The organism is Pseudomonas sp. RP-B7 (genome assembly GCF_059803535.1).
This window is the reverse complement of record NZ_JAPFHC010000001.1, coordinates 1-461,373: the sequence shown is the minus strand read 5'-3', so window position 1 is coordinate 461,373 and position 461,373 is coordinate 1. Positions and strand designations below refer to the sequence as shown.

The 461,373-nt window shown below is 59.8% G+C and carries 385 protein-coding genes and 15 pseudogenes (1 of these 400 only partly in view); 164 read left to right on the top strand and 236 right to left on the bottom strand.

Annotation, left to right across the window (positions count from 1 at the left end; genetic code table 11):
* The 4 genes from OPU96_RS02000 to OPU96_RS01985 all read right to left on the bottom strand — a co-directional run.
* Positions 1-873: the 5' portion of an ABC transporter substrate-binding protein gene (locus OPU96_RS02000; RefSeq protein WP_305392578.1), read on the bottom strand. It extends 438 nt beyond the left edge of the window; only the first 873 of its 1,311 coding nucleotides appear in the window; it begins with the start codon at positions 871-873; its stop codon lies off the left edge, out of view.
* A gap of 254 nt (positions 874-1,127) precedes the next feature.
* Positions 1,128-7,529 (bottom strand): hypothetical protein, encoded by a 6,402-nt coding sequence (locus OPU96_RS01995; RefSeq protein ID WP_498558561.1) that lies wholly within the window; start codon positions 7,527-7,529, stop codon positions 1,128-1,130.
* A gap of 139 nt (positions 7,530-7,668) precedes the next feature.
* Positions 7,669-8,574 (bottom strand): AraC family transcriptional regulator, encoded by a 906-nt coding sequence (locus OPU96_RS01990; protein ID WP_192299618.1) that lies wholly within the window; start codon positions 8,572-8,574, stop codon positions 7,669-7,671.
* 72 nt (positions 8,575-8,646) lie between these two features.
* Positions 8,647-9,936, bottom strand: a complete 1,290-nt coding sequence (locus tag OPU96_RS01985) for a glycosyltransferase (RefSeq protein WP_226457118.1) — start codon at positions 9,934-9,936, stop codon at positions 8,647-8,649.
* A gap of 156 nt (positions 9,937-10,092) precedes the next feature.
* Between OPU96_RS01985 and tpx the strand changes: the two genes are divergently transcribed.
* The 7 genes from tpx to OPU96_RS01950 all read left to right on the top strand — a co-directional run bounded on the left by tpx (position 10,093) and on the right by OPU96_RS01950 (position 23,104).
* Positions 10,093-10,593, top strand: a complete 501-nt coding sequence (gene tpx / locus OPU96_RS01980; protein ID WP_226457117.1) for a thiol peroxidase — start codon at positions 10,093-10,095, stop codon at positions 10,591-10,593.
* Positions 10,594-10,825: 232 nt separating this feature from the next.
* Positions 10,826-12,130 carry an MdtA/MuxA family multidrug efflux RND transporter periplasmic adaptor subunit gene (locus OPU96_RS01975; RefSeq protein ID WP_498558560.1) on the top strand — a complete coding sequence of 435 codons (1,305 nt, stop codon included), beginning with the start codon at positions 10,826-10,828 and terminating at the stop codon, positions 12,128-12,130.
* On the top strand, positions 12,127-15,228 hold the full coding sequence (locus OPU96_RS01970) for an MdtB/MuxB family multidrug efflux RND transporter permease subunit (RefSeq protein WP_192299614.1): 3,102 nt from the start codon (positions 12,127-12,129) through the stop codon (positions 15,226-15,228). Before OPU96_RS01975 ends, OPU96_RS01970 begins: the two co-directional genes overlap by 4 nt.
* The gene (locus OPU96_RS01965; protein ID WP_226457115.1) at positions 15,225-18,332 is read left to right on the top strand and encodes an efflux RND transporter permease subunit; all 3,108 of its coding nucleotides are present in this window, start codon (positions 15,225-15,227) and stop codon (positions 18,330-18,332) included. Before OPU96_RS01970 ends, OPU96_RS01965 begins: the two co-directional genes overlap by 4 nt.
* Positions 18,329-19,798 carry an efflux transporter outer membrane subunit gene (locus tag OPU96_RS01960; protein WP_192299612.1) on the top strand — a complete coding sequence of 490 codons (1,470 nt, stop codon included), beginning with the start codon at positions 18,329-18,331 and terminating at the stop codon, positions 19,796-19,798. The genes OPU96_RS01965 and OPU96_RS01960 overlap by 4 nt, the downstream gene beginning before the upstream one ends.
* A gap of 408 nt (positions 19,799-20,206) precedes the next feature.
* Entirely contained in the window at positions 20,207-22,303 is a 2,097-nt protein-coding gene (locus tag OPU96_RS01955) for a putative bifunctional diguanylate cyclase/phosphodiesterase (RefSeq protein WP_226457114.1), read from the top strand.
* Between the two features lie 54 nt (positions 22,304-22,357).
* Positions 22,358-23,104: an SDR family oxidoreductase gene (locus OPU96_RS01950; RefSeq protein ID WP_192299610.1), complete on the top strand. Its 747-nt coding sequence runs from the start codon at positions 22,358-22,360 to the stop codon at positions 23,102-23,104.
* A 315-nt stretch (positions 23,105-23,419) separates the two neighbouring features.
* On the opposite strand, the gene mapR is transcribed toward OPU96_RS01950, so the two are convergent.
* The 3 genes from mapR to OPU96_RS01935 form a co-directional block, all read right to left on the bottom strand.
* Complete coding sequence (gene mapR, locus OPU96_RS01945) at positions 23,420-24,829, bottom strand: GntR family transcriptional regulator MpaR (protein WP_226457112.1); 1,410 nt, start codon at positions 24,827-24,829, stop codon at positions 23,420-23,422.
* 160 nt (positions 24,830-24,989) lie between these two features.
* Positions 24,990-26,405 carry a cytochrome c oxidase accessory protein CcoG gene (ccoG, locus tag OPU96_RS01940; protein WP_498558559.1) on the bottom strand — a complete coding sequence of 472 codons (1,416 nt, stop codon included), beginning with the start codon at positions 26,403-26,405 and terminating at the stop codon, positions 24,990-24,992.
* Between the two features lie 185 nt (positions 26,406-26,590).
* Entirely contained in the window at positions 26,591-26,830 is a 240-nt protein-coding gene (locus OPU96_RS01935; RefSeq protein WP_192299606.1) for a DUF3203 family protein, read from the bottom strand.
* Between the two features lie 121 nt (positions 26,831-26,951).
* Between OPU96_RS01935 and OPU96_RS01930 the strand changes: the two genes are divergently transcribed.
* Entirely contained in the window at positions 26,952-27,443 is a 492-nt protein-coding gene (locus OPU96_RS01930) for an MgtC/SapB family protein (RefSeq protein WP_192299605.1), read from the top strand.
* Here the strand turns inward: OPU96_RS01930 and OPU96_RS01925 are convergent.
* Positions 27,421-27,597 carry a hypothetical protein gene (locus tag OPU96_RS01925; RefSeq protein WP_498558558.1) on the bottom strand — a complete coding sequence of 59 codons (177 nt, stop codon included), beginning with the start codon at positions 27,595-27,597 and terminating at the stop codon, positions 27,421-27,423. The two genes, OPU96_RS01930 and OPU96_RS01925, sit on opposite strands and share 23 nt — an antisense overlap.
* A gap of 203 nt (positions 27,598-27,800) precedes the next feature.
* Between OPU96_RS01925 and OPU96_RS01920 the strand changes: the two genes are divergently transcribed.
* The 5 genes from OPU96_RS01920 (at position 27,801) to OPU96_RS01900 (ending at position 41,123) form a co-directional block, all read left to right on the top strand.
* Positions 27,801-29,777 carry an alpha-1,4-glucan--maltose-1-phosphate maltosyltransferase gene (locus OPU96_RS01920; protein ID WP_498558557.1) on the top strand — a complete coding sequence of 659 codons (1,977 nt, stop codon included), beginning with the start codon at positions 27,801-27,803 and terminating at the stop codon, positions 29,775-29,777.
* A 97-nt stretch (positions 29,778-29,874) separates the two neighbouring features.
* Complete coding sequence (gene treS / locus OPU96_RS01915) at positions 29,875-33,216, top strand: maltose alpha-D-glucosyltransferase (RefSeq protein WP_498558556.1); 3,342 nt, start codon at positions 29,875-29,877, stop codon at positions 33,214-33,216.
* Positions 33,213-35,444, top strand: a complete 2,232-nt coding sequence (gene glgB / locus OPU96_RS01910; RefSeq protein ID WP_498558555.1) for a 1,4-alpha-glucan branching protein GlgB — start codon at positions 33,213-33,215, stop codon at positions 35,442-35,444. Before treS ends, glgB begins: the two co-directional genes overlap by 4 nt.
* Positions 35,445-35,841: 397 nt before the next feature.
* Positions 35,842-39,837 carry a hypothetical protein gene (locus OPU96_RS01905; protein WP_498558554.1) on the top strand — a complete coding sequence of 1,332 codons (3,996 nt, stop codon included), beginning with the start codon at positions 35,842-35,844 and terminating at the stop codon, positions 39,835-39,837.
* 119 nt (positions 39,838-39,956) lie between these two features.
* Complete coding sequence (locus OPU96_RS01900; RefSeq protein ID WP_498558553.1) at positions 39,957-41,123, top strand: GGDEF domain-containing protein; 1,167 nt, start codon at positions 39,957-39,959, stop codon at positions 41,121-41,123.
* 4 nt (positions 41,124-41,127) lie between these two features.
* Here the strand turns inward: OPU96_RS01900 and OPU96_RS01895 are convergent, their stop codons facing one another.
* The 6 genes from OPU96_RS01895 to OPU96_RS01870 form a co-directional block, all read right to left on the bottom strand.
* Positions 41,128-43,314, bottom strand: coding sequence for an ATP-binding protein (locus OPU96_RS01895; RefSeq protein ID WP_226457105.1), 2,187 nt, complete (start codon positions 43,312-43,314; stop codon positions 41,128-41,130).
* Between the two features lie 139 nt (positions 43,315-43,453).
* Positions 43,454-44,305 carry a CAP domain-containing protein gene (locus tag OPU96_RS01890; protein WP_226457104.1) on the bottom strand — a complete coding sequence of 284 codons (852 nt, stop codon included), beginning with the start codon at positions 44,303-44,305 and terminating at the stop codon, positions 43,454-43,456.
* Between the two features lie 82 nt (positions 44,306-44,387).
* Positions 44,388-45,713: an MFS transporter gene (locus OPU96_RS01885; RefSeq protein WP_192299597.1), complete on the bottom strand. Its 1,326-nt coding sequence runs from the start codon at positions 45,711-45,713 to the stop codon at positions 44,388-44,390.
* A gap of 58 nt (positions 45,714-45,771) precedes the next feature.
* Positions 45,772-46,965, bottom strand: a complete 1,194-nt coding sequence (gene lhgD, locus OPU96_RS01880) for an L-2-hydroxyglutarate dehydrogenase (protein ID WP_226457103.1) — start codon at positions 46,963-46,965, stop codon at positions 45,772-45,774.
* A 103-nt stretch (positions 46,966-47,068) separates the two neighbouring features.
* Positions 47,069-47,779: a FadR/GntR family transcriptional regulator gene (locus OPU96_RS01875; RefSeq protein WP_192299595.1), complete on the bottom strand. Its 711-nt coding sequence runs from the start codon at positions 47,777-47,779 to the stop codon at positions 47,069-47,071.
* Positions 47,780-47,833: 54 nt separating this feature from the next.
* Positions 47,834-49,006, bottom strand: a complete 1,173-nt coding sequence (locus tag OPU96_RS01870; protein WP_498558552.1) for an MFS transporter — start codon at positions 49,004-49,006, stop codon at positions 47,834-47,836.
* A 113-nt stretch (positions 49,007-49,119) separates the two neighbouring features.
* Between OPU96_RS01870 and OPU96_RS01865 the strand changes: the two genes are divergently transcribed.
* Complete coding sequence (locus OPU96_RS01865) at positions 49,120-50,013, top strand: LysR family transcriptional regulator (protein ID WP_498558551.1); 894 nt, start codon at positions 49,120-49,122, stop codon at positions 50,011-50,013.
* Positions 50,014-50,041: 28 nt separating this feature from the next.
* Complete coding sequence (locus OPU96_RS01860) at positions 50,042-50,719, top strand: GNAT family N-acetyltransferase (RefSeq protein ID WP_226457100.1); 678 nt, start codon at positions 50,042-50,044, stop codon at positions 50,717-50,719.
* 148 nt (positions 50,720-50,867) lie between these two features.
* Here OPU96_RS01860 and OPU96_RS01855 read toward each other — a convergent pair whose 3' ends face one another.
* Entirely contained in the window at positions 50,868-51,500 is a 633-nt protein-coding gene (locus OPU96_RS01855) for a TetR/AcrR family transcriptional regulator (RefSeq protein ID WP_498558550.1), read from the bottom strand.
* 69 nt (positions 51,501-51,569) lie between these two features.
* Here OPU96_RS01855 and OPU96_RS01850 point away from each other — a divergent pair, with 69 nt between their 5' ends.
* Complete coding sequence (locus OPU96_RS01850) at positions 51,570-52,169, top strand: NAD(P)H-dependent oxidoreductase (RefSeq protein ID WP_463983929.1); 600 nt, start codon at positions 51,570-51,572, stop codon at positions 52,167-52,169.
* Position 52,170: 1 nt separating this feature from the next.
* Here the strand turns inward: OPU96_RS01850 and OPU96_RS01845 are convergent, their stop codons facing one another.
* The 3 genes from OPU96_RS01845 to OPU96_RS01835 all read right to left on the bottom strand — a co-directional run bounded on the left by OPU96_RS01845 (position 52,171) and on the right by OPU96_RS01835 (position 54,495).
* Entirely contained in the window at positions 52,171-52,560 is a 390-nt protein-coding gene (locus OPU96_RS01845; protein WP_192299589.1) for a hypothetical protein, read from the bottom strand.
* Positions 52,561-52,592: 32 nt separating this feature from the next.
* Positions 52,593-53,849 (bottom strand): 3-phosphoshikimate 1-carboxyvinyltransferase, encoded by a 1,257-nt coding sequence (locus OPU96_RS01840; protein ID WP_498558549.1) that lies wholly within the window; start codon positions 53,847-53,849, stop codon positions 52,593-52,595.
* Positions 53,850-53,940: 91 nt separating this feature from the next.
* Positions 53,941-54,495 (bottom strand): UPF0149 family protein, encoded by a 555-nt coding sequence (locus tag OPU96_RS01835; RefSeq protein ID WP_305392593.1) that lies wholly within the window; start codon positions 54,493-54,495, stop codon positions 53,941-53,943.
* A gap of 171 nt (positions 54,496-54,666) precedes the next feature.
* Between OPU96_RS01835 and OPU96_RS01830 the strand changes: the two genes are divergently transcribed.
* Complete coding sequence (locus OPU96_RS01830) at positions 54,667-55,479, top strand: crotonase/enoyl-CoA hydratase family protein (RefSeq protein ID WP_226457096.1); 813 nt, start codon at positions 54,667-54,669, stop codon at positions 55,477-55,479.
* A 5-nt stretch (positions 55,480-55,484) separates the two neighbouring features.
* Complete coding sequence (gene nudC / locus OPU96_RS01825; protein WP_498558548.1) at positions 55,485-56,318, top strand: NAD(+) diphosphatase; 834 nt, start codon at positions 55,485-55,487, stop codon at positions 56,316-56,318.
* On the opposite strand, the gene OPU96_RS01820 is transcribed toward nudC, so the two are convergent.
* From OPU96_RS01820 to OPU96_RS01810, 3 genes are all read right to left on the bottom strand, one after another.
* A complete protein-coding gene (locus OPU96_RS01820; RefSeq protein WP_305392594.1) occupies positions 56,286-57,065 on the bottom strand; it encodes a TSUP family transporter in 780 nt (259 codons plus the stop codon). The genes nudC and OPU96_RS01820 overlap by 33 nt on opposite strands.
* A gap of 175 nt (positions 57,066-57,240) precedes the next feature.
* Positions 57,241-57,960, bottom strand: a complete 720-nt coding sequence (gene pcsA / locus OPU96_RS01815) for a phosphatidylcholine synthase (RefSeq protein ID WP_192299583.1) — start codon at positions 57,958-57,960, stop codon at positions 57,241-57,243.
* A gap of 150 nt (positions 57,961-58,110) precedes the next feature.
* Positions 58,111-59,025, bottom strand: a complete 915-nt coding sequence (locus OPU96_RS01810; RefSeq protein WP_226457166.1) for a class I SAM-dependent methyltransferase — start codon at positions 59,023-59,025, stop codon at positions 58,111-58,113.
* A gap of 192 nt (positions 59,026-59,217) precedes the next feature.
* Here OPU96_RS01810 and mdeB point away from each other — a divergent pair, with 192 nt between their 5' ends.
* A complete protein-coding gene (gene mdeB / locus OPU96_RS01805; RefSeq protein ID WP_498558547.1) occupies positions 59,218-61,878 on the top strand; it encodes an alpha-ketoglutarate dehydrogenase in 2,661 nt (886 codons plus the stop codon).
* A gap of 124 nt (positions 61,879-62,002) precedes the next feature.
* Here mdeB and OPU96_RS01800 read toward each other — a convergent pair whose 3' ends face one another.
* Positions 62,003-62,491: a DUF1289 domain-containing protein gene (locus tag OPU96_RS01800; protein WP_226457092.1), complete on the bottom strand. Its 489-nt coding sequence runs from the start codon at positions 62,489-62,491 to the stop codon at positions 62,003-62,005.
* An 85-nt stretch (positions 62,492-62,576) separates the two neighbouring features.
* Positions 62,577-63,827 carry a ribonucleotide-diphosphate reductase subunit beta gene (locus OPU96_RS01795; protein ID WP_489324769.1) on the bottom strand — a complete coding sequence of 417 codons (1,251 nt, stop codon included), beginning with the start codon at positions 63,825-63,827 and terminating at the stop codon, positions 62,577-62,579.
* A 332-nt stretch (positions 63,828-64,159) separates the two neighbouring features.
* Between OPU96_RS01795 and OPU96_RS01790 the strand changes: the two genes are divergently transcribed.
* The 4 genes from OPU96_RS01790 to OPU96_RS01775 all read left to right on the top strand — a co-directional run bounded on the left by OPU96_RS01790 (position 64,160) and on the right by OPU96_RS01775 (position 66,700).
* Positions 64,160-64,801: a hypothetical protein gene (locus OPU96_RS01790; RefSeq protein WP_498558546.1), complete on the top strand. Its 642-nt coding sequence runs from the start codon at positions 64,160-64,162 to the stop codon at positions 64,799-64,801.
* 145 nt (positions 64,802-64,946) lie between these two features.
* The gene (locus tag OPU96_RS01785) at positions 64,947-65,453 is read left to right on the top strand and encodes a sigma-70 family RNA polymerase sigma factor (RefSeq protein WP_192301203.1); all 507 of its coding nucleotides are present in this window, start codon (positions 64,947-64,949) and stop codon (positions 65,451-65,453) included.
* The gene (locus tag OPU96_RS01780) at positions 65,450-66,352 is read left to right on the top strand and encodes a DUF4880 domain-containing protein (RefSeq protein WP_498558545.1); all 903 of its coding nucleotides are present in this window, start codon (positions 65,450-65,452) and stop codon (positions 66,350-66,352) included. The genes OPU96_RS01785 and OPU96_RS01780 overlap by 4 nt, the downstream gene beginning before the upstream one ends.
* A 132-nt stretch (positions 66,353-66,484) precedes the next feature.
* On the top strand, positions 66,485-66,700 hold the full coding sequence (locus OPU96_RS01775; protein ID WP_003173733.1) for a TOBE domain-containing protein: 216 nt from the start codon (positions 66,485-66,487) through the stop codon (positions 66,698-66,700).
* Positions 66,701-66,742: 42 nt separating this feature from the next.
* Here the strand turns inward: OPU96_RS01775 and OPU96_RS01770 are convergent, their stop codons facing one another.
* The 4 genes from OPU96_RS01770 to OPU96_RS01755 are packed head-to-tail and all read right to left on the bottom strand — an operon-like array spanning position 66,743 to position 69,448.
* Positions 66,743-67,888 carry a MalY/PatB family protein gene (locus OPU96_RS01770; protein ID WP_192301201.1) on the bottom strand — a complete coding sequence of 382 codons (1,146 nt, stop codon included), beginning with the start codon at positions 67,886-67,888 and terminating at the stop codon, positions 66,743-66,745.
* Between the two features lie 60 nt (positions 67,889-67,948).
* On the bottom strand, positions 67,949-68,542 hold the full coding sequence (locus tag OPU96_RS01765) for an FMN-dependent NADH-azoreductase (RefSeq protein ID WP_226456980.1): 594 nt from the start codon (positions 68,540-68,542) through the stop codon (positions 67,949-67,951).
* Positions 68,539-68,979: a GNAT family N-acetyltransferase gene (locus tag OPU96_RS01760; RefSeq protein ID WP_226456982.1), complete on the bottom strand. Its 441-nt coding sequence runs from the start codon at positions 68,977-68,979 to the stop codon at positions 68,539-68,541. Before OPU96_RS01760 ends, OPU96_RS01765 begins: the two co-directional genes overlap by 4 nt.
* On the bottom strand, positions 68,972-69,448 hold the full coding sequence (locus OPU96_RS01755; RefSeq protein WP_192301198.1) for a carboxymuconolactone decarboxylase family protein: 477 nt from the start codon (positions 69,446-69,448) through the stop codon (positions 68,972-68,974). The genes OPU96_RS01760 and OPU96_RS01755 overlap by 8 nt, the downstream gene beginning before the upstream one ends.
* Before the next feature lie 134 nt (positions 69,449-69,582).
* Here OPU96_RS01755 and pdxR point away from each other — a divergent pair, with 134 nt between their 5' ends.
* Positions 69,583-70,965, top strand: a complete 1,383-nt coding sequence (gene pdxR / locus OPU96_RS01750; RefSeq protein WP_498558544.1) for a MocR-like pyridoxine biosynthesis transcription factor PdxR — start codon at positions 69,583-69,585, stop codon at positions 70,963-70,965.
* Positions 70,966-71,075: 110 nt separating this feature from the next.
* Complete coding sequence (gene ggt, locus OPU96_RS01745; protein WP_498558543.1) at positions 71,076-72,800, top strand: gamma-glutamyltransferase; 1,725 nt, start codon at positions 71,076-71,078, stop codon at positions 72,798-72,800.
* 136 nt (positions 72,801-72,936) lie between these two features.
* Here ggt and OPU96_RS01740 read toward each other — a convergent pair whose 3' ends face one another.
* The 3 genes from OPU96_RS01740 to OPU96_RS01730 form a co-directional block, all read right to left on the bottom strand.
* Positions 72,937-73,461: an AAA family ATPase gene (locus OPU96_RS01740; protein ID WP_498558542.1), complete on the bottom strand. Its 525-nt coding sequence runs from the start codon at positions 73,459-73,461 to the stop codon at positions 72,937-72,939.
* Positions 73,458-74,021 carry a nicotinamide riboside transporter PnuC gene (gene pnuC / locus OPU96_RS01735; RefSeq protein WP_226456987.1) on the bottom strand — a complete coding sequence of 188 codons (564 nt, stop codon included), beginning with the start codon at positions 74,019-74,021 and terminating at the stop codon, positions 73,458-73,460. The genes OPU96_RS01740 and pnuC overlap by 4 nt, the downstream gene beginning before the upstream one ends.
* A 220-nt stretch (positions 74,022-74,241) precedes the next feature.
* A complete protein-coding gene (locus OPU96_RS01730; RefSeq protein ID WP_226456989.1) occupies positions 74,242-75,876 on the bottom strand; it encodes a methyl-accepting chemotaxis protein in 1,635 nt (544 codons plus the stop codon).
* 197 nt (positions 75,877-76,073) lie between these two features.
* Between OPU96_RS01730 and OPU96_RS01725 the strand changes: the two genes are divergently transcribed.
* Together OPU96_RS01725 and OPU96_RS01720 are read left to right on the top strand one after the other, a co-directional pair.
* Positions 76,074-76,904, top strand: a complete 831-nt coding sequence (locus OPU96_RS01725; protein ID WP_226456990.1) for an undecaprenyl-diphosphate phosphatase — start codon at positions 76,074-76,076, stop codon at positions 76,902-76,904.
* Entirely contained in the window at positions 76,901-77,284 is a 384-nt protein-coding gene (locus OPU96_RS01720; protein ID WP_192301191.1) for a DUF1294 domain-containing protein, read from the top strand. The genes OPU96_RS01725 and OPU96_RS01720 overlap by 4 nt, the downstream gene beginning before the upstream one ends.
* Here OPU96_RS01720 and OPU96_RS01715 read toward each other — a convergent pair.
* Both OPU96_RS01715 and OPU96_RS01710 read right to left on the bottom strand, forming a co-directional pair.
* Positions 77,273-77,629 carry an MmcQ/YjbR family DNA-binding protein gene (locus tag OPU96_RS01715; protein ID WP_226456991.1) on the bottom strand — a complete coding sequence of 119 codons (357 nt, stop codon included), beginning with the start codon at positions 77,627-77,629 and terminating at the stop codon, positions 77,273-77,275. The two genes, OPU96_RS01720 and OPU96_RS01715, sit on opposite strands and share 12 nt — an antisense overlap.
* Positions 77,626-78,534 carry a LysR substrate-binding domain-containing protein gene (locus OPU96_RS01710; RefSeq protein WP_226456992.1) on the bottom strand — a complete coding sequence of 303 codons (909 nt, stop codon included), beginning with the start codon at positions 78,532-78,534 and terminating at the stop codon, positions 77,626-77,628. Before OPU96_RS01710 ends, OPU96_RS01715 begins: the two co-directional genes overlap by 4 nt.
* Before the next feature lie 124 nt (positions 78,535-78,658).
* On the opposite strand from OPU96_RS01710, the gene OPU96_RS01705 reads away from it, so the two are divergent.
* On the top strand, positions 78,659-79,270 hold the full coding sequence (locus OPU96_RS01705) for an FMN-dependent NADH-azoreductase (RefSeq protein WP_498558541.1): 612 nt from the start codon (positions 78,659-78,661) through the stop codon (positions 79,268-79,270).
* 212 nt (positions 79,271-79,482) lie between these two features.
* Positions 79,483-80,520, top strand: a complete 1,038-nt coding sequence (locus OPU96_RS01700; RefSeq protein ID WP_192301188.1) for an alpha/beta hydrolase family protein — start codon at positions 79,483-79,485, stop codon at positions 80,518-80,520.
* On the opposite strand, the gene OPU96_RS01695 is transcribed toward OPU96_RS01700, so the two are convergent.
* Together OPU96_RS01695 and OPU96_RS01690 are read right to left on the bottom strand one after the other, a co-directional pair.
* The gene (locus tag OPU96_RS01695; protein ID WP_498558540.1) at positions 80,514-81,689 is read right to left on the bottom strand and encodes an MFS transporter; all 1,176 of its coding nucleotides are present in this window, start codon (positions 81,687-81,689) and stop codon (positions 80,514-80,516) included. The two genes, OPU96_RS01700 and OPU96_RS01695, sit on opposite strands and share 7 nt — an antisense overlap.
* 202 nt (positions 81,690-81,891) lie before the next feature.
* Positions 81,892-83,478, bottom strand: coding sequence for an ABC-F family ATPase (locus OPU96_RS01690; protein ID WP_176992190.1), 1,587 nt, complete (start codon positions 83,476-83,478; stop codon positions 81,892-81,894).
* A gap of 293 nt (positions 83,479-83,771) precedes the next feature.
* Here OPU96_RS01690 and OPU96_RS01685 point away from each other — a divergent pair, with 293 nt between their 5' ends.
* The 3 genes from OPU96_RS01685 to OPU96_RS01675 all read left to right on the top strand — a co-directional run bounded on the left by OPU96_RS01685 (position 83,772) and on the right by OPU96_RS01675 (position 86,229).
* A complete protein-coding gene (locus OPU96_RS01685; RefSeq protein WP_498558539.1) occupies positions 83,772-84,374 on the top strand; it encodes a hypothetical protein in 603 nt (200 codons plus the stop codon).
* 798 nt (positions 84,375-85,172) lie between these two features.
* Complete coding sequence (locus OPU96_RS01680; RefSeq protein WP_498558538.1) at positions 85,173-85,820, top strand: hypothetical protein; 648 nt, start codon at positions 85,173-85,175, stop codon at positions 85,818-85,820.
* 73 nt (positions 85,821-85,893) lie between these two features.
* Positions 85,894-86,229, top strand: coding sequence for a hypothetical protein (locus OPU96_RS01675; RefSeq protein ID WP_498558537.1), 336 nt, complete (start codon positions 85,894-85,896; stop codon positions 86,227-86,229).
* 131 nt (positions 86,230-86,360) lie between these two features.
* On the opposite strand, the gene OPU96_RS01670 is transcribed toward OPU96_RS01675, so the two are convergent.
* Both OPU96_RS01670 and OPU96_RS01665 read right to left on the bottom strand, forming a co-directional pair.
* Positions 86,361-86,615 (bottom strand): hypothetical protein, encoded by a 255-nt coding sequence (locus OPU96_RS01670; RefSeq protein ID WP_498558536.1) that lies wholly within the window; start codon positions 86,613-86,615, stop codon positions 86,361-86,363.
* 180 nt (positions 86,616-86,795) lie between these two features.
* Entirely contained in the window at positions 86,796-88,034 is a 1,239-nt protein-coding gene (locus tag OPU96_RS01665) for an MFS transporter (RefSeq protein ID WP_498558618.1), read from the bottom strand.
* A 154-nt stretch (positions 88,035-88,188) separates the two neighbouring features.
* Between OPU96_RS01665 and OPU96_RS01660 the strand changes: the two genes are divergently transcribed.
* Positions 88,189-88,995: a class I SAM-dependent methyltransferase gene (locus OPU96_RS01660; RefSeq protein WP_498558535.1), complete on the top strand. Its 807-nt coding sequence runs from the start codon at positions 88,189-88,191 to the stop codon at positions 88,993-88,995.
* 10 nt (positions 88,996-89,005) lie between these two features.
* Here OPU96_RS01660 and OPU96_RS01655 read toward each other — a convergent pair whose 3' ends face one another.
* Positions 89,006-89,392, bottom strand: a complete 387-nt coding sequence (locus tag OPU96_RS01655) for a TIGR03067 domain-containing protein (protein ID WP_192301181.1) — start codon at positions 89,390-89,392, stop codon at positions 89,006-89,008.
* A 309-nt stretch (positions 89,393-89,701) separates the two neighbouring features.
* Between OPU96_RS01655 and OPU96_RS01650 the strand changes: the two genes are divergently transcribed.
* The 4 genes from OPU96_RS01650 to OPU96_RS01635 all read left to right on the top strand — a co-directional run bounded on the left by OPU96_RS01650 (position 89,702) and on the right by OPU96_RS01635 (position 93,651).
* Positions 89,702-90,949 (top strand): Wzz/FepE/Etk N-terminal domain-containing protein, encoded by a 1,248-nt coding sequence (locus OPU96_RS01650; RefSeq protein WP_498558534.1) that lies wholly within the window; start codon positions 89,702-89,704, stop codon positions 90,947-90,949.
* A gap of 201 nt (positions 90,950-91,150) precedes the next feature.
* Entirely contained in the window at positions 91,151-92,050 is a 900-nt protein-coding gene (gene lpxO / locus OPU96_RS01645; RefSeq protein ID WP_192301179.1) for a lipid A hydroxylase LpxO, read from the top strand.
* A 117-nt stretch (positions 92,051-92,167) separates the two neighbouring features.
* Positions 92,168-92,482, top strand: coding sequence for a hypothetical protein (locus tag OPU96_RS01640; protein WP_498558533.1), 315 nt, complete (start codon positions 92,168-92,170; stop codon positions 92,480-92,482).
* Positions 92,483-92,493: 11 nt separating this feature from the next.
* Positions 92,494-93,651 carry a PQQ-dependent sugar dehydrogenase gene (locus tag OPU96_RS01635; RefSeq protein WP_192301177.1) on the top strand — a complete coding sequence of 386 codons (1,158 nt, stop codon included), beginning with the start codon at positions 92,494-92,496 and terminating at the stop codon, positions 93,649-93,651.
* A 74-nt stretch (positions 93,652-93,725) separates the two neighbouring features.
* Here the strand turns inward: OPU96_RS01635 and OPU96_RS01630 are convergent, their stop codons facing one another.
* Together OPU96_RS01630 and OPU96_RS01625 are read right to left on the bottom strand one after the other, a co-directional pair.
* Complete coding sequence (locus tag OPU96_RS01630; protein ID WP_498558532.1) at positions 93,726-94,205, bottom strand: nuclear transport factor 2 family protein; 480 nt, start codon at positions 94,203-94,205, stop codon at positions 93,726-93,728.
* A 54-nt stretch (positions 94,206-94,259) separates the two neighbouring features.
* Positions 94,260-94,823: a TetR/AcrR family transcriptional regulator gene (locus OPU96_RS01625; RefSeq protein WP_226457006.1), complete on the bottom strand. Its 564-nt coding sequence runs from the start codon at positions 94,821-94,823 to the stop codon at positions 94,260-94,262.
* Between the two features lie 125 nt (positions 94,824-94,948).
* Here OPU96_RS01625 and pssA point away from each other — a divergent pair, with 125 nt between their 5' ends.
* A complete protein-coding gene (pssA, locus tag OPU96_RS01620; protein WP_226457007.1) occupies positions 94,949-96,292 on the top strand; it encodes a CDP-diacylglycerol--serine O-phosphatidyltransferase in 1,344 nt (447 codons plus the stop codon).
* 428 nt (positions 96,293-96,720) lie between these two features.
* Positions 96,721-100,230, top strand: coding sequence for a hypothetical protein (locus OPU96_RS01615; protein ID WP_498558531.1), 3,510 nt, complete (start codon positions 96,721-96,723; stop codon positions 100,228-100,230).
* Positions 100,231-100,290: 60 nt separating this feature from the next.
* Here OPU96_RS01615 and efeO (OPU96_RS01610) read toward each other — a convergent pair whose 3' ends face one another.
* From efeO (OPU96_RS01610) to efeU, 4 genes are read right to left on the bottom strand one after another with little or no spacing between them, the layout of a single operon-like run.
* Positions 100,291-101,109, bottom strand: coding sequence for an iron uptake system protein EfeO (efeO, locus tag OPU96_RS01610; protein WP_192301172.1), 819 nt, complete (start codon positions 101,107-101,109; stop codon positions 100,291-100,293).
* 27 nt (positions 101,110-101,136) lie between these two features.
* A complete protein-coding gene (efeB, locus tag OPU96_RS01605) occupies positions 101,137-102,456 on the bottom strand; it encodes an iron uptake transporter deferrochelatase/peroxidase subunit (RefSeq protein WP_498558530.1) in 1,320 nt (439 codons plus the stop codon).
* A complete protein-coding gene (gene efeO / locus OPU96_RS01600) occupies positions 102,453-103,655 on the bottom strand; it encodes an iron uptake system protein EfeO (protein ID WP_305392611.1) in 1,203 nt (400 codons plus the stop codon). The genes efeB and efeO (OPU96_RS01600) overlap by 4 nt, the downstream gene beginning before the upstream one ends.
* Before the next feature lie 10 nt (positions 103,656-103,665).
* Positions 103,666-104,499, bottom strand: a complete 834-nt coding sequence (gene efeU, locus OPU96_RS01595; RefSeq protein WP_226457010.1) for an iron uptake transporter permease EfeU — start codon at positions 104,497-104,499, stop codon at positions 103,666-103,668.
* A gap of 167 nt (positions 104,500-104,666) precedes the next feature.
* Between efeU and OPU96_RS01590 the strand changes: the two genes are divergently transcribed.
* A complete protein-coding gene (locus OPU96_RS01590; protein WP_226457011.1) occupies positions 104,667-105,677 on the top strand; it encodes an AraC family transcriptional regulator in 1,011 nt (336 codons plus the stop codon).
* 293 nt (positions 105,678-105,970) lie between these two features.
* Positions 105,971-106,360: a hypothetical protein gene (locus OPU96_RS01585; RefSeq protein WP_226457012.1), complete on the top strand. Its 390-nt coding sequence runs from the start codon at positions 105,971-105,973 to the stop codon at positions 106,358-106,360.
* A gap of 60 nt (positions 106,361-106,420) precedes the next feature.
* Here OPU96_RS01585 and OPU96_RS01580 read toward each other — a convergent pair whose 3' ends face one another.
* The 4 genes from OPU96_RS01580 to mexE form a co-directional block, all read right to left on the bottom strand.
* Positions 106,421-106,948 (bottom strand): hypothetical protein, encoded by a 528-nt coding sequence (locus OPU96_RS01580; RefSeq protein ID WP_498558529.1) that lies wholly within the window; start codon positions 106,946-106,948, stop codon positions 106,421-106,423.
* A 138-nt stretch (positions 106,949-107,086) separates the two neighbouring features.
* Positions 107,087-108,502 carry an efflux transporter outer membrane subunit gene (locus OPU96_RS01575; protein WP_498558528.1) on the bottom strand — a complete coding sequence of 472 codons (1,416 nt, stop codon included), beginning with the start codon at positions 108,500-108,502 and terminating at the stop codon, positions 107,087-107,089.
* Entirely contained in the window at positions 108,499-111,678 is a 3,180-nt protein-coding gene (locus OPU96_RS01570; RefSeq protein ID WP_498558527.1) for an efflux RND transporter permease subunit, read from the bottom strand. The genes OPU96_RS01575 and OPU96_RS01570 overlap by 4 nt, the downstream gene beginning before the upstream one ends.
* Before the next feature lie 15 nt (positions 111,679-111,693).
* On the bottom strand, positions 111,694-112,935 hold the full coding sequence (gene mexE, locus OPU96_RS01565) for a multidrug efflux RND transporter periplasmic adaptor subunit MexE (RefSeq protein WP_463984487.1): 1,242 nt from the start codon (positions 112,933-112,935) through the stop codon (positions 111,694-111,696).
* A 345-nt stretch (positions 112,936-113,280) separates the two neighbouring features.
* Here mexE and OPU96_RS01560 point away from each other — a divergent pair, with 345 nt between their 5' ends.
* Positions 113,281-114,975: a hypothetical protein gene (locus OPU96_RS01560; protein WP_498558526.1), complete on the top strand. Its 1,695-nt coding sequence runs from the start codon at positions 113,281-113,283 to the stop codon at positions 114,973-114,975.
* Between the two features lie 56 nt (positions 114,976-115,031).
* Here OPU96_RS01560 and OPU96_RS01555 read toward each other — a convergent pair whose 3' ends face one another.
* The 4 genes from OPU96_RS01555 to OPU96_RS01540 all read right to left on the bottom strand — a co-directional run bounded on the left by OPU96_RS01555 (position 115,032) and on the right by OPU96_RS01540 (position 119,805).
* On the bottom strand, positions 115,032-117,242 hold the full coding sequence (locus OPU96_RS01555) for a GMC family oxidoreductase (RefSeq protein WP_305392617.1): 2,211 nt from the start codon (positions 117,240-117,242) through the stop codon (positions 115,032-115,034).
* The gene (locus OPU96_RS01550; protein WP_192301160.1) at positions 117,239-117,751 is read right to left on the bottom strand and encodes a sorbitol dehydrogenase; all 513 of its coding nucleotides are present in this window, start codon (positions 117,749-117,751) and stop codon (positions 117,239-117,241) included. Before OPU96_RS01550 ends, OPU96_RS01555 begins: the two co-directional genes overlap by 4 nt.
* Positions 117,748-119,115: a cytochrome C gene (locus OPU96_RS01545; RefSeq protein ID WP_226457017.1), complete on the bottom strand. Its 1,368-nt coding sequence runs from the start codon at positions 119,113-119,115 to the stop codon at positions 117,748-117,750. Before OPU96_RS01545 ends, OPU96_RS01550 begins: the two co-directional genes overlap by 4 nt.
* Before the next feature lie 153 nt (positions 119,116-119,268).
* A complete protein-coding gene (locus OPU96_RS01540) occupies positions 119,269-119,805 on the bottom strand; it encodes a sterol desaturase family protein (RefSeq protein WP_226457018.1) in 537 nt (178 codons plus the stop codon).
* A 253-nt stretch (positions 119,806-120,058) separates the two neighbouring features.
* Between OPU96_RS01540 and OPU96_RS01535 the strand changes: the two genes are divergently transcribed.
* Positions 120,059-121,399, top strand: coding sequence for an ABC transporter substrate-binding protein (locus OPU96_RS01535; protein ID WP_498558525.1), 1,341 nt, complete (start codon positions 120,059-120,061; stop codon positions 121,397-121,399).
* Positions 121,400-121,551: 152 nt separating this feature from the next.
* Here OPU96_RS01535 and OPU96_RS01530 read toward each other — a convergent pair whose 3' ends face one another.
* The 19 genes from OPU96_RS01530 to OPU96_RS01440 form a co-directional block, all read right to left on the bottom strand.
* Positions 121,552-123,168: a dipeptide ABC transporter ATP-binding protein gene (locus OPU96_RS01530; RefSeq protein ID WP_226457020.1), complete on the bottom strand. Its 1,617-nt coding sequence runs from the start codon at positions 123,166-123,168 to the stop codon at positions 121,552-121,554.
* On the bottom strand, positions 123,165-124,058 hold the full coding sequence (locus OPU96_RS01525; protein ID WP_498558524.1) for an ABC transporter permease: 894 nt from the start codon (positions 124,056-124,058) through the stop codon (positions 123,165-123,167). Before OPU96_RS01525 ends, OPU96_RS01530 begins: the two co-directional genes overlap by 4 nt.
* 3 nt (positions 124,059-124,061) lie before the next feature.
* The gene (locus OPU96_RS01520) at positions 124,062-125,012 is read right to left on the bottom strand and encodes an ABC transporter permease (protein ID WP_498558523.1); all 951 of its coding nucleotides are present in this window, start codon (positions 125,010-125,012) and stop codon (positions 124,062-124,064) included.
* A complete protein-coding gene (locus OPU96_RS01515; RefSeq protein WP_498558617.1) occupies positions 125,009-126,622 on the bottom strand; it encodes an ABC transporter substrate-binding protein in 1,614 nt (537 codons plus the stop codon). Before OPU96_RS01515 ends, OPU96_RS01520 begins: the two co-directional genes overlap by 4 nt.
* Before the next feature lie 62 nt (positions 126,623-126,684).
* Positions 126,685-129,117 (bottom strand): TonB-dependent receptor plug domain-containing protein, encoded by a 2,433-nt coding sequence (locus OPU96_RS01510; protein ID WP_192301002.1) that lies wholly within the window; start codon positions 129,115-129,117, stop codon positions 126,685-126,687.
* A 403-nt stretch (positions 129,118-129,520) separates the two neighbouring features.
* Positions 129,521-129,940, bottom strand: a complete 420-nt coding sequence (locus OPU96_RS01505; protein ID WP_305392623.1) for a DUF6691 family protein — start codon at positions 129,938-129,940, stop codon at positions 129,521-129,523.
* 2 nt (positions 129,941-129,942) lie between these two features.
* Positions 129,943-130,374 carry a YeeE/YedE family protein gene (locus tag OPU96_RS01500; protein WP_192301000.1) on the bottom strand — a complete coding sequence of 144 codons (432 nt, stop codon included), beginning with the start codon at positions 130,372-130,374 and terminating at the stop codon, positions 129,943-129,945.
* 90 nt (positions 130,375-130,464) lie between these two features.
* Positions 130,465-131,292, bottom strand: coding sequence for a DUF4198 domain-containing protein (locus tag OPU96_RS01495; protein WP_226457039.1), 828 nt, complete (start codon positions 131,290-131,292; stop codon positions 130,465-130,467).
* A gap of 8 nt (positions 131,293-131,300) precedes the next feature.
* Positions 131,301-131,612, bottom strand: coding sequence for a hypothetical protein (locus OPU96_RS01490; RefSeq protein ID WP_498558522.1), 312 nt, complete (start codon positions 131,610-131,612; stop codon positions 131,301-131,303).
* 28 nt (positions 131,613-131,640) lie between these two features.
* Positions 131,641-132,585 carry a metal ABC transporter substrate-binding protein gene (locus OPU96_RS01485; protein WP_305392626.1) on the bottom strand — a complete coding sequence of 315 codons (945 nt, stop codon included), beginning with the start codon at positions 132,583-132,585 and terminating at the stop codon, positions 131,641-131,643.
* Positions 132,582-133,487 carry a metal ABC transporter permease gene (locus OPU96_RS01480; protein WP_192300998.1) on the bottom strand — a complete coding sequence of 302 codons (906 nt, stop codon included), beginning with the start codon at positions 133,485-133,487 and terminating at the stop codon, positions 132,582-132,584. The genes OPU96_RS01485 and OPU96_RS01480 overlap by 4 nt, the downstream gene beginning before the upstream one ends.
* Entirely contained in the window at positions 133,484-134,152 is a 669-nt protein-coding gene (locus OPU96_RS01475) for a metal ABC transporter ATP-binding protein (RefSeq protein WP_226457042.1), read from the bottom strand. The genes OPU96_RS01480 and OPU96_RS01475 overlap by 4 nt, the downstream gene beginning before the upstream one ends.
* A gap of 14 nt (positions 134,153-134,166) precedes the next feature.
* Entirely contained in the window at positions 134,167-135,099 is a 933-nt protein-coding gene (locus OPU96_RS01470) for a metal ABC transporter solute-binding protein, Zn/Mn family (RefSeq protein WP_192300996.1), read from the bottom strand.
* Positions 135,096-135,797, bottom strand: coding sequence for a DUF6162 family protein (locus OPU96_RS01465; RefSeq protein ID WP_192300995.1), 702 nt, complete (start codon positions 135,795-135,797; stop codon positions 135,096-135,098). Before OPU96_RS01465 ends, OPU96_RS01470 begins: the two co-directional genes overlap by 4 nt.
* Entirely contained in the window at positions 135,797-136,285 is a 489-nt protein-coding gene (locus tag OPU96_RS01460; protein WP_192300994.1) for a DUF6644 family protein, read from the bottom strand. Before OPU96_RS01460 ends, OPU96_RS01465 begins: the two co-directional genes overlap by 1 nt.
* A gap of 32 nt (positions 136,286-136,317) precedes the next feature.
* A complete protein-coding gene (locus OPU96_RS01455; protein WP_226457043.1) occupies positions 136,318-136,794 on the bottom strand; it encodes a DUF6644 family protein in 477 nt (158 codons plus the stop codon).
* Positions 136,795-136,815: 21 nt separating this feature from the next.
* Positions 136,816-138,297: an alpha/beta hydrolase domain-containing protein gene (locus OPU96_RS01450; RefSeq protein ID WP_498558521.1), complete on the bottom strand. Its 1,482-nt coding sequence runs from the start codon at positions 138,295-138,297 to the stop codon at positions 136,816-136,818.
* A 10-nt stretch (positions 138,298-138,307) separates the two neighbouring features.
* Positions 138,308-139,063: a hypothetical protein gene (locus tag OPU96_RS01445; RefSeq protein WP_305392628.1), complete on the bottom strand. Its 756-nt coding sequence runs from the start codon at positions 139,061-139,063 to the stop codon at positions 138,308-138,310.
* A gap of 53 nt (positions 139,064-139,116) precedes the next feature.
* Positions 139,117-139,506, bottom strand: coding sequence for a DUF6152 family protein (locus tag OPU96_RS01440; RefSeq protein WP_192300991.1), 390 nt, complete (start codon positions 139,504-139,506; stop codon positions 139,117-139,119).
* Between the two features lie 204 nt (positions 139,507-139,710).
* Here OPU96_RS01440 and OPU96_RS01435 point away from each other — a divergent pair, with 204 nt between their 5' ends.
* On the top strand, positions 139,711-141,048 hold the full coding sequence (locus OPU96_RS01435) for an alginate export family protein (RefSeq protein ID WP_305392629.1): 1,338 nt from the start codon (positions 139,711-139,713) through the stop codon (positions 141,046-141,048).
* Between the two features lie 41 nt (positions 141,049-141,089).
* Here the strand turns inward: OPU96_RS01435 and OPU96_RS01430 are convergent, their stop codons facing one another.
* The 3 genes from OPU96_RS01430 to OPU96_RS01420 all read right to left on the bottom strand — a co-directional run bounded on the left by OPU96_RS01430 (position 141,090) and on the right by OPU96_RS01420 (position 144,584).
* Positions 141,090-141,653, bottom strand: coding sequence for a cytochrome b (locus OPU96_RS01430; RefSeq protein WP_192300989.1), 564 nt, complete (start codon positions 141,651-141,653; stop codon positions 141,090-141,092).
* Between the two features lie 84 nt (positions 141,654-141,737).
* Positions 141,738-143,192, bottom strand: a complete 1,455-nt coding sequence (locus OPU96_RS01425) for an aldehyde dehydrogenase family protein (protein WP_498558520.1) — start codon at positions 143,190-143,192, stop codon at positions 141,738-141,740.
* Between the two features lie 15 nt (positions 143,193-143,207).
* Positions 143,208-144,584 carry an aspartate aminotransferase family protein gene (locus tag OPU96_RS01420; protein ID WP_192300987.1) on the bottom strand — a complete coding sequence of 459 codons (1,377 nt, stop codon included), beginning with the start codon at positions 144,582-144,584 and terminating at the stop codon, positions 143,208-143,210.
* A 204-nt stretch (positions 144,585-144,788) separates the two neighbouring features.
* On the opposite strand from OPU96_RS01420, the gene OPU96_RS01415 reads away from it, so the two are divergent.
* Positions 144,789-145,751, top strand: coding sequence for a helix-turn-helix domain-containing protein (locus OPU96_RS01415; protein WP_498558519.1), 963 nt, complete (start codon positions 144,789-144,791; stop codon positions 145,749-145,751).
* 198 nt (positions 145,752-145,949) lie between these two features.
* The gene (locus tag OPU96_RS01410) at positions 145,950-147,398 is read left to right on the top strand and encodes an APC family permease (RefSeq protein ID WP_226457049.1); all 1,449 of its coding nucleotides are present in this window, start codon (positions 145,950-145,952) and stop codon (positions 147,396-147,398) included.
* Here the strand turns inward: OPU96_RS01410 and OPU96_RS01405 are convergent.
* From OPU96_RS01405 to OPU96_RS01395, 3 genes and pseudogenes are all read right to left on the bottom strand, one after another.
* The gene (locus OPU96_RS01405; protein ID WP_498558518.1) at positions 147,395-148,888 is read right to left on the bottom strand and encodes an MFS transporter; all 1,494 of its coding nucleotides are present in this window, start codon (positions 148,886-148,888) and stop codon (positions 147,395-147,397) included. The two genes, OPU96_RS01410 and OPU96_RS01405, sit on opposite strands and share 4 nt — an antisense overlap.
* A 78-nt stretch (positions 148,889-148,966) precedes the next feature.
* Positions 148,967-149,509: pseudogene (locus OPU96_RS01400) on the bottom strand (methyl-accepting chemotaxis protein); the annotation flags it as partial.
* Positions 149,510-149,824: 315 nt separating this feature from the next.
* A pseudogene (locus OPU96_RS01395) lies at positions 149,825-151,018 on the bottom strand (HAMP domain-containing protein); the annotation flags it as partial.
* A gap of 265 nt (positions 151,019-151,283) precedes the next feature.
* Between OPU96_RS01395 and OPU96_RS01390 the strand changes: the two are divergent.
* From OPU96_RS01390 to OPU96_RS01375, 4 genes are all read left to right on the top strand, one after another.
* A complete protein-coding gene (locus OPU96_RS01390; protein ID WP_305392633.1) occupies positions 151,284-152,732 on the top strand; it encodes an APC family permease in 1,449 nt (482 codons plus the stop codon).
* 78 nt (positions 152,733-152,810) lie between these two features.
* Complete coding sequence (locus tag OPU96_RS01385; RefSeq protein ID WP_498558517.1) at positions 152,811-154,232, top strand: aldehyde dehydrogenase family protein; 1,422 nt, start codon at positions 152,811-152,813, stop codon at positions 154,230-154,232.
* 11 nt (positions 154,233-154,243) lie between these two features.
* Positions 154,244-155,593: an aminotransferase class III-fold pyridoxal phosphate-dependent enzyme gene (locus OPU96_RS01380; protein ID WP_498558516.1), complete on the top strand. Its 1,350-nt coding sequence runs from the start codon at positions 154,244-154,246 to the stop codon at positions 155,591-155,593.
* Between the two features lie 90 nt (positions 155,594-155,683).
* Complete coding sequence (locus OPU96_RS01375) at positions 155,684-157,009, top strand: alginate export family protein (RefSeq protein ID WP_498558515.1); 1,326 nt, start codon at positions 155,684-155,686, stop codon at positions 157,007-157,009.
* A gap of 5 nt (positions 157,010-157,014) precedes the next feature.
* Here OPU96_RS01375 and OPU96_RS01370 read toward each other — a convergent pair whose 3' ends face one another.
* The gene (locus OPU96_RS01370; RefSeq protein ID WP_192300978.1) at positions 157,015-157,773 is read right to left on the bottom strand and encodes an IclR family transcriptional regulator; all 759 of its coding nucleotides are present in this window, start codon (positions 157,771-157,773) and stop codon (positions 157,015-157,017) included.
* A 209-nt stretch (positions 157,774-157,982) separates the two neighbouring features.
* Here OPU96_RS01370 and OPU96_RS01365 point away from each other — a divergent pair, with 209 nt between their 5' ends.
* From OPU96_RS01365 to OPU96_RS01325, 9 genes are read left to right on the top strand one after another with little or no spacing between them, the layout of a single operon-like run.
* On the top strand, positions 157,983-159,524 hold the full coding sequence (locus OPU96_RS01365; RefSeq protein WP_498558514.1) for an acetolactate synthase large subunit: 1,542 nt from the start codon (positions 157,983-157,985) through the stop codon (positions 159,522-159,524).
* An 11-nt stretch (positions 159,525-159,535) separates the two neighbouring features.
* Entirely contained in the window at positions 159,536-161,026 is a 1,491-nt protein-coding gene (locus tag OPU96_RS01360) for an aldehyde dehydrogenase family protein (RefSeq protein ID WP_498558513.1), read from the top strand.
* 27 nt (positions 161,027-161,053) lie between these two features.
* Positions 161,054-161,848, top strand: a complete 795-nt coding sequence (locus tag OPU96_RS01355; RefSeq protein ID WP_192300975.1) for an SDR family NAD(P)-dependent oxidoreductase — start codon at positions 161,054-161,056, stop codon at positions 161,846-161,848.
* 12 nt (positions 161,849-161,860) lie between these two features.
* On the top strand, positions 161,861-162,901 hold the full coding sequence (locus OPU96_RS01350; protein WP_226457058.1) for a WD40/YVTN/BNR-like repeat-containing protein: 1,041 nt from the start codon (positions 161,861-161,863) through the stop codon (positions 162,899-162,901).
* An 11-nt stretch (positions 162,902-162,912) separates the two neighbouring features.
* Positions 162,913-163,371: a VOC family protein gene (locus OPU96_RS01345; RefSeq protein WP_192300973.1), complete on the top strand. Its 459-nt coding sequence runs from the start codon at positions 162,913-162,915 to the stop codon at positions 163,369-163,371.
* A gap of 10 nt (positions 163,372-163,381) precedes the next feature.
* Positions 163,382-163,984, top strand: a complete 603-nt coding sequence (locus OPU96_RS01340; protein WP_192300972.1) for an amino acid synthesis family protein — start codon at positions 163,382-163,384, stop codon at positions 163,982-163,984.
* 60 nt (positions 163,985-164,044) lie between these two features.
* The gene (locus OPU96_RS01335) at positions 164,045-165,652 is read left to right on the top strand and encodes a bifunctional 3-(3-hydroxy-phenyl)propionate/3-hydroxycinnamic acid hydroxylase (RefSeq protein WP_226457059.1); all 1,608 of its coding nucleotides are present in this window, start codon (positions 164,045-164,047) and stop codon (positions 165,650-165,652) included.
* Complete coding sequence (locus OPU96_RS01330) at positions 165,649-166,428, top strand: 2-keto-4-pentenoate hydratase (protein WP_498558512.1); 780 nt, start codon at positions 165,649-165,651, stop codon at positions 166,426-166,428. Before OPU96_RS01335 ends, OPU96_RS01330 begins: the two co-directional genes overlap by 4 nt.
* A 43-nt stretch (positions 166,429-166,471) precedes the next feature.
* A complete protein-coding gene (locus tag OPU96_RS01325; RefSeq protein WP_226457061.1) occupies positions 166,472-167,413 on the top strand; it encodes a helix-turn-helix domain-containing protein in 942 nt (313 codons plus the stop codon).
* Positions 167,414-167,431: 18 nt separating this feature from the next.
* Here OPU96_RS01325 and OPU96_RS01320 read toward each other — a convergent pair whose 3' ends face one another.
* The 5 genes from OPU96_RS01320 to OPU96_RS01300 form a co-directional block, all read right to left on the bottom strand.
* Positions 167,432-168,352: an ABC transporter six-transmembrane domain-containing protein gene (locus OPU96_RS01320; RefSeq protein ID WP_226457062.1), complete on the bottom strand. Its 921-nt coding sequence runs from the start codon at positions 168,350-168,352 to the stop codon at positions 167,432-167,434.
* Positions 168,325-168,717 carry a hypothetical protein gene (locus OPU96_RS01315; RefSeq protein ID WP_226457063.1) on the bottom strand — a complete coding sequence of 131 codons (393 nt, stop codon included), beginning with the start codon at positions 168,715-168,717 and terminating at the stop codon, positions 168,325-168,327. Before OPU96_RS01315 ends, OPU96_RS01320 begins: the two co-directional genes overlap by 28 nt.
* 249 nt (positions 168,718-168,966) lie before the next feature.
* On the bottom strand, positions 168,967-170,043 hold the full coding sequence (locus tag OPU96_RS01310; RefSeq protein WP_226457064.1) for an ATP-binding protein: 1,077 nt from the start codon (positions 170,041-170,043) through the stop codon (positions 168,967-168,969).
* Positions 170,040-170,786 (bottom strand): response regulator, encoded by a 747-nt coding sequence (locus OPU96_RS01305; RefSeq protein WP_305392640.1) that lies wholly within the window; start codon positions 170,784-170,786, stop codon positions 170,040-170,042. The genes OPU96_RS01310 and OPU96_RS01305 overlap by 4 nt, the downstream gene beginning before the upstream one ends.
* Before the next feature lie 155 nt (positions 170,787-170,941).
* Positions 170,942-171,757, bottom strand: a complete 816-nt coding sequence (locus tag OPU96_RS01300; RefSeq protein ID WP_192300964.1) for a helix-turn-helix domain-containing protein — start codon at positions 171,755-171,757, stop codon at positions 170,942-170,944.
* A gap of 186 nt (positions 171,758-171,943) precedes the next feature.
* Here OPU96_RS01300 and OPU96_RS01295 point away from each other — a divergent pair, with 186 nt between their 5' ends.
* The 4 genes from OPU96_RS01295 to OPU96_RS01280 are packed head-to-tail and all read left to right on the top strand — an operon-like array spanning position 171,944 to position 175,765.
* Positions 171,944-173,083 carry an ornithine cyclodeaminase family protein gene (locus OPU96_RS01295; protein WP_192300963.1) on the top strand — a complete coding sequence of 380 codons (1,140 nt, stop codon included), beginning with the start codon at positions 171,944-171,946 and terminating at the stop codon, positions 173,081-173,083.
* Between the two features lie 34 nt (positions 173,084-173,117).
* Complete coding sequence (locus tag OPU96_RS01290; RefSeq protein WP_226457067.1) at positions 173,118-173,540, top strand: RidA family protein; 423 nt, start codon at positions 173,118-173,120, stop codon at positions 173,538-173,540.
* 60 nt (positions 173,541-173,600) lie between these two features.
* A complete protein-coding gene (locus OPU96_RS01285; protein ID WP_226457068.1) occupies positions 173,601-174,893 on the top strand; it encodes an NAD(P)/FAD-dependent oxidoreductase in 1,293 nt (430 codons plus the stop codon).
* A 17-nt stretch (positions 174,894-174,910) separates the two neighbouring features.
* Complete coding sequence (locus OPU96_RS01280; RefSeq protein WP_226457069.1) at positions 174,911-175,765, top strand: alpha/beta fold hydrolase; 855 nt, start codon at positions 174,911-174,913, stop codon at positions 175,763-175,765.
* Between the two features lie 26 nt (positions 175,766-175,791).
* Here the strand turns inward: OPU96_RS01280 and OPU96_RS01275 are convergent.
* The 12 genes and pseudogenes from OPU96_RS01275 to oxdA form a co-directional block, all read right to left on the bottom strand.
* Positions 175,792-176,292: pseudogene (locus OPU96_RS01275) on the bottom strand (zinc-binding dehydrogenase); the annotation flags it as partial.
* Positions 176,293-176,305: 13 nt separating this feature from the next.
* A complete protein-coding gene (locus tag OPU96_RS01270; RefSeq protein ID WP_498558616.1) occupies positions 176,306-176,599 on the bottom strand; it encodes an AraC family transcriptional regulator ligand-binding domain-containing protein in 294 nt (97 codons plus the stop codon).
* 35 nt (positions 176,600-176,634) lie between these two features.
* Positions 176,635-177,210 (bottom strand): TetR/AcrR family transcriptional regulator, encoded by a 576-nt coding sequence (locus OPU96_RS01265; protein WP_226457091.1) that lies wholly within the window; start codon positions 177,208-177,210, stop codon positions 176,635-176,637.
* 11 nt (positions 177,211-177,221) lie between these two features.
* Positions 177,222-178,862 (bottom strand): AMP-binding protein, encoded by a 1,641-nt coding sequence (locus tag OPU96_RS01260; RefSeq protein WP_305392643.1) that lies wholly within the window; start codon positions 178,860-178,862, stop codon positions 177,222-177,224.
* 75 nt (positions 178,863-178,937) lie between these two features.
* A pseudogene (locus tag OPU96_RS01255) lies at positions 178,938-179,192 on the bottom strand (methyl-accepting chemotaxis protein); the annotation flags it as partial.
* Positions 179,193-179,222: 30 nt separating this feature from the next.
* Positions 179,223-179,885 (bottom strand): annotated as a pseudogene (locus tag OPU96_RS01250) (PAS domain-containing protein); the annotation flags it as partial.
* Positions 179,886-180,249: 364 nt separating this feature from the next.
* Positions 180,250-181,500, bottom strand: a complete 1,251-nt coding sequence (locus OPU96_RS01245; protein WP_498558511.1) for a GTP-binding protein — start codon at positions 181,498-181,500, stop codon at positions 180,250-180,252.
* Entirely contained in the window at positions 181,497-182,159 is a 663-nt protein-coding gene (gene nthB, locus OPU96_RS01240; protein WP_226457072.1) for a nitrile hydratase subunit beta, read from the bottom strand. Before nthB ends, OPU96_RS01245 begins: the two co-directional genes overlap by 4 nt.
* Positions 182,160-182,200: 41 nt before the next feature.
* Positions 182,201-182,803, bottom strand: coding sequence for a nitrile hydratase subunit alpha (nthA, locus tag OPU96_RS01235; RefSeq protein ID WP_498558510.1), 603 nt, complete (start codon positions 182,801-182,803; stop codon positions 182,201-182,203).
* 80 nt (positions 182,804-182,883) lie between these two features.
* Positions 182,884-184,398, bottom strand: coding sequence for an amidase (locus OPU96_RS01230; protein ID WP_226457074.1), 1,515 nt, complete (start codon positions 184,396-184,398; stop codon positions 182,884-182,886).
* 117 nt (positions 184,399-184,515) lie between these two features.
* Complete coding sequence (locus tag OPU96_RS01225) at positions 184,516-185,385, bottom strand: transporter (RefSeq protein WP_226457075.1); 870 nt, start codon at positions 185,383-185,385, stop codon at positions 184,516-184,518.
* Entirely contained in the window at positions 185,382-186,449 is a 1,068-nt protein-coding gene (gene oxdA, locus OPU96_RS01220) for an aliphatic aldoxime dehydratase (RefSeq protein WP_498558509.1), read from the bottom strand. The genes OPU96_RS01225 and oxdA overlap by 4 nt, the downstream gene beginning before the upstream one ends.
* A 544-nt stretch (positions 186,450-186,993) precedes the next feature.
* Here oxdA and OPU96_RS01215 point away from each other — a divergent pair.
* On the top strand, positions 186,994-187,929 hold the full coding sequence (locus tag OPU96_RS01215) for an AraC-like ligand-binding domain-containing protein (protein ID WP_226457077.1): 936 nt from the start codon (positions 186,994-186,996) through the stop codon (positions 187,927-187,929).
* A gap of 774 nt (positions 187,930-188,703) precedes the next feature.
* Here the strand turns inward: OPU96_RS01215 and OPU96_RS01210 are convergent.
* Together OPU96_RS01210 and OPU96_RS01205 are read right to left on the bottom strand one after the other, a co-directional pair.
* A complete protein-coding gene (locus tag OPU96_RS01210) occupies positions 188,704-189,060 on the bottom strand; it encodes a type II toxin-antitoxin system RelE/ParE family toxin (RefSeq protein WP_498558508.1) in 357 nt (118 codons plus the stop codon).
* A gap of 2 nt (positions 189,061-189,062) precedes the next feature.
* Positions 189,063-189,353: a type II toxin-antitoxin system ParD family antitoxin gene (locus OPU96_RS01205; protein ID WP_498558507.1), complete on the bottom strand. Its 291-nt coding sequence runs from the start codon at positions 189,351-189,353 to the stop codon at positions 189,063-189,065.
* Between the two features lie 449 nt (positions 189,354-189,802).
* Here OPU96_RS01205 and OPU96_RS01200 point away from each other — a divergent pair, with 449 nt between their 5' ends.
* The 6 genes from OPU96_RS01200 to OPU96_RS01175 all read left to right on the top strand — a co-directional run bounded on the left by OPU96_RS01200 (position 189,803) and on the right by OPU96_RS01175 (position 194,245).
* Positions 189,803-190,363 (top strand): TetR/AcrR family transcriptional regulator, encoded by a 561-nt coding sequence (locus OPU96_RS01200; protein ID WP_029290777.1) that lies wholly within the window; start codon positions 189,803-189,805, stop codon positions 190,361-190,363.
* Positions 190,364-191,065: 702 nt separating this feature from the next.
* On the top strand, positions 191,066-191,620 hold the full coding sequence (locus tag OPU96_RS01195; RefSeq protein WP_029290780.1) for an OsmC family protein: 555 nt from the start codon (positions 191,066-191,068) through the stop codon (positions 191,618-191,620).
* Positions 191,621-191,692: 72 nt separating this feature from the next.
* Positions 191,693-192,466 (top strand): SDR family NAD(P)-dependent oxidoreductase, encoded by a 774-nt coding sequence (locus tag OPU96_RS01190; RefSeq protein ID WP_029290782.1) that lies wholly within the window; start codon positions 191,693-191,695, stop codon positions 192,464-192,466.
* 92 nt (positions 192,467-192,558) lie between these two features.
* The gene (locus OPU96_RS01185) at positions 192,559-193,149 is read left to right on the top strand and encodes a TetR/AcrR family transcriptional regulator (RefSeq protein ID WP_029290784.1); all 591 of its coding nucleotides are present in this window, start codon (positions 192,559-192,561) and stop codon (positions 193,147-193,149) included.
* 3 nt (positions 193,150-193,152) lie between these two features.
* Positions 193,153-193,851, top strand: coding sequence for a DsbA family oxidoreductase (locus OPU96_RS01180; RefSeq protein ID WP_029290786.1), 699 nt, complete (start codon positions 193,153-193,155; stop codon positions 193,849-193,851).
* A 64-nt stretch (positions 193,852-193,915) separates the two neighbouring features.
* On the top strand, positions 193,916-194,245 hold the full coding sequence (locus tag OPU96_RS01175) for a thioredoxin family protein (protein ID WP_029290787.1): 330 nt from the start codon (positions 193,916-193,918) through the stop codon (positions 194,243-194,245).
* A 29-nt stretch (positions 194,246-194,274) separates the two neighbouring features.
* Here OPU96_RS01175 and kefC read toward each other — a convergent pair whose 3' ends face one another.
* The 5 genes from kefC to OPU96_RS01150 all read right to left on the bottom strand — a co-directional run bounded on the left by kefC (position 194,275) and on the right by OPU96_RS01150 (position 198,461).
* Positions 194,275-196,101, bottom strand: coding sequence for a glutathione-regulated potassium-efflux system protein KefC (kefC, locus tag OPU96_RS01170; RefSeq protein ID WP_099584281.1), 1,827 nt, complete (start codon positions 196,099-196,101; stop codon positions 194,275-194,277).
* Positions 196,102-196,623 carry a glutathione-regulated potassium-efflux system oxidoreductase KefF gene (kefF, locus tag OPU96_RS01165; protein WP_099584293.1) on the bottom strand — a complete coding sequence of 174 codons (522 nt, stop codon included), beginning with the start codon at positions 196,621-196,623 and terminating at the stop codon, positions 196,102-196,104. It abuts the gene before it with no gap.
* 108 nt (positions 196,624-196,731) lie between these two features.
* On the bottom strand, positions 196,732-196,950 hold the full coding sequence (locus OPU96_RS01160; RefSeq protein ID WP_029290791.1) for a tautomerase family protein: 219 nt from the start codon (positions 196,948-196,950) through the stop codon (positions 196,732-196,734).
* A gap of 30 nt (positions 196,951-196,980) precedes the next feature.
* A complete protein-coding gene (locus OPU96_RS01155; protein ID WP_099584282.1) occupies positions 196,981-198,087 on the bottom strand; it encodes an alkene reductase in 1,107 nt (368 codons plus the stop codon).
* Positions 198,088-198,128: 41 nt separating this feature from the next.
* Positions 198,129-198,461, bottom strand: a complete 333-nt coding sequence (locus OPU96_RS01150) for a carboxymuconolactone decarboxylase family protein (RefSeq protein WP_053481123.1) — start codon at positions 198,459-198,461, stop codon at positions 198,129-198,131.
* 399 nt (positions 198,462-198,860) lie between these two features.
* Between OPU96_RS01150 and OPU96_RS01145 the strand changes: the two are divergent.
* Positions 198,861-199,435: pseudogene (locus tag OPU96_RS01145) on the top strand (transposase); the annotation flags it as partial.
* 1,548 nt (positions 199,436-200,983) lie between these two features.
* Positions 200,984-202,324: an MFS transporter gene (locus OPU96_RS01140; protein ID WP_267863842.1), complete on the top strand. Its 1,341-nt coding sequence runs from the start codon at positions 200,984-200,986 to the stop codon at positions 202,322-202,324.
* A 223-nt stretch (positions 202,325-202,547) separates the two neighbouring features.
* On the opposite strand, the gene OPU96_RS01135 is transcribed toward OPU96_RS01140, so the two are convergent.
* From OPU96_RS01135 to prpF, 3 genes are all read right to left on the bottom strand, one after another.
* Positions 202,548-204,191: an acetolactate synthase large subunit gene (locus OPU96_RS01135; RefSeq protein WP_498558506.1), complete on the bottom strand. Its 1,644-nt coding sequence runs from the start codon at positions 204,189-204,191 to the stop codon at positions 202,548-202,550.
* A gap of 208 nt (positions 204,192-204,399) precedes the next feature.
* Positions 204,400-205,128 carry a transporter substrate-binding domain-containing protein gene (locus OPU96_RS01130; RefSeq protein ID WP_267863844.1) on the bottom strand — a complete coding sequence of 243 codons (729 nt, stop codon included), beginning with the start codon at positions 205,126-205,128 and terminating at the stop codon, positions 204,400-204,402.
* Positions 205,125-206,297, bottom strand: a complete 1,173-nt coding sequence (gene prpF / locus OPU96_RS01125; protein ID WP_498558505.1) for a 2-methylaconitate cis-trans isomerase PrpF — start codon at positions 206,295-206,297, stop codon at positions 205,125-205,127. Before prpF ends, OPU96_RS01130 begins: the two co-directional genes overlap by 4 nt.
* 157 nt (positions 206,298-206,454) lie before the next feature.
* Between prpF and OPU96_RS01120 the strand changes: the two genes are divergently transcribed.
* From OPU96_RS01120 to OPU96_RS01080, 9 genes are all read left to right on the top strand, one after another.
* A complete protein-coding gene (locus OPU96_RS01120; protein ID WP_267863846.1) occupies positions 206,455-207,384 on the top strand; it encodes a GntR family transcriptional regulator in 930 nt (309 codons plus the stop codon).
* A gap of 186 nt (positions 207,385-207,570) precedes the next feature.
* The gene (locus tag OPU96_RS01115; RefSeq protein ID WP_267863847.1) at positions 207,571-207,957 is read left to right on the top strand and encodes an amidohydrolase family protein; all 387 of its coding nucleotides are present in this window, start codon (positions 207,571-207,573) and stop codon (positions 207,955-207,957) included.
* A 10-nt stretch (positions 207,958-207,967) separates the two neighbouring features.
* Positions 207,968-210,739, top strand: a complete 2,772-nt coding sequence (acnA, locus tag OPU96_RS01110) for an aconitate hydratase AcnA (RefSeq protein ID WP_498558504.1) — start codon at positions 207,968-207,970, stop codon at positions 210,737-210,739.
* A gap of 467 nt (positions 210,740-211,206) precedes the next feature.
* Positions 211,207-212,523, top strand: coding sequence for a CitMHS family transporter (locus OPU96_RS01105; RefSeq protein WP_267863849.1), 1,317 nt, complete (start codon positions 211,207-211,209; stop codon positions 212,521-212,523).
* A 1,358-nt stretch (positions 212,524-213,881) separates the two neighbouring features.
* Entirely contained in the window at positions 213,882-214,304 is a 423-nt protein-coding gene (locus OPU96_RS01100) for a GNAT family N-acetyltransferase (protein WP_267863850.1), read from the top strand.
* A 1,047-nt stretch (positions 214,305-215,351) separates the two neighbouring features.
* The gene (locus tag OPU96_RS01095) at positions 215,352-218,864 is read left to right on the top strand and encodes a hypothetical protein (protein WP_498558503.1); all 3,513 of its coding nucleotides are present in this window, start codon (positions 215,352-215,354) and stop codon (positions 218,862-218,864) included.
* On the top strand, positions 218,845-219,321 hold the full coding sequence (locus tag OPU96_RS01090; RefSeq protein ID WP_267863852.1) for a response regulator: 477 nt from the start codon (positions 218,845-218,847) through the stop codon (positions 219,319-219,321). Before OPU96_RS01095 ends, OPU96_RS01090 begins: the two co-directional genes overlap by 20 nt.
* Complete coding sequence (locus OPU96_RS01085; RefSeq protein ID WP_267863853.1) at positions 219,318-220,511, top strand: 5'-methylthioadenosine/S-adenosylhomocysteine nucleosidase family protein; 1,194 nt, start codon at positions 219,318-219,320, stop codon at positions 220,509-220,511. The genes OPU96_RS01090 and OPU96_RS01085 overlap by 4 nt, the downstream gene beginning before the upstream one ends.
* A 106-nt stretch (positions 220,512-220,617) precedes the next feature.
* The gene (locus OPU96_RS01080) at positions 220,618-220,860 is read left to right on the top strand and encodes an SMP-30/gluconolactonase/LRE family protein (RefSeq protein ID WP_267863854.1); all 243 of its coding nucleotides are present in this window, start codon (positions 220,618-220,620) and stop codon (positions 220,858-220,860) included.
* A gap of 271 nt (positions 220,861-221,131) precedes the next feature.
* Here the strand turns inward: OPU96_RS01080 and OPU96_RS01075 are convergent, their stop codons facing one another.
* The 3 genes from OPU96_RS01075 to OPU96_RS01065 form a co-directional block, all read right to left on the bottom strand.
* Positions 221,132-222,307 carry a hypothetical protein gene (locus OPU96_RS01075; protein ID WP_267863855.1) on the bottom strand — a complete coding sequence of 392 codons (1,176 nt, stop codon included), beginning with the start codon at positions 222,305-222,307 and terminating at the stop codon, positions 221,132-221,134.
* A 217-nt stretch (positions 222,308-222,524) separates the two neighbouring features.
* Positions 222,525-222,845: a hypothetical protein gene (locus OPU96_RS01070; protein ID WP_498558502.1), complete on the bottom strand. Its 321-nt coding sequence runs from the start codon at positions 222,843-222,845 to the stop codon at positions 222,525-222,527.
* A 238-nt stretch (positions 222,846-223,083) separates the two neighbouring features.
* A complete protein-coding gene (locus OPU96_RS01065; RefSeq protein WP_267863857.1) occupies positions 223,084-223,524 on the bottom strand; it encodes a hotdog fold domain-containing protein in 441 nt (146 codons plus the stop codon).
* Between the two features lie 132 nt (positions 223,525-223,656).
* Between OPU96_RS01065 and OPU96_RS01060 the strand changes: the two genes are divergently transcribed.
* The 4 genes from OPU96_RS01060 (at position 223,657) to OPU96_RS01045 (ending at position 228,707) form a co-directional block, all read left to right on the top strand.
* Complete coding sequence (locus OPU96_RS01060) at positions 223,657-224,274, top strand: TetR/AcrR family transcriptional regulator (protein WP_034104203.1); 618 nt, start codon at positions 223,657-223,659, stop codon at positions 224,272-224,274.
* 1,117 nt (positions 224,275-225,391) lie between these two features.
* Positions 225,392-226,432, top strand: a complete 1,041-nt coding sequence (locus OPU96_RS01055) for an ABC-three component system protein (RefSeq protein WP_267863858.1) — start codon at positions 225,392-225,394, stop codon at positions 226,430-226,432.
* Complete coding sequence (locus tag OPU96_RS01050) at positions 226,420-226,911, top strand: ABC-three component system middle component 2 (protein ID WP_413705288.1); 492 nt, start codon at positions 226,420-226,422, stop codon at positions 226,909-226,911. Before OPU96_RS01055 ends, OPU96_RS01050 begins: the two co-directional genes overlap by 13 nt.
* A gap of 2 nt (positions 226,912-226,913) precedes the next feature.
* Positions 226,914-228,707, top strand: coding sequence for a hypothetical protein (locus OPU96_RS01045; RefSeq protein ID WP_267863859.1), 1,794 nt, complete (start codon positions 226,914-226,916; stop codon positions 228,705-228,707).
* 74 nt (positions 228,708-228,781) lie between these two features.
* Here the strand turns inward: OPU96_RS01045 and mobH are convergent, their stop codons facing one another.
* On the bottom strand, positions 228,782-230,506 hold the full coding sequence (gene mobH / locus OPU96_RS01040) for a MobH family relaxase (RefSeq protein ID WP_267863860.1): 1,725 nt from the start codon (positions 230,504-230,506) through the stop codon (positions 228,782-228,784).
* A gap of 222 nt (positions 230,507-230,728) precedes the next feature.
* On the opposite strand from mobH, the gene OPU96_RS01035 reads away from it, so the two are divergent.
* A complete protein-coding gene (locus OPU96_RS01035; RefSeq protein WP_020300924.1) occupies positions 230,729-230,923 on the top strand; it encodes a DUF7740 domain-containing protein in 195 nt (64 codons plus the stop codon).
* Between the two features lie 140 nt (positions 230,924-231,063).
* Here the strand turns inward: OPU96_RS01035 and OPU96_RS01030 are convergent, their stop codons facing one another.
* Both OPU96_RS01030 and OPU96_RS01025 read right to left on the bottom strand, forming a co-directional pair.
* Complete coding sequence (locus OPU96_RS01030; protein WP_267863861.1) at positions 231,064-232,023, bottom strand: ArdC family protein; 960 nt, start codon at positions 232,021-232,023, stop codon at positions 231,064-231,066.
* Positions 232,024-232,158: 135 nt separating this feature from the next.
* Positions 232,159-232,488, bottom strand: coding sequence for a hypothetical protein (locus OPU96_RS01025; protein WP_044269229.1), 330 nt, complete (start codon positions 232,486-232,488; stop codon positions 232,159-232,161).
* Between the two features lie 455 nt (positions 232,489-232,943).
* On the opposite strand from OPU96_RS01025, the gene OPU96_RS01020 reads away from it, so the two are divergent.
* A complete protein-coding gene (locus OPU96_RS01020) occupies positions 232,944-233,309 on the top strand; it encodes a DUF3742 family protein (RefSeq protein WP_267863862.1) in 366 nt (121 codons plus the stop codon).
* A gap of 8 nt (positions 233,310-233,317) precedes the next feature.
* Here OPU96_RS01020 and OPU96_RS01015 read toward each other — a convergent pair whose 3' ends face one another.
* From OPU96_RS01015 to OPU96_RS00995, 5 genes are all read right to left on the bottom strand, one after another.
* Positions 233,318-234,874, bottom strand: a complete 1,557-nt coding sequence (locus OPU96_RS01015) for a conjugal transfer protein TraG N-terminal domain-containing protein (protein ID WP_498558501.1) — start codon at positions 234,872-234,874, stop codon at positions 233,318-233,320.
* Between the two features lie 10 nt (positions 234,875-234,884).
* Complete coding sequence (locus OPU96_RS01010) at positions 234,885-235,193, bottom strand: hypothetical protein (RefSeq protein ID WP_498558500.1); 309 nt, start codon at positions 235,191-235,193, stop codon at positions 234,885-234,887.
* 3 nt (positions 235,194-235,196) lie between these two features.
* The gene (locus tag OPU96_RS01005; protein ID WP_498558499.1) at positions 235,197-236,579 is read right to left on the bottom strand and encodes an integrating conjugative element protein; all 1,383 of its coding nucleotides are present in this window, start codon (positions 236,577-236,579) and stop codon (positions 235,197-235,199) included.
* Positions 236,576-237,532: a TIGR03756 family integrating conjugative element protein gene (locus OPU96_RS01000; RefSeq protein WP_267863866.1), complete on the bottom strand. Its 957-nt coding sequence runs from the start codon at positions 237,530-237,532 to the stop codon at positions 236,576-236,578. The genes OPU96_RS01005 and OPU96_RS01000 overlap by 4 nt, the downstream gene beginning before the upstream one ends.
* A gap of 105 nt (positions 237,533-237,637) precedes the next feature.
* The gene (locus OPU96_RS00995; protein WP_267863867.1) at positions 237,638-237,892 is read right to left on the bottom strand and encodes a helix-turn-helix domain-containing protein; all 255 of its coding nucleotides are present in this window, start codon (positions 237,890-237,892) and stop codon (positions 237,638-237,640) included.
* Positions 237,893-238,061: 169 nt separating this feature from the next.
* Here OPU96_RS00995 and OPU96_RS00990 point away from each other — a divergent pair, with 169 nt between their 5' ends.
* Positions 238,062-238,334 (top strand): LasR-specific antiactivator QslA, encoded by a 273-nt coding sequence (locus OPU96_RS00990; protein ID WP_063321025.1) that lies wholly within the window; start codon positions 238,062-238,064, stop codon positions 238,332-238,334.
* A 130-nt stretch (positions 238,335-238,464) separates the two neighbouring features.
* Here OPU96_RS00990 and OPU96_RS00985 read toward each other — a convergent pair.
* Positions 238,465-238,545: pseudogene (locus OPU96_RS00985) on the bottom strand (HU family DNA-binding protein); the annotation flags it as partial.
* A 418-nt stretch (positions 238,546-238,963) separates the two neighbouring features.
* Positions 238,964-239,368, bottom strand: coding sequence for a hypothetical protein (locus tag OPU96_RS00980; RefSeq protein ID WP_267863868.1), 405 nt, complete (start codon positions 239,366-239,368; stop codon positions 238,964-238,966).
* 14 nt (positions 239,369-239,382) lie between these two features.
* Here OPU96_RS00980 and OPU96_RS00975 point away from each other — a divergent pair.
* Positions 239,383-239,751, top strand: a pseudogene (locus OPU96_RS00975) (IS110 family transposase); the annotation flags it as partial.
* Between the two features lie 484 nt (positions 239,752-240,235).
* Here the strand turns inward: OPU96_RS00975 and mhpT are convergent.
* Together mhpT and OPU96_RS00965 are read right to left on the bottom strand one after the other, a co-directional pair.
* Entirely contained in the window at positions 240,236-241,456 is a 1,221-nt protein-coding gene (gene mhpT / locus OPU96_RS00970) for a 3-(3-hydroxy-phenyl)propionate transporter MhpT (protein WP_267863869.1), read from the bottom strand.
* Between the two features lie 287 nt (positions 241,457-241,743).
* Positions 241,744-242,214 (bottom strand): MarR family winged helix-turn-helix transcriptional regulator, encoded by a 471-nt coding sequence (locus tag OPU96_RS00965; protein WP_267864043.1) that lies wholly within the window; start codon positions 242,212-242,214, stop codon positions 241,744-241,746.
* A 197-nt stretch (positions 242,215-242,411) separates the two neighbouring features.
* Between OPU96_RS00965 and OPU96_RS00960 the strand changes: the two genes are divergently transcribed.
* The 4 genes and pseudogenes from OPU96_RS00960 (at position 242,412) to OPU96_RS00945 (ending at position 247,968) form a co-directional block, all read left to right on the top strand.
* Positions 242,412-243,242 (top strand): p-hydroxycinnamoyl CoA hydratase/lyase, encoded by an 831-nt coding sequence (locus OPU96_RS00960; RefSeq protein WP_267863870.1) that lies wholly within the window; start codon positions 242,412-242,414, stop codon positions 243,240-243,242.
* A gap of 84 nt (positions 243,243-243,326) precedes the next feature.
* Entirely contained in the window at positions 243,327-244,775 is a 1,449-nt protein-coding gene (locus tag OPU96_RS00955; RefSeq protein ID WP_267863871.1) for an aldehyde dehydrogenase, read from the top strand.
* 70 nt (positions 244,776-244,845) lie between these two features.
* Complete coding sequence (locus OPU96_RS00950; protein WP_267863872.1) at positions 244,846-246,729, top strand: feruloyl-CoA synthase; 1,884 nt, start codon at positions 244,846-244,848, stop codon at positions 246,727-246,729.
* Positions 246,726-247,968: pseudogene (locus OPU96_RS00945) on the top strand (thiolase family protein). Before OPU96_RS00950 ends, OPU96_RS00945 begins: the two are co-directional and overlap by 4 nt.
* Before the next feature lie 135 nt (positions 247,969-248,103).
* On the opposite strand, the gene OPU96_RS00940 reads toward OPU96_RS00945, so the two are convergent.
* Positions 248,104-248,970 (bottom strand): helix-turn-helix domain-containing protein, encoded by an 867-nt coding sequence (locus tag OPU96_RS00940; protein WP_267863873.1) that lies wholly within the window; start codon positions 248,968-248,970, stop codon positions 248,104-248,106.
* A gap of 257 nt (positions 248,971-249,227) precedes the next feature.
* On the opposite strand from OPU96_RS00940, the gene OPU96_RS00935 reads away from it, so the two are divergent.
* Positions 249,228-249,956, top strand: coding sequence for a TorF family putative porin (locus OPU96_RS00935; RefSeq protein ID WP_267863874.1), 729 nt, complete (start codon positions 249,228-249,230; stop codon positions 249,954-249,956).
* 27 nt (positions 249,957-249,983) lie between these two features.
* The gene (locus tag OPU96_RS00930; RefSeq protein ID WP_267863875.1) at positions 249,984-251,858 is read left to right on the top strand and encodes a CocE/NonD family hydrolase; all 1,875 of its coding nucleotides are present in this window, start codon (positions 249,984-249,986) and stop codon (positions 251,856-251,858) included.
* A 287-nt stretch (positions 251,859-252,145) separates the two neighbouring features.
* On the opposite strand, the gene OPU96_RS00925 is transcribed toward OPU96_RS00930, so the two are convergent.
* From OPU96_RS00925 to OPU96_RS00810, 24 genes are all read right to left on the bottom strand, one after another.
* Complete coding sequence (locus OPU96_RS00925; RefSeq protein WP_267863876.1) at positions 252,146-252,601, bottom strand: VOC family protein; 456 nt, start codon at positions 252,599-252,601, stop codon at positions 252,146-252,148.
* 151 nt (positions 252,602-252,752) lie between these two features.
* Positions 252,753-255,503, bottom strand: a complete 2,751-nt coding sequence (locus OPU96_RS00920; RefSeq protein ID WP_267863877.1) for a conjugative transfer ATPase — start codon at positions 255,501-255,503, stop codon at positions 252,753-252,755.
* Positions 255,503-255,919 (bottom strand): TIGR03751 family conjugal transfer lipoprotein, encoded by a 417-nt coding sequence (locus tag OPU96_RS00915; RefSeq protein WP_267863878.1) that lies wholly within the window; start codon positions 255,917-255,919, stop codon positions 255,503-255,505. Before OPU96_RS00915 ends, OPU96_RS00920 begins: the two co-directional genes overlap by 1 nt.
* Positions 255,882-257,399 (bottom strand): TIGR03752 family integrating conjugative element protein, encoded by a 1,518-nt coding sequence (locus OPU96_RS00910; RefSeq protein WP_267863879.1) that lies wholly within the window; start codon positions 257,397-257,399, stop codon positions 255,882-255,884. Before OPU96_RS00910 ends, OPU96_RS00915 begins: the two co-directional genes overlap by 38 nt.
* Entirely contained in the window at positions 257,389-258,201 is an 813-nt protein-coding gene (locus tag OPU96_RS00905) for a TIGR03749 family integrating conjugative element protein (protein WP_267863880.1), read from the bottom strand. Before OPU96_RS00905 ends, OPU96_RS00910 begins: the two co-directional genes overlap by 11 nt.
* Entirely contained in the window at positions 258,198-258,839 is a 642-nt protein-coding gene (locus tag OPU96_RS00900; RefSeq protein ID WP_267863881.1) for a PFL_4703 family integrating conjugative element protein, read from the bottom strand. Before OPU96_RS00900 ends, OPU96_RS00905 begins: the two co-directional genes overlap by 4 nt.
* Positions 258,836-259,249 (bottom strand): TIGR03750 family conjugal transfer protein, encoded by a 414-nt coding sequence (locus OPU96_RS00895; protein WP_267863882.1) that lies wholly within the window; start codon positions 259,247-259,249, stop codon positions 258,836-258,838. The genes OPU96_RS00900 and OPU96_RS00895 overlap by 4 nt, the downstream gene beginning before the upstream one ends.
* Positions 259,250-259,256: 7 nt before the next feature.
* Positions 259,257-259,628, bottom strand: coding sequence for a TIGR03745 family integrating conjugative element membrane protein (locus OPU96_RS00890; RefSeq protein ID WP_076953679.1), 372 nt, complete (start codon positions 259,626-259,628; stop codon positions 259,257-259,259).
* A gap of 17 nt (positions 259,629-259,645) precedes the next feature.
* Entirely contained in the window at positions 259,646-259,885 is a 240-nt protein-coding gene (locus tag OPU96_RS00885; protein ID WP_267863883.1) for a TIGR03758 family integrating conjugative element protein, read from the bottom strand.
* The gene (locus tag OPU96_RS00880; RefSeq protein WP_498558498.1) at positions 259,882-260,217 is read right to left on the bottom strand and encodes an integrative conjugative element protein, RAQPRD family; all 336 of its coding nucleotides are present in this window, start codon (positions 260,215-260,217) and stop codon (positions 259,882-259,884) included. Before OPU96_RS00880 ends, OPU96_RS00885 begins: the two co-directional genes overlap by 4 nt.
* 173 nt (positions 260,218-260,390) lie before the next feature.
* Positions 260,391-261,776, bottom strand: a complete 1,386-nt coding sequence (locus OPU96_RS00875; RefSeq protein ID WP_267863885.1) for an isochorismate synthase — start codon at positions 261,774-261,776, stop codon at positions 260,391-260,393.
* Entirely contained in the window at positions 261,773-262,081 is a 309-nt protein-coding gene (locus OPU96_RS00870; RefSeq protein WP_267863886.1) for an isochorismate lyase, read from the bottom strand. Before OPU96_RS00870 ends, OPU96_RS00875 begins: the two co-directional genes overlap by 4 nt.
* Complete coding sequence (locus OPU96_RS00865; protein WP_267863887.1) at positions 262,078-262,836, bottom strand: thioesterase II family protein; 759 nt, start codon at positions 262,834-262,836, stop codon at positions 262,078-262,080. Before OPU96_RS00865 ends, OPU96_RS00870 begins: the two co-directional genes overlap by 4 nt.
* The gene (locus tag OPU96_RS00860) at positions 262,833-264,431 is read right to left on the bottom strand and encodes a (2,3-dihydroxybenzoyl)adenylate synthase (RefSeq protein ID WP_498558497.1); all 1,599 of its coding nucleotides are present in this window, start codon (positions 264,429-264,431) and stop codon (positions 262,833-262,835) included. Before OPU96_RS00860 ends, OPU96_RS00865 begins: the two co-directional genes overlap by 4 nt.
* Positions 264,424-265,143 carry a VOC family protein gene (locus tag OPU96_RS00855; RefSeq protein WP_267863889.1) on the bottom strand — a complete coding sequence of 240 codons (720 nt, stop codon included), beginning with the start codon at positions 265,141-265,143 and terminating at the stop codon, positions 264,424-264,426. The genes OPU96_RS00860 and OPU96_RS00855 overlap by 8 nt, the downstream gene beginning before the upstream one ends.
* The gene (locus tag OPU96_RS00850) at positions 265,140-266,339 is read right to left on the bottom strand and encodes a Gfo/Idh/MocA family oxidoreductase (RefSeq protein WP_267863890.1); all 1,200 of its coding nucleotides are present in this window, start codon (positions 266,337-266,339) and stop codon (positions 265,140-265,142) included. Before OPU96_RS00850 ends, OPU96_RS00855 begins: the two co-directional genes overlap by 4 nt.
* Complete coding sequence (locus OPU96_RS00845; RefSeq protein ID WP_267863891.1) at positions 266,282-267,460, bottom strand: cytochrome P450; 1,179 nt, start codon at positions 267,458-267,460, stop codon at positions 266,282-266,284. Before OPU96_RS00845 ends, OPU96_RS00850 begins: the two co-directional genes overlap by 58 nt.
* Entirely contained in the window at positions 267,457-269,127 is a 1,671-nt protein-coding gene (locus tag OPU96_RS00840) for a class I SAM-dependent methyltransferase (RefSeq protein WP_498558496.1), read from the bottom strand. Before OPU96_RS00840 ends, OPU96_RS00845 begins: the two co-directional genes overlap by 4 nt.
* Positions 269,124-270,161, bottom strand: a complete 1,038-nt coding sequence (locus OPU96_RS00835) for a class I SAM-dependent methyltransferase (protein WP_267863893.1) — start codon at positions 270,159-270,161, stop codon at positions 269,124-269,126. Before OPU96_RS00835 ends, OPU96_RS00840 begins: the two co-directional genes overlap by 4 nt.
* Positions 270,158-271,261 (bottom strand): saccharopine dehydrogenase NADP-binding domain-containing protein, encoded by a 1,104-nt coding sequence (locus OPU96_RS00830; RefSeq protein ID WP_498558495.1) that lies wholly within the window; start codon positions 271,259-271,261, stop codon positions 270,158-270,160. The genes OPU96_RS00835 and OPU96_RS00830 overlap by 4 nt, the downstream gene beginning before the upstream one ends.
* Positions 271,255-273,000: an ABC transporter ATP-binding protein gene (locus tag OPU96_RS00825; protein WP_267863895.1), complete on the bottom strand. Its 1,746-nt coding sequence runs from the start codon at positions 272,998-273,000 to the stop codon at positions 271,255-271,257. Before OPU96_RS00825 ends, OPU96_RS00830 begins: the two co-directional genes overlap by 7 nt.
* Positions 272,997-274,730: an ABC transporter ATP-binding protein gene (locus tag OPU96_RS00820; RefSeq protein WP_498558494.1), complete on the bottom strand. Its 1,734-nt coding sequence runs from the start codon at positions 274,728-274,730 to the stop codon at positions 272,997-272,999. Before OPU96_RS00820 ends, OPU96_RS00825 begins: the two co-directional genes overlap by 4 nt.
* Positions 274,727-280,183 carry a non-ribosomal peptide synthetase gene (locus OPU96_RS00815; protein ID WP_498558493.1) on the bottom strand — a complete coding sequence of 1,819 codons (5,457 nt, stop codon included), beginning with the start codon at positions 280,181-280,183 and terminating at the stop codon, positions 274,727-274,729. Before OPU96_RS00815 ends, OPU96_RS00820 begins: the two co-directional genes overlap by 4 nt.
* 38 nt (positions 280,184-280,221) lie before the next feature.
* Positions 280,222-286,641: an amino acid adenylation domain-containing protein gene (locus OPU96_RS00810; RefSeq protein WP_498558492.1), complete on the bottom strand. Its 6,420-nt coding sequence runs from the start codon at positions 286,639-286,641 to the stop codon at positions 280,222-280,224.
* A gap of 294 nt (positions 286,642-286,935) precedes the next feature.
* On the opposite strand from OPU96_RS00810, the gene OPU96_RS00805 reads away from it, so the two are divergent.
* Genes OPU96_RS00805 through OPU96_RS00795 form a run of 3 tightly spaced genes read left to right on the top strand, consistent with a single transcriptional unit; the run spans position 286,936 to position 293,048 of the window.
* A complete protein-coding gene (locus OPU96_RS00805; protein WP_498558491.1) occupies positions 286,936-287,820 on the top strand; it encodes an ABC transporter ATP-binding protein in 885 nt (294 codons plus the stop codon).
* Positions 287,817-290,867: a hypothetical protein gene (locus OPU96_RS00800; protein ID WP_498558490.1), complete on the top strand. Its 3,051-nt coding sequence runs from the start codon at positions 287,817-287,819 to the stop codon at positions 290,865-290,867. Before OPU96_RS00805 ends, OPU96_RS00800 begins: the two co-directional genes overlap by 4 nt.
* Positions 290,868-290,900: 33 nt before the next feature.
* On the top strand, positions 290,901-293,048 hold the full coding sequence (locus tag OPU96_RS00795) for a TonB-dependent receptor (protein WP_498558489.1): 2,148 nt from the start codon (positions 290,901-290,903) through the stop codon (positions 293,046-293,048).
* An 84-nt stretch (positions 293,049-293,132) separates the two neighbouring features.
* Here the strand turns inward: OPU96_RS00795 and OPU96_RS00790 are convergent, their stop codons facing one another.
* Positions 293,133-295,187, bottom strand: a complete 2,055-nt coding sequence (locus OPU96_RS00790; RefSeq protein WP_267863902.1) for a TonB-dependent receptor — start codon at positions 295,185-295,187, stop codon at positions 293,133-293,135.
* Between the two features lie 232 nt (positions 295,188-295,419).
* Here OPU96_RS00790 and OPU96_RS00785 point away from each other — a divergent pair, with 232 nt between their 5' ends.
* Complete coding sequence (locus tag OPU96_RS00785; protein WP_267863903.1) at positions 295,420-296,406, top strand: helix-turn-helix domain-containing protein; 987 nt, start codon at positions 295,420-295,422, stop codon at positions 296,404-296,406.
* 244 nt (positions 296,407-296,650) lie between these two features.
* Here the strand turns inward: OPU96_RS00785 and OPU96_RS00780 are convergent, their stop codons facing one another.
* The 12 genes from OPU96_RS00780 to OPU96_RS00725 all read right to left on the bottom strand — a co-directional run bounded on the left by OPU96_RS00780 (position 296,651) and on the right by OPU96_RS00725 (position 306,186).
* The gene (locus OPU96_RS00780) at positions 296,651-297,382 is read right to left on the bottom strand and encodes a TIGR03747 family integrating conjugative element membrane protein (RefSeq protein WP_267863904.1); all 732 of its coding nucleotides are present in this window, start codon (positions 297,380-297,382) and stop codon (positions 296,651-296,653) included.
* A 90-nt stretch (positions 297,383-297,472) separates the two neighbouring features.
* Positions 297,473-299,578, bottom strand: a complete 2,106-nt coding sequence (gene traD, locus OPU96_RS00775) for a type IV conjugative transfer system coupling protein TraD (protein ID WP_267863905.1) — start codon at positions 299,576-299,578, stop codon at positions 297,473-297,475.
* 9 nt (positions 299,579-299,587) lie between these two features.
* Complete coding sequence (locus tag OPU96_RS00770; protein WP_498558488.1) at positions 299,588-300,103, bottom strand: integrating conjugative element protein; 516 nt, start codon at positions 300,101-300,103, stop codon at positions 299,588-299,590.
* The gene (locus tag OPU96_RS00765; RefSeq protein ID WP_267863907.1) at positions 300,100-300,648 is read right to left on the bottom strand and encodes a lysozyme family protein; all 549 of its coding nucleotides are present in this window, start codon (positions 300,646-300,648) and stop codon (positions 300,100-300,102) included. The genes OPU96_RS00770 and OPU96_RS00765 overlap by 4 nt, the downstream gene beginning before the upstream one ends.
* Positions 300,630-301,349: a TIGR03759 family integrating conjugative element protein gene (locus OPU96_RS00760; RefSeq protein WP_267863908.1), complete on the bottom strand. Its 720-nt coding sequence runs from the start codon at positions 301,347-301,349 to the stop codon at positions 300,630-300,632. Before OPU96_RS00760 ends, OPU96_RS00765 begins: the two co-directional genes overlap by 19 nt.
* A 9-nt stretch (positions 301,350-301,358) precedes the next feature.
* On the bottom strand, positions 301,359-302,030 hold the full coding sequence (locus OPU96_RS00755; RefSeq protein ID WP_267863909.1) for a chemotaxis protein: 672 nt from the start codon (positions 302,028-302,030) through the stop codon (positions 301,359-301,361).
* Complete coding sequence (gene pilL2, locus OPU96_RS00750) at positions 302,027-302,569, bottom strand: PFGI-1 class ICE element type IV pilus protein PilL2 (protein WP_267863910.1); 543 nt, start codon at positions 302,567-302,569, stop codon at positions 302,027-302,029. The genes OPU96_RS00755 and pilL2 overlap by 4 nt, the downstream gene beginning before the upstream one ends.
* An 89-nt stretch (positions 302,570-302,658) precedes the next feature.
* A complete protein-coding gene (locus OPU96_RS00745) occupies positions 302,659-303,423 on the bottom strand; it encodes a DUF5983 family protein (protein WP_267863911.1) in 765 nt (254 codons plus the stop codon).
* A 49-nt stretch (positions 303,424-303,472) separates the two neighbouring features.
* On the bottom strand, positions 303,473-303,967 hold the full coding sequence (gene radC / locus OPU96_RS00740) for a RadC family protein (RefSeq protein ID WP_267863912.1): 495 nt from the start codon (positions 303,965-303,967) through the stop codon (positions 303,473-303,475).
* A 99-nt stretch (positions 303,968-304,066) separates the two neighbouring features.
* Positions 304,067-304,324 carry a hypothetical protein gene (locus OPU96_RS00735; protein ID WP_498558487.1) on the bottom strand — a complete coding sequence of 86 codons (258 nt, stop codon included), beginning with the start codon at positions 304,322-304,324 and terminating at the stop codon, positions 304,067-304,069.
* Between the two features lie 70 nt (positions 304,325-304,394).
* Positions 304,395-304,976, bottom strand: coding sequence for an STY4534 family ICE replication protein (locus tag OPU96_RS00730; RefSeq protein WP_267863914.1), 582 nt, complete (start codon positions 304,974-304,976; stop codon positions 304,395-304,397).
* Positions 304,977-305,844: 868 nt separating this feature from the next.
* Positions 305,845-306,186, bottom strand: a complete 342-nt coding sequence (locus OPU96_RS00725; RefSeq protein ID WP_213634119.1) for a helix-turn-helix domain-containing protein — start codon at positions 306,184-306,186, stop codon at positions 305,845-305,847.
* A gap of 209 nt (positions 306,187-306,395) precedes the next feature.
* On the opposite strand from OPU96_RS00725, the gene OPU96_RS00720 reads away from it, so the two are divergent.
* Positions 306,396-306,653, top strand: coding sequence for a hypothetical protein (locus OPU96_RS00720; protein WP_267863915.1), 258 nt, complete (start codon positions 306,396-306,398; stop codon positions 306,651-306,653).
* Between the two features lie 39 nt (positions 306,654-306,692).
* Here OPU96_RS00720 and OPU96_RS00715 read toward each other — a convergent pair whose 3' ends face one another.
* The 10 genes from OPU96_RS00715 to OPU96_RS00670 all read right to left on the bottom strand — a co-directional run bounded on the left by OPU96_RS00715 (position 306,693) and on the right by OPU96_RS00670 (position 318,303).
* A complete protein-coding gene (locus OPU96_RS00715) occupies positions 306,693-308,660 on the bottom strand; it encodes a DNA topoisomerase III (protein WP_498558486.1) in 1,968 nt (655 codons plus the stop codon).
* Between the two features lie 608 nt (positions 308,661-309,268).
* Positions 309,269-310,420 (bottom strand): iron-containing alcohol dehydrogenase, encoded by a 1,152-nt coding sequence (locus OPU96_RS00710; protein WP_267863917.1) that lies wholly within the window; start codon positions 310,418-310,420, stop codon positions 309,269-309,271.
* A gap of 37 nt (positions 310,421-310,457) precedes the next feature.
* On the bottom strand, positions 310,458-311,060 hold the full coding sequence (locus OPU96_RS00705; protein ID WP_267863918.1) for an ANTAR domain-containing response regulator: 603 nt from the start codon (positions 311,058-311,060) through the stop codon (positions 310,458-310,460).
* 16 nt (positions 311,061-311,076) lie between these two features.
* Positions 311,077-312,201, bottom strand: a complete 1,125-nt coding sequence (locus tag OPU96_RS00700; protein ID WP_498558485.1) for a transporter substrate-binding domain-containing protein — start codon at positions 312,199-312,201, stop codon at positions 311,077-311,079.
* Positions 312,198-313,712, bottom strand: coding sequence for an amidase (locus OPU96_RS00695; RefSeq protein ID WP_498558484.1), 1,515 nt, complete (start codon positions 313,710-313,712; stop codon positions 312,198-312,200). Before OPU96_RS00695 ends, OPU96_RS00700 begins: the two co-directional genes overlap by 4 nt.
* Positions 313,713-313,722: 10 nt before the next feature.
* Positions 313,723-314,427: an ABC transporter ATP-binding protein gene (locus OPU96_RS00690; RefSeq protein ID WP_267863921.1), complete on the bottom strand. Its 705-nt coding sequence runs from the start codon at positions 314,425-314,427 to the stop codon at positions 313,723-313,725.
* Positions 314,420-315,163: an ATP-binding cassette domain-containing protein gene (locus OPU96_RS00685; protein ID WP_267863922.1), complete on the bottom strand. Its 744-nt coding sequence runs from the start codon at positions 315,161-315,163 to the stop codon at positions 314,420-314,422. Before OPU96_RS00685 ends, OPU96_RS00690 begins: the two co-directional genes overlap by 8 nt.
* On the bottom strand, positions 315,160-316,185 hold the full coding sequence (locus OPU96_RS00680; protein ID WP_498558483.1) for an ABC transporter permease subunit: 1,026 nt from the start codon (positions 316,183-316,185) through the stop codon (positions 315,160-315,162). The genes OPU96_RS00685 and OPU96_RS00680 overlap by 4 nt, the downstream gene beginning before the upstream one ends.
* Positions 316,185-317,054, bottom strand: a complete 870-nt coding sequence (locus tag OPU96_RS00675) for an ABC transporter permease subunit (protein WP_267863924.1) — start codon at positions 317,052-317,054, stop codon at positions 316,185-316,187. The genes OPU96_RS00680 and OPU96_RS00675 overlap by 1 nt, the downstream gene beginning before the upstream one ends.
* A 10-nt stretch (positions 317,055-317,064) precedes the next feature.
* Positions 317,065-318,303 carry an urea ABC transporter substrate-binding protein gene (locus OPU96_RS00670; RefSeq protein WP_267863925.1) on the bottom strand — a complete coding sequence of 413 codons (1,239 nt, stop codon included), beginning with the start codon at positions 318,301-318,303 and terminating at the stop codon, positions 317,065-317,067.
* A 67-nt stretch (positions 318,304-318,370) separates the two neighbouring features.
* Here OPU96_RS00670 and OPU96_RS00665 point away from each other — a divergent pair, with 67 nt between their 5' ends.
* Positions 318,371-318,694: a hypothetical protein gene (locus OPU96_RS00665; RefSeq protein ID WP_498558482.1), complete on the top strand. Its 324-nt coding sequence runs from the start codon at positions 318,371-318,373 to the stop codon at positions 318,692-318,694.
* A 274-nt stretch (positions 318,695-318,968) separates the two neighbouring features.
* Here the strand turns inward: OPU96_RS00665 and OPU96_RS00660 are convergent, their stop codons facing one another.
* From OPU96_RS00660 to OPU96_RS00610, 11 genes are all read right to left on the bottom strand, one after another.
* Positions 318,969-319,436, bottom strand: coding sequence for a single-stranded DNA-binding protein (locus OPU96_RS00660; protein WP_267863927.1), 468 nt, complete (start codon positions 319,434-319,436; stop codon positions 318,969-318,971).
* Positions 319,433-319,951 carry a DUF3158 family protein gene (locus OPU96_RS00655; RefSeq protein WP_267863928.1) on the bottom strand — a complete coding sequence of 173 codons (519 nt, stop codon included), beginning with the start codon at positions 319,949-319,951 and terminating at the stop codon, positions 319,433-319,435. The genes OPU96_RS00660 and OPU96_RS00655 overlap by 4 nt, the downstream gene beginning before the upstream one ends.
* Complete coding sequence (locus OPU96_RS00650; RefSeq protein ID WP_498558481.1) at positions 319,948-320,703, bottom strand: PFL_4669 family integrating conjugative element protein; 756 nt, start codon at positions 320,701-320,703, stop codon at positions 319,948-319,950. Before OPU96_RS00650 ends, OPU96_RS00655 begins: the two co-directional genes overlap by 4 nt.
* A 144-nt stretch (positions 320,704-320,847) precedes the next feature.
* The gene (locus tag OPU96_RS00645) at positions 320,848-322,035 is read right to left on the bottom strand and encodes an STY4528 family pathogenicity island replication protein (RefSeq protein WP_267863930.1); all 1,188 of its coding nucleotides are present in this window, start codon (positions 322,033-322,035) and stop codon (positions 320,848-320,850) included.
* A complete protein-coding gene (locus tag OPU96_RS00640; protein WP_267863931.1) occupies positions 322,032-322,580 on the bottom strand; it encodes a DUF2857 domain-containing protein in 549 nt (182 codons plus the stop codon). Before OPU96_RS00640 ends, OPU96_RS00645 begins: the two co-directional genes overlap by 4 nt.
* Entirely contained in the window at positions 322,577-324,160 is a 1,584-nt protein-coding gene (locus OPU96_RS00635; protein ID WP_267863932.1) for a ParB family protein, read from the bottom strand. Before OPU96_RS00635 ends, OPU96_RS00640 begins: the two co-directional genes overlap by 4 nt.
* Positions 324,161-324,174: 14 nt before the next feature.
* Complete coding sequence (locus OPU96_RS00630) at positions 324,175-324,309, bottom strand: hypothetical protein (RefSeq protein ID WP_267863933.1); 135 nt, start codon at positions 324,307-324,309, stop codon at positions 324,175-324,177.
* Positions 324,310-324,486: 177 nt separating this feature from the next.
* Complete coding sequence (locus tag OPU96_RS00625; RefSeq protein WP_267863934.1) at positions 324,487-325,308, bottom strand: ParA family protein; 822 nt, start codon at positions 325,306-325,308, stop codon at positions 324,487-324,489.
* Positions 325,309-325,312: 4 nt separating this feature from the next.
* Positions 325,313-325,543 (bottom strand): AlpA family transcriptional regulator, encoded by a 231-nt coding sequence (locus OPU96_RS00620; RefSeq protein WP_267863935.1) that lies wholly within the window; start codon positions 325,541-325,543, stop codon positions 325,313-325,315.
* A gap of 119 nt (positions 325,544-325,662) precedes the next feature.
* Positions 325,663-326,409, bottom strand: a complete 747-nt coding sequence (locus tag OPU96_RS00615) for a hypothetical protein (protein ID WP_267863936.1) — start codon at positions 326,407-326,409, stop codon at positions 325,663-325,665.
* A gap of 555 nt (positions 326,410-326,964) precedes the next feature.
* Complete coding sequence (locus tag OPU96_RS00610) at positions 326,965-327,585, bottom strand: TetR/AcrR family transcriptional regulator (RefSeq protein ID WP_267863937.1); 621 nt, start codon at positions 327,583-327,585, stop codon at positions 326,965-326,967.
* Positions 327,586-327,730: 145 nt separating this feature from the next.
* On the opposite strand from OPU96_RS00610, the gene OPU96_RS00605 reads away from it, so the two are divergent.
* Entirely contained in the window at positions 327,731-328,171 is a 441-nt protein-coding gene (locus OPU96_RS00605; RefSeq protein WP_498558480.1) for a hotdog fold domain-containing protein, read from the top strand.
* Between the two features lie 9 nt (positions 328,172-328,180).
* Here the strand turns inward: OPU96_RS00605 and OPU96_RS00600 are convergent, their stop codons facing one another.
* On the bottom strand, positions 328,181-329,206 hold the full coding sequence (locus OPU96_RS00600; protein WP_267863939.1) for an AraC family transcriptional regulator: 1,026 nt from the start codon (positions 329,204-329,206) through the stop codon (positions 328,181-328,183).
* Between the two features lie 27 nt (positions 329,207-329,233).
* Here OPU96_RS00600 and OPU96_RS00595 point away from each other — a divergent pair, with 27 nt between their 5' ends.
* Both OPU96_RS00595 and OPU96_RS00590 read left to right on the top strand, forming a co-directional pair.
* Entirely contained in the window at positions 329,234-330,307 is a 1,074-nt protein-coding gene (locus tag OPU96_RS00595; RefSeq protein ID WP_498558479.1) for a zinc-dependent alcohol dehydrogenase family protein, read from the top strand.
* A 1-nt stretch (position 330,308) separates the two neighbouring features.
* Positions 330,309-331,058, top strand: coding sequence for an SDR family oxidoreductase (locus OPU96_RS00590; protein ID WP_267863941.1), 750 nt, complete (start codon positions 330,309-330,311; stop codon positions 331,056-331,058).
* 47 nt (positions 331,059-331,105) lie between these two features.
* Here the strand turns inward: OPU96_RS00590 and OPU96_RS00585 are convergent, their stop codons facing one another.
* From OPU96_RS00585 to OPU96_RS00560, 6 genes are all read right to left on the bottom strand, one after another.
* Complete coding sequence (locus tag OPU96_RS00585) at positions 331,106-332,746, bottom strand: GMC family oxidoreductase (protein WP_498558478.1); 1,641 nt, start codon at positions 332,744-332,746, stop codon at positions 331,106-331,108.
* A gap of 127 nt (positions 332,747-332,873) precedes the next feature.
* Positions 332,874-334,178, bottom strand: a complete 1,305-nt coding sequence (locus tag OPU96_RS00580) for a carbohydrate porin (protein WP_267863943.1) — start codon at positions 334,176-334,178, stop codon at positions 332,874-332,876.
* Between the two features lie 93 nt (positions 334,179-334,271).
* A complete protein-coding gene (locus OPU96_RS00575; RefSeq protein WP_267863944.1) occupies positions 334,272-334,997 on the bottom strand; it encodes an SDR family NAD(P)-dependent oxidoreductase in 726 nt (241 codons plus the stop codon).
* A 10-nt stretch (positions 334,998-335,007) separates the two neighbouring features.
* Complete coding sequence (locus OPU96_RS00570) at positions 335,008-336,069, bottom strand: 2,3-butanediol dehydrogenase (RefSeq protein ID WP_267863945.1); 1,062 nt, start codon at positions 336,067-336,069, stop codon at positions 335,008-335,010.
* On the bottom strand, positions 336,066-337,325 hold the full coding sequence (locus OPU96_RS00565; protein WP_498558477.1) for an MFS transporter: 1,260 nt from the start codon (positions 337,323-337,325) through the stop codon (positions 336,066-336,068). Before OPU96_RS00565 ends, OPU96_RS00570 begins: the two co-directional genes overlap by 4 nt.
* A 68-nt stretch (positions 337,326-337,393) precedes the next feature.
* Positions 337,394-337,927, bottom strand: a complete 534-nt coding sequence (locus OPU96_RS00560; protein WP_267863947.1) for a 2,4'-dihydroxyacetophenone dioxygenase family protein — start codon at positions 337,925-337,927, stop codon at positions 337,394-337,396.
* 254 nt (positions 337,928-338,181) lie between these two features.
* Between OPU96_RS00560 and OPU96_RS00555 the strand changes: the two genes are divergently transcribed.
* On the top strand, positions 338,182-339,141 hold the full coding sequence (locus OPU96_RS00555) for an AraC family transcriptional regulator (RefSeq protein WP_267863948.1): 960 nt from the start codon (positions 338,182-338,184) through the stop codon (positions 339,139-339,141).
* 43 nt (positions 339,142-339,184) lie between these two features.
* Here OPU96_RS00555 and OPU96_RS00550 read toward each other — a convergent pair whose 3' ends face one another.
* The 6 genes from OPU96_RS00550 to choW form a co-directional block, all read right to left on the bottom strand.
* Positions 339,185-340,099, bottom strand: a complete 915-nt coding sequence (locus tag OPU96_RS00550) for a LysR substrate-binding domain-containing protein (RefSeq protein ID WP_267863949.1) — start codon at positions 340,097-340,099, stop codon at positions 339,185-339,187.
* 88 nt (positions 340,100-340,187) lie between these two features.
* The gene (locus tag OPU96_RS00545) at positions 340,188-341,324 is read right to left on the bottom strand and encodes an FAD-binding oxidoreductase (RefSeq protein ID WP_498558476.1); all 1,137 of its coding nucleotides are present in this window, start codon (positions 341,322-341,324) and stop codon (positions 340,188-340,190) included.
* Between the two features lie 9 nt (positions 341,325-341,333).
* Positions 341,334-342,590: an aromatic ring-hydroxylating oxygenase subunit alpha gene (locus OPU96_RS00540; protein ID WP_267863951.1), complete on the bottom strand. Its 1,257-nt coding sequence runs from the start codon at positions 342,588-342,590 to the stop codon at positions 341,334-341,336.
* A gap of 138 nt (positions 342,591-342,728) precedes the next feature.
* On the bottom strand, positions 342,729-343,667 hold the full coding sequence (locus tag OPU96_RS00535; RefSeq protein ID WP_267863952.1) for a LysR substrate-binding domain-containing protein: 939 nt from the start codon (positions 343,665-343,667) through the stop codon (positions 342,729-342,731).
* A 29-nt stretch (positions 343,668-343,696) separates the two neighbouring features.
* Positions 343,697-344,920: a choline ABC transporter ATP-binding protein gene (gene choV, locus OPU96_RS00530; RefSeq protein WP_498558475.1), complete on the bottom strand. Its 1,224-nt coding sequence runs from the start codon at positions 344,918-344,920 to the stop codon at positions 343,697-343,699.
* Complete coding sequence (gene choW, locus OPU96_RS00525) at positions 344,917-345,765, bottom strand: choline ABC transporter permease subunit (RefSeq protein WP_267863954.1); 849 nt, start codon at positions 345,763-345,765, stop codon at positions 344,917-344,919. The genes choV and choW overlap by 4 nt, the downstream gene beginning before the upstream one ends.
* Positions 345,766-346,218: 453 nt before the next feature.
* On the opposite strand from choW, the gene OPU96_RS00520 reads away from it, so the two are divergent.
* Both OPU96_RS00520 and OPU96_RS00515 read left to right on the top strand, forming a co-directional pair.
* Positions 346,219-346,923: a TetR/AcrR family transcriptional regulator gene (locus tag OPU96_RS00520; protein ID WP_267863955.1), complete on the top strand. Its 705-nt coding sequence runs from the start codon at positions 346,219-346,221 to the stop codon at positions 346,921-346,923.
* Positions 346,913-347,715: pseudogene (locus tag OPU96_RS00515) on the top strand (pyrroline-5-carboxylate reductase family protein). The gene OPU96_RS00520 and the pseudogene OPU96_RS00515 overlap by 11 nt, the downstream one beginning before the upstream one ends.
* A gap of 23 nt (positions 347,716-347,738) precedes the next feature.
* On the opposite strand, the gene OPU96_RS00510 reads toward OPU96_RS00515, so the two are convergent.
* From OPU96_RS00510 to OPU96_RS00500, 3 genes are read right to left on the bottom strand one after another with little or no spacing between them, the layout of a single operon-like run.
* Positions 347,739-348,122 carry a VOC family protein gene (locus tag OPU96_RS00510; RefSeq protein WP_267863956.1) on the bottom strand — a complete coding sequence of 128 codons (384 nt, stop codon included), beginning with the start codon at positions 348,120-348,122 and terminating at the stop codon, positions 347,739-347,741.
* 45 nt (positions 348,123-348,167) lie between these two features.
* Positions 348,168-349,292, bottom strand: coding sequence for an S-(hydroxymethyl)glutathione dehydrogenase/class III alcohol dehydrogenase (locus OPU96_RS00505; RefSeq protein ID WP_267863957.1), 1,125 nt, complete (start codon positions 349,290-349,292; stop codon positions 348,168-348,170).
* A 59-nt stretch (positions 349,293-349,351) separates the two neighbouring features.
* Positions 349,352-351,388: an NADH:flavin oxidoreductase gene (locus OPU96_RS00500; protein WP_267863958.1), complete on the bottom strand. Its 2,037-nt coding sequence runs from the start codon at positions 351,386-351,388 to the stop codon at positions 349,352-349,354.
* A 214-nt stretch (positions 351,389-351,602) separates the two neighbouring features.
* Between OPU96_RS00500 and OPU96_RS00495 the strand changes: the two genes are divergently transcribed.
* From OPU96_RS00495 to OPU96_RS00460, 8 genes and pseudogenes are all read left to right on the top strand, one after another.
* Positions 351,603-352,352 (top strand): electron transfer flavoprotein subunit beta/FixA family protein, encoded by a 750-nt coding sequence (locus OPU96_RS00495; protein WP_267863959.1) that lies wholly within the window; start codon positions 351,603-351,605, stop codon positions 352,350-352,352.
* Positions 352,352-353,287 (top strand): electron transfer flavoprotein subunit alpha/FixB family protein, encoded by a 936-nt coding sequence (locus OPU96_RS00490; protein WP_267863960.1) that lies wholly within the window; start codon positions 352,352-352,354, stop codon positions 353,285-353,287. Before OPU96_RS00495 ends, OPU96_RS00490 begins: the two co-directional genes overlap by 1 nt.
* 211 nt (positions 353,288-353,498) lie before the next feature.
* Entirely contained in the window at positions 353,499-354,398 is a 900-nt protein-coding gene (locus OPU96_RS00485; protein WP_267863961.1) for a glycine betaine ABC transporter substrate-binding protein, read from the top strand.
* 35 nt (positions 354,399-354,433) lie between these two features.
* Positions 354,434-355,434: pseudogene (locus tag OPU96_RS00480) on the top strand (Ldh family oxidoreductase).
* Positions 355,435-355,526: 92 nt separating this feature from the next.
* Positions 355,527-356,039, top strand: coding sequence for a dimethylsulfonioproprionate lyase family protein (locus OPU96_RS00475; protein ID WP_267863964.1), 513 nt, complete (start codon positions 355,527-355,529; stop codon positions 356,037-356,039).
* A gap of 150 nt (positions 356,040-356,189) precedes the next feature.
* A complete protein-coding gene (locus OPU96_RS00470; RefSeq protein WP_267863965.1) occupies positions 356,190-356,426 on the top strand; it encodes a transcriptional regulator in 237 nt (78 codons plus the stop codon).
* 125 nt (positions 356,427-356,551) lie between these two features.
* Positions 356,552-356,725, top strand: coding sequence for an aconitase X swivel domain-containing protein (locus tag OPU96_RS00465; protein WP_498558474.1), 174 nt, complete (start codon positions 356,552-356,554; stop codon positions 356,723-356,725).
* Positions 356,726-356,727: 2 nt separating this feature from the next.
* Positions 356,728-356,907 (top strand): hypothetical protein, encoded by a 180-nt coding sequence (locus OPU96_RS00460; RefSeq protein WP_267863966.1) that lies wholly within the window; start codon positions 356,728-356,730, stop codon positions 356,905-356,907.
* A gap of 206 nt (positions 356,908-357,113) precedes the next feature.
* Here OPU96_RS00460 and OPU96_RS00455 read toward each other — a convergent pair.
* The 7 genes and pseudogenes from OPU96_RS00455 to OPU96_RS00425 form a co-directional block, all read right to left on the bottom strand.
* Positions 357,114-357,363: pseudogene (locus tag OPU96_RS00455) on the bottom strand (ribbon-helix-helix domain-containing protein).
* Between the two features lie 254 nt (positions 357,364-357,617).
* Positions 357,618-357,797 (bottom strand): hypothetical protein, encoded by a 180-nt coding sequence (locus OPU96_RS00450; RefSeq protein WP_267863967.1) that lies wholly within the window; start codon positions 357,795-357,797, stop codon positions 357,618-357,620.
* Between the two features lie 237 nt (positions 357,798-358,034).
* Positions 358,035-359,060: an ABC transporter substrate-binding protein gene (locus OPU96_RS00445; RefSeq protein ID WP_498558615.1), complete on the bottom strand. Its 1,026-nt coding sequence runs from the start codon at positions 359,058-359,060 to the stop codon at positions 358,035-358,037.
* A 127-nt stretch (positions 359,061-359,187) separates the two neighbouring features.
* Positions 359,188-360,156, bottom strand: coding sequence for an NAD(P)-dependent oxidoreductase (locus OPU96_RS00440; protein ID WP_267863969.1), 969 nt, complete (start codon positions 360,154-360,156; stop codon positions 359,188-359,190).
* A gap of 10 nt (positions 360,157-360,166) precedes the next feature.
* Entirely contained in the window at positions 360,167-361,558 is a 1,392-nt protein-coding gene (locus OPU96_RS00435) for an NAD(P)/FAD-dependent oxidoreductase (RefSeq protein ID WP_267863970.1), read from the bottom strand.
* Between the two features lie 171 nt (positions 361,559-361,729).
* Positions 361,730-362,071, bottom strand: coding sequence for a RidA family protein (locus OPU96_RS00430; protein ID WP_267863971.1), 342 nt, complete (start codon positions 362,069-362,071; stop codon positions 361,730-361,732).
* Positions 362,072-362,081: 10 nt separating this feature from the next.
* Positions 362,082-362,432: a cupin domain-containing protein gene (locus tag OPU96_RS00425; RefSeq protein ID WP_498558473.1), complete on the bottom strand. Its 351-nt coding sequence runs from the start codon at positions 362,430-362,432 to the stop codon at positions 362,082-362,084.
* A 238-nt stretch (positions 362,433-362,670) separates the two neighbouring features.
* Between OPU96_RS00425 and OPU96_RS00420 the strand changes: the two genes are divergently transcribed.
* From OPU96_RS00420 to OPU96_RS00395, 6 genes are all read left to right on the top strand, one after another.
* The gene (locus OPU96_RS00420; protein WP_267863972.1) at positions 362,671-363,588 is read left to right on the top strand and encodes a quaternary amine ABC transporter ATP-binding protein; all 918 of its coding nucleotides are present in this window, start codon (positions 362,671-362,673) and stop codon (positions 363,586-363,588) included.
* A gap of 27 nt (positions 363,589-363,615) precedes the next feature.
* Positions 363,616-364,566: a glycine betaine/L-proline ABC transporter permease ProW gene (gene proW, locus OPU96_RS00415; protein ID WP_027603291.1), complete on the top strand. Its 951-nt coding sequence runs from the start codon at positions 363,616-363,618 to the stop codon at positions 364,564-364,566.
* 55 nt (positions 364,567-364,621) lie between these two features.
* Positions 364,622-365,650: a glycine betaine/L-proline ABC transporter substrate-binding protein ProX gene (proX, locus tag OPU96_RS00410; RefSeq protein ID WP_267863973.1), complete on the top strand. Its 1,029-nt coding sequence runs from the start codon at positions 364,622-364,624 to the stop codon at positions 365,648-365,650.
* Between the two features lie 92 nt (positions 365,651-365,742).
* Entirely contained in the window at positions 365,743-367,083 is a 1,341-nt protein-coding gene (gene dddP, locus OPU96_RS00405) for a dimethylsulfonioproprionate lyase DddP (protein ID WP_498558472.1), read from the top strand.
* A 29-nt stretch (positions 367,084-367,112) separates the two neighbouring features.
* The gene (fdhA, locus tag OPU96_RS00400) at positions 367,113-368,309 is read left to right on the top strand and encodes a formaldehyde dehydrogenase, glutathione-independent (protein ID WP_460953406.1); all 1,197 of its coding nucleotides are present in this window, start codon (positions 367,113-367,115) and stop codon (positions 368,307-368,309) included.
* Between the two features lie 72 nt (positions 368,310-368,381).
* A complete protein-coding gene (locus OPU96_RS00395; protein ID WP_330757568.1) occupies positions 368,382-369,320 on the top strand; it encodes an ornithine cyclodeaminase family protein in 939 nt (312 codons plus the stop codon).
* On the opposite strand, the gene OPU96_RS00390 is transcribed toward OPU96_RS00395, so the two are convergent.
* Positions 369,313-369,876, bottom strand: a complete 564-nt coding sequence (locus OPU96_RS00390) for a helix-turn-helix transcriptional regulator (RefSeq protein WP_460953403.1) — start codon at positions 369,874-369,876, stop codon at positions 369,313-369,315. The two genes, OPU96_RS00395 and OPU96_RS00390, sit on opposite strands and share 8 nt — an antisense overlap.
* A 171-nt stretch (positions 369,877-370,047) precedes the next feature.
* Here OPU96_RS00390 and OPU96_RS00385 point away from each other — a divergent pair, with 171 nt between their 5' ends.
* Both OPU96_RS00385 and OPU96_RS00380 read left to right on the top strand, forming a co-directional pair.
* Positions 370,048-371,025 carry a dipeptidase gene (locus tag OPU96_RS00385; protein WP_330757570.1) on the top strand — a complete coding sequence of 326 codons (978 nt, stop codon included), beginning with the start codon at positions 370,048-370,050 and terminating at the stop codon, positions 371,023-371,025.
* A 21-nt stretch (positions 371,026-371,046) separates the two neighbouring features.
* The gene (locus OPU96_RS00380; RefSeq protein ID WP_498558471.1) at positions 371,047-371,934 is read left to right on the top strand and encodes a DMT family transporter; all 888 of its coding nucleotides are present in this window, start codon (positions 371,047-371,049) and stop codon (positions 371,932-371,934) included.
* 76 nt (positions 371,935-372,010) lie between these two features.
* On the opposite strand, the gene OPU96_RS00375 is transcribed toward OPU96_RS00380, so the two are convergent.
* The 5 genes from OPU96_RS00375 to OPU96_RS00355 form a co-directional block, all read right to left on the bottom strand.
* Positions 372,011-373,630, bottom strand: coding sequence for a BCCT family transporter (locus tag OPU96_RS00375; RefSeq protein ID WP_460953399.1), 1,620 nt, complete (start codon positions 373,628-373,630; stop codon positions 372,011-372,013).
* A 69-nt stretch (positions 373,631-373,699) separates the two neighbouring features.
* Entirely contained in the window at positions 373,700-374,827 is a 1,128-nt protein-coding gene (locus tag OPU96_RS00370) for an FAD-binding oxidoreductase (RefSeq protein WP_267863981.1), read from the bottom strand.
* A 5-nt stretch (positions 374,828-374,832) separates the two neighbouring features.
* Entirely contained in the window at positions 374,833-376,089 is a 1,257-nt protein-coding gene (locus tag OPU96_RS00365) for an aromatic ring-hydroxylating oxygenase subunit alpha (protein WP_267863982.1), read from the bottom strand.
* A gap of 108 nt (positions 376,090-376,197) precedes the next feature.
* Positions 376,198-377,160 carry a LysR substrate-binding domain-containing protein gene (locus OPU96_RS00360; RefSeq protein ID WP_267863983.1) on the bottom strand — a complete coding sequence of 321 codons (963 nt, stop codon included), beginning with the start codon at positions 377,158-377,160 and terminating at the stop codon, positions 376,198-376,200.
* Between the two features lie 108 nt (positions 377,161-377,268).
* Positions 377,269-378,720, bottom strand: a complete 1,452-nt coding sequence (locus OPU96_RS00355) for an aldehyde dehydrogenase family protein (RefSeq protein ID WP_267863984.1) — start codon at positions 378,718-378,720, stop codon at positions 377,269-377,271.
* A 224-nt stretch (positions 378,721-378,944) separates the two neighbouring features.
* Here OPU96_RS00355 and OPU96_RS00350 point away from each other — a divergent pair, with 224 nt between their 5' ends.
* Positions 378,945-379,970 carry a GlxA family transcriptional regulator gene (locus OPU96_RS00350; RefSeq protein WP_267863985.1) on the top strand — a complete coding sequence of 342 codons (1,026 nt, stop codon included), beginning with the start codon at positions 378,945-378,947 and terminating at the stop codon, positions 379,968-379,970.
* On the opposite strand, the gene OPU96_RS00345 is transcribed toward OPU96_RS00350, so the two are convergent.
* The 4 genes from OPU96_RS00345 to dapC all read right to left on the bottom strand — a co-directional run bounded on the left by OPU96_RS00345 (position 379,967) and on the right by dapC (position 384,973).
* Positions 379,967-380,749, bottom strand: a complete 783-nt coding sequence (locus tag OPU96_RS00345; protein WP_267863986.1) for an NAD(P)-binding domain-containing protein — start codon at positions 380,747-380,749, stop codon at positions 379,967-379,969. The two genes, OPU96_RS00350 and OPU96_RS00345, sit on opposite strands and share 4 nt — an antisense overlap.
* A 10-nt stretch (positions 380,750-380,759) precedes the next feature.
* Positions 380,760-382,079, bottom strand: a complete 1,320-nt coding sequence (locus tag OPU96_RS00340) for an NAD(P)/FAD-dependent oxidoreductase (RefSeq protein ID WP_267863987.1) — start codon at positions 382,077-382,079, stop codon at positions 380,760-380,762.
* Positions 382,080-382,430: 351 nt separating this feature from the next.
* On the bottom strand, positions 382,431-383,723 hold the full coding sequence (locus OPU96_RS00335) for a M20 family metallopeptidase (RefSeq protein ID WP_498558470.1): 1,293 nt from the start codon (positions 383,721-383,723) through the stop codon (positions 382,431-382,433).
* A 50-nt stretch (positions 383,724-383,773) separates the two neighbouring features.
* Positions 383,774-384,973 carry a succinyldiaminopimelate transaminase gene (dapC, locus tag OPU96_RS00330; protein WP_267863989.1) on the bottom strand — a complete coding sequence of 400 codons (1,200 nt, stop codon included), beginning with the start codon at positions 384,971-384,973 and terminating at the stop codon, positions 383,774-383,776.
* A 135-nt stretch (positions 384,974-385,108) separates the two neighbouring features.
* Here dapC and dapE point away from each other — a divergent pair, with 135 nt between their 5' ends.
* Positions 385,109-386,245, top strand: coding sequence for a succinyl-diaminopimelate desuccinylase (gene dapE / locus OPU96_RS00325; RefSeq protein ID WP_267863990.1), 1,137 nt, complete (start codon positions 385,109-385,111; stop codon positions 386,243-386,245).
* Between the two features lie 138 nt (positions 386,246-386,383).
* Here dapE and OPU96_RS00320 read toward each other — a convergent pair whose 3' ends face one another.
* Genes OPU96_RS00320 through OPU96_RS00310 form a run of 3 tightly spaced genes read right to left on the bottom strand, consistent with a single transcriptional unit; the run spans position 386,384 to position 389,242 of the window.
* On the bottom strand, positions 386,384-387,988 hold the full coding sequence (locus OPU96_RS00320; protein ID WP_498558469.1) for a carboxylesterase/lipase family protein: 1,605 nt from the start codon (positions 387,986-387,988) through the stop codon (positions 386,384-386,386).
* The gene (locus OPU96_RS00315; RefSeq protein ID WP_420712896.1) at positions 387,985-388,800 is read right to left on the bottom strand and encodes a carboxymuconolactone decarboxylase family protein; all 816 of its coding nucleotides are present in this window, start codon (positions 388,798-388,800) and stop codon (positions 387,985-387,987) included. The genes OPU96_RS00320 and OPU96_RS00315 overlap by 4 nt, the downstream gene beginning before the upstream one ends.
* Complete coding sequence (locus tag OPU96_RS00310) at positions 388,742-389,242, bottom strand: (R)-mandelonitrile lyase (protein ID WP_267863993.1); 501 nt, start codon at positions 389,240-389,242, stop codon at positions 388,742-388,744. The genes OPU96_RS00315 and OPU96_RS00310 overlap by 59 nt, the downstream gene beginning before the upstream one ends.
* 99 nt (positions 389,243-389,341) lie before the next feature.
* Here OPU96_RS00310 and OPU96_RS00305 point away from each other — a divergent pair, with 99 nt between their 5' ends.
* The gene (locus OPU96_RS00305) at positions 389,342-390,232 is read left to right on the top strand and encodes a LysR family transcriptional regulator (RefSeq protein ID WP_498558468.1); all 891 of its coding nucleotides are present in this window, start codon (positions 389,342-389,344) and stop codon (positions 390,230-390,232) included.
* Positions 390,233-390,290: 58 nt separating this feature from the next.
* On the opposite strand, the gene OPU96_RS00300 is transcribed toward OPU96_RS00305, so the two are convergent.
* Positions 390,291-391,448 (bottom strand): acyl-CoA dehydrogenase family protein, encoded by a 1,158-nt coding sequence (locus OPU96_RS00300; RefSeq protein ID WP_498558467.1) that lies wholly within the window; start codon positions 391,446-391,448, stop codon positions 390,291-390,293.
* 276 nt (positions 391,449-391,724) lie between these two features.
* Between OPU96_RS00300 and OPU96_RS00295 the strand changes: the two genes are divergently transcribed.
* The 4 genes from OPU96_RS00295 to OPU96_RS00280 are packed head-to-tail and all read left to right on the top strand — an operon-like array spanning position 391,725 to position 395,344.
* On the top strand, positions 391,725-392,819 hold the full coding sequence (locus tag OPU96_RS00295; RefSeq protein WP_267863996.1) for a methionine ABC transporter ATP-binding protein: 1,095 nt from the start codon (positions 391,725-391,727) through the stop codon (positions 392,817-392,819).
* A gap of 4 nt (positions 392,820-392,823) precedes the next feature.
* Positions 392,824-393,465 carry a methionine ABC transporter permease gene (locus OPU96_RS00290; protein WP_420712898.1) on the top strand — a complete coding sequence of 214 codons (642 nt, stop codon included), beginning with the start codon at positions 392,824-392,826 and terminating at the stop codon, positions 393,463-393,465.
* 42 nt (positions 393,466-393,507) lie between these two features.
* Positions 393,508-394,518 carry a HalD/BesD family halogenase gene (locus tag OPU96_RS00285; RefSeq protein WP_267863998.1) on the top strand — a complete coding sequence of 337 codons (1,011 nt, stop codon included), beginning with the start codon at positions 393,508-393,510 and terminating at the stop codon, positions 394,516-394,518.
* A 25-nt stretch (positions 394,519-394,543) separates the two neighbouring features.
* Positions 394,544-395,344 carry a MetQ/NlpA family ABC transporter substrate-binding protein gene (locus OPU96_RS00280; protein WP_267863999.1) on the top strand — a complete coding sequence of 267 codons (801 nt, stop codon included), beginning with the start codon at positions 394,544-394,546 and terminating at the stop codon, positions 395,342-395,344.
* 446 nt (positions 395,345-395,790) lie between these two features.
* On the opposite strand, the gene OPU96_RS00275 is transcribed toward OPU96_RS00280, so the two are convergent.
* Complete coding sequence (locus OPU96_RS00275; RefSeq protein ID WP_267864000.1) at positions 395,791-396,693, bottom strand: LysR substrate-binding domain-containing protein; 903 nt, start codon at positions 396,691-396,693, stop codon at positions 395,791-395,793.
* Positions 396,694-396,850: 157 nt separating this feature from the next.
* Here OPU96_RS00275 and ydiJ point away from each other — a divergent pair, with 157 nt between their 5' ends.
* Both ydiJ and OPU96_RS00265 read left to right on the top strand, forming a co-directional pair.
* Complete coding sequence (ydiJ, locus tag OPU96_RS00270; protein ID WP_498558466.1) at positions 396,851-399,898, top strand: D-2-hydroxyglutarate dehydrogenase YdiJ; 3,048 nt, start codon at positions 396,851-396,853, stop codon at positions 399,896-399,898.
* Positions 399,899-400,179: 281 nt separating this feature from the next.
* Positions 400,180-401,244 (top strand): GlxA family transcriptional regulator, encoded by a 1,065-nt coding sequence (locus tag OPU96_RS00265; protein WP_267864002.1) that lies wholly within the window; start codon positions 400,180-400,182, stop codon positions 401,242-401,244.
* 63 nt (positions 401,245-401,307) lie between these two features.
* Here OPU96_RS00265 and OPU96_RS00260 read toward each other — a convergent pair whose 3' ends face one another.
* The 5 genes from OPU96_RS00260 to OPU96_RS00240 form a co-directional block, all read right to left on the bottom strand.
* On the bottom strand, positions 401,308-402,411 hold the full coding sequence (locus OPU96_RS00260; protein WP_267864003.1) for a mandelate racemase/muconate lactonizing enzyme family protein: 1,104 nt from the start codon (positions 402,409-402,411) through the stop codon (positions 401,308-401,310).
* Positions 402,408-403,511 (bottom strand): alcohol dehydrogenase family protein, encoded by a 1,104-nt coding sequence (locus OPU96_RS00255; protein ID WP_267864004.1) that lies wholly within the window; start codon positions 403,509-403,511, stop codon positions 402,408-402,410. The genes OPU96_RS00260 and OPU96_RS00255 overlap by 4 nt, the downstream gene beginning before the upstream one ends.
* 10 nt (positions 403,512-403,521) lie before the next feature.
* Positions 403,522-404,211, bottom strand: coding sequence for a dimethylsulfonioproprionate lyase family protein (locus OPU96_RS00250; RefSeq protein WP_267864005.1), 690 nt, complete (start codon positions 404,209-404,211; stop codon positions 403,522-403,524).
* 80 nt (positions 404,212-404,291) lie between these two features.
* A complete protein-coding gene (locus tag OPU96_RS00245; RefSeq protein ID WP_267864006.1) occupies positions 404,292-405,221 on the bottom strand; it encodes a GlxA family transcriptional regulator in 930 nt (309 codons plus the stop codon).
* Between the two features lie 153 nt (positions 405,222-405,374).
* Positions 405,375-406,610, bottom strand: a complete 1,236-nt coding sequence (locus OPU96_RS00240; protein ID WP_498558465.1) for an aromatic ring-hydroxylating oxygenase subunit alpha — start codon at positions 406,608-406,610, stop codon at positions 405,375-405,377.
* A 228-nt stretch (positions 406,611-406,838) separates the two neighbouring features.
* Here OPU96_RS00240 and OPU96_RS00235 point away from each other — a divergent pair, with 228 nt between their 5' ends.
* The 11 genes and pseudogenes from OPU96_RS00235 (at position 406,839) to OPU96_RS00185 (ending at position 418,941) form a co-directional block, all read left to right on the top strand.
* On the top strand, positions 406,839-407,828 hold the full coding sequence (locus OPU96_RS00235) for a LysR family transcriptional regulator (RefSeq protein WP_267864008.1): 990 nt from the start codon (positions 406,839-406,841) through the stop codon (positions 407,826-407,828).
* A 400-nt stretch (positions 407,829-408,228) separates the two neighbouring features.
* Entirely contained in the window at positions 408,229-409,122 is an 894-nt protein-coding gene (locus tag OPU96_RS00230) for a dihydrodipicolinate synthase family protein (RefSeq protein ID WP_267864009.1), read from the top strand.
* 19 nt (positions 409,123-409,141) lie between these two features.
* On the top strand, positions 409,142-410,467 hold the full coding sequence (locus OPU96_RS00225; RefSeq protein WP_498558464.1) for an NAD(P)/FAD-dependent oxidoreductase: 1,326 nt from the start codon (positions 409,142-409,144) through the stop codon (positions 410,465-410,467).
* Positions 410,468-410,612: 145 nt separating this feature from the next.
* Positions 410,613-411,464 carry a glycine betaine ABC transporter substrate-binding protein gene (locus tag OPU96_RS00220; protein WP_267864011.1) on the top strand — a complete coding sequence of 284 codons (852 nt, stop codon included), beginning with the start codon at positions 410,613-410,615 and terminating at the stop codon, positions 411,462-411,464.
* A gap of 69 nt (positions 411,465-411,533) precedes the next feature.
* Positions 411,534-412,652: a quaternary amine ABC transporter ATP-binding protein gene (locus OPU96_RS00215; RefSeq protein WP_267864012.1), complete on the top strand. Its 1,119-nt coding sequence runs from the start codon at positions 411,534-411,536 to the stop codon at positions 412,650-412,652.
* A complete protein-coding gene (locus tag OPU96_RS00210) occupies positions 412,649-413,497 on the top strand; it encodes an ABC transporter permease (RefSeq protein ID WP_498558463.1) in 849 nt (282 codons plus the stop codon). Before OPU96_RS00215 ends, OPU96_RS00210 begins: the two co-directional genes overlap by 4 nt.
* Positions 413,494-414,348 (top strand): ABC transporter permease, encoded by an 855-nt coding sequence (locus OPU96_RS00205; protein WP_267864014.1) that lies wholly within the window; start codon positions 413,494-413,496, stop codon positions 414,346-414,348. The genes OPU96_RS00210 and OPU96_RS00205 overlap by 4 nt, the downstream gene beginning before the upstream one ends.
* A gap of 52 nt (positions 414,349-414,400) precedes the next feature.
* Positions 414,401-415,303 carry a dihydrodipicolinate synthase family protein gene (locus OPU96_RS00200; protein ID WP_267864015.1) on the top strand — a complete coding sequence of 301 codons (903 nt, stop codon included), beginning with the start codon at positions 414,401-414,403 and terminating at the stop codon, positions 415,301-415,303.
* A 2-nt stretch (positions 415,304-415,305) separates the two neighbouring features.
* Entirely contained in the window at positions 415,306-416,796 is a 1,491-nt protein-coding gene (locus OPU96_RS00195; protein WP_267864016.1) for an aldehyde dehydrogenase, read from the top strand.
* Positions 416,797-416,991: 195 nt separating this feature from the next.
* A pseudogene (locus tag OPU96_RS00190) lies at positions 416,992-418,083 on the top strand (cache domain-containing protein); the annotation flags it as partial.
* Positions 418,084-418,173: 90 nt separating this feature from the next.
* Positions 418,174-418,941 carry a methyl-accepting chemotaxis protein gene (locus tag OPU96_RS00185; RefSeq protein WP_460953600.1) on the top strand — a complete coding sequence of 256 codons (768 nt, stop codon included), beginning with the start codon at positions 418,174-418,176 and terminating at the stop codon, positions 418,939-418,941.
* Positions 418,942-419,039: 98 nt separating this feature from the next.
* Here OPU96_RS00185 and OPU96_RS00180 read toward each other — a convergent pair whose 3' ends face one another.
* Together OPU96_RS00180 and OPU96_RS00175 are read right to left on the bottom strand one after the other, a co-directional pair.
* The gene (locus tag OPU96_RS00180; protein WP_267864018.1) at positions 419,040-419,657 is read right to left on the bottom strand and encodes a helix-turn-helix transcriptional regulator; all 618 of its coding nucleotides are present in this window, start codon (positions 419,655-419,657) and stop codon (positions 419,040-419,042) included.
* Positions 419,617-420,129 carry a cupin domain-containing protein gene (locus OPU96_RS00175; protein ID WP_267864019.1) on the bottom strand — a complete coding sequence of 171 codons (513 nt, stop codon included), beginning with the start codon at positions 420,127-420,129 and terminating at the stop codon, positions 419,617-419,619. Before OPU96_RS00175 ends, OPU96_RS00180 begins: the two co-directional genes overlap by 41 nt.
* A gap of 28 nt (positions 420,130-420,157) precedes the next feature.
* Here OPU96_RS00175 and OPU96_RS00170 point away from each other — a divergent pair, with 28 nt between their 5' ends.
* Positions 420,158-421,156: a zinc-dependent alcohol dehydrogenase family protein gene (locus OPU96_RS00170; protein WP_498558462.1), complete on the top strand. Its 999-nt coding sequence runs from the start codon at positions 420,158-420,160 to the stop codon at positions 421,154-421,156.
* Between the two features lie 355 nt (positions 421,157-421,511).
* Here OPU96_RS00170 and OPU96_RS00165 read toward each other — a convergent pair whose 3' ends face one another.
* Together OPU96_RS00165 and OPU96_RS00160 are read right to left on the bottom strand one after the other, a co-directional pair.
* The gene (locus OPU96_RS00165; protein WP_498558461.1) at positions 421,512-422,711 is read right to left on the bottom strand and encodes an MFS transporter; all 1,200 of its coding nucleotides are present in this window, start codon (positions 422,709-422,711) and stop codon (positions 421,512-421,514) included.
* A gap of 144 nt (positions 422,712-422,855) precedes the next feature.
* On the bottom strand, positions 422,856-423,905 hold the full coding sequence (locus OPU96_RS00160) for an NAD(P)-dependent alcohol dehydrogenase (RefSeq protein ID WP_267864022.1): 1,050 nt from the start codon (positions 423,903-423,905) through the stop codon (positions 422,856-422,858).
* Positions 423,906-424,070: 165 nt separating this feature from the next.
* Between OPU96_RS00160 and OPU96_RS00155 the strand changes: the two genes are divergently transcribed.
* Positions 424,071-424,991: an AraC family transcriptional regulator gene (locus OPU96_RS00155; RefSeq protein ID WP_267864044.1), complete on the top strand. Its 921-nt coding sequence runs from the start codon at positions 424,071-424,073 to the stop codon at positions 424,989-424,991.
* Between the two features lie 229 nt (positions 424,992-425,220).
* Here OPU96_RS00155 and OPU96_RS00150 read toward each other — a convergent pair whose 3' ends face one another.
* Positions 425,221-426,219: a LacI family DNA-binding transcriptional regulator gene (locus OPU96_RS00150; protein WP_498558614.1), complete on the bottom strand. Its 999-nt coding sequence runs from the start codon at positions 426,217-426,219 to the stop codon at positions 425,221-425,223.
* 187 nt (positions 426,220-426,406) lie between these two features.
* On the opposite strand from OPU96_RS00150, the gene OPU96_RS00145 reads away from it, so the two are divergent.
* Genes OPU96_RS00145 through OPU96_RS00135 form a run of 3 tightly spaced genes read left to right on the top strand, consistent with a single transcriptional unit; the run spans position 426,407 to position 429,924 of the window.
* Positions 426,407-427,573, top strand: coding sequence for a Gfo/Idh/MocA family protein (locus tag OPU96_RS00145; protein ID WP_267864024.1), 1,167 nt, complete (start codon positions 426,407-426,409; stop codon positions 427,571-427,573).
* Positions 427,570-428,646: a sugar phosphate isomerase/epimerase family protein gene (locus OPU96_RS00140; protein ID WP_267864025.1), complete on the top strand. Its 1,077-nt coding sequence runs from the start codon at positions 427,570-427,572 to the stop codon at positions 428,644-428,646. The genes OPU96_RS00145 and OPU96_RS00140 overlap by 4 nt, the downstream gene beginning before the upstream one ends.
* A gap of 42 nt (positions 428,647-428,688) precedes the next feature.
* On the top strand, positions 428,689-429,924 hold the full coding sequence (locus OPU96_RS00135; RefSeq protein WP_498558460.1) for a nucleoside permease: 1,236 nt from the start codon (positions 428,689-428,691) through the stop codon (positions 429,922-429,924).
* 158 nt (positions 429,925-430,082) lie between these two features.
* Here OPU96_RS00135 and OPU96_RS00130 read toward each other — a convergent pair.
* Together OPU96_RS00130 and OPU96_RS00125 are read right to left on the bottom strand one after the other, a co-directional pair.
* Positions 430,083-430,514: pseudogene (locus tag OPU96_RS00130) on the bottom strand (tyrosine-type recombinase/integrase); the annotation flags it as partial.
* Positions 430,515-431,088: 574 nt separating this feature from the next.
* Positions 431,089-432,504 carry a purine-cytosine permease family protein gene (locus OPU96_RS00125; protein WP_267864027.1) on the bottom strand — a complete coding sequence of 472 codons (1,416 nt, stop codon included), beginning with the start codon at positions 432,502-432,504 and terminating at the stop codon, positions 431,089-431,091.
* Positions 432,505-432,754: 250 nt separating this feature from the next.
* On the opposite strand from OPU96_RS00125, the gene OPU96_RS00120 reads away from it, so the two are divergent.
* Positions 432,755-433,666 carry a LysR substrate-binding domain-containing protein gene (locus OPU96_RS00120; protein WP_065882014.1) on the top strand — a complete coding sequence of 304 codons (912 nt, stop codon included), beginning with the start codon at positions 432,755-432,757 and terminating at the stop codon, positions 433,664-433,666.
* A 133-nt stretch (positions 433,667-433,799) separates the two neighbouring features.
* Here the strand turns inward: OPU96_RS00120 and argE are convergent, their stop codons facing one another.
* The 4 genes from argE to OPU96_RS00100 are packed head-to-tail and all read right to left on the bottom strand — an operon-like array spanning position 433,800 to position 437,397.
* Positions 433,800-434,945: an acetylornithine deacetylase gene (gene argE / locus OPU96_RS00115; RefSeq protein WP_267864028.1), complete on the bottom strand. Its 1,146-nt coding sequence runs from the start codon at positions 434,943-434,945 to the stop codon at positions 433,800-433,802.
* Positions 434,942-435,619, bottom strand: coding sequence for a DUF1028 domain-containing protein (locus tag OPU96_RS00110; RefSeq protein WP_267864029.1), 678 nt, complete (start codon positions 435,617-435,619; stop codon positions 434,942-434,944). The genes argE and OPU96_RS00110 overlap by 4 nt, the downstream gene beginning before the upstream one ends.
* Before the next feature lie 10 nt (positions 435,620-435,629).
* Positions 435,630-436,040 (bottom strand): RidA family protein, encoded by a 411-nt coding sequence (locus tag OPU96_RS00105; RefSeq protein ID WP_003207327.1) that lies wholly within the window; start codon positions 436,038-436,040, stop codon positions 435,630-435,632.
* 25 nt (positions 436,041-436,065) lie between these two features.
* Positions 436,066-437,397, bottom strand: a complete 1,332-nt coding sequence (locus OPU96_RS00100) for a flavin-containing monooxygenase (protein WP_267864030.1) — start codon at positions 437,395-437,397, stop codon at positions 436,066-436,068.
* 194 nt (positions 437,398-437,591) lie between these two features.
* Between OPU96_RS00100 and OPU96_RS00095 the strand changes: the two genes are divergently transcribed.
* The 6 genes and pseudogenes from OPU96_RS00095 (at position 437,592) to OPU96_RS00070 (ending at position 443,763) form a co-directional block, all read left to right on the top strand.
* Positions 437,592-438,389, top strand: coding sequence for a helix-turn-helix domain-containing protein (locus OPU96_RS00095; RefSeq protein ID WP_267864045.1), 798 nt, complete (start codon positions 437,592-437,594; stop codon positions 438,387-438,389).
* 46 nt (positions 438,390-438,435) lie between these two features.
* Positions 438,436-439,818 carry an aspartate aminotransferase family protein gene (locus tag OPU96_RS00090; RefSeq protein WP_267864031.1) on the top strand — a complete coding sequence of 461 codons (1,383 nt, stop codon included), beginning with the start codon at positions 438,436-438,438 and terminating at the stop codon, positions 439,816-439,818.
* Positions 439,819-439,967: 149 nt separating this feature from the next.
* The gene (locus OPU96_RS00085; protein WP_498558459.1) at positions 439,968-441,335 is read left to right on the top strand and encodes an APC family permease; all 1,368 of its coding nucleotides are present in this window, start codon (positions 439,968-439,970) and stop codon (positions 441,333-441,335) included.
* Positions 441,336-441,362: 27 nt separating this feature from the next.
* Positions 441,363-442,853, top strand: a complete 1,491-nt coding sequence (locus OPU96_RS00080) for an aldehyde dehydrogenase (protein ID WP_267864033.1) — start codon at positions 441,363-441,365, stop codon at positions 442,851-442,853.
* Positions 442,835-443,095, top strand: a pseudogene (locus OPU96_RS00075) (Arm DNA-binding domain-containing protein); the annotation flags it as partial. The gene OPU96_RS00080 and the pseudogene OPU96_RS00075, both read left to right, overlap by 19 nt.
* A gap of 113 nt (positions 443,096-443,208) precedes the next feature.
* Positions 443,209-443,763, top strand: coding sequence for a DcrB/PsbP domain-containing protein (locus tag OPU96_RS00070; protein ID WP_267864034.1), 555 nt, complete (start codon positions 443,209-443,211; stop codon positions 443,761-443,763).
* Between the two features lie 552 nt (positions 443,764-444,315).
* Here OPU96_RS00070 and OPU96_RS00065 read toward each other — a convergent pair.
* Both OPU96_RS00065 and OPU96_RS00060 read right to left on the bottom strand, forming a co-directional pair.
* Positions 444,316-445,584, bottom strand: a complete 1,269-nt coding sequence (locus OPU96_RS00065; protein ID WP_267864035.1) for a tyrosine-type recombinase/integrase — start codon at positions 445,582-445,584, stop codon at positions 444,316-444,318.
* Between the two features lie 153 nt (positions 445,585-445,737).
* The gene (locus OPU96_RS00060) at positions 445,738-446,652 is read right to left on the bottom strand and encodes a LysR family transcriptional regulator (protein WP_463984795.1); all 915 of its coding nucleotides are present in this window, start codon (positions 446,650-446,652) and stop codon (positions 445,738-445,740) included.
* 268 nt (positions 446,653-446,920) lie between these two features.
* Here OPU96_RS00060 and OPU96_RS00055 point away from each other — a divergent pair, with 268 nt between their 5' ends.
* From OPU96_RS00055 to pgm, 4 genes are all read left to right on the top strand, one after another.
* On the top strand, positions 446,921-447,943 hold the full coding sequence (locus OPU96_RS00055) for a zinc-dependent alcohol dehydrogenase family protein (RefSeq protein ID WP_192300956.1): 1,023 nt from the start codon (positions 446,921-446,923) through the stop codon (positions 447,941-447,943).
* A gap of 713 nt (positions 447,944-448,656) precedes the next feature.
* The gene (locus tag OPU96_RS00050) at positions 448,657-450,093 is read left to right on the top strand and encodes a hypothetical protein (protein ID WP_226457078.1); all 1,437 of its coding nucleotides are present in this window, start codon (positions 448,657-448,659) and stop codon (positions 450,091-450,093) included.
* A 36-nt stretch (positions 450,094-450,129) separates the two neighbouring features.
* A complete protein-coding gene (locus OPU96_RS00045; RefSeq protein WP_498558458.1) occupies positions 450,130-451,536 on the top strand; it encodes an aminotransferase-like domain-containing protein in 1,407 nt (468 codons plus the stop codon).
* Positions 451,537-451,649: 113 nt separating this feature from the next.
* Positions 451,650-453,293, top strand: coding sequence for a phosphoglucomutase (alpha-D-glucose-1,6-bisphosphate-dependent) (gene pgm / locus OPU96_RS00040; protein ID WP_226457079.1), 1,644 nt, complete (start codon positions 451,650-451,652; stop codon positions 453,291-453,293).
* 69 nt (positions 453,294-453,362) lie between these two features.
* On the opposite strand, the gene OPU96_RS00035 is transcribed toward pgm, so the two are convergent.
* Positions 453,363-454,058 carry a pirin family protein gene (locus tag OPU96_RS00035; protein WP_226457080.1) on the bottom strand — a complete coding sequence of 232 codons (696 nt, stop codon included), beginning with the start codon at positions 454,056-454,058 and terminating at the stop codon, positions 453,363-453,365.
* A gap of 219 nt (positions 454,059-454,277) precedes the next feature.
* Here OPU96_RS00035 and OPU96_RS00030 point away from each other — a divergent pair, with 219 nt between their 5' ends.
* On the top strand, positions 454,278-456,725 hold the full coding sequence (locus OPU96_RS00030; RefSeq protein ID WP_498558457.1) for a UvrD-helicase domain-containing protein: 2,448 nt from the start codon (positions 454,278-454,280) through the stop codon (positions 456,723-456,725).
* A gap of 91 nt (positions 456,726-456,816) precedes the next feature.
* On the opposite strand, the gene OPU96_RS00025 is transcribed toward OPU96_RS00030, so the two are convergent.
* On the bottom strand, positions 456,817-457,089 hold the full coding sequence (locus OPU96_RS00025; protein ID WP_003174017.1) for a DUF1652 domain-containing protein: 273 nt from the start codon (positions 457,087-457,089) through the stop codon (positions 456,817-456,819).
* Positions 457,090-457,345: 256 nt separating this feature from the next.
* Between OPU96_RS00025 and OPU96_RS00020 the strand changes: the two genes are divergently transcribed.
* The 4 genes from OPU96_RS00020 to OPU96_RS00005 are packed head-to-tail and all read left to right on the top strand — an operon-like array spanning position 457,346 to position 461,119.
* Positions 457,346-458,155: a helix-turn-helix transcriptional regulator gene (locus OPU96_RS00020; protein WP_192300950.1), complete on the top strand. Its 810-nt coding sequence runs from the start codon at positions 457,346-457,348 to the stop codon at positions 458,153-458,155.
* A gap of 49 nt (positions 458,156-458,204) precedes the next feature.
* Entirely contained in the window at positions 458,205-459,611 is a 1,407-nt protein-coding gene (locus OPU96_RS00015) for an NAD(P)/FAD-dependent oxidoreductase (protein ID WP_498558456.1), read from the top strand.
* A gap of 26 nt (positions 459,612-459,637) precedes the next feature.
* Positions 459,638-459,979: a cupin domain-containing protein gene (locus OPU96_RS00010; RefSeq protein ID WP_498558455.1), complete on the top strand. Its 342-nt coding sequence runs from the start codon at positions 459,638-459,640 to the stop codon at positions 459,977-459,979.
* Positions 459,980-460,039: 60 nt separating this feature from the next.
* Entirely contained in the window at positions 460,040-461,119 is a 1,080-nt protein-coding gene (locus OPU96_RS00005; RefSeq protein WP_498558454.1) for a polyamine ABC transporter substrate-binding protein, read from the top strand.
* The last annotated feature ends 254 nt before the right edge of the window (positions 461,120-461,373 follow it).

Here is a 461,373-nt window from a genome sequence, read left to right as displayed (position 1 = left end):
GGTTTTTTCGTGGGGAGCAAAGGTGAAGCCGACGTGGTCAGCCACCTTGCTCTGGGTCTTGTCGGTAACAAACGAGCCGGCCACGCTGGCGTCGACCCAGATGGCGCACTTGCCACTGTTGAACAGTGCAAGGTTTTCGTTGAAACCGTTGCTGGACGCACCCGGCGGGCCGGATTTCTTCATGTTGTCGACGTAGAAGTTCAGCGCGTCTTTCCACTCGGGGCCGTTGAATTGCGGCTGCCATTTCTCATCGAACCAGCGCGCGCCGTAGCCGTTGGCCAGGGTGGTGATCAGCGCCATGTTCTCGCCCCAGCCGGCTTTGCCGCGCAGGCACAAGCCATATTGTTCTTTGGTCTTGTCGGTGAGTTTGCTGGCGAAGTCGCCGATCTGCGTCCAGGTCGGATGCTCGGGCATGGTCAGCCCGGCGTCCTTGAACAGGTCGGTGCGGTAGTAGGTGATCGAGCTTTCGGCATAGAACGGCAGGGCGTACAGCGAACCCTTGACCGACAAACCGTCACGCACTGAAGGGAACACATCGTCGAGGTCGTAGGATGCAGGCAGATCCTTCATCGGTTCCAGCCAACCCTTGGCGCCCCACAGTGCTGCTTCGTACATGCCGATGGTCAGTACGTCGAACTGCCCGCCCTGGGTGGCGATGTCCGTGGTCAGGCGTTGGCGCAGCACGTTTTCTTCGAGTACCACCCAGTTCAACTTGATCTGCGGGTGCTCGGCCTCGAAGGTTTTCGAGAGCTTTTGCATGCGGATCATGTCGCTGTTGTTGACGGTGGCAATGGTCAGGGTCTGCGCGCCAAGGCTGACGGCGCTGATAGTCAAGCAGGTAGAGGCAAGCAGAACTTTTGCTGTGAACTTCATCGCGCACTCCTTTTCCGCGCCCGGGGGGCTACAGAAGGACAGTTATTGTTGTTGTGTCTTCCTACAGGGAGTCAGGAAGAGTGTGCGTCGATTACAGCCTTGAAATGGCGATGTGACAAATCCTTGGGCGCACTGGGACTGATACTTTTTTGCACTTCAGTTCAGGTGACTGCTTGAAGCTGGCTTGCAACCGAAAACCTGGCGCCGTCAATAGCGCGGCAGCGCCAGGTCTTTGGAGGTTGAGACGCTACGGTTTAATAGGATTTTTTTTCAAGCGTGGTCAGCTCTTTGATCCACTGTGGGTCCATCGGCTTACGCCATTCACCACGGGTGTAAATTTGCAGGCCTTTTGCGTCCCACTCAGCCATTTTATTCTTCACTAGCTCGGTGTACTCGGATGCCTTGCATGAAATGTCGGCCCAGGGGTCGACGATCCAGGCGTCTTTCCATTCGGCCTGTGAAAAATCAACGGTGGCTTTACCTGCTGAAGCCGGTCCGCCGACAACTGTGAACACGTGGTCGCCTCCTGCCACATACCATTGCTGTGCTTTTCCTCCGCTTTTTTCGATGATGTCTCCGGATAGCAATGCCATTTCCCCACAGTTTCCAGCCCCGGACTTCAAAATCAGGTTTGAATGGTTCAACGCCCCAGGCGGTACGGTCCTGCGCAACCAGCCAATCGTCATATTCGCCGCGTCAGTGCGGGCCTCGTCCGCTCTAGAGCGCATTTGGTTAGCAGGTCCCAGGCCGGTGGCTTTCATGGAACGGTTCACGCTGTCTTGCGTTTGTTGTGCGTAGAATTTGTTTTGCTGCTCAGCGGTCCACGAGGTGAAGTCGGCGGGTTTGGCCAGCGCGGAAACCTGGTTGGGTTTCAAGGCGATATTCGCTTTATCGATCGCTTTGGCCCGCTGCAGCTGATAGACAACCTCGCGTTGCTGTTCCTCGGTCAGCGTTTTGCACTGTGCTTTTAAGTCATCTATATCTTCTTTCAAGTAGCCCGCGCGCTCCAGTTCTTCAAAGGCAGATTTCAATTTCGGCAGCGCAATGAAATTGGCATCAAACGGTAAAGTGGCAGCACCTTGACGAATGCTGAATTTATTCCGGTAAGCAGTCACCATCGGCAGCTCGTTAGGTGTGCATTTGTAGAACGTCAGCTGGCTGCCGGGTTCCTTCTCCAATTGTGCGTAGTAGAACTCGGCGGTATCCGCCTCGATCACCAGGTATTTGGCGGTACTGCCGCGTGCCGGGCCGTTAACGATCACGCCACGCAGTTCACGTTTATCGTCGACGGCATCAGTGATGCGGTTGAGCTTGACCACACGTGTTTCGCGCTCCAGCCCCTCACTGCTTTGTGCGCTGAAAAAGCCGAATTGGGGTTCGTTTTTGAGCGTGCCGGTGATCGTTGGTTTGTAGGTGATGGGCGTGGTCTCAGGCACCGGAATCAATTTTGGCCCCGTGTCTGCGTCGAGCATTTTCCAGCGGCGGCGTTCGAAAACCACAAACTGGTTCTTTCGCAGGAACTTCGGTGCCGAGGGAAACAAGCGCACGTGCTCAAGCGCCTGAAGTTCCTGTTTCAACTCGCCGGATACGTCCTCGGTGACCTTGGTAAAACACGTGTCGTTGGCGCCGCGCTTGATGCGGCCGCCGATACCGGGGGCCGGGCAGAAAGCTTCGAAGCCTTCCAGTGGCTGGTAGTGATCGGCCGACTCCAGATCGCGTAGCAAGCCTGGATTGCGGGAGTCGTAGCGATAAACCTTGCCCTCATTGATCAAGTCGAAGCCATGGGTGCGCGTGATGGTGTACGCGTCTGCGGCCAAAGGTTTTTCGGTAACCAGGGCTTGGGTGCCGTCGGAAAAGGTTTCCTGTTTCACGATCGATGAGGTGTCAGACACAAAACCCTCAAGCGCAGGACCGTAAGCGGCCGCGGTCTTCGCGTCGTAGGCATACCACTCGCCGCCCTGGCGTATGGCTGTGAGTTCGACCCTGCCCTGAGCCCCGGAAAGTGACACGCTGCCATTTGCCATATCCGCTGTCTGCTCAGTGAGCTGGCCATTCTGTAGCCGGCTCAGGGAGCGAGTCGATTGCGTGGTCGTGGCAGCCGTGAAGTCCTTGAGGGCAATCGCTTCCGTTTCTTTAACGCCAAACTTCTCGATAAACCCCGCAGATACCTTGGCAGCCGCCCAGGACGCCGCAGATTTTGCCAAGCTCCACAGATTGCCTGCGCCCTCTGTGGCCATCGCGATCGCGACATCAATGGCAAGGTCTACGGCTGCTTTGAGGAACTGGCCATGATAGAGGTCCTCCAGCGTGCTGGCCCCGGGCAAGGAGTGCCACAGCGCTTTGAAGAAGTCACTGGGCTCGGTGGCCGTTTCGAGTGTATTGCTGGACCAATTGCGGTGAAGGTTTACAAACTCGCTTTTATTCAGGTAAGTCGAGTCGATCATGACCTTGGCCAATTTGGAAATTCTGCCGGCCACATAGTTTGGAGAGAACGTGTCATTTTCGTTGTGGGCTGGAAGGGTCACTTCCAACGGCCAAGGTTCGTTATTGTCATTCAGCAGGTGTTGATCAGTGACGCGCAATACAACCTCTGATTTAACCCCTTGCTTGGGTTCCTCGCCGCTTTTGAACGCCTGGGCATCAATGTCGAGGCTGACTTTTTGGCCCAGTGGTGTATTCGGATCAATGTCTGCAATTCTTACGATCTGGCCCCATGTCGGATAAACCGCGAAATCTCTTCTGACCCCGTTGTAATTCGACGTTATCAACATGCCACTGCCACTGCCACTGTGGGTGCCTTCAACATTCAAAAACTCTACGTCGCCATAGAGCAGGCTCTTTTGCTCCTCGACAGGCATTTTTTTGAGCATGTTTTCGAACAACGTCGTGGTGTGCTGTCTGCGGAGGTTGAAATCTTCTTTTATGGCCTTGTCGAATTCATCGTTGATAATCGGAAAGCCAGGCTCTCTGGCTTTTTCACGCAGGCTGTTGAAGTCCACATGATTGCCTTCCTGTATCCAGCTTTCATCCAGCCTGCCTGCTTCATAGATCTCTACGAGGCTGTAATGATTACCGGTGATTATGCCGGCGAATTCATTTTCCACCATAAAGCGTTTTTCATAATCAATATCGGCACCGAACTGTTCTCTTAGTACCTTAAGCGCCATATCCCGTCTATTGGGCGCTTCAGTCGTGCTTAGCCAGCGCACCGCTTCGGTGGTGTTATTGATCTGTGTCTGGAGTTTTTGCTGGCTGTCTTTCAACTGTTCCAGGGTGTAGTTGTTCTTGTCGATCTTGTTATGGATGGAGGCCCATTCCAGTAAGGGAGCCATCTGTGCGTAACTTTGTATCTGCGTTTCCAGTGCTGAAACAGGCTGGATGTTGTAATGCCTCATGACCTGCGGGTAGGTCATGTTTGCGCTAGCGCCGGGTGCAGTCCACTCGACCAGGTTTACCGCTGCCGTAAAGTTGAAATACTCTGGGGAGCCAAGCGTTATTTGTTTCGGTACCTCGTTGACCAACAACTGCGGCGCAGCCCCTGACAGCAACACGTATGACGCTATGGGTGCAAGGTGGGCAGGTATATCTTTCTGGGCGGTCAGGTATTGGTCAAATCGGTCGCGGATAGATGAAACGCCGCGCCCGACGTTATCAGGGTCCGTTAAATCCGCACCTGCAACGGTCTTGTGTTGAGTGCCGGCCGTTGGATCAAGCTCCAGTACCAAGGCGGTCAAAAGCCATTGTTTAGCGCTGGATGGGGTCAAGGCGCCTTTCATCTGGGTTTGCAGGTGCTCGGCAAGATCAAGCGCCTTGTCGCTGGTGAGCAGTTGCTCCAAGGCGCGTTCAGGGTTGGTGTCGAGTGTGGTCACCTGGTTGCCGAGGTAGTTGAGGAGGGTGTCGGGGCCTATCGCCTCTTTCACCTCGTTGACCAGTACGTTGCGTTGTTCGGTACTCAACGGCAGTTGTGTTGACAGGAACCCCCAGCGATTGCCCAGGGGTGGGGACTGTGGCATCGGCGTCTGCAAGGCGGCCAGCAAATGGTCAGCGTCTGACCTTGAACGCACTGGGTACCAGTCGTTTTGCGAGATGAAGGTTGCAACCGACGTCGTACCGTCAGGCGGGTAAGAAGAGTCCGGGTCGACCACAAAGTCCTTGGAGCCGCTGTCCGGCGTCCAGTTTTTCAGTTCGTTGATCAGCCCATACCGGTTGTTGCTATCACCCAGTGCGGTTTTTTGCCGGCCCACAAAGGCCACTACGCTTTGTGGATCATCAGGGTGGTCGGGGAACTGTTGGGTACGGCCCATCAGCGCAACCTGTTGTTCGAATTTCGGGCTGCCTGGAAGGTCGCTGAGGTTATAAAAGTTGGCCACCCATTGGTAAGGTGCGCCGCTGGATTCGGCGTTAAACAGTGCGATAGGGTGCGTATCGTTCGCGAATGCCTTTGCCGCGGTCAGCACGGGCTCGAGCACATCAAAGTGTTCGGGATACTGTTTCGCGAAGTCGCGGGTAGTGAAGCGCTGGTCCACTCCCTGCACTTTGCCAACCAGCGCGTTGTCGGTGGGGTCATAGCGCAGGGTCGCGAGGTCAACCCCTTGATTACGTGCCCATTCCTGGAAACCGCGGCCCTGCAGGGCTTTATTCAGATAGGCCTGCCATTCACCGAACAGGCTGTTGGCCGGTATCGGTTGGATGATTTTTGACGCGGCTTGCTCCGGTTTGGCTTTGAGCTCAAGCATTGCGCGATGAACAGTGGTTGCGAGTTCAACTTCGGCGCGCGCCAAAAGTTCTTCGCGGTTATTTGCAGTTTCCACTGGCGTAGGGCGGTTGGCGGTGATGGCGGCGGCCAGGTTTTGAATCGGCGAGAGAGTCAGCGGCGCAGAGGCCAGCATTTTCGTCACGGTGTCCTGGTGTTTGCGTACGGCAACAGACCTGGGATCGTTCAATGATGTGTCGACCAGTGCTTTGAAACTGCTTTTTCGAACCAACTCCAAACCGTGGCTTAGTAACGTCGTGAGTCGGGGGGTGTTCGCTTCTTGTGGTTTTGTGTCTGGTTGAGCGGGCATTTCTTCATTGTAGAAACGCATCACCTCTTCCAGTGTGGCGGTAGACGCAGTGGGGTAATGCACATCCGCATTGGAGCCCGCAGCCATCTGTTGCACCGCATCCTTTATCGCGTCCCAGACATTGCTCCAGTCTTCCGACACATCGTTGACGGTGAAGGTGGTTTGCACCCGGTTCACGCTGGCAGTCAGGCTTCCATCATTGGGGTTGATGCGCGCAGTCATGGGGTCAACGCCATGCTTCTGCGCAAAATCGCTGAAAGCCGGGCCTGTGAGTGCATTCAGGAGCTGTTGGCGGACCTGATTGAAGGTTGAATATTCTGGAATGGTATCGAGGATAGGCGGTGTTCTATCACGTCCACCATTCAGTTCTGGCACTTGTTTTAGCAGCATCTTGCTGCACTGCCACGCGAGCGCCTTGTCTGCGTTCTGCACTGTCTGGGCCGCTGTCAATGAAGCATGGCGAGCGAGAGGTTGATCCAGTTGTTGCGCTGGCAGATCGACGATGTGTTGCTTGGCGTCCCGTTGACGTTGCTTGACGGGGGCAAATTGGCTCTCGTAGAGCGGATTGGTATTACTCAGCGAAGGGAATGTTCCTTCATGAATCAACTGCCCAATCCTGAACAACGTATCGCCGTTGAAGTCGCGGGAATAATCACTGGGCAGTTGCATGCCATAGAAGTTGGCAACCTGCTCGGGAAGTGCCTGATCCCGCCCGTGAAATCCGAAGCGTTCACCCCCTGGGCCCGCCAGCTTTGTGACGGCTTTGAACACCGCTGATGTGGCTTTTATAAAACTGTTTTCATCGTAATGGCGGATGTCGATGTCCTCGTCCTCCCGCTGTATATAAATGCTCCCGGCGGGGTCAAACACCAAAGATTCAATATCGATGTCATGGGTTTGGGCAAACGACTTGAAGGGTTCCGAGCGCAGCGCATCATCCAGCTCGGCCAGGGCCATGCCAAAGGTGGAGTCGGGCTCGACGGGCACCACATACATCTGGTTTTTTGAGGCAAGTTGTTCAGCGTTAAGCAATGCGTTGATCAGGGTGTAGGCTGTATTGATCGCCATCTCCCCATCACTCTTGTTAACCAGGGTGTCGGCGAATTTGCGCAACAGGGCTTTGCCTGAGTCTTGAGTGGGGGGCGTGTTTTGCAGGTCTCGACGTGAGCGCGATGAAATAGGACGAATGTTCGGCGCACTGTGCGCTGTGCCCCCCAGTATTTCTTTAATCAACTGGGCGTAGCTTTTTTGCGGATTGAGCGCACTTGGCTGGTCAAGAAGTTTCTCTACGTCGGCCCGTACTGCAGAGGCGCTCAGCGGGTCAGGGGTGCTCATTACGCGTTGTTTGATCTGCTCGGCCAGGCTGGGTTGCCCTTTTGCCACGGCAAATCTGAGCAGGTATTCAATATGTAGACGCGTGCTGGCCGGCACGTCAACGGACGGGGTGGAGGGTGTTGGATCTTGTTCGGTGCGCCGATTGAAAAGTCCGATGACGCTGGAGGTGACAGAGGGGGTTGCGCGCTCGACGGGTGGGCGCTGCGTGTCAAAATGTGGAGTGGTCACTGCGGGAGTGGACTGCGAAAGTCTGATCATAGAGGGCCTGGATAGCTGCGAATATGAGAAAGAACTTCCCGTAAACCGGTATTGGAAACTTCCCTCATTGCGTGGCGGCGGGCCGTGTATGAGTTCCTTTTTTGTACCCCCGAAAGGCTATGGCTGCGGTGTTGCGGTTTCAGGCCAGGTTTTGCTCAGTGAGCCGCTGCACCGCCAGGCGTCGGTAGTGGGACGGCGTCATGCCCTTGAGCTGTTGGAAGCGTCGGTTGAAATTGGAGATGTTGTTGAAGCCCGACTCAAAGCACACATCCGTGACGGCTTTATCGCCATCGGCCAGCAATTCGCAGGATTTGCTGATGCGCAGGCGATTGACAAACTCGATAAACGTGCGGCCCGTGGCCTGTTTGAACACTCGCGAGAAATACGTGGGTTTCATCCCCAGGTAATCCGCCACTTCCTCCAGCGGCAACTCGCGCGCGTAGTGGGCAAAGATGTAGTCCACCGCGCGGTTGGTACGGTCGATGCTGTGTTCGTCAGCCAGTTGCGGCGTGGTCACGCCAGACAGCAACTGGTAATCCTCACAAGCACTGAGCACTTCCAACAGGATAAAAAAGTGCCCCAAGCGTGCCATGCCCTGGGCATCCTCGATGCGCTGCATCAAGGCCATGGCCTGGGCGATGGTCTTTTTGCAGCGGAACTCGATACCGTATTGGGCACGTTCCAGCAGCGGCGCCAGGCTCTTGAGCTCGGCGAAGATCTGGCTGCCGTTTTCCAGCAATTCATCGGTGAAGTTCACCAGCATGTCGCGCTTGGGCACCACTTCGTCTTCTTCAACCTGGCTGATCCAGTTGTGGGGCAGGTTGGGGCCGGTGAGGAACAGGCTTTCCGGATAGAAATTGCCGATATAGTCGCCGATAAACACCTTGCCGGAGCTGGCGACGATCAGGTGCAGCTCGTATTCCTTGTGGAAATGCCAGCGCACCAGCGGGCAGGGGAAGCCGTGCTGACGATAGATGATGGACAGACCGTTGTGATCGTCCATCAGCTCGTAGGAAGGGTCGGTGATGCGCGTTGCTCGGGTCATGCTGCCGTCGCTTTATTGTTGGTTGCGACCCGAATAATGCCCCTATGCGTGTAAGCCTGCCAGCGCCGATGTTTATACGGTGCGGTTTTTCGCCTCGATCCACTGGGACATGTACTGGGTACTTTTATGGGCGTGATGGCGCAGCATGCCGCCGGTGAAGTTGTCGCGGCGATGGGCTTGGAGGCGGCTGCGGCACTGCGCCAGGCAGGCCACCAGTGCTGGGGCGTGGAGGGCGGTGTCGTAGCGACTTGCCAGCAATCGACGCCCCTGTTCCTGGGCCTCGGTCCACCGCGCGCGGTCCTGATACAGCGCCACGGCAGCGGCGGCCAGGGCAGGTGCGCTGTGGGCGATCACGCCTGGCCAGGCTTGCCTGTCGCCCATGGCCTCGGCGCCAATCGGCGTGGTGATGTTCGGCGTGCCGCAGAGCATTGCATCCGCCAGCTTGCCCTTGATACCCGCGCCAAAGCGCAGCGGCGCCAGGCAGATGCGTGCTGCGCCCATTACTTGCAGCGCGTCTTCGGCCCAGTTCATTACATGAAAACCCTGCGCCGGGTTGTGCAGCGCGGTGGCCTTGGGCGGCGTGTAGGCGCCGTAGATGTGCAGTTGGGCGCCCGGCAGCTGCTGGCGGATCAGCGGCCACAGGCTGTTCTTCATCCACAGCACCGCGTCCCAGTTGGGCGCGTGGCGGAAGTTGCCGATGCTGAGGAAATGCGCGCGGTCTTCAAACGGGGTGAAGGGCGCGGCCGGTGCGTCAAGCATCAACGGGCACCAGTGCAGCAGGGCCGCCGGCACCTTGAAGTGTTCGGTGAGCAGGCGGATTTCCGCGTCGGAGATCATCAGGCTGATGTCGCAGCGGTAAATCGCCGCGATCTCGCGCTTGGCGATATCGGTGTCGGCCATCAGCTGGAATTCTTCCTCCAGCGCCGGGGCGAACAGGGCGCTGAAGTCGTCGCTGTCGGGATGGGCCTTGAGGTGGTCCTTGAGGCGCTGCTGGCGCGCGTCGCGCAGGCTTTGCAGGTCGCTGGTTTCCAGCACGCGCAGGGCGTCGGGGCAGTGTTTTTCAACGCGCCAGCCGAATTGCTCTTCCATCATGAAACGGTCGAACAGCACGATGTCCGGGGCCAGTTCGCGGATAAAATCGTCGAAGCTGCTGTTATTGAGTTCGATGGCGCATTCGCTGATGCCGAGTATTTGCAGGTCGGCCTTGTGTTCGCCAAGCGCGGCAGGGCTGCTGAAGGTGATATCCCAGCCTTGCGTAAGGAAACTCTGCAATATTTGCATCATGTGTCCGCCAGCGGCCGAGGAGCGCGGCTCCGGCCAGACATAACCAATGACCAGGACTTTGGTGGCGGGCTGATTCATCAACAACGACTCTCTTGAAGGGCAGGCGAAAAGCGCGCAATTAAACCACAACCCCACCGATGAGAATTTGTGTCTGGCGGTAGGTAGCCACCGCGCTTTGTGGTTAACTTCGGCCTCTCGAATTCGTTTAACCCAAATAGCATAAGGATTCCGTTCATGGCTCAAGTCACCCTCCGTGGTAACCCTGTCCAGGTTGAAGGCCAATTGCCGCAAGTTGGCACCCCGGCGCCCGATTTCACCCTGACTGCCGGCGATCTGTCGGATGCAACCCTGGCGACCTTTGCCGGCAAGCGCAAAGTGCTGAACATCTTCCCAAGCGTCGACACCCCGACCTGCGCGACCTCGGTGCGCAAGTTCAACGCCCAGGCCAACGAGCTGAACAACGCCGTTGTCCTGTGCATCTCCACCGACCTGCCGTTCGCCCAGGCGCGCTTCTGCGGTTCCGAAGGCCTGGAAAACGTGAAGAACCTGTCTGACTTCCGTGACGCGGCGTTCGCCGTTGACTACGGTGTCGCGATTGCTGATGGCCCGCTGAAAGGCCTGACCGCTCGCGCTGTCGTGGTACTGGACGAAAACGATAACGTCCTGCACAGCGAACTGGTCGCCGAAATCGGCCAAGAGCCAAACTACGATGCAGCCCTGGCTGTGTTGAAGTAACTGTTTCGGCGCATTGCTGTCGCTTGGCAGTAACACGCGTGCTACATGATTGCGGCCTGGCCTAGTCCAGGCCGTTTTCATTTAAGGGTCAACCGCTTAGCTGAATTAGCGGATGGACTAAAGTCAGAAGTTAAAAGTTGTAAGCCCAAGGTAAATAGCCGGTAAAGGCGCTTCTCTAAACGCGCTCCAGTGCTTATCTTTCAGCCTCCCGAAGAAGAAGCTCTCGCGCCCAATGGTTGATCAATCCATGCAATCCTCCCCCCGTAAATCCCGCCGCTGGCTGTTCGGCCTGCTCGTGCTGCTGGTCATCGCCGGCCTGTGCTGGAAATTCTGGCCCGCCAGCCACAAGGACGCCGCAGCACAGGCGCCGGCCGGGCGTGCTGGCAAGTCGGGGATGATGCGCCCGGGCTTTGGTGGTGCCACGGGGCCGATCCCGGTGCGTGTCGCGCCTGCGGTAGTCGGTGATTTCCCGGTGTATTACAAGGCGCTGGGGACCGTGACGGCGCTCAACACCATCAATGTGCGCAGCCGGGTGGGCGGCGAGCTGATCAAGATCGCCTTTGAAGAAGGGCAGATGGTCAAGGCCGGCGACCTGCTGGCAGAGATCGACCCGCGCAGCTACCAGAACGCCTTGCTCCAGGCCCAGGGCACGCTGCTGCAAAACCAGGCGCAGTTGAAGAACGCCCAGGTGGATGTGGAGCGTTATCGCGGCCTGTATGCCCAGGACAGTATCGCCAAGCAGACCCTGGACACCGCCGAAGCACTGGTCCTGCAATACCAGGGCACGGTCAAGACCAACCAGGGCGCGGTGGACGACGCCAAGCTCAACCTTGAATTCACCAAGATCCGTGCGCCTATCGGTGGTCGTGTCGGCCTGCGCCAGGTCGATGTGGGCAACCTGGTGGCGGCCAACGACACCACGTCGCTGGCGGTGATCACCCAGACCCAGCCGATCAACGTGGCCTTCACCCTGCCGGAAAACACCCTCGACACGGTGCTTGCCCGCTATCACGCCGGCAACAAGCTGCCGGTGGAAGCCTGGGACCGTGGCGACGTCAAGAAGCAGGCGGTCGGCGTGCTGCAAAGCCTCGACAACCAGATCGACGTCACCACCGGAACCCTGAAGTTCAAGGGCCGTTTCGATAACAAGGACCAGGTGCTGTTTCCCAACCAGTTCGTCAATGTGCACTTGCTCGCCGACACCCTGCACAACGTTGTGCTGGCGCCGTCCGCGGCGATCCAGTTCGGCAACAACGGCACCTTTGTCTACAAGCTCGATGGCGACAAGAAGGTCAAGATCCAGCCGCTGGTAGTCGGTGACACCGATGGCGACAACACCGTGATCAAGCAAGGCCTGGTGGCGGGTGACCGCGTGGTACTGGAAGGCACCGACCGCTTGAAGGACGGCAGTGAAATCGAAGTGGTCAACGACAGCAGCGAAGTGTTGACCACTGCGACCGAACACCTGCAAGGCAAGCCTGCGGCGAAAGGGGAGACCGGCACCACCGCCGGCAAGGCGCAAAAGGTCGGTTCATGAACCTGTCGCGGCTGTTTATCCTTCGCCCGGTCGCCACCACGCTGAGCATGCTGGCCATTGTGTTGGCCGGCATCATTGCGTATCGCCTGCTGCCGGTTTCGGCGCTGCCCCAGGTGGATTACCCGACCATCCGCGTGATGACCTTGTACCCCGGCGCCAGTCCGGACGTGATGACCAGTGCCGTCACCGCGCCTTTGGAGCGCCAGTTCGGCCAGATGCCCGGCCTCACGCAGATGGCGTCCACCAGTTCCGGTGGCGCGTCGGTGCTGACCCTGCGCTTCAACCTCGACGTCAACATGGACGTCGCCGAGCAACAGGTGCAGGCCGCGATCAACGCCGCTACCAACCTGTTGCCCAAGGACTTGCCCGCGCCGCCGGTGTACAACAAGGTCAACCCGGCGGATACCCCGGTGCTGACCCTGGCCGTCACCTCCAAGACCATGCTGCTGCCCAAGCTCAACGACCTGGTCGACACCCGCATGGCGCAGAAAATCGCGCAGATCAGTGGCGTCGGCATGGTCAGTATTGCCGGCGGCCAGCGCCAGGCCGTGCGTATCAAGGTCAACCCCGAGGCCCTGGCGGCCAACGGCTTGAACCTGTCGGACGTGCGCACCCTGATCGCTGCCTCCAACGTCAACCAGCCCAAGGGCAACTTCGACGGCCCGACCCGCGTGTCGATGCTTGACGCCAACGACCAGTTGGTCTCGCCCCAGCAATACGCCGAGTTGATCCTGGCGTACAACAATGGCGCGCCGTTGCGTCTGAAGGACGTCGCACAGATCGTCGACGGCGCCGAAAACGAACGCCTCGCTGCCTGGGCCAACGAAAACCAGGCCGTGCTGCTCAATATCCAGCGCCAGCCTGGCGCCAATGTGATTGAAGTGGTCGACCGCATCAAGGCGCTGCTGCCAAGCATCACTGACAACCTGCCGGCCGGCCTCGATGTGCTCGTGCTGACCGACCGCACCCAGACCATCCGCGCCTCGGTCACTGACGTACAACACGAATTGCTCATCGCCATCGCCCTGGTGGTGATGGTGACCTTCCTGTTCCTGCGTCGGTTCAGCGCGACGATCATCCCGTCCATCGCCGTGCCGCTGTCGCTGGTGGGCACGTTTGGGGTGATGTACCTGGCCGGTTTCTCCATCAACAACCTGACGTTGATGGCCCTGACCATCGCCACCGGGTTTGTGGTGGACGATGCCATCGTGATGCTGGAGAACATCTCGCGCTATATCGAAGAGGGCGAGACCCCGCTGGCGGCGGCACTCAAGGGCGCCAAGCAGATTGGCTTCACCCTGATCTCCCTGACCCTGTCGCTGATCGCGGTATTGATCCCGTTGCTGTTCATGGCCGACGTAGTGGGGCGCTTGTTCCGCGAATTTGCCATCACCCTGGCGGTGGCGATCCTGATTTCCCTGGTGGTGTCCCTGACCCTGACGCCGATGATGTGCGCGCGCCTGCTCAAGCGTGAACCCAAGGAAGAGGAACAGGGCCGCTTCTACAAGGCCAGCGGAGCATGGATCGATTGGATGATCGAAGCCTACGGCCGCAAGTTGCAGTGGGTGCTCAAGCACCAGCCGCTGACCCTGCTGGTGGCCATCGCCACCCTGGGCCTGACCGTGTTTCTGTACCTGGTGGTGCCCAAGGGCTTTTTCCCGGTGCAGGACACCGGTGTGATCCAGGGCATTTCCGAAGCGCCGCAGTCGATTTCCTTTGCGGCCATGAGCCAGCGCCAGCAGGCGTTGGCCAAGGTCATCCTGGCCGACCCGGCGGTGCAAAGCCTGTCTTCCTATATCGGCGTGGATGGCGACAACGCGACCCTCAACAGCGGTCGCCTGCTGATCAACCTCAAGCCCCACGGCCAGCGCGACTTGAGTGCGGCCGAGGTGATCACCCGCCTGCAACCGCAAATCGACAAGCTGGTGGGCATCCGCCTGTACATGCAGCCGGTGCAGGACCTGACCATCGAAGACCGCGTGAGCCGTACCCAGTACCAGTTCAGCATGTCGTCGCCAGACGCCGATTTGCTGGCGCTGTGGAGTGACAAGCTGGTGCATGCCTTGAGCCAGTTGCCGGAACTCACTGACGTCGCCAGCGACTTGCAGGACAAAGGCTTGCAGGTGTTTCTGGTGATCGACCGCGATGCGGCCTCGCGCCTGGGCGTGACGGTCTCTACCATCACCGACGCGCTGTATGACGCCTTCGGCCAGCGGCAGATTTCCACCATCTACACCCAGGCCAGCCAGTACCGCGTGGTGTTGCAGGCCCAGTCCGGCGAAACCCTCGGCCCGGACGCGCTGAACCAGATCCACGTGAAGACCACCGATGGCGGCCAGGTGCGCCTGTCCAGCCTGGCCCGGGTCGAGCAGCGCCAGGCGCAGTTGGCGATTGCCCATATCGGCCAGTTCCCGGCGGTGATGATGTCGTTCAACCTGGCCCCCGGCGTCGCGCTGGGCAAAGGCGTGGAACTGATCAACCAGACGCAGAAGGACATCGGCATGCCGGTGGGCGTGCAGACCCAGTTCCAGGGCGCGGCCCAGGCGTTCGAGGCGTCGTTGTCGAGCACCTTGCTGCTGATCCTGGCGGCGGTGGTGACCATGTACATCGTGCTTGGCGTGCTCTACGAGAGCTATATCCACCCGATCACCATTCTTTCCACCTTGCCGTCGGCGGCGGTGGGCGCTTTGCTCGCTTTGCTGCTCAGTGGCAATGACCTGGGCATGATCGCGATCATCGGCATCATTTTGCTGATCGGTATCGTGAAGAAGAACGCGATCATGATGATCGACTTCGCCCTCGACGCTGAGCGCAATCAAGGCCTGGACCCGCAGACCGCGATCTATCAGGCCGCGCTGCTGCGTTTCCGGCCGATCCTGATGACCACCCTGGCGGCCTTGTTTGGCGCGGTGCCGTTGATGCTGGCCACCGGTTCCGGCGCAGAGTTGCGTCAGCCATTGGGCCTGGTGATGGTCGGCGGCTTGTTGGTGAGCCAGGTATTGACCCTGTTCACCACACCAGTGATCTACCTGTATTTCGACCGCCTTGGCCGTCGCTGGCGCAAAGAGCCGCAAAGCCTGGAGCCGGTTGAGTCATGAACCTGTCCGGACCTTTCATCCGCCGCCCCGTCGCCACCATGCTGTTGAGCCTGGCGATCATGCTGCTGGGCGGTGTGAGCTTCAACCTGTTGCCGGTGTCACCGCTGCCGCAGATCGACTTCCCGGTGATCGTGGTCTCGGCCAGCTTGCCCGGGGCCAGTCCCGAGGTGATGGCCTCCACTGTGGCGACGCCGCTGGAGCGCTCGTTCGGCGCAATTGCCGGCATCACCACCATGAGCAGCAGCTCCAGCCAGGGTTCGACGCGGGTGATCCTCGCGTTCGACTCCGACCGCGACATCAACGGCGCGGCGCGGGAAGTGCAGGCCGCGATCAACGCCTCGCGCAACCTGCTGCCCAGCGGTATGCGCAGCATGCCGACCTACAAGAAGATCAACCCGTCCCAGGCGCCGATCATGGTGCTGTCGCTGACCTCGGACGTGTTGCAGAAGGGCCAGTTGTACGACCTGGCCTCGACCATCCTGTCGCAAAGCCTGTCCCAGGTGCCGGGCGTGGGTGAAGTGCAGATCGGCGGCAGTTCCTTGCCCGCGGTGCGTATCGAACTCGAACCCAAGGCCCTGGATCAATACGGTGTGGCCCTGGACGATGTGCGCAACACCATCGCCAACGCCAACCAGCGGCGGCCCAAGGGCTCGCTGGAAGACAGCGAGCGCAACTGGCAGATCCAGGCCAACGACCAGTTGGAAAAAGCCAAGGACTACGAGCCGCTGCTGATCCGCTACCAGAATGGCGCGGCCTTGCGCCTGGGCGATGTGGCCAGGATCAGCGACGGCGTGGAGGACCGCTACAACAGCGGTTTCTTCAACAACGATGCGGCGGTGCTGCTGGTGATCAACCGCCAGTCCGGCGCCAACATCATTGAGACCGTCAGGCAGATCAAGGCGCAGTTGCCGGCGTTGCAGGCGGTGCTGCCGTCCAGCGTTAAATTGAACCTGGCCATGGATCGTTCGCCGGTGATCACTGCAACCCTGCATGAAGCCGAAATGACCCTGCTGATTGCCGTGGCCCTGGTGATCCTGGTGGTGTACCTGTTCCTCGGCAATTTCCGCGCCTCGCTTATTCCAACCCTGGCGGTGCCGGTATCGCTGGTGGGCACCTTTGCGGTGATGTACCTGTTCGGTTTCTCGCTGAACAACTTCTCGCTGATGGCGCTGATCCTCGCCACCGGGCTGGTGGTGGACGATGCCATCGTGGTGCTGGAGAACATTTCCCGGCATATCGACGAGGGGGTGCCGCCGATGAAGGCGGCGTACCTGGGTGCCAAGGAGGTCGGCTTTACCTTGCTGTCGATGAACGTGTCGCTGGTGGCGGTGTTCCTGTCCATCCTGTTCATGGGCGGGATCGTCACCAACCTGTTCCGCGAGTTTTCCATCACCTTGTCGGCGGCGATCATCGTTTCGCTGGTGGTGTCGCTGACCCTGACCCCGATGCTCTGCGCGCGCTGGCTCAAGCCACATGTCAAAGGCCAGCTGAGTGGGTTGCAGCGCTGGAGCCAGAAGGTCAATGACCGCATGGTCGCCGGCTACGCTACCAGCCTCGACTGGGCGTTGCGCCATCGCCGCCTGACGCTGCTCAGCCTGTTGATCACCGTGGGGGTGAACATTGCGCTGTACGTGGTGGTGCCGAAGACCTTCATGCCGCAACAGGACACTGGGCAGTTGATCGGTTTTGTGCGCGGCGACGACGGGCTGTCGTTCAACGTGATGCAGCCGAAGATGGAGACCTTCCGCGTAGCGGTGCTCAAGGACCCGGCGGTGCTCAGCGTGGCGGGCTTTATCGGCGGCAACAACGGCACCAATAACGCGGTGATGCTGGTGCGCCTCAAGCCGATCAGTGAACGCAAGGTCTCGGCCCAGGCGGTGATCGAGCGTCTGCGCAAGAACGTCCCGTTGGTGCCGGGCGGGCGCCTGTTCCTGATGGCTGACCAGGACCTGCAGTTCGGCGGCAGCCGCGACCAGACCAGCGCGCAGTATTCCTACATCCTGCAAAGCGGCGACCTGGCCGCGTTGCGCCTGTGGTATCCGAAAGTGGTCAGCGCCTTGCGCGAGCTGCCGGAACTTACTGCCATCGACGCCCGCGAGGGGCGTGGCGCGGCGCAGGTCACGCTGGTGGTCGACCGCGACCAGGCCAAGCGCCTGGGTATCGATATGAATATGGTCACCGCGGTGCTGAACAACGCCTACAGCCAGCGGCAGATTTCCACCATCTACGACAGCCTGAACCAGTATCAGGTGGTGATGGAAGTCAACCCGAAATACGCCCAGGACCCGATCACCCTCAACCAGATGCAGGTGATCACCTCCAGCGGGGCGCGGGTGCCGTTGTCGACCATCGCGCATTATGAGAACAGCCTGGCCGACGACCGTGTCAGCCACGAAGGCCAATTCGCTTCCGAGAACATTGCCTTCGACATGGCACCCGGGGTCACGGTCGAGCAGGGCACGGCGGCCATTGAGCGGGCGATCGCCAAGGTCGGTTTGCCGGAAGATGTGATCGCCAAGATGGCCGGTACCGCCGATGCGTTTGCGGCGACCCAGAAGGGCCAGCCGTTCATGATCCTCGGCGCGCTGGTGGCGGTGTACCTGGTGCTGGGCATTCTGTATGAAAGCTACATTCACCCGTTGACGATTCTTTCGACCTTGCCGTCGGCAGGTGTCGGCGCCATGCTCGCCATCTACCTGACGGGAGGCGAGTTCAGCCTGATCTCCCTGTTGGGCCTGTTCCTGTTGATTGGGGTGGTGAAGAAGAACGCGATCCTGATGATCGACCTGGCGTTGCAGCTGGAGCGCAATGACCGCATGGGGCCGCTCGAATCGATTCGCAGTGCCTGCCTGCTGCGTTTGCGGCCGATCCTGATGACCACCCTGGCCGCCATCCTCGGCGCCTTGCCGCTGCTGCTGGGTGCCGGCGATGGCGCGGAAATGCGCCGCCCCCTGGGCCTGACCATTATCGGCGGCCTGGTGTTCAGCCAGATCCTGACCCTTTACACCACCCCGGTGGTTTACCTCTATCTCGACCGCGCGCGCCACCGCTTCAACGCCTGGCGCGGCGTGCGTACCGATGCTGCCCTGGACACTGCGCTATGACCGATTCAACCTTTGCCCGATTGGCCCTGTTGCGGGGCTCCCGCGTGGCGAGCCTGGTGCTCTGCGGCGCGTTGCTCAGTGCCTGCGCCGTCGGTCCCGACTACAAACGCCCGGACGTGGTCGAGCCGGCACAATTCAAGGAAGCCCAGGGTTGGCGCCAGGCGACCCCAAGCGACTCCTTGGCCCGTGGCGCCTGGTGGGAGTTGTACGGCGACCGCCAGCTCAATGAGCTGGTGCTGCGCCTGAACAGTGCCAACCAGACTGTGGCCCAGGCCGAAGCGCGCTTTCGTCAGGCCCAGGCGCTGGTGCGCAGTTCCCGTGGCGCGTTTTACCCCACGGTTGACCTGAGCGCCGGGAAAACCCGCGCCAGCCAGGGTACCGGCAGCAGCAGCGCCAGCCTGAGCAGTTCCAGCAGCGGTATCCGTGACACCCTCAATGCTCAATTGGGTGTGAGTTGGGAGGCGGACATCTGGGGTAAATTGCGCCGTGGCCTGGAGGCCAACGAGGCCAGCGCCGAAGCCAGCTCGGCGGACCTGGCGGCGATGCGCCTGAGCCAGCAGTCGGAACTGGTACAAAGCTACCTGCAGTTGCGCGTCATGGACGAACAGACGCGCCTGCTGCAAGCGACCCTGGAGACCTATCAACGCTCCCTGCAAATGACCGAAAACCAATACCGCGCCGGTGTGTCCGGCAAGGACGCAGTGGCTCAGGCGCAAACCCAGCTCAAGTCGACACAGGCCAGCCTGATCGACCTGATCTGGCAGCGCGCCCAGCTGGAAAACGCCATCGCGGTGTTGATCGGCGAGGCTCCGGCCAACTTCAAGCTGGCGGTGAGCAATGATATTCCCGCGTTGCCGCAGATCCCGGTGAGCCTGCCGTCGCAGCTGCTGGAACGGCGCCCGGACATCGCCTCGGCCGAACGCGCGGTGATCGCCGCCAACGCCAATATCGGCGTGGCCAAGGCCGCCTATTATCCGGACCTGACCCTGAGCCTGGCCGGTGGTTACTCCAGCAGCACCTACGCCGACTGGATCAGCCTGCCGAACCGCTTCTGGTCGGTGGGGCCCAAACTCGCCATGACCCTGTTCGACGGCGGCCAGCGCTCGGCGGAAGTCGACCGCACCGTCGCCAGCTATGACGAGACCGTGGCCAAGTACCGCCAGACCGTGCTGGATGGTTTCCGCGAAGTGGAAAACTACATGGTCCAGCTCAAGGTGCTGGAAGACGAGGCGGTGGTCAGCAACGAGGCGCTGGAGGCCGCGCGTGAGTCGCTGCGCCTGACCCAGAACCAGTACAAGGCCGGGTTGATTGCCTACCTGGATGTGGTGCAGGTGCAAGCGACGGCCCTGAGCAATGAGCGCACCGTGCTGACCCTGTTGCAGACGCAACTGGTGGCGAGTGTGCAATTGATTGCGGCGTTGGGCGGCGGTTGGGACGGGAAAACCGCGTTTGACGCAAAGGATTAACGGCAAACATGGACTAAATGTGGGAGCTGGCGTGCTCGCGAATGCGGTGTGTCAGTCAACGGATTCATTGGCTGATCCAGCGCCTTCGCGGGCAAGCCCGCTCCCACAGTTGATGGGTGTTGATGGGGCGTCAGTGCTCTGCTGGATCGCCCAGACACTGCTAGTCTTCTGAGCGAGGCGACGAAGGCGGCGCTGTGGTTGAGGGGTTGCCCCTCAGCCATGGAATCTCCCACATCTGGTTTCGATCAGTCTGCGGATTCTGGGGTATTTGAGCCAGTAGTTTGGCGTCAAAAAGTCCATGATGGCCATGCGCTAATATTTCAACTCTACAATAATCAATCTCGCTACAATCGCCGCCTTTGCCACCTGGCACGGGTTTTTTAAGGCCCGTCAGTCTTGAGAAGTCCCATGCTTATCGGTAGCTATTCCCCCTCGCTGGTCGTGATTTCTCTGCTCGTTGCGATCCTCGCGTCCTATACCGCGCTGGACCTGGCCGGGCGCATTGCGACCGCCAAGGGCCGTGCGGTCTTGTATTGGATGAGCGGTGGGGCCGTGGCAATGGGCGTGGGCGTGTGGTCCATGCATTTTATTGGCATGTTGGCGCTGCGCATGCCGTTCGCCCTGGGTTTCGACGTGGGTATCACTGCGCTGTCGCTGCTGATCGCGGTGTTGTCCTGCGGCTTTGCGTTGTGGCTGGTCAACCAGTCACGCTTGCCCGCCTGGCAACTGACATTGGGTGCGCTGGTCATGGGCGCGGGCATCAGCAGCATGCACTACACCGGCATGGCCGCGATGCGCATGACCCCCGGCATCGACTACGACCCCACACTCTTCAGCGCCTCGTTGCTGATCGCGGTGGTGGCCTCCGGCGCAGCGTTGTGGATCGCCTTCCACCTGCGCCGCGATACGCCTTACGTGCGTCTGATGCGCGGTGGCGCTGCCGTGATCATGGGGCTGGCCATCGTCGGTATGCATTACACCGGCATGGCGGCGGCGCAATTTGCCGACGAGAGTTACTGCGGCGCCGCGGTGTCGGGCCTCAGTGGCAAGGGCCTGGACAACCTGGTCGTGGTCACCAGCCTGGCGGTCCTGGTGATTGCCTTGCTCACCTCGGTGCTGGATGCCCGCCTGGAAGCGCGTACCTCGGTACTGGCCGACTCCCTGAGCCTGGCCAACCAGGAACTGACCCACTTGGCCCTGCACGACCCCCTGACCGGGCTGCCCAATCGCACGTTGCTCGCCGACCGTATCCAACAAGCGATGCAGGTGGTCAACGAAAAGGGCGGCTGCTTTGCCCTGATGTTTATCGACCTGGATGGGTTCAAGCCGGTCAACGATGCGTTCGGCCACCATATGGGCGACCAATTGCTGTACGAAGTCGGCCTGCGCCTGCGCGAAGACCTGCGCAGCCAGGACACCCTGGCGCGCATCGGCGGTGATGAATTTGTATTGCTGGTGCGCCTGAGCCAGCCCGACGATGCGCTGCGCCTGGCCGAGCGCCAGGTGGGCCTGGTCAACCGCGCCTTCAAGGTCGCCGAGCATGAGCTGAAGATTTCCGCCAGCGTGGGCATTGCAATCTACCCCGGCAACGGCAGCAACCCCCAGGAACTGCTGATGAACGCCGACGCCGCGATGTACCACGCCAAAGGCATGGGCAAGAACGGCTACAGCTTCTTCGACGTGTCGATGAACACCAACGCGCGCAAGCAATTGCAGTTGTTGCAGGACTTGCGCAACGCCGTCGAGCAGCAACAGTTCCGTCTGTATTACCAGCCCAAGTTCGACGCGGTGACTGGCATCCCGGTCGGCGCCGAAGCGTTGTTGCGCTGGGAACACCCGCAACAAGGCCTGTTGCTACCGGCGACGTTTATCGAGCTGGCGGAAAAAACCGGGCTGATCATTCCTATCGGCGAATGGGTGCTCAACGAAGCCTGTCGCCAGATGCGCCTGTGGTACGTGCAGGGTTATGAAGACTGGCGTATCGCCGTGAACCTGTCGGCGCTGCAGTTCTGCCACGCCGGGCTGGTCAACAGCGTGGCCACGGCACTTGAACGTCACCAGTTGCCGGCCAACAGCCTGACCCTGGAGATCACCGAAACCACCGCCATGAGTGATGCGGACGCGAGCATGACCGTGTTGCAGCAGCTCTCGGACATGGGCGTGGACCTGTCCATCGACGATTTCGGCACCGGCTATTCCAGCCTGATGTACCTCAAGCGCCTGCCGGCCAACGAGCTGAAGATCGACCGCGGTTTTGTGCGCGACCTTGAGCACGACGGCGACGACGCCGCCATTGTCTCGGCCATCGTTGCCCTCGGCCAGGCTCTGGGCTTGCGCATCGTCGCCGAAGGGGTGGAGACCGATGCGCAGCAAACCTTCCTCACGCGGCTGGGCTGTAACTCGTTGCAGGGCTACCTGTTGGGCCATCCGTTGCCGGCGGAGCGGTTCATGGCCGATATCCAAAGCGCGGAAGCGGCCGTTGCGCCTGACAAAAACCGTGTGTGACGGGTATTCTTGGGCCCAACCCTAAACATTCGGTTGAAACAGGAGATCACTCCCATGGACAAAGTCGTCATTATCACCGGGGGCAGTCGGGGGATTGGCGCGCAGACGGCCTTGCTGGCGGCGCGCCAGGGCTATCGCATCTGCATCAATTTCCAGTCCGACGAGGACGCTGCCCACCGCGTGCTTGAGCAGGTCCGCGCGTTGGGTGCACAGGCCATCGCGGTGCGGGCAGATGTCAGCATCGAAGATGAAGTGATCATGCTGTTCAATCGCGTCGATGCCGAACTGGGGCGCGTTACAGCGTTGGTCAACAACGCCGGCACCGTGGGGCACAAGTCGCGGGTCGATGAGATGTCCGAGTTCCGTATCCTCAAGGTCATGAAAACCAACGTGCTGGGGCCGATCCTGTGTGCCAAGCATGCGCTGCTGCGCATGTCGCCCAAGCATGGCGGGCAGGGGGGCAGTATCGTCAACGTGTCGTCGGTGGCGGCGCGGTTGGGCGCGCCGGGAGAATACGTGGACTACGCCGCGTCCAAGGGCGCGCTGGATACCTTCACCATCGGGCTGTCGAAGGAAGTTGCGGGGGAGGGTATCCGGGTCAACGCCGTGCGCCCCGGTTATATCTTTACCGATTTTCATGCGCTCAGCGGCGACCCGGATCGGGTCAGCAAGTTGGAGTCGGGTATCCCCATGGCCCGGGGCGGGCGTCCGGACGAAGTGGCGGAAGCGATTATCTGGTTGTTGTCGGATAAGGCTTCCTACACGACCGGGACGTTCCTGGATCTGGGGGGCGGTCGCTAGACAGCGGTCAGGTGAGAAACTCGCGCAGCACTGGATAACCCTTGTCGGAAAATTCCTGAGTACGCTGGCTTCGGAGTTTTCCAGCGTGTCGTAGCCGTCGATTTTGCCGTTGCGGCTGTGACTGGCGTTCAGTTGGCGGTCGTCGATGTTGTCGATAAAGCGCAAGACTTTGTCCAGGTCATGGGCCGCGTCCGCCCGGGTCTGCGGGTTCGGGTTGGCGCCGCTCCAATCGCCCACCTGTCGTCTCAAGTCATCGATCATTGCCGTGAGGAAAAGTCTTGGCCTCTGTGGCTTTCTGGCAGATTCGGTTCCCATTCAAAACGACCGCACGATCCTTCCCAAGGTCTCCATGGCCTGCTCCGACGCCTCCGTCCACGGGCTGCCATAGTTCAAGCGAATGCAGTTCCTGAAGCGCTGGGTCGCCGAGAAAATCGGCCCCGGTGCGATGCTGATGCCTTGGGCCAGGGCCATTTGGAACAACTTCAACGAGTCGGTCTGTTCCGGCAATTCCAACCATAGGAAATACCCGCCGGCTGGCTGGCTGACCCGCGTCTGTGCCGGGAAATAACGGGCGATGGCGGCGAGCATGGCGCTTTGCTGTTCTTCCAGGGCATAGCGCAATTTGCGCAGGTGCCGGTCGTACCCGCCGTGTTGCAGGTAATCGGCAATCGCCGCCTGGGCCGGCATCGACGGGCACAGCGAGGTCATCAGCTTCAAGCGTTCGACCTTTTGCGCGAAACGCCCGGCTGCGACCCAGCCAACGCGATAACCCGGGGCCAGGCTCTTGGCGAACGAGCCGCAATGCATCACCAACCCTTCGGTATCGAAGGCCTTGGCCGGTTTCGGGGCGTGCTGGCCGTAATACAGTTCGGCGTAGACATCGTCTTCGATCAGCGGCACTTGGTGAGTGCGCAACAGTTCCACCAGTGCTTGTTTCTTGGCTTCGGGCACGGTGGCGCCCATGGGGTTCTGGAAGCTGGTCATGGTCCAGCAGGCCTTGATCGGGTAGCGCGCCAGGGTTTGCGCCAGGGCGTTGAGGTCGATGCCGTCCCGCGGGTGCACCGGGATTTCCACGGCCTTGAGCTTTAGACGCTCCAGCACTTGCAGGCACGCGTAGAAGGCCGGGGCTTCGATGGCCACCAAGTCGCCGGGTTCGGTCACGGCTTGCAGGCACAGGTTCAGGGCTTCCAGCGCGCCGTTGGTGATCAGCAACTCTTCCATGGGCAGCATCAGGCCGCCGACCATGTAGCGCAGGGCAATCTGGCGGCGCAGTTGCGGGTTGCCCGGCGACATGTCGGTGACCACCAGGCGCGGGTCCATCTCACGGCTGGCACTGGCCAGGGAGCGCGCCAGGCGCGGTAGCGGGAACAGCATCGGGCTGGGGAACGCCGAGCCGAAGGGCACGGTGTTCGGGTCCTTGATCGAGTCGAGGACCGAGAACACCAGCTCGCTCACGTCGACCTCGGTGGATTCGTGCACTTGCTCGCTCACCACCGGCTCGGAAAACGGGCTGGGTGCGTGGGTGTTGACGAAGTAGCCGGAGCGCGGGCGTGCGCGGATCAGGCCGCGACGCTCCAGCAGGTAATAGGCCTGGAACACCGTGGACGGGCTGACGCCGTAGGTCTGGCTGGCATAGCGCACCGAGGGCACGCGCTGGCCGGGGCCGAGGACGCCGGAGCGGATCAGTTCTGCGATGTCGTCGGCGAATTTTTCGTAGCGTTTCATTTTGGCCTTAAACAAATTCTTCAGAATGTAAACGGAACACACTGTGGGAGCGGGCTTGCTCGCGAAGGCGCTGGGTCAGTTCATCAATGAGGTGACTGATACACCGCCTTCGCGAGCAAGCCCGCTCCCGCATTTGGATCTGCATCTATTCGGACAGGTCTCAGCGGTTCAGCGGTGCTACGAAGCGGCTGTCGGCAGCACTGTAGACCCACGGCTCATCCACATCCGTGACCTTGAAACGCAAGGTCTGCGAGCTGCTTGCCGGTTTATCTGCCAGTAACGCCACCGACACCGGCACATCAACGATTTCCCCTGGCGCCAGGCTGATCTCGGTCCTGCCCTGCAACTGGAAGCCGTCGGCGTCCACCAGCTCCAGGCGGTAATCCTGACGCTGCTGGGTCTTGTTGATGACCTTGAGGCTGTAGATGTTTTCGATCAAGCCCTGGGCGTTCTCGCGGAACATGCCACGGTCCTTGGTCACATCCAGCGACACCATCGGCCGTTCGACCAACGCCACCACCAACGCCGCGATCATCACCAGCAGCACTGCACTGTAGCCGATCAGGCGCGGGCGCAGCAGGTGGGTCTTGCCACCTTGCAACTGATGCTCGCTGGTATAGCTGACCAGTCCTGGGGCATAGCCCATTTTTTCCATGATCGAATCGCAGGCATCGATGCACGCCGCGCAGCCGATGCATTCCATTTGCAAGCCGTCGCGGATGTCGATGCCGGTGGGGCAGACCTGTACGCACAGCTGGCAGTCGATGCAATCCCCGAGGCCGACGTCGGCGGGGTTCACCTCGCGTTTGCGTGGGCCACGCTGCTCGCCGCGGGCGGCGTCGTAGGAAATGGTCAGGGTGTCCTTGTCGAACATCACGCTCTGGAACCGCGCATAGGGGCACATGTGCATGCACACCGCTTCGCGCAGCCAGCCGGCGTTGATGTAGGTGGCGCCGGTAAAAAACAGGACCCAGAACAGGCTCACACCGCCCATCTGCCAGGTCAGCAACTCGGCCGCCAGTGGCCGGATCGGCGTGAAGTAACCGACAAACGTCAGCCCGGTCAGCACGCTGATGCCCAGCCACAAGGTGTGTTTGGCCGAGCGCCGCGCCAGTTTGTTCAGGCTCCACGGCGCGGCTTGCAGCTTGATGCGCTGGTTGCGTTCGCCCTCGGTGACCTTTTCACACCACATGAACAGCCAGGTGAACGAGCTTTGCGGGCAGGTGTAGCCGCACCACACACGGCCGGCGAACACCGTGATCGCAAACAGGCCAAAGGCACAGATGATCAGCAACGCCGACAACAGGATGAAATCCTGCGGCCAGAACGTGGCGCCAAAGATATGGAATTTACTTTCAGCCAAGTCCCATAGCACGGCCTGGCGCCCACCCCAGTTCAGCCACACGGTGCCGAAAAAGGCCAGGAACAGAAAGCCTGCACCGCTCAAGCGCAAGGTGCGGAACAGGCCGGTGAAACTACGGGTGTGGATCAGGTTGTCGCTGGATTTGGCCTTCACCTTCTTTGGGTGAAGTGGCTCAAAGGTTTCCACGGTTCGGACGGGGATTCTTTCGCTCATGGTCGTTCGCTCATCAGCCTCCATCAGGCCGATGAACTATGCGCGTGGGACTGTTTGCATAACAGACTCAGGTATGGCGATAAAAAGCGGATCAGATGCGCTCTGCAGGCAACCCTGCGTCAATCTGCTGCACCCCGTCCCGCCTGGGGTGCAGCTGGTTTTTTTGCTGTGCTGATACAGATCAATCAAATCGCCGAACCAGGCTCGGTGACCTTCTTGTGCTGACGCCCATCGGTTGCGCCGGCAACAGTCAGGGCGTCGGCTTCCTGTTCGGTGATGTACACCCGGCCTGTGGCCAATTCCACGTAGGACATGGCCTTGGGGATGTCGGTACTGACCGTCACCGCGCTGGCAGGCAGGCTTTGTTCCTGGCCATCAGTGTTGAGCTTGAAATAGCACGTCTGGTTTTCAATGCGCACGGGCATGGTGATCTCCTTCTCAAAGGCTGGTGAAGGTTAGGGTCCGGTGCATCGCCAAGCGTTCCCGGCAACTGACTGGCGGTCGCTGCTGTCCATCCTTTACCCATCCCGACAAAGGAAGCTGTTCATGGACGCCTGGTGGCATCAAGTGTGGCAAACCTTACAAACCGAGTTCGCCGATATCGGTGATGCGAAACAGTTGACCCAGATCACCGTGCGCTTGCTGATTGCCGCCGTGCTCGGCGGCATTCTTGGCTTCGAGCGCGAGAGCAAGGGCAAGGCCGCCGGCGTGCGCACCCATATGTTGGTGGCGTTGGGCGCGGCGCTGTTTGTGATGGTGCCGCAGATGTCCGGCAACCAGGCGGACGCAATGAGCCGGGTGGTGCAGGGCGTGATAGCCGGCATCGGCTTTCTTGGCGCCGGTACGATCATCAAGGGCAAGGATGATGAAGAGGGTCACGTGAAGGGGCTGACCACCGCGGCGGGCCTGTGGATGACCGCTGCGATCGGGGTCTCGGCCGGATTGGGCCGGGAATCGACAGCGGTGTTGAGTACGTTGCTGGCGCTGGCGGTGTTCAGCGTGATGCCGAAAATCGTCAAACGTTTCGACAAGGACTGACGATCACTGGCGGCATGCTCGTCGGCGGCTCTTCGACCGGTGGCGGCTGGTGCTGCGGTGGTTCCTGCTCAGGAATCGGCTCTGGTTCACTGGGCGGCAGGGTCGGGTTATCGATATTCGGGTCTGGGGTTTCTGCCGGGATCGGGATATTCATCGGTGTGGCCTCCTTTGTGCTTTGCTCTATCGGTGGACAGCCGCCAGGGGGATTTGATTCCCCGCCCAATGGCGGCACATCCATCTGAACTTTTCCCGCGGGCCCGGGCTCGGACCTAAGTCGGTCTGGCTCAGGGAAGCGCCGCCGTATCGGAATCCGGATCAAGCAAAGAGCGTCCACAGGGCGTAAGGGGAAGATGCTCGATGGCTGCTGAAACAGAGGCTTTGTTACCACTGTCCCAGGCGCTGCTGTTGCCCAGGATCGCAATCGAAAGCACCACACCCGTCATCGACGGCGGCGAATTTGCCGTCAAGGCCGTGGTTGGCCAGCGCGTCAATGTCAGCAGCAAGGTGTTCGCCGACGGCCACGACAAACTCGCCGTACTGATTCGCTGGCGCGCGCTGCATGAAGAAAGCTGGCACAGCGTGGTGATGACGGATGTGGGTAACAACGGCTGGGCGGGCGCGTTTACCGTGGTTGACCAGGGCCCCCACGAATACTGCATCGAAGCCTGGATCGATACCTTCGCCAGCTTCTGCTACGAACTGCGCAAGAAACATGAGGCCGGCGTGCCGGTCAGCCTGGAGTTGCAGGAAGGCCGCAGCCTGGTGCTGCAAGCTGCCGAGCGCAGCGACAACGAGCTGCGCGACCGCCTGATGCTGCTGCACCACGAGCTCTCCGGCCTGCTGGAAACCGAGCAGGTTGCGCTGTTCCTGCACGAAGACAGTGCACACCTGATGACCCAGGCCGACCACCGCGCCTACTTGAGCATCAGCACCGTGTACCCGATCGATGTGGAACGCAGCGCCGCGCAGTTTGCCAGTTGGTACGAGCTGTTCCCGCGCTCGATCACCGACGACCCGGCGCGTCACGGCACATTCAATGATGTGCACTCGCGCTTGTCGACGATCCACGATATGGGCTTCGACGTGCTGTACTTCCCGCCGATCCACCCCATCGGCCGCAGCCATCGCAAGGGCCGCAACAACGCCCTGACGGCTGGCCCCGATGATCCCGGCAGCCCCTACGCCATCGGCAGCGAGGAAGGTGGCCACGAGGCGATTCACCCGCAGCTGGGCAGCCGCGAAGATTTCCGCCGGCTGGTCAAGGCCGCCGCCGAGCATGGCCTGGAAATCGCCCTGGACTTCGCTATCCAGTGTTCCCAGGACCACCCGTGGCTCAAGCAGCATCCGGGTTGGTTCAACTGGCGCCCGGACGGCACGATCAAATACGCGGAAAACCCGCCGAAGAAATACCAGGACATCGTCAACGTCGACTTTTATGCGGCGGATGCGATCCCCAGTCTGTGGACCGAGCTGCGCGACATCGTGGTCGGGTGGGTGGAAGAGGGCGTGAAGACCTTTCGCGTCGACAACCCCCACACCAAGCCGCTGCCGTTCTGGCAATGGCTGATCAGCGATGTGCGCGCCAAGCACCCCGAGGTGATCTTTCTCGCCGAAGCCTTCACCACCCCGGCGATGATGGCGCGCCTGGGCAAGGTCGGTTACTCCCAGAGCTACACCTATTTCACCTGGCGCAACACCAAGGCCGAACTGAGCGAGTATTTCACCGAGCTGAACCAGTCGCCGTGGCGCGAGTGTTTCCGGCCGAATTTCTTTGTGAATACGCCGGACATCAACCCGGCGTTCCTGCACGAATCCGGGCGCCCGGGCTTTTTGATCCGCGCCGCACTGGCCACCATGGGCTCGGGCCTGTGGGGCATGTATTCGGGCTATGAACTGTGCGAAGCCGCGCCGGTGCCGGGCAAAGAGGAATACCTGGATTCGGAGAAGTACCAGATCCGCGTACGAGACTTCAGCGCGCCCGGCAACATCATCGCCGAGATCGCCCAGCTCAACCGCATCCGCCGGCAAAACCCGGCGTTGCACACGCACCTGGGGCTGAAGCTCTACAACGCGTGGAACGACAACATCCTGTATTTCGGCAAGCGCAGTGAGGATGGCAGCAACTTTATCCTCGTGGCGGTGAACCTTGACCCCTACAACGCCCAGGAGGCGAATTTTGAGTTGCCTCTGTGGGAATTGGGCTTGCCGGACGATGCCCAGACTGGGGGGGAAGACCTGATGAATGGTCACCGCTGGACATGGTACGGCAAGACCCAGTGGATGCGGCTGGAGCCGCAGATGCCGTTCGGTATCTGGCGTATCACCCTCCCTTGAACCTGTTGGAGATCCAAAAATGTGGGCGCAGGCACGCCGGCTCCCACATTGAGCGAGTGTCCCCAGGTGGTTTTGAACGTATTCTCAGGAGTTTCCAATGGCGAAGAAGCCCGCCCCGAACACCTTTACCCAAGACCCGCTCTGGTATAAGGATGCGGTGATCTATCAAGTTCACGTCAAATCGTTTTTCGACGCCAACAACGATGGTATCGGCGATTTTGCCGGCCTGATCGCCAAACTCGATTACATCGCCGACCTCGGCGTCAACACCCTCTGGCTGTTGCCGTTCTACCCTTCGCCTCGCCGTGATGACGGCTACGACATCGCCGAATACCGTGGTGTGCACAGGGACTACGGCACCCTGGCCGACGCCAAGCGCTTTATCGCCGAGGCCCACAAGCGCGGGCTGCGGGTGATTACCGAGTTGGTGATCAACCACACCTCCGACCAGCACCCATGGTTCCAGCGGGCGCGCAAGGCCAAGCCGGGTTCGGCCGCGCGGGATTTCTATGTGTGGTCCGATGACGACCAGAAATACGCCGGCACCCGCATCATCTTCCTCGACACCGAGACCTCCAACTGGACTTGGGACCCGGTCGCCGGCCAGTACTTCTGGCACCGCTTCTACTCCCATCAGCCCGACCTCAACTTCGACAACCCGCAAGTCATGCAGGCCGTGCTCGCAGTGATGCGCTTCTGGCTCGACTTGGGCATCGACGGCCTGCGCCTGGACGCCATCCCCTACTTGATCGAGCGCGACGGCACGAATAACGAAAACCTGCCGCAAACCCACGAGGTGCTCAAACAGATCCGCGCCGAGATCGACGCCCATTATCCGGACCGCATGCTGCTGGCCGAAGCCAACCAATGGCCGGAGGACACACAACTCTACTTCGGTGACCAAAAAGGCGACGACGGCGACGAATGCCACATGGCCTTCCACTTTCCGCTGATGCCGCGCATGTATATGGCGCTGGCCCAGGAAGATCGCTTCCCCATCACCGATATTTTGCGCCAGACCCCGGAGATTCCCGCCAATTGCCAGTGGGCGATCTTCCTGCGCAACCACGATGAGCTGACCCTGGAGATGGTCACCGACAAGGAACGCGACTACCTGTGGAACTACTACGCCGCCGATCGCCGTGCGCGCATCAACCTGGGCATTCGTCGGCGCCTCGCGCCACTGATGGAGCGCGACCGCCGCCGCATCGAGCTGCTCAACAGCCTGCTGCTGTCGATGCCTGGCACGCCGACCCTGTATTACGGCGATGAAATCGGCATGGGTGACAACATCTACCTCGGTGACCGCGACGGCGTGCGTACGCCGATGCAGTGGTCCATCGACCGCAATGGCGGCTTCTCTCGCGCCGACCCGGCCAGCCTGGTGCTGCCGCCGATCATGGATGCGCAATACGGTTATCAGTCGGTCAATGTCGAAACCCAGGCCCAAGATCCCCATTCACTGTTGAATTGGACCCGGCGCATGCTCGCGGTGCGCAAACAGTCCAAGGCGTTTGGCCGGGGCAGCTTGAAGATGCTCTCGCCGAGCAACCGCCGCATCCTCGCCTATACCCGCGAGTTCACCGGCGAGGATGGTCGCAGCGAAATCATCCTGTGCGTGGCCAACGTGTCGCGCAGCGCCCAGGCCGCCGAGTTGGACCTGTCGGCCTACGCCGGCATGGTCCCGGTAGAGATGCTTGGCGGTAATGCCTTCCCGCCCATTGGCCAGCTGAATTTCCTGCTGACCCTGGCGCCCTATGGTTTCTACTGGTTCGTGCTGGCCGCGGAAAACCAGATGCCCAGTTGGCACGTGGAACCGGCGCAAAGCATGCCGGACTTCACCACCCTGGTGCTTAAACAGCGCCTGGAAGAACTGCTTGAACCCGCGTGCCGCGCCACCCTGGAGCAGACTTCGCTACCCGCCTGGCTGCCCAAACGCCGCTGGTTCGCGGGCAAGGATGCGAGCATCGACAGCGTGCATATCGCCTACGGTGTGCGCTTTGGCGACCCGCAGCACCCGGTGTTGCTCAGCGAAATTGACGTGAGCAGCGGCGGGCAGGTCAGCCGTTATCAGTTGCCGTTCGGTTTTCTGGGTGAGGACCAGTTCACCAGCGCCTTGCCCCAGCAATTGGCCCTGGCCCGTGTGCGACGGGCGCGTCAGGTGGGGTTGGTGACCGACGCGTTCAGCCTTGAGCCGTTTATCCGTGCCGTTATCCATGGGCTGCAAGCCGGTACGCTATTGAACTCAAGCGAGGGCGAACTGCGCTTTGAAGCCACACCACACCTGGCCAAGCTGCCATTGGGCGACGACGCGCCAGTGCGCTACCTGTCGGCCGAGCAATCCAACAGCTCGGTGGTGGTGGGTGAAAGCCTGGTGCTCAAGCTGATTCGCAAAGTTGCCTCTGGGGTACACCCTGAACTGGAAATGAGCGCCTACCTGACCGCTGCCGGTTACCCGAATATCTCGCCGCTGCTGGGCTCGGTGATTCGCCGTGACGGGGCAGGGCAGGACAACCTGTTGATGATCGCCCAGGGTTACCTGAGCAATCAGGGCGATGCGTGGGCCTGGACCCAAAACAACCTGGAAAGGGCGATTCGCGATGAGCTGGCCCAAGCCATCTCCGAGCAGGAACAGCATTACAACGCCCTTGACGAGCTCAAGGAGTTTGCCGGGTTGCTCGGCCGCCGCCTGGGCGAGATGCATGGGGTGTTGGGGGCCAAAACCACCGACAAGGACTTCCGCCCCGAACTCACCACGGCCAGGCAGGCCCAGGTCTGGGCCAAGGATGTGGCTGCGCAGATCGAGCGCGCCTTGCACCTGCTTGACCTGCATCAAAATCAATTGAACCCCGCGGATCAGGCGTTGGTCAGTGATTTGCTGGCGCAGAAAAAAGCCATCACCAGCCACGTCCAGGCATTGGCGAAAGCCACCCTGGGCGGCCTGCGCATACGCGTCCACGGCGATTTGCACCTGGGCCAGGTGCTGGTGGTGAAGGGCGATGCGTACCTGATCGACTTTGAAGGCGAACCGGCGCGACCATTGCATGAACGACGTGGCAAGCACAGCCCCTATAAGGATGTGAGCGGCGTGCTGCGCTCGTTTGATTACGCGGCTGCGATGGCGCGCAATGACCAAGGCCTGGATCAATCGCCTGCCGCGCAGTTGGCGCGCCGACGCGTGACCGAGCGTTACCTGACTGATGCACGTCAGGCATTTATCCAGGCTTATCAGTCAGCTACGTCTACACTGGCGCATGACTGGCAGGATGCCAAAGGCCAGGACGCCGCGCTGACGTTGTTCAGCCTGGAGAAGGCCGCGTATGAAGTGGCTTACGAAGCGGAAAATCGCCCAAGCTGGCTGCCGGTGCCCCTGCAGGGGTTGCACGGTCTGCTCAGCGGGCTTGTATCGAAAACCGCACGCGGTGGGGAGAGGTCATGAGCTTTACGAATAAAGAACCGCTGCAGCCTAAGTTGACAGCACTGCCGGCGTCCCACGACGTCGACGCGCTGGTACGCGCCGAACATCCGGACCCGTTCTCGATTCTGGGCCCGCACGATGATGAACACGGTGGCCAGTTTATCCGCGCCTTTCTGCCAGAAGCCTTGAGCGTTCAAGTGCTGGAGCGCGACAGCGGCGAACTGATCGGCAGCCTGGACGCGACCCAGGTGCCCGGCCTGTTTGTCGGGCACTTCAAGCATCGCCAGGCGTACCTGCTGAAAATCCAGTGGGCCGGTGGCGAGCAGATTACCGAGGACCCCTACAGCTTCGCCCAATTGTTGCTGGGTGAAATGGACCTGTACCTGTTTGCCGAAGGCAACCACCGCGACCTCGGCAGTTGCCTCGGCGCCCAGGTGACCACGGTGGATGGCGTGCAGGGTGTGCGCTTTGCCGTGTGGGCACCGAATGCGCGGCGCGTGTCAGTGGTGGGAGATTTCAATATTTGGGATGGTCGGCGCCATCCGATGCGTTTGCGGCACCCGTCTGGCGTGTGGGAGATCTTTATCCCACGCCTACAACCGGGCGCTGCCTATAAATACGAGATTCTTGGTGCCCATGGGATCTTGCCGCTCAAGGCCGACCCCATGGCGCTGGCGACCCAGTTGCCGCCCGACACCGCCTCCAAAGTCGCCCCGCCGTTGCAGGTCGACTGGCAGGACCATGGGTGGATGCAGGCGCGGGCCCACAAACACAAAACCACCGCGCCGCTCTCGATCTACGAGCTGCACGTGGGCTCCTGGCAGTGCGAACTGGACGAAGCCGGCGAAGTCGCGCGCCAATATGGCTGGCGGGAACTGGCCGAGCGCCTGGTGCCCTATGTGCAGCAACTGGGCTTCACCCACGTCGAACTGATGCCGATCATGGAACACCCGTTCGGCGGCTCGTGGGGTTACCAGGCGTTGTCACAATTTGCACCGAGCGCACGTTTTGGTTCACCCGAAGATTTCGCCTACTTCGTCAACGCGCTGCATCAGGCAGATATTGGCGTGATTCTGGATTGGGTCCCGGCGCATTTTCCTACGGATAGCCACGGTCTGGCACAGTTCGACGGCACTGCGCTGTACGAATACGCCAACCCGCTGGAAGGCTTTCACCAGGATTGGGACACGCTGATCTACAACCTTGGTCGCACCGAAGTGCATGGCTTTATGCTGGCCTCGGCGCTGCACTGGCTGAAACACTTCCATGTGGACGGCCTGCGCGTCGATGCGGTGGCGTCGATGCTGTACCGCGATTATTCGCGCAAGGCCGGGGAATGGGTGCCCAACCGCCACGGTGGTCGGGAGAACCTCGAAGCCATCGACTTCCTGCGCCACCTGAACGACGTTGTCGCCCTGGAAGCCCCCGGCGCGCTGGTGATCGCCGAGGAGTCCACCGCGTGGCCCGGCGTCAGCCAACCGACCCAACAGGGCGGCCTGGGCTTCAACTACAAGTGGAACATGGGCTGGATGCACGATTCGCTGCATTACATCCAGCAAGACCCGGTGTACCGCGCCCATCATCACAACGAGCTGAGTTTCGGCCTGGTGTATGCCTGGTCCGAGCGCTTCATCCTGCCGATTTCCCACGATGAGGTGGTGCACGGCAAACATTCGCTGATCGACAAGATGCCCGGCGACCGCTGGCAGAAGTTTGCCAACTTGCGCGCCTACCTGGCATTCATGTGGATGCACCCCGGTAAGAAATTGCTGTTCATGGGCTGTGAATTCGGCCAGTGGCGCGAGTGGAACCACGACCAGCAACTGGACTGGTATCTGCTGCAATACGCCGAACACAAGGGCGTGCAGAAACTGGTGGGCGACTTGAACCGCCTGTACCGCGAGGAGCCGGCGCTGCACGAACAGGATGACGCGCCTCAGGGCTTCCAGTGGCTGATCGGCGACGATGCAATCAACAGCGTCTATGCCTGGCTGCGCTGGAGCAAGGACGGCCGGCCGGTGCTGGTGGTGGCCAACTTCACCCCGGTACCCCGTGAAGCGTACGCGGTGGGTGTGCCATTTGCCGGGCGCTGGAGCGAGGTGATCAACACGGATGCCGACACCTATGCCGGTTCGAACTATGGCAATGGTGGTGAAGTGTTTACTCAGGATGAGCCGCGCCATGGGCAACCGGTGTCGTTGACGCTGAACCTGCCACCGCTTGGCGTGCTGATCCTGCGTCCTGAATAACGGCCGTCTCCAAGAAGGGCTGGCGTTTCTAAAAACCTGCGGGCGTGCGGTGGCGACACGTCCGTAGGAGCTGGACGCAAGTTGTCATGTATTGCGTCGGAACAATTTCCTACGGGGTGTCCACACATGGACGTCAGCGATTGAGCGTAGGTCTTCCAACACATCTCGTTTCTTCGCTCGGTCTGTGTATAACACTCCCGGAAATGAAACTTCTGCCATGACGCCATTCTCAACCAACAACGTGCACGCTCCTGTGACAGCGCTCAGGGCGCCAATCTCCACTCTCGCAACCGCCCCCGTCGTCAAGTCAGCTCCTGCGCTCGTGAAGGCCCCCGTACGCGCACCCGACTCGCCAGCTACGCAGGTACAGGGAAAGCTGCTTGACCTGGATGAAATGTTGAGCGCTTTACGCGAGCTTCAGGCTCAGCCAGCCCCCCCAAATGCCCAGAAGAAAAGCTTGTTCCTCAACAAGAATTCACCGCTTATTCCGCAAAACGGCTCGACTCAGCCGGGCACCAACCGGCTTGACAATATGCTCAAGTACTACGGCATTGTTCCGGCCAACCCCAGCACGCAAACGCAAGTACAAGCGGCGATTGATGCGCTGGAAAATACCCGCAGCGAAATTGTCCTGGGCATAGGGAATGAGTCAAGCAAAGCTGATGCGTTGTTGCAGGACAGCAACGACGATTCAATATCCGCACTAGTGGGTGAGCTGCAACACAAGCACAAAAAGCCTTTGTTGAGTTATTTGACCGAGGGCATCTCGGAGTCCGCACTCGAAAAAGCCCAGCGCTCGCCGGCTACCCTATTGGAGCTGATCGCAAAATCACCTAAGGCTGAAGCGCTGGTTCAAGCGCTACTGAAAAAGCTTGGCGGCAGTGACTTTCCTTTGACGCAGCTGACTTCCCCGCAAGTGAAAGTTCAGTTGTTGATCAAGGCCATCACCTTGAGCCTTGACCCTGTGCAGTCGCGTAAACCCGGGCATGTTGCAGGGTTTCACCTGGCGTCCAGCGAGCATGGCAACAAGGGCTACGCAGAAATCGATACGCAGTTCAGGCAACACCTGGTCGACGCAAATAAAATATCTTCCACCGACGCGAACCTGGCCGCCTATCTTTTCCGCCCGCAGTTCCCGGCAGACTTTGCCGTGCGCGATATCCCGACGGAGATGCGCTATCAAGGAACCGCTGTGTGGGTCAATTTCAAGCATGGTGTGGCGCTGGCGGAGGCGATTGAACCCGGTTCGTCGCGAAGCATGAGCTTTCAGGAGTTGGTGGACCTGCCCGGCAAGCTCAGCGAACAGGCGACGACAAGCCAGCAGTGGTCGCTTATCGCGGCGACCCGTATTCCGGCGATGCTGGAATGGGCGGCTTTGCAGGGCGTGATTGAACAAAAAGATGAGTATTCGCAGGCAGAGATCGCCAAGGCAGTGTCAGCTTTTGATGGGCATGTCAGCGGTATCGTAGAGGCGACGGCGCAACTTGCAGTCGATGTGCCAATGCGTAAGAACTACTTTGAGAAAATGGAAAAGGGCACCTCTCGGACCGAACTCTTGTCGTTGATAAGCCCGTTTTTTGCGTTGTACCGGCACCTCAATGGCGAGAAGATCAAGCCCTCCGATGCCCTCTATCAGTACCCTGTTTATGACGAAGATCGTTTCAAGTCTGCGTTTGATGGGTATTTGGCTAATGCCAAGTCGGGTTATGACAAAGTACTGCGCAACCTGTTATCGCAGTTGCCGACCCAGGACCGGGTCGCGATTGAACAGGGTGCAACCACGGTCTATGCACTGCGGGTCAAGCCCGATACAAACAAGGAGACAGAAGAGCAGAAAAAGGCCGCCAAGACCCGCCCGGGGTTCATTCTCAAGGCAGAACACGAGGGGCAAACAAGCTACTATGAAATCAACCCGGTCAAGGGCATAGCCCGGCGACGCGACGACTTGAAGCCGGTCCTGGAGGCCTACGATCCGGCTGAAAAAAGTTATGACAAAGACTTTATTTCCATCGAACACACCAATGATGGCGTACCGTCCGAAGAGCTGGTTGTGCGCAATAGCCACACCGGCAAGGAGGCGTTCAAGAAGCAGTGGGGCGAATACAAGGCTGGCAAAGGCCCGCGGCCCAAGAGCTTTTCGATAGTTGTCCCGCAACAGCTCGATCATTTTCCCGCCACTGACCGCGTCGGTAAGGCTGCAGTGCCAAACACCCTGGAATCAGAACGCTCGGCAGCCATTGCCAAGTCCATTTCCGATAAATTGTTTTATGTCGATGAAGACCAACTGCGGGAGTGGGCCACCGCGGACCCTAACAGGGAGAGCTCAGCGAAGAAAAATGACGAGAGTTTCTGGGAGCGTATAAAAGGCGTGGCCCAGTTCTTTATTCCTTTCTGGAGCGGGATCGAGGACCTCGTCAAGGGCCGTACCAAAGATGGCATTATCAGTCTTATCGTCGACGGTCTGTTTACGTTCGCAGGGCCGGCCGGCAAGCTGGCCGCCGGCTCGGTGCGAGTGATGGCCAATGCTGGCAAGCTCAGCATGCGCGCGCTGCTGCCAAAATTCTTGCCCTTGATAAAGCAATTTGGTGTTTCTGTGGTACAGAACCTGAACCCGCTTGAACCGGTAATGGCGGGCTTCAACATCAAGGGAGGGAAAGGCCTGAAGTTCCTGAAAGGGGACATCGACAATATCCAGGCAGGCATTGCGCAGTTCCGGCGGTCATCGCCCTTCAAACAACTGCCTGGAAAAGGGAGTTATGACGTTACCCCGAAAATACCCTTGACCTCCAGAAACCTACCAGAAGGTGGAAGCGTACGAGTGCCCGAGGGCATCTCCAGTGATGAGGTACGGATGCTGAATAGGAAGAATCACACCGATGTGGTCGTGGGTGATGATGTCTTTCGGTATGACCCTGGCAAACCGGACAGCCTGACTAAACTGGGTGGCCCCGATCATGGCGGCCCGTTGGAGGGGTTCGCAACGACGTGTGGCGGCGGGGGGCGCAGGTCCAAGCGTGACCTCAATGACCTCTGTTACACCAAGGAGATCGAACCGGGTGGAACCCCCATCTTCCAGGACGCCCAAGCCCTTGACCACCGTCGGCTGATTCCTGGCCCTGCGCAGGCTAACGGGCCGCGCACAGTGGTGCACGAGCATCGTTTATACCGAGTCAATGAAGCGGGTAAGCAAGAGTTGTTGCCGGTTGTGACTACGCAGCCTGTGACCTACAAGCCACAAACGTCGGGCACGGTGATCAACGAGCCAGATTTCGGTTTTGATGATTTCGGTGTATCGCGCTCGCTCAACAACGACACGGTGGTGGTGAAAGTGGATGCGATCAGCGACTTGAGCAATGATCAACGAGTCGTCAGAGGCCAAAAAATCGACCACAACGGGCAGCAATATGTGGTGGTCGAGGGCGATATCGGCGTTCATTACTACGCCGAGCTCAACCCAACAGGCAAGCTCGACTTTTACCGCTTGAATAGCAGTGACCCCGTCAGCCGGCATTTTATTGAAACCCATGATCAATACAGGGACTTTCATGGTTATGCTGCGCAGAAAAGTCCAAACAATCAGTTGATTGTCCTGCCTACCATGGAAACCCTGGTCAAGAAAATTGTGGCTGAGAATACCCTGTCCAACGCGGATATCGAACACCTTGCCAAGGTATTGAAAGGTCTTACTCCCGAGAAGCAGCGCGAAGTACTGATGAGCGTTTACGCGTCTGGACCCAACCCAGGAAAGGTGGTGGTGGCGGCAAAACCGGTTCGACTCGAACCCATCAAGAAGCCGGCAGATTTTTCCCAACGGCAGCCAGCGGATCAAAACCAGCTCTATGCTGAAGGGGGGAGTAAGGCCGTTGACGATCAGTTCCAGGCCACGGGTATCAGGTCCGCCAATCAACAAGTGCCGGGACAACCCGGTGAGAAGATTCGTGCAGACTCTGCCGCCGAGACGGTAGGTTGGCTTTACACGCGCACAAATGCGCCAAATTATTCCGAAATCGTGTTGAAGACCGGGGCCGGGAACTGCGACCAGATGGCCAAGGTTGCCGTTGATACCATCAACGCCAGTGGTGGCAGTGCGCGTATCGCGCAAGTCAAAGGGCACACTTTCGGCATTGTCGGCGGCCCGCCAGGCTATTCCAGGAGCAAGGGCTTTACCGGGCCGGAATGGGCCGATGCCTGGGTTGTTGATCCGTGGGCAGGCATTACCTGCAAGGCCTCGGACTATCCCGCCCGATTCAAGGCGCGCATGCAGGAGTGGAGCCAGGAAGGCCGGCGAATCCTGATCAGCGATGGCCAGCTACCGCCTAGCTCGGTGTGGAGTGACCCCATGGAGCCGCGTTGGATAAATGCAACCGTTAACGGCGAGGCCCAGGTTTTTTGACGGCGGGCCGACAATCACAACCAATGATTTGGCGCCGATGAATGTCTCATGCGTCTAGGGCCAAACAACGGCTCTGTCTGGCTGGATTCAGTTGTTCAGATTGGTGGCAGGGTGCCACAATGACGCCTTTGTCGTGGCAGTCGAAGCAGGCGGATTTCATGAATGGCCTTGAGCGTGAGCAGGACCAGGATTGCTTTATCGAAGAGCAGGTGCGAACCGATCGTTTGCACCAGCTGTTTCGCCAGTCATTTGCCGCGATTTTCGGCAGTTTCTTCGCCGCGATCATGCTGTGCTGGCTGTGCTGGGATCGGTTCGATCATCAGGTCATCCTGATCTGGCTGGTCGCGCTGAGTGCGTCCTCGCTGCTGCGTATCCACTTGTTCATGGGCTGGTTTCGCTGTCCCCGTGCCGAACGCACGCCGGATCGCTGGGAACGGCGCTACTGGCTGACACTGATGCTGTCCGCCGGAATCTGGGGGTTGGGCGCGTTTGCAGTGATGCCCACCGATGACCGCGTGTCCCAGGTGCTGGTGATGCTGTTTACCGTGGGCATGTCGGTCAGTGCGGTGTCGTGTTACTCGGCATATCGCTACATGACCTTGATGTCCATGTCCCTAGTGTTGTTGCCGTGTACCTTGTGGCTGCTGTTCCAGCCGTCACCGATGCAAGTCGGGGTGGCGGCGGCGGTGTTGGTGTTTTCGACCTTTGTGGTCAGCGCCACGCGCAAACTCTCGGACGCCCTGGAAAAAGCCTTTCGCCTGACCCGGCAGATGGAGCGTGCCCACAATATTTCCGCCCGCGCCGCACAGACCGATGAGCTCACGGGCCTGATGAACCGCCGCGCCTTCTTTGAGCACGCCCAGTTGCTGTACGCGCAATGCCGGCGCAACCGGCAACCCTTGTGTGCGCTGATGATGGACATGGACCACTTCAAGGACATCAACGACACCTACGGCCATCAGGCCGGTGACGAGGTGTTGCGCCAGATCGGCGGGGTGATCAGCGCGTCATTTCGCCAGTCGGATGTGTACGGTCGGTTGGGCGGCGAAGAGTTTGGCGTATTGCTGCCCAACACTTCATTGGACACCGCGCGTGACATCGCCGAACAGCTGGTCAAGTCCATCTCCGGGCTGGCCGCCGAGCCGGTGCATGGCTTGACCGCCAGCCTGGGCGTGGCCTCGAGCCGCAACCTTGACCAGGACTTGCACAGCCTGATGAACACGGCCGACAAGGCGCTGTACCGCGCCAAGGCCGAGGGTCGCAACCGAGTCGCAGTGGCGGAGTAGGGCGTCAGTCGCGCTGCATGGCCTTGGCCAGGACCCGTGCCACCTGGTCGGCGGAATAGGGCTTGGCGAGGAACTCAAAGCCTTCGTAGCCGCTGTCGGCCAGCTCTTCACTGTAGCCGGAGGTGAGCACCACCGGCAGGTCCGGCCGCCGTTGGCGCAGAACTTTGGCCATTACCACGCCAGTCATGCCGGGCATCACCACATCCGAGAACACCCCGTCGAACGCCATCGCATTCGGGCCTGCCAAGGTGAGTGCCTGTTCGGCATGGGTGGCCCAGGTGGTCTGGTAGCCCAGGTCTTGCAGGATCTGGTTGGCGAAACGGCCGACTTCCAGGTTGTCCTCCACGATCAGGATATGGCGCTGCCTCGTGTCGGTGACCGGGGCCTGTTCGTGGGGTGACGGGGCAGGCGAGTCCGCCTCTGCGGCCACGGCGGGCAAGTACAGGGTAAAGCGCGTGCCCTGGCCCTGGGTGCTGGTCACATCGACGTTGCCGCCCGATTGTTTGGCGAAGCCGAACACTTGCGACAGGCCCAACCCGGTGCCTTTGCCGACGGCCTTGGTGGTGAAGAACGGCTCGAAGATACGTTCGAAGACGTCCGAGCCAATGCCGGCGCCGGTGTCGCTCAGTGAAACCGTCACGAACGGCTGATGCAACCCGGCATCGCCACGAATGCGCGGTAGCGCGCTGACAGTCGACACGCGCAGGGTCAGGGTGCCTTGGCCGTCCATGGCGTCGCGGGCGTTGAGGGCCATGTTGATCAGCGCGGTTTCGAATTGGCTGGAGTCGACGCGCACATGGCACGGCTGTGCGGGCAGTTCCACCTGCACGTGGATGCGCGCACCCGTGAGACTTTCGAGCATCTCACCGATGTTTGCCACCCGCTGGCACGCGTCGAACACCTGCGGGTTCAGCGGTTGGCGCCTGGCGAAGGCGAGCAGTTGGCTGGTGAGCTTGCTGGCGCGCTCGACGGTGTCCGACACTGCCGCCATGTAGCGCTGGCGGCGCTCTTCGGACAGCCCCGGTTGGCGCAGGAAGTCCACCGAGGAGCGAATGATGGTCAGCAAGTTGTTGAAGTCGTGGGCCACGCCGCCGGTCAATTGGCCGATGGCTTCGAGTTTTTGCGATTGGTGCAGTGCGGCTTCGGCCTGGGTCAGGGCGAGGGTGCGCTCGGCGACCCGTTGCTCGAGCGTGGCATTGAGTTCTGAAAATGCCGCCAGCCCCTCGCGTACGGCCGCATCGGCGCGTACGCGCTCGATATGCGCCCACGAGCGCTCGGTGACTTCGCCCACCAGCGCCAGATCGTAGGGCGACCAGGTGCGCGGGGATTTGTGGTGCGCGGCCATCAGTGCTGTCAGCCGGCCTTCCTTGATCAGTGGGAAACATACCGTCGCGGTAGCCCCCAGGGCTTGGTAGCTGGCCGACTCCTCTGGCGGGAATTCGACCCGGTTGTCGCGGATCACCAACGGTTCACCGGCCCGCAGGCGGCGTACCGCCAGTTCGCCGAACGACGCCAGGCTGTAGCGCCCGACGATGCTCGGCGAGCCTGGAGCCGCCCAATTGCCGCGAATGGTGAAGCCATCCTCGTCAGCGTCCATGTCGGCATACGCGCAATTGGTGACTTGCAGGTGCTGCGCCAGCAAGCGCGTGGTGCTGGTCATGATGGCTTCGGCATCGGTGGCATTGGCCACGGCGTTGCCGATGGCATCGAGCATGGCCAGGCGACGGGTGAGAAACACGGTCGCGGTGGTTTCGGTGACGGTGTCAAGCATGCCGACCACGGCGCCGCGAGGGTCACGGATCGGGCTGTAGCAAAAGGTGAAATACGCCTGCTCGGGCCCGGCGCCGCGTTCGATCACCAGCGGGTAGTTTTCAATGTAGGTCGCATGCCCTTCAAAGGCCGCCTGGGCGATGGGGCTGATATCACGCCAGACTTCGCTCCATACTTCACTGAATGGGCGACCCAGGGCGTAGGGCTTGTCACCCAGGATCGGGATAAACGCATCGTTATAGAGCATGGTCAGCGACGGCCCCCACACGATGGCTTGGGGGAAGCTTGAGGCAAAGCACAGTGCGACGGTGGTCTTGAGTACGTCCGGCCATAGCTCAAGCGGGCCCAGCGGCGTACTGGCCCAGTCATACACGCGCACCTGCTCGGCCATGTCGCTGCTGCTTTGCAGCCAATTCATCATTGGGAGAACACCTTGTTTGCCGCAACCTTTTAGTGGCCTGGAGGGTCAGGCCAACAAGCTACAGACCGGAATCGCCGTTGGCAGTTCAGCGCTATTATCCACGTGATGGCAATTTGATGCTCGGTCCAAATGATTGCCCCTATTGGCTGCCGAATAACCCCGTCCAATAGATGCCTGCATCACTCTTCGGGTCCATGGCGTACGCCGCGCCCAGTTCGCGAAATTGCGGGTTCATCAGGTTGGCGCAATGCCCGGGGCTGGCGAGCCAGCCGTCTACCACTTTGCGCGGGGTGTCGAGACCGGCGGCGATGTTTTCACCGATGTTCTTTGCAATGTACCCCGCCAACTCGGCACGATCGCCCGGCGTTCGGCCGTCATGGTCGAGGTGGTCGAAGAAGTTGCCGTTGGCCATGTTGCGCGTGTGGCTGTTGGCAGCGCCGGCCAGGTCGTCGTTCCAGCTCAGCGGCGTGGTGGCGGTAAACGCTTGGGTGCCGCATTGGCGGGCCTGGGATCGGGCGGTGTTGATCAGGTTGAGCAGTTGCTTGCCTTCGGTCTGCCAGTCGCCAAGGCCGCTGGACAGCAGCGGGCGGGCGAGCACGATGCGCCAGTCCTGGCCGCTGTTGCTTACGCCGATGTCGACAAATTGCGGGTCCAGCACCACGCGGCAGAAGCTTTCGCGCACGGCCTTCATCGCCGACGTTGCATCCTTGGGACCGGACAGGCTGATGGCCTGCACGTTGACCATCGGATACGCCGCCCGCGCCAGGGCCTGTTGCAGGTCGCCGACGTTGCTGGCCGGCAACACCAGCCGCGTATCGCTGGTCAGCGGTGGCAGTTCCTGGGAACCCTGGTCACCGCAGCGCTGGAGCTGGCTGCGGTAGACGTTGATCTGTTGTATCAACTGACTTTCTTCATTCGCCATCGCGCTGGCGCAGAACACCGAACTGGCGGCCAGCGTCGTGAGACCCATCATCAATGACAGAACGCGCATGGACATTACCCTTGAGCTTGTAAAGTGCCCATGATGCGCGATGTGGGTGCGTCCATGCACCCGTTGGTCTGAACTTTTTCCTTCAGTTCTTGAATGTGGAGTGCTTGCGCCCCTGGTCACACAGGGCGAATACCACCACCAGCAGCGCGGAAATCGCCAGGATGATCACCACGCCATCGGTGGAGTGGGTGGCTGATGCCGCCACCATCGACAACGCGCCCAGTGGTGCCAGCCCGCCGGCGATGGCGGTACCGATTTCGCGCCCGGTGCCAAAGCCCGAGGAGCGGGTCTGGGTCGGGAACTGGCGGCTCAGGAACGAACCCTGCGGGGCAAACATCATGGGTGCAAGAATGCCGGTGCCAACGCCGATGGCGATGTAGATCATCAGGCTTTCGCCGGTGTTGAGCAGGGCCAGGAACGGGTAGGCGAACAGCAGCGAGCACAGCCCGCCGAGCATCAACACGGTCTTGCTGCTCCACTTGTCGCACAGCCAGCCAAAGCAGGGTACGGCGACAATCGCGATCAGGCTGGCGATGGTCACCGACAGCGAGGTGACGTGCACATCCACCCCTTTGAACTGGGTCAGGTAGGCCAGGGAGAAGGTCTTGAAGATGTAGCTCAGGGCGTTGTAGCCAATCGCCACGAAAAACACCACGGCCAGGCCCTTGAGGTCATTCTTGAACAGCGCCTTGAGTGGCGAGGCCTTGGCCTTGGTCGCTTCTTTGCTCAGTTGGTTGAACTGCGGGGTTTCCGGAATGCTGTTGCGCACCCACAGGCCGACGCCTACCAGCACGATGCTGCACACGAACGGGATGCGCCAGCCACCGGCCAGCAGGAACTCGTTGCCGTTGATGGTCAGCAGGTACACGGTCAGCGACGACAGCAACAGGCCCAGGTTGAGGCCCAGTGCCGGCCAGGCGCCCTGGCTGCCGCGTTTGCCTTGGGAGGCGTGCTCGTAGGACGTCACCGCCGCGCCCGACAGCTCGGCACCGGCGCCCAGGCCCTGGATGATGCGGATAAACACCAGCAGGATCGGCGCCCAGATGCCGATGGAGGCGTAGCTGGGGATCAGCCCGATCAGGGTGGTGCACACCCCCATCAGGCAGAAGGTCAGCACCAGCACTTGCTTGCGGCCGAACTTGTCACCGAGGTAGCCGAACAGAATCCCGCCGAAGGGGCGCGCGATAAAACCGATGGCAAAGGTGGAAAAGGCCATCAGTGTGGCGGTCTTGGGGTCGCTGTTATCAAAGAAGATCTTCGAGAACACGATGGCCGCCATGGTGGCGTACAGGTAAAAGTCGTACCACTCCAGCATCGAACCGAAGATGGTCGCGGCGGCCACCTTGCGCAGGCGCTTGCGGGTTTGCTCGGGGGTTTCGGTGCCGGGAATCGGGGCAGTTACCGTCATGCTGTACTTCCTTCTGGGTCTTTGTAGTTATTGTCAAATGGACGCGTGGTACGGGGTGTTACTCGGGCTTGAACAGGCGGTCGGCGATCATCGCGCCGATGGGCATGGCGGACGTCGCGGCGGGTGAGGGCGCGTTGCACACGTGGAGCATTCGTGGGGTCTGGGCGAACAGGAAGTCGTGTACCAGGCTGCCGTCGCGCATCACCGCCTGGGCGCGGATACCCGCCTCGTAGGGCAGCAGGTCGTCGAGGGTCAGCGATGGGCAGTACTTGCGGCACTGCTCCAGGTAGCCGGACTTGAACAGCGAGTTCTTCATCTCGGTAGTGCCGGAGCCGAGGTTTTGCCAGATGGTTTTCCAGAAGCCGGGGAAGCTGGCGTACTGCGCCACGTCGCGCCAGTTCACCGAGAACTTGCGGTAGTTCTCGCGGCCCAGGCCAAGCACGGCATTTGGGCCGACGGTGACGCTGCCGTCGATCATGCGCGTGAGGTGTACGCCGAGAAACGGCAGCTCCGGGTCGGGAATCGGGTAGATCAGGTGGTTGACGATGTTGTTTTTCGTCGCTGGCAGGCGGAAGTACTCACCGCGAAACGGGATGATCTGGTGGTCGATCGGTATGCCGGCCAGCGTCGCCAGGCGGTCCGACTGCAAGCCCGCGCACACCACCAGGCGGCGGGCCTGCCAGCTTTCGCCACGGGTGTTGACGGTGACTTTGTCGGTGTCTTCATGGATCGCGGTGACGGTACGCTCCAGGCAGATCTCGCCGCCGTTGCTGCGGATCACCCGGGCCATGGTGTCGCAGACCTGGCGATAGTCGACGATGCCGGTGGCGTCGAGGAACAGCCCGCCGAGGCCGACGATGTTCGGTTCACGCTGGCGCAACTGGTCGGCGTCGAGGCGCTCGACCTTCATGCCATTGAGCTGGGAGCGTGCGTACAAGGCTTCCATGCGCTGCATTTCCAGGGGGCTGGAGGCCACCAGTAATTTGCCGCATACCTCGAACTTGATCCCGTGTTCAGTGCAGAACTGTTTGGTCTGCTCGGCGCCGCGCTTGCACAGGTCCGCCTTGAGGCTGCCCGGCGCGTAGTAGATGCCGGCGTGGATCACGCCGCTGTTGTGGCCGGTCTGGTGTTTGGCCAGCACGGGCTCTTTTTCCAGGATCACCAGCGAGGCACCGGGCTGGCGCTTGAGCAGTTCCATCGCCGTGGCCAGGCCGACGATGCCGCCGCCGATAATGCAATAGTCGTGAATCATGGGGTGGGCTACCTAAAGTTGCACATTTCGGTCTGCTTATCAGGTTGTCAGACTAATGTTTTTGTTAAAAAAATGGCGTGTCCAGGACACGCTACTTAAAGGATCAGTTTGTCTCGGGCAGCTCCAGGCTCAGACGCCGTGCCGCTGCGCGCAGGTGGGCTTCAGCGCTGGCGGCGGCGCGTTGGGCGTCGCCATCGGCAATCGCCTGAAAGAGCTGCTGGTGCTCCTGGGTGGCGTCGGCAGAGCCGGTGGCGAAGCGTGATGCGGAGTTTTCCCAGGCGGTTTTGCGCGCGCTGGCCAATTGGCTCCTGAGAAAGTCGTGGAAGGCGACGAAGTATTCGTTTTTGCTGGCGTCGGCGATGGCGCGGTGGAATTCCACGTCGGCGATGGCGGCGGCTTCGAAGTTATCGCGGTTGTCCTGCATGGCTTGCAAGGCACTTTTCATGCGGTGCAGGTCGGCCTCGTCACGGCGCTTTGCGGCAATCGAGGCGGCTTGGGTTTCGATCCACAGGCGCACTTCGAACATCTGCGCCAGGTCCGGGCTGCGGCCATTGGGCTGCGGGAACCGGAACACCGTGCCGGCAGGCGTCTGCGAGATAAACGAGCCCAGGCCCCGGCGGGCGGTGATGATGCCGTCGGCCTTGAGCTGGGCGATGGCTTCGCGCACCACCGAGCGGCTGACGTTGAGTTGTTCGGCCAGTTGCTGTTCGGTAGGCATGCGCGATTCCGGCGGCAATTGGCCGGAATCGATTTCTGCGCGAATCGCGCTGACAACCCGCACGACAAGCGAGTCGGGGCGCTGGAGCTCAAGCATGGGACAACCTTGGTAATCAGGTTGTCAGACAATAGTCGTTACGATTTTACCTTGTCAATATTTGTGTCGTATTCCTGCCGCCAGCAGGATCAGGCCCACCGCCACGCCAAAGGTGCTGTGCAGGCCAAAAGCTACGGCCTGCGGGGTGGCGCGGATCACATCCGGCGTGGCCCAGGCGAACACCGCACCCAGGCCCGAGGCGCCGACAATCAAGCCGATATTGCGCGACAGGTTCAGCAGCCCCGATACCGTGCCCCGGCGCGCGCCGTCCACATCGCGCATCACTGCGGTGTTATTGGCGGCCTGGAACAGGCTGTAACCCGTCGTTAGCAAGACCAGCGCGCCCAAGTAGGCCGGCAGCCCGGCGGCCAGCGCGAGTGACAGCGCCCCCACGGCCATGATGCCGAGCCCGGCGAGGGTCATGGGCGGGCTGCCGAAACGGTCGGTGAGGTGGCCCGCCGGTACGCCGGTGACGGCGGCGACACACGGCCCGACCGCCATCACCAGGCCCATCCAGCCCGGCGCGAGCCCCAGGCCACGGGACAAGTAGAACGGACCGACCACAAACGTCGCCATCATCACCGCCGATACCAGCGTGCTCCGCGCCAGGCCCGAACGCAGGCCGGGGGTTCCGAGTGCCGACCAGAATGGCCCGCCTGGACGTACCCCTTCCTTCATCGGTAGATACCGCCAGGCGAGCGCGGCCGCCAACAGGCCCAATGGCACGCCAAGCACAAACAGCGCGCGCCAGTTCCACAGGCTCAACAACACACCGCCGAGGCTGGGGCCCATGGCGGTGCCGACGGCCGAGAGCGTGCCGAGCAAACCCATCACCCGGCCGGTGCGTTCCTTGCAGACGGTGTCACCGACCATACCCAGGGTCATCGCCATCATGACCGCGGCGCCCAAGCCTTGCAGCACCCGCGCGGCGATCAGCCAGGGCAGGGTGGGCGCCATGCCGCAAAGCCCGCAGGCCGCCGCGAACACCAGCAAGCCAGCCAGCAACAGCCGCCCGCGCCCAAGTCGATCCCCCAAGCGCCCGGCACTGACAATCACCGCCGTGATCGCCAGCAGATACGCGATGACCACCCACTGCACTGCCTGGAACGACGCCTCGAACGCCAGCGCCAGGCTGGGCAGGCCGACATTGGCGATGCTGGTGCCAAGGGAGGCCAGCAACATGGACAGTGACAGGCTGAACAGCGCGCCGCGTGAAGAGGTCTGCATCCGGAATTCCTTGAGTGATCGCAACTGTTACAAATCTACGGCGTCGCCTAACATGGCGGAAGACGCATGGATTGCACTGAATACCTGCGTGTAACGCCTGATAAGGAGCGCCGATGCCCGATCTGAATCTGTTGATCACCCTGGACGTGTTGCTCGCTGAAGGCAGCGTTGCCGGTGCAGCCAAGCGCCTGCGCCTGAGCCCCTCCGCCATGAGCCGTGCATTGGCGCGCCTGCGGGAAACCACCGGCGACCCGTTGCTGGTGCGCGCCGGGCGTGGCCTGGTGCCGACGCCGCGTGCGCTGCAGTTGCGCGAACAGGTCAGCCAACTGGTGCAGGACGCCCATGCCGTACTGCGGCCCTTGCAAAGCCTGGACTTGGCCTCTGTCGAGCGCACCTTTACCTTGCGCACCAGCGAGGAGTTCGTCGAAAACGTCGGCCCGGCGCTGCTCGCACGGATTGCCCGCGAGGCTCCCGGCGTGCGCCTGCGTTTCGTCAACAAGACCGACAAGGACAGTGCGTTGCTGCGCGAAGGCAGCGTCGACCTGGAAACTGGCGTGGTCGACCCCGCCGGCAGCCCGGAAGTGCTGACCCAGGCGTTGTTCCGCGACCGTTTGATTGGCGTGGTGCGCAGTGGGCATCCACTGAGCCAGGGCGACGTCAGCGTGCAGCGTTACGCCGAAGGCCAACATGTTTACGTCTCCCGTCGCGGACAGGACCGTGGGCAGATCGACGTTGCCCTCGAAGGTCTGGGCCTGGCCCGGCAGATCAGCACCATCGTTGCCGGTTTCGCCACCGCCATCGCCCTGGCCCGCAGCACCGATCTGATCGCCAGCGTGCCCGAGCGCTACACCCTGCACCAACGCCAAGGCTTGCACAGCTTTGCGCTGCCATTGAGCCTGCCGACGTTTACCGTGGCCATGCTCTGGCACCCGCGCCTGGACGCCGACCTGGCCCATCGCTGGTTGCGTGGATGTTTGCGTGAGGTGTGCGGACAGCAACAGGTATAATCGCCGCACCCCAACCCCAGGAATTTGCATGTTCAGCCTTACCCGCTACACCACGCCGTGCCCGGAGTCCATCAATGGCCAGATCCTGCAACTGGTGGTGGACAACCTCACCGACATCAGCAGCGTGGCACTGCCACCGAGCAACTTGCTCTACAACATCTACCAGTACGCCATCGGCTTTGAGGTGCACCTGTACCTGGAAGCCTTGAACGGTGCGAAGGGGATTGCGGTTGAACTGGTCGTGGCCACCGATGCCCAGGACCCGGAAAAGGTGATCGGCTTTGTGTTGTATTTGCCGGTCAAGGACGACCCCGAGGCGTGCGGCATTGCGTTCATGGCTGTGCGGCAGGGTTGCCGACGCCAGGGCGTGGCGCGCGGCATGGTGGGCGAGGTGCTTGCGCGCTATCCCCACGCCGAGCTGGCCTGCGCGGTGGAAAAGGTGCCGGCCTTCGAAGCCATGGGCTTCCAGGTGCGCGGCGCACGCGACACCCAGGTGCTGATGAATACCCGCGATTACGCGACCGACGGGCTGATGGGCGTGGTGGAAGTGGCGCCTATCTACAGCTCGCTTGAGGTGCGGCAGATTCACACCTACCTGCTGCAAAAACACGGCAAGCGCGCGATGGTCGATGCCGAGAAGCAGCGCGACCGTCACCTTGATCAACTGGCGCGCAAGGTGCAGGTGTTTTTGCGGGGGCGGGGCTGAAATAGCGCGCCGCCGTGTGAGATGTGTTGCCCGAGCCAACGCTTTCGCGGGCAAGCCCGCTCCCACATTTGATCGCGGTTGATGGAGAGTGAGTGTTCGGCTGCAGATCGTCCAGGCACTGCCAATCCCCTGTGGGAGATGTCGAGCTTCAGCGAGGCTTCGAAAGCGGCGGCACTGGCGATACAGATCGCCGATTCACCATCGCGATGATCGTCGCCAACAGCTCCTGCTGCGCCTCTTCCCGGCTGATTTCAGCACTGGCCGCCGCCTGGGACAGCGCTTCCGCCGCCCCCAGCATGGCGCGCAATCCGGCCTGGGACACACACCCACCGGGCGCAAACGGCGACAGCGCGTCGCGGCATTTATCCAGAAAAATCGCCTCGTACTGGCGCTTGAGGCTTTCCAGCTCGGGTGAACTGCTCAGCGCGGCGATCACCCCTGGAATTTCGCGGCCCTGCAATAACACGCAATCGACGTAGGACGAGGCAATCACCCACGCGCGGTCCTCCAGTGTCGCGTTGCTCGCCTCGATAGCCTCGGCAAACAGCTGATTCTGGCGCCCATCAAAGTCTTCATACAGCGCGGCGAGCAACCCGGCGCGGGTGACAAAGTGGTCGTAGACCACCGGCTTGGTCACCCCCGCGAGTTCCGCGAGGCGGCCCAGGGTCAGGGCGTCGGTACCTTCATCGCGCACCAGTTGCCAGGCCACATCCAACAGCTGGCGCAGGCGATCTTCGCGCGACAGACGGCGACGTGGGGCAGGGGATTCATGGCTTGACATGCTTATATACCAAAAGCAACTTACCAAAGGTAACTTAAGCCCAGCCTAAACCGAAATGGAGTCAATGTCATGCACGCTCTGATCGTTGTTGCCCATCACGACCCACAATCCCTCACCCATAGCATCGCTGTGCAAGCCGCAGCGGGGCTGACCGCCGCCGGTCACACCCATGAGATCGCCGACCTCGCCGCCGAGGGTTTCGACCCACGTTACGGCGCCGCCGACCAGCGCGTGCATCGCAGCCGCGCCGAGCCGCCTGCCGATGTGCTGGCCGAACAGGCGCGTATCGACCGTGCCGATGCGCTGATACTGGCGTTTCCGATCTACTGGTGGTCGCTGCCGGGCTTGCTCAAAGGCTGGATCGACCGCGTGTTCGTCAACGGCTGGGCGATTGATTACGGTCCGGATAAACCAGTGGTGAAAAAGCTGCGGCACTTGCACGTGCACTTGCTGGCCGTCGGTGCGGCGGATGAAAGCGCATTTGAGCGCCACGGTTACGCCAAGGCCATGCGCACGCAGATCGACCATGGGATTTTTGATTACTGCGGGGCGAAGGTGCTGACCTCTGAACTGATGCTGGAGTCGGAAAGCGGCACCGCGCAGGCGCACCTGAACACCGCCCGGGCGATCGGGCAGCGGCTGTTCCAAGGGGAAACCGTGGCGGGTTGATTCAACCTTCGCGAAACAGGTCGTGGGCGTCGAGCAGGCGGTAGGCAATCTCCGGGCGCTTCTCCAGGCCCCGGCGAATCGCTGCCGGAATCGCTTGCCGGGTCTTGCGGCACAGGCCCGGCAAGGCGTCGATCTCGATCTGAATCCCGCGCATGCTCCTGACTTCGGTGTGCCCCGGCGCGACCTGCACGCGGATGCCCAATTGCTGGTACATCAGCTGCTGCATGCGCTCCAGGTCTTGCAGGCTCTTGAGGTCTTCAAGGCGCTCGACCAGTTTCTTCTCTTCCTGGCGCGTGAGGTTGAGGATGCGCACATCGGCGCCAGGGCTTTGCAGCAGTTGTTCGCGGTCGCAGTCGCAAGCGCCGGGTGGGCAGGGTTGGCGAATATTCATGTGCTTGGCCTCCCCATTCCGACGCTGCCGGCTCAGTCGCTGAGCTGGACCCCAAGACTGCCCAGGGCCTTCCAGTAGTCAGGATAGGTCTTGGCCACGCAGTCGGGGTCCTGAATGCGGATGCCCGCGACTTTCAACCCGGCCAGGGCAAAACACATGGCGATGCGGTGGTCGGCGTGGGTGTCGATCAACGCATCGCACGAGGTACCGGCCAGTGCCGGATCGCTGGCTACGAGCAGGTCGTCGCCTTCGATGGTCGCCAGGCCCGGGCGGATCTCATTGAGGCCGTCATGCAGGGCCTGCACGCGGTCACATTCCTTGACGCGCAGGTTGGCCAGCTCGGTGAAGCGCACCGGGGTGTTGTTGAACGCTGCGAGTACCGCGAGGGTCGGGATCGCGTCCTGCATCTGCGAGCCGACCACCGTGGCCTGCATGTCTGGGAACTGGGCGATCACGGCCTGGGCCTTGGCGTCCGGTTGGGTGAAGTCCTGGGCGGCGACGCCGATGTCGATGCGCCCGCCAGTCAGCACTTCGGCGGCCCACAGGTAGGTGGCGGCGGACGCGTCCGGTTCGATCAGGTAATCGTGGGCGCTGTAGCCGGTCGCAGCCACGCGCCAGGTGGTGTCGTTGACTTCTTCGATCCGGGCGCCGAAGGCCCGCATGCAGTCGAGGGTCAGGTCGACGTAGCCACGGGCACCGATGTCCTTGCCGGTCAACGCCACTTCAATCGGGGCGTCGCCGCAGGCGGCGAGCATCAGCAGGGCCGAGACGTACTGGCTGGACAGGCCGCCGTCGATCTCGAAGCGCTTGGCCTGCACCTTGCCCACGCCGTGCACGGTCACTGGCGGGCAGCCGGTCGGGCTGTCGACCGCGATGCCGTTTGCGCGCAGGGTCGCCAGCAGCGGGCCGATCGGGCGTTTTTGCATGTAGTCGTCGCCGGTCAGCACCACGGTGCCTTCCACGGTGGCGACGGCGGCGCTCAGAAAGCGCATCGCGGTGCCGGCATTGCCGAGGAACAGCGGTTGCGTCGGCAGTTGCAGCTTGCCGGAGCTGGTGACGACAAAGGTGGTGTCGTCCGGCTCGTCGATGCTCACGCCCATCTGGCGCAGGGCCACCGACATATGGCGGGTGTCATCGCTCTTCAGCGCGCCGCTCAGGCGGCTGGTGCCCTTGGCCAGGGCCGCCAGCAACAGGGCGCGGTTGGTAATGGATTTGGAGCCGGGGGGCGCGACCTTGCCATTGAGGGGGAAATTGGGCGGTGTAACGGTCACGGTTTTCTGCGAACTCAAGGTACAAGGCTCCTGATGCAAGGCAAGGTGGTACGGAGTGGCCGACGGGCGGACCCGAATAATCGGCCAAACCCGCAGTGCTTGTCGAGGCTTAGCGCTGGCTGAGCCAGTAATCGTGCAGCGCCCGCGCCGCCGGTTCGATCTGGCTGACGCGTTGCTGGTGCGCTGCCACATCCAGGTCGGCCGGCAGTTCGAAATTGTCCTGTTCGGCGCACCAGGAGATTTTTTCCAGTTCGGCGGCCTGTGGTGCTGGCAGCGCGGGCCAGTTGCCGATGGCTGCGCCACGGATATAACCAAAGCACCATTCCTCGGCGAGGGTCACCGTTTGCCCTTGGTGTTCGGTGTCGTCAAAGCGGGCCTTGAAGCCCGTCGCATCGGTCGCCAGCTGCCCGGCCAGGGTGTTGATGTGGCGTACGCACAGTTCAAGGAAGCGTTGTGCCTCGTCCATGTTGTCCCACGCGGGATTCTGGCCGCCCCAGATCGCCGGGAACCACTCGGCCACGTCCACCTGGGTCGGGCTCGACACCAGTGCCGTGAAGTAACCGTCCAGTTCGGCGAGGTTTAGCACCGAATGGTCGTCGCCGTACTTTTGCAGGGTGTCTTCGATAAAGTCGAATTCGGCCGGGGAGAGGGGTTGGGCGTGCATGGGCATATCCTTCAAACGTCGAGCGCCGCGGACGGGGCGGCTTAAAACGCGAAGGATGGCGTGTGTGCGGGGTTTTATCCAGCGTTTTCCAGTCCCGCTTTTGGCCGATGCGCCGTTGTGCACCCTTGTTATAGTTCGGCCCTTATCACTCGCCAGTCAGGGATCACTGCCATGTCCGAATATCAAGCTTTCGTTGTCGAACTCAGCGGTAATGTTGCCCATGTGCAGATCAACCGCCCGGAAAAGATCAACGCGATGAACGCGGTGTTCTGGACCGAGATCATCGACATCTTCCAGTGGATCGAAGACACCGACGCGGTACGCGCCGTGGTACTGAGCGGTGCCGGCAAGCATTTCTCCTCAGGGATCGACTTGATGATGCTGGCCTCGGTGGCCAACGAATTTGGTAAGGACGTGGGCCGCAATGCGCGTCTGCTGCGGCGCAAGATCCTCGAACTGCAAGCCTCGTTCAACGCCGTCGACAACTGCCGCAAACCCGTGCTGGCGGCGATCCAGGGTTACTGCATCGGCGGCGCCATCGACCTGATCAGCGCCTGCGACATGCGCTACGCCGCCGAGGGCGCGCAATTCTCGATCAAGGAAATCGACATCGGCATGGCCGCCGACGTCGGCACCCTGCAACGCTTGCCGCGCATTATCGGCGACGGCATGTTGCGTGAGCTGGCCTACACCGGGCGCCAGTTCGGCGCCGAAGAGGCGCGCAGCATCGGCCTGGTCAACCGCGTTTACGCCGATCAGGAAAGCCTGCTGGCCGGTGTGATGGAGATCGCCCGTGAAATCGCCGCTAAGTCGCCGATTGCGGTGACCGGCACCAAAGCCATGATCAGCTACATGCGTGACCATACAGTCAATGATGGCTTGGAATACGTTGCCACCTGGAACGCGGCTATGTTGCAATCCAACGACCTGCGCGTGGCCATCGCGGCCCATATGAGCAAGCAGAAACCCGAATTCGTGGATTGACTGACATGACCCCAGGCTGGATTACCACCACACTGCTGGACAACGACACCCCTGGCGGCTGGGCCGTCGCCCGCAGCCGCGAGGGCTTTTTGCATGACAGCAATGGCCCGCTGTTCCCCCGGGAATGGCTCAAGCGCCAGGATGTGTCGGTGTTTGCCGAACACGGCATCGGCCACCTCGACGGCGAGCCGGTGTACCTGCTGGAACTCAACGCCCCCGTCGACGTGCCGGGGTGCAGCTGGCAGGGCCTGCGCGGCTTTATGCTGCAAGGTGATCACAGGCTGTACAAAGTGCTGGGCTACGCCGCGCAGATCGGCACCTGGGCGCGGGAACATCGGTTTTGTGGGAGTTGCGGCCAGGCCATGGTCCAGGTGCCACGGGAGCGGGCGATGTTCTGCCAGGCTTGCGACCTGCGCAGCTACCCAAGGATTTCGCCGAGCATGATCGTGCTGGTGACCCGTGGTGACGAGATCCTGCTGGCGCGTTCGCCGCGCTTCGTCAGTGGTGTCTACAGCACCCTGGCGGGCTTTGCCGAGCCGGGTGAGTCGGCCGAAGACTGCCTGATCCGCGAGGTGCGCGAGGAAGTGCAGGTGGAGGTCAAGAACATCCAGTACATGGGCAGCCAGTGCTGGCCGTTCCCCCATTCGATGATGCTGGGCTTTCATGCCGAATACGCCGGTGGCGACATCGTGCCCCAAGCCGACGAGATCGAAGATGCGCAATGGTTCAATATCCATAACCTGCCGCCGTTGCCGGCGTCACGTTCGATTGCGCGCTACCTGATCGACCTCTACCTGGCGCGGCGCTTAGGCCACGCTGAACCAGTGCTGCCAGGCTAGGCGCACGGTCAGGCCCAGGACCACGGTGATAAACACCGGGCGAATGAATTTGGCGCCGCCGCTGATCGCGCTGCGAGCGCCAAAGAATGCGCCGAACATCACGCAGATGCCCATGGTCAGGCCGACGATCCAGTCCACCGTGCCGTTGAAGATAAACACCGAGAGTGCCGCCGCGTTGCTGACGAAGTTCATGCTGCGTGCCACGCCGCTGGCCTTCACCAGGTCGACGGGGTACATCAGCAGGGTGCTGACGGTCCAGAACGCGCCGGTGCCGGGGCCGGCCACGCCGTCGTAGAAGCCCAGGCCGAAACCCTGGGTGGATTGCCACTTCTTCTTTATCGGTGCGTCGGCTTCCAGCGGCGCCTTGGGCGTGCCGCCGAACAACAGGTACAGGCCGCAACCGAAGACGATCACCGGCAGCATCTTGTTCAGGGTTTCGGCTGGCAGGTAGTGGGCGACCACCGCGCCGGTCAGTGCGCCGATGAAGGTGCCGACAATGGCGTGTACCCACTGGCGCGGGTGAAACAGCTTACGGCGGTAGAAGGTAAAGCTGGCGGTAGCCGAGCCGAAGGTGGAACTGAGCTTGTTGGTGCCCAGTACCAGATGCGGTGGCATGCCCGCGGTGAGCAGGGCCGGGGTAGTGAGCAGGCCGCCGCCGCCAGCGATGGCGTCGATAAAACCGGCGACGAAGGCCACGGCGGCGAGAATGGCGAGGGTGGTGAGGTCAACGCTGAGTTCGAAGGGCATGGACAGGGCTTATGGTTGGCAAGGCGCTATGCGGAAGGCCGCCATCTTACTGCCAGATGTACACAGAACCAAATGTGGGAGCGGGCTTGCTCGCGAAGGCGGTGTGTCAGTCACTAAGTTTTTGACTGAACTACCGCCTTCGCGAGCAAGCCCGCTCCCACATGTTTAACAGCGATCAGCCGTGACGTTTATCCAACCATTCCAAGGCCGTGCGCCAGATACAAATCCCCAGAAAGTACGCCGACATCAGCGACCACAACCCAAACGTCCACGGGTTGGTGTTCGGATAATCCACCACCATCAAGAAGCTGCACAGCAACCAGATGGTGGTCACTGCGATATTGATCGGCATGAACCGCTTCACGCGGAACGGGTGCAAGAACTTCATCGGCGTCACGGTCAGCAGGGCCAGGCCGATCACCGTGAGCAAGGTGACCCAGGCATCCGGCTGGATGATGTACACACACAGCGCCACCACGTTCCAGGCGGCGGGGAAGCCGACGAAGTAGTTGTCCTTGCTCTTCATGTTGACGTTGCAGAAGCAGAACAACGACGACACCAGGATCACCGACACGGTGAACAGGTGGGTAAAGTCCGGCAGGTCGATATAGCGGTAGATAAACAGCGCGGGGATGAACACGTAGGTGAGGTAATCGATCACCAGGTCCAGCACCGAGCCGTCAAAGCTCGGCAACACCGTGCTGACATTGACCCTGCGCGCCAGGGAACCGTCGACGCCATCGACCACCAGCGCCAGGCCCAGCCACAGCAGGCAGGCCTTGGGGGAATTTTCCAGCAGCGCCAGGGTGGCCAGAAAAGCCAGTACCACGCCGGTGGCGGTAAAGCCGTGGGCGCCCCAGGCTTTGAGTCTGGCTACATGCAGGGTCGTTATCACGGGCGGTTCTCCAAAAGGTGAAACGGGGCAGCCGACAGCGAAGCGCGGTCGAGTCTGGCCAGGGAATGCAGGTATCGACCGGGAAGGGGGGGATAAGGTTCACCACCCCGGCGTTAGAGTTAAGCGTAGCAAGCGCTGGCCGTTTCGGCATCAACCCTGGCGGAACACCAGCGCCTTGAGACCACTTTGCGCGTCAATATCCGGAAATTCCGGCGGGTTTTCCAGGCGTTCGACAAATCGCAGCCCCGGTGCCTCACGGGTCACACCGTCGATCAGGAAGTCTTCGCCGAAGGCCGGGTCGTTCATGCACGCCAGCACCGTACCCTGGGCTGTGAGCAAGTCCGGCAGGCGGCGCAGCACGCGTTGGTAGTCCTTGGTCAGCAGGAAACTGCCTTTCTGGAACGACGGCGGATCGATGATCACCAAGTCATAGGGGCCACTGTTGGTGACCTTGGCCCAGGACTTGAACAGATCGTGGCCCAGGAACGTGACCTGGCTCAGGTCATGACCGTTCAGGCGATGGTTGTCACGGCCACGGCTGAGGGCGCCACGGGCCATGTCCAAGTTCACCACATGGTCGGCGCCGCCTTCGATGGCGGCCACGGAGAAGCCGCAGGTGTAGGCAAACAGGTTGAGGATGCGCTGGCCCTTGGCGTGTTCGCGCACCCAATTGCGGCCGTAGCGCATGTCGAGGAACAGCCCGCTGTTCTGCTTTTTACCCAGGTCGATCAAATAACGCAGGCCGCCTTCGGTGATGGTCAACTCGTCGATGGGGCTGCCCACCAGCCATTCGGTGGTGCTTTGCGGCAGGTAGCGGTGTTGCAGCGCCACGGTGTAGGCACTCAACTGCGTTCGCAGCAACTGTTTCAGGGCTTCCAACTGGGCCGGTTCCGGCTCCTTGAACAATGCGACCAGTATCACGCCTTGCAGCCAGTCCACCGTCAGTTGCTCCAGGCCCGGCCAGCAGCGCCCGCGGCCGTGGAACAGGCGCCGGGTTTCGTCTGGTGGGGTCGCCAAGGCGTCGAGCAGGTGGGCGTGCAGGGTAGCGAGTGCGTCTGGGTTCATCATTAAACGTCAGTCATTGAGCGGGCGGCATTTTAAACACAATGGCGAGGTTCCGGGGGGGTTGAGCACATCGTGCTGGGGAAAATCGCAATACCAGTGATTCATGCTCAAGATTCAGATTTTTACGCCTGAGAACAGACAAAAAATCCTTGGGCGTCGACATAAACTGGAAAAAAAGGCCTGGAGATGCCCATGAACGGTTTCGCGAGCGCAGTCAATCACACCGCCCTGGATCAGCAAGAGTTGGACGAGTGGCGCGACGCCCTGGCGTCGTTGGTGGCCAACGCCGGTCCTGCGCGGGCCCGGCAGATCCTCGACCAACTGGCCCAGGACGCCAGCGCTGCGCACATCGACTGGAAACCGCGCCACGGCACGCCCTACGTCAACAGCATCAGCGTCGAGCAGCAGCCGGCGTTTCCCGGCGACCTGGCCACCGAAGAACGCCTGGCCTCGCTGGTCCGCTGGAACGCCCTGGCCATGGTGGTCCGCGCCAACCAGGCGTATGGCGAGTTGGGCGGGCATATCGCCAGCTATGCCAGTGCGGCGGATTTGTTCGAAGTGGGTTTCAACCATTTCTTTCGCGCCCGCCGTGACGGGTTTGGCGGCGACCTGGTGTTCTATCAACCCCATTCCGCGCCCGGTATCTACGCCCGCGCCTTCCTTGAAGGGCGCCTCAGCGAGCAAGACCTGGCCCATTATCGCCAGGAAATCGGCGGGCCCAAGGCTGGCGCACGTGGCCTGTCCAGCTACCCGCACCCGTGGCTGATGCCTGACTTCTGGCAGTTCCCCACTGGTTCCATGGGGATCGGCCCGATCAGCTCGATTTTCCAGGCGCGTTTCATGCGTTACCTGCAACACCGTAACCTGCTGGACACCACTGACCGCCACGTCTGGGGGGTGTTCGGCGACGGTGAGATGGACGAACCGGAAAGCATGTCGGCCCTGACCCTGGCCGCGCGCGAAGGCCTGGACAACCTGACCTGGGTGGTCAACTGCAACCTGCAGCGCCTTGACGGCCCGGTGCGCGGCAACGGGCGGATCATCGACGAACTGGAGGCGTTGTTCGCCGGCGCCGGGTGGAACGTGATCAAGCTGGTGTGGGGCTCGGATTGGGACCCCTTGCTGGCCAAGGACCACGACGGCGCGCTGGTGAACACCTTGGCGCATACCGTCGACGGTCAATTGCAGACCTTCGCCGCCAAGGACGGCGCCTTCAATCGCGAGCACTTCTTCGGTCAGAGTGAAGCCCTGGCCAAACTCGTGGAAGGCATGAGCGACGAACAGATCGACCGCCTCAAGCGCGGCGGCCATGACATGGTCAAGATCCATGCGGCCTACCATGCCGCGCGCCGGGTCAAAGGCAAGCCCACGGTGATCCTCGCTCAGACCAAGAAGGGCTTTGGCATGGGTGAAGCAGGGCAGGGCAAGATGACCACCCACCAGCAGAAGAAGCTGGATCGCGACGCGTTGCTTGCTTTCCGCAATCGCTTTCAACTGCCCCTGAGCGATGCGCAGACCGAATCCCTGAGCTTCTTCAAGCCCGCCGACGACAGCCCGGAAATGCGCTACCTGCACCAGCGCCGCCAGGCGCTCGGCGGTTATGTGCCGAGCCGCAGCCCGCTTGCCGCGCCGCTCAGCGTGCCGCCGCTGGCGGGCTACGCCGGGTTTGCCACGGCGGCCGACGGCAAGGAAATGTCCACCACCATGGCCTGCGTACGCATGCTGACCAACCTGCTCAAGGACAAGGCCCTGGGGCCGCGCATTGTGCCGATTGTCGCCGATGAGGCGCGCACCTTCGGCATGGCCAACCTGTTCAAGCAAATCGGCATCTACTCCAGCGTCGGCCAGCGTTATGAGCCGGAAGACATCGGTTCGATCCTCAGCTACCGCGAAGCCACCGACGGGCAGATCCTCGAAGAGGGCATCAGCGAAGCCAGCGCCATCAGCTCCTGGGTCGCGGCGGCCACCAGCTATTCGGTGCATGGCCTGCGCATGCTGCCGTTCTACATCTATTACTCGATGTTCGGCTTCCAGCGCGTCGGCGACCTGATCTGGGCCGCCGCCGACCAGCGTGCCCGTGGCTTCCTGCTCGGCGCGACGGCCGGGCGCACTACCTTGGGGGGTGAAGGCTTGCAGCATCAGGACGGCAGCAGCCATCTCATGGCGGCCACCGTGCCCAATTGCCGCGCCTACGATCCGGCGTTCGCCGGGGAATTCGCGGTGATCCTCGACCACGGCATGCGCCAGATGCTGGAGCACGAGGTGGACGAGTTCTACTACGTGACGCTGATGAACGAAAACTACCCGCAGCCGAGCCTGCCGCAAGGGGTTGAAGCAGCGATCATCAAGGGCATGTACCGTCTGGAAGGCACGGTTGGCGCCCAGGTGCGGTTACTGGGTTCGGGCACGCTGGTGCGCGAAGCCCAGGCGGCGGCGCAGCTATTGGCCGATGATTGGCAAGTGACGAGCGAGGTGTTTAGCGTCACCAGTTACAGCGAACTGGCGCGGGATGCGCGGGAGGTGGAACGCTGGAATCGGTTGCATCCCCAGGCGACAGCGCGGGTAAGCCATGTGAATGCCTGCTTGCCCCACGGCGCGCCGGTCATCGCGGTTTCTGACTATGTGCGGGCGGTGCCGCAGATGATCGCTTCGTACCTGGACAGTCGCTACACCGTGCTGGGTACCGACGGATTTGGGCGCAGTGATACGCGGGCGGCGTTGCGCGACTTTTTTGAGGTGGATCGATATCACATCGTGCTGGCGGCGTTGACGGCATTGGACGCGCAGATGGGTCAGCAGGCGATTGAGAAATACGGTTTGCAGACGGAACGTGCGGCGTCCTGGATCTCCTGACAGGCGCAAATCAAAATGTGGGAGCGGGCTTGCTCGCGAAAGCGCTGTGTCAGGCAATGCATGTGCTGACTGATGCACCGCCTTCGCGAGCAAGCCCGCTCCCACATGGGTTTTGTGCTGGTCTTTAGAGGGTAGCTATCAGGGCCGGCCCAAATGCTTCCTTCAGAAACCCTGGGGCGATATAGCGCTCGTAGTGCGCTTCGGACAGCAGGAAAAACTCCCGATCAATCGCATCACGCAAATCCGCCAGCTGGCGCTCGCGAAACTCCGGTTGCAGGACCAGCCCATACGCATCCAGCCGGGAAATCACCCGCGCCCCCCGGGCAATCAACTGGTACGCCCAGCAATACGGCGACTGATGCGGCACAAAGCGGATCTTGCGGCTTTCCAGTTGCTGGCGCAGCAGGTGCGGATCAAACACTTCCAGCTTGCTGGCCATCACCTGCACCAGCAGCTGTTCCAGACGCAGCCACACCGCCTGTTTTTCCTCGGCGTTGTAACCGTTCCACTGGATCACTTCGTGGTGATAACGCTTGCAGCCCCGGCAGACGAGGTCCCCGTAGACGGTGGAGCACAGGCCAATGCACGGGGTCTTGATGGTTTGGTTGGGCATAAGTCGCTTGCTTGCAAAATCCAGAGAACACCGAAAACCAATAATGTAGACGCGGGCTCGCCACAGCAAACCCGCTCCCACATTTTTAGTCCCAGCTCAACGCGCCGCCGGTTTGGTACTCGATCACACGGGTCTCAAAGAAGTTCTTCTCTTTCTTCAAGTCCATGATCTCGCTCATCCACGGGAACGGGTTGGTGGTGCCTGGGTATTCTTCCTTCAAGCCGATCTGCGACAGACGACGGTTGGCGATGAACTTGAGGTAGTCCTCCATCATCGCGGCGTTCATGCCCAACACACCGCGGGGCATGGTGTCGCGGGCGTATTCTATCTCCAGTTGGGTTCCTTGCAGGATCATCTGGGTCGCTTCTTCCTTCATCTCGGCATCCCACAGGTGTGGGTTTTCGATTTTGATCTGGTTGATCACGTCGATGCCGAAGTTCAGGTGCATCGACTCGTCGCGCAGGATGTACTGGAACTGCTCGGCCACGCCGGTCATTTTGTTGCGGCGGCCCATGGACAGGATCTGGGTGAAGCCGCAGTAGAAGAAGATGCCTTCCAGCACGCAGTAGTACGCGACCAGGTTGCGCAGCAGTTCCTTGTCGGTGTCGACGGTGCCGGTTTCGAACTTCGGATCGGAGATCGAACGGGTGTACTTCAGGCCCCAGGCGGCTTTCTTCGCGACCGATGGAATCTCGTGGTACATGTTGAAGATCTCGCCTTCATCCATGGCCAGCGATTCGATGCAGTACTGGTAGGCGTGGGTGTGGATCGCCTCTTCGAAGGCCTGGCGCAGGATGTACTGGCGGCACTCCGGGTTGGTGATCAGGCGGTACACGGCCAGCACCAGGTTGTTGGCGACCAGGGAGTCGGCGGTGGAGAAGAAACCCAGGTTGCGCATGACGATGCGACGTTCGTCGTCGGTCAGGCCTTCGGGGTTTTTCCACAGCGCGATGTCGGCGGTCATGTTGACCTCTTGCGGCATCCAGTGGTTGGCGCAGCCGTCGAGGTACTTCTGCCAGGCCCAGTCGTACTTGAAGGGTACGAGTTGGTTGAGGTCGGCGCGGCAGTTGATCATGCGTTTTTCGTCAACGGCGACGCGGGCGGAGGCGCCTTCGAGTTCGGCGAGGCCTTCGGCGATGTCGAGTTTGTCGAGGGCGGCCTTGGCACGGATAATCGCGGCGGAGTCGTTGGCGGTCACGTTACGGGCTTCCAGCGCCGCGGCAGCACCGGCACCGTCGAGGCGGTCCATGTTGGCTTCGCTGGCGTGGCCGGCGTTGGCGCCCTTGATCACCGCTGCACCGGTGTCTTCGTTGTCGACTTCATCCCAACTCAGCATTGAAATACTCCTTCCTGGTCTGTTCTGACGGCGTGTGAACCCGTCCAAAAATATTCGATTTGCAGGCTACTAGGCATTGAAATACTGCGCGTAGTGTGGTCGGTAAATACCGATGCTGCACACTATGTAGTGGTCTGTTCTGTTTGTGGGCACACTATATGGTGTGTGCGGGGATGGGTCAACGAACGAGAGTGTATTGATCGTCGCAGGGGCATTCCCCTGCCAGGGGTGGTGGCCTAGTGATATTATTGGCGCTCAAACCGTTGAACCAGAGCGGTCGTTGTCAATCGTGACACGCAAGGCTCAGTTTCTAGAAAAGGACGTCAGTTCGTATGACTCAAGGTGCACCTACACCCACGGCCACCACCTATTCCTGGCCGCTGATCATTATCGTCGCGGCCGGCCTGTGGGCGGGATTTACCGCTGTGGCGTCACTGTTCGGCCTTAAATTCGGTGCGGCAGACAACTTTATCCCGTCCGCGGAACTGATGAAAAACTACGTTTCGCGGACCGTGCTTGCCGAGTCATACCTCCCACTTGCCAAGGTATCGTCGGACTATTTGAGCAAGGTCGATGTTGAAAAAAACTACGTCGCCATCGACAGGATCAACAGCCTCTACGTGCCGAAAGCTGACTATCAGCAGCTACAGCAACAACTGGCCGATCTGACGGCCAAGGTCAGCGCAATCCCCAGCCCGTTACCACCGATGAATATCGTCATGACAAAAGGTGGGAACTGGTCCGATGAGCGCCTCGGGGTCAGTATCAGGATGGGGGGCTATTCCTTGGGGCCATTGAATTCCTCGGTGGATTTTTTCTTGACGCTGCCCGACTCCGAGGAGCACGTAGAAACGCTCGACACCCGGGAAGACCTGCCGGTGTGGACATTCAGGAAACACAATCGCCAGTTCAAGCTTTCGGTGCTCAAGATCATGCCGACGACATTCGTGATCAAGGAAGTCGGCGGGGCGTGAGCCGACTGGGGTTGTTTACCGACCTGCTGCGGCAGAAGGCGGCGATGCTCTAAACGGCATGTTGAAAAGATCATGGTATGCAGTAGCGATATTAAATAGAATGAATCTCATTTGAGACATAATCGCGCCTTGCAGGTTGCTTGCCATGAATGATGCTGTCGCCCCCGAACTGACGTTATCCAGCCTCTACCGCGACCACCGCAGTTGGCTGGAAAGCTGGCTGCGCCGGCGCCTGGGCAATGCCTGGGATGCGGCGGACCTGAGCCAGGATACGTTTTTGCGCGTGCTGGCCAGTGCCCAGCCGCTTGCGCAGATGCAGGAGCCACGGGCGTACCTGGTGACAGTCGGCAAGCGCCTGCTGGTCAATTTTCATCAGCGCCGTAGCCTGGAACAGGCCTATCTGAATGCGCTTGCCAGCTTGCCCGAAGCCTGCGTGCCGTCCCCGGAACAGCGCTGGGTGTTGCTGGAAACCCTGCAAGCACTGGATGAATTGCTTGATGGCTTGCCAGTGCTGGTGCGCCGCGCGTTTCTCTGGAGCCAGCTGGAAGGCCTGGGTTATCGCGAGATCGCCGCACGCCTGGAGGTGTCCGAACGCACGGTCAAACGCTATATGGCCCAGGCCTATGAACACTGTTTGCTGGTGGACCTGTGAACCGCGACGTCGCCCGTGCCGCCGCGCAATGGTTGGCGCTGCTGGAGTCCGGCGCGGCCACCGAGCGTGATCACCTCGCCCTGCAGCACTGGCGCGACAGCCATCCGCAGCACGAACAGATCTGGCAAAAAGCCCAGACCCTGCGCCAGCGGTTTGGCGGGTTGCCCCAGGCGTTGGCGCTGGCCAGCCTCGACCGCCCGCAACCGGGGCGGCGCGCCGTGCTCAAGCGTGCCTTGGGCGTGGCGGCCCTGGTACCGACCGCGTGGTTGATCAGCCGCCAGTTGCCCATCGACGTGTGGCGCTCCGACCTGCACACCGCCACGGGTGAGCGCACGCGCATGGCCCTGGGCGACGGCGCCAGCCTGCAACTCAATACCGCCACTGCCGTGGACGTGGCACCACGGCACATCCGGCTGGTGGAAGGCGAGTTGGCGTTGAGCGTGCCGGGCGTGAGTGCAATGACGCTCCAGACCCGGTATGGCGAACTGACGCTCAGCCAGGCCGAGGTGTGTGTGCGGCAATTGGCGTCGGGCTGCCGGGTCTCGGTGCTCAAGGGCGCGGTGCAGGTGCGCGACCTCAATGGGAACTCGACGACGTTGCACGGTGGCCAGCAAGTGTCGCTTCAAGCCACGGGCCTTGGCGCGTGGGTGGCGTTTGATGTGCTGCAACTGGGTTGGCGTGATGGTGTGCTGACTGCGCAGGATCAGGCGCTGGGGGATTTCTTGCGCGAGTTGCAGCGCTACCGCCCGGGGGTCTTGCGTTGGGACCCGCGTTTGGAGGGGTTGCGCGTCACCGGCAGTTTTCAGTTGGACGACACTGACCGCATCCTCAACCTGCTGGCCTCGACCCTGGGCTTCAAGGTGCAGGCGCGAACGCGTTACTGGGTCACTCTCACCTGAGAAACACTGTCTTATATTTCCATATGGAATAAATAAAGATTTATATATTCCTTTTAGGTTTTTGCCGCCTGCGGCATCTTGAGGGCCTGCGCATTCGTGCGGATTGACCCAACAGCCAAAAGGAAAGCCGACATGACCATTAAAGCGATCAACGTGCGCAACCAGTTCAAGGGCGTGATCAAGGAGATCCTGCTGGGCGAAGTGGTGTCCGAAATCGACGTACAGACTGCGTCCGGGATCGTCACTTCGGTGATCACCACCCGCTCGGTGCGTGACCTGGAATTGAAAGTGGGCAGTGAAGTGATTGCCTTTGTGAAGTCCACCGAAGTGTCCATCGCCAAACTGTAGATCCCACTCAAATGTGGGAGGGGCGAGCCCCTCCCACATGGCTTACCGACCGCGCAGGGCATGCTCCATTCGCTGCAAACCTTCTTCCAGCAAGGCCCGTGGGCAGCCGAAGTTCAGGCGCACGAATTGCTGGCTGTCATCGCCGAATTCGATCCCGGCGCTCAACCCGACCTTGGCCTGTTCCAGGAAAAACCGCTGCGGGTCGTCCAGGCCCAGGGCGCTGCAATCAAGCCAGGCCAGGAAAGTGCCTTGCGGCGCGTGCATGACTACGCCCGGCAGGCGGCTGTTCACGGCGTCGAGCAGGTAGTCGCGGTTGGCTTGCAGGTAGCCCTTGAGTGCGTCGAGCCACTCGCCACATTGGCTGTAGGCGGCACGGGTGGCTTCCAGGCCCAGGGGGCTGACGCTGTCGACCATGCCGCAGCGGGCATTGTTGAAGCGCTCGCGGATCTCGGCGTTCTGGATCACCGCAAAGCAGGTCTTGAGGCCCGCGACGTTGTAGGCCTTGCTCGCCGACATCAGCGTGATGGTGCGCTCGGCGATCTGCGGGCTGAGGCTGGCGGTGGGGATGTGGCGGCGGCCGTCGAAGCACAGTTCGGCGTGGATTTCGTCACTGATGATCAGTGCGCCCTGTTCCAGGCAGGCATTGGCCACGGCCAGCAGTTCTTCGCGGGGAAACACCTTGCCCATGGGGTTGTGCGGGTTGCTCAGCAGCAGTGCACCGGCGCCGCTCAAGGCATCGCGCAGGGCGGGCAGGGGCGTGAGGTATTCACCGTTGACGAGTTCGAATGGCACTTCGATTTTCGGCAGGTTCCAGTGCCCTGGCGCCAGGCGGATCGGCCGGTAGTTGGGGGTCTGCAGCACCACCGGCTGGCCCGGTTGCACGAATGCGTGCAGCGCCATGTTGAAGCCGGGCTCGACGCCGGGCAGGAACAGCAGGTCTTCGGGCTGCACGCGCCAGGCGTACTTGTGCCACAAGTCGGCGACGATGGCCTCGCGCACATCCGGGCCGGCTACGCTGTAGCCGAGGATCTGCTGGTCGAGGCGTTCGCGCAGGGCTTGCAGCACGGCGGGCGGCGCGGCGATGTCCATATCGGCGATCCACATCGGCAGCACATCCGCCGGGTAGCGGCTCCATTTGGTGCTGCCGGTGTTGTGGCGGGGGTGGATCGTGTCGAAATCAAAGCTCATGGGCGGCTCGTATCAGGGGGGCTGGCGCAAAGAATGGCGCTGATTCTAGCGCCATTAATTTTATAGACCAGAGCTGATTGCCTCGGACAGTTGCCGATGTGCCTGTGCCACGGCCTGGCTGACCGCTTCTTCACCGCGCACCATGGCGCCCAGGTAGGCGAACTCCACGCTGCGGATGCCCACGATAGACAGGATGGCGCTCAGATACGGCGTCAAAAAGTCTGGCTCATGCCCCTTGCGGGCGTTGCCCGAGCTGACCAGTACAAAGGTGCGCCGGTCGTCGAGCAGGCCGATTTTTTCAAACCGCTCGTTCACCGTGAAGCTGCGGTGGATGCGCACCACATGGTCGATCCAGCCCTTGAGCGCCGCCGGCACCGTGAAGTTGTGCACCGGGGTGCAGATGACCAGCAGGTCACAGGCTTCCAACTCGACGATCAATTGTTCCGACAGCGCCGTCGCGTCCTCACTACCGTCGTCAGCGCCAGTGAGGGCGCAGGCGTATTCGCGGGTCAGCGGCGGCAGGGCCTGGCCGCCGTAATCGCGCTCGGTGACCTGCGCGTCGGGCAGCCAGTCGCTGAGCAGGTTGCGGGCCAGTTGGAAGTTCTGGGCCGACTTGCCGTGGGGGCTGAAACTGAGCAGCAGGGCGCGGGTCATTGGCTTAAATCCTGGGAAAAATGCATGCCGCGCGGCAACAGGCCTTGGCGGAAGTAGAAACGTTGGGCCAGGGCCATGTGCATGCCGGTGTCCAGCACCAGGTAGCGATAGCCCAGGGCGCGGGTTTGCTCGCGGACCCGCTCGAGCAGTTGCTCACCCAGACGCCGCCGCTGCAGGCTGGCATCTACCACCAGGTCATCGACATAGATGAAGCGTCCGTAGAGGGTGTTCTCGCTGAGCCGGTAGCCGGCCAGGCCGATCACCTTGGCGTCTTCACGGGCGGCCAGCAGATGGTAGCCGTTCTGCCGTTGCCGCTGGATCTGCGCGACGAACGCGGTGGCGTCCGTCAGGTGCGGGCGCAGTTGCTGCATCACCTGAAAGCTGGCGAGGCAGTCGGCGTCGCTTTCCACAGGCACGAAGTCGACGTGCTCATGCATAGCTGAGGTTCTCCAGATGGGCCTTGACCGCTGCCGGCACCTTGCGAAAGCTGATACCGACGCGGTTCAGCGCGTTCATCAGGGCAATGGCCAGGGTCAGGTCGGCGACTTCCTTGTCATTGAAGACTGCGGCGACGGCGGCGTAATCGGCGTCCGGCGCGTGGGTCTGGGCCACTTGAGTAACCGATTCGGCCCAGGCCAATGCGGCACGTTCACGCGGGCTGAACAGCGGCGAGGCTTCGTGCCAGGCGGCCACCAGCATGATTTTTTCCAGGCTCACGCCTTGCTTGAGCAGGTCGCGGGAATGGGAGTCCAGGCAATAGGCGCAGCCATTGAGCTGGGAGATGCGCAGGTACACCAGTTCGATCAATTCCTTTTCCAGGCCGCAGCCATGCACGTAGCTGTGCACCGAGCCTAGGGCTTTGTAACCGGCGGGGGCGGCCTGGGCGTAATCGAGACGGTCTTTCATGGGAAGGTTCCTTGGGTGATTGAACAGATGCGCCATTTTCGCGGCTCGCCCGGCCAGTCGACAGGGGCATGATTGGACAAGTGGGTTGGGACATGATCAGACTTGGCCCTGTTTACCCGCCGAGCCCGCCCGCGATGTCGTCACTGCCCAAATACCAGGAAATCTACCGGCGTTTTCGCCAGGCCATCGACCAGGGTCAATTGCGCCCCGGCGAGCGGGTGCCGTCGGTGCGGGCGCTGGCCCAGGAACTCAAGGTGGCGCGGGGCACGGTGGAGACGGCGTATCAGTTGCTGGTCAGCGAAGGTTTTTTTGAGGCGCGCGGGCAGGCCGGTACGGTGATTGCGACGACGCTGCCCCAGATCGCGGTAAAGCCCGCGCCCGTGCCGGCGCCTGTCGCCAGCGGACCGTTGCCGCTGCAAATGGGCGTGCCGGCACTGGACGCGTTCCCGCGCAAGTTGTGGGCCCGGCTGGTCACCCAGCAAGTGCGTCGCACCGATGCCGAGAGCCTGGCCATGGGCGACGTGCGCGGCGTACAAGCCCTGCGCGTGGCCATCGCCGGCTACCTCGCGTTGTACCGGGGCGTGGAGTGTTCGCCGGATCAGGTGTTTGTCTGCGCCGGTTATGCGGCGGGCCTGACCCTGGTCTGTGATGCCCTGGACATGCCCGGGCAACGCTGCTGGTTCGAAGACCCGGGTTACGTGCATGCACGGCAGTTGTTGAGCCATCAAGGCTTGCACCTGGTGCCGGTGCCGGTGGACCGCGATGGGCTGGATGTGGGCCAGGGCATCCTGCGCAGCCCACAGGCGCGGCTGGCGCTGGTCACGCCGGCGCACCAGAGCCCGCTCGGCGTGGCGCTGAGCCCGGCGCGGCGCAAGGCCTTGCTGGGCTGGGCAGCGGCGCAGGGCAGTTGGGTGGTCGAGGACGATTACGACAGCGAATTCCGCTATCACGGCAAACCGCTGGCCGCGCTCAAGAGCCAGGATCACGACGACCGGGTGATCTACGCCGGTAGCTTCAGCAAGATGTTGTTCCCCGGTTTGCGCCTGGGTTACCTGGTGGTGCCGAACGCCTTGGTGGCGGCGTTTGAGCGCAGTGCGCAGTTGTTGCAGCAACGCTGTGCGCAACTGTTGCAACTGACCGCGGCGGATTTTCTCGAGCAGGGGCATTTCACCCGGCACCTGAAGAAAATGCGTCAGTTGTATGCGCAGCGACGCGGGCTGTTGGTGCAGGCGTTGCAGGCCCATTGCGCGGATGTCCTGCGGGTCGATGAGCAGGCGGGCGGGATTAATCTGTTGGCACGCTTGGTGGTCGCGGTGCCGGACGAGGCGGTGGCGCAGGCAGCGAATGAGGCGGGCCTGGCACTGCAGGCGTTGTCGCGGTGGACGATTGAACCGGGGCCACAGGGCTTGCTGATGGGGTTCACTAATGTGGCGACGGCGCAACAGGCCCAGGCTATTGCGCAGGTGTTGCGTGGGGTGATTGCCGGGCAAACCGTGGCTGGGCCACAGGGGCAGTGATGCTGTACGAATCTGTGACCGACAAGTTCTGTAATAAAAACGTCACTGCGCTGGGGATTAAATCCTCCACGGGCTATTTTGGTGCATCTCAATAACCAGAGTAGCCATGGATGAAATACCAACCCTTCAGCCGTACCTTGATTGCCACTGCGCTGGTATTGACGGTCGGCGGTGTGCACGCCGCGTCCCAGGCCCCGGTGGCCGGTGAAAATGGCATGGTGGTCACGGCCCAGCATCTGGCCACCCATGTGGGCGTGGATGTGCTCAAGGCCGGTGGCAATGCCGTGGACGCGGCCGTGGCCGTAGGTTACGCACTGGCGGTGGTATACCCGGCGGCGGGCAACCTCGGTGGCGGCGGTTTCATGACCGTGCAACTGGCGGACGGGCGCAAGACCTTCCTCGACTTCCGCGAAAAAGCCCCGCTGGCGGCCACCGCGAACATGTACCTGGATAAAGACGGCAACGTCATCGAAGGCCTCAGTGCCAAGGGCCACCTGGCGGTCGGCGTGCCTGGCACCGTCTCGGGCATGGAGCTGGCCCTGAGCAAATACGGGACCCTCAAGCGCGCCCAGGTGATTGCCCCGGCGATCAAGCTGGCGGAAAACGGCTTTGAGCTGGAGCAGGGCGATATCGACCTGCTGCATACCGCCACCGGCGAGTTCGAAAAAGATAAAGATATGCGCGGGATCTTCCTGCACAACGGCCAACCGATGCAGGTGGGCCAGAAGCTGGTGCAGAAAGACCTGGCCAAGACCCTCAAGGAAATCTCGGCCAAGGGCAGCGACGGTTTCTACAAAGGTTGGGTAGCCAAGGCGCTGGTGGATTCCAGCCAGGCCGGCAAGGGCATCATCACCCAGGCTGACCTGGACAAGTACAAGACCCGCGAACTGGCGCCGATCGAGTGCGACTACCGTGGCTACCACGTGGTCTCCGCGCCGCCGCCGAGTTCCGGTGGCGTGGTGATCTGCCAGATCATGAACATCCTCGAAGGCTATCCGATGGCCGACCTCGGTTATCACTCGGCCCAGGGCCTGCACTACCAGATCGAAGCGATGCGCCATGCCTACGTGGACCGCAACAGCTACCTCGGCGACCCGGACTTCGTGAAGAACCCCATCGCCCACTTGCTGGACAAGGACTACGCCGCCAAGCTGCGCGCTGCCATCGAACCGCAAAAGGCGGGAGATTCCCAAGCGATCAAGCCGGGCGTTTCGCCCCATGAAGGCAACAACACCACGCACTACTCCATTGTCGACAAGTGGGGCAACGCGGTCTCGGTGACGTACACCCTCAACGACTGGTTCGGTGCGGGCGTGATGGCGAGCAAGACCGGGGTCATCCTCAACGATGAAATGGACGATTTCACCGTCAAGGTTGGCGTGCCGAACATGTACGGTCTGGTGCAGGGTGAAGCCAACGCCATTGCACCGGGCAAGGCGCCGCTGTCGTCGATGAGCCCGACCATCGTGACCAAGGATGGCAAGGCCGTCATGGTGGTAGGCACGCCGGGTGGCAGTCGCATCATTACCGCGACCTTGCTGACGATGCTGAATGTCATCGACTACAAGATGAACATCCAGGAAGCCGTGGACGCGCCGCGTTTCCACCAGCAGTGGATGCCGGAGACTACTAACCTTGAGACGTTTGCAGTGAGCCCGGATACCCAGAAGATCCTCGAAAGCTGGGGCCACAAGTTCGCCGGGCCGCAGGATGCCAACCACTTGGCGGCGATTCTGGTGGGTGCGCCGTCGTTGGGTGGCAAGCCGGTGGGGAACAACCGTTTCTACGGGGCGAATGATCCGCGTCGCAACACGGGCCTGTCCTTGGGCTACTAACGCCTGACGCGGTCAAAAATGTGGGAGCGGGCTTGCTCGCGAAAGCGGTGTGTCAGCCAAAGATTTATTCGCTGATCTACTGCATTCGCGAGCAAGCCCGCTCCCACACAAGCCCGCTCTCACAGTGAGGGCAGTGTCAGGGCTGAAGTAGTCGCGCTACCGCTGCAAACGCCGCAACCCGGCGCTCTTCCCAATTCCCCTTGATCACCAACACAGGCTGTTGATGCTCCCGCATCCACTCCAGACTGCCCTGGAAAAACGCCTGGCGATCCTCCAGTTGCGGCTGGCATCGCTGTCCATCAGCCGTCCACTCCACATCATCCGGCGACAGCAGCAAGTGCAGGTCGTAGTGACGGGCCAGCAGTTCGCTGTCGAGCCATGCCGGGTAGTCGCCGAAGAGGACCTGGCTCCAGAGTTTGTTGGTCAGCAAATGCGTATCGAGGATCAGCAGGCGCGGCTGTTGGGCGCGGGCGGCATCTTCCCAGGCCAGTTGGCCGTGGGCGATCGCCGGGATGTCGGCCAGGGTGGTATCGCGTTGGTGATGATCGATGAAGTGGCGCACGTATTCACCGACCATCAACCCGCCGAAATGCGCTTGCAACTCGGCGGCCAGCCAGCTTTTACCGCTGGATTCGGGGCCGGCCAATACCACGACCTTCATGCCTGCAACGCCGGGTCGGCACGCCATTCGCGCCAGCCTTGCACCGCGATGGCGGTAAACAGGGCGTAGAGCGCGGCGGTGAGGTAGAGACCTTTATAGAGAAACAGGCCGACGAAGATCACATCCACGGCAATCCACAGCGGCCAGCACTGCACGCGTTTCTGCGCCATCCACATCTGCGCCACCAGGCTGAAGCCGGTGAGTGCAGCGTCGAGCCAGGGTTGCGCGGCGTCGGTCCAGTGGGCCATGGCGGCGCCCAGCAGCAGGCTGCCGGCGGCGCCCACCGCGAGGCTGGCGATGATGGCTGGCCCGCCGAGGCTGGTGACCTGGCGGCCTTGCTTGACCTCGCCGGCGCGGGTCCACTGCCACCAGCCGTACAGTTGCAGGACGGCGTAGACCACTTGCAGCAGCATGTCGGAATAGAGTTTTACGTCGTAGAACACCCAGGTGTAGAGCAACACCATGATCAGGCCGATGGGCCAGCACCAGGGGTTCTGTTTAACCGTCAGCCAGACAGCGATCACCCCCAGGGCGGCGGCGAACAGTTCAAGCCCGGACATGGCGGTTCCTTGGGAGTGTGGAAAGGGGCGGTGATTGTAACGAAAGAAGTTTCGCGTAGGAATTAACCTTGTAGTGAGCGGGCTTGCCCCGCGCCTGGGGGGCGAAGCCGCCCTAAACCCAGGCGCCGCGGTGTATCAGTAAGACCGCGGGGCCTGGATTTGGGGCTGCGTCGCCCCCAGGCGCGGGGCAAGCCCGCTCACTACAAACCCCGTCCTGGGGTTAGATTTTGAATTGGCGCAGCAGGGTGTTGAGTTGTTCGCTCAGGCCGCGCAGGTGGGTGCTGGCGGCACTCGACTGTTCGGCGGCGATGGCGGTGCTGTGGGACAAGCCCGCCGCCTGGGTGACGTTCTGGTTGATGTCCTCTACCACATGCGCCTGTTGCAGGGTGGCGCTGGCAATCGACGCGTTCAGGCCGTTGAGGTTGTGCAGGGCCTGGCCGATGGCGGTGAGGCTGGCGCCGGCCTGGCCGGCTTGTTCGATGGTCAGTTGCGAGGCGTTGTGACTCTCGCTGATCACCTTGACCGCCGCTTCCGAGTGGCCTTGCAGGCGTTCGATCATGCCCTGGATCTCGGCGGTGGATTTTTGCGTGCGCTGGGCCAGCAGGCGCACTTCATCGGCGACCACGGCAAAGCCACGGCCTTGTTCGCCGGCCCGTGCGGCCTCGATGGCGGCGTTGAGTGCGAGCAGGTTGGTCTGGTCGGCGATGGAACGGATCACTTCGAGCACGCTGCCGATCTGGGTGCTTTCGGCGGACAGGGTACGCATCACCTCGACCGCCTGGCTGATGGTGCCGGAGAGCTGGTCGATCTGTTGCAAGCTGCCGTCGATATTGACCTGGCCTTGCTGGGCCTGGGCCTGGGCATCGCGCATTTCACTGGCGGCGTGTTCGGCGTTCTTGGCCACGTCCTGCACGCCGTAGGTGACTTCGTTGATCGCGGTGGCCACCAATTCCATCTGCTGCGATTGCTGCTGGCTGCGGTCGTGGGCCTGGCTCGCGTTGTTGCCCAGCTCGGTAGACGATTGGCCGAGGGCGTTGGCGCACACCTGCAACTGGCCGACCACGTCGCGCAATTTGGCGGTGAAGCTGTTGAAGTGCTGGGACAGTTGGGTCACTTCGTCGCGGCCGTGGGTGTCGAGGTTGTGGGTCAGGTCGCTTTCACCACTGGCGATATTGCCCATGGCGTCCACTGCTGCCTGCAACGGGCGCACGATGCTGCGCGCGATCAACACCACCAGTAGGGTCATCACCAGCGCGATGATCAAACCAATGGCCGAGGCTTTCCACACCTGGGCGGAGAACTCGGACTGCACATCGTCCACGTAGACGCCGGAGCCGATGATCCAGCCCCAGGGTTGGAACAGTTGGATGTACGAGGTCTTGGCCACCGGTGCATCGGCGCCCGGTTTCGGCCAGCGGTAGTTGACGATGCCGGCACCCTTGGCCTTGGCCAGGGCCACGAATTCGTTGAACACCGCAAAACCGTCTGGGTCACGGATCGCCGAGAGGTTCTGGCCGTCAAGCTTGGGGTTGGCCGGGTGCATGATCATCACGGGCGTGAGGTCGTTGATCCAGAAATAGTCGTCATGGTCGTAGCGCAACCCGCGCACCGCGCTCAGGGCTTGCTTCTGGGCGGCTTCGCGGGTCATGACGCCGCTGGTTTCGAGGCCGTGATAAAACGTCAGGATGCCGCTGGCGGTCTGCACCACGTGCTCGGTTTGCTGGCGCTTGGCCTGGTAGAGCTCGCCATGAATTTGCTTGAGCATCAGTAAACCCAAGGCCAGCAGCATCAGCACGGCGACTATCAGGATCAGCCAGAGGCGGCGGCTGATCGACATATTGCGCAAACTGTTCATCGTCCTGTCACTCCGGGCTTTTTATAATTGTGGGCGTTGCATCGACTTTTACGCCTTGTCTGATAGGCTTTCGGCCGGTAATCGGAAAACCTGAGTACTGCCTGATTTTTCACGGGTTTTTTCAAACGCCCAGCGTCAGTGAACCAATTAAAAAAGACTAACGAGGCATGCCACGCGCATGACCTTTTGGGGGAAGCATGGATTTTTGGACCGCCATACAGGCATTGATTCTTGGCGTGGTGGAGGGGCTGACGGAGTTCTTGCCGATCTCCAGTACCGGCCACCAGATCATCGTCGCCGATTTGATCGGTTTCGGCGGTGAGCGCTTTGAAGCGTTCAATATCATCATTCAACTGGGCGCGATCCTGGCCGTGGTCTGGGAGTTCCGACGCAAGATCCTCGACGTGGTCATCGGCCTGCCGACCCAGCGCAAGGCGCAGCGGTTCACGGTGAACCTGATCATCGCGGTGTTGCCGGCAGTGGTGTTGGGCGTGATTTTTGCTGACTTGATCAAACACTACCTGTTCAACCCGATCACCGTGGCCGCCGCGTTGGTGGTGGGCGGCGTGATCATGTTGTGGGCTGAACAGCGTCAACACGCGGTGCATGCCCAGAGCGTCGATGACATCACCTGGAAAGACGCGATCAAGGTCGGCCTGGCCCAGTGCCTGGCGATGATCCCGGGTACCTCGCGTTCCGGCGCGACCATTATCGGCGGCCTGTTGTTCGGCCTGTCGCGCAAGACCGCCACCGAGTTCTCGTTCTTCCTGGCGATGCCGACCATGGTCGGTGCGGCAGTGTATTCGGGCTACAAGTACCGTCACCTGTTCCAGCCCGATGACTTGCCGGTGTTTGCCATCGGCTTTGTCACCTCGTTCATCTTCGCGATGATTGCGGTCAAGGCGTTGCTCAAGTTCATCGCCAGCCACAGCTACGCGGCGTTTGCCTGGTATCGGATCGCGTTTGGCCTGCTGATCCTGGCGACCTGGCAGTTCGGTTGGATCGACTGGTCTGCCGTCAAACCATGAGCATCCAGTACCCGCGCCTGAAGGCGGCGATTTTTCTGTTGCTGTGCGCTGCGCCGCTGCTGGGCTCGGTGCTGCTGTGGTGGCGCGGCGAGACGGTGCTGCCGCTGGTGGCCTACGCCGTGGTCAGCGTGCTGGCGTTCTTGCTGTACTGGCGTGATAAGCGCCAGGCGCAAACCAACGGCTGGCGCACCCCGGAGAACATCCTGCATGCCGTCGAGCTGGCAGGCGGTTGGCCGGGGGCGTTGATCGCCCAGCAGGTGTTGCGGCACAAGACGCGCAAGGTGTCTTATCAGGTGCTGTTCTGGGCGATTGTGCTGCTGCATCAGGTGTTCTGGCTGGACCAATTGTTCCTGGGCGGCACCTTTCTTTCAGTCCTCTAAACGCAAGCCGATCTGCGTGCGCTTGGGCAGTTTGCTCACCACCAGTTGGTGGGAGCGCCGCAACAAGCTGCGCAGTTCCTCGGCGCCCAGCGGGTAGGGCGTGTTCATGATGATCCACTGCGCGCGGGCCAGGTAGGGCGCCGGGTGGATGCCTGGGCGGTCGACGTGGCCGAGGAACAGATCCTTGTCGACCTTGAATGCCAGCGAATCACCGCGCAGGTTTTGCAGGGCGAACATCTTGTTGCCGGCAATCGAAAACACGCGCACGCCGCCCCATTTGTAGTCTTCCCGCGCGCCGGGCAGGCTCAGGCAGAATGTGGCGACTTGTTCTTCGCTGATCTTCATAACAGACGGTCTCCGCAGCTTTTGAAGCCTTCTTCCAGGTAGTCGATCCACGCCCGGATCGCCGGCAACACGCCGCGTCGGTGTGGGTATACGGCCTGCAACCAGCCGCCCGGCAACGACCACTGCGGCAGCAATTGCACCAGGCGGCCGCTGGCCAGTTCTTCTTCGCAATACATCATCGGCAGCACGGTGAACCCCAGGCCCATGATCGCGCTGGCCTTGCGCACGATGAAATCGTCGATGCCCAGGCGCGCTTCCATCACCAGTTCGTGGGGGTTGCCCTGGGGGTCGAGGATGCGCTGATGGACCATGCGGTCCGGCTCCAGCGCGCCGAGGATAGGCAGTTGCTTGAGGTCGTCGAGCGAGTCGATGCGCTTGCCTTGCACAAAGGCGGGGCTGGCCACCAGCACCGTCTGGGCCTGACGCAGGCGCTTGGTCACCAGTAGTGGGTCTTCATCGCCCAGCTCGCGTACGCGCAGGGCCACGTCGATGCCCTCGGCCACCAGGTCGACACGTCGGTTGACCAGGGTCATTTCCAGTTGCACATGGGGATGGGCGGCCAGAAATCCGGCGACCAGCTCCGGCAGGATGTGCTGGGCCATGCCCACCGGGCAACTGACCCGCAGCCGTCCACGGGCTTCGCTGGACATGCTGGCCACGGCTTCGTCAGCCATCTCGGCTTCGAGCAACATGGCTTGGCAATGGCGCAGGTAGCGTTCGCCGACGGCGGTCAGGGTCAGCTGCCGCGTGGTGCGTTGCAGCAAGCGGGCGCCGAGGCGTTCCTCCAGCTCGGCAATGCGTCGTGACAACCGCGACTTGGGAATCCCCAGTAGCCGGCCGGCAGCCGCGAAGCCGCCGGCTTCGACGACTTTGGCGAAGTAGTAGAGGTCGTTGAGGTCTTGCATGGTCAACCTATTGTCCTGTCAGTGGGACAAACTATCGCATTTCAGCGGGCTTATCGGCTATTGGTTTCATGCGTAGCATCATCACCATCTGATCGCCACTGACGATCCTACTCGGAGATCCCCCATGAAACTGTTGCACATCGATTCCAGCATCCTCGGCGACAACTCGGCATCCCGTCAGCTCAGCGCTGCCGTGGTCAAGGCCTGGCAAGCCGCCGAGCCGGGCGTGGAAGTGACCTATCGCGATCTGGCGAGCGAGGCCATCAGCCACTTTTCCGGCCTGACCCTGGGGGCGCTGGGTACTGCTGCCGAATTGCGTGATGCCGTTCAACAGCACGAAGCCGAGCTGAGCGCTTCGTCCCTAGCTGAATTCATCGCCGCAGACGCGGTGGTGATCGGTGCGCCGATGTACAACTTCTCGGTGCCATCCCAACTGAAAGCCTGGATTGACCGCATCGCGGTGGCTGGCCAGACCTTCCGTTACACCGAAGCCGGCCCTGAAGGCCTGTGCGGCGGCAAGAAACTGATCATCGTCTCCACCGCCGGTGGCCTGCACGCCGGCCAGGCGAGCAACGTCGGCCATGAAGACTACCTGAAGCTGGTGTTTGGCTTCCTGGGCATCACCGACATCGAGTTCGTGCGCGCCCAAGGCCTGGCCTACGGTGATGACGTGCGCAACAAGTCCCTGAGCGACGCCAACGCACTCATCAACGAACAATTGTTCGCCGCCGCGTAAGGGTTGTGTAAAACATCGCCGTTCCCCGTTTCAATCTGAAAACGGGCGCCTAAACTCTGTATTCTGTTCGCCTCAATACGCGACCGGAGTACGGAGTTTTTTCGTTTACCCGCTGTCTTTTTAATATGGCCCAGGTTATGCAAGCTCGGGTTCAGTGCCCTGGACTTTTAATTCGACATGTCGGTTCTTACGCAACAAAGGTGGACATCCCCATGATGCGTCTTTGTGCTGTTTTGGTTCTTTCCCTGCTCGGCGGCCTGGTTTCAGTGCATGCCGCGCCTGCGCCGCACCCGCATTGGAGTGTGGGCTTCCATCGCATGACCTTTCTCGACCCGCTGGATTTGCAGCCGATGAAAGCCATCGCCTTTTACCCGTCCACCGACGTCGAGCACACCACGCACCTGGGCGCCTACCAAGTCACGGCGGGTGAGGACGCCAAGGTCGCCATCGGCCGCTTTCCGATGCTGATGCTGTCCCACGGCAATACCGGCACGCCGCTGGCCCTGCATGACCTGGCCACGTCCCTGGCGCGCAAGGGCTTTGTGGTGGTGGCGGTGTTGCACCCTGGCGACAACTACAAGGATCACAGTCGCCTGGGCACCCTGAGCAACCTGTATGGGCGGCCGATCCAGATTTCCGAAGCGATCACCGCCACCCTCGGCGACCCGATGCTGTCGCCGTTCGTCAATATTGATCAAGTTGGGGTCATCGGCTATTCGGCCGGTGGCGAGACTGCGCTGATCCTGGCAGGCGCCAAGCCGGATTTCGACCGCTTGCGCCGTTATTGCCAGGAGCGTCCGGAAGACCGCGATGCCTGCACTACCAAGGGTGAGCTGGTGGTCGATCGCGACGACCTGCAACCGCAAGCCGACCCGCGCATCCACGCGCTGATGCTGATGGCGCCGCTGAGCCTGATGTTTGGTCGCCAGACCCTGGCCGACGTGCATGTGCCGGTGCTGCTCTACAGCGGTGACGGCGATAAGTTGGTGGCCGTGGACAAGAACGCCGCCGCCCTCGCACGCAAGTTGCCGCAACCGCCGAACTTCAAGCTGTTGGCGGGGGCGGGGCACTTCGTCTTCATGGCCCCGTGCGACAGCGATCAACTATTGGCGATGCCGGCGATCTGCACCGATGCCGATGGCGTCGACCGTGAAGGCATCCATCGCAACCTGATTTCCGAGGCGGGGCGTTTCTTCACCCATACCCTGGGGCAATCGACCCGCGCCGGGTTGCAGACCGCTGATCAGTAAGCGCGACGTTTGAGCAGCAGGGTCAGGCCCAGTGCGCTGACCGACAGCAACGCCGCGCAGAAGAAGATCCAGCCGTAACCCAGGTTCAACGCAACAAAGCCCATCAACGGCCCGGCAATCGCCAGGGCCAGGTCAAAGAACACCGCGAACGCACTCAGCCCCGCGCCCCGGCTGCTGTTGGGTACTTGCTTGATGGCTTCTACGCCAAGCGCCGGGTATACCAGCGACAAGCCGAAACCGGTCAGCCCGGCGCCAATCAACGCCACGCCGGTGGACGGCGCCAGCCACAGCAGCGTCAGGCCGAGGGTTTCGATGGTCATGCAGGCAATCGCCGCGCGGAAGCCGCCAAAACGGCTGATGGCGGAGATAAACACCATCCGCGCCAGGATAAAACACACGCCGAACACCGTCAGGCAGTACGCCGCACCGGCCCAGCCGCGATTGAGGTAGTACAGGGTAATAAAGGTCGTCAGGGTGCCATAGCCGATCGACGCCAGGCACAGGCTGGCACCAAACGGTGCGATACGCCCGAACACCGCCCAAAACGGCAGCCGCTCGCCGCGCACCACCGGCACCGAGGGCTTATTGCGGATCAGCAGCAAGCCCAGCGCCGCCAGCACCGACAGTGCAATGCCGAGGCTGGTGTAGCCGTATTCGGCGACCATCACTACGCCCAGTGGTGCACCGATGGCGATGGCGCCGTAGGACGCGATCCCGTTCCAGGAGATCGAGCGTGCCGTGTGCTCGGCGCCGACCTGGCCCATGCACCAACTGATGGTGCCCACGCCGATCAGGCCCTGGGCCACACCGAGCAACAAACGCCCGGCGATCAGGATGCCCAGGCTCAACTCGGGCAGGCTTTCGAGCAGTGTCGCCAGCAATGTCAGCACGCCGCTGACCAGAATCCCCACCAACCCCAGCACAATCGCACGCTTGGTGCCGACGTTGTCCGACATGCGCCCGGCCATCGGCCGACTGAGCAGGGTCGCCAGGTATTGCGAACCGATGGTGATCCCGGCCACCACCGCGCTGAACCCCAGTTGCTCATGCACATAGCCCGGAATCACCGCAATCGGCAGGCCGATGCAGATGAAGGCAATGAAGGTATAGAAGACGATGGAGACAATCTGCAGGGTAATCGACAGGGAGCTGGGGGCGGCGGCAGACATGAGCACTCATTCGCGGGAGGCGGTGAGGGCATCATGGCAAGGCTTTGGCACAAAAGAAAGCAGGCTATCTATTGTAGTGAGCGGGCTTGCCCGCGCCGGGCTGCACAGCGCCGCCCAAAAAAAACACCGCGGTCTGTCTGGCAGAACGCGGTGTTTGGATGCAGGGCTGCTGCGCAGCCCCGCGCGGGGTACAAGCGGGTGTTTAGAACACCACGCCTTGGCTGCGCAGGTAGTCGTCGTAGGTGCCGCTGAAGTCGATCACGCCGGTGGCGCTCAACTCGATGATGCGGGTAGCCAGGGACGATACGAACTCACGGTCGTGGCTGACGAAGATCAGCGTGCCCGGGTAGTTTTCCAGCGCCAGGTTCAATGCTTCGATGGATTCCATGTCCAAGTGGTTGGTCGGTTCGTCCATGATCAGCACGTTCGGCTTTTGCAGGATCAGCTTGCCGAAAAGCATGCGGCCTTGCTCACCACCGGAAATCACCTTCACCGACTTCTGGATCTCGTCGTTGGAGAACAGCATGCGACCGAGGGTGCCACGGATCATCTGCTCGCCCTGCGTCCACTGGCCCATCCAGTCGAACAGGGTGACGTCGTCTTCGAAGTCATGCGCGTGGTCCTGGGCGTAGTAGCCCAGTTCCGCCGCGTCGGTCCACTTGATGCTACCGGCGTCCGGGGTCAGTTCGTTGACCAGGGTGCGCAGCAGGGTGGTCTTGCCGATACCGTTCGGGCCGATGATCGCCACGCGCTCGCCGGCTTCGACCTGGAAGCTGAAGTCCTTGAACAGCGGCTTGCCGTCGAAGCCTTTGGCCATTTTTTCGACCATGACTGCCTGGCGGTGCAGCTTCTTGTTCTGCTCGAAACGGATGAACGGGCTCACCCGGCTCGAAGGCTTGACCTCGGCCAGCTGGATCTTGTCGATCGCCTTGGCGCGGGAAGTGGCCTGCTTGGCTTTCGAGGCGTTGGCCGAGAAGCGGCTGACGAAGGATTGCAGTTCGGAGATCTGCGCCTTCTTCTTGGCGTTGTCCGACAGCAGCTGCTCGCGGGACTGGGTCGCCACGGTCATGTACTCGTCGTAGTTGCCCGGGAACAGGCGCAGCTCGCCGTAGTCCAGGTCAGCCATGTGGGTGCACACGCTGTTCAGGAAGTGACGGTCGTGAGAGATGATGATCATCAGGCTCGAACGCTGGGTCAGGATGTTCTCCAGCCAGCGGATGGTGTTGATGTCCAAGTGGTTGGTCGGTTCGTCGAGCAACAGCACTTCAGGATCGGAGAACAGCGCCTGGGCCAGCAACACGCGCAGTTTCCAGCCTGGCGACACTTCGCTCATCGGGCCGAAGTGCTGTTCCAGCGGAATACCCAGGCCCAGCAGCAACTCGCCGGCACGGGATTCGGCCGTGTAGCCGTCCATCTCGGCGAACTCGGTTTCCAGCTCGGCCACGGCCATGCCGTCTTCTTCGCTCATTTCCGGCAGAGAGTAGATACGATCACGCTCGGCCTTGACCCTCCACAGTTCCTCGTGGCCCATGATCACGGTGTCGAGCACAGTGAATTCTTCGTAGGCGAACTGGTCCTGGCGCAACTTACCCAGGCGCACATTCGGCTCCAGCATGACCTGACCGCCGGACGGATCCAGGTCACCACCGAGGATTTTCATGAAGGTCGACTTGCCGCAACCGTTGGCACCGATCAAACCATAACGGTTGCCAGCGCCGAACTTGACCGAGACATTCTCGAAGAGCGGCTTGGCGCCGAACTGCATGGTGATGTTAGCTGTGGAGATCAATTACTTTACCTATCAATGGGTTGCGAGCGTGGCGGCAGGAGCCTTCAGGCATGCGTCAACAGCGACATCAAGGCGCGAAACCCGGTCGCTGAACAGAAAATTTGGATGTGTGTTGGAATTTGGCGCGCATTGTCGCATATGTCAGGCGACAGTTGTATGGCGCGTTCTTTGGTGGATGGAGACGTGGGCCGTCCTTTGCTCTTCGTCTACCGCATTGTCACCACGCAAGGAGGCTCAACACCTTCTTTTGGTACTCTCCGTGATAGCCTTTAAAAAATGATTTGGAGGGATCCATGAGAAAAACGATCGTCCCGCTTTTATTGGCCATTCTCGGGTTTGGGACAGCTGATTATGGATGGTGCGACCAGCATGACAGGGACAACGTCGCCAAAACGTCGTCCCTGGTGTCCAGGCACCTGCTTGCTTTTGAACAGGAGCCGAGAGTTGACCTGTCGAGCTATTTGGCGCGCGGTGAGGAGGCTGAGAAGGAACTGGCGGCGGATCTGCTTGAGATGCAATCTGCCGATTGGTCGGGCGCCGAGGCGAAAAGAGATGCGGCAATAGAGTTCACATCCCATGCCTTGAACGTAATACGCACGTACACGCGCTTTCGTATGGCGAATTTGCGGGTCGGTATGACTGAGCGGCGACTGCTAGAAGAGCAGCGCGCTCTAGCCCAAGAGACAGATCCGAAGCACAAGGGCCTGGTATCTGAACGCCTGCAAGCCTACAAGGATAAGTACGTGCAAGAGCAACGCGAGTATTACCATCAAGCGGCTGCTCTGGGTATGCACAGTGAGATGCTGTTAAGGGCAAATGACGGGGTTAACGTTGCATTCGGTGAAGGTAACGGGCTGGATGTAACGACTCAGGAATTCATGAAACGGCTTTTCTAGCCTTGCTTCTGTGCACCTTGAATAAATCCACTCAGGCGCTAAATGATCGATACCTCAAGCGCGAGTTGGTTCTCGTAGAATATTGATAGCAAAGATGGACGTAGGTGCTATCACCGAAGAGTAGGGAAACGCCTTGATTGTGTTAAAGGCTTGTCTTACCTAGGCCCAAGGCATTTCCCAATAGTTATCAGGAAACTGTCCAGATCGCAGTCAGGGAAATAAACGAAAATACAACCCCAACAACCAGAGAAACCTGGATCACTGTTATAGACGAAGAAACTAAATTTTCTCTGTAAAACCGCTTGATCTTCGGGGCACTCACTCCGAGCTTTTTAAAATACTCTGCCTCAGCTCTCAGTCCCGAAAATACTAAAAAAATCGATATTAACAGAGCGATTTTGAAGGAAATTATAAGCCCTACTGCATACATGTCACGTCCCTATACTCCATTTTTCCATCCCCTTCCACCGTGAGGATCGTGGCATTATGGTATCGTCACATTTCACTATGTACAACCGCGTCTTGGTTGGTCGCGCTGCTGATTGGCTGCTCCTTTGGGCCTGGTGAGTTTCTAAAGCCAGACGCAAACCAGCCCGCTGTGGGCGGTGTAGGGCATGAAAAAGTCAGGCCGCCTTGAACTAAATTGAGGCGTTAGCCGCAACCGCATTTGATGTTCACCTACGGTGGATACAGTCGCGATGAATCAGTCCATGAAAGAACCCCTTCTGACTGGACGAAGCCTACTCGAGAAGAGATTGGGACGATCTTCCAAAAAAACCAGATTCAAGGATGTAGTAGATGCGTAATACCTGGTTGCTGCTGTTTTCTTCGTCGATCACCCTTGCGGGTTGTGGCGCAATTCCCTCTGTTCCCTATGTCGATCCAGCTCAGGCTGAGAATACGGCCCGAGTCCGTGTGATCACCAATTCCAGTGTGTTTGGCGATAGCGTGACGGGTAGTTGCGCCCCGGGTACTCGCCACAAAATGGCTGAAGCTGGCCGTTTCTCCGAGGACGGACAGCCGAGCATCAACTACCCTCAGTACCCACTTAAACCGGCCATTCTTGGCATGCCGGGAAGGGTTTCTCCCAAGCTTCAGCAGTATATCGGGGCTGTTCGGATGGCCGAGGGCTTGTACACCGAGATGGTGGCTGAGTATCGCGTTAAAACAGATACACCCTTTCAGATCGCGACATTGGGGGCGTCGGCCGGCAGCTACGGCAGCACTTATGCTGTGTGCCCAGGCCAGGCGAAAGTATTCAATCTGGAGCCCGGAAAAGACTATGAGGTGTTGGTCGGATTCGGCCGCGCGCCAAACGCGGATGGAAATGTGGTGCTTGCGTGTATGTTTGGCGTAGTCGAGCTTGCCTCTGTCCCTAACTTACCGTTTGCATTGCCGAAACGGCTTGCAGGTTCGGAGTCGCCACAGACGCTGTGCAAGGGTTAAGTAGCACGGTGCATATTTTTTACCATTCTACCCGCTGTTTGCGGGCCCAGCGTTTATTCATAAGGAGCTGTGAATGTCGGTTGTAGGGATTTGTAGGCTGTCACTGTCTTGGGCAGGTATTTGCTTCGCGGCGAGTGCTTTTGCAAGCGAGAGTTTAGAACTGCATCGAACCGCTTTAACCACTATTGCGATGGAGCAGGTTTGCCAAAACGCCAACCCTGGGATGAATGTGAGCCTCGAAAACGCTTTCGCCAATGACACTTGGGAGGTTGAAACGAAAGCAGAAGTCAGAAGAATACAAGCAGAACCTGCATATAAACCCGAAGTTGCCGAGATGGTAAAAAAACTCAGCGCTCCACCTTTTCAGGTGCTTCAGAAGGAATTGTGCGGCGTTTACGTCGCCAAATAAGAGGGTTGCGCCTAATTGCATCTCGCTGCAATCGTTCTGAGGGATGCAATCGCCCGCCAAGCCGTGTGTTTATCGCCCAATCGCCCAGCGTCGCAATAGCCGGGCAGCAATTTCAGGGTAAAAACATGTGCCTAAACGGAATGGCTCCGGGTTATTTGTCCCGCCTTCACCTCATCCGCATACCCGGCGAGCTTTGCCTGCTGAGCCGCGAGCAGGGCACACAGCTTCATCAAGGCGATTGCTTGATCGGGGGATCTGTCGATCCCCGCGCTGGCGGTCAGCGCGTTCACCGACCAGGCGATGACCGCCGCCGCATCTTCAAGGTCGTAGAAGAGTTCCTGTTGGGCGGTCCTGGGGCCGTCGAGCTTTTCCATCAGATCTGCCATTTACCCATGCTCCCCATAGAAATGATTCGGCGGTATGAACTCAACCACACCTACGAAAACGTACAGCACAAAGCGCTGGTTTCGCCATGAGTTCATTGGATTATCCAGTGCCAATGGCAGTAGCCAAACGTGTAGGTAGCCTACAGGACAACGTCGACGATCCTGGTGGGATTTTTGAGTTCAGGCAACAGTGACACGCCGCACCGAAGCCCCCCTCACCAACGTCTCCGGCATCGCTACGCCCAACAGCCCCAGCGCCACCGTCGCCACACCCGCCAACGTCAGGAACGCCGCATTGTACCCAGCCTGTTGCACGACAAAACCGGCCAGGCTGCTGCTCAGCGCCGCGCCCAGGCCAAATGCGGTGGACAGGGCGCCCAGGCTGACGTTGAAGCGGCCGGTGCCCTGAGTCAGGTCTTTGACGATGACCGGGAACAGGGCGCCGAAGATGCCTGCACCGACGCCATCAAGCAGCTGGACCGCCACCAGCCAGTAGGGATCGTTGGACAAGGTGTAAAGCACACCGCGTACCGGCAGGATCATGAAGCCGGCCAGCAGCAACGGTTTGCGCCCCCACACATCGGCCTTTATGCCCACTAGCCAGGCCACCGGCACCATCACCAGTTGTGCGGCGACGATGCAGGCGGAGGTCAGCGGTGTGGCCAGGTGCAGGTTGATTTGCGCGAGCTTTTGGCTGACCAGCGGCAGCATCGCAGCGTTGGCCAAGTGGAACAGTGCGCAGCAGATGGCGAACACCAGCAGCGGGCGGTTTGCCAGCAGCACGCGCAGGCCGGACGGTTGGGTGTGGTCGCGGCTGTGGGTGGGGTCGAAACCGCGGGCGACGTCGTGGTCGATGGCGCTGGCCGACACGCAGCTGATCGCCACCACGCTGGCCAGGGCCATGAAGGCCATCAGGTAAAACACCACCACCGGGCCGTACAAGTACGCCAGGCCACCGGCCAGCAGTGCGGCGGTGGCGTTGCCGGCGTGGTTGAAGGTTTCGTTGCGGCCGGTGCGGCGGGTGAAGGCGCGTGGTCCGGTGATGCCCAGGGAAATCGCAGAAATGGCCGGGGCGAACACCGAGGCGGCGACGGCACTGGCCGCTTGGGTCAAGGCCACCAGGCTGAACGAGCTGACGAAAGGCAGCAGCAGGCAACTGAGGGTGACCAGGATGGCGGCGATGGCGATCACGGCCCGCTTGCTGTGGGTGCGGTCGATCAGCGCTCCGGCCGGGCCTTGGGTAAGCAGTGCAGCGATGCCGGCCAGGGTCATGACGACACCAATACTGGCGGGGTCCCATTTGTGTACCGCCAGCAGGTAAATCGCCAGGTAGGGGCCAAGGCCGTCACGCACGTCCGCGAGGAAGAAGTTGAGGCTGTCGAGGGACAGGGTGTTGCGCAGGTCTGAATGTCGGGCCACGGCGGGTTCTTCGGGGGCGGCGTTCAACGGCTGAACACGCATTGCGTTAATGACCTGCGGGCTTTGGGATTAGTTTCGCGGCGTCATCAGGGTTTTATTCCCGACGCGCTTGGCTTACTTTCTGTACCCGCGAATACAACTCCCTGGAGAAGCAATGGACATGCCCTCGGCCCAGCAGGCCATCACCAGCAACAAGCACGCCTGGGACCAGTCGGCGCAGTTGCACAAAGACACCGATAATTGGAAGAGCTTGCTGCGCGCGGTCGCCGACCCGAATTTCTCGCGGCTGGACCCGACCATCACCGCCTTGCTGCGAGACGTCGGTGTAGACGGTAAAGACGTGGTGCAGTTGTGCTGTAACAACGGCCGCGAATGCCTGTCGTTGTTCAGCCTGGGCGCGCGTTCGGTGGTGGGTGTGGATCAATCCCGGGCCTTTTTGCAGCAGGCAGGGGAGCTGGCACAGGTCTCGCCCCATAACCCCGAGTTTATCGAGGCCGATGTCTATCAATTGCCCGAGCGTCTGCACGAACGGTTCGACGTGGCCTTGGTGACCATTGGGGTACTGGGCTGGATGCCGGATGTGGCGCTGTTCATGCGTCATGTCGCCAGTACCCTGAAGCCCGGCGGCACGCTGGTGATGTATGAAACCCACCCGTTCCTGGAAGTGTTTGACCCACGCGCAGACAATCCGCAGTTGCCCGCCAGCTCGTATTTCCAGCGCGATCCTTTCGTGTTGCAGGAGTCCATCGTCTATGAAGGGCTGGGTGAGACGGCCGGGCCTACGTCCTATTGGTTTGTGCACACCTTGGGCAGTCTGATCACCGCGGCAATTGGGGCGGGCCTGCAGATTGGTCATTTGCAGGAGTACCCGCATTCCAACCGCGAGGAACTCTATGACCAATATGAGCACCAGCTCGCGCAGTTGCCGTTGTGTTTTACCCTGACGGCAAGCAAGCGCTGAGCATTGGCGCTCAGGCTCTGCGCACGAAGGTACGCATGGTTTGCCCCGGCCCTGTGCTGAATACCGTCGGCCGGGGCATATGTTCATCTGCTGCAATAAACACAAACTCATCCGCTTCAAGGCGATAGCTGGCGGGCAACTGCTTGCCAGCGTCTTCGCCGATGGCATCGATCCAGGTAATGCTTTTGGGGACAGCGGCGCTGTCCAGGAAAAACCGCCCAGCCAGCAATACTTCGCCGTCGACGGTAGTCACTTCGAATCGATCATCGGTAATGGTGGTCACGGCGCCTGGAGCGCTGTGGGCATCGACCGGGTTGAGCACGCCACTGTCTTCCAGCGCGGTCTGTTCCCAGATGCCTTGTAGGGCCTGGAAGTCTGGGTCGGCAGTAAATGTCATACAAATTCCTTTTTGTTGTTGGACTGGTCGCGAGTCGTTAGGGGGGGCTTCACTTTACTCCGTTAACTTGAGTTCACAAGGTTGTAGGAATGGTCTGCTTTTATTCCGCTGGCCGAGATTTTTCCTTTTTTGCCAATGGATTAGCGTTATTTTTTGGCCCTCGGGCAGTGTCCGCCACGCAACCGTCTATGCTTTCGTCAGTAACAGAGGACGCCTTGTGTGTCCTTGACGTTGCCCCCTGTTTATTCCGTCGTTATTCAGGTCTGTGTAGTTGGGCACTGAGTAACAATTTTTCGGGGCATATCAACGTTGAAAAATACTCATCCGTTACGCCAGCATCCCGCTTCTGACGAAATCGACCTGTTTGACCTGCTTCAAGCGATCTGGAAGCAGAAAACATGGGTGGCTGGCTGTGCACTTGTCGCCGGGTTGCTGGGCGCCATTTACGCGTTTATGTCGCCGCAGGTGTATCAGGTCAGCAGTGTGCTGAGGCCGGTAGCCATCAATGAGTTGGATGCGCTCAACCGTTCCGATGTGTACAAGCTGTCACCGGCGGATGCGTTGGCCAAAGTGGCGGTGCAGCTGGATTCCTACGAAACCCGTTTGGCTTTCTTCAGGGCGAACCCCACGTTGCTTGCAGCCGATGAGCGCTCTGGATACAGCCAGGCCCAAAGCGCTGAGGCATTCAATCTGATGTTGTTTGATTCCAAAGGCAACGACGCGGGCAACGCGTCCCTGCGGGTGGAGATGCAGTACCCAAAAGGCGTCGATGGTGTGGCGATCCTCAACGGTTTTATCGACTATGCGATTGCTCGCCAGCGGGATCAGGTTGGCGCCGACTTGACGGTGATCGTCAACAATCGTCTGGCGGAACTCAAGGGCAAGATCGATAACGCGCGTAAAGATTACGCGCGGGAAAAAGCGGCAAAAATCGCCCAATTGCTGGAAAACGACAGCATCAAGCGCGCCCAACTACAGGACGAACTCGATGCGTTGCGCTTGACGCTGCGAGTGCAGCGCACCCAACGTTTGGCGCAGTTAAGTGAGGCGATTGCGATTGCCAGGTCCGCCGGAATAAAAACGCCCTCGGCAGTGGGCACACCCCAAGCATCACCTACGCAGGTCACGAACCAGGCGTCAGCGCTCTACTTGATGGGCACTCAAGCACTGGAGGCCGAGCGTGCCGCGTTGCAGCAGCGCACCGGCGACGACTTCACCAGTGAGCGCGTCGCCGAAATCGGCAAGGAGCTGCGTCTGCTGGAGGCGAATCGAGAAGTCGATGCGCTCAAGGCACGTGGCGATGACGACATGTTCATCCAGAATGTGGAATGGCCCAGGGCCGAAATCGCACGGCTGCGCGGCCTCAATATTGATATGAACGGGCTGAAACTGGTGACAATCGACCGCCCGGCCCAGGAACCGCTGAGCCCGATCAAACCGCGCAAGGCGCTTATCATCGTCGTGAGCCTGTCGGCTGGGCTGATGCTCGGGGTGTTGCTGGCCCTGATCCGCCATCTCTTCCAGGCGCGGGGGGAACGCACACCCTCTACACATTAAGTGGACAGCTTTTCACAATTCTTAGTTAACCTTTGGTTACAAGTTGTGGCTAAATATCTGCCAATGGCGACGTCGCGCTGAGTCATTCAACCGTGCGCGTCGCCGGTCTGTGAATTGTGATTTCAGCTGCTGCTTATTAAACCTCGGCCGTCGTGGGCACGCAGGAGCAGCCTGTTTTCTTCTGACGTGTGACGGATTCCCGTGAAACTCATCATTGTTGGCCTCTACGTTGCTTGCATCGCGTATGTACACCTGCGTGGCCGGGTGCGCCACAAACTGGGTCGCCAACTGAGCGATCACTCTACGTTCCTGGCACCGATCAACTGCTTTCTCTACCTGTTTTCCAAGCTGCCGAGCCGGCCGTACCTGTCGCCCAGCGACTTTCCGGACCTGAGCCCCTTGCAGGAGCACTGGCAGGAAATTCGTGAAGAAGGCCAGAACCTGATGCGCGCCGGGGCGATCAAGCGCTCGGACCAATACAACGACGTGGGTTTCAATTCGTTCTTCAAGTCGGGCTGGAAGCGTTTCTACCTCAAGTGGTACGGCGACAGTCATCCCTCGGCCATGAAGCTGTGCCCGCGCACCACGGAGTTGGTGAAAGGCATCGGCTCGATCAAGGCGGCGATGTTCGCCGAGTTGCCGCCGGGCTCGAGGCTGGTGCGGCACCGCGACCCCTACGCCGGGTCCTACCGCTACCACTTGGGCCTGGATACGCCGAACGATCCCGGTTGCTACATCAATGTGGATGGCGAACAGTATTTTTGGCGTGACGGCGAAGCGGTGATGTTTGACGAGACATATATCCACTACGCCGAAAACACCACCCAGCAGAACCGACTCATTCTGTTCTGCGACATCGAACGGCCAATGAAATACCGCTGGGCGAGCGCGTTCAACCGCTGGTTCAGCCGCAACGTGATGGCGGCCGCAGGTTCGCCGAATGACGCTGGCGACAAGACTGGCGGGCTGAACCGAGCGTTTACGCGGCTGTACAAGATTCGTCTGCGTGGCAAACAACTGAAGAAGCGCAACCGCACGCGTTATTACCTGGAAAAGTGGGCGATTTTTGCGGCATTGGCGATGATCTTCGTGCTGATCTGAGCCTGGCGCAGACAGATCGTGTTACACCTGATGAGAAACAATTTAGTTACCAAAGCCGAACCCTGGGCGTAGCGTGCTATCGAAAGCACGTACTACTCGCCCTTGAGAGGCTTTGTCATGAACAGTTGTGTACGTCATCTGGCCGCGCTGGCGGTTGGCCTGGCCCTGACCTCACTGGCCCAGGCCCAAAACCTGCCCGGCAACAACGACGCTAACAACGGCCCGATCCACCGGGCCAACCCCAACAGCATGCAGGGCACCCAGCCCAATGCGCCGGCCATTCGCGGCCCCCGGACTGGCCCGAGCCCACCTGCACCGACCCTTGAAAACGGCGGCATCGGTAATCGTTACCCCGCGCGTAATACCGCCCCCAGCCGTCCGGCCACCGAAACCAAAGCCCCCACTTACGATGCCAACGGCAATCGCCGGTAAGGACTCGCCATATGTTTTTACGTAAAACGCTGCTCGCCGTCCTCTGCACCAGCACGCTGCTGCCTCTGGCCACTGCTTACGCCGCCGATGGCCAGCAGTTCCCCAGTGAGCAAGGCAGCATCACCGCCACGCCGATCGCCAAGGGCCTGGACCACCCTTGGGCGGTAGCGTTTCTGCCGGATAAGCAAGGCTTCCTGGTGACTGAACGCCCCGGCCATCTGCGACTGGTCAGCCCGGACGGCAAGCTCTCTGCACCGCTGAGCGGTGTGCCGCAGGTCTGGGCCAAAGGGCAGGGCGGTCTGCTCGATGTGGTGTTGTCGCCGGACTTCAAGCAGGACCGCATGGTGTATCTGTCCTACGCCGAAGGTGGCGGGCAGGGCGGCACCGCCGGTACGGCGGTCGGGCGCGGACGATTGGCCGACGACTTGAGCGGGCTGAAGGATTTCAAGGTGATCCTGCGCCAGGAGCCCAAGCTGTCCACCGGCAACCACTTCGGCTCGCGCCTGGCATTCGACCGCGACGGCTATCTGTTTGTGACGCTGGGCGAAAACAACGACCGGCCGACCGCCCAGGACCTCGACAAGCTGCAAGGCAAGGTGGTGCGTATTTACCCGGACGGCCGCGTGCCGGATGACAACCCGTTCGTGGGGCAGGCCGGCGTGAGGCCTGAGATCTGGTCCTACGGCCAGCGCAACCCGCAAGGCCTGGCACTCAACCCATGGAGTGGGACGATCTGGGAAAACGAACACGGGCCGCGTGGCGGGGATGAAATCAACATCATCGAACGTGGCAAGAACTATGGCTGGCCGCTGGCAACCCACGGCATCAATTATTCCCTGACGCCGATTCCGGAAGCCAAGGGCAAGACGGCGGAAGGCACGGTGGCGCCTCACCATGTGTGGGAAAAGTCACCGGGCATCAGTGGCATGGCGTTTTATGACGCTGACCGCTTCAAGCCTTGGCAGCACAACGCATTCATTGGTGCATTGGCCAGCCAGGAATTGATCCGCTTGCAGTTCGAAGGGGACAAGGTGGTGCATGAAGAGCGCCTGCTGGGCGGCTTGAAAGCGCGGATTCGCGATGTGCGGCAAGGGCCGGATGGCTATTTGTATGTGCTGACGGATGAAGATGACGGCGTGTTGTATCGGGTCGGATTGAATCAGGACTGATGGTACTGACACCACGTGGTCAAAAACGGCGGGAGGGGGGCACGTCCCCTCCCGCCGTTTGATCCTGCGCAGGCTTACAAGCCGAGGTCCGACAGCCCTGGATGATCATCCGGCCGCCGACCCAACGGCCAGTGGAACTTGCGCTCGCTCTCCTTGATCGGCAGGTCGTTGATACAGGCAAACCGATTGGCCATCAGACCGTTTTCGTCGAACTCCCAGTTCTCATTGCCGTAGGAGCGGAACCAGTTGCCGGAGTCGTCATGCCACTCATAGGCATAACGCACGGCGATGCGGTTATCGGTAAATGCCCACAGCTCCTTGATCAGGCGGTAGTCCAACTCCTTGGCCCATTTGCGGCTGAGGAAACCCTTGGCTTCTTCACGGCCGTGAGCAAATTCGGCGCGGTTGCGCCAGCGTGTGTCCAGCGTGTAGGCCAGGGACACCCGTTGCGGGTCGCGGGAGTTCCAGCCGTCTTCGGCCAGGCGAACTTTCTCGACCGCCGAATCGAGGGTGAACGGCGGCAACGGCGGGCGTGTTTCGGTGTTAGATGACATCGGGCAGCTCCTGTAAACAATAAGGTTCTATCGAAAGTTGCCAGGCAAGTGCGTTCACAGTCCCAATAACGTTCGCGCCATGCATTGCGCTTTATCGGCAGCTGTTGAATCACCCATCACCAGGGCAACGGTAATGGCGCCATCGATCAGGATCAGCAGTTGCGCGGCCTGCTGCGGTGGGTCGGCGGTGCCATGTGCTTGACACAGTTCAAGTGCGTACTCGAACAGTTTCTGTTTATGCGCCTTGGCCAGCAGGCGTACCGGGTCTTGTGGGTCGCCGGTTTCGCCACTGGTGTTGATGAAGGCGCAGCCACGGAAGTCGGCTGAGCCGAACCACGCCTTCAGCGCCGTGAACAGCGCCAGCAGGCGTTCGCCACTGCCCTCGCTGCGCGCCACTTCAGTGCGCAGCCACTGCATCCAACGCGCGTCGCGCCGTTGCAGGGCGGCAATCACCAATTCGTCCTTGTTGGCGAAATAGCGGTAAATACTTTTTCTCGATACGCCGGCGGTTTTCACCAGTAAGTCCATGCCGGTGGCAGCGATGCCATGGCGGTAGATCAACTTTTCAGTGACGTCGAGAATAATGTCGCGGGTTTCACTATAGGTCATATCGTTCATGTTGCAGACAGTAGAACGATCGTTCTTCATGGTCAATTAAATTTTTTCCATGCGCCGCAGCAAGACCTGAGCACCCCCATGGTGTAAGCTCGGGGCCTCTTCGGATTCGACCCATTGCGAGCCTTATGCCGTCGTTCTTCAAACGTTCCCTGTTGCCTAAACTGCGCGGTTTCCCACTGTCCACCGATGCCATCGAGGTGCTGTCCGGCGCCGATGCCTATCGCCGCTGCCTGTTGGAGAAAATTCCCCAGGCGACGCGCCGCATCTACATCGTCGCGCTGTATCTGCAGCAGGACGAAGCCGGGCAGGAAATCTACGACGCCCTGCATGCCGCCAAGGCCGCAAGGCCCGAGTTGGACATCGTAGTGGTAGTCGACTGGCTGCGCGCCCAGCGTGGGTTGATCGGTGCCGGCAAACAGCCCGGCAACAGCGCCTGGTACCAGGCGATGACCCAATCCCATGCCAGTGAAGTGCCGGTGTATGGCGTGCCGGTGCAGACCCGCGAACTGTTCGGCGTGCTGCACCTCAAGGGCTTTGTGATCGACGACACGGTGCTGTACAGCGGCGCCAGCTTGAACAACGTTTACCTGCACAAGTTCGACAAGTATCGCTTCGACCGCTATCACCTGATTCACAGCCAGCCGCTGGCCGATTCCATGCAACACCTGATCGAGCACGGCCTGGTGGCGTCCAAAGCGGTGCATCGCCTCGACCTGCCGAACCCGCCGACCACCCGCAGCCTGCGCAACGACATCGGCGATTTGCGCAGCCGCCTCAAACACGCGGCCTACGACACCACCTGCGGGCAGTTGCCCAACGGTCATCTGTCGGTCAGCCCCTTGCTGGGGGTGGGCAAGAACAACCCGTTGAGCCGGGTGATCCTGGAGCTCATCGCCAGCGCCCAGCACCAGCTGACGATCTGCACGCCGTATTTCAACCTGCCGTTGCCGGTGACCCGCGAGATCAACCGTGCCCTGGCGCGTGGCGTGAAGATCGACATCGTTGTCGGCGACAAGACCGCCAACGACTTCTACATCCCGCCCAGCGAACCGTTCAAGGTGATCGCGGCATTGCCGTACCTGTACGAAATCAGCCTGCGTCGCTTCGCCAAGCGTCACCAGCCGATGATCGACAGCGGCCAGTTGAACCTGCACCTGTGGCGTGATGGCGACAACACCTACCACCTCAAGGGCATGTGGGTCGACCAGCGCTATACGTTGCTGACCGGCAACAACCTCAACCCGCGGGCGTTTCGGCTGGACCTGGAAAACGCCTTGCTGATCGATGACCCGCAAGGCCAGTGGCTGGAGCCACGGCGTACCGAGCTGGCGCAGATTTTCCAGCACACCACGCGCATCGACGGTTACGCGCAGTTGCAGACCCTGGTGGACTACCCGGCGGCGGTGGGCAAGTTTCTGCGGCGGGTCAGTCGGGTGCGGATCGAACGGTTGCTGTACCGGATTCTGTAGCGACACAACCCGAAACCACTCCCAGGGCCGAACGGGCCCTGGCAGCACGTGCATTGCGAAAACACTTACATGCGGTCTTGAGGTGGCTTTGTAGGATTTCTTTGGACGGTTCTAAGGGACGAGAACTTTCGCGACCTCAACCGTGAAGAGAAATCCCGATGCCGACATTCCCGCTCGATTATTCGTCTGTGCGCGCAGTTGTTTCGGTTCCGAACAACGCCTTTGCGACCTCCCTTGAGCCCCCAGCCCTACAAGGGCGATCAGGGCAAACCGAAACGCCGCTGCCGGGTCGTGCTCCGCGCACAAGCAGCCAGCAGCTGAAGCTCGTCATCCTTGAGCAGGCCTCTGGGCGCAGAAAGCGTGAGGTGACTACAAGGCCGAGCAGGGCTTTTCCAACGGATGAGCGTGCAAGGGCTGCCGACAGCAGCTTGCAAGACACGTTGGCGCGTTGGCTGGTCACCGGCAAACTCAACGCCAACCCCATTCCTCCCGATGCTTCGATCAAGCCCTTCACCGACGCTTTTGGCGAAGCCCTGCGTGAGCCAAAGGTGCAGGCCTGGTTCGCGTCCAAGGGCCTGGATGTGTCCACCGTGCGCATCTTCAACGATGGGGTCGACGGTGAGGTGAATATCAACGGCAAAAAAGTCAGGCAACGGTTCACCACGACTGACGGCTCTGGCTGGTGGGAGGTTGGCGCGAAGGTCACCGAGGCCGTCAACAGATTGTGCCCTGACTATGCCGGGGTGCTGATGCCGGATGCAAAAACCGGTGATTTTCGCGATGTCCGCGTGATACTTGGCTTCTATGGGGTGAATGCGCCCTCTCGACCGGCGGACGCGGCACAGTTGGGCAAGGCCCTGGAAGATAACGGCTGGCCACCCATTACTGACGACAAGCGGGCTCACTGGCGCGAACAATTCTCGCAGCTTTTGCAGAAAAACAGCGACCGCGATACGCGCCCAGCGCTGGCGTCCCAACTGCAGGCGCTGATCAACGCTAAAGCCGAGGGCGATCAGCTCAACCTGAGTGATGAGCCTGTGCTGATCGACCCCGAATCGACGCTGGCAAAAATCAGCCAGGCGCCGCGCGAGCAGTTTTTGCAATGGCTGGCGACCCCGACATTCCAGGCGTTTATCCAGAAAATCGGGCTAGGCGGCGACGATAACGTTTACCGGATCTCGAACGGGCAACTGCAACTGCGTGGCGACAACCTGCAATGGCAGTCATTACAGGCCTATCTGGACGATGAGATCGGCAAGGTCCAGGCGAACGGCAACGCCCTGGAAAAAGCGGCCACTGGCACGCTGCGCACTGAGTTTGATCAACTGGTTGAAAAGAGCCAGGCGACCGGCAACGCGTTGTGCTCCCTGCCCACCTACGATGCGCGTCAGTACCTGGCGTTTTCTAAGCTCGGGACGCCCACGACAGTCGGGCAAGTGAAGTCCGTCATCGACTGGCTCGGCAGCACGTTGCCGCCTTCGCCCATAGGCGCTGATTACGCCGGCTTGACGCCCTATACCTGGGGCCCTGGAGCGTTATCGCCAACGGATCTGGCCACATTAAGGGCCCAGGCCGCCGGGCCCGGTTCGGTGCATAGCCTACTGCGCAACCACGCGTTCCCGTCAGGCATGCCCGACGACGACCACCTGAAGCTTCAACATTTCTTCGACTCGTCACAGGCCAAAACAAAAGCCCAGGCCCTGGCTCGGCTGCTGAACATGGCCGAGGTGGCCGAGGGGCGGGCGCTTTCACGGGCAACCCGGCATCAGCTCCTGGCAACCGCGATCAAGACCGGCATCACGGCAGATGTACCCGGTAAGCCGGGCGTAGTGGCGGGCCACCAGATCTATCGCGCCAGTAATCTCGGTCGTACGCTGGAGGAGGAGCGCCGAGACATTGAACGGCACTTGATCGGCAAAGGTGCGGACGCGATCACTGCGCCGCTGATTGCCCACCTGTTTTTGGCGCAGGCTGCCCCCGAGTTCCTGCTCAAGCCCGACCCTCAAGTGCCGGCGCAAGCGCCTGCAGCACTGAAGCTGTCGCCCGGGCAAGTGAGCATCGGTTCAACGTCCTGGCTCAACCTGCGACTTGCCTGTGCCCTGTCGGAAAAACTGGGCGGCCCAGGCAGTTCGCGGGCATTGAACATTACCCAGGCCCATGCCCTTGCTCGGCTCAATCCGGTGGTAGATGAACAGGAGCAATTGATCAAAAGCCTTGGCGCGCAACCGGTGCTGGATTGGGCCGTGATGACTGGCGTGATTCCCAAGCGTACCGATGGACATTACTCGTCAGAGGACTACCGAGCGGCCACGCAAGCGTTTGTCGACCGAGAGGTGGGCATTGGCAAGGCATTCGAAACCTTGACGAGGGATACGCCCAATCAGACAAACCTGCTGATCAAACAACTGGCGCTACTGTTTCCCGAGATGACAGAGGAGGAGATCCGCGATTTCAGATTGCAGCCCATGGACACTGCAGCGCGGGGCCATACGGGTGTGTCTGGGCCGCTTTTAACCGACGTGATCCTTTATGAACAAGCTCCGCCGGAGCTTTTACACGTTCTTGTGCCCCCCCTGATAAAAGTGTTGAACAACCTCAAGGATTACGCGTTTGTTCATCCGAAGATTTCCTGGGAAACCTATTCCGAGCGCATCAAGCAGTTGCCGAACATTGCCTCATTGGTCGAACCCGCTGTGGACAAGCATTTGGCCGATGCCCGTAGCGCTCACGCAACGGTAATCAGGCAGATGATCGCCAACGCGCCGTTGGATGTGCGGCGAATCCTGGAGGTTGCCGACATCCAGGTATTCAGTCTGCGTGAAGCCACGGGCAAAACCCTGCTGGACGATCAATACGAACCTGAGGGCGTGGCCGAAAAAATCGGCAGGCAGGGGGTGTTGATTCGCTACGACACGAAAGCGACGAGCCCTACGGGTGGGTATTTAGAGTTTTTCCCGGGGTCAATGAAGATCATCAGGCGCGACGATCTGCGCGACAGCCTCAAGGTCTATGGCGGGCAAGTGAAAGAGAGAACGGTAGCGCGCAGGCGCGAGTCCTTTCGTGACGGCCTGCCGGAGTCGTTTGATTTTCAGGCCTATAAAAGCGGGGGGGACCCGCGTCCCAACGTAAAGTCGAACGTCATTATCGAAAAAGCAGGTGCTGCATTGCCGGGCCTGGGCCTGGAAAACTGGCCCGCGCCGGGTGCCGATTATGTACCGAACAGTTGGGCATCGGACAAAACCACTGCGATCGCCAACGCGATACTCGATGTCACCTTTGATCAGAAGCGCACGCAACTGATCGACTATGCCAACCAGCCCACCACGTATCACAAAATACGTAACTACCCCTTCAGTTCGAGCGCGGTTTTTTCCAACCTGAACGTGAGGACGGTGTTGAGCATGATCCCGTTTGTCGGAGCGATTGCCGATATCGCCGAAGGGAAGGTCGGGGCTGGCATCAAGGGCTTGCTGCTCGACTTCGGCTCGTTCGCCGTGACAGGCGGGGTGGCTGGGGCCAAAGCATTCTTCAAGGGCTTGAAAGTCGTTGTACCGTACGGCGGTCATGGGTTTGCCATGCGCGGGCTCAAGGGGGCGCCGACATTGGTGCGTAGCGTGTTCAACCCGCTCGACAGCTCGATTGACGTCATGAAGACCGCCCAGCGTGCGTTGGCCGGTGAGTTTGTGACTGCTGGTGAAGGCTTTTATATGGGGGCCACTGCCTTTGAGCGATGCCGGTGGGGACTTGGGGTGTACGACACGTTGCGTGTCACCCCCGCGGCCAGCGCCACTTACCCTGGAAGCCGCCTGGGTGTGAGCCAGCAGTGCAGGTTATACGCGGTGCAGCAGGGCGTCGCGTGGTATGCGATTGACCCGCTCACCCATAAGCCAACCGGAGCCCCGCTGACTGACTTCAAGCCCGACGCCGGCACAAGTTAAGCACCAGCGCTCGCGGGTTGTGCATTCCACCGCTTGAATGCACAGCCTGCGGACGTCTTGTCAGTTAAGGCCCAGCTTGCCACGCAATGTGGACAGGTCTTCCGCCAGGGTGTTGACCGGACCCACCAGGGCTTTGCGGTCGTTTTCCTTCACTTTGTCGTAGGTCTCGAAACCGCCGTCCTTGGTTGTGTATTTGGCGAGGATCTTGTCGACCGTGGCGAAGTTCTTGTCGACCTTGGCCAGGAAGGCCTTGTCTTGTTTCTCGATCTGGCCACGGAACAGATCGACGATTTTCTTCGCACCATCGATGTTGCCCTGGAAGTCGTACAGGTCGGTATGGCTGTAGCGATCTTCTTCACCGGAAATCTTGGTCGCGGCGACTTCTTCCAGCAACGCGGCGGCGCCGCCAACGACTTTCTCCGGTGGAAAGGTCAGGCCGTCGACGCGGGTCTTGAGGTCGTTGACGTCGGCGTTGAGCTTGGCAGTCAACGCCTCCAGGCCCTTGGTCGAATTTTGCGAGAACAACGCGTATTCGATGCGGTGGAAACCAGTGAAGTCTTCAGCGGTTACACCTTTCTCATGGTCATCCACCCGCGAGTCGATGGACGCATCGAGGTCGCTGAACAGCTCGGCAATCGGCTCGATGGACTCATAGTGCACACGGGTCGGTGCGTAGAGCTTTTTGGCGGTGGCCAGGTCGCCTTTGTTGATCGCGTCGGTGAAGGCCTGGGTCTGGGTCACCAGCTCACCGATTTCTTCGGTGACGTAGATCTTGTAGTCCGACACCGGGCCTACCAGGTCCAGCGGCGCCGTGGCGGCGAAGGCGGCCAGGGGCGAAAGGGTCATTAGCAACGACAACGCGAGAGTCGACTTCTTCATGGGACGGTTTCCGCTGTGGGGTTGGTTTCAGGTGTTGGCAGTGGTGTGAGGGTGCGTGGCGGCAAGCAGCGTGCGCCCAAGGAAATCCTCTGGCCCGGTGACGCCCGGCAAGGTGAAGAAATACCCGCCGCCGACCGGCTTGAGGTACTCCTCCAGGGGCTCGCCGTTGAGCCGGGTTTGCACGCTGATAAAGCCTTTCTCCAGGTCAGCCTGGTAGCAGATGAACAACAGCCCCATGTCCAGCTGACCGTTTTTATTGACGCCGTTGGAATAGTTGAACGGCCGGCGCAGGATCAGGTTGGCCTGGGTCTGCGGGGTACGAGGGTTGGCCAGGCGGATGTGGGCATCGAGCTTGGTCAACTTGCCCTCGGGGTCCTTGCTGTAGTCGGGCACCTGGCTTTCCTGTTTACCGTCCATGGGCGCGCCGGTGGTCTTGACGCGGCCGATGATGCTCTCCTGTTCTTGCAGGGGCGTGCGGTCCCAGCGCTCGACGAAGTTGCGGATGATGCGCACCGCCTGATAGCTGCCGTGGGCGGCCCAGGCCGGTTCGTTGCTATGGGGCTGGACCCAGACGATCTGGTCCATGGCCTTGTCATCGTTGGAATTGGGGTTGGCCGAGCCGTCGCGAAAGCCGAGGAAATTACGCGCACTCTGCGCCGGTTCCCCGGGTTTGCTCGGCGCCTGGGGCGGCACGCTGCCTTCCTGTTTCCAGCGCACCAGCAGCAGGTCCGGCAGGTTTTTCACAATGTCGCGCAGGGCGTGGATGTTGGTGTCAGGGGTGTTGGAGCAAAATTGCAGGCTCAGGTCGCCGTGGCACTGCGCCGGTTCCAGCGCATCGTTGGGGAAACCGACCATACGGCTCAAGCGCTTGGGTTTGGCCGCCGTGAGGCCGAAGCGCTCATCAAACAACGACTCGCCGACCGACACCGTGATCGTCAAGTTATCCGGGGTGACCACCGGGCCGAGAATGCCGGAATCGGTAGGCGGCAGTTTCGGGTCGACTTGCGTCACGGCGCCGCCGGTCATCAGGAAGGCGATACGTTCGTTCAACGTGCGGAACAAGCGCTCCAGATCGTCGCGGTCGCTGGCCAGTACGTCGAACGCCACGAGCATGCCGCAGGCCGGACGCGGGGTGACGATGCCGGTTTGGTGTTTGCCGAAAAAGTCGTGATGGTCCTGGGTCTTGTCGCTGCGCGGCGCGGTGGTGACTTGCTCGGCGCCGGCCATGGCCGGGCAGCTCAGGCTGCTGCCGGCAATGGCGACGCCGGTGGCGGCCATGCCCAGCAGGACACGGCGGCGTTGGAGGTTGGTGTGTGCTGAATCACTCATGTGTGCGGTCGTCTTCACTGCAGGCCGGAAAGGCCAAGGGCGGGATCGATTCCATCGAGTGCGGCGGCCAGAGCCTTGGCCTTGTCGGCGATCTGCTTGCGCTGATCGGCGGTCACGCTGTCATACGAGATGTAACGGTTGTTGGTTTTGAACCCGGCGAGCTCGCTGTCGAAGGCGGCGAGGGCGCTGTCGATCTTGGGCAACAGGTCGGCGGCGGATTTGCTCAGCAGTGGGCGCATCAGTTCGACCACTTTGTGTGCAGCGTCCAGGTTGGCGGCAAAGCCAGTCAGGTCGATGTGGCTGTAGCGCTCTTCTTCCCCGCTGAGGGCACGCACATCCGCCAGGCTGTTGAGGTTGCGCACCACGATGCCCACCAATTGCTCCGGTGGCAGGGACTGGGCCAGCAACTGTTGCTTGAGGGTGATGACGTCGTTGAACAGACGTTGGGCAATCGGCGCCAGGCCATCCAGGCTGCGCTGCTGGAACAGGCTGTATTCAATACGATGGAAGCCACTGAAGGCCGGGTCTTGCTCGCGGCTCTCAAAGTAATCGGCACGCGCATTGATCGCGTTGTCCAACTGCGCCAGGCGTTGGGACGCTGGCGCCAGTCGCTGGTAAGCCTCGCGGGCCGGGACGTAGAGCGACTGGGCTTGGGCCAGATCGCCGGCGTCGATGGCCTGTTGCAAGGCGCTTACGGCCTTGATCAAGGCGCCGCCCTGGCTGCTCAGGTATACCCGGAATTCCGACAGCGGGCCGATGAACGCCACCATCGACGGCTTGGCCTTGGCCTGGGCGTCGGACTCAGCCGTTGGCGTGACGTGCAAGGTGCCGCGCGGGTTGCTCAGCAGGCCGCAGGTGATGGCGTAGTCGCCGGGCAGCAGGTTGGCGTTGATCACCTGGCTCAGGCCGGGGGCGATGTTTTCCCGTTCTTCGATCACCAGCACGCCGTCGAGGATTTCCCACTCCACTGCGCGGTCGGAGCGGTTGATGATGCGAAAACTCGCACGCCCGGCCGGTACCGTCAGTGCATTCGGCTCGCAGGCGTGGCCATGAATGGTCACGGCAATTTCATTGTGATTGGTCTGGCGCTTGCTCGCGGCCAACTGTGACGCGTAGTAGAACAGGCCACCGGCGGCGATCATCACGACCACCGAGCCCGCCACGGCCCAGCGCAGGGCGCGGGGTGGCAGAGCCGGTTGAGGGGTTGGGCTGGACAAGAGGTGGTCCTTACTGGCTGGAAACGGAAGAAGGTTGGGCGACAGGCGAGGGCAGGAAGAACATCACCAGAGCGATCACCAGGTAAATCAGATAGGCGCCCAGGGTGCTCACGGTCGGCGCTTCCTGATAGCCGAACATCCCGGCGAGCACCGAGCCCAGCGGGCTGTCCATGGGCAGTGCCGCGCTGAAATCGAACAGCACGGTTTGCAGGTGGTTCCACACGCCGGCTTCGTGCAGGGCCTGCACCGAATTGGCGAGGATGCCGGCAGCTACGACCAGGATGAACAGGCCGGTCCAGCGGAAGAACGCCCCCAGGTTCAGGCGCATGCTGCCGCTGTAGATCAGCAAGCCCACGATGATCGCCAGGACCAGGCCGAGAAGGGCGCCGATCGGTGCGCCCGGGCCTTCGCTTTGCTGGAACACGGCCAGCAGGAAGAACACCGTTTCGAGACCTTCGCGGGCCACGGCAAAAAACACCATGGCGATCAGCGCGATCACTTGGTGCTTGGAGCCTGCCAGGGCGTGGTCGAGGGATTCATGCAGGGAATGCTTGATCGAGCGCGCCACTTTGCGCATCCAGAACACCATGGAGCTGAGAATGCCCACGGCGACCAGGCCAACGACGCCTTCGAACAGCTCCTGCTGCTTTTGCGGAAACTCTGCGCTGACCAACTCCAGGCCACCGCCCACCAGCAGCGCCAGTGCGGCGGCGAGGAACACGCCGATCCACACCGCCGGCATCCATTGGCCACGCCCGGTCTGTTGCAGGTAACTGGCGATGATGCCAACGATCAAAGCGGCTTCAATGCCTTCGCGCAGCATGATGAGAAAGGGAACGAGCATTCGGCACCGCAGCGTCATTAGATAGGAAGCTAATTTGTAACATAATGATACTCATTACTAAACAGGAAAACTTGACGTTTACTGAACAGTGGCTGAACGGTGGTGGTGAAGGGCGGGCGCCCTTATGATGCAGGCCCTGTTATGTGCTGCGGAATGTTCAACTGCTCATGTCGGAAAAAGACACCATCTCCATCCACCTGGTGCGCGAAGCCCTGTTGCAGAGCTGTGCGCCCGGTGCGGCCACGGCTGAGGCGCTGAGCAAGGTCGGGATCGACCCGACACTGCTGCAGCAGCCTGACGCCCGCGTACCGGCGACGGCTTACGCGCGTTTGTGGCGTTTGCTCGCACGGCGTACGGATGATGAGTTTTTCGGCATGGACCCACGCAAGCTCAAGTCCGGCAGCCTGGCCTTCCTGTGCCGCGCCGCGATGGCGCAGCCGACCCTGGGCGCCAGCCTGGAAACGGTGTTGGGGTTTTTGTCATTGATGCTGGAGCAGATGCCTGCGCAACTGGTGCGTCAGCAGAGCCTGGCGGAAATCGTGTTGTCGGAGCCCGTGCCCAAGCGCGCATTCACCTACTTCACTTATTGGATGATCGTCCACGGCGTGGCTTGCTGGCTGGCGGGAAGGCGCATTCCGATCCTTGCGATCGAACTGCGCTGTGAGCAGCCGGACTTTTGTCACGACTACCAAGTGATGTTCTCTGACAACCTACGGTTTGATCGGCTGCGTACCCGCATGATCTTTTCTGCGGACTGCCTCGACCTGCCCATCAAGCGCAGCGCAGAAGAACTCAAACGTTTCCTGGCCCATGCCCCGGCCAACATCCTGGTCAAATACCGCGACCCCGAGAGCTTCGCCACCCGCATCAAACACGACCTGCGCCAGATGCCCCCCGACACCTGGCCGGAAACCGAACGCCTCGCTGCCAACCTGTGCATCTCCGCCTCAACCCTGCGCCGACGTTTGGCGGAAGAGGGGCAGACTTATCAGGGGCTCAAGGACAGCGTGCGTAAAGAGTTGGCCATTGTGTGGTTGGCGGAACCTCAGATCAGCTTTGCCGAGATCGCGGCACGGCTGGGGTTTGCCGATGCCAGTTCGTTTTATAAGGCGTTTCGTAAATGGTGTGGGTCGAATCCGGGGCATTATCGGAGTTTGATACTTGGCGATTCAGGCTGAAATAGTGCTTGGGTGCGTGATTAAGACGTAACTTACCCAGTCCTTCCTCCGTACTACAGAGCGGTCGTTCAACATTTTCAGAAGCGACCGGCATACTTCGAATGATAAGTCGTGCATTGTCACTGCCACGACTCGTAATACTGATACTGATTAGTTCTATGCATGCTCGGTGTATGTCTGCACTCGCAGGTGAGAGTGGCTTGGACAAAGAGCGCCTATGCCTAGATAACCAAAATCGTTGAGTCGTCGACAAGCGCAAAAATCTTAATTGTTTAACACTTGAGGTGAAAATCATGAAAAGCTTTTTTGCCGTACCTTTTTTTGCGTTGGCGTTGGCGTTCGTGTCGTTTCAGGCGCAAGCGGTGTGTTTGTATATTACGGATAACTATAGCGGAATCATCCAGCCTGAATCCGAAGCCATAGCCCTTGGCCCGTTTACCATTACAGGTGCTAACGGGTGCTCTAACGCAAATATCGATGCAATGGTGTCTGCCGCAGGAGGGGGAAGAGCACCACAGATTTACATACAACAGCAGGTAGGCGGTTCCTGGAGAACAGTGGCCAGTAACCCTTTGTCAGCCTATGCCTCATGGCTCGGCCCATTGGGTACTTATCGAGTGATGTTGGATAACCGCGAAGCGGTCTCCAAGTCCTATTGGGGGACGGTAAGGTTTGGCCGATAATCCACTAGTAAAGCAGGGTGCCGATGATGTTGGTGGCACCCTGTAAAGACTGGGCCGATTTCAAGCACGCTCTTCTATTGAAAGGTCACTGCGGGAAGAGTTGATAAAGTATGCCAGCGCGTTGATTGCATGATTGGCAGAAACCATTCCCTGGATATATTCAGGGATGCCTTGCGAGCGCTTTACGTCCGGGTGGCTTTCAATAAAGGAAAGATAATCTTCAAGTTTTTCGTCGAACAAGGCAATTGCATTGTATTTTACGTCGGTTTCAGCTTGCTGGCCGTTGGCATCAAAAGCACCAAGCCCAGATATGAAATTGTGAAACGCCTCGCCATCAATCAAACCACTGTTATAGAGCCGGCTACCGACTTTCTTTAGTTCATTGGTAGTGATCGACGTCATGTCATAGTCCTTCAGAAAAACTTTCAAGCTCTCAATATCTTCCTGCTCGCGCAGCTTCAACGTATCTGCCGCCACCGACGCTTCTTTTATCGTATATTTATTTTCAACCTTTTCCGGATGCTGTATCTGAAACGCATTAGACGCCTTCGTATGCCTCATTTGCTCCGCAGTCAATAACACGGCCATCGCAAAGTCCTCCATCAACCGAAAGCTACGTCTATTTATCGGCCACCCTTAATCCCACTTTAAAAAAAAGCCCCACGACCGAATGGACCGTGGGGCTAAAAATTGGCTGGATGCGACCAACCAAAGGAGCTCTTTACATCACTGGTTGCTGGCCACCACCGTGTCCGGCTGCCAGCCGCCACCCAACGCCTTGTAGATCGCGACGATGCCGCGATACAGCTCCACCTCGGCCTGGGCCTGGGAGTCTTCGGCAGCCAGGCGTTCGCGTTGCGCGTCCAGCAACACCAGGAAGTCCACCGTGCCTTCGCGGTAGCGGATCGCGGCGAGGTCGGCGGCGGAGCGGCTGGATTCGCTCTGACGGATCAGCGAAACCAGGCGCTGTTGGCGCTTGCCGTAGTCGCTGAAGGCGTTTTCGGACTCTTCCAGTGCCAGCAATACTTGCTGTTCATAGGTCGCCAACGCGCCATCGGCCTCGGCGCTTGCACCGCGCAAACGCGCGCGTACGCTGCCCAGGTCGAACGCGGCCCAGGTGATGCTCGGGCCGAGGGCCCAGGCATTGGCGGCGGACGAACCGATCTGCGAGCCGCGCCCGGCGGTAAAGCCGAGGAAGCCGCTGAGGCTGACCCGTGGGAACAGGTCGGCCTTGGCCACGCCGATGCGTGCGGTGGCGGCCGCCAGTTTGCGTTCGGCGCTGAGGATGTCCGGGCGCCGTTGCAGCAGTTGCCCCGGATCGCCAATTGGCAAGGCCTTGGCAATCGCTGGCAGGTCTTTCGGGCTCAGGTCGACGCTGAGCTTGTCCGGACGCTGGCCGAGGAGGGTGGCGATGCGGTTGCGCTCGCGCACTTGTTCGGCTTGCAGTTGCGGCACGCTGGCTTCGACCCCGGCGAGGCGTGCGTCGGCACGCTCCACGTCCAACTGATCGCCAACCCCGGCATCGCGCAGACTGACGGTGATGGTGCGCGATTCCTGCTGGTTCTTGAGGTTGTCCAGGGCGATGCGTTCACGCAATTGGGCGCCGCGCAGTTGACCATAGGCATCCACCAGCTCAGCAATCATCGTGACTTGCAGTTGGTACAGGTCGGCTTCCGCGGCCTGCTGGTCGGCGTCGGTGGCTTCCAGGTTGCGCTGGATGCGCCCGAACAGGTCCAGCTCCCAGGCCATGTCCAGGCCGAGGTCGTAACGCTCGGTCTTCACACGGCGGGTGGTCTGGCCTGGTATCTGGCCCTTGCCTTGGTCGCTGCTGACGCGGCTGGTGATGGTCGGCATGGCGTCATTGCTGGCGTCGTCGCGGATGGCCCGAGCCGCCCGCAGGCGGGCAAACGCCACACGCAAATCGCGGTTGCCTTGCAGCGATTGGGTCACCAACTGATTGAGGGTCGGATCGTCGAACTGCTGCCACCAGATACCTTCGAACTTGGCGTGGTCGTACTGTTTGGCATCGGCGGCGGCCGTGATGCTCGCCGCCTCCGGGGTTTGGGTTTTATAGTCCGGGCCCACGGCACAGGCGCTCAGCGCCAATACCAGCAAGCTCGGCAGGAATACTTTCACGCTCATTGCTGTGTCTCCAGCTTCAAGGCCTTGGCCGCTTTGCGCGCTTCCTGGCGCTCCACATAGCGACGGATCAGTACGTAGAACACTGGCGTCAGCAACAGACCGAAGAAGGTCACGCCGATCATCCCGGAGAACACCGCCACACCCATCGCATGACGCATCTCGGCACCGGCACCGCTGGACAACACCAGTGGCACCACACCCATGATGAAGGCGAACGAGGTCATCAGGATCGGCCGCAGACGCAGACGGCACGCCTCCAGCACCGCAGCCAGCGGGTCGAGACCCTCGGCCTGTTTATCCTTGGCAAACTCGACGATCAGGATCGCGTTCTTGCAGGCCAGGCCCACCAGTACGATCAGGCCGATCTGGGTAAAGATGTTGTTGTCGCCGCCCGAGATGATCACCCCGGTGATGGCCGACAGCAGCGTCATCGGTACGATCAGGATCACCGCTAGTGGCAGGCTCCAGCTTTCGTATTGGGCGGCCAGTACCAGGAACGCCAGCAGCACGCAGAGCGGGAACACGAACAGTGCGGTGTTGCCCGAGAGAATTTGCTGATACGTCAGGTCGGTCCACTCGTAGGTCATGCCGTTGGGCAGTTCCTCTTTCAGCAGTTTTTCAATCGCCGCCTCCGCCTGGCCGGAGCTGTAGCCCGGTGCAGCGTTGCCGTTGATTTCAGCGGTGATAAAGCCGTTGTAGTGCATAACGCGGTCCGGGCCCGAGGTGTCGCTGACCTTGATAAAGGTCGCCAGCGGGATCATCTCGCCCTTGTTGTTGCGTACTTTCAGCTGGCCGATCTGGTCTTCGTCGAGGCGGAACTGCTGCTCAGCCTGCACGTTGACCTGATAGGTACGGCCAAAGCGGTTGAAGTCGTTGGCATACAGCGAACCCAGGTAGATCTGCAGGGTGTCGAAGATGTCGCTGATCGCCACGCCGTGGGTCTTGGCCTTTTCGCGGTCGATGGCGGCATCGACCTGGGGCACGTTGACCGTGTAGCTGGTGAACAGGCCGAACAGCTCCGGCGTGGTGCGGCTCTTGGTGATGATGTTCTGCACTTCTTTGTACAGCTCGTCATATCCCAGGTTGCCACGGTCTTCGATCTGCAGGCGGAAGCCGCCAATCGTACCCAGGCCCTGTACCGGCGGTGGTGGGAAGATCGCCATGTAGGCTTCCTGGATGGCGCTGTACTTGCCGTTCAGCGCACCGGCAATCGCACCGGCGGACATGCTCGGGTCTTTACGCTCATCGAATGGCTTCAAGGTCACGAACACGATGCCGCTGTTAGGGCTGTTGGTGAAACCGTTGATCGACAGGCCCGGGAAGGCCACCGCAGCTTCCACACCCGGCTGTTTCAGGGCGATGTCGGACATGCGCTTGATCACGTCTTCGGTGCGGTCCAAGCTGGCGGCGTCCGGCAATTGGGCGAAGGCCACCAGGTATTGCTTGTCCTGGGCCGGTACGAACCCGGTTGGCGTGTGGGCAAAGCCCAGCCAGGTCAGGACCATCAAGCCGGCGTACAGGAACAGCGCGATACCACTGCCGCGAATCACCCGGCGTACGGTGCCGACGTAGCCATGGCTGGCCTTCTCGAAGAAACGGTTGAACGGTTTGAACAACCAGCCACCGAGCAGCTTGTCGAGGAACTTGGAGAAGCCGTCCTTCGGTGCGTGGTGCCCCTTGAGCAACACGGCTGCCAGGGCAGGGGACAAGGTCAGCGAGTTGAACGCCGAGATCACCGTAGAGATCGCAATGGTCAAGGCAAACTGTTTGTAGAACTGCCCGGTCAAGCCACTGATGAAGGCCGCCGGAACAAACACCGCACACAGCACCAACGCCGTGGCAATGATCGGGCCGGTCACTTCGCTCATGGCCTTTTCAGTCGCCGGGAACGGCTCCAGGCCCAGCTCGATGTTCCGTTCGACGTTTTCCACCACCACGATGGCGTCGTCCACCACGATACCGATGGCCAGCACCAGGCCGAACAGCGACAGCGCGTTGAGCGAAAAGCCAAACAGGTGCATTACCGCAAACGTACCGATCAACGAGACGGGCACCGCCACCAACGGAATGATCGAGGCGCGCCAGGTTTGCAGGAACAGGATCACCACCAAGACCACCAGGATCAAGGCTTCGAACAGGGTGTGCACCACCGCTTCGATGGAGCCACGCACAAAAATGGTCGGGTCGTAGACGATGCTGTAGTCCATGCCCTGCGGGAAGCTCTTCTTCAGCTCCTCCATCTTGCCGCGCACTTCGTTGGAGATCTGGATCGCGTTGGAACCCGGGCGCTGGAAGATCGGGATCGCTACCGCCGGTTGGTTGTTCAGCAACGACCGCAGGGCGTATTGGCTGGAACCCAGCTCGACCCGTGCGATGTCTTTGAGGCGGGTGATCTCACCGTTGTTGCCTGCGCGAATGACGATGTTCTCGAACTCTTCTTCCGTCACCAGACGGCCCTGAGTGTTCACCGACAACTGGAAACTGGTGGCATTCGGTGCAGGTTGCGCACCCAAGGCACCGGCGGCCACTTGGCGGTTCTGCTCACGGATCGCCGTCACTACATCGGTGGCGGTCAGGTTGCGCGACGCGGTCTTGTTCGGGTCCAGCCACACCCGCAGGGAGTAGTCGCCCATGCCGAACAGCTGCACGTCACCCACACCGCCCAGGCGTGCCAACTCGTCCTTCACGTTGAGCAAGGCGTAGTTGGACAGGTAGAGCATGTCGTAGCGCTGATCCGGGGAGGTCAAGTGCACCACCATGGTCAGGTCGGGGGAGGCCTTGTCCACGGTGATACCGATGCGTGTCACTTCCTCGGGCAGTTTCGGCTGAGTCCGCGTTACACGGTTCTGCACTTGCACCTGCGCATTTTCCAGGTCGGTGCCCAGGGCGAAGGTGATGGTCAGGGTCAGCTTGCCGTCAGCGGTCGATTGCGAGGACATGTACAGCATGTTCTCGACGCCGGTGATGGCCTGCTCCAGTGGCGCGGCCACGGTTTCACCGATGACCTTGGGGTTGGCGCCGGGGAAGTTGGCGCGTACCACTACGGTCGGCGGCACCACTTCCGGGTATTCGCTGATCGGCAATTGGAACAGCGAGATCGCGCCGGCGATCAGGATCAACAGCGACAGCACCGCTGCGAAGATCGGCCGCGAAATGAAGAACTTGGAAAAATTCATCTTGAGTCGTATCCCTTAACCGCGTGGAGTCGCGACGGCTGCGAGCTTGGGCGCGGTTTTTTCCGGCGCCACTTGCTCCAGGTTGCTGGCTTCAAGCGCTTGTCGTTGTTGGGCCAAGGCGGCGAGGGTTTCCTTGCTGGCCATCGGGATGGTTTGCGGGGCGACCGGCGAGCCAGGGCGGATGCGCTGCAGGCCTTTGACGACGATGGTGTCGTCCTTGCCCAAGCCACTGCGCACGATGCGCAAGCCTTCGATCTTCGGCCCCAGTTCCACCGAGCGATACGCCGGCTTGTCGCCTTCCATCACCAGCACGAACTTCTTGCCCAGGTCGGTGCCGACGGCTTCGTCATTGATCAGCACGGCGGAATAGGTGCCACTGCCGACCAGTTTCAGACGTGCATACAGGCCAGGGGTGTAGCGGCCGTCTGCGTTGTCGAACACCGCACGCCCACGGATAGTGCCGGTGGCCGGGTTGACCTGGTTGTCGACGAAGTTCATCTGGCCCAAGTGCGGGTTGCCGGTTTCGTTGGACAGGCCCAGGTACACCGGGGTGGTCGCACCACGACGGCCTTGGCGGGCCAGTTCGGTGTACTTGAGGAACACGCGCTCGTCGGCGTCGAAGTAGGCGTAGACCTTGTCGGTGGAGACCACGCTGGTCAGCGCGGTGACATCGGCGGTCACCAGGTTGCCGGCGGTGATCTCGGCACGGCTGACGCGGCCGCTGATCGGCGAAGTCACGCGGGTAAAGCTCAGGTTCAACTTGGCCAGGTCCAACTGCGCCTGGATGCCGGCGACAGCGGCGCGGGCTTCCTGGGCGGCCGTGGTGCGCGACTCGGCCAGCTCGGCGGAGATCGCGTTGCTTTCGCGCAGGCGCTCGCCACGTTGTGCTTCGTTTTCACTGCGGCTAGCGGCGGCTTTGGTCTGTTGCAGTTGGGCTTCAAGGCGGCGCACTTCAGCCTGGAACGGACGCGGGTCGATCTGGAACAGCAGGTCGCCTTTCTTCACCAGTGCACCTTCGGTGAAGGCCACTTGATCGATCTGCCCCGACACCCGTGGACGGATCTGCACGGTTTCCGGCGCTTCCAGGCGACCGGTGAACTCGTCCCACTCGTTGACGGGTTGCTCAAGCACCTTGGCCACACTGATCTGCGCAGGGGGCATGGCGGCCGCTTGTTCCGGGGTCTTGCCGCACGCGCTCATCACCACCACGGCCAAGATCGCCAGGGGGAAGCGCAAATGTTTGAGTGACTGTTCCATGAGGTGCATCCGCCAATGTATTTGAGATGGGCGGATCATGCGCGGCGAGGTGCTATGTCACGAATCGAATGAAGCAAAGGTAACTATCATTCGGAATGATATAAGCGCGGGATTAGCCCTCTAGCATGGGCTTTTCGTTAGGGTGCTATCAATGTCGGTGATGACAAAGGACTGTTGTCGCCATTGCAATAACGATTACCGATGAGGCTGGCGTTATCCCGGGGCAAGGGCTGGCGTGAGGTATTAGACGCCAGTACTCTGCACCTCCACAGGCGCCTGGCGCTGGAAAATTTGCGCCGCTGGCGCACTTGTATTGGTCACTGCCGTTCGACTGGGAAGTCATTTATGAGCACGCTTCACGTACCTAACCGTTCAACCGCTGCCCGCACAGCCAATGACCTGTCTGCTTACATCGAGACGATGATCGGCACACTGGGCCAAAGGATTGTTGATGACCAGCGAGAGATTGAGCGCATTGGCGAACTCACGTTGCGCTACGCCGAGCCTGAGCGCTTGGCTGCTTTGAAGCCCAGCCAGGACAAACTGCAAGCGTATCAACTCAACGTCGATGAGCTTGGCAAGGAGTATTTCGGGTTTGGCTGGTTGTGTAATCGGAAAAATACGAAAGCGGCCAAGGCGCAACGTGACGAGGCAAAGGCTCAGCATGACCTGGTTGTAGATAACTGGGACGCTCGCGCCGCCCAGGCCCAGCTGACAATGCAAATTGCCCAGCACAATAAAAGTGTCAGTCAGCAACAGCTACAAGTGCCAGGGATCCAGCAGCAGTTGCGTCAGACTAAGCAGCTTCTGCAAGAGTTCGAAGCGTTCAAAATAGCCTCGGCCGATGCGCTGGCTGCCGCTTCCTGCGGCGCCTGGCTCGCCGGCGGGTTTACGGCGATGTTGCAGGACATCGATGCACGGGTCCGGCAAAACCAGTTGGCGATGGCAATGGTCCAGGTTGGCACTTTGGTATTCCAGAGACGTCCCACCGCAGAGGGGTACGCCAGCCTGCAAGGCCAAGCCCAAGCCATTCGCGACAAGGCTTATCTCGAGTTTCATGGAGTGCCCGCGACGGGCGCCTTCGACGAAATCGTCAAGGCGTCCGCCACGCTTGCTGCGGCCAATATGCAACCGGCATTCGCCCAAGAACTCCTCCATTGCCCGGGGACGGGAGACCAGTGGCAATTACTGACGCAAACACTCACCTCGCCACAGACGTTATCCGTAGATGTGCTTTGGACTATCTATTGGGCAATGCTTCAGTGCGAAGATGAAATGGCGAAATTCATGTCGGGTACGGTGGCGAAGGAAGACCCGCTGAATGGTCGATTCAGCAAGTCTGTCGAAGACTGGCTGGCCAAATGGGCCAGCCAACAGATACCTGCATTTGGTTATCCGCTATCGCAATCGTACCTGGGCACTTTCCATCTGGCCGGCACATCAGAGGAATCTCGGTTGGGTGCTGATATAGGGGTGATTATTTCCTTGAATGTGGGCGGCCTGGTTTGTCGAAAAGCGGTATTGCTTCAAGCCAAGCGTGCAAAGGACTGGATGGCCAATGTCGGCAGTGACAAGGATCAACTGACCAAGCTGTCAGCGAATGTGCTCACGGGCTATTACTTGTTCTACCACGAGTCGCCAAAGTTCAAGGTGGCGCCTCCCGTGCCAACCGTGAGTTCGGCGCTTGCCCTGCAGCAACTGCTGCAAGCGCGCAAGCGGGTGACGACAGGGGCCTCGATTCTGTTGGATGTGCGCGACACTGGCTGGGACTGGGCCAGCTTTATCACCTTTGGGCTTTGTGACCCGCAATCTACGGTGGGTGCGCACTTCGATACGGTAGATGAGGCTTTCACGATTCTGGGTAACAAGGAAACTGGCGAGTTGCCGCATCACTTGTTTCTGGTGGCGATTGAAGACGAAGGCCATGTGCGCGACCTTGAAGCGCAACTGCGTAAACGTTACGAACCCGCAGAGCCCGAGAAGAAAACCCGTGCGAAAAAGCGCGATAAAGATGGTCCGGATCATAGCCGCAGTCTTTGAGTGCGCCGGGAGTCAAGGGCTGCATCGCGCAGTTGGCGGCAGCCCCTTACCAGGGATCAGACGGTGCCGAACCCCACCTGCACCGTCAGTGCTCCCTGGTTATCCCCCAGTCCAATCCCATACCGGCCCTCCAGATCATCATTGATACACAGCTGCAATTCCCCCGTCTGCCCCGGCGGAACCGCTGCCAGATCGCCCACCAGAAACGGCGTCCCACCACTGCCTACACGCCCGATCAGCGCGCCTTCATTGGCCCCCGGCAACGTATACCCGGCCTTGGCGATCAACCCCGGGCTGCCGTTGCCATCCACCATGCCGCCCACCGGGCTGGCCAGCCATTTGCCGCTGACATAACGCACCAGGCGTGGGCTCGGCCCGCTGATCTGCACGCCGGTGCCTTGCCATGGCTGGTTGGCCTGCACCTGCACGGTCACGGCCTTGAGGTCGTTGCACAGGGTGTCACCGGCCTGGATCGACAGCGCGGCGATGGTCAGGCTCGGGTTGGACGTACCCGTGGTGGGGAACACGCCGTCGCCGACCAGGAACAGGTTGGCGTGGTCCCAACTGCGCTGGTATTTGTCCACCACCGAGGTCTTGGGGTCGGCGCCCATGCGGTAGGTGCCCATCAAGTGCCCGGCGCCCTGGAACGAATAGGATTCGCCCTGATAGACGAACACCCCCGGCTGGATGTCGGCCGTCAGTTCGGTGGCACCGAGCAGTTCGGTAATGATGTGGCTGGCCAGGATGCGCGCCTGTTTGAAGCCCTCCTTGGTGTAGTCCGACAGGTCGTAGTGGATCTCCGGGCGCGGGATGCCCAGGCGGTCCTTGTATTGGCTCGACGGCACGATGTAGCAGTTGGCGTTGTCGGGATCTTCCTCGACTTGCTCCACCAGGAAGCCCACGCGAAATTGCCGGGTCAGCAGGTTGTTCAACTGCTGTACCAGCGCCGTGCCGAATAGCGTCTGCGTGGCATCGCCGCTGTTGGGCAGCGGGTTGGTACGGCTGACATTGCTGCCATCGATGAGGTCGGCAACGGTGGTGTAGGGGTCGCCAATCGGCCAGTTGAAGCCTTCATTGCCGATCTCGATACGCCACGCCGCACGTTGGCTGCGAAAGGCACCATCGCGCAGGCTTTCAATCCCCGAGGTCGACACCGGCCCGCGGTACGGGAACACCGTCTTGCCTTCAGGCATCAAGCCCCACGCCAGGTAGATCGGGTGGTCCGCCAGGCTGCGCCCGACCTGGCCGCTGCTGTTGGCGACGCCTTTGGGCCAGGCGCTGCTGGTGGAGTTGAGCAGCAATTTGGGCGTCTCGATCGCATGGGCGGCGATCACATAGCGCTGCCCGATTGCCACCCCGGTGCCGGTCGCCGGTCCGTCGCCCAATTGATACTGGATGAACTCGATGCCGCTGATGGTCTTGTCCGCCGCCACCGTAACCTTGCTCGCCACGGTCTTGTACAGGACCCGCACGTTGCCGGTGTTGAGCGCGTTGTTCATGGTCACCGTGGCGTCGTACTTGGCCTGGATCGGGCAGATCGGCGTGCAGTTGGTGTTGCCCGCACACACGCGGCGCCCGGCATAGGGCTGGGAGTTGCGCCCGGCCGGCGTCGGGCTCACCACCAGGGGCAGGCCCTGGAACGCCTGGCCCTGCACCGCACTGACGAAACTGCCGTCGACCAGTGACAGCGGGATGCTGGTCATCGGGTATTCGTAGTTCTGCGGGAAGGTAATACCGAGGTAACCCTGGTCGGCCACGTTCGCCGCCACGCCGATTTCCGCTTCGGCGCGGCAATACGCGCTTTGCAGGTCGTTGTAGCCGATCGGCCAATCGACCCCGACGCCGTACAGCGACTTCATGCGAAAGTCATTGGGCAACATGCGCAGGCAGGTGGCAACCCAGTGCCAGGTGGTGCCACCGCCCACGCGCTCGTAGGTGCTGGTGAACGGCAGCGGGCCTTTCTGCACCAGGTAACTGACGTCGGGATTGTCCCAACCCAGGATCAGGTCGGCGATGGTCGCGCGCGGGGCATTCTGCTCGGCCGGGTTGCGTGCCGGGCTCAGGGTGCTGACCGGCGGGTAGGGCGACTCGGGGGTCTTGAGGGTCGCGGTGTAGAAGCGCTCCAGGTACTGGTTACGGTTCGCCGGGATTTCCGGGCCGGACTCCAGCACCAGCACTTTCACGCCCGCCAGGCCCAGTTGATAGGCAATCAGGCTGCCCGCAAGGCCCGCGCCGACGATCACTACATCTGCTTGTTCAGTACTCATGACGATGCTCCTGGCTGGAGGCTGGCGGCCACCCCGGTGAAATCCTCAAGGCTGGGCGGTGGGCTGTTCCAGTAGCCGAAGAAGAACTCGCTGTAACCCATCGGGTGGGCCTGGGCGATGCTCCACGCCCAGCTTTGGGTGTAGGCCTCGTCGCTGACCACGGTTTGCTCACCCAGCGGGAACGCACCCTGGGCATACGGCTGATACCACACGCCGAGCAGCCACAGCTTCATGATCGCGCGCGCCGCCAGGGCGGTCTGGGTGGTGGCGGGCTGGCCGTTCTGCATCAGGATCGCGGTGCCGATCTGCTGCGGCGTCTGTTGCTCGGCCAGCAGCGAAGCGTATTGGGCGAGCAGGGCGCCGAGTACGTTCTGGCCCAGGCGCGGGCCGATGAAGTTGAGAAACGTGGTGGGCAGGCCGATGGGGTCCACGGAGGGCGCCAGGCGTTCCTGGTCGATGCCGGTAAGCACCACGCTCAGGCCGGTGAAATTGTCGAGGTCGGTACTCATGGCTGACTCCCTGTCGCACCTGTGGATTGGGCGCGTTCGAGCAGGTAGGTGAAGTCCGCGAAGCTGGTGCGCGGCGACTGGGTCACGTGGGTCGCGGCATTGCCGTGGCAGGCGATGCAACTGGACGACGCCTGGGGCACGGTGCCCTGGATGTAAGTCTCCAAGGTCGCATTGGCCAGGAACGACGGCGCCGGCTTGCCCAGCGGCACGGTGGCCGATATCTGGCACGGAGGCTGGCCGGTGAGGGTCGGCCACTGGGTGCTGATCAACTGGTAGTTGGCCCACACGCTGTTGGGGTTCACCGTGCGCAGCAGGGTCTGGTAGGTGTTGTTGAGGGTCTTGGTCGCGTCGGTCAGCGGGATCTCGCGCACGATCTGCGACGGCGTCGCTTTCACCGCCGGGTTCCACGGGCGTGGCGGCGGCTGGTTGACCTCGGCCTGGCTGCTGGCGTTGTAGAACAGATACGGGCCCTTGCGCTCGGCCGGTGGCGTGGTCTTTTCCGGCACATTGTCGACGTGCTCGAAGGTCGACCACACCCACTGCGGCGCACTGGTGGTCTTGTGCACGATATGCAGGCCCACCAACCCGACCGGCTCGGCCACGCAGGATTCAGCCACCACCGGCCCCTTGCTCGGGTCGCTGTTGCCCGGCGTATACACCAACGCATCCACCGTATGGAAACTGCCGGGCTTGTCGTTGCCATCCAGCACCTTCCACGAGGCCTTGACCATCAGCGAACCGACCTGGCTGGTAGCCGGGTCGCCGCAACTGAACGCCACTGCGTTGGTCGGGCTGGCGGCAAAAAACGCCTGTTGGCCCTGGATGCTATACAGGCCGTTGTTGACGATGCCGTCGAACATCGACTGATTGACCACGATTTCATTGCGGGTGTACACGCCGCTCTGGTCCACCAGCGGGCCGCTTTCAAACGGTTGGATAAACTCGTCGAGCACATCCGGGACCTTGCCCATCTGCTGCAACAGGCGCCCGGAGCCCTTGCCTTCACAGGCCGGCGGTACGGCTGCCGGGGCGTGATAGGGCTGTGGCTTCTGCCCTTGGGGCAGGAAGATCTGGTAACTCTCCCGGTAGCTTTCCCACACTGTGGCCGCGTCCTGCTGGCCGATCTGCATGCTGGTGTTGGGGTTGCCGTCGGCCAGGGCCGGCCAGTTCAGTGCAATGAATGTCTGCCACGACATGTCATCGAAGTTCTGTTGCAGGCTGGTCAGGGAAAACGGCGGGGTCGCCGTGACATCGAAGGGGATTTGCGTAGACAGCGTGGGGGCCGCGACGACCAGTGGGCTCAGCAATGCGCCGAACAGCGCGCAGCCGAACCCGGGCCGGGGGCGATGGGTTTCCGTTCTCATCGTTATCTCCTGGGCATCAGGCGTCAGGAGACAGTGGGTCCGTCATGGACTCTTCAATGCGCCTCCTGGCACGGGCTTGAGATTAGATAACGTTGGAATGGCCGGTGGTTCTGCGACTAGATTTATTCGTAATAAAAACAATCGCTAACGGCGTCAAGCAGGTTCCTTGTCGGCGCGGCGGGTTTCGGCGCGGATAAAGGTGCGGAACACGTGGTCCCACAGCGGCGAAGAGACCCCGAAGTTCTTCTCGATCCCCTGGCGATGGTGCAGATCATGATTGGCCACCAGCCGTGGCATAAAACGGTAGGCCCAGTGCTCGGGACGGTGCATCACGTAGTGCACCGAGATATAGAACCCATAGCCCGCGACTGCGCCGACGAAGGCCGAGGTCAGTCCGGTGTACCAGGCCACCAGGAGCAGGATGGCGAAGGTCGAACTGGTCTTCCAGCTGGACACACCGATATAGGCCAGCACGTCGACGTGGTGGGTCCAATGCTCGCGGCGATACAACGAGTGGAACAGGAAGCGGTGCGCCGAATATTCCACCAGCGTCCAGGCCAGCAGCCCCATCAGGGCCAGGCCCAGGTCGAATGGCGCGAGGTAGAGCGCCAGCAGGATAAAGAGGGGCACGGTGAAAAAATCGAGGTAGTAAGCGAGCGATGACATCAGCCATTTATTGGAAGCAGCCATGTGCGGAATATCCCTATAGTGCGAAAGGCGGCGGCAATTGGAGCACAGATTCAAGGCGCAGTGTTGGTGGCGCAACAGCGGTTCAAGAGATTGTCCGATTGCCTGCTGGAGTCCGCACTCCTGATGCGGATCAAGTCATTGAATACATTGATTTATTGGTTTGGCATGAATTGTGTTTCCAGTTGATTGAAGCACTCGCTGCCTCAACCCGACCACGGGAGGGGAACCCCACCCTTCACAAGAAACCACACCCATGCACAAGCTCTTGCAACGCACCCTGATCGCCAGCCTGGTGGCGCTCACCACCTTGGGCACGCTCCTTCCGGCGGCCGCCCAGGCTGCCAATGATCAACAGTTCATCCCGCTGGCCACTTATCGCGTCGGCGCCTATGCCTCCAGCGGCATCCCGTGGTGGGCAGGGGAGATTGACTACTTTCGCTACATCAACGAAGTCGAAGGCGGCGTGAACGGCGTCAAGCTGGTTTGGCAGGAATGCGAGACCGAGTGGAAAACCGACCGCATCATCGAATGCTACGAGCGCTACAAAGATGGCCTGGATGGCGCACCCACAGGGTTTTTCTTCACCCACAGCACGCCTGCTTCCTACGCCTTGATGGATCGTGCGGCGAAGGACCATATCCCGCTGATCGACGGTGCCGGTGGGCGCACCGAGTCCACCGATGGTCGCGTGTTCCCTTATGCCTTCCCGCTGCTGCTCAACTACTACGGGCAGGCGTCGGTGGGCATCAACTACATCGCCCAGCGCGAAGGCGGCCTGGACAAGCTCAAAGGCAAAAAGATTGTGACGGTCTACCACGATTCCGCCTACGGCCGCGAAACCCAGGCGGCCATGCAGTTGCTGGCGCACAAGTATGGTTTCGACAACATCCAGATCCCCGTGGCGGACCCGGGCAACGAACAGTCGACCCAGTGGCGCCAAGTGCGCCAGCTCAACCCGGATTGGGTATTCCTGCGCACCTGGGGCGTGTCCACCCCGGTGGCGATCAAGACCGCCGTGCGCTTTGGCGTCCCGGTAGACCGCCTGATCGGTGACGTGTGGGCGGGTTCCGAAGCCGATGTGATTCCCGCCGGCACGGCCGCCAAGGGCTATCAGGCCCTGGCGCCGTTTCCGGGTGGCGACGGTTTTGAGATCCACCGCAAGCTCAAGCAGTCCATCCTCGATCCGGGCAAGAGCAACCTCAAGGACCCCAGCTATTTCGGCAAGGTCTACTACAACATCGGTCTGATCAATGCCGCGATTGCCGTCGAAGCGCTGCGCACCGGCCAGGCCAAGTTTGGCAACCGTGCGCTCAACGGCGAAGAAACCCGCTGGGCATTCGAGCATCTGGACATCGATGCTGCACGCCTCAAGACCCTGGGCTTTGAAGGTTTGTTGGCGCCGTTGAAGCTGTCGTGCGCCGACCACGAAGGCGGCGGCTCCGCCCGCGTACAGCAGTGGGATGGGCAAAAGTGGGTATTGGTGACGGATTGGCTACAGGCTGACCGCGCCACGTTGCGCCCACTGATCGAGGCCAAGTCCGCAGCATATGCCGAAGAGAAAGGCCTCGCCCCGCGCGATTGCGCATCGCAATAACACCCAAACGCAAACCTTGTAGTGAGCGGGCTCGCCCCGCGCCGGGCGGCGAAGCCGCCCTAAAACAGGCACCCTCGGTCTCCCTGAAACACCGCATCGGTCTTATTGGGGCGGCTTCGCCACCCAGCGCGGGCAAGCCCGCTCACTACAGGTCAGGCGGCGGTGGCTTGTTGCCCGGGAATGGCGGCAATCAGTTCGCGGGTGTAGTCGCTGGCAGGGTGGTTGAAGATGCGTTCCACCGAGCCTTGTTCCACCACCTTGCCGTTGCGCAGCACCAGCACTTCGTGGGCAAAGTTGGCCACCACCGACAAGTCGTGGGACACCAGTACGTAGGCGATGCCCATTTCCCGTTGCAGCTCTTCCAGCAGGTCGAGGATGTGCGCCTGCACCGACACGTCGAGGGCGCTGACCGGTTCGTCGAGCAGCAGCAGGTCCGGTTTCAATGCCAGGGCCCGGGCGATGGCGACCCGTTGGCATTGGCCGCCGGACAGTTCGCGGGGCAGGCGGTCCAGGTAGCTGGCCGGCAAGTGCACGCGGCTGATCAGTTCCCGCGCCGCCTGTTCCAGGGCCGGGCCCTTGAGCAGGCCGAACGATACCAGTGGTTCGATGATGCTGTCGTACACGGTGAAGCGCGGGTCCAGCGCCGCAAACGGATTCTGCTGCACCAGTTGCAGGCGCTGGCGCAGCGGGCGGAATTCGCGCCAGCTGAGGGGGGTGACGTCCTGCTGTTCGAACCAGACCTGGCCCTGGGTTGGTTTTTCCAGGCCGAGGGCAATGCGCAGTGCGGTGCTTTTGCCCGAGCCGGATTCGCCGACGATCGCCAGCGTCTGGCCTGGGTATACCTCCAGGCTGAGGTCGTCCAGGGCGACGAAGGTCGACGCCTCGCCTTTGACCTTTGGCAGCGCGAAGGTCTTGCCGACGTGTTTGAGGCTGAGGATCGGCTCTTCCATCGGGTCAATCCGGATCAGCGGCGCACGCCGTTTGGCAAACGCCGGGGCGGCAGCAATCAGCGCCCGCGTGTAGTCATGCCGTGGCGCCGTGAGGATTTGCCGCGGTGCGCCTTGCTCCACCAACTCACCCTGTTGCATCACCACAATCCGGTCGGCGCGGTCGGTGGCCACACCCAGGTCGTGGGTGATGATCAACAGCGAAATCCCGCGTTCGGCCACCAGGCGCTGCAAGTGATCGAGAATCTTGCGCTGCACCGTCACATCCAGGGCGCTGGTCGGTTCGTCGGCGATGATCAGGCGCGGATTGCCGGCCAACGCGATGGCGATCAGCACGCGTTGGCGCATGCCGCCGGAGAGTTCATGGGGGTACTGGCGCGCACGCAGCACCGGCTTGTCGATGCCGACGTGTTGCAGCAGCTCGACAATGTCTGCATCGACCCCGGGATAACGTTTGCCCTTGGCCAGGACCAGCGCCTCGGCGATCTGCTGACCGACGCGCAGGGTAGGGTTGAGACTGACCATCGGGTCCTGGGGAACCAGCCCGACGGTGCGTCCGCGCACGCTGCGTTTGTGCCGTTCGCTGGCGTGGGTCAGGTCGTTGCCGTCCACCCACAGCTGGCCGGCGCTGATCTGCGCGTGTTCTGGCAACAGGCCGAGGATGGCGTTGGCCAGGGTCGATTTGCCGGAGCCGGACTCACCGACAATCGCCACCGTCTCGCCGCTGGCGATGGTCAGTGACAGATCGCGTACGGCTTGAACGTGTTGCCCGCCGGAGCGGTAGCTGACACTCAGTTGGCGAACATCGACTAAAGCGCTCATCGCTGAATCTCCTCGAACGTGCGGGCAATATGGTTAAGGCTGAATACCACGGCCACCAGGAACAGGCCGGGCAGCAGTGACACCCACGGCGCGGTGATCAGAAAGTGCCGGCCGTTGGCAATCAACGTGCCCCATTCCGCTTCCGGGGGGACTGCGCCGAAGCCGAGGAAACTCAGCCCGGCGGTCGCGAGGATCGCCGCGCCGAAATCGAGTGTCGCCAACACCGCCACCGGGCCCCAGGCGTTCGGCAGAATGTGCCGCAGCAAGGTGCGCCCCCAGCTCGCGCCACCGAGGCGCGCGGCTTCGACGTAGGGCAGGGTCTTGACCCGCAGCACCTCGGCGCGGGTGGTGCGAGCAAACCCCGGGATGATGCCGACGCCCACTGCGATGGCCACCGGCACGGTGCCGAAACCGATGGCGGTGACAATCGCCAGGGCGAGCAGCACCCCGGGGAGCGCCAATAACACATCGACAAAACGCATGATCAGCGCATCGATCCGCCCGCCGGCAAAGCCAGACAGGATACCCAGCCCCAGCCCGCCCACCAGCGCAATGCCGACGGCCAGCGACGCGGCCAACACCGACAGGCTCGCGCCATAGACCACGCGGGTATACAAGTCGCGGCCCAGTTCATCGGTGCCGAACCAATGGGTCAGGTTGGGCGCGCGCAGCTTGTCGACGGGGGCGGTGGCGTAAGGGTCAAAGCCGGTCAACAACTGCGGCGCAACGGCCGCGACCAGCGCAAACACCACCAGCAACAGCGCCAGGGTGAACCCCGGCCGGCGCAGCAACGGCAGCACCACGGCGCCGGCGCGTTGCAGGCGGCTGCGGCGTCGCCACAGGGTAGGGCGGGAGCTGGTCGGGATCAGGTTGTGCTCAAGGATCGTCATGGTCTAGGACACCTTTGGCGTGTGGGAGATACGCGGGTCGAGCCACGGGTACAGCAGGTCCACCAGCAGGTTGACCAGCACAAACGCGGCCGCCGACACCGCGACAATCCCCAGCACCACGGGAATGTCCTGGCGCAGCACGGCCTCTTGCGCCAGGCGGCCGATGCCGGAGCGGGCGAAGATGGTTTCCACCAGCACCGCGCCGGACACCGTATTGCCCACTTGCAAGCCAATCAGTGTGAGGATCGGCAGCGCCGCGTTCTTGAAGCCGTGGCGCGCTTGCACCTGGGCGCGGCTGAGGCCCTTGGCGTAGGCCGTGACGATGTACGACTCCTTCCACACCCCCTGGAAACTGCGTTGCAGCACCTGGGCGTACACCGCGGCGCTCGGGATCGCCAGGGTGACTGCCGGCAATACGAGGCTTTCAAAACCCCGGCTGCCGGTGGCCGGAAACCAACCCAGGGCGAAGGCGAACACCTGGATCAGCAACAACCCCATCCAGAACACCGGCACCGAAAAACCCAGCGACGGCAGGCGCGTCAACGCCTGCTTCAGCGGTCGCCAGCGGATATAGGCGGTCAGATAAGCCAGGCCGATCCCTGCGAGCAACGACAGCACGATGGCCAGGCCGGCCAGGGACAGCGTCTGCGGCAAACGCTCCACCAGCAACTCCGCCACCGGACGGTTCAGCGACAGCGACTGGCCGAAGTCACCGCGCACCGCACCGCACAACAGGCTGAAATACTGCTCGAACACGCCCTTGTCCAAGCCGTAATAGGCCCGCGCCTTGGCCAGGTCTTGCACCGACAGCGCGTCGGCCTGCATACCCGAGGCGCTGAGCATCAGCGTCAGGGTGTCGCCCGGCAGCAGATACAGGATGAAGTAGGTGATGCTGTAGGCGCCCCATAACACCAGCAGCGCCTGGCCGACACGGCCGATCAGGTAGCGGCTCATGGCGTGCCGATCTCGATGTCACCCAGCAGCGCGAAGCCCTCGGCGGTCCAGCGGAAGTTCTTCACCTTGGCCGACGTCGCGGCCTGCCACACACGCTCGTATACCGGGAACGCCGAGCCCTCATCGATCAGCAGGTCTTGCAGCGCGCCGTAGGCCGCTGCGCGCTGCTCGCCCTGGGTGGCGGTGATGCCCGCGTCAAACAAGTCCTTGGCCCGCTCGAGTACCGGCGGCTCGAAAATGTTGGTGGCCACGGTCGCGCTGTTGGCGCTGCGCGGATCGAGGATGGTTTGCAGGATGATCGGGTCGGCGCGGGTCATGTAGTTGATGGTCAGGTCATAGTTGCCCGCCGAGTTGTTCGCCACCCATTCGGCGCGGGTGACCACGTTGAGTTTCACTTCGATGCCGACCTTGCGCAGTTGGTCCTGCAGCAACACATCGCCTGCGGTTTCCGCCGGGCTGATGTTGTAGCTCAGGCTCAGGCGCTTGCCGTTTTTCTGCCGATAGCCGTCGGCGCCCTTGGCCCAGCCCGCGCTGTCGAGCAGGCGTTCGGCGCCCGCCGGGTCATAGGCGAGCTTGTCGCCCTGGCTCTTGAAGTACGGCGTGGTCACATCAAAGATGCCGTCGACCACGGCGAACTCGGAGTTGTAGACGGTGCTCGCGTAGCTCTTGCGGTCGATGGCTTTCTGCACGGCCAGGCGCACGTGTTTGTCCTCCAGCACGCGGCCGCCACGGGTATTGGGGAACAGGTTCAGCGACGGCCCCGGCAGCGAACGGCTCTGGATGGTCGCGCCTTTGGACTGAAACAGTTTCGAGTCCACTTCGGAGAACGGGTTGCGCGGCCACAGGATGTCGGCCTTGCCTTGCACGAACAGGCCGTTGCGCACGCTTTCTTCGGGGATGTAGGTGACGTCGACCGCGTCCAGGTGCGCTTCGCCCTGGTTTTTCATATTGGCCGAGGCCCAGGCGTAGCCTTTGCGTTTGGTCAAATGCGCGCCGACTTCCGGGGTGTAGCTTTGCAATACGAACGGCCCGGTGCCGATGATCTTGCCCAGGGAGCGTTCCTTGACGGTGAGCGCGTAGGAGGCGGGCGCGAGGATCGACAGGTTGGTGGTGGACGTGGCTTGCAGGAAGCCCGCGTTCGGTTTGTTGAGCACCAGCTTGACGGTGAAATCGTCGACCACTTCGGCATGGTCGTAGCCCGCCAGGTAGGTCGCGCCGAAGGTCGCCGGCAACTGGGTGGCCAGGGCCTTGTCGCTGTCGAAGGCGGTTTTCACGGCCTTGGCATCGAAGCGCTCGCCGTTGCTGAAGGTCACGCCTTCGCGCAAGTGGAAGGTGTAGGTCAGCGCGTCGTCACTGACCTCCCAGCTTTTGGCCAGCCACGGGATGATCTTGCCGGTTTCCGGGTCCTGGTCGGTCAGGGACTCGGCGATGTTGCGCAACAGCACCCGGTGCTCCAGCCAATAGACCTGGAACGGGTCGATGCTGACCAGGATGGTGTTGTCGCCAAAAAACGCGATGTTCAGGGTTTTGCTGGCCTGGGCCTGCTCACCCGAAGGTGAGCAGCCGGCGAGGGCCAGGGCGAGTGCGCAGGGGGCCAGCAGACGGCTCATCAAGTTGGCGGTATTCAATGGGTTGCCCTCATGTGGCGATTCAAGTGCATGCAAGGTGTGGATCAGAAGTCGTAGGCGAGCTTGGTGTACCAGTAGCCGCCGCCGGGGTAGAACGGCGGGTTGCCGTAGGCGGCGAGGCCCAGGTTGCTGTACACCGCGTGCTTGTCGGGGCGCACGTCGAAGATGTTGGTGCCGCCGATGCTCAGGGTCAGGCTGTCGACGAAGGTGTAGCTGACGTCCAGGTCGGTGATCCACTTGGCGCCAAAGCTGCGGTCGCCGCTGGGGTTGACCGCCAGGGTCTTGACCGCGCCGTAGCGCGCGGTTTGCAGGTTCACCGCGAGGTCGTCGAGCTTCCAGTTGGCGCCGAGGATCCATTTGGTCTTGGGCGTGGCGTCGGTGAGGTCGCCGGCGCGGTCGCGGCCGACCAGGGTCACGCCGGTATTGGCCAGCGCGGCGGGGGTGTCGCGGCTGTCCTGGATCGTGGTTTTGTTCCAGTTGAACCCCAGGCTCCAGCGCACATCGCCAAGCGCATCCAACGGCGTGGTGTGGTCGGCAACGATGTCCAGGCCCTTGGTGCGGGTGTCGAAGGCGTTGGTGTAGTAGTTGACCCAGGTGCCGGACGGCACGCCCTGGGCGGTGAGGATGGCGTTGATCGCGCCGTTGCCACGGTCGTAGAGGTTGCTGGTCAGGGCGATGCGGTCGTCGATGTCGATCAGGTAGGCATCGGCGGTGATGCTGGTGCGTGGCGCGGGTTGCCAGGTCAGGCCGAGGCCCAGGTTGCGCGATTTTTCCGGCTTGAGGTCATCGCCGCCAAGGGCCTTGGCCAGGTTGCTGCCGGACGGGGTCAGGCGGGTGACGGCGGGCACCACGTTGCCATTGGCGTCCAGGGCTACGCGGTTATCGGCCACGGTGTAGCCGATCTGGGTCAGCGATGGCGCGCGGAACCCGGTGCCGACGGTGCCGCGCACGGCCACGGTGTTGGTCAGTTCGTAGCGCGAGTTCACTTTCAGGCCGAAGGTGTTGCCTGAATCGTCATCGTAATGCTCGACGCGGCCGGCGACGTCGAGGAACCACTTGTCGGTCAGGTCAAAACCCAGGTCCAGGTAGCCGGCGTAGTTGTTGCGGATCAGGCTGACTTCATCTTCCGGGCGGATCGTCACCGCCGCCTGCGCACCCGACGCGGCCGGGTAGGTGCCGGTGATATACGCCTCGCGGTCGCCGGCGAAGGTGCTGAAATGCTCCCAACGGTGCTCCAGGCCGGCCGACACCTGCACCGGCGGGGTCAGGTTGAACAGGCTGTCGTAGCGCCGGGTGAAGTCGAGGTTGTTGACCCACTGCTCAAACCGGAAGGTTGCCAGGTTGTCGAATTTGGTCGGCGATGCGCTACCCAGGGACGGGTTGATATTCAGGTCGCTGGAGTGGTGCACATTGTTGCGCCCGTAGGTGGTGCTCAGGTCCCAGTTCCACTCGGCCAGCTCACCCTTGCCGCCAAACAGCAATTGATAGTCGCGGTCCTTGATGTTGTTCAGCGGGAAATAACCGTCGGGGAATACCTCCGGCACGGCGGCGGTGCCAGTGGGCAGGCGCAAGTAGTTGGCCGCTTCGGCGTCGCGCTCGCCGTAGGTGGAGAACGAGTACAGCGTAAGGTCTTCCAGGGGCAGTTCGGCGTTGTAGGCGAGGTTGAAGGCCTTGAGATCGGGGTCGCCGTTCTTGATCGCTACGCGGTCCCAGGCGGCTTCCTTGGCCGGGTCGTTGAAGGCCCTGACGCTGCGGTCGGCCTTGTCGTTCCACGACGCGTTGCCGCGCTTGCGCGCGTCGGCGGACAGGTGGAAGAAGCCGCCTTCGCCGAGTTCGAAGCCCTGGTCACCGGCGACCTTGATGGTCTCGCCCTGGCCGGAAAACAGCTGGCCGTAACTGGTTTCGAGGTGGCCGCCGCTTTTGCTGTTCTTGAGGATGATGTTGATCACGCCCGCCACGGCATCCGAGCCGTACTGGGCGGCAGCGCTGTCTTTGAGCACTTCGATATGGTCCACGGCACTGACCGGGATCAGGTCGATGTCCACCGCGTTTGCGCCGCTGTTGTCGATGGAACCGCGCTGGCCGGTGGCGCCGTTGTGGCGACGTTTGCCGTTGACCAGCACCAGGGTGTACGCCGGGCCCAGGCTGCGGTTGCTCAACGGCCGCGTCACCGAGTTGTAGCCGGCGATATTGGTACCGAAGTTGAACGACGGCAGCAATTTGGCGATTGCCTCGGACAGTTCCGCACGGCCGGTCTTGAGCAGTTGGTCGCTGTTGATCACGTCAATCGGCGCCGGGCTGTCAGCCACGGTACGTTGCTGACCGCGCAGGCCGGTGGAGATCACGGTGACGGTGTCGAGCTTGGCGTCTTCGCTCGCGGTTTCGGCGAACGACGGCGCAGTCGCCAGCAGCAGCGAGCTGGTGAGCAAGGACAGGTGGAACTTCTTCAGAGGGGCGGCAGAGGCGATGTCGGGCATGTCAGTGGTAGTCCATTGAGTCTGGCACTGGCCCGTGGTGTGGGTACAGCTTCAAAAGCGGGGTAGGGAAGTCGTCTAGTGTTTTGAAGATATTCCTATAAAAAACATGAGTGAAATTCTTTTTTGGAATAAGCTAATTATTAGAAATTAGCATCTCCTGGCTAATTAAGATCATCTATTTTTATGATGTTGACCGTCTGGCCGATAAAACCGGCCGCGGTCTGTATGGCCGTGTGCCTCGCAGAACCTGCCCGCACGCCAGACCCCACGCTTTTTGCCGCTCGCGCAGCAGTGAGATCGAATTCTTCAAGGCACGCGGACGGCGGGTGAGTGTGTGGTCCGAGGTGGCCGCCGAGTTCGCCTGACCCGCCCAGAACCACCCGCCGTCTCGCGTCTATTCACGTCATCGGCCTTTACGGGATTCAAGCCCCGCAAAAATCAACATCCCCACCACCATCGCCAGCGTGAATACAACCACCTGCCACCGCCCTGTCAGCAGCAATGCCAGGGCGGGTCCTGGGCACAGGCCGGCAATCGCCCAGCCCATGCCAAACAGCAGGCTGCCCAGTACCAGTCTTCGATCGATTTTCCGGTTAGTCGGCATTTGGAAGGGCGCCCCCAGCAGTGACACCTGAAGACGCCTGGCGAAGTAGAACGGCACGCTGCTGACAGCCAGGGCGCCCGCCATGACCAACGCCAGGGACGGGTCCCAGTCGCCGGCCAGGTCAAGGAAGTCCAACACTTTCGCCGGGTTGGTCATGCCGCTGAGATGCAGCCCGAGGCCAAAGAGCAAACCGGCAATCAACCCAGCTAATTTGCGCATGTTCAGGCTCCGATCAGATGGCGAATGGCATAAACGCAGGCAAACCCGCTGCCCATGAAGCAGCAAACGGCGACCAGCGAGCGCGGCGACAGGCGGGACAGCCCACAAATGCCATGCCCGCTGGTACACCCGGCGCCATACCGCGTGCCGATGCCGACCAACAGCCCAGCGGCGACCAACGCGTAGCCACTGGCCTGGAAGGACGATTCGGGCAACTGCGCAACGAGTGACCACACCCAGGGTGAGATCAGCAGGCCGACCACAAACAGCCCTTTCTCTGCGCGGCCGTCGCCACCCTTGCTCAACAGGCTGCCCAGCAGGCCGCTGATACCGGCAATACGACCGTTGAGCAGGATGAACAGGCCTGCCGACAGGCCGATCAGTGCGCCGCCGAGCAGCGATGTCCAGGGGGTGAAGTGAATCGAGAGGCTCATGTCGAGTGCTACCTGAATCTAAAGTGATGAGCCGTATCGATAGCACAATTTGTCAGATGGGCATCGCGAAACCTTGCCGGTGCATGCCCTTTATTTCATATCCCTGGCCTGCACCCACAACACGGCGTCCTGGGAAAGCGGTTTGCCTTTGTGGGTTTTGGTACTGCCGATGTTAAGTGCGGCAATACCCCACCAACCCGCCCGGGGCAGGCCGATGGTCAGCACGCCCTGGGCGTCTGTGTAGGTACTCTGGGCCTTGAATGAGGCTTGCGGTGCCGTGACGTAGTCTTGCTCGCCGAAGGCGTTGTTCGCGATGTCGACGCTGTGGTTGAGGTATTCGATTTCGACTTCGGCAAACGGCACGGGCTTACCGTCGGCCAAGACCACGGCGCGGAACACGCCACCTGTCCAGTTTGCATAGGGCTTGCTCAGCGGTTGGATCTCCACGGGCAAGCCCTGGGGTTCTGACCAGTTGCCGGGTACGCCACCTACGTTGACGATCAGCTTGGTGAACTGCTGGATATACACGTCCTCTTCCGATTCCAGGTAGGGCTCGGGTTCCAGCACAAATACGTGGTCACCCAGCGAACGCACCAACTCGCGGGGAATCGAGGCGCGATAAGCGGTGGTCCGGTTGTCGCGACTCTGCCATTGCACCGGGCGCAGGTATTGGCGCAAGTCGATTTTTTCGCCACCGTGGGCGCTGATGTGGCTGAACGCGCGGGGTTTTTCCATCACCATGGTCGGGCCGCCGGAGAACGGGTGCGTAAACACCAGCGCAAACTCCAGACTCTGCGCACGCGTCAGTGCGGTGTCTTCCACGTAGAGCATCTGGAAATGCGCCTGGGCCACGCCAGTCAAGCCACTGAACGCAGTAACGGCAAGGGCTTGGAGCAGTTGTCGGGTTGGGATCTGCATGCTCGGTTTCACCTTGTGATGTCGGAGGACTGAAGCGTGGCGTCATGGGCGTCGCCGCCGAGGAACACCACGGAGTAGTTTTCGGCGGGCGCCTGGAACGTAAAGGTGTTGTCCTGGCCGATGCTGCCTTCGAGCAATACCTTGCCTCTCGTGTCCCGGACCTGGACTTTTCTGCCCAGGGCCGAGCTGCCGTCCGTGTAACCTGCCTCGCATTTCACCCGGTCATCGCGCTCGATGTAGCAGTCGAATACGGGGGCATGGGCGAGGGCGAACTGGCAGAACAGCACGCTGCCTGCGATCAGCAGTTGTGGGAATTTCATGGGGTTTGGTCTCCACCCTCGAAAGTGATCATGGGCGCGCTGCGAAGGCCGCCAGCAACGCGTTCAGGTTTGAAACTACAAGGGCGTCGTAGCTGTTGGCCGGGTCGGCGAGCATGCCCGGGTTGCCCGTGTCGAGGATCAGCAGGTGTGCGCCTGCGTCCTCGATGGCCTGGACGATCCGGGCGTCCGGCGCCCATTTGTGGACCACCACGCGAATCTCACGCTCGCGCAGATAACGGGTCAGTGCCGTGCGGTCGGCGTCGCTCCAGTCAATGTCCTGCCGGACGAACCAACCGTCGACATAGATGCCGAACTCGCCGAACAGATAGATGAACTCACTGGCCAGCGACAGCACGCGCAGGTCCGGGATTTGCACCAGCCGGGCGCCATACTCGGCCTTGAGCGCGCGCAAACGGCCTTCGAGTGCCGCCAGGTTGCGTGTGATGCGGGGCGCATCGGCAGGGGACAGGCGCGCCAGGTCTGCGGCGATAATCGCCGACATGCGCATGGCGTTGACTGGCCCGAGCCAGGCATAGGGCGACTGGCCGCCATCGGCCTCCTGGGTGGCTGCCCAGGGTACGTCATTCGATGGCACGCGGGTCACGGCAACGCCGGGCTTGATGCTGTCCCAGGAGTGTGCGGCATCGATCTCGACGATCCGCAGGTTGTGGCGCCGGGCGGCGGCATAAAGCGGGTCTGCCCGCCACAGGCTGCCCAGGGTGACCACGGCGACGGCCCGCTGGAACACCCCGGCGTCCAGGCGCGACAGTGCGTTGGCCTGGCTTTCCATGGGCACTGCGGCCGCTTGTGGCACACGCACGACCTCGATTGCCGTGCCGTCGCTGAGCGCCGAGGTGAGTGCATACACGGCTGGCAGTGCGACCAGCACCTGTTGGCGGCCGGCATCGGCGCAGGCGGCCAGTGAGTTACCCAGCAACAGCGCCAGTATCATCCCCATGCAACGCCTGTTCATACGCTTGCCCCTCTGAAACGCGACGCGCAGGCGCGAATGACCACGGTGACCAGAAACACCAATGCCGCCACGATCACGATGGCGCCCCCGGTCGGCACCGGAATGTGCAATTGCATGGGCACCAGGATGCCGACCACGCAGGAAAATGTGGCGATCAGCACGGCGCGGGCGACCAGCCCCGGCAGCGAATGGCTGATGTTGCGCGCCGCGGCCGCCGGTATCAGCAGCAAGGCTTCGACAAGCACGGCGCCGATGATTTTCAGGCAGGCCACCGTCACCAGGGTGACCAGCACCACGAACAGGTACTCGACGCTGCGCACCGGCACGCCACGCGCATGGGCCAGGCTCGGATTGAGACTGGCGAGCAGCATGCCGTTGTACGCCGGCAGGCCGAAAAGCGCACAGGTGGCCGTGACCACCAGCAGCACATTCATATCGGTGTGGTCTACCGCCAGGATCGAGCCAAACAGCACGCTCTCCATCACGTGGGTGTTGATCTTGGCCGACACGAACAGCAGCAACGAGGCGCCGACCGCCAGCGAGATGGACAGGAACACTCCGATCAGCGTGTCGTTGGCTAGCGTGGTGCGGTGTTGTGTGTACTTCAACGTCAGCGCGAACAGCAGGCAGAACCCGAACATCGAAAAGTACGGCGAGGTATAGGACTCGCCGATCAGTACGCCGATCGCCACGCCAGTCATCGCCGCATTGCCCACGGACTGGCTGAAAAACGCCATGCGCTTGATCATCACCATCGAGCCCAGCACCCCTAGCAGGGGGCCGATCAGCAGTGCGCAAAGCAGCGCGTTGATCACGAATTCGTATTCGAACGGCTGTGGCAGCAGGCCGTTGGCGGCGAGCGCCTGCAGTTGGTTGCGAATGAAATCGTAGAGGGCGTTCATTGCAGGTGCTCCCAATGGTCGCAGCTGCCATGGAACAACAGGCGTTGATTGATCACCGTGACCGATTGCGCAACGCGCTTGACCTGCTCCAGGTCGTGGTTGATCCAGAGAATGGTGACGCCCTGGGCGTGCAGTTCGCTGACCAACTCCTCCACCAGGCGCACACCGGGTTCGTCGATCCCGGCCGTGGGCTCGTCGAGGATCAGCAGCCGCGGCAGCGGACTGATCGCCTGGGCCAACAGCACGCGCTGGCGTTCGCCTCCAGACAGACTGCCAAAGGGCTTGGCGCCCATTGCGCCTACTCCGGTGCGCTGCAAGGCCGCGTCGCTGCTTGCCCTGGCTGCGCGGGATGCGCCGAGAAAGGCCGGCCGACGCTGGCCGAGCAGGGCCATGACGTCGTTGACGGTCATTGGCACGTGGCGGTCGAAATCCGGCAATTGCGGTACATAGCCCATGGGCGTGGTGATCTCGCCCTCCAACCGCACGGTGCCCGAGTGCGGCATCTGGCCCAGCAGCGCACGTACCAGCGAGGTCTTGCCACCGCCGTTGGGACCGACCAGGCAATGCAGGGCCCCGGCCTCGATCCGGAAGTTCACGGCGTCCAGCACTGGGGTACCGCCCAGTTGCAATGAGACGTTGTCGAATACCACGGCAGGTCCACGCATTGCTGATTGCTCCTTCATTGCTGGGTGAACTCGACGGCTTCGGCCAGGGTTTCGAGGTTTTCGGCCATGGCCACCTCGAACTCGTCCGCGCTGTAGGTGCTGCCAGTGATATGCGACAGCGCAAACACCTTCACGCCGGTGGCAGCTTCGATGGGCTTGGCCAGGTCGAGGGAGAAGTTCTTCTCGGCAAACAGCACACGCACATGGGCGTTCTTGATCGCCTCGATGGTATTGGCCAACTGGCGTGCCGTCGGCGCAACGCCATGGCGCGGTTCAATCACCGCGCTGACAAACAGGCCGAATTCCTGCATCAGGTAGTCGTAGCCGGCGTGCGTGGTGGCACAGCGAAAGCCGGACAGGTCCAGTGCGGCAAAACGCGTCATGAAACGCGCGCGCAGTTCGCGGATACGCGTGGCGTACGCCAGGGCGTTGTGGCGGTACGTCACGGCGTTGGCCGGGTCCAGCTCCCCCAGTTTGCGGGCGATCTCGAACACCTGTTGTATCGCTGCGGTCGTGGAGACAAAGGTATGCGGGTTGACCACCTTGACGCCGCCCTGGTCGCCCCCCACCGGAATCAGCGCGACCGAGGCATTGGCCTGGATGATCGGCAGCGTCTGCGTACGGCCGGCCGCCTTGACGATCTGGAAGGCCCATTCATCGTGGCCGATGCCGTTGACCACCAGCGCATCGAGGCTCATCGCCCGGGTGATGTCGTCGGGCTGCGGCTGGTAGTTGTGGGGGTTCGCCTCTGCCGGGATCAGCGGTACCACGTCCGCGCGGTCACCGACGATATTCGCCACGAAACTGTAGTAGGGGTGCAGCGTGACGCCGATCTTGAGTTTCTTGCCTGCGTCCGGCGCGGCGCCTGCCAGGGCCACCAGCGGAATCAGCGCGAGCAGCGCCATGCAGCCGCGCCACAGGGCGCGCAGTGAGGTGGAGGCAGTCATGGCTGAGTTCCTTTTACGCGTTCGACTTCGCTGGCGCCGTCGTAAGGGATGACCTGGCGCCAGCCGGCGCCGACCAGCGACTCGGGCTTGACGATGCCAGGGTAGGGCGCGTTCGGGTCGCGGTGGACCCAGATCGTCGCCTGGTTCGCCCACATGACTCCCGCATGCGCATGCCCGATGACCAGCAGGTACGCACTCTGCCCCGGCGCTCGGCCGGCAGAACCGTAATACACGGTGGCGCCCTGGCCCTGGGTGGCCTGCGATACGCTGCTGACAGTGGGGGTGGCCGGTGCGTCGGCAGCGGCCGACGGGTCATGGGCCTGGTGGGTGCCGGGCAGGATCAGTTGCCAGTGCACTTCGCCGTTGGTTTTCCAGAAACCGTCACGGTAGAACGGCGGCAGCAACAGCTTCTGCGCATGTTCCAGGGTGATCCAGCCTCCGGTGTCGTTGTTGTTCCAGATGATTTCTTCACCGGCGGGCAACAGCGCGCTGTGAATGGCCTGGTCGGCGGCGCCCAAGCCATCGAAGGAACGCACCTGCCAGCTCAAGGGCACGGGCGGGCCGACGCGCTCGGGGCGAAACATCACGTAGCCGAGCACGCCAGCGGTGACGGCCAAGGTCGCCAACAGCAGGCCCAGCGACTCCCATCGACCGGAGGCGGGGCGCACCACCTGGGTTGCAGCGCTCGCGCCGGCCATCAGAGAAACGCAATCCAGCGGCCAAGGAAAATCACCCCGGCCCACAACGCCAGGGAACTGGCGCCCGCGACCCGCGCCTGGCTGGGCGGTGGCAACGTGGTGTCCCATTCACCGATGCGGCGAAACGCGCCCAGATGGAACACCGCCATGTTGAGCCCTGCCAGCACCAGCAGGCCCATCTTCCACAGGAAGGCGGTGTTCTGCACATAGGTCGTGCCATTGGCGCAGAACATCAGCAGGCCGGTGATCACGCACACCGCGAATGCGACCCACGTGAACGGCAGCAAGTCATTGATCAGCCGCAGCGCGCTGCGCCGATGGGCCGTCACGCCAAGCAGGCGCAGGTCGACCACGGCGATGGTGCCGTAGACGATGGCGATGCCGATCACATGCAGCGATTCCAGCAGCGGAAAGGCCGAGCCCGACTCGCGGATGAAGGTGGCGACGGCGGTGTCCTGGAGGGTTTGCAGCAACACTTGAATATCCATGGCGGTTACCTGAAGGCTTGGGTTGAAAACGCTTAGATCGTGTAGGCGATCCAGCGACCGCAGATGATCACGACGCACCACAAGCCGATCGACAGCCAGGCCAATGCCTTGATCGGGCGCGGGTCGCCGTTGTCGGGGGCGCGTAGCAGCGGGCGGCGCAGCCACAGCGTCAGGCCGAACGCGGTCGCCACCAGGGCCATCTTCAGCCAGAACGTGGTGTTGACCAGGACCCGGTCGGGCTCGGCGATGATCATGAGCAAGCCGGTCATGAGCAGCACGATGAGTGCGTTGCGCATCCACGGGTAATAGCGGCGAACCACGCCGCGCAAGGGTTCGTCGCTGGCCAGCACGCCAGCCAGGCGCAGGTCGGAAACGAGCGCCGAACCGAACAGCACGGTGATGGCGATGATATGAATGCTCTGCACCGTGGGAATGACCCAGAGAATGTCGCGGATGGCGGTGCTCAGGGGCGATGCATAGATCCAGGCAATGATGAGTGACGATGACATCGGCGTTCCTTCCTCGTGGGCTTAGAAGTCTTGGGGTGTCGCGATCGGCCGCAGGCGCGCCGCATCCTCTGGCAGCAGGTAGCCTTGCTGGATCGAAACGGCTTTGGCTTCTTCGAATTTCTGCGCGTAGCGGTTGAAGTTGGCGTAGTGCCGGCCCAGCACGTCCTTCGCGTAGGCCACCTTGGTGTCGTAGATCAGGCCGCAGCCGGTCTCCTGGTCGGTAAGGTAGGTCGCACTCGGCACCTGGACCCACGGCGGGCGCACGCCGCCCTGCAGGTTGCCGGTGGCAGGGGCACGTGCGGCCGCCTTGCCGTCGCGCACCACCCTTGGCGCCTTCGGCATAGGGGTGCCGTCGCGCACCCAACGGTCCATGCGATCGAGCAGCGCCGACACCACCAGCTCTACGGGTTCGTCGTACAGCGTCTGGCAGCGAGGGTCGTCGCCCTTGCCGACATCGGCCGCCAGCGGTTCGGTGTGCTCGGTCCCCAGGTCGGCCAGGCGCAGATGAGGCATGCCGGTGACTTCGTAGTAACGCAGCTGCGGGCTGTCGGTGTCCGGAGGCAGGGGGATGCCTTCGATCACGTCGTGCAGGGTTTCGGACTGGCTGTAGACGGTCACGAACGGCACGCCCTCGGGCATCTGGCGCGGCACGCGGATGACGTCGCCGCCGACTTCGCCATAGGCCATGCGGCCGGTCATGTAGGCATCGATCAGCGGCCTGCCGTCAGGCAGGCGCCATTGCTGGTGGCGGCCCTGGTCGAGGTAGTCCATCCAGACTTGTGCAGTCACGGCCCAGCTGTTGACGTAGACACGCTGCACGTCGAAGCCGGCCAGCGGGCCCTGTGTCGCAGGGGTTTTCAGCAGCAATGCCAGCTGCGCCGCGATGCCTTGTGACTGCGGCGCGAACGGATCGGGCACGGTGCCCCGGCTGAAATGCTCCGGGTCGTAGTAAGTGCCCAGCGGCGCATACCGCGCGTAATCGAAGCGGCGCATAAAGTCGAAATTGACGATTCGTCCGTACCTGGCGATCTGCTCGGCCTCGACCGCTGGCGTGTCCGCGATGAACTTGGGATCGACCCGCGGCTGGTTGGTGTTCAGCGTGTAGCCGACATAGGCGTAGCCACGGCGCAGCAAATAGTCGCGGGTCAGGATCCATCCGGCGCCACGCTCGCCAAACCAGCTGAAGGGCTCGATCACCACCGTGCCGTTGAAGCGCGCGGGGTCGGCCGGTCGGCGCACCAGAATGCGCGTGGTGTAGGGCGCGTCGAAGCGTTGCTCACCCGTGGCGGTAATGGCCGGGGCGATGCCTTGCAGGTAGAACTCTTGCTCGGTGTAGCCGTACTGGTCGAGGTCGCTGTACTCGGTGCCGGGACGTAACGCCGACGACAGCGGCAACTGGCCCGACGGCGGCACGGCAATCGCGGTCGGCAGGCGCGGCACGTCGGCCCACGCGTTCGACGTGAGCGCCAGCAACAGGCCGCCGAGGGTCATCGTGCGCTGCATCCGGCCCACCTTATTCAAGACTGAGGGACGCCTTGCCCTCGCTGTCGATCACGATCTGGTTGTTCTCGCAGACGTACTCTTGAATCGCATAGCTGGAGCGCTTGTAGTCGAAAGTGAAGCGATACGGCGTGTTGAGCACCTGCGGGTCTTCGATCAGGACCTGATCCTCCAGGTGATCAGGCCCGCGCAGCCGGATGCGTTCGGTGATCTTCATGTCCGGGCCGTGGGGCACGTCATAGAAGTGCACGTCGCTGCGCACACGCTGGGTTTCGACGACGAGGGTGTCGCCTTCCCAATGCCCACGCGAATGGCCCTGGTACAGCGGGTCGAGTTTTTCCTTGGGCGGCATCGCCTGGTTCAACAGAATCCGGCGGACCTGCTGCAGGTATTCACCCAGGACGACCACTTGCTTGCCGTCGTGAATGATTTGGATCGGGAACAGCGCCGCCATCATTGTCGGCATGCCTTCGGGCAGGCATTTGGAACTGGTGGTCGCGAGCGGTGTGCCAGCCTCGTTGGCGGCGGCCTGTTTCTTCTTGAACGCGGCATATTCGGCGGCATACGGCGCCTTGAGGTCCATCGGCCCGCCGGGGTGCACGGGGTCGTCCGGGTTCTCGCCAAACCAGTCGTCCGGGGTGCGTTCCCAGGTGCCGCTGATATCGGGCTTGGGTTTGGGCATTGTCGCGGCGTTGGTTAGCGCTGTGCTCGTCGCAAGGGCGAAGCCCAGGCCGATGATTGCTATGTGCAAGGTGCGTATCGGTTTCATAGAGACATCTCCACAAAGTGGTGCGGTGCGGTTGGGCGGCAAAGAGACGGCGTTCAACCGCCGCCCGAGAGCACCACGTCACCGATCTTGATCTCCACGAGGAGCCCGCCGGGTTCGCCGTTTTTCAGCGGTTTGAAGGACACCTCGGCGTTCTCGCCGGCCTTGATCGAGTCTGCGCTCCAGCCTGTACGCTGCAACGCGTTGACGCTGCCCGTCTCGATCTTGTAGCGCTGGGGCGGCGGGCCGGGGGCATCGAGGTAAATGGTGATGTGCGGGTTGGTCCAGGCAAAGCGCTCCACCACACCCTTGACGGTGACGGTGCGGGTCTGGTCGAACAGCGCGAAGGAATGGTGGGCCGTGGCGGTTGACGACAGGGCACTGCAGGCAACCAGGCTCAGCAGGCAAAGTCCCTGGCGCAACAGCGGGGAGGGCAGAACAGTCATGACGGGTGCCTCGGTTTTTATGGTTCTTATGGGCCCAGCATAGGGTGGCGAAGTGGGCAGGCCGTAGCCCAAAACGGCAACCAATGGCGGTGAGCGAAGGAATTCGCGCGATGGCCATGCACATGCTGATTTGGGTTACCGCTGGCAGGGTTGATTCGGAAAAATCGCGACTCGCCTCATAAATATAAAAACAGGAGAGACGTCATGCGCAGCCCCCCTTATGCCCCGTTACTGTCGCTGGTTGCACTGTGTGCATTCGAGCCGCAAGCACACGCCTACACGCTGTACAACGAAGAGGATGGTGGCACCGTTTTGAACGCTGAACTGGGCGCTGGCTTCGGCTGGTTCGGCAGTACCCGCAATTACCTCGCCGACCCGCAGAAAGTACCCGGCAGCATGCGTTGGCAAGAGGGCTACGCCAAATATGGCCTCAACGGCACCACTGACAAGCTCACCGCCGGCTCGATCTACGGTGGCTTCAGCCTGCTCAGTTCCGCCACATGGGGCGACGGCGACACCGGCAAAAACACGGCTGGCAATGAGCGCAGAACTGCCGTGGAAGACGCCTACCTGGGCTGGCGCTCGGGTGAGCTGATCCCTGCCTTGGGCAAGGACGGCGTGGATTTTTCCTTCGGCCGCCAACTGGTGACGGTGGACGGCTTCCTGATTACCGACGATGGCTTCAACCCCGGCAACGCCTTCAGTCCCATCGCGGATGTCAACGATGGTCGCTTCAACCGTGGCGGCGCCTTCTACCTTGGCCAGCGCCTGGCGTTCGGCAATACCGCCGTGCTCAAGGTGGGCGGTAAGGAGGGCTTGCACGGCAGCCTGATCTGGCTCAAGTCGGATAACCCGGGGCAGTCCAAAACCGAAGTGGCGGCGGCCACGATCGACTATACGACGCCGTTCGGCTCGCTCGGTTCCACCTACATACATGGCCTGGATGTCGAGGAGCGCTACGCCTTCGCTGATCGGATGGAACGCAAAGGCATGAACATCTACAGCCTGCGGGGCCAGGGCAACGCCGGGATCGACAACGCCGATTTCGCCTTTGAAGTGGCGCGCCAGGAAAAACGCTCGGGGTCACAGCGTGCGATGTTCTTCGACGCGGGCTACACCTTCGCCGACGTCAAATGGCAGCCGACGCTGAGCTATCGCTATACGCGGTATTCCGAAGGTTGGGATTTCCTGTTCCAGGGCGGTTTCCGCAAGCGCTACCAGGGTGAGGTTGCGGCCAACTACGCCGGCTCCGTGACGTCGAACATGCAGATCAACGATGTCCTGCTCTCCGTGCGGCCGACCGACAAGCTGACGCTCAATGCCATGGCCTTCGACTACCACCAACTGTCCCGTAAACAACAACAGAACTTCAGTGCGCGAGAGGTGGACCTGTTTGTTGATTGGATGGTAACGGACAACATCACCCTGTCGCCGCTGGTTGGCTTCTACAAACCAGAGAAGTGGCTGGGCAATGGTGGGCTTCAGAGTGGCAGCGCATCCACCAACACGTACATGCAGTTGATTGTGTGGGTGACGTTCTAGAAGAGGGCGGCGTTGGCGCCTGGCGCCAACGCCTGTTTGCCTCAGAGCATGCGGCGCAACACGTCGTTGCGTGGGTCCTTGTCGTAGAAGCGGTGCTTGAGGGCGCCGGCGATGTGCAGCACGATCAGCGCGAGCAGGGTGTAGGCGCACACCTTGTGCAGCAATTGGAACACCACGAACCAGTCGTCATTTTTTGGCAACAGCTCTGGCAGGTTGACGCCAAAAAAGAACACCCCGTCGCTCATGGTGAAGGTACTCGACATGGAGTACCCCATCAGCGGCACGATCACCAGCAAGGCATACATTGCCCGCTGGATCAGCCTGGACAGCACGCGCTCATGCGGTGCCAGTGTTTCCAGCGGTTGTGGAATGTGCGGCGTGCGAAAGCGCACGGCAATCTGGGTCAGCACCAATAGGAACGCCAACACCCCGAAGGATTTATGCCAGGGGTAATACAGCTCGAATTTGCTCGCCACTTCGTCATTCATGCCGGTCATGTGCCAGCCCGCCCAGAGCAGGCCGGTGATGATCACTGCGCGCACCCAATGCAGCAGGCGCAGGGACGTCGGATAACGATCGATTGTCGTTTGGTTGTTTGAGTTCATCACGGTTTCTCCAACGGTCAGCAAGGGGGCGCCTGGGAGCGCGCCAACCAGGCAAGGGCGGCGCGCTCGGTGCGGGGGAAGGACTCAGGAAGGCATCAGCACGGTGATGACTTTCTCCTCGGTGTAGGCCAGCGCGCCACTGAAGCCGCCTTCACGCCCGATACCACTGGTCTTCAGGCCACCCCACGGCAGGTTGGCGTCCAGCGGGCTCCAGCAGTTGATACCCACGGCACCGGTCTTTACCGCCGCGGCGACGCGGTGCGCGCGCACCAGGTCGGTGGTCCATACGGTCGCCGCCAGGCCGTAGCTGGAGTCGTTGGCCAGGGCGACCGCTTCATCCTCGGTGTCGAAGGTGATCAGGGTGCCGACCGGGCCGAAGATCTCGTCCCTGGCAATTGCCATGTCGTTGCGTGCGTTGGCGAAGATCGTCGGGCGCACGAACCAGCCGCGCCCGGGGGTGGACACGCCACCGGCGAGCAGCGTCGCACCTTGGTCGATGCCCAGCTGAATGTAGCGGTTGACGCGCTCGAACTGGGCTTTCTTGGCCACCGGGCCCATCTGTACGCCGGGCTGGTGCGGGTCGCCGACGTTGACCGCCCGCGCGGCTTCAGCCAGCGCCGCGCCGAAGCGTTCGGCGAGACTGCGCTGCACCAGGATGCGTGAACCGGCGGCACACACCTGGCCCTGGTTGGCGAACAGGCCGAGGGCACAGCCGCGTACCGCGTCGTCGAAGGACGCATCATCGAACACAATCTGCGGGCTCTTGCCGCCCAGCTCCAGGGCCACGCGCTTGAACAGCACGCCGGCCGTGCGCTGGATCTCGCGACCCGCTTCGGGGCTGCCGGTGAAACTGATCTTGGCGATGTGCGGGTGTTCGCACAACGCACGCCCGACCTCGGCACCGTAGCCGGTGACTACGTTGATCACGCCGTCCGGGAAGCCTGCTTCCTGCGCCAGCGCCGCCAGGTGCAGCGCCGACTGCGGGGTCTCTTCCGACGGCTTGATCACCACGGTGCAACCGGCGGCCAGCAGCGCGGCGAGCTTCCACACGGTGATCATCAGTGGCGAATTCCACGGCACGATGGCGCCGACCACGCCCACGGGTTCGCGCACCGTGTACGAGAGGGTGCGGGTGCCGAAATAGCCGCCGGTGGGAATGGTGCGACCTTCCAGCTGGTTGGCCCAACCGGCGGCGGCGCGCAGGTTGGCGATGGCGTTGGGCAGGTCCATCCGGCGCGGTTCGATGGGCGAGCGGCCGATGGCGTTGGCGTCCATGTCCGCCAGACGCTCGCTGTCGCGCTCCACCAGGTCTGCCAGTTTTGACAGCAACCGGCCACGCCTGGCGCCATCGAGCTGGCTCCAGGCGCCGCGCTCAAGTTGCTCGAGCGCGGCACCCACGGCGTGGTTGACGTCCTCGACGCTGCCGCGTGCGCTGCGGCCGTAGACTTGTTCGGTGACCGGGTCGAGCAGGTCGATGTAGTGTCCGCTCGAAGGTTCGACGGCGGCGCCCGCGATGAAGTGGTTCAACTGTTCAGTCATGTTGTGCTCCTTGGATCAGGCCTTGAGGGAGGCCAGGGCGTCGCCGAAGATGTCCAGTGCCTTGAAGAACAGCGCACGGGAGATGGTCAGTGAAGGCATCACGCGCATCACGTTGCTGTAGCGACCGCAAGGGATCATCAGCACGCCGTGGTTGATCAGGTAGCCCATCAGTTGGCCGATCTTTTCACCGGCCAGTGGCGCCTTGGTGAGCGGGTCCTCGACCAGTTCGATACCGATCATCAGGCCGCGCCCGCGCACTTCGCCGACGAAGGGGCTGTTGAAGCCGCGGATGCGTTCCTGGGCTTGCAGGCCCAAGTCGTGGGCGCGGTTGAGCAGGTCGAGTTCCGGGTCTTGCAGGATGCTGATATTGGTCAGCGCCACGGCTGCCGACAGCGAGTTGGCGGCGAAGGTATTGGGCATCGAACCGTCGGGGATCTGTGCGGCCAGGTCCGAGCGCATGATCAGGCCGGCCATGGGCAGGTCGCTGCCGATGCCCTTGCCAAAGGTGAGCATGTCGGGTTTGACGCCGGAGTGCTCGACCGCCCACATCTTGCCGGTACGGCCCGCGCCGGACTGCACTTCATCGACAATCAGCAACGTGCCGCTGCGGTCGCACGCTTGGCGCAGGCGTTGCAGGAACTCGGGGGAGGGCGGCACGTAGCCGCCTTCGCCCTGCACGGGCTCGACGATCACGGCGGCCACGTCATCGGCTGCGGTGTACGGGGTGTTCAGCAGGTAGTCGACGTAGTCACCGGCGATCTGCTCGGCGCTCTTGTGGGTGGTGTCGAAGGGGAAGCGGTAGGCGTACGGGTAGGGCGCGTGGATCACGCCGCCCATCTGTGCGCCGTAGCCTTTGCGGTAGGCCGTGCCGGTGGTGAGGGCGCCGGATGCGTTCCACACACCGTGATAACCGCCATGGAAGGCAATGATCTGATGCCGCCCGGTGATGCGCTTGGCGAACTTGATCGCGGCCTCCAACGCATCGCTGCCGCTTTGGGTGAAGAAAGTAATGCAGTCGCCGCGCAAGCCGTCGGGGGCGATCTCGGACATCTTCGCCGCCAGTTCGGTACGGCGGGTGCTGTTGATCTCCAGGGCGTGCATTAGCACTTGGGATTGTGCCTGGATGGCCTGCACCACTTTGGGGTGGCAACGGCCTACGCTGCTGACGCCGACACCGGCGGACAGGTCGATGTAAGTGTTGCCATCCGGGTCCTTGAACGTGGCGCCAAAAGCGCGGTCCATCGCCACCGGCATGCGGCCACCCCCGCGGGCCATCGACTCGGTGCGCGCCGACAGCGCCAGGGCCTCGCTCGCCTTGGGGCCGGGCAGGGCGCTGGAGATGATCCGCGGGGCATCCGCGAAGTGCAGGGCTTCAAATTTGGCTTCACTCATGACGGTCTCTCTGGAATGTCGATTTAAGTCAGCCCGATCATCTGCGTGGCGGGTTGCAGGCCGGTAGCCCGAATCGGCAATTGCGCGTGTCGGCCCCAGGGAGGCGCGGAATCTCAGAAACAATTTGCAGGATTTTTGCGATATGCGACTATCCAAAGGCGCGGCGATCTAAAAACAAGAATATGGGTAGAGGCTCCAGATACCATGAAAAACCAGACGATCAGCCATTTTCGCGACATCCACGTGCATGCCGCCACGGTTCAGCAGTGGAACCAGGACTACAGCCAACTCACTGCCGGCTCCGCCGAAAGCACGCTCATGCAACTGACGACGACCGGCTGTCACTTGTTTCTCGAACAGATCAACCAGCGTGTGGTGCAGAACGGCGTGGCCCCCCGCGACAAGATGTGCTTTGCCGTGCCCATCAACGTTCCCGGATCGATCCGGATGCAGGGCCGCGACGTGGACGACAGCAGCCTGTTCTTCCTGCACGGTGGCGAGGAATTCATGTTCCATATGCCGATGGGCATGGAGCTGCTGTCCATCACCTTCGAGCGTGAAATGTTCGAGCAGGCGCTGGAGCAAATCCCGTCGGCGAAGGCGCTCAACCAGTTGCTGCGCCAGCCGGTGATCAAGGTGTCGCCCCAGCGTTTCGCCCAGGCGCGTCGCCGCTTGCTGGCGCTGTTCTCCCAGGCCCTGTTGCACGACGACCTTGACAGCACCTGGGAGTTGGCGTTGGAGCAGGCGATGCTCGACGAGTTGTTGCAACTGATGCTCGACCCGGCCTGCGACAAGCAACAGCGCAGCCCCAGTTCCACGCGCAGTTTCATTGTGGAGAAATGCCACCGCCTGGCGACCGCCGAGCTGCTCAACGTGCCCAGCGTGACCGACTTGTGCCAGCGCCTGCAGGTGAGTCGGCGCACCGTGCAAAACAGCTTTCGCGCGGTGGCCGAGACCACGCCGCTGAACTACCTGCGCTCGGTGCGGCTCAACGGCGTACGCCGCACCTTGATGACCACCCGCGCCCGCGAGCTGTCCATCGGCGACGCCGCCGCGCAATGGGGTTTCTATCACCTCAGCCATTTTGCCGCGGAGTACCAGGAGCTGTTCGCCGAGCTACCGTCCCAGACCACCCGCGCCGCCATCACCGGGTGCGTGCGCGTCTGAACAAAGACCTGGAATCACCGGCGCCAGCCGGGCAGGTGTCGTTGAGCCATTGGGTGACCGATTTGGGCTACCGAGGCGTTCGTGAGCAGGCATAGGATCGAATCCAGCGTGCGACAAGAACGACGAACCCTTCGGTGACGGTGAGCGGTTGACTGTGCCGATCCTCCAGCGACTGCCTCATACAATAAGGTCAACAACATGAGTGTACCTCTCCCGGTCAACCGCTCCACGGAGCTCAAGCGTGGCGCCCTGGGTGTCGGCTTCATCATCTTTTTTGTAGTGTCGGCGGCCAGCCCGCTGAGTGTGATTGCCGGTGGTTTTCCGATTGGCATCATGCTGGGTAACGGTGCCGGTACTCCGGCCTTGCTGATCCTGGCCTTGCTGGTGCTGCTGGCGTTTTCGGTGGGCTACACCACCATGTCCCGGCATGTGACCAATGCCGGTGGTTTCTACGCCTTCACCTCCCGGGGCCTCGGCGGCCTGGCCGGCGGTGCGGCGGGGGTACTGGCGATGTTTGCCTACAACATCCTCCAGGTCGGCTTGTACGGCATGTTCGGCGGGGTGGTCAGCGGCACCATGGCCAGTGTGTTCGGCCTGGCGCTGCCGTGGTGGGCCTATTCGTTGCTGGCGATGGCCAGCGTGGCGATCCTGGGGTATCGCAAGATCGACCTGTCGGCACGGGTGCTGTCGGTGGTGGTGATCGCCGAGTACCTGGCAATCCTGATCCTGGATTTCGCCATCCTCAAATCCGGCGGTGATAGCGGTATCAACCTCGATGCGTTCAACAGCGCCCATGTGTTCAGCGGCACGCCGTCGATCGGCCTGCTGTTCTGCTTCGCGGCGTTTATCGGCTTTGAAGCCACCACGATCTACGGCGAAGAAGCCAGGGACCCGCAGCGCACCATCCCGATTGCCACCTACTGTTCGGTGCTGTTGATCGGCGGCTTCTATGCGTTGTCGGTCTGGTCGATGGTGGTGGGCGTCGGCGCGGACAAGATCGTACCGCTGTTGCAGTCCCTGCAAGACCCGACGACCTTTATCTACGGCATGTCCGACCACTTTGTCGGGCCGCAGCTGACCCAGGTGATCCGTGTGCTGTTCATGGTCAGCATCTACGCTGGCCTGTTGGCTTTCCACAACGCCGCCGCACGTTACTTCTACGCAATTGGCCGCGACGGCTTGCTGCACAGCCTGCTGGGCACCACCCACCGCGTGCACCAGAGCCCGCATATGGGCTCGGCGTTGCAAAGCCTGATCTCGGCAGTGGTGGTGCTGATTTTCGCGGCGATGGATGCCGACCCGATCCTGCAACTGTTTGCCTGGCTGTCCAACCTGGCGACGTTGTGCGTGATCTTGCTGATGGCGCTCACGTCGGCTGCGGTGCTGATGTTTTTCCGGCGCCACCCCGAGCTGAAGGTCGGGCTGTGGCGCGGGCGGATTTTCCCGGGGTTCTCGTGCCTGGCGCTGCTGGCGGTGCTGGTGCTGGCGGTGGTGCATTTCGATGTGTTGACGGGCGCCAGCGTGGCCTTGTCCTATGCCTTGTGCGCGATTATTCCGGCGGCGCTGCTGGGCGGCGTGTTTCTCGCGGCTCGCCTGCGCAAGCGTTCACCGCAGCGCTTCCAGGCCCTGGGCAGTCACAAGCTCTAAGGCTGGACGGGGGCTGACGGCTTGCTCAGTTTGACCAACAGCGCTGCAACCAACAGCAGCGCTGCCGATGCCGCCAACACCAGCACAAAACCGGCATCAAACGCTGAGCGGGCAAAGGCAATCAGCATCGCACGGCCTTCGGGCGCCAGCGTTTCGGCGACCACCAGGGCATCGTCCAGGCTGTCGAATGCCACGGGATCGCGGGTCAGCCACGTCGGAATCGCCACTCCCGCGGCATACGCATAGATCGCCGACAACAGGCTGCCGGCCAGGGTCACACCGACCGCGCCGCCCAGCTCAAACGACACTTCCTCGATGGATGCGGCCATGCCGGCCTTGTCGGCGGGCACGCTGAGCATGATGGTGCTGGATGAAGCGGTCAGCGCCGCGCCAATCGTGAAACCCAAGGCCCCAAGGCTGATGAGTTGCAGGTACGCCGGCGCGGTGTAGAGCAACAGGTACGCCAGCATCGCGGCAGAAGACAGCAGCAATGTCCAGAACAGCATGCGCTGGTGCCCCAGGCGCGGCAGGTAGTAACCGGCCAGGGGGCCGGAGACGAAGGAACCCAGGGGTAATGGCAGGATAAACAGTGCAGCCTCCAACGGTGACAGGCCGAGCACCAGTTGCAGGCGCTGACTGAACACCAGCTCCATGCCGATCAGTGCGGCGGCCGACACCACCGCTGCGATCACCGCATTCCTGAAACCGGCGGTGCGGAACAAGCTCAGGTCGAGCATCGGTTGTGCGGCGCGGCGTTGACGCCGTACGAACAACCACAAGAACAGCGCACCGAGGACCAGCGCCACCAGCATGCCGTTGTAGGCGGGGGCGCGCTTGCCGAGCTCCTTGATTGCATAGGCCAGGCTGATCAAACCGATCATCACCTGCAACGAGCCCAGCCAGTCCCACCGTTTTTGCGTATCTGCGGGCGGATTCGGGATCAGTAGAACGCCGACGACCAGCGCCACCAGCACGATCGGCACATTGATCAAAAACACCGAGCCCCACCAGAAATGCTCCAGCAACAGGCCGCCCACCACCGGCCCGAACGCGGCGCCGCCAGAGGCCACCGAGGCCCACACACCGAACGCCATGGCCTGCTCCCGTGGGTCGCTGAACGTGATCCGCACGATGGCCAGCGTCGCCGGCATCATCATCGCGGCACCGACCGCCAGAAAGCCGCGCGCACCGATCAGCACGCTGGCGGTTGGCGAAAATGCGGCAACCAGCGAGAACACGCCAAACACCGCCAGCCCGCCGATAAACAGGCGCTTGTGGCCGAGGCGGTCACCCAGGGTGCCCATGCCCAGCAGCAGCCCGGCGGCGATCAGCGCGTAGATGTTGACGATCCACAGTTTCTGCGACGGCGAGGCATTCAGCTCGCGGGTCAGGGTGGGCAGGGCGGTATACAGCACGGTCATGTCAATGACGATCAGCAGCAGGGCGCTGGAAATAATCGCCAGGATCAACCAGCGCAATGGAAGTGTCATGGGAGGGACTCGGAGGCAGGGGAAGCGTTGCAGGCAGGTTACTGTAACTCAGGCTCGGCGCGCGTGGCGCCGTGCCGTTTACACGCGAAAGTGCCCAACCAATTGCTGTTGATGATTGGCCATGGCGTGCAGCGATTCACTGGCTCGCGTGGCGTCGTTCATCTGGTGGCTGAGTGTTTCGCTGATGCCACGGATGTCACTGACCCGATGGCTGATGTCTTCCACCACGGTGCTTTGTTCCAGGGCCGCGCTGGCGATCTGTTGGTTCATTTGTTCAATCACATCCACGGCCTGGGAAACCGCCTCCAGCGCCGAGCGGGTCTGTTGCACCTGGAGCACGCTGTGGCCGGCCTGCTCGCGGCTCGCCTGGGTGCTGTGCACCACTTCCTGGCTGAGCTGTTGCAAGGTTTCGATCACCGTGCGCACCTGTTCGACCGAGCGCTGGGTGTTGCTCGCCAGGTGCCTGACCTCATCGGCCACCACTGCAAAACCACGGCCCTGCTCGCCGGCCCTGGCGGCTTCGATGGCCGCGTTCAACGCCAGCAGGTTGGTCTGTTGGGCGATGGCGCTGATTACATCGAGCACTTGGCCAATCTGGGTGCTGCTGTCGGCGAGGGCGGTGACCTGCGTGAGGGTGCCGTCCAGGCGCTGATCGAGGCTGTCGATGCTGCGCTCGGCCGTGGCGAATACCGCTTGGCCGGTTCGGCTGGCGTTTTCGGCGGCGGTGGCGGCGTCCGCGGCGCTGTGGGAGTGGCGCGCCACTTCCTGGGCACTGGCGCTCATTTGATGCAGCGCGGTCGCGGCCAATTCTACTTCGCGGTATTGGCGCTGCATGCCCGTGCTGACCTCGCGGGCAATGCCCGATGAGGTGTCGGCATGGTTGCGGGTCTCCACGGCGGCATTTTGGATGGCGCGCATCATCGGTTGTAGCTTGTCGAGGAAACGGTTGAAGCCACTGGCGAGTCGACCCAGTTCGTCGCGTCGCCCGGCGGGCAGGCGTTGCGTGAGGTCGCCGTCGCCCTCAGCAATCGCATCCAGCAGGTTGGCCACCTTCAATATCGGGCGTGTCACGCCGTAGGCCGCGAGCCAGATCAGCAGCATGCCCAGGCAGCTGGCCAGCAGGCCCAGGCCCAGATTGAAGCGGTTGGCGTCGCGGTTCTTGTTGTCCAGTTCGCTTTGCATTTGCTGCGCGGGCGCCTGCACCAGAGCTTGCGGTACTTTGATCTGCAGTTGCCACGCCGGGTTGCCCGTCACGGTTTGCAGGGCCTGGGCCACGTCCACGGCGGCCTCGCTGACCGAACCGCTGCGCCCGGCCACCTGGCCGGCGGGTGACAGGATCGTCACCTCGCTGGCCCCCGCGTACAGGTCGTGGCCGAGGTTGGCGGCAAGCTTTTGCAGGGTCTCGAGGCTGACGTCCAGGCCCAGCACGCCGAGTACCTGGCCATTGACGATCAGCGGTACGGAAATGCTGCTCATCAATACGTCGCGGCCCTCCACCTGGCTGGTGTAGGGCTCGACCACGCAGGTGCGCCGTTGCGTCTGGGGGCAGCGATACCAGTCGGTGTCCGGATCGGCGCCGGGCAGCGCATGGTTGGCGGTGATTTGCGCCTCGCTCAGCACATCCTGCACCAGTTGCCCCGGCTGGCTTTGCGACCAGTACAGCGCAAAGCGTCCGGTTTCGTTGCCGGCCAGGGCGGGTTGCGCGACGAAATCCGCATCGGCCCCGGCCAGCGCGCCGGGCAACAGCACCACGTACAGGCCGAGCACGTCCGCGCGCTTGAACAGGGCCTGGCGGGTCACCTCCACCAGGCTTTCACGCAGTTGCGCAGCGCTGAGGCGCCCCTTGAGTGCCTGCTCGCGCAGGTGCACGACCTGTTCGGCGAAGCCTTCGCTGTACAGCGCCGCTGCGTTGAAAAAACGCTCCACGCGCAGGCCTTGGGCAACGGCCTGGGCTTGCAAACGCTCGACGGCGGCTTGCCCCAGCAACTGGCTGCTCTGTTGCTTGAGCAGGTTGGCGCTTTGTTGATTCTGGTACACGCCGGCACCGATCAGCGCGCCGACTACGGTCAGCAGGCACAGCCCGCTCAACAGGGTGATGCGCCATTGGAGGGTGAGATGGGTTGAACGCATGGCTGAGGTTCCTGAAGAGAGCACGATGGCGCGAGCATGCGGGGCGCCTGGATAAGCGGCTATCCCGAATCGGCAAGCGCTGGCGGTGGCGGCTTGACCTGTTTTGGGGCGCGGGTTCGGATGCTACCGATTTGGGATAGCGAGGGGTTTGGGGCGGGCATAGGATCAAATTCAGCGTGCAACCAAAACAACAAGCTAACCGGTGCCGATGCGGTGTGGTCGGACCAACCCAACAGCGACTGCCTCATACAATAAGGTCAACAAAATGAGTGTTTCTATTCCGGTCAACAGCTCCACGGAGCTCAAGCGTGGCGCCCTGGGTGTCGGCTTCATCATCTTCTTTGTGGTGTCGGCGGCCAGCCCGCTCAGTGTAATTGCCGGCGGGTTTCCCATTGGCATCATGCTTGGCAACGGCGCCGGTACGCCGGCGTTGCTGATCTTGGCCTTGCTGGTGCTGCTGGCGTTTTCGGTGGGCTACACCACCATGTCCAAGCACCTGACCAACGCCGGTGGTTTCTACGCCTTTACCTCCCGTGGCCTCGGCGGCCTGGCCGGCGGTGCGGCGGGGGTGCTGGCGATGTTTGCCTACAACATCCTCCAGGTCGGCTTGTACGGCATGTTCGGCGGGGTGGTCAGCGGCACCATGGCCAGTGTGTTCGGCCTGGAGTTGCCGTGGTGGGCCTATTCGCTGTTGGCGATGGCCAGTGTGGCGATCCTGGGGTATCGCAAGATCGACCTGTCGGCACGGGTGCTGTCGGTGGTGGTGATTGCCGAGTACCTGGCGATCCTGATCCTGGATTTCGCCATCCTCAAATCCGGCGGTGACAGTGGCGTCAACCTCGATGCATTCACTAGCAGCCGTGTGTTCAGCGGCACCCCGTCGATCGGCCTGCTGTTCTGCTTCGCGGCGTTTATCGGCTTTGAAGCCACGACCATCTACGGCGAGGAAGCCAAGAACCCGCAACGCACCATCCCGATTGCCACCTACTGCTCGGTGCTGTTGATCGGCGGCTTCTATGCGTTGTCGGTGTGGGCGATGGTGGTGGGCGTCGGTGCGGACAAGATCGTGCCGCTGTTGCAGTCCCTGCAAGACCCGACGACCTTTATCTACGGCATGTCCGACCACTTTGTCGGGCCGCAGCTGACCCAGGTGATCCGTGTGCTGTTCATGGTCAGCATCTACGCCGGGCTGTTGGCCTTCCACAACGCCGCCGCACGTTACTTCTACGCGATTGGCCGCGACGGCTTGCTGCACAGCCTGCTGGGCACCACCCACCGCGTGCACCAGAGCCCGCACATGGGCTCGGCGTTGCAGAGCCTGATCGCCGCCGTGGTGGTACTGATTTTCGCGGCGATGGACGCCGACCCGATCCTGCAACTGTTCGCCTGGTTCTCCAACCTGGCCACGCTGTGTGTGATCTTGCTGATGGCGCTGACTTCGGTGGCCGTGTGCGCGTACTTCCAGCGCCATCCCGAATTGAATGTCGGCGTGTGGCGCGGGCGCATCCTGCCGGGGTTTTCCTGCCTGGCGCTGGTGTCGGTGCTGGTGCTGGCGGTAGTGCACTTCGACGTGCTGACCGGGGCCAGCAAAGTCCTGTCCTACGGCCTCTGCGCGATCATTCCAATGGCCTTGATCATCGGCGTCTATCTCGCCGCTCGCCTGCGCAAAATCTCGCCACAGCGTTTCCACGCGTTGGGCAGCCACAAGCTCTAAGCCGTACTCGATGACCCAGGTAAAACCGGACCGCCGCCAGTTGGCGCGGCCCGTCAGTGTGTGAAAGGAAGGTTTCCAATGCAAAACTACACGATGCATATCAATGGGCTGCCAGTGGCGGGTGAACAGGGTCGCTTCGATGTGATCAACCCCGCCACCGGCAAGGTGTTCGCCCAATGCCCGGCGGGCTCGCTGGCGCAACTCGACCAGGCCGTCGACGCCGCGCAAGCCGCGTTCAAGACCTGGCGCCATAGCAGCCACGCCGACCGTTGCCAGCGCTTGCTGGCCATCGCCACCGACATCGAGCAGGAAGCCGACGCCCTGGCCCGGCTGATCGTGCAAGAGCAAGGCAAACCGCTGGAGCTGGCGTTCTCCGAAGTCATGGGCGCCGCCGCCTGGACCCGCTACGCGGCCGGGCAGGAAATCGCCGTGGAGTTGGTCGAGGAAACGCCGACGCAACGCATCGAGCTGCACCGCAAGCCATTGGGCGTGGTGGCCTCGATCACACCGTGGAACTGGCCGTTCATGATCGCCGTGTGGCACATCATGCCGGCGCTGCGGGCGGGCAACTGCGTGATCAGCAAGCCATCGAGCCTGACTCCGCTGAGCACCCTGGGCCTGGTGGACATCATCGCTCGGCATGTGCCAAACGGCGTGATCAATTGCGTGACCGGCGAGCAAGGCTTTGGCAGCGCGTTCACTTCCCACACCGGCATCCAGAAAATCGTGTTTACCGGTTCCACCGCCACCGGGCAAAGCGTGATGCGTGGCGCGGCAGGCAACCTCAAGCGCCTGACCCTGGAACTGGGCGGCAACGACGCTGCCATCGTGTTGCCCGGCACCCCGGTGGACGCGGTGGCCGAGGCAATTTTCCAGGCGGCCTTTCTCAACATGGGCCAGACCTGCGCCGCGCTCAAGCGCCTGTACATCCACGAATCGCAATACGCAGCGTTTTGCGAGGCGCTGACGCAAATTGCCGCGCGCCAGGTGGTGGGCGATGGCCTCGACGCGGGCGTGACCTTCGGCCCGGTACAGAACCTGGAACAACTGCAACTGGTGGAAGCGCTGGTCGCCGACGCACGGGCCCAGGGTGGCCGGGTGCTGTGTGGTGGCGCGCGCCTGGATCATGCCGGCTACTTCTATCCGCCGACATTGGTCGCGGACGTTACCGACGGCCAGCGCCTGGTGGATGAAGAACAATTCGGCCCGGTATTGCCGTTGATCGCCTACCGCGATGTCGAGGATGTGCTGCAACGCGCCAATGCGGGCGACATGGGCCTCGGCGGCTCAGTGTGGGGGCCGGATGTCGCGCAGGCCGAGGCCTTGGCCAGCCGCCTGGAAAGCGGTGTGGCGTGGGTCAACTGCCACGCCCAGATCCAACCGAATACACCGTTTGGCGGCAGCAAGATGTCCGGGTTTGGCGTCGAGTTCGGCCTGGAAGGGCTGCTGGAATTCACCGGACAACAACTGCTGTTTGTGCGCAAGCGCGAGGCTGAATAAGGAACATGAGCATGTACGAGAAATACAAGAACGCCGAAAAAAAATTCTGGCACCCCATGGGCTCCAGCGCCGCGCCGCACCGTGACAAAACCCTGGTCATCGCCCGGGGCGACGGCAACTACATCACCGACATCGACGGCCAGCGCATGCTCGATGGCGTGGGCGGGCTGTGGAACGTCAACATCGGGCACAACCGCGCCAGCGTGAAGGCGGCGATTGCCGCGCAGTTGGATGAGCTGGCGTATTACCAGACCTTCGACGGCATTGCCCACCCTCGGGTGTTTGACCTGGCCGAACGGCTGACCGGCATGTTCGCCCAGGAGCGCATGGCGCGGGTGTTGTTCAGTTCTGGTGGTTCCGATGCGGTCGAGACCGCGCTGAAAATGGCCCGGCAATACTGGATCGCCAGCGGCGAGCCCGGGCGTACGCGCTTCTTGTCCCTGCGCAACGGCTATCACGGCGTGCACATGGGCGGCACCTCGGTGGGCGGCAATGGGGTGTACCACTACAACCATGGCCAACTCCTCGCCGGTTGCCACTTGCTCGACACGCCCTGGCTGTATCGCAACCCCTGGGATTGCCGCGATCCCCAAGCGCTGACCGCGCACTGCATCCGCCAGTTGGAAGAGCAGATCGCGTTGCTCGGCGCCCAGACCATCGCGGCCTTGATCGCCGAGCCCGTGCAAGGGGCGGGCGGGGTGATCGTGCCTCCGGCCGACTATTGGCCGCGTTTGCGCGAGGTGTGCGACCGCCACGGCATTCTGTTGATTGCCGACGAAGTGGTCACTGGCTTCGGGCGCTCGGGCTGCATGCTCGGCAGTCGCGGCTGGGGCGTGGCACCGGACATCCTGTGCCTGGCCAAGGGCATCACCGCCGGTTACATCCCGCTGGGCGCCACGCTGTTCAACCAGCGCATCGCCGATGCCATCGAAAACGGCCAGGGTTTCAGCCACATGATCATGCACGGCTACACCTACAGCGGGCACCCGACCGCGTGTGCGGCGGCGCTGGCGGTGCTGGATATCGTCGAAGCCGAAGACCTGCCGGGTAACGCCGCCAAGGTGGGTGCGCAGCTGCTGGAACAACTCCAGCCACTGGTTGAACGCTACGCGGTGGTGGGTGAGGTGCGCGGCAAGGGCCTGATGATTGCCCTGGACCTGGTCAGCGACAAACGTACCCGCCAGCCCCTCGACCCGGCCGCGGGCCAACCGTCACGCATCGCCGACGAGGCGCGCCGTGCCGGAGTGCTGGTACGGCCGATCGGCAACAAGATCATCCTCTCGCCGCCATTGACCCTCACCCGCGACGAGGCAGGCTTGATGGTGTCGGCGCTGGAAGCGGCATTCGCCCGCTGCGGCTAGTTCCCGCGCATTCGGTGCGGCCCGCCCGCACCGACGTCACATCCCTATCTGAGACAGCCTATCAAAGGCGCCCCCCAAGGAGCTTCAGCCATGCGCTATCCATCGCGTCGTCCGGTTTTCGGCCGCACACTTGTGTGCACGTTGGCGCTGTGCGCCCTCAACCAGGCCCAGGCCTATGAGTTGTACAGTGATGAAAGCCGGCATCTCAACGCCGACATGACCGCCGTGTTCGGGCACTTCAACAGTCGCAAGAACTATGACGGCACGTCCGGCGGTTCGACCTGGCGCGAAGGTTTTATCAAATACGGCCTGAGCGGCGACCAGGCCCTGGCGGGCAATGGCACGGCGTATGGCGCCTTTGCGCTGCTCAGCTCCGCAACCTGGGGCGACGGTGACCCGGCTGGCAACACCCTGGGCACCGAGCGCACCACCAAGATCGAAGACGCCTACCTCGGCTGGCGTTCCGGGGATCTGTTCCCGGCCCTGGGCAAGGACGGCGTGGATATTTCCGCCGGGCGCCAGGTAGTCAAGCTGGGCCGCGGTTTCCTGATCAACGATGACGGGCCGAACCTGGGCAAGGGCCCCGCCGATGGCCAGCTGAACCGGGGTGGCGCGTTTTACCTGGCGGCGCGGCATGCGTTCGACCAGACCGCATTTGTGCGCCTCGGCGGGCAGGAGGGCGTGCATGGCAGCCTGCTCTGGCTCAAGTCCGACAACCGCGCCCAGGCCGAAACCGAACTGGCCGCCGGCACCCTGGAGTACACCGCCAAACCGGGCACGCTGGGGTTGACCTGGGTCCACGGTATCGACGTCAACGAGCGGTGGGCCAGCGACTTTCAACGCCAGCGCAAAGGCATGAATGTCTACAGCCTGCGCGGTGAGGGCGACGCAGGCATGCCCAACGTCAGCCTGGCGTTCGAGTATGCCTGGCAGGACAAGGACGCCGGGCCGCAAAACGCCTGGTACGGTGAAGCCGGCTACACCTTCGCCGACACGGCCTGGGCGCCCAAGCTGACCTACCGCTATGCGCGCTATTCACAAAAGTGGGATTCGCTGTTCACTGGCCTGAGCCAGGGCTACGGCACCTGGTTGCAGGGCGAAGTCGCCAGTAACTACAGCGGGCCGTTCAACAGCAACACGCGCGTACAGCACCTGGGCCTCAAGGCGACCCCCCTGGAAAACCTGACCCTGGGCGCGCTGTTCTTCGATTTCGATACGGTGCGCAAGGCCAATGCACTGAACCTCAACGCCCGCGAGCTGGACCTGTATGCCGAGTGGGCGGTGAACCCGCACCTGATCATCACCCCGCTGGTCGGCTTGTACAAACCGCAACAGGACGCCAGCTCGGGCGGCAATCAGGTGGGGAGCAACGGCACCAACGTGTACAGCCAGGTGACCGTCGCCGTGCCGTTCTGAGTCGCTCAGGCCGCCGGGGTGGCGGGCGGGTTGCGCATGTTGTCGGCGATGCGCCGCGTGGTGTCCATGACCATTTCGATCACGGTCTCCTGGCGCAGCAGCTTGAAGCTTTGCGTGCTGCCGACGGCCGACAGGCTGCCGACCACTTCGTCGAGGTCGGTCTGGATGATGGGCGCGGCGATCCCGGTCAGGCCCAGGTTGAGTTCATCGTGGGTCAGGCAGTAGCCGTCCTTGCGGATCTTTTTCGCGGCCTTGTTGAACCCCGCCCAGTCATAGGGGCTGGCGGGGTCGTTGGCCATGTGCTCGTCGAACAGGCGTTGCAGGCGGCGGCCTTTCTGGAACGCGATCAACACCTTCGATTGCGCCCCCCGGAAGAACGGCAGCGGCTGCCCGCGCCCGAATGCAAAGTGATAGGTGTCGGTGGGTTCGGCAATGTAGGTGTTGATGATGCGCCCGTCGTAAAACACGCTGGCAAACACCGCCAGGCCGGTCTGTGCGGACAGCTCGTGCATCAACTCGCGACCGGCGACGAGGATCGGGTCGTACTGGCGCATTTTCCAGTCCAGCTCGATCACCCGCGGGCCCAAGCCATAGCTGCCGGCGTCCACGCGGGTCAGCAGGCCGGCGTCACACAGATCCTTGACGTAGCGGTACACCGTTGCCCGTGACAGGCCCATGCGCTCGGCGATGGTGTCGGGGTCGATCTTCAACGTCTGTGGACCGAACAGGTCCAGGACACTCAGCAATTTGCTCAGGCTACTCATTTCGTTCCTAGAAAAGGGGGGACGTGCTGCGTCGGGCTGGCGCAACACTACCGCAGTGAGAGAAAAACGCAATATTTGGCAGATTATTCGCCGTCTAAAAATCTCAAAAGTCTCAATAAATGAGATAAACACAAATAAAATGCTTGTTGATTGAATATTTGTGTGTGATAAATCTCATCACTGCAAACGCTCAAGCAAGAGGGCTGAAAATGAATGGTGCGCAACTGATAGTGAATGCGGCAGCGGCAAGCGGTATCGAGTACTGCTTCGCCAACCCCGGAACCACCGAAATTCCCTTGGTGGCGGCCATGGCCAGCGCACCTGCACTCAAGCCGGTGTTGTCGTTGTTCGAAGGGGTCTGCACCGGGGCCGCCGACGGCTACGGCCGCATCGCCGGCAAACCGGCGATGACCCTGACCCACTTGGGCCCGGGCTTTGCCAACGGCATCGCCAACCTGCACAACGCCCGCCGGGCCAACACGCCCATCGTCAACGTGATCGGTGACCACGCTTCATGGCACGTCAACTACGACCCGCCGTTGGCCAGTGACATCCAGGCCCTGGCCGGTGCCGTCTCCGGCTGGGTGCGCACTTCGCGCACCGCGTCGGGTATTGGCGACGACCTGCAGGAAGCAATGCGCGCGGCCTGGCAGGCCAAAGGCCAGATCGCCAGCTTGATTTTGCCGATGGACCTGCAAGCCCATACCGTGACCCACAGCGGTGTATTCGCGCCGATCCGCCCGCCGGTGCGACGGTTTGCCGGCGATCGCATCGAAGCGGTCGCCAAGGCCCTGCGTGATGGGCTGCGCCTGGTGTTTATCGTCGGTGACGAAGGGCTGTCGGTGGCGGGCTTGGAAGCGGCGGGGCGCCTGGCACAACTGCCGGGTGTGCGCCTGTTTGCCGAGACCTTTCCGCGCCTGAGTTACCGTGGCGGTGGCTTGCCGGACCTGGATCGCCTGCCGTACTTCCCGGAAGTGGCGATTGAAATCCTCGAACAGTACGACCTGGTGGTGTGCGCCGGTGTGCCGGAACCGATCAGCTATTTCGGCTACGAAGGCATCCCCTCGCGCCTGGCCGAACGTGAGCGCCTGTTGGGGTTGGCCGATGTCGGCGACGACGTGGCCGGTGCATTGACCGCGCTCGCCGATGCCCTCCAAGCACCGGCCTACGTGCCGACGCCACAGGGCATCGAACTGCCGCCGGGGCATGCCGAACTCACCCCGCAGTCGGTAGGCCAGGTACTGGCTGCCTCGTTGCCGGACGACAGCATTGTTTCGGTGGAAGGCGGCACCTGCGGCTACCCGTTTTTCACCGCTTCGGCTCGCGCCGCACGGCACCGGGTGCTCACCAACACGGGTGGCGCGATCGGTCAGGGCATTCCGGTGGGGTTCGGTGCGGCCCTGGCCGAGCGCGGCAACCGCGTGTACTGCCTGCAATCGGACGGCAGTGCCCAGTACACCATTCAAACCCTGTGGAGCATCGCCCGCGAGCAATTGCCGGTGGTGATCCTGATCGCCGCCAACCATCGCTACGCGATCTTGCAGAACGAATTGCGCCGTTTCGGCATGACCGAGCTGGGCCCGGAGGCGCTAAAGCTCACCGTGCTCGACAGCCCGCGCATCGACTGGAAAGCCCTGGCCAAAGGCTACGGCGTACCGGCCTGCACCGTGCAAACCAATGCCGAACTGCAACGCGCGCTAGCCAACGCCACTGCCAGCAGCGGCCCGTGCCTGATCGAGATGGCGCTGTGAAGGAATCGACCATGAAAACGTTCGAAGTATTGCCCGCCGTCCAGGCCTTTTTGTCGCAACCGGGTCGCTTGTTTATCGGCGGCACCTGGCAGGATGCCGCCGCTGGCCGCCGGTTCGCGGTGGAAAACCCGGCGACCGAAGACACCCTGACCGAAGTCGCCCAGGGCGGCGCGCGGGATGTGGATGCCGCCGTGGCCGCCGCACGAGCGGCCTTCACCGGCCCCTGGGCGTTGCAGTCACCGGCCCAGCGCGGCCTGTTGCTGTTCCGCCTGGCGGACCTGCTCGACCAGCACCGCGAAGAGCTGGCGCAACTGATCACCCTGGAAAACGGCAAGCCCATCGCTGCCGCGCGTGGTGAAGCAGCCAGCGCCGCGACCATCCTGCGTTACTTCGCCGGCTGGCCGACCAAGATCGAAGGCAGCACGTTGCCGGTCTCACCGGCCAGCGGTGCGCCGATGCTCAACTACACCTTGCGTGAGCCGGTGGGGGTCTGCGCGCTGATCGTGCCGTGGAATTTCCCGCTGAACATGTGCGTGTGGAAGCTCGGCCCGGCGCTGGCCACCGGGTGCGTGGCGGTTCTCAAGCCTGCCGAACAGACGCCGCTGGTGGCGATCCGTCTGGTGCAGTTGATCGAGCAGGCGGGGTTCCCCGCCGGTGTGGTCAACCTGGTCACCGGCCTGGGCGCGGAGACCGGCGCACCGTTGGCCGAGCACCCCGACGTCGACAAGATCGCCTTTACCGGCTCGACCCAGGTCGGGCGGCTGATCGCCCAGGCGGCCACGCGCAACATGAAAAAAGTCTCGCTGGAGCTGGGCGGCAAGTCGCCAAACATCATCCTGCCCGACGCCGACATCGTGCGCGCCGCCAAAGGCGCCGCCGACGGGATTTTCTACAACCAGGGCCAGGTGTGCACCGCTGCGTCGCGTTTGTACGTGCACGCCAGCGTGCTGGATCAGGTCCTCGAAGAACTGCAAAAACATGCCGCCGCCCACGTGCTCGGCAACGGCCTGGACCCGGCCAGCAGCATGGGCCCGCTGGTGTCCGGGCGCCAATTGAATACGGTCAAGGGCTACCTGCAACGGGGCCAGGAAGAAGGCGCCGAGCTGATCTGTGGCGGCGGACGCCCGGAGCATCTGGAGCGTGGCCACTTCATCGCCCCCAGCGTGTTCCTCGATCGTGCCGAGGGTGCCTGTGTCGCCCGCGAAGAGATCTTCGGCCCGGTGCTGACGGTGATGAGCTGGAACGAAATCGACGAGCTGGTGGTACGCGCCAACGACTCGCCCTACGGCCTCGCCGCAGGCCTGTGGACCCGCGACCTGCGCTCGGCACACCGGGTGGCGGCGCAACTCAAGGCCGGCTCGGTGTGGATCAACTGCTGGAACGTGGTCGACGCGGCCTCGCCGTTCGGCGGCTACAAGCAATCCGGCTGGGGCCGGGAAATGGGTAAGAACGTGATCGATGCCTACACCGAGACCAAAAGCGTGTTTGTCGATCTGACCTGAACTGAATAATCACACGAGGTAGTTGCTATGGATCTGGAATTGAAAGGCCGCGTGGCCATCGTCACGGGTGGTGGTATGGGCATCGGCAAGGAAGTCGCACGGTTTCTCTCCGAGGAGGGGTGCAAGGTGGTGATCTGCGCGCGGCGCATGGCGTTCCTGCAACTGGCGGCCGAGGAAATCACCGCGCAGACCGGCAATGAAGTGCTGCCGTTGTTTTGCGACACCAACGACATGTCGGCCGTGTCGGAGATGGTCGAGGCCGCCTACAAGCACTTCGGCCGTATCGACATCCTGGTCAACGGCGCGGCAGCACCGTCCGGTGTGGTGCGCAATGACATCGAACATGCCGGCGACGACGAACTGCTGTCGGACCTCAACACCAAGGTGATCGGCTACTTCCGCTGCGCCAAGGCCGTGACCCCGCACATGAAAGCCGGTGGTTTCGGACGCATCATCAACATCGGCGGCCTGACCGGGCGCGGCAGCAAAGTGCTGTCGGGCATGCGCAACCTGGCCATCGCGCACATGACCAAGACCCTGTCCGACCAACTCGGGCCGTCGGGTATCACGGTCAACCTGATTCACCCAGGCGTGGTGGATACCCCGCACATCCAGGAGCTGTACGAGCGTGAAGGGGTCAAGCAAGGCAAGACCCCGGCCGAGGTGGAGCAGGGCTACATCGACGCCACGCCGATCCGGCGCACCCTGGCACCGATTGAAATGGGCTGGCTGATCGGTTTCCTGGCATCCCCCAAGGCCGGTGCGGTCACCGGCGAATCCATTGGCATCGACGGCGGCCTGACCCGCGGCATCTTCATCTGAGGAGCATCAGCGATGAGTAACGGAACCCTTTTGGTGGCAACCGTCGGGCAGGCGGTGATCCGCAGCGCCGACGATGGCCGGACCTGGCATCGCCTCGGCCTGGGGCAGGACCTGGAGTTCGACGCAATCACCCGCTCGTTGAGCATGCACCCGGACACCCCCGAGGTGATCTACGCCGGTACGGATGTGGGCCTGTGTGTCAGCTACGACACCGGCGGCCGCTGGCAGCGCATCAACTCGCCGTTCAACGGGCAGACGGTGTGGAAAGTCGCGGTCGACCCGCAGGACGCCCAGCGGATTTTCGTCGGCACCGGCGCACCGTCGCGCGCGGTGTTGTGGCGCACCCTCGACGGTGGCCTGACCTGGGACCGCGCGCCGGTGGAAATCCCCGAGTTCTGCGACGGTGTCAGCCGCCCGCGCTTGCTGGCCTTCGCCTACGACCCGACCGACCGCAACCAGCTGTGGTTCGGCCTGGAAGAGGGTGGCCTGTTCCACTCCCGCGACGGCGGCGACAGCTGGACCCGCGTCGATGACCGCTTGCTGTGGGACTACAACTCGGACGTACACAACATCCTGGTGCTGCCCAACGGTGGCCAGAAAGTCATCGTGGTGGTGTGCGTCAACGCGGTCTACCGCAGCCTCGATGAGGGCCTGACCTGGACCGGCATTATCGGCCGTGAAGCCTTCGGCCTGTATTACATCCGCGCCATGAACGCGCCGCTGGGCACGCAAAGCGATCTGTACCTGAGCATTTCCGATGGTACGCCGGGCACCACCAGCAAAATCCTGGTGTCCCGCGATGCCGCGCTCAGCTGGGAAGTGCTGCCGCTGCCGCAGCAACCGAATTCCTGCGTGTGGGCGATTGCCATCAACCCGGCCAACCCACGGCAGATCGTCGCGGGCACCAAGTACGGGCATTTGTTTACCTCGGAAAATGGCGGTGAAGGCTGGCAGAAGCAGTGGCGCGATTTCAGCGAAATCGCCGATGTGCTGTGGACGCCTGCCGTGGCGCAGATCAAGGCCGGGCATCAATCCATCGTCAAAAAAAGCTGAGGTGGCCCGCGATGAAAGTCGACATCCTTCGTACGCACTTATCGCTGTGGGTCAGTGACCCTGACGTGTCGGCCCGTTGGTACGCCGACATCCTGGGCATGCACGAAAGTGCCCGTGGCGAAAGCTGGGTGATGATGGCGTTTGGCACCAAGCATCACGACATTGCGTTGATCCGTGCCGACCCCGGTGCCCACCAGGGCGGCATGGGGTTGCAGCACTACGGCCTGGAAATCGCCGGGGACATGACCACCTTGCGCCAGCTGTACGGCATGTTACTGGGCAAGGGCGTGGAGGTGGTGAAAATCACCGACCACGAAATCGGCCATGGCGTGTACTTCAACGACCCGGACGGCAACCGCATGGAGTTTTTCCTGGAGACCGAACACGACGATGCGCGTGGCAAGGCGCGGTTCAAGGAAGCGGGCGCGCCCAGCCGACATTTCAAACTCGACCCACTCGACCCTCTGTGAGGCAAGCCTGATGAAAACTGCGAATTTCGCCACCTATCACATCCGTAAATGGTACAGCTTTGTCGAAGAAACCCTGGCCAATGAAACCGGCCAGTTGGCCGATGGCGAGCCGTTGTTCAAGTACGCCGTCGCGGCGGTGATCGCCAACCCCTATGCCGGGCGCTACAGCGAGTCGCTGGCCGAGCTGGTGGAGCCGTCGCCGCTGTTGGGCGAAGAGTTCGGCCGCCGTATCCAGGCGCTGGCCGGCCAGCACGACATCGTCAGCTACGGCAAGGCCTGCCTGGTGGGCAGCCAGGGCGAGTACGAACATGGCAACGCGTTCCTCACCAACCCGGCGGCCGACCCGGTGCGCGTGGCGCTGGGCGGAGGCAAATCGTGGGTGCCGTCTACCGGCAAGCGCGGTGGGCCGGGTTCCACCATTGATGTACCGCTGGCACACAAGGATGCCCTGTATGTGCGCTCCCACTATGACAGCATGTCGCTGATGTTTGGTGACGGCCCGGCGCCAGACGAGGTGATTATCATCTGGGCGTTCGCCACTCGCGGGCGTTTGCATGCACGCCTGGGCGGCTTGCAGGCCGACGAGGTCAAAGGGCTGGATGGGCTGCACTGATACACGCGTGCGGCTTCGGCGGCGCAGATTAAAACCACAACAAGAAAGCGGTGATAAGCGATGAAGCAGCAGAAGACCCAAGTTGTCATTGTCGGCGGCGGCCCCAACGGGATCACAGCCGCACACTATATGGGGATGTACGGTGTCGACTGCGTCGTCCTTGAACTCGCCGACTGCATCTTGCCGTACCCGCGCGCGGTCGGCATGGATGACGAGGCCCTGCGCGTACTGCAAGGCATCGGCATCGCCGAACTGGCCGCACGCGACATGATCTGCGATGTGCCGCTGCGTTATTACAACGCACGCGGCGTGTGCTTCGCCGAGGTCAAGCCGAGCACCGCCCATTACGGTTGGCCGATGCGCAATATCTTCATGCAGCAGTTGCTGGAAGGCACGCTGCGCGAAACCCTTGGCCAGCACGCCAGTGTCGAGTTGCGCCAAGGCCATGAAATGCTCGAACTGGAGCAGGACGGCGAAGGCGTGACCTTGCAGGTGCGCGATGCCCAGGGCGAGACCTATCAACTGCGTGCCGATTACGTGATCGGCGCCGACGGCGGGCGTTCCACCGTGCGCAAGAAGCTCGGTATCGAGCTGCTGGGGCTGACCCATGCGCGCAAATGGGTGGTGGTCGACACGGCCAACGACACCCTGGATGCGCCCTATACCGCCTTGCATGCCGACCCGCAACGGCCGTTCGTGTGCATTTACCTGCCGTACCAGCAGCGGCGCTGGGAGTTCATGCTGCTGGAGGGCGAAGACGAAGCGAAGATGTGCGAAGAGCACACCATCCGCGACCTGATCCGTGGGCATATCGGCGATGCGGTGGACTCACTCAACATCATCCGCATCCGCGCCTACACCCATCACTCGCGGGTGGCGGCGCGGTTTGTCCAGGGCCGCGTGGCCTTGGTGGGCGACGCCGCACATATCTCGCCACCGTGGGCCGGCCAGGGCCTCAATTCCGGGCTGCGGGACGTGGCCAACGTGGCCTGGAAACTCGCCGCGATCCTCCAGGGCCGCGCCGCCCACGGGATTCTTGCCAGCTACGACCAGGAACGCCGTGGCCACGCGACCGAACTGGTGGCCCTGGCCGACAACATGGGCGCGGTGCTGGGCCTGACCAATCCGTTGATGGCCGGGGTGCGCGACTGGTTGTTCCAGGCGGTGAACAGCGTCGACAACCTGCGCTCGCATTTGCTGGAGTTCAAGTTCAAACCCAAGGCAACCATCACCAAGGGCCTGGTGCATCACGAACGTGCCGAATTGCGCGAGGACGATCTGGTCGGCCAGCTGTTTGTGCAGCCGCATATCGAAGATGCCCAGGGCCAGCGCCGACGCCTGGACGATGTGCTGGGCAACTCGTATGCGGTGCTCGGTTACCGGGTCAACCCACACGCGCATCTCAGTGGCGAAATGGCCGCGTATTGGGCGCGCTGGGATACGCGGTTTATCCAGGTCAACCGTTCGCGCAGCGGCCTGGGGCGCGGCCAGCCGTTGACGGCCGCAGCGGCCCTCAGTGTGGAAGACGTGGATAACCGCCTGGGCGAATGGTTCTCCAGGGTGCGCGATTGCATTGTGGTGGTGCGACCGGATCGGTTTGTCGCCGCCATTACCACCCCCGAGCGGCTCGACGGCGTGCTGCGCAAACTGGCGGAGCAACTCTCATGAATGGCAACAACGAATTGCTCAACCGCTTGCGCCAGGCCACGCATAGCGCGCAGGCCTTGCCAGCGCTGCCGGCGGATGCGCTGGACGTGTATTCCGGCTACGCGCTGCAACGCCTGGGCCTGGAGGCACGCCAGGAAGCAGGCGAGCGCCTGAGCGGCTGGAAAATCGCCTTCGCCGGCCGCGCCGCGCAACAGCGTTTTGGCCTCGACCAGCCGGTGTATGGCGCGCTGACCACGCCGATGCACATCGCGCCCGGCACACCAGTGGCCCTGTCGCGGCTGATCCAGCCCAAGCTGGAGATTGAAGTGGCGATCATCATGGGCCGCAGCCTGGCGCCCGGTGAATACCGTGACGAGGACATCCTGGCCGCCATCGGCGAGGTGGCGCCGGCCTTCGAGATCGCCGATTGCCGCTGGCAAGGCTGGGCGTTCGGCGCCGGGGCATTCCTGGCCGACAACGCGGCGGCAGGGCTGTATTGCATCGGGCCGCGCACGCCGTTTGATCCGTTGCTACACAGCGGCGTCGACTATCGCCTGGAGTGTGCCGGCGCGCTGTGCGGCGAGGGCAATACCGCCGAGCGCGAGGACCCGCCGCTGATCAACCTGTGCTGGCTGATCCGCCGCCTGCTGGCTGACGGTCAACCGGTGGAGGCGGGGCAGGTGGTGCTGTCCGGGGCGTTGCTGGCGCCGATGGCGATCCAGCCGACCACGTACCGCTTGCGGATGTTTGGCACGGAACTGGCTTTGGTTTTCACGGTTGATACCGCCCCAGTGTGAACACCAGTTGCCGTCATGCCGGGGCCACCGAGGAACCACGACCATGCTTGCTGAAGCGCGAACCTTCAATGACCCTCAACAACACGCCGGCTCGATCCACGGTTGGCGACAGGTGTACGACCAGCTTGGCCGTGGCTGCCTGACCAGTGAGCTGCGGCAGTTGTCCGCCGACCGCTTCCAGGTGTTCCAGGAGGTCCTGGACAAGCGCGTGGTCCAGCGTGGCTATGCGCCAAAAGGGCGGCTGTGCGCGGCGATGTCGTTGGGCAGTGCTCCGGTGGTGCAGGGGCAGCAAGTGGGCAGCCACAGTGTGGTGCTGTTGCGCGACGCCGAGGAGTTTGTGCTGCACGCGCCGGAGGGCACGCACTTTTTTGCGTTCAATGTCGACACGGTGCGCTTCGCCAAGCTGGCGGCCTTCGAATTGTCCAGTGAACAGCTCAAACGGCTGAAGACCACCTCGCAACTGAGTGTGGATGATGCGTTGCTGGCGCGCATCCACCAGCGCATCCAGCCGCTGTTTCGTCACCTTGTGGAACAGTCCGACGCCATCAGCCCCATCGCCGAAAAAATGCTGGAGGACGCGCTGCTCAACGCTTTCCTCGATCTGTTCAGCAACGCCACCGATGAGGTGCGCTGCCGACGTGGCAATGTCACCGTGAGTGCCTATCTGGTGAAACGTTGCCAGGACCTGATCGACGCCAGCGGTGACACGCCCCTGAGCATTCTTGACCTGTGCGAACACCTGCGGGTGAGTCGCCGGACCTTGCAGAACAGTTTTCAGGCGGTGACCGGCATGCGCCCTGTCGAATACCTGCGTAACCTGCGCCTGAATGCGGTGCGCCGGCGCTTGATCACCACGTCGGCATGCACGCAGAACGTCGGCGAAGTAGCGGTGGCGATGGGGTTTTTTCACCTGAGCCATTTCGCTACCCATTACCGCGAGCTGTTTGGCGAGTCGCCTTCGGAAACCCAGCGGGCGCCGCGTTGAAGGCGCTGTAGCGCGGGTTCAGTGAGTGGTGCCGCCCAGCCCGGGGTCAACGCGCTTGCCGATGTCCTTGAGCCTGGCCAACTGGTCGACCATGCCAGGGGCCTCATCCAGGCAACTGACAAACGTCCATAAATACGTCATCACCGCGTAGATGTGCCCGGCCTTGACCGCAGGTGACAGGGCGAGTTGGGTGATGGCGAGCACAAACAGCAACGCCGCGAGTACCCCGATGGTCAGGAAGGCGATGGCCTCGCGGTCCGACAGCCCGATGCGCAAGCGCGACAGTACCCGGTAGTGGCGGCGCAGGGTGTGGGCGCCGACCTGTTCCACCAGGCTGATTTCCTTCTCCAGGCGGTTGTTCAGGCGCTCGTGCAACTGCTCGTTGCGCCGGGCGAAGCCGGGCAGCACGGTAAGGCACAGCCCCAGGGCCAACAGGCAGCCCAGGCCGACCCACGGTTCGATCACCAGCAGCATCGCCGCTGCGCCGATGATGGACACCAGCGCGGTGGCCATGATCGGCACGTGCTTCTCGAAAAAGTCCACGAAGTCCCGCGCCAGCACCACCCGCGCCGCGGCCTTGGAAGTGCTGTGGCGTTGCAGGCGCTGGTTGAGGATCACCGGCACCGCGAGGTCGGCATAGATACGTGTAAAGGTGCGGGTGTCCAGAGCCCGCCGGGCCGCGCCCACCACCCAGAACCCCAGCACCACCAGGGCATAGAACAGCGCGTTGGCAGTATCGCCACGGATAATCGCGTCCACGGCGAACCCGGCGAACAGTGGGTAGGCAAGCAGCAGCGCGTTCTCCAACGCCACCAGCGACAAGGTGGCAAACAACTTGCCGGGGTAGGCCCTGGCGATGGCCTTGAGGGTTTGGCTGGCGGATTGTTGACCGATGTTGTGGCTGTGCTCGATCACTCTTTGTGGTGTGGCGGAGGGCATGGGGCACCTGTGTGCAGCGCAGTGGGGGGACGCAATGAGTCGGTATACAGACCGCGAGTGATGTCGAGCAGATAACGGGCTTCCTCGGTCATCAGCAGCAGGTCGATCTGCATTTCGTCGATGACGATCTCGAGGACGATCAACAGGCAGATCGCCGGTGCGGTGAACAGCCAGTGGGCATAGGACTGGGTGAACAGCGACGCGCTCACCCCAAGCACCCACAGCACCATCACCAGGCGCGGCGCCTGTTTTTGCAGGGGGATCCAGAAGCGCTGCAACTTTCTGAGCCTGGCGCTATAGAACTTTACCGAGTCTTCCAGTTGGGCCAGGTCAATCAGGTTTCGACTGCGATAGTTGAGGGGCATAGGTGCAATCCGCGTGTGAATCACAAGGGTCGGTTGGCGTAGTCAAGGCGCCCGCAGGCAACGTCCGGTTCAACCAGGCGAGCTTGACTTCGTTGACTTGTACCCACTTGCCGTTCTGTGGCATCCCTTCGCAGCTCTTGAAAGCGATACAGCGTCCGTGTGTGTCCAGCAAGGCAAAGTGGCGATAGGGTGTGGCTCTATAGAAACCAAACATAGAGAGGCGCATGCCTTCACCTGGGCCGGTTGAGTTCAGAGGTCGGTGGGATGGTCTGGCCAGCTCAGTTCGAACAACGTGCCGCCGCTCGCCAGGTTGCGGCAGGTCACGCTGCCGCCATGGGCCAGGGCAATCGCACGCACCACGGCCAGCCCCAGCCCGCTGCCACCCTGGGCGCGCGAGCGAGAACTTTCGCCGCGTTGGAACGGGTCGAAAATGTGCGCGACGAAGGCTTCATCGATTCCCGGGCCTTCGTCCGCGACACTCAAGGTGTTGAGGCCGTCCCTGCTGTCCAGGCGCACGATGACGTTGCCGGGCGTGGCATGCCGCCGCAGGTTGTCGAGCAGGGCCAGCAAGGCCTGGCGGATGCGCGCCGGGTCGCAGTGCACGGGGTGCTTGAGCAGGTCCAGGTGCAGGGTAAAGCCACTGGCGTTCAGGCCAGGCTCGAACAGTTGCGCGTCGGCCTCGATTTCCTCGGCCAGGTCGGCGTGCTGGATGTGCACTTCCAGGTAGCCGTTGTCCGCCAGGCCGACCACACGCAGGTCTTCGATCAGGCGCGTCAGGCCCTCGACCTGGGTGAGCAAGCTGTAGAACTGGGCCTTGTCCGGCTCGAACACACCTTCGGCCAGGCCCTGCAAGCGGCCACGCAAGATGGTCAGCGGGGTGCGCAGTTCGTGGGCGATGGCGGCGTTCCAGAACGACTGTTCTTCAGCCATGCGTTGCAGGCGCTTGGCCATACTGTTGAAGTCATCCACCAACACGGCGGTCTCTCCCAATGAAAGGTCGGGCGCAACGGCCCGCGCATCGAGGTCGCCGTCGGCCAGCCGGCGCAGGCTGGCGGCGACGGAGTTCAAGGGCATGAGAATGCGCCGGGACAGCTTGATCGCGACCACGGCACCCACTGCCAGGCTGATGCAGGTGATCAGGCCCATCCATGCCCATTCCATGCCGGTGGGCAGCCACTCATCGACGTCAAGGTCCGACGGCGGCCAGAACGTCCACAGCACCGCGTAGAACACGTAGGAGCCAACCACCGCGAGGGCAATCACGCACAGCACCACGGCCGACATCGACACAATGATCTGCCGGCTCAACCCGTTGACGACCTTCATGTGTGGCTCCCGAATCGGTAGCCGACGCCACGGATGCTGGTGGGTACGCCCTGCACGCCGAGGTCTTCGATTTTTCGCCGCAACTTGCTGATGTGGCTGTCGACCGTGCGTTCCAGGCTGTCGCTCTCGGGGGCGCACAGGGCCAGCAGTTCGGCGCGGCTGAACACGCGCTTGGGCGCCTTGGCCAGTTGCGCCAACAGACGGAACTCCGTGACGGTCAGGTGCAGCGGGTGCTTGTCGGCACCGACCTGCACGTTGACTGCATGGTTGTCGATGTCGATCTCGAACGCCTGCACGCGCAGCACGCGCTGGCCGCTGCCGTAGCCGTGATCGATGCTGCGGCGCAGCACGGCCTGGGTCCTGGCGACCACTTCTGCCGGGTTGAACGGTTTGACGATGTAGTCGTCGGCACCGATGCGCAGGCCCAGCAGTTTGTCCATGTCCTGGTCTTGCGCGGTGAGCATGATCACCGGGGTGTTGCCGCGGTGGCGGATCTCGGCGAGGACCATCCAGCCATCCAGCTGCGGCATCAGTACATCGAGCAGCACCAGGTCGGGCTTGAGTGTCTGGTGCAGTTCCAGGGCACGGCGCCCGTCTAGCGCATGGGCGGTCTGGAAGCCGCTGCGCTTGAGGTAGGCGGCGAGGATGTCGGCAATTTCCGGCTCGTCTTCGGCGATCAGCACCAAGGCCTGGTGTTTGCCGGTGGAGTCCTGGGGTGTCGGTGCAAGCGGTGATTCAGTCATGGCAGGCTCGGGTCTGGGTCAGGTGCACTGGGATCGTCGCAGTATGACGAATCATCCAAGGGCAACGAAGGCCAGTGTGCACCCCGAGCGTGCGCTTTTATGGGAGGTTTTGTGGAGAAACGATGGAGACGCGAATTTATTTTGTCGGCGCGTGATCAGGCGTAGCTGATGCGGTCGGTGTAGGCGTTCTGCAGCATTTGGCGCTGGTAGTCGCAGGGCGTGGTGCTGACCAGTTTCTTGAAGTCGCGCAGGAAGTGCGACTGATCGGAAAAACCCAGGTCCAGGGCCAGTTCGCAGAACGATACATCGGGCTGGGTGTTGAGGGTTTCAAGCGCGGCCTGGCAGCGGATGATCCGGCAGAACGCCTTGGGCGACAGGCCCGTGTCCTGGCTGAACTGGCGGTGCAGGGTGCGGCTGGTGTAGCCGCTGAGGTCTTCGAGTTGCCTGATGCGGATCGCCCCGCGATGACGCAAGGCTTGCTGAATGACCATGCGCGTCAGCGGCGACGTGCGCCCCATCAACTGGGGGGCCAGGTAGTCGTTGAACAGGCGCATCTGTTCGCCCAGTTGCGGGGCCTGCACGATGTTGTCGAAGATGCGCCGGGCAAACCGCGAGACCTCCAGCAGGTCGAGTTCGCGCTCGGTCAACTCTTCAGCCAGCACATTGATGAAGCCGGGGATGACGCCGGGGGCAAAGCGCACGCCGAAGTAGTGGTGGTTCTGGTTCAACTCGACGGCCTGGGCCGCCAGTGGCGTGCCGCAGATCTTGGCGCTGGGGCGGGTGGCGTCGCAGTCGAAGACAATGTCCACGCAACCATCCGGCACCGCCAGCACCTCAGTGGTTTGCGCCACATCGAAGGCATAGAAATGCGAGATCGCCGGGTGTTCGGAAGGCATCACCGAATACCGTGAGGAGTTGAGGACGAACCAGGGCTGTTCGTTTGCCGTGTGGTGCCGTGGAGTCGGAGTCATGTGTGTACTGTCGATAGGCTGCGAGGCGGGATTTATCACGCATGATTCGCGCCAACTACTGCGGTGACACGGGCCCTGGCGTGTCCGAAATTTACAATACGGCGCGCAAGTGCCCCTCGATACTCGACGTCGACAGCGTGGAGCTGCGCCTATCGCAGCGATCTCACTTGCGGCCCGAGAATGACTATGTCTACTTCCACAAAAATCGACTTTATCTACCTCTCCGAGCAGGACATGATCCGTGCCGGCGTCACGGACATGCCGGCCTGCGTGAATACCATGGAAGAGATGTTCGGCTTGCTCTATGCCGGCGATTACCGCATGGCCGGGCCGAACAATGACTCCCACGGGGCGATGGTGGTCTTTCCCAAGGATTCGCCATTCCCGAACATGCCCAAGCCCACGGCGGACCGGCGCATGATGGCGATGCCCGCCTACCTGGGCGGCAGCTTCGGCACGGCCGGCGTGAAATGGTACGGCTCGAATATTGCCAACCGCGACAAGGGCCTGCCGCGTTCGATTCTGATGTTCACCCTCAATGACCCCGATACCGGCGCGCCGTTGGCGCATATGTCGGCCAACTTGCTGTCGGCGTATCGCACCGGCGCGATCCCCGGCGTTGGTGCGCGGCACCTTGCGCGCAAGGCGGCGAGGGTGGTGGGGTTGCTCGGCCCGGGGGTGATGGGTAAGACCACCTTGTCGGCGTTCATTGCGGTGTGCCCGCAGATCGATACGTTGAAAATCAAAGGCCGTGGCCAGAAGAGCCTGGATGATTTTATTGCCTGGGTGAGGGCGACCTACCCACAAATCACCTCGATCAGCGTGGTCGACACCCTGGAAGCGGTGGTTCGCGACTCGGACCTTGTTACTTATTGTAGCTCCGGCGAGACGGGCGACCCCTCGATCTACCCAATTGTGCGGCGCGAGTGGGTCAAGCCGGGCGCGTTCCTGGCGATGCCGGCGGCGTGCTCCCTGGATGACGGCATGGAGCAACCCGACGTGCGCAAGGTGCTGGACAACACCGGCCTGTACCAAGCCTGGTTTGACGAGCTGCCCAAGCCCGCGCACCACAACGTGCCGGTGATTGGCGTGCGCTTCATGGACATGATCGCCGAAGGCAAGCTGCGCCTCGAAGACGTCGAAGACATCGGCAAGATCATCGCCGGTGCCGCGCCCGGCCGCCGGAACGATGAGGAAATCATCATCATGTCGGTGGGCGGCATGCCTGTCGAAGACGTGGCCTGGGGCACGGTGGTGTACCGCAACGCGATTGAAAAAGGCATCGGCGTGACCTTGAACCTGTGGGACACCCCGGTGCTGCGCTAAGCCACCCGACACTTACTCTGAAGAGGCATTCGACATGACAAAAATCATCAAGCTCAAGACCGGCTCCCCCTTCGAAGAAATGGGCAGCTATTCACGCCTGGTGGTCGTGGACAACTGGATCTACGTGTCCAACACCGCCGGCCGCAACCCGCAGACCAAGCTGATCCCGGAGGATGTGCTGGAGCAGACCCATCAGGTCTTCGCCAACATCGAAACCGCCCTGGCAGCGGTGCAGGCGAGCCTGGCGGATGTGGTGTGTTCACGGGTGTTCATCCAGGACCCCAAGGACGTCCCGGCGGTGATGGGCCTGATCGGCGAAAAGTTTCGCGGCGTCGATCCGGCCAGCACGGTGACGTGCCCGCCGCTGGGCTCGACGGTCTACAAGGTCGAGCTGGAAGTGACGGCGTATCGCAACGCCGCCAAGGCACAGGTTGAAGTGATCCGCCTGGCGCCATGACCGTCACGCGGCCGCGCAGCACGGCGGCCGCTTTTATTTGCCTATCACCGAGTCTTGAGCATGGCACCGACTATCGCGCCCGTGAACACCTCCACCGCGTTTCCCGCCAGCACCAGCGTGGTCATTATCGGCGGCGGGATTATTGGCCTGACCGCCGCGCTGACCCTGGCCGAACGCAATATCGCCGTGGTGGTCCTGGAAAAAGGCCGCATCGCCGCCGAGCAGTCGTCGCGCAACCTTGGCTGGGTGCGCAAGACCAGCCGCCATGCGGCCGACATTCCCCTGGCCCTGGCCGCCGACCGCTTGTGGGCGCAGATGCCCGAGCGGGTCGGCGCGGACGTCGGCTACCGCCAGGAGGGCATTATGTTTGTCGGGCGGACCCCGGCGCAGATGGCGATGCATGAAGGATGGCTCAAGTCGGTGGAGCACCTGTCGCTGGATTCGCGCCTGCTCAGCAAACGTGAAATCGACGCATTGGTGCCGGGTGGCGTAGGCGACTGGGCCGGCGGCATCTACACGCCGTCCGACGCGCGTGCCGAGCCGACCCTGGCCAGCAGCGCGATCGCCAAGGCTGCCATGGCGAAAGGGGTGGTGATCATCGAACAATGTGCGGTACGTACGCTGCAGATGTCCGCCGGGATTGTCAGCGGGGTGGTCACCGAGCGCGGTGAAATCCGTTGTGATCACGTGCTGCTGGCGGGGGGCATGTGGTCGCGGCGTTTCCTCGGCAACCAGGGCGTGGCGTTGCCGACCTTGCCGCTGACCTGCTCGGTACTGCGCACCCACCCCATGGAAGGCCCGACGCAGATTGCGGTCGGCGCGCCGGATTTTTCGTTTCGCAAGCACAAGGACGGCGGCTTCATCATCACCCAGCGCGGCAAGCTGGACGCGTTCCTGACCCTGGATCACCTGTTGCTCGCCAAGCCATACATGCCGCAGTTTCGCGCACAGCGCCATGTGCTGAACGTGTCGCTGGGCAAGCCTTTTCTGGACGATCTGAAACTTGCAAGGCGTTGGCGCGCCGACAGTGTCAGCCCGTTCGAGCGGGTGAGGGTGCAGGACCCGGCGGCCAACCCGCGCCTCAACGGTGACGCGATGAACAACCTGATCGCCGCCTGGCCGGTGTTCGAACAGGCGCGAATTGCCCAGGCGTGGGCGGGCACCATCGACGTCACGCCGGACTCCAACCCCGTGATCGGGCCGGTCGCGCAGATCCCCGGGCTGACCGTAGCCACGGGTTTTTCCGGGCACGGCTTTGGTACCTCACCGGCGGCGGGCCACCTCGCGGCGGACCTTGTCAGCGGGGACACGCCGATCATTGATCCAAGCCCGTATCGTTTCGATCGTTTCTGACGCAAAGGAATCAACCCATGGCTTCTGACAGCTGTTTTTTCACCAATCGTTCAGGCCTGCGCCTGCACTTCGTGCACTGGGGCGATTCGAGCGGCGTGCCGCTGGTTCTGCTGCATGGCTTGCGGGCCTACGCACAGACCTGGGAATCGCTGGTGCAGTCCCTGGGAACCGGTTACTGCATTTACGCCCTGGACCAACGTGGGCGCGGTTTAAGCGACTGGGCCGCACCAGAGACCTACCACACGCAATCCTATGTGGAAGACCTTGAGGACCTGGTGGCTCATCTGGGATTGGGGCGTTTCGTCTTGCTGGGGCATTCCTTGGGGGGAGCCAACGCCCTTGAATATGCACGGCAAAACCCGGGGCGGTTGATGGGGTTGATGATCGAAGACATCGGCCCCGGCTCTTCAACCCAAGGTGATGGTGCCGCACGTATTCGCCGCGAGATGAGCCAGACGCCGTTGCAGTTCGGCAACTGGGAACTGGCCCGTGCCTTCTGGCAGGCGTCGCGCCCAGGCCTGTCGGAGCAGGGCCTGGCCTCACGGCTCGCGCACTCGATGAAAGACAGTGGCACAGGGGTCACCTGGCGGCATGATCAGCAAGGCATTGCCAAGGCCCGCCTGAGCATCGAACCGACAGATTTGTGGCCCGCCGTACGCGCCCTGGACTGCCCGACCCTGTTCATTCGCGGCGGCCGCTCGGACTTCCTGCCGGCCGCGACGCTTGAGGCCATGACTGCCTGCAATCCGCACATCAGAACGGTGGAGGTCGCGGACGCGAGTCACTATGTGCATGACGATCAGGGGGAGGTGTTCAATGGGTTGGTTGCAGGCTTCTTGAAGGGGCTGTGTGAATCGCCCCGGGTTTCGTAGACACCTCATTGCCTGAAACAATGCTGTCAATTATTGACGTTAACCACAACCCGTCCGCGTACTTCGCCGGCGAGCAGTTGCTCTGCCGTCTGAACAACCGCGCCCAAACCAATCTCTCGCGTTACTTCTTTTAAGATAGAGATATCAAGATCTCGTACCAGACGATCCCAAGCTGCGATCCGATCTCTTCGCGGACGCATCACGCTGTCGATACCAGCCAGTGTCACCCCACGCAAAATGAAGGGGGCAACGCTGGCAGGTAAGTCCATCCCTTGTGCGAGTCCGCATGCCGCAACGGTGCCTCCATAACAGGTGCTGGCACATACGTTGGCCAGCGTATGGCTACCAACCGAATCAATCGCGCCTGCCCATCGTTCTTTGGCAAGTGGGCGACCTGGCCCGCTTAAGACTGAGCGATCAATGATCTCCGAGGCGCCAAGCCTCTTTAGGTAATCAGATTCTTCAAGACGACCAGTTGAAGCCACGACGGTGTAGCCCAAGCCAGCGAGGAGGGCGATAGCAAAAGAAACGTTGCGCTTTTCATGCGTGAGACCCCTCGTTTTTATTTTTGTGGGAAACCGTCATCTCCAGTAGCTCAACGACTTGTCGATTGCTTAGCGCATCGTGGGTGCCGATGGGGGTATTGGCCCAGTGATTGGCACAGATAAATAGATTGTTCTTGCGATCAAAGTGCACCGGGCGTCTAAACAAGTGTTCATAGTGATCGGCGTAGGCGGGCCTTGGGTAACTCAGTTCGATCGACGATGGGCTGAAGGTCGGGCCCGCCAGCGCGCGGGCGATATTCAGCAGCATCCCGAAGGTGAGCTCACTGATGAATTCGGATGGTTTTCAGATCTTGGTACGCGCACTCAGGGTAGGGAGTTGATGGCTCGTAATACCGCATCAGCGATGGTTTTGGTGATGATTTGGCGCTGAGCGTCATCGATTGTCGGGCTTAACCAGGTAGGCAGGCTGTTCAGCATGGGGACAATGGCGATGAGTGCATTCTCGCGCAACGGCCCGCCAGGCTGATGGCCTAGTTGGCCGATCACCTTAATGAGTTCTGACTCATAGGCACGTCTCAGTTGCTCGACGCTTGCCTGCATCGGGGCGCCCAGGCAATTGGCGTCCATGACCGCTAACTTGAAGTGCCCGGTCATGTGGGCATGCAATTGAAGATGGCCCTCGATCAGTTTTGCCACGCGTTGCGCAGGCGTCAATCTTCGCGTCTTGATCAGATCAACGTGCGACAACAACGCCTGATACAGCTCCATCAGCCATTCAAAGAGCATTGCCTCCTTGCTTTCTACATGGTGATAAATCGCTCCAGGGCTAATGCCAACGTGCGCCGCTAGTTCACGCATGCTGACCTGGCCGAAACTACGCTCCTTGAACAATTCCATGGCTCTGCGCTGAAACTCCGACCGGCTTATCACCGGAGTCATCCGCCCCTGGGTCATGTGTCGAGTGCCTGCTGTTTGGCAATTTCCTGGTTGCGCAGAATGAACCGCTGCAACTTGCCACTGGGTGTCTTGGGCAGTTGTTCGACGAACTCGATTTCCCGTGGGTACGCATGTGCAGCCAGGCGCTGGCGGACATGCAGGCGCAGGATTTCAGCCAACTCGGCACTTGGCGGGTACTGAGTGTTCAGCACGACAAACGCCTTGATCAGCTCGGTGCGTTGCGGGTCGGGTTTGCCGATCACGGCGGCTTCGACAACAGCCGGGTGTTCGATGAGCGCACTTTCAACATCGAAAGGCCCGACACGATAGCCGGACGTGGTGATCACGTCGTCGTTGCGCCCGACGAAGCTGATACTGGCGTCATGATTAAGCTCAACGATATCGCCGCTCAAATAATAGCGGTCGACAAAGGCCTTGGTGGGCATGCCGAAGTAGCCGTTGAACCAGCACAGGGGTGAGCACTCGCGGTCCACCGCCAGTACGCCGGGCTGGCCCGTCGGTAATTCCCGTTGCGCATCATCCAGCACAACAATGCGGTACCCCGGCACCGCATAGCCTGCCGAGCCTTCACGGATAGGGTGTTTTAAGCCGTGGTGATTGCACAGCACCATGCCGATTTCAGTCTGGCCGTAGTGGTCGTGAATGACCACGCCGAGCTGTTCGGCAAACCATCGGATGACTTGCGGGTTGAGCGGTTCACCAGCGCTGCTGACCACACGCAGTTGGCCACGCACGGCGTCGGCAAACTCGGCTCCCGCCGCGATCAGCAAGCGATAGGCCGTGGGCGAGCCGGCCAGATTGGTGATCGCATACTTGGCGATGATCCGGCAGGTAGTGTCCACCGTGAACGGGCCATCATAGAACAGCGTGGCACGGCCACAGGCCAACGGGCCGGTGACTGCGTAATACAAACCGTAGGCCCAGCCAGGGTCGGCGAGGTTCCAGAAATGGTCTTCCTCGCGCAGGTCGATGGCGTCCCGCACATAGCCCTTGAAGGCCAGGATGGCGCTTAAAGGCACTTCCAACGGCTTGGCCGGCCCAGTGGTTCCCGAAGTACACATCAGCAGGAAAGGTGCGTTGGCGTCCAGTAACGTTGGTGTGCATTCAGCCTGTTGACGTTCCATTGTGCTCCAGAAGTCGTAATCGCTCGGGTGCTTTACGGCCCCGTCGGTCACGATGATGGGCGGGCAGTCGGTGACTTCGTCCAGCTTGGGGCGATTGAGGGCGTCGGTCACGATCCAGCGTGCGTTTGAACAACCCAATCGCTGCTCAATCGCCTTGGGACCGAATGCGGTAAAGAGCGGCTGGTAGACCGCCCCGATGCGCCAAGTGCCCAGAATGGCAATCAACAGTTCCACCGTGCGTGGCATCAGGCCCGCGACACGGTCTCCTGGCCGGACGCCTTGCTCGCGCAGAAAATTGCCGAAGCGCGCGGCGTGCGCCTGCAGTTCGCTGAAAGTGTACTGAGTGGCGCGGCCATCCCGCGTCTCGCAGTACAACGCCACGGCATTCCCGTGGGTGTGTCGGTCGCAACATTCGACGCAGGCGTTCAACGCAGTCAACTCGCCATGCAAGTCCTGAGTGGCCAGCTGTAGATAGTCGAAAGAGGTCACTGCTGAGTCGTAATCGCGCATAACACACCTGGTTGTTATTGTTGAAATAGGTTCTGTACCCACGCCATCGCGCAGATGTTCAAGGGGCTAGCTGTCCATCATCTCGGCCGCTTGCTGGGTCGCCTGGCTGGTTCGCGTGGCCAGTTTGCGCACTTCGTCGGCGACCACCGCAAACCCGCGCCCGGCATCGCCTGCTCGTGCCGCCTCGATGGCGGCGTTCAGCGCCAGCAGGTTGGTCTGGCTGGCAATGCCCTGGATGGTGGCGACAATCTGCGTCAGCTTGCTGAGGGTTTCCTGCATGACCCGATGCTGTTGTGCCTGCGCCTCGCGCATCGCGGTTTCTTCATGGTGGGCATGGATATCGGTGATGGCGCCCACCACCCTTTGTGGGGAGCCGTCCTGCGCACGACGCGTTTGTCCTCGGCCACGAAACCAGCGATACGTGCCGTTTTTGTGTTTCAGGCGATAGTCCACATCGAACGGTGTCTTGCCGCTTCGATCGTCGACGTGTGCCACAAACGCGCCGATGGCCCGCGCGCTATCCTCGGGATGCAAGCGCGAGGTCCAGCTTTCCAGGGTGTTGGGGAACTCCTCAACCGTGTTGCATCCCAGCAGCCGACGCATTTGCGACGACCACCAAATGGTGTTTTTCGGGTTCGCTGGGTCGCCGGCTACAACCTCGATATCCCATAGCCCGTCATGCAGCATTTCCCGGGAAATTTCGAAACGTGTTGCGGCCAGTTCGAGTGCTTCGTTGTGCAGGTGCTGTTCGTGCACGTCACGAACGGTTCCGCCGATGGCCAGTGGCATGCCTTGCTCGTCGCGTCGCGATAGGCCGCTGACCCTGCACCAGCGATAGTCGCCGCCGGATGCAGGCTTCATGCGCACGTCTAACGTAAACGGTGTTCGCCCGCTGCGGTCGGCGAGATGCTGGTTAAGCGCTTCCAGATGCGCTTGCCGGTCAGCCGCGTGCAACTGTTCGCTCCAACGGCCCAGTTGATCAATGCCCTGGACCTGGATCGACGCAAGCCCCGTCCATTGCATCGCGCATTCCGGCTCGGGGGTAGTGCTTCCCTCCAGCTCCAGCGCCCAGAACAGTTCACCCGCGCCTCTGCTGATCAGGGCCCAGTACGCTTCCATTTGGCGCACATGCTGGTCGCGACCGGCCAGGTGCTCCTGCAATTGGGCAACTTCCAAGGCGAGTGCCTGGGTTTGGTCTTTCAGCGCTCGCCGCTCCTGAAGCAGTTGCTCTGCGCCGGCCAAGATGCGGCGTAATATCGGGTTGCTTGACGATAACGGCGTGCTCGTCTGGTCAGGCTGTTCCAGCCTGTCGGCGAGTGGCGCCAACACCCAACGGGTGGTTCGGCTAAAAAAAAGCATGGAACACCTCTATCTCTGTCAAGTCGGATCAGCCCTCGAGGCGGTGCCTGGGACGTGCCGACATGGTCCGGGCGTCAAAGGCCGTCGCCCCCGCCAAGTTCTGCCAAGTTGACGGACCGCCGGCGATTTCCTCAGCACTCAGCAGGCAATGGTCGAGTTCGCGCTGTAACGCGTGGGTATCGAGGCCTTGGCCGATGAAAACCAACTCTTGTCGGCAATCGCCGACAATGCTGTCCCACTTGGTCATGATGCTTTGCAACCGATACTCATCCCGTGGCCATTGCGACTGCTCGATGAAGTTCCACCAGTGCCCCACATAGTCCCACTGGAATTGTTTGCCGCTCTGCACCAGCAGACCGGTTTCCAGGTGTCGGCTGGCTACCCAGAAGTAACCTTTACTGCGTAACAGGCACCCGTTGTTCCAGGGGCGGCTGAGAAAGTCGAACAAGCGCTGAGGGTGAAAAGGGGCACGCTCGCGGTACACCCAAGACGTCACGCCATAGGCGTCCGACTCGGCGGCCGGTGCGTCTTCAATCTCCATTTTCCTCATCCAACCCGGCGAGGCCGCAAGACTGGGTAAATCAAACAGGTGGGTGCCGAGGATGTTGGATAACCCGACATTACCCTGCGTCATTGGCACAATCCGCGCGGTCGGGTTAAGGCCGGCGAGGATCGCGTGCAGCGCCTGATAGGCCGGTGCGCCGATCAGGTCCAGTTTGTTGACAAGAATGACGTTGGCGTACTCCACCTGCTCAATCAGAAGATCCGCCAGAGGGCGTTTGGGTGCGTCTTCCTGTACGTCGTCGCGGACCACGGTGTCCGGTAACTCCAGCAACGCCTGAAAACGGCTGCCATCGACCACCGTCACCAACGTATCGAGCCGTGCCAATTCGCTGAGGCTGAAACCTTCGGCGTCGAGGAAGGCGAATGTCTCTGCCACCGGCATCGGCTCCGAGATCCCCGTGGACTCGATCAGCAGGTAATCGAAGCGCTGCTGACGTGCCAGGGTACTGATCTGCTCCAGCAAATCAGCGCGTAGCGTGCAGCAGATACAACCATTGCTCATCTCGATCAATTCATCACGGCCACGGTGCAGCGATACATCGCGTTGCACCTCTGCGGCATCGATGTTGACCTCACTCATGTCATTGACGATGACCGCCACTCTCAGACCTTCGCGATTGCGCAAGATATGGTTGAGCAGGGTGGTCTTGCCGGCGCCGAGGAAGCCGGAAAGCACGGTCACCGGCAGTCGGCTCGCCTGGGCGCCGTTCATCATGCGTTCACCACTCGACTGCCCTGGGCGTGGTCCAGGTAGCTTTCGAAGAGATCGACCACCACCAAGCCCTCGTCTGCCGCGTCGCCCCACAGATCGAATGTACGGAACTCAACATGGTAGGTTGGCTGATGCGCCGCGCTCGTATCGCCATGGCCAATCGCGTCCGGGAATGGCCATTGTTCGGATGTGCGATGCACCACCACGCCTTGCTTGCCGCGCACGTAGGCTGGCATGCGGGTATGCCCGGCCACATATTCGTCGCGCACGACCACGTGGTCGCCAATCTCAAAGGGGACTCGACCAGTGATAGCCGGGCGACCTTGAGCATGTGCTGGGTTCGCCAGCTTGAAGTGGGAACCCAGCGCCTGGTCGAGATCGGCCTGGGTGATCACACCGGTTTCGACCAGCAGGGTCGCGGTGGCGATGACATAGCGTTCGTAATACTGGGTGCCGACATGTTGGCGAACATCCAGGCGTTCGACGGCATGGCGCACTTCGTCCACGCTGAACTTTTTCAAGTGGTCGGCACCGATAAACATCAGGCTATAGGCCAGGTGCTCCCAGTCCTGCTTGAATACCTGTTTATAGCTCAGGCTATTGATGGTGTGGGGGACTTTGCCAAAGCCTTGGAAACCGCCGAGATCGTGAAAGCCATCCATAATAGAAACTCCGGGAATTGAACGATGATGCGTTGTTTTTCTCAGTCAGCGCGGGGCAGGGCGACACCGATCAGCACGTCTTTGGTCACCAGTGTCTGAAGCTGCTCCTCACTCATGTGCTCGGAGCCTTCAGGCCTTACCGGCAACACCAGATAGCGGCTTTCGGCGCTGGTATCCCAAACCTTGACCACCATGTCGCTCGGCAACTCAGTGCCCAGTTCGCGCAATACGGTGCGTCCTTCCCGGACCAGGCGTGCACGGAACTCAAAGCCCTTGTACCACTCAGGTGGCAGGCCGAGCACCGGCCAGTTGGTGCAGGAGCACAGACTGCAGACAATGACGTTCTTCACCTGCGGCGTATCTTCCAATGCGACGATGTATTCGCCCTGCGGGCCGGTATAACCGAACTGGGCACACGCAGCGGTCCCGTCCTTGAGTAACAGCGCGCGGAACTGCGGATCGACCCAGGCCTTGGCGACCACGCGGGCGCCGTTCTCCGGGCTCCAACCGTGTTCCATCAATTGTGTGAGCTGCTCGACGTAGCCCTCCGGGATGAGCTCCTTGCTTTTGAGTACTTGAAACAATGCCCTGGCCCGTTCGCCGGGCGTTGAAGGGCTCACAGGTGTGGAAGTGGATGGACTCATTGGTTCTCTCCTATCAGTCAACGCGGTTGGGGTGTGATTGAAACGTACCGGTCTTTCTTATTTTTTTTCAGCTAGGAAACTCAGAGTGTGCGCCAGTCCACCGAGGCTTCAAATGCCGCCGCTGCCTGGTAAATTGTGCCTTCGGCATAGTGCTTGGCCACGAGCATCAACCCGACGGGTAGGCCGTCTACCAGGCCGCACGGGATCGACATGGCCGGATGCCCGGTAATGTCCTGTGGCGCAGTGTTGCCGATCATTTCCAGCGCCCGCGCCACGTATTCGGTGATCGAGCAGCCCGCCGCAGGGTGGGGTTGGGCCGTGATGGGGGTGGTTGGCATCACCAGCAGGTCATAAGTCTGCAGCGCCTTGTCGTAGCCTTGCCGGGCAAAGCGGGAAAGGTTTTGTGCCTTGGCGTAGTAACGTCCGTTGTAGTGGGTCAGGCCGTATTGGCCGACGAACATGCACAGTTTGAGCGACGCGGATAATTGGTCGGCCTGTTCGCGCCAGCCGGCTTGTTTGTCCAGCAAGCCGACGTCGTACAGACCTTTCCAGTTAAAGCCCGCGCCGTTGCCATGCATCATTTGCATGGTCAAGCCTTCGCAACCGATGGGGTGCCACAGCGAACCAGCCAGGTTGTGTTCGGGAATGGATACCGGCTCGACCTGCGCGCCCAATGCCTCAAGGCGGGCGATGGCCTCGCGCACTTTGTCGGCCACGCGGGGATCTTGGTTGGCCAGCGCGAAGCCTTCCTGCAACACGCCGATTCGGAGGTCGCTGACGCCCCGCTCGAGGTAGCGGCAATACTCATCGACTTGAGGCGCCGCTTGGCGTGGGTCGAGCCCATCCGAGCCGGCCATGGCCTGCAACATCAGCGCGTTGTCGCGCACGTTGGCGGTGATGGGGCCGACATGATCGATAGTGGCTTCAATCGCCATGATGCCGGTGTAGGGCACCAGGCCGTGGGTTGGCTTCATGCCGTAGGTCCCGCAAAAGGCCGACGGGATACGTATGGACCCGCCCTGATCACCGCCCACTGCGATGTCTACCTCGCCGGCGGCGACCAATGCCGCACTGCCCGATGATGAGCCGCCAGCGGCATAACCGTGGCGATGTGGGTTGTGCACTGGGGCAGGGTCAGATGTGTGGCTGCCGCCTGACAGACAGTAGTGTTCGCACGTGGCTTTGCCGAGGATGGTTGCGCCGGCATCGAGCAATCGCGTAACCACGGTGGCATCAAAACCCGGCACAAAACCTTCCAGCGGTGCGGCGCCGTTCATCATGGGCACGCCAGCCAAGGAGACGTTGTCTTTGAGCGCGACGGTTTTGCCCGCCAGCAGGCCGTCACGGGCGCCATTCACTTCAGTCCGGTAGTACCAGGCATTCAGCGGATTTTCTTTGTTCGAGGGACGATAGCCCGCACTGCGGTCGTAACGTATGGGCGGCACGAAATCACATAGCTCGTCGACCAGGTCGTAGGCATCGAAACTCGGTTGCATCAGATCCAGGTAGGACGCCGCCTGCTCGTGGGTCAATTGCATGTTCAACTGGGCCGCGATGGCGACCAACTGATCACGTGTGGGACGAATAATGGCCATGATTTTCCTGTCTTTTATCAATTCAGTCCGGGAAGCAATAGAGGCCAAATTAGGCGTCTATCACCGTATTCGCATGGTTGAGCAGGACACTCATTTGGCTGAAAAGGACACCGGGACTCAGAACACTTTCAACACGCGCAGATTCAGGCGCGCACCTTCCTTGAAGCCTTGCTCCACCTCGATGTCCTTGCCGAGCTGAGCCTGGATCTGCAGGGTGGGGTCGATGAAGTGAGTGACCGTGAAACGGGCGTAGGACGTCGAGACACCGTCGTGCTGGTCAACGCCATCCACAGTGGTCGCGGCCCCGCTGACATAGCCTGCGCCGAGTGCAAACGTGGTGCTTGGCGTCCAGTTGTAGCGCACGGCTGCCTGGTACTCGTAGCGCGTGTTTTCTTCGAGTTTTGCGCGGGTGGGGCCGTAGTCGTTATTGGTCGAGACCCAGGACACGTCGGCGACGGTGTCCAGCGCCCACTGCGCTGAGAAGTGGTGGATGTAGGCCGCTTGCAACGTCGCCCGCCAGCGGTTCTCGCCCAGGTTCAACGCATCGTTTTTGTTGTAGCTGCCGACGGGGATGTACAGGTAAGGGGCCAGGGCAAACACATCTTTGTTTGCCGTGGGTAATGTCCACTTGAGTGGGGCGGTGATAATCGGATCACCCACGCCATGGCTGTCGCCCAAAGCACCGACATCGCCGGAGGCGTTCATGTAGCCGAACGGCAGCAAAATCTGCGGCTCCCATGAAAGGTTCTCGGAAAGACCTATCGCATGGATGTAACGCAGGATGCCCACGTCGGAGCTGAGCTTGGCGTTGTCGGAGGTCCGATGGCCGTTCTGATAGAGATCGGACCTGTCGGCATGCTGGTAGTAAAACAGTACGGCATCGGCGCCTGCGGGCAGCGGTTCGAAATCCCCCGGCGATACTTCAAGGGCCTGGCTTTTGGCAAACGGCAACATTCCCAGCGCAAGTAGGACTCGACTGAATTTCATGGCCGTTCTCCTTGCGCGGCAGCCGCATCGCGCAACATCCCGGTGTGCGGATGGCAGTTGATGTACTCGAAAATCTGGCTCTTGGCGTCCGACACGGACACTTCGTGGTAGAGCCGCAACTTCTTCAAGCCCGCAGCCACGCGAAAGAACGTCACGAAAATACGCAGGTGGGTCGGGTGGGATTCGGCCCAGCGTTCGAGTTTCTCCACCGAGCGCCAGTGACCGATGTTGTAGCTGACGTCGAGAAAGTTGCCGTCCAGGTCGATATTGCGCACGAACCGGTTGCTGTAGCAGCCCAGCGGTTGGCCGTTGTCACGCAGGAAGTCCATGCCGTCTTGCAAGGTAGGCAGGATCTCGTCGAGGTACAGCGAGCGTTCGTCCGCCTCGGCGTCTGCCCAGTCCTGGCCGGAACGAATCAATGTGAGGTTGTCATGCCCCAGTACCACAACCCTTCCGCCTTTGGCTGGATTACCGGCGATCACTTGCAGCTCACTTGTAGGCTTCATCCAGTCGGTCTGGGAGATCGGAAAACGGTCGCGCATCGAGCCCCAGTAACCGTGCTCTTCGATTTCGCCACTGGTTGCATCCATGACCGCGCCGACGCCGGGCAGGTTGTCTTGGAAGGCGTACAGCGTCTCGAACTGCTCGGCGCGCGGTGCGCTGATTTCACGAAAATAGCCAAGGCCGTCGTTGAGCCTATCCGCTGACGTCCACCAGTCGTTCACCGGCGTGCTGCGCAACCAGCGGCAGTGGGCCGCCGGGTCTTTCCAGTAGCCGACGACAATCAAGTTATCAAAGCCGCTGCTGTCGGTGTGGTGGGTCAAATCGTGGGTCTGAGGGCCATCGGCCAGGTCGAAACTGCCTACGATGTGACGCATGGCCAGGAGTGCCGCTTCGCGCTGCGCCTCGCCTTGATACTGCACGCCGACGTAGGCCATCACCACTTGTTCCAACTGCTCGTCGGCGCGCGCAACCCACATCGGGAACGGAGGTTGATACTCGTCCGGCACACGGCGGGACAGGCTGCGTGAGCATTTGAGATGTGTGTCGATTGCAGATTCCATATTTAGCTCCTCGTTATTTTGGTTCAGGCCTGCGGTTGGGCTTTAGCGCTTTGCCGACGCACTGCGTTTGGCGATCTGCCGTCGGTGCAGCAGCTTCATGGCTCCCCACTCAATCAACCAGCAAGCCGACTCTTCTGGTGCAAGATCGCGCCTGTGCAGAAGCCAGGAGGAATCAGCCAATCGTTGTGAACAGTGTCGATGCATGGCGTGCCTCATCAGCGGGGTATGAGCTGCTGTGAGGTCGAAATTAGGCGTGACGGCGAGGCGCCGCTTGGTTCGTCAAGACAACCGCTTGGTTGGAAAAGACAACACCAGAAGGGACCATCACCGGTGATCGGCGTTGGTGCGCCAATGTCTAAAGCTCAGCCTTCTGTGCCTCTTATTGGGGACGATGAGAGTACTGACATCCACACTTGGACGCAGGGTGGGGGCGAGATGAGTAGGCGAGGGCGACAGAAAGTGCTTGGCCTGTTAATTGCTAGCGCCGACAAGCCGGTTACACCTTTTCCAGCTCTTACTGCATCGCTGTACCGAGGTCAGTGTCATGAACCCAAGCACCCAGTATTCGACCCTTACCGTTGCCGCACCTCGTCGCTTTGATTACTGGAAAGAAGTGGTCTGCCGCCATTGCCTGGCGGCCGATAGCAAACCGTTGTCCCAGAGCAGTTTCGATGGCGCGCTCGCGATCAATACTTTAGGCAGTCTGGACATCTGTTCACTGTCATCGCCACTGCATTATTGGGAGCGCTCCGAGCGGCATCTGCGTAGCGGTCCGGCTGAAGATCTATGGTTGGGTTTTGCCCGAAACGGCCACGGCCAAATTGAACAGGGCGGAAGAAAAGCCAGCTTGGCCGTTGGCAATTTGTTTCTTTATGACGCAACTCAAGCGTTTCGATTCAGCTTGGGTGGTACCGAAAACCACCTGATCCGTATTCCGCGAGCATTGCTGACCGAACGCCTGCCACGTATTGCCGAGTACACCGCGATGGTCCTCGACGATCGACGGCCTGGCGTGATCCCGTTGCGGGAAATGTTACGCCAGGCGGCGAGTACGCCTGCGTCGTTGCAGGATGAACGCATCTCAACGCGCTATTCAGAGGCGTTGCTCGATCTTCTGGTCATCAGCCTGGAACTTCAGGACCTCAAGACCACTCACCAAGAGCTGGACCTCTACGGCCGCATCATGCAGTACATCCAACGGCACCTGACCGAGCCGGACCTGTCCATTGAGGTCATCGCCCAGGCTCACAATGTGTCCACCCGCACCGTTACGCGCGCCTTCGCGCGGTACCAGAAAACCCCCGTGGCAGAGATTTGGAAAGAGCGTCTGAATGCCAGTCGCGAAGCGATTGAACGCGGCCAGGTACGCAGTGTGTCCGAGGCAGCGCTGGACTTCGGGTTTTCTGACTTCTCCCATTTCAGCCATGCGTTTCGCAAGGCGTTTGGTGTGGCGCCGAATACGCTTTTACGCCGTAATTGAAACTGCCGGGTTTGTAAAGTAGACGTGAAGATGGGGGCTCACAGAGATGGGCAAATCGAAGCGCCCTAAATGCCGTTCTTCTTGCTGCTCGCGTTCTTCCTTGCCGGTCTCCACCCTGGCTTGCAGGGTGGCGTCGGTACCCTACAATCTGTCCTACCAGCCTTATAGACTCTCAGGGTCGCCAAAAAACATTTTGACTAGGCTCTAGATCGGTATTTACAGCCTGAAAAAAACAAATTTTGCCCCCAGTTTTGCCCCCAATTGCACAGGGTGGGCGAGCGATCGCGAATGGCTATTTCTGACCCGGAGCGGGGTGGCCGTGACTGGCATTCAGTGCGCCTTTGTGTACTGGATGACCAACCCGAATCTGGAAAATTCTTGGTCGTTAGATGAGTCGATATCCTTAATCGGGGTTGTCCGGGCCGCCTTTCAGCACCTGTCCTGAAATTGGCAGCGTGAAATGCTCATGCTCTGCGAGATGTTGCAATGGCGCCGGTCGCCAGAGAGATCGATCCGCGTGTCCATCGACAACCGGAGCGTAATGCCAGGCGCCTGGCCACGGAAAGCGCTTAAGAAGCGGTTGTTCGGTATTGAAAGTGGCAGGCAACGTTGCGCATCGTGCTTCTGGTGGTGGGTCTCGATAATCCGGTCGGGCCCATAACTTCCCGCTTCAATTGGCCACTGAGTCGGCGGGCAGCGAAGGCGCTCAGGTTGCATGTTGAGGCGGGCGCCTTACCTTCGCTGTTCATGGACAGCTAAGCCTTTGGGCCAGGATCAGTCATTAGGCAAGTGCAATTGCACTTCCATGGCGTCATGAAGGAGTCGGACGACCTCGATCACGTCGTCGCTTGCTACACGATAAAACACGATATGGCGTGGGCTTTTGACCGCCCCATGGGGCTGTTTGGCCTGCTGGCGTGAATAGATGAGGTGATAGCTGCGAAGGCCCGGTGCCAGCTCACCGCGTTCGTAGCTGCCAATGCGATAAGGCGTGTCGGCAATCGCTTGCAGCGCGGCGAGGATTAGCGCCTGATACCGCTGGCGTGCTTGATCGCCGAACTGCGTCTGGGAGAGCCTGAGGATGTCGACAATGTCGGCGCCCGCCGCGTTGGAAATCCGATACTGCGACATGCTCAGTGTTTCTCGCGCGCGGGTAGGGTTGCCTCCAGGCTCAAGCCCTCGAGGTAGTGCTCCAGATCCCCTTCGTTCACCTGAGTAAAGCGCCCTTGCTCAAGGTCCATGATGCCGATAGAGGTCGCCTGACGCAGGGCCTCAATTTTGGCGGTGTCTTCGGCGACGCGCTGTTCCAATAGCCGCAAACCTTCTCGCATCACTTCGCTGGCATTCTGATAACGGCCGGACTGCACCAGGTCATGGATAACCTGTTCCTGGTGAGGGGTGAGTACAACGTTTCGCGTCGCCATGATTAGCTCCAGCTCTGGACATACAGGTCCTTTCGACTATTGGCATATTATGCCATTTTACCTGCCAGCACATAGTTTGGGACTTGTATCTGACGAACTGTGTCGTGCGGGGTCATCCTTCGCGCCGAACAGCGCGTGCTGGCTCCGGACTGCATGCGCACAGAGTTCAAAGGATGTAGCAGGCGGGGCGTTGAGGGCCGTTTGATTCGTGTGGGCCTTGAGGCCTCAGCCTGGACAAGCCCTGCTTGATGTGTCCGGCGTTCTCACCGATCGTTTGAACGCGCCGCGGACGTTTGTCCTATGCCGCGTTTCCGTACAGGCCTCAAGATGGAAGAAGCATTCCGCAGGAGGCACAAAGTATAGGCAGCTCAGTACTTTGCAAGGCGAACGCTGTCTTATGAGGTGTGACTAATTTATGATGTCTAGATGATAAATTTGGATACACGATCATGAGTACACGTTCAGACCTTTTGACCAGCGCCGAGGTTCTGCTGCGCACGAAAGGCTATGCGGCCTTCAGCTATGCCGACCTTGCGGACGACATCGGCATTAAAAAAGCGAGTATTCACCATCACTTCCCGACCAAGGAAGGCTTGGCAATTGCCATCGTCGAGAGCTACCTGTTCCGGTTTAAAAAGCAGCTGGACGCTATCAATGATGAACACGTCAGTGTTGTCGACCGGCTGAATGCGTTCGCCTTGATGTTCGCACACAGCAGTCTAAACGGGATGCTCCCACTCTGTGGAGCCCTCGCCGCAGAGCTTCTGGCCCTGCCTGAAAGCCTCAAAGAAATGACAAAGGATTTCTTTGAGATCCATCTCACTTGGCTCCAAGCAAACATTAAGCAGGGTCAAGATCGAGGAGAGCTTAAAGCCGACCTGGATGTAATCAGAGTTTCAAGGTTCATATTGAATACTTTGGAAGGTGCGAGCTTTGTTTCTTGGGCGATGAGCGATGATTACGAGAAATCTTCGGGATTTGATTTGATTTTATCTACCCTTCGTCACTGAAAACTCTAGCAAGCACACTTATCGACTCTATCGCTGCATTCCCTTTCCAGGGGGCATCTTTCATCGCTGTATCTTTAGTACATCTTTCAAAAGCTTCTCGATTTGGTCGCCTGCCAAGAGCAGGCGGCCTTGAGTTATTTGATTCAGGGCCGCGTGCCGATCTACGCTTGTATCAATTAGTGCAGACTAAAATCCACCGAATAGATCACTCGGTATTATCTGGTGTGCGGTAGATTTGCAGCCAATGACGCGAAGGCTTGCTTGTAGGCGGCGCTTTTTCGTGATCGCGAATTGTACAGTACCGTCCATGCTTAGCGACGACCGCGCTCTTGGCTGCGTTCAAAGTGACTTCTTGAAACGAACCTCCATCTCGCCCCAACACGTGCCCTGGTGCATAAGCAGCCATAAAACCTCCCTGATTTTTATCCATGTGGTGACGGCCTTATGCCATCAATTCGTACGATCACACAAATTTCACCCGATGCATAGAGGTGTGAAAGATCGTTTCATGGCGTCGCTTTCGAAGTGACTCTGTTGGTCACGACACTCACTGTGTTGTCATCAATATTCCCAATTCCTCTATGCAGCCTAGCTTTTCAAAACTATTGGTATCGTCACCTCTCTTGTAAACCAACCTACTACTTGGTAGGCTTGTTTCTCTTCCGGTCTAATCGTCCGGCTTATCTGAAGAGGAACGTCCACATGAGCAGCAACCTGAATGGTATCGATGTCGCCGCACTCCAGAATTTCGCCGAAGGCGTTGCTGGTGATGCGACCAAGCGCCACGCAAGCTTCAACGTTAAAACCGCTTGGAAGGGTCAGACCCGTTCTGTAGCCAAAGTCAGCCGTTACAGCTTGGCCGGTGAGACCTATTCCCGCGATTTTGAAATTGCAGCCGATGAGCCGAATGAATTGCTGGGCGAGAACACCGCGCCCAACCCTCAGGAGCTGCTGATGGCTGCTCTAAACGCCTGCATGTCGGTCGGCTATGCCGCCAATGCCGCAATGATGGGCATCAAGATTCACAGCCTGGAAATTGAGACCGACGGCACTCTCGACCTGCGTGGCTTCCTGGGGATCGACGAAAGCGTTAACCCAGGCTACGACGAGGTGAGTGTCGTGATTCGCCTGCACACAGATGCTTCGCGTGAGCGTGTTGAGGAGCTGCACAACGTGGTGCTCAAGACTTCGGTCAACTACGCCAACTTCTCTAAAGCCATCCGCATGCTCCCTAAGCTCGAAGTCATCGAAGGCTAACTGTCCTGGTCACAGGTCAGCACGGCACCTGGCCGCTGACCACCTCTCACTTATCTGATACCGGAGTCTGTAATGGACGATTTTTTTAAAGGCAAAAAACTGTTGGTCGTCGGCGGCACGAGCGGCATGGGTCTGGAAACAGCGCGCCAGTTTTTAAAGGCGGGTGGCAGCGTGGTTCTCACCGGCAGTAAACAGGATAAAGCCGATGCTGTGCGCGCCGAGCTGAGTCCGCTGGGGAACGTATCAGTGATCGTTGCCAACCTCATGACCGAGGAAGGGATGAATCATGTACGCAGCGAAATCAATGCCAACCACAGTGACATCGGCTTTATGGTGAACTCTGCAGGCATATTCATTCCGAAGCCTTTCATCGAGCACGATGAGGCTGACTACGACATGTACCTGGATCTGAACCGCGCCACATTCTTTATCACGCAGGCAGTGGTCAAAAATATGCTTGCTGCCAAGCGCGAAGGCTCCATTGTCAACGTCGGTTCGATTGGCGCGCAAGCTGCGCTGGCCGGCTCTCCAGCAACTGCTTATTCGATGGCCAAGGCGGGCCTGCACGCAGTCACTCGAAACCTGGCAATTGAATTGGCTCACTCAGGTATCCGAGTCAATGCCGTTTCGCCTGGCATCGTTCACACCTCGATCTATGAAGGCTTCATGGACAAGGAAGCGATCCCGGATGCGATGAAGTCGCTAAACGATTTCCACCCACTGGGTCGAGTCGGTGTTCCTGAAGACGTCGCCAATACCATCCTCTTCTTACTATCCGATAAAACCTCCTGGGTGACCGGTGCTATCTGGGATGTTGATGCAGGGGTGATGGCGGTACGTGCCTAAACACCGAGGCAAGCGCTGCGTGAAGCGCCTCTCATTGGGGCGCGTTCCAGCAGTTGCTTCGGTGACAAGGGTGCTGGCTGTAGGAGTTTCAAATGTCTATCACGACAAAAGCCGCGCTGCTGAGCTACGCGGAAACCCAGATGCGCTCAAAGGGTTACTCAGCGTTCAGTTACGCGGATCTCGCAGCGAAAGTCGGTATTAGAAAAGCCAGTATTCACCATCACTTTCCTACCAAGGAGTGCTTAGGCGCGGAGCTTATCAACGACTACATCGCTCGGTTCAACGAGACGTTGGTGTCAATCGAGATCATGCATCCCGAGCCACAGCAGCGCTTACAGGCTTTTTCCCGACTTTTCGTGATAAGCGCGAATGAGGGGCTGCTGCCGTTATGCGGCGCCTTGGCGGCAGAAATGGCTGCGTTGCCTTTGTCGCTCCAAGGCCTCACAAGGGACTTCTTCAATTCGCAGCTCACCTGGCTCCAAAGCACCCTCAATGACGCAGTCCGGCAGCACAGCTGGTTGCTGGGAACATCTGTTGAGCACTTCGCTTTCATGCTGCTGAGCATGCTGGAGGGAGCAAGCCTCATTGATTGGACACTGGGTCGCTCAGCCGACCCGTTGGCTGGCTTTAACCATCTGCTTGAAATAGCCGCAATGCAATCTTCACTTCTCCGTGCAGGATAAATTATGCAAACCCCTTCGAAAAAATATGTAGTCGATATCTGGTCTGATTATGTGTGTCCTTGGTGCTGGATTGCCAAGCGTCGTTTTGAAAAAGCGCTCGAAAACTTCCCGCAGAAAGACGATGTACAGGTCAACGTTCGGGCCTATCGACTGGCTGCAAATCACGCCCCTGAACCGATGGTCGCAGCACTGAAACGTAAGCTCGGCAACCCAGATTCCGCAGCAGCGATGATGAACACTGTGAGTAAATATGGCCAGGCCGACGGGCTGGATTACCGCTTCGACACTATGATGTTCGGCGATACTGCTGATGCTCATGTCTTGGTGAAAGCGGTTGAAGACGGGGCAGTGAAAAAGCGCCTTGTGGAAGCGCTGTACGAAAAAAGCACCAGCCACGGTAAGTCACTTTTTGATCGCGCCAGCTTGGCGGTGATTGCGAAAGATGCAGGTGTGTCGGATGCGGCAATTCAATTGGCGTGGTCATCTGTAGAACTGCGCGTAGAGATGGAAGCGGATGAGCATTTCGCCGCCCAGTTGGGTTCTGGCGTGCCTCTCTTTGTCTTCAACGAAGAATTCTCTGTTTCCGGTGCACAACCTGAAGCTGCTTTTCTTGACGCGCTCAATCAAATGGTAGAAAGCGCGAAAGTCGACGATAGCTCATTGATAGGCCAAGTCTGCGGCGTCGATGGCTGCAAAGTTTGATCGGCAACGGAACGTGGCACTCACAAGGTGCCCCCTTTTCCTTAACACAACACGTGAGACCCAAATGAGCCGTATCGTTGAGTTGAGCGCTCCCCAATTTGCCCGCTTTGTTGCCAAAGGCAGCAGTGTCGTACTGTTCTCAGCATCTTGGTGCAAACCTTGTAAAGAGATGAAGCCAGTCTTCGTGGACTTGGAAGCAAAGCTCCATGCTCTGGCAGTGTTTGGAAAAATTGATATTGCGGTATCACCGACGATTGCGCAGATGTATGGCATTCGTACTGTGCCGTCCTTGGCAGTGTTCCACGAAGGCCGATTGTTGAAAGTCTTCGCCGGGTCTAAATCAGTTTCAGCCTTGAAAAAAGCAATCGTCACTGAGCTGGAGGACGCTAGCTAAACAAGCATCCTCCTCGACCGGTAAGTCAGTCAGCTATCTGACTCGCTGCGTGGAAGGCTCACCTTTCCTGGGCCTGCGTCAATTGGATGAGCGCGATCTTCATTGAATATTTCCGTTAGTAAAGCGTTGGCTCGTTTGTAAGCGTCGTACTTGAATTCGGTATCGTCCTCGGGCTGAGCGGCCATCTCTTCTAGCATTTCCAAGTTAAGGCGACGGAATCGATCCGCACGCTCACGAGCTTCGTAGCGTCCTATCCCGAGTTGCTCCAAAGCCCTGCGCCCCAGGGACAATGCGCTTTCAAATGTCTCTCGCTCGACTTCTTCCACACCCATCTGACGTAGGGTAATGATGTGCCCCATATCTCGAGCGCGCACCACCAGTTTTAGGGATGGAAAATGCTCCTGGGCCAACTTGGTCAGTGCCAGGTTATCGTCTTGATTATCGATGGCGTTGATCAGCACCACGGCTTGGGCAGCACCCGCAGCGTGCAGTAAATCGAGGCGGGTGGCATCCCCATAGAACACCTTGACCCCGAACTTACGCAGCGTCTCGATATGGTCTGGATCATGATCCAAGACCACTACCTCAAAACCACAGGACATCAACAGACGCCCAGCGATCTGACCGAATCGACCGAAGCCAGCAATGATGACCCGAGGATTGCTCTGATCAATGGTGTCAGCTTCATTACTGCCCTGTTTGCTCGACGACTCCAGGTGATTGAGTAAAAGGATCAACAAAGGCGTCACGCACATGGACAACGCCACCGCTAGCGTCAGGCTCTTACCCCAAGGGTCGACCAGGATGCCGGCGACGGTCGCTGCGCCAAATACTACGAAGGCAAACTCACTGCCTTGTCCAAGGAATACCGCCTGCCATGAACGCTGGTCACTTGGGACATTCAGGAAGCGCCCCAAGAGCTTGATCACGAGCAGCTTGATCAGGATGAAGCCCAAGGTCAGTGTGATGACTTTCAGCGGCGAATCGATCAGCGTGCCGAAGTCAATCGACATCCCTACACCGATAAAGAACAGACCCAACAACAGGCCTTTGAAGGGTTCTATATCGCTTTCCAGAGCATGGCGATACTCCGAGCTGGCCAAGAGAACGCCGGCTAAGAACGCGCCCATGGCCATGGATAAGCCGGCCTCTTCCAACAAGAGGCCGAACCCAAACACCAGGAACAGTGCGACGGCACTAAAGATTTCTCTCAGGCCTGAGCGCGCTACAAAGCGAAGGACTGGCCGAGAGACGTACTGACCCAAGAGAATCACTGCGACAATTGCACCCACGATTTTGGCAATGGACAGGGCCAGCTCTGCACCTGAGGGCGTACCACCGTTTGCGGCCAGCAGTGGGATCATGGCAACTAGGGGAATCGCCGCGATGTCTTGGAAAAGCAACACGGCGAAGCTACTGCGACCCACGGCGGTGGAGTTCATGTTTCGCTCGCTCATGGCCTGCATGGCGATAGCCGTCGAGGACAGGCTCAACGTCAGCCCTACCAACAACGCAGCCGTCCAATTCAAGCCAAGTACAGCGCAGAAAATTGCGATGGCCGCGCCGCATGCCAGCATCTGCAACGCGCCGCCGCCGAAGACCATGCGGCGCATTGCCCAAAGGCGCTTGGGATCGAGTTCGAGACCAATGATGAACAGCATCAACACCACGCCAATTTCAGCAAAGTGCAGGATGGACTCCACGTCGGTCACAATCTTCAAACCCCATGGGCCGATCAGGCAGCCGGCTGTCAGGTAGCCTAAAACCGGGCCAAGCCCTAACCGGACGGCAATTGGGACTATCAAGGCAGCGGAGCCCAGGTAGATAAGCATTTCAATCAAACTGTGAGTGTCCATTCAATCTTCCCTCCATGACGTCAGGCGCTCGCCATAATTCTGGATCTGTTTAAGCAATGCGGTTTGATCTGCTCTGTAAGCACCATGGACTGCGACTGGACTCAACCAACGCATCCCGCAGTAATTCGCCGTCGCCTGAATGGGCTGGGACAGCACCGCAAAACCTGGGTGGTCGCCGCCTTCAAAATGATCATGCTCACCGCCAGTAGTCACGGCCCACAGCATTTTTTTGTTTTTCAAGGCAGTAGCGCCCGCGCCGTAGGCCCAGCCCTGTGTGAAAACCTTATCGATCCACAGCTTCAAGAGAGGTGGGTAGCTATACCAGTACAGAGGGTGTTGCAGAACGAGGAGATCTGCCTGTTCCACCGCCCTCTGCTCAGCTTCAACGTCGATATTGAAATCGGGGTACATGTCGTACAGCGAACGGATTGCGACATCGGGATTGTTGGCTGCCAGCTTGAGCATCAACATGTTGACGTTAGATTTATCAGGGTAAGGATGGGCGTAGATGATCAGAATCACGGAGTAGTTCCCACAAACCTGGCGTTCTTTAAGAACGGAAAAAGCTCCCTGTTCGTTGAGCATAACCGCACTCAACGAACAGGGAGCTAATGACCTGAAGGAGAAGCCTTACTGACCGGCTTGCAGCTTCAATACTTCCTGCGCGGTCACAGGTTTGCCACCAATACCCCAGTCTCCACTTTTCACCTCTTCGAAGATGACCCACGTGAGGGCGCGCATGTTTTCGCCTTCAACCGACACCATAGCGTCAGTCACTTTGCGAATCACTTCAGCCTTTTGTTCGTCGGAAAAAACGCCTTCAATCCCTTTGATAGTTACGAGTGGCATGGTGTTCTCCTAAATGTTTGTGAAGGAATATCAGGCTTTGGCGGCTGCGTATTCCGGATAGTCGGTGTAGCCCTTATCAATCGAACCGCTTACGCCGTAGTAGGTCGCGCGATCACCTTCGGCCAATGGCCAATCGTTCTGCATACGCTCTACCAGATCAGGGTTGGCAATGTAGGCTGTGCCAAAAGCAATCAGATCTAGCTCGCCTTTAACCAGCTCAGACTCTGCGATCTCTTTGGTGAAGCCGCCCGCAGCCATCAAGGTGCCCTTGTACGCTTCACGGAATGCAGCGCCGAAACCTGGTGGCGTTTGCGCGGCGAGGATGGTCGGTTGGTAGTTCAGGTGAACAAATGCCAGCTCTCTTTCGTTGAGGGCAGCTGCCATGCTCATCCAGGTTTCTTCTTCGCCTTCGTACACACCGAAGTCGTAGAGGCGACCAAAAGGAGAGAAGCGCACACCGATCTTCGATCCGCCGATTTCAGCAGCAATCGCATCAATGGTTTCCAGAAGGAAGCGCTGACGGTTGGCAATGGAGCCACCGTACTGATCAGTACGAGTGTTCAGGGCGCTGCTCAGGAATTGGTCGAACAGAAAGCCGTTGGCTGCCATGATTTCGATACCGTCAAAGCCGGCGTCCATGGCCATTCGTGCAGACTTCACGAAGTCAGCGATGACGCGTTTCACTTCTTCAGTTTCCAGTGCACGTGGAGAGCTTGGCTGTACAGGGCCAGATTTGCCGGGCTCGATCCAGGCATACACCGTGGTATCTACCGCAGGCACCGTGCCCGAGGAGACTGGCGCCATGCCGTGTACCGAGGTGTGGGACATACGGCCTACGTGCCAGAGCTGCGCAAAAATCTTCCCGCCCTTGGCGTGCACCGCGTCAGTCACTTTGCGCCAGCCTGGTAAGTGCACATCTTCGTAAATGCCAGGGGTGTACAGATAGCCGCGAGCCTCATCGGAAATAGGCAGGCCTTCGGTGATCAGCAAGCCGGCAGAAGCTCGTTGTGCGTAGTAAAGCGCGTTGGATTCATTCGGAATGTTGTTCAAGGTTCGGGTGCGAGTCATAGGGGCCATGACAACGCGGTTTTTCAAAGGAGTACCGGCTAGATCGTAAGGAGTGAACAGCTTATTCATGATTTATCTCGACGTCGTTGAAGGGGGGATTCGGCGTTTGATTAGGACTTGTCGAACGCGTCGAGTACGTGGGTGCTATAGACCATTGCAGCCCCGGCGTTCATGTTGATGGCCACACCCAAAGCTTCAGCTACCTCTTCACTGGTTATACCGAGCTTCTTGGCTTCAGCAGCATGGAAGGCAATACAACCATCGCAGCGGGTCGTCACGGCCACTGCAAGGGAGATGAGCTCGCGAGTCTTGGCGTCTAGATGGTTGGTTTTCCCACCGGCGGCGCCGAGTGCGGCCATGCCTTTCATCGTTTCCGGCGACAGGCCGTTGAGCTCTACCAAACGAGTATTGATGTCTTTGCGGGTTTGCTTCCAATCTTGCATGGGATTCTCACAGGGATGGCGTTGTTTGTAGTGATTTAAAACACTAAACAAAGCTACCATCCAGTTGGTAGGTTTTCAATGGTTCTGTGGTGATTTTCACTATCAACGCAATCGAATAAACGGTTTATTGTTTGTTTTATGAAAGAGGTTGCGAGCGGCACGTTGGAAGAGCGGCTGTATCAACTCTCATGCTCATGTATGTTTTCTGAAGTACAGGCCTACATGAGTGTAGCTGAGGCGTCTGGTTGATTCGCGGTGCGACTGCTTATTGATTTGCTACCGCGCTCCCAGCTTCCAAGGGAGCTAAGACTCTAAGTCTTTGCTTTTAGAAAACATCCCATCCGGCAGCACCCCACCTGCTAGCTACGCGAGCACTTGAGGCGCAACAGATGAAGGTATGCTGATCTGCAAGAATCGACAGCCCCTGAGCCAAGTGCCGTGCGGCTGGAAGAGAAAATCGGCAAGCTCGAAACTCAAATTAAGGAGCTTCGGGCGCACGAAGTCCAGCTCAACGACTCTCCGGTCACACAGGTTTCACTGACCGATCCAGACAGCCGTCGATACCCAACACCATTTGATCGTTGCACATGAGGTCACTAACGTCGGTCCCGACTGCGATCTACTCAGCTCGATGGCCATGCAGGCCCGCGAGGTTGTAGCTTCAGAAAAATTTCTGTCGGTAGTGGCTGATCGAGGTTACTTGAAAAGCGAGGAGATTCTTGCTTGTCACGATGCAGGCATCAATGCCTATGTGCCCAATCCAGATGACCTCTGGAGCCAAAGCGGATGGGTGTTTCAATAACGATGCCTTCATCTATGACGCGGCAAAAAAAGAATATATTTACCCGGACGCAGAAGCACTGATTTGGCGTTATACCAACGTTGAAAAAGGCCTGACGCTGCACCATTACTGGAGTTCGAAATGCAGGGGATGCGCAATGAAACCGCGATGCACGTCGAATCGCTGCGCCCGTTTATTGCTTCGAAGTGATCAAACAACCAATTCGACCGTCCAGAGAGGGTTAGAGACTCTCAGGCAAGCCGAAGAACATTTTGACTTGGCTGTAGAACAGTAGTTTCAGCTTGAAAAACACGAATTATGTCCCTAGTTCTGCCCCCAATTGCACCGAGTACTCGAGCGATCGCGAATGGCGATTTCTGACACGGACCTAGGTGGCCGTGGCTGGTATTCAGTGCGCCTCCGTATACTGGATGACCAGCCCGAATCTGGCAAATTCTTGGTCGTTAGATGAGTCGACATCCTTAGTCGGAGTTGTCCCGGCCGTCCTTCAGCACCTGTCCTGAAATTGGCATCGTGAGATGCCCCTGCTCTGCGAGATATTGCAATGGCGCTGGTCGCCAGGGAGATCGATCCGCTTGTCCACCTGCAGTTGGAGGGAAATGCTAGGCGCCTGGACACGGAAAACGCCCAGGAAGCGGTTGTTCAGCATTGAATGTGGTATGCAACCGCAGTTCCCCTGTGAGTTCCTGTAGATCAAACGTATGGCAATGCTGTGCGGCCATTTTGCTGGGTGGTCAATTTTATGAATGAGCCCAGCTGTTGCTGTTCGAAGGACCACGACCGAACAAAGGCTGCCGGTCGTGAAAGTCCACTATCGAATCATACTGTTTTAAACCGCAGGACCTGAACTGCTCGGCGGTGTTTTTACAAAGCCTGGACCCAAAGCCTTCAAACACTCTAGCTCTACGTTGATGCGGTGCTGCACTCATTTTTTGGTGAGCTTCCGTTTTTATGGGAAATCTTAGCGACACATCACGTATTCCTGAGGCAGAGGCAACGCGGCCGCGAGATTTATTAAAAACTTGCAAAGTGCGTAGATTTCCGACTTGTTAGCCAAGCAGGCTCAAGGCAATTGAATTTATAGACCCTGGCTGGCCGATCTGGAAGGACACGACCTGCCGGTGCCACCATTCGCCGCAGACTCGCGGCACCGGCCTGACTGTTCGCTCAACTCCTGGACAGCAATGCAGTCGCTGGCGGCAACCTAGTACATGGGTCAAGCGACCACGGCTTGAAACTAACGAATGCAACGCTCTCGTCCTAGGCGATCACTAGGGCGATCAGGGCACCAGCTAGCCAGCCCAAGGACTCCTATTTGTACCAATGAGGCATTGAGCGAAAGAGCTCGTTGCCATGGGCACCGGCATTTACAAGGCTTGGTTGTCTTTTTGATTTGACAAACGCAACTCTGCAGGCATAGCCTGATTGCGTTTCTGGGGTCGAATAAGCAGTTTTCCTTGGCTGGATTCAGCCTATGGCAGCTCAGTCCTAAATAGCTTTCCCAGAATGCCAGTGCTAGAGCATGGGTTGCGGGATCATGGCGCATGACGCGTTGTTTTGGCATGCCAAGCGGGCCTGCTTTGTCCGCGACTGAAAGGGCGTGATTACATGTTAGCGATGTGAGCGTTAGGTCCCCAACGCTTGTAGACCCAAATAGACGCTATGAACCTGCCTAAACCGTAAGGTTCGCGGCTGAATCTAAAAATAATGAGGAACGGTCATGAGCACCGACGCGAAAACCATATCCCCGGTCGAGAAGGCTGCCGTGCGCAAAATGATGCTGCGGCTGTTGCCTTTCTTGATGTTCTGCTACTTCATTGCCTACATTGACCGCGTCAACATTGGCTTCGCCGCACTGACAATGAACAAAGACGTTGGTCTGACCGCCAGCATTTTCGGTTTCGGAGCCACATTGTTTTTCGTGGCATACGTGCTGTTTGAAATGCCTAGCAACGTCGCCATGGAGAAATTTGGCGCGCGGCGCTGGATCGCTCGGATCATGATCACCTGGGGCATCGTCGGTTTTTGTACTGCGTTCATCACCGGTCCGATTTCCTTTGGTATTTCGCGCTTCCTGCTCGGTGCCGCTGAGGCAGGTTTCTTTCCAGGCGTACTCCTTTACCTCACTACTTGGTTCCCCAAGGCTTACATGGCGCGAATCGTGGCTGTGTTTATGGTCGCGGTACCGCTATCCAATTTCATCGGCTCGCCACTGTCAGTTCTTTTGCTGAAATTGGATGGCCTCTGGGACTACCGTGGCTGGCAGTGGTTACTCATGCTGGAGGCACTGCCTGCTGTAATCATGGGAATTGCTACGCTGTTCTTTCTTCCTAGCAAACCATCCGAAGCTCGCTGGCTAACCGATGACGAGAAAAACTGGCTTTCAGGCCGTCTTGAAGATGAAAGAAAAGAGCGCGAGCACAGCGAGAAAAACAAGCCACACAAACACGGTGCAAGCAAGATCTGGGCTGCTATGAGCAATAAGTGGGTACTGCTGCTCGCCGTGATCTATATGAGCATATCGGCAACCAGCAATACTCTGTCACTCTGGATGCCTCAGATCCTTAAGTCGTTCCACCTGACTGATACGCAGACCGGTCTGTTGAACATGATTCCATTCGGGCTCGGCGCTGCCTTCATGATTTTCTGGGGTATGCGTGCTGACAAAACTGGCGACCGTATCTTCAGCACTGCGGTTCCTATGGCGATCATGGGGTTGAGCTTCGTCGCCACCCTGATGACTGACTCCCTTGTAATCACTCTGATCTTGCTATCCATGGTACTGATCAGCAATTTTGCCTTGAAAGGGCCTTTTTGGGCCCTTACAGGTGAAACGCTTCCTCCGGGGGTTTTGGCGGTGGGTATCGCAGCAGTCAACACCTTGGGGCATTTGGGTACTGGTACGCTGAACTACTTCGTGGGCGTTATTCGGGACAAAACGGGTAGCTTCCCGCTGGCGTTGTTGCCAATCGCCGGGATGTGCTTTGTGGGCGTGATATTGGTGTTCTACATCGGTAGTCAAAACGCAAAGTCTCAGAAGCTCGCTGAAGCCATTAGATAAACAGCAAGCGCTAAAAAAGCCCGGGTACGGTCTCCAGTTCCCCGGGCTTTTTGCTGCATATTGAAAAGAGACAGAGGTATAGAGAGAGGTAAAAGTCGGCATGGTATGGCGATCCACCAAGAGCGCAACATGCTAGGGGCCTTGGCGTAGCTTGCATCGTCCGAAATGAAAGTGGTGTTCATCCACGAGGTTCTTGGTGCTCTCGCGGATGAACGGGTGATGCTTACACTGCCAGAGCCCGCTCACGCAGTTCGTAGTTCAGGATACGGTCGTTATCGCTGTAGTCGATAGGGCAATCGATCACGTGCACGCCAGGAGTCTTGATGCAGTGCTCAAGCAACGGCAGAAATCCTGCGGCGCTTTCCACACGGTGACCATTGGCACCGTAAGCTTCGGCATATTTGACAAAGTCCGGGTTACCGTAGTCCAGGCCATAGTCAGCGAAGCCCATATTGGCCTGCTTCCAACGGATCATGCCGTACCCGTCGTCACGCAGGATCACTACAGTAATGTGCATGCCCAGACGGACTGCGGTTTCCAGCTCTTGGCTGTTCATCATGAAACCACCATCGCCACATACCGAGATCACCGAACGGTCTGGGTATACCAAGTGCGCGGCCATGGCTGAGGGTAGACCCGCTCCCATGGTCGCCAGGGCGTTGTCGAGCAGCACAGTGTTGGGCTTGTGCGCCTTGTAGTTGCGCGCAAACCAGATCTTGTAGATCCCGTTATCAAGCGCAACGATGCCTTCGGACGGCAGGGCGCGACGAACGTCGGCTACCAGACGTTGCGGGTAAACCGGGAAACGGTCGTCGTCGGCGCCTTCGACGATCTGCGCCTCGTTGGCTTCGCGTATGGCCAGGAGCCGAGTGAAGTCCCAGTGGCTGACGTCGGTCAGGGCTTCGCCGATCTGCCAGACGGCATTGGCGATATCGCCGATGACTTCGATCTGTGGGAAGTACACAGCATCAACTTCGGCAGAGCGGAAGTTGATGTGAATTACTTCGGTGCCGCCTCGGACCATAAAGAACGGCGGCTTCTCGATGACGTCGTGGCCGATGTTGATGATCAGGTCAGCAGCCTCGACGGCACGGTGCACGAAGTCGCCGGACGACAGCGCAGCATTGCCTAGGAAACGTGGGTGACGCTCATCGACGACGCCCTTACCCATTTGAGTCGTGATGAACGGAATCCCCGTCTGGTCGATCAGCTGCTTGAGGACTTTAGCGGTCATTTTGCGATTCGCACCGGCGCCAATCACCAAAATCGGGCTACGCGCGGTATTAAGTTTTGCGACTGCAGCTTCGACGGCCTTGTGCTCGGCCAGCGGACGACGTGCGAGGCTCGGCGGGATCGGTAGGCTGTCGGTCTGCTCGGCAGCGATGTCTTCCGGCAGTTCCAAATGTACAGCACCTGGCTTCTCTTCTTCGGCAAGGCGGAAGGCCTCACGCATGCGGGCCGGGATGTTGTCCGCCGAGGCAAACTGGTGCGTGTATTTGGTGATAGGACTCATCATGTCGCAGACATCAATGATCTGGAACCGACCCTGTTTGGACTTCTTGATGGGCTTTTGCCCTGTGATCATGAGCATTGGCATCCCGCCCAGATAAGCGTAGGCGCCGGCGGTCACGAGGTTGGTTGCACCTGGTCCAAGGGTAGAGAGGCTAACCCCGGTCTTGCCTGTCAGACGGCCATAGGTCGCTGCCATGAACCCGGCAGACTGTTCGTGGCGGGTTAGCACCAGCTTAATTGGTGATTTGCGCAGGGACTCCAGAAGGTCCAGGTTTTCTTCGCCGGGAATACCGAAAACGTATTCAACGCCTTCGTTCTCCAGACATTGCACAACGACATCTGCGGCCTTAGCCATGGGGTGTAAACCTCTTGGGGGGGAGAAGACAGAAACGCCTGTCGTGGCGGGCCAGCGCTGCCATAGTGGAGCCTGCCAGCTCCACCACAAGCGCCGGCGACTATCGAAAATAATGCAGCCATAAAACAACACTGGGTAATCATGGACTACCCATTGTAGTTATGACGATGCAGAGCTGCGCCCCTTGGGGGCGCAGTAAGTAGCGTTGTCAGGGAACAGTCACGCCAGTAATGGAATGCCGTAAAAGTGCGTCATGAATAAAGCCTTCGGCAATCAGGTTCCTAATAAAATCGTCGAGCCACACGGATGCTTGCTGCCCTCGCGCTTTGGGCACGCCCATGGCCTGCCGGATCTGCATGAAAGGCTCTTGGATCAGCCTAAGCCCAGGATTCGAGTTCCGGTCGGACTCCAATTGCTGGCGTACGCCAGCAGCAACCTCTAAATTTTGCTCAATAAAGGTATTGACCACGGCGGGTGAGGACGGGGCGCGAAACAGCGTCGCATGCTGTATTTCACGAGTCAGGAATAGGTCATACGCGCTACCTTCACCCACCGCGATGCGATTGCCAGCCACATCGATATCGTTCAGTGAGTGTGCAGGAAAGCTATCGCGCACCAGGTAGCAGCCCTCGATAATGACGTAGGGGGAGGTGAATGCGATCTGAGCACCTCTCACAGGATCAATGGCGAAAAAGCCGACGTCAGCCTCACCGTTCTCGACGGCCTTGACTGCGAACCCTGCTGTGTCGACCGTTACCAGATGCAAGCGCAGGCTCAATGCCTGAGCCAGACGCCGAGCGATATCCACAGAAACTCCCTGGGGTTCATCGCCCGATAACGGGCGATGAGCCAAAATAGGGTTTCCATAGTTGATCACCACCCGTAGCTCTTCTTTGAGGGCAAAGGACCGACGCAACTCAGAGCTGATCGTTTTCATATTGATAACGTGTCCGAGGGAACGAGAACACTGCCTTCCATGAGCCGGCGTGCCGAACGGCTCATGACGGCCTTTGAAACCACCCAGGTGCCTTCAACCTGCAGCGCTTCTGCCCCAACAGCAAGACTTCCGGACGGATGCCCGAAGCGAATTTGGCGGCCGGCGGAATCTGGCACCAGACGATTGATGACTGTGCCAGGAATGACCGCTGCAACAGCGATTGCAACAGCCCCGGTTCCGGTCATGGCGTGATGCAGTTTGCCCATAGAAAAAATACGCGCATTGATATCGAGCGTTGCCGGATCCACAACCTTGCCATTAGACGCGGTGTAACCTTCTGGTGCTGCAACGAAAGCCAGTTTTGGGGTGTGGGGGCGTAACTGTGTTGCTTGCTCGGGAGACTGCGCCAGCCCCATTTTCACAGCTGCGTGAGAGCGGATCGCCTCGGCTTTAGCCAGCAACTCGGGATTGCTGTTGAGGTGCTGCTGCAGCTCGTTGCCTCGCAGGCCCAGAACATCCGCATGTACGAAGATGGCTGGGTTTCCGGCATTGATCATGGTGAGTTCAACGTCGCCCACGCCAGGCACAGATAGAGTATCTATCGCATTCCCTGTGGGAAACATGCCACTAACCCCTTCTTCTTCGGCGTCGCCACTTGGGTCGAGGAATTCGATTTTTATCTCCGCTGCCGGGAAGGTCACACCATCAAGTTCGAAGTCACCTTCTTCAATCACCTGTCCGTCGCGCATTGGGACGTAGGCAATGATCTTTGCATTGATATTGGCTTGCCAGATTCTTACTACTGCGATGCCATCCGCCGGCGCGGCCACAAGACCTTGTGCGATCGCGAAGGGGCCCACGGCAGAGGTCAGGTTACCGCAGTTGCCGGACCAGTCGACGATCGGCCGGTCTATCGCAACCTGACCAAAGCGATAGTCCACATCGCAGTCAGGCTCGTTGGATTTACTGACCAATACGACTTTGCTGGTACTGGACGTAGCCCCGCCCATGCCATCGATTTGCTGACCATAAGGGTCCGGACTTCCAATCACGCGAAGCAAAATGCGATCTCGGGTTTCAGGATCGTCAGGCAGCCAATCAGTACAGAAAAAGACCCCCTTACTGGTGCCGCCACGCATGTAAATGGCTTTGAAGGACTTTTGTGGCATGGGAACCTCAGCGAACTGTCAGGGATTTATGCGTTTATTCGACAACAAACGCAAAAATACCGCAAGGGCAAATTTTGTTAACATTTGCGCTTTATCCCTGCATCAGCTCGCCGGGTGTATATTCGACGCTCTGCCAAGCCTTTTAAGCTCATAAGACATGCCCCAGGACCTGACCAAAAGCCAGCGCAAGGCGTTGCGCGAGATCATCAGCTACGTTCGTCGAGAGCGGTTGCCCATGGGCACCCATCTACCGGAGTGGACGTTAGCCAAACTTATCGGAACGTCTCGCTCACCCGTTAAGGTGGCATTAGAGTGTCTAGTGGGCGCCGGATTGATGCGATTCGACAGAAACCGTGGCTATCACCTGCACGGGGACGTGGACAATCTGCCACCGGAGTTGCAGGTTCATTTTCAGGAAATTGACGATCCGCTTTACCTTCGTTTGGCAGACGCGCGTTTTGATCGTTTGGTTGCTGATTCTGTAACGGAGGCTGATCTGACTCGCCTTCTGGGCGTGTCGAGAAGCGAGATTGGAAAAGTGCTTTCGCGAGCACAGAGCGAAGGATGGGTTGAAAAGGAAGTAGGCTACGGCTGGCGTTTTCTTCCAATGATTGACTCGCTGGAAGCCTACGAGGACATGTACTCGCTGCGACTGGCTATTGAGCCAGCCGGCATTTTGAATAGCAAGTTCAGGCCTGACTCGGCGCAGTTGGGCTTGCTGCGCGAAGAGCAGCAGGCGATTTTAGACGGCGGTTATCTGACCATGACCGCCATTGAGCGGTTTGAGTCCAATGCGCGTTTCCATGAAACGATAGCCGAATGGTCGGGTAATCGATTCGCGCTCCAGACGCTTCGTCGGCTTGACCAGGTGCGCCGATTGGCCGAATACCGCCAAACGCAGCTGGATCTGCCGCGCCAGGCGCTCGCGGTAGAGCATCTACAAATTCTGGATGCTATCGAAGCCGGTGATAACCTCGGTGCGGCCAGCTATATGCGTCAGCATATCGAAGGCGCTTGGCGCAAGAAGGCAGTTTCCGCTGTATTCCAGTTGCCTTCAAAGGCTCAGCCGGAAACTGACGCGAGCTGACTCTCAGCGCGTATCGCCTGTTTAGCTAAAGCCACCGCATGGTGGTTTTTTTATGGGTTGGATCTCTGGTTGCGTTTATTGTTTGACAAGCGCAATTGAGCGGATTTAGTCTGGCTGCGCTTTCGGCATAAAATAAACAATGTCCAGTTGTCATGGACCCAACGTCGCCGGACGACAGGTGCCCTGATGAGCTCTGAAAACCTTCGTTTTATCGATACGCATGCCCATGTTTTTCATCGACAGCTGCCCTTCATTGAAAGCCGCAGATTCACACCTGCGTCCGATACAGCGTACGAGTCTTTTATCGACAAACTCGACAGCCACGCAATAGACAGAGCTGAACTGAACGCCGTGAGCATCGCAGCTTCATTGCTGTCATCGGCCTTCGGCCCTGAACGCCTGCTTTGGGCCAGCGACTGGCCTTTTATCCAACATGAAGGCACTCAGCATAATTCAACCCAGCTGGCGCATCTGAAGCGCTGGCTGCCGGATGTCGCTGACCGAAAGAAAGTGCTGGTGGACCCCCGACCGAATTGTTCCAGTTCTAAACGTGCACCTGATGAGTTGCCCTAGAGAGAATCACATGACCGACGCCAACAAGCTTTCCAAAACAAGTCTGCGGTCGTTCAAGACGTCCGATGGCCGTGAACACCACTACTATTCATTGCCTGCGCTCCAGACAGCGGCCTATCCGAACTTGAGCCGTCTTCCTGTAGTGATTCGGATCCTGTTGGAGTCGGTATTGCGCAACTGCGATGGCAGCAAGGTGCTCCAATCTCATATCGAAGATCTCGCAAACTGGCAGCCACACGGCAGCAGGGAACGGGAAATTCCGTTTGTAGTCGGTCGCGTCCTTCTTCAGGACTTCACGGGTATCCCGTTATTGACCGACCTGGCCGCCATGCGCAGCCAGGCAAAGAAACGTGGTGGTAACCCCAAAGCCATTGAGCCACTCGTACCCGTTCACCTGGTTGTAGATCACTCGGTGCAGACAGAGTTCTCGAACGTGCCTGGCGCGCTTCGCAAGAACATGGAGGTCGAATTCCAGCGTAACCGTGAACGCTATGAGCTGATGAAGTGGGGCATGCAAGCGTTCGAGACATTCAAGGTTATTCCGCCAGGCATCGGGATCTGCCACCAGATCAATCTGGAGTATCTGGCTCAAGGTGTTATCGAGAAGAATTCAGTCGTGTATCCCGATACGCTCGTGGGCACCGATAGCCACACGACGATGATCAATGGCATCGGAGTGCTGGGTTGGGGCGTGGGTGGTATCGAGGCCGAAGCTGGCATGCTGGGTCAGCCAGTGTACATGTTGATGCCGGACGTTGTCGGGGTGGAACTCAATGGCAGTCTGCGTCCAGGGGGCACGGCGACAGATGCTGTGCTGCTGATCACTCAGACGCTGCGTGCTGCCAAAGTGGTAGGCAAGCTTGTCGAATTCTTTGGCGAGGGGGCAAGCTCCCTGAGTGCGACTGACCGTGCAACCATTGCCAACATGGCGCCCGAATACGGCGCAACGAGTGGTTTCTTCCCGGTAGACGACAAGACTCTCGACTACTACAACCAGACCGGGCGTAGTGCTGAGCAGGTTGAGCTGATCCGCAAGTACTTTGAAGCCCAGGACATGTTCGGCACACCTGCTGCTGGCAGTGTTGATTACTCGACAGTAATCACGATCAACCTCGATCAGATTGTTCCGTGTGTGTCTGGCCCGAAGCGTCCTCAGGATCGCGTTGACCTCACCGGGCTCGGGCGCCGGTTCGATGAAGTCCTGGTTCAGGATGCCAAGAGCGGTGGCTACGCCAAGAGCAAGGATCAGCTTGAAGAGTTGTACCCAGTCACTGCTAAACCTGCTGGCGCGGTTGGCCCGGAACAGACTTACGAAGTAGGGCACGGCCATGTGCTGGTCGCAGCGATTACCTCGTGCACCAACACCTCAAATCCTGAGCTTTTGATCGCTGCTGGCTTGCTGGCAAAAAAAGCAGTCGAGAAGGGGCTGGTCGCCAAACCATGGGTGAAGACGCTGTTTACCCCTGGTTCCCGGGTCGTAACTGCATACCTGCAGGATGCTGGTCTGACTGAGCCGCTCAGTCAGCTTGGCTTTGACATCGCCGCGTATGGCTGCGGCGCTTGTGTCGGCAATATCGGCCCGCTTGATCCTGCTTTGGAAAAGGTAGTCGTCGGTGAGGACTTGGTCTGCAGCGCAGTGCTGTCAGGCAACCGGAATTTTGAGGCCCGTATCCACGGCAACCTGCGTGCGAACTTCCTTGCCAGCCCACCTTTGGTAGTAGCTTTTGCGCTGGCAGGCTCCACGCGATTTGACCTGACCACCGAACCGTTGGGCTATGACCACGACGGGAAGCCAGTGCTGCTGGCCGATCTTTGGCCATCCAACGATGAAATCAAAGCGCTGAGCGTCAAGGCTGCAAACGCCCAGCTGTACAAAGATCTCTATGCTGATTTGACCAAGGATCATGACCTCTGGAATTCGATCAAGACCAGCGAGGGCGAGGTGTACGATTGGCCTCAGTCAACTTACGCCGCCGAGCCCGATTTCTTCGACACCACCCAGGCTGCTCGTCCTATCCTAGGCGCGCGTGCGCTGGCCATCCTGGGCGACTCCATCACCACAGACCACATCAGCCCGGCCGGCTCGATCACCCCTGATTCGAGTGCTGGAAAATGGCTCGCTGAGCATGGCGTAGAGCGCAAGGACTTCAACACCTATGGTGCTCGCCGTGGTCACTTTGAGGTCATGGTGCGTGGCACCTTTGCCAACGTTCGTCTGAAGAACCTGATGCTTGCGACAAAGGCAGATGGATCGGCAGACGAAGGTCCATACACGATACTTCAGCCCTCGGGTATCCGGACAACCTTGTTCGATGCGTCGCGCAGCTACATCGCTGCACAAACCCCGACTTTGATCTTCGCCGGCGAGGAGTACGGATCGGGTTCCAGTAGGGACTGGGCGGCGAAGGGCACACGCTTGCTGGGTGTAAGGGCTGTTATTGCCAAAAGCTTCGAGCGTATTCACCGCAGCAATCTGGCCGGGCTTGGCGTACTTCCATTGCAGTTCAAAGGCTCTGACGACGTGAGATCTCTCGCGCTGGATGGTACGGAAACCTTCGATATCCTGGGTGTCGAGAGTGGCGTTACACCGACTCAAGACATAACGCTTCGGATCACCCGCCAGGATGGTCGCCAGCAAGACGTGACCTTGTTGGCCCGCATCGATACCGCGATCGAAGCGACCTACTTCGCGAATGGAGGAATTCTACCTTTCGTCTTGGCAGGCCTGCTTTCTTCCGAGAACGGGCAGCCAGTCAAACAACGAACGCCAACGGAGGCTTAATAATCTTCAAAGGGTCTTTTTTTCAAAGTTAATTAATATTCCGTAACTATTACAACTATAAGATCGCGAGCCTGACGGCAGTCAGGTTCGCGGAAGGAGACGGAAATGAGCCTGACTTTAGTAGCAGATACTGTTGGTATTGCCACAAGCAATGAACAAGTCTCACAGCGGAATGGCTGGCATGCTGCTCTTATTTGCAGTTAAGACGCCGGTTCTGAGACTTTTCGTTAAGCCCGAATAAATGCATGCGCACAACGTTCAGGCAGTCAATGTTCTGCTGACGGCCTCCCTATGACAAAAATAATGAATGAGGAAGTTTCAATGCTCACATCAAACACGTTGCGAGATGTTAGCCCCCCCGGGGAAGGGGAATGGATTTTATCTTTATAGCTATAAGCGTAGGCAGTGGACAGTTCGATATCAAACTGTCCTGTGTCTGAGTAACTAATTAAAGATAGGGTATCTCCATGCTAGCTGTTCTCGGTTTTTCAATGGTTTGTTGCTTCATGTATTTGATCATGACCAAGCGCATGACTGCGCTTATCGCACTGTTGTTAGTGCCGATTGTGTTTGCAGCAATCGGCGGTTTCTGGACAGGGCTGGGCGCGATGATGCTGGACGGCATCAGGGCCCTTGCCCCGACTGGCGTGATGTTGACGTTCTCTATTCTGTATTTCGGCATCATGATCGATGCTGGCCTGTTCGACCCGTTGGTTCGTTTCATGCTACGGCTGGTTAAAGGTGATCCACTCAAGGTCGTCGTTGGTACTGCGGTACTGACGCTGTTCGTTTCCCTGGACGGTGACAGCTCCACCACCTATATGATCGCCGTTGCCGCATTCCTGCCTCTTTACCAGCGCCTGGGGATGAGCGTTCTAGGGCTCACCTGTGTAGTCAACATTGCGAGCGGGATCATGAATATCTCGCCGTGGGGAGGCCCTACCGCGCGGGCAGCTGCAGCGCTGCACGTCGATGCGCTGGATATTTTCCTACCCATGATCCCAGCCATGCTCCTGGCTTGCGCTGTGCTGATACTCACCGCAGTCATCATTGGTCGACGTGAACGTGCCCGCCTTGGCATCGTCGACGTTGAGGACTTTGCAAATGGTGAGCTAGCGCTCGGTAACGGCGATGCGGAGGAGTGCGCGAGGAATCGACGTCCGAAAATGTTCTGGCCAAACCTGATACTGACCATCGGCCTGTTGACCTGCCTGGTGCTTGGGCTCATGCCTATTCAAGTGCTGTTCATGGTCGCTTTCGGTATCGGCGTGACGTTGAATTATCCTCATCTGCAGCAGCAGAAGGAGCGCATAGCTTCACATTCCGCGAACGTATTGGCCGTAACGTCCGTGATTTTTGCCGCTGGTATTTTCACTGGCATTCTTTCGGGGACCGGCATGGTCGATGCGATGGCGCAAAGCTTGCTGCATGTCATACCTGACAGCTTCGGGCCATACCTCGCGGTATTTACAGCGTTGGTGAGCTTGCCGTTTACTTTCTTCATGTCGAACGATGCTTTCTACTTCGGCATTCTGCCAGTCTTGGCTCAAACGGCTACCACTTACGGGTTTACAACACTGGAAATTGCCCGCGCATCGATCGTTGGGCAGCCTGTGCATTTGCTGAGCCCATTGGTGCCATCGCTTTATCTTTTGGTCGCGCTTGCCAAGGTAGATCTCGGTGACCACCAGAAGTTTGCCCTGAAGTGGGCAGTGCTTGCGAGCCTCGCGTTGTTGGTAGGAGGGGTGTTGTTCGGAGGCTTCCCGTTCCACCGCGCTCAGTAATGCTGGCTTGCATCGTGTCCAGGGCGTCCTGAGTTCCATTGGGAAGTAGTCATGGTGTCCAAGAAATAGACGAATTATGGCTGGACACCTTTGGTCTGGATTCTGTACGGGTTACTAGCCTCAGCTACCCACAGCAATCCAGGCCCTCACAGAAGATGGAATCGAAGTAGTGTGAGATACGGGAAGGGATTACCCAAATTGCTAGTCGTAGCTCATCAGCGCGGCTTAAGCCTAAAGCAAGGTAAAAACTGTAGTCGTGGTGAGTGATATGCGCTTTAACCGCTTTCGTCTGGGCCCCCGTAATCGAGGGGAGCGTCAATCCATCTATGACCACTTCAGGCCGATTCTGTTGAAAAAGTTTACGTCAGTTTCCATGGACGAAAAGTACACGTCTGAGATCGAAATCTTGAATTGTTGCTGAGGTATCTGGACTTGGATTTTACGTGGCAGCGCGCAAAAAAAGACGTTTCCACCCATCAGTCTTCTGGCAGGTTGAGAAAAACGACTTTTTCAACACAATCGGCCAAAAGTGGACGGTGGACACTGTGATGGCAAATGAGTAGTGTCACGGATGCTGCTCTCGACTCTCGAGGGCAGCAGGGCTTGCCGTCATCCATATCGCCTTCTCTCTGAGCAATGACCAGCCGAAGCTAGACAAGGATATGCAGGGTGACAAGGAACGTTGTACGACATGCTGTCGCGATAAGAAACGGACATGGCATATCACTTAATAGTTAGGTTTATTTATCATGTCCGAAGCAGCGCTTATAGATCGGCTAATAAAGAATATCGGGCATGACTTTGAAATTCGCCGAGAAGTACCGGGGTACCATCCGATATATAACAAAAATGTTCGGATAGACCTCATGCTTAAGGCAGAGGTCTCATCTGCAAGAAGCGGGCTTCACTAATGAGTGGTTTGGCGTCGAATGCAAATGGTCTGACACAGTTCACGGCGCCACGTCTAAGTTCACGCGCATGGCTTGGCAAAGCATTACGTACGCGCAATCAACATTTTTAGTTGACGGCGAATATTTAGTTCCGGCTTTTGTCGCCGTATACACTCCAGATAATCTAGACAGAATAATTGAAACTCATCTAGAAACACTACTAAGTCTTGGCCTTTACGGCAACGTTGGTCGCCTATATTTTTATAGAGATCTATCATGGGGCATAAAATTCGCTTCAATTTATGCACGCAGCAGCCCCAATGGCTTTCACATGAAGCATAATCAATTACCAGCAAGAAGAGCAGGCAGTGTCTAATAAACCTAACCATGCGCCCAAACCGTTCGCTTCGCTCACTGGGGCCGCATTCCGCGGCTCTTTAGCTTAATCGTTGGCTGGCAAAATAAACCATGCAAAATTCAGACGCCCGACAAATTGCAGAGTTGCTTAACCGCAGAAATCAACTCACCCAAAATTACACCGAAGCCATGATCCTTGAGTCTGCGAGCAACTATCTATTTCGAAAAATCAACGACGCAGTAGTCGCTTGCGTTGAGTTAAAAAAGACCCAGTGGTATCAATCTGAAATTTGCCATCTAACAGTGCATGAACAGCATGAGAGACAGGGTCACGGCCGCGAGCTAATTCAACAAGCCACTGATGTAGCCATAAAGCAAGGCTCAAGAATTTTGCAATGTACAATCCGTGACGGAAACAATGGTAGTGAAAGAGCTTTTCTCGAAGCAGGGTTCGTAATAACTTGTTCATTTCATAATGCAAGAAGCGGAAACAATGTGAATGTGTATCAGAAATCTATCGTTGTTGCTCGTTAGTAATGCGCTCAAAGGCAGTGCACGTGCATTCGCCGAGCGCTGGTAGGCGCCTGGTCATGAGGTTAACATGCGCTTCTGGCTGTTTCTGACCTATCCCCACCGTCAGCATTGGGTCGATTGCTGCCGGTTGCATGGCTGAAACAGCGTCTGTGCGTATTACTGATGGCGAAAGGGGCTACACAGCCTTGCTATTTCGTGGAACGTCAGATCAGGTCGTCCCGAATGTTTCCACTATTTGCGTTGTGGTTGAATCCCGCACGTTTTGAGCCGGGTTTGGGAGGCTTTGTGGCGCTGGGCTCCGGCTGTCCTCTTACGACTCCTATCGAGGCTGGTGTCAGGCTTTGCGATGAGAATTGCCCAGAGCCTTCCTTTTGGTGCCCATCGGGTTTTTCCTTTCGTACCTACCTGCCGACGTATTTGGTGAACTGCGGGTAGCCAATGCCAAGCTGTTCGGCGTAATCGTCATAGACCGCACTTAGCGGATGCTCTGCATCTATCAGCTTACGAAAGTCATCAAGTCTGGCCAGAAAGACAACTCGCCCTGCGCCGCGATAGACCTTTTCGGCCCGTCCATCATTAGGCGTCTCCTGTTTATATGATCGAACTAGTGCTCAGCACCTGACACAGACAACTCAAGGAAGTTTTAGAAAATTAAAGGAAACTCTTTATCTTCATAGCGAAATTTAACGCAACTCAGAGAAATTCAGGGCAATTATAGGTCAGGAATAGCCGGAAATGGCAGTAACGCGAGCCTACGGCGGGCAAGTTGCCTAGAATTACAGAAGATCAGATGGCAAGATGTGTGTTGTGGGCCTACGCTGCTCCGCAGCTAGGCCCGCCCCAGCTGCCTTATTCGCCGTCGGTTCAATGTGTCTTCCTCTGCAACGATGATGTATCCGTTGATTCTAATAGTCGAATTTCTCTTGCCTACTCAAAATTTAGATCGAGAAAATACAAGGTTTCTTAATCAGAAAAAACATTGGAAATGTAGGCGGTTTTCTTCTGGGTCGCGTTAGCGCTGCTACTATTTAAGTCCGTAGGTTTGTATTGGCAGATTTATTTTTTTGCTTTAAGCTGCAGAGAGCCGATCTGCATGCTCAAAAATTAAATTTTGGGTTTGTAAAACAAGAATATTTAGGAGTGGCGATGTCAAGGACTTTAAGAACGCTGATATTCAAGAAGCTGGACAGAGCAGCAAAGCTAAAGGGAAGAGACTCGCTACTGAGGCAGACTAATCGTTTTAGGGAACAACTCCAGCCTAGTCAATACGGAAGTCTGATAACTGTATATTATGAGGTTTTTAAGAAAAGATGTGGTGCGAAAAATTGGAGTGGTAAAAGTAACCTAAGGGAGTTAGGTTATAATTGCGCCATAAATTCTAAAGGTTTCGAGCTCGACCTCGCATTCGCGGTTGAATGGTTAAAGCTTCACTCCGATGAAATTAATAGGTCTACAGATATAACTTTTGAGGTTCAAGAGTTAATACTGCGCGAGGACTATGCCGCTGCGCTAAAAAAGGTCGAGGCTTTCCAGGAATTAAATGGATGGACTTTTTGGGCGTTGGAGACATTTTATTTTTTAGTCAATAGGTTAAGTGGCACTTCGGGTGTGCGGGCATTCACCAAATACGTGAAAGAAAAAGCTGGCGGAAGGGTCGTCGGATATGCAGCTTCTATGTTTGCTGATAGGGTGGATGATAGATATTCTGTGGATGCCTATATGTCTCGCTGGAAGGAGAGCATAAATAAAACCTTAAAAAGTGAAAAGGCTAAGCACTATTACGAATTTAGGGGCTTGGGCCTCATGACAGACGCCGAGAAGTCTCTCGGGCATGTGATTTGCAATGACTTTAGTAATTCTTTAATTGATTGTTATAGTAGTGTCGTTGAGGCAATTTCGTCAGTCGCTTTCATAGAGCAATGTAAAGATTTTGCTCCTGCTATGTTGAGTGCTATTGATCAGCTCAAAAGTGCAGGTGTAACCGACTATAGACTTACAAAGCTAAGGTTTTTTATAAGTGGGGATCAAGAGGGGTTTGAAGTGAGTCCCTATAATTATCCGCTTAGTAAAACACTTGTTTCGGCACTTTATTCGTGTCAATCCGATGACTTCAGATTTGGCTTTGGAAAGTCTAAAGTACAAGAATCTGAGATTTCCTCTATCGCAGATATTCTTGATAATGGAGCGCCTTCTAGTGAGTATTTCAATAAGCTTAGAAAATATGCGCATTCATTAAGGTTCTGTTCTATGGGTCTCGCTTTGCAAGACTTTGCTAAACAATTGATAAAGCGTGATCCTTTTAGCATTAATATTCAGCCATGGATATCTTTGCTTTCACCTGAGTTAAGGATAGAGGATTTTTTCGGTCTGGATTATCGTTCAGTTAGAGTAATCGAAAATGAGGCCGCTAGAAATTTTCTAAATGATCCGCTTGAGATTGCAAAAAAGGTTTTTCTAGCTTATGAATCACCGAGTGAGTTTACTACGCATGATAGTTTTTCGCCTCAAATAATATTTTGGTTGGCTTGTGAGTTTCTTAAGTCTAGACGTGATGCCGAATGTGCTGTATGTATTGATTATCTATCAAAAGTTAGTCGTTATTGGAGCAGGCAGGCTTGTAAGCTTAGAATACAGCTGTTGTGTATGAATGGTGGCTTGGTAGAGGTCGTAGATCTTGCTTACTCTATTATCGAGCTAAACCCGACAAGCGCTTGGGAGTATCCACTTGATCAAATTTTTGAAAGCTATGAATGGTCAGAGTTAAAGAGTGTTGATACAGTCATCATTGCAATAGTTTCCCATTTCACCAATGCGATGCTTGGCAATACGAATGAAGATGTACTGTATGTTTGCAAAATGGCTTGCAAAAAAATCCATGAAAGTTTCGAAAGAGAAAATTTCTTTAATGGTTTGAGTGTCGCTGGTAGCTTTGATGAGATGTCGTTCGACAGCGAAGACAAAAAAATAAAAGCGCTTATAACCTTATATGCTTATGTTTGGATTGAAAAAAATCTCGTGTTCTTGGACTTTTCTACCAGCCGGGAAGTCATGCAGGAAAGGCTTGAGGTTCTGCGATTGTTAGTGCAGCTAAATCCTGAAAATGAGCAGCGATACGCGAATGCAATCATGGATATCACCCTTCGAGATACAATGTGGGAAGGTTTGGCTCACATTGAAGAAACAAGGATTTTCGTGAATGAGGCTGGGATAACCAGGTGGGCTGAGAAGGAAATTAGATCAGATTTCGATAATTGGAAGCTGACATATATTTATGAAAGTAAAAAAACACTCATAAACAAGATGGTTCAGTATGTGACTTCTACAACCTCGGAGACCGTAGAGGAATTTATTGATTATGAGCTGTCCGAAGACTGTCGTTTATTTTTAAATATGGTCGATAGGTTGCAGCAGAAGTTTATGTATGATCCTGTAGATGGTTTGCATTGTTACTTAAGTGCTCGTATCCGTCATGGAACAATGAAAAATACTTATTTAGGGCCGATCGACGAAGCAGGACTTCTGGCTGTTGATGGCCAGTTTGATGAAAGCATCTATCGTTTCATCGAAGCTATCGATCAGTCGCAATACATTCAGATTGTGAAGCCAGCTTTAATTAACCTATCGGTAAGCTTATCAGCTTTGATTGATGACGTTTTGGATAACAAGATTCGTTTGAAGAGCGAAGGGCAGTTAGACGGTTATATTGAAATTAAGACTGATGAAGAGTTCTTCTCCCGAGTTGGTGATATTGTAACTACTAAGCTGGATTTTCATCAATTTTTAGCGCTCAGCTACGATCTTTATTGGGACTCTTTGTGGCCCTCCCTGCAGCGGCTTGCTGAATATTTTGACGATGAGATGCAAGGGAAAACCAATGCGTTATTTGAACAGGCGATTGAACAAATCGATTTGGTTGGTGAAGAATCCAGGGCGCTTTCAGGTGCTCTGACTAGAATTAAGAATGCTACATGTCAAAAATGCTTGGTGGCAGCAAGATGGTTTAAAGCAGAAAACCATCGCAAAGATCAGATATTTACACTCTCGGAGACAATTAGCATTGCTGCAAAAGCATCTAGCAACATATATAGACGATTCAATGGTGAAATTAAACAGGTTCAGAGCAGTACATTAGATTTGCCATTATCTGGCGTAGGAATGGCGGCGATAGTAGAAAGTCTAACGACGCTTTTCGAGAATTCTTGGAAGTATTCTGGTTTAGGTGGAGCTAAGTATGCTATTGATATCGAGGTTAAGACTACGTCCGACGCCAATGTGTTGTGCTTCATTGTAAGAAATCCCCTCTCGGAAAAGCGCGCTTTAGAGCTGACACCCGAAAGGCTTTCCGAAATAAAGTTAAAGTTTCAGGTTAACTATGATTTGGAGTCTGTCGCGAGCGAGGGAGGCTCGGGTTTCCCCAAAGTTGCACGACTCTCCAGATATCTCGATCGAAAAATATTTCCCGATCCGCTAGATATTAGTGTGGAAGGTTTATTTTTTTCAGTGATGGCTATGGTGCCTATTCATCTTCGTGGAGAGTCTTATGATATCTATAACTACTAAGTTATCGATCCTCATAATTGAGGATGATGCGCCGAAGTTGAAAGCAATAATTAATTTTCTCAATGAGGATTTAAATTACTTTGAGCCCGTTGTTGCTAAGTCGCTCACGTCGGCTATACAAAAATTGAGTAATGAAGAATTTGATTTGTGTATTGTTGATATGTCCATCCCCAGTTACGATTTTGAAGCCGATAAGACCGGTGGAGAGCCTCAGTCTGGAGGCGGGCGAGATATACTTAGGTTCATTAGTTCTGAGGCGCCACGTACTAAGGCAGTCGTGCTTACTCAGTATAACGAATTTCGAACCACTCATGGTGTCGATGTGACTTTAGACGCGCTGACTGTGAGTTTAATGAAGAAGTTTAATAAAATATTGTTGGCGGTGGTTTTCTACTCTACTCAAAAAGGGGAATGGAGAAAAAAACTTAAGTCTGTGATCGAGGAGTCGCGGTTATGAAATTTAAGGTTCTGGTTTCTGAGGATAGTGATTCTAAAATCGCAGTAATAAAGTCAGAGCTTTTAAAGCTTGGCGCAGAAGAGGATGGAATAATTGTTGCCAAATCTGGAGTTGATACTAGACGTGCTCTTAAAGAGCATTCTGGCTCGTTGAATCTTATGTTGCTGGATCTGGCTTTGCCGAATCGTACTGGGGATTTACCAGTTCCAGAGACTGGTATGGAGCTTTTAAAGCAAATTTTGGATGATGGTGAATATGTTGCGCCGGATAATATTGTCGGTACTACTGCCGATTTTGAAATACTATCAGCGTTTGAATCGGGCTTTAATAAATATACTACTCAGATACTCTTAATCTCACCCGGTGAGCAAGAGTGGAAGTTTTCTCTGTCTAAGCTTGTTAAAAGAATAGAGCGAGCAATAGCTCAGCCCAAAGATCATAAGGTGGATGTATGTTTTGTTACTGCACTTCGTTATCCGGAGTTGGAAAGTATTAAGGAGTTACCAATAGCTTGGTCGCCTGAGCAGTCTCTTGGGAATGGTGTTTTGTTTCAAGAGGGGACTATGGTTGTTGGAGATAAAACTCTTGCATTTATTTGTGCTCATTCAACGCAGATGGGTACCGTTGCCGCATCATTTATGACTGCGGCTCTTATTGATCGTTTTTGCCCGCGATTATTAATCATGACAGGTATTTGCGGAGGGCTACCAGGTACGAGATTAGGTGATTTGATTATTTCAAATCGAAGTTGGGATTGGCAAAGTGGCAAGTGGTTACATAGTGGGCTGTTTGAGGCTGCTCCAGATCATAAAGAGGCAACCCCAGAACTAGTCGGACTCGCTCAGACCATGGAAAAATTCGTCTATGATTTTTGGATTTCACAAGTGTCAAGGCCGTCCGAGCCCTCTTCTTTGCGTGTTGGCCCGATGCTCTCTGGTAGTGCTGTAGTTGAGGATAAGTCTAAGCATGCCACTTTCCTACATCAACATAGAAAAGCAATTGCTGTCGATATGGAGTGCTATGGAGTGTACTTTGCTGCGCAAATGTGTGCGAGTCCGCGCCCGAAAGTTCTATGTATAAAAGCTGTTTCTGATTTGGCTGATAGAAACAAGAAAGACAAATTTCAAAAATATTGTAGTGATATAAGTGCGGTCGCCGCATTAGAGGTAGTTAAAATGTACTACCGGTAAGGTGGCTCTCGTTTATCTGCTCGCCTCCATCTAGTGCTTTCTAGATGGGCCGCGGGATCAGGCAGAATCTATACATTGATAGCTGAGTGGTGCTTTCAAAATTATCTTGGGAGCGCCTAGCCGAGTTGTACGTTACTCGCCCGACGGCAAAGTTGACCGCGTGATCGATTCCCAGTGCGTACAAACCACTTGCCCAGTGTTAGCGGGCCCCGGTTATGCAACGCTGTACAGCACCAGTGCAAGGATAGGGCTGGATAAGCCCGTATATTTCGATGGCACGCTGATAAAGGCCGAATCGACTGCCGCTGCGGGACTTCCAGAAGAACGATTTACAGGGCTACTGAACTGATTAGCTAGTTCTAGCCTGTCGCGTCGTTCTGAATACCCCAATTTGGTAGAGGAGTCTGTGACCGCTTATGGCCGATTGCGGCCTATCGTCACCGTCAGCATTGGGTCGAACTCTACCGCGTCATAGAAGGTAGCATCCACACCACTTCGGTTCAGCCATACCAAGCACATACTCTGCCCCCGACCGCGCAAGCGAATCCAGCGCGCTACTTTTCGTTTGCGACCGTCTCAAAGGCAGAACGGGCTGTTATTCCTCATTGAGCAGGGGGCCGTCACAGCACTATCCGCTCAACATAATACCTATCCCAGTCGATCAAACTGAATATCGATCCGTCGGGGAAGACGCTAACGTACGTCCGGCTAGCTTCGCTTGGGTCCGGAAAATTACCCAAGAGATCTTGAAGCGACTCTTGGGAGGATTGGATTACAGATGAAATGGCGCGGAGGACTTGAAAGTCCAGGCCCAAGCATGGCTCAAAGCACCAAACGAGGCTGTTACCGATACGCAGATAGTGATCAACGAACGCAAACTTACGGCCGCCAATTTCGACGACAAGAAAACTGTACTCTACTGGCGGGCTTACGTCCGACGTACGCCGCAGCAACCGACCGGCACTATCTGAAAGTCCCATCGCACGAAGCCAGGCAGCGTAGTTTTCCCTGATAACCTGCTCGACAGTCATTGGTAACTCAGATGGCTCAGTGTCATCTCCTTCGGGGTCAACAATGAACATGGCAGAAGGCTCTGACGCATTATCTCGAAGGCAGGAATAAATGACATATCCATTGCTTGGTGCGGGTTGTAGATAGCGCATCCACGGATCAACCTGCTTTTCCAAGGCCTTTTTAAGCACCTTTTTTATGTCGCTAGGGTTGTTTTCTAGCAGTGTAAAGCTGCCTTTGGCCTCGATCAGCACGGTTTCGTGATCGTTCGAAAAAAGGAAGTCCGCCATGCGTTCGTTCTGATGAGCAGCACCGACACTTCCGCTGGGCAAAGAGCTGACGTATGACTTTAGATGCGCGGCAAATTTCAAACCCATTCGATGCGCATAAAGCATGGCCAACCCCTGTCCGACCCGGCCAGTAATGCCAGTCAACGAAAAGTCGTTCAACGCCCGTCCTGCCCCAAGCTTGAGTGCAAGTGGGCAGGAGCCAAAATCTATTATACCGCTTGCCTGGAATAGAAATCCGATTCCGGGCATCGTCAAGTTTCTGGTATCCAGGTAATCCGCTTTCACAACGGCGTGGGCGAGTTGACAACCGCTGAATGATAAATCCCGGTGTTTAGTGGAAACCATGTCTAGCGTTGATCCGTTCGCAAGCCGCGGGCTCCTCACATCACTTTGATTCCACTCATGGACCTCTATGGAGGTATCACGTAGCGAGAGGACGAGTTCCAACAATGCTTTAAACAACATGCGCACTCCAATCTTGGGGTGATGCAGCATACCCCTCCAGCAAGTTAAATGCGCAAATTGCCATCAAAGGCTCGATGATCGATAGCTAATTCAGTCGCCATCCCCAGGGTACATAAACGCCCAATGATGCTTGGCCTGCATTACTCACCAAACGCCTTACGTCTTTCGGCTTAGTCGTCGGCTGCACATTGCCGACTTCCGCCCTCACCCTGACCGGCTGCAGTGGGTCGGGGGCTGCCCTTCGTGGTTATCCACGCCACGCGGCCCACCCCCCCCCGTTTCGCGGATCGCGGGCTGGCTGACCAAGGCGCTCAAGGTGCCTGAATGGCGCCAGTTCCCGCCGGCGGCGTGCGGCGGCGTCTTCAACGGCGATAAACAACCCCTCAATCGTAGCGGGGGTTAGCGCACGTGCGGCTTCCACCCCCTCCACAAAACCTTCTGCGCGCTCTTGGGCCAATGCCAAGGTATGCACATCTGCTGCGCGGCCGAGGCGTGCCAGGTGGTTGGCGAGTTTGGTGCGGACCAGATCGGGCATGCTGACACCATTGCGCGAGAATATGACGCTCATTCTTTCACCCATTATTGTTGAGGTGAGGGATAACGCCAGGAAGGCGCTTCCTGATCGAATTAGCGGTCACTGCGTAAAACCACCGCTGTGGGGGTTGGTGTACCAGCGCAGGGGGGACTGGTTTTCACCGGCCCACAAAAAAGCCCCCACACTGGCTTCAAGTGTAGGGGCCTTTTGAACATAAGCGGCGCTATTCGATGTCACACGAATTTAGATTCACGCAAAAACTGACTACGACTCAGCCTAATTTTACGTTCATTGTAATTTTCGCCGTGAAGACCTTCACGCCCGCTTCATCGTACACGTCGACCGGGACAATCTTATCGCCAGCAGTCGCCCAATCAATCTCGCTACCGTCAGCAACAGCACGAATACTCGATTTAGCCTTTGCCAGGTATTCCACGGTCATGCCCTTGGGAATCCATTTGCCTCCTGAAGGAATTGAAGCATCAGTCATCATCCCACCCGCCAACTCTGCTGCATTGCACAGAGCAATTGCATGAACAGATGAAAGATGGTTCGTGATTTCCTTGCGAAACGGTACGTTCACGACAGCGTGACCTGGTTTTAACTCAGAAATCTCAGGAGAGATAGTGCTGAAATAGGGTGCCATCTGACACGCCAGATTGCTGAACGCAGCTGGACCTACACTATTGAACATGCTCAGAGCTTGGCTCATGGGAAATCCTCAGAATTAAACAGAATTATGTTCTGTTAAAGAACAATATTCTGTAAATTATCGCCGCGTCAAGATGCGCTTTTGATAGCTTGGCTGACTAACCTAAAAATCTGCTCATTTGGCGTTTTTCCCATGCAATCACCAGATCTGATCGAGCGTACATACCCTGGAAGGCGCAGTGATCTGAAACGCACTATTCTCCGGAAAGCACTCATTAGCTTTAACGAATTAGGAATTGAGGCCACGACAATTGAGCACGTCCGTGTTGCGTGCGAGACAAGCGTGGGTGCGATCTATCACCATTTTGGTAATAAGGATGGCCTTATTGCGGCTCTCTTCTTTGCAGCTCTTGAAGACCAAGCGTCACTGCGGAGCGACTATCTGGAAGACGCTGATACTGCTGAGTCTGGCGTAACAGCGTTAGTGTTCAGCTTCGTCGACTGGGTCGACGAACAACCAGAGTGGGCCCGCTTTGTTTTCCAGAGTCGATTTGCCGTTATGAGCGGTCCGTTCAAGGATGAACTGATTTCACGCAACAAAAAGCGCAATCAACAACTGTTGGAATGGATGGAGAGGGAAGATCGAAAGGCCTGTTTCAGCCACTTGCCGCTGGAGCTGATACCGTCCCTAATCGTGGGTGCAGCAGAAAATTACTCCCGCGCCTGGCTTTCAGGCAGGGTTAACAAAAGCCCAAAGCACCATCGCGTGTTGCTTGCAAAAGCTGCCTGGAATTCACTGGTCGCAATATAATCAGCAGCCATAGCCCTGTTCAGTCGGGCTTTGCAAACTTCGGTTTCCTGGTGGGTAGCGTCGAGTCTTTTTTGGGTCTTGGGTCTTGGGGCTGTTGGCGCTTGCCTGGCTGCTGAGAACGCTGACTACACCAACGCGGTACAGCTGGATGTTGGTCTCCAGGCCTGTCGAGCTGTAGTGATTGCGCAGGTTCAACTCCGACCGCGACTTGCTTTCGCCGAAGGTGCAGCCGGCGACGAGGTCCAGGGTGGGCCAGGTCGGCCGAGACAGCCTTGACCTGCCCGGGCGGGGGGAGGCTACAATGTTCTGCTTGACACGCAGAAGTTTACCGGTGCCGAGAACCCGCTACCTATCAGCGGCAGGGCCTGCAACGACTCGCTAGTGCGCTCGATGGCGACGATGTCTTCGTGCGCGTCAGGCTTATGCACCGACCTGGTTTTCGGCTTCGACTCTTCGTCGATGGGCGGCCAGGAGCGGATGGACATATCGGCGATGAGAATTAGGCTGCGACCTTTACCGTCCGGTTGACCATCGCCGTTGTAAGCGCCAATATCCAACTACCCCTGTATGGGGTGCTAGGGGTCGAGTGTTCGAATCACTCCGTCCCGACCATATTTTTCAATGAGTTAGCCCAATCTGAAAAGGTTGGGCTTTTTCATGTCTGAAAAAATACTCCCACATTTACTCCCACGGATATTCTGGATCTAGTTAGCTTCGACGTCTGAGGGGGTGTAATGGGGCACTGCCTTGTCTCTGCTGATCTACGCCTGTCAGTGCTACAGGTTGGAGCCCGCTTGTGGCCGAGCTACCGGTCGCGACAGGATACTATCTACCAAATGTAGCCTTTAGTCCTCGCTGCATCCGAACATGCTGGTGATTCACAAGCTGGTCCGCGGCACCGAGTACCGACAGTTATGGAATAATGCATTCACGTGGCGGTTTTCGGGGCTTTCTAATTCTAAGCGGCGTGAGCCTAAGGAGGGCTTTGGCAGTCGGCTCCACTCAAGCAAGCCCGATGTGTTCCATTGAATGGCAATATGGCATAGTGGCAGCACAAGTGAGTTGTATGCTCGCAACGTGGGCGCAACGCCGAAAAAGAATATTGCCGAAGCTCCTCATGCCCAAGAAAACGGCCCCAAATCAACTCGTCGTCAAGCGCGGAGCAGTCCCTCCCTCAGTGTATCTGATGCATATATCGGATAAAGAATGGGAGCTTTTTATCGAGGATGCTTGCCGGCATGGCGGAAGGTATTTTCAGGTTAAGCGGCTGGGTAATGCCAATGACAAAGGACGGGATGTAGAAGCGCGCTTCCAGGGTGCACTTGTGGCTGATGGTTGGGACCTTTTTCAAGCAAAACACTATAAAGACCGATTGACGCCCAGTGAAGCCTTTCCGGAAATAGCTAAATTTCTTGGCCATTTACTGTCGAAAAGTTACCCGGTTCCTCGTAAGTATTATTTTTGTGCCCCTCTTAATGCAGGGCCTGATCTTCATGATTTGCTGGCTGACCCTCAAAAGCTTCGCGAAACGTTTCTTGCTGCATGGAGATCGGGTTCCCAAGGCCTAGGGCCTGAGAAGGCGAAGCTGACTCCAGAGATGGAGGCGTTTGTGATCGCGTTCGATTTCAGCCGTTTCGAAGAGTACTTGGTTCATGACCTCCTTGCATGGCACGAGCAAGATTCCTCCGCACACTACAAGCTATTCGGCATCGAGCCTGAGCGCGGTGACGATCCCGAAGTGCCGAATGAAGCTCAAGCATACGAGATGGTGTATGTGACTGAGCTCCTTAATGTGTATGGTGAGCTCGATGGTACGCCAATAGCATTGAAGGATGTTCTCGACTCAGAAATTTACAACGACCATTTTGCTGCTGCTCGCGAGACTTTTTACTCTGCGGAAGGGCTAAAACGGTTTAGCCGCGATATTTACCTAGAGGACGAGTTCGCAAAACTTCTCGATATGGTTAGAAAAGGGATCAAGCTAAAGGTGTACAGCCCAAGTTTAAAAACGGGGATGGAGCGCCATGATGCAGCCATAGGTGCAGTTAGTAGCGTCGCTCTCACAGATAGTGCTCTGCATCCTCGACTTCGGGGCGGAGATTTGCCGGGCACATGCCATCACTTAGTTAATGACAAGCACTTAAAATGGGTTCGATAAAATCAAGGAAGCAACCCGAACTGTTCAATACCCCTTTCGAGCTGGGGCTAAGGATGGTTTACCTGCTGTCAGCGCTTCGACCTGAAGGCGCTGATCTTCAAAAATTGGTGTTATTGGATTATGCAATTGTGTACTCGAGCGACGTCGGAGGGCCCGATAGTCTTCATACTCCAGTACCCTTTCGTAACGCCGAGTTGTTCAGCAGACGTGAGCGAATCGAGCAGGGTTTGTACCTGATGAGCACGCGTGGCTTGGTCGATGTTGTACTGGATGATCGAGGTATGACCTATGTGGCTGGGCCAAGCAGCTTCACGATGGTTGGCTCCCTATCCTCAAAGTACTGGCGAGAGCTCGAGACTAGATGCAGGTGGGTTGCAACTCGATTCGGAGCAAAAGAGTCAAGCGCGTTGCAGAGTGAGTTCGCTGAAAAAGGGCACCTGTGGGGTGCCGAACTTGAGACCGTAAGGAGGCTATTGTAGACATGGCTGTCGCGCTTATTCAGCTGAAGGCATCCGGACCGGGAAAGCCAGACGCGCTCATTGATTTTAAGTTTCCAGCAACACTCGTCCGTGGGCCAAGTGACACGGGTAAATCCTACATTCGCGACTGTTTATGGGTACTCCTTGGTGGCGAGAAAAACCCCAAGAAAATCCCTCAGGCAACCGGATACGACACCCTTACCTTGCAGCTGGATGGTGATGGGCAGTTGTATGAAGTTCGCCGGGCATTGGCTGGAGGGGAGACAAGGCTGAGCTCATTTACATTAGCCGCGGACGGTGTGCATGCTCGTGAGGAGCTTGAAGAAGATATAGGTGATTTTCTTGTAAAAATGTCGGGTGCTGCTGGCAAGCTTTTACTTCGATCTCGTGCAAAAAAGGGATCTGTAACGGGCGGGGATTTACGTCACTGGTTTCTTCTATCGCAGCCGAACATGATCAGTGAAGACCCGACTAGTGGCCAGGTGGTATCGGCGACTCAGCGTATTGCCGCATTCCACATGTTCATCACTGGCAGCGATGACGCTGCGATTGAGCTGACCAAGTCAAACGCGGAAAAACAACAGATTGTTGGGAAAGTATTAGGAGCCGAAGAAAGCTTAAAACGAGTGCGATCGGAACTGCCATCCGATCAGAGCCGTGACGAGATAGTCGATGCTCTTGAAAGGGTCGATAGCGTTCTAGGAGCCATGACACAACGTTATGATGAGCGGGCGTCGCATCTGCGTGATGTTCGTGAGCAGATTTATAGTGTCGAAAGACAACTGATCGATGCTCGATCCAAACGTGAGCACAGTCGAGCTATGGCCGACCGTTTTGAGTTGCTTGATGAAAAGTATCGTAGTGATAGTGAGCGGCTAGGCGCAACCTGGGAGGGTGTGTCTATGTTTCAAGCGCTAACTGAGGTGCCATGCCCCTTGTGCTGCGCTCCGCCTGGAGTGCAAACCGATCAGCGACAGCTTATTCAAGGCAATCAAGATCTCTACAGACGAGCCCTGAAGGTGGAGCTGGAAAAAATCTCTGTTTTACGTCACGGATTGGCTGATGCCCTGAAACGCGAGCTCCAACGCGTTTCGGAGATTGATGCCCAAAGCCGAGAGTGGAGCGAAAGCCTTAAACAGTTGGAACAAGAAGAGCGTAAACGTTCAGCATCAACGCATCAGGAGTTCAGCGGAGATCCTAAGTCTCTAGCCTTGCGTCGCAGTGAGCTTTCTGAATATCTAGCCAAATTCGAAGAGGAAAGCCACCTAATCGCCGAAATTGAACGCCTGTCAAAATTCAAAGGCGGCAAGCAAACGCGTCTCGAGCGTAATGTCGGCGATGCCGCCACAGATGTAGCTTCGCTTGCAAAGGAGTATTTGCATGCTTGGGGTTTTGAACTGATCGATTCTGTATTGCTAGATGCGAATGTATGCGACCTCACCATTAACGGTCGTGCACGCCTTGATTTTGGTGCAGGTAAACGATCCATTTTCTTGGCAGCGCTAACCGTTGCCGTAATGGCTCATGCTATAGAAAAGGGGTACCCGCATCTCGGATTCGTCGTCATTGACTCGCCTTTAAAGTCTTATGCTGACCCCAAAAGTAAGGAGCAGCGAGATGTTGCAGTCCTCACGGTAACTGACCGCTTCTATAGCTGGCTTGCTAATTGGTCCGGCCCGGGCCAGATCATCATTCTTGAAAATCAGGATCTGAAGCAGATCGCGCGTGAACTGCTTAAACCTATTGAGTTTGTTGGAGATGCAGGGGACGAGGGACGTACTGGTTTTTACCCGTAGGGTCAAACAGGTATTGAAATTATGCAGGTCGAGAAAACAAAGGGATTAATGACAGCCATTGAGCACCACGGGAATTAATCTGTTTCGATTTTAAGAAAAGGGTTATCGGGTGGTATCAATTCAAAAAATAGCTTCGGCTCCTTAATTAGATACCCCTTCAGGATGGTTTTCTTCCTAGGGCCTTGCACTTGGCACGCCCAGATATTCAGACCGTTGTCTCGCTTCCTGTGGATCTTCAGTTTCTCAAACTGCTTCTGCACCCAGCGCCATTCTTCAACTTCTTGATCGGCCCCCTGTGAGATACCAGGAAACTCCTGCGCGTAGCGTTGGAAAAGTCCCGGCGTGACCAGAAATACGCTGCCACTCACCGTGTGGATTTTGGCCTTGCTGTCATTGATGACCAGCTTGTGGCTCAGGATGCCTTCCTTGACCCAACTCAGGAATGCTTGACCAGGGTTGTCCGATGAGGAATTTGAGATTTCGAGGATGCCTGCTGACGATGTGTCGCTGACCTCAGGCTCTTCCAGCTCGAACATATCCAACAGCGTGCCGAGGTAGTCGGCATCTTCCATCGCCAGTGGCTCGGGCTGCGATGGGCTTTGAGTTGATCTTGTACTGACTGTCTCGGGCGCAGGTGGTGGTACCGGAACGGCAGTCGGGTGGTCATCGGCCGCAATGCTCACCGTTCCGCTGAAAGCTTCAGGGCGGTCCTCATTTCCCCAGATCAAAGCCGGTTGGAGTCGCAGAAAGGTGAAGGTTTTTTGCCAGTTTCCCTGGGCGACGAGTGCGGTCCAGATGGCTTTGCCTTCGGGGGTCGACTCGACCAGCCGATGCGATTGCAATTCGTCGAACACCGCTATGTTGGACGTGGGAATACCTTCGATCGATTGCGACAGCAAGTAGGCTCGCAACTTGTCGGTGACCGTTTTGCTGACCAGCCACAGTGCGTCCTGGGTCAGCCATGCTGCGGCACCTGGCTGGTTGAGTTTCAGCTCGTGCTGAACCAGATGACGCAGTCCGCTGATCAAGTGGTGTTGCAACGAATGAATCGGTGTTTGCAGCGCCTTGCTTGGGTTACCTCCGATATTCTGCGCGGTGGAGACACGGTCGGCTTGAATCACCAACTCGCCCAGCACGCCGGCACGTTCGTACTGGCCGGCCAGGACATACAGCAGGCTAGCCCACAGTGACGGAAATCCACTGAGCCAATCCAATATCGGCCTGTCGAGAATCTGGGTGTAGAGCAAACCCGCGGCGGCGCCATGCAAATGGTAATCCCGACCCTTGAGGTAACGAAAACGGTAGGGTTGATCCAGCGGACCCTGCCAGGGATGCCAGGGACTACCATCCTGGCGTTCGACCAGCAGGTCCACGGCGATCTTGCCGATGTCATGCAGCAGGGCGCCATAGGCGATGCCAGCCGACCAGGCATCGGTCTGGGCGGCTTGGTCTTCGGGTGCGGCACCGGTGGGCAGCAGATAGGATTGGCGCAGTTTCAGACTGCAGGCTACCAGTTCTAGGCCATGGTCGAGCATGCCGCCGAGATACGCATGATGGTGCGTCTCGCTGGCGGGCAGTTGCTGGACCCGTTCGGCGTAACGATGGATCGGATTTAAATAGAGCTGGGTGAATTGGGCGTGGGAGAGGGCGGTGTACTGCCAGATGCGATCGAGTAACTGGCGGCGGTGCTCCGCGGCTAACAAGCTGTGGGCCGACTCGATCGGTAGGTAGCCTTCGGCGATGCTCACGGTCGGTGGCGGAGGAGGCGTCTGCCTTTTGCGGCGAAACAGGTTGAGCATCGTGACCTCCGGGAAGTGGCTGGGTCAGTGGCCTTTTAGCCTTTTCGGATAGGGCTCTTACCCTTGAGTCCCCATTCCCTTCTAACCCTTACCCGTCCTTTTGGCTGGTGTCCCTTTGTGCGGCAATCGGAATATGGATACTGCTAGGCATAGTTTTGTTGGGGGGCTAGTACGGAAAAGAAAAGAGTCGGTACACTGCGGTGCATATTTTTGGGTCTTGCCATGAACCTCACTGACGCCACGCTCGTGCTGCTGCTTGCGGCACGGATCCATGGGACCGACGAAGCCGTCAGGGCTTCGGCGAAGAGCGTGGTCAAGAAGTTGCCGCGCAGTAAACGCGATCTGATCTACAAGGTGATCGATAGCCGGAGTCCGCTCGAGCTGGTGGATTTTCTGGCGCAGAACCTGGATACATAACGGCATGCTGCGGGTGTGCGCCCCTCTGTTGTTCTTTGCGTGAGGGGCTCGCAGCGTAATGTCGTCTGTTTTCAGGGAACAGAAAAAAGGGCTCAACTCGCGTTGGGCCCTGTGAAACGTTTGCAGTGGTGAGGTAACAATTAAGCTCCGTCGTTCATGCATAGTGAGTCATCCAAGACCGCTTGCTTCAGTTGCTGCTCCAGGTGGAGAACATACTCCGAGGCGCTTCGGGCGTGTCCACTGGCGCGAAAGATCGCACGCTTGTCAGCCTTGAGCAGGCCGAGCCAGGAATCGATGTAGCCCTCGTGCCGCAGCTCTCCCTGTATACCGGTGTAGGCACATAAAAACGCAGCGCCCATTTCGGCGATCAACTCCTCAAAGGCGTAGCCTGGCGAGCCGAACGGACAGGATGAGGTCACGCCTTCGCGCTGCAACCGAGCGTGATGCCCAGTCCAGTGCGTCAGCTCGTGCAGTGCGGTGGCGTAGTACCCACCTTCGTCGTGAAATTGCGCTTTTGTCGGCAGTTGGATGAGATCCCTGATCGGGTGGTAAAAGGCTTCGTCGGTAGATCGATGAACGATGTGTGCACCCGAACTTAACAGCAGGTTTTCCGCAGTGCTGTTGGGCTGGAAGGGATCACTCTTCTCCGTCTCGAGCAGGGTTTCATTGAGCATTTCGACCCCCTCCGTTTGCTCGATATTGAACAGAAAATGCGTCCTGAGAATGCCAAAGTAAGCGACCTTGGGCTGACCGTTTTCATCGAGTACGGGTTGGCCTGACTCGGTCTGTTCCTCGCGCTCCATCGGCTTGTAGAGCACTGCTAGGGTACTTTGCTCTCCCTTACGGATGTACCCACCGGCTTTTTTGGCTTGGTTGAAGGTCAGCCAACGATCTTGAGTGAACCCCTGCAACCTGGCCTCGGCCCAGAGCAACGGTAAATTGATCCCCGAGTAGGGACGATGCGTGATGGCGTTGATGGGGTAGGGTTGATGACCGATGTAAGCTGAGCCACTTGAGGACCAGGGTTTGATCCAGGGGGCAACGCCTTGATCCAAAGCGGTCACGATCTTGTCAGTCACGTCTTGGTAGATATCGCGCATGGCATTTTCCTCGAGAGAAAACGGAGGAACGCCTTGCCCGTCGGGGAGGGTTCCCCGGTGGGTGATGGTTGGATTGATGCAGGGCTTGCATGCCATCTGAGTGTGGATCGGGGGGCCGAGTACGACCGTATGCGTTTAGCGTTGATGTTCTCCTGCAAGCGCTATCAGCAAGGCGTTAGGCTGGCCTGGCTCGAGGAGCAGGCTTAGGCTCAGTTGCAGCAAGGGGTTTTGGCGTGGATGACCCGTTGACGCGATGTGGGCTACCTCGAACACCACATAGGGCTCGTGTGGAGAGGTCAGGTGAGCCTCGAAAGCTGCGCGCAATACGTTGCTCAACCGATCGACCTGCAGCTTCTCAGGATGACCTGAGCGCTCGAGCAGTACTGCGCGTTGCCACGCGCCAGGAGTGAACACAATGGGCAATCGAAGGGTGTTCAGAGCTTCGGGTGTAAGTGAGTCGGACATGGTGTGTCTCCGTTGAAAGCGCGAAGAGACCATCCCGTGGGGGATAGAATTTCCCCGCAGTGGGTTGAAGAAAAACAAGAAGGTTTGCCTGGCGAGCAGAGCTCGGAAGGCGCTCAGGAGAGCAATAGGCGTTCATCACCGTAGAAACGGTCACCGTGCGAGCCACCGAACGCTAATCGCACTTGGGGAGAACCATCAGCAAAGTGACGTAGCCTTGAAGGCTCTGGCTACCTGGGCAGGGTACTGTCGATAACAGCGATCCGTACCTTGTATTTAACCGGACGATTTATATGGGTCAATCGCTGTAGAGACGCTGTTTCACGCGGCTAGTCTTCTGTCTTCCAGTGAAGATTATTCGGCCGGGTAAACTGATAAACGGTCAGGCACGGACCGTTTTCAGTAGTAGGCTGTTATTCCTGTCTCAACCATGAAAACGCTCAGAAGAGGGCGAGACCATGCCGACTCAGCAACCTGTTCAGAATTCATGTGCCCACCGCTGGGCGTACGCATGTGGCATGTCGGTAAAGTGTGGTTACCGTAAGTTGAAAATGTTTGAGTCCCGCGTAGCTGAGCGTGCGGTGGCGGCAGGTATGCCCGCAGGTAAATTACTTGTTCGCGGGAGTTTTTGGATTGCCCAGTTGACCCTGCTTGGTGCATTTCTTTTTGTTAGCTTCTGGTTGTTTGTTCTGGTGTGCACATTCGTCGCATTAGCAGCTATCCCAGTTCAAGATTCAGACACTCCAGATATTGATGATCTCGATGATCCAATACATAGGACGTCTTGGCCTGAGCGGTACGATAAATGGGGTTCACTAAAGTAACTTCGTGGTTATTTTGAGCCCGATTTACCTGAAATAATTCTTGCACCGCTCATCAACTGAGAGGTTCCGTTAGAGCTCGCTGTCTGTGCTGCGTGGGTTCCCCTGCTGAGCATTCCTTCTACGCCTGAACCTACGCTATATCCGGCCCAACTCATGGTGGCTAGAAAAACCATCGGCAGCACGATGAACATCGCCCCCATCACATACTCAATTACCTGCGCCGTGACCGTCCCATCCATAAACCCGGATGTGGGCAGCGATAACAACACTTGATTGGACGCCGAAACCTGGTTGTACAGCGTATCGAGCATGCTGGAGTCGACCCAGCGGGCGAGTTCCCACCAGAAACTCAGCATGTGCAGCGTGAACAGCGCGAACGTCACGGTCATGACAGTCTTCAGCTGGTAGGTACTGACCAGCAGGATCAACGGCAAGCTGATGATGACGCCCATGATGAGGAAGGCCTGCACCATCGGCAGAGCGGCGCGTAGCGCATTCATCGCTGGGAAGTTGCTGAAGGAGCCGAGGGCCAACCCAGTGTTGGTGGCCAGGTTATTGAGCCCCTGATTGATCGAGCCGCCACGAGCGCTAGAGCCATAGTCCTGGTATACCTGTCCGGGCGACATGGACATCGATTGCTGGCGCGGGCTGACCAGCTCGCGCAAGGTGGCATCCTCGATCTTGTTGCTCGAACGGCCAGTCAACCAACCTTTCAGCTGAGTCAGCAGCGAGGGATCGACCTGCTCGATCAAACGTTCGCGTAACCCAACACCGCTATCGCTCCACCACTGCTTGCAGGTGGGGTAGCCCGCACCATTCTCTAATCGAGGCAATGAGGCATCGCGGTTTTCGTCATACGACCAACTGACTCGCGGCGTGCGTGAGCGATCGGTGTCGTAATAGCCAGGCGTATCGAGAAAATAGCTTGAGCCGATCCAGGACGCGTCGTGACTTTTTGCCTTGTCCAACTGCGGGCGATTGGTGAATAGCCGAGAGCGGGAATAGCCATAGCAATCGCGAGTGAAGTCGGCAACTTCCTGCAGCAGTACCTGACTGTCGATGCGCGAGCTGTCGATCTCCATGCGCATCTGCCGGATATCCGGCGCACAGGGGATGGAAGCGGTGGCCGCCGCGGTCACGCCTTTGCTCAAGGCATGCACCAGAAACCACCAGATTGGTACGTTAGCGGAGCGTTCGCCGATAGTATTGAAGGTCGTCCCCCAGGCGGTTTCCGTCGGTTTGGCCACACTCACGCCGCAGCGCTGACTCGCCGCATCATCGAACGTCATTGACGAGAGGCTCAACGGAAAGACCGGCGCGCAACCGAACAACACGACGATGTAGGCCAGCCACAACCGGTTCTCGATCCGCGGCACCGAGAGCAGTCCCTTGTTGCCTTCATCCGCGCCTTGCTGACGGGCAGACAACCATTCCTGCAAGATGATTGCACCAAAGGGCGCGGCGAACAGCCCGGTGTCGGACAGGACACTCCAGAGGCCGTTGTTGATGATCCAGGCCAGCAGGGAGAGGTAAAACTCCAGGTAGCTGTTGGTGCTCATGAGCATGGTGGTGACCTCACAGTCGGGAGAGTTCGACGCAAGTAAAGAGCACGAGCCCTAATGCTCCGATGCGTTTCACGCGCAGTCGCTCCTGTGGTCGATGTCGGTAGCGCCGAAGCAGATCCCACCAGAGCGCAAAGAGGGCGACGTAGAGCAGGACGCGCCACCACCGCAGATAGGGCCGTACGGATTCGAATGCCTGCTGCCAGACCTCGAAACTGCCCAGCGCAGTGCGGCCGATCCAGGCGACCAGTGCGGCGCTCAGGATCATCACCGCGGCAATCCCCAGACCTGAAAGCAAAGTGAATAGGAGTGAGCGTTTCATGGCTCACTTGCGCCTGGCGTCAGCATCATTGAGTCGTCCCGGCTCCGGGTCGCCTTGCTCGACGGTGCGCGAAGCATCGGCACCACCGGCATGCCGATCGAGCACCAGGCTGGCGGTGTTGGTGGCCAACATCTGCCGGACCTGCAGTTCGGTCTGCAGCAGGCGTATTTCGCGCTCCAGAGCGTCGATGTTTTTCGTTAAGGCGGTCTGGGCCGGTTCGGCGGAGGCGATGTTGGGTTCGTGGCTGCCCGCCAGTAGCGTACGCAGTAGCAGGAGCGCCTTGTCGAGTACGCTGGACAAGGCCGTCTCGCTGGCCAGACGCCGTGCCAGCAGATCCTGGTCGGGATCATCGCGCAGGGCTTCGATCACACCACGGGTCACCGGCAGCATCGGGCTGGAGGCTTTAGCCAGATTGTCAGAAGTAGGCGGCAGAGAGCCGGACAGCAACCCTTGCAGGGCCTTGAGGCGTTCGCTGTAGGCCTCCTGGATCAGCGGCGTCAATCCGCTGCCAGCGGTCGCACGCAGGGTTTCGCAGGTGTCGCAGGTCGCGACTTCGCTCTCGCCCAACACGCGAACAGCCCATTCGGTTTCCTCTTGGGGCGAGGCCCAGGTCTGGCAAATAGCGCCGCCTAAGCAGTCGCTGCTACTGATTGAGTCACTGTCGTCCACCGTCCGGTTATGCAGCAGGTTGTAGCCCGCGCGCACTACGTCGGAGGTCACCCGGATGGGCGTCTGCCCGCTACCTCCAGCCTTCTGCCCGCCGACCCAGGACACCCCATTGTTGCCGTTATGGGTCTCGGTATTTTTTACCGCAGCCACCGCATCACCGCCGGTTTGCTCCAGATTGCCCTGCATTTCTTGGTTCTTAGCCAGCGCGCCCCAGCCGGCTTGACCGACCTTGTCCGCCATCTTTTCGGCCATGGCCTGGCAGGTCAGCTTGGAGCGGTCGAAGTCGATACGCCCCTGCATCACCCCGTTGCTGAGTAACTCATAGAGTCCGGGGTTGGCGCGCTGGATGATCAATGCTGGCAGCGACATCACGGCTTGGCTCGCGTTCTGCACAATGCTGCCCATGATCTGCTGGAAACCTTCGGTGGCACCGTTCAGCTGGTTCTGCAGGGTATTGGTGAGGCTCATGTTTCCGCACATCATGTTTGCTCGCCAGGACCCGCCGACACCGAGACCACTGGGTCGGTAGAGCGAACTCGGTGAGCCGACTGCCGAGCCGCCACCAATGGTGTATATCACTCGGTCGTCGAGTACTTCGCCTTGAGTACCCAGGCGGTAATCGCCCTCGGCGGCGTGGGCATGAGTGGCCATGGCGAGCAGTCCGTAGAGCGACAAACTCACCACGCCCAACCATGGTCGCGCGCGAAGTCGATTCATGAAGCACCTCCTTCGAAGTCGATGCTGAAAAGGAAGGTCTGTCCCTCACGTTTGCAGCAGCTATAGGGCCGCCACAGTGACCAGGCGTAGCCGCCATCCGCGCTCTGTACCGGATCGCTGGGGAAGATGGCGCATGTGGGCTGCACCTGGGGGTAGAGCAATTGCCATTTGTGGGTCGAAGCGTCGTTTTCAACGATCGGACCCGGCGGCCAGTAGCCGTCGCGTTTGGCGGGCGTGAGTGGTAAGTACGCATGCGGCTGCCAATTGCGGGTAATCACATCGCCGGCCCGTTGCGCCATGACTGCGGCCGCCTTGAAATCGTCGGGCTGCAACAGAAAACCCTGCCGGGGATAAACGTTGCCCCACATGTTTCCTGAGGCCTGACGACCGATTTCACGGATCCCCGGCATGAGCGACTCGGGGTAAAGACTTTCCGGAATGCCATGGCGCCAGGCCAGTGAGTCCAGGGTGCTCAGGTAGTAGGGCATGAACGCAGTTGCACCGCTGGGGCAGGCATAGCCGGATTGCGAAGCCAATTGCGTGGCAGCCCAACCTCCGGGGTGGCCGATGCCATCAACGTTCTTGAAGCGGGGCAGGTTGTCGCGCTGGGTGTTCGGCGTGATCAGGTTGCCGCCACCTTCTGCACCACTGATGGGAGCGGAGAGGGTAGCCATCTCGGTCCATGGGTTATTGCCGGTGGTGGCGTAGCTCGACACCACCAGCTCAGGAATGAAATGACGAACCTTGGTCGAGGTCTTGACTGTGCAGCCGAAGGGCGTGCAGAGGAGCCAGAAACAAATGCCGACGACCCTGTAGGCGAGGCAATTTGGCGAAAGCACGGAGGACGTGATGCTGGCGGTGTCCAGCGCCACGCTTGGGCCGCACGCCAGCAGGACGCTCAGCGCCAGGGGCCGTAGCTTTGTGGGCGAGATTGACGAGCAGGCAACAGGCATGATCCAGGCTCTCGGTGTATGGCCTGGGCAGGTTCGATTACGGACTGAAGACTGTCAGTGGAAATTATGAAGGCGGGTCTATCGGGTTTGTGAGACGTGAGACTATTATTTGACGTGAAGGGCGCTGCGCAGGATGTCGGGGTCCACAAGTAACTGATCTGCGGTAATTTCGAAAATATTGGCGAGCTTGCACAGGACCAACAGCGACGGATTGCCCGTGCATCGTTCGATCTGACTGACGTAGGTGCGATCCACCTCGGCCATGAGCGCGAGCTGCTCTTGGGTCAGGCTTTTCACGCGTCTCATCCAGCGGATGTTTTCCGCCAGATGCAGACGAAGCTGTTCGTAGTCTTGAGTCATGCGCGCAAATTGCGCTCTGAGGGACTCTCAATCCACGGGATATAGTCTACATTGGTATTGATCTAGGCCATTTGATGCTCATGCCTGTTATCGAGCATTCATTTGGTGTCGTTAAGCTTTTCGAAGCTGGGCCCAGCGTCTAACAAAAAATCAGAAATCTAGGGTGTGTATGGACGAAAACTACATTTCAATTCCGGCGGCGGATGGTAGCCCAAGTCTTCTGACGCCTTGGGGCAACGAATTTGCCCCGATGATCGAACGTGGCGTGCAATGCGCTCAGGCTTGGCTTGATACGCCCGGCGAGATTCCACTGTGGTGGGAGTTGGCGCAAGCGCGCAAAACCTTTCCTGTCGGTGACTGCCAGGATGCCTTTGAAGCCGGATTCTTGTTGAGGATTCAGCAGCGGCTAAGCAGTGTTTCGCCCAGCCCAAATCAAAGCTGAGAAAAACGACGTTTAAGACGCGTTCATACTCATGCTTGAACGGCTCCCGGAGTTCAGCAAGCGTTTCGGCTGCTGAAGCCCCAATACCAGCGCTCTCGCAGAGTTGGTATTGGGCAATCGCCACCAGCTTCTAGTTAACCGCGTCTTTCAGCGACTTACCGGCTTTGAAACTAGGCGTCTTCGCGGCTGCGATCTTGATGATGGCCCCAGTCATGAATTTTCAGTACGACTGAAGAGAAAGTTGCGATAAATCAGTAGGTTAGCGAAATTTATTCCATTCTTTTCGGGGTTTTTTCACTTTAAATGAAATTGGCGAAGGTTTTGATCTTTTTATTTGAGTATCTATGCGCCGTGCCCGTCCACCCAATTACGCTGAGACGAGTTGCTCCTCTCGCCGAGCCGCTCCCAGTGAGTCACCATTTCAAAGCCGATTGGTTAATTCGACGATAATTAGGTGGTCATTAGCAACGTATTTAGGTGGTTAAGTAGGGGTAATGTCGCAATATCAACTAGAAGCAGGGGGGCCCATAAGCGCAATGTCGTTCAGCGACAACGACTTGAAACGCAAAGCGAAAAGGTAGGAAAAGTTGGGATCAAGAAGTCGCCGAGGATAGATACAGTCCTGAAAATTAGCCTGCTCTGGCAATTAATAATATTTCAGCTATCTGCTTGTTTAGTTGCGCGATTTTTACATTGCCTGAGGCGTGGGCACCAACGGTAGTTCCGGTAATAAGGCTTAGAAACTGTGGAAGAATAATGTCTGCCTTTTCGGGTTCCACGAACAGGGACAAGCTCGCCATAATGAAGTTAGCCCATTCATCGAAATGCACGCTGACTTTGGCGCGTAAAATTTTCGATGCGTCATCATTAAAGTCATTCAGACCGCGAGCAAATGCGCAGCCTCTGAAATCTTGCTCTGAAAACCAATACTCAAGGAAATCAAAAATCGCCAAAAGTTCAGCTTTTGGGTCGCCGCCAACTCGCGCAGCGTACTTATTAAGGTTCGTAAATCGAAGCCAATGCCAAAAATCCAAATAGGCAGCAGCTTATGCGCATTGGGGTCGACCTGGCCAAGAACGTATTTCAGATCCACGGTGTGGATCGCCATGAGAAGCCGGTCTGGCGGCAGCGTCTGTCTCGTGATCAATGGCTGCAAACGGTGCTGGAGAAGATCGAACCTGGTTGTGAGATCGGCATGGAGAGTTGCGGTGGCGCCCATCATTGGGCGCGGCAACTCGAAGCTCGCGGATTTCGAGTCAAGCTGATCGCCCCCCAGTTTGTTAAACCTTATGTCAAAAGCAACAAGAACGACATGAACGATGCCGAGGCGATCTGTGAGGCGATGATCCGTCCCACCACGCGATTCGTCGCCATCAAGACGATCGAACAACAGGATATCCAGGCGACTCATCGCATCCCAATGTGGCCGCTATTGCGTTGGCCAACAAAACTGCACGCATGGCTTGGGCGATGCTGCGTTACGGCACTGATTACCAACCGGATCAGGCAGCGGCCTGATCCATTTACCCAACGTGTTCTACGAGAGAAACAACTCTTAACCACGATTGCAAAGCAACCTGAACGATGGCAAACCGGTCGAACCGGCGTCGGCAAAACCCTCTAATGTCTAAGTGCGAAAAGCACGAAAAAGCAATCGGGAGCCGACGCGCGAATAGCCCATCATGGCCCTGCATCGAAACGATGCTGTATTTAGAGGCCGAATATACGTGTGCAGTCGGCGCGGTAGCCAAAGCAAAGGGGCTTGCAATGAGGAGTAGTCCATATACAGACGTTCGCGATAGTCAGTTGCCAACAGTGATCACTCGCGAGCGTCCCATCGCTATCTCAAAATGGCCCGGTGAAACTTGGGGTACGGGCAAGAAACTGGTTATCCCGCCATCTCAAGCATTGCCGTTGTGCGCCGACACCTGTGATCCGGATACGCTCCTAGCGCGTCGAAGTATATGTAATACAGCAAGTGCAGCTACCACCAGCCCCGGTGAAGCTGCTAGTAATACGCCCGTGCTACCGGCCCCGGCGGCCAGAATCTGCCCTGCCGCCAGAGGCCCGCTGACCGAGCCTAGACGCCCGATTGCCACTGCCGCGCCAACGCCTGTCGCTCTTACTGCAGTTGGATAGAGTGGTGGTGCCAAGGCATAGAGCACCAGTTGCGCCGCCAGGGCGAACAGTCCGGCGGCAAATCCCGCAATAGCCATGGCTATGACCCCGACTGCCAGGCCAAGGCCCGCCAGCGCAGCCAGCAATCCTCCATAGATGCACAAAACAACTCGCACGGGATTTACCCGATCCAGCAACACGCCGCCAAGCAATGAGCCGATCGCCCCGCCAACGTTGAACAGCATCTGGACCAACCCGGCGTCAGACTTGCTGAAGCCTTGGTCGAGAAGCAGCGACGGCAACCAATTAAGCAGCATGTACATTACGGTGAGGGTAAAGAAGTAGCTCAACCACAGCATCAAGGTTGCACTGACACGCCCTTCCCCGAAAAGCGCGGTAGCAGTCGAAAGGCGCTCATCCGGTCTCGTTGTGAGCTGGAAGGCCCTTGATTCGGGCAACAGCATCAACATCAATGGTACAGCCAGTAAAGGCGCCAATCCACCGATGATGAACGTCAATTCCCATTGATCGTGGGCGAACATCGCCACCAATGCGGCCAGCGCTCCACCCAGAGGTACGCCGGAGTACATGATGCTGATGGCGGTACTTCGACGCCGTTCGCCTACAGCTTCTGCGCACAGGGCGATGAGATTGGGCAGGGCGGCACCGAGGCCCAGTCCGGTCATGAACCTGGCAAGTAGCAGTTGTCCGTAGTTACCCGCAAAGGCGGTCCATAGTGAGAACACCCCAAACAGGATGACCGCCGCCACCAGGACCTTCTTCCGTCCGATACGGTCCGCCAGCCAGCCGCCGAAGAAAGCCCCTGGCAGCAGGCCTATGATGCTTGAGCTAAATACCCAGCCAAGCATCATCGCATCGAGCTCGAAGCGTTGCCGTAGGCCGGCGGCGGCTGTGCCGGCCGATTGCAGATCGAATCCTTCGATCAGTGCGACGGCGAAACATAGGGCAATAGTCAGCGTCGGACGACGCGATGAAGAATGCATGGCATGACCTCAGTGTTGTTTTTGTTCTGTAGCGGTAGCACCCCCCCGTGGGCAGAAATAAGATTAACAAACACAACTAAAATCACAGCATTTTTTTCTGTCGAGACTTTCACGGGTGTGGAGCTAGCGCCAGCAGGCTGTGTGCACTGAATTCAGGCTGTCATGAGGAATAGATAATGAAATTAATGTTCGGTTATCGGCCATTTTTTACGGTCGTCTTGATACCTGCGTGAGCTCGAGAGTCAGGCCCGATTTCGTAGGACAGATAACCGAAATTCCAAGAATGCTTAGACTTGATAGACCTTCTTCAGCAGACGCAAAAGCTCCGTACGTTCATCTTCGTCAAGTGCTGCAGTGGCGTCCCGGTCGCTTTCGGCGGCGATCTTTTTGAGTTCCTTGAGGAGGTTTTCACCAGCCTTGCTGAGGAAAATGCCGTAGGAGCGTTTGTCTGGCTTGCACCGAATGCGAACCGCAAGCGCGCGCTCCTCCAGTTTGTTCAGCAATGGCACCACTTGCGGTGGTTCGATGGTTAGCGCCCGGGCCAGATCTGCCTGCATCAAACCGGGGGTTTGCTCAATGATTGCGAGTGCGGAGAACTGGGCCGGTCGCAAGTCATGCACTGTCAGGCAACTGATGAGATTTTGAAACAGCTTGAGCTGGGCGCGGCGCAGGGCGTAACCAACCAGATCTTCGAGCGATGCATCCAGCGCCACTGCGGGCTCGGGTGTAGCTTCGTTTTTGCGGGCGGACCTGACCATCGAAAGGGGGTTCCTGGAGTCATGAGTAAAAAAGTTACCCATTCTGCCCGTCCGGGTAGCCTATGGCTAGCAAGCGGACTGCGGACACTTGGGCCAGCGGAGAAGGCAAAATGTAATTTTCAAATAGTTAATTGACATAACTAATTTGCTAAATTAGCGTGCACCTCATCGCCCACGAACAACAAGAGTGCATCTCCATGAGCAACTACGAAGGCCGCTGGACTACCGTAAAGGTCGAACTGGAATCCGGCATCGCCTGGGTCGCCCTGAATCGACCGGATAAGCGCAATGCTATGAGCCCGACCCTCAACCGTGAGATGGTCGATGTGTTAGAGACCCTGGAACAGGATTCCGCGGCTGGGGTGCTGGTGTTGACTGGCGCGGGTGATTCCTGGACTGCCGGGATGGACCTTAAGGAATACTTCCGTGAGGTGGACGCAGGCCCGGAAATCCTCCAGGAAAAAATCCGCCGCGAAGCCTCGCAATGGCAGTGGCGACTGCTGCGCATGTATGCCAAGCCGACCATCGCCATGGTCAACGGCTGGTGTTTCGGTGGTGGCTTCAGCCCGCTGGTGGCGTGTGACCTGGCGATCTGTGCCGACGAAGCCACTTTCGGTCTTTCTGAAATCAACTGGGGCATCCCGCCGGGTAACCTGGTCAGCAAGGCTATGGCCGATACTGTCGGGCACCGCCAGTCGCTGTACTACATCATGACAGGCAAGACCTTCGGCGGGCAAAAGGCCGCCGAGATGGGACTGGTAAACGAAAGCGTGCCCCTGGCGCAACTGCGTAACGTCACCCGCGAGTTGGCGCAGAACCTTCTGGAGAAAAACCCGGTGGTGCTGCGCGCCGCCAAGCACGGCTTCAAGCGCTGCCGCGAACTGACCTGGGAGCAGAACGAAGACTACCTGTACGCCAAGCTCGACCAATCGCGCCTGCTGGACACCGAAGGCGGTCGCGAACAGGGTATGAAGCAGTTCCTCGACGACAAGAGCATCAAGCCCGGCCTGCAGGCCTATAAGCGCTGAAGTCGATGGGCAGCACCTGTAAAGAGCTGCCCGTTTCTGCGCGCTTTTGACGATTTCCGATAACGATAAGAAAGAGGAATGAGCATGTTGCAGGTGCCTTTGTTGATAGGTGGGCGCTCGTGCCCTGCCAGTGATGGACGAACATTTGAGCGGCGCAATCCCGTCAGCGGAGAGGTAGTGTCGCAGGTCGCCGCTGCCACGCTGGCCGATGCGGATGCTGCGGTCGCCGCGGCCCAGGCGGCATTCCCGGTCTGGTCGCGGCTGGCACCCAATGAGCGACGCAGCCGCCTGCTGGTTGCCGCCGAACAACTGCAAGCGCGTAGCGACGAGTTCATCGCCGCGGCTGGCGAGACAAGCGCCATGGCCAACTGGTATGCCTTCAACGTCAAGTTGGCTGCCGGCATGCTGCGTGAAGCGGCATCCATGACCACCCAGATCACCGGCGAGGTGATTCCGTCTGACGTGCCCGGCAGTTTCGCCATGGCATTGCGCGCGCCGTGCGGCGTAGTGCTGGGCATCGCGCCGTGGAACGCCCCGGTGATCCTAGGCACTCGCGCCATCGCCATGCCCCTGGCCTGTGGTAACACGGTGGTGCTCAAGGCGTCGGAACTGAGCCCGGCGGTGCACCGGCTGATTGGCCAGGTGCTGCAAGATGCCGGTCTTGGCGACGGTGTAGTTAACGTGATCTGCAATGCCCCAGCGGATGCTCCAGCGATCGTCGAGCGACTGATCGCCAACCCGGCGGTGCGCCGGGTCAATTTCACCGGTTCGACCCATGTCGGGCGCATCGTCGGCGAATTGGCGGCGCGTCACCTCAAGCCGGCGCTGCTGGAGCTGGGCGGTAAGGCGCCGCTATTGGTGCTGGATGACGCTGACCTGGGCGCTGCAGTGCAGGCCGCCGCGTTCGGCGCCTATTTCAACCAGGGGCAGATCTGCATGTCCACCGAGCGCCTGGTGGTGGACCAGCAAATTGCCGACGCCTTCGTCGACAAGCTTGCGGCCAGAGTCGCCGGGTTACGTGCTGGCAATCCGCAAGACCCGGCATCGATACTCGGTTCGCTGGTGGACAGCGCCGCCGGTGAACGGATCAAGGCGCTTATCGATGATGCCGTGGCGAAGGGCGCGCGCCTGGTCTGCGGTGGCCAGCTGGAGGGCTGCATTTTGCAGCCGACCTTGCTGGACAACGTCGATGCAAGCATGCGCCTGTACCGTGAAGAGTCCTTCGGGCCGGTGGCAGTGGTGCTGCGTGGCGATGGCGACGAGGCCCTGCTGGCGTTGGCCAACGACTCCGAATTCGGCCTGGCGGCAGCGATCTTCAGCCGCGACACCTCCCGCGCCCTGGCCTTGGCGCAGCGGGTTGAGTCGGGAATCTGCCATATCAACGGGCCTACCGTGCACGACGAGGCGCAGATGCCTTTCGGTGGGGTGAAGTCCAGTGGCTACGGCAGTTTCGGTAGCCGCACGGCTATCGACCAGTTCACGCAGCTGCGCTGGGTCACGATGCAGCACGGTCCTCGGCATTATCCCATCTGACGCGCTACCGACCGCTGCCGCGACTTGCCGGCGGCGGCACGACATACAACAAGAACAAGGAGCAACCTGCGTGAATTCCGAAGCCAGTCCACGGCCGAACGACCGTGCCAAATCGCCGCGCTACCGGCAGGTGTCCATCGGCCATTCCGAGGTGGAGGTGAGCCAGGCAGACGGCATCCTGCGCATGCGTGCCATCGAACCCCTGGCGCCATTGCCCGGACGCCTTCTGGACCGCCTGGTGCACTGGTCCGAGGTGCGTGCGCAGCAGACGTTAATCGCTGCGCGCCAGGATGATGGTGCCTGGCGCGAGGTCAGTTACGCGGACATGTTGCAGCAGGTGCGGGCGGTCGCCTCCAGCCTGCTGGATTTCGGCCTGTCAGCGGAACGCCCGCTGGCGATTCTGTCCGGCAATGATATCGAGCACCTGCAGATCGCCCTCGGCGCCATGTACGCGGGTATTCCATACTGCCCGGTATCGCCGGCCTACGCCTTGCTGTCCCACGACTTCGTCAAGCTGCGGCATGTCTGCGAGGTATTGACCCCGGGGCTGGTGTTCGTCAGCGACACTCGGCCATTCCAGCGGGCCATCGATGCTGTGCTCGATATCTCGGTGTCGGTGATCAGCGTGCAAGGTGAGGTGCCGGGCCGTCGCCGTGTCGATTTCGCCAGCCTGCTGCAAGGCGGCGATCTGGCCAAAGCCGATGCGGCCTTCGCTGCCACCGGCCCGGACAGCATCGCCAAGTTCCTCTTCACCTCCGGCTCGACAAAATTACCCAAGGCGGTAACCACCACCCAGCGCATGCTCTGCGCCAATCAGCAGATGCTCCTGCAGACTTTCCCGGTGTTCGCCGAAGAGCCACCAGTGCTGGTGGACTGGCTGCCGTGGAATCATACCTTCGGTGGTAGCCACAACCTTGGCATCGCGCTCTACAACGGTGGCACCTTCTACCTGGATGCCGGCAAGCCGACGCCCCAGGGCTTCGCTGAGACGCTGCGCAACCTGGGGGAGATTTCGCCGACCGCCTACCTCACAGTGCCCAAGGGGTGGGAAGAACTGGTGAAGGCGCTGGAGCAGGACGGTGCGTTGTGCGAGCGTTTCTTCGCCAACATGAAGCTGTTTTTCTTTGCCGCGGCGGGGCTGTCGCAAAGCGTATGGGACCGCCTTGACCGGGTGGCCGAGCGGCATTGCGGTGAGCGTATCCGCATGATGGCGGGGCTGGGCATGACCGAGGCGTCGCCGTCTTGCACCTTTACCACCGGACCGCTGTCCATGGCCGGCTACATTGGTCTGCCGGCGCCGGGTTGCGAAGTAAAGTTGGTGCCGGTGGGCGACAAGCTGGAAGGGCGTTTCCGTGGTCCGCATATCATGCCCGGCTACTGGCGCGCGGCGCAGCAGACCGCTGAAGTGTTCGACGCAGAAGGTTTCTACTGCTCAGGCGACGCGCTGAAGCTCGCCGATCCATGCCAGAGCCAGCTCGGCCTGATGTTCGATGGCCGTATCGCCGAGGACTTCAAGCTGTCCTCCGGGGTTTTCGTCAGTGTCGGTCCGCTTCGCAACCGCGCGGTGCTTGAGGGCTCGCCCTACGTGCTGGATATCGTGGTTACCGCGCCGGACCGTGAATGCCTGGGCGTCCTGGTCTTCCCGCGGGTGCCTGAGTGTCGTCAACTGGCTGGGCTGAAGGAGGACGCCAGCGATTCGGATGTCTTGGCCAGCGCAGCCGTACGGACCTGGTTCGCCGGTTGGCTTGAGCGCTTGAACCGCGACGCCCAAGGTAACTCCAGTCGCATCGAATGGCTGCTGTTGGTGGACGAGCCGCCGTCGATCGACCACGGCGAAATCACCGACAAGGGTTCGATCAACCAGCGCACCGTATTGCAGCGCCGGGCAGCGTGGGTCGAGGCGCTGTATCGCGGCGAAGAGCCGCTGATGCTGCGCGCGCAGGCCCGGCCATGAGTCTTGGCGGGCTGTGCAGTCGCTTTGAGGATGCGGCGATCGTCGAGATGGTTCGCACGCCCTGGGTGGACCTGGGGGGGGGGGCGCTGGCTCAGGTGTCGCCCATCGACTTGGGCATCAAGGCAGGGCGTGAAGTGCTGGCCCGGGCCGGTGTCGATCCGCTGACGGTGGACAGTGTGTTGGCCGGGAGCATGGCGCAGGCCAGCTTCGATTCCTACATGCTGCCTCGCCACATCGGCCTGTACAGCGGCGTTCCCCAGGTCGTCCCGGCGCTGGCGGTGCAGCGCATCTGCGGTACCGGGCTGGAGCTGCTGCGCCAGGCCGCCGAGCAGTTGCGCAGCGGGGTGGAACAGGTGCTGTGTTGGCGCTGAATCCATGTCGCGCAACCCCATCGCGGCCTACGAGCATCGGAGCGGCTTTCGCCTCGGCGCGTCGGTGGGATTCAAGGACTTTCTCTGGGAGGCGCTGTTCGATCCGGCGGCCGGGGTGGACATGATCGGCACTGCGGAAAACCTCGCCCGCGAATACGGCCTGAGCCGCGAAGCCGCGGATGCATGGGCGTTGCGCAGTCATCAGCGTGCCCTCGCGGCCCAGTTGGCGGGATGGTTCGACGAGGAAATCGCCACCGTCCGCGACGAATCTTTTGAAGCCGAGGATTGCCTGTCGCGAGGCATCGGGCTGCCGCGAGGTGTCAGCCAAGTGGATCGCGACAGTCATCCACGGCCCACCGAAAGTGCCGCGCTGGCTCGCCTGCGAGCTGTGCATGCCGGCGGCGTGCAGACTGCCGGCAACAGTTGCGCGGTAGTGGATGGCGCGGCGGCGGCGCTGGTCTGTCGCTACTCGGCTTGTTCCCGGCCGCCCCTGGCGCGACTGCTGATGGCAACTGCGATTGGTGTGCCGCCGAAAACCATGGGTATCGGCCCAGCCCCGGCGATTCGCCTATTACTGGAACGCAGCGGACTGCGTCTTGAGCAGATCGACCGCTTCGAGATCAACGAGGCCCAAGCCGCTCAGGTGCTGGCGGTAATACAGGCGCTCGAACTTGACCCTCAAAGGCTGAACGTCAACGGAGGTTCCATCGCCCTTGGTCACCCGCTGGCGGCCACTGGGCTGCGTCTTGTGCAAACCCTCGCCCGGCAACTGCGCCGGGACAACCTGCGGTACGGCATCGCCGCTGCCTGTATTGGTGGTGGGCAGGGCATGGCGTTGATGATCGAAAACCCGGCTTTCAATACCTGAAACAGCTATCAAGAGGTATACATCATCAATTCACAGCTATGCGTGCCGCTCGTTCGCTATTGCCATTGCCATTGCTGTCTGTGAGCTGACGCGTTCCTGGCTGTCGTAATCCGAACCGAGGGTGGCGTGTCACCTTCAGATTCCAGGAAAACTGGTACTGCAGCGATCCAATCCCCGCTTGAGCGTGACATTGGGATGCTCGCCAAATAGCGCGTGATAGGACTGGGAGAACCTGCCTAAGTGCCAGAAGGACCATCGCATTGCCACTTCGGCAACGGTCAACTCGCAACGGCTTGCAGCAAGTAGGTCGAGCCTTGCCCCATTCAGGCGTCGATTCCGGAGCCAGACTGTCGGGGGCACACCGGCATATCGCAGGAAGGATTGCTGTAAATGCCTGACCGAAACGCCGGCCCGTTGTGCAAGTTCCAGAGAGCCCAGGTTTTCTTGAGGGCAGTCCCTGATAACCTCCTTTACCCTTTCAACCACTCGCCTGGCCTGGTGCTCTGAGCGCGAGCGCGACTCAACTTGGACAGTCTCTCCAAGAAGGGTGAAGCAGCTGTCTACCACATGCTGCGCGAATCCTGGACTCTCAAGTCTGGTGTTGCCATCTACCAGGTCAGCCAGGAAGCCGCTGAGCGAATCGGCGAAGGCAGCGCAATGCCTCGATTGCAGCGGTTGGAGTGCCAGTTCTTCGAAGCCAGTGGTTGAGTTGCCCCACACAGCATTGCGCTTCAAGACAACCGCGACTTCACGGTAGTGCTCAGGGGTGACCCATGCATTGTGAGTTTGACCATCCAGCAGGTACAAAACATTTTCGTTCATGTCGAAGCTGAAGACCATGGCATCGGCAGGCGAGAGGAACTCCTGCTCGACACGAAGGTTGATGCTCTCTTCATAAAGCTGAACCGTCCCAATCTCTGCATGCACAAGGCGCCCTCTGAGGCGACCGGCTGACATTTGTGTGTACTGCTCCTCCCACCCGGGCAGGACGACATGAGTCACCTCGGACTCCTGTGTGTTCCTCGCTGAAACCGTCATACCCACCCCTTGCGCCAAAATAGTTAATACATTTAACTAACAAGCTAACCTGAGCCGCTTTTGTGCGCAAGATGGATAGAGCGAATGCCCAGAAACATCCTAGATTTAGCCGTCGTCGACTGAGAGCCAACCGTTCGGCAAGTCTAGAAAAATAACAAAAGTAATTTTGTTAACCATAACAGTGCCAATCTGCCATCAACAACAATAACGGAGCGGAGCACATGAAGCTGAACGTACTGAGCGTTATTCCAGCCATCGCGCTGAGCCTTGCAGGGCCGGTGCAGGCCATCGAACTGAACCAGGATTTCAGAGTCGACCTTCTGGTCTCTGCGATGAGCGACTACAGGACTGGTGGCATATCGCAAACCCTGAACAAACCTGCCTTGCAGTTCGACGCGAGCCTTCATCACGCAAGCGGGCTGGTATTGGGCGTTTTCACTTCCAACGTCGATTTTGATAGCGATACACGCCGCGAATATGACTATTACGCGGGTATCGAGCATTCTTTCACCGACGATGTCAGCGCTTCATTGATCTATTACGAATACGATTATCCCAAGGAAAGCGAGTTTAACTACGGTGAGTGGATCGGTGCCGCAACGGCTTACAACGCCACTCTGGGTGTGAAGTACACCAATGATGTGAAGCCCTTTGGGAGTGACCGCGGTGTCATCTGGGGCGCCTACAGTTTCAATCTTCCCTATGAGACATCACTGGATGTCCGTTTTGGTTACTCGGACGCGAAAGATCCGGTTTACGTGAGTGCTGATGGGAGCGCCCGCAATGGGTATCGTGACTGGGAAGTGGCGGCCAGCAAGGAACTCCTTGGCGTGGGTTGGCGACTGGCTTATGTCGACACTGATCTTTCAAAGGCAGAGTGTGAGTCGTCTCAGGGCATCGATGACATCTGCTCCGCGACCGTTTTACTCTCCGTCTCAAAAATTTTCTAAATACTCAAGCGGTTGAAGGTGCAATTCATGCGTCTACGCACTCTTAATGTCACGGTGAGTCTGGCGGCTTTGAGCCTTTCGTTCGCCATTTATTCCGGTTCCGCGCTTGCTCAGGATGTACCTGGGCAAGACGTAAGCAATGTTCCCTCGCGTAGTTGGAGTCCCTTCTGGGCCAAGCGCGAAACGGGGTATATCAAAACAGCCGATGGCACGGAACTTCGTTATTCGGCATTGCTACCCGATACGAAAGGCAAATTCCCGGTTCTGGTTCGTTACAGCGGTTATGACTCGGGAAGTATCGGGGGAAGCGCGTACCTCGGTGATGATGAAACGTTCTCCGTCGATCTCGACAAGCAACTGGTCGCTTTGGGCTACGCCGTAGTCGGTGTACAGGCCCGGGGAACCGGGTGTTCTCAAGGGACCTTCGACTTCCTCAGTCCCGCCTACGGTACTGACGGGCGCGATGCCGTTGAATTTGTGGCAAAGCAGAGTTGGTCGGATGGCCGTGTAGGTATGTTCGGTTGGTCTTGGGCCGGGATGTCGCAGCTCATGACTGCGTCAGAGCGCCCGGCCAGCCTCAAGGCAATCGCTCCAGGCATGGCTCTGGGCGATGCACGAGGGGACAGCTGGGCTCCAGGTGGGGTGCCAGCGCCAGAGTTTGTCACCGCGTGGCACTGGTACCTGGATCAACGCTGGGCTGCGGTAAAGGCGAGCGCCACAAGTGAAGGCGACGCAAAGTGTCTTGCCCAGTTGGCCAGGAACGAAGCCGATATCGGCAAGCATGCTTTGACCTACCAGTTGATACGTCATCCATTGAGGGATGAGTGGATCAGCCAGCGAAACATTCGCGAGCGAACCCACCTGATCCAGGTACCCATTCTCTCTGTCGAAGCCTGGCAGGATGAGGCGGTAATGGCCCGTGAAGGCTACTACCACGAAACCGTGAAGCCTGAGCAGCTATGGACGATCCAGAGCAATGGACCGCATGATCTTTATGAGTCGAAGCAGTTTCGCGATAAGTTGGTCAGCTTTTTCGATCACTTCGTGAAGGGCAAGGACAACGGTTTCACAAAGGGACCGCACGTTGAAATCTGGCAGGAAACCACGAGCAGTCTGCGTGACACGCCTCACGATTTGAACGAAACCGCCAGGCCGGCCTGGGTGATCCAGCGAGATCAAATGCCTGTACCGGTTACTCCCGTACGCTTTGCTTTGAGTTCTGGCGGCACGCTGCTCGAGGGGGGCAAGTCCCAAGGTGAGCCGGATGAGTACAACTATCCGGTTGCGGGGCCTGACGTTAATACCTATGAGGTGGACAACGCGTGGGGCGAGTTGAAGCCGGGTTGGGAGGAGGGTAGCCTCGTTTACACCAGCCCCCCGCTTGGTCGCGACTTGATGACCTACGGGCCGGGTAGCGTAGACCTTTGGCTATCCACTCCTATAGGTCCAGATATGGACGTTCAAGTAACGCTTACGCAATTGCTACCTGACGGGCATGAAGTCTATGTGCAGCGAGGCTGGCTGCGCATGTCTGCGCGAAAGCTTGATGCCTCCAAGTCGACCGAAGTACGCCCCTGGCGGCTCGATACGCCGGATTCCATTGCGCCTATGCTGCCCGACACTCCCACCTTGGGGCGGGTTGAAATACCACCGTTCTCTCATCCGTTCCGCGCGGGCTCTCGCGTGCGGATATGGATCGATGCCCCTGGGCGTACCGGTGGGTACGGCTTCGACACCTTTTCACTGCCGGCGCGAAACAAGCTGCTCCATGACAAAGAACATCCTTCGAGCTTGGTGCTAGGTGAACTGAAGGGAGTAAAGATGCCAGCCGAACAGCCTCTCTGTGACAGCTTACTGAAGCAGCCGTGCCGTCCAGACCCGAAGGCGAAGCCTTCCAAATAATCGTCGTGATAGTGAGTCGCATGCTCTTGATCCGAGCGTGCCTCACTTGCCTTGAATAAAAAATTAATCTTGAGATGGACTAACATCTTGAAACGGGTCATGAAAACTCTAGGAACCTGTATTTGATGAAGGAGCTAACGGCGTAGGAATTCGATCTCTTTTCTTTCCAGTGATCTGACTCGCTTTGCCGGGGCGGTTCAGCGCACTTGATCAGGCGGCGAAAGGTCCAGAATTAAGCCTGCTTCGGATGACGGCTTTTGGCAAGCAGACGTTCATCGCCGCACCACTCAGGAAAATGCAGCTTCTACAAATGCCTCTAGCGCCTTGTCTTCCAGGATTTCGATAGAGAAGTGCCCGAAGCGCTTGGGCAACCAGATAATGCGTGTCCCAGACGGGGATTGCAGGTTCGCGCGGGCCAATGGCTTTCCGTTTTCGTCTTCTGGCTGAACACCGGCGACCATCAATTCGTCATAGGCCTTCTCGATGTCCGGCGTCGAATAGCAGTGGCGATAAATCATCCCTTCGCCCGAGGCGTCCAATAGCTCCCTCAGGTTCCTTGCCAACGGCTGTACCAACATGAAGCGCTCTTGACCGATCAGCGCAATCGCGTAGCGCACGTGCGGACCACCTCGTTCCCAGACGAGCGTTTTGGAGATCCTGGCGTTCAGTATCTGTGCGTAGTAAGCACAGGCTTCCTCCAGATTATTAACCAGTACATCTACGTGACTGAACTTCAGATCCATTGCAGCCCTCCTGTTGAACCGACGTCCATGTTAAGCCCGACACGACCAGAATTCGGACGAGTAATCTACTCAGATAGTTCGGGCATATCCAGCACCAAACCGCTTTCCGGCCCTTTGCAGATGTAACGCTATTTGGGCTTAAAATAGATACTTACGTCCCGATTCCACGGGCCCGGTCAATGCGCTCAGCTACCTGAAAAGCCGCTTCCAACTCCGAGCAGCCGTTTTCCTGCATCAGTGTCCAACGCTCGGCTTTTTCCTCGGGCTCCGTCATGGCCACGGCGAGATAAAGACTAGGCGGCACGGCTCGAAACAGCGTTTCGAGCTTTTTCGACAACACCACTCCTTCGGTGTATTTCCCCGGCTCCTTGCTGGCGGAGAGCAATAAGGCTTTTTGTGCCGGTGTGAGCTTCTTGAACCGTGCGATCTCTTCGATCTCTGCTGGTGGCATGTTCAAACAAATCCACCATTCGATCATGTTGAGCATGGTCTGCGCTGCAGTGGGAAAGTCGGCAAGGTTTTGCGTCGCCAGCCAGAACCAGGCACCGAGCTTGCGCCACATCTTCGTCCCCTTGACCACGAAGGGCGCCAGCAGCGGGTTTTTGGTGATGATATGGCCCTCGTCGGTGACCATGATGATCGGTCGGCCCAGGTACTGGTCGCGCTCGGCAAGGTTGTTCACGGTGTTCATCAGGCTGATGTAGCTGATGGACATCTGCGCCTCGTAGCCTTCGCGAGCGTAAGTGGCGAGATCGACAATGGTCACATCGCTCTCGGGCCAAGGCGTGCCCTCGCAATCGAACAGTTCACCCTCGAAACCTTGGCAAAACAGGTCGATGGACTCACCCATTTCCTGGGCACGCTCGCGACGCTTCTCCGGCAAGTGCGGGTCGGCGGCGACGCGCAGCAAGGCGTCGCGCACGTCGCGGGTCAGCACCTGACGGCCCGTGGTGACGCAGGTCTGCGCCGCATCGAGAATGCACTCGCGGATCAAGCTGCGATCGGCTCGACTCAGACGCGCCTCTTCCTTGGCCTCGCCACCGGTGATCATCAGCCGGGCGGTGATCTCCAATTCACCGAGAATGTCGCGCTGGTCTTCGCGACTGGTTACCACCTCATCGTCCAGCTCATCGATCGACAGACTCGCCACCTGATCCGGCTGCTCGACCAGGCGCCAAGCATCGGCGAACGGGGCGAGACTGACCGAGGCGCCGGGTTTCAATTGGACCTTGTTGACCGACAGGCCTTGTGTCGCGAAGTAGTCGCCCTGCAAGCCGAATGAGTTACCGGCCTCGACGATAAACAGGCGAGGGCGGTACACCGCCATGACCTGCATCAGCAGGGTGACCAGGGTCGCCGACTTACCGGCGCCGGTGGGGCCGAACAACAGCAGATGACCGTTCATGGCCCGATCCAGGCGTGACAGAGGGTCGAAGCTCAGTGGCGAACCGCCGCGGTTGAACAGTGTAATGCCCGGGTGACCTGTGCCGGTGCTACGGCCCCACACCGGAACCAGGTTCGCCAAGTGCTGGGCGAACATCAGGCGCGTGTACCAGTTGCGCGTGTCGCGGGCCGGGTTGTAAGTCATCGGCAACCAACGCAGGTAACTGTTGCAGGCGGCGACCTCATCGCCTTCGCGTACCGGTTGCAGCCCCGCACCCAGTAGAGCGTTGGCCAGGCTGACCGAGCGCTGGTGCAATTGCTGCTCATCGTGACCGCGCACGTAGAACGCCAGGGTGCCGCGATACAGCTTGTGCTGGCGACCGATGATCGCACGAGCCTCTTCAACATCTTGGCGGGTCTGGGTCGAGGCTAGGTTTTCACCGATGGCTTTGCGAGCAAGGCGGTTCAACTGATCCTCAAGTGCATCCTGCGGTTTGACCACCAAGGTCAGACTCATCACCGTGCCTTCAGGTAACTGGTCGAACAGGGCATTCACCGCGTCGCCCTTACGGGTTTCTCCGGTGAGTTGACCAATCGACGATGCCCGGCGCAGCTTGTCCACCACCATCACCCGGTGGGGCTGATCGTCAAAAAACCAGAGTCCGTGCTGCACATCCGAACGCGGCTCATTGAAGAACAGCCGCTCGGCGAAGTCATGATCGAAGGGCAGTTCCAGCGACTCACCGTCGCCCGACTCCGGATAGGCCACGCGGCGGTAGAACTCCTCGGGCGCTTCATCGGTGAGCCTGGGTGCCGGATTGAACCAGGGCAATAACCAGGCATACAGACCTCGGCCATCGACTCGCGTCGATTGCACCCCGCACGCCTGCAATAAATCCGCGATACGTTCGCAAGCCTGTTGCAGGGATTGCACTGGGGTGAGTCCCGTCTCCTCAGCGTCAGATCCGAGCCAGCGATAGACCACCAGGCGCACTCGGCGGTTGTTGCCGCGCCAGGGCAGGCGTGTGACTGCCTTGTCCTCAAACAGCCCACCCGGCTTGGCGATGGCCTTCAGATGACGGCGAGTGAGTTCCAGGTACGCTTCGGTGAAGACCGTCCCTCGCGCGCTGTCCTGGATATAGCCAGTGAGCCGATTCAGATAGGAGGTGAAGTCGTTGTCGTCCTGGCAGAAAAACTGCGCCACCCAAGGCGCTTGATCCAACTCATCAAAACTATCCTGCAGGGCATCCTCAAGGGCGTCGCGAGCTGCCATCAGCCAATCGGGTTCGCGCCCTTCGGTACCGATAGGCAGCAACTCGAACACCGCACCCACCGAGCGATTGTCATCCAGTAGAAAGCACTGCTCGATGTCGAGGTATTCGACCCAAGGCAGGTGATCGGTGAAGCTGGGGTTGTGCGCATAGAGTGCGGCTTCATCGGCCAAGGTGGCGCGAGGGCGTAGTGGGTTGCGCCAGGCTTTCCACGCAGAAGTGCGGTTGCCCGAATCGCCGGTACGCACTACAAGTCTTCCTGACGTTCACCCGGTAATGCGTACTGCTCCCGTTGGTAAAATGGAAAGACGGTTGAGTAACCCGGGACCGGTGCCTGCTCGGTACCGCTCAGGTGCGGATACACGTACAGAACTAGATCGGGATTGGGCAGGCGAGGGAACAGGTTGTGGATCTCGTTCGTCGCTGTGCGAGTGTACGGTTCTTGGAGAGACGCGGAAAAATCTGCCTGAGCCAGCGGGCGGCGTAACTGCTGTCGAGCATCCAGCAGTTGCTGCTGAGTGCCTTGCGAACCGGCGCCGTTCCAGATATCCAGCATGGTTTGCTCGCCATGGGGCAGCAGCGTGTCTTTGTCGGTGGAACACCCCGTCAGGACCCAGCAGAGCAAGCTAATCCAAGTCAGGCAGAGAAGCATGGTCTTTTTCATGGTGAACGCTCCGGCCCTTGGGCTCGTAGTCGATGGTGATCTCATGGTCGAGGTGCAGTGCGACCTGTGCTGCCGGAGGCACGTACACGGCGGCAAAGGCCTCGCCATACAGTTTGTTGACCCACTCGCGGATGTCGCTGACCCCACCGCTGAGAATTGAATTCAGCGCACTATTGCCACTGCTGCTGGTGACTCCGAGCGTACTGCCGCCCGAACTGGTCACGCTGCTGTTGTTCTGCTCATCCCCGAGTAAGGCGGCGACACCGGCGCCGGCGGCAGTGATCAAGCTCTGGCTGCCGAGGTACTGTTGAGCGTTTGAGCGGCGCTCACCGGCAATGCACGGGATGCCATACGGATCGGACAGGTAACCGAGTCCGCCACGAATCTTGTCGGTGTTCGAGCTCTGGGTGGTGGAGGCGTTGCGGCTGGCTACCGCCTTCGGCTGAGGCACCGTGCGGATGGTGCCATCGGTAAACACAAAGGTGATTGACTCCACTTGCCCGCGTACGCAAGAAAGGGTCCAGTCACCGGACGCCGTGCCGCTCATCACGGCCCCTGCGACGTCCGGCAGGTCGATGCCGTTGGCTGTCAGGTTCTCCGGACCAACCAGCACCTTGAAGGGGTAGGGATCATTCACGGTGCCGTCCACCGGGACTCGGCCGATCAGCGCGGTCATGGCGACCGATCCCATCAATGTCGCGTTTTCGGGAATGGTGTAGATCGGCTTCGCGCCTTCGGTACGATCAACGGATCGCGTCAGGTCATGCTTACCCTGGGTGACTGCACGCAGCTGTTTCTGGCTGCGATCAATAGCGTTATCGTTCAAGCCCTCCAGTGAGTTGAAGGCAGTAGGCAGACTCAGTGCGGAGGCGGTCTTGGTTTTGCCTCGGGCGTCGGTGGGCGGAGCATCCGAGGGTTCAATCCACTGCAGCGCATCGTTGGCAGAATGCCGTCCTTCGAACTGGGCCCCATCGCCCGGCTCAAGCCCCAATCCGATCGGCATGTCCTTGCTTTTGCCAGCCAGCCCCGACAACTGTTCCTGCAACTGCGTCAGCAGGCCGCGAGCCTGACGACTGTCTTGTTCCGCTTTGAGCCGGGCCTCGTTGGCTTGGCGGCGGCCTTCGTCGACCTGCTGGGTCACACTGCCAAGCGCGGTCTGGATACGCGAATCGACACTGTTTTCCCGCTCGCGTAGGCGGTTGTTTTCCGTCTGCAGTGAGTCATTGTGTTTCTTCAAACCGAGCATGTCGCTGCGCATGGCCTTCACCTGGCCGACCAGGGTGGCGACCGTGTCGCGTGGGGTATCGCCCGCAATGCCGAGCGACTTGGCTTGCTCGGCGGATAATTGAATATTGCCCTGATCAACTGGGTGCTCTGGAGAAGGTGTGCTGCCACCCGGGACCCAGGTTTTCAGGATGATCAGCACCACGCCCAGCAGCGCAGCCGGTACCAGCCATTTGAGCAAGGCGTTAGCTTTCATCGTCAGTACCTCGCGCAACGGAAGGGAGCAGCACGGCTTGCTCGAGGCCGGCACCGCGAGTGACGAGGTAGGCAATCGTGGTGTCTTCAGCACTGCCGACCGGTCCGAGGAACGCATGCTGGAAGGTCGCGGCGAACAGCTTCGCCTGCAGTCGACGAGGATCGAGTTGCACCGTGTCTGAACCACGATTACGCAACCTCACCGCCGTCACCCAATAGTCACCAAGTCGCCAGGCGGCGATGGGTGTGCTGGATACGTTTTCGGTCGGCAGCAAGGTTGGCAGTTCGCTGCGCAGCTTGAGCGGGACGCGGCGTACGCCGGGCAGGGATTCTACGGTGCGCAGCGGCGCGTACAGGCTTTGCGCGGCGTAGCGCGTCAAAGCGACCGGGATCGGCGTACGTTCTGGAACAGGGGCGGTGCTCGATTCAGCCTCGGTAGCTTGCACCTGGGCATTCTTGAGAATACGCACGGGCTCCAGAGGCTGATCGCCGGGCGTGGCCGCGATATCCAGGAGGATAATCTCTCCCGTCGAGACCGATTGCAGTTGCAGGCGGGTCGGAGCAATGGCTTCCGACGCTCGCAGGTACAGCGTGCCGCCGGTTGATTGCACGCGCAGCTTGCCCGTCAGGGTTGAGGGCACACCGACTCGAACAGCCTCATCGACAAAGACCACTCGCTCCTGATTGATAACCAGCGGGACCGCAAGGGGAAGGCGTTCCCAGTGCATCAGCTCGACGGCCTGCGCTGCAACTCCCCATACCATCAGTGCGATGGTGAGCCCCAGGGGAGACATCCGCTTCATGGCTCACCTCCAGGCAGGGAGATTTTTTGCGGCGTGCCCTGATAGCAGTCCAGTGCCAGCCCCCACTTATTGCGTTCGGGGTCCAGATCAAAACGCACCACGCGTAATGGATAACGCACCACCACCCGTTTCACCGGTTCGGCGGCGTAATACTCATCGGCGTTGAGGTCGAGGGTGACCAGCCAGCTGTCGCGATCGAGTTGCTTGACCCTGAGTTCCGGATCTTCGCTGTAGCCTCGGCCCAGAATTTCGTAGACCCCACGCACCCGCTGGCGCAGTTCGCCGGCGGCCTTGCGGTACTCATAATCACCGTCGAGGAAGGCCTTGCAGGCGGGTGTCAGGTAGGACTGCAAGCCATAGATGGCGCGACGATAATCCTGCTCGCCATCCGAGGGCCAGCGGTTGAGCTGGCCAAAGATGTACAGGGCAAAAGCATAGACATTTTCTGAGGGGATATCCCACCACTTGCGAGTGCTGCCCGAGCGCAAATCCGGGGGTACATGCACGGTCAGATCGGTCGGTGCCGAGCGCCAGCCGTACCAGAGTCCGGCACAGAGCAGGGCCAGGATCACCACCGCCAGGCGCAGGCTGAAGATGTGCGCTTGCTGGGCATCCACCTTGTTCCGAAATCGGCTCATGGCTGCCACCGGGACAGGGCAGGGCGCAGTCGACGTGAACGGCGAACCGTCCAGGCGCCGGAGCGGAGGATCAAGCTTCCGCGCGCCAGGCGCCAACGGCTGGCCAGTATCCATTCCACTTTGCGGTACAACCAGGTCTCGGGGCGGGCCCGTTTGGCGCGACGCAGTAGCGCGCCACCGGTGAATAACACCCCCGCCATGCCTACGATCATGCTAGTCGGCGCCACGGCAATGGAGGCGCTGGCGATCGCCAGAGGAACACCCAGCACCAGGCCTATGAATGCGCCTGCGCCGAGCGCCACCCACATCTCATCATTGGTCAAACCGCGCAACACGACGGGATCACGATTAAGTCGTTCCGGCAGAAAGACCAAGGTGCCGTCGGCAAGACGTTCGATAGTGTCGTTCATGTCGATCTCACAGAATCGCGGCTGCCTTGGTCAGGAACCAGATGATGATCACCACCAACAGCGCTCCGATACCGACCACCGCGCCGAGGTCCTTCCAGGTCTTGCGCTGGTTCTGCACGTCGGCATAGACGGTCAGGGAATGCCAAGCCACACCGAGAAACGCGAGTAGAGCGATCAGCAGACCGAGCAGGATACCGCCGTCGTAGGCATAGTTTTTGATCGTCTCGATCAACCCGGAGCCTTCACCACGCGAAGGCGCTTCCATGGTTGGGAGCTCGGCGAAAGCTAGGCTTGGGCCGAGTACCAGCAGCAGACCGATCAAGCGTTGGCTGGCACTATCTCGCAGATTGTTTTTCAGAGGGGCAAAGCACTTGAGCATGGTGGCGATCTCCTGGGTTAGGACAGGGTGAAGAACATCAGGACCAACAAGGTGAGCAGCACGCGTGCGGTACTTCCGCCAAGCGCGCCGAAGCGCACACTGCCGGTGGCCCAACTCCGGTAAGCCGTCCACATCACCCAGGCGCACCAAAGCAAAGCCAGAACCAGAACAAGGGACAGCCACAGCGTCGAGCTGCTCTGCGGTGCGAAGCCGGAGGCGTTTTGGAACGCTGCGATCTGAGCGTCAGTCATGCTCATGGCGACGGCTCCGCGGGCGGCGTGTCGAGGCGGTATTCGCCGACCAATTCAGAGGGGGCGCGGGGTTGGGCGCGAGAGGGGGACAGATAACGCTGCACGCCCTGGCGAATACGTTGGATGTCCTGAGACAGGCGGGGATAGTCGAAACGGTAACGGACATCGGGTTCAGCCTTGTTGGCTGTCTTAGCTCGTTTCACAAGGCGTTCGATGGTGTCGAGTTGCTGCTGGATAAGACAGAGCTGGACCTGCTCTTGGGCGGAAACGGCATAGCTACTGTTATAGGTCAATGCTATTGGAAGTAGCAAAAAACTGCGGATGTTTTTAGTCAACATGATGCTGTTCCGAATGAGTTTGGAGGCAGCATCAAGTGAGCAGATAATTCATTCAGTAGAAAATCTGAAGTACGTTCAGTCGCGTTTAGGTGGTGGTAGAAAATTCACTTAAGTTCGACACGTGCTCCAAGAAGATTTTCATAGTTTTCAAGTGGAACGTTATCCAGTTGTAGCTACACTTCGCTGCTAGATATTGATCGGCATGGAAACAGCAGTAATGCTTCCTCCATGCTGGCAAGTTTGATCTGAGTCTCTTCATACTCATCGGCAGGCCATGAACCATGAACGATCCCGCACCCTGCGAACAAATGACAGTGTTGATGCGTGATTAGCGCAGAACGCAGAGCTACTACGAAATCTCCATTACCTTTTGAGTCCAGCCAGCCCACGGGCCCCGCATACCAACCTCGGTCAAAGCCTTCGTGGCGACGGATGAAGTTCATGGCTGTGGTTCTTGGCAAACCACCGACCGCCGGCGTGGGATGCAGCGCCTGCACGCCGTCCAGCAGGTGTTTGCCGGTGTTGAGCCGCGCAGCGATGGGCGTGCTCAAGTGCTGCACCGTGGCCAGTTTCAGCAAGCCGGGGCGCGGCGCGGCCTGCAGTTCGCTGACCTTGCCGGTCAGGGCCTGGGTGATGGTCTGCACCACTAACTGGTGTTCGTGCTGCTCCTTGGGGTCGGCGAGCAAGCGTTCGCCTATGGCGTGATCCTGGTCGGCATTGATGCCGCGTCGCGCACTGCCCGCCAGGGCATGGGTGGTCAGGCGGGCGTCATGGCAACTGAGCAGCCGCTCGGGGGTGGCGCCCATGAAGCAGTGCCCGCCACGATGCAGGGCGAACAAGTGGGCAGCGTTGCGACGGGCGTGTAGCCGACGCATCACCGCACCGCTGTCGAGGGGCGCGTCCAGTTGATAGTCGACATGCCGCGCCAGCACCACCTTGCTCAGCTCGCCAGCGGCGATGGCCTGCAACGCCTGGTCCACCTTGGCTTGCCACTGCGGTGAAGGCAGCGCGGTGCATTCGAGTACTTTGGATGAGGTGGCGGCCAAGGCGGGAGGGTTTAGCAGTTGTGCGTAGGCCGCGAGGCTGTCGCGGATCAATGCCGCCGGGTCGCTGCCAGGTTCGACTACCCGCTGGCAGCGCAGCCAGCGGCCGTCGGCGTCTTCGCTGAGCAGCCAATGGGCCAGATGAAAACTGGCGTCAGCGAAGGCGGCCCAATGTGGCGCGCATGGCCGCTGTTCATCGAAGCGCATGCCGCCCAGCAGCAAAGGCGCCTTGGGCCCATCGATCACCGCGTCGGCGCACAGTGCGAACCATTGGCGGTTTACTTCTAGCATGCGCTGGGCGCCGCTGGCCTCGATCTGCCAGGCGCAGCCAAGACCGAACAGCGTCAGGTCCGGCGAGTGCGCGCACCAGAAAAAACCCTGCCGGTGGGCTTCGTAAAGGGCCACGGCCTCCAGCGTCGGTGCGGCGTGCGAAGAAACCGCGATGACTGGCCGTTGATACGCCACCGCACGCTGGTGCGCGGTCTGGAACACCTTGAGCAATGCGGCCGCGTTCATACGACCTTACTCTTTTTCTGTAGCCAGAAGGCGGTCTGCTCGGCGATGTACCAGTGGATAATCTGGTTGAACAGCCCTTCGATAAATTCACCGTCCAACCCGGCGGCCTGCGCCCATTGCCGGCGCTGCGGCAACATCGTCGCGACGCGCTCCGGGGCGGCGATGCTGGTCTGGTCAGGCTTGAACGCGGAGGCGGCCTTGACGTACTGCATGCGCAGGCCGAGGGCGTCGATGATTTGCTGGTCGAGGCTGTCGATGGCATGACGAATGTCCGAAAGGCCAGTGCAGTGTTCCGGGGTTTTCATACCGAGTCTCCCTGATGGTAGGCGGTGCGACGCAACAGGTGACGGATCACCGGTAGCGGCTGATGCCTGAGGTAAAAGTGGTCGCCGTCGAACAGGCGGATATCCGGGTTGTGGTCGCTAAGGTCGGCCCAGGCGCGGGCCTGTTCGAGGCTGACTTGCGTGTCATCTCGGGCCAGCAGTACGTCGAGTGGTGCCGCCAGTGGTGCGAGGCGCGCAGGCCGCCAGGTTTCGATGGCCTGGTAGTCGCTGCGCAGGGTCGGCAAGAACAACGCACGCAGTTGCGGGTTGGCCCACAGGCCGGCGGCGTCGGCGTCCTGGCGCAGGATGTCGGCGACCAGCGCATCGTCGTCCTGGCGGTGCAGGTCACTGGGCGGTTGTCGATGTGGAGGCGCGTGGCCCGAGACAAACACATGGGCGGCTCCAGAACCTGCTGCTTGCAGGCGCACCCCCACGGCGTAAGCGAGCGCCGCGCCCATGCTGTGGCCGAACAGCAGCAAGGGCCGGGCGGGAAGCGTTTGCAGCGCTTCGGTAATGTGCCCGGCGAGGCTGTCCAGGCAGGGGATATGGGCTTCGTTGAAACGCTCTTCACGCCCCGGATACTGCACTGCCAACAGGTCGATATCTCCCGGCAGGTGTGCCAGCCACGGGCGAAAGAAACTCGCGCTGCCCCCGGCATGGGCCAGGCACACCAGACGCGCCCGCGCCTGTTCGCTTTCTCGCAGCACGCGCAGCCAGGGCGATGCAACGCCGCTCACAGCGCCAGCACCTGCTCCGCCAGGGCCTTGCGGTTAACCTTGCCGAGGCGTGTCAGCGGGAACTCGCGCAGCACCTGCAAGCGATCCGGCAATTTGTAGGCGGCCAGCCCGCGTTCCCGCAACCAGGCGTTGATCGAGGCCAGGTCGACCCGCTCGCCGTGGGCCAGCACGCAGGCGCAACTGCGCTCCCCGAGCAACTCGTCGGCCAGGGCCACCAGCGCCACATCGCGAATCAGCGGATGCCCGAGCAGCAGGTTTTCGATCTCTTCCACGGGGATTTTCTCGCCACCGCGATTGATCACGTCCTTGCTGCGTCCCTCGACGATCAAATGCCCCTCGGGCAGGCGTCGCACCAAGTCGCCGCTGCGGAAAAAACCGTCAGCGGTAAAGGCGCGCTGGTTCTGCTCGGCGGCGTTGTAATAGCCGCGAATGGTGTAGGGCCCGCGCACCAGCAACTCACCGACGGTGCCGGGGGTGACCGGCAGGTCGTCAGTGTCGACGATGCGGATCTCGTCGTCGGCGGTCAGCGGCAGCCCCTGGGTGTCGAACACCCGCGCCTGCGGATCATCCAGTGGCGTGAAGCACAGCAAACCCTCGGCCATGCCGTACACCTGTTGCAGGCCGCAGGCCAGGACCGGGCGGATGCGTGCGGCGATCTCGGCCTTGAGCCGGGCGCCGCCAACCTGCAGCCATTGCAGGCTGCTCAGGTCGTTATCGGACCATTGCGCGACTTCCAGCCACAGCAACACCAGCGGTGGGATCAGGGCCGTGTGGGTGATGCGTTCGCGCTCGATCAGCTCAAAGGCGGTGTCCGGGCTCGGTTCCGGCGCCAGCACCAGGGTAGCGCCGACACTGAACACGCCCAAAGCACCAGGAGAGGCGAGGGGGAAGTTGTGCGCCACCGGCAGTGCGGCGAGGTATCGGGTATTGGCATCGAACCCACACGCCTGGGCGGCCAGGCGCGCATTGCACGCGTAGTCGTCATGGGTGCGCGGGATCAGTTTGGGCAGGCCGGTGGTGCCGCCGGACAACAGCAGCACCGCCACCTCCCGTGAATCCGGCGCAGGCAGTTCGCGCGGTCTGGCTACGCACTGCGCCAGCGACACGAATTCCTCGGCGGCACCGACCACCCACACCTGTTGCAGGCTCGGCACTTGCTCGCGCAGTTTGCGCGCCAACGGGCGATAGTCGAAGCCCAGGTGCTGATCGACAATCACATAGGCGACTGCCTGGCTGAGGTGCGCCAGGTGCGCCAGTTCATGTTCGCGATGGGCCGGCAGCGCAAACACCGGGATCACGCCCACACGCAGCAGGGCGAAGGTCAGGCTGAAGAACTCGGCGATATTCGGCAACTGCACCAGCACCCGCTGGCCAGCCACCAGCCCGCGCTCGGCAAGGCCGGCGGCCAGGCGGTCGGCCTGATGGTCGAGCACGGCGTAGCTCCAGCGCCGCGAGCCGTCTACCAGCGCCTCCTTGTTTGGCGTGCGCCGGGCCTGCTCGCGCAGCAGTTCGCCCAAGGGCACGCCGCGCCAGTAGCCTTGCTCGCGGTAGCGGCGAATAAAGTCGTCGGGCCAGTCAGTGCATCCATCAAGCATGGCAATCTCCTTGGGCAGTCGGGCAGCCCAGCAACTGGGCACCGTGCAGATTCAGCGGGTGCGCAAGGCCGGTGACTTGCACCGCCTGTACGCCGGTGTGCGTGGCCGGTTGCAGGCGCAGCAGCGGATCATCGCCGGCCAGCAGGTGAAGGGCGGCGTGATCGTCGGGGTGTACGCCCAAGTGAATCGCGGCCAACCCGGTAGCGCCATTGGGGTGGACCCTGTGCGCCGGGTGCTGGGACGGTGAGTAGGGCGTGACCAGGAAGGGCAAGCGATCATGGCGCGGGTACACGAAACGAAAGCGCGTCTGACTGCCATCGGCGCAGGTGCGCCGCCAATTCACCGTACGTCCCATGCTGACCCCGCAAGCCGCCAGGCCCTTGAGGCGAGGCGCCAGGGCCGGGTCTTCGCAGAGCAGGGCCAGATCGCAGAAGCCTTCGCCCTGGGCGGCCCAGCGCAACATGCGCCGTCCGGCACCCCGGCCGGCCAGGCAGTCAATGGGCCACTTGAACAGCCAGGCATGGCGCGGCGTGGTCAACAGTTCGATGATCGGCCCTTGGCAGAACCAGATGTGCGCGTGTTGTGCGCTGGCTTCGGCGGTGGCGTAAGTGACCTCGAAGCCGGCGGCGCGAAAATTCGCCACGGCCTGGTGCAAGTCACGCACCCACAGCAGCACATGGCTGCAGGCGGAAGAGGGTTGGGCAGTGTTCAAAACGGCAGGGCTCCCAGCAGTTGGGCGGTGTCGTCACCGCAAGGGGGTTGCACGGCGTCGGCACGGGCATGAAGTTCGGCCAGTGACAGCGCACGCGGCACCCTGGGCTCGATCAGTTCGGGCATGCCGATCAGGCCGTTCATTTCGCGCCAGGCCATGGACACCTCGGTGGCCCACACGCCGCTGCGCAGGCGGCGTGCGGGGTCGTCGATGTCGCGACACAGTTTACCCAGCGCAAGGCTGACCGCGTCGGGCCAGAGCTGGTTGAACACCTGGTGGTAGTTCGCAGGGATTTGCGGGTCGAGCACCACCATCGTCGGCCCGGCCAGGCGTTCGCTGCCGGGGCCGGCCATGATCAGGCGGTCGGTGTTGTCCCGTGGGGCGTGCAGGCGCGGGTTCCACAGCACCGGGCCATGGGTGTCGCCCAGGCTCAGCACGCCGGCTTCGCAGCCCACTTCGAGGCGATGCAACAGGAAGGAATGGTTGTCCGGGTCCTGGGGGTGCACCTGGTTCTGGATGCGCAGGCTGATTGGCACCCCGTTGAAACTCGCGTTGAGCCGCGTGAAAGGCTGCGCCCCGACCCCGGTGGCCGGCGCTGCGAACACCCAGGGCCGCAGGCCACCGGCCAGGCGCCCGAGAATGTCCAGCAGCGGGTACGCCACCTGGCTGTTGCAGGCCGCGTCGATGTACGCCAGCCCTTGCTGCTCGCGCAGGTACCCGGCCACGGCGAGAAAACGCCGGATCGCGAGGATGTTCGGGTACAGCGTGTTCACCGCGTAGGCTGCCTGGCCTTGACGAGCGGCCTGCATGCACGCCGCGATTTCGCGGTGGTGCACCGGGTGTTCTTGCAGCACGTGGATACCGCGTCGCAGCAGGTGCTGGGCCAGCTCACTGCCGGCGCCGCCTGTGGCGCCGGAGCGCACCACCACGCAGGCGATGTCGACGTCATCCGGCACTTGCTCGACAGCCTCGTACAACGGCACGCCATAGTGCGCGGCGCAGGCGCGCGAGTAGGCATTGCCGCGTGACAGGATGCCCACCAGTTCATAGTCGGCCTGGGCGCGTGCCAGGGCCTGCAGGTAGATACGGCCAAACGCAGTGCCGGCGACGATCACGCGTTTGCGTGCAGCCGGGCGGCTCATGACCAGGTCACCGGCAGGCAGTGGGCGCCGCGAAAGAACGTCGCGGTTTTCCATTGCACGTCGCCACAGCGCTGCAGACTGGGCAGGCGCACCACCAGGGCGTGCAGCGCCTCCTGCAATTCGACCCGCGCCAGGGCTGAGCCGATGCAGTGATGCAGGCCGTGGCCGAAGCCGAAATGGCCGCTGGCATCCCGTTGCAGGTCCAGCGCCTGCGGGTTTTCAAAGCGGGCCGGGTCATGGTTGGCGGCGCCGATCGAGGCGAACACCGCGTCGCCCTGGCGCACCAGGGTTTCACCGACCTGAATGTCTTCCAGCGCGTAGTGCACAAACATCGCCGCCGAGGCCAGCGGGATGTAGCGCAGCAGCTCTTCGACCGCCTGCGGTATCTGCTCGGGATCGGCCTTGAGCTGTTGCCACTGCGCGGGGTTCTCCAGCAGCACCTGGATAAAGTTGGGGATCTGCGAGGCACTGCCTTCGTAACCGGCGACCAGGATCGCAATGCACAACAGCAGCAATTGCTCCTCGCTGAGGGACTCGCCTTTTTCGTCGGCCTGGGTCAGGGCGGTCATGAAGTCATCCCGTGGCGCGCGTCGACGTTCGGCCACCAGGTCTTTGATGTACGCGGCCAGTTCGCCCAAGTGACGCTGGGTCTGATCCGCATCTTCAGGGCGGGTCGACAGCAGGGAGTCGTTCCACACCTTGAAACGGTCACGGTCCTGCACCGGCACACCCAGCAGCTCGCAGATCAGCGCCAGAGGCAACGGCAAGGCGTAGTCGTTGACCAGATCGGCCGGCGGGCCGGCGGCGAGCATGCGGTCGATCAACTGATGGGCGTAGTCGCGGGCGTGGGGACGCAGGGCTTCGACGCGGCGGCGGGTGAAAGCCTGGGCGGCGCGCGAGCGGATTCGCGTGAGTTGCGGCGGGTCCATCATCACGATGCCACCGGCGATGCGTGGGAAGGCACGCGGGCTATCGTCGCGGCGAAACGCCTCGCTGCGGCTGAAGCGCCGGTCGCCGAGCACCAGGCGCACATCGTCATAGCGAGTGGCAAGCCAGGCGGGGGCGCCGATGGGCATCTGGATGCGCAGCAGCCCCGGTGCCTGTTGGGCATGGCGATAGGGCTCGGCCAGCTTCAAGTCGGTGAAACGGTTGAACGGGTAGGCCAGCGGGGTCATGGCAAGTCCTTGGGGGTGCTGAGGTCGGGCAAATGGTCGAGCAACTCAAGCTGCAATTCGGGGTCTTCCAGGTGGGCCGCCAGTGCGGCGCGGCTCAGGCGTTGGGCCGGGACCTGGGCCACGAATACGCGATGGCCCAGGGGCTCCAGCGGGTGTGTGGCGGCGGGCAGGCTGCGGTTGCCGTGGAATCCGGCCCGCGCCAATGCGCTTTGCCACTGCGACAGGTCGAGGAAGGTGGCGCTGCTGAGCTGGCGTTCGTCGCTGGCCTGGTTGAGCATGAAAGCCTGGGAGGCCATCACCCAGAATTCCTCCTGGGTCGGTTCGCTGAACACCAGCCAACCGCCCGGCTTGAGCAAGGCGAGCAGGGTGGCCAGGGACCGCTCGGTGTCGCGGGCGGCATTCAGCACGCCCCCGGCAACGATCAGGTCCCAGCTCTGGCTGGGATAACCCTGGGCCAGGGCCGGGCGGTCGATATCGAACACGCCGTGACGCACCCCTGGCCAGTCCTTGAGCCGCTCGGCGGCTTGCTCGCTGAAGTAGCGCGATACGTCAGTGCACAGATAGTCCACGCTGGCATTCGCCAAGGCGGGCAACACCGCTTGGGTGGTGGACCCGGTGCCCGCGCCGACTTCCAGCACGCGCAGCGGCACACCGGCCGGCTGGCGTGCGGCCCAGGCGCCGATCCAGTGCGCGACGGCGCGGTGCTGGTATTGCGCTGCGAGGCTCTCGCGGTACAGCGCCGCCGCGCGCTCGGTGCGGCCTTCGGGAAACAACAGGTGCACCGCCGCACACTCACCGCGCATCAACAACGGCAACTGCCGCGCATTTTCCCGCGCATAGGCGAGGGTGCCGCTGCCGCCTGTGTTGCGCGCCCACTCCACGCTCAACTGCGCCCAGATAGCTTCTAGGGCGATATCGCTCCAGGCAGTCGCGTCGAGGGTGGGCTGCAACCGATCGGCGACGCGTTGCAACAGGCCTTGGGACTGCAGCACATCCATCCAGCGCGCAATCAACGGCCGGTGACCAGGGGCAATGCCCGCCAGTGCCAGGCTGTGGGCCACATCATTAAGCGGTGCCGGCAGCAACCCACACTGCTCAAGCCCATTGAGCATGGAGAGGAGCGCGGCGTGACCCAGTCGATCATTGAGTCGCACCGCCTCCACCAGTTGCGCGGGTTCAAAGGCTTGGTCGAGAGCGGCCTCGGTTGCGGCCAGGTGATCGTCCACCGGCCTGCTTGGGCAGGGACGCGGCACCACGAACAGCGTCTGGCCGTGCAGGGCAACGGCACTGACTTGCGGATGGCCCAAAGCGCGCTCACGCCAGCGTTGATGCGCCAGCTTGACGCTGGCCAAGTCGTGCCATTGCTCCGTGAAACCTTGCACGCGGCAATCGAGTTGCGCCGCGGCACGCTCTGCGAGCTGCCAGTCACCCGGGCGGTGGCTGACGAACAGCACCTGTTGCAGGTGGCTCAAATCACTCAACGCCAATGCGGGGGAATCCAGCAGGCGCTCCAGCTGTTCGGCGCTCATCATCACCACAGCCGGGCGTTGGCGCTCAAGCAAGGCCAACAGCCGGGCCGGCGCCAATTGATGAACGCCCAGGTCGGTAAACGCAGGCAGTTGCCAGGGCGCAGTGGGCAGGTCGATCAGCAGGATGTCGACGTTCATCGGGAAACTCCGGTGGCATGGAACAGACGTTGCCCGGTGGCGGCCAGCGGGTCGGTCGCAGCGGGCCACAGGTCGAGCAACTCAAAGCCCGCGACGTGCAAGGCCTGGCGCCAGACTTCGGGTGGCATGAACACCTCATCGGTGGCCCGTAGCGGCGCGCCGGCCGGCGGAGACAGCAACAGGTGCATGAAGGTCAGCATCGCCGGGTTGTCGGCGATGGATTCGCTGAACAGCAAGGTGCCGCCGTCGCGCAGGCAAGCGCGGATTCGCGCTAGGCTGCGCGGCAGGTCGCAGGCGTTGTGCAGCACGTTGCCGGCGACCACCAAGTCCAGGCTACGGGGCGCGATGCCTTGCTCGCTGAAGTCGCGGTCGAGATCGAGCAGGCTGAATTGCATACCGGGCTCCAGGCGGAATGCGCGCTGGGCCGCGCCGGTGAACAGTGAGCTGATATCAGTGAAGCGATAAGCTATTTCACGGTCCTCCAGGGCTGCCAGCACGGCGCGCGTGGTACCGCCGGCACCGCCGCCGAGTTCCAGCACCTGCAACACATCGTCGCAGGCGGCGCTGGCTTCTCGCGCACGGGCCGCGAGCGTCTGGTTGATCGCGGCGGTGAAGTGGTTGTGCTGGTACGCACCGAGTACTGCCACCGGGTCCCCGGCGAGCACCAGCAACGGCGCTAGGGCGATGCGGTCGCGCAGCAACTCGGGCAGGCACTCGATGACCTGGGCATGGAGTTGCGCCATGCTCGACGGGAAACCCAGCTCGGCATACAACCCTGGCAAATCGCCGATGGCGGCTTGAGGCGGCGTGCCATTCCAGGCCAACCGCTCGCCGTCTACCTGCACGGCTTCGGTACGCGACAACGCCGCGAGCCAGCGCCGCACGATCCAGGCGTGGCGCGGTGCGGTGCCGAGCGCTTGGTTAAGCTGTGCGGCGGTTCGCCAGACCTGCATCGGCAAGGCCTGGGTACGCAGGAGCACGTCGGCCATGACACCCAGGCTCAGTTGCTCCAGTGCGTTAAGGGCGGTGTTCATAGGCAACCTTCTTCGGCGTGTTGCAGGTGTGCGAGTGGGTGGTCCAGCAGGGTCAGTGCGCGGATCGCCTGAGTGCGTTGCAGGCGCTCAAGGCTGGCGGCGGGCGGCAACGCGTACGCGGCGTCATGGCAGCCTGGGCGGATTTCGCCTTCGAGCACACTCACCACCGTGACTGCCGCCATGGCGCCGGTCAGAGGCGCATTGCCCCCGCCGCTGACGACCAGGCTGCGGGTGTACGCCTGGTCGTCGCAGAGGCCATCGAGTTGCAGCAATAACGTGACAAAGGAAGGCTGGCCACTGAGGTCCAGCTGGCTGGCCGTGCATAAGCGTTGCACCGCTTCGGTACGCGGCAGGCTGTGCGCCTGGTCGAGGGCCTTGAGTACATGGCCGTCGGTCATCACGTTGAACCACTGGCCTGTTTCCAGGCGCAGGTCCCTGGCCAAGCGTTCGCCTTCCCGGTTCAAGTAGGGCAGCACCTGCACCGGCCCGGGGAAACACGGCAGCAGCACATCGCGCCTGCGTCGCAGTGCGCGGCTGCAACGGCCGTTGTGCCAGGCCGCCAAGGGCTCGCTGGTGCCGCCTACCGCCCCTTGCAGGAAGTCGTCGGCGGCGACCGCCGTGAAGTGGTCACGCAGACCGAAATAGCTGTTCAGCCCCAGCACCCGTGTAAACCCCTGCAGCGCCAGCCAGCGTGGCAGCAGGCCGGTGAGGCCCGGTTGCAGGCCCGCACCAAGCACCGCGCTGCGTCCGCGCCATAAAGCCGGGTCGAGCTGGATATCGCCCGCAGCGTCGACGTAATGCGCATCGGCGTTCAAGGCGGCCTGCGCGACACGGTCCGCCACGCGCCAGGCGGGGCCGGCGCAGTTGAGCAAGACGTCGCAGCCACGGGCGAACCTGGCCAGGGCTGGCGTGTCGTTGAAATCCACGGCGACCCATTGCAGGCGTGCATCGGGCCATTGCTGCTGGAGCTGCGCCAGGCAGCGCGCGCCGTTGTGCGCGTCACGCCCGCCCAGGCGCAGGTCCTGCAGGCCCAGGCTTAACAAGGCCTGTGCGCTGGCCAGCCCGACGTCGCCACTGGCGCCCAGCACCCCGATCAGCATGGCTTGGCCTTCGCATTCAGGCGCCAGCCACCGGCGCGCTGACGGTCATGCCAGAACCCGGCGTAACGACCGTTGAGGCTGAGCAGGTGCGCGTGAGTGCCTGATTCCACCAGGCGACCTTCGTCCAGGACCAGGATCTGGTCGGCGGCCATGATGGTCGGCAAACGATGGGCGATCACCAGTACGGTCGAGTGTTGCATCAGGCGTTGAATCGCGGCCTGTACAAAGGCTTCGTTGTGCGGGTCGAGCGCGGCGGTGGCTTCGTCCAGCAGCACGATAGGCGCACGCTTGAGCAAGGCGCGCGCCAGGGACACGCGCTGACGCTCACCGCCGGACAACGATGCGCCACCTTCGCCCACCGGGGTGTTCCAGCCTTGGGGCAGGCGGGCGACGATTTCATCGACACCGGCCAGTCGTGCCGCTTCGGCGACGTCGCGGGCACTGGCGTCCGGGCTACCGACGCGGATATTCGCTTCCAGGCTGTCGTCGAACAGGTACACGTCCTGCATCACCAGCGACAGTTGCGCCATCAGCGCCGCGTTGGACAGATCGCGCACGTCCACGCCGCCGACCTTGACGCTGCCCGCCGTGGTGTCGAAAAAACGCATCAACAGGCGGGTGACGGTGGTCTTGCCCGAGCCCGACGCGCCGACAATCGCGGTCATCGAATGCGCCGGTGCGCTGAAGGTCAGGTCGCGCAACACCGTCGGGCCACTCGGGTAGGCGAAGCTCACGTGTTCGAAGGCTAGGCTGCCGGGTGCTGACAGGGGCAGGCTGACGGCGGTTTCGGGCAACGGCGGCTCACGCAGGATACTCACCAATTGATCCAGGTCGTTGCCGGCCATGCGCAACAGGCCGCTGCGTGCTGCGGCTTCGGCCAATGGCCCCACGAATCGTGCTGCCAGGGCGAGCAGGGCCACCAACTGGATCGCATCGATTTCACCATGAGCCGCCAATGCAATGCCCACGCCGACCAGTAGCGCAAAGGCCAGTTGCACGGTCAAACCACCGGCGAGCAGCTTGGGAAAGGTCTGCGACAGCATCGAACCACCCGCCAGCTTTTGTGCGTGATTGGCCGCCTGTAACGGCGCGTAGCCGTCCTGGGTGCGGCCAAATGCGCGCAGCACTTGCTGATAGCGGGCGAACTCCACCACCCGGTTGCCGGCCAGTGTCGCGGCGGCTTCCACTCGCGCATCGTTGCTGCCGATGGCGGCGGCCGACCAGTGATGGGTGAAGTAGATCAGCGGCGCACACAACACAGCCGTCAGGCCCAGGCGCCAGTCGAACACGAACAGCGTCAGCGCCACGGTGGCCGGCACCACTACCCCGGACACCACCGGCCCCAGGTAATGGGCAAACAAACCGGTGACCATCAACGTGCCGCTGGTAGCGCTGCGTGACAGGCGCCCGACCTTTTCCGAGTTGAACCAGCCCAACGGCAGGCTGACCAGGTGCTGGCCGAGGCGATCATGCAAGGTCGTCAGCACCAGCAAGGCCAGGGCGAAGCCCTTCATGGCCTGCTGGTAGTGGGCGATGCAGGTCAGCACCACCATGGCCGCCAGGCCCGCCAGCCAGGCGGTGGCCGTGGGCAGGTCGCCGGCGAACAACGCGTGCAGGATCGGCACCAGCAGCGCCACGGCGAGGCCTTGCAGCACGGCGCTGGTCACCAGCCACGCCAGGTAACGGTAGAGACGCGGGGCATGGGCCGGGCCCAGTAAGGTCACAAGGCTGCGAATCACTGGGACATCTCCACGGCAGGGGTTTCGGTGCCGGCTCGCCACAGTCGGGCATAGGCACCGTTGGCGTTCAGCAGGTGTTCATGGCGGCCGCTTTCCAGCACGCGGCCCTGATCGAGGACGACGATCTGATCGACCCCGCTGATGCTCGCGAGGCGATGGGCAATCACCAGCACCGTGCGGCCACGTGCCAAGGCAGACAGCGCATCCTGGATCAATGCTTCGGACTCGGGATCGGCGTGGGAGCTGGCTTCATCGAGGATCAACACTGGCGTGTCGGCCAGCAGCGTGCGGGCGATGGACACGCGCTGCGCCTCGCCACCGGAGAAGATCGCATCTTCGCCGATCACCGATTGATAACCCCGGGGCAGGGCCTGGATGCGCGCATGGATCTGCGCCGAGCGCGCTGCCGCCTCGACCTCTGCATCGCTGGCATCCGGGCTGCCCAGGCGCAGGTTGTCGGCGACGGTGCCGTGCACCAGTTGGGCGTCCTGCAACACGAAGCCCACGTGTTGATACAACTGGCGCGAGTCGATCTCGCGCACATCGGCGCCGCCCACACAGATCCGGCCGGCGTTGACGTCATGAAAGCGTGGCACCAGCTTGGCCAGGGTCGACTTGCCAGCACCGGACGCGCCGACCAATGCGGTCACGCTGCCGGCCGGGCAGTGCAGGTCGACGCCCTTGAGGATCAGGTGCTCGGCGTCGTAGCCGAACTGCACCTGTTCAAAGCGGATGTCGCTGCCCAGGGGTTGGACGCAGGCCTTGGGCGTAGGCAATTCTTCAACGTCCAGCAGCGCTTCGATGCGACCGGCTGCCGCCAGGGCCGTACGCTGGGCCGTGAGGCTCTGGTTGATCACCAGCAGTGACTGCGGGATGACCACCGCCACCAGGATTTCGGCGAACAGCTCCAGCGGTGTGATCCAACCGTGCGCCAACAACAGGCTACCCACCCCCAGGCTCACCAGCAGGATCACCGGCACACTCAAGGCCATCGAGGAAAAGGCTTCCAGGCGCAGCAGCGGCTTGACCCAGCCGGCGTACTGCTCGCTGAACTGGTTGACCGCCTGCTGATAGCTGCGGTGCGCCTGGCCGACCTGGCCGAACGCCTTGACCACGGCAATGCCGTGCACGAACTCGACAATCGCCGCGCTGACCCGGGTCATGCTTTTGTCCAGCAACTGCATCTTGGCGCCAAAACCGCGCATCATCAGGGTGTAGGCCACCGCGTAGATGGGCAGTGTCAGCACCGCCAGCAGCGCCAGCCGCCAGTTCAACGTCGCCAGCCACAGCAGGCCCGCCAGCGGCGTGACGATGGCTGCGGTGAGTTCCACCGCGTGGTGGGCGACCAGGTGGTGCAGGTCTTCGAGGTCGTCCTGCACCACCTTGCGCACGGCGCCGGAGGTGGTGTCGGTGTACCAGCCCAACGGCACGCGCCCGAGCTTGCGCACCATGGCTTCGCGCAAGCTCGATTGCAGCCGGTGGTCAGCCACATGGGTCAACCACAGCGCCACGCCACTGGCCATCCACCCCACACTCAGGGCGATCACCACCAGCGCGGCCCACAGCCATAGGGTCTTGCTGTCGGCGCTGCCGGCCAACAGTAAGCGGCCCAGTTCGGTGAGGCCGATAAAGGGCACCAGGTTGACCAATGCGCCGAGGGCGGCGAATGCCACACCAAGACGGATGAGGCGATTGACCGGGCGTTTCAGAGTATCCAAGGCAGTGGTCATGAGTTTCTCCGAAGGGCCTCAAGCAGGTGCGCAGTAACGGTGTGGACGTGGGGCGGTTCGATCACGCTGAAGTGGTTGCCAGGCACGTCGATCAGCTCGAAGCGGCCCAGGCAGGCGTCTTCCCAGAACGGTGCGGCCAAATGCCCGACGCCGCCGGTAATGCCGAACGATTGCTGCTCCAGGCAGCGCAGGTAGGTCATGTTGCCGAGGAACGGCGGCGGGTCGAACCGCGCCGCCCGCATGCTGTGGCGGCACACACGAAACAGCGTCGGTACCAGTTCGGGGCCGATCGGCACCCCGGCCTGGCCCGAGGCCAGGCGTGCGTATTCGGCCAGGCGCTCCTCCTGGCTGCGCGCCGATTGCTGTTGGACCGCCAGCGCCAGCGCGTCCAGCCCCGGATCGCCGTTCAACGCCGCCATGGCCCCGGCCGGCACGCGGCGGTTGTCTCGCGCCATCAACAAGTCGATGGCGCGGTACACGTCGTAGTCTTCGATGTGCGCGCCGAACACGGTTTTCACTGGGTCCAGGTTCAGGTTGGGCACGAAGATCGCCTCGTAGGCCAGCTCTTCGTCGGTGTCGATGAACATCGGGATGCTGTCGATCAGGCTCAGGTCGACCACCTCCATACCGCGTTCGAGCAAGCGCCGGGCAACCTCAGTGGCCAGCAGCCCGCCAAGGCAGTAGCCGATCAGCTGAAAACGTTGATGGCCGTCAGCAATCAAGCGCTCGGCGTAGTCCTCGGCCACGCGCTCGATCAGGCGTTTGGGCTCCAGCGCCAGGTACTGTTCGGTGTCAGCCACGGCAAAGCCAATCACCGGGCCGGCCTGCTGGTCGGCAAGGGCGCGGCCCAGGTGCTGGAAATAATCCAGGGTGCCGAGGGCGGCGTGGAACATCACCCGGACCGGGCCGACGTCACCCCCGCCAAATGGCACCACCAGCGCGTTGCTGCTGGACGAGCGTTGCGCTTCACCGCTGGGGGCAATCGCGCCCGGCGTAGCTTCGCCCTGATTGAGCAGGCGCGCGAGGGCGGCGACATTCGGCTCGTTGAGCATCTGGCGCAGCAAGGTGTCGTAGCTCAGGCGTTGGGCCTGGGGCAGTTGCTCACGCAGTTGGCCAGCGACGCGGGCGAGGATCAGCGAGTCAGCGCCTTTTTCATAGAAGCTGTCCTCGACGCCGATCTGCGCCAGCCCCAGGGCGTCGGCCCACAGGCGGCACAACTCGGCGCCGAGCGGATCGCCCGGCGCTTCCTGGCTGCTGGAGGCCTGGGCATCGACGGCAGGGCGCCAGCCGGCCAAGGTCTTGCGGTCGACCTTGCCGTTGGCGGTCAGCGGCAAGCGGTCGAGTACCTGCAGGTGCGCTGGCAGCATGTAGTCCGGCAGGCGCTCGGCCAGGGCGCGGCGCAGGCTGTCGACACTCAGGCGCTGCACGCCGGACTTGAAGCGCGCGGCGAATACCTGCATGCCGAGGGCGGCCAGCGGATGATCGGCCTGGGGCAGGGCAGGCAGGCATTCGCCACCGAAGGCCTTGACCCGCGCCCGCCAGATATCGGCGTCACGCAGGCCACTGCGGCCCTGGTCGTGGTCGCCATTGGCCGGTGTCATCATGAAGCCCTGTGTCAGCAGGATCGGCGGCCATTCGCCGGTCGGTTCGCTGAACACCAGCCAGCCGCCAGGGCTGAGCAACTCGGTGATCTGGCCGAGGGCATTATCGATGTCCTTGACGCTGTTGAGCATGCCCGCACACAGCACGATATCCACGCTGTTGCTGGCCAAACCCTGGGGGCGGATGTCCTGGTCGATGTCCAACACGCCATAGCGTACCCAGGCCTGTTCAGCAAAGCGTTGCATGGCCGCCGGCAGGAAAAACGCGGTCATGTCGGTAAACAGGTAGTCGACTTCCAGCCCATCGAGCAAGCCGATGACCGGCGCGCTGGTGGCGCCGGTACCGGCGCCGATTTCGAGGATGCGCAGCGGGCCGTCGCCTTGATGGTGGGTGGCCAGGCGGTTGATCAGCGCCGCGATGCTGTGGTTGTTGTAGCGCGACACGGCATCCCCGCCGTACAACTGCAAGGCCAAGTCCAGTTGGCCTTGGGGGAACAGCAAGTCGAACGGGTTGACCTCGCCCTTGAGTAGTTGCGGCAGTTGCCACACATGGTTGAGCTGGTAGTCGAGCAGCGCCTGGCTGCACAGCCCCGAGGCGACCGCTTGTTCCACCCGGCCCCACGCCAGCGCCGGGTTGGGCGCAGGTTGCGTGAGGCGGTAGTGCGAGTGGGTGTAGTGCAGCAGACCAGCCTCGCACAGCGCGCCCAACCAGCGGCGAACCAGCCAATGGTGGTGCGGCTCGGCCTGCAAGGCGTGCATGATTGTGGCGGCGTCCGGTTCGGCCCGTTCGCCGCTGAACAGTCCGGCCTTGAGCAACACCTCCAGCATCGAACTCAATGCGGCGGCACTCAGGTCAGCCTGGTACCCGCGCACCTGTTGCGCATCGAAACTGCCCACCTGGCTGTCGGCATAACGTTTGACCGCCGTGAGCAACGGCGCGCCTGGCAGCGGCTCGGGTTCGGCGCGTGCAGCGGTGACGAACGCCAACAGGTCGCCACTGACCAGGCTCACCGCAGTGTCCACGCCAGGGGTGGCGAGCAGTGCGGCCTCGATCTCACCGAGTTCCACCCGATGGCCGCGAATTTTCACTTGGCCGTCTTCACGACCCAGGAATTCCAGTTCACCCCCCGGCAAATAGCGGCCACGGTCACCGGTGCGGTACAGGCGCTGGCCGTCGAGCGGGTGAGCAAAGAAACGTGCGTCGCTCAATGCCGGATCGCCCAGGTAGCCCTGGGCCAGGCCGACACCGGTGATATACAGGTCGCCCGGCACCCAGGTCGGCGCATCACGCCAATGGCTGTCGAGTACCCGAAAGCCCTGGTTGGCCAGCGGCAGGCCGTAGGGAATGCTGCGCCACGCCGGGTCGATGGCGCCGATAGGGTGTAGGTTCGACCAGATCGAGGCTTCGGTGGCGCCGCCCAGGCCTATCAGTTTCAGGTCGGGCAACAACGCCTGGAGTTGCGGTGGCAGGTTCAGCGGGATCCAGTCACCGGACAGCAAGGCCAGGCGCAGACTGTCGAGTGGGCGGGGTTCGGCGTGCAGGTAGTCGGCGAGCATGTGCAGTTGTGCCGGCACTGAGTTCCACAGCGTGACCTGATGACGCTGCACCAGTTCAGCCCAGTGCGACGGGTCGGCGCCACGTGCCGGGTCGGGCAGCACCAGGGTTGCGCCCACGGCGAGGGGCCCGAACAGGTCATACACCGACAGGTCGAAACTCAACTGCGCCAGGCCCAGTACGCGGTCATCGGCGTTGACGTCAAAGCGTCGGTTGATGTCTTGCACGGTATTGAGCGCGGCGCGATGGCTGATCATCACGCCCTTGGGTTCGCCGGTGGAACCGGAGGTGTAGATCACGTAGGCGAGGTTATCGGGGCCGCCCTCGATCAGCTCGAAATCCGCGCCCGCCGAGGGCAACCGGTCTACGGCGTGCAATTGCAATGTCTCGGGCAACGGCGTGTTCGGCTGCGCCAGGGAATGCCCCAGCACATGCCGCACCTTGGCGCTTAGCAGTACGCGGTCGCGGCGTGCGGCCGGAGCGTTGCTGTCCAGGGGCAGATAGGCCGCGCCGGCGAGCAACACGCCGTAGGCCGCCACCACCTGGTCGAGACCCTTGGGCATCAGGATCGCCACAGGTTCCTGCGCGTCGCACCCGGCCTCACGCAGGGTGGAGGCCACGGCCAGTGCGCGTTCGGCAAGGGCGGCGTAGGTCAGGCTGCCACTGGCATCGATCACCGCCAGGGCGTGGGGATGTTCCCAAGCCATGGCCAGCAGGCCGTCGTGCAGGCGACCGGTGGGCAACGGGGCGGCGGTGGCATTCGCCGCCAGGTGTTCACGCTGTTGCCAGGCCGGCAGCGTCACTTGCACCGGATGTTCCCAGGCGGCCGGATCAAGGGCGAGCAACTGCAGTTCGGCGACAAAGGCCTGTTGCATGTCGTCCACCAGGCCGTCGGGGAATACGCCTTGGCGCACGTCCCAATGGATGTGCAGGCCGTTGGCGTCATCCATCACTTGGCAGTCAAGGGTGACCTGCGGCGTCTGGGTGATGCCGTGGCCCACCCGGCGTTGACTAGCCGGCGGTGCCTCGATCCCCAGGCCGATGGCGCTGGTGAAGACCACCGGCATGGCCGCCGCTTCACGCCCGCGGCGTCGACCGATTTCGCGCATGACCTGGATGCCGGAAAATAGCCGGTGCTCCAGGTCGGCAAACAATTGGCTGCCCAACTGGCGTGCCTGGGCGGTGAAGTCCAGCCCTTCAGGATCGTTGACCTGCAACAGGCTGACCGAGGTGAAGTCGCCCACCAGGCGATCCACCTGCGGGTGCAGTAGCAGGCGGTTGAGCAATGTCAGGTTGAGGCTGAAGGCAGGCTGCTGGCTCCAGCGTTGCAACGTGGCGACATAGGCCGCCAGCACCACGATGGATGGGGTAAGACCGCGTTCGCTGGCAGCGCTTTTCAGGGCGGCCCATGGCTGCGACTCAAGCTGCGCCGAGTGCCGTTGGAAACGGGGCACGCGGGTGTCTTCGCCGCTCAGGGGCGCCGGCAGTTGTGGGGCAGCGGGCAATGCGTCGATGCGGGCCAGCCAGTAGTCACGGTCACGTTGGTGGCGGCTGCCTTCGAGCAAACTGCGCTCGGCCAGTAGATAGTCGCGGAAGGTGATGTCCAGGGCAGGCAACGTTGCCAGGGGATCCTGCAGCAACAGCTCCAGCTCATTGAACAGCAGCTGCGCACTGGCCCAGTCGGCAATCAGGGAGTCCATGGAGAAGTGCAGCGTGTCGCCGTTGTCGCTGCGGCTCATACGCAGTTCAAACAGCGGCCAGACCTCGGTGGGGTAGAGCTTCTGCTCCATGGCCTGGCGAATCTGTTGCACCGCGTGCTGGTGCTGCTCGCGGGTGGCGCCACGCAGATCGGCGATGGCCAGCGGATAGTGGTCGACGTCGGGCAGAACACGCTGCGAACCTTCGCTAGCGATCACCGCTCGCAGCATGTCGTGGCGGGCGATCAGGCGGTTCCAGGCCTGTTCCACCTGCTGAGGGTCCAGGGTTGGCCAGCTCAGTTCAAGGTAGCCATGGCAGGCGACATTGCCGTAGCCGAAGGACGATTGGCGGCCCAGCAGGTAGGCATTCTGCACATCGGTGAGGGGGAAGGGCGTGTGGTGCTGCGCCGGATCGGCCTGCACGAGTGGGCGTTCCTGTGTCTCCAGCAGGTGCAGGATCTGTTGCTTGTGTTCGCGAAGTTGCGCCAGGCGTTCGGTGTCGAGCAGGCCCTGGGGCGCGCGGAATTTCAGTTGGCCATCCTGGGGCCAGAGTTCGACGCCCAGGGACTTGAGTTCGCTTAGCAGTTTGGCGGCGGGCATGGGGACAGCTCCTGGAAAATAGGGTGGTTGCGCGGGCATCAGATAACGCCTTCTACAACGGTGTGCGGGGTGGGCAGGCGTTCGAGGGTCTGCGCCACTTCCAACAGGCTGGCAGCGCCGAACAACTGGCCCATGGGCAATTCCACGCCCAGACGGCTGCGCAGCATTTCGAGAAAACGCGTGGCCAACAGGCTGTCGCCGCCCAGGCGGAAAAAGTTGTCGTGGCGCGAGACGCTCGGCACCTTGAGCAAGTGCTGCCAGAGCTCGGCGATCACCTGTTCGCCGGCGCTCAGTGGTTGCTCATCCATCGCGTCCCGTGGCTGGGCTGTGGCGCTCAAAGGGGCGAGCAGCGCACGGCGGTCGACCTTGCCATTGCTGCTCAACGGCAGGCGTTCCAGCACCAGGATCTGTTCCGGGCGCATGTAGGCCGGCAGGCACTGCTCCAGATGCTGTGCGAGCACCTCGGCGCAGGTGCTGGCCGTAACGGCGGCCATCAGTCGGTGGTCGGCAACCAGCGCCACGGCGCTGTTCACACAGGGGTGACGCGCCAGGGCGGCTTCGATTTCGCCCAGTTCGATGCGATGGCCATGGACCTTCACCTGGCTGTCGGCACGCCCGAGAAACTCCAACAGGCCATCGGGGTGGTAGCGGCCGAGGTCACCGGTGCGGTACCAGCCATCGACAAAGCGCTCGGCATTCAGCTGCGGCGCGTGGCGATAACCACGCGCGACGCCGGCGCCGCCGATCCACAGTTCCCCCGTGACCCAGTCCGGGCAGTCACGGCCCAGGGCATCGACTACCCGGTAGGCCTGGTTGGCCAGCGGCACGCCGTAAGGGATCGAACGCCAACCCGGCATTGCCTGGCGTACTTCAAAGTGATTCGACCAGATCGCCGCTTCGGTCGCGCCGCCGAGGGCGATAAAGCGGCAACCGTGGGCCTGCTCTTGCAGACGTTGCGGCAGATCAAGGCCTATCCAGTCGCCGGACAGCAGAGCGACCCTCAGGTCCAGGGGCTGGCGGTCTTGAGCGTTGGCTTCCAGCAGCATGTCGAGCAGCGCCGGCACGCTGTTCCACAGGGTCACGCGGTGCTGTTGCAATGCCTTGAGCCAGGCGCGGGCATCGCGGCGCTGGTCTTCGTCGATCAGAACCACTGCGGCGCCCACCGAGAGCAGGCCGAACAGGTCATACACCGACAAGTCGAAGTCCAGCGCTGATAGGGCCAGGCCCCGGTCTGCGGCTTGGACGCCATAACAGCGGTTGATCTCGGCCACGGTATTCATCGCCGCGCGGTGGGTGATTTCCACGCCCTTGGGCTGGCCGGTGGAGCCGGAGGTGTAGATTACATAGGCCAGTTCACCCGCTGCGAGAGGCCGTGGCGCCGCCAGCGGTTCGGCCTTCAACGCGGTGGAGGGCTTGAGGTGCTTGACGCCGGGCAGTTGCGGGTCGTGCTCGGCGAGCATCAGGGTCACGCCGGCCTGTTGCAGGATGCGCTGGCAGCGCTGCAATGGCTGATCGACACTCGCTGGCAGATAGGCGGCGCCGGCCGCCAGAATGCCCAGCACACAGGCTACCTGCTGCGGCCCTTTGGCCAGGGACACGGCCACCAGGTCGCCGGGTGCGACACCTGCGTCCATCAGACTGTGGGCGATACGCAGCGCGCGGTCGGCCAGTTCGCCGTACTTCAGCGTGCCATGTTCACCCCATAACAAGGCCGGGCGCTGCGGAGCATGGCGCGCCTGCTCAAAGAAACCCTGGTGCAGCGTCGGGTCGCCCGGCACGCAGTCGACCGGGGCGTTGAGTTGGGCACGCCGTTGCGCTTGGACCTGGGGCAGCAGGTCGGGTTGCGCGCTGTCCCAGGCGTGCTCGGCCAACCAGTTGAGGCTCTGCAGGTAAGCGTCGAACATCGCTTCAACCAGACCTTCGGGAAACAGGCCGACCACACGGTCCCAGTTAAGGGCAATACCACCGTTGGCTTCGACGACCTGGTGGTCGAGCCACACTTGCGGGGTTTGTGTCAGGCCGAACACTTGGTGGGCAAACGGGCCGTCCACCGGAGCCGCCGTGCCATCCGGGACGCCCAGGGCGCTGGTGAACACCACCGGCATGCTCACCTGTTGCTCGCCATTGCCCCGGGCCAGCTGGCGCAGCAGGCTGACGGAACCCACGCAGCGATGCTCCAACGCCTCGCCCAGGGATTGTTGCGTACGCCGTGCACGGTCAACCCAACGCTCACCCGCCACGGGCACATACCCGAGCAGGGTCAGCGATGTGAAGTCGCCCATTACCTGGTCGATCTGCGGGTGCACGGGGCGGCGATCGAACAGTGTGAGGTTTAGGCTCAGGTCCGGGCGTGCACTCCAGCGGCCGAGGGTTTCGGCAAAAGCACAGAGCAGTACCGCCGAGGCAGTGAGCCCCTGTTGCTGGGCCTTGGACAGGATCGCTTGCCAGGCGCTGGCATCGATCTGCCCTTGCAGGCGTTCAAAGCGCGGTCGGCCCAGGCTGGCGGGATCGGCGGCCAGCGGCAACTGCGGATGGGGCGGCAATTCGGGCAGGCGTTCCTGCCAGAAGCGCTGCGCGGCGTGCAGCTCTTCAGGTGCCGGGGCGCACTGCAATTGGTAATCGCGAAACGACAGATCCAACGGGGCCAGCGCCATGTCGGGCTCGCGGTACAACGCATCGAGTTCGGCGTAGAAACGCAGGATGCTCAGGGCGTCGAGGATCAAATTGTCCAGGCTGATCGCCAGGCGTGTGTGCCGGCCGTGGGTCACCGTTTGCACATCGAACAGCGGCCATTGGTGAGGGGCGAACACGCGGTGGGCACAGTGTTCACGCAGCTCTTCCAGGCTGGCGTGGCCCTGGCCGATCACGAAGGCCGGCACTTGTTGCAGGATGCGCGCCTGGCCATTCTGGTCGAACACAGCGCGCAGCATTTCGTGGCGTTCGATCAAGCGCTGCAAGGCGTGTTGCAGGCGCGGCAGGTCAAGGTCCTCGACGTCGTATTCACGGTAGAAGTGGCAACTCACGCCCCCTAGTACCAGGCTGGGGTCGCGGCCCAGCCAATAGGCCTGCTGCACCTCAGTCATAGGGAAGGGCACGTGGCGTTGCGCCAGGTCTGCAACAACGGTGTGTGCGGGTTCGGCCTGTGCCTGTTGATGCAGGTCGAGACAAAACTGCGCCAGCACCGGCTTGGCAAACACCTGGGCGATGCGTGCACCGCCCAGCCCTTGTTCGGCGAGCAGGCGCATCAGGCGGGTGGCGCTCAGAGAGTCGCCGCCCAGTGCAAAGAAGCTGTGTTCGCGGCACACCTCACCACAGCCAAGCAACTGCTGCCAGGCGCGGGCCACCTGCTGTTCGATGACGCCGCAGGGCGCCGTCAGGTTGGCCTGCTGCACCGGGCTATGCTGGGTGAGCCACGCGTGCAAGGCCTTGCGGTCGACCTTGCCGTTGCCGGTCAAGGGCAACTGCGCGCAGCCAAGGATCAGCGAGGGGATCATATACGCCGGCAGGCGCTCGTCTAGGCCCGGCAGGTCGATCTGCACGGGCTGCACGGCGCCGTGCGCCAGACGGACCACCGCCGCCAATTGCTGGCCGGTCAGCAACACGACAGCGTGCTCCACGCCAGGGCAGGCCAGCAGTGCCTGTTCGACGTCGCCGGCTTCGATGCGGTAGCCGTGCAGCTTGAGCTGAAAGTCGCTACGCCCGAGGAACTCCACAGTGCCGTCGGGGTGGTAGCGCGCCCGGTCGCCTGTGCGGTACCAGCGCAGGCCTTGATAGTCGACAAAACGTTCGGCGCTGCGCACGCGGTCACCGCGATAACCCTGGGCCACCCCGGCGCCGCCGATCCACAGCTCCCCGGCCACCCAGTCCGGGCAGTCATGGCACTGGTGGTCGACGATGCGCAGGCTGACGTTGTCCAGCGGTTTGCCGTAAGGCAGGCAGTGCCAAGCCAATGGCTGGCCGGGTAGGGCTTCGAACAGCGTCGAGTGGATCGCCGCTTCGGTGGCGCCGCCCAAGGCCATGAAGCGACAGCCCGGCGCCTGGGCCCACAACCGTGGCGCCAGGTCCGGGGCTACTTTGTCACCTCCGAGCAACACCGCACGCATCGGCAGGCGCGCGTCGGCCGGGGCACAACCGAGCAACATGTCCAGCAACGCCGGCACGCAGTTGAGCACACTGGCGCGGTGCAGCAAGGCCAGTTCACGCCAGCGCGGGGCATCGCGCTGCGCTTCGGGCTCGATGCCAATCACCGCCGCGCCGGTGGACAGCGCAGCAAACAGGTCGAACACCGACAGGTCGAACTCCAGCGCAGAGAGCGCGAGGATGCGGTCATCGGCGGTCAGCTGGAGGCGCCGTTGCAGGTCTTCCACGGTGTTGGCGGCGGCCAGGTGGCTGATTTCTACGCCCTTGGGTTCGCCAGTGGAACCGGAGGTATAGAGGATGTAGGCCAGGTCGCTGACCGCACCGGGCCGGGGCGCGTCCAGCGCGGGGCCCGCAGGTGGCAGGGCCTTGAGCAGCAACCGCGCACCTGAGCTTTCGCGGATTTTCTGGCAACGCGCGTCGGGCTGGTCGATGCCGATCGGCAGGTACGTGGCGCTGCAGGCGAGGATGCCCAGTACCGCGATGACTTGCTCGGGGCCCTTGGGCAGTTGCAGCGCCACGACATCGCCGCGCTGGATGCCTTGGTCTTCGAGGTACGCTGCAACTTGCAGGGCCCGCTCGGCCAGCTCGCCATAGCCGATGACGGGAGGGTTGCCCTGCAGCAGCGCGGGCAAGGTGGGCGTCAGGCGTGCCTGGGCAAAAAATGCCTCGTGCAGGCGCTTGGCGGGCAGGGCAGCAGGCTGGCCTTGCACGGTTTGGCGCAGGGCCAGTTGCTCGGCGGGGATCAGCGCAGGCGGTGCCTGATGCCAGGCGTCCGGGTCAAAACACAGGCGTTGCAGCAGGTCGGTATAGGCCTTGAACACGCCATCCAGCACACCGTCGGCGAACAGCCCTTCACGCGCATCGAGGTTGATCAGGATGCCGCCGTCCAGCTCGGTGACTTGCGCATCGAGCCACACCTGCGGGCCCTGGGAAATGATCCACGCCGGCTGGCCGAAACTGGCCTGCACGCCCTCGGCGAACAGCTCACCCAGGCCCAGTGCGCTGGTGTATACAACGGGAGCCAGGACTTGTTCACCGCGTTGGCGGGACAGTTCACGCAACACCTCCAGGCCGGAAAACGCGCTGTGTGCGACATCGCTGTGGAAGCGGCGTTGCAGGGTGGTGGCGCGTGCGGCAAACGTGCCGGCGACCCGGCCGTCCCAAGCTAGCAGGATCGACGAAGTGAAATCCCCGACCAGGCGATCGACGTCGGCATGCAGCGGCGTGCGGTTGAATAGCGGTAGGTTGAGCAGCAACTCGGGTGTATCGCACCACGCGCCAAGGGCTTCACTGAACACCGCCGCCAACGCCATGGCCGGCGTGAGCCCGTGCTCCCGCGCCTGGCGTTCGAATGCCTGGCGTTCTGACGGCGGCAGCCAATGGTGGCGGCGGCAGACCTGGCGGTCATCGCCCTGGGCCTTGATCGGCAGGCTCGGCGCACCGGGCAATTGATCGAGGCGCTGCAACCAGTAGTCGCGCGCCTGTTGGTGACGATCCCGCTGCTCGATGCTGGCCTGTTCCTGGCCCAGGTCAGCCAGGTAGCGGGCAAAGGTGTAGTCCAGCGCGGGCAGGGGATGTTGGCGGTACAACAGCACCAGGTCGCCGAGCAGGGTGCGCAGGCTCAAGGCATCGGCGGCGAGCATGTCGAGGTTCAGGTGCAGGCGGGTGCCGTCGGGCAACAACGACAGCTGGATATCCAGCACCTGGCCTTGTTCCACGGCCAACTTGCGATGGGACAGCTCGGCGCGCAAGGCTGCCAGCAGTTGTTGCACCTGTTCGGCGCCGGCCTGGCGCAGGTCATGCACCGTGAGCCCCGGCCACGGGCTGTGCGCGAGGACCTGCTGGCGGCCGTCATCGAGAAACTGCGCCCGTAACATCGGGTGCCGCGCGAGCAGGGCACGCACGGCGGCTTCCAACCGTATCGGGTCAACGTCGTGGCCATCGAACTCGTTATAGAAGTGTGCTGCCACGCCACCCAGCGCTTGGCCAGGGGCGCGACCGATCCAGTAAGCGTGCTGCATCGGCGCCAGTTCGAACGGCAGCCCGTCATCGGTAGCGGTGCTGACCGGCGCGGGGGCCGTGGGGGCGGTGTCAAGCAGGGTTAGCCAGGTACATAGGCGTGGGTCCGCCACCAAGTCGGCGAAACGCGCGGCCAGGCCCTGGCGCCGCCATTGGCCGGCAAGACGGATCAGGGTGACGGAGTCCAGGCCCCATTCGATCAGGTTGGCCTCCAGGGGCACCTGGTCGGCGGGCAGTCCAAGGGCGTCGGACAGGGATTGGCGCAGCAGTGTTGCGGTTGAGGTGCTGGGAGTGGCCATGGCTCAACGTCTTCTCATCGCTAGGGCCCGGGCCGGGGTTGGCCCAGGCGCTGGGGGCAGGCAAATGCATGGGGGAGATGCTAGTCATTCTCATTTTGGCGACTACCCGGATCGAATCGTTTTTGCCCCGTATCCGTTTGCCCAGTGCCGATTGCACGGGCGCAGTTGCGGGACATGACGTCGATACGCCGCGCGATGCGGTTGGAAAATGACTTGAATCGGGTAGAGCCCGGCCCACGGCCTTGACTACCGTCGCTCGCCGCCCTCTTGCAGGGCCTATTCATGGAGTTGCGGATGTCTGTCGATTCGGGTTTACAAGTGCGCGGCCTGCGCAAGCGCTACAAGAATGGCGTCGAAGCGCTGCGCGGCGTGGACCTGAGTGTTGGCCCCGGTATGTATGGCTTGCTCGGTCCCAACGGCGCCGGCAAGAGCAGCCTAATGCGCACCCTGGCGACCCTGCAGCTGCCGGACGCCGGCAGCATTCACCTGGACGGCGTGGACGTTCTGCGCGGCCCCGATCATCTGCGTCGCCGCCTGGGTTACCTGCCGCAGCAACTGGGCGCGTACCCCGGCGTGAGTGCGCGGGATTTGCTCGACCGGTTCGCTTGGCTCAAGGGCCGTACCGACAACCGCCAGCGCCGCGAGGAAATCGAGGTCCTGCTGGATAAGGTCAACTTGCAGCAGGCGGCCCACCGTGCGCTGGCGACCTATTCGGGCGGCATGTTGCGCCGGTTCGGTATCGCCATGGCACTGGTGGGCTCGCCGCGCTTAGTGATCGTCGATGAGCCCACGGCGGGCCTCGACCCGGCCGAACGCAACCGTTTTCATCGAGTGCTGGCGGATGTCGCCGCCGAATCCATCGTGCTGCTCTCGACCCATATCGTCGAAGACGTCGAGAACCTGTGCAGCCGCCTGGCGGTGTTGGCCGGCGGGCAGATTATTGTCGAAGGTCGCCCGGCCGACTTGCTCGCTGCCGAACAGGGTCGCTTGTGGGAAGCGCCGTTCAGCCGTGGTGAATCGTTGCCCGAAGCATTGCATGTGGCCGCCAGCCCACAAGGCAGTCGCGTGATCGTGCACGGCGAGCGTCCGGCAGACCCGCGTTTCAGCCCCCACGCGCCGCGTCTGGAGGATATCTATTACCTGGCGCTGGCCCAGGCCGGCGAGGCGGTGGACGCATGAATACCTTCGCCTTGCTGTTGCGTGAAGCCTGGGTGGAAGTCCGTGCCGGGCTGCGCAGTGGCATTCCCTTGTTGGTGTTTCTCGGCCTCACCGGCTACCTGCTGATGTCCCTGACGAATGCCGACTACGTGCAGAAAATGGGCGCCAGCGACATCGCCCGCAATGCACCCAGCCTGATTTACCTGATGTCGTGCGGTTGCATGTTCTTCCTGTTTTTTGCCTGGGCCTGGGTGTTTGCGCAGCCGGCCCTGCGCGACCGCAAGGCGCAGTTGGAAGAGGTGCTGCTGGCCTTGCCGCTGTCGCTGCCGGCGCTGCTGTGGGGGCGTTTTATCGGCGCGGCGCTGGTGGGTGGGTTGCTCGCCAGTGCGTTGATTATCGGCTTCCTGGTCAGCCCGGTATTGGGCTGGCTCGGCTGGGTACCAGCGGCCAGTATCGGTGCGCCGGTCTGGTCGGCGTTGGCCTTTGCCTGGGTCGCCTTGCTGTTGCCGGTGAGCACTGGAATCGGTGCGTTGAATTACCTGCTGGCGTTGCGCAGCCGTGGCCTGGCTGCGCCCTTTGCCCTGGCGACGGTATTGATGCTGCTGTGGATGTTTGCAGTGGTCGTACTCAAGGGCGGGCATATCAACCCGCTGTTGGCGGCCAGCCTGGACCCGTCGCTATTTACCTTTGCCCAGGCCCAGGTCGAAACCTGGAGCACCGCGCAGAAGTCGCAGTCGCTGTTGGCGCTGACGCCGGGGTTCTGGCTCAACCGCGCGTTGTGGTGTGTGTTGCCGCTGCTGGTGCTGGCCGTGGTGTTGACGCGCACCACGCGCCAGGGCCTGATGGGCAGGCGCAGCGGTGCGGTGCTGACGGAACCGCCGATGCTGCGCAGCCGTGACGTGCAATTGCCGGGTCCTTTGACGGCCAGTCGTTGGACGCACGCCTTGTGGCATGAAGCGCGCTGGCAGGTACGCCAGTTGTTTGCACGGCGGATCTGGTGGGTGGCGCTCGGCTTGCTGCTGGTGATGGGCGTGCTCAGTGGTTTTGTCCACGGCGTGTGGCATGCGCGCGGGCCGATGGTGCCACGGGCGGATCTGACCCTGCCGCTGTTGTCGAGCGCGTTGTTCCTGGTGATTGCCTTTATTATCGCGGCGCTGGTGGGCTTGGTGTGTCGGCGTGATGACGTCGAAGGCCTCGGGGCGATGTTGCAGGCGACCCCCCCACCGACCTGGCTGCGATTGTTCGGCCGTACGGCCTGTGTGTTGTTGGCGACCCTGACCTTGGCGCTGGTGCCAGGCATTGCCAGCCTGCTGATCAGCGCCATCGCTGTGCCCGACAGCCTGGCGCCGGGCTTTGTACTGGTCTACCAAGCGCTGGTGTTCGCGCCGCCGCTGCTGGAACTGGCCGCGCTGACGGTGCTGGTGCACGCGTTGATTCGCCGCTCGGGGCTCGCGTACGCCACGTCAATGCTGCTGACGTTTTTCCTGGTGCTCAACCACGAATTGGGGCTGGTCAGCTACCCCGCCTATGCGATGGGGATACCGGCTCATGTGGCGTTGTCGCAGCTCGCCGGCTGGGCGCCCGGGTTACCGTATCTCGGCACCCTGGCAGGCTGGAAACTCGCAGGTTGCGCGGTGATGGTCGGCGTGGCCGCACTGGTATTGCCTCGCGGTCCCGAGCGCCGCCGTTTCGCTGACGTGGGCCAGCCTTTGCCGCTCGCCGTGTTGGCCCTGGGCGCCTTGGGTCTGCTGGGCAGTGGCGTGGCTTTGCACCATCACCTGGTGGAGCAGGGCGACTACCAATCGGTGGCCGAGGAGCGTGTTGAACGCGCCGCCTGGGAACAGCGCTGGCTGCCCGGCGCAACGGCCTGGCAGGTGGCGGGCGGGCGCGTGCAACTGCGCGTGGATTCCGCTGCGCGTCAGGTTGAGGGCCAGTGGACGCTTGACGCCGTGGTGGCCAGCCAATTGGACGCCGAGTTGCCGCCAGGCTTGCAGGTGACGGCAGTCAGCGTGATGGGGCAACCGGTCGCGTTCGAACAGGCCACCGAACACCTGCGCGTTCCCTTGGCACCTTGTGCGACGAACGCCTGCACTGTGGAGTTGAACTGGACGGTCAGCGCCAACGGCTGGCCGTCGGAAGGCGAAGCGTTCTGGTTGGGGCCGCAGGGTGTGTGGCTGCAAGCGCGCCGCGTTATGCCGCGCCTGGGGCTGGACAGCGAGCGGCTACTGCGTGCGCCGGTGCAACGCAGCGAGGTCGGTTTGGCAGCCGACGTGCCCACCTTGGCAGGTTCCGCCGTCGCCGTGGAGGCCATCGCGCCGGCGGGCGACTGGCGATGGCACGTTGAGATTGATGGGCAGGACTTCAACGGTTACAGCGCGGCGCCCTTGGATTTTGCCTACAGTTTGCAGGCAAAGGCGGATGCCAGCCGGCAGCAAACGGCTGTTGAAGTGCGCGAAGACCTGGACCTGATGAGCGCCTGTGTGGCGCGACGCCTGGGCAGTCGCCCGATGGTGGAGGGCGTGAGCCAGTGGCCGACCGGCATGGGCGACAGCCGCTTGAGCCACGGCCAGCTGTTGCTCGCCCAATCGCCGGATTGGGACGTGGCCGCGACCGGCGTCGGGCGTTCGGCACGCCGTGCGCATATTGCCGAGTTGCTTGCCCGCCGGGTGTTGATTGACGCCAGCGACCTGCGGCAGGTGCCGGGTTACCTGTGGTTGAGCCAGGGCGTGGCGGGCGCGATCGGCTTGCTGTGTGTGGCGGATGTAGACGGTCCAGAGGCGCGCGCGGCACTGGTGAAACTCATGGCCGATGACCTGACCCGCGCGCTGGGCAATGACGGCGAACCCGTCGGCACCCTGGCTGATGCCCGCGAGCATGGCTGGGCCGCCACCTATGCAGCGCTGGCGAGCCTGGCGTGGACCACCGAACAAAGCCCCGAACAACTGACGGCAATGACCGCCGCCATCCGAAACGGCCAGGGATGGCCGGCTGCGATCCAGCCCTTGTTGGGCGCGCCTGATCCTGACGCGATTGCCGCTGCGCTTGAGCGCTGGGGCCCTGCGCAATGAATTTGAACCATCCCTGCCTTTTGGAGCTTTGTCATGTCATCTGCACTGTTAATCCAACCGCTGCGCCGTCCCCTCGGCTGGCGGGCAAACGTCTTGACCCAGGCCATGGCGCTGGGCTTGTCCAGCCAGATGTGCACGGCCTATGCCGCTGACTATCAGCCGGAGGCCTCCGCGGAGGCTATCGAACTGGCACCGCTGACGGTCAGCGCGCGCTTGAGTCAGGAGAGTGCCAAGGACATCCCCTTTGGCCTCTCGGTGATCGATGGGAAAACCCTCGAGACCCGGCGCCTGCGCACACTGGAAGACGCGCTGCGCACCACGCCGGGGGTGGATGTGAACTCCTGGGGCGGCGCCAATGACGCCAACGTGCGTATCCGCGGTGTCGGGTCACTGAACCAGATGAGCATGGATGACGGTTCGGTGGTGTTGAATGTGGACGGCGTGCCGATGTCAGTGCGCAATGCGGCGCTGGCGACGCTCGACGTGCAGCAGGTGGAGGTGCTCAAGGGCCCGCAGGGCACATTGCTGGGGCGCAACAGCGAGGCGGGCGCGATCAACGTCACCACCCGCAAACCGACGCGCGAGCTGGAGGGTTATGTGCGTGGCGAAGTGGGCAACCAAGGCCAGTTCATGACGGAAGGCGCCGTGGGCGGGCCGTTGACCGACTCGCTGGCCGGGCGTATCGCGGTGCGTCGCAGCGGCTTTGATAACTGGGTCGATGACCAACAGGACGGCGACCCGCTGACCAAACCCCGGGACCTGGCCCTGCGCGGCAGCCTGCTGTGGGACAACGACCAGGGCACCACCGGCCTTTTGACCTCCGAGCGCCAGCGCGCCGAGCACTATGCGGGCCTGGAACTGTTGCGTCCGTTTGGCAATCGCCCGAGCCTGGACTACACGCCTGGTACCTTCGATGGCAACCAGAAGACCAACGAGCGTTACTCCTTCGAACTCAACCACGACTTGGCGCATTCGCGCATCACCTCGATCAGCGCCTACACCAGTACCGACTTCAATGCCGTCAAAGGCTACGATCGCAACATCACGCGGGCGTTGTACGGTTCCCCGTTCGAATACCTGATCGAAGACTCGGCCCATGAGCGCGTGTGGAGTCAGGACCTGCGTCTGGGATCACTGGCGGATGCCGATGTGTTTTGGGTGACGGGGCTCAACCTGTCGCGCTCCGAACGCAGTTTCGATTCCAACAACTTCACCAATGGCGCGCAACAGTTGCGCGACTTCAGCACCAACAGCTACGCGGCCTATGGTGAGGTGACGTACCCGATTGCCGAAGACTGGAAACTCACCACCGGCCTGCGCCACACCTGGGACCGCAAGACCTATGGTGCCGATTATTCCAGTGGCGGCGCGCAGGTCAGCGACAGCCGGCGTTTGCAGGACAATTACAGCACCGGACGCGTGGCGCTGAGCTACGCGCTGACGCCGCAGACTAATGTGTATGCGGTGCTGTCACGGGGTTATAAGTCGGCGGGGTTCAACGACTACGCCACGTCGATCAAGGACAGCGAGCCCTACAAGGCCGCCAAGGTGAATTCCGCCGAATTAGGCTTCAAACATGAAAGTGCCGGGGGCGACCTGAGCCTGGAAGGGGCGTTGTTCATCACGCGCGTGCAGGACGACCACCTGCTTGGCTACGACTTTAACACCCTGGCGGTCAGCGCAGTGAATGCCGACACCCGCAGCAAGGGCGCTGAGCTGTCGACCACCTGGCACCTAACCGATGAACTGACCTTGGGCAGTGCCGTGAGCTACACCAATGCGGTGGTGACGTCGGATGCGCCGGGTGTGTCCGGCGGTGACGTGGCGGCGGGCAGTCGCGTGCCGGATGTGCCGCTGTGGAGCGGCAACTTCAGCGTCGCTTGGCAAAAGAACCTGGGGGCCTTGCTCGGGTTGCCGGCGCCACGCCTGAACACCTTGCTCAATTACCGCGTACAGAAAAACCGCCCGGCCGACCCGCAGAACCACTACGACCTCAAGGGCTACGCCAAGCTGGACCTGCACCTAGGCCTGGAAAGTGGCGGTTCGGAGGTCTACCTGTGGGGCGACAACCTGCTGGATGCGCGCTACGACCTGTACGGCTCGTACTCCACCGACCAGGTACTGACCGGCATGCCAGGACGCGGGCGTTCGGCAGGTGTGGGGTATAGCTACCAGTTCTGAACCCCAGTTGTGGACACCGCCGGCGGGCTGGCTCCTGCAGGTTGCCATTAGTGTAGGAGCCGGCTTGCCGGCGACGGGGGCGGGTCAGAACTGATAGGTGTAGCCTACGGCCAAGGTGCGGCGGCGTGCCGGTGCACCGTAGGCCACCGGGTCACTGTAGAAACCGTAGGTGTCGTAAGTCTGGTTCAGCAGGTTGTCGGCGAAGGCATAGATTTCGCCGTATTTGCTTTCCAGGCCCGCGCGCAGGTCGAGTTTCTCGTAGTTGTCCAGGTTGAAGTGGTTTTGCGGGTCGGCTGCGCGCTCGCCCACCAAGTGATAGTTCAAGCTGGTGCTGAGGGTGGTTTCACCGAGGCTGGCGAAGGTGCCCAGTGGGTGTTTCCAGCTGGCGTTGAAGTTGCCGCTCCAGCGCGGAACATCCGGGGTGCGGTTGCCGGCAGCGACATCACCGGCCTGGATGCCTTGCACGCCGCTGGCGATCTTGGCATCGAGGTAGGTGGCGCTGGCGGCCAGGGTCAGGCCGTAATCGAAGCGCCAGCTGCCTTCCAATTCGGCACCACGGGTGCGGGTGTCGGCGTTGAAGGCATTGGTGGCGAAGGTTGCTGCGTCGTAGCCGAGCAGGTGATCGTCGTGCACACGGGTAAAGAACAGCGCACCGTTGAGGCTGCCGCGACGGTCTTCGGTTTCACTCTTGAAGCCCAGCTCGGCGGCTTTGCTGACGGCGGCTTTGTAGGGTTCGCTGTCGGTGACCTGCGAGGCATAGTCATTGAAACCACCGGATTTATAGCCCCGCGCGAGTTGCACGTAGACGTTGGTTTGCGGCGTCAGGGCGTAGCTCAGGGCGACGCGGCCGGTGCCATAGTCGTCAGTCAGCTTGCGGGAGTCTTGCACCGCACTGCTGCCAGAGAAGTACTGACCGTCGTAGGTCTTGCGGTCCCAGGAGTGGCGGTAGCCGGTGGTGAGTTTCAGGCGCTCGGTGAGGGGGAAGGTGACTTCGCCGTAGCCGGCGTAGGTGGTGGTGGTGAAGTCACGGTATTTGGCGCCGGAGGTGCCGTAGGTGTTGCGTGGCGTGTCGTAGCTGCGCTCGTTGCGGCTGGCGGCGAGCCCCGCAACCCAGAACACGTCGGAGTCAGGCAGCGAGCTCAGGTGCAGGTCCTGGCTCCAACTGCGCTCGAAGGATTTGTCCACCACCCAGAACTCGCTCGGCGTGCCGTACAGGGCGCCCATGAGCTTGCTGTCGTAGGCGATCAGGCCTTCAAAGTCGGCGGTGGATGTGGCTGTGGTGGAGGTCAGGCGGCTTTTGGCGAAGTCGTGATCGACCTTGAGCGTATAGCGCTCGGTGGTCTTGTAGTTGTCGTCGAACAGGCCGGGGGTCAGGTCCAGGCTGGGGTCGCTGCCGTAGGGACGCAGCACCAGAGAGTTAGTGGCACGCTCGGTTTTCTGGCGTTCGGCGCTGAGCAATACATGGGTGTCATCGTTGAGGTCCCAGAGCAGGCTGCCGCGATAGGTTTCGTTACGCGGCTTGGTGATGGGGTGGTTGGTCTGGTCGCTGTCGATCCAGCTGTCGTAGCCGGCACGACGCACGGCCAGGCGCCCGCTGAGGCTGTCGCTGATCGGCCCGCCGATGGCGCCTTCAGTGAGGAACTGGCCTTCCTGGCCGACTTCGCCACGCACATAACCTTCGAGTTCGCGGGTGGGTTGGCGCGTGGTGATGTTCACCGCGCCCGCCTGGCCAATTGCGCCAGATAACGTGCCCTGCGGGCCCTTGAGCACCTCGATGCGATCGACATCGAGGGTGCCGATACCAAGGCTGCGCGACGACACCGGCACGCCGTCGATATTGAATGCTACCGAGCTGTCATCCATCGACATCTGGTACAGCGAACCGACGCCGCGGATCAGCACGTTGAAGTCATTCGGCCCGCCGGAGGAGTTGACGCTCACTCCGGAAGTGTTGCGCAGTGTGCTTTCCAGCGTGTCGAGGCGCTGGGTGCGCAGTTGTTCGCCGCTGATCACGCTGAGACTGATGGGCACTTCCTTCGGGTCTTCCTGCTCCATGCGCGCAGTTACCGTCGAGGCCGGCAGTTGCACGGGCTCACTGGTGGTAGCGGCGAGCGCCGAATTGGCCAGTGTCAAACTCATGGCTATTGTTAGAGTATTACGTTTGTAGCAAAATTGGCTGGTAGCCGTCGTGTTGCATCGTGCAGACATGATGGGACCTTGACTGAGGATTTTGATCGGCGCGCGTTGCTGGGTGGCAGCGGCGATTTGGCGGAGCCTTTGCAGCGCGCCAGATGCTAATAATTATCAATTGCACAATTCCACCCCGATGTGATCTGATTCGAGCCGTATCCGGTCAGGCAGGAGATTTACGATGTCAGCCGTTCAAGGAGGCGCAGGGGAGCCGATGCCGGTCTCGCGAATCATTACGGGAGGGTATGGAAGCGACCTCGGACCAGGGGCGCACTGTCGCGTCACCCGCGTGGCACTGCAGGACGGGCTGGACATCGTGCGCTGGCAAAGCACGTTCGAGCAGCCGATCGAGTTGCCCTTGCAGGACGACAGCGGGTGCATCCATTTCAGTTTCACCAACCTGCTCAAGGGCAAGGCCGCGTGCAGCTTCAAGGAAGGGCGTCGGCAACGGCGCTATGCGATTGACGAGGGTGCCGGCAGCATCAGCTTCGGGCGGTGCCGCCATGGCGTTTATCACCAGCATGGCGAGATCGATAACATCACCGTGATGATCCGCCCCGCAGTGCTCGCGCAGTGGGAACTCAAACTCGACCCGTTGCTGAACAAGGCGCTGGCCTGTGATCATTGTTTTCTCGATGGTCATCGCAGCGGCGAAATGAGCGCCACCGCGCATATGCTCGGCACCGCAATGGACCAGGGCGCCAGCCTGCCGCCGGCCCAGCCGCGCAGCAGCCTGTGGCTGTATGGGCAAAGCGTCACCTTGGTGAGTCTTTTCCTTGAGGCGCGCCAGGACGCCGAATGCACGTGTCGCGTCAGTAACACAGACCGCCAAAGACTGGTACGTGCCCGTGATCGTCTGCTCGAGGACCTGGGCAAGGCGCCGAGCCTGTCGGAGCTGGCGCGTGAGTCCGGGTTGAGCCAGCCCAAGCTGACACGCGGGTTCCGCCAACTGTTCTTCAACAGCGTCTACGGTGTATTCCAACAAGCCCGGATGATCCAGGCGCGCAGCCGCTTGATGAGCGGCGATGAATCTGTGATGCGCATCGCCTCGGACCTCGGCTATGCCAACGCCAGCCATTTCGCCACGGCGTTTCGTAAGCAGTTCGGAATCAACCCGTCGACTCTCAAGAACGGTGGCAGAAGTAAATCATTTGGTGTCAGTGCGTAATAAACGAAGTAGAGCCTGAGTGTTCCAGATACGTTTGACGCAGGCAGATGTGCAGCGGTTCTGACGGATGCCCCAGTGAAATAGACCACTTTTGCCAAAGTAGCTTGAACATTGATGGTTGGGAAGGTTGGGACTTTCACATGCTCGCCGTTGTTCAATACGAGTCTGCAACGAAGGTGTGTAACTGGCGAATGTGCGTAGCCGGCACTGCTTTCCATAGACATTGGAGGATAAATTTGATTTCTCAGAGGTGTTTTTTGAAGGTTGCTGCGGTGATTGTCATGGCTAAACCCAGCATGGTCGCGCTAGGCAAAAACAGAACCATGGGACTAAGCGAAAAAGGTAGGGATAAATAAATGACCCATGGCGCCAGCAGCACTGGCACTACCGCACGCTTAGCGCGGTGATAGACAAAACTGCTTTCTCGGCCCGCGCCAAATTTTCGTAGGTCACGGCGCATCAAACCATCGACAAAACCAGTGAACATCGCCAGCAAGAACAGCGGCGTGGCCAGGATCAGAATGGTCAGGCGCACCACGAAGGTAAAGGTGACATAGACCGCCGCCAGCCCGAAATCCTCAATGCTCATGTATAGCTGATTGGTCCAACTCCAAAAGCTGTTGCCCTGGCTCGATACCCGCGCCTGCTGGGCAAAATCTGCGAAGCCTGTCTTGACCAACAACCACTGATTGAGAAAATCCAGCCACTGGACAATCGTTTGTCCGGGCTGTTGGAGGATGAGAGAAGATTTGAAGTGCTCACTCAGCCAGTCCAGTTCGTTCGTCAACATAGCTTGGCTGTGCCGCCAACCCTGATCACCCCAGAACAGCAGCAGGCCAGCGAATTCGATCAGGATCGAAAACAACAACGAGGCGACCAGCAAACCGATGATGCGTAAAACCAAGCCAATCGCCGAGACGATTATTCCCGGGCGTTGGATCGGTTGTGGCGGCGTGTTCTGGACGGAAGTCGCCATCGTATACTCCATTGCGCACCGTTGAGTTGATGCCGCCACGGCGCCTGCCGAATACGTGTTTGGTGAATCGAAACCTGTGGCGAGGCAGGTCTATCCCACCTGATCCAGATCGAAGTTTGTGGTTGGACCGCCACCGCTTGCGCTCCACCATTGCCCTGCCTGTTCGTTATAGGTGGCCCGCATCCGCAGGGTAAGCTCCTGCAGGTTCTTGGGCATGGCGTCGTCGTTGGAGGGCTTAGGTAAAGGCATGCGGACTTTCCAAAGCTGACCACCGGTCTGGAAGGAGAACATCTGCCCCTTGGGCAAACTGACGATATGAGCGGGCTCGATCAGCGGCACATTGGTGCTGCTGACACGGTCCTGTGAGGACGAGGTGAAATCGGTGTTGGCCTCAGGATCGGAGGTGTCGGTGGCGCCCGAGACCAGGGTCTTGCTCAGTACGTTGACCTTGGGCAACTGCTGGGTGAGTAATTCAGCGGTGGCGGTCTCGCGCACGCGGAGCATCTGCAGGGTGTTGAAGTTGCCGATCACTTGGCCAGCTTTCGCCCGGTTACCGATGCGCGCTTCGATATCGCTAAGGGTTTGGGTGTAGGCGGTTACCTGGATGCCGGCGCCACCTCCCTTGTTGATCAGCGGGATGAACTCCTCGCCCATCAACTCATTGAACTCATCAGCGTGCAGGTTGATCGGCAGCTTGTCACTGCCGCTGCGTGATGCGGGCAGGCCGTGGTCAATGCCATGTTTGTAGATGTGGCCCGCGACCGAGACCAAGTCGGCGAACATGGAGTTGCCCACCGCGGCGGCCACCTCGGCATCGGTCAGTGCATCCAGGCCGACGTAAACGATGCCGCGTTTTCGGATGACCTGCATCCAGTCGAAAATTGGCCGCGGATCATCCAGGTCGGTGTAGTTGGGAGCCAGTAGCTGGGCGGTCTTGCCGGTGGTGAGTTTTTCCAGCAGCGGTAGTAGCGAGGCAACGATTTTGTCGAAGTAAGTACGGTCGTAGCGTACCGCCGAACGCAGTCCGTCCATGACCGGATCAAATACCCGCTTCACCGCCAGATACTGCTCGATGGCCACCACCCGCTTTTCGCGTCCCATCATATGCCGGGGAATGTTTTTCTCGGTGAGCTTGCCTTCGAGCTGGACGATCACCTCCCACGCCTTAGGGTCGGTCTTGGCGAAAAACTGCTGGGCGTACTCGATGAACAGCGCGTCGATGTTGACCACATGCCGTTGGATTTGCAGGTAGTCTGGACGTCGACCCAACTCGATCAGAGCCCGGGCGATGATATTGACGAAGCGCCAGGCGAACTCGCGAAACGCCGCCGAGTTACCTTCGCCACTGAGCTGCCCAGCGATGCGCGACGCCACTTCTGAGATGCGTCCAAAACGTCCCACCGCGTTGTAACGGGCAGAGATCTCTGGCCAACCCAGATGGAAGACATAGAACTCTTTTTCCCGACCGGCGCGTTTGGCTTCGACATACATGCGCTTGAGCAAGTCCGCATCCCCCTTTGGATCGAAGACAATGACCACCTCATGTTCGACGCGGTGAATGTCCTGGGTGATGTACACCTCGGCGAGTCGCGTCTTGCCAACACGGGTCGTGCCCAGCACGAGGGTATGCCCGACTCGTTCACCCAGCGGCAGACTGACTTCCGTTTCGTCGGGCTCGACCCCATGTAACAGCGGTGAGCCACCGACTGGGGGTAAAGGGCGCAACGGATTAAAGGCGCTGTCCCAGGCCGTGAAACGGGCCAGTGTCGAGAGCGGAAACGGTGCATGTTCCAGGCGACGTTCGAGTCCACGTGCCAGGCGGTAACGGGTCGGTTGGTCGACGTAGTGAGCGACGGCCGGATCCTGGGCCTCGACTAAGCGCTGGGTGTGCAGGCGGGTCCAGCGAAAGCCTCGGCCCATGAACAGACGTTTGCGGCTCACCGGAATCTGCCGGCTGGTCAGCTCGTAGCGAGGCAGCCGGCGGATATTGCGCCGATAGCGCAACACCTCCCAGGCTTGTCGGAGGCGGATCAAACCGAACAGGGCATAGGCCAGAGCCGCAATCAGACCGATCTCGGGTGATAGGGCCACGGCCCAGGGCGAATACACGCATAACACTGCCGCGGCGACACAGATCGCCACGGTATACAGCTCGACTGCGGGCCGGAGTTTGGACTCCATCGCATGCTCGGCCATGACCCAGACTCACTGTTCCAGTGAGGTGGCTGTGATTAAGACAGGGTAGTGCTCAATTTTCAGGCGAGAGGCGATTTCGTTGCCGTTGACCGGCAGGATGGTGATGCCCGGCGCGGCTGCTCGAATTCGGGCCAGGGCTTCAGTATCGGTCACTTCGACGGCGAGGCCGGCCGCTCCCATTTCATGCAGTTCAGTCGCGCGCTGATGCAGCCAAGCCAACGATTGGGGATCCTCCCCGACAAGGAAAAATGGCTGCAAGCCCGGCATGTCCAGGGTACGAGTTGTGATTTGGCCAGGGCTCAAGTGAGAGCCGCGCACGGGCAGTATCCAGGTTTCATCGGCAAATGCAGATAGGTCTGCATGTATGGCCCGAGCAGGCTGGGTCTTGTTGTTTATTGGCGGCCTGGAAGCTTCAAACTGGGGGCGGGTGAAACCGCCAGGCTGAACTTCTGCAAACGACAGTCCCGGCTGGGCGAGCGCAGCCAAGAGCACGGCGAAGTAATACGCACTGGGAATTCGCTTCATGGTGGTGTGCCCTGTTTAAAGGAAACCTGCAGTCGTTCGAGTTGTCGGGAAAAGCCGGCGCGGTAACGCGCGGCCGGCGTTCCTCCTGCCGGGCGGTGATATCGGCCAGCAGCTGACACCCAATCACCGGTGACGGCGTGATGCTCTTGCAGCAGCGCGGCAGTCACGGCCAGATTGCGATAGGGTTCAAGGGCTTCGCAGGGACTGGAAAAACGTTGTCCGTGATAACCCAGGTTGATTTGCCCAAGCCCGGCATCGACCCGCTTGGCGTCATATTGAGCAAGCGCCTGAAGCAAGGCGTGGCAGGCGGTCTGACGAGTGGCGAAACGGTAAGGGCTACCAGCAATATTCAGTGTCCAAGGCCAGGGCAACAGTCGACCACGGAGACGGGCGCCACTCTCTTGCAGGGCAATCGCGAACAACACCGTAGGAGGGATGTTGGCGTCATGCGCCGCCAGTTGATAAGCCGGAGGCGGAAGCTCATCAGCGTGGACGGCGAGCACTGTCAGCAGGGGCGCAATAGCAATCAGTCGAGACGCTGCCATTGTCCATTCACCTGCTGAAATGTGACGGGTAACGGTCTCGGGGCACCCAGGCTGAACCAGCGACCACGATCATGGTTCAGGGTGATTTGCCGGCGTTGAACCTTGCTCGGATCAATGCCTGCTTGCCGGGCCCAGCCACGGACATGTTCATCCTCACCTTGGCTACCCACCAGGTAGATATCTAACGCCGTATTACTGCTTTGCAGACGCTGTGCTTCGGCGGTGCATGCTGGGCAATGGTCCTCGACAAACAGCGCTTGGCGCGGCTCTACCGATGAGCTGGCAGGGGGCGGGGATGCCATACCCTGAATCGGCAACAGTCCAGGAAACAGCTTGGCCCAAGCTGCGGTGTAGGCGTTTTGGTAAGCCAGCTCGCGCTCGGCACGTTTGGCTTCCAGCGCTACCTGCAATTCGGCATAGCGCTGACGCTCTTGGTCGTTCTCTGCTTCGACGCCGAGTGCAGTCAGCGGATCGAGATTCGGGCTCCAGTAACCACGCGGGCCGGATTGGATCTGTTCGAAGCGTGTCCACTCCTGCCCCGTCAGACCCCAGCTTGCCGCCTGTTCAGAGTGCGAACGCTCCAGCGGAGCAGACTGCGTGTCCTGGATCCGTGACGGTGTCGTGACAGGGTTGCCCAGCGCAGCGCCCGTGCTCAGCAATGAAACGAAACAGACGATGGGGCTCAGCGGAGCTCTGTTCATGATCGCTTCTCAAGGGAGGTGCACGGTCTGGTCTGGGTGAGCGGTCACCGCGAAGATAGCCGCGTTCGGCTCCAGCACCTTCAGTTGCCATGTGCCAAACTGCTCGCCGTTGTGCAGCAACTGGATATCATTGAGCGAGCGACTGTCAGGAGGTGCGACCGCCAGAAAGCGCTCGCCACCGCGGAACTCGACGCTCAACACTGAAAATGGCGGCAGGAGCGGGGCAGGCTTAGGCTGAGCGGTTTTTTTCGGCTTGGTCGAGGAAGGCGTTGGTGGTGGGAGTGGTGGCTGGCTTTTGAGGTCCAGGAGTTGCTGCTCGACGTGCTCAAGTCGTGCGCGTAGCGCGATCATGTCGGCTTCGGTGGCACGGTCTGCCAGACCGTCGCGTAGCTCCTGTATCTCTTGCGCCCATTGATCCAACATCGGATCGAGGGTATTGGCCTGTTGCTCACCGGTATCGACCATCTGCTTCAGGTCTTTCAGTGCGTACTGCAGCTTCTCCTGAGCATCCAAGAGGGTGCTTGAATCACGTTGCAGGGTATCCAGGGTCTGTAGGTGTTGGGCATTCGCATTTTCCAGCTCGATCACGCGTTGATTCTGGTTATACAAACCACCACTCAGCCCGGAGACCGCCAGGCAAAGTGAGCCGACAATGAGGGTTTGAAACGTCGTGGCTTTCATGGGCGTGCCTCAGGCTGATGGGCCGCGCTGGGTGCGAGCCGCACGACGGCAGCATCATTTTTTTGCCGTTCGAAGCAGACCGAACGGCTGACCTCATCGATCGTGAGTTGCCAGGCGGGGCCAGCCAGTACTTGTAGAGCGTTGCTTAATGAAATCGGGCCGAGCCGGTAATGGGCGGCAGGCAGTGGCCGGGTAAACAGTATCTTTACTTGTTCGGCGGCAGGGCAGAGCGAATAACCTGAGCGCTGCAGCACATAGTGCATCGCTTCCTGTACCGAAGGATTCAGGTTGGACGGAATGCTCACTTCGACGATTTGAGCGAGAAGATTACGTTGTTCCGTGGTGGGCTCGGTGCTGACCAGCGCATAGCGGCCATAGCGGAGCTCTGTCGGACGACTCTCTTCGGCTGTACTCCTCGAAAGCTGGGCCCGATTGGAACCATCGGCATTCTCTGGACTAGTCGGCAATGGGGTGGGGATCTGCGCCGTGCAGGCACTCAATAAACCCAGCAGGCAGACAGGCGTGAAAAAACGCTCCATGGACAAAACCTCATGTCAGATTCAGTGCAGAACCTGACATGAGGTGAAGGAGCGATTCAGTGAGTAAGTTGATTCAAGGCGGGTCGTGTTTAAGTTGAACGCGTTGCTATTTCGTCATAAATGGCTAGCCCATCCAAGACGGCAGCGTCGGGGTCGAAAATCAACAACCTCACATCCGCTAATGCCGCCAGATACAGTACGTTGACCAAGGCCTCTGGCGTACCGGCGTCGAGCTGCTCTTGCCTCAGCGAAGAGTAAGGGTTGCCGTCGATCTTCACCAAGTTATCGTCGGTCCAGGGCGTGCCGATCAGCTTACACCCGACGCCATTGCAGTCTGGCAGGGCAAAGGGTTCAAACAGCAGTCCAGTTGGCTTGGAGTCGACATTGCCAACCCGGCTTGCCAAGTGGCGCAGTGCTTCGTCAGTCAGGTGTACGGTACTGATTTCCCAAGCTCGACTGTAGTGGCCCGTTTCGAAGCTCAAACGATGGACCATGGCTTGGGCTTCTTCCAGCGAGTACAGGTCACCGACATGATGTCGCTCGTTGAGCATTTCGCCAGTCAAGGCATAGATCACTTGCCGCACCACCCCGGTGGACTGGAAGCGTTCATTCAATTCATCTGGAATGCACTGGCCTTCGCTGATCAGAGCGAAGTCGTCGTTGAACACGCAGGGATAGAGTTCTAACGCATCGTCAGGCAGATGGGATTGTGCGTCGTGTACGGAGCGAAAGCAGGGAGGGCAGTCGTTTGCGTAGGTGATCAGTAGCAGTCGCTCGATATGCAAGTTGTCGTAGCCACGAGCAAATGGGTTTGAGGTTTCCAGCAGACCTGGGGGTTGGGGTGAAGGGTTCATGAGGTTTCTCCAGAAGGAAATGAAAGGCGCCCGAAGGCGCCTGTAAGGGTTAAAGCCAACCGTATTCGGCAAGAGAAAGTGGGCGACCTTCCCCCACGATGAAGTGATCCAGTACGTGAACCTCGATCAACGCCAAGGCCTCCTTCAACCGTGCGGTCAAGACGCGATCTGCCTGGCTGGGTTCTGTACATCCCGAGGGGTGGTTATGAACAAAAATGGCAGCAGCTGCGTTACGTGCGAGGGAGCGCTTGACGACTTGGCGGGGATAAACGCTGGCGCCATCGATGCTTCCGTGAAAGAGGATTTCGAATGCCAGAACGCGATGGCGGGCATCGAGAAAAATCACACCGAAAACCTCATGCTCTTGTGGCGCAATATGCAGTTTTAGGTACGAGGCCACGGTGTCAGGTGAAGTCAGGCCGGGGCCGCGGGTGAACAGCCGGCGATCCAGAATGTGCAGCGCCTCGTCGATCAGCTGGTTTTCCTGGGCGATACGATCAGCTTCGATATCCGAGGTTTCAATCAGGGTGAGTTGGGTGCTCATGGGGACCTCCGAAGGGAACAATCCGGGGGTACACACCCGAGGGGAGTGGTGTCCCCGAGGTGGATATAGAGTCACAGGCATTGCGCGATGACGCGCTGTTTACAGCCGTGTGAATCGGTGGCGTTGTCCGTGCAGGTGTGAATCGCAACCGTCGCAGGGCAATGGGGAAAAGGTTCTTATGCCACGGCCAGTTTCGGGGTCGAAGTCGGCACTGATGGGCATTAGCCGAACCAGCCCGCGATGGAGGCCGGCGATGCGTTTCTCGATTTCATCCGTCGTGTAGTAGAGCGATACCGTGCTGTAGTCCTCGTAAGCCGCAGCGAACATGCAATCGTCGCAAAGCCAGAAGGATTCCATGTTGGTTCTCCTGTGCTGGTTGAAGAAAAGGCGCTCGATTGAGCGCCTTGATGTAAACATCGTGAATTGTTCAGGCGGACTGAACAGTACGTGTAGCGACACGGCGGGCCGTGCGGGGAGCGGGTGCAGATTCAGGCTCAATCCTGGACTTTGTTGGGTTGTCGGTATCCTCAGCTTCGATATCAGCCGACGTTGGGGATGGCTGACTGTTTGGCGCTTGCTCAGCAGGTGCTGTTGCCTCCTGCCTGGCAGGCGCTTTGTATTCGAACGTGCCGTTGACCTTGATCCAGTCGATGTACAGCAGACGACCTTTCAGGCTGGCGCCCGGTTGGCCTTGTTTATCGCCCTTCTCATAGAGAAATGGATCGATCCACAGATCGCCGATACGGAACGACAGCAAGACCTTTTTCTCGGCTTTGACGGCGTCCATATAGAGACGAATCAAGCGTTCAGCTTCGCCCCCAGCGACTTTGCAGTCGAAGCGGGTGTACTCGACCGCATCGGTGGCACCGTGCAGGGCGGCGATATCGCAGGCCATGAACGGCTGGCCGCGGCGGACTTGTACTTCGCGGACACGGTTGAGGTAGCCGATACCGACGGTGTGCAGATTGAAGTAAGTGTTCGCTTCTTGGGATTGGTTGGTGTGGGCCATGGTGGTTCTCCTGTTTCAAGGGAAAACGGCGACGCACAGCCCCTGACGGGGAAGTGAGTCCCCGTCAGGGTGGGTTAGGTGAAGGCGAACGATGAACGACTCGTCACCGGCAAGCCGATGACCATCAGATCGATGCGCCTGGAGAATAGGGGGCAGCAGAGGAGAAATCCGCAGCATATCTGCGGACCTAGGGTAGTGGGCATTCATCACCGCTGAAGCGGTAATCGTGCGAGCCTCCGAATGCTGATCGCACTTGGGTAAACCACCACAACCGTGGCGTAGCCTTGAAGGTTCAAGCTACCTGGGCTGGGCTGTCAACGACAGCGAACCACGCCCTTTGTATAAGCCTGTCACAGGGGAGCGTCAAGACGCCGTAAGCTGATTTTTTTAGGCCGGAATTTAGTGGCAATCACTGGACGGAAGAAAGTGAAGAGTAGGCCTGGCGGGGTTCCAGGCGAGGAATAGAAAAGCCACCTTAGGCGGTCTGACGCAGTCGACAAGCTCCTCGCAAAACTTGATTTAACTGCGCCATGATTCGCCAACCGACCCTTATCGTGGCCTGGGTCGGAATACGCTGGCACGCATCCGCGCACAAAGGGTGCCCAGTGTTTCCCCGGCGGGCTCCGGGACTGAATGCGATCGCCGTAGCGGATGACCGCTGCTGCCTGGCAGAGGCGACAGTGGTCATCCGCCACATTGATCCGGTCGAGCACAAAGCGGGAATGAAATTCCGCAGAAGAGAAGGCTCCGAACTCAGGGAGTCCGACCGAGCTACCCGGAGCGAATCGATCTTGGGTCGCCGTAAGCGATGATCCTGCAGCACTACAGCAGAGGGGGCGGGACGACGTCAAGCCTGTGAGCGAAGAGGTTATTTGCTACTGAGATGAGCGGCCAGCTGTTCGACGGTCGTCAGGATAAAGGCACGGTCGCGTTCTTGAAGACCGCTCAGCAGGCCCGCGATCATTTGGCCCTGGTCGTTGGGGCGATTGCTCGACTCCGTCAGCAGCTCATCCATTCGACAGTCGAAAATATCTGCTAACTGCATCAGCTTGACCACGGAGAGCTCCACCACACCCCGCTCAAGGCGCGAAATGGCTTCGCTGCCAATACCCAGGCGTTCTGCCACCTCTTCCTGGGTCAGATTACGCTGGGTGCGGTGCTTCGCGATCATGCGTCCGATTTGGGCTTGGGTTGGATGTTTATGTGCCAAGTGATGAGTTCTCCAATTCAACCCGAATGGTTGAGCAAAGACCCATTGACATGAACATCCCTATCGGTTGAGTATCGACTTGTAGGGTTGTTATATTGACTGAAATAGCTATTTGTCGCGACGTGACATGTGTTCCTCCAGGAATCAGAGCCCGTAGTGACCAGTGAGACTGAGCGGTCTGATAGGACCAAAAGGAGGCAAGGTTGAGCATGGATGAGCAGCGAGAGAAAGACATGGATCTGATCTGGGATCGAACGCTGGAGCTGTTCATCAAGATCCATGATTGCCCTGATAATCCTGCACATCTCGACAGCCTTGTTCATTGGCTCAACGAGGATCCTGCTCACCTGAAAGCGTTCAACGAACTGGGGCAAATATGGATAGCGACAGGCATCGCTTTGGCCCGTGAAATCGGACAACCGCTAGACGACTTGGAGAAGGATCAGGCGCCGTTGATGATGCACTGACGACATCCCCCAAGGTTCATGTGAGCGCCAAATGGTGCCTCATGGACGACGTATACCTTTATTGATCGGCACGGTGCCTTTGCAGTCCGGGTAGTGGGAGCATGACCAGAACGACCCTGATTTTCCCTTCCGCCTAAGCGTTGAGGCGTTGCAAATGGGGCAGACAGGCCCGGCTTCGACCGGTACCGACAAGGTGAGCGCTCCGCAGTTTGCGATCAACTGCGTAATCCAATGCGCCTGCTTGGCGACGAATGCATCCAAGGTCAGACGTCCCGCTTCGATTTCATCCAGAGCTTGCTCCCAGATCGCTGTCATACCCGGATCCGCGACTGCAGCGGGCACCGCTTCGATCAGGGTATGGGCCGCAGCGGAGGCCATTAAGGCACGTTTTTTCTTCAGCAAGTAACCGCGATCAATCAACCCTTTGATGATGCCGGCTCGTGTGGCTTCGGTACCGATTCCAGTGGTGTCCCGAAGTTTCTGTTTAAGGCGCGGGTCGTTGACCAGCTTGGCCACATTTTTCATCGCCTTGATCAGATCGCCCTCGGTGAGCGGTTTGGGTGCAGCGGTGCGCATGGACTTGAGTTCGACGTCGTCCACTGCGCACTGCGCGCCCTGTTGTAAGGCAGGCAACACCTGGGACTTTTGTCTGGACTCATCGTCTTCGGGGTTGTCGGAGAGTAAGCCTTTCCAGCCTTGGACGAGGATCTGTTTGCCAACTGCAGTCAAACATTCGGCGCCACACTCCAGTTCAACCTCGGTTCGATCAAACTCGTGATGCGGCAGAAATTGCGCGAGGTAGTGGCTACGAATCAACTCGTAGACTTGGCGCTCTTGTTCTGACATGCGCTCAAGATTCGCCGGCTCGGTGGTGGGGATGATGGCGTGGTGCGCAGTGACCTTGGCATCGTTCCATGCTCGTGAGCGCAATGATCGATCGATGCTTGCGAGCGCTGGGCGTAACGCGGGATCCATTTTGAGCATGGCATCGAATACCGCGGCTACCTCGTTGAACATGCTCTCTGGCAAATAGCGGCAATCGCTGCGCGGATAGCTGGTGGCTTTGTGGGTTTCATACAAAGCTTGAGCGGTGTTCAGCGTTTCCTGAGCGCCGAGTCCCAACTTGCGTGAACAGACTTCTTGCAGTGTGCTCAGGTCGAAGGGCAGGGGTGGCGCTTCGCGCAAATGCTCAGTCTGCAGCGAGACTACGGCGGCGGTCTTGCTGCTAGAAATCGCTTGGGCGGTCTGACTGGCAAGCGCCTGCTGCAGGCAGCGACCGGCTTCGTCACGTCCTGAGGTTGGCGGTATCCACGACGCTATGAAGGGTTGCCCCGTTGAGGACAGGTGCACATCCACCACCCAGTACGGCACAGAGACGAAGCTGGCAATCGCGCGGTCTCGTTCAACCACCAAGCGCAAAGTGGGCGTTTGGACGCGTCCAACCGACAGCACGCCGTCATAGCCCGCCCGCCGTCCTAGGAGGGTAAACAAACGACTGAGGTTCATACCAATCAGCCAGTCGGCGCGGCTGCGGGCGAGGGCTGAGTGATAGAGCGGGAAGGTCTCCTGACTAGACTTCAGCGAGGAGAGTGCTTTGCGAATCGACGCCTCGTTGAGTGCGGATAACCAGAGGCGCTCAACAGAACCACGATAGTTGCAGAGCTCTAATAACTCGCGGGCGATCATTTCACCTTCGCGATCGGCGTCGGTGGCGATGACTACGGTGGTAGCTTCGTTGAACAGCTGTTTGATGATTTTGAACTGCGCGGCAGTCTTGGGTTTGACCTCAACCTTCCACTGCGCGGGAATGATCGGTAGATGATCCAACGACCAGGTTTTGTACTGATCGCCATAGGCTTCAGGTGGGGCCGTTTCCAGCAGGTGACCGATACACCAGGTGACGGTTGTCTCGGTTCCGACCAGGCAGCCATCGCCACGTCGTGTGGCCTCGAGGACCTTGGCGATGTCACGACCTTGGGAGGGTTTCTCGCAGAGAAAAAGACGCATAGAACTGCTCCGGGTTGAGTTCGGAGCAGCGTTGTTGGAAACTGCAGACTAGGGAAATGAGAAATCTGAATCGCGGGTTCTTCCTATTTATGAAGGGATATCAAGAGTGGGTGATGTGACAGGCTACCAATCAGTAAGAAAAAACAGCATTCTCCAGTCAGCCGTCTTCGCGGAGGCCATAGACGAGCATCCCTCTGATGATACGTTTGGCAGCGGTGATTGAACCCCCTTGTTCTAAGTCATTGTGTTCAACCGTTTACTTATTTCTGCTTCCTGCCTGAATTTCCTTGAGTATGGCTATTGGGGGGCATGGCTGAGCTTGGACCCATGGTGCTGACGATAAGGTCGTTTTCTCGAAACAGCGGACAGCAGAATGCATTGACGCTTGGTATCATTTCATCGTCGACGTCGTAGAGGCACTGCCGGATTAGCTCTAGGCGCACCGCTGAATCTTCCGCAGTACTCACAAAACGCTTTCTAAGATGCGGCAGTGGAGCGGTTGCGAGAGATGCCGGCGCCATAGACTTGCATGGTGCCAGCAACTATTGCTTTGGCCGCAACCCACTCGGCTACGACTTGTATGTAAATGAAATGCGTTCACCCTTATATCAATATGCGGCGGTATAAATCGCCAGCGCGTCCTCCTCAAGCACCGGGCGCGGATTATTGACCAGCAGCCGCTGCTGTTGCATCGCGCTGCGGGCCAGCTCCGGCAGGCTTTCCAGGGTGACTCCGGCGTCGCGCAAGCGCACAGGCAGCCCGACGGCCTGATGGATCCGAAGCAGTTCTTCAATCAGTTGCGCGGCCCCATCCCCCGGCTTCAGACGGTCGCCCAGCACGCACGGCGCGAGTTCGGCGTAGAGCGCGTGGGCGTGGGACAGGTTGAAGGTCAGCACCGGGTTGAGAACCAGTGCGTTGGACAGCCCGTGGGGCAGGTAAAACGTAATGCCCAGCGGGTAAGCCAGTGCGTGTACCGCCGCCACTGGGGCGTTGGCGAAAGCCTGGCCGGCCAGGCACGCGCCGAGCAGCATGGCCTGGCGCGCTTCAAGGTTCTGCGGCTCACGCACCGCTCGCTCGATGTTCGCGCTGAGCAGGCGCAAGGCTTCCCGGGCGAGCAGGTCGGAGATCGGGTTTTTACGCAGTTTGCTGGTGTAGGCCTCAATGGCATGCACCATCGCGTCGATACCCGTGGCGGCAGTCACCGGGCCCGGCAGGCCTACCGTGAGCTGTGCGTCGAGTATCGCAAGGTCCGGCAGCAGCTGCGGGGAGACCACGCCTGATTTACCGGTCGCGGTGGTGACGATGGAGATCGGCGTCACTTCTGACCCGGTGCCAGCAGTGGTCGGCACCTGGATCAAAGGCAGGCGTGCGCCGCTGGCCTGGTTGACGCCATAAATGTCGCTCAGCCCCTGGCGTTGCGCAGGGTGGGCGAGGTAGGCGACCAGCTTGGCGGTGTCCATGGAGCTGCCGCCGCCGAAGCCGACGATCAGATCAGCGCCCATTGCCCGCGCCTGTTCAGTAGCGGCCAAAACCAGTTCTTCGGCCGGGTCGGCGAGTACGTCGCTGTACACCTGCAAGGTGATCCCCGCAGCGGCAAAGCCGGGCAACACCGACTCCAGCAGGTTGTGGCGCAGGATCCCGGCGTCCGTAACCAGCAACACATTACGAGCACCCCGGGCCGCGCAATGTTCTGCCAGCTGGGCGGCGGCGCCCGTGGCGCAGATCAGGTGGGCGGTGGTGCTGAAGTTAAAAGCTTGCATGAGTCACCTCTACATATTCTTGGATGCACTGACGTGCTTATTCGGGTTGAGGGGGCAGACCGGCGTCGATGATCACCTGGGCCACCGCTTCCATGCTGGTGCGGCTGGCCATGGCGTCTCGTTGCAGGCGCCGGTGAGCGTCGTTTTCACCGATTCGATGGCGGGCCATGAGCAGGGCCTTGGCCATGGAAATTTTCGACACCGCCGGTTGGCGAGTCTGCAATTTGCGCAACTGCGCCAGCATGTCGATGCGTGCACGCCAGGCTGCGCGGGCCATCAACAGCTGGGTCAGCAGGCCGAAGGGTCTTAGCGGGCGTTCGATGACGGCAGCGGGCTGGGTTTCCAACACCAGTTGCAGCATCGACGGGTTTTCGTAGCCCACTACCGCAATGATCGGTGGCGCCTGCTCGCTCAACCCTCCCATCAGCGCCTGGGTGTTCAGGCGCTGGCTCAGTTCTACGGCGAGCAGCACCACGTCGGTGTGTTCTGGCAAGTGCGCGGGCACCGGCCAGCATTGCTCGACGATGCAGCCGATACGCTGCAACTGGTCCAGCACCACGCGGGCCTCGGCGTCTACCGGATGAATCACCAGCACGCGCAGGCCCATGAGTTCGCGCAGTAGCGAAGGTGCCTGGGTCATCTCGCACTCCCGTCGTTCATGGCTGCACGTCCAACTGGTAGTCGACCATGTAGGGGCTGGGTTTCACCGGCTGCTCGCTTTGTACCACCAGCTTGAACTGACGCTGGTGGTCGAGGCGGGCAATCCTTGGCCACAGCCAGGTGTGCTGGGTGTCCGGGTCGATCTGCACGCGACCCTGGGGAGCGTCGAATTGCGCGCCCGCCAACGCCTTGCGCAGTGCTTCGATGGAGGAGCCCTCCGCGCGCCGAGCCGCTTCGGCGAACAGGTGCACCTGGAAATATGCCGCCTCGGCGCCTGCCGTCAATGGCGCTGCTTCGCCAAAGCGTGCGCGGTAGCGGGAGACGAAGGCCTGGCTGGCGGGCGTCGCCAGGGTTGAGAACCACGGCGCCGCCGAAACATGCCCTTCGGCTTCCTCGTCGCTCATCTGCAACACGTCGACTTCGTTGGTGGCAAGGCTGACGATAGGCATGCGCGACGGGTCGAGCCCCGCCTGCCGATAGGCGCGGTGGAGGGCCGGAATGTCACAGCCCACGATGGTCGAGTAGATCGCATCCGGCGCCGTGGCCTGGGCCCGTTGCATCACCCGCTCGAAGTCTTCGGCGGTGGCGTGGAAAGGCACGTAGATCTCGTGCACCACCTCGCCGCCCGCCTGCTCGAACAGCTCGCGCATGATGCGGTTGGACTCGAACGGGTAGACGTAGGAGCCGCCAACGAACAGCACCCGGTTGCCGAAATGCTCCAGCACGTAACGCGCCAGTTGCACCGAGTTCTGGTTCGGCGCGGAGCCGGTGTAGTAACACCAGGGTGAATACTCAAAGCCTTCATAAAGCGTGGGATAGAACAGCAGTCGGCGGCGGCTTTCCACAACCGGCAGCACCTCTTTGCGGGTGCTCGACATGTGCGTGCCGAACAGCACTTGCACCTGGTGTTCGTCACACAGGCGCACGGCACTGTCGCGATAGTCCGCAGGCTCGGCGCCAGGGTGGCCATCCACCGGCACCAGCAGCTGTCCATGGATACCACCGGCGTCGTTGATTTCGGCGATCGCCAGGTGCGTGGCATTGGCCTGGGTGGTTTCCGAGGCAGCGGTAAGGCTGTTCTCGGAAAACAGCAGGCCGACTTTGTAGTCAGAGATGCTCATGAAATCAGGCTTTCCCAGTCGATATGTTGTTCAAACGCGTGCCCGGCCTGGTACAGCGTGGCCTCATCGTAATCCCGTGCCACCAGCATCATGCCCACCGGCAGGCCTGCCGCGAGTCCGCAGGGAATCGACAGGGCCGGGTGGCCAGTCACATCGAACGGCGCGGTATTGGCGTTCATTTCCAGGGCCCGTTGCACCCACTCGCTGGCCGAAGCATTCGCGGCAGGCAGAATAGGCGCCTTGAGCGGGACGGTGGGCATCAACAGCACATCAAAATCCTGCAGCTGTTGATCATAGGCTGCACGCAACTGCCGCGCCGCGTTCTGGGCCTTGGCGTAATACTGCCCACCGAAGCGCTGGTAAGCGTAAGCCCCGGCCAACAGGCAGGTTTTCAGGTCATGGGGGAATGCCCCGGCCTTGCTTTGCCAGTCCTGCTGGGCGCTCATCAGGCTTTCCACGTACAGGCCTTTCCAGTTCGAGCCGTAATTGTAGCCGCGCAGCAACTGGGTGGTGCCTTCCACCGCGATGGGGGTCCAGATCGCATGGCCCAGGGCGTGCAGCGGGATGGAGATGTCCTCGACCGTAGCCCCGAGGCCTTCGAACAATGCCGCCGCGCGCCGCACTGCCGCATCGACATCCGCCTCGGAGTTGGCATGCCCGAACCCTTCACTCACCACGCCGATGCGCAGGCCCGCGCAGCCTTTGCCTAGGGCCTGGGTGTAAGCCTGAGTGGGCACGACCCGGTCCTGGCGCGGGTCCAGGCCATCGGCGCCCGCCAGCACCTCCAGCAATAACGCGTTGTCGGCCAGGTTGGCGCTCATGATCCCGGCGTGATCCAGGGTCATTTCGATGGGCATGATGCCGGTATAGGGAATCAACCCATGGGTTGGCTTCATGCCGTAGATGCCGGAGTAGGCGGCCGGGATGCGGACCGAGCCTCCCTGGTCGGTTCCGATACCCAGGTCCACTTCGCCAGCGGCGATCAACGCTGCGCAGCCCGAGGACGACCCGCCGGTGGAGTGCCCCGGATTACGCGGGTTGTGCACCGCGCCCGTGGCGTTGGTGTGGCTGCTGCCCGACACGCAGAAAAACTCGCAATGGGCCTTGCCGAGAATCTGTCCTGCGGCATCCAGCACCCGGGTCGCGACGGTGGCGTCAATGTCCGGTACATAACCGTGCAGCGTCGATGCGCCGTTCATCATCGGCACGCCCGCCAGGCAGATGTTGTCCTTGAGGGCCACACGCTTGCCTGCCAGCTTGCCGGTCGCGGCACCCTGAATGTCGGTGCGTACGTACCAGGCGTTGTAGGGGTTGTCTTCGGGGGGCCGACCGGCGTCCCTTGGATAGCGCGGTGCTGCTGGTGCGCTGGCGATCTCGTCCAGGCGGTCGTAGTCCTGCCAGACGGCCTCGAGAATGTGGGCGTATTCGTCCAGCAGCGGCGCTGCCACTTCCAGGCCAAGGCGGTGGCCGACCTCAGCGAGATCAGCCGGGGTAGGGCGTTGAATAGACATGACAGATTCCTTATGAATGAAAGCCCATGAAGCGCTCGGCGATGGCCTCGGCACTGGTGTGGGCCGGGTCGACCTCGTCCACCAGTTGGCCGTTCTCGATGATCAGGATGCGATCGGACAAGGCGCTGAGAAACTCGATGTCCTGCTCCACCAGGATCACCGCCAGGTTCTGTTCCACGCGCAGGCGCTGCAGGGTTTCAATGATTTCGTCACAAATGGAGGGCTGGATGCCTTCGGTGGGCTCGTCCAGCAGAATGATTTTCGGGGACCCGCACAGGCAGCGAGCCAGGGCCAGCAACTGTTGCTCACCGCCGGACAACGCGCCGCCGGGTTGGTCGAGCAGGCGTTGCAGGCGCGGGAAGTACGCGAGGATGCGTTCGATGGTGTCGTCTGCCGAGGCGAAGTCCTTGACGCAGCCCATGCGCAAGTTCTCCCGCACGCTCAGGTACGGAAAGATCTGTCGGCCCTGGGGCACGTAACCGATACCGGCGCGGGCCCTTTGGTGCGCTGCAGCGGTGCTCAGATCCTGGCCGGCAAAATGCAGGCTGCCCGCCATCGCCGGTAACTCGCCCATCAGCGCACGCAACAGCGTGGTCTTGCCCATGCCGTTACGGCCCAGCACGCCCACGCAAGTATTCGCGGCGCTGTTGAGGTGGATGTCGCGTAGCACGGGAATGCGGCCATAACCGGCAGATAAACCGATGACGTCAAGCATGTTTGATCTCCTGCTTGCCCAGATAGGCCTCACGTACGGCCGGATCCTGGGTCACCTGGGCAAAGCTGCCCTGCGCCAGGACCGCGCCTTGGTTGAAGACGGTGACGGTGCCGGCAATCAGGCGGATGAACTCCATATCGTGCTCGACCACCACCACGGTGCTGTGGGCATTGATTTCTTTGATCAGGGCAGCGGTCTTGCGAACTTCCTGGTAAGTCATGCCTGCGGCGGGTTCGTCCAGCAGTACCAGGGTCGGGCGCGACGCGAGGATCATGCCCAGCTCGACCCATTGGCGCTGGCCATGGGCGAGGTCGCCGACAGGCCGTGAGCGCAGTTCAGTCAGGCCGATGCGTTCCAGCGTCTGCTCGGCGGTGTCGCGGGCTTCGCCGGGGGCCTGCAGGCGACTGGCAGCCAGGCGCAGGTTTTCCAGCACGTCCAGGCCGTCAAATACGCTGGGCGCCTGTGTCTTGATGCCAATCCCCAGTCGCGCCACCTGATGAGGCGCCAGCCCGGAAATGCGCTGGCCTTTGAAGTGGCACAGGCCGCGCGTGGGTTTGAGCTGGCCGCTGAGCATTTTGAAAAAGGTGCTTTTGCCAGCGCCATTGGGGCCAATTAGGCAGCGCAATTCACCGCTTTGCAGGGTGAAATCGACCGCCTTGACTGCGTGCACGCCGCCGAAGCTGACGCCCAGGCCCTGAGTTTCGAGCAGGTTCATGGGGCTTTCGAGCTGGCTCATAGGGCGCGCTCCTGTGCCGGGGTCGCTTGGGGGCGACGTTTCACGACACGCGTCGCCAGGGTGCTCAGTGCGGGCAGCAAGCCACGCGGCAATAGCATCACGAACGTCAGCAGGATCAGGCCCAGAACAAAGCCGCTGTCCACGTGCTGCTGTTCACCCAGGCGCGCCATAAGCGCCTGAATGCCAACGCACGCCAGGATCGGCCCGAACAAGGTGCCACGCCCACCGACAATGACCCAGATGATGATCTGCGCCGATTGCGCCAGGCCGAACACCCCTGGGCTTACAAACGCGCCCCAGTTGGCGAACAGGCAACCGGCCAAGCCGGCGATTCCGCCACCCAGGCTGAACACGATCAACTTGTGCAGGCGCGTGTCATAGCCCAGCAACCCGGCGCGCTGCTCGTTCTCGCGAATCGCCACGACCACTTTGCCAAATCGGCTGGCCAGCAGGCCGCACAGGCCCAGGTAACACAGAATCAGCGTGGCGCCGATCACCTGGAACAGGGTTTCAGGCTCCAGCACATGATCCGGATTGAACGGTACGTTGAGCGTGGGAATCGCCGGAATGCCGTTGAACCCGCCCAGCAATGCGCTGCCGATTTGGTATTCGGAGCCAGACGTGGAGTTCATCACGTTGAACAGAATCAAGGTGACTGCAAGGGTGATCACGCCCAGGTACACATCGCTGATGCCGCCGTAGAACATGAAGTAACCCATGGCGGCGGCGACCAGCGCCGGTACTGCGATGGCCAGCACTACCGGCCAGGTGCTGTCGCCGATATTCAGCACACCGATGGCGTAGGCGTAAGCGCCCAGGCCGAAGAACGCGGCCTGGCCAAAGCACAGAATGCCGCCAAAGCCCCAGATGAACGCCAGGCTCAGGGCCAGCAGCGCCATGACCAGGTAGATGGTCAGCGACAGGAGGGTAAACAGGTCCAGCCACTGCGGTAGGACTGCCACCAGCACGGCCGCCATGACGCAGCCGAGCACGGGCAATAGCGTACGGGTATCAACAGGCATCAGAACGCCCTCCGAAAGAATCGACCGGTAATGCCCTGAGGCAGTACTCGAATCAGCACAATGGCCGCCAACAGCAACGCCACTTCACCAAAGACCGGTGTGCTGAAAAAGGTCACCACCTGGCTGATCAAGCCAAAGCCACTGGCTGCTGTGAGGGTGCCGGTAATCACTGCACTGCCACCGCCGATCACCGTGATGAACGCTTTGGCGATGTAGCTGGCGCCCAGAGTAGGAATCACACCGGTCAACGGTGCCAGCACTGCGCCGCCCAGACCCGCCAGCGCTGCACCCAGGCCAAACGTCAGGCTGTAGATGCGCCCGGGATTTGCGCCCAGCGCGGCAGCCATTTTGGCGTTCTGCATGGTGGCGCGTGCGCACAGGCCAAAATGGGTGAAGCGCAGCAATGCCCACATGCCCAGCAGCACCACGACCGCCACGGCAATGACAAACAACCCGTAGCCGCTGGTTTGATAAGCACCAATGGAGATGCCCGGCAGCGGCGAACTGATGCCCACCGTGGTGTTGCCGAACAACATGGTGGCGGTGCCGGTCAGCGCCAGGCTCAGCCCCCAGGTCGCAAGCATGGTGTCAACCATGCGGCCATACAGGTGCCGTACCAGCAGACGCTCCACCAGCATGCCGAATAGCCCAACGCTCAGCGGCGCCAGCACCAGGATCGAGATCCAGATCGGCACATGCAGATTATGGGTGGCAAGCACGGCGACGTAACCGCCCAGCATCATGAATTCGCCGTGAGCCAGATTGATGATTTTCATCATCCCGAACACCACCGCTAGACCGATGCTCAACAGCACCAGCGTGGCGATCGCACTGACGATCTGCAGGGAGAAAATGGCAGCCCAATCCATGTCCGCCTCCTTACAGCGCGATGCTGTATTGTTTTGCGTCGCGGGGGTTCTTCACCAGGTTGCACACGGCGGCGGTGTCCGATGGGCCTTGCTGGGCAAAGCTCTCGATGACTTCCAGGCGTCGGTCGCGCACCTCGGCGATATGCACGTCGAGCACGCAGTGGTGAGTGGCCGGGTCAACGCTGACTTTGCCGCTGGGCAACTCCAGGCTGATGCCTTTTTCCAGCGACTCAATCACCGCCATGCGCTCGACAGTGCCAGCCTGACGCACGCCCTCGGCCCACAGCATCATGCCCTGGTAAGCGCCCATCGCCAGTTCGGTGATGTACGGGTAATCCGCGCCAAAGCGTTTGTGGAAACGCTCGACGAATGCCTGGTTCTGCGGCGTTGCCAGTTCCTGTACGTAGTTCTGGCAGATGAGGATGCCGTTGCTTTCTTCCGATGAGAGCACGATGTGTTCGTTACCCCCGGCGAACGTCGTCGAGGCGATAGGCAACTTGCCGGTCATGCCCGCAGCTTTCCACTGGCGATAGAACGACATGTGCGCGCCGCCCACCAGCGCCGACCAGACGAAGTCGGGCTTGGCTTCCTGGATCTTGGAAATGGTCGCGCCAAAGTTGGTCACGTCCAGCGGGAAAAACTCGATGCCGACGCTTTGCCCGCCAGCCTGTTCCACGTACTTCTTGACCCAGGCGGTGACGATCTGCCCGTAGTTGTAGTCGGCGGCGACGATGTAGACCTTCTTGCCCCACTTTTTGGTGACATGGGACACCAGCTTCTCGACGGTCTGGCCGGGGGTCACACCGGTGCCGAAGAAATTGCGGTCGCACACACCGCCTTCATATTGGTTGTTATAGAAGTACAGGGTCTTGTAGCGGTCCAGTACCGGGCGCACCACCTCTCGCGAGGCCGACGTGATACCTGCATGCACCACTGCGGCTCGGTCCTTGAGCGCTGCCTGTTGGGCATATTGCGCGTAGAGCTGCATGTTCGACTGAGTGTCGTACTTGATCAGGTTCAGCGGACGACCCAGCAGGCCGCCGCCGCTGTTGAGTTCTTCGACCGCAAAGGTCAAGGCATCGACGATGGGTTTGCCATAGATGTCCAGGCCACCGGAGTTGTCATAGAGCGAGGCGATATTGATCGCGTCTTCGGCGGCAAACGCCGAGAAGCTCTTGAGGCTCAAGGTGGACAATGCCGCAGCGGAAATCGCGGACGTACGCAGGAAAGCACGACGATTCATAGCCATTGGGAAGACTCCTGGAAACCAGGCCCGCACGTCCACCACAGCGCTAGCCAGCCGGAAGAAGCCAGGCATGACAGTCTGCGATGGATCAGAAAGGGTCTGGGATGAAATGCAGGCGGGGAAGGAGGGCCTGATTTCACATACCGACGGCGCTGTCGGCAAGATAGGTGATTCGCTTCACTTGGAAACGCCAGCCGCATCGTTGGGGCTGGGTCGTCCATCGCAGGGATGGAGGAAACGAGTGCCGCAAGGGACGGCAGCACTCAGGCAGCAAATTATAGGCCAGAATAACTATCTCTATATTTTTCAAATAGATGAAGATGCCGCTCAAGTTTTGTCGCGCCCCAAAAAATGTCACCTGGGTAGAATCGACGCACTGAACGCGCACGTTTGAGGCGTATGGCCCTATATGCATCTTGCTCCTCCATACGCTGGGGTATGGAAATGTCGCCCCAGATGCATCGGATACCTGCTTCCTCGAAGGTCTCCTCACCTGGCTTATAGCGAAAGAAGCGATCTCCGAAGCGTGGCCTTGGGTGCAGTTGGCTTTTGATCTCAAGTATGAAGAGGTCCCTACTTTTCCTATTTACGAGCCACGAACCTCCACTGTCCTTGAGTATCACGCAGAGGCGCAAAGTAGATGACGGTTTCCGTCAGTTACAAGCCGATTATTCTTTGCGTTTCCTGGACTTGGTGGCGGGTGAAGCACTATGGAGGATGGTTCGGTCTGTACTTTGCTCGATTTGTTTACCCGCTGTTGGTTGCTCACTGGATCGTTCCCGCATGAGCACGCTGTACACCCGGTGAGGCAGGATGCCGACACGACGCGCCTCGATCTTGAAGGTGACCCGGGCATTGTCTTCACTGTCCTCCCACTCGTCGCGTACGGTGCGGCCCTCTACCAACACGCGCATGCCTTTCTGGTACAGCGTGCTCCAGTGTTCAGCTTCGCGGTGCCAGAGCTCGACCGGCGCCCAATAGCCGCCTCGATCCTCATAGCTGCCATCGCGTGGCACGGGGTTGTCGAAGTACACATTCAGGCGCAGCAAACGTCGTGGCTCCTCATTGCCTGACAGGAACTCCTGAAACTCTGGCGCACTGCCGATGTTGCCTTCGCCGACGAAAAAAGTACTCATCGTGATATCTCCGCTGCTGGTGTGAACTGGCGCAGCAGCCGTTCGGCGCTGGCCATTTTGATCGCGCAGGTTGAAGCCTGGCGGTAGAGCGAATGCACCACGCTCATCTGCAAGTTCAGTGCGATACGCTCGCATTCGAACCGGTGCAATCCCTCGCGTACTGCCTGGGGCAAGGCCTTGTTGGAGACCTGGCGTTCCCAGACCGCAGCGCCCATACGGGCGAAATCGCGGGTGCGCCATCGCAAAAAGGTGCTGGGCGCACTGGTGTTCTGCAGCACCAATCGAATATCCAGCAACGAGTAAGGCGGTTGTCCGGCCTGCTGCGCCACAGCCTCCATCAGGCGACATAACTGCGCCTCGATTTCCCTCGCCAACTGCGCCAGGTATTCCAGCTCCCCCTTACCCTTAAAAGGTTTTAAAAGGCCTTTTAGGGAGGCAGCGTGTTCGAGCTGTCGATAGGCATCCGGTGTGAGTGTTTCGAGAGGCATTGGTTGAGTCGGGATTAGAGGGTTCATACTTCGTCCTCCGGCTCATCGATTGTTCCAGATAGCTCGACAGTTTCTTCTGCCAACGCGTCAGCGTTATCCACTGCCACAGCACCACGACGAATGATGGGTGGTGCGAACTGGGAGCGGCGATGCCCCTCAAGGATGTCCATAGGGGGTAATCCAAACTTCTCCATGGCCGCCATAGCACGAGCGTTGTTCGCCGCCATGTCATCACGGGTGACGCCAGCATGTCGATAGCGCTGCGCCTGACCGAACAGGCTGCGCAGCAGATGGGCACCGTCGTCGATCCAAGCTTCCATGTCCCTACGACCGATCAAGGCGGTGTGATGAGCCAACAGGGTATGCCGCACCAGCGTGTCGTAGTCAGTAAGCAGGTAGACGGCGAGAAACCCCAGCTGGCTGCCAATGTACAAGGGTAAGGTGACGGGGTGGATATTGAGGTTATCGCCCATGTCGATCTGCGTCGGCAGGTCCTGTCTGATCCGGTCCAACTGCTGGGTCAGTTCCAGCATCCCAGCCTTGGCCTGCATCAATTTTTCTTCGAGCTGCACGATCGCCCAGTCGGCATAAGGATCGTCCTGCGCTGCGGCCTGTTTGATCAGGTTAGTGACGCTGATGTAGCCCGCCATACCCATGATCGAGTGGACGCCTTCGCGTGCGGTTCGACCTTGCCAGATTCGGGCGGCGTGGTGGGTATGCAGTGTCAGGGTGATGCTGCTGCGCAATGAGCCAAGGTTGAGCTGATAGTGATCGGCCACGGTGTCGTCCTCGCATAGGCTTGGTCGGGAACGTTGCGACAGACGAAGGTAAAGGACATCCGAAAAGCTGAATGCTGTCTGTTCGATTTGGTTCGAGACGGTTGGTTTTCGAGACGCTCGTCAGTGATGCCAGTGGCATCAAATCTACTGACGTCCAGGGCGTTTGCTACGCAGCTGGCGTAGTTCATCCAGGCACGCTTGGGCGAGGGCAGAGGCGGGCTCGCCCTTTTTCCTAAGTTGGCGCGGGGGAGCGGGTGGCGGCTCTGTCATGGGTAATGATTCAGCCTGACCTGCCCAAGGGCGGAAATCGCCTTTCAACGCCCGCTGTATCAGGCCCATCAGATACGCCGCCGGTTTGCGGACGCTTCCTGCCGCACATCGCGCCCCAGCTTCGTTGAGCACCGCCTGCCGATCCGCTGGTTTCAGCTTGTTCAGCGTCACGGTGACGGTCTGCCGCTCGCTCGGACTCAGGTGCAGCGGATCAGGCCAGTGCAGGTTATCCACCGCTGGGGTCGCGCGCGGTACAGTACAAATACTTTCTTTTAATACAGTACAGGCAGTGTTCGGATTCCGAACGCTGCCGGAAACATTGGCGTTCAGACGCAGTTCGGAATCCGAACGAGGTTCTACACGATTCCGAACGCGGTGATCGCCACCCAGTTCGGAATCGTGTGACGCTTCATCGGGCGCCTTATTCAATCCTTGTTGTGTCCAATGGTCGCTCCAACTGTCGAGCCGGGTGGGGAGTCGATCCAGATCGATATCGGTATCTTGACGGATTTCTTCCAAAACATGCTGAGCGACAATCCGCACAGCCTTGGTCGCATGATCGAGGGCATGCCCGACCAGCTCCAGGTAATCCTGGTCCAGCTCCATGGCTTCGGCGGGTGTTAACGGTTCATCGTGCAGGACGTACAGAGAGCCTTGTAGGCGCCCGCTGAGCTGATCGCGGCCACGACTCACCAAACTGAGCCAGCGCGTCAATCTGAGCACCGTCAAGACGCGAGCGATGGTCTCGCGGGAGGCTGACGCACCGTAGGGCACGCTTGACAGATAGGGCTTTAAATCCTCATAACGCGGTGTGACCACGCCCTGACCTTGCAGCATCAGTCGGAACACCTGCCAGGCGTTCCGTTCCAATGGCGTCAGCCGACTATCTAACAGAAGCCGACGCGGCACGACTTCGTGTGATTGGCCACTGAACAGGAAGCCAGCCTGAAGGACCTGGTTGGAGGGATGTTCAGTGGTGGGGCGTGCGGGCCAGCGTTCACTCAGCTGCTGGGTGCATTGCTGCAGGACACGTTGCCAGCGACCGGGCGGGGCAGTGTTCATGTTCCGTTGCTGTAATGATCGATTTGCTGCCAAACGATGGTCAAGCTGATCTGTTGCTCCTCCGCCAACATCATCATGGCGTCGAGCTGATCCTCAGCACCGTCCTGATCGCGTAGTTGGCACCAACGCTGCCAGAGCGCATGTTCTTGCTCTTCGCTCAGGTTCTGTGGGCGGCCCTTACGGGTTTCTATCTTGAGCAGACGTCGGCGCAGGGCGGTTTCCGAATGCGCCAAACCGAAGTACTGGTACATGATGGTACTGCTGGCACCGAGCTTGAGCGCTCGGTTGATCAGGCGCTCGTTCTGTTCGTCACGTTCGGCCTGGTCGATCAACCGATGCAACACCGGCGAATCAATCTTGATCTCAACCCAGGGGACAGTGGCATGGGCCAGGCGTGACAGTGTGGCCGGCGGTAATGATTGCAACAGGTAGATGTCCTCTTCACCCAGTCCGAGTGCTTTGCAGCGTTGCAGATTACCCAGGCGCAACTCGTGAAGGACCTGGGTCAGCATGGCCTGGTTGAGCACATTGAAGGACAGGTTCATGGCAGCTCCTTTGGTGAATCGTCTTCATGGGTAAGCGTTAAGTCGATCAGGCGCCGGGCTAAGCGAATGAGGCGATACAGTTTGATTAACAAATAATCGGGCAGTCGCTCCAGTCCTACGTCCACGGCGGGGCGATCTGCCAGCGGGAGCTGATAGACCCCCAATAGCAGTTGCCCGAACAGGGCTGAGGGCAATTGCTTGCGATCCTCCCAGTTCACCTCGTCTTGGGCACGTAGCAGGGCCAACAGCAATAGGTGAACGCCGGCCGCACGAGGCGCTGCAAGATCAAGCTGCTCGATGTTGAGGGCGAAACCCAGGCCGTACTTTTGGTCGATGATGCTCTCGGGATGTCCGGCATAGGCCGCCATTTCCCTAGTCAGGCCGGCAATGGCTAAACGCAGTTGTTCGGGGGTATCAAGTGTTGGTGCGATGATCCAGATGTCTTCGATCGGGCAGGTTGCGACGGTCTGTGCTGTTTCGGGGGCAGCGGCGCGCTCAATCTGTTCGCGGATCTGCTGGACACGTGACGGAGGGCTGACTGCTGATGCGACATTCGTTTCGGGCAGGGTGACCTGCTCCTCTCGCTCTGTTTCGGTCTGCGTCCTGGTTTCAGCTGATTTGAAATGCGGCTCGAAGGGGGGAGGCTCGGCCGCGAGCTCATCGACGCTCGGCAGAGGGTTGTTCTTAGGGGGCGTGACGACAACGCCGGGCGTCCGGATGACCCGTTGGGTATCGCCCAGCTCCAGGGCCAACATGCGGTAGGACTGTCCGAGTAAGCGGCTCATGCGTTCGAGCAGTTCATCCTGGACTCGCTCAAGATCAAAGGACTCAGGGTCGGTATCAAATTGGCCCAAGGTGTCGAGCCAAAACTCGGGGAACGCAAAGGCATCGGTCGGATAACGATTCCAGATTTGTTCAGCCTGGCTACGGAGAGCGATCAGGCGTTCAATTTTGGGTTTACCTAATCCGGCATACAGGGTTTGTGGAATGGAGGGCAGTAGGTGTTCGAGGGTGTCGAGCATCCGGCTGATATGCGATTGTGAAATGGGGTAGCCCCCAGCGGCAAGACGTCGTGCCAGCTCACGTTGCGAGAGTGTTGCGCCATCTGATTCAAGCATGGTCTTGAGTTTGGCCACCGCCAGAGCACGTTCGATGAAAGTGAGTTGGCCGTGCAGGTCGCTTTCAGCCAGATGGCCGAGTAGGGCGGTGATTTCATTGGTCCAGGGTCGGAACAGGCAATGAATGCGGAAGAAACGCTCATCGCGGGTTTCCTGCCACAGTTCGCCGAGAATCGCCAAGCGCGTATTGCCGCCGTTGCGGATGATGAAATAGGCATCTCCCGGGCGGCGAGTAATCGGCGGCGGTTGGTCCAGCCCGCGCTCACGAATGGACGCCTTGATATCGTTATACAGTGGATTGCGGACGAAGCGCGGGTTGTGTTCGTAGGGCCGCAACTGCTCCAGCGTGACCAGCATAGGCGTATCAGTGAGTGGATCGGACAACCGCTCTATCTCTGGTCCTAGAGGAAAGTGGTCCTGGTGCAGTTTGTCGGCGATCTCCTCCTGACTGAGCTTCTTCATTGGAGCAGCCTCAGTTAACGCCGGTTACGCAAATGATCACCGACCGCGAACTTGACGATCTCGGCAGTGCCCGAACCGTCGAAATACCGAGACAGTTGGGCGAGAAACCACCCCATGGCCGAGCGCCCACGCTGCAGACGAAAGACCACGGTGTAGTATTCCTCGCCAGGAGGAAGAACTTGTCGAATGGATGGGTGAACGATAATGGGACATTGATCCAACATCTAAAGACTCCTTGCCAAACGCTGTTGGCCTTAAGACTGAAAAAAATAATTTGATGAAAAATAGCGTCTTCGGGATTCGTTTTATCGAAACTCTGCATGTCTTCACACCTTAGAAATCGCTTCGCGCCATTCCGGAAACAACTCAATGGCCAGCGCTTGCATGGTTTCCAGCGCTGATTGCGAGCGTCGTTCACGTGACTGGCGAGTCTCGACTCGGTGGACTGGAAGACCATGGGAGGCGGCATTGAGGTAAGCCACTCGGTCCGGAACCGCGGTCTTCAGGACTGAGATGTTGGGAGCCCCGATGAAGGCCTCGTTCAGGCCACGGATGATCGATCGCGTGTCTATACGGATGCTATTTACCTGATTCAGCAGCAGTCGCAACGGTGGCAGCGTAATACCCAAGTGACGAAATGGTTCGAGTTCACTGAACAGCCTCAAGGTGCCGCGGCGTAGTTCTCGGGCGGCTAGCATTTCTGGCGTGATGGGGGACAGGGCGATATCGCAGGCGAGGATAGCCATCTCCAGCAGCACGCTACGTGCGCCTTGGGTGTCGATCAAAAGCAGGTCATAACGGGGGCGAAAATCATCTAGCAAATTGCGTAACCGCAATCGCCCGTCAGGGGCGTGCAGAAGTAATGTACTTAACTGCCCGCGAGCGTCGTTGGAGATGATCAGGTCGAGTCCCGCAATCACGGTGCTGGAAACAATCTGTGCAGGCGTTGTTAAGTTGAGCGCAATGAGCTCGTACGCGCCAGCGACAGCTTTCTGGCTCAAGGCGTAATAACCGGAGAGGGTGGGTTGGCTATCCAGATCGAGCAGTAGGACACGAAGACCAGCATCCGCCAGCAAACCGCCGAGATTGGCGGTTACTGTGGTTTTGCCTACCCCACCTTTGGTGGACACTACTGATACCACACGCATGGCATCAGGCCTGCTGCGCCAAACGCTCGGTGATCCATTGTTCGATCTCCAGCGAGTCCCAGCCGACGGCACGCAGTCCAATGCGTTTAGCCTGAGGGAATTTACCCTCCTTCATTAAGTTGTAGATGTGGGCTCGCTTGAAGCCGATTTTACGCTCAACCTCGTCACGACGCATGATGTGACGTTCGACCGATGGTTGATTTGCTTCAGTGATGGGGGAGGGTCGGTTGGGCATGATGGTCGCTCCTGGCGTCGATTGGCGCGTGGTGGGAAGTGACCTGAATTGAATAGCAGAAACGGCAGGGAGTCATTGCGCTGCAATTGAATGCGTTGCAGTGCAATGCTCTAGCCTGCTTATCTTTTTTTGAGGCTTCGATTGGCGGCTGCGAATTTTTCATCTAGTGTCCGCTTGCTTAACCCAGGTATCCCACCATAGCGAGCGATAATTGCATCGACGATTGCGGATTGACTCGTGAATACTGAGAGAGGCTTGCCGGCAGGCGAATGCTCTAAAAAGAGGCGGAGTAGGACGCCGATGATATTTTTGTAGGTGAGCTCGCTACGCTCGCTCAGGCGCCCATGAGTTTCGACCATTGCTTTGAGATCGTCCCTTTCAACTCCAATCCTTTGAAGATCTAGCAAAATCTCATGGTGTTGGCGCTGTAATATTTTTAACTCTCGCAGCAGAACATCTCGATCTGCCTGCAATGCAAGAAAGGTTCCTAAAGTTATTGTCTCTAGGGTGTTTCTGCTGCGCCCGAATAGAAAGGCGGGCCTCTGATCTGGGTAGAAAACTTGCATCCAGTTGAGAAGATCGGAATGGCGGATGGTCAATTGTTGAGGCTCCACGTATGTTCCCATTGGAACCGGAATGCCGAGGCAGCCGTAGCGCAAATCACCATTTCGTACGGCGTCTTCGATCTTTTCAACAGCTATTTGAAGGCTCGGCCATTGAGAGAGAAAGTCACTGAAAATATCCGGCCTAGACCATGCAGCTTTCAATATTTCTGACTCATGATGCATAAGATTGCACCAACGTAACGCGGCCTCGATGGGCCGATAGAAGAGCTTCGCTTGAGGATGAAAAGCGTAATCAGCCATATACCGCCGGACCTCCATTCCTCATGGCTCAGCCTCCAGCATTACTAACTCTTTTAGATTCAACCCGGGGAGGTTGTTCCATTTATCTAATAGTTGATTTTTTCATTCATGATTTGTTTCGGGGGGCAGGCAAAGTTAATTACCTTGGATGCTCTCCTGCGGTTGCTGGTCGCTCATGCACGCCCCGTCAGAGGATTGCTCCACTACAAAAATAATGGCGTGATCGGAATGGATGGTCCATTGCCGAGAGTGCAAAATTCTTAACCTGTCGTCCAAAATCAAGCCCATAGGTCCGCCTCTGTTTAAGATACTAAGCGATGCTAAGTCCATGGGAACTAAACCTGTAAGCCAATCAATCTGAAAAATGAAAAAATGGGCTTGCTGAGTCTTTATCATAGAGTAGTGGACTGCCCGAGTGATGCGCATGCATAGCGTTGTTCGGGACACCCTCATTACGGGAGTAAGCTGTTAAGGCTGAAATACGGGGCCGAGTAAATTTTTATGCGTGGAGATGCGCTTTCTAAAGAAAAGCGGAATAAATTCGAGTCGGCATGATCAACCCGGACATCCCACTGCACGCCATGCCGCCTCCGCGAGTTGGTGCCGGTAGAGTTCAGGGCTGCGTTTGACTCGGGCGGAGAGCCAAGCGCGGCAGTAGTTTTCCGCCGAGCCGATGATCAGTGACGGGACCAGCTCGAAAGGCAGGTCCTGCAAATCCTGGCGGTGGGCGGGGTCGCTGAACCATTTCTTGAGTGCGGCGCTCCTCGCGAGATTTGCCTCGGCGAGCCGCTCGTTGAAGCTGCTGCGCGCGACCGCAAAGCGCGCCTGGTACTGGAACCGCGCCCAATCGGGCTGGCTGACCACCCAATCCACGTAGCTGAATACCAGGGCATGCACCCATTCCTGAGTGGACGTGACAGCGCCAAGGTAGCTGTCCCTGAGCCGCGTCTGATCATCCAGGGCGGTCATGTACAACGCCGCGACCAAGCCTTCCTTGTTCTCGAAATGGTGATAAATGGCCCCCACGCTCATCTGGCTTTCGGCACGGATGATATCGATGGTGGTCGCTTCTATGCCCTGTAGGTTGAACAGCGTCAGCGCACATCGAAGGATGTGTCGCTTGGACTCGGCACGACGCCCGGGGTAGCAGCGCTCGAGGAGATCGACAGGTTCCATTTTTCGGCTCAGGCAAAAAGGGGCCATGGTAATTGAAACGAAGGCTAGGCACGAGCGATTGACAGGGCGGGCACTAACAGAATAATGTTCTTTTACAGAGCAATATTCTGTAAGTGATTCCAATCCACCTGACCAGAGATATCCCATGAGCCAGACTCTCAGCATGTACCAAAGCGTTGGTCCGTGCGCCTTCAGCAATATGGCCTGCCAGATGGCACCGTACTTCGGCACCATCAACCCGGAAATTTCTGTATTGACCCCCGGTCGTGCTGAAGTGAACGTGCCGTTTCGCAAGGAAATCACCAATCACCTGGCGTCCGTTCACGCGATCGCGTTGTGCAATGCTGCAGAACTGGCGGGCGGCATGATGACAGAGGTGTCCATCCCCAGCGGTGCCCGCTGGATTCCTAAAGGCATGACCGTCGAATACTTGGCCAAGGCCAAGACTTCCATTCACGCGATTGCCGACGGTAGCGAAATAGATTGGCAGACCTCGGGCGACAAGATTGTTCCGGTTGAGATCTTCGACGAGGCCGGAGTGAAGGTTTTCACAGCGCGCATCACCATGAACGTGAAGGTCGGCTAGATCGCCGGGTTACCCGCCGTTCCAGGCTGCAGCGGCGGGTCGCCGGTTGCTCCTGTCGTAAGCCTGGCGCTCGCGCCGCCATTGTCCGGGTGACACGCCTGTGGCGGCTTTGAATGCGCGGCTAAGTGCGATATCGCTGCCATATCCAGTCTGCTGCGCCGCGACCGCGATCGAGTGACCGGCAGCGAGGAGGAGCTTGGCACGATAGATCCGCCACGTCGTGATGTAGGTCAGCGGCGGGACTCCGACGACGGACCTGAACAGGGCCGCAAATGTAGAGCGCGACATACCGGCGTCGCGAGCAAGTTGTTCCAGCGTCCAGGGGTATGTCAGATCGGCGTGAATCCTTTGCAGCGTCTGCGCCAGTTGGCGATGAGTGAGTCCGGCGAGCCAGCCCTCGGGCAAATTGTCCTCCGAACTGGCCCAGGTTCGGATCGCCTGGATGAACAGCACGTCGAGCAGCCGGCCGACGACATAGGAACCGCCAAGGGCGCCTCGTGCTTCCTCCGCCCCGATCTGCTCAAGGATCGAGACCATTCGCCCCGCGTCGGACTTCGGCATCGCGATATGGACGACATCGGGCAGCAGCGCCGACAGGGGCTCGCCTGCGGTGTGGTCAAACGTGAACAACGTCGAGAAAAACTCGAGCGCTTCGCCGTCTCCGCCGAACGATACGGTTTCGCCGGTAACATGGTCGGCTATCTCCCAGCAGGGCACGGCAATTCGCTCAGGCGCATCACCCAATATGCCCATGACGCCCTGCTTAATGATTAGGCAGTCGCCTTCCTGGACGACGACCGGCGGGTGGCCGACTTGGGTGAACCAGCCCCGGCCCTTGGCAGCTACGACAAGCCGTGCCTGGCCGCCACTGTCGAACGAGATCGCCCACGGGGCTCGGGCGTGCATGCGTACGAAGAGCGAGCTCTCGAGCTGCATAGCGCTGAGGACGGAATCAAAGGGATGCATGACGATCTCGGACGATGGGTTATGAATCGAATACTCCAGTCTATGGAGGGTCCGGTCAAGCGCCACCATACTCCTGCCACATTCTGGGAGTTATGCATGAAGGTCTACCGTTTGCAGAATATCGGCTCAATCAACGGCCTTGTGGTGTGCGAGGAACCCATTCCTGAGCCAGGGCCGGGCGAAGTCCTGGTAAACATCAAGGCAACCTCACTCAATTTTCGTGACCTCACGATCATCAACGGCTGGTCCCCGTTCCCCCTTGAAGCAGGGCGTGTGCAATTGTCCGATGCCGCCGGCGTTGTCGAGGCAGTTGGCGCGGGGGTCACTCGTTTCGCGGCGGGCGACCGGGTGGCGAACAACTTTATGCCGGGCTGGCATGCAGGACCGTTCCGTGAGTTTGGGCCGCAATTTGGCAGCCAGCTCGATGGCTGGATGGCCGACTACCGCCCCATCGACCAGAACGAATTGGTCGCCATTCCCGATTCGATCAGCTTCGAGGAGGCCGCGACACTTCCGTGCGCCGCCGTCACCGCCTGGAACGCGGTCGCTGGTATCGGGCCGCATCACCGCGTATTGACGCAAGGAACCGGTGGCGTGTCGCTGTTCGCGCTTCAGTTCGCCAAGGCGCGCGGTGCCCAGGTGATCGCTACCACATCGTCGGTCGAGAAGGCGCAGAGGCTCCTCGCACTCGGCGCCGACCATGTGATCAATTATGCCGAGCATCCCAACTGGGGTGAACAGGTCAAGGCACTCACGGGTGGGCGCGGCGTCGATCGCGTGGTCGAAGTCGGTGGCCCGGGCACATTCGCTCAGTCCCTTAAAGCCATTGCTCTTAGCGGCCAGGTGTCGATGGTGGGCGCGCTGGCGGAGGGTGAGATGCCTGGTTACCTCGACATGTTCCTGACCTTCGCGCGGTTCCAGACGATTGCGACCGGCAACCGCCAGGACCTGGAAAACGTGCTCGCCGCTGTTGCACAGAGTGGCATTCGCCCGGTGATCGACAGCCGTTTTACCTTCGAGGAGTGCAAGGCCGCGTTCGAGCATTTCGCCAAGCGCAATGTGTTTGGCAAGGTCGTCATCACCAACGAAGCCGGAGAGATCCGGAAGGCAGCTGTAACCGCGCCGGTGCGACGCGTTTTATCGCACCCTATCAATGCCAGGAGTACATGAAATGGGAAAACTGAGTGGAAAAGTTGCTGTCATCACCGGCGGCGGTAGCGGTATTGGCCTTGCCTCGGCAAAGTTGTTTGCGCAGGAGGGCGCAAAAGTCGTCATCGTTGGCCGCACCCAATCTTCCCTTGATGCAGCCGCCGCCGACATTGGCGACAGCGCCGTCGCCATCGTCGCGGACGTTTCCGATCTGGCGGCGCTGGACGCGCTCTATGCTGAGGTCGGCTCGCGCTTTGGCAAGATCGACGTGTTGTTCGCCAATGCGGGCGTCAACAATCTCGCACCGTTCGAGGCGGTGACGCCGGAGGACTTCGACAGGCAGTTCAATGCCAACGTTCGTGGCCTGTTCTTCACCGTGCAAAAGGCGTTGCCGTTGCTACGCGACGGGGCGTCGGTGATCCTCAACGCCTCGGTGGCGCACAAAAAGGGCTCCCCGCTGCATTCGGTCTACGCCGCCACCAAAGCGGCGACACGATCCTTTGCCCGTAGCTGGACGACGGATCTAAAGAACCGGAACATCCGCGTCAATTCGATCAGCCCCGGCCTGATCGAGACGCCGATTTTTGGCAAGCTGGGTGTACCGGTTGAGGTGATCAAGCAAGCGCTGCCTACGATGCTTGCGGGCATGCCGATGGGCCGGGTCGGACGTGTGGAAGAGGCGGCAACAGTCGCTCTGTTTCTGGCAAGCGATGACAGCTCGTTTGTGACCGGCATTGATCTTCCGGTCGATGGCGGCATGGGCCAGGTGTAGGGCCGTCAGAAAGGGAGTTGAATCGCGCTCCTTCGGGACTCGGATTATTACCTGCCACCAGGCGCTGTCCTGCCCAGGATCAGGTCTGCCGCTTTCTCGCCGATCATGATTGCCGCAGCGTTGGTGTTGCCGGTAATCAGCGTCGGCATAATGGACGCGTCGGCGACCCGCAACCTTTCCACACCTTGCACACGAAGTTCGTCGTCAACGACCGCGAGTTCGTCGTGGCCCATCTTGCAGGTGCCCACGGGGTGGAAAACGGTGCCAAGGTTGGCGCGAATCCAGCTCTCGATCTGGTCGCGGCTGGCCACCTGCGGCCCAGGGACCAACTCGCCTTTGAGGTGGCGAGTGAGGGTGCGGGTTGTCGCCAGCTCGCGAATCAGCTTGAAGCCTTCTACCAGCATGTCGACATCAGTTGGATGACTCAGGAAGTTGGCTTCGATCAACGGTTTGGCGTTGGGGGCGGCGCACGCCAGGCGGACCCGGCCCCGGCTCTGCGGATGCATCAGGGAGACGTGGAAGCTGACACCGTGGCCCAGCGGGATTAACCGTTGCGGTTGGTTTTTTAGCGCCGGCGCCACGATCACTCCGAGCTCGGGTGTCTGCGCCTGTGGATTGAGACGAAGGAAACCGCCAGCCTCGACCGTATTGGAGGTCATGGGACCGCGTCGCCCAAACAGGTACTGCCACGGCGAAAGCAGCAGCGGCAGCCAGCTTTTGGGATGGGCGCTGAGGCCGTAGCCATGCTCGGTTCCGGTGCGATACATGAGTACGATGTCCTGATGGTCCTGCAGGTTCTCGCCAACCCCCGGCAGTTCGTGATGCTGGACGATACCGTGGCGCGCCAGTTCAGCTGCCGGGCCTATGCCGGAGAGCAACAAGAGTTGTGGCGAGTTGATCGAACCAGCGCAAAGGACGACCTCTCGGCGTGCCTGCAATTGCGTCACTTGGCCGGCCTGACAGACCTCTACGCCGGTGGCGCGTTTGCCCTCCAGCAATACTCGATTGGTCAGCGTGTTACTCAGCACCGTGAGGTTGGACCGGTGGAGGATTGGGTGCAGGAAAGCGCGTGCCGCGCTGCAACGCTCGCCATTGATCTGCGTGACATGGAAGGGGCCTATGCCTTCCTGTTGCTCGCCATTGAAGTCAGCGTTATAAGCCCAGCCCATTTCCTTCCCGGCCTGGTAGAACACTTGATTGATTGAGCTAGGGCTGCGCTGCTCGGCCACATTCAGCTCTCCGCCGCGACCGTGCCAGGGTGACTCACCGGGTTCGAAATGCTCGGAGCGACGAAAGTATGGCAACAGATCGTCGTAACTCCAGCCTCGGTTGCCTGCGGCGGCCCAGCGGTCATAGTCGTGGCGGTCGCCGCGGATGTAAATCATCCCGTTGATTGCGCTGGAGCCCCCCCAAACCTTGCCGCGTGGGCAGGGGATAGGCAGGTTGGCAGTGCCGGATTGGGCGGTGAAGCGATGCATCCAGTTCCACTTCGGGTTGGCAATCAAGCGGATGATCCCGGCGGGGATACGGATGTAACCGCCAGGAAGCAGTGTGCGGTCGCTGGGGCCGGCCTCAACCAGGCAGACCGAGACGCTGGGGTCGGCAGAAAGCCGGTTGGCCAGGACGCAGCCGGCAGAGCCGGCGCCCACCACAATATAATCGAAGGAACGGGGGGCAGAGAAAGTCATGCAGGCACCTTTATTGGGTGTTCTTAGTCACCGCGCTTGGACGCGATAGCCGGTTGAAGGTACAAACAGCGCCGTCCGCGGCGTGCCCCAGCCCTCATGACAGGCATACCAATACCCGTCGGGCGTTCTAGAGGCCAAGCAACGTGCCCATGTCCACCATCAGTTGCACGCCCACTACAAAACCATCGCCGCTTAGCTCGCGGGCACCGGGGTTGTAGAAATTGTCCGGGTTGAAGATGTACTGCACCGAAGGTTCCAGAGCGATGTTTGGGGTAAGAGCGACATGGGCATTGGTTTCCAGTGCGTATACGTCACGCTGACCTAGACGCGTATCGCCGCCCGCCGCCGTCCGGCTTTCGCGCTGGAACTCCAACTGATGGTTGTTCAGGCGCAGGTAGCTGGCCTTGAGATTGAGTTTGTCCTGAGGCCTGTCGAAGGGGCCATAGTAAGTCAGGCCCACCTCGGCGAAGTGACGAAACGGCTGTCTGTCGTCGGCCGACACCGAGAGCGAGCCAAACGCCCCCAGTGCCTGTGGCGATGTCAGTTGCCCGGCATCTGCGCGCCAAAACAGCTGCTGGAACTTGAAGAAACCACCGGCACTTCCATGGTCGCTTTCGCCGGTAAGCGGGTCGATCTGGTTGGCGGTGTTCAGGTAGGCGTCGAGTTCATAATGCGAGCGGTAGGGGTCGATGCTTTCGTCTTGTTTAGGGCCGATCCCAAGCAGCAGCGTAGTGCCGCTGGCGTCATCGGTGCTGAAGTCGAGGCCGTGGCGCTTCTTGAGGTAGTCCACTGGGTTCGACTCGAAGGCGCCCGCGTGCAGGTAGATGTCTGGCAGCATCTGGTATTTAAGGTAGCCACCCCAGGTGCCGTATGGCGGCGGCAAGATACCTGTGGAGGCGTCGATGACCGGGTCGTTGCAGGTGACTACGGTTTCGCAGTTATAGATCAGGAAGTAACGCCGAGCGTTGGTCCGCCCGATATGGGTATCGAGGCGCCCGTCCAACCATTTTTGTTCCCAGGTGAGCAGGCTCAACTGATTGGCGCCAATGTCGTTATGCAGCGGTGCGCCACCGAAGTAACTGCCCACCGCACCTTGCCATGTCGGTCCGGTCGGTTGGCCGGTGCCACGGTCGAATATGAATACACTTTCCTCAACATGCAGCGAGGCGCCGTCGAGTCCAACGAGTTTGGCGAGATCAACATCGGCGCCTAGGAATAAGTCGCCGCTGTTGCCGAAGCGGTGTTCGCGCGGGCCGGTGTCCAGGTTCATCATCGACAAATTGGAGAAAATTGCATGAGGCTTCACGCCATTGAGCCGGAGCTGTTCACCAAGCCCGGCCAGCGGGCCGCTGCTGGAGCGCTCGGCTGAGTTTGCCGACAGGCTCAGGAGGCCGGCGCAAAAAAACGCCGGCAGAGTGCGAAGGATGTTCATGGTCAGGTACTCGTCTTGTTGTTTTATTGTGTGACGTTCGCCTATTCCCGCTTAGGCATTCCGGCGTTGTGGCCGGTCTGTTTCGATGCAGCGTCAGACGCAGAGATAACCGCCATCCACCGCCAGAACGGCGCCGGTGATAAAACTGGCGCCATGCCCACAGAGGAACACCGCGGCACTCGCCACCTCGATGGGCTCACCCCAGCGCTTCAGCGGTGTACGCCGCATGATTTGGGCAGTGGCGTCTTCATCGCTTTTGAGTCCAGCCCCCAGCGGTGTGTCGATCCAGCCGGGGGCGATTGCGTTGACCCGGATGCCTTGGGGGGCGTACTCGCAGGCCAACGACTTGGTCAGTTGCACGATGGCGCCTTTGCTTGCGCTGTAGGCCGGCCGGTCGGCAGAACCGAAGCTACTGAACAGCGACGCGATGTTGAGGATGCTGCCGCCCTGTTTCGCAAGAAGTGGTCGGGCCAATTCGCTGGCGTGCATGGTCGAGGTCAGGTTGAGGCGCAGCACCCGCTCGAAGGTGGCCAAGTCGTATTCAATGCGGTCGCGGCTAATGCCGGCGTTATTCACCAGGACGTCCAGGCGCGGCAGGGCAGCGAACTGGTGCTCCAGTCGTTGAGGGTCGGTGAGGTCAAGTTCCTGGCATTTGATACGGGGATGGTGTGGGGCGTTTTCGCCATTCGCGGCCAGGCCAAGGGCCAGGACTTGCGCACCGAGCTCGGCGAAATGAATGGCAATGGCGGCGCCGATGCCGGAGGTTCCTCCGGTGACCAGCACCTGCTGACCGGCAAACAAATTGTCCTGAAAAACCATGAGTGCTCCTTTAGGCGTTGGCCAAGGCTGGATTGGGGTTGACCAATATTTTGATCTGCGATTTGTCGCTGAGCAGTGCTTCGAAGCCGTGTTCCACCGCGTGCTCAAGGGATACGCTACGGGTCACCGCACGAGCCAGGTCGAGGCTGCCGTCGGCGAGCAGGGCAATGAGCTCGGGGTAGACGTCGCGGTAACCGACGCTACCGATCAAGCTCAGCTCTCGGTTGACCAGGTCGAAGGCGTCCAGTCGGATCTCGCCCATCAGGCCTACCAGGACCAATTTTCCTCCTTTACGCAGGCAAGTCAGGGCAGCATTGAGGCTGGTTTGGCTACCCGCGGCCTCGAAGACGCAGTCTGGAGCGGCACCTTCTTGCAGTTGCGCTGCAGCCAAATCACCTTCGCGTGCGTCGATGGCTCGGCTGGCACCGAATTCGCCGGCCAGGGCCAATCGTTCCGGGCTTATATCGACCGCTGTGATGTCCACCACGCCACGCAGACGAGCCAGCATGATCAGCAACAAACCGATCGGGCCGAGTCCAAACACGACACAGCGATCCCCGGGAGTCAGGCTGCTACGGCGCAGGGCGTGCAAAGCGACGGCAGCCGGTTCGAGCACTGCGGCTTGGCGTAAGCTGACGCCGTCAGGAAGGCGGTGCAGCATATAGGCGGGTACCAGCGCCCGTTCGGCGAAACCACCGTCGCCCATCAGACCGATGAACCCCATCGATTCGCACAGGTTATAGCTGCCCTCCCGACAGTAACGGCACTCGCCACAGCGGTACTCAGGCTCCACTGCAACTCGGTCGCCGATCTCCAGACTCGTGACGCCGGCGCCGATAGCGCTGATGACACCGCAGAACTCGTGGCCGAGTGTCAGGGGGGCGCGGCATCCCGAAAGGGGGTGGGGCTCGGTTTGGGGAATCGAGTGCGGACCATCCTGATATTCATGCAGGTCACTGCCGCAAATTCCGCAGTAGGCGACCTGCAATTCGACTTGACCTACTCCTGGCGCTTGGAGCTCAACGTTGCTCAGACGCAGGTCGCGGGCGGCATGCCAACGCAATGCTTTCATGGTTGGTTTCCTTGTAGAACATGGGTATCCAGGCCACTGCGACGAGCCAACACGGCAGGAGCGGTTTCCTGGAGGAACAGCGAGAGAAAGGCAGCAAGCAAGGCGCCGCCACAGGACATCCACATGACGATGGACATCCCAAAGCGGTCTGCCGCGAATCCGGCGATGGTGGGTGCGACGAAGCCACCGACCAACTCACCAAGGCCCATGATCATGCCCAGGGCAGTCGCGACGGCGGCGCGGGGTACGGTTTCGGCCGGAATGGTTGCCATAAATAGGGTGAAACAGCCTAACCCGGTGTAGGTCAGCAGCAGCAGAAGGCCGAGGCTGGTGGCGTTCGGTGCATAGAGCAGGGCCAGAGGGCAGCAGGCGGCCAGCAGGGAAAAGATCACCAGGGTTGGTCGACGACCGATGCGATCCGAGATCGCTGGAACGGCGAAGCCCCAGATCACCCAGGCGGCGCCCAGGCAACTCATCAGGTTGCCCATGGTTGCGGGGCTGAAACCACGGGTATTGACCAGGAAGATCGGGGTGAAAGAGATCAGTACGATGAACCAGGTGACGAACACACAGCTGATCAGGGTGCAGAGCAGGATATTGTGGCTCCTGAGCAGCGCCATGGGATTGGCTTTGGGGGCTTTGACGCTGGCTTTCGGCCCTCTTTCGAGGGGCTGATCGGGGCGCACATAACGCCAGATGAGCCAGGCGATGAACAGGCCTGGCAGCAGCGAAACGATGAACGCATGGCGCCAACCGAAGGATTCCGCCAGGGCCACAAGTACTGGTGGGCCGATGACTGCGCCTAGAAGCCCTGCCGCAGAGCCCTGCAGCAAGCCCATGTTCAGACCGCGTCGGTGCGGCGAGGAGGCTTCCACCATCAACGACTGAGAAAGCGGCAGAATGGGGCCTTCAGCGAGCCCCATGATGCCGCGGAACAACAGCAGGCTGAGGAAGCCGCCCACCAACCCGGACAACGCCGAGCATAACGAGAACAAGATCACTGCAGCCACGAGCAGCGACTTGCGCTTGCCTCGGCGGTCGGACCAGGCGCCCACCAGCGCACCAGACATCGCCCAAGCCAGTGCGAGCACCGAGGAGAGCATTCCCAGGTGGCTATTGCTCAATTGCAGCTCTTTCTGCAAAAAGGGAAACAGGAACGACAGCGCAAGGCGATCGAAGAAGACGAAGCCAAAGGTTAGAAATAGCACACCGAGGAGGACGTTTTCGTAACTGGCGTTTTTTTTGTTATGTGCCATGTTGGGCTCCAGGCCGGGCTCGCCGGCCAGCGGGGAAGGGCGCAATCGCTAGACGTGCGCACTTGGGATCAGCGGAACAAGGAATCGATATAAGCGGCGCCGACGCCGATCTTCTCGTAGTGCGCGCGGCACATTGCGATGTAGTCGTGGACATCGAAGAACCCATCCGGATTGCCCTTTTCGTCGAGCCAGATCAGTGGCCCCTTGACGATGAAGAACGCGCGCATTGGCTCTTCGTGTTCATAAGCAACCAGGGTGTGGCCTTCGCCGGGCGTCTCATACACGAAGTCGCCCGCGGTGGCAGTCCAGTCGTGTTCCAAATAGCCCCATTTGCCGCTGATGGTGTAGGCGAAAACCTCGTGGGGGTGGTAATGGCGGTTAACCAGGCCGGCGCTCGTCGCCATCAAGATGTCGCACCAGCGATTCTCACTGGGTGCGATCCATAGGGGCCGTGATTTCACGGTCTCGGTGAAGGGCACGTAGAGGCTCTCGTCTTCCGTCGGTGCATTGGGCAGATAGACTTCCGGCTTGGCGTCCGGCTTGAAGCAGTTAGGGATGGGTTGTAAGTCTTTCCAGAATTCACGGTTAGCGGCTTCGGGCATGATTGGCTTCTGTCGTTGTTGTCGGTGAAGCCGACTATAAACAGCGTGGGGAGGGCGGGTTTGACCTTGGCCGCCAAGATATTTGTGCTGTTCGGACACCGTCTGGCGACTGTTGGAGCTCTTCGCCCCCTGGCGGGGCAATCACGACAGAAGGCCGATTGACGGCAGCGATTATTAAGATATTAATAACAGGGCGCCCGGTTCGGTTGCCTGACTCCGGGACCCCCACGCAACGTTCGACGAGAAAAATAAAAATGTCCGAACATACCTTGCTTGAAACCCGGCGGGCCAGTACTCGGAATATTCCGGTGGAACAACGCCTGGCGTTCTGGGAGGACTACAACGCCTCGATGCTGGTTGGACTCAAATGTTCATCGCACTCTCCGCTTGGCTTCGCGGCGACACAGGACAATCTCTGTCTCGACCGCCTGCGGATGGCCCGGATCGGCGGCAATGAACACGTGATCGAACGCGATCGCTCTATGGTCCGCGCGGTTCCCAAAGAGTCGATCTTCGTTTCGCTGGTCCTGGGTAACCAGTCGTTTTTCTATCAGGACAACGGCTGCCACTTGCTACAGCCAGGTGAACTGGTGATCTACCGAACTGACAATCCGTACCTGTTCGGATTCTCCGGGCCAATGCGCCAGTTCATCTTTGATATCCCTCATGACGACTTTGCCGAGCGCTGCCTGCGCAACTTCAAGGGACCGCTTAAGTTAGGCGCCGAAACGTCGGTACAGCGCCTGCTGGTTCGCGCGCTCGGTGAGCGCACCGAGGATTTCTTCGATGCTCCGTGGGACGACGGCGCCGAGCGTTTCCAGGAAGAGATCTACGATCTGCTGGCAAGCATTATCAGCGACCACACAGGTGAGCATCGTGCCAGTGCATTGAGCGCGTCCTATCTGTTGGCTGCCAAACAGTACATTCAGGACCGTCTTGACGACCCGACGTTGAGCTGTGAACAAGTGGCCACGGTTGCTGGCATTTCCAGTCGCCACTTGACGCGACTCTTCGCTCAGGAAGGCGGGACTCCCAGCCGCTACCTGCTGGAAAAGCGTTTAGAGCGCGCTCATCACTTGCTCGCTTCGCCTCTGGGGCGGCGCCTGGATATCGCAGAAATAGCGTATCGCCACGGATTTTCCAGTCAGGCGCATTTCGCCCGCGCCTTCAAGGCCCGCTATGGGATGACGCCCAGTGACGTTCGTGCCCGTTGACCACTGCCCGGGTATAGAGGCCATCCTTGGCCCAAACAATCGCTCAGACGTCGACCGTCTCCGTCAGATGCGCCATCAGCCACTGGCGGAAGCGGTTGACGCTTTGCCTATTCGGGGCCCGGCCTTGGGGTTCCAGCAGGCAGAACTGTGCGTCGGTGCGCAGGATGGTTTGCGTCGGCCGCACGAGGTTGCCGGTTTGCAAGTGATTGCTGAGCAGGCCTGACCAGGCCAGGGCGATTCCCTGGCCAGCCAGCGCCGACTGAATCAGCATGGCGTAGCTGTTGATATTGATGCGCCGGCGAGGTTCTGGTGCGGGGTAACCCAGGCGCTGGAACCATTCTTTCCCGCCAATCCAGTCCCGGTGCTGGTCTTCCAGCCATAACCAGGTGCATCCACCCAATTGCTCCAGCGTTTCAATCCCAGGGTGCTGTGTCAGATAGGCAGGGCTGCATACCGGGAAAATCTCTTCGTTGAACAACGGCGTGACTTTCATGTTTTTCGGTGGCGTGCTGCAGTAATAAAGCGCCAGGTCACAGTCCAGCCGGGAAAAATCACTGACTTGATCTGTCGCGATGATGCGCAGGTCAATCTCCTCATTCTGGCGTTGGAACTCCGACACAAGCGGCAGCAGCCACAACGACGCCATCGCCGTACTGGTGACGACGGTGACTTGCTGCGCGCCTTGCCATTGGCGCATTCCTGCGGTGGCCTGGGCGATTTGCTGCAGCGTATCGCGGATGCTCTCGCAATACTGGCTGCCCGAGCCGGTGAGTTTTATTTCGCGAGTCGTGCGGGTGAACAGCGCCGTACCCAGATAGTCTTCGAGCAAGCGGACCTGGCGGCTGATTGCGCCTTGGGTGACGTTCAGTTCGCGTGCCGCCATGGTGAAACTCAAGTGGCGGGCGGCGGCCTCGAACGCCACTAGGCTGTTGAGGGGCGGCAAGGGTTGCAGTTTCATCAGGCTGGGTCACTGTCTTATAAGGGTTAAGCGCACAGATATTGTGCAGAAGCCAGTGTGCAGTGACTATCTTATTAGCGAGGTAAGGCTAAAGGTCAAGGACCAGGTCAGAAGTGGGCTTGCTGCAGCACAGTAAGCGCAGGCCTTTGTCGATTTCCCGTTGTCTGATACCGCCGTTGTGATTCATCTCCACCGTACCCTGTAGCAGGCTGGTCTTGCAGGTGCCACAAACGCCCTGGCTGCAGGATGAGGGCACGATCGCGCCGGCTTTCTTGGCGGCAGACAGCACGGTCTGATTGCTCGACATGCTGAACGTCTTGCCTGACCGCGACAGCGTCACGGTGAAGACGTCCTGCTGGTCGAGCGGAGCGGCTTGTTCGATCAACGGTTCTTCATTCAGCGCAGCAATGTCGAAGCTTTCTTGGTGGTAGTGGGCGAAATCGAACGCGGCTTCCCTGAGCAGCGACTTAACCGCTTCCATGTAACCTTGGGGGCCGCAGGTAAAGATTTCCCGTTCCTTGTAGTCCGGCACCTGCTGGCTCAGCAACGACAAGTCGAGCCGGCCTATCGGCTGCTGCCATTGAGCGGTGTCGCCGAGACCTTCGCAAACACTGATGACCCGCAACCCCGGCATGGCGGCTTGCATGCGCGTCAACTCCCCGTGGAAGATGATATCGGTGGGCGTGCGGGCGCTGTGCACAAACACGATGTCGAGGTTGCCGGCCATGTCGCAGGCGGCCCGGGTCATCGACATCAGGGGCGTTACGCCGGAACCGGCGGACAGGTACAACAACTTGGTCGCCGGATGGCCAACCGGTGTAAAGCTGCCCGCCGGCCCGGACGCCTTCAGGCTGTCTCCGGGCTTGAGGTTGTCATGTAGCCAGTTCGACACCGCGCCCCCCGGCACGCGCTTGACGGTAATGGAAAACGCAAACGGCCGGGTTGGGGAGGACGACAGGGTGTAGCAGCGAGCGACGGTCTGCCCGCTAATGACGGGTGAGATCGTGATGAACTGACCCGGCTCGAAACTCAGCGCGCTGAAGTCCGCACACCGAAAGACAAAGGTCTTTACGTCATGGGGTTCCTGGCGTACAGCGCAGCATTGCAGGGTTTTCTGTTCGCCGCTGTGCCACTGCGCGCCGAACGTACCCCAGGTGGTCGGGTCGGCAAAACGCTGGGCCGCGCTGGCGCTTCCAGGGCGCGTGGGGTTTTCGTAAGTCGTCATGTCCATTCCTCACACGCCATGGGCGGACAGACGCGCCGCGTACCAACGCAAGAACTGGTCGACATAGGTTTCGGTAAAGGCCGAGAACGGCCCGGGCGTGTAGGCAGGATCCTGGGTGCCGCTGTGGGTGATGCCGACGAGGCTGGCGTCCTGCAGGTTGGTCGCGACCCAGACTTCGGTCAGCTTATCCACCTGGTAATCGACGCCTTCGACGGCATCAGCATGGACCAGCCATTTGCTGCGCACCAGGGTCTTATCGGGCGCCAATGGGATGATGTAGGAGACCACGGCGTGGTCGCTCATGATGTGGGTCCACGAGTTGTGTGTCCAAAGATGCACGTCGCCCAAATCGCGGCGCGTGAGGTCGCCAAACAGCCGGGTGCACGCCACGCGGGTGTCCAGGGTCTGGGATTCGCCGTTGCCGGCAATGGCCAGTCGCTGTGAGCGGAATTGGGTCACAGCGTCTTCACCCAGGTGTTCGACGGCGTCGCAGATATAACCTTCGCGTTCCCAGTTGTCCTTGGTATCGGCATTGCGGCGGTGATACTCCGCCAGTGCCTGAAGTGAATCCTCGCCCAGTCCGTCGGTGCAGAAACCGAAATCTTCGGGCAGGAAGGAAGCGGTCAGCTCCGGGTGAGTGGCGGCGCAGTGATAACACTCACGGTTATTCTCGATCACCAGTTTCCAATTGCCGTTCTCGATGATTTCCGATTCGTAGGCGATCTTGGAGTGAGCAATGTCGTATTGGGCGAAGCGCGGTGTCATGACCTGGTCAAGGTACAGGATGTCTTCCGGCGGCTCGTCGCCCAGGCAGACGAAGACGTGGGTGCCGACCACCCGAGTGTTCACAGGGATCAAGCTTTTGCATGTTGGGTCGAAATCCTGGCCCATGTGTGCCGCATGTTTCAGGCTGCCATCCAGGTCGTAGGTCCACTGATGATAGGGGCAGACCAGCATGCCCACCGTCGACTTGCCGGCCGGTTTCAAGCGAGCCCCGCGGTGCCGGCAGACGTTGCGAAACGCCTGCACATGTTCGTCGTCATCGCGCACCAGGAGGATGGAGGATTTGCCAATGTCGATGGTCGAGACATCACCCGGTTCGGGGACGTCGCTGGTGACCCCCACCAAAATCCAATGTTTGGTGAAGAAGATATCGACGTCGGTTTCAAAAACATCCTGGCGACCGAACAATCCGCCAGGCATGCCATGGCCGGGCGTGCGGTCGGTCAGAAGTTCACGATGGGTTTTCACGGTATTAATTGTCATTATGGGTCTCGCTCAAACGCAAAGTTGATCAGGCGGCGAGTACAGTTTGGAAAGGTAGGATAAGGTCGTCAACGCGCTTTAATTTCACGCTTGCATAACTTTTCGCTATGCGTAGAAATCGGCTTTAAAGTCTTTTTATCAGTAGTTTAGGTAACTGTCATCGCGCAGCCAATCGATCAATGCCTGGGTAATAGGCTCAAGTTTCCGACCACTCGGGATAACCAGGTAATAAGCGTCTTTTGGCTTGACCACGTACGGTGTAATTCTGACCAGTTCACCACTGGTGAGTCGGTGCGCGATCAGTCGACTCCATCCCAGTGCAATGCCGTGGCCTTGAATAGCCGCCTCAATCGCATCGTTATAGGAACTGCAGCGAAACGAATAGTTGAGCTTGGGGCGCATATCGCCGAGTTCCCGGCACCAACGGTTCCAGGTCATCCAGCCTTCCAGGGTGGAATCCGAGTCAATCAGAGCCGTGTCCAAAAAATCTACAACGGATGAAGGGGCAGCGTTGGCGGCAAGCCAGACCGGCGAGCAAACAGGGAACACTTCTTCATCGAACAGGAAAACCGAACTTCCATCCTCCCATTTCCCGTTGCCGAAACGGACAGCCAGGTCGACGTCGTCCCGGTACGAACTGGGCGAGACCTGTTGCGTCAGCAAGCGCAACTTCAGCTTTGGTTGCAGGGTGCGCAGTGCAATCAATCGGGGGAGTATTCTCAAGTGAGAAAACGCTTCCGTGCAGGCGATGGTGACCTCCTGCTCTCCAATGCCCTCGGCAATTTTATCGAAAACACTGGCCATGCGATGAATGGACTCCGCGACGACCAGATGCAGGACGTAGCCTTCGTGAGTCAGCTTGATTGACCGATGAAGCCGATGGAACAGCTTGGTCTCCAGAGTATCTTCCAGCAACCGGATTTGTTTGCTGACGGCCGCTTGCGTCACGCCTAGCTCTTGGGCGGCCAGGGTGAAACTGGCCAAACGCGCCACGGCTTCGAATTCCAGCAACGCCGTCATCGACGGTATCAACCGCCGATAACCCTTGACCTTCTTATCGATATCGCTGGGTTGCATAGGTGTGTTCCAACGCCGTGCCTGTTGACTCAAGCCACCGAAGATACTCTTGCGGGCTCAGCAAGCACCGGGTGCGACAGGTTGTGCCCCAGCAGTGCCCGATACAGTTCGCCGTCGCCCAGGATGCCCAGGACAGTACCGGCCTCGTCCTGCACGATCAGTGGATGGCCCGTTTCATAGCGAATCTGCAGGGCGTCGCGCATGGTGGTAATCGGCGGCACGCAAGTGGGTTGTCGCGCCAAGGTTTCGATTCGCTCGGTCGGATTCCATGATTGGACGTGTGCGGCGGCGGCGCCTTTTCGAAGGCTGGCCAAATGACGCTGCGGATTCACCGCCATCCAAAAGTTTTGAGCCGTATCCAGGCAATATTCGTCGCGGACAAAAACGCACTGATCCAGCGGGGTCATCAAGCTTTTCGCGCACAGCACATTCAACGGGTTGGTGTGGGCGACAAAGTTGCGCACGTAGTCGTCGGCCGGGTTGAGTACGATCTCTTCGGGCTTACTGTACTGGATGATCTTGCCGTCTTTCATGATGGCAATGCGCGTGCCCAGCTTCAGGGCTTCGTCCAGGTCATGGCTGACGAAGACGATGGTCTTGTTCAGCTTGCGTTGCAGATCGAGCAACTCATCCTGCAGGCCTTGGCGGATCAGCGGGTCGAGGGCAGAGAAGGGTTCATCCATCAGCAGGATGTCGGCGTCCATCGCCAGGGCACGAGCCAGGCCGACGCGCTGCTGCATACCGCCGGACAGTTCGTCGGGCTTCTTGTTGCGCCATTGGGTCAGGCCCACCAGCTCCAACTTTCCATCCACCAGCGTGCGGCATTCCTTTTCCGACCGGCCCTGCATTTCCAGGCCGAAGCTGATGTTCTCGCGCACCGTCAGCCACGGCATCAGGGCGAACTTCTGGAACACCATGGCGATGCGCTGGGTGCGCATCATCTTCAGTTCGGCGAGGGGGCAGGAGGCGATGTCGATCTGTCGGCCTTCGTGTTCGACGAACAGCTTGCCGCGGCTGACGGTGTTCAGCCTGTTGATGCAACGCAACAAGCTGGATTTACCGGAGCCGGACAGGCCCATGAGCACGCAGATCTCACCTTTGTTGACCTCCAGGTTGGCTTTCTCCACGCCGACGATCAAACCGGTTTTCTGAAGAATCTCCGTCCGCGAAATGCCTTGGTCGAGCAGATCCAGGGCGGGCTTCGAACGGGCAGAGAAGATGACGTCGACGTCTTCAAAACGGATGATGCTCATACGTCACCTCTTTTTACGGCTTCGCGTTGTTTGCAGATTCGGTCGAGGATGATCGCCAGCAGCACGATCGCCAGGCCGGCTTCAAAACCCATGGCGATATCGGCGGTGTTCAGCGCGTTGACCACGGGTTTACCCAAGCCATCGGCACCCACCAGTGCGGCGATCACCACCATCGACAACGACAGCATGATGCATTGGGTGATGCCGGCCGCGATGCTCGGCATCGCATGGGGCAGTTCAATGCGCGCCAGCAGCTGGCGACGGGAGCAGCCGAAGGCCTTGCCAGCGTCCATCAGTTCGTCCGGAACGTCGCGAATGCCAAGGTAGGTCAGGCGGATGGGCGCAGCAATCGCGAACACCACCGTGGAGATCAGGCCTGGGACCACACCCAAACCGAAAAGGGTCAGGGTAGGGATCAGGTAGACGAAGGTCGGTACGGTCTGCATCAGATCAAGTACCGGACGCATCAGGGTGTAGAACATCGGCTTGTGCGCGGCCACAATGCCCAACGGTACGCCGGCGATCACGCACATGAGTGTGGCGAACGTCACTTGCGCCAGGGTCTCCATGGTTTCCTGCCAATAGCCAAGGTTCAATATCAGCAAGAATGAGAAGGTGACGAAAAGTGTCAGGCTGACCCTGCGTTGGATGTAATAAGCGAGGAACGCAAATATCGCGATCAAAGCCAGGGGGTTGAACCAAAAAAGGACGTGAGTCAGCGCAGTGATGGTCCCGGACAGCGCCAGCGATATCGCGTCAAATACGTCTGCGCCATGCTGCGTCAACCAATCGACATACCGGGCAATCATTTCGCCCAGGGGAAGTTTTTCTTGGGTAATCCACATATCACTGATCCGGCTGATGGAAAGAAATCGAAAGCCAGCGATCGTCCGGACGCAATTTCGCGTGCCAGGTTTGCAGGCAAGACAAAGCGACTGCGCGAGGCGTCGCGCGAGCAGTTATCGATGTTTGGGCAGGGGATGAGTAACAGCAGAAACATGTGACAAGGCCAGTCGTTCCGGTATTCTTTGGCCGAATGTGAAGGGATTTACAGAGGTGTGCACTGCAAGATTCATAATGGCGGCTCGTTGTTGTTTTGGTTTGGAGTCCGTTGCCTGTTAGAGATAGTCGTCCAGGTGCCTTTCGCTGACAAATCATTTTATGTCAGTACGTCATGATTTTTTATCATCAATGATTCGCCTTTCAGTAGCTGAAAAAGTCAATTAAATGTACTTTGGTGTACATTTAGACGCCATCATCGTACATTTGCGTCACGCATTATTGAAAAGGTAAGCAGGATGCCCCGGGTAAGAAAGGCGCATGGAAAGGCTCAGGATGCAGGTTGGCGGGGCTCACCGGAGGGGTGGCTGGAAGCGGCCTACGAGGCCCTCAAGGAGTCGGGAATCGATGCGGTTCGGGTCTTGCCGCTGGCCAAGCGCCTGGGCTTGTCACGCACCAGCTTCTACTGGTTTTTCAAAGACCGCGAGCAGCTGCTGGATGCGTTGCTTTCGCGTTGGCGAGAGACCAACACGGGGGCGCTGATACGGCAAAGTGAAAGCTATGCCGAAAGCATTTCCGAGGCGATTCTAAATGTGTTCGAGTGCTGGCTCAACCCGCAATTGTTCGACTCGCAGTTCGAGTTCGCGGTGCGCAGCTGGGCGCTTCAGTCCGCTGAAGTGGCCCAAGAGGTGGCTGTGGTGGACGAGCAACGGATGAATGCCCTGGCGAGTATGTTCAAGCGCTTTGGCTACGACACCCAGGGGGCTGACGCGAGGGCTCGAACGATCTATCTGACGCAGATCGGTTACATTACCATGAACGCCACTGAGTTGATCACCATACGCTTTCAGCGCATCCCACATTACGTAAGCATCTTCACCGGTAAAATCCCCAAGCCGCGTGAGCTGGATCGTTTCTACGGGCAGTTCGGTTATGCCGAAAAAGAGCCTGGGATTTTTGTTCCTTTGACCGAGACGTTCGAATGTAACGGCGATGATCAATGAGGCCGTGGGGATCATTGGCGGCACTGGCTGGTTGGGCGGCGCGATTGCCAAGGCAGTCCTGACGAAGGGATTGGTGCCCGCGGGCAACCTGATCATTTCCAATCGCTCGGGCAGCCACCCGTCGACACGACAAGGCCCTTGCCTGGTCACGAACAATCAGGATCTCGTCGATCGCAGCGATGTAATCATCATTGCGGTTCGCCCCGAGCATTTCACCAGCCTGAATATCAATGCGGCTGGCAAGACTGTTGTTTCCCTGATGGCCGGGATCAAGGCACAGGCGATCATCGAGCAGACCTCGGCTGCGATGGTCGTGCGTGCGATGCCCAGCGCGGTGGTGGAAATCGGGCAGTCCTTCACGCCTTGGTATTGTGCTGGAGAGGTAGAGGCGAAAACGAGAAACCTCATGCAACGCGCGTTCGAATGCGTGGGCACGGCAGCTGAGGTTCTGGAAGAGGACTTCATTGATTATCTCTCGGCGCTCTCGGGCACCGGTCCGGCCTTTCCGGCTTGTTGATGACGGCGCAGGCCAATCAAGCGATGCTCGCCGGCATCCCTTGCGACATCGCGCAGCTTGCGGCGAAAAATGTCGTAGTCAACAGCAGCCAATTGCTGGCGAGCCGCGACGCCCAGCAAATTATCGATGCGTTGGCCGTCTACCGTGGTGTAACAGCCGCTGCCTTGCAGGCGATGAGTGAGGGGCATTTCGAAGAACAGATTGGAAGGGCGTTGCAGGAAGGCGCTGCGGTTGCTCGCAAGGGCTTCAAGCTTGATAAAACGAAGCCCTTTTAAGGGGGCTTCGTTAGGCGTCGTATTTATTCCGCTTTGAAGCAGTACACCGCCAACTTGTTCCCATCCAAGTCACGAGCATAAGCTGCATAAGCATTGTCAGCCCAGCCTCGCGGGCCTGGCAGGCCTTCGCAAACGCCACCGTTTGCCAATGCGGTTGTATGGAAGGCATGAACCGCCGCGCGGTTCGGTGCTTCGAAACTGACGGTGACACCGTTGCCGATGGTGGCCGCACTGCCGTTGGCCGGGTTGAGGACAAAGAACGACGGTTTGTCGACGCCCCAGATGGAGCCGGTATCGGCGAGATCGGCAACACGCTTGAGGCCGATCTCTTTCAAGGTGGCGTCATAAAACGCACGTGCTTTTGCCAGGTTGTTGGTGCCGACGGTGACATGGGTAAAAACGGGCATCTTGGTTTCCTTTTCTATGGGAGTACTTGGATGATCGACCGAAACTCAGAAATGAATGACGGTGCGAATGCTTTGCCCGGTGTGCATCAACTCGAAGGCGTCGTTGATCTTGTCCAAGGGCATGTTGTGAGTGATGAAGGTTTCCAGCGGGATTTCCCCACGACTGGCCTTTTCCACATAACTGGGTAGCTCGGTGCGGCCCTTCACGCCGCCGAAGGCACTGCCGCGCCACACGCGACCGGTGACGAGTTGGAAGGGGCGGGTGCTGATTTCCTGGCCTGCACCGGCCACACCGATGATGATCGACTCGCCCCACCCCTTGTGGCAGCACTCTAGTGCTGCGCGCATCAGTTGCACATTGCCGACACACTCGAAGGAGTAGTCCACGCCACCGTCGGTGAGTTCGACGATGACGTCCTGGATGGGCCGGTCATCGTCCTTGGGATTGATGAAGTCCGTCGCGCCCAGCGCCAGGGCGACGTCGCGCTTGGCTGGGTTGATATCGATGGCCAGGATGCGACCGGCATTGGCCATCTTGGCGCCGATGATCGCGGCCAGGCCGATACCGCCCAGGCCAAAGATCGCCACGCTGGCGCCGGCTTCGACTTTTGCCGTGTTGAGTACCGCACCAATCCCCGTGGTCACCCCACAGCCGAGCAGGCAAACCCGGTCCAGTGGCGCGTCCTTGGAAATCTTCGCCAGGGAAATTTCCGGCAGCACCGTGTACTCGGAAAAAGTCGAACAGCCCATGTAGTGGAACAGCGGCTGGCCTTCGTAGGAGAAGCGCGAGGTGCCGTCGGGCATCAGGCCTTTGCCCTGGGTGGCCCTGACGGCCTGGCAGAGGTTGGTCTTGCCCGAGAGGCAGAATTTGCATTGCCGGCATTCCGCCGTATAGAGCGGGATCACGTGGTCGCCGACTTGCAGCGAGGCCACGCCTTCGCCGATGGACTCGACGACACCACCGCCTTCATGCCCCAGCACCGTGGGGAAAATGCCTTCAGGATCGCTGCCCGACAGGGTGAAGGCGTCGGTGTGGCAAACGCCGGTGGCGACGATGCGCACCCGGACTTCACCGGCCTTGGGCGGCGCCACATCGATGGTGACCAACCGCAAGGGTTCATTGGGCGCGAATGCGACCGCAGCCCTTGATTTCAAGGTCTGTGCTGACATGGAAGAGCCTCGTGTCGAATAGGAAAAATGGCCCCTGATCCAGGATCAGGGGCATGACTTCAGATGTCCTTGACCAGTCGCAACGCATCGTAGATGGCCGCGTGGGTATTACGCGCCGACACCGCATCGCCGATCCTGAACAGTTGGAATTGGCCTTCGGGGTTGGTCACGATGTTCTGGGTTTTCCCGGCGATCAGGTTGTGCTGTTCCACCGCGCCGTTGTTGCTCGAATGCGGGCGCAGGTCGAAGTACAGGTCGTCCAGGGGCAGCGTGCCGTGGTTGACCACCACCTGATCGACTACGCGTTGTTTGTGCACCTGGCCGTAGTCGCTGCCGAAGTTAGCCACCAACTGACCGTCGCGCTGCTCCACGGAGTCGACCCGGTAGGTGACCGTGAAGGTGACGTTCAGGTCTTGCAGGCTGCGCATGTACGGCACCAGGTTCATCGCCATCACCTCCGGCGCAAACGACCGGTCCGGCGTGACGATCTCTAGCTTCGCACCGCTGTTGGCGATGACCTCGGCCGCTTGTAGCGCCGCGTGGTCGCCCGCGTCGTCGAAGATCAGCACGTTCTGGCCGGGCTTGATTTCGCCGGAAATGATGTCCCAGGTCGACACCACCAGGTCATTGCCGTGCTTGAGCACTTCGGTATGGGGCAAGCCGCCCGTGGCGACGATCACCACGTCCGGCGCCTCGGCCATCACGGTCTCGGCTTCGGCCCAGGTGTTGAAATGGAATTTCACCCCCAGCCGTTCGCATTGCGCCATGCGCCAATCGACGATGCTGATCATCTCGCGCCGCCGCTCGCTCTGGGCAGTCAAGCGGATCTGCCCACCGGGCTGATCCGCCACTTCGAACACCGTGACGTCGTGGCCGCGTTCGCCGGCCACCCGTGCCGCTTCCAGGCCCGCCGGGCCGGTGCCGATCACCACCACCTTGCGCTTGACCGACGCCTTGGGAATTTCGTGGGGCATGGTGGTTTCGCGGCCGGTAGCGGCGTTGTGGATGCAGTACGCGGCGCCGCCCTGATAGATGCGGTCCAGGCAATAGTTGGCGCCGACACAGGGGCGGATTTCGTCTTCACGCTTTTCGATGATCTTGCGCACGATGTGCGGGTCGGTCATGTGCGCCCGGGTCATGCCGATCATGTCCACCTTGCCCGAGGCGATGGCGTGTCGTGCCGTGGCGACGTCCGGGATCTTGGCCGCGTGAAACGTCGGGAAACCGGTGGCCGAGCGGATCTCGCCGGCAAAATCCAGGTGCGGCGAGTTGCGCATGCCCTGGATCGGAATCACGTCGGTGAGGCCGGCATCGGTATCGATGTGCCCGCGCACGACGTTGAGGAAGTCTACCAGCCCGCTGTCCTTGAGCATGTGGGAAATCCGGAGGCCGTCGCTGGCACCGAAGCCGCCGGGCAGGTCTTCATCGCCGGTGTAGCGCACGCCGAGCAGGAAGTCTTCGCCACAACGCTGGCGGATGCCGCGCAGGATGTCGAAGGTGAAGCGCATCCGGTTTTCCAGCGAACCCCCGTAGGGGCCGTCGAGATCGTTGGTCAGTGGCGACCAAAACTGATCCATGAGGTGCCCGTAGGCCTGCAGTTCCAGGCCATCAAGGCCGGCGGCCTTCATGCGTTCAGCGGCATCCACGTAGTCCTTGATAATCCGGTCGATGTCCCAGTCTTCCAGTTTCTTCGGGAAGGCTCGGTGGGACGCTTCGCGGCGGTGGGACGGCGAGACGACCGGCAGCCAGTCGGCCTTGTCCCAGCGCGTGCGCCGTCCCAGGTGGGTCAGTTGGATCATCACCGCCGCGCCGTGTTCGTGGCACTCGTCAGTCAGGTCCTTCATCCATTTGACCACTTCGTCCTTATACGCCAGCACGTTGTTGAACACCGGCGGGCTGTCCCGGGAAACGGCGGCGGAGCCCGCCGTCATGGTCAGCGCCACGCCGGCCTTGGCGCGTTCGACGTGATAGGCGCGGTACAGGTCCTTCGGCATGCCGTCGACAGGATAAGCGGGTTCATGGGAGGTGGTCATGATCCGGTTTTTGAGGGTCAGGTGTTTGATCTTATAGGGCTGCAGCAGAGGATCGCTGGACATGGTGTTGCGCTCCGGGAACAGAACATCAGGCTTGGTTTTGACATGACGGTATGTCGAATGTTCATCCATGTCAACGATATAGGACATATGTGTACATTTTTTCTTGCGTGGCGGAAAAACCAGGATTACCATCCAGTCAAAACAGGGGTAGCCCGGCTCGTGCGGCCGGCCATCCCGCATCGATCCAGAGTGCAAGGGGGCTGTGCGAAGAACTATGAAAGTGCTCGTTGCGGTAAAGCGCGCCATCGACCCGAATGTGAAAGTCCGGGTGAAAGCCGACGGTTCAGACGTCGAGCTCAATGGCGTGAAGATGGCCTTGAATCCGTTCTGCGAAATCGCGGTGGAAGAGGCGATTCGCCTTAAGGAGAAAGGGCTGGCATCCGAAGTGGTGGTGGTCTCGGTGGGCACTTCGGTCGCCCAGGAACAACTGCGCACGGCATTGGCACTCGGTGCGGACCGGGCGCTGCTGGTCGAGACGAGTGCGGTACTAGAGCCGCTCAACGTCGCCAAGTACCTGAGCGAAGTGATCCATCAGGAAAAGCCGCAATTGATCCTGTTCGGCAAACAGGCGATTGACCAGGAAAACAACCAGGTCGGGCAAATGGTCGCGCAGTTGATCGGCAGCGGTCAGGCCACTTACGCTTCAGCCGTCAATCAGGTCGACGGGCAATGGGTCGTCGAGCGTGAGGTCGACGGTGGCAGCCAAGTGGTCGCCCTCGCCATGCCGGCAGTGGTGACCTGCGATCTGCGCCTGAATCAGCCGCGCTACGCTTCGTTGCCAAACATCATGAAAGCCAAGAAAAAGCCACTCGAAATCATTGCCGCTGACACCTTGGGCGTGAGTGTGAAGGAACACGCTCGATTATTAGCGGTTGTTGCCCCTCCCGTTCGCAAGGCGGGCATAAAAGTCGGTTCGGTAGCCGAACTGGTGGATAAATTGAAGAACGTTGCGGGGGGGATTTGATGCGCACATTGGTGATCGCCGAGCACAACGCCGGTCAGATGACGGCAGGTACGTGGAGTGCTGTGACCGCCGCAATGGCGTTGGGTACCGAGACGGATTTGCTGGTGATGGGCGGGACGGATGCGTCGACGGCGGCGCAGCAGGCGGCGCTGATCCAGGGCCTGGACCGGGTGCTGCTCGCACAAGGGACGATGTTCGAAAACGCCCTGGCGGAAAATATCCAACCGCTGATCACTTCACTGGTGGCCGAGGGGTATACGCACGTCGTTGCCGACGCCAGCAGCATGGGTCGCAATGTGCTACCGCGAGTAGCGGCCAGCCTGGATGTCGGTATGCTGTCCGACGTCACCCGGATCGTCTCGACGGACACGTTTCAGCGGCCTATTTATGCCGGCAATGCCATCGCCACGGTGCAGTCCCTCGACCCGATCAAGTTGCTCACCGTCCGCGCCTCGGCATTCGTTCAAGCCTTGGCCCATGAGCATCGCTGCAAAGTGGTGGCGGTGGCGGGCGGACAGAGCGTAAGCAACGTTCGCTTCGTCAGCGAACAACTGACGGCCAGCGAAAGGCCCGACCTGGCGAGCGCCCGCGTCGTTGTGTCCGGTGGCCGCGGCATGCAGAGCAAAGAGAATTTCGACCTGATCGAACGCGTGGCCGACAAGCTCGGCGGTGCCGTAGGGGCCTCCCGCGCTGCTGTGGATTCGGGGTTTGCGCCCAACGATTTGCAGGTCGGACAGACCGGGAAAATCGTCGCGCCAGAACTTTATATCGCCGCAGGTATAAGCGGGGCCATTCAGCATCTGGCGGGCATGAGTGGTTCAAAAGTCATCGTCGCGATCAACCAGGACGCTGAGGCGCCGATTGCGCAAGTGGCGGATTACATGCTGGTGGCGGACCTGTTCGAAGCACTGCCGGCGCTCGAAAAGGCGTTGTGAACGAGGCTTGAGTGAATCTATTAGCGCATCAACTCCGCCAAAAGGCGGGGGAGGGCCGACCGACCTGGAAACTCGACTGATCTGCCATAACTACAACTGTCCGCGCATCAAATGAAATCTGCTGCAAGGCGATGCCATTTGGCGCTCCTGATGGGAATGAATGCTTCTACTGCCCTGCCAATAACTATTAATACAGTCTGCGGAGATGCACATGATGACGTTATCCAATAAAACTTTTATCGGCTGGTTTGCGGGCCTTGCATTGGCCTGTGGCAGTCTGATCGCCCAAGCCGAGGAACCCACCCCCATTCGTATCGGTTGGGTGAATTGGTCAGATACGGAAATCGCCGTAAAGCTGGCGGACACGGCATTACGCGACCACTTAAAGCAACCGGTCAAATTGGTGCTGGCCGACATTGGTATTCAGTTCCAGGCCCTGGCTAATGGCAACATCGACCTGATCCCGATGGTCTGGCTGCCGAACACTCACAAGTCGTTCTATGACAAGTACAAAGACAAGCTCGAAGACCTTGGCGTGTTGTATGAAGGTCGGATCGGTATGGCCGTGCCAACTTCCATCCCCACCAGCGAACTGGCCAGTGTCGAAGACCTGAACAAGCCTGAAGTGCGGGAAAAGCTCGGCGGCAAGATCCTGACGTCGGAAGTGGGTAACGGCCAGTACAAGCTCACGGAAAAGGCCATCAAGGAATATAAGCTCGATGGATACAAGATGGTCGCCTCTTCAGAGTCCGGCATGTTGAGCGAGTTGGATCGCAACCTCAAACGTGACAAATGGTCGTTGATCAACGCCTGGAGTCCACACTGGATGTTCGCCAAGTGGCCGCTGCGCTACCTGGATGATCCGAAGCAGGTTTTCGGTGGCGCCGAGCAAATTCACGCGGTTGCCCGCAAAGGCTTCAGTGCCGAACACCCCGATGTCGCCCGGTTCTTCGCCAACTTCAAGATTCCCAAGGCTGACCTTGAGATGTTGATGTCGTCCGCCCGTGACAGTTCGGCGGACAAGGTCGTTGCAGAGTACTACGCCGCCAACAAGCCTCGTTTCGAAGCGATGTTCGGCAGCCAGACCGCTTCAGCTCCACCGGCCCAGTAATGGCTGTTGCCGTCCAATAGTTGTGTTGCCATCCGATGCCCTCGGTGGAAGGGCATCGGATGCATCGAACGAATATTCAGGCGATACCCTTGAAGACCACAACTTATCGTCGCTTTACTCTTGATGAAGCAATTGGCTGGGTGACGCACCTCTGCGAAGCGAAGGGCTGCTCACCAGCGGTTGCCCTCTCATTGGCCCACGCCACTGTGGCTGCGCAAGCGCGGCGTAACCAGGCCGTGGGGTTTCGCAACCTCGCTGATTATTTGCCGGGGTTTTTCTCCGGACGCATCAATCCACGCGCCGAGCCATACATCTCCTCTGCTGGCGCGATTATCTTCAATTCTGATGCCCAAGGCGGAATCGTCCAGCTTGGTGTCGACCGCTGTTTCGATTCGCTGTGCCACGCCGCGCAGGCCACTGGCATGGCCACGCTGAGCCAGCGCAATAGTTTCACCAGCGGTGAACTGGGTGACTACACGCTGCGGTTTGCCCCGACCGGGCTGATTGCATTGGCGATCGCAAACGGGCCGGCGCTGGTTGCCGTTCCTGTTGCCAAAGGCAAGACTACTCGACCAATCCGCTCTCATTTGCCGCGCTCTCGACCGATGGCATCCCCTTGCTGTTCGACCAGGCCGGCAGTGCCGCGGCATTCGTGAACATCGCCCACGCCGCTTCGACGGGCAGCGATATTCTCAAGAGCTGGGCGTTGGATCTGGAGGTAAACGGCACACGCAACGCCTTGGCGGCGCTGAGCGGTGCGTTTCTGCCTTTCGGTGGTCACCGTGGGGCCAATCTGATGCTCATGGTCAAGGTTTTGGCGGTGGGCTCACGGGCGCCAATTGGTCGCTGGATGCGCCGGCGTTCAACCAGGGAGCCAGACGCCTGGCTTTGGCCTGTTGATTCTGCTCCTGGCACCGGAATTCTTTTCAACGGGATTTGGGCAGCGGCTTGCCAGTCAAATGACCCGTCTGACGCAGATGGGCGTCCACAGGCCGGGATGGGAACGGCAACACGCAATGGTCACCTCGCAGGATGATGGGATCAGTGTTCCCGTTGACCTGCTGGAACAACTGAGCCGTCTGTAAGCCGGTTCGATACGTGGCTCGGTAAATGGGATCGAAAACGATGATGAACAGCAATGAAAATCCATCGTGGGACCAGGACATTATCAGTAGCGGCGACGTGCTCAGGCGTTCGCTTCAGAACGTCCTGTCTGGCAGCGGTTGCGATCAGGCGCAAGCACATGCCGCGTCTATAGATACCGCCCAATGGACGATCAGGAAGACGGGGGACATTTCAAACGCGCTGCCGGGCTTCCTGGAAGGACATTTATCCGAGGCGCTTGACGCTGCACCAGGAACCCATGGGGAACTGGTGTCGATACGGGATGCGTTGAGCACGCTCTTGCCTCATCTCACCTGGATAAACCGCCAGGCCCGGGCCGACCAGGACAGCGCTTTCGTGGAGCGGAATCGTCACGGGATGATCGCCGGCCCAGGAGGGTTATTTGAATGTTCCCCCTTGACCTTGGGGTTGGCGCTCATAATGCCCGAGACCTGCTATCCCTATCACCAACATCCGCCTGCTGAGTTCTACCTCGTTCTGTCGCCAGGGGACTGGTATCGGGAGAATGTGGGGTAGTGGAGTCAGGGGCAGGGGGTGTCGTTTTCAATCGCTGTCCTTTGTCCATGCGATGAAATCGACGCAGGCTCCCTCGCTGGCGTTGTGGGGTTTGATGCACGAGTGACTTGTTTTACAGGCAAACGAAATCGAATTATTGGAAGGTGATGTATGTCGGCTACCACCATGGGCGTCAAGCTGGATGAGCAAACCCGCACCCGGCTCAAGTCAGTCTCGGAAAAGTTGGATCGCACCTCGCACTGGTTCATGAAGAAAGCGATTTTGCAGCTGATTGAAAAAGTTGAAGCAGGGGCGTGCATTGAAGACGTTGTAGGCCCGGATACTTTGGAGAAGGACTCGCTGCGTCACAGCATCACCCTACGGCGCCATATGAACAGCGGTTCCTGAGATTTAGCCTGAGTGGATGAAATGAACAACAATAAATAACCCGTTTGACAACAGACTGACCTTATGAAAAGTAAAAGGCCGAGTGTTGGTTGGTGGTAGCGGCCAGGCAGAGCTCTGCGCCAAACATGCTGAGCTTTTGGAGGGACGACCCAGCAACGGGTGAAATTGTAAATCGACACCATCCGTTGAGCGGTGAAAGCCTGACCGGCAAGATCTTCGCGTTGCCCAAGGGAAAAGGGTCGAGCACCGGGAGCGCCGTGTTACTTAATGCGCTGCACACCATGCTCCGGCGGGAATAATATTGAACACGGTTGACGAAATTATCGTGCTCGGCGTGGTGGTTTTCGAGGAGCTCTTCCACCTCCATGGCGGCATGGAGGAGTTTCACTACCTCGACGATGTCATCGTCTATCACACGGTAGAACAGGATATGTCCTGGGCTTTTGACAGTCCCATAAGGTTGATTGGCCCGCTGGCTTGAGTTGAGGTGATAGCTGCGAAAGCCTGGGGATCGCTTGCAGCGCCGTAGGGATCTGCGCGCTGGTAGCGCTGGTGTGCTTGATCACCGAACTACGTCTGGGAGAGCATGAGAATGTCGACCATATCGGCGCGCGCCGCGGTGGATCCGATAGTGAGGAATGCTCAGTGTTTCTCTGGGGCAGGGAGGTTGCCCCTCAGGCTCACGCTCTACAGGTAGCGCGCTGTATCCCCTTCGTTCAACTGGGTGAAGCGCCAGTGCTTAAGGTCCCTGATACCGATCGAGGTCGCCTGGCGCAGTTCCTCAGTTTTGGCGGTGTGTTCGGTGACGCGCTCCTTTGATAGCCATAAGCCGTCTCGCATCACTTCGCGGGCATTCTGATTGCGGCCAGACTAAACTAGGTCATGGTTGATCTGTTTCTGGCGAGTGAGGGGTTAGCACAACATTTCGCGTCGCCATAATGAGCTTCAGCTTTAAGTAAACAGTTTGTATATATCATTGGAACAGTCATGCCATCTTGCTTAGAAGCGCATGGTTTGGTATTTGAATTAGACGAACTGTGTCGTACGGGATCATCCTTTTGCGCCGAACCGCGCGCATGCGCATAGAGTCAAAAAAAGCTGTCGCAGGGGGAATGTCGTATGCAGCTTGTTTAGTGTGGACCTTGTGCCTTCAGTTTGGCCACACCTTGTTTTATGTGTCCGGCGTTCCCCTCAGTCGATGTTCACCACTAAGCCCATGGCATTGAGGGCCTGGGCACGGCGGGTCGGGTAGTTATAGGGCGTACCGCCGAAATTGAGGGCCAAAGGCCAATGAGGGGAGGCTGGGTCAAAATATTCTTTTTTCTTGCCGAGTAGCGGCATACGGGATAACGGCTGGGATAGCAGTTGCATGTGCAACGAGCTAATAGTTCGCCGGTGGCGTTGCTGATTGTGCTGCCGCCGACAGCATCCACAGGAGATCTAGCTGAAGGATCATCACTGACGCACCCATTGCCTATCCACCCGGTGAACAATGACGGGCAATCGCTGGCAAGACCCAATGACTGCCAGCGCGCTGTCGTGGTTCAGCGTGATGCATGGATCATGTACTTTGTTCGGGTCGAAGCCAGCATTCAGCGCCCGTTTGTCCTACTTTGCGGCCCAGACGATGAAGCGCTCCTCCAGATCTTCGCCGTGATCCGCCCAAAAGCCCAAATCCAGTGGAAACGCCGCAGACATGTTCTGTGGCGCGGTATTGAGTTGGGTTACAAGGTCAGGAGAGAGCAGGGCGTTAGTCTTTACATTGGTTGAGCCATAACCCAGCAGTTCGGTATGTATTTTTTGTTGTTCGGGTCGAAGTGTGAACGCCATGAATTCTTGGGCCAAACGTTTGTTGGCGCTGCCCTTTGGAATTGTCCACGAGTCGATCGAGTACAGGCTGCCATTCCACACCGGCTTCATTGCCGCGCCTTCCTGCTGGGCAGCAAATACACGTCCATTGTAGGCCGTGCTCATGACCACGTCGCCACTGGCCAGGAACTGCAAGGGTTGGGCGCCGGACTCCCACCATTGGATCGACTTTTTGATCTGATCGAGCTTCTGGAACGCACGCGCCACGCCCTCTGGCGTGCCCAGTACCTTGTACAACTGATCAGGTGCTACGCCATCGGCGAGCAGGGCGATCTCCAAGGTGTACTTGGCGCCTTTACGCAAGGCGCGCTTGCCGGGGTATCTCTGTAAGTCCCAGAAATCTCCCCAGCCGCTGGGGGCGACCTTCAGGCGGTTGCTGTCGTAGGTAATCACCATCGACCAGGCCAGCACCCCAGCACCGCACTCGGTGAGAGTGCCAGGTACGTAGTCTGCAGCGCCGCTGAACAGCGAAGGATCAATTTTTTCGAACAGGCCTTCTTCGCAGCCGCGCATCAGTTCGGAACCTTCGATCTGCACCACATCCCAAACCACGCTTTGGGTATCCACCATGGCTTTGATCTTGCCCATTTCGCCGTTCCATTCACCGACGATCAGTTGTTTGTTTGTGGTCTGTTCGAAAGGCTTGAAGAACGCCTTACTCTGCGCGGCCTTGCTGGCGCCACCAAAGGACACCACGGTGAGGTCGGCGCCCAGCGCGTTGCATGTCAGGCCTACCAGCAGAGCTGAGAGAACAACGTGTTTCATGTTCACCTCTTAGTGTTGTTATCGGTGATGAATGAGCGGAGGGTGGACGGCCATTACTCTTCGTCGGTGAAGCATTCGTGTTGTGCCAGCCTATCGCTGGATGAACGCGTCCCACTCCTGACCGAAGTCAAGCGCGTGATACCCGTTTTCCTGAACCCTGCCGAGAGACAAAATCACTGATGTTGTCCACCGCGCTGTCCATCAGTTCCTGCATGGCGTCCTCACTGCTCCAGGCAATGTGCGGGTTGAGCAGGAAGTCATCTCGATCGATTAACGTGAAAAGCGGATTGCTTGGGTGCAACGGCTCATGCTCGACCACGTCCAGTGCCACGCCGCCCAATCTGCCGTTGTGCAATGCATCGATCAACGCCGCTTCGTTGATGACTCCACCACGACCGGTATTCACCACCACTGCATCTGTCTTCATCAATGCCAACTCTTTGGCAGCGATGAGGTTATGGGTCTCTGGCGTCAATGGGCAGTTGATGGACAACACATCACAGCTCTTCAGCAATTCAGCCAGCGGGCGGCAGTCTGGGCCAGGGCGTTTGCCACCCCGATCCTCGAACAGCACCTGCATTCCGAAGGCGCGCGCCACGTGCGCCAGGCGCATGGCGATCGGCCCGCTGCCAATGATCGCCAGTTGTTTGTCGCGCACATCGCGGATGCGATGGTTGAAGTAAATATTCTGGTAGGGCGCCTCGCCGGTGCTCACCTGGCGCATCAGCCGGGTGAACGCCGCCGGGCGACGGAACAACTCCAGAATCATCGCCATGCTGTGTTCAGCCACGGTATTGGCGGCGTACCCCGGAACGCTGGACACTTCGATGCCATGCGCGTCGCAGTAATCGACATCCACAATATCTCGCCCCGTAAGGGCCAGCGAAATCATCTTCAGCTTCGGCAAATGCCGCAGGTGTTCTTCGCGCAGCGGTACGCTGCACGTCAGCGCAACAGTTGCGTCCTTGAGATGCTCAATGACCTGCTCCGGGCGGGTGTAAGCGAATTGCTGCCAACTGTGCTCGCAATTCGGGCGCTTCAGTCGCGTGGAGGCCGCCAGGCCCTCGTCGTCGAGGAACACGATCTGTTCAGTCATGATCACATCCTTATTTCTTCTGTGCCGGCACGTAGCCGGCAGGGGCCATGGCGACCAGTTGGCGAGTGACGAAGCCGGCGTCCTGGTCGTGATCCTCCAGAGACTCCTTACGCACCAAGGCATCACGTACCATATGTGCGCCAAAGAAGCGAAACGGCTCCGGTGGCAGGAGCTTCATGCTCTGGTTGACCAGGCCGCAGTTGGCCCACTCGTCATTGGCGTGTTCGACCAGTGACTTGATGATGCGGCTGGCGAATACGGTAGTGGCCACGCCATTGCCGGAGAAGCCGATGCCGTAGGCGATGTTCTGGTGGTGGTCGAGGTAGCCGAAGTTCGGCAAGCCTTTCATCGCCCGGTCAATCGGACCAGTCCAACTACTGACGATCGGGACGTCGGACAGTTGTGGGTACAGGCGACGCAGCTCGGCGGCGACCTTGTCGGCCGCTGGCGAAGGTTTCTCGTAGAGGTTGCCGATGCGCCCGGCGTAGGCGAACTGACCCAACGGCTTGCCGAAGACTACACGGCCGTCCGGGGTATTGCGCCAGTAGTTGAGCACGGTGCGCGAATCCGTCATGCATTCACCGCCGCTGAAGCCAATGGCGTCCAGCTTGGCCTTTATCGGTGCAGTGGCCACCATGTCGCTGGACATGATCGCGATCATCCGGCGCAGCTCAGGGAAGCGCGCGCCCCAGGCATTCATCGCCAGCACCACGCGGTCGGCCCGCACGGTGCCATGCTCGGTGTGTACCACTGGGTTGGCGCCTTGTTCCAGGCGGGTGAGCGGGGTCTTCTCGTAAATCTTCACACCCAGTTTCAGCGCGACACGGCGAAGGCCTCGGGCGAGCATCGCCGGCTGTACGGTGGCGGCGTTGGGGTCGTAGATACCACCCAGCACCAGGGGCGAGCCGACTCGACTTTGAATGGTCTGCCGGTCCAGATCCTGGAACGGGTTGACGCCCAGGTTCTGCAAGCCTTCAGTCAGCACCCGCCAGGAATTCATCTGGCGTTGGTTGGTGGCCGTCCACAGCCAGCCGTCCTTGCGGTACTGCGCGTCGATGCCGTGCTCCTCACAGAAACTGCCGATCTCGTTGATCGCCGACTCCGCGGCTTCGCAAATACGCCGCGCCTCGACATCACCGCAAATGGTCCGCAACGAAAGGTACTTGCCCCACCAGTTCGTCGCGATACCACCGTTGCGGCCGCTGGCGCCGGCCCCACAGCGGTCGCGTTCGACGATGACGATATTCTTTTCCGGGCTGGCCTGTTTCAAGCGAATGGCTGACCACAAACCCAGGTAGCCACCGCCGACAATGCACACATCGGCTTGAATCGATTCCTGCAGGGCAGGGGCCAGATCGCTGTCCAGGTCCAGCGCCTGGGCATACCAGAGTCCACGGTACATAAGGGGTGCCTTCGAGCTTGTTGTTTTGTGAGCGTATGGTGCGCAGCGGCGCCAATCGTTCGCTATGACACAGGGGACAATTGATAGAAGGACGCTGACGTGCGATCACATAATGAAAAAAGCTGCCGGGGCAGATGGGCCCGCGACAGCTTGAGGACTGCACAGGGGCCGTCAGAGCTGGCCGAACGCCTGGATCTCGATGCGGTACTGCGGCATAGCGAGCGCGGCCCCGACACAGGCGCGTACCGGCGGCTGGTCGCCCACCCAGGCGTCATACACTTCGTTCATCGCGTCGAACTCGCTCATGTCGGCCAGCCAGATCTGCATGCGGGTCAGGTTTGCCTTGCCCGCGCCGACCTGGGCCAGCCACTGCTCCAACTGTTGCAGTACACAGCGGGTCTGCTCGGCAATCGCTTGCTGAGGCGCCAGGGCAACGATGCCGCTGGTTTCGATTCGGCCGTCCACCAGCACCAGTTGGCTGGCGCGTGGGCCGATGTTGATACGTTCAATCATCACCCGCTCCTTAGAACAGCACGTAAGTCTTGCGCAGCGCTTCGCGGATGTCCCACACGCCTTCGCAGTTCTCGGGGAACAGCACCGCATCTCCAGCGCGCAGTTCAACCGGTTCGCCGCCGTCTGGGGTGAAAGTGCACCAGCCGCTGACGATGTGGCTGAACTCGCGGTTCTTGAGGTGCCGGCGGAACACCCCTGGGCTGCTTTCCCACACACCAATACTCGCGCCAACGGCGTCATCATTCTGGGCCTGGCCGGTGGCGGCGAGGGCAATCGGCTCGCCGATCGGCAGGCGCGCCGGCGCGGTTTCGTCCAGAGGCGAAGCAGCGGCGTTGCGAACGACAGTTAAGACTTGGCTCATAAGTGTTTCCTTCAGAAGCTTGTTAGGTTCAAGGATTACGGCGGTGGGACTGTCGTTACTTTTGCACTGGCGTCGGCGAGGTGCATATAACAGAAAGGACCGGTCATTGGGTGCAACGCCACGAGGCGGGTTATTTCGGTGTCGGGATAATACAAATTGACCCTCTCATACAATTCAGCGCGTATCGACCGGGATAGAGTTCAGCTCGTTCGGTTAAAAATATAAAAAAGAGGGTCGTATGAACCATACCGATGACATTCTCTGCGTGAAGAGCATCTACAAGATTTTTGGTCCCAATTCGGACATGGCCATGAAGATGTTGAACAATGGCGCTGACAAGGACGAGATATTCAAAAAGACCGGCCATGTGGTCGGTGTGTTTGATGCCAGTTTTTCCGTAAAGCGTGGCGAGATTTTCGTGATCATGGGCCTCTCGGGTTCCGGTAAATCGACCATGGTTCGATTGTTCAATCGCTTGATCGAGCCCACCTCTGGCAGCATCTTTCTCAACGGCCGGGAAATCACCGGGTTGAGCGACAAGGCGCTGCTCGATGTACGGCGCAAAGAGATGAGCATGGTCTTCCAGTCCTTCGCGCTGATGCCGCACATGAGCGTGCTTGAAAACACGGCGTTTGGCCTGGAAGTTTCCGGTGTCAGTGAAGACGAACGGCATGTACGGGCTCGTGAAGCCCTGGCCCAGGTTGGCCTCGCCGGCCAGGAGTACAGTTACCCTCATCAGCTTTCAGGTGGCATGCAACAGCGTGTTGGCCTGGCACGTGCGCTGGCGAACGACCCAACGATCTTGCTGATGGATGAAGCGTTCTCCGCTCTCGACCCATTGATCCGTCACGAAATGCAGGGTGAGCTGATCCGCCTGCAGGCCGAGCAGCAACGCACCATCATTTTCATCTCCCATGACATCGAAGAAGCCGCCCGTATCGGCCATCGCATCGCGATCATGGAGGGCGGGCGCATCGTCCAGATCGGTACGCCGCTGGAGTTGATCAACCAGCCCGCCAACGACTACGTGCGTGCGTTTTTCAAAGGCTTCGATGTTTCGCGGTTGCTCAACAGCGATGACGTTCCTGCGGTGGATACGGCTGCGATCTGCGGTGTCTGCCAAAAAACGCTGAGCCACGTGCAGAGCCACCACTGAGCGACCTGACAAGAGAGGCAAGCCACGATGTCTGATTTCAGTTTTCTCGATCCCTTCCAGTCCGCCACGATCCCTTTGGGCGTCTGGGTGGAAAGTGTCCTGAACTACATGGTTCACAATTTTCGTGATGTTTTCCGGGCCATCCGCTGGCCGATTGACCAGGTGCTGAATGGCATCGAGTTCACGTTGCAGAGCATTCCACCGACCATTGGCATCCTTCTATCGTCACTGCTGGGCTGGCAACTCGCGGGTAAGCGCATGGCATTGCTGTGCTTTGTCACGCTGACGCTGTTGGGCTTGATCGGTGTCTGGTCGGAATCCATGACTACCCTGGCTTTGGTCCTCACTTCGGTGTTTTTCTGCGCCCTGATCGGCATCCCGCTGGGCATCGCCTGTGCGCGTAGCGACGGTCTGGAGAGGGTCATCAGGCCGCTGCTAGACGCGATGCAAACATTGCCGGCGTTCGTATATCTGGTACCGGTGGTGATGTTGTTCGGTATCGGCAACGTGCCGGGTGTGTTGGTGACCATCGTATTCGCTCTGCCGCCGCTGGTGCGCTTGACCAACCTGGGCATCCGCCAGGTACCTGAAGACAAAATCGAAGCGGCCCGCGCCTTCGGCTGCACGCCACGGCAAATGCTGACCCGCGTCCAGTTGCCGCTGGCCAGCTCGACCATCATGGCCGGCCTCAACCAGACCCTGATGCTGTCACTGTCGATGGTGGTGATCGCCTCGATGATTTCAGTCGGTGGGCTGGGTCAAATGGTTCTGCGCGGCATTGGCCGACTCGACATGGGGCTCGCCACCGTTGGCGGTGTCGGGCTGGTATTGCTCGCGATCTTTCTGGATCGCCTGACCCAGGCCATGGGCGCGAGGGCCTCCGACCCGAGTCGGCGCTGGTTTAACACCGGCCCCGTGGGCGTGCTGATGCGCTTGATGGGTATCGGCCAACCTAAAGTGCGGCGCGAGACTGCGTAAGACTCTCCATTCTATCTACCGCAATCCAGACAATAACCATAAAAGGTACGCGAAGATGCACGACTCAAAATTCACTCGTCGATTCCTGCAGTGCGCCTCGGCACTTGCGCTCAGTGTTGTCTGCCTTAGCGCAAGCGCTTCGGCGGACAAGCCAGGGGAGGGTGTGAAGATCACCCCGGCGTTTCCTTCTGTCGATGAAGAGCGCTTCCGTGGCGAAATCGCTTTGGCTGGTTTGCGTGAGCTGGGTTACAAGGTGCAAACACCGAAGGAAACCGAGTACGCCACGATGGTCCTGGCGGTCGGTTTCGGCGATGCCGATTTCACTGTGAATTTCTGGGACAAGCTGCACGCCAGTTTCTACAAAAAGGCCGGTGGCGACGAAAATATGCTGAAGGTCGGCGACATTCTGCCGGGTGTTTTGCAGGGCTACGTGATAGACAAGAAGACCGCCGATAAATACAACATCAAGTACATCACCGACCTGAAAAAGCCGGAGATCGCCAAGCTGTTTGACACCGATGGCGACGGCAAGGCCGACATGACCGGCTGTAATCCTGGCTGGGGCTGTGAGCTGGTGATTGAGCACCAGATGAAAGCCTACGACTTGCAGAAGTCGATTCACGTTAATCAGGGTTCGTACTTCGCATTGATGGCCGACACGATTACCCGGTTCAAGGAAGGCAAGCCGGTGTTCTATTACACCTGGTCGCCGCAATGGGTTGCGGGTGTACTGGTTGACGGGCGTGACGTTGTTTGGCTGGAGGTGCCCAAGACCGATTTGCCGGGCGGCGACAACACGGTTAACACCATATACCAAGGCAAAAATCTGGGCTTTGCGGTGGACAAGGTCCAGGCGCTCATCAACCGTAAATTTGCCGAGAAGAACCCGGCAGCGGTGAAGTATCTGTCGCTGGTCAGTATTCCTGCGGCAGATGAAAGTGCGCAGAACCTGAAAATGCAGCAAGGCGAGAAATCCATGGCGGATATCCAACGGCATGCAAAAGAGTGGATCGCTGCGCATCAGGAACAGTTTGATAGGTGGGTCAAGGCTGCGCGTGCAGCAGCTACCCAGGCGAGTAACTGATCCTCACCGCTGACAGAACGGGCTGCTACTGATTTCCCGGCAGGAGCCTGTTCCACACCTATCCTAAGAGACGTCAGGATGACCGGACTATCATGAAGAGTTCTCCACTCTCCATCGCCGCCGACACCCGCCGAATCGACCCTGCCCGCCGCCGCGCGCTCAAGGCCGACGGCTCACTGGATGACAACGACCGCACCGAAATCGGCCCGACACCACTGGCCTTCGCAGAATGGTCCCGGCTTGGTCTCGACGCCCCCCAGCTATCTACGATGCGCGAATACCGTCTGCAGCGTATCAAGGCGCAGTTGGTTGCCCGTGACGTCGCTGGCATCCTGCTGTTTGATCCCCTGAACATTCGCTACGCCACCGACACCACCAACATGCAGGTATGGACTACTCATAACCCGGCCCGTGCCTGTTTTGTAGCGGCCAGTGGGTATGTGGTGCTGTGGGACTTCCATGGTTGCGACCATCTTTCGGCGCACCTGCCTTTGGTCAGCGAGCTGAGAAGCGGCGCTTCGTTCTTTTACTTTGAAACCGGAGACCGCACTGGGCAACACGCTGAACGCTTCGCCGCACAGATAGATGATTTGCTGCGAACCCATGGCGGCGGCAACCGCAGGCTGGCCGTGGACCGTATCGAAATCGCCGGCCTGCGCGCGCTCGACGCCCTGGGTGTGGAGGTCCAGAGCGGCCAGGAAATCACCGAGCTTGCGCGAGTGATCAAAGGCCCGGACGAGATCAAGGCCATGCGCTGCGCGGTGGCTTCCTGTGAGGCGTCAATCGCCGAAATGCGCCTGGCGATGCGCAGCGGCGCTACCGAGAACGATGTCTGGGCGGCACTTCATGCTGGCAATATTCGTCGCGGAGGCGAGTGGATCGAAACGCGCATTTTGAGCTCCGGCCCACGCACCAATCCCTGGTATCAAGAGTCCGGCCCGCGGGTGCTCAGCGACGGCGACCTGTTGTCGTTCGACACCGACCTGATCGGCGTCTACGGCATGTGCGTGGACATGTCGCGCAGCTGGATTTGTGGGGATCGAGAACCCAGCGCTGAACAGAAGCGCCTGTATCGCATTGCCCACGAACACATCAGCTTCAACGCCGGGCTGGTCCGCCCTGGCATTGGCTTCACCGAGCTGACGACCCTCGGCCACCGGCTGCCTGAGTCCTGTCGCGCCCAGCGATACGGCGTGATGTTCCACGGTGTGGGGCTGTGCGACGAGTATCCGTGCATCCGCTACCCGGAAGATGTCGATTCGTATGGCTATGAGGGCGTGCTGCAACCGGGTATGGCGCTCTGCGTCGAGGCCTACATAGGCGAAGTGGGCGGTCGCGATGGCATCAAGCTGGAGAATCAGTTGCTGGTGACCGAGAGTGGTTGCGAGGTGCTGACCCACTATCCGTTCGAGAGCAGTTTTCTGCAGGATTAAACACGTAGCTGTCACAGGAGTAGACAAACATGAGTGCATACAACAGAGGTGTGGTTTATCAGGGCGCCGGCAAGGTTGAGGTGCAGAACATCGACTATCCCAAGATGCAGGACCCGCGTGGCAGAAAGATCGAGCACGGGGTGATCTTGAAGGTGGTCGCTACCAATATTTGTGGCTCCGACCAGCACATGGTCCGCGGCCGTACCACCGCCCAGGTTGGCCTGGTGCTGGGGCATGAGATTACCGGTGTTGTCATCGAGAGGGGCAAAGACGTCGAGCATCTGCAGACCGGCGATCTGGTCTCGGTGCCGTTCAACGTCGCCTGCGGCCGTTGCCGTTCCTGCAAGGAAATGCACACCGGTGTGTGCCTGACCGTCAACCCGGCGCGCGCCGGCGGTGCCTACGGTTACGTCGATATGGGCGACTGGACCGGCGGCCAGGCTGAATACGTGCTGGTGCCGTATGCCGACTTCAACCTTCTGAAGCTGCCGGACCGAGACAAGGCCATGGAGAAAATCCGTGACCTGACGTGCCTCTCGGATATTTTGCCGACCGGTTATCACGGTGCCGTGACGGCCGGTGTGGGTCCAGGCAGTAGCGTTTATATCGCGGGTGCTGGTCCGGTCGGTCTGGCGGCCGCGGCCTCTGCGCGCCTGCTCGGTGCGGCGGTGGTGATTGTGGGCGACTTGAACCCTGCACGTCTGGCCCACGCCAAGGCCCAGGGCTTCGAGATCGCGGACCTTTCCCTGGACACGCCGCTGCACGAGCAGATCGTCAGCCTGCTTGGCGAACCGGAAGTCGACTGCGCGGTCGATGCCGTTGGCTTCGAAGCCCGTGGGCATGGCCATGAAGGCGCCAAGCACGAAGCCCCGGCCACCGTGCTCAATTCGTTGATGGGCGTGGTAAGGGTTGCAGGCAAGATCGGTATCCCAGGTCTGTACGTCACCGAAGACCCGGGTGCGGTCGACGCAGCAGCGAAAATCGGTGCACTCAGCATCCGCTTTGGTCTGGGTTGGGCCAAATCTCACAGCTTCCATACGGGCCAGACGCCGGTGATGAAGTACAACCGCGCACTGATGCAGGCGATCATGTGGGACCGCATCAACATCGCTGAAGTGGTCGGTGTGCAGGTCATCAGTCTGGATGACGCACCGAAGGGTTACGGTGAGTTCGATGCTGGCGTGCCGAAGAAATTCGTCATAGACCCCCACAAGACGTTCTCCTGAAACCGGTCCGGGCCGTTTTACCTGGCGGCCCGGCTGTAATAACCCCCAGATCAAACGGAGTATTTGCCTGAGATGAAGCTTGTTTCTGCCGAACAGATCAATGCTGTACTCGACTGGGCCGGCGTGCTCGACGCCTTGTGGCGCATGCATTTGGGCGCACGGCCACAGATTGATGATTATTTTCTGGGTGACGGCGAGTGTGGTTTGTTCAGCAGGGGCGTGATCCTCCCGGGGCTAGGCGCCGGCGTGAAAATTGTCTCGATCTTCCCCGGTAACCTCCAGGCAACACCACCCTTGCCGGCCGAGCAGGCTCTTTTCGTGGTGATCGACGAGCACACCAAGGCGCTGGTCGCGATGTGCGATGGCCCGGCCATCACTGCCTGGAAAACCGCCGGGGATTCGACACTGGCGGGTGAGCGCCTGAGTCGCCAGGACAGCAGCAGCTTGCTGGTGCTTGGCGCAGGGCCAGTAGCGCGTGCGTTGACCGAGGCCTACTTGCATATCCGGCCAGGCATCCGCCAGGTGATGCTGTGGAACAGGACGTCGTCGAAACTCGAACCCTTCGTTGCTGAGCTTCGGGGGCGAGGTATCGAGACCACTCTGGTCGCTGACCTGGACGAGGCTGTCAGTCGTGCGGACATCATTGTCTCTGCGACGGCGTCGTCGGAGCCGCTGATCAAGGGCCGGCTAGTACGGCCTGGCACGCATGTCGACCTGGTCGGTGGCTTCAGGCCTGATATGCAAGAGGCCGACACGGAGCTGGTAACGCGCGCCAGGCTCTATGTGGATGATCGCAAAGCTGCGCTTAACTCAGGCGACCTCAGAATTCCCTTGCTGGCAGGGCTTATCGGCGAAGAGAGCATCGAGGCCGACCTTTTCGAGATCTGCCAGTCCGGCGAAATACTGCGTGGGCCCGACGACATCACGCTGTACAAGAACGCCGGCGGTGCGCATCTGGATTTGACGATTTGCCAGTACGTACTGCGCTGCCTGGCGTCGCAGGCTAGTTGACGATCTGCCGGATCAGTTCTGGTGTGGAATTGACTGCGTATTTGCGCAGCAGGCTGGCGCGGTGAATGTCCACAGTTCTGGGGCTGATGCCAAGGCTTTTCGCTGCTTCCTTGCTGGTCAAGCCGTCTACCAGTAGCGCAGCCACTTCACGTTCCCGTGCGGTGAGGCTTACTTTCTCCCTCAAGCCCTCGCGTCCCGGTGAGTCCACTTCGGTGAACACCCAGGCGGCCAGCTCATAAGGATTACTTTGGTTGAAGCCGTAACCCCGCACGGTCACCCAGAAGTGCGTGCCGTCCAGGCGGCGCATCAGGCGGTCGTCATGGAAGTCGGCGTGTCGCGAGAGCAGGGGGCCGAAATGTTCGGCGGCGGTTTCAAAGTCTTTCTGTTGGGGGTACAGCATCGCGAATGACGCGCCGACAAGTTGCACGTCGCTGGCGCGAAACATGCACAGTGCGAGGGCATTGCAGTTCAGAATCACGCGATTGCGAGCAATGATCACTGCGACGGGTAAGTGATGAAGAAGATATTCGGGATTGAGGCAATCTTCTTCGCGCATGACGATCGTTTCTCTCGCAACGTGATGAGTGCAAAAACGCCGATTACCTAGGTGATCAGCAAGTCTGGTCGCCCTGAAGCAGCGTGCCTATGATGCTAATCAGCTTATCACCGCGGACGCTCGTCCTGCCTGGCAACTGGCCCACACTTTCATAGAAAAAGGAGACGCGGCATGAATGCGCGCGAAGTACATGAAGACAGTATTGTGATTGATGGTCTGGTTATCGCGAAGTGGAATCGCGAGTTGTTCGAGGATATGCGCAAAGGTGGCCTGACCGCCGCCAATTGCACGGTTTCGGTGTGGGAAGGCTTCCAGAAAACCATGGACACTATTGCGGCCAGTCAGAAGCTGATCCGCGAAAACAGTGACCTGGTCATGCAGGTGCGTACCACCGCAGATATTCACAAAGCCAAGGAGCTGGGTAAAACCGGGATTCTTTTTGGCTTTCAAAATGCCCATGCGTTCGAGGACCAGATCGCCTACGTAGAACTCTTCAAGCAACTGGGCGTGGGCATCGTGCAGCTGTGCTACAACACCCAGAACCTGGTGGGCACGGGGAGTTATGAACGTGACGGCGGGCTCTCGGGGTTCGGCCGCGAGATTGTCGCGGAGATGAACCGCGTCGGCATCATGTGCGATTTGTCCCACGTTGGCTCCCGCACCAGCGAGGAAGTGATCCTGGCATCCAGCAAGCCGGTGACCTATTCGCACTGCCTGCCCACGGGGCTAAAGGAACATCCACGCAACAAGACCGACGCAGAGTTGAAGTTCATCGCCGACCATGGCGGTTTTGTCGGCGTGACCATGTTTACTCCATTTTTGGCCAAAGGCGTGGATGCGACCATCGACGATTTTGCCGAGGCCATCGAATACATCATGAACATCGTCGGTGAGGATGCGATTGGTATTGGCACCGATTTCACCCAAGGCCACGGTCAGGACTTCTTCGAGTACTTGACCCACGACAAGGGTTACGCGCGACGCCTGACGCGGTTCGGTCAGATCATCAATCCGCTGGGCATCCGTACCGTCGGCGAGTTTCCCAACCTCACCGAGACCTTGCTCAAGCGCGGTCATTCCGAACGCGTGGTGCGCAAAATCATGGGGGCGAACTGGGTGCGGGTGTTCAGCGAGGTGTGGGATGAATGAGTCTGCCAAGGGGGTACCATCATGAACACAGTGGTTCAGCCAATGAGTGAAGACGGGCGGGCAAAGGGTGCGCGTATTGGCATCATGCTGTGCCTGCTGTCGATGTTCATCTTTGCGGCCCAGGACGGGATTACCAAGACGCTGGTCAGAGACCTGCCGGTGGCGCAGTTAGTCATGGTGCGGTACTGGGTGTTTCTGCTGTTCGCGTTGTGTTTTGTGCGGATACAGGGCGGCGTTGGCAATGCGCTGAAAACCGGCCATCCCTGGCTGCAAATGGCGCGCTCGCTGCTGGGGGTTTTCGAGATCGTTGTCTTCGGCTTGGCGCTGAGCTATTTGGGATTGGCCGAGACCCATGCGATCTACGCGGTTTTCCCGCTGTTGACCATGGCCATGGCTGCTGTGTTACTGCGGGAGCGGCTCAACCTGCGCCAATGCCTGGCGGGGATGATCGGCTTTGTCGGCACCCTGATCATCCTCAAACCCGGGATGGGTGTGTTCAGCCCCGCATCGTTGATTCCCCTATTGGCGGCGTTGATGTTCGCCTGCTTTAGCGTGCTCACACGCAAGATCAGCAGTGCCGACAGCTTTGGCACTAACCTGCTGTACATGGGCTTCTGGGGGGCGGTCGCGTCGACGGTGATCGGTCTGCCGCAATGGGTGACGCCGACTGCGCAGCAAGCGGTGCTGATGCTGGTGCTCTCGGTCAGCGGGGTGATGGCCCAAATGTTACTGGTGCAGGCGTTGAAATACACGGCGGCGATAACCTTGCAACCGTTTAATTACTCCCTACTGGTGTTCGCTTCAGTGCTGGGTGTGGTGTGGTTCGGCGAGGCGCTGGAGAATACCCTGGTGGTGGGCGCGCTGCTGGTGGTGCTCGGGGGACTCTACTCGCTCCGGCGTTATCGATGAGAAAGGCGACGCATGTCATTCTGGTAACGCTTGCGCCCCTCAAAATCCTGTTAAGGGGCGCGGCGATGGGCGTGCGTCAGCTGATTTCGGTGAGCCGTGCTTGCTGCGCTGAAAGCTCGGTGGGAACTGCAAGCGCTGCATTTTCTCGCAGCGCGCGCAGCAGCCCCCAGCTCGCCAGCACCATGTAGATGGCAATGGGCAAGCCGATCACGATACTGGCCATCTGAATCGCCACCAGGCCGCCGGCGATGATCAAGCTGGCGGCAATCGCACCCTCCAGCACACACCACATCACCCTCAGCCAGTTTGGCGGGTGAATGCTGCCCATCGAGTTGAGCATGCACAGCACTTGGGTGCCGGCATCGGCCGCGGTCACAAAATGCACCGCCAACAGCAGGCAGACGATCACGCTGAGAATGCCCCCCAGAACCTGGCCATCCAGGCGCTCCAGCAGAGTGAACATCGCGGTTGTGGTTTCTTTGCGAGTGGCTTCCAGAATCGGGCCGCCAGCAAACGGACCAGCAACCGTTTGTTCGGCTACCGGCAGGCTGCTGTAGGCGTGACGGCTCGTTTGTTCATCCTTCAGTGCGGTGCCGCCAAATACCGCCATCCACAAGATGGTCACCAGCGTCGGTACCAGCAGCGCGCCGACCACCAATTCGCGGATGGTCCGACCACGGGAAATACGTGCAATGAACAGGCCTACAAACGGCCCCCAGGTCATCCACCAAGGCAGGTAAAAGGCCGTCCAGGAATTTTGCCAGCCGCTGTCGCCCTGGGTGTCGGTCCAAAGGCTCAGGCCAATGATGTTTTGCAGGTAGTCGCCGGTCGATTCGAACAGCAGGTTCATGATGTAGTGGGTCGGGCCGAGGACCAGCACCACGATCATCAGCCCGAGGGAAATGAACATGTTCAGCGTCGACAAGCGCTTCATGCCACGGGATACGCCGGCCACCAACGAAATCGAGGCAATCACCGTGACCACGGCGATGATCCCGAGCTTGAATGACAGGCTGATCGGCACGCCGAACACGTGGTTCAGGCCGGTATTGATCTGCTCCACGCCCATCCCCAGCGACTGCGACACGCCAAAGGCGGTCACGGCGGCGCCGATGATGTCGACGGTGTGGCCGATAGGCCCGTAGATGCGTTTGCCGATCAGCGGATAGAGCACCGAACGCAGCGCCAGCGGCAGGCCTTCGCGATAGGCAAAATACGCCAGGCCCAAACCGATGATGGTAAAGATCGCCCAGGGATGCAGGCCCCAGTGGAACAGGGTGATGCGCATCGCCATCGAGGCCGCCTGATCGCTCAGCCCAGGGGAAAATGGATTGTTGGCGTAGTGCAGTACGGGTTCAGCGACCGACCAGAAAATCAGGCCCACGCCCATGCCGGCGCTGAACAGCATGGAGATCCACGCGGCGAAGCTGAACTCGGGTTTTTCATCGGGGCGTCCGAGTTTCAAGGTGCCGTGTTGGCTGAAAGCGATGAAGATCAGCAAGCCGAGCACGCCGCTGACCAGGGCAATGTAGAACCATTTCAAGTTGTTCAGAATGGCGTCTGAGGCGGTTTTAAACACCCCGGCGGCCTGGTTGCCGTAAGAAGCACAAAGCACCACAAAAGCGGTGACGATAAACAGCGATCCGATGGTCACCACCGGATTCAGGCCCTTCAACGGGCCAGTTTTTGCACGCATCGGCTATTACCTTTTTATTTTTGGGATGCCGGGGAGTGGTATCGAAAAAAGGCGCCCGAAGGCGCCCTCTCACAGGTCGATAACCAGATTTGAAGTCGGGCGACTGCAGCACAGCAAACGCATGCCCTTGTCGATCTCGCGCTGACGGATGCCGCCGTTGTGTTTCATCTCCACGCTGCCTTCGAGCACGGCGGTTTTGCACGTGCCGCACACACCCTGGCTGCAGGAAGAGGGCACCACCGCACCCGCCTTCTTCGCCGCCGATAACACGGTCTGGTCGGCGGTCATGGTGAATTCCTTGCCCGAGCGGGCCAGGCGCACGGTGAAGGTATCCTGCGCCTGACCGGGTGCAGTGATCGGCGTAGATTCAACGACGAGGTCGGCGTTTATGTCGAAGCTTTCCTGGTGATAACTCGCCATGTTGAAACCGGCACTGCCCAGCAATGCCTTGGCCGCATCCATGTAGCCTTTGGGGCCGCAGGTGAAGACGGCGCGCTCCATGAAGTCGGGGATTCGCTGCTGAAGTTCGTTGATCGACAAGCGCCCGATCGGGCCGGCCCAGTCCGGTTCGTCGCCCAGGCCCTCACAGAAGAACAGGGTGCGCAGGCGCGGCATGGAGCGTTCGAGGCGGGCCAGCTCATCTCGGAAGATGATGTCTTTGGGCGTGCGCGCGCTGTGCACGAAGACAATGTCCAGGTCTGCGTGCAGGTCGGCAGCGGCGCGGGTCATCGCCATCAGCGGGGTGATACCAGAGCCGGCGGAAAGGTACAGCAGCTTGCGCGACGGCCCTGCCACCGGAGTAAATATCCCCGCCGGGCCGGAGGCCGCCAGTGCATCGCCCGCCTTGAGATTGTCGTGCAGCCAGTTGGAAACTGCGCCGCCCGGCACTCGCTTGACGGTGATCGAGAAGGTGAACGGACGGGTCGGTGTGGAGGACAGCGTATAGCAGCGCGATATGCTCTGGCCCTCAATCACGGGAGACACGGTCAGGAACTGGCCGGGTTCGTAGGCCAGGGCAGGGTAATCCGGGGAGTGGAACACGAACGTCTTCACGTCGTGGGTCTCGGCGACCACGCTCAGGCATTCGATGCGTTTGCTCTCGCCGCTGGCCCATTGGGCGCCGTGGGCGGCCCAGTGATCGGTATCGACGAAGCGCTGGTCAGCGCGCAGGCTGGCAATGTTCTCGAGCATGCTCATCACCGTTAAATTCCATGCACTGCAAGGCGGGCATCGTACCAGCGGACAAACTGGTCAACGTACGGCTCGGTAAATTCGGAATAGGGGCCGGGGATATAAGCCGGGTCCTGGGTGCCGCTATGAGTGATGGCTACCAGGTTGGCATCCTGCTGGGTGGTGGCAACCCAGACTTCGGTGAGGCGCTGTAGGTCGTAATCGACACCTTCAACCGCGTCCTGGTGCACCAGCCACTTTGTGCGCACCAAGGTACGATCCGGCGCCAGTGGGATGATCCAACTGATCATCGCGTGGTCGCTCATCACGTGGGCCCAGCCATTGTTGCCCCACAGGTGCGTGTCGCCGAGATCGCGACGGGTGAGGTTGCCCAGCAGCTTGGTGCAGGCGACCTTGGTGTCGAGGGTCTGGGATTCGCCGCTGCCGGCGATGATCATGCGCTGGGTGCGGAACTGGGTAGCGGTATCGCCGTCCAGGTACTCCACGGTGGTATAGAGGTGACCTTCACTTTCCCAGTTGGCTTCAATCCCGGCTTTGCGGATCTGATAGGCATCATAGGAGGCGCGCGCCTCTTCGCTCATTTCTTCATAACTGACGCCGAGGTCTTCGGACTGATAGGAGACGATCAACTCCGGGTGAGTGCCCGCACAGTGATAACACTCGCGGTTGTTTTCCATCACCAGTTTCCAGTTGCCGTTCTCGATATAGTCAAGTTCGTAGGCGATGCGCGTGTTGGTCAACTCATACGGCGCAAAGCGTGCGCCCATGACCTCTTCCTGGATGGCAATATCTGCTGGCGCGTTCTCGCTCAGACAGACAAATACATGCGCACCGATCACCTTGCAGTGCACCGGGATCAGGCTGCGGCATGTTGGATCGAAGCCCTTGCCCATATGCGCCGCGTGCTTGAGGCTGCCGTCCAGGTCGTAGGTCCACTGGTGGTAGGGGCAAACCAGCATGCCAACGGTGGACTTGCCGGGCGCTTTCAGGCGCGCACCGCGGTGGCGGCAGACGTTGCGGTAGGCGCGAATCTGTTCATCATCATCGCGCAGCACCATGATCGATGATTGGCCGATATCGGTAGTGAAGACATCGCCGGGCTCGGCAATATCTGCGGTCACTGCAACCAGTATCCAGTGCTGGGTGAAGAATATGTCGACGTCGGTTTCGAATATATCCTGTCGACTGAAAACTTCGCCTGGAAGACCACAGCCAAGTTCCCGAGACTCGATCACTTCACGGTGCGTTTTAATCGGCGCGCTGCTCATTGTTATTCCTCAGGCATTTTTATTTTAAGTATTACCAATGCGTCTGGAAGGATTATCTGAGTGGCTAAAAATACCGTCAATGCGCCTATTTTTACGGCTCGTATTACATCAAGTTATGAGTGAGCTTTCGATTTTTTCCGACAGGGGTGTACGGTCCTGAAGCCAACGGATCACTGCCCAGACTTCAGGTGTCGCGCTGCGTCCATCCGGGATAACCGCGTAGTAAGCATCGGTGGGGCGAACAAAAAAAGGCTCGAGTCGAACCAGTTCGCCACTGTCTATCAGGTGTTCCACCGCACGCCCCCAGCCAAGGCCGACGCCGTGGCCGTGGAGTGCGGCATGGACGACATCGGCGTGCAGGTTGCAGCGCAGGGTGTAGTGCAATTTGTGTGTCATCAGCCCCAACTGCTTGAACCAGCCTTGCCAGGTCATCCAGCCTTCGGTGGTAGAGTCGGAGTCCAGCAGGCCGGTACCCGCCAATGCCTCGAGGGTTTCGGGCGTGGGGTTTCGGGCCAGCCAATCAGGCGAGCAGACGGGAAAGATTTCTTCGTCGAACAACAGGATCACTTCGCCGTCATCCCACTGACCGTTGCCATAGCGTACGTACAGATCGGCTTCCTGGGTGCGCAAGTCACCGGTGAACATCTGCGTGACCAGGCGAAGCTGGATGTCCGGCAGCGCATCGCGCAGACGCGACAGGCGAGGAAGGAGCTGAAACTGCGAGAAGGAGGAGGTGACGCCAAGGATGATTTCCCGCCGCCCGCCTTCCTGGTTGATTTGGTCGAATACCGTGGCGATTTTTTGCAGCGACTCGGAAATGGTCGCGAACAGGGCCAGACCCTCATTGGTCAGTTCGATGCTGCGGTGCAAGCGGTGAAACAGTTGTGCCCCGACGTTTTCTTCGAGCACCTTGACCTGCTTGCTGACGGCCGCCTGGGTAACCCCAAGCTCCTTCGCTGCCTGGGTGAAGCTTTTCAGGCGGGCGACGGATTCAAACTGGAGGAGGGCGGTCATCGACGGAATGATCCGCCGGTAACCTTTGTGTCGGGTGCTGGCTTCTTGAGCTTTCATTGTTTTTCTTACTCATAGGTAGGCGAGTCGGTCACGCCACGAACTCGCTCCACACAGTGTACGCGTCGCCGCCCAATTCTGTGGGCGGGCTCGTCAGCGTCAGGCCGCTCAGGCCAACTGATAAGTCGTCTTGACCCGGGTAAAGAACTGCCGCGCATGGGTGCCTTGCTCTCGCGACCCCAGGCTCGATGCACCATTGCCGCCAAACGGCACGTGATAATCGACCCCGGCGGTCGGCAGGTTGACCATCACCATCCCCGCCGAACTGTTGCGCTTGAAATGTTCTGCATGATGCAGCGATGTGGTGACAATGCCCGCAGACAAACCGAATACGGTGTCCTCGGCAGCGGCGAACGCCTCTTCGTAATCGCGTACCTTCAGCACACTCAACACCGGCCCGAAGATCTCCTCGCGGTAAATGCGCATGTCAGGGCGTACGTCGGTAAACAGTGCGGGCGTGAACAAATGTGCGCCCGCCGGGGTTTCCACGCGCTCACCACCACACACCAGCGTCGCGCCTTGCTCAAGGCCGCTGGCAACGTATGCCAGGTTCTGCTCCAATTGCCGCGCATCCACCACCGGGCCGATATCGGTGGCGGCTTGCAGCGCATCCCCGACCGTCAGCGCGCGAGTTCGTTCGGCCAACCGCGCCACAAAAGCATCATGAATACCCGCGGTGACGATCACCCGTGAACTGGCGGTGCAGCGTTGGCCAGTGCTGTAAAAGGAACCGTTGAGCGCCACTTCGACCGCCTGTTCCAGGTCGGCATCATCAAGAACGATCAGTGGGTTCTTGCCGCCCATCTCCAATTGCACCTTCTTCATGCCTTGCGCCGCGAGCAGAGCGATCTGCCGGCCGGTGTGCTCGGAGCCGGTGAAACTGATGCCATCGATCTGTGGCGAGCGAATCAGCGTATCGCCGACGCTGCGACCCGGGCCGATCAGCAGGTTGAACACTCCCGCCGGCAGGCCGGCGCGGGAGATGATTTCAGCCAACGCCCAGGCAGAGGACGGCACCAGCTCCGCGGGCTTGAACACCACGCAGTTGCCGAAGCAGAGCGCCGGGGCGATCTTCCAGGCAGGGATGGCAATTGGAAAGTTCCACGGTGCGATAATGCCGATCACGCCCAAGGGCTGGGTGATGACGTCAATGCCCACATCCTGGCGCACCGACTCGTATTTCTCGCCCGAGGCCCGCAGCGCTTCCTGGGCGTAGAACTTGAACGAGCGACCGGCGCGGTCCACTTCCCCCAGCGCCTCGCGCACGACCTTGCCTTCTTCGCGGGCGAGCAGCGTGGCCAGCTCTTCGCGGCGAGCGAGGATTTCGCTACCGATAAAGTCCAACGCGTCGGCGCGCAGTTGCGGGTTGCTGCGCGCCCACTGTGGCTGCGCGCGGCGGGCGGCGGCGATGGCTTGTTCGGTCAGGGCCTCGTCGGCGCGCACAAAACGCTCGATCACTTCCTGCGGGTTGGACGGGTTGCGGTTTTCCAGCAGGTCGCTGCTGCTGTCGAGGGGAACGAAGGCGCCGTTGACATAGCTGCTCTTGGTGACGGGGTTCATGCGGATCGAATCCTTTATTCTTGGGTTTGCCCGCATGATGCTCAGCGCACGCCGGTGCCCGCTATTACGGGCATGACAATTGATAGGACACTGGGGTCGGTCAGCGGCTGGCTTGTCCTGAATCTATGATATAGCTGTCTTTGTATGATATTTCGGACCCGTTGCCCGCCTTATACTGAGCTTGCCGAACATCATCCCCCCCCGGCTGCACTGGAGAGCGAAACATGAACATTCAGCCCGCCAAGGTTAAACCGGACCTGCGTGTCGGTTTCGTGCTGCTGAATCAGTTCACGCTGGTGCCTGTGGCAGGCCTGGTCGACTCTTTGCGTTTCGCCGCCGATAAATCGTTCCGCAGCCAGCAGGTGTACTGTCAGTGGGATTGGATGACCTGTAATGACCAGCCGATCTACGCCAGCTGTGGCATGCCGATCTCGCCAACCCGGCCATTGAATCTGTTCGCCCAGTACGACTACATCGTGATCGCCGGAGGTTTGCTGGGGGAAACACGCAACCCGCCCGACTGGCTGCTCGATGCGCTGCGTGATGTGCATGCGGCTGAGATCCCGATTATCGCGCTGTGTTCGGCCTCCTTCGTACTGGGTAAGGCCCAGCTGCTCGATGGTCGGCGGTGCGCGGTGCATTTCACCATTCGCGAGGAGTTCGAAACGTTGTTTCCCCTGGCGAACTCGGTTATCGACAAGAGTTACGTGGAAGACCGCGGCATCATCACCTGCCCTGGCGGCACCGCCATCGACCTGGCCGCCAGCCTGATCCGCCGTCATTGCGGTGAGGTGCGGGCGCAAAAAGGACTGGAGTACCTGTTGGTGGAGGACCGGGCCGAAGATGAGCAGCAGACCAATCGGGTCTACCAGAACGACAGAGTGGAGCGGGCCATCGCCTTCATGCGTGACAATCTGGATGTGTCGCTGTCTCTCAAGACGGTGGCGGAAGCGGTCGGTACACACCCACGGCAACTGCACCGCGAATTCGTGGCCAATACTCAGGAACCACCGGCAAACTACTGGCGCAAGCTGCGTTTGGATCACGCCCGTCGCCTACTGGTCAACACCAGCCAAAACGTCACCACTATCGCTTTGGCAAGCGGTTTCTCCGACGCCTCGCACTTCATTTTGTGGTTTCGCAAGCAGTATGGTGAAACGCCCTACAGCTTCCGCAAGCGCCGGCATGAAGTGGAACGCTTCAACACTGAACGCCTCGGCGAAAGCGTCAGGGTGGACCCGGAGCTTTAAGGCGAGGGGAGTGGCGAGCGATTGAGCAGGGCATCGAATACAACTTCACAGGCCGCGCCCCACGTCGCGCTGCCTGGCTGGTGATTGAGCACATCCAGACCCGTCGCCGTGAATGTACCCGGTGTGGCGATTGCCCGGCCCAGCGCCTTGAGGCTGCGTTCCGGATGGGCGCGGGCGCTGAACAGGCAGTCTTCCAGATTACCCAGTACCAGCGTGCGCGCCTGTTCGGCAGGCATGCCCTTGTCGACCAGCCAGTGTTGCAGGTCATGAAGCAGGAAATAGAACCAGCCATTCATGCAGGCTGCCACGGTGGCCAGCTCGAACGCCGGTTCGTTGTCCACGACCACCAGCGAACCCAGAGGGCCCAGGCATTGCTGGGCCGTTTCATCGGGCGGGTAGACGACCACGGTCGATTGGTTGAACTGGGCGGTGTAGGACAGCATCACCCGCACGCAGACAGCACCGGGGAAAGTCGCCTGGAGCGTCTGCAGGTGCAGACCGGCGACCAGGGAAAGCAGGTGCTGGCCGGGTTTGACGGTGATCTCGGCGGCAAGTTGCGCAACGCTGTCAGGCCTTACCCCGAGCAGCAGTATGCCGGACTTGTCCACCAGGGCCTGATTGCTTGGCATGACCTCGCAGTTGCATTCATCGGCGAGTGCCTGGGCACGTTCGGTGTTGCGCGGTGACAACAGGATGATGCCGTCGAAACCGCTGCGGCGCAGGCCGCGCACGACTTTTTCGGTCAGCTCGCCAACTCCCAGGATGCCCAGACTCTGCATGATGTCTCCTTCAGGCTTCCAGGCCGGCGCGGCGCTGGCCCCAGTTGAGGTTCAGATTCACCCCCAGGCTCAGCAACGGCTCTGGTGGGTTGCGGTTGGGGCCGGGCGAGGAGAGCAGGAAGGCCGTCAACTCGTCCTGTTCACCTGCCAGCCAGTTGGCCAACAGTGTGCCCGTGGCGGTGCCACGCGTGATCCCCAGGCCATTGCAGCAAAGTGCCGCGTAAACGTTCGGCGCCAAGCTGCCGAAGTAGGACAAGTGGTTGCGCGACATGCACATGGAGCCGCCCCAGGTGTAGTCGAACGGCGTGTTCGCCAGCATCGGAAAGCGCCGGTCAAACGACGTGCGGTGCTGGCGGGCAGCGCGGTCCAGGAAGCGCTGCTGGGCCTGCCCGCTTGCGTTGAAACTGAAGCTGTTACGCACCAGCAGACGCTGGTCGGGTGTACGCCGCAACGTGGTGCCGAAAGGGTCGGCAGGGATGATGCCCCAGGCCTGCTTGCCACCCAGGCGTGCCTGTTCTTCTTCGGTCAGTGGCCGGGTCATGCTGGCATACGTGAAGACCGGCAGCAGGCGGCCTGGCAAGAACCCGAAATGTGAGGCAAAGGCGTTGTTGCAGAGCAGCAGTTCGTCCGCAACAAATTCGCCATCGGCGTGAAGCAGCGTGATCTTGTCGCCCTGTTCTATACGGGTGATGACGGTGTTTTCGTACAGGCTGACGTTCGCTGGCAGGTTGTCGGCAAGCCCCCTGACCAAGGCCGCTGGTTGCAACAGCATCGTGCCGGGGGTGTAAAGCGCCTGGCGATAGAACGACGTACCGAGGTGTTCCGGCAAGTCGCGGGCATCAATCATTTCGTAGGGCTGGCCGAGTTTGTCCAGGCCGCTGCGGTAGGCTTGCAGCACCGCCAGACCCTTGTCCTCCACGGCGGCCTGGTACTTGCCGTCCGAGCGCAGTTGGCAGTCTATGGAATAGTCTGCGACCCACGTGCGGATCATTGATTGAGCGAAGTGATTGAGCTTCAGATTCATCCGCGCGGTGGCCGGATCGCCGATGTAATCGGGGGCGCCGATGTCATGGGGCAAGTCGATGGCGAAGCCGGAATTACGTCCCGAGGCCCCGTAGCCGACCTGCTGCCCTTCGATCAGCACGATCTCGTCCTGGGGGAATTTCAGGGCCAGTTGGCGCGCGGCGGCGAGCCCGGTGAAGCCCGCGCCCAATACCACCCAACGCGCCTTGGTGCGGCCGCTATGTGCGGGGCGCGCGTGGCGTGGTGGGCTTAGGTGGAACCAGCCGCAGCCATCGTCGTCGGCCGGGGTGGATGTATTTCTGTACATTGATGCCAATCCCTTCTTTTTTCGCACTATCGCACTGGCTGAAGACTGAGCCCTATAACGATCGGGACAACTTATGGGAGGTAGGGGTTATAACGTGTCGGTGGCTATTTCTACACCGAGTGAAACGTAGTCGATCAGCTCATAGGTCGCACTGTCCACGAGTATGTGTTTGGGTACATACGTTTGCGCATCGCACTCAATTCCACCAAATTCTTCAGAACCAGCATTTTGAAAAAAACCGCTGTCGCCAGGGACGAAACAAGCTGCTCACCCATGGATTGGGCGACGTTGATAAGCGCGGACGGCCGCCACCCGTGGGGTGCAGCCGTACGGGCTATCCGAAATGTTCCGCTAATGGCTGTAACGGCTCATGAACACGGCCGCTCTCTTGGTCGCAACCGCCAGCGAATTTAGCTCGATGGTTTCGTTCTCTGTATGGGTCGCTTCGCCCACTGCGCCCAGGCCATCCAAGCTTGCGCTGACAAACTTACTCACGTAGGAAATATCTGCGCCACCCCGTTCCGTCGCGGGTACTGGCTCCAGCGCTGGTCCCACCAGATCCTGGCTGACCTGACTGTACTGCTTCAACAGCTCCAGGTTGCCTGGGGTTTGCGCCATGACGGGCATGATCGGTTTGAGCAAAAACGTGCTGCTCGTTTGGCTCAATGGCTGGCTGACGATTGCCTGTATCTTCGATTCAGCCTGATCTTTTTGCTCGTCACTGGCGAAACGCAGATCGCCATGAGTCAGCGAAGTCTTTGCCACACTGGTTTTTCTGCCTGACGCAACGCCCTTGCCATTCTCGATGTCTTCCGCTGCACTCGCGCCGCCCAGCACGATACCGGGGTTTATCGTCAGCCCAGGTGTGTTCGACAGTTGCGCCCGGATTTGATCGAGCACCCGCGCCGATTCATAAATGGCACCGAAGCCCGTGTCGGGTTGGAAAATGGTTGCCGAGTGGTGTTCCAGGCCCTTGCTGGTGAGGAACCATTCGCTCAAGCCTCTGCGGTTGGTCACCAACTGGTTCGCGGACAAGGCAAATTCAAAACCCAGGGCGATGTCGCTTTTTTTGGCTTCGTCGATCAGTGCCTTTCGCGAAATATCGGTTGGTTTGGCGGCCAGTTCTTCGTCGCCCACCAGCACCACGGCGATGTTCATGTCCTGCAACGAACCGTTGGCATTCAAGGCCTGCAAGGCGTAGAGCATGGTCACCATGCCGCCCTTGTCATCGATCACGCCGGGGCCTTTGGCCTTTTTGCCGTCTTCGATGTAGGTGAACTTCTGGAATTTGCTGTCCTCGGGAAACACCGTATCCAAGTGGCCAATCAGCAACAGACGCTTGGACGACTTGCCCTTGTGCACAGCCACCAGGCTTCCCGCATGTTTCATGTCGGCCGGCAGTTCATGCCAGTTGGTCTCAAAGCCCAGCGCTTGAAGTTTTTGCTTCATCAGGTTGCCGACCTGAGTAACACCCTTCACGTTTTCGGTGCCGCTGTTGATGTTGACCAGCGTTTCCAGCAGGGCCACTTGCTCGGCGTGATGCTGATCCACGTAAGTGACCAGCTTTTTCTCGGCATCGGACTGCCCGGCCATCGCGTACTGCGCAATTAAGGCCGTCAGCAGTAAATAAAGTGCTTTTTTCATGCTCACCAGATCCGTTAGACGAAAATTTGACAGGAACAGCAGTGGAGTGATCAGCGACGCTGCAGAAGGAAATCCCGGATGCGTTGCGCTGCTTCCACGCACTCGTCCACCGGCGCGACCAACGCCATTCTGATACGCGCAGCCCCTGGATTGACGCTGTCGACTTCCCGTGACAGGTAGGAGCCTGGCACCACGGTGACGTGTTGTTGCTCGAACAGCTCACGGGTGAACTGCGCGTCGTCCATCGGCACTTTTGCCCAGAGGTAGAAGCTGCCATCGGGCTTTTTGACGTCCATCACCGGCGCCAGAATCGCGAGCACTGCGTCGAATTTTTCGCGGTACAGATCGCGGTTTTCACGCACATGGGCTTCATCTTTCCAGGCGCACACGCTGGCCAGTTGGCTGTGCACGGGCATGGCGCAACCGTGGTAGGTGCGGTACAGCAAAAATGCCTTGAGAATGTCCGCGTCGCCCGCGACAAACCCCGAGCGCAGGCCCGGCAGGTTGGAGCGCTTGGACAGGCTATGAAACACCACGCAGCGCTTGAAATCGCTGCGACCCAGTGCTGCGCACGCCGTCAGCAAGCCCGGTGGCGGTGACGATTCGTCGAAGTACAGCTCGCTGTAGCATTCGTCTGCCGCGATCACAAAGTCATGCTCATCGGCCAGGGCGATCAGTTTTTTAAGGGTTTCCAGTGGCACCAGCGCGCCAGTTGGGTTGCCCGGCGAGCAGAGAAACAGCAGTTGGCAGCGCTTCCAGATGGCCGCCGGCACGCTGTCAAAATCCGGATTGAAGCTATTGTTGTCCAGGCAGGGCAGGTAGTGGGGGGTGGCACCGGCTAGAATCGCTGCGCCTTCGTAGATTTGATAGAACGGGTTGGGACTGATGACCAAGCCATCGTCTTCGCGGCGGACAACGGTTTGGGTAAAGGCAAACAGCGCTTCGCGCGTGCCGTTGACCGGCAGGATGTGGCGGGCAGGGTCCAGCCAGCCTTTAGGTACGTCAAAGCGCTGCTGGCACCAGCCAGCGATGGCTGCGCGTAGTTCCGGAATCCCCAGCGTCGCAGGGTAGATCGCCATCTTGTCGAGATTGGCTGCCAGCGCCTCTTTGACGAACGCGGGCGAGGGGTGTTTGGGCTCTCCGATAGACAGCGCGATAGGACGCAAGCTGCCGTTTGGCGTGACACCGTTCAACAGGGCGCGCAATTTTTCAAACGGGTAGGACTGCAGATGGGCTAAAGCGTCGTTCATCTCAGGTTCTCGGTACGGTGGATTACGCATCGGCTGTTCTGCTTGAACGCCAGGCTAATGGTGTTGCAATACCTCTGTAACATAATGTAATAGTATAACAATTGCTTTTCAACCACCCTACGGAGTGCTTGCCGCATGCTCTCGCCTACCCTCGAACTTGCCCGTGACATGATCCGACGTCCCTCTGTTACCCCCGTTGACGCTGGCTGCCAGCCCTTGATGATGGCGCGCCTGGCGCACGTCGGCTTTGCGCTGGAGCCGATGAAAATTGAGAACGTCGATAATTTCTGGGCCATCCACGGCAACAATGACGGGCCGGTATTGTGTTTCGCCGGGCATACCGACGTGGTGCCCACCGGACCCTTGCAGGCTTGGAAGATCCCGCCGTTCGATGCTTTGCTCGATGAGCAGGGGATGCTGCACGGTCGAGGCGCCTCCGACATGAAAGGCAGTCTGGCGGCGATGTTGGTGGCGGCCGAGCGCTTCGTGGTGGATTACCCGGATCACCGGGGCACCGTGGCATTTTTGATCACCAGCGATGAAGAAGGCCCCGCCCATCACGGCACAAAGGCGGTGGTCGAGCGCCTGGTGGCGCGTCAGCAGCGGCTGGACTGGTGCATTGTCGGCGAACCGTCCAGCACCACATTGGTGGGCGATGTGGTGAAGAACGGGCGACGCGGTTCGCTCGGCGCGACCCTCACGGTGCGTGGCAAGCAGGGGCATGTAGCGTATCCGCATCTGGCCAGAAACCCGATTCATCTCGCAGCGCCGGCGTTCGTCGAACTGGCCAGTGAGCATTGGGACAGCGGTAATGCGTTCTTCCCGCCCACCAGCTTCCAGGTGTCGAACCTGAACGCCGGCACGGGTGCAACCAACGTGATCCCTGGCGAGCTGGTAGCGGTGTTCAATTTCCGCTTTTCGACCGAGTCGACGGTCGAAGGCTTGAAGCAGCGTGTCGCGCAGATACTCGACAAGCATGGGCTGGACTGGCATATCGACTGGGCGTTGTCCGGCCTGCCGTTTCTCACTGAACCGGGCGCGTTGCTGGATGCCGTCGCAGCCAGCATCAAGGCCGTCACCGGGCGCGACACTCAGCCGTCAACCTCCGGCGGCACCTCGGACGGCCGCTTCATCGCCACCATGGGCACGCAAGTGGTCGAGCTGGGGCCGGTTAATGCCACGATCCACCAGGTCGACGAACATATCCTGGCCAGCGATCTGGATGTGCTGACCGAGATCTACTACCAGACCCTGATCAAGTTGCTGGCTTAAGGTCCGGGAGCGCGCTCCAGGCCTGACGTTATCAGCGATAGCGGCAGGCCTGGGGCGCGCCTGATCAGGTTGATTCGCTTAATGCGCAGGCGAAGGCCTTGAGAAAACAGCCTGAAGCTTGAGCAAAAGCGATGACATCTAGTAAGTATCTGACTGGTCCCAAAACCCGCACTTATGCGCCTGGGAAAACCGTCCGGACACCATCTTTGCCTCAGGCAGAACAAAGGTCATTACGTTGTCGGTACCCGGATCGTAGCGTGACCACGCGTGATCGGTGCTCGCCAGTTTGGCGACGTTGGTGAAGTAACTCACCATCTGGTCGGAGAGTTTTTCCTGCATCGGGTTGAGCTCAACCTGCACGTTGCCGACGCCGCGGAACCCTGGAAAGACATAGGACAGCTCGTAAGTGTGAGCGGCCAGCATCGGGAAGGTCGTCGGGCCGACATACGACGGCGCCGTGCGGTCACTGAACTCGTAGGCATACACGGCCATCTTGTCACTTAGCGCCCGGCTCATGGCGCGGCCGGTGCAGGCGAACAGGCTGTCGGTTGCCGCAGCCGCGAATGCTTCGCTCGGGCTGTCGTAGTGCGTGGCCGGGTACTCTTGCATGACCCTGGGGGCAAGCGTCTGGCCATACATCCGCTCGATCTCGACAGGGTAGTCCGCGTCAGTCATCGCTTTGCCAGTCAACAGCTCAGGCAACGCCACGAAGAAACGGCCCTCGTCGCGGGTGCTTCCGTTTATCAGCGTTGCCTGGTTGATCTTGCCTTCACGAAAGGCATCTGCCGGATGGATCGGCACAACCCGCCCATCGATCACAAATTCATTCAGGGCAAAGGGCTGCTGGGCGTCGAGAATGCGTTTGGTCGGTACCGCACGCAGGCATGCTGCGTCGCCATTCTCGCAGCCGACTGCTTTGGCAAAACCCTGTCCCACTGCCCGCGCAACGTTCAGGGGTTGCGGCGCGCCGAAGGCCGGATGCCGCGCCATGATGCCGCCCCCGCTCATCGCGACAGCGTGCTGAAACAGCCCGGCGGAGCCCGGCGAAGCAATGTGCGCCATGACGCTGTTGCCACCGGATGATTCTCCTGCAATGGTCACGTTGCCAGGGTCCCCGCCAAAGGATGCAATGTTGCGTTTGACCCATTGCAGGGCTGCCTGTTGATCCATCAAGCCGTAGTTGGCGAAGTCGTGGCCCTCTGCATCCAGGGCGGGGTGGGACAAAAAGCCGAACACGCCCAGCCGGTAATTCAGGGTCACCACCACGGCATGCCCTTCAATCGCCAGTTTGCTCGGGTCATAGTCACCGCCTTGCCCAACCTGAAGCGCGCCGCCGTGTATCCAGACAAACACCGGCAGCTTGCGGGTTCCGGTATCTGCCGGATTTCGGTAGACATTGAGGTACAAGCAGTCTTCAGTCCCCCCGGCGCGGGCAAACACTCCAAGGTCGGCGTTTTGCGCACAACTGTTGGCCAGTGCGTTGGCCTTGATCGGCGTTGTCCAGTTTTTCACTGGCTGGGGCGGCTGCCATCGCAAGGCACCTACGGGAGGCTCGGCGTAGGGAACCCCTTGCCATGACTCAACTCCGTCATGCAGGGTCCCGACTACGGCGCCGGACGCGGTGGACACCCTTAGCGGTGTGTCCGCATAGCTCGCCGAGCATGCAACAGCGCCGACCGCCAACCCCAATACCGCGAGGATACGAGACGGCCTGGTTTGCAGTTGCAGGGCGCGCCACCTCATGCTTTGGCACCCGCGCGCAAGGCAGCATCCAGCGCTTCGTTCGCGCGCCTGGCATTTTGCGGGTCCACCTGTTCATGCAGGGTTTGCGCAAGCTCGCGCAATTGGCCCTCGGTCAATCCCACGTTCATGCTGATGCGCATATGGGATTGCAACTGCGCCTCTGCGCCGGGAATGGCGGCCAGCATCGACACGGTGGCCAATTCCCGCAGTTGCCAGGTGACGTTGTCCCGTTCGAAGATAGCGCCGAACAGGTGGGCTTTCAGGTATTCGTCAACGGCCGGCGCAAACTCGAACAGCGCGCCTTTGACCGGTGTGCCGACCAGTTTGGTTTGATTGGCAGTGCCGGCATTCAACAACTCAGTGCCCGTCGCAACAGGCTTGCTCGGCTCACGACCTGGCTCATCCTGCACGCCACGGGACTTTCGCGCCTCGGTGACTTTCATCAATTCAGCCAGCGCGTTAAGGCTCCTTGGAAAGCCTGCGTAGGGGTACACCTGCACGAGAATTTCCTTGGCCTCATTCACGCTGACACCTGCATCAAGCGCGTCATTGAGGGCAATACTCAGCTTGTCGATGTGCCCAGCCGCCGCGAGGGACGCCACGGGTATGATTGCGCGCTGCTGCGCGGTAAGCGGTGCGGATGTGTTTTTCGATACCCTCATGTTGCTCGATACCTCGGCAGTAGCTGCAGGCTGGTAGATGGCTGCGCTTAACCCTACAAGCGCAAAGAGCAGGGCAGGCAGCCTGTGGCGGTTAGCGGGTGCTGTATTGGTCGTCACTGACTTTCTCCATCCATTCGACGTTGGCCCCATCGGGCTGCGTGGCCGTTACGGCCAGATGAGTCATCGCTGTGCCAGGCGTTGCGCCGTGCCAGTGTTTGACGCCAGGAGGGCAATACACGACGTCGCCGGGGCGGATTTCCTGAACCGGCTTGCCCCATTCCTGAGTGAGGCCTACGCCGGAGTGAACCACCAGCCGTTGCCCGGCAGGATGGGTATGCCACGCCGAGCGCGCGCCGGGTTCGAATGTGACCAGCGCCCCGGAAGTGTTGAGCCCGCCGTCAGCCGGCCACAGCATGTCGATGCGTACCTGGCCGGTGAAGTTGGCGGCAGGCCCTACCATGGACGCCTGGCTACCGACACGCGTGATGTGCTGATTCGCTTTGGAATCAGCGGACGCCTCGGCGCCGGCGAATGCGCCGCCGGTTTCGAGTGCTGCGGCGCAGAGCGCTGCCTTGAGCGTGGACTTGAGCATGATCAATTCCCTCTTCTGGTGTGAAATTCAACTGTAGGGACTAATCAACTGTTTGATAAGATCGTAAAAACCGCATGTAGAGGTGTACGAAATTCACCAATGGCCAGTCCCAACCTGAACGATCTCGCGGCGTTCATAGCCGTTGCTCAAGAGCGCAGCTTTACGCGCGCAGCCGCAAGGCTTGGGCTGTCTCGCTCGGCCTTGAGCCATTGCATTCGTGGTCTGGAGTCCAGGCTGGGCACACAGTTGCTGATTCGCACCACGCGCAGCGTGTCGACCACCGACGCGGGCGCGCGGTTGTTGAACGTGATCGCGCCCAGGATCGACGAGATTGAACTGGAGCTGGGGTCTATCAGCGCAATGCGCGACAAACCGGAGGGGACCGTTCGAATCACCGCAAACGACCATTCCATCCAAACCGTACTCTGGCCCCGATTGGCGCCGTTGCTGCGCGACTATCCCGATATCCATATTGAATTAAATGTGGATTATGGTTTCACCGACATTGCGGCTCAGCGGTTCGATGCAGGCATACGGCTTGGGGACAATATCGACAAGGACATGATCGCCGTACGGATCGCGCCGGACATGCGCATGGCCGCCGTGGGTGCGCCCGCGTACCTGGCCGGCAGGCCACCGCTGCTCAATCCACGGGAACTGACCGAACACAGCTGTCTCAATCTGCGCCTGCCCACTTACGGAAGCCTCTACGCCTGGGAGTTTGAAAGGGACGGCCAGAGCATCAACGTGAAGGTTCAAGGTCAGGCGACGTTCAACAACGGCTACCTGATGCTTCAAGCGGCCCTCGATGGACTCGGGCTGACGTACGGGCCACTCGACATGGTGCAGCCGCATCTAGACAGCGGGGCGCTGGTGCCCGTGCTTGAGGACTGGTGGCCGGTGTTTCCGGGCTACCATCTTTACTACGCGAACAGGCGACAGATTTCTGCGGCGCTTTCGTTGGTCATCGAGGTCTTGCGCACCCGCTGATGGCAGGTTCAGGTGTCGTCGCCGAAACTGGAAGTCCTTTTCCGCGCTTCCTCAGACGTTACAACGTGTCGATCTCCACCTCGACACCGAGCGAAAGGCAGCCCAGTTGCTCGTAGGTGGCGCTGGTGATCATCAGGTGTTTGGACAGCACCAGAATATCTCTCAGGTACTGTTGGAGCCGGGAGCTTTCAAAGATCGCCGTGCCACCGCCGAGTGCAAACATCGACTGGACCACCTCGACCGAACTGTCGACGGCAAAGGTCGTGGCAAGCCTGACGGCGCAGCGGTTCTCAAGGGTGGCCGGCTGCGGATGCTGCGCCTGGCGCCATGCGGTTTCAATGGCATCGAGAAAGAAGACTCGGGACGACAACAGCTTGGCCTCAGCCCTGGCGACCGTTATCTGATGAACCTGCAGGTGCGACGCGGTCTGTTTTTTGATGCCTGCCTTTATCTCATTCGAGATTTTTTTCAATTCATTGATCGCGGCATCGGCAAGGCCCAGTGCCACGGCCGCGATGCCCAGGCCGAGCAGTGCGAACAGCGGGAATCGGTACAGTGGCGTGTCACAGTGTGGGTCGGTGAACAGGCATGTACTGTACTGCTCGGGCACGAACTCATCGAGCACTTCAAACTCGCTACTGCCGGTGCCCTTGAGGCCAAAGGCGGTCCAGTTGTCCAGCAGCCTAACTTGTTCGCGCTTGAGAATGATCGACTGCAACCGTGGTTTTCCGTTGGGTAACAACTCCGGCTTGCCCCCCTCGCTGATTATCACGCAGCCGGTGATCATCAGGTCGGCGTTCACGGCGCCAGATCCCCAGCCCCATTTGCCGGTAACACGAAACCCGCTCACGCCATTTTCAACCGTACGAATGGCGCGACCGGTTGGCGCATAGGCACCCGATATTTTCACCGTGCCAGGGCTGAACAGTTCGTGGGCAACGTCAGGCGCAAGGTAAGCGGAGACGATGCAGGAGGCGCAATGGATATAGGTGCACCAGGCAACCGAGGCATCGCCTTTGGCCAGTTGTTCGATCACCTCAACGAAAGTCTGCGGGGCACACTCAAGCCCGCCGAACTGTTCAGGCACCATCATCCTGAGAAAACCAGCGGCGCTCAGGGCATTCACGATATCGGGTGGGAGGTTTTTTCTGGATTCAATTTCCAGCGAGCGCGGAAAAATTTGCTCACTCAGGGATCGGGCCAGGTCGATCAGCAAAGGTTTTGTCGTATTCAAAGTGTTCCCTCATCTATAAACCTATGATTTATAAAAGTAATGGCGTGATAACTGCAGGACTCCGGGTTTAACCAAGCCCATGAATCTAGCACGATAGGGCGCGTTACGACCCAGAACATGCTGCATATAGTTATGCATTAAGGTTATTTAAGAAAATTTTTATATTCCGGTATGTTCTTTGTGGCGTAGTAGTGCGAGCTTTTTATTCTATTGATAGTGAGTTCGTTTTTTGAACACCAGCAATGGCAAGGCTGAACCATGAATCAAATCACCATGCATCACGACGCTCAGCCTTTCGACGTTTCACCTGTGATAGCGGGCGCGCCGAACAGTGAAATTGTGACGCTTGCCAACCTGGGCAAAACGTATTCGTCCAGCAATGGACCGATCACGGCGCTCAAGAATATTAATCTCGGCATACAACAGTCGGAAATCTTCGGAATTATCGGTCGCAGCGGTGCGGGAAAATCCACGTTGATTCGCACGATCAATCGGCTCGAAAGATTGACCACCGGGACGGTGAAGATCAGCGGCATCGACATTGGAGCATTGGAGGGTAGGGCGCTGGTGGATATACGGCGCAAGATCGGCATGATTTTTCAGCACTTCAATCTGCTCTCTTCCAAAACCGTGTTCGAGAACCTGGCACTGCCTCTAAGAGCCAGTGGCGTGAAGCCTGACCTTATTCGTGAGCGCGCCGCGAATCTACTGGAGCTGGTTGGGCTGTCGGACAAGGCCAGGACTTATCCCTCTCGACTCTCGGGTGGGCAGAAACAGCGGGTGGGTATTGCAAGAGCCTTGATGTTGAATCCGGATATTATTCTGTGCGATGAGGCAACCAGCGCGCTGGACCCCGAATCCACGGTTTCAATTCTGGCGCTGCTCAAGGATATAAATAAAAAAATGGGCATCACCATTATTCTTATTACCCATGAAATGAGCGTAATACGAAACATATGTGATCGCGTGGCGGTAATTGAGGGCGGTGAGATCGTGGAGTCCGGCCCTGTCTGGAAAGTGTTTGGTCTGCCTCAGTCCGATGCTGCCAAAGCGCTGTTGAGATCGCCGGGCGACGCCAGCGGCGATGACAATTGCACGCCACACTACGAAGGCACGGACAAAACCCTGCTTAAACTGACCTATTCGGGCGAAAGCGGTGAGTTTCCGAAATTGGAACTGATAACTCGCGCATTGCAGGGCGATGTTGAGTTGGTTCATGCGGCCATTGACGTGGTTCAGGGAAGGCCTCAGGGCACGCTGTTTTTGGCGACAAGTTCCAACGCCGTACAGGTGCAAGACTTTCTGAAAAGAGAGGGATTATTCAGCAAGGCCGAGGTACTGCCCAATGTCTGAATACATGTTGGCGGCGCTGTGGACGGCCTTCGTGGATACCCTGGTGATGGTCAGCATATCGAGCGTTATCGTCTGGTTCGCGGGAATCGGTCTGGCGCTGATATTGGTGACAACAACGGCTGGAGCGATATTTCAGGCGCTCACATTAAATCGTCTGTTGGGCGGGGTAATTAATGCGTTTCGCGCCGTGCCTTTTATTATTTTGCTGGTTGCCTTGATTCCGCTGACCCGATTTCTCACCGGCACAACCATTGGTATATGGGCCGCCATTGTGCCGATTACCATCAGCGCCACACCGTTTTTTGCGCGTGTCGCAGAAGTCAGCTTGCGAGAAGTCAGCAGCGGGGTAATAGAGGCCGCCGAGGCGCTTGGATGTGAGCGTAAAGACGTGATTTTCCGGGTTCTGCTACCCGAGGCGATGCCTGGCATTATCGGCGGTTTCACTATCACGGTGGTCGCGATGATCGGTGCCTCAGCCATGGCAGGCGCCATTGGCGCCGGAGGGTTGGGCGATCTTGCGATCAGATATGGCTATCAACGCTACGACACCGTGGTCATGTTCAGTGTCATTGCGATCCTTATTGTGTTGGTGGGGGGTATCCAACTTGTCGGCGACCGGATCGTGGCTTATTTACGCGCCCGGTAGTTGCCGACAATCCATCAAGTACGTGTTAGAGCGAGTTTGCCAATGCGAAGAGCTGCCCCCTCTCAAGGTTTTTCAAGGCTGTTCGATGACGCGCGGCCGCCGGGATATGCTGCGCTTGAAGAACAGTGGACATTTGATCCGGCCCGTCATCTGGCAATGGAACAGCCGGCCAGGGTATATGACCTGGAGGAGTTGGGTTACACCCGTGCGCAAATCGCAGAGTGTCCATCTTCCCTGGCGATTACCACGCCTTTCAGATTGCTTAGCGAAGAAGGCGCCAAGGCGTTATTGCAAGTAACACGGCAGTTGGAAGTGCATGCAACTTCAACTGCGCGGATTCCCAGGATGGTCCGGGGCGGGGTTTATAGATCGCGGTTCCTGCACGACTTGTGCAACTGTCCGATCCTTGCGGAGTTTTTTTCCGACATGGCCGCAACAACACTGTTGCCGCACACCATGCCGCTGCAGCTGGGTCATATCAACTACCAACCGGATGACATCGCGCGGGCCACGGACAAGTGGCATTGGGACGGTGTCGGCTTCGACTACGTTGTGATGCCGTCTGATCCGGCTGCGCTGGAAGGCGGGGCATTTGTCTGGTTCAAGGGAACAAAGAAGGAAGGCATTTCGCTGTTGGAAAAAGACGGCGATATCGTGGGTGACAAACGCGTGGAGTGCTCGTTTGCGCAGCCGGGCTTCGCCATCTTTCAGCAGGGAAACATGGTATTGCATCGAGTGAATAAGCTGACCACGCCGGCCGAGCGCATCACCATGGTCAATGCCTATATTTCTCCGAATGTTCACTTCGAAGATGTTTCCAGATTCAAGGATTTACAAGAGGCTGATCCGGCATTTGTGCTGAATTCGGAATGGGCAAGGCACAAGGCGTGGATCTCCAGAACAAAAATTGAACAACTATTGGCTAACTTGCCTTACACCACGGACAAGACCTTCATTATTCGCGAGCTTGAACACGTAATTTCCGACATTCAGGGGGCTATCGAGGATATTTCTTCGTCCGGCGAGGCGAAGGGCATCTATTTCGGCGACTGACTATTTATTACTTGAGGGTTTATAGATGAACAGCTTTATCAAAACGGGTTTATTCGCCGCCTGTCTGAGTGTGTTGGCAGGGTTCAGTCAGGCGTCGGTCGCCGCTGACCGCAAGGTCGTTGTAGGCATCATGAGCGGGGAAGAGGAGGAGGTTTGGCAGACGGTGGCCGAGGTCGCGGCGAAGCAGGGGCTGATTGTCAAAACGGTTTCTTTCAATGATTACAATTTGCCCAATGAAGCGCTGGCCAATGGTGATCTGGATGCCAACGAGTTTCAGCACAAGCCTTTTCTGGATAACCAGATAAAAGTGAAGGGCTATGAGATTGTCCCCGTCGGCTATACCGCTGTCTGGCCGATTGGGTTGTACTCCAAAAAATTTCGCACGCCTGCCGAGTTACCCCAGGGCGCGGTTATCGCCATTCCAAACGATCCCAGCAACGAGGGGCGCGCGCTGAGATTGTTGGAGTTGGAAGGGTTGATCAAGCTCGATCCAGACAAAGGAATTTTAACCACGCCGCAGGACATTACAGAGAACGTGAAGGGGCTTAAATTCAAGGAACTCGATACGGGCATGCTTGGCCGAGCTATCGATGATGTGGACGCGGCTGTTATCAATACCGACTGGGCGTTGAAAGCAAGCTTGAGCAAGAAGGAAAAGATCGCATCTGAACCTGTCGAGAATAACCCTTACCGGTGTTTCATCGCCGTGCGCAAGGGCGACGCCAATGCGCCGTGGGTGCCCACGCTGGTCGCAGCCTTCCAGACTGAGGCTGTTCGTGACGTCATCCTGAAAGTCTATGGCGGGGCCGCCGTTCCTGCATGGTGATTGAAGCATGTGGCTCAAGCGTCTGCACAGCGCGCAGGCTGGGCGAAGCTGATTACTTGAGTCTACGGTTATGCTCAAAGGTATTTCAAGCGAGGCCGTTAAGCCGTTTACCTTTAGGTCATAACTCGTTACGACAAGTGGTCCAGATGCCCGACATAGCCAAATCCTTTCTGCCACTCTTACGAGCGGGGCATCAAGAGTATGGCGGCCTTGTCCACCAGGGCCTGATTGCTCGGCATGACCTTCATCGGCAGTTGCGATCCGGCCCTGCGCTAAAGGGATTACAAGGTGTCGATATCTACTCCCACGCCAATTGAAATGCACCCCGGTAGTTCGTGGGTTGCACAGATCACGGCGTCAGGTCAACGAACGTATACTTGCCAGTGATCTGGATGTGCTGACGCAGACTCATTACAAAACCCTGATCACGTTGCTGGGTTGAGTCACTAGTATTGGGGGAACGGTAGCGACAGGAGCCAAGCACTGAAGGCGCGCAGAGACAAGAGATTCTGGTAGCGATTCGCGTAGATGAGGTAGTAGCTGCGCCCGCTTTCCAGCGGTTCGAACAAGGCCACGAGCTCGCCACTTTGCAGCTCATCCTGCACCAGGATTTCGGGCACCAGCCCGATGCCGATCCCCGCTGACACGGCTTGAATCAGGTGAGCCGTGAGCTCGAAACTCGGGCCCGCACGCATGGCCTTGTGGTCGATGCCTTGGCTGTCAACCCAGTCAGACCAGGCGCTGGGCCTTGATACCACATTTAGCAATGACTGCTCGGCGACGTCCCGAGGCGTCATTGAGCGGTACTCGGGCAGCGCTATCGGGCTGGCAATCACCACCAACTTTTCAGTCAGCAATGGATGTGAAATGAAGCCCGGCCAGTCTCCAGAGCCCACACAGATGATGGCGGTCATGTCGTGGGCGGAAGACTGAACGTCTTCGCGAATGATCCTGGAATGGATGTGGACCATAATCTCCGGGTGTTTCGCGTAGAACTCATGCATCCGCGGCAGCAGCCATTTCGAGCCCAGCGTCGGTAACACTGCCAGGTTCAACGGCCCGCCGTCATTCTTGAATGCAATGGTCTGCAGAGTTGCGCTTCGTATACGGCCCAACGCGGCGGCCAACTCGTGCTGGTAGAGGGCACCGGCAGCGGTCAGTTCGATTTTTCTGCCTTCACGCCTGAACAACTCGATTTCAAGTTGAGCTTCCAGGGTTTGCACCTGCCGGCTGACCGCGCTTTGGGTCAAGGCCAGCTCTTCGGCGGCCTTGGTAAAACTGCAATGCCGTGCGGCAGCCTCAAAGGCAACCAATAACGACATGGAGGGGGTCAGTCTTCTGGGGTTCATTCATAAAGCTCATGCAAAACCAACGGGATTTACGTTTGTCATTAAAGCCTCCGGCAGCAAAACTTGATAAAGCCATCTGCTACTGCCCAGCGCGCTCTGTGCTCAGCATACGTAGTTTGAATGTATAGATCAGCTTTTCGCCTGCAGGAACTCTCTCATGATTGCGCGGTTGTCGTCCCCGAAAACTCAGAATACGACCTATGAAGCCTTTTTGGGCGCGCTCCATGCAGCCGGTTTTCAAGGTGAGATCGCTCGTCGGTACGGCGACCGGACGGTACTGGCTACCGACAACTCCATTTATCAACGCCTGCCTCAAGCCGCAGTGTTTCCACTCGACGAGCAGGACGTGGCGATTTTGTCACGGCTGGTGGCCGAGCCTGCACATAGTGCGGTGGTGCTCACGCCACGGGGCGGCGGTACGGGCACCAACGGGCAGTCACTCACCGAGGGTGTGGTGGTAGATCTGTCCCGTCACCTGAACAAGATTCTCGAAATAAACGTCGAAGAACGCTGGGTCAGGGTTCAGAGCGGTGTCGTCAAGGATCAGCTGAACGCGGCGCTCAAGCCTCATGGACTGTTCTTCGCGCCCGAACTCTCGACCTCGAATCGCGCGACCATTGGCGGCATGATCAACACCGATGCGAGTGGCCAGGGGAGTTGCACCTACGGCAAGACCCGCGATCATGTGCTGGAGCTTTCGACGGTTCTGCTCGGGGGGGATCGCCTCACCAGCGCCCCCGTCGGCGTGGAGCATTTATCGGCACTGACAAAACGTAGTGACCGGATAGGGGAAGTCTACCGGTGTGCCGTGGACATCGCGGATAATCAGGCGGACTTGATCCGCGAGACGTTTCCCGCACTCAATCGCTGCCTGACGGGCTACGATCTGGCGCATCTGCGCGAAACCGACGGGCAGTTCAATCTGAACAGTGTTCTGTGCGGCTCCGAAGGGTCACTCGGATTCATTGTTGAAGCCAAATTAAACGTCCTGCCTATCCCCAGATACTCCATTCTGGTCAACGTTCGGTACGCCGGATTCATGGACGCCTTGCGCGACGCCAAAGCGCTGATGGAAATGAAGCCCCTGTCGATCGAGACCGTGGATTCCAAAGTGCTGATGCTGGCGATGAAAGACATTGTCTGGCATGGCGTTGCTGAATATTTCCCGCAAGATCCGGATACGCCAACCCTAGGCATCAACCTCATTGAATTCAGTGGCGACGATGAAGCCTCGGTGCAGCAGCGTGTTCACGACTTTGTGCTGCACCTCAAGCGCGATACCTCAGTGGTTCGGTTGGGGCACACGCTCGCCATCGGCGCTGACGCCTTAAAGCGTGTTTACGCGATGCGCAAGCGTGCCGTCGGGTTGCTGGGTAATGTTAAAGGCGAGGCCAGGCCGCAGCCATTTGTCGAAGACACGGCGGTTCCGCCGGAAAACCTGGCTGATTTTATCCTCGAGTTTCGCGCGTTGCTCGACAGCTATGACCTGCAATACGGGATGTTTGGCCATGTCGATGCAGGCGTGTTGCACGTGCGTCCGATCCTCGACATGAAAGACCCGGCACAAGCGGCCCTGGTCCGGCCGATTTCCGATGCGGTCGCGGCCTTGACGCAAAAGCACGGAGGGCTGCTGTGGGGGGAGCATGGCAAGGGCTTGAGGTCGCAGTACGTACCTGAATATTTCGGTGATTTATACCCTGCGTTGCAAGCGCTCAAGGCGGCCTTCGATCCACGCAACCAACTCAATCCAGGCAAGATCGCCACGCCGAAAACCGTCCCGGCTGCTCGATTGACGCGCGTTGACGAAGTGCCATTGCGCGGCGAACTGGACCGCAGCATTGATGAGCGCGTCTGGCGAAGCTACGACACAGCCCTGCATTGCAATGGCAACGGTGCGTGCTACAACTTCGATCCTGATGACGCAATGTGTCCCTCCTGGAAGGCGACGCGTAATCGTATTCACTCGCCTAAAGGGCGCGCATCGCTGGTCCGTGAATGGCTCAGATTGCAAGGGGAGCAGGGCGTCGATGTGCTGGCGGTCAATGAACCTGCACCGCTGAATGTGGCCCGCCGCGCGGTGAACAGCCTTGCGCAGAAGCTGGGGCAGCAAGATTTTTCCCACGAGGTGTATGAGGCGATGAGCGGTTGTCTGGCCTGCAAGTCATGCGCCGGCCAATGCCCCGTTAAGGTGAATGTGCCGGAGTTCCGCTCGCGCTTTCTTGAGCTCTATCACAGCCGCTATTTGCGCCCGCTCAAGGATTATCTGATCGGCTCGCTGGAATACACGGTGCCCTATATCGCCAGGATGCCGCGTTCATACAATGTTGTGATGAGTGCGCGACCGGTGCGCTGGTTACTCGAGCGAGCCGCCGGAATGATCGACAGCCCGCTACTCAGCCTGGTGGATTTTGCGGCTGTCTGCCGGCGATGGGATGTGCAGGTAGCAACGCCTGAACGGCTTGATGCGCTTTCAGATGAGCAGCGAAGAAAAAGCGTCATTCTCGTTCAGGACGCGTTCACGCGTTTTTTTGAAACGCCGCTGTTGGTTGATTGGGTGGAGCTGATCTCGAGGCTCGGTTACACGGTGTACCTGGCACCTTATGCGCCTAACGGCAAACCGCTTCAGGTGCAGGGTTTCCTGAAAGCGTTTGAGAAGGCTGCCCACTTCAATGGGCAGTCGTTATTCAGCCTTCAGCGCTATCAAGTTCCACTGGTGGGGCTTGACCCCGCGATGACCCTGGTCTATCGACAGGAGTACGCCAAGACCCTTCAACCAGGCAATGCGCCCCAGGTAATGCTGGCGCAGGAATGGCTGCTGGACGCGTTACCGGAAGTTGAAACCGCGCAGGAGAATGAGCCCTATCACTTCCTGCCCCACTGCACGGAAAAAACCAATGAGCCTGGCAGTATCGGCCAATGGCAAAAGATTTATGAACGCTTTGGGCTGACGCTTCTGGTGCAGGCAAGCGGTTGTTGCGGAATGTCGGGTACTTACGGACATGAGGCGCGAAACGCCCAAACCTGCGACACGATCTACGGGCAATCCTGGAAGCGGCTGATTGGGAAATTCAACCAGACGGGGCGAGTGGTTGCCGATGGTTATTCCTGCCGCAGCCAGGTTAAGCGCCAGGAGGGCGTGCAGATACTCCATCCTTTGCAGGTTCTGTTAGCGCGTATGAAGGCGCTATCGCTGGAGGGCATCTAGAGGACGAACACACGTAAATAGATGTGTGACTTCGCATAACAAAAAATTATCACGGTATGATATTTAATGTCTTGTTGTTTTTGGCTACTTTTGCTCTGATGCAAAAAAATGTTATCTACTGCTGTGATAATAACTATAAATAAAAGTGCGATATGCAGAGTGATGGTTTTTGCCCGTGCATATTTGGCGGGCAGGGTGCTGGCGCATCTGCATATATCCAAGCCATCCTGGTTTCTTAGTGCGTAGAAAGGCCTGGGGTGTCTGGCGAGGAGTAAAATGCGATGAAAAATCTGGAGGCGGCTGGTCCTCAAACTGTCGGATTTCTTTTGTTGGATAATTTCACTTTAATCTCACTGGCGTCAGCATTGGCACCGTTACGCATCGCAAATCAGCTGTCTGGTAGACAATTGTATCGTTGGCTCACACTGAGCGAAGACGGTGGTCCTGTAAACGCCAGTGCAGGTTTGCAAGTTACTCCCGACGCCAAAATGAAAGATGCTTCAGGCCTCAATATAGTAATTGTATGCGGGGGCGTGGATATTAAAAGCTACGTTGCCCGGGAACATATGCACTGGTTGCAGGACCAGGCTCAACAAGGATGCAAATTAGGTGCGGTGTGCAACGGAACTTGGGCTTTAGCCAAGGCCGGATTATTGAATGGCCATAAGTGCAGTGTTCATTGGGAAAGGCTGGTGGCGATGCGCAAAGAGTTCCCTGAATCAGAAATGACTGCGCGCCTTTTCTCTATCGATGACGATCACTTAACCTCGTCGGGTGGTCTTGCTCCACTCGACATGGTACTGCACATGATCAGAAGTAAACATGGGCGTGATCTGGCAGTGGAGATTTCGGCGGAACTTGTACACGAACGGATGCGAAGTGATCACGATGGTCAACGGGTACCCCTTAAGCATACGCTTGGGACGAATCAACCCACGTTGCAAGCGGCTATCATATTAATGGAAGAAAATTTGTCATTGCCTATTGAAATCAGCGAGTTGATTTTTAGATTAGGCGTTTCACGTCGTCGACTGGAAAGGCTGTTCAACAAGTATTTGGAGTGTTCACCCTCGCGCTATTACCTCAGGCTGCGTTTGTTGAGGGCGCATCAGCTGTTAAAGACAACGTTAATGCCATTGATGGACATAGGTTATTTGTGCGGCTTCGCCTCCATGCCGCAATTTGCGAGAAGCTATCGTGGGTGTTTCGGGGTAGCACTTCACGGCGAGCGTGCTTCGGCGTTGGCTCTTGCTCAAGAGCTGCATTTAAACAATGGGAGATATAAGTCTGGTGTGGCGCTCAGCATCGCTAGAAATGAAGAGTCCTTTGCCAGCATGAAAATTTAAAAAAGAACGTCAGGATCACTACGTGAGACGCTTGGCACTGCCGCCAAGCGCCTGCCGGGGGATTTAAAAGGACGCTACCGGATCGCCGAAGATGCCTTCTTCCGGCACGACGCCGAGGCCAAATCCTTGTGGGCGCTTGATGTGGCCACCTTCTATGCGGATACCATTTTTCGCATCGAAGTTACCCTCGATCATGGGCGCTGCGATCCAGACGCCCTCCAGCAGTTCAGGTGCAACGGTCGAGCCGATGTGGGTGCAGGCGGCGGCCATCAGATCTCCGCCCCATGCGTCGTCACAGGTATGGGGTAAGTTGCGTGCGGCACAGATATCACGGAAGGCGCGCATCGGATGCAAGCCACCCAGTGCGGTGATCTTCATGCCGAAACCATCGACCAAACCGGTTCCCGCGACAGTAATTGCCGTATTGATACTGGTGCAGCTTTCGTCCATGTACAGGGCGTGGCTGATCTGCGGGCGGATTTTCTGGAAGTCTTCAATGGTTTCGCAGGGTTGCTCCAGAATGAACGGGACGTGCGCGCACTCCCTGCAGAGCCTTAACGTATCGCGGGTGTTCAGACCGCGATTGGCATCCACGGCCAGCTTGATGCGTGAACTGCCCACGGCTTCCCACACCTTATTGATCGCGGCGATATCTTCCTCGATGGGCCGGCCACCCAGTTTCATCTGCAGGCGCGGATAACCCTGGTCGCGTTTGTCGATGGCGAGGCGAACGGACTCCTCGGGATCGGTGATCCCAACCACGGAATAGGAGGGCACGCGATCAGTCAGGGCGCCGCCCAGAAGGTCCGAGACGCTGAGGCCCAGGTGCTTGCCTAACAGGTCGTGCGCAGCGATATCGATGGCTGCTTTAGCGTAGTTATGCCCCTTGAGTAATTTGTCCATGCGCCGGTGCAACGGTACGGGCAGCAGTTCCGTGCCGATCAGCCCTTTGGCCATTTCGGTCAGCGCCGCTACCGCACCCAGCGAATGTGACTCGGCGTAGATTGGGCCAACGGGGCAGGTCTCGCCCCAGCCAATCAGCCCATTATCGGCAACCAGTTTGACCAGGGTGGTGGTCAATGAATAGACCAGCCGGTTGGCCATTGTATAGGGCCCATCCACGACGGGTAGTTCGTGGGTGTAGAGATGGATGCTGGCAATTTTCATAGGTTTACCTGCGGAATGATCAACACCAATTTGCCGATGTGCGCTTTGCTCAGAAAGTCTTCCTGAGCTTGATGGATTTCACTTAGCGGATACGTTTTGGCTACAGCTGGACGTATTTCGCCCGACTCGACGTACGAAATGAGATTGGTAAACACTTCGTCGTCTTGAAACGTGCAGCCGTAAAGCGTCAGGTCTTTGAGGTAGAGCGTTCGAAGATCGATCTCCGAGATCGGGCCAGCTATTGCGCCGGCGATGGCATATCGACCGCCAAGACGCAGTACGCGTAAAAGGTTTGGCCAATCATCACCACCCACCACGTCAACGACCACGTCCACTGAGTTCTCGCCCAGTACCGATATCAGGTCGACGCCGCGATCAATGATGCGATCAGCACCTAACATCCTGACCTCCGCTGCTTTGGCAGCAGAGCATTGGGCGATTACCGTTGCGCCACGACGTTTGGCTAGTTGGACGGCGGCAGAGCCCACGCCTCCCGAGGCGCCGGTGATCAGGACTGTTTCTTTGCCAAGTTTAAGTCGGTGCAGCATGTTTTCTGCGGTGGAATAGGAGCAGGGGATCGATGCTAGTTCTGCATCGGACCAGTCGCATTCCACCCTGAGGGTCTCTTTGGAGGGGGCAACCGCAAACTGTGCAAATCCGCCGTCGCATTCGCTGCCGAATGTCCAGCATTCATAAGGCCTGTAGTTCACATAGGTACGCAAAAGATTGCTGACGATCACGCGTTCGCCAATGCGCGAGTCTGCAACGCCTTGCCCAACGGCCACGATGTATCCACAGCAGTCGGCACCTTGAATGCGTGGGAACTCCAGGGCTGCACCCGACCAGGAAGCATCATCGCCGTTCACGCTGTCGAAGCCGGTGGCGCCGCCAGCGCCGGTGTCGCTGCTGATCGACTTGGAGTACCAGCCAATGCGGGTGTTGATATCCGTATTGTTAACCGCAGAGGTGCGGACTTGAATGAGTACCTCTCCGACACCGGGTTGAGGTACCGGTACATCTGTGCGGTATTCCAGTTGCTCCAGTCCGCCGAGCCCATTAAGTAACACGGCGTGCATTGTTGCGGGTAATGGCTGTGGCATAGGTCCCTCCCTACGGTGTGGTCAAATTGAAATTGTTGGAAACACCTGATGTAACAATGTGCGGCACGGGGTCTATGAGCCCCCAGAGTGCCAATAGTGGTTTGCGGGTTGACCGCATTGAATGCATCGCCGAGCGCGGATTGAAGACCATTCCTCCGGCCCCGGGGCTCCACCATCCGGCGTCTTCCCGATACCAATCACCTTCGGATAAAACGAGGTAGAACTCTGCAGGAGGATGCCGGTGGAACGGGTAATTCAGTTCCGGCGCCATGACGGCCAAGCCCAGGGTCATGGTTGAACATTCAAAGAGCCCACCCTTGCCAAACATCAAGGCATGCCGATGCCTGTCTTCAAACTCGACTTCATCGTTCCCCGTAGCGAATCGCTGGGTCCAGCGGCTGCTGGGAAGCAGGATTTCAAGCGTGGAGAGCAGGATTTCAAAGTCCCGATCAGGTCTAGGCGCATCTGAGAGCGCCTCAGCGAGGGTGGGCGCCAGGGAAGAGGGCAGTGCACTGCCTGAGAACGGGGCGAGGCCAATGTCCAATCGCGCGTAGCGTAAGGCTCGAATACATACCTCAGCCTGCTCCACGCTGCTGGCACCCGTTTGTGAATATCGGACAAGAATTCGCAGCAGCGCTTCTCGCAAAATCACCCCGTGCATCAAGAGTTCTTGTTCTGATAAACCACACGTGTAGTGCATGATTTCTTACCTCTTAGATGCCCCGACAGCAGCATGCGACATTGAGTGGCGTGAATAGCCCATACACGGGTTAAAGGGAATTAGACGTCATGGCGACTCTCTCGTGAGGGCGGATAACCGAAGTAGGCGCTGTAGCGTCTGCTGAAATGACCGGCTGAGACGAACCCGCACGCGATGGCTACATCAATGATGGCGAAGCGTGAGTTTTGTATCAGGCGCTGGGCTTCAGTGAGCCTCAACTCCAGATAGTATTTTTGCGGCGGGGTACCTATCTGAGCCTGAAAAAAGCGTTGGACCTGACGTCTGGAAAGTTTTACGCATTGCGCAAGGTGATCAAGGCCAAGAGGTTCTTCCAGATTGGACTTCATCAGTGTGATGACTTCTCGCAGCGGCGCGGTGACTGTCTGGTTTGGGGTGTCAGCGGTCTTTCGAAAGCGCGACTGGTCGTAATCGAGCACATCAAACACAGCGTCGGCCACCTTGTAATCGAGCGCGCTGTAGAGCCACTTGATCATGAGGTGAAATGCGCCCGCTGGGGTGGACGCGGTAAGTCGGTCTCGATCGATGACGACGGTGTCCAGTGTCACGGTGGTATTGGGTGAGTATTCGGCGAGCGCGGTGCGCTGATCTGCGTGAATGGCGCAACGATAGCCATCCAGCAGGCCGGCCTTGCCGAGGTACCAAGCGCCATTCCAGAGTCCGCCCAGCGCCACAGGCAGGCTGGCCAGCTTGTGCAGAAGGGTGGTCAACCAGTTTGGCATCGTTCGTGGAGTCCGCATGCCGCTGCAGATCACCATCAAATCAAGGTTTGCAATGCGGATGTCGGTCAACGGTGTGTCCGACCTGATGGGAATGCCCAAATCGCTCATGACTTCAGAGCTGTTGAGACTGAACGTATGGACTTTAATCGAGCCGGGGCGGACATGGTTCGCCGTCACCAATACGTCCAGGCACTGCGTGAAACAGGTCAGGGAAAAGTTGTCGAGCAGCAAAAAACCGATGTTCGACACTGACCTGGCATTAGGGAGCAAAGGTGTAAAGGGGGATCCAGCGTTCGGGGAAGTCACACTTAAATCCCTCTTGTTGTTTTGGGTTGAACGGCGCGGGTTGCCAACGTGATCGGGATGTTCTTTTAAGTGGTAAACATCCCGACGCATTGATCGTTAACGCGCGTTGGCAGCGGCTTCAGCTTCAGCCATGCGCTGGCTCATCAAATCGCAGTACCAGTCGACGAATTGACACACGCCGTTCTCCACCAGGGGGGAATACGGACCAGGTTGATAGGCGGGCGAAGTCACCCCAATCTGTGCACCTTCCACCAGGCTTCGATCCTGATCGTTGGTGGCCATCCAGACTTTGGTGAGGCGCTCGATATCGTAGTCCACGCCTTCCTGCGCATCCTTGGGTACCAGCCATTTGGTGGTGACTACGGTCTCGCCTGGCCCCTTTGGCAATACCCGAAAACTCAGCGCGTGATCCCCAAGAAAATGGTTCCACGTCGATGGATAGTTGAAGTAAAGCAGTGCGCCGATATTGTCGACGCCACTGCGATCCATGCGTCGATTAACGGCAGGTTTACCGTCCAGGGTGTAACTGCTCGCGCCGTGGTCGAGCGGTATGCGTGTCATACGAAACTGTCCGGCGGGGTCCATCACCAGGCGACTGGCCAGGCCGCCCGCCTCGCAAGCATCCCAATAGGCGGTCATTTCCGGGGCTTCCTCACCGCCGATGCCTTGTACCGATGGGAGCTCGGTATATGACTGGAGTAATTCGGGGTGTGTGCCGTCGCAGTGGTAGCACTCGCGATTGTTTTCGAACACCAGTTTCCAATTACCTTTCTCGACCAGATCGGCCTCGAAGGCGACTTTGCAATCTTCCAAATGGTGAGGGCCAATAAACGGCGCGACGGCGTTTCGGAAATTTTCGAAGTCGGGCGCTTGTTTCGCGACACAGACGTAAATGTAGCTGTGCACGACTTCGCAATGCGCAGGCAGCAAGTCATGCTCCGCCGTATTGAAGTCCGGTCCCATGTTCCCGGCATACAGAAGCCTGCCGTCCAGCTCGAATGTCCATTTGTGATAAGGGCATACCAGCTTTGCCACCTTACCTTTGTCTTCGGTACAGACTTTCGATCCGCGATGACGGCACGCGTTATGAAATGCGCGGATGTTGCCGTCCTTGCCGCGAACTATCGTGATCGGATAGTCGCCGATCTGCAGCGTCAGGTACTGGCCTGGTTTTTCGACCTCGAAGGTGTGGCCCGCAAAGATCCACTCCTTGTGCCAGATGTGCTCCAGCTCCTGGCGATACACGTTGGGGTCTGCATAGGCTGCGCCGGGAAGGCCATGTTGGTGTTTACGTTGTTTGATCAGATCTAAAACCGCGGTGTTCTGAAGCATCTTCTTATGCTCTCCTCGGGAGGGGGCTTTCTCGTACTAACCGTATCGCTGACGGCTTGATCACGGGCACGCTGGAAACGAACGGGCTACTACGTGTAGGCCAATTCGGATAACCTGCCGTTGATCACACCGATTGATAGGGGACGGCGGTGCCTTGCGGTCAGTCTAGAGCGAGGTCGTCGGACTTAAGAATCGATATTTTATAGGGGCTAATGATGATCTATTGTTATGGTTAAGCAGACTGAGCCCGATCAGACGCTGATCAAGATGCCGTCATTGCGTGCTGTAAAAGCGTTTTTGGCCGCCGCCAAATATCAAAATTTCACTCGGGCCGCTGAAGCGCTGTGTGTCACCCAGGCTGCAATCAGCCGTCAAATCCGTGACTTGGAAGACCACCTCGGAACCGAGCTTTTCGACCGGGCGGGGCGGGCGGTCAAGCTGACCGATGCGGGCTCCAATTTTTATGACGTGGTGCAACTGTCGTTCAGCAGCATCGCCCAGGCAGCGGAGCGCATGCGCAGTAACGCAAGTTCCAAGCATGTGGTCACACTGTGCTGTTCGCCGGCCTTCACCCATTTTTGGTTGGGGTCACGACTTCCCGAGTTTTTTGCCGCCCATCCTGAAATCGACGTCAACCTGGTGGTTACACAAAATTTCCTGTCCTTCGAGACGGGCGTTCATCCAGACATAATCATTTGCAAAATGATGAAGAGTCATGATGGTTATCACAGCCACCCGTTGGTCTGTGACGTGATTTATCCGGTGTGTACGCCGCTTTACCTCGAACAACACCCTGAGGTGCAACGCCTTCAGGGGATTCGTGATGGCGCATTGCTCAATCTGAGTCCGTATGGGCGTTCGCAAGTGGCCGAGCATGTGGACTGGAGCGGGTGGTTGGCCCATCACGATGTCGACCTCAAAGACCGACCGAGTACAGCCCCGCATTTTTTCAATGCCAATGACTACAATCTGCTCGTTCAACTGGCATTGAATCATCAGGGCGTGGCTCTGGGCTGGCATTACCTTGTAGCGCCCCTGGTCGAAAAAGGCCTGCTGGTGCGGCCCGTCAAAGAAAAGCTGGTACACAAGGAAACCCTGCACTACCTGAACTTCAACGAAGAAAAAACCCGCGACCCCAGCTGTTGCAAGCTGCGTGACTGGCTTATGGAACAGTTCGACAGTGGATTGCTCGAAAATCCTGACTGCTGCGATGCATAACCTCAGATCATCAATTGCCCAACCTAAAAGTTGCTGTGTCTCGACCCCGCTTGTCATTATTCTTTCATCACAAACGTTGAACACAAAATGCATGTGTCGAGATGAAGAGTGAAGATGATTCGTTAGTTGTCCATTGCTTAATTCGCAACAGGCGTGTTGGCAATAAGAGTGTTTGCACTTTTGTAATTTAAAGTGCAAGTGCGACCCGCCGGTAGTAGTAAGCCTGGAACTGATCTGGTCAATGGGCCTAGCCTTCATCTGTCTGCCTACGTAGAGAGAGTTAGTGTTTTCGCAAGGGCGGCTTGGTGCGCCTCGAAGGCTAATTTTTCACGCTCACTGCATTTGGCTGATCATGGTCTGCGTGAACTTTCCAGCAAAGAATAAGATGAGGTTTAAATCAATGTCCGCATTCGCTTTTTCCGGTATCAATCTGGCGATCACTACTCCGTTTGATGCGCAGGGCAAAATTGATTATCCCCGTTTTGAACAATTGATTGAGCGTTACATCGCGGCTGGTGTGCATGGATTTGTACTCAGCTCGGGTACGGGCATGCACGTTTACCTGAGCAAAGAAGAGTCCAAGCAACTGGTGGCGTTCGGCTCCAAGGTCATCGGCGGGCGGGCGCGCGTGATCGTCCAGACGTCGGCCTTGCTGGTCGAAGACGTCGTGGAGCGCACCCGCCATGCAGCCGACTGCGGGGCCGATGGCGTCATGGTGCTGCCGCCGTTTTTCGAAGGCCCTACGGATGATCAAGGGATCATCGACTTCTATTCCTCCGTGTCCGAAGCCGGGCTGCCCATCATCGGCTACAACGTGCCTCAGGCTGTCGGTGTGGAAGTGACGCCGTCGCTGTTCCGGCAGTTGAGCGAAATTCCCAACTTTGTCTCGGTGAAAGACAGCAGTGGCGACCTTGCCGCGCAAGCATCGTTGATTCGTACGGGCTTGCCGACCATGAATGGCGCTGATCCCCTGGTGCCGTACGCACTTTTCGCCGGTGCTGCTGGGTTGATTTGGGGCGGTGCCAATATGGCCCCACGCGCTTGCGTGGCAGTGGTCAATGCGGCCCTGGAGCAGGACTGGGCTCGTGCCCGGGAGCTGTGGCGCGCAGTGGAACCGGTGATGTCGTTGATCTGGCAGGGCGACTATGTGCAGTCCGTTTACGCAGGTGCTGAAATTACCGGCTATGGCGCAGGGCATCCACGTCGACCATTGGCGCGTTTAGCGGCTGACAGGGTCGGTGCGCTCCAGGCGGCTCTGCAGCCATTGATCGATCTTGAGTCAGCACTCGCCTGACGACGTGGGAGCCAAAGTCATGTACGTCGCCAGTAAATTTCCGAAAAACAGCAGTCGATCTGCGTGGGTTGAAATGCTTGCGCCTCGAAACCCCACGTTGTCGCTGCAGGGTGACGTGCGCGCCGACGTAGCGATCATAGGTGCTGGCTTTGCGGGGTTGTCTGCCGCAAGGCGGCTATCCCAACTGGACCCCACGTTGCGCGTTGCTGTGCTGGAAGCCGGGGTTGTCGGAGAGGGTGCTACCGGGCGCAATTCGGGGTTCATCATCGATTTGCCCCACGAAGTCAGCTCGGAGGACTTCGGTGATTCGTCGACAGAGCGTGCCCGCCGGGATATTACTTTGTACCGTACAGCGATCGGCCTAGCCACGGACATGGCCCAAGAGTTTGGTTGGGGGCGTGAGATCCTCGATCCCTGCGGGCGCTACAGTGTGGCCATCAGTCAGAAAGGCGACGCGCACATTTCCAGCTATGCCCAGCAGTTACAAGGGTTAGGGGAGTCCTTTGAGACCCTCGACGCCAAAGGTATTTATGAAGTGACGGGCAGCCGTCTCTACACCTCGGGCCTGTTCATGCCGGGCACGGTGATGGTGCAACCGGCGGCCTACATCCGCGCCGTCGCCGATAGTCTGCGCGCCCCCGCGACGTTGTTTGAAAACTCTCCTGTACAGTCGTTCGAAAAACAGTCTGGTCACTGGTTGTTGAAGACTGCGTCAGGTTCCGTCACCGCCAAGCGCATCATCCTTGCCAACAACGGCCATGCACAGAGTTTCGGCCTTTTTCCCGGGCAGATGCTGCACGTTTTCACGTATGCATCGATGTCCGAACCCTTCGATCACCGCCGTCTGAGTGGAAAGCGTGATTGGGCTGCGACCCCAGCTTTGCCAATGGGTACTACAGTTCGTCGTGTGAGCAGCGCGCAGGGTGACCGCATCTTGATTCGCTCGCGTTACTCCTATCACGCGGGATTGGAGATCAATGAGGGGCACGTTCGAAGCGCCGGCCGCGTACACGACCACAAGTTTGCAGACCGCTTTCCTGAGCTTGTCGGGCTGAAAATGCAGTATCGATGGGGTGGTCCCATGGCATTGACGTGGAACAGCGTGCCGATTTTTGGCGAGATTGAGCCGGGTTTGTTCGCCGCGTGTGCGTGCAATGGCCTGGGCGCCTCGAAGTCCACCGCGGCCGGTATCGCTGCGGCGGAAGCGGCGTTAGGCATGAAGTCTCAGTTGGTTCAGATACTTTCAGGCTATGACGCGCCAAAAAGCCTGCCGCCTCAGCCGTTTTTGAGTCTGGGCGCCAAGGCTGACTTGAAGCTTCGCGAATGGCGTGCAGGGCGAGAGTAAGCAGGCATCGCAGGTACTGCAACTGGCCAGGAGATGACCCAACGTACCGTTAACAAGCATTGCGTATTGGAAAACAAGTTTAACAATCACGAACGCAATATCGCCCAAGAAATGGCGATCACTCAACCGCTGCAGGGGATACACCATGAAGACGATTTGGAAGGCGATGTTCGCTTTACTGATGGTGATAGGCACCAGTTTTTCAGCTCAGGCCGAAGACAAGACCATCACCATGGGCACGATGGCTTGGGAGGACTTGTCGCCGATCTCCCTGATCACCAAAAAAGTGTTGGAAGACCAAGGCTACACGGTGAAGCTCACCGAGTTTTCCGAGTGGGGTATCGCCCACGCAGCGCTTGGAAAAGGTGATATCCAGTTGCTCGTTTCGCAAGCGAACTACCTTGCCCAGGACTATTGGGATCGCGGTAAAAACCGTTATGAGAAAATCTCGCCTGTTTCCCATGGCTTGTATCAAGGCATCGCGGTGCCGAGCTACGTAAACATAGATACGATCGAGCAGCTCAATGAGAACTCGGCCAAATTCGGCGACAAGGTGATCGGTATTGAACCCGGTGCTGGTTTGATGCGCAGCACCAGCGAAGCGATCAAAACCTATGGCGTTAAACTTCAACTGGTTGAAGGCAGCACCGCCGCGATGACGGCGGCACTGAAGTCGGCCATTGATCGCAAGGAGTGGATCGCGGTCACCATGTGGGACCCGTCCTGGATGACTCAGAGGTTTGATCTCAAGTATCTGGCTGACCCTAAGGGTGTCTATCCTCCGTCGCAAACCTATTACTGGATCGGTCACAAAGGTTTTTCCGAGGCTAACCCTCGCGCCCGAGAAACGATCGCCAGTGTTTTCGTCCCTATTGCGGATATCAAAGCAATCAACGGCGACATCAATGACGGAAAGACAGTGGTTGAAGCTGTGAATATCTGGATCTCCAAACACGGTGATTTGATCCAGCGTTGGGAAAATAACAAGAAAAATTAACACCGGTATTTATTTAGCTGCCGAACTTTAACGAACAATATTTTATAAAAAGGTTCGATAGGATTTGCTATGACTACTACAACTTCAGACGTAAATGATGTGTTGGTGAGCTGCGAGTCAGTCTGGAAGATTTTCGGCGAGAACTCGGCCGAAGCAATGAAAGCCGTTGTCGAAAGAGGACTGACAAAGAAGCAGATTCTTCAGGACTATAGCTGCGTCGTGGGTGTGTCTGGCGTCAACCTGGAGGTTCGCCGTGGTGAGATTTTTTGCATCATGGGCCTGTCCGGCAGCGGTAAATCCACACTGATTCGGTTGCTTAACAAACTGATCACGCCAAGCTCGGGCAAGGTACGGGTAAAGGGGCGTGAGTTGTCTTCCCTGAGCGCCGCAGAATTGCGCGCGGTTCGCGCGCGCCAGATTGGTATGGTCTTTCAGAGTGTGGCGTTGTTGCCCCATCGTACGGTGCTGGAAAACACCGCGTTCGGCCTTGAGGTACAGGGCGTACCTAAAGCCGAGCGGTTCAAGATCGCGGAGGCGGCGCTGGTCAAGGTCGGCCTGGGCGACTGGATCAAGCGCTACCCAGACGAACTGTCCGGCGGCATGCAGCAGCGGGTGGGCCTGGCGCGTGCCCTTGCTGCCGACCCCGAAATCATTCTTATGGACGAGCCTTTCAGTGCGCTCGACCCGTTGATTCGGCGTCAGTTGCAGGATGAGTTTCGTCAACTGACAAAGGAGTTGGGTAAGTCGGCCGTGTTCATCACCCATGACCTGGATGAAGCCATCCGGCTGGGAGATCGTATCGCGATCATGAAAGACGGCATGATCATCCAGGTGGGTACCGCCGAAGATATCGTGCTCAACCCCGCCGATGATTATGTCGCTGAATTCGTGGCCGGCATCTCGCGACTTCATCTCGTCAAGGCCAAGTCGGTGATGACACCTGTTGCCCTCTACAAGGTGGCACATCCCAATGTTGATGTTAGCCGCCTGCCCATAACCTCTCCAGACGCTGACCTCGACCAGGTCATTGGTCTCGCCGTCGTTAATGATCGCGACGCCATTGCTGTCGCTGAAGAGGGTGTTGTCTGCGGCGTCATCACACTGCGCGACTTGCTTCGAGGCGTGCAAGGTACGGCGAACGAGTACGCTCCGGCGGCGGGTCAGCCGCTGACGGAGGTCTCGTCATGAGTATCGAGAATTTCCCTGACGCCTTTGACTCGACGGTAGACACCGGACTGGAATGGCTGTCGGATAACGGTTCGGGGCTATTCGACGCCATCAATGATGTGCTCAAAGGCGCTTATGAAAGCCTGCTTTGGCTGTTCAACCTGACACCCTATTACGTGGTGGCCGTGCTGATCGCGCTGTTGGGCTGGCGCCTGGCCGGGCTTCGTTTCGCAATCATCGCGCTGATAGGCATGCTGTTTTGCGCATTTATCGGTTTGTGGCCGGAAACCATGGGCACGCTGGCCTTGGTCGTCGTCGCCACCTTGCTGGCGCTGCTGGTTGCGATTCCCTTGGGCGTGTTGGCCGGGTTGCTCCCCAGGCTGGATCGCATCATCGAGCCAGCTCTCGACCTGGTCCAGACAATGCCGCCTTACATTTACTTGCTGCCCGCTATCGCGCTGCTTGGCTATGGCACGGGTACGGCGCTGCTCGCGACCTTTGTCGTCGCGCTGCCACCGGCGTTTCGCCTGACATCGCTGGGCATTCGCATGACGCCCAATGAGTTCATTGAGCTGGGAAACGCAAGTGGAGTCACGGGCTGGCAGATGTTCCTGAAGATCCGTCTGCCCTTTGCGATGCCCAGCATCATGGCGGGCATCAATCAAAGTCTCATGATGGCTTTCGGCATGGTGGTGATCGCCGGCATCGTCGGCTCCGGCGGCTTGGGTGAAACCATCTACAGCGCCATTCGCACACTCGACATCGCCAAGTCTATCAACGGGGCGATCGCAATCGTGATTCTCACCATGGTACTCGACCGCCTGGCACAGGGCGCCGCGACTGCGCAGGAGGGCAAACGGCTATGAGTGCACCAGAATTGCAATTTTCCCCGGGTAAATATCTCGCGCCATTGGTTGATTGGTTCAACACCAATCTACATGGCGTCTCCAAAACGATCAGTGTCGTAGTCGAATTCAGTTTGCGAGCAATCGAAAGTGCGCTCCTGGCATTGCCGCCGTTAGCGGTGATTGCAATCGTGGCGATCGGCGCGGCGCTGTTAATTCGTGTGCGTGTCGCGGTGTTGGCGGCAGCGATGTTGGGCTATTGCTTGATTTCCGGGCTGTGGATCGCTTCCATGCAAACTATTGCGCTGGTGTCGGTTGCGGTACTGATTTCAGTGTCTATCGCGTTCCCCCTTGGCATCCTTGCTTCGCGGGTAAAACGCGTCGATGCAGCGCTGCGACCTGTGCTCGATGTTATGCAAACCGTCCCGCCGTGGGTCTACCTGATTCCCGCGGTAATGATCTTCAGCCTCGGGCGTGTGCCGGCGATCATCGCCACGGTGGTTTATGGCATTCCTCCCATGCTGCGCTTGACCACGCTGGCACTAAAACAGGTACCGAAGGAAATGGTCGAGCTGGGCAATGCGATGGGGGCAACAAAGCGCTCAATTCTGTTCAAGATCGAAATTCCGCTGGCCACGCCGACGCTGTTGGTGGGCCTGAACCAATGCATCTTGTTGTCGCTTGCGATGGTGGTGCTGGCCGGGCTGGTGGGGGCGGGCGGGTTGGGCGCTGAAGTCACGCGAGGGCTCACGCGCATGGAGATGGGCCTTGGTTTGCGGGCAGGGCTGGCCATCGTGGCCGTTGCCTTGCTGTTGGATCGCGTGAGCCGTGGCCTGCTTGACCGCAACAGTCGGCCCGTGGCCGGACGTTGAATGGCTACGTGACGTGCGCTGACCACACAGTCAATCCAAAGAAGGAATAAGCATGAACTTTGACGGCATCTTCACCCCTGCGATTACGCCATTGTCCGTGGACGGTCAAATCGATTACTCCGCCTTTGATGAAGTGATTGAGTACCTGGTCGAATCCAACGTCAACGGCATCATTGTGGGTGGATCGACGGGTGAGTATTACGCCCATACGGCGCTGGAGCGTCTGGCCATCGCTGAACGCGCAAAAGCTGTGCTCAATGGGCGCCTGCCGCTGGTTATCGGTACGGGCGGAATTAGAACCGAGGATTGCGTTTACTTTGCCGCGCATGCCAAGGGGCTCAAAGCAGACGCTCTTCTGGTAGGTTCGCCGCCCTACGCGTTGCCGACGCAGAAGGAAATCGCCGCGCATGTGTTGGCGGTGGATAAAGCGGCTGGCCTGCCCATCATGCTTTACAACTACCCGGCCCGCATGGGCGTGTCCATGGGGGATGAATTCTTCGACGCCGTCGCGCAGTGCAAGAATATCGTGGCGATCAAGGAAAGCTCCGGCGAGATGAATCGGCTGCACCGCCTGGCTCATGCGCACCCATCGATTCAACTCTCGTGCGGCTGGGATGATCAGGCCCTTGAATTTTTTGCCTGGGGTGCGCGCAGCTGGGTATGCGCCGGTTCCAACTTTGTTCCCCGCGAACATGTCGCGCTCTACCATGCGTGTGTCATCGAAAAAGACTTCCTGAAAGGGCGTCGCATCATGTCGGCAATGCTGCCGTTGATGGATGTTCTTGAGCGCGGAAAGTTTGTGCAAACCATTAAATACGGCAGTGAGTTGTCCGGATTGCGTGCCGGCAATGTTCGATCGCCTCTGCAACCGTTGAATGAGTTCGAGAAACAAGCGTTGAGCGATGTCATTCGAACGCTCAAAGAAAATGTATCCCAAATAGTTGGAGATGTTTAGAAATGGCAGAACTCCTTAGTAAAGAAGCCTACCGTGAACTTGCTGCCAAGCTTGAGTTTCGTGCGCAGGCTTTTATCAACGGCAAGTTCCGTGACGCGTTGTCGGGCAAAACCTTCACTACCACCAATCCGGCGACGGGGGAAGTGCTCGCCCAGATTGCTGCCTGCGACTCGCGCGATGTGGATGAGGCGGTTGCGGCTGCCAACGAAGCCTTTGAAGATGCACGCTGGCATTCGCTCTCGCCATCGGCGCGCAAGTCGGTGCTGCTGCGTTTTGCTCAGTTGCTTGAAGACAACTCCCACGAATTGGCGGTACTCGAAAGCCTGGACAGTGGCAAACCGATTCGTGAATGCCAGAACATCGATGTGCCTGAGACAATCCACACGCTGCGTTGGCACGCGGAACTCATCGACAAGATTTATGACGCCACCGCGCCAGTTGGCTCGGGCGCTGTGACGATGGTAGTGCGTGAGCCCATTGGTGTTGTCGGGCTTGTTTTGCCGTGGAACTTCCCACTTCTAATGCTTGCCTGGAAAATCGGTCCCGCCCTGGCAGCGGGCTGTTCAATCGTGATCAAGCCTGCCAAAGAAACTACGTTGAGCACGCTGCGAGTTGCTGAGCTGGCTCATCAGGCGGGTATCCCTGCGGGCGTTTTCAACGTGGTGCCGGGTAGCGGGAAAGAGGCTGGTGAACCTTTAGGCCGGCATGCGGGTGTGGCCATGGTGAGCTTCACCGGTTCGACGGACACCGGCCGGCTGTTCCTCAAGTATTCCAGCGAGTCTAACCTCAAGCGTATTGTTCTGGAGTGTGGAGGCAAGAACCCAGCTGTGGTTATGAATGATGTCGAAGACATTGATGCGGTCGCCCAGCATGTAGTGAACGGTGCCTTTTGGAACATGGGTGAAAACTGCTCTGCATCGTCTCGTTTGATCGTTCACGAGGACATCAAGGACGAGTTGTTGAAACGTATGCAGGTCCACCTGGCCGACTGGCCTTTGGGCGATCCACTTGATCCTGAAAATCGCTTGGGTTCGATGGTCAGCAGTGCTCACTTTGAGAAAGTAAGTTCCTATCTTGACCATGCCACCGAGCAAAAGCTCAATGTGCTGGTGGGTGGAAATACCACGCAAAATATCTTTGTCGAGCCGACCATCATTGATGGCGTGGGACGTGATAGTCGATTGTTCAAAGAGGAAATTTTTGGTCCCGTTCTGACCGTCACAACATTCACTACGGTCGACGAAGCCATCGAACTGGCCAACGACACGGTGTATGGCTTGGCCGCTTCCGCGTATACCGGGAACCTGCGTAATGCACTGAAGCTTTCGCGCGGTATTCGCGCAGGCATCGTGACCGTCAACTGTTTTGGAGAGGGCGATGCGTCCACGCCTTTCGGTGGTTACAAGGAGTCAGGCTTCGGTGGCCGTGACAAGTCCATCTGGGCTCATGACCAATACACCGAGTTGAAAACGATCTGGATTGATGCATCCTGATTGGGATTTAGCCTGTCGCACTAAAAAATCGTCTCAATCTCGTTGATTGAGGCTATCTTCTCCTTGGCCTCAGTGCCTTTGTGAACCGCTGCAATAATGTATGAGCCGCTCAATTGGTGAGGGTGCGAGTACATTGTCAGGGGGGCACATGAGTTAACGCAACTGGCGATATATAACAATAATCACGGAGCTGACATGAACATTAAGCAAAAGTTGACTGGCGCGTTCGCGATTATTGCGTGCCTGCCGATTATCGTGGTTGCCAGCGTCGTGATCGTTAATCTGCGCGAAGAGGCGACGGAAAATTTCGTCGAAAACAGCGGGCGCGAGATCCGTCAAATCGAAAACGGCATGCAATTGTTTTTCGACGGTATCAGTCAGAACATCGACTTTCTCGCGTCGTCCCCACAGGTAGCAACAGCCGGTGAGGGCCTTAAAAGCTCGCTGACACCTGAACAGGCAAGCCTGCCCGAGCCGGCAGTGGGTAAAAACATCGTTGCGCTTTTCGATCTTATGGCGAAAAGTCATCCGTCTTATTCCTATATTTCGTATGGCTTAGCCAACGGTACCTATGCCTTCTGGCCCGAAGGGCAGAAGCTCAGCGACAGCTATGATCCCCGATCGCGCCCCTGGTATAAAACCGCGATGGATCATCCTGGCAAGACGATACGCACCGATGCTTATTACTGGGCGGGTGACGATGCCGTAATGATTGCGACGGTACGTGCCATCCCCAACGCCTTGGGCAATTCGGGCGGGGTGATGAGCATTGATGTGACACTCAAACAACTGACCAACATCGTCAAACAGATCAAACTGGGTGAAACCGGGTATTTGATGCTGATGGAGAATAACGGCAACGTATTGGTCGACCCCAAGCAGCCCGAACATAACTTCAAAAAGCTGGGAGAGTTGGGTGGTGGTTTTAGTGACCTGGCCAACACCGCCAAAGGCCTGACACAAGTTGAACTGAACGGTGAACGCTACATGGCTAACGTCTATCCGGCAGACAAGCTTGGCTGGCGTTTTATTGGCCTGATCAAACAGAACGAAGTCATGGCCTCGGCCAATCAATTGGCTTGGCTGATAGGTATCATTGCGGCGGTACTGGCCGTGGTCTTCGCACTGATCGGCGCGGCATTCGCCCGTCTTATCGTGCGCCCTATCGTCGGTGTGTCGAGCGGCCTGGAAGGGATCGCCCAGGGCCAGGGCGACTTGACCGTGACGTTGGCAGTGCGGGGCAATGACGAAACAGCCCAACTGGCCGGCTGGTTCAACCAGTTTCTGGATGCGATCCGCAGCCTGATTCGACATATTTCCACTGCCGCCAGCAGCATCCTTGCGGCATCGCATAGTGCCACTCAAGTGTCGGGCGATATGGCCCAAGCGGCCAATCGCCAACGCGAAGCAGTAGACATGGTGTCGACTGCCTTCCACGAAATGGTTGCCACCGCCAATGAGGTTGCCCGCTCTTGCAGCCAGGCTGCCGAATCCGCCGACACCAGCCAGGAGCAGGCACGTCACGGTCAGCGCCAGATTGATGATGCGGTAGACAGTGTGGACCGGCTCAGCCAGGAAATATCCCGCTCCGCGCAGGACATGACGCAGTTGGAGAAAGACAGTAATGACATCCAGTCGATCCTGAACACCATCCGCTCGATCGCCGAGCAGACCAACCTGCTGGCCCTGAATGCTGCCATCGAGGCTGCGAGAGCGGGTGAGCAAGGTCGAGGTTTTGCGGTGGTTGCTGATGAGGTCAGGGCCTTGGCGAAGCGTACCTCCGACTCTACTGCCGAGATCGACAGTTTATTGGGTAACCTGGCCAGGCGTACGGCGTCTGTCGCACAACAAATGCATGCCAGCCTCGAGGTTTCGCAGCAATCCGTAAGCAAAATAGGCCAAGCGCGCACCAGCTTTGGCCAGATTCGCGAATCGGTGGACGTCATTCGTGACATGAACACCCAGATTGCCACTGCCGCAGAAGAGCAGCATCAGGTGGCCGAAGAAATCAACCGGCACATCAGCCAAATACATGGTGATGCACGCATGGTGGTGGAGCTGGCGCAATTGGCGCGAACTGACTCGCAAAGCCTGGCGTCGCTTTCAGATGAGCTGGACGGGTTGGTGCGCAAATTTCGCACGTAGTTGAGGGTTTCAATCACGTCGTGTCTATTCAAGCTATGTGCTAAATCACGCTTGCAGCGATTTTGCAGTGCCCTGCCAAGCAGGGTGGCGGGCACACCTTACTGCTCCCCAATTGCGTCGTCGTCTGAATCTGCCGGCTCCCTAGTTCCGGCCTGGTTACGCAAGGTGTGAGGCCCGGACGCATACCCAGCAGATCGCGGCCCCATTTTGTCGGCAGTCAGCCGTTCGCGCCGCCATTGTCCGGGCGAGACACCGGTCGCGGCCTTGAACGCGCGACTGAGCGCAATGTCGCTGCTGTACCCAGCTTGCTCCGCTGCCACCGCAATCGAGTGCCCGGCCGCGAGAATTAGCTTGGCGCGATAAATACGCCACGTTGCTACGTAGGTCAGCGGCGGTATGCCGACGATCGATTTGAACAATGCCGCGAAGGTGGAGCGTGACATCCCGGCGTCGCGAGCGAGCTGCTCGAGCGTCCAGGGGTATGCCAGGTTGGCGTGAATCCTTTGCAGCGTCTGCGCCAACTGGCGATGAGTCAGGCCGGCGAGCCAGCCCTCGGGCAAATTACCCTGCGAATTGGCCCAGGTCCGGATCGCCTGGATGAACAGCACGTCGAGCAATCGACCGGTGACATAGGCGCTGCCCAGGGAGGCTTGTGCTTCCTCTGCCCCGATCTGCTCAAGGATAGAGACCATTCGCCCCGCGTCGGACTTGGGCATCGCGATGGACGACATCGGGTAGCAGTGCCGAGAGGGGCTCGCCTGCGGTGTGGTCGAACGTGAACAAGGTTGAGAAAAACTCAAACGCTTCACCGTCCCCGCCGAACGATACAGTCTCGCCGGTGACATGGTCGGCGATCTCCGAACAGGGCACGGCAATTCGATCCGGCGCATCACCCAATATGCCCATGACGCCCAGCTTGATGATAAGGCAGTCGCCTTCCTGGACACCCACCGGCGGGTGGCCGATATGGGTGAACCAGCCTCTGCCCTGGGAGACCACGACAAGCCGTGCCTGGACGCCGCTGTCAAACGAGATCGCCCAGGGTGCGTGCGCGCGCATGCGCACAAAGAGCGAACTCTCAAGCTGCATGGCGCTGATGACGGAGTCAAAGGGGTGCATGAAAATCTCGGACGATGGGTTAGCAATTGCATACTCAAAGCAATAGATGGTCCGGTCAACCGCCGTCATACTCCTGCCACATTCAAGGGGGTTATGTATGAAGATCTATCGTTTGCAGAATATCGGTTCAATCGAAGGCTTGGAGGTGTGCGAGGAGCCCACGCCTGAGCCGGGTCCGGACGAAGTCCTGGTTAAGATCAAGGCCACCTCGCTGAATTTTCGCGACCTCTCGATCATCAACGGTTGGTTTCCATTTCCCGTCGAAGAAGGGCGCGTACAGCTGTCCGATGCTGCCGGGGTCGTCGAGGCGATTGGCTCGAGGGTCACTCGCTTCGCGGTCGGCGACCGTGTGACGAATAACTTCATGCCTGGCTGGTTTGCGGGGCCGTTTCGCGAGTTCGTGTCGCAATATGGCAGCCAGCTCGATGGCTGGATGGCCGACTACCGCACCATCGACCAGAACGAATTGGTCGCCATTCCCGATTCGATCAGCTTCGAGGAGGCCGCGACACTTCCGTGCGCCGCCGTCACCGCCTGGAACGCGGTCGCTGGTATCGGGCCGCATCACCGCGTATTGACGCAAGGAACCGGTGGCGTGTCGCTGTTCGCGCTTCAGTTCGCCAAGGCGCGCGGTGCCCAGGTGATCGCTACCACATCGTCGGTCGAGAAGGCGCAGAGGCTCCTCGCACTCGGCGCCGACCATGTGATCAATTATGCCGAGCATCCCAACTGGGGTGAACAGGTCAAGGCACTCACGGGTGGGCGCGGCGTCGATCGCGTGGTCGAAGTCGGTGGCCCGGGCACATTCGCTCAGTCCCTTAAAGCCATTGCTCTTAGCGGCCAGGTGTCGATGGTGGGCGCGCTGGCGGAGGGTGAGATGCCTGGTTACCTCGACATGTTCCTGACCTTCGCGCGGTTCCAGACGATTGCGACCGGCAACCGCCAGGACCTGGAAAACGTGCTCGCCGCTGTTGCACAGAGTGGCATTCGCCCGGTGATCGACAGCCGTTTTACCTTCGAGGAGTGCAAGGCCGCGTTCGAGCATTTCGCCAAGCGCAATGTGTTTGGCAAGGTCGTCATCACTCATTACGCCTGAGAAATCGGTGACCTGGGTGGTCACACGCGGCGGCTTAGAAACGATACTCTCCCGTCAGGCGTGTCTTACGTCCTTCTTTTTTGGTTGATCCATGAAGTCGCGGTGCTGTACGCGTAGATCTCGCGATCGAATACGTTCTTCACTCCCAGGGTCAGTGACCACTCTTTTTGTCTGTAGAAAACGGAGAGGTCGGTTATCAATTGGTTAGGCGCTTATATCGGAATAGGTCGCGGCGATCAGCTGTGCGGCCCCGGCTTCCTCACGGCAAACAGGCTTGTATGTACGCCGCCGCGAGCAACCACGCAGCAGCAGTCCACGTGGCGATATCAGGCCTGGCAGTGCCTTGTGAGCATTGCTACGCCATTTTCGCCACTACCGAAGACTCCTGCATCGCTAGTCGTGCCGCGACAAAGGCGAGGATCGCTGCCAAGCCCAGTATTGCTGCGCTCAACTCAAAGGTCGCCTGATACCCGCTGAAGTCAAAGACCAGCCCACCAACGGTTGCCCCTGACGCGATGGCCAGTTGGATGATCGCTACCATTAGGCCGCCCCCAGCCTCAGCCTCGTTCGGCAACGTTCTCGCCAGCCATGTCCACCATCCTACGGGCGCTGCTGTCGCAACCAATCCCCATAGGCCAAGCAAGACAGTGGTGGTGGCCGCCGAACTGCCGAATGAAACGAGCGCCAGCGCAATGACCGCCATCAAGATTGGGATGACGATGAGGGTGCGATATAGGTTGTTTTTCAAGAACGCTTCAATCAGGAAGGTTCCGGCCAGACCCGCCAGGCCCAGCACGAGTAACATCAACGACAGCGTGGAAACACTGACATGTGTGACTGTTTCAAGAAACGGACGCAGATAGGTAAACAGTGTGAATTGGCCCATGAAGAACACGCTGGCCGCCACCATTCCCAAGGCCACGGGCATGCGTTTCATTAGCTTGAAGGTGTTGCCGGTACCAGAGCCGTTTTGCGATTTCATCTGAGGCAGGCTGAATAACAACCACACGCAAGCGACTATTGCTACTGGGATGAGGCACAAAAATGCTCCGCGCCAGCCAATCAGAGCACCGAGAAAACTCCCCAATGGCGCCGCGATGACTGTCGCCAACGCGTTGCCGCCGTTGACGATTGCCAAGGCTCGAGTGATCTGGTTTTCAGGTACCAGGCGCATGGCAGTGGCCGCCGACAATGACCAGAAGCCACCGATCGCCACGCCGATCAGCGCGCGTCCGACCATGAATACCCAATAGTTCGGGGCAAACGCGACGACTGTTCCAGAAACGATCATCAGCAGTGTCAGTGAAAGCAGCAGCGGTTTGCGGTCGACCCGCGCCGCCACCGATGCGATCAGAAGGCTGGTGAATAAGGCAAACAGCCCTGACACAGAAATGCCCTGACCGGCTTGCCCTTCGGTGACATGCAGATCTAATGCAATAGGCGTGAGCAGGCTGACTGGCATGAATTCCGAGGCCACCAACACGAATGCAGCCAGCGCCATCGCGAATACGGCGGCCCATGATTCACGGGGCAATGGGAGAGAGTTAGTACTCATTACTTGAATCCTGTATTGCGCCAAGCGTCGTAACCTCCCAGAAGGAGGCTACGACAGCGGCAATGCCTGGAGAGGCTACTTGAGGTTGTTTTTGAAGAAGGTGGGCAATTTCGCGAATGGAATGAGTTCACCCGGTCTTAAAGGTCAATCAACCAAAGTGGCGTTGTCGATCACGAAGCGATACTTGACGTCACCTTTGAGCATTCGCTCGTAGGATTCATTTATCTGGTCTGCGCGAACCAGTTCGATGTCGGCGACGATGCTGTGCTCGGCACAGAAATCCAGCATCTCCTGTGTTTCTGGGATGCCTCCGATCATCGAGCCGGCAATCGTCCGGCGCTTCATGATCAGGTTGAATACGTTCGGCGATGGGTGTGGCGAGGCGGGCGCGCCAACCAGCGTCAGAGCCCCATCGCGCTTGAGCAGCACCAGAAGCGCGTCAAGATCGTGCGGGGCTGCGACGGTGTTGAGGATGAAGTCGAAACTCTTGGCATGTAGCGCCATTTCTTCGGGGTTGCGAGATACGACGACCTCATCGGCGCCTAACGCCTTTGCCGCTTCTCGCTTGGATTCAGAGGTGGTGAATGCCACAACGTGGGCACCCATCGCGTGGGCCAACTTGATGCCCATGTGACCCAGCCCGCCGATGCCGACCACGCCGATTTTTTTGCCTGGGCCCGCTTTCCAGTGACGCAGAGGCGAGTAAGTGGTGATGCCCGCGCACAGCAGCGGGGCGACGGCAGCCAGCTGCGACTCGGGATGGCGGATGCGTAAGACGTAACGCTCATGCACTACGATGTTTTGCGAGTAACCGCCCAACGTCCAGCCAGGTGCATCAGGTGTCGGGAAGTTATAGGTGCCGACCATCTCATCGCAGTAGTTTTCCAGGCCCGTGTCACAGTCGTCACAGTGTTTGCAGCTGTCAACAACGCAGCCGACACCGACTAGGTCGCCGACTTTAAAAGCCGCCACGTGCGCGCCCACCGCCGAAACGCGACCGACAATTTCGTGCCCAGGTACACACGGAAATTGCGTGCCTGCCCACTCGGCGCGCACTTGGTGCAAATCCGAATGGCAGATGCCACAGAAAGCGATATCAATCTGCACATCATGGGCGGCCGGCTCGCGGCGATTGACCCGCATCGGTTCAAGGGGTATGTCGCCAGCGTAAGCGCCATAGGCTTGTACAAGCATGGGAGAGACCTCAATGGATTTGTCGAATGACCATTTTCCCGGTCTGCCAAGGCTCTCTGTAGTGCATTACGCTGGATTACTTGCCTGATTGTATGAGTATCTGTTTTTCTGCAGGACTGTCGGGGGCTGGCGAGTTAGAGTGCCGTGAAGAGGTAAAAGATGAATATGACGAAAAACTCCAACGCGGATTCTCAACTCATATCAACACAAGAAAAGCTTGCGGGGATTATCGGCAAGCTAATCTCGAAACCAGGTGACTACGCAACGGCCATTACGGGCCTGGGTGTCTTCAAGCGGGAACATCCAGCGCCGCCCATCGTTTGCATGGTCGAGCCAAGCATTATCCTCGTTGTGCAAGGTGAGAAACAGCTGTGGGTTGGGGGCGAGGGCTACCCTTACGACACCTCGCGGTTTCTGATTACCTCATTGGATTTGCCTGCCAATTCAGAAGTGCTGGCTGCAAGCCCGGAACTGCCATGCCTGGGGCTTACGCTGAAACTTGATCTGCGTATGTTGGCCGAGTTGATAGCGCAAAGTGACCTGCCACCCACCCGTGATCGATCCATTGCGAAGGGGGTGGGAATTGGTGCGCTGACTCCTGCGATGCTGGCCTCATTCGAGCGTTTATTGGGACTGTTCGAAGAACCGGAGTCCATCCCTGTTCTTGCCCCCTTGATCCAACGCGAGATTCACTACCGGCTCTTGCAGAGTGATCAGGCGAGCCGGCTTCGACAAATTACGTCTGTCGATGGCCAAGGTTATCGGATCGCCAAAGCCATCGATTGGTTGAAGTTGAATTACACCCTGGCACTTCGCGTCGATGATCTTGCGGCTCGAGTGCAGATGAGCACGCCGACCTTTCACCACCACTTCCGCCAACTCACTGCCATGAGCCCACTGCAGTATCAGAAATGGCTGCGACTGAATGAAGCAAAGCGGTTAATGCTCAATGAGCATCAGGACGTATCCAGCGCAGCGTTCAAGGTCGGATACGAAAGCCCGTCTCAGTTCAGTCGCGAATACAGCCGTCTGTTTGGCGTTTCTCCCAAGCGGGATATTTCGCTGTTGCGAGGGCAAGGGGCGTAAACCTCGGGGTACCGAATAAGGTGACGCTCGGTCAACCGTCCAGGATCAACGCAACGGCAGGTTGCGTGTTCGTCGCCGGGAGGTCGCCATGCCTCAGGCTCATGTATCACAAAACCAAGGCTGAGACTTTGAGTGAACAGTTTCCGAGCATGCGCTTGTTCACTTGTGTCTGCAGCAGCTCGCTGGCGCTTGTTCTCAACTGAACTTCAATGGCGTGGCCCATCTTTTCCTATGCCGACGGTGGGGCAGAGCTTTCCCGTATCGTCAGTTCAAATGGCAGTATCACTGGCTGCAGATGCGTGGTGGTTTTTCCCTCGATCATTTCGATCAGCATCTCTACAGCCCGGCGCCCGAAGCCTTCGGCGGGCTGGGCGACCGTCGTTAGTGGTGGATCGCAGTACTGCGCCAACGGGATATCGTCGAACCCCACCAGCGAAATGTCTTCGGGGACGCGTAAGCCAGCTTCCTTGATGCGCTTGAGCGCGCCAATGGCCATCTCATCGCTTTCACAAAACAGCGCTGTTGGGCGTTGGGGCATCGTCAGCAGGATGGCGGCGCCGTCGTAGCCGGCGCGCAAGCTGAAGTCGCCGTGGCATATTATCGCTGGGTCGCGGGGGATGCCCGCCTGGTCCAGGGCAGCTTGGTATCCCGCTACCCGATCCTGGGTCAAAGGGCTGTTTTTAGGGCCCTTGATCAGGCCGATGCGGCGATGCCCCAGATTGATCAGGTGCTCAGTCATTGCCTTGGCGGCTGCGTGGTTGTCGAGACTGATGGTGGGGTGGCGCCCACTCTGGATCACTTCGCAGGCATTGACCATGGGCGGGGTTTCAAGGCCGTCAGCCGGGAAGGGATCGTAGGCGCGCAGTTGGATCACGCCATCGGCCTGATGGGCATAGACCAGCTCGGCAAACTCGCGCTCGATGTCCTCGCGCCCTTGGGTGTCGCACAGCAACAGCCGGTAACCGGCAGCCTGGGCAGCCAGCTGGGCACCGCTGATCACGCGGGCAAAAAAGGTGTTGGCGATTTTCGGCACCAGAATCACCAGATTCCCGGTGCGCCGTGAGCGGAATTGCACGGCCATGAGATTGGGGCGATAACCGGTTTGTTCAACGGCCGCGTTGACCTTTTCCCGAGTAGCCTCGCGCACGCAATCGGGGGATTTCAAGGTGCGCGATACGGTCGCCACCGAGACGCCGGCGAGCCGGGCGACCTCTCGAATATTGGACAAAAACACCTCACCTTCAAACGTTGCATCGGGCGAGCTTACAGCAGGTGCGCCTGCGCCGAAATCCTTAAAAAAATCTCTCTTGTATTTGACAGCCTGCGCAAGAGAGCATAGCTTTTGGCTTAAATGTAACCGGTTACATTTCGGTTTCACGCCTTTGCCCAACCGGACAAGACAGAGAAGGCCAGCGATGAACACAGTGATACCCAAAATAAGAATGGGCTTTGTCGGTGGGGGAGAAGGTTCTTTTATCGCCCAAGCTCACCGTCAGGCGGCGGGCCTCGATGGGCGTTTTGAGTTGGTGTGCGGTGCGTTCAGTCGCGACGCGCAGAACAATCAGCGCACCGGCAGCCAGCTTGGCCTGGCGCAATCGCGTTGCTACAGCACATGGCAGTTGATGCTGGAGGCCGAGCAGGCACTGCCCGCTGAGCAGCGCATGGAGCTGTTGGTGATCGTCACCCCCAATCATCTTCACGCACCGGTGGCGAGTGAGGCGCTGGCCGCCGGTTTTCATGTGTTCAGCGAGAAGCCTGCGGCATTGAACCTGGCTGAGCTGCAGGCGTTGAAAACTCGCTTGGACAGCAGCGTCGGGCTCTATGGCCTGGCCCACACCTACCTCGGTTACCCCATGGTCTGGCAAGCGCGGGAGATGGTGCGCAGCGGTGTGATCGGCGCAGTGCGCAAGGTGCTGGTGGAGTATCCCCAAGGCTGGCTCAGTCAGGATGTGGCCGGGCAGGGCAATAAGCAGGCCAAGTGGCGGGGGCAGCCGGAGTTGTCCGGGTTGGGCGGTTGTATCGGCGATATCGGCACCCATGCCTTTTCCCTGGCGGAGTTTGTGGCCGATCAAGCCGTCACCCACCTGTGCGCCACCCTGGGCGTGCATGTCGAAGGCCGTCAGATGGACGACGACGCCGCGATGCTGTTGCAGATGGAGCAGGGCGCCAGTGGCGTGCTGATCGCCAGTCAGGTCTGCGCCGGGGAAGAAAACCCGTTGAGCATTCGTGTCTACGGCGACAAAGGCGGCCTTGAATGGCGCCAGGAACAACCCGCCAGCCTGATTCACCGTTCGTTGGATCAGCCGATGCGTGTACTGCGCTCCGGCATCGGGCAGCCGTGGCTGTGCGAGGCGGCGACCCAGCGCATGCGCTTGCCCGCCGGCCATCCCGAAGGTTACCTGGAAGCAATGGCCAATCTGTATGGCGACTTTGCCCTGGCCATTCGCGGCAAGGTTGAAGGCCATACCGCTGCGGGTGTGCCGGGGATCGAGGTGGGCTTGCGTGGCATGGCGTTTATCGAGGCCGCCATTGCCAGTCACAACAGTAACGACAAGTGGACACCTTTGGAGTGCAGCCTATGACCCAACAGACAACTGAAGGCCTGCGTGGCCCCGGGATATTCCTGGCACAGTTCATCTCTGATGAAGCGCCGTTCGACACCCTGGCCAATATCGCTCAATGGGCAGCGTCTCAGGGCTACAAAGCCATCCAACTGCCGACCTCCGGTACGCGCTATATCGACCTTGAGCGCGCTGCTGAAAGTCAGAGTTATTGCGATGAATTGAAGGCCGTGTGCGCCAGCGCCGGAGTTGAAATCAGCGAGCTGTCCACCCATCTGCAAGGGCAGTTGGTGGCGGTGCACCCGGCGTTCGATGCGCTGTTCGATGACTTTGCCCCGGACCATCTGCGCGGCCAACCTCAGGCGCGCACCGAGTGGGCCATTGAGCAATTGAAATTGGCGGCGCGGGCCAGCCAGCGTCTGGGCCTGACAGCCCACGCAACTTTCTCCGGGGCCTTGCTGTGGCCTTATATGTACCCCTGGCCACAACGCCCCGCCGGGTTGGTAGAGCAAGGTTTTGCCGAACTGGCCAAGCGCTGGCTGCCGATCCTCGACTGCTTTGACGAGGCCGGTGTCGACCTGTGCTACGAAATTCATCCCGGTGAGGACCTGCACGACGGCGCTTCGTTCGAGCGTTTCCTCGAGGCGGTCGATCATCACCCCCGTGCGTCCATCCTCTATGACCCCAGTCACCTGCTGTTGCAGCAGATGGACTACCTGGGTTTTATCGACCGTTATTACCCACGTATCCGCATGTTCCACGTCAAGGACGCTGAGTTCCGACCGGATGCGCGCTCCGGTGTCTATGGCGGGTATCAGGGCTGGGTCGATCGTCCTGGACGGTTCCGTTCATTGGGTGATGGGCAGGTCGACTTCAAGTCAATCTTCAGCAAGCTGACCCAATACGGTTTCACAGGTTGGGCCGTGTTGGAGTGGGAGTGCTGCCTGAAAGACTCCGCCCAAGGTGCCGCCGAAGGCGCGAGGTTCATCCGCGATCACATGATTACCCGGAGCGAAAAGGCCTTTGACGATTTTGTCAGCGTGGCCAGTGATACGGCTTCCAACCGGCGTTTGCTGGGCTTACCCGACGCCTGAGTTTCACCAGTTTCTTTGAATAACAATAAGACGGTGACTGTTATGACGTGGATGACTGCGCGCTTGAGCGCCATGATGTTTCTGCAGTTCTTTATCTGGGGTGGCTGGTTCGTGACCCTTGGCACTTTCCTGTCCAGCCAGTTGGGCGCCAGCGGCGGCCAGATTGGCATGGCGTTCTCGACTCAGTCCTGGGGCGCGACCATCGCCCCGTTCGTGATTGGGCTGATCGCTGACCGATTCTTCAATGCGGAACGAATTCTGGCGTTGCTGCACCTGGTGGGGGCAGTGTTGCTCTATCAGCTGTATCGGGCGCCGGACTTCGGCACGTTTTATCCCTACGTGCTGGCCTACATGATGATCTACATGCCGACCCTGGCATTGGTCAACTCCGTGGCCTTTCGGCAGATGCGCGACCCGGCACTGGAGTTTTCACGTATTCGGGTGTGGGGCACCGTGGGCTGGATCGTCGCCGGGGTGGTGATCAGTTTTGTCTTTGCCTGGGACTCGAAAGCCGCGATTGCGTCCGGTGGCTTGCGCAACACCTTCCTGATGGCCGCATTGGCGTCGCTGGTGCTGGGCGTCTACAGCTTCACGCTGCCGAGTACGGCACCGCTGAAATCCGATACAACTCGAACCGGGGTTAAACAGATCTTCGGCCTCGATGCCTTGGGCCTGCTGAAAGACCGCAGCTACTTGGTGTTCTTCATTGCCTCGATCCTGATCTGCATCCCGCTGGCGTTCTATTACCAGAATGCCAATCCGTTCCTCGCCGACATAGGCATGACCAATCCCACGGCGAAGATGGCCATCGGGCAGGTCTCCGAAGTCCTGTTCATGCTCCTGCTGCCCCTGTTCATTCAGCGCTTCGGCATCAAGATCGCGTTACTGATGGGCATGCTGGCCTGGGCCTTGCGCTATGTGCTGTTCGCCTACGGCAATAATGCCGACCTGGCCTTTATGCTGTTCACCGGCATTGCCCTGCACGGCATCTGCTACGACTTTTTCTTTGTGTCCGGGCAGATCTATACCGATGCGAAAACCCCGGAGCGCTTCAGAAGCTCGGCTCAAGGTCTGATCACTCTGGCGACCTACGGATTTGGCATGCTGATCGGTTTCTGGGTCGCGGGCCATGTCTCCGATTACTACGCCACCCCTACGGGCCATCAATGGCAGAGCATTTGGTTATTCCCGGCCTGCTTCTCTCTGAGCGTGGTGCTGGTGTTTCTGTTTGCCTTCCGCGATGCGCGTGCGGTAGAACCGAACTCCGCCAATATTTGAGCTGCTATGGTTCACGCCGCAGCGCAGGAGGAAGCTAGTCATAGTAGAGCGGGTGACACCGGACGGCGATTAAGGCCGGGAGAGCACCCGCCTGCCTTGCCCAGGGCTCAGCTGCCGATACAGATGGCAGGGGCGGGACTGTGCCGGGCGCTGCACTACACAGCTCCAAGAGCTCCTGGCATTCGGTGAGATAACGAAAGCTCGAGCACGATTGGATCGATACCCAAGTGCTCGTGGGCAATGGTCCGGTAGGTGGCGCGAAAGCCATGGGCTGTGATGTTGTACTCCGGCCAGATGCGCTGGAAGGACTTGTGCATGGAGGTCGGGTTTATGGGACGTCCCGGATAGACCGGCGAGACGAACACCCAGCCTTTGCTTTCTTTATCCACCACGCGGGTTTTGTGTAGCTCGCGTAACAGAACCAAGGCTTGTTCAGGCAACGGCACGATGTGTTTGCTCTTGTCCAGATGCTTGGTTTTGCTCACCACATAACGCCAATCGGCACCCACCAAGTCGACATCTTCCCAGCGCATCTGCACCAATTCGCCTGGGCGGACGGGCAACATGACCAGCAGACGCATTGCTGCCGCTGTCGCGTTAAAAGGGCAGTATGGCTATCAGTAGTGGTACAACGCTCCGCCAACGGATGCAAACATTCAACCGACGGATACCGTCGACAATAACCAGACGTTCTGGGCGCTGGGCATCTACGGTCAAGCTATTGCGATCAATCCTGCAGACCGGCTGGTGGTGGTGCAATGGTCAACATGGAAGAATGCCGAGTCGCCAAGTTCCCTATATGACGAGCAAGCGGCATTTGTGAGTGCAGTGGCTCAAAAGCTAAGGAAATAGTGGCTAGGGATGGTGTAAGACATCGGCTTCCAAGAGTCGAGTTCATCGAAACTCCAAGGGCTATTTTTCTTCGTATCTTCAAGCGAAATTGTTCAACGCAAGGGGCACTCATGCGACAAGTTAAAGCGCAAGCGGCCGCGTAGTTTTCGTTGCAGCTCTTACCAGTAGGCGATATATCAATACGTTACCTTTCCAGAGCCCAAAAAATGGGGGCAAAAAAAACCTGCGAAATCGCAGGTTTTTAGCTTTTTTATCATTGCCTAACACGGCGCTGATAAGGAAGTAACGTGTGTTTGGGACGCAGAGTGTTGTCTAGATTTCCCCCACCAACTTGCCCCCCTCCATCCTGCGCTTATACGCACTATCCCGACTTGCCAACCAAAAATACCATGGCGACGTCACCACTAATCCCACCACCCAAGACAAATCTGCCCCATTGATGCGCTCCGAAATCGGCCCCACATACAGCGGCGTATTCATAAACGGAATCTGCACCGCAATCCCCACGGCATACGCCAGCAGCGCCTGCGGGTTGTAGCGGCCGTAAATCCCGCCGTCCACGCGGAAGATCGAGGCAATGTCGTACTTGCCCTTATGGATCGCGTAGAAGTCGATCAGGTTGATTGCGGTCCAGGGCACCAGCACCACGAGCAGCACCAGCACCATGTCGACGAAGTGGCCGATGAAGTCTTTGGAGGCGAATACCGCTGCGATCGCGCAGGCGGCCAGCACGATAATCGAGATCACTGTGCGGCTTTTCGCGGTGGGAATCCAGCGATAGGCAAAGGTCTGCACCAAGGTGATGATCGACAGTACCGCGCCGTACAGGTTGAGGGCGTTGTGGCTGATCACGCTGAGCAAAAACAGCACCAGCATCAATGGGCCGATGGCGCCGGTCGCGAGTTTGACGGCGTCCATGGTGTCCATGCCCACCGGGGTGGCGAGGACGGCGACGGCACCGAAGATGAACGACAGGCTCGAACCCAGCGCCGAGCCGAGGTAGGTGGTCCAGAAGGTTGAGGCGACAGGTACGTCAGCCGGCAGGTAGCGCGAGTAGTCGGAGACGTAGGGCGCGAATGCGATTTGCCACAGCGCCGCCAATGATACGGTCGCCAGCCAGCCGGAGATGTTGAAGCTGCCGCGCGTGAGGAAGTCGGTGGTCTGCACGTGGGTGAAGATGTAGCCAAACCCGAGCACAATCCCGGCGCCCAGTACCCAAGTGCCGATGCGGTTGAGCACGTGGATAAAGCGGTAGCCGATGATACCGATGATCCCGGAACCGATGGCGCCAATCACGATGCCCACCGGCACGGGCACTGCGTCGACCACCCCGTGCAAGGATTTGCCGGCCAGCACGATGTTGGAGGCGAAGAAGCCGATGTACATGACGCCAGCGATGACCACCACCAGCAGTGCGCCGAGGGAGCCGAATTGGGCGCGGCTCTGGATCATTTGCGGGATGCCCATTTGCGGGCCCTGGGCCGAGTGCAGCGCCATCAGCACGCCGCCGACCAGGTGGCCGACGAGGATCGCGACGATGCCCCAGATGAGGTTGAGGTGGAACAGTTGCACACCCAGCGCACCGGTGACGATCGGCAACGGCGCGATGTTGCCGCCGAACCACAGGGTGAACAGGTCTCTTACCTTTCCATGGCGATCTTCCGGGGGCACGTATCCAATCGTGTGTTTTTCGATAAGCGGGGCGGAGGATGTTGCAGTGGTAACCATGACGAGCTCCAAGGCAAGGTGAGTACGTTGACGTACTTCGCTGTGCGGCGCGTGGGCGACGCTTTGTTGTTGGAGTGATCATCTGCAATGGAGGCGGGGAGGTAAATTAGTAAGTTTGTTGCTATAGACCTTAAAAAATATAGCTCGCCTGGGTTTTTGCTCCGGTATGTTGCATAGGCTTGAATGGATCAATAAAGCGGTATTTTTTCGCACTGGTATGGGGCGAATTCCCGCGTTTTCGGAGGCCTCGATGGCTGCCTATAACCTGCGCCAACTCAGATATTTCGTCACCACGGCCGAGTGCGGCAGCGTCGCCGAGGCGTCGCGCAAGCTGTACATCGCGCAACCGTCGGTGTCGACGGCGATCAAGCAGCTGGAAGACAGCTTTGGCGTGCAGCTGTTTATCCGGCATCACGCCCAGGGCGTGTCGCTGACGCCCAGCGGCGCACGCTTCTACCGTAAGGCCCTTGAGCTGCTGCGGGTGGCCCATGAGTTCGAACAGAATGCCCTGGCGGACAATGACGTGGTGGCCGGGCAGATCGATATCGGCTGCTTTGAAACCGTCGCGCCGCTGTACCTGCCGCGCTTGATCGCGGGTTTCAAGGCGCGTTGGCCGGGGGTTGAAATCCGCATTCGCGATGGCGAGCAGCAGGAGTTGGTGCAGGCGCTGACCGCGGGCAGTATCGACGTGGCGATGCTGTTCGAACACGACCTGGGCGGCACCATCGAGACCACGCCGCTGATGCCGCCGCAGCAGCCGTATGCGCTGTTGCCGGCGGATCACCGTTTTGCGCAGCAGGCCAAGGTGTCGCTGGTGGACCTGGTGCTGGAGCCGATGATTTTGCTGGACGTGCTACCGAGTCGGACCTACTTCGTGAGCATCTTTGAAGAGCGTGGGCTGACGCCAAATATTGTGTTCAGTTCGCCGTCGATCGAGATGGTGCGGGGGATGGTGGGCAGGGGGTTTGGGTTTTCGATATTGGTGACCAAGCCGTTCACGGAGTACACCTATGACGGGCAGAAAGTCGTGTGCATTCCTTTGGCGGAAACCGTCACGGGGTCTGGCTTGTCGGCGGTGTGGCTGCGCCGGGCGCCGCTGACCAAGCCGGTGCAGTTGTTTGTTGATTACTGCCGCGAAGAGCTCGCCCGAATCCTTGGTTAAACGCAGGCCAAAAATGTGGGAGCGGGCTTGCTCGCTAATGCGGTGGATCAGCCAAAACAGCAGTGACTGACATTCCGCATTAGCGAGCAAGCCCGCTCCCACAGTTGATTTGTGGTGTCTGGTAGATAAATGACTAGGCGCGAATCGAGTCCAACATTCGCCACAACATCGAATCACACCCCGCCAGTTGCTCCAGGCTCACAAACTCATCCGGCTTATGCCCCTGATCCATACTCCCAGGCCCGCACACCACCGTGGGTATGCCCACCGCATCAAACAACCCACCCTCGGTGCCGAACGCCACCGTGCCGAAATCCCGTGAGCCGCTGAACGCCGCAATCAACTCGGCGGCCTGGCTGCGTTCGTCCGTGACTAAGCCTGGGTAGGCCGACAACTCGGTAAAGCGAATCGCACTCTGCGCAATCACTGCCTGCATACGCGGCAGCACCTGTTGCTCGGCATAAGCCTTGAGTTCGGCAGCCACCTCGCTCAGGTCCTGGGATGGCAGCGCGCGCACCTCAAAATCAAACCGACAGTCTGCCGGCACGATATTGAGCGCCTTGCCGCCGCTGATCACTCCGGTCTGCACCGTGCTGAACGGCGGATCAAACCGCGCATCCTGCTTCTGTCGCAGGCGCTGGCCGATGCGGCCCAGCTCACCGATCAACTCGGCGGCATGTTCGATGGCATTCACGCCAGACGGCGCGTACGCCGAATGGCAGGCCTCGCCATGCACATCGCAGCGCATCGCCAACTTGCCCTTGTGGCCAAGCACCGGCTTGAGTTCGGTCGGTTCGCCGATGATGCACAGCATCGGTTTTAGCGGTCGCTGTTCCAGCACCGCGAGCAACGAACGCACGCCGAGGCAGCCCACTTCCTCGTCGTAGGACAGGGCGATATGCACCGGCACCCGCAACGGCGCCTCAACCAGCGCCGGCACCAGCGCCAACACACAGGCGATATAGCCCTTCATGTCAGCCGTGCCACGGCCGAACAACTTGCCGTCATGCTCGGTCAACTCAAACGGCGGCACTGTCCACGGCTGGCCGTCCACCGGCACCACATCGGTATGCCCCGACAGCACGATACCCGGCAATTCCACCGGGCCAACACTGGCAAATAGATTGGCCTTGCTGCGATCTTCGCTGTAGACCAGCTCGCTGGCTACGCCGAAACCGGCCAGGTATTCGCGCACATACTCGATCAGTCGCAGGTTGGATTCGCGGCTGGTGGTATCAAACCCCACCAGCGTTTGCAGCAGGTCGCGGCTGCTGCTCATCGGTCGTCTCCAGCCACGCCGTAGCCGGGGGAACGGTCCGGGGCGATGGCGCGGTCGATGTAGTCCTGCACTTGCGGCCGATAGGCGTCCCAGAGTGTTTGCAGCTCGCCGATCGGGTTTTCATCGGCCCAATCCACCCGCAGATTTATGATCGGCCAGGTCAGCTCGCCGACCACTACCAACGCCGCAGAATGCACCGGGCCGGCTTCACCGCCTGCGGCAATGGCGGCATGCATCGATGCCAGCAGCCGGTCTGCCAACTGGCCTTCGCCTTGCTCGAAGGCTGCGACCATCGTCTCAATCACCGCGCGGTCGGCAAGCATATTGCCCGCCGCCACACACTGTTCGCCCGACACGGCGTTGTGGGTGCCGAGGGTTTCGCTGCCGCTGAAATGCACGCTGCGGCCCAGGTGATCAATCGCCGTCAGTTGCCGGTATTGGCTGTAGCCGTTGCGGGTCAGGGCCTTGTCGATCGCGTCGGCGGGCGTCAGGCCTTGTTCCAGCAGGTCGAGCACGTCCGGGCCCAGGGCCGGCAGCGTGATGTTCTGGGTCGACACCGCGCCCGCACCGGGCCGCAGCCACGGGCAACGGGCACCCACCGCGATGCTCGATGAGCTGATGGCGATGCCCAGTTGGCCGGTGTCGGCGCAACGGCCGACGATTGAAAAGGTCATGTGCGGCTCCTCACTCGGGAATAACGGCGATCACATCAATTTCCATCAACCATTGCGGCTGGCCCAGGGCGGAGACCACCAGCCCGGTGGAAATCGGGAACACACCCTTGAGCCATTTGCCGACTTCCTGGTACACCGGCTCGCGATAGCGCGGGTCGATCAGGTAGGTGGTGGTCTTGACGATATGGCTGAGGTCGCTGCCGGCTTCTTCAAGCAATTGCTTGACGTTTTTCATCGCCTGTTCGGCCTGGGCGCGCGGGTCGCCAAGGCCGATCAGGTTACCGTCGAAATCAGTACCCACCTGGCCGCGAACATACACGGTATTGCCGGCGCGCACGGCCTGGCACAGGTCGTTGTCCAGGCTCTGGTTGGGGTAGGTTTCCTTGGTGTTGAACATGCGGATGCGAGTGTGAGTAGGCATCAAAAAAACTCCGGCAATAAAATGATCAGGCGCTGACAGGGGATTGGCGAACCACGGGGGCGGCTTCGCGGTACTCGAGGTATTGCCGTTGGATGGCGATATGGTCGGCTACGTACTTGGCGTCGTGCCAGACACCCCAGATAAACGACGAACCACGGCGCGACTGCCACGGCAAACCGAGGAAGTAGATCCCGGCTTCGCTGGACACGCCGCGCTGATGCTGCGGTTTGCCGGCTGCGTCGAATGCGTCAACCTTCAGCCAGCTGTAATCCACGGCAAACCCGGTGGCCCAGATGATCGAGGTGACGCCCGCCTTGGCCAGGTCCAGTTCCAGGATCGGCTGCTTGATGCAGTCTGCGTCGGGGAACACGTGGCGGGCTTGCGGCTCCAGTGGCAAGTCCAGGCCATTGCGCTCGATGTAGGCGTCCGCCGCATCCAGCAAGGCCAGGTAGTTTTCATCGCCACGCGCCAGGTTTTCCACCAGGTTCGGCTGGAACGTCGCAACGCTGCCGTTAAAGGCTTGGGTGAGGCCGACCAGGGTCATGCCTCGCTGGGCCAGTTCGCGGAAGTCGATGGTCTTGCCGCCGTGTGCGCCGCTGACCGCGATGGTCACGTGCTCACGACCAGGTTTCATGGCTGCCTGGTCCCACTCGCCCAGCACCCCCAGCCACCAGCAGAAGTCGCGGTTGCGATAAGCACGCGGCGGGCGGTCATGGGCGCCGACCGAGAGGTACACCTGGCGGCCGGAGCGTTGCAGTTCATCGGCGATCTGCACACCGGACGAACCGGCACCCACCACCAGCACGGCGCCGACTGGCAGTTGTGAAGGGTTGCGATAATCGGCGGAATGGATCTGGTGCAGCGCCGTGTCTTTTGGCGCGATGGCCGGAATCACTGGCTTCTGGAACGGCCCGGTTGCCGCCACCACCCGGTTGGCTTCGATCACGCCTTCGCTGGTGTGCACGGTGAAACCGGGGCGGCCGACATTGCGTACAACCGAGATCACGTCCACGCCGGTGCGGATCGGCGCATTGAACTTGCGCGCATAGGCTTCAAAGTAATCCGCCACCCGCTCTTTTGGCGCGAAGCCATCCGGGGCGACATCCTCGAACGCCAGGCCTGGAAACCGGTCATGCCAGGCCGGCCCGTTGGCCACCAGTGAATCCCAACGCCCGGTGCGCCAGCGCTCGGCAATGCGGCTGCGCTCCAGCACCAGGTGTGGCACGCCTTGCTTGCTCAAGTGCTCGCTCATGGCCACGCCCGCTTGACCGGCGCCTACCACCAGCGTGTCTGTTTTTGTTATTGCTTCAGTCATGTTTCTATCCTTGCGTAATGCAGTTGGATTCAGCTCGGGCATGACTTCAAGGTAGGGAGAGGGGGGGTATAAATAAAATATTATTAAGTTAGGAAGTGAGCATAAATTTCGGATGCAAGCTCACCCTATAGGGTGATTTCGGTGATTTCCTGGGTGTGGGACGATCATTACCGTTCTTTCAACGAGTCTTTGAAGTGGAAAACGACCAGCTTTCTTCTGCGCAATGGTTCGAACAGATGGCCCAGGTCACCGAGAACATCGGTCAAGCGAGCTTCGCCGCCACCTTGTTCGAGGCCCTAGGTTGTATCTGGCCGATCCAGGCCACGACGCTGTACCTGTATCCCCACGGCGGCATGCCCAGCGCGTTGTTCGAGTTGGAAGGACCTTGGTTGCCCCAGGGCAATGTGCGTCAGTACCTGTCTGGCTTCTACTTGCTTGATCCGTTTTATGGCGCGTGTGTAGAGGGGGTCGGTTCGGGGTGTTACGACCTTGCGGATGTCGCTCCTGACCACTTCGAACTCAGCGAATACTTCCAGTCGTTCTACCGGCATTCGCACCTGGAGGATGAACTGAACTACATCCTGCAATCGGGCAGCGGGTTGAGCCTGTCAGTGTCATTGGCGTTTACGCAGAAGCTGGACGCGGCCACCACCCAACAATTCAAGCGGATTGCGCCCTGGGTGCTGGCTGTGCTCGGCAAGCATTTTGTCGGCCTGGATGCGCGGGGTGCGCGCTTTGAAAACCTGCTGGAACAGCGCATCCACTCGGCGCTGAACAACTTTGGCTCGTCGATCCTGACCGAGCGCGAATGCCGGATCGCCCAGCTGATCCTGCGTGGCCACTCCACCCGCTCGCTGGCCGAACGGCTGGGCGTCTCGGAAGACACCATCAAGTCCCATCGTAAACACATCTACAGCAAGCTCGATATCGGCGCGCAATCAGAACTCTTTTCGCTGTTCATTGATTCGTTGGCCGAAGCCCAGGGCGTGCTGAGCAAAGACCCCCTTGAAAGTTACATGAACAAGATCCGCTGAGCGGATCTGCGACCCCTTGCGCGACTAATAACAAGAGAGAAAAGCCATGAACTTACCCTTCGAACCGAAACGCCAGACTCAGGACTATCAGAAGTCTGATGCGGCCCACCATATCCACGCGTTTCTAGATCAGAAAGCACTGAATGCTGAAGGCCCGCGAGTCATGGTCCGTGGTGAAGGCCTGTATCTATGGGACAGCGAAGGCAAGCGCTACCTGGATGGCATGTCGGGCCTGTGGTGCACCCAGCTCGGTTATGGTCGCAAAGACCTGACCGCCGCCGCCGCCGCGCAAATGGACCAGTTGGCGTACTACAACATGTTTTTTCACACCACCCACCCGGCGGTGATCGAGCTGTCCGAGCTGCTGTTCAGTCTGCTGCCGGGCCACTACAGCCACGTGATCTACACCAACTCCGGCTCCGAAGCCAACGAGGTGTTGATCCGCACTGTACGCCGCTATTGGCAAGTGGTCGGTCAACCACAGAAAAAGATCATGATCGGCCGTTGGAACGGTTATCACGGCTCCACCCTGGCAGCGTCAGCGCTGGGCGGCATGAAGTTCATGCACGAAATGGGCGGCCTGATTCCGGACGTTGCACATATCGATGAACCTTATTGGTACGCCCAGGGTGGCGAGTTGACCCCGGCTGAGTTTGGCCGTCGTTGCGCCCTGCAACTGGAAGAAAAGATTCTCGAACTGGGCGCCGAAAACGTCGCGGGCTTTATCGCCGAGCCGTTCCAGGGCGCTGGCGGGATGATTTTCCCACCGGAAAGCTACTGGCCGGAAATCCAGCGCATCTGCCGTCAATACGATGTGCTGCTATGCGCCGATGAGGTAATTGGTGGTTTTGGCCGCACGGGCGAGTGGTTTGCCCACGAGTACTTCGGTTTCGAGCCTGACACGCTGTCAATCGCCAAAGGCCTGACATCCGGCTACATACCCATGGGCGGCCTGGTGCTGAGCAAGCGCATCGCGGATGCACTGGTGGAGCGGGGCGGGGTGTTCGCCCACGGCCTGACCTATTCCGGGCATCCGATCGCGGCTGCCGTGGCCCTGGCCAACCTCAAGGCACTTCGCGATGAAGGTATCGTGCGCACGGTGAAGGAAGACACTGGGCCGTACTTGCAGCAGATCCTGCGTGAAGTGTTCGGCAATCACCCGATGATTGGCGAGATCCAGGGCACCGGGTTGCTCGCCGCCTTGCAGTTTGCCGAGGACAAGGGCACACGCAAGCGCTTCGACAACGAAAACGATCTGGCCTGGCAGTGCCGCACGTTTGGGTTTGAAGAAGGCGTGATCATTCGCTCGACACTCGGTCGCATGATCATGGCGCCGGCCCTGGTGGCAACGCGCGCGGAGCTGGACGAGTTGGTAGAGAAGACCCATATCGCGGTCGATCGCACCGCACGGATCGCGGGAAAGCTGTGAAGTGAGCTGTTCACCCTCTCAGGTTGAGGGGGTGGATGAAATCGCCACATCGCCCTGCGTGCGCATGGGCACTTCACTCTAAAACGGAAAACGGCATCGATCTCATCGAATGCCGCGGCGCCCTGCATTCCAATTTCCAGGAGTCAGCAATGAATACAATAAAAAACGTGGCCGACACTACCCCTCATCACACGTCCTCAACACGCAGGTTCCGACAACCTCTGGGACTGGTCGGGCTGGTGCTCTTCGGCCTGGCATACATGGTCCCGCTGGCGGTGTTCACCACCTATGGGCTGGTCACCCAGATGACCAAGGGTCATCTGCCCACAGCCTACCTGCTGACCCTGGCGGCCATGCTACTGACCGCCTACAGCTATGGACGCATGGTCCAGGCGCATCCTTATTCAGGGTCGGTCTACACCTACGCGCGCAAGGCCTTTGGCGCGTATTTCGGCTTCATCGCCGGATGGACCTTGTTGCTGGACTACATCTTTTTGCCGCTGCTCAGTTATTTGCTGATCGGCATTTACATGTCCGAGTACTTTCCTGGCGTGCCCACCGCCGCATGGGTACTCGGCTCCATCGCCCTGGTGACAGTGCTGAACCTGGTCGGTATCGAGTCGATCACCCGGGTCAACTGGGTGCTGATCGTTGCCCAACTGGTGTTCATTGTGGTGTTTGTGGCGCTGTCGATTCACAACCTGAGCGGGCAATCCGAACCGGTTTCGTTGCTCGGGCCGTTCCACCATGAAGGCTTCAGCATGCCGTTGATCATGAGCGGCGCCGCGATACTCTGCCTGTCCTTTCTGGGTTTTGATGCGGTGTCGACCATGGCCGAGGAAACGCCCAACCCGCGTCGTACGATCCCACTCGCCATCATGGTGGTGTCGCTGCTGGGTGGACTGTTGTTTCTCGTGGTTTCGTATTTCGCCCAATTGGTTTTCCCGGAATGGGGTAGTTTCGCCGACCCGGATTCGGCGTCCGTGGACGTGATGCGTCGCGTCGGTGGCGAACTGTTGGTGACCGGATTCACTGCAACCTATGTCGCGGGTTGTTTTGCCTCGGCAATGGTCTCCCAAGCCAGTGTCTCGCACGTGTTGTTCGCCATGGGGCGGGACGGCGCACTGCCTCGCGTGCTCGGCAAGCTGGTCTCGAAAAAACGCGTACCGGCCTCCGCGATCATGCTGGTCAGCCTGTTTTCGCTGATAGCCCTGTTCATCACCCTGGACACCGTCGCCAACATGATCAGCTTCGGTGCACTGTTCGCCTTCTCGGCGGTGAACCTGGCGGTGATTAAGCACTACCTGGTCGACCAGAAGCTGCGTGGCTCGCGCAACTACCTGATGTATGCAGCGCTGCCAGCCCTGGGGTTCCTCAGCACCATTTGGCTGTGGACCAGCCTGTCCAGCATGTCCTTCACAATCGGCTTGTGCTGGATGGGGTTGGGGCTTGTTTGTTTGCTGGGTGTCACGCGTGGGTTCCGACTGAAGATGCCGGAATTGCAAATCGCGGAATGAAACACGTCATCTATTTCGGAGTACACCATGCTCGACCTTAACTACTGGCAACAGCGCGTTGCCCGTCAAATGTTCATCGACAAAGCCCTGATCGACGGGAAGCCAGTGGCCTCGGTATCCGGGGCGACCTTCGATGCCATCAACCCCGCGACTAACCAGTTGCTTGCGCGTGTCGCCGCGTGCGGTAGCGAGGAGGTCAATCTGGCCGTGCGCTCCGCTCGCCGCGCCTTTGAGACTGGCTCTTGGCGGCGTATGGCCCCTCGGGAGCGCAAGAAAGTCCTGATCAAGCTCGCCGAATTGCTGATGACTCACCGCGAAGAGCTGGCCTTGCTCGATTCGCTGAACATGGGCAAGCCGGTGATGGACGCCTACAACGTGGATGTCCCCGGCGCCGCGCATGTTTTCGCCTGGTACGGCGAAGCCCTCGACAAGGTTTACGATCAAGTCGCGCCCACCGCCCGCAACGCGTTGGCCACCATCACCCGCGAGGCCTTGGGGGTGATTGCTGCGGTGGTGCCGTGGAATTTCCCACTGGATATGGCGGCCTGGAAGTTGGCGCCTGCGCTGGCAGCCGGCAACAGCGTGGTGCTCAAGCCGGCTGAGCAATCGCCGTTCTCGGCCTTGCGCCTGGCCCAACTGGCCCTGGAAGCCGGTATCCCGGAAGGCGTGCTGAATGTGGTGCCTGGCCTGGGCGAAAGCGCCGGCAAGGCCTTGGGATTGCATCCCGACGTGGATTGCCTGGTGTTCACCGGCTCCACTCAGGTTGGCAAGTACTTCATGCAGTACTCGGCTCAGTCCAACCTCAAACAGGTCTGGCTGGAGTGTGGCGGCAAGAGCCCGAACCTGGTGTTCGACGACTGCCAGGATCTGGACCTGGCTGCGGAGAAGGCCGCCTTTGGCATTTTCTTCAACCAGGGCGAGGTGTGTTCGGCCAACTCCCGTCTGTACGTGCAGCGCTCAATTCACGACGAATTTGTCGAACGTCTGGTCAGTAAATCGCGCGCCTGGATGCCCGGTGATCCCCTGGACCCCGGCAGTGCTGCTGGCGCTATTGTCGACAGTGAGCAAACCGCTCGCATCATGAAGGCCATCGGTCAGGCGCGCGCTGAAGGGGCCACGCTTGTGTCGGGTGGTGAGCAGTTGATCATCAATGGCGTTTCAAACTTCATTCAGCCGACTATTTTTGGCAATGTGACCGGCAACATGCGTATTTCTCGGGAGGAAGTGTTTGGTCCGGTCCTGGCGATCAGTGCTTTTGACACGGAAGAAGAGGCGGTGCAGCAAGCCAATGACAGCATCTACGGCCTGGCGGCCTCGGTATGGAGCGATGACCTCAATCGTGCCCATCGTGTGGCGCGCGCTCTGAATGCCGGTACGGTGTCTGTCAACACCATCGACGCGTTGGATGTCTCGGTTCCATTTGGTGGTGGTAAGCAATCGGGGTTCGGCCGCGATCTGTCGCTGCATTCCTTTGATAAGTACACGCAGCTGAAAACCACATGGTTTCAGTTACGTTGAATCAAAATGCGAGGCGCGGCGAGAAAACCTACAGCATCCCCGAAACTGACGGCCTAGGCCTGGTGGTCACACCCACCGGTGGCAAATCGTGGCATCTGCGCTACTACTGGCTCGGTAAGCAAAAGTGCATCTCCTTGGGCACCTATCCTGAGATTGGTCTGCGTGAAGCACGCACCTTGCGTGATGAAGCCCGGGCTCTCCTCGCGAAGGGTATCAATACCCATGCTGACCGCAAATATAAGTGACGCGCTGCGGCTGTGAACAACATCACTGGGCAAGTGAGCAGGCAAGTAAGCTAGGCTGCTCGCACGACAGGCCGTCGGTATTCGACGGCCTGAAAACAAAGGCGCTATCAATGTCGAAGAATTTGCTGTTGGGCTGGACCCATTCCTTGTGCGTGCTTGCTGCCTTGAGCGGCGCGGCCACCATGGCAGTTGCTGCCCCGCCTGAAAAAACCGCTACGGCGGCATCGGACACGCAATCGGTGTCCCTGGCAGGCGGCAAGCTGAAGTTCGTGCTGAAAGGCATCGAGGCCCGTACCTTGAACAGCGAGAACGGCGGCACGATGTACTTCGATCCGAAAAGTGAGCGGGCCATCATCGTTACTGAAGGTCCGGCGCTGACTGCGGGCACCACCCCGGACGCTGCGTTTCGCCTTGCCGTGGATACCTTGAAGGAAAAGCAGCGGGCCGCGTCACCCAACTTTCGCATGACTAGCGAGAAGACCATTCAGGTGAACGGCTTGAAGATGTACCGCCTGGACGGCACCGACGATTTCAACGGCCTGAAACTACTGGTGGCCTCGTTGATGACGATGAACGATCAGAAGATCACCATCATCGAAGTGATGTCCAGCGTAAACGACCCGGCCAGCCATACCGCTGCGTTGAAAAACATTCTGGGCAAGTAAACCGCAGGTTTCCGGATAGTAGGCTGTCGGCTCCCGACGGTCTGTCCACCACAAGGAGCCCGCACGATCTCGTGCGCAAAGCTTACCCAACTCGGTTTCGTGCTCCCCGACCCGCCCGCCCCGGACGGCGACTATGTACCCGACGTAGTGCGCCGCGGGATGGTCTACGTCAGTGATCAGCTGTTGCGCGAAGGCAATCTCACGATCACCGGTCCGGTTACATCCGCCACCTCACAGAACAGCTTTGCCTGCACGCGCTGATCGGATTTCTGGTTCTAAAGGGAAGCTCCACGATTTGACTAGAGCACACTTACGCTATAGCTCCGATGCGAAGCTACATTCTGAACTGCGGACAGCCCCGTCGTACTTCTTGTTGAGTTGTCGCAGCGTGTGATGAATAGGGTGCTTATCCAAGGTTTCAAGGTCAATACATCCACTATTACGATCGGCAAAGCATTTGATTCTTCCACATTGAAGACTCCTTAGTCAGACAATAGGAATTGATGCATGCCTCGTTTCCCACTCCATCTCCTAATTCCTTGCGCTGCATCCTCAATCTGAGGTCACGTGCGCAGCGTTTTGCCGCAACTGATCTAAATAGTCAGCCCATTGTTGAGCCGCCTCCCGGCGTTGCACTAGTAATTGCGCGCGGGCATACACAGCCCCCAACGCACCTGGCATCCGGTGGGATAAGGAGAGTTCGAGCACGATTGGATCGATACCTAAGTGCTCATGGGCAATGGTCCGGTAGGTCGCGCGAAAGCCGTGAGCAGTGATGTCGTACTCAGGCCAGATACGCTGAAAGGACTTGAGCATGGAGGTCGGATTGATGGGGCGCCCTGGATAGACCGGCGAGACAAACACCCAGCCTTTGCCTTCTTCATCCACCACGCGGGTTTTATGTAGCTCGCGCAACAGGACCAGAGCTTGTTCGGGTAACGGCACGATGTGCTTGCTCTTGTCCAGGTGCTTGGTCTTGCTCACTACGTAACGCCAATCGGCGCCGACCAAGTCGACATCTTCCCAGCGCATCTGCACCAGTTCGCCTGGTCGGACCGGCAACATGACCAGCAGGCGCATTGCGGCGGCAACGCTGCCGTCGTTGCAGTCATCAAGGCGCATAAGAAACCTGCCCAGGTCGGCTGGCCTTTCGATTGCCGGGTTGCTGGTCACGACATGGCGGATCTTCAACTCCTCAACGTTGCTAAGCGCCACATTACGTTCCACCCATCCGCGCCCCTCGGCAAAGCCCAGGACGGCACGGATGATAGTACGCACGCGCCGGGCCATGGCCATGGTGCGCCGGCGGCGCAACTCGTTGATGATCGTAGTGATGTGCTCCAACTTGATCTCGCTGATCGGTTTTTTGCCAATGGCAGGCAAGATGTGGTTGTTCAGCGCTCCGGTAAATCCCGAGATGGATTTTGTCACCAATTCGGCAGACTTGAATGCCAACCATTGCTCGGCCACGTACGCGAAGGTGCGCTCTTCATTGAGCAACTGTGCCTCGATCTTGGCAGTCTTGGCCTTGAGTGGAGCGATGTGGTTAGCCACGTCGCGGCGTGCGCCGCGGGCAATGTCGCGCGCCTCCTTGAGACCAATGTCGGGGTAAGCGCCGATGGAGAAGCGGTTTTCCTTGCCATGCAGCCGATACTTCAATCGCCAAACCTTGGAAGGGGGTTTGCCGACCTTGCTCGACGCCCTTACTTCCAAGTAGAGCCCAGGGACTTCGCCATCGGCGTGTTTGCCGGGCTCGGTCAGCGAGCGGATCAACGCATCGCTGAGTTTTCGTTTGAAAACAACCGCATTGTCTGGGGGCATCGGTGGGGGCATCCTTTTTAAGGAACCGAAATTTGCCCCCAATTATGCCCCCACGGGCTCTGGAATCCACTGGATTTAGACGGATGGCAGTAGACTTAAGTTATCAATAACTTGTTGTTATAAAACGTTTTTATGGAATTTAGTGGAATTCCATTACAGACTATCGGGGTCCCCAAAAAACATCTGAATCCGCGACCGCAACCACCGCTCCCCGGGATCATTATCCTGCGACCCACGCCACGCCATATGCAGTTCAAACGAGCGCACCGGCAACGGCGGCTCCTCGGCGCGAAGGCCGCCGGCGGCGGTCAGTGCTTCGGCGGCATAGTCCGGCACGATGGCGACAATATCGGTGCCCGCCAGCAAGGTGCCCAGGCCGTTGAACTGCGGAACGGCCAGCACTACGTGGCGTTTGCGGTCGAGTTTTTCCAGTTCTTCGTCGATAAATCCGCTCAAGTCTCCCGCAAATGACACCAGGGCGTGGGGGCGGGCGCAGAAGTCGTCGAGGCTCAGGGCGCCGGGGACGCTGTCGGCGCGCAGCAGTTTGGGCAGGCTGCGGCGCAGGACTTTGCGTTTGGCGTTGGCCGGCAGGTCGGCGGTGTAGCTGACGCCGATGGAGATTTCGCCGGAGGCCAGCAAGCTGGGCATCAGGATGTAGTTGACGCGGCGCACCACCAGCACGATGCCGGGGGCTTCGGCGCGCAGGCGTTTGAGCAGTTGCGGGAGCAGGGCGAATTCGACGTCATCGGACAGGCCAATGCGAAATACCGCGGTGCTGGTCGCCGGGTCGAACTCGGCGGCACGGCTGACGGCGGTGGAGATCGAGTCCAGGGCCGGGGAGAGCAGGGCGAAGATTTCCACGGCGCGTGCGGACGGTTCCATGCTGCGGCCGGTACGCACGAACAGTGGGTCATCGAACAAACCGCGCAGGCGTGACAAGGCCGCGCTGATGGCGGGCTGGCCGAGGAACAGTTTCTCGGCCGCGCGGGTCACACTGCGCTCGTGCATCAAGGTTTCGAATACGATCAAGAGGTTAAGGTCGACACGACGCAGGTCGTTACGGTTCATCTTGTGTCCTGGAAAAGTCAGCGAGCTTGACGAGAGCGGCCATAAAAGAACCCCCTGGATTCGATTAAGAAGCATGACCGGCATGAATCTTACGGGGAAAGGCTGGTACTCTGCACCGGCTAATTGAGTTTTCCTACGTTAGCCGGGGTCTTTTCCTCGGGAGCGGAATCAATGACAGGCATGTCGACTATTAATGGTGACCTGTGGTCTTACCGGGAAAGCCCAGATAGAGTTCATGGCATTAGAGGTTACTTTGACGAGGTTTGCGATGTCCCGCACGATCCGTTTTCACAAGTTTGGTCCGGCCGAGGTGCTCAAGTGCGAAGAGCATGTAGCCGCGCAGCCCGCACCGGGCGAAGTGCAGGTGCGTGTCGAAGCGATCGGCATCAGTTGGTACGACATTCTGTGGCGCCAGAACCTGGCGTCTTCCCATGCGCGCCTGCCATCCGGCCTTGGCCATGAGATGGCCGGGGTGGTCGTGGCCCTGGGTGAAGGCGTGGATGATTTGGCTGTGGGCGATAAAGTCGCCAGTTTTCCGGCCGAGAGCCCCAATGATTATCCGGTGTATGGCGAAGTGATCGTCCTGCCCCGTTCGGCCCTGACCCGCTATCCGGATGTGTTGAGCCCCATTCAAGCCAGCGTGCATTACACGCCGCTGTTGATTGCCTACTTTGCATATGTGGACCTGGCGCGGGTCAAGCCCGGCCAGTTTGCCTTGGTGACCGACGCGAGTCACTGCGCCGGCCCATCGTTCGTGCAACTGGGCAAGGCCTTGGGGGTACGGGTGATTGCGGCCACCAAGGACAGCGCCGAGCGTGAATACTTGCTGTCCCTGGGGGCGGAAAAGGTCATCGTCACTGAAGAGCAGGACTTGCTCATGCAGATCAACAAGTTCACCGACAACCGCGGCGTCGATGTGGTGTTTGATGGCTTGGGTGGCCCGCAGATGTCGTTGCTCGGCGATGTGTTGGCGCCGCGTGGCAGCCTGGTGCTGTATGGTTTGCAGGGTGGCAACCAGACGCCATTCCCCGCATGTGCAGCGTTCCAGAAAAACATTCAGTTTTTTGTGCACTGCATCGGCAATTTCACCGGCAAGCCGGAACTGGGCATCATCCAGGACCAAGTGGCATTGCAGCGTGCATTACGCGACATCAACCAACTGACCGCCGATCGCGTGCTGGTACCGCTGAAAACCACGGTGTTTGCGTTCAGCCAGTTTGTCGAAGCACACCGCTATATGGACGAATGTCCGTGCCGCGAGCGCGTCGCATTGCAGGTTGAAGCTGTTTGATCTGTAGGAGTATTCGCAAATGCGTGTCCAATGCATCCGAACGGATGGGGCGAATGCGCCATTTGACAGGGCTTAACCCGCGGCACGGTTAAGTCCGCTCAAGCACGCCGACCCCGCATTTAATACCTTTGCCCCTGACGCCGCGCTGAATTTCAGTGCGGCGTTGTCGTGTGGGCGCAAACAAAGTTTCGCCGGTTGTTGATCTGAACTGGTTTTCGGCACTTTTCTGTATCTGTTAATCAGTATTCGACTGCAGATAATTGTGCCTTCACTGTCATCTCAAGGATTGAGCAATGATTGAATGTCTGACATTACCGTCCCATGCCTCTAGCACTAAGAGGTTGTTTATATGTTCGCGCAAACGAAAAGCGCAAGCGTCAGAAAGTACTGATCAATAGCCGCTGAATTCACGGTTTTGCTTGATTGTTACTTGTCGGACGCTTCTCTGACTTTCTGGATAAAGCAGCGTAGGAAGTTGTCGGAATATTCCTAGGTTGTACGGCGGCACCGCTCTAGCCCCTGTGGTTCTGCCGCCTGTGAAGGGGTTGGGCACCCGGCAGGCGAATAAGTGCACACAGTGCTTTTGTTGCGAGGTGCTAACGTTGATCCAGCGTAGTACAGAGCGATACACATCCAGCCTATAGGTGTAATGGGTCGGGCAACTAATCTTGATAGTTGCCTGAAACTGATATTTCAACTCGGGTAGTAGAATTATGAGCGCAATTCACGAGCAGGCCATGAACTATGTTTATCAACAAGTTCTACAACGTTTGATCGGGCACTTCACACGCGCCGAACGCACCGCACTTCAATTACTGATTCAACGCATAGTCGTCGCGGCCGGTGGCATGGAGCAGGTGGGTGATTACAAAGTGCTGATAGCCCATGGCGGCGGCGAAGTCAGCAGCTACACGCTGGCGTTGCTAAGGGCGGCGCAACTGTCCATCGCCGGGCGCGCACCCAAGACTTTCCAGTTGCGCGTGGCGACCTTGCGACACGCAGGAATGACCCAGGCCACCCTCGACACGCTGCACCAAGGGTATAGCGCGCTGTTTTTCCATGACGACCCCCGCGTCGAATTATTGATGGTGGAAAACCAGGAGGTGTACCCCTTCAACCACCAGCGCCCTGCGTCGAGCAGCGGTCGCGAAACCAGCCAGCGCACGACGCTGATGGTGGGGCACCTGACGTCCGGTGATCTGCGCGCCACGTTGTGCAATGACACCTTCCTGTCCCTGGGCGATTTCTTTCAGCGGGTCACAACCTGGAACGGTGGCGTGCATGCCGTGGTCAGTGGCGATTCGGCGCGCAAGCAGAGCCAGTACCTGGCCTGGCTGAAAAAGCACGCACTGATAGCCGGAGTGGGGATTTCGCGAGGTAAACCGATGTCGCTCAGTGGGCTATTTGCACGCATGGAGGAGTGGAGCGTCGGCTGTTACCGCGACCTCTATGGCGATCAATACGTGCCGGGCGAAAGCCCTGGTCGTGGCGGGCATCGTCACTTGGCCTACATTGGGATTGCCGACCTACTGACCGACGTAGACCCCGGCTCCGCGCCGTTGCTCACGGAGTTCCTGGCCTATAAGCCAGACCCGTTCGGCTTCCACTTCAGCCATCCGGTGTATCCGAACCCGCTGCTGATGGCCCATCTGTACGGCTTGCAGGCCCAGTGTCTGCGCGAGCTGTCCTACGAGGATGGCGTCGAAAGCTTTATTCGCCAGGCGTACGGCTACATGAGTCGCCGGCAGATTCCCGAATACCTGATCGCAGAGGCCAGCAGCCCGGATGGCCGTGCGTTGTCGACCGTTCATGCGCAGGCGGTTTTTGGCCTGGATGAGAGCCAGTTGACCTGCTTGCTCTACTCGCCCTTCATCCACCACGGCCAGCGCCTTGAGGGTTACCTGCGCCAATGCCACCCCGGGATGCTGGTTGCGCTCCCGGAACTGCATAAGGTGCTGCAAGGCAAGGTGTCCTCCGACGTGCTGCAACAGTGGGCTGTCGACACCAGCGGGCTGCCGCTGCCGTTACTCCAGGCGTTGTACCGCCGGCGGCCCGGAGAGGTGGAACGTAGCATGCTTGCGCGCGGCCGCGAGGCCTCGGGTTCGGCTGTCGCCACACCAGGCTGCGCCTTTCAAATGTCCGGGCGCTAGCGGCATGGGTGGGTGTAGTTGCCCTGGTGGGTGGTCATGAACCTGCGGGGTGAGCGGCAAGCGGAATTTGCCTATCAGGCGGTGTACCGCTACATGATCAGCCTGATCAATGAAGTCGGCCTGGAGACCCCGGTCAAACTACCGTCACTGCGGCAGTTGTCGACGCGCTTGAACGTGTCGATCTCGACGATTCAGTACGCCTATTCGCTGCTGGAAAAGGAAGGGCGGGTCTACTCGGTGGCCAAGTCCGGTTACTTCGCCTGGCCAGTGACCAGCAACCCGTTGATGGCTCCCGGTGGCGACCTGCTGGAAAGGCTCTATGCCGCGGCACGACGCCCGCGCATGGCCGTACTCAGTGGCGACGAACCTGCGTTGCTGGGCGCACTGGATGGCACCTTGCTGACGCTCGAGCGCCAGTTGATACGCCGTTATCCGCGCCACCTGCAACCCTGGTCGCAACCCTGCGGCGTGTGGGAGTTGCGGGCGGCACTGGCGGCGCGCTACACCTCATCGCCCACGCGCTGCTGGCAAGCCGACGAGGTGTACATCGGCGCCGACCTGCGTGGCGTGCTGGAAATCCTGATCGATGTGCTGGGCCTCAAAGGGACTACGTTGATTGTCGAATCGCCCTGCGACTGGTTGATTCTGCGTTTGCTGCAGGCCGCCGGTGTGCGGGTGATCGAGTTGCCCTGGAAGGCCGATGGCAGCCTCGACCTGATGAGCTTCGAGCACTTGTTGCGCCATGAGCCGGTGCAGCTGGTACTGCTGTCATCCGTGGTCAGCCTGCCGTCGGGCGTGGCCATGTCGGTGCAAGAGCGGCTGCACGTGGCGCATCTGCTCGAGCAGCACGGCTGCTGGCTGCTGGAAAACGACAGCTACGGCGACTTGGCGTTTGCCGCTGGCCAGCCGGCGCTGCGTGATATGGTCAACCCGGAGCGGCTGATCGTCTTTTCTTCGTTCGACAAAACCCTGGGGGCGGAAGCACCGTTCGGCTATCTGCTGTCGCGGCACTTGAGCAGCGAATTGCAGCGTCAGTTCCTGCTGCGCGCCTTTCGTTTGTCGTCGATCCGACAGCGTGCCATCGCCCGCCTGTACCAGAGCGGGCGGTTTGACCAACACTTGCAGACCCTGCGCCAGCGCCTGCAGGAGCAAGCCGAGGCCATGAGCCAGCGTGTGGACGCGCGCCTGGAGGGGCGGGTGACCTACCAGCCGCCACGCGCGGGCGCCAGTCTATGGCTGCAGTCGGTGGCCACGGTAGACATGCGCCAGGTGTTCCAGCGCATGGTTGCCCAGCAAGTAGTAATTGCCCCGGGCGAGCTGTTCAGCCTGGCTGGCCTGCACCACCAGCATGTGCGCCTGAGCCATGTATTCAATGGGCATCCGAACCTGGACGTGGCCTTGGACGCATTGGCGCTGGCATTCCAGCAGGCGCAGATTGGCTGAGTTAGGGAGTGTTAGAAAATTCTCCTTCTGCTGTGGGATCGATACCATCGCGTCGTAGTCCAACTCTCAGTAAACTGTCATTTTTTCCGAATCCTTCTTTCCGAGGTTTATGCATGACAATCAGTCCTTTTGCGGGCAAGCCGGCGCCAGCCCAGTTGCTGGTGGATATCCCGCGACTGGTCACGGCCTATTACACGGGCCAGCCTGATGCAGCGATCTCCACCCAACGCGTCGCCTTCGGCACCTCCGGGCACCGGGGCAGCTCGTTCGAACTGAGCTTCAACGAATGGCACGTACTCGCCATCAGCCAGGCCATTTGCCTGTACCGTGAAGCCCAAGGTATCAACGGCCCGCTGTTTGTTGGCCTGGACACCCATGCGCTGTCCACGCCTGCCGGCGCCAGTGCGCTGGAAGTGCTTGCCGCCAACGGCGTACACGTGATGCTGGCCGAGGGTGATGAATACACGCCAACCCCGGCGATTTCCCACGCGATCATCTGCTACAACCGCGGCCGCACCAGTGGTCTGGCGGACGGCATCGTCATCACGCCGTCCCACAACCCGCCGCAAAGTGGCGGCTACAAGTACAACCCGCCGAATGGTGGCCCGGCCGATACCCACGTCACCAAGTGGATTGAAGCCAAGGCCAACGAGTTGCTGGCCAACAAGCTCGCCGGGGTCAAGCGTATCAGCCACGCCCAGGCGCTCAAGGCCGACACCACCCATCGCCATGACTACCTCAACAGCTACGTGGCCGACCTGATCAACGTCATCGACATGGACGCTATCCGCAGCGCCGGCCTGCGCCTGGGCGTAGACCCACTGGGCGGAGCAGGGGTGCGCTACTGGTCGGCGATTGCCGAGCACTACCGCCTGAACCTGGATGTGGTGAACACCGAAGTCGATTCGACGTTCCGCTTCATGAGCGTCGACTGGGATGGCCAGATCCGCATGGACCCGTCCTCCAGCTACGCGATGCAAGGCCTGATCGGCCTTAAGGAGCGTTTCGACGTGGCGTTCGCCTGCGATCCGGACCACGATCGCCACGGCATTGTCACCCCGTCCGGTGGCCTGCTGGCACCGAACAACTACCTGGCCGTGTCCATCGACTACCTGTTCCAGAACCGTCCCGACTGGCGCGCCGATGCGGCCGTGGGCAAGACCGTGGTCAGCAGCGGCTTGATCGACCGCGTCGCCGCACGTATTGGCCGGCGCCTGTACGAGGTCCCGGTGGGCTTCAAGTGGTTCGCTGATGGTTTGTTCGACGGTTCGCTGGGCTTTGGCGGTGAAGAAAGCGCCGGCGCGTCGTTCCTGCGCAAAGACGGCAGCGTCTGGAGCACCGACAAGGACGGCTTGATCCCGGCGCTGTTGGCAGCAGAGATGACCTCGCGCAAAGGCCAGGACCCAAGCCAGATCTACCGTGGCCTGACCGAAGCCCTGGGTGAGCCGTTCGCGATCCGCGTCGACGCCAAGGCCACCCCGGCGCAGAAGGCATTGCTAGGCAAGTTGTCGCCGGAGCAGGTGACGTCCACCCAACTGGCCGGGGAAGGCATCCAGCAGATCCTCAGCCATGCGCCGGGCAACAACCAGGCGATCGGAGGCCTGAAAGTGATGACCGAAAACGGCTGGTTTGCCGCACGGCCATCGGGCACCGAGGACATCTACAAGATCTACGCCGAGAGTTTTATCGGCGAAGATCACCTCAAGTTGTTGGTGGAAGAAGCCCAGGTCCTCGTAGACGGCGCCATTTCCCAGTAACACCGCAAAACCAGTGTGGGAGGGGGCAGGCCTCTCCCACATTTAGCCCCCTCCAGACGTCGAAGGCGGTCAAGCCAGGTCGACGAGAACGATCTCGCTATCCTCGATGGCAGTCACCCGCAACACCGACTCATCCTCAACCGCAACACCATCCCGAGCGTGTGCGCGCAAGCCGTTGACGTCTACGGCTCCGGTGGCCGGTACCAGGTACGCCCGGCGCCCATTGTCGAGCCGATACTCGGCGCTTTCCCCAGCCTTCAAGTTCGCCGCGACCAGCCGTGCGTCCGCACGAATACGCAGGCTTTCGCTGTCGCCCGTTTTACCGCTGGCCAGGGTCACAAAGCCTTCGCGGTCACCTTTAGGAAACGGCTTGGCCCCCCACGACGGCGGCAAGCCGCTTTCATTCGGGATAATCCAGATCTGAAAGATCTTGGTCGGCGTGGCTTCCAGGTTGTATTCACTGTGGGCGATCCCGGTGCCGGCGCTCATCACTTGCACATCGCCAGCCTCGGTACGGCCTTTGTTGCCCAGGTTATCGGCATGGCTGATGGCGCCTTCGCGCACATAAGTGATGATTTCCATGTCGCGATGGGGGTGCTGCGGGAAGCCGGTGCCGGGGGCGATGATGTCGTCGTTCCACACCCGCAGGTTGCCCCAGTGCATACGCGCAGGGTCGTGGTATTCGGCAAAGGAAAAGTGGTGATGGGCGTCAAGCCAGCCATGGTGGGCGCCGCCCAGCGTGTTGAAAGGTCGAAGTTCAAGCATGATCGTCTCCTGTGGATAGCGCCTATGATCCGGCAGTACATGATCGATAAAAAGCGTAAAAAGTGCCTGATTCCTATCGACTTACTAGATTGATAAACAGGGTTTTGACTTTCACTTCATCGCCTAACTGCATGACAGCAAAGCAATTGGCTGGAACTGAACGCCGATTCCGGCGACCATGGCGCATTCGCCAAAACCAACCTCATCGCTGGAGTCCGCGTGCCGCAACACACCCCTGATTTGCCCCCAGAGCTACGCCCACTGGCAGACATGCCGTTGTTCAAGCGCCTGGCGGCGCGCCTGTTTGGCCACGGACTCACGCGCCTGCGCGCCCAGCACCGGTTTTCCTGGCTGCATGGGCAGGCCGATGGCTTTCGCAGTGGGCACGAGGCAGGCGTGGAGTATGGCTACCGCGAGGGCAAGGCCGACGGCATCGAGGAGGGCCGGCAAGTCCTGCTGATCCGTGACTTTCGCCCCGATGAACACCGTGCACCGGGTGTCGACGACAACCTGTTCGATGATTGGCGCCTGCCGCTGACCGCCGACCTGAAAAAACGCATCAAGGCTGACGTGGCGCGCCTGCTGCCGGCGCATGCCCAGCCCAGTGCCGCGCAGTGGAAGATGATCTTCAGCGACACACCTTCGACGTCGGTGATCGCGGGTGCCGGTGCGGGTAAATCCACCTCGCTGGTGCTGCGTATCCTGCTGTTGACCCATTACCTGGGCTTTGAACTCAGTTCGATGACCGTGGTGACCTTCACCCGCGAATCGCGCAGAGACTTCATCCACAAGCTCATGGAAATTCTCAACCTGTGGGGCCAACCCCTTGGCTTCAAAGAGGCCCAGGCGGTGGTACGCACCTTCCATTCGCGCATCCTGCCGATGGTGCGCAGCTTGCCGGGTTTCGAGCGCCTGCAGGCCTTCGAGAACCTGAGTTCGGGTGCTGAAGAGGCTGACAGCAACCCGTTCGACCTGCGTATCAACGACGCCCAGCGTCAGCAAATGAACGCCTGCTATCACCGTTTACACGGCCAGCATGCGCGGTTCCGCGAGCTGATCGCGCCGCTGGCCCGGCATGGGCTGCAGCTCAAGGAGCTGGAGCGCGAGCATCCCGACGTGCAAAAGCGCGTGGCAGTGACCGAGTTGGCGGCCAAACGCGACGAAGAACTCTGCGATGTGATCGAAGACCTGTGGTTCCGCGCAGGGGCCTGGCCGATCAAGGGCATTGAGCCGAGCCGGCAGACCGTGGAGATCAATGGCGCGAAATTCCATTGCCATGGCTACATCGCGGAGCTGGATGCGTGGGTGGTGCTGGGCTTCGATTCGCGGGAAAACGCCCAGGTCAGTCGGCCCAATTCGAAACTTTCGGTGCGCGCCGAGTGGGCGGTAAAGCGCACCCTGTTTCAAGCTTTCTGCCGTAAACCACTGATATGGCTTGATAATTACGATTCATCAAAACGACTGTTAAGCAGCCTGGCCGGTGATGCCAGCGCGGGGCCGGGCTTTGATTACAAGGTCAAGGGCGAGCTGGCTTCGGCGCCGCTGTTGGACTGTTTCGTCATGGCGGCCGGTTTTATCGAGAACCTCGGGTTGGATGTGCCCACGGCCGTGGGCCAGATGAGCTTTGCCAAGGACGACCCGGACCGCTTTTTCTTCGAGGCGCTGAGTATTTTCTGGAAGGCCCTGGAAGACCACTTGCTCGACCAGTCGCCGCCGATCATGACCTACAACCGCATGTTCTCGCTGTTTGGCGAAAATACCCCGGAAAACCTCAAGCTGCTCAGCGATCCGTTGCTGCGGCCGCTATCCCACCTGATGATCGACGAATTTCAGGACGTCTCGCCGCAGATCGTCTCGTGGATCCGCGCCAGCCTGCGCGAGATCCGCAGTCGCGGTCCGGCCATGCACGTCGGGCGCGGCGCCCAGCGTTCATCGCTGCTGTGCGTGGGGGATGACTGGCAGTCGATCTATGGTTGGCGCGGCAGTTCGCCCAAGTATTTCATGCAGTTCAACCAGGAATTCCCATCCCCGGCCACCACTCGCGTGATGCTGGCGGAGAACTACCGCAGTCACCAGCACATCATCGACGCGGCGGAGCATATCGTGCGCGCTGCGCCGGCGATTCCCGGCAAAAAGGCCAAGGCCAGCGGAGCGCCCAAGCCGTTGGTGCCGGTCAAGGTGCTGGAGCGCGACGAAGCCGCACTGGGGCAGCAGCTGTTGATGCACTATCAAAACGGCGAAACAGTGTTAATGCTTTATCGAAAAAGTAGCGATAAGTTACTGATTCAAGAGCATATTCAGTCTGTAGTTAATCTAGATTCTAGCTTGCCTCCCCAGGCGCGCAGGCTTAAGCAGCTGACCTATCACAGTGCCAAGGGCCTACAGGCAGACGCGGTATTTCTGCTGGGCGATTGCCAACATGTCACCAGCTCGCCCTACAAGAATCAGGTGTATCGCATGGCGGGGCTGGGCAAGGACGGTGACAGCGAGCCGTATGACACTGCGCAAAAGGACGAGGTGCTGCGCCTGGCCTATGTCGGCATTACCCGCGCCGTCAGCCATTGCTATTGGTATGTGGAAAAGCCCGAAGGCCAGGCGGTGAATGTGCCCAAGGCGTCAGAGCGGGTAGATGGCAAGAAAGCCTTCTTCGACGACCAACGCGGTTAGCCGGCGAATGCAACATCCCCCCCTGTGGGAGCGGGCTTGCTCCCACACAAGCCTGTTCCACCTTCGAACGGTGTTGTCTGTCAGCGCGTATTCAAGCCCGTAAAGACAGCGGCGGCACAAACGACGCCAACTCATCCTCCACCGCTTCGATAATCCGCTCCACGTCGGCCGCATTCATCACCGTGGCGCAAGGGATGCCCGCGATGGCAATCAACGTCTCGCCACTCGCTCGGTCAAACAGGCGGGCGACCATGCTGCCGGGCGCGTCCATGCTGCCCTCGAAGCCCATCGGATGGAAATGCCAGCGCATCAGCTGGCAGGCGTTGGGGAATGTCACTTTGTTCATATTGCCCACCTTGTTCATTGAGCGCTTCCTTTTGCTCGCGGCAGGGACCATGACCGTCAGTGGTCGTGGCATCGGAGAAGTTAAAAATAGCATCCGTTCGTAAACACAACGTGACTTTTTTCGCCCCGTTTGGCGGTTGTTTTCCTACCTTTTGATATGGGTCACGTCTTACAACAAGGTAGTCAAAAGGCCATTATTCCGGTATTCCATCTGGCCATTGTCGCACGCTGCAAAATTCGGCAATCTCCACGCTTTACCCGCCGCAGAGCCTTCCATGCCAAACATCGCCCCAGACGATGATAGCCAGCACACCCAAGCCACCTGCGACGTCGTGCTGCGCCACAGCCTGTGTTGGCGGCGTCGCGACCTTGATGGGGTGATGTCCTACTACCACCCGCAGATCCAGTACCACGATTTTTTCCAGAACCGTGTGGTCGGTTACGCCGAGCTGCGTGAGTACCTGCAAGCCAGCATGCCCCGTGAGGCGGACGAGGCGATTGAGCACACCGACCGCATCCGCGCTGATGGCAACACTGCGTTCATCCAATATCGCATCACCTTGCGCGGCGGCCAGGGCCTGGTGTCGTTTCGCACCAGCGAAGCGATCACCGTGCGCGACGGGCTGATCTGGCGGGTCAACGAATACGCCTCCCTGGTGCACGAACAGCCGACCCAGACCCTGCGTCCCACGGTCAGCCGCCTGGGCCTGTCACCGCAGCAATTGGGGCATATGGCCAATGACTTGCAGCAGTACTTCGAACGCAAGCAGCCTTATCTGGACCCCGAATTGGACCTGCAACGGGTTTCCAAGGAATGCGGCTACAGCCGTAATCAGATTTCCTACCTGCTTAATCAAGTGCTCGGCCAGAGCTTCTACCGCTACGTGAACCAGGCCAGGCTGCAACATTTGCTCGCCGCGCTGGAGCACGCCACGCCGCCGATCAAGGTCGATGACCTGGCGTTCGCCGCCGGTTTCAATTCGTTGTCGGCGTTCTACAGTGCGTTCCGTCAGCACACCGGGCAGTCGCCCAAGGCTTACGTCAAACAAATTTCCCTGCGTGCACGCGCGCAAGACATTCAGTAACACCGCGCTCTAGGATCGACCCTATCGAAACGAGGTAGGGGAAGTGGGCATGCCAGCATGGCGCAATATCAGTTTATGGATGGGCCAGTTGGACGACCCGTTGGTGGCGCGGCCGTCCCTGGAGCATGACCTCGACGTCAACGTGGCCATTATCGGCGCCGGTTACACCGGGTTGTGGACCGCCTATTACCTGAAGCGCCAGGCCCCCGAGCTGAACATCGCCATCATCGAGGCACAAACCGCCGGTTTCGGCGCGTCGGGCCGTAATGGTGGCTGGCTGATGGGCAACCTGCTCGGCGAAGATCGCCTGCTGGCCGACGTGCCGCCCGAACAGCGCCGCGCCTCGTTCGACCTGTTGCACGGCATCCCCGATGAAGTTGCGCAGGTCCTGGGCCGTGAAGGCATCGACTGCGACTACCGCAAGGGCGGCGCGCTGTACTGCGCCGCGCGTTATCCCGAGCAGGAAGGCAGCCTGCGCCGCTACCTGGACAAACTCTACGCCCAGGGCCTGACCGAAGCGGATTACCGCTGGCTGGCCCCGCAACAACTGGCCCAACAGATCCGCATCGCCAAGCCCTATGGCGGTATCTATGCGCCCCACGTCGCGACGATCAACCCGGCCAAGCTGGTGCGCGGCCTCGCGCGGGTGGTCGAAAGCATGGGCGTGAAGATCTACGAAAACACCCCGGCCACCCACTGGCAATCCGGCCGCGTGCGCACGCCCAAGGCGAGCATCCGCGCCGCCTGGGTGGTGCCGGCTGTGGAAGGCTATGCCAACACCTTGGCGCCCCTGGGCCGGTATCAATTGCCGGTGCAAAGCCTGATCGTCGCCACTGAGCCGCTGCCTGCCAGCACCTGGGATGAGATCGGCCTGAGCCACGGCCAGGCGTTCGGTGAAAGCAGCCGCCAGGTCACCTACGGCCAACGCACGGCCGACAATCGCCTGGTGTTTGGCGCCCGTGGCGGTTATCAGTTCGCCGGCAAACTGCGGCATGACTTCGATTTGACCGACAGTGAAGTCGAGCTGCGTCGCTACCTGTTCGGTGAGCTTTTCCCACAGCTCAAGCACGTACGGATTACCCATTCGTGGGGTGGCAACCTGGGCATGGCGCGCAACTTCCGCCCGCACATGCTGTGCGACCACCAGACCGGCATCGCGCTGTCCGGCGGTTATGGCGGGGAGGGCGTCGGCGCCAGCAACCTGGGCGGGCGCACCCTGGCCGACCTGATCCTCGGCCAGGCCACGCCGCTGACCAGGCAACCCTGGGTAATCCGCGAACGTGGCCTGGACGCGCTCAAGGCCTGGGAGCCCGAACCGTGCCGCTGGTTGGGCTACAACGCGATCATTCGCAGTTTTGTCCATGAGGACCAAGTGTTGGCAGACCCCAACAGCGCCCCTTGGCGCCGCAAGTTGGCGACCGGCGTGGCCGAGTTCATGGAAGGTTTCATGCACTAAGTCGTTTCACTCACACGGGAGAACCCATGAGCATCACTCAATTCAAAGACACGCTGAACGCCCACCTGCCGGACTCGTCACCCGTGGCCGTGCCCCTCGGCGGACCGATCGCCGTGGCATCGACCCTGAGCGTGGAGCGCAGCGACGGCGTCGAGACCGGTATCTGGGAATGCACCCCGGGTCGCTGGCGCCGGCAGATCAGATCCCAGGAGTTTTGCCATTTCATCCAGGGCCGCTGCACCTTCACCCCCGACTCCGGTGAAACCGTCCACATACAAGCCGGTGATGCACTGATGTTGCCGGCCAACAGCACCGGCATCTGGGACATCCAGGAAACCGTGCGCAAGACCTACGTATTGATTCTGTAACGCTTTGATCCTTGATCGCCTGCCATAAAAACAGCCCTAAAACCGCCAGGAAATCGAACCATGAAAGCCATTGCCCTGTTGCCCTTGATGTTGCTGGCCTCCGCCAGCCAGGCCGCCGAGACGGTGAAGATCTACAACTGGTCCAGCTACATTGCGCCGGACACCACCAAGAACTTCCAGAAGCAGACCGGTATCGGTTTCAGCTACGACGTGTACGACAGCAACGAAACCCTTGATGGCAAGCTGATGACCGGCAACTCGGGGTATGACGTGGTGTTTCCGTCCAACCACTTCATGGCACGGCAGATCCAGGGCGGTGCCTTGAAAAAGCTCGACAAGAGCCAGTTGCCCAACTGGAAAAACCTCAACCCGGTGCTGCTCAAGGCCCTGGAAAACAACGACCCGGGCAACGCCCATGGTTTCCCGTACCTGTGGGGCAGTACGGGCATCGGCTACAACATCGACAAGGTCAAGGCGGTGCTGGGTGACAACGCCCCGGTGGATTCCTGGGACTTGATCTTCAAGCCCGAGTACATGGAAAAACTCAGCAAATGCGGGGTGGCAATCCTGGATAACGGCCCGGAATTGCTGCCGATTGCCCTCAACTACCTGAAGCTGCCACCCCACAGCAAAAATCCCGAGGACTACAAAAAAGCCGAAGCGCTGCTGATGAAAGTGCGGCCGTATGTGGCGTACTTCCACTCCTCGAAATACACCGGCGACCTGGCCAATGGCGACATCTGCGTGGCCGTCGGCTTCTCCGGCGACGTGTTGCAAGCGGAAAGCCGCGCCACGGAAGCCAAAAATGGCGTGAAGATCGGCTATCAGATTCCCAAGGAAGGCGCCGCGATCTGGTTCGACATGGTGGCCATGCCCGCCGACGCGCCGGATGAAAAGGCCGGGTATGCGTTCATGAATTACCTGCTGGAGCCCAAGGTGATGGCCGACATCACCAACTCGGTGCACTACGCCAACGGCAACAGCGCGGCGGACGGCCTGGTGGCGCCCGAGATCAAGGCCGACACCAAGATCTATCCGAGCGAAGAAATGATGGGCAAGTTGTTTGCGCTGGAGGCGATGCCGCTGAATATCGACCGGATTCGCACGCGGGTGTGGAACACCATCCGCACGGGTCGTTAAACACCGGCCGCCCCTCTATGTGCGGGCTTCTGTGGGAGCGGGCTTGCTCGCTCCACAGTTGATCGGAGTTGCTGGGCTGTCAGCGCTCGGCTGGAGATCGCCCAGGCACTGCTAATCCCCTGTGGGAGCTGTCGAGCTTTAGCGAGGCTGCGAAGGCGGCGGCACTGCTGGTGGAGATGTTGCCTGAACCACCGCTTTCGCGGGCAAGCCCGCTCCCACAGGTGATGGGTGTTGATGGATAGTGAGTGTTCGGC

Bases quoted from the DNA above. Each gene is read 5' to 3' on its own strand.
- OPU96_RS01700 (WP_192301188.1), top strand. From the start codon at position 79,483: ATGATGCGTCTTTGTGCTGTTTTGGTTCTTTCCCTGCTCGGCGGCCTG.
- OPU96_RS01500 (WP_192301000.1), bottom strand. From the start codon at position 130,374: ATGAGCCTCTCGATTCACTTCACCCCCTGGACATCGCTGCTCGGCGGC.
- OPU96_RS00765 (WP_267863907.1), bottom strand. From the start codon at position 300,648: ATGGCAGCGTCTCGACTGATTGCTATTGCGCCCCTGCTGACAGTGCTC.
- efeO (WP_192301172.1), bottom strand. From the start codon at position 101,109: ATGAAGAAGTCGACTCTCGCGTTGTCGTTGCTAATGACCCTTTCGCCC.
- OPU96_RS00255 (WP_267864004.1), bottom strand. From the start codon at position 403,511: ATGCCACAGCCATTACCCGCAACAATGCACGCCGTGTTACTTAATGGG.
- lhgD (WP_226457103.1), bottom strand. From the start codon at position 46,965: ATGATTCACGACTATTGCATTATCGGCGGCGGCATCGTCGGCCTGGCC.
- OPU96_RS00730 (WP_267863914.1), bottom strand. From the start codon at position 304,976: ATGGCCCACACCAACCAATCCCAAGAAGCGAACACTTACTTCAATCTG.
- OPU96_RS01195 (WP_029290780.1), top strand. From the start codon at position 191,066: ATGAGCAGCAACCTGAATGGTATCGATGTCGCCGCACTCCAGAATTTC.
- OPU96_RS00335 (WP_498558470.1), bottom strand. From the start codon at position 383,723: ATGAAAAAAGCACTTTATTTACTGCTGACGGCCTTAATTGCGCAGTAC.
- OPU96_RS01445 (WP_305392628.1), bottom strand. From the start codon at position 139,063: ATGAAACCGATACGCACCTTGCACATAGCAATCATCGGCCTGGGCTTC.
- OPU96_RS01160 (WP_029290791.1), bottom strand. From the start codon at position 196,950: ATGCCACTCGTAACTATCAAAGGGATTGAAGGCGTTTTTTCCGACGAA.
- mexE (WP_463984487.1), bottom strand. From the start codon at position 112,935: ATGGAACAGTCACTCAAACATTTGCGCTTCCCCCTGGCGATCTTGGCC.
- OPU96_RS00910 (WP_267863879.1), bottom strand. From the start codon at position 257,399: ATGAAAGCTAACGCCTTGCTCAAATGGCTGGTACCGGCTGCGCTGCTG.
- OPU96_RS00695 (WP_498558484.1), bottom strand. From the start codon at position 313,712: ATGTCTATTCAACGCCCTACCCCGGCTGATCTCGCTGAGGTCGGCCAC.
- OPU96_RS00275 (WP_267864000.1), bottom strand. From the start codon at position 396,693: ATGAACCCCAGAAGACTGACCCCCTCCATGTCGTTATTGGTTGCCTTT.
- OPU96_RS00675 (WP_267863924.1), bottom strand. From the start codon at position 317,054: ATGGATTGGGCTGCCATTTTCTCCCTGCAGATCGTCAGTGCGATCGCC.
- OPU96_RS00160 (WP_267864022.1), bottom strand. From the start codon at position 423,905: ATGCTTGTACAAGCCTATGGCGCTTACGCTGGCGACATACCCCTTGAA.
- OPU96_RS00745 (WP_267863911.1), bottom strand. From the start codon at position 303,423: ATGAACCCTTCACCCCAACCCCCAGGTCTGCTGGAAACCTCAAACCCA.
- acnA (WP_498558504.1), top strand. From the start codon at position 207,968: ATGACCGACGCCAACAAGCTTTCCAAAACAAGTCTGCGGTCGTTCAAG.
- OPU96_RS01920 (WP_498558557.1), top strand. From the start codon at position 27,801: ATGGCTGCTGAAACAGAGGCTTTGTTACCACTGTCCCAGGCGCTGCTG.
- OPU96_RS01725 (WP_226456990.1), top strand. From the start codon at position 76,074: ATGGATTTTTGGACCGCCATACAGGCATTGATTCTTGGCGTGGTGGAG.
- OPU96_RS01930 (WP_192299605.1), top strand. From the start codon at position 26,952: ATGGACGCCTGGTGGCATCAAGTGTGGCAAACCTTACAAACCGAGTTC.
- OPU96_RS00555 (WP_267863948.1), top strand. From the start codon at position 338,182: ATGTCCGAACATACCTTGCTTGAAACCCGGCGGGCCAGTACTCGGAAT.
- OPU96_RS01295 (WP_192300963.1), top strand. From the start codon at position 171,944: ATGTCTACTTCCACAAAAATCGACTTTATCTACCTCTCCGAGCAGGAC.
- OPU96_RS01885 (WP_192299597.1), bottom strand. From the start codon at position 45,713: ATGACGGTAACTGCCCCGATTCCCGGCACCGAAACCCCCGAGCAAACC.
- OPU96_RS00315 (WP_420712896.1), bottom strand. From the start codon at position 388,800: ATGGGGCCAACGTCGAATGGATGGAGAAAGTCAGTGACGACCAATACA.
- OPU96_RS00340 (WP_267863987.1), bottom strand. From the start codon at position 382,079: ATGTACAGAAATACATCCACCCCGGCCGACGACGATGGCTGCGGCTGG.
- OPU96_RS01455 (WP_226457043.1), bottom strand. From the start codon at position 136,794: ATGTCATCGTCACTCATCATTGCCTGGATCTATGCATCGCCCCTGAGC.
- OPU96_RS01425 (WP_498558520.1), bottom strand. From the start codon at position 143,192: ATGACTGAACAGTTGAACCACTTCATCGCGGGCGCCGCCGTCGAACCT.
- OPU96_RS01060 (WP_034104203.1), top strand. From the start codon at position 223,657: ATGCAATCACCAGATCTGATCGAGCGTACATACCCTGGAAGGCGCAGT.
- mdeB (WP_498558547.1), top strand. From the start codon at position 59,218: ATGAACGGTTTCGCGAGCGCAGTCAATCACACCGCCCTGGATCAGCAA.
- OPU96_RS01305 (WP_305392640.1), bottom strand. From the start codon at position 170,786: ATGACTGAATCACCGCTTGCACCGACACCCCAGGACTCCACCGGCAAA.
- OPU96_RS01790 (WP_498558546.1), top strand. From the start codon at position 64,160: ATGACTCAAGGTGCACCTACACCCACGGCCACCACCTATTCCTGGCCG.
- OPU96_RS00200 (WP_267864015.1), top strand. From the start codon at position 414,401: ATGAACTTTGACGGCATCTTCACCCCTGCGATTACGCCATTGTCCGTG.
- OPU96_RS01570 (WP_498558527.1), bottom strand. From the start codon at position 111,678: ATGAATTTTTCCAAGTTCTTCATTTCGCGGCCGATCTTCGCAGCGGTG.
- dddP (WP_498558472.1), top strand. From the start codon at position 365,743: ATGAAGAGTTCTCCACTCTCCATCGCCGCCGACACCCGCCGAATCGAC.
- OPU96_RS01435 (WP_305392629.1), top strand. From the start codon at position 139,711: ATGCGCAGCCCCCCTTATGCCCCGTTACTGTCGCTGGTTGCACTGTGT.
- OPU96_RS01380 (WP_498558516.1), top strand. From the start codon at position 154,244: ATGTACGAGAAATACAAGAACGCCGAAAAAAAATTCTGGCACCCCATG.
- pdxR (WP_498558544.1), top strand. From the start codon at position 69,583: ATGTCGTCACTGCCCAAATACCAGGAAATCTACCGGCGTTTTCGCCAG.
- OPU96_RS00100 (WP_267864030.1), bottom strand. From the start codon at position 437,397: ATGCCCGAGCTGAATCCAACTGCATTACGCAAGGATAGAAACATGACT.
- OPU96_RS00295 (WP_267863996.1), top strand. From the start codon at position 391,725: ATGAATCAAATCACCATGCATCACGACGCTCAGCCTTTCGACGTTTCA.
- OPU96_RS01325 (WP_226457061.1), top strand. From the start codon at position 166,472: ATGCTTGCTGAAGCGCGAACCTTCAATGACCCTCAACAACACGCCGGC.
- OPU96_RS00195 (WP_267864016.1), top strand. From the start codon at position 415,306: ATGGCAGAACTCCTTAGTAAAGAAGCCTACCGTGAACTTGCTGCCAAG.
- prpF (WP_498558505.1), bottom strand. From the start codon at position 206,297: ATGCCACAAAAGTCCTTCAAAGCCATTTACATGCGTGGCGGCACCAGT.
- OPU96_RS00225 (WP_498558464.1), top strand. From the start codon at position 409,142: ATGTACGTCGCCAGTAAATTTCCGAAAAACAGCAGTCGATCTGCGTGG.
- OPU96_RS00670 (WP_267863925.1), bottom strand. From the start codon at position 318,303: ATGGCTATGAATCGTCGTGCTTTCCTGCGTACGTCCGCGATTTCCGCT.
- OPU96_RS00320 (WP_498558469.1), bottom strand. From the start codon at position 387,988: ATGAGGTGGCGCGCCCTGCAACTGCAAACCAGGCCGTCTCGTATCCTC.
- OPU96_RS00735 (WP_498558487.1), bottom strand. From the start codon at position 304,324: ATGGAATCCTTCTGGCTTTGCGACGATTGCATGTTCGCTGCGGCTTAC.
- mhpT (WP_267863869.1), bottom strand. From the start codon at position 241,456: ATGCATTCTTCATCGCGTCGTCCGACGCTGACTATTGCCCTATGTTTC.
- OPU96_RS00520 (WP_267863955.1), top strand. From the start codon at position 346,219: ATGCCCCGGGTAAGAAAGGCGCATGGAAAGGCTCAGGATGCAGGTTGG.
- OPU96_RS00930 (WP_267863875.1), top strand. From the start codon at position 249,984: ATGCGTCTACGCACTCTTAATGTCACGGTGAGTCTGGCGGCTTTGAGC.
- OPU96_RS00635 (WP_267863932.1), bottom strand. From the start codon at position 324,160: ATGAAGAAGCTCAGTCAGGAGGAGATCGCCGACAAACTGCACCAGGAC.
- OPU96_RS00815 (WP_498558493.1), bottom strand. From the start codon at position 280,183: ATGCCCGCCGCCAAACTGCTAAGCGAACTCAAGTCCCTGGGCGTCGAA.
- OPU96_RS01485 (WP_305392626.1), bottom strand. From the start codon at position 132,585: ATGAACAGGCGTTGCATGGGGATGATACTGGCGCTGTTGCTGGGTAAC.
- OPU96_RS00240 (WP_498558465.1), bottom strand. From the start codon at position 406,610: ATGCTTCAGAACACCGCGGTTTTAGATCTGATCAAACAACGTAAACAC.
- OPU96_RS00955 (WP_267863871.1), top strand. From the start codon at position 243,327: ATGTTGCAGGTGCCTTTGTTGATAGGTGGGCGCTCGTGCCCTGCCAGT.
- OPU96_RS01105 (WP_267863849.1), top strand. From the start codon at position 211,207: ATGCTAGCTGTTCTCGGTTTTTCAATGGTTTGTTGCTTCATGTATTTG.
- OPU96_RS00655 (WP_267863928.1), bottom strand. From the start codon at position 319,951: ATGAACCCTCTAATCCCGACTCAACCAATGCCTCTCGAAACACTCACA.
- OPU96_RS00215 (WP_267864012.1), top strand. From the start codon at position 411,534: ATGACTACTACAACTTCAGACGTAAATGATGTGTTGGTGAGCTGCGAG.
- OPU96_RS01925 (WP_498558558.1), bottom strand. From the start codon at position 27,597: ATGAATATCCCGATCCCGGCAGAAACCCCAGACCCGAATATCGATAAC.
- OPU96_RS01120 (WP_267863846.1), top strand. From the start codon at position 206,455: ATGCCCCAGGACCTGACCAAAAGCCAGCGCAAGGCGTTGCGCGAGATC.
- OPU96_RS01705 (WP_498558541.1), top strand. From the start codon at position 78,659: ATGAAACTGTTGCACATCGATTCCAGCATCCTCGGCGACAACTCGGCA.
- OPU96_RS01350 (WP_226457058.1), top strand. From the start codon at position 161,861: ATGAGTAACGGAACCCTTTTGGTGGCAACCGTCGGGCAGGCGGTGATC.
- OPU96_RS00185 (WP_460953600.1), top strand. From the start codon at position 418,174: ATGGCCCAAGCGGCCAATCGCCAACGCGAAGCAGTAGACATGGTGTCG.
- OPU96_RS00795 (WP_498558489.1), top strand. From the start codon at position 290,901: ATGTCATCTGCACTGTTAATCCAACCGCTGCGCCGTCCCCTCGGCTGG.
- OPU96_RS00595 (WP_498558479.1), top strand. From the start codon at position 329,234: ATGAAGGTCTACCGTTTGCAGAATATCGGCTCAATCAACGGCCTTGTG.
- OPU96_RS00620 (WP_267863935.1), bottom strand. From the start codon at position 325,543: ATGCCCAACCGACCCTCCCCCATCACTGAAGCAAATCAACCATCGGTC.
- OPU96_RS01090 (WP_267863852.1), top strand. From the start codon at position 218,845: ATGATATCTATAACTACTAAGTTATCGATCCTCATAATTGAGGATGAT.
- OPU96_RS01225 (WP_226457075.1), bottom strand. From the start codon at position 185,385: ATGAAATTCAGTCGAGTCCTACTTGCGCTGGGAATGTTGCCGTTTGCC.
- OPU96_RS00155 (WP_267864044.1), top strand. From the start codon at position 424,071: ATGACGAAAAACTCCAACGCGGATTCTCAACTCATATCAACACAAGAA.
- OPU96_RS00020 (WP_192300950.1), top strand. From the start codon at position 457,346: ATGCCAAACATCGCCCCAGACGATGATAGCCAGCACACCCAAGCCACC.
- OPU96_RS00820 (WP_498558494.1), bottom strand. From the start codon at position 274,730: ATGACCACTGCCTTGGATACTCTGAAACGCCCGGTCAATCGCCTCATC.
- OPU96_RS01135 (WP_498558506.1), bottom strand. From the start codon at position 204,191: ATGGCTAAGGCCGCAGATGTCGTTGTGCAATGTCTGGAGAACGAAGGC.
- OPU96_RS01300 (WP_192300964.1), bottom strand. From the start codon at position 171,757: ATGACTCCGACTCCACGGCACCACACGGCAAACGAACAGCCCTGGTTC.
- OPU96_RS00500 (WP_267863958.1), bottom strand. From the start codon at position 351,388: ATGTCCAGCGATCCTCTGCTGCAGCCCTATAAGATCAAACACCTGACC.
- choV (WP_498558475.1), bottom strand. From the start codon at position 344,920: ATGAGCATCATCCGTTTTGAAGACGTCGACGTCATCTTCTCTGCCCGT.
- ydiJ (WP_498558466.1), top strand. From the start codon at position 396,851: ATGATTGCGCGGTTGTCGTCCCCGAAAACTCAGAATACGACCTATGAA.
- OPU96_RS00370 (WP_267863981.1), bottom strand. From the start codon at position 374,827: ATGAGCATGCTCGAGAACATTGCCAGCCTGCGCGCTGACCAGCGCTTC.
- OPU96_RS00010 (WP_498558455.1), top strand. From the start codon at position 459,638: ATGAGCATCACTCAATTCAAAGACACGCTGAACGCCCACCTGCCGGAC.
- OPU96_RS00805 (WP_498558491.1), top strand. From the start codon at position 286,936: ATGTCTGTCGATTCGGGTTTACAAGTGCGCGGCCTGCGCAAGCGCTAC.
- OPU96_RS01285 (WP_226457068.1), top strand. From the start codon at position 173,601: ATGGCACCGACTATCGCGCCCGTGAACACCTCCACCGCGTTTCCCGCC.
- OPU96_RS00700 (WP_498558485.1), bottom strand. From the start codon at position 312,201: ATGAGCATCTCTGACTACAAAGTCGGCCTGCTGTTTTCCGAGAACAGC.
- OPU96_RS01210 (WP_498558508.1), bottom strand. From the start codon at position 189,060: ATGTCGCAGTATCGGATTTCCAACGCGGCGGGCGCCGACATTGTCGAC.
- OPU96_RS01985 (WP_226457118.1), bottom strand. From the start codon at position 9,936: ATGAATCAGCCCGCCACCAAAGTCCTGGTCATTGGTTATGTCTGGCCG.
- OPU96_RS01045 (WP_267863859.1), top strand. From the start codon at position 226,914: ATGGCTGTCGCGCTTATTCAGCTGAAGGCATCCGGACCGGGAAAGCCA.
- OPU96_RS01625 (WP_226457006.1), bottom strand. From the start codon at position 94,823: ATGAACGATATGACCTATAGTGAAACCCGCGACATTATTCTCGACGTC.
- OPU96_RS00135 (WP_498558460.1), top strand. From the start codon at position 428,689: ATGACGTGGATGACTGCGCGCTTGAGCGCCATGATGTTTCTGCAGTTC.
- OPU96_RS00810 (WP_498558492.1), bottom strand. From the start codon at position 286,641: ATGGCCACTCCCAGCACCTCAACCGCAACACTGCTGCGCCAATCCCTG.
- OPU96_RS00475 (WP_267863964.1), top strand. From the start codon at position 355,527: ATGAACAGCAATGAAAATCCATCGTGGGACCAGGACATTATCAGTAGC.
- OPU96_RS01785 (WP_192301203.1), top strand. From the start codon at position 64,947: ATGAATGATGCTGTCGCCCCCGAACTGACGTTATCCAGCCTCTACCGC.
- OPU96_RS01050 (WP_413705288.1), top strand. From the start codon at position 226,420: ATGGGTTCGATAAAATCAAGGAAGCAACCCGAACTGTTCAATACCCCT.
- OPU96_RS01180 (WP_029290786.1), top strand. From the start codon at position 193,153: ATGCAAACCCCTTCGAAAAAATATGTAGTCGATATCTGGTCTGATTAT.
- OPU96_RS01070 (WP_498558502.1), bottom strand. From the start codon at position 222,845: ATGAGCGTCATATTCTCGCGCAATGGTGTCAGCATGCCCGATCTGGTC.
- OPU96_RS01155 (WP_099584282.1), bottom strand. From the start codon at position 198,087: ATGAATAAGCTGTTCACTCCTTACGATCTAGCCGGTACTCCTTTGAAA.
- OPU96_RS01710 (WP_226456992.1), bottom strand. From the start codon at position 78,534: ATGCAAGACCTCAACGACCTCTACTACTTCGCCAAAGTCGTCGAAGCC.
- OPU96_RS01675 (WP_498558537.1), top strand. From the start codon at position 85,894: ATGTCGGTTGTAGGGATTTGTAGGCTGTCACTGTCTTGGGCAGGTATT.
- OPU96_RS01015 (WP_498558501.1), bottom strand. From the start codon at position 234,874: ATGCTCATGAGCACCAACAGCTACCTGGAGTTTTACCTCTCCCTGCTG.
- OPU96_RS01375 (WP_498558515.1), top strand. From the start codon at position 155,684: ATGCGCTATCCATCGCGTCGTCCGGTTTTCGGCCGCACACTTGTGTGC.
- OPU96_RS01370 (WP_192300978.1), bottom strand. From the start codon at position 157,773: ATGAGTAGCCTGAGCAAATTGCTGAGTGTCCTGGACCTGTTCGGTCCA.
- OPU96_RS01415 (WP_498558519.1), top strand. From the start codon at position 144,789: ATGAAAAACCAGACGATCAGCCATTTTCGCGACATCCACGTGCATGCC.
- OPU96_RS01875 (WP_192299595.1), bottom strand. From the start codon at position 47,779: ATGCTTGAGCTCCAGCGCCCCGACTCGCTTGTCGTGCGGGTTGTCAGC.
- OPU96_RS00580 (WP_267863943.1), bottom strand. From the start codon at position 334,178: ATGAACATCCTTCGCACTCTGCCGGCGTTTTTTTGCGCCGGCCTCCTG.
- OPU96_RS01630 (WP_498558532.1), bottom strand. From the start codon at position 94,205: ATGTCATCTAACACCGAAACACGCCCGCCGTTGCCGCCGTTCACCCTC.
- pilL2 (WP_267863910.1), bottom strand. From the start codon at position 302,569: ATGGAGCGTTTTTTCACGCCTGTCTGCCTGCTGGGTTTATTGAGTGCC.
- OPU96_RS00885 (WP_267863883.1), bottom strand. From the start codon at position 259,885: ATGAGCATGACTGACGCTCAGATCGCAGCGTTCCAAAACGCCTCCGGC.
- OPU96_RS00170 (WP_498558462.1), top strand. From the start codon at position 420,158: ATGAAGATCTATCGTTTGCAGAATATCGGTTCAATCGAAGGCTTGGAG.
- OPU96_RS00425 (WP_498558473.1), bottom strand. From the start codon at position 362,432: ATGAGCCAAGTCTTAACTGTCGTTCGCAACGCCGCTGCTTCGCCTCTG.
- efeU (WP_226457010.1), bottom strand. From the start codon at position 104,499: ATGCTCGTTCCCTTTCTCATCATGCTGCGCGAAGGCATTGAAGCCGCT.
- OPU96_RS01315 (WP_226457063.1), bottom strand. From the start codon at position 168,717: ATGCCCCTCAACTATCGCAGTCGAAACCTGATTGACCTGGCCCAACTG.
- OPU96_RS01185 (WP_029290784.1), top strand. From the start codon at position 192,559: ATGTCTATCACGACAAAAGCCGCGCTGCTGAGCTACGCGGAAACCCAG.
- OPU96_RS01390 (WP_305392633.1), top strand. From the start codon at position 151,284: ATGAGTGTTTCTATTCCGGTCAACAGCTCCACGGAGCTCAAGCGTGGC.
- OPU96_RS01480 (WP_192300998.1), bottom strand. From the start codon at position 133,487: ATGAACGCCCTCTACGATTTCATTCGCAACCAACTGCAGGCGCTCGCC.
- OPU96_RS01755 (WP_192301198.1), bottom strand. From the start codon at position 69,448: ATGAAAGACCGTCTCGATTACGCCCAGGCCGCCCCCGCCGGTTACAAA.
- OPU96_RS00925 (WP_267863876.1), bottom strand. From the start codon at position 252,601: ATGGATCTGAAGTTCAGTCACGTAGATGTACTGGTTAATAATCTGGAG.
- OPU96_RS01475 (WP_226457042.1), bottom strand. From the start codon at position 134,152: ATGCGTGGACCTGCCGTGGTATTCGACAACGTCTCATTGCAACTGGGC.
- OPU96_RS00360 (WP_267863983.1), bottom strand. From the start codon at position 377,160: ATGAAAGCTCAAGAAGCCAGCACCCGACACAAAGGTTACCGGCGGATC.
- OPU96_RS00665 (WP_498558482.1), top strand. From the start codon at position 318,371: ATGACAGTCTGCGATGGATCAGAAAGGGTCTGGGATGAAATGCAGGCG.
- OPU96_RS01860 (WP_226457100.1), top strand. From the start codon at position 50,042: ATGTTCAGCCTTACCCGCTACACCACGCCGTGCCCGGAGTCCATCAAT.
- OPU96_RS00905 (WP_267863880.1), bottom strand. From the start codon at position 258,201: ATGAAGCGGATGTCTCCCCTGGGGCTCACCATCGCACTGATGGTATGG.
- OPU96_RS01385 (WP_498558517.1), top strand. From the start codon at position 152,811: ATGCAAAACTACACGATGCATATCAATGGGCTGCCAGTGGCGGGTGAA.
- OPU96_RS00965 (WP_267864043.1), bottom strand. From the start codon at position 242,214: ATGGTCAGGTCCGCCCGCAAAAACGAAGCTACACCCGAGCCCGCAGTG.
- OPU96_RS01730 (WP_226456989.1), bottom strand. From the start codon at position 75,876: ATGAACAGTTTGCGCAATATGTCGATCAGCCGCCGCCTCTGGCTGATC.
- OPU96_RS01525 (WP_498558524.1), bottom strand. From the start codon at position 124,058: ATGACGATCCTTGAGCACAACCTGATCCCGACCAGCTCCCGCCCTACC.
- OPU96_RS01795 (WP_489324769.1), bottom strand. From the start codon at position 63,827: ATGCTGAGTTGGGATGAAGTCGACAACGAAGACACCGGTGCAGCGGTG.
- OPU96_RS01545 (WP_226457017.1), bottom strand. From the start codon at position 119,115: ATGAGAACGGAAACCCATCGCCCCCGGCCCGGGTTCGGCTGCGCGCTG.
- OPU96_RS01995 (WP_498558561.1), bottom strand. From the start codon at position 7,529: ATGATCAGACTTTCGCAGTCCACTCCCGCAGTGACCACTCCACATTTT.
- OPU96_RS01640 (WP_498558533.1), top strand. From the start codon at position 92,168: ATGAACAGTTGTGTACGTCATCTGGCCGCGCTGGCGGTTGGCCTGGCC.
- OPU96_RS01720 (WP_192301191.1), top strand. From the start codon at position 76,901: ATGAGCATCCAGTACCCGCGCCTGAAGGCGGCGATTTTTCTGTTGCTG.
- OPU96_RS01115 (WP_267863847.1), top strand. From the start codon at position 207,571: ATGAGCTCTGAAAACCTTCGTTTTATCGATACGCATGCCCATGTTTTT.
- OPU96_RS01340 (WP_192300972.1), top strand. From the start codon at position 163,382: ATGAAAACTGCGAATTTCGCCACCTATCACATCCGTAAATGGTACAGC.
- OPU96_RS00280 (WP_267863999.1), top strand. From the start codon at position 394,544: ATGAACAGCTTTATCAAAACGGGTTTATTCGCCGCCTGTCTGAGTGTG.
- OPU96_RS01830 (WP_226457096.1), top strand. From the start codon at position 54,667: ATGTCCGAATATCAAGCTTTCGTTGTCGAACTCAGCGGTAATGTTGCC.
- OPU96_RS01005 (WP_498558499.1), bottom strand. From the start codon at position 236,579: ATGAATCGACTTCGCGCGCGACCATGGTTGGGCGTGGTGAGTTTGTCG.
- OPU96_RS00260 (WP_267864003.1), bottom strand. From the start codon at position 402,411: ATGAAAATTGCCAGCATCCATCTCTACACCCACGAACTACCCGTCGTG.
- OPU96_RS01310 (WP_226457064.1), bottom strand. From the start codon at position 170,043: ATGAAGGTCGTCAACGGGTTGAGCCGGCAGATCATTGTGTCGATGTCG.
- OPU96_RS00510 (WP_267863956.1), bottom strand. From the start codon at position 348,122: ATGCCCGTTTTTACCCATGTCACCGTCGGCACCAACAACCTGGCAAAA.
- OPU96_RS01470 (WP_192300996.1), bottom strand. From the start codon at position 135,099: ATGACTGCCTCCACCTCACTGCGCGCCCTGTGGCGCGGCTGCATGGCG.
- OPU96_RS01025 (WP_044269229.1), bottom strand. From the start codon at position 232,488: ATGTCCGACTCACTTACACCCGAAGCTCTGAACACCCTTCGATTGCCC.
- OPU96_RS01770 (WP_192301201.1), bottom strand. From the start codon at position 67,888: ATGAGCTTTGATTTCGACACGATCCACCCCCGCCACAACACCGGCAGC.
- OPU96_RS00565 (WP_498558477.1), bottom strand. From the start codon at position 337,325: ATGGCACATAACAAAAAAAACGCCAGTTACGAAAACGTCCTCCTCGGT.
- OPU96_RS01635 (WP_192301177.1), top strand. From the start codon at position 92,494: ATGTTTTTACGTAAAACGCTGCTCGCCGTCCTCTGCACCAGCACGCTG.
- OPU96_RS01200 (WP_029290777.1), top strand. From the start codon at position 189,803: ATGAGTACACGTTCAGACCTTTTGACCAGCGCCGAGGTTCTGCTGCGC.
- OPU96_RS01150 (WP_053481123.1), bottom strand. From the start codon at position 198,461: ATGCAAGATTGGAAGCAAACCCGCAAAGACATCAATACTCGTTTGGTA.
- OPU96_RS01030 (WP_267863861.1), bottom strand. From the start codon at position 232,023: ATGCGCGATATCTACCAAGACGTGACTGACAAGATCGTGACCGCTTTG.
- OPU96_RS01230 (WP_226457074.1), bottom strand. From the start codon at position 184,398: ATGGCCATTATTCGTCCCACACGTGATCAGTTGGTCGCCATCGCGGCC.
- OPU96_RS00800 (WP_498558490.1), top strand. From the start codon at position 287,817: ATGAATACCTTCGCCTTGCTGTTGCGTGAAGCCTGGGTGGAAGTCCGT.
- OPU96_RS01970 (WP_192299614.1), top strand. From the start codon at position 12,127: ATGAACCTGTCGCGGCTGTTTATCCTTCGCCCGGTCGCCACCACGCTG.
- OPU96_RS01535 (WP_498558525.1), top strand. From the start codon at position 120,059: ATGCACAAGCTCTTGCAACGCACCCTGATCGCCAGCCTGGTGGCGCTC.
- OPU96_RS00470 (WP_267863965.1), top strand. From the start codon at position 356,190: ATGTCGGCTACCACCATGGGCGTCAAGCTGGATGAGCAAACCCGCACC.
- OPU96_RS01450 (WP_498558521.1), bottom strand. From the start codon at position 138,297: ATGCAGCGCACGATGACCCTCGGCGGCCTGTTGCTGGCGCTCACGTCG.
- OPU96_RS00570 (WP_267863945.1), bottom strand. From the start codon at position 336,069: ATGAAAGCATTGCGTTGGCATGCCGCCCGCGACCTGCGTCTGAGCAAC.
- OPU96_RS01440 (WP_192300991.1), bottom strand. From the start codon at position 139,506: ATGACTGTTCTGCCCTCCCCGCTGTTGCGCCAGGGACTTTGCCTGCTG.
- OPU96_RS00900 (WP_267863881.1), bottom strand. From the start codon at position 258,839: ATGAGCCGATTTCGGAACAAGGTGGATGCCCAGCAAGCGCACATCTTC.
- OPU96_RS01955 (WP_226457114.1), top strand. From the start codon at position 20,207: ATGCTTATCGGTAGCTATTCCCCCTCGCTGGTCGTGATTTCTCTGCTC.
- dapC (WP_267863989.1), bottom strand. From the start codon at position 384,973: ATGAACGACGCTTTAGCCCATCTGCAGTCCTACCCGTTTGAAAAATTG.
- OPU96_RS00890 (WP_076953679.1), bottom strand. From the start codon at position 259,628: ATGCTCAAGTGCTTTGCCCCTCTGAAAAACAATCTGCGAGATAGTGCC.
- OPU96_RS01680 (WP_498558538.1), top strand. From the start codon at position 85,173: ATGCGTAATACCTGGTTGCTGCTGTTTTCTTCGTCGATCACCCTTGCG.
- OPU96_RS00540 (WP_267863951.1), bottom strand. From the start codon at position 342,590: ATGACAATTAATACCGTGAAAACCCATCGTGAACTTCTGACCGACCGC.
- nthB (WP_226457072.1), bottom strand. From the start codon at position 182,159: ATGGATGGCTTTCACGATCTCGGCGGTTTCCAAGGCTTTGGCAAAGTC.
- glgB (WP_498558555.1), top strand. From the start codon at position 33,213: ATGAGCTTTACGAATAAAGAACCGCTGCAGCCTAAGTTGACAGCACTG.
- OPU96_RS01695 (WP_498558540.1), bottom strand. From the start codon at position 81,689: ATGTCTGCCGCCGCCCCCAGCTCCCTGTCGATTACCCTGCAGATTGTC.
- OPU96_RS00065 (WP_267864035.1), bottom strand. From the start codon at position 445,584: ATGCCCCCAGACAATGCGGTTGTTTTCAAACGAAAACTCAGCGATGCG.
- OPU96_RS00605 (WP_498558480.1), top strand. From the start codon at position 327,731: ATGAGCCAGACTCTCAGCATGTACCAAAGCGTTGGTCCGTGCGCCTTC.
- OPU96_RS01975 (WP_498558560.1), top strand. From the start codon at position 10,826: ATGGTTGATCAATCCATGCAATCCTCCCCCCGTAAATCCCGCCGCTGG.
- oxdA (WP_498558509.1), bottom strand. From the start codon at position 186,449: ATGGAATCTGCAATCGACACACATCTCAAATGCTCACGCAGCCTGTCC.
- OPU96_RS01855 (WP_498558550.1), bottom strand. From the start codon at position 51,500: ATGTCAAGCCATGAATCCCCTGCCCCACGTCGCCGTCTGTCGCGCGAA.
- OPU96_RS00715 (WP_498558486.1), bottom strand. From the start codon at position 308,660: ATGCGTCTTTTTCTCTGCGAGAAACCCTCCCAAGGTCGTGACATCGCC.
- OPU96_RS00590 (WP_267863941.1), top strand. From the start codon at position 330,309: ATGGGAAAACTGAGTGGAAAAGTTGCTGTCATCACCGGCGGCGGTAGC.
- OPU96_RS01465 (WP_192300995.1), bottom strand. From the start codon at position 135,797: ATGGCCGGCGCGAGCGCTGCAACCCAGGTGGTGCGCCCCGCCTCCGGT.
- OPU96_RS01865 (WP_498558551.1), top strand. From the start codon at position 49,120: ATGCCCGATCTGAATCTGTTGATCACCCTGGACGTGTTGCTCGCTGAA.
- OPU96_RS00120 (WP_065882014.1), top strand. From the start codon at position 432,755: ATGGCTGCCTATAACCTGCGCCAACTCAGATATTTCGTCACCACGGCC.
- OPU96_RS01460 (WP_192300994.1), bottom strand. From the start codon at position 136,285: ATGGATATTCAAGTGTTGCTGCAAACCCTCCAGGACACCGCCGTCGCC.
- OPU96_RS00205 (WP_267864014.1), top strand. From the start codon at position 413,494: ATGAGTGCACCAGAATTGCAATTTTCCCCGGGTAAATATCTCGCGCCA.
- OPU96_RS01740 (WP_498558542.1), bottom strand. From the start codon at position 73,461: ATGAAGGTCGTGGTATTGGCCGGCCCCGAATCCAGCGGTAAAAGCTGG.
- ccoG (WP_498558559.1), bottom strand. From the start codon at position 26,405: ATGAGCGAAAGAATCCCCGTCCGAACCGTGGAAACCTTTGAGCCACTT.
- OPU96_RS00290 (WP_420712898.1), top strand. From the start codon at position 392,824: ATGTTGGCGGCGCTGTGGACGGCCTTCGTGGATACCCTGGTGATGGTC.
- OPU96_RS00625 (WP_267863934.1), bottom strand. From the start codon at position 325,308: ATGCGTGTGGTATCAGTAGTGTCCACCAAAGGTGGGGTAGGCAAAACC.
- OPU96_RS01555 (WP_305392617.1), bottom strand. From the start codon at position 117,242: ATGAGTACTGAACAAGCAGATGTAGTGATCGTCGGCGCGGGCCTTGCG.
- OPU96_RS00610 (WP_267863937.1), bottom strand. From the start codon at position 327,585: ATGGAACCTGTCGATCTCCTCGAGCGCTGCTACCCCGGGCGTCGTGCC.
- OPU96_RS00125 (WP_267864027.1), bottom strand. From the start codon at position 432,504: ATGGTTACCACTGCAACATCCTCCGCCCCGCTTATCGAAAAACACACG.
- OPU96_RS01130 (WP_267863844.1), bottom strand. From the start codon at position 205,128: ATGAAAACGATCAGCTCTGAGTTGCGTCGGTCCTTTGCCCTCAAAGAA.
- OPU96_RS00685 (WP_267863922.1), bottom strand. From the start codon at position 315,163: ATGAGCCAGCTCGAAAGCCCCATGAACCTGCTCGAAACTCAGGGCCTG.
- OPU96_RS00050 (WP_226457078.1), top strand. From the start codon at position 448,657: ATGAGCGCAATTCACGAGCAGGCCATGAACTATGTTTATCAACAAGTT.
- OPU96_RS01960 (WP_192299612.1), top strand. From the start codon at position 18,329: ATGACCGATTCAACCTTTGCCCGATTGGCCCTGTTGCGGGGCTCCCGC.
- OPU96_RS00720 (WP_267863915.1), top strand. From the start codon at position 306,396: ATGGATGAGCAGCGAGAGAAAGACATGGATCTGATCTGGGATCGAACG.
- OPU96_RS01020 (WP_267863862.1), top strand. From the start codon at position 232,944: ATGCCGACTCAGCAACCTGTTCAGAATTCATGTGCCCACCGCTGGGCG.
- OPU96_RS00875 (WP_267863885.1), bottom strand. From the start codon at position 261,776: ATGAACGCGGCCGCATTGCTCAAGGTGTTCCAGACCGCGCACCAGCGT.
- OPU96_RS00005 (WP_498558454.1), top strand. From the start codon at position 460,040: ATGAAAGCCATTGCCCTGTTGCCCTTGATGTTGCTGGCCTCCGCCAGC.
- OPU96_RS00600 (WP_267863939.1), bottom strand. From the start codon at position 329,206: ATGGTGGCGCTTGACCGGACCCTCCATAGACTGGAGTATTCGATTCAT.
- mobH (WP_267863860.1), bottom strand. From the start codon at position 230,506: ATGCTCAACCTGTTTCGCCGCAAAAGGCAGACGCCTCCTCCGCCACCG.
- OPU96_RS00025 (WP_003174017.1), bottom strand. From the start codon at position 457,089: ATGAACAAGGTGGGCAATATGAACAAAGTGACATTCCCCAACGCCTGC.
- OPU96_RS00365 (WP_267863982.1), bottom strand. From the start codon at position 376,089: ATGAGCAGCGCGCCGATTAAAACGCACCGTGAAGTGATCGAGTCTCGG.
- OPU96_RS00860 (WP_498558497.1), bottom strand. From the start codon at position 264,431: ATGCTTGATGGATGCACTGACTGGCCCGACGACTTTATTCGCCGCTAC.
- OPU96_RS00375 (WP_460953399.1), bottom strand. From the start codon at position 373,630: ATGCGTGCAAAAACTGGCCCGTTGAAGGGCCTGAATCCGGTGGTGACC.
- OPU96_RS01085 (WP_267863853.1), top strand. From the start codon at position 219,318: ATGAAATTTAAGGTTCTGGTTTCTGAGGATAGTGATTCTAAAATCGCA.
- OPU96_RS00995 (WP_267863867.1), bottom strand. From the start codon at position 237,892: ATGACTCAAGACTACGAACAGCTTCGTCTGCATCTGGCGGAAAACATC.
- OPU96_RS01405 (WP_498558518.1), bottom strand. From the start codon at position 148,888: ATGACACTTCCATTGCGCTGGTTGATCCTGGCGATTATTTCCAGCGCC.
- OPU96_RS01590 (WP_226457011.1), top strand. From the start codon at position 104,667: ATGTCGGAAAAAGACACCATCTCCATCCACCTGGTGCGCGAAGCCCTG.
- OPU96_RS01360 (WP_498558513.1), top strand. From the start codon at position 159,536: ATGAAAACGTTCGAAGTATTGCCCGCCGTCCAGGCCTTTTTGTCGCAA.
- OPU96_RS01900 (WP_498558553.1), top strand. From the start codon at position 39,957: ATGACGCCTTTGTCGTGGCAGTCGAAGCAGGCGGATTTCATGAATGGC.
- OPU96_RS01890 (WP_226457104.1), bottom strand. From the start codon at position 44,305: ATGCGCGTTCTGTCATTGATGATGGGTCTCACGACGCTGGCCGCCAGT.
- OPU96_RS01580 (WP_498558529.1), bottom strand. From the start codon at position 106,948: ATGGCCGTGTTATTGACTGCGGAGCAAATGAGGCATACGAAGGCGTCT.
- OPU96_RS00990 (WP_063321025.1), top strand. From the start codon at position 238,062: ATGGACGAAAACTACATTTCAATTCCGGCGGCGGATGGTAGCCCAAGT.
- OPU96_RS01365 (WP_498558514.1), top strand. From the start codon at position 157,983: ATGAATGGTGCGCAACTGATAGTGAATGCGGCAGCGGCAAGCGGTATC.
- OPU96_RS01575 (WP_498558528.1), bottom strand. From the start codon at position 108,502: ATGAGCGTGAAAGTATTCCTGCCGAGCTTGCTGGTATTGGCGCTGAGC.
- ggt (WP_498558543.1), top strand. From the start codon at position 71,076: ATGAAATACCAACCCTTCAGCCGTACCTTGATTGCCACTGCGCTGGTA.
- nudC (WP_498558548.1), top strand. From the start codon at position 55,485: ATGACCCCAGGCTGGATTACCACCACACTGCTGGACAACGACACCCCT.
- OPU96_RS00935 (WP_267863874.1), top strand. From the start codon at position 249,228: ATGAAGCTGAACGTACTGAGCGTTATTCCAGCCATCGCGCTGAGCCTT.
- pssA (WP_226457007.1), top strand. From the start codon at position 94,949: ATGCCGTCGTTCTTCAAACGTTCCCTGTTGCCTAAACTGCGCGGTTTC.
- OPU96_RS01495 (WP_226457039.1), bottom strand. From the start codon at position 131,292: ATGCAGATCCCAACCCGACAACTGCTCCAAGCCCTTGCCGTTACTGCG.
- OPU96_RS01320 (WP_226457062.1), bottom strand. From the start codon at position 168,352: ATGCCCTCCGCCACACCACAAAGAGTGATCGAGCACAGCCACAACATC.
- OPU96_RS00870 (WP_267863886.1), bottom strand. From the start codon at position 262,081: ATGAAAACCCCGGAACACTGCACTGGCCTTTCGGACATTCGTCATGCC.
- OPU96_RS00495 (WP_267863959.1), top strand. From the start codon at position 351,603: ATGAAAGTGCTCGTTGCGGTAAAGCGCGCCATCGACCCGAATGTGAAA.
- OPU96_RS00780 (WP_267863904.1), bottom strand. From the start codon at position 297,382: ATGGCGACTTCCGTCCAGAACACGCCGCCACAACCGATCCAACGCCCG.
- pnuC (WP_226456987.1), bottom strand. From the start codon at position 74,021: ATGTCCGGGCTTGAACTGTTCGCCGCCGCCCTGGGGGTGATCGCTGTC.
- OPU96_RS01420 (WP_192300987.1), bottom strand. From the start codon at position 144,584: ATGAGTGAAGCCAAATTTGAAGCCCTGCACTTCGCGGATGCCCCGCGG.
- OPU96_RS01540 (WP_226457018.1), bottom strand. From the start codon at position 119,805: ATGGCTGCTTCCAATAAATGGCTGATGTCATCGCTCGCTTACTACCTC.
- OPU96_RS00490 (WP_267863960.1), top strand. From the start codon at position 352,352: ATGCGCACATTGGTGATCGCCGAGCACAACGCCGGTCAGATGACGGCA.
- OPU96_RS01550 (WP_192301160.1), bottom strand. From the start codon at position 117,751: ATGAGTACCGACCTCGACAATTTCACCGGCCTGAGCGTGGTGCTTACC.
- OPU96_RS00110 (WP_267864029.1), bottom strand. From the start codon at position 435,619: ATGACCTTTTCAATCGTCGGCCGTTGCGCCGACACCGGCCAACTGGGC.
- OPU96_RS00355 (WP_267863984.1), bottom strand. From the start codon at position 378,720: ATGAACCCCGTCACCAAGAGCAGCTATGTCAACGGCGCCTTCGTTCCC.
- OPU96_RS01265 (WP_226457091.1), bottom strand. From the start codon at position 177,210: ATGACTCCGGTGATAAGCCGGTCGGAGTTTCAGCGCAGAGCCATGGAA.
- OPU96_RS00960 (WP_267863870.1), top strand. From the start codon at position 242,412: ATGAGCAACTACGAAGGCCGCTGGACTACCGTAAAGGTCGAACTGGAA.
- OPU96_RS01000 (WP_267863866.1), bottom strand. From the start codon at position 237,532: ATGCCTGTTGCCTGCTCGTCAATCTCGCCCACAAAGCTACGGCCCCTG.
- OPU96_RS00560 (WP_267863947.1), bottom strand. From the start codon at position 337,927: ATGCCCGAAGCCGCTAACCGTGAATTCTGGAAAGACTTACAACCCATC.
- proX (WP_267863973.1), top strand. From the start codon at position 364,622: ATGCACGACTCAAAATTCACTCGTCGATTCCTGCAGTGCGCCTCGGCA.
- dapE (WP_267863990.1), top strand. From the start codon at position 385,109: ATGCTCTCGCCTACCCTCGAACTTGCCCGTGACATGATCCGACGTCCC.
- OPU96_RS01820 (WP_305392594.1), bottom strand. From the start codon at position 57,065: ATGCCCTTCGAACTCAGCGTTGACCTCACCACCCTCGCCATTCTCGCC.
- OPU96_RS01355 (WP_192300975.1), top strand. From the start codon at position 161,054: ATGGATCTGGAATTGAAAGGCCGCGTGGCCATCGTCACGGGTGGTGGT.
- OPU96_RS00055 (WP_192300956.1), top strand. From the start codon at position 446,921: ATGTCCCGCACGATCCGTTTTCACAAGTTTGGTCCGGCCGAGGTGCTC.
- OPU96_RS00175 (WP_267864019.1), bottom strand. From the start codon at position 420,129: ATGACGGCGGTTGACCGGACCATCTATTGCTTTGAGTATGCAATTGCT.
- OPU96_RS00835 (WP_267863893.1), bottom strand. From the start codon at position 270,161: ATGAACACCGCCCTTAACGCACTGGAGCAACTGAGCCTGGGTGTCATG.
- OPU96_RS00830 (WP_498558495.1), bottom strand. From the start codon at position 271,261: ATGCTGATCGGGGTGCTGGGCGCCAGTGGCGACGTCGGGCTGGCCAGC.
- OPU96_RS00165 (WP_498558461.1), bottom strand. From the start codon at position 422,711: ATGAGTACTAACTCTCTCCCATTGCCCCGTGAATCATGGGCCGCCGTA.
- OPU96_RS00035 (WP_226457080.1), bottom strand. From the start codon at position 454,058: ATGCTTGAACTTCGACCTTTCAACACGCTGGGCGGCGCCCACCATGGC.
- OPU96_RS00420 (WP_267863972.1), top strand. From the start codon at position 362,671: ATGAACCATACCGATGACATTCTCTGCGTGAAGAGCATCTACAAGATT.
- OPU96_RS01775 (WP_003173733.1), top strand. From the start codon at position 66,485: ATGACCATTAAAGCGATCAACGTGCGCAACCAGTTCAAGGGCGTGATC.
- OPU96_RS01055 (WP_267863858.1), top strand. From the start codon at position 225,392: ATGCCCAAGAAAACGGCCCCAAATCAACTCGTCGTCAAGCGCGGAGCA.
- OPU96_RS00505 (WP_267863957.1), bottom strand. From the start codon at position 349,292: ATGTCAGCACAGACCTTGAAATCAAGGGCTGCGGTCGCATTCGCGCCC.
- OPU96_RS01560 (WP_498558526.1), top strand. From the start codon at position 113,281: ATGAGCACGCTTCACGTACCTAACCGTTCAACCGCTGCCCGCACAGCC.
- OPU96_RS00210 (WP_498558463.1), top strand. From the start codon at position 412,649: ATGAGTATCGAGAATTTCCCTGACGCCTTTGACTCGACGGTAGACACC.
- OPU96_RS00485 (WP_267863961.1), top strand. From the start codon at position 353,499: ATGATGACGTTATCCAATAAAACTTTTATCGGCTGGTTTGCGGGCCTT.
- OPU96_RS00880 (WP_498558498.1), bottom strand. From the start codon at position 260,217: ATGTTGACTAAAAACATCCGCAGTTTTTTGCTACTTCCAATAGCATTG.
- OPU96_RS01950 (WP_192299610.1), top strand. From the start codon at position 22,358: ATGGACAAAGTCGTCATTATCACCGGGGGCAGTCGGGGGATTGGCGCG.
- OPU96_RS00585 (WP_498558478.1), bottom strand. From the start codon at position 332,746: ATGACTTTCTCTGCCCCCCGTTCCTTCGATTATATTGTGGTGGGCGCC.
- OPU96_RS01100 (WP_267863850.1), top strand. From the start codon at position 213,882: ATGCAAAATTCAGACGCCCGACAAATTGCAGAGTTGCTTAACCGCAGA.
- OPU96_RS01190 (WP_029290782.1), top strand. From the start codon at position 191,693: ATGGACGATTTTTTTAAAGGCAAAAAACTGTTGGTCGTCGGCGGCACG.
- nthA (WP_498558510.1), bottom strand. From the start codon at position 182,803: ATGAGTCCATCCACTTCCACACCTGTGAGCCCTTCAACGCCCGGCGAA.
- OPU96_RS01530 (WP_226457020.1), bottom strand. From the start codon at position 123,168: ATGAGCGCTTTAGTCGATGTTCGCCAACTGAGTGTCAGCTACCGCTCC.
- OPU96_RS00790 (WP_267863902.1), bottom strand. From the start codon at position 295,187: ATGAGTTTGACACTGGCCAATTCGGCGCTCGCCGCTACCACCAGTGAG.
- OPU96_RS00265 (WP_267864002.1), top strand. From the start codon at position 400,180: ATGAAAAATCTGGAGGCGGCTGGTCCTCAAACTGTCGGATTTCTTTTG.
- OPU96_RS00575 (WP_267863944.1), bottom strand. From the start codon at position 334,997: ATGGTTTTTCAGGACAATTTGTTTGCCGGTCAGCAGGTGCTGGTCACC.
- tpx (WP_226457117.1), top strand. From the start codon at position 10,093: ATGGCTCAAGTCACCCTCCGTGGTAACCCTGTCCAGGTTGAAGGCCAA.
- OPU96_RS01585 (WP_226457012.1), top strand. From the start codon at position 105,971: ATGAAAAGCTTTTTTGCCGTACCTTTTTTTGCGTTGGCGTTGGCGTTC.
- OPU96_RS01670 (WP_498558536.1), bottom strand. From the start codon at position 86,615: ATGGCAGATCTGATGGAAAAGCTCGACGGCCCCAGGACCGCCCAACAG.
- OPU96_RS00845 (WP_267863891.1), bottom strand. From the start codon at position 267,460: ATGACCCCGCTGGCCTACCCGTTCAACCGTTTCACCGACTTGAAGCTG.
- OPU96_RS00345 (WP_267863986.1), bottom strand. From the start codon at position 380,749: ATGCAGAGTCTGGGCATCCTGGGAGTTGGCGAGCTGACCGAAAAAGTC.
- OPU96_RS00645 (WP_267863930.1), bottom strand. From the start codon at position 322,035: ATGAACACTGCCCCGCCCGGTCGCTGGCAACGTGTCCTGCAGCAATGC.
- OPU96_RS00085 (WP_498558459.1), top strand. From the start codon at position 439,968: ATGAATACAATAAAAAACGTGGCCGACACTACCCCTCATCACACGTCC.
- OPU96_RS00045 (WP_498558458.1), top strand. From the start codon at position 450,130: ATGAACCTGCGGGGTGAGCGGCAAGCGGAATTTGCCTATCAGGCGGTG.
- OPU96_RS01430 (WP_192300989.1), bottom strand. From the start codon at position 141,653: ATGAACTCAAACAACCAAACGACAATCGATCGTTATCCGACGTCCCTG.
- OPU96_RS00840 (WP_498558496.1), bottom strand. From the start codon at position 269,127: ATGAACGTCGACATCCTGCTGATCGACCTGCCCACTGCGCCCTGGCAA.
- OPU96_RS00660 (WP_267863927.1), bottom strand. From the start codon at position 319,436: ATGAGTACTTTTTTCGTCGGCGAAGGCAACATCGGCAGTGCGCCAGAG.
- radC (WP_267863912.1), bottom strand. From the start codon at position 303,967: ATGAGCACCCAACTCACCCTGATTGAAACCTCGGATATCGAAGCTGAT.
- OPU96_RS00350 (WP_267863985.1), top strand. From the start codon at position 378,945: ATGAACATTCAGCCCGCCAAGGTTAAACCGGACCTGCGTGTCGGTTTC.
- OPU96_RS00180 (WP_267864018.1), bottom strand. From the start codon at position 419,657: ATGCCCAAGTCCGACGCGGGGCGAATGGTCTCTATCCTTGAGCAGATC.
- OPU96_RS01290 (WP_226457067.1), top strand. From the start codon at position 173,118: ATGACAAAAATCATCAAGCTCAAGACCGGCTCCCCCTTCGAAGAAATG.
- OPU96_RS01010 (WP_498558500.1), bottom strand. From the start codon at position 235,193: ATGAAACGCTCACTCCTATTCACTTTGCTTTCAGGTCTGGGGATTGCC.
- OPU96_RS01035 (WP_020300924.1), top strand. From the start codon at position 230,729: ATGAACCTCACTGACGCCACGCTCGTGCTGCTGCTTGCGGCACGGATC.
- OPU96_RS00105 (WP_003207327.1), bottom strand. From the start codon at position 436,040: ATGCCTACTCACACTCGCATCCGCATGTTCAACACCAAGGAAACCTAC.
- OPU96_RS00770 (WP_498558488.1), bottom strand. From the start codon at position 300,103: ATGAAGCGAATTCCCAGTGCGTATTACTTCGCCGTGCTCTTGGCTGCG.
- OPU96_RS00430 (WP_267863971.1), bottom strand. From the start codon at position 362,071: ATGATTGAACGTATCAACATCGGCCCACGCGCCAGCCAACTGGTGCTG.
- traD (WP_267863905.1), bottom strand. From the start codon at position 299,578: ATGGCCGAGCATGCGATGGAGTCCAAACTCCGGCCCGCAGTCGAGCTG.
- OPU96_RS00380 (WP_498558471.1), top strand. From the start codon at position 371,047: ATGAACACAGTGGTTCAGCCAATGAGTGAAGACGGGCGGGCAAAGGGT.
- OPU96_RS00535 (WP_267863952.1), bottom strand. From the start codon at position 343,667: ATGCAACCCAGCGATATCGATAAGAAGGTCAAGGGTTATCGGCGGTTG.
- OPU96_RS00755 (WP_267863909.1), bottom strand. From the start codon at position 302,030: ATGAAAGCCACGACGTTTCAAACCCTCATTGTCGGCTCACTTTGCCTG.
- OPU96_RS01510 (WP_192301002.1), bottom strand. From the start codon at position 129,117: ATGCCCGACATCGCCTCTGCCGCCCCTCTGAAGAAGTTCCACCTGTCC.
- OPU96_RS00070 (WP_267864034.1), top strand. From the start codon at position 443,209: ATGTCGAAGAATTTGCTGTTGGGCTGGACCCATTCCTTGTGCGTGCTT.
- OPU96_RS01660 (WP_498558535.1), top strand. From the start codon at position 88,189: ATGGACATGCCCTCGGCCCAGCAGGCCATCACCAGCAACAAGCACGCC.
- OPU96_RS00465 (WP_498558474.1), top strand. From the start codon at position 356,552: ATGCTGAGCTTTTGGAGGGACGACCCAGCAACGGGTGAAATTGTAAAT.
- OPU96_RS00710 (WP_267863917.1), bottom strand. From the start codon at position 310,420: ATGCAAGCTTTTAACTTCAGCACCACCGCCCACCTGATCTGCGCCACG.
- OPU96_RS01205 (WP_498558507.1), bottom strand. From the start codon at position 189,353: ATGGCGACGCGAAACGTTGTACTCACCCCTCACCAGGAACAGGTTATC.
- OPU96_RS00310 (WP_267863993.1), bottom strand. From the start codon at position 389,242: ATGCTCAAGTCCACGCTCAAGGCAGCGCTCTGCGCCGCAGCACTCGAA.
- OPU96_RS01335 (WP_226457059.1), top strand. From the start codon at position 164,045: ATGAAGCAGCAGAAGACCCAAGTTGTCATTGTCGGCGGCGGCCCCAAC.
- OPU96_RS01065 (WP_267863857.1), bottom strand. From the start codon at position 223,524: ATGAGCCAAGCTCTGAGCATGTTCAATAGTGTAGGTCCAGCTGCGTTC.
- choW (WP_267863954.1), bottom strand. From the start codon at position 345,765: ATGTGGATTACCCAAGAAAAACTTCCCCTGGGCGAAATGATTGCCCGG.
- OPU96_RS00760 (WP_267863908.1), bottom strand. From the start codon at position 301,349: ATGAACAGAGCTCCGCTGAGCCCCATCGTCTGTTTCGTTTCATTGCTG.
- proW (WP_027603291.1), top strand. From the start codon at position 363,616: ATGTCTGATTTCAGTTTTCTCGATCCCTTCCAGTCCGCCACGATCCCT.
- OPU96_RS01515 (WP_498558617.1), bottom strand. From the start codon at position 126,622: ATGAGCCGTCTGCTGGCCCCCTGCGCACTCGCCCTGGCCCTCGCCGGC.
- OPU96_RS00235 (WP_267864008.1), top strand. From the start codon at position 406,839: ATGGTTAAGCAGACTGAGCCCGATCAGACGCTGATCAAGATGCCGTCA.
- mapR (WP_226457112.1), bottom strand. From the start codon at position 24,829: ATGAAACGCTACGAAAAATTCGCCGACGACATCGCAGAACTGATCCGC.
- OPU96_RS01345 (WP_192300973.1), top strand. From the start codon at position 162,913: ATGAAAGTCGACATCCTTCGTACGCACTTATCGCTGTGGGTCAGTGAC.
- treS (WP_498558556.1), top strand. From the start codon at position 29,875: ATGGCGAAGAAGCCCGCCCCGAACACCTTTACCCAAGACCCGCTCTGG.
- OPU96_RS00440 (WP_267863969.1), bottom strand. From the start codon at position 360,156: ATGACTGAACAGATCGTGTTCCTCGACGACGAGGGCCTGGCGGCCTCC.
- OPU96_RS00435 (WP_267863970.1), bottom strand. From the start codon at position 361,558: ATGTACCGTGGACTCTGGTATGCCCAGGCGCTGGACCTGGACAGCGAT.
- OPU96_RS00230 (WP_267864009.1), top strand. From the start codon at position 408,229: ATGTCCGCATTCGCTTTTTCCGGTATCAATCTGGCGATCACTACTCCG.
- OPU96_RS00545 (WP_498558476.1), bottom strand. From the start codon at position 341,324: ATGACGACTTACGAAAACCCCACGCGCCCTGGAAGCGCCAGCGCGGCC.
- OPU96_RS00915 (WP_267863878.1), bottom strand. From the start codon at position 255,919: ATGAAAAAGACCATGCTTCTCTGCCTGACTTGGATTAGCTTGCTCTGC.
- OPU96_RS01260 (WP_305392643.1), bottom strand. From the start codon at position 178,862: ATGCGCGATTACGACTCAGCAGTGACCTCTTTCGACTATCTACAGCTG.
- OPU96_RS01520 (WP_498558523.1), bottom strand. From the start codon at position 125,012: ATGAGCCGCTACCTGATCGGCCGTGTCGGCCAGGCGCTGCTGGTGTTA.
- OPU96_RS01075 (WP_267863855.1), bottom strand. From the start codon at position 222,307: ATGCTGCATCACCCCAAGATTGGAGTGCGCATGTTGTTTAAAGCATTG.
- OPU96_RS00250 (WP_267864005.1), bottom strand. From the start codon at position 404,211: ATGCACTACACGTGTGGTTTATCAGAACAAGAACTCTTGATGCACGGG.
- OPU96_RS00060 (WP_463984795.1), bottom strand. From the start codon at position 446,652: ATGAACCGTAACGACCTGCGTCGTGTCGACCTTAACCTCTTGATCGTA.
- OPU96_RS00305 (WP_498558468.1), top strand. From the start codon at position 389,342: ATGGCCAGTCCCAACCTGAACGATCTCGCGGCGTTCATAGCCGTTGCT.
- OPU96_RS01990 (WP_192299618.1), bottom strand. From the start codon at position 8,574: ATGACCCGAGCAACGCGCATCACCGACCCTTCCTACGAGCTGATGGAC.
- OPU96_RS01810 (WP_226457166.1), bottom strand. From the start codon at position 59,025: ATGAACCCAGACGCACTCGCTACCCTGCACGCCCACCTGCTCGACGCC.
- OPU96_RS01685 (WP_498558539.1), top strand. From the start codon at position 83,772: ATGAGAAAAACGATCGTCCCGCTTTTATTGGCCATTCTCGGGTTTGGG.
- OPU96_RS00450 (WP_267863967.1), bottom strand. From the start codon at position 357,797: ATGCAACTGCTATCCCAGCCGTTATCCCGTATGCCGCTACTCGGCAAG.
- OPU96_RS00015 (WP_498558456.1), top strand. From the start codon at position 458,205: ATGCCAGCATGGCGCAATATCAGTTTATGGATGGGCCAGTTGGACGAC.
- OPU96_RS01870 (WP_498558552.1), bottom strand. From the start codon at position 49,006: ATGCAGACCTCTTCACGCGGCGCGCTGTTCAGCCTGTCACTGTCCATG.
- OPU96_RS00850 (WP_267863890.1), bottom strand. From the start codon at position 266,339: ATGGAAAACCGCGACGTTCTTTCGCGGCGCCCACTGCCTGCCGGTGAC.
- OPU96_RS01765 (WP_226456980.1), bottom strand. From the start codon at position 68,542: ATGACCCGCGCCCTGCTGCTCAGTTTCAGCCCCCACGGCAAGTCGGCC.
- OPU96_RS00785 (WP_267863903.1), top strand. From the start codon at position 295,420: ATGTCAGCCGTTCAAGGAGGCGCAGGGGAGCCGATGCCGGTCTCGCGA.
- OPU96_RS01715 (WP_226456991.1), bottom strand. From the start codon at position 77,629: ATGAAGATCAGCGAAGAACAAGTCGCCACATTCTGCCTGAGCCTGCCC.
- OPU96_RS01215 (WP_226457077.1), top strand. From the start codon at position 186,994: ATGAACCCAAGCACCCAGTATTCGACCCTTACCGTTGCCGCACCTCGT.
- OPU96_RS00395 (WP_330757568.1), top strand. From the start codon at position 368,382: ATGAAGCTTGTTTCTGCCGAACAGATCAATGCTGTACTCGACTGGGCC.
- OPU96_RS00690 (WP_267863921.1), bottom strand. From the start codon at position 314,427: ATGCTTGACGTCATCGGTTTATCTGCCGGTTATGGCCGCATTCCCGTG.
- OPU96_RS00285 (WP_267863998.1), top strand. From the start codon at position 393,508: ATGCGAAGAGCTGCCCCCTCTCAAGGTTTTTCAAGGCTGTTCGATGAC.
- OPU96_RS01850 (WP_463983929.1), top strand. From the start codon at position 51,570: ATGCACGCTCTGATCGTTGTTGCCCATCACGACCCACAATCCCTCACC.
- OPU96_RS01965 (WP_226457115.1), top strand. From the start codon at position 15,225: ATGAACCTGTCCGGACCTTTCATCCGCCGCCCCGTCGCCACCATGCTG.
- OPU96_RS01655 (WP_192301181.1), bottom strand. From the start codon at position 89,392: ATGACATTTACTGCCGACCCAGACTTCCAGGCCCTACAAGGCATCTGG.
- OPU96_RS00680 (WP_498558483.1), bottom strand. From the start codon at position 316,185: ATGCCTGTTGATACCCGTACGCTATTGCCCGTGCTCGGCTGCGTCATG.
- OPU96_RS01760 (WP_226456982.1), bottom strand. From the start codon at position 68,979: ATGCATGAGCACGTCGACTTCGTGCCTGTGGAAAGCGACGCCGACTGC.
- OPU96_RS01410 (WP_226457049.1), top strand. From the start codon at position 145,950: ATGAGTGTACCTCTCCCGGTCAACCGCTCCACGGAGCTCAAGCGTGGC.
- OPU96_RS00615 (WP_267863936.1), bottom strand. From the start codon at position 326,409: ATGGCTGATTACGCTTTTCATCCTCAAGCGAAGCTCTTCTATCGGCCC.
- OPU96_RS00145 (WP_267864024.1), top strand. From the start codon at position 426,407: ATGAACACAGTGATACCCAAAATAAGAATGGGCTTTGTCGGTGGGGGA.
- argE (WP_267864028.1), bottom strand. From the start codon at position 434,945: ATGAGCAGCAGCCGCGACCTGCTGCAAACGCTGGTGGGGTTTGATACC.
- OPU96_RS00550 (WP_267863949.1), bottom strand. From the start codon at position 340,099: ATGAAACTGCAACCCTTGCCGCCCCTCAACAGCCTAGTGGCGTTCGAG.
- OPU96_RS00220 (WP_267864011.1), top strand. From the start codon at position 410,613: ATGAAGACGATTTGGAAGGCGATGTTCGCTTTACTGATGGTGATAGGC.
- OPU96_RS00705 (WP_267863918.1), bottom strand. From the start codon at position 311,060: ATGACCCAGGCACCTTCGCTACTGCGCGAACTCATGGGCCTGCGCGTG.
- OPU96_RS00090 (WP_267864031.1), top strand. From the start codon at position 438,436: ATGAACTTACCCTTCGAACCGAAACGCCAGACTCAGGACTATCAGAAG.
- OPU96_RS00080 (WP_267864033.1), top strand. From the start codon at position 441,363: ATGCTCGACCTTAACTACTGGCAACAGCGCGTTGCCCGTCAAATGTTC.
- OPU96_RS01175 (WP_029290787.1), top strand. From the start codon at position 193,916: ATGAGCCGTATCGTTGAGTTGAGCGCTCCCCAATTTGCCCGCTTTGTT.
- OPU96_RS01490 (WP_498558522.1), bottom strand. From the start codon at position 131,612: ATGAAATTCCCACAACTGCTGATCGCAGGCAGCGTGCTGTTCTGCCAG.
- fdhA (WP_460953406.1), top strand. From the start codon at position 367,113: ATGAGTGCATACAACAGAGGTGTGGTTTATCAGGGCGCCGGCAAGGTT.
- OPU96_RS00385 (WP_330757570.1), top strand. From the start codon at position 370,048: ATGAATGCGCGCGAAGTACATGAAGACAGTATTGTGATTGATGGTCTG.
- OPU96_RS00390 (WP_460953403.1), bottom strand. From the start codon at position 369,876: ATGCGCGAAGAAGATTGCCTCAATCCCGAATATCTTCTTCATCACTTA.
- OPU96_RS01330 (WP_498558512.1), top strand. From the start codon at position 165,649: ATGAATGGCAACAACGAATTGCTCAACCGCTTGCGCCAGGCCACGCAT.
- OPU96_RS00445 (WP_498558615.1), bottom strand. From the start codon at position 359,060: ATGAAACACGTTGTTCTCTCAGCTCTGCTGGTAGGCCTGACATGCAAC.
- OPU96_RS01505 (WP_305392623.1), bottom strand. From the start codon at position 129,940: ATGCGCAAATTAGCTGGGTTGATTGCCGGTTTGCTCTTTGGCCTCGGG.
- OPU96_RS01140 (WP_267863842.1), top strand. From the start codon at position 200,984: ATGAGCACCGACGCGAAAACCATATCCCCGGTCGAGAAGGCTGCCGTG.
- OPU96_RS00640 (WP_267863931.1), bottom strand. From the start codon at position 322,580: ATGAACCTGTCCTTCAATGTGCTCAACCAGGCCATGCTGACCCAGGTC.
- OPU96_RS01245 (WP_498558511.1), bottom strand. From the start codon at position 181,500: ATGATGAACGGCGCCCAGGCGAGCCGACTGCCGGTGACCGTGCTTTCC.
- kefC (WP_099584281.1), bottom strand. From the start codon at position 196,101: ATGGACACTCACAGTTTGATTGAAATGCTTATCTACCTGGGCTCCGCT.
- OPU96_RS01800 (WP_226457092.1), bottom strand. From the start codon at position 62,491: ATGCCCAACCAAACCATCAAGACCCCGTGCATTGGCCTGTGCTCCACC.
- pgm (WP_226457079.1), top strand. From the start codon at position 451,650: ATGACAATCAGTCCTTTTGCGGGCAAGCCGGCGCCAGCCCAGTTGCTG.
- OPU96_RS01935 (WP_192299606.1), bottom strand. From the start codon at position 26,830: ATGCCCGTGCGCATTGAAAACCAGACGTGCTATTTCAAGCTCAACACT.
- OPU96_RS00895 (WP_267863882.1), bottom strand. From the start codon at position 259,249: ATGAACGACACTATCGAACGTCTTGCCGACGGCACCTTGGTCTTTCTG.
- OPU96_RS01280 (WP_226457069.1), top strand. From the start codon at position 174,911: ATGGCTTCTGACAGCTGTTTTTTCACCAATCGTTCAGGCCTGCGCCTG.
- OPU96_RS01845 (WP_192299589.1), bottom strand. From the start codon at position 52,560: ATGAATATTCGCCAACCCTGCCCACCCGGCGCTTGCGACTGCGACCGC.
- OPU96_RS00095 (WP_267864045.1), top strand. From the start codon at position 437,592: ATGGCCCAGGTCACCGAGAACATCGGTCAAGCGAGCTTCGCCGCCACC.
- OPU96_RS01895 (WP_226457105.1), bottom strand. From the start codon at position 43,314: ATGATGAATTGGCTGCAAAGCAGCAGCGACATGGCCGAGCAGGTGCGC.
- OPU96_RS01835 (WP_305392593.1), bottom strand. From the start codon at position 54,495: ATGCACGCCCAACCCCTCTCCCCGGCCGAATTCGACTTTATCGAAGAC.
- OPU96_RS00140 (WP_267864025.1), top strand. From the start codon at position 427,570: ATGACCCAACAGACAACTGAAGGCCTGCGTGGCCCCGGGATATTCCTG.